This is a genomic window from Devosia sp. J20-27, assembly GCF_055808595.1.
The window spans coordinates 57165-514057 of record NZ_CM147875.1; the positions used below are offsets into that span (position 1 = coordinate 57165).

Consider the following 456893-nt stretch of genomic DNA (forward strand, 5'->3'; position numbering starts at 1 on the left):
TGCAGCACAGTTCGGCGTCGCGCCGCAGACGATCCGCAAGGACATCAATGTGCTGTGCGATCGCGGCCTGCTGGAGCGGCTGCATGGCGGCGCCACCATCCCGTCCGGCGTGGTCAACTTCGCCTACGAGGCACGCCGGCAGCAGGCCGCCGAAGGCAAGCGCCTGATTGGCATTGCCGCGGCCGCACAGATTCCCGATCAGGCGTCGATCGTCCTCAACATCGGCACCACCACCGAACAAGTGGCGCTGGCCCTGCGCCGGCACCAGGGCATTCTGGTGCTCACCAACAATATCAACGTCGCCAATATCCTGCGGACGGTCCCCGACGCCGAAGTCGTAATCGCCGGCGGGGTCGTCCGCCACGCCGACGGCGGAGTCGTGGGCGAGGCGGCGGTCGATTTCATCCGGCAGTTCCGCGTGGACTACGCGGTGATCGGCGCCTCGGCGATCGACGCTGACGGAACGCTGCTCGACTATGATTTTCGCGAAGTCAAAGTGGCGCAGGCCATCATTGCGACGGCGCGCAAGACCATTCTCGTTGCCGACGCCATGAAATTCACACGCACCGCGCCGGTGCGCATCGGTCACCTCGAACAGATCGATGTGCTCGTCACCGACGCGCCACCTCCCCCCCATATTGTCGAGATCTGCACCGCATCTGCCGTGCGCATCGAAATCGCCTCGCCAAGCGCAGAAGTGAGAGTAACCCAGTGACCAACGCCCCGCTGCAAAGCTACGACGTCTTCGTGATTGGCGGAGGTGTGAACGGCACGGCCATCGCCCGCGACGCTGCGGGCCGCGGCTACTCGGTCATGCTGGCCGAGATGAACGACCTGGCGTCCGGCACTTCGTCGGCCGCCACCAAGCTCGTGCACGGTGGACTGCGCTATCTCGAACACTACAAGTTCAAGCTGGTGGCGGAATCGCTGGCGGAGCGTGAAGTGCTGTGGGCCTCGGCGCCGCATATCATCTGGCCCCTGCGCTTCGTGCTGCCGCATTACAAGGGACTGCGGCCTGCCTGGTTTCTGCGCCTTGGCCTGCTGGCCTATGACACGCTGGGCGGACGCAAGCTGCTACCGCCGACCAGGACGCTGGACCTGCGCACCGATGTGACGGGCAAGCCCCTCAAGCCAGGCTATGCCACGGCCTTCGAGTATTCGGACTGCTGGGTCGACGACGCGCGACTGGTGACGCTCTACGCCAAGGATGCGGAAAATCGCGGGGCGCGGATCGCAACAAGAACCAAGGTCATCTCGGCGCAACGAGGCGAGGATGGCTGGACCATCAAGGTGCAGACACCAAGGGGCCTGGAAACCGTGTCGGCCAGCCTGCTGGTCAATGCCGGTGGTCCATGGGTCGACGACGTGATCAACCATGCCCTCGGGCGCAATGACGTCAAGCATGTCCGGCTGGTCAAGGGCAGCCACATCGTGGTCAAGAAGCTCTTCGATCACGACCGCTGCTACATCTTTCAGAACGCCGACAACCGGATCATCTTTGCCATTCCCTATGAAGGCGAATTCACCCTGATCGGCACCACCGACCAGGATTACGATGCCGAACCGGGCCCGGTCGAAATCAGTGCGGAAGAAACCGACTACCTGCTGTCGGCGGCCAGCGAGTATTTTGCCCGGCCGGTCGTGCGCGACGACATCGTCTGGACCTTTGCCGGCGTGCGTCCGCTATTCGACGATGGCGCCAGCGCTGCCCAGGAGGCGACGCGCGACTACGTCATCCGCACCGAAGCCGAAGACGGCGGCGCACTGGTCAACGTCTTCGGCGGCAAGCTCACCACGTCGCGACACCTCAGCGAGGAAGTGGTGGATGGCTTCGGCAAGCTGATCGGCCGCATGGGGCCGCGGTGGACCAAGGGTGCCAAGCTGCCGGGCGGCGAGTTCGAGACCACCGGGTTCGAAGCCGAACTGGCCCGTTTTCAGCAGGCGCATCCATGGCTCGATGCAGGGCATGCGCGCCGGCTCCTGCGCCTCTATGGCACCCGCTCCGCGCAACTGATTGGCGCGGCCAGCTCGGAAGCGGACCTGGGCGCCAACTTCGGCTCGAACCTGTATGCTCGCGAAGTCGACTATCTGATGGACGAGGAATGGGCGCACACGGCCGACGACGTGTTGTGGCGCCGGACAAAGCTGGGACTGCGGGTCTCCCCGCAGGATAGCGCGCGTCTCGATGCCTACATGGCCTCGAGACATAAGTGAGGGGAATATCATGAGCGGATATGTACTGGCCATCGATCAGGGCACGACGTCGAGCCGGGCGATCGTCTTCGACCAGAACCAGCAGATTGCCGGCCTTGGGAAGATGGAATTCACCCAGCACTTTCCCGCGTCAGGCTGGGTCGAACATGTCCCCGAGGAAATCTGGGCGACGTGCCTGTGGTCGGTCAAGACGGCGCTGCGCAAGGCCGGGATCACCGCTGCCGATGTGGCTGCCATCGGCATCACCAATCAGCGCGAAACCACCATTGTCTGGGACAAGGCGACCGGCAAGCCGATCCATAATGCCATTGTCTGGCAGGACCGCCGCTGTGCCCCGATCTGCGAAAAGCTGATCAAGCAGGGGTACGAGAAGATGGTCGCCCGCAAGACCGGGTTGCTGCTCGATCCGTATTTCTCGGGACCCAAGATCAAGTGGATACTCGACAAGGTCCCCGGGTCACGGGCCCGCGCCAAGAAGGGCGAACTGGCCTTCGGCACCGTGGACAGTTTTCTGATCTGGCGGCTGACCGGCGGCAAGGTGCATGCCACCGATGCCACCAATGCGTGCCGCACGCTGCTGTTCAACATCGAGACCAACCAGTGGGACGACGAGCTGCTGGAGATGCTGGACATTCCGGCAGCCATGCTGCCCGAAGTCATGGACAATGCCGCCGATTTCGGCACCGCAGACGCCGAGCTGTTCGGCGCCCCGATCCCGATCCGCGGCGTGGCTGGCGACCAGCAGGCCGCCACCATCGGACAGGCCTGCTTCGAGCCGGGCATGCTCAAGTCCACCTACGGCACCGGCTGCTTCGCGCTGCTCAATACTGGCAAGGACCTGGTGCGCTCCAGGAACCGGCTGCTGACCACGATCGCCTACCGGATCGACGGCCAGACCACCTACGCACTGGAGGGCGCCATCTTCATGGCCGGCGCCTCGGTGCAGTGGCTGCGCGACGGCCTGCGGATCATCAAGGACTCGTCGGAAACCGGCAAGCTGGCGCAGGCAGCCGACCCCGATCAGGAGGTCTACCTGGTGCCGGCCTTTGTCGGCCTGGGCGCGCCGTGGTGGGACGCCGAGGCGCGCGGCGCCATTTACGGGCTGAGCCGCAATACCGGCCGGTCGGAACTGGCGCGGGCAGCGCTGGAGTCGGTGAGCTACCAGACCAGCGACCTGCTCGACGCCATGCGCAAGGACTGGAAGGGCGCCCGCGATACGGTGCTGCGCGTCGATGGCGGCATGGTGGCGTCGGACTACACGATGCAGTTCCTCGCCGACATCCTCAACTCTCCAGTCGACCGCCCAACCATTCTGGAGACAACGGCGCTCGGCGCAGCCTGGCTCGCCGGCTGGAAGGCCGGCGTCTGGCCGGACATGGAGGGCTTCTCAAAGCGCTGGGCGCTCGATCGCCAGTTCAGCCCGCGCATGGACGAGGCGACGCGCAAGGCCAAGCTCAAGGGCTGGCGCAACGCCGTGAAACGCACCCTGACGGCAACCGTGCGGTAGCTTGCCGCCTAGTTCTTCCAGGCTTCGAAGCTGCCACCGGCGATGAACGCCCAGTAGGTGCCATAGCGGCTCTTGCGGCCCGGCGCGACCGACGCCTCGGCGAGGCCGAACTCGGTGAAGCGGGTGGACAGCAGCGTATTGCGATGGGCTGGCGAATCCAGCCAGCCTTGGATCGCTTGCTCCAGCGTCTTCTGGCCGCCCGCCACGTTCTCGCCGACGGCGCCCTGATAGCCGGCATCGGTCACGCGCTGCCGCAGGGTCACGCCGAGATTGTGCGAGAGCTTGTCCTTGCGCGCCATCAGGTTCGCCTGTGACCGCGCCGCGGCTTCCAGCTTGCTGCTGTACTGCAACGGCGGCCGGCCGTTGCGGGCGCGCGTGCCGTTGATCGCTGCGAGGATGGCTCCCTGGCTGAGCTTGCCGGGTGGGGTGGAGGTGGAAGCGCGGGGAGGCATTGCGGCGGTACAACCGGCAAGGAGGGCAGCCGCTCCAAGCGTACAAAACAGGCGTCTGGTCAGGGTCGTCATGGATCAGTCTCGCAGAGTGATCCCATACTTAGCGCAGGATTCTGAGGCGGAACAGAGTTCGACGCGAACAACTCACGCGATTGCGCTCGGGACGCGGCCGTGGTTCGCTGGGTCGTACGGAGAGGCAATGATGAGTCTGTTCGAGTCCTGGCTTTTCTGGGCCCTGCTTGCCGCCATCTTTGCCGCGCTGACGGCGATCTTCGGCAAGGTCGGCATCGAGGGGATCAATGCCGATTTTGGCACGCTGATCCGCACCGTCGTGATCCTCGTGGTGCTGTTCGGCATCGTCACGGCAACGCGCCAGTTCCAGCCTCTCGCCGAGATCTCGGGCAAGACCTGGTTCTTTCTGATCCTTTCGGGTCTCGCCACCGGCCTCTCCTGGATCAGCTACTACCGGGCCCTGCAACTGGGCAATGCAGCCCAGGTGGCGCCGATCGACAAGCTGAGCGTGGTGCTGGTCGCCATCTTCGCCACCACGTTCCTCGGCGAAAAACTGTCGCTCCCGAACTGGGTTGGCGTGGGCTTTATCGGCGTCGGCGCCGTGCTCGTGGCCCTCCGGGCCTGATCCGTCGCATTTGAAGAAAATTAAGCCTGTTCACGGACTTCGCTGGCGAAGACGGGCCGTTCGGCGCAGCCTCCGGTCATGAGAAGCTGAGGGGCTTGAGTTTCATGACCAGCATCGATGTCGACAGCGACCATCTCAACATCAGATCCGTCACGCATGGCGAGATCGCGTTGCAGGTCAGCCGCACCAAGCACATGTTCGTGGCCAGCGTCGTGGCCTCGATGAGCATCGTCGCTGTGGCGGCGCTCTTCATGTCGCTCTGGGTCTAGACGGCCTCCTCCGGCCGCCCTGCCCCAGTCCGGATCATGAACGCCACCACCGGCGCATAGGCCAGTACGGCAACCAGCAGGCCCAGCGTCCGGTCACCGGCCAGTGCCGCCAGCGGCAACAACCACACGACATTGACCGCGATATAGAGCCCGGTGGCGCGGGCATGCGAGGACCAGCGCCGCGACAGGCGCTGATAGGCGTGGCGCCTGTGCGCTTCGAACAGCCGTTCGCCCAGTCGCAGCCGCCGCGCCAGGGTGACCGTGGCGTCGGCGACGAACAGCGCCCCAAGGATCAGCCACTGCCAGAGCGTCAGCCAGCCGAGCGCCACGGTGGCCAGGGCGAAAAAGGCGATGATGAAGCCCAGAAACGTGCTGCCGGCATCGCCCATGAATATCTTGGCCGGCGCCCAGTTGAGCACCAGAAAAACGGCGGCCGATGCGGCCGTGGCGGCCAGCCACCAGAAAACCGGCTGGGCCAGCAGCATCGGCTGGCCCCAGACGGCGAGAAGCGCCGCGCCGCCGAGCATGAACGCCGCCTCCGAGGCTGCGATCCCGTCGATGCCGTCCATGAAATTGAAGAAGTTGACCCAGCACACAATCCCCGCGACGGCGAGGATCAGGATCACAAGTCCAGGCAGCGGCAGGCCTATTCCGGCCGTCAGCTGGGCGATCGGGACGCAGAGCGCCGCCAGGATACCGGCCAGCACCGTCTGCGCCGCCAGCCGATAGGCGGCCGGTACGGGCCGGCGGTCATCGAGAAAACCGACGGCGGCCATCACCAGACCGGCAGCAAGGACGAGCAGCGTCGGCCAAGGGGTGGAGAGTGCCGTCGAAAGCGCGGCCAGTGCTCCGCCGGCCACAATGCCGAGCCCGCCACCGCTGGGTGTCGGCCGGACATGCGACGACCGGGCATTGGGACTGGCCATGACCTGCAGATATTCGGCGTTGCGCATGACGAAGAAGGCCACGGCAAGCGACAGCAAGGCGGACAGCAGGGTCAGAACAAGGCCGAGAAGGAGCATTCAGGCCCTTCGAGGGAAAAGTGGTGCCCGGGACCGGAATCGAACCAGTGACACGCGGATTTTCAATCCGCTGCTCTACCAACTGAGCTACCCGGGCATCGCACGCAGCCCGCAGGTGCGTAGAAAGGTTGGCGGTTTATAGGGGGAAGATTTTGCTGGCGCAAGCAGGAATTCCGCCTTGTGCCCTAGTCCTCGTCCTCGCCCGAATCCAGGGTGGGCAGAGCGTCGTCATCGTCTTCGGGAGCCGGCTCGGCGGGGATCACATAGGCGCCTGACAGCCAGCGATTGAGGTCGATATCGGCGCATCGGCCCGAGCAGAACGGGTGATGGGCCTGGCTTGAGGGCTTGCCGCAGACCGGACAGGGGCGCGAGGGCTTGAGCTTGACGACATTATCAGCCATGGGCGGTCAAACGCCCGAGAGGGTCGATTGGTTGAGCCAGTTGAAATGCACCGGGTAGCCTTCGCCGGCCAGCAGCGACACCGTCTCGTTGAGCGGCAGGCCGACAACCGCGGTATAGGAGCCCTGCAGCTTGACCACGAAGGCCCCGGCAATACCCTGGATGGCATAGCCGCCCGCCTTGTCGCGCCATTCGGCGCTGGCGAGGTAGCTCTCGATCTCGCGGGCCGAGAGGCGCTTGAAGCGAATGCGGGTCTCGACAATGCGCCGGCGGGCGGCGCCGTTGACGGTCAGCATGGTCACCGCCGTATAGACGCGGTGCGAACGGCCCGAGAGCAGGCGGAGGCACATGCTGGCCTCCTCCATCATCTCGGCCTTGGGCAGGATGCGACGGCCGACGGCCACGACCGTATCGGCCGACAGCACCAGCGCATTGTCGGCAATGCCGGAGGTCTTGGCCTTGTGCTGGGCGGCAATGGCCTTTTCATCGGCGAGGCGCTGCGCCAGCTTGCGCGGCAATTCGCCCTTTTCCGGGGTCTCGTCGATATGGGCCGGCACCAGATGTTCGGGCTCGATGCCGATCTGGTTGAGCAGCGCCAGGCGCCGCGGCGAGGCCGAAGCCAGAATCAGTTCCGGACGCGCGGCCATGCCAGTCCCTGTTCGAATCAGTACGTGATACGGCCCGCACCCAAGTCGCCGGGGGCCGAATTGGCGCGAAGCTATACTGGAGTTGCGCGACTTTGTGAACCACCCGACCCGGCCGAGGCCACAAGGGGTTCGAGGCGTGTGCGCACCTTTTGCTGCAGGCTGTCGCGCAGCGTCCTATAAGCCGATAGCACCGCCTCGCGGTTGCCCTCGACCAGCGTCGGATCGGGCAAGGGCCAGTGCTCCAGCGCCCCCATCTCGAAGCCGCGCTGCGCCACCGCCGTCTTGGCATCCGCCGACAGCGTCACCACCAGATCGAAATGGTTGGCGGCCAGTTCGTCCATGGTGTGCGGCGTATGCACCGACATGTCGATGCCGACCTCTTCCATCACCTCGTGCACAAAGCCGTCGGCCTTGCCCGAGCGGACGCCGGCCGAGCGCACGATCAACCGGCCGGGGAAGAACTTGCGGGCGAGCGCCGCGGCAATCGGCGAGCGGACCGAGTTCATCGAGCAGACGAACAGCACCGTCGGCAGGTCGCTTTCGCGCTCGTCGATGCGCCGGGCAAAGGGCTGCACCGCGCAGATCAGCGTGAACAGCCGCCGGGCGGTGTTCAGGTCCATTTCGAGCTTGTTGTCGAGCCGGGTGCGCAGCAGCTCTGCGGCCTCGTCGTGCAGCCCGCGACGGGCCATGTCGACCGCCTCGATCTGGAACGGCGAGGAGGTCTTGATCGCCTCGTAATAGCTGTCGCGAATACGGAAGTAGTCGCGGATCAGGCGCCGGAACGGCGTCAGCGACAGGTAGTGGGCGGCAATCGGCTCGTAGGTCTGCGGATGGCGCACGTCGAGCACGATGTAGTTGGCGACAATCGAGACGTGCAGCGCATAGGGCCCCCTGGCCTTGACCCGCGCGGGATGAAACTTGTTGCTCTCGACCAGATCGTAGATGGCGATGCGCCACTCGTGCACTTCGTCTGGGTTGATCGAGGTGATGGTGTTGGGATCAAGGGTGACCGCGACGATCCTGTCGGTCTCCGGGTCGAAATCGCGAGGGGTTAGCGCCATCTATCCCGACTTGGTTGACCGTTGCGCGCGGCGTTGCGCCGTTTCCCGCACAAGCAATGCTGCTACCTGTTTAGCCGGATCGACACCGAGCGTCCATGCGCATCAAGGCCTTCGGTCCGCGCCAGGGTAATCGCCGCTTCCGACAGTTCGGCCAGTGACGATGGATCGCAGCCCAGGAGGCTGGTGCGTTTCATGAAGTCGAGGACGCCGAGGCCGGAGGCATAGCGGGCCGACCGGGCGGTCGGCAGCACGTGATTGGAGCCGCCGACATAGTCGCCGATCGCTTCGGGCGTGTGGTGTCCGAGGAAAATGGCGCCGGCATTGCGGATCTTGCCCAGCAGGGCCCGTGGTTCGTCCAGCGCCAGTTCCACGTGTTCGGAGGCAATGCGGTTGGCCAGTTCGACCGCTTCGCCCATGGAGGCAACGAGGATGATGGCGCCGAATTCCTCCCAGCCGTCGCGGGCGATCTCCTCGCGGGGCAGCAGGGCGAGCTGGCGCTCGACTTCGATAGCGACGCTATCGGCCAGCGCCGCATCGTCGGTGACGAGGATCGATTGCGCCCCGCCACCGTGCTCGGCCTGCGCCAGGAGGTCGGCGGCCACCCAGGACGGGTTGGCGGACTTGTCGGCAATGATCAGCACTTCGGACGGGCCGGCGATCATGTCGATCCCGACCGTCCCGAACACCTGCCGCTTGGCCGCCGCGACATAGGCATTGCCCGGCCCGACAACCTTGGACACCGGTGCTATGGTCGTCGTGCCATAGGCCAGCGCGCCCACAGCCTGCGCACCGCCGATGCGATAGATCTCGGTGATGCCGGCGATCTTGGCGGCCGCCAGCACGGCGTCGTTGACCTCGCCGCGCGGCGTCGGCACCACCATGGCGACGCGCTCGCAGCCGGCAACCTTGGCCGGCACGGCGTTCATCAGCACGGAGCTGGGATAGGCGGCGAGCCCGCCCGGAACGTAGATGCCGACGGCGTCGACCGGGGTCCAGAGCGTGCCGAGCGTCACCCCTAGGTGATCCTGATAGACATGGTCGAGCGGCCGCTGCTTTTCGTGGTGCGACCGGATGCGGTCATGCGCCACCGTCAGCGCCGAGCGCACGTCGGCCGGGATCCTGGCCTCGGCCTCGTCGATCTCGTCCGGCGTGAAGGCCATGCCAGCAGCCGTCAGCGGCAACCGGTCGAATTTTTCGGTATAGGCGAGGACAGCGGCGTCACCATTCTCGCGCACATCGGCAAGAATGGCGGCCACGGCCGTTCCGACCTCCTCGGACGCCTCGCGCTTGGAGCCGAGAAGCGCTTCAAAGTCGGCGGCAAAGCCGGGTTCGCTGCTGTCGAGGCGTTGCGGCATCAGTCGGCGTGCGCCGGCTTGAGCTTGGCGGCCCAGGCGGCGCCGAGGTCCTGCATGCGCGCCTCGAGGCACTCGACCGAGAGGCGGACGCTGCCGCCGCCGGCAAACGTCAGTTCGACGCAGCCGGCCGGCTCGTCGCCCTCGGGTGTGAAACGGATCGACAGCAGCTCGAGAACGCCATCGACTGCCTCGAGATTGAAGCCGGCAGTCTTGACGGCCTCGACGCGATCGAAATGCAGGGCGGTGCGCTTGCGCTGGCCCTGCTTGCCGTCGGCTTCCCAGGCATAGCGGTTCATCAGCATGGCAAAGCGCTTGTCGCGCCGGGCAAAGCCCATATCGCCGACGCGAACGATGGCGTCCTGCGTGGTGGCGGAGATCACGTCGAGATCCTCGGTATCAAGCGCCAGCAGCTTGAGATCGGTCATTGATGCGGTTCCAGACAGTGTTGGTGCGTTGTCACCGGAGATGGGCCTTGCCAGGCCGATCTACAAGCTCAGGAGGTGTGGAGCAAGCCGATTGGCGGCGCGCCCCTGTCCTGCCGCCCCGTCAGCCCATTACGCGTTCGATCTCGGCACCGCAGCCCGAGAGCTTGTCCTCGAGCCGCTCGAAACCGCGATCGAGGTGATAGATGCGGTTGACCATGGTCTCGCCGCGGGCCGCGAGACCCGCAATCACCAGCGACACCGAGGCCCGCAGATCGGTCGCCATGACCTGGGCACCCTTGAGCTCCTCGACCCCGGTCACCGTCGCCACCTGGCCATCCACCTTGATGTCGGCGCCGAAACGGGCCAGTTCGGCCACGTGCATGTAGCGGTTCTCGAAAATCGTCTCGCGAATGCGCGACACGCCGTTCGACATGGTCATCAGGGCCATGAACTGGGCCTGCAGATCGGTCGGGAACCCGGGGAACGGCTCGGTGTCGATATCGACGGCCTGGATGCCATTGCCATTGCGGCGGACGCGAACGCCGCCGGCCTCGTTCGAAACCTGCACGCCGGCCTCGCCCAGAATGTCGAGGGCGCTCTGCAGGTGCTGGCCGCGGGCGTTGCGCAGCAGCACGTCGCCACCGGCCATGGCGGCGGCCATGGCATAGGTGCCGGTCTCGATACGGTCCGGCACCACTTCATGGGTCGCGCCGTGCAGTTCATCGACGCCTTCGATGGTCAGCGTGCGCGTGCCGATGCCGGTGATGCGGGCGCCCATCTTGACCAGGCATTCGGCCAGATCGGTCACCTCGGGCTCCCTGGCGGCGTTCTCGATCACCGTGGTACCCTTGGCGAGGGTCGCGGCCATCATGATCACGTGGGTGGCGCCGACGGTGACCTTGGGGAAGCTGATGCGCGCGCCGCGCAGACCGCCCTTGGGGGCCCGGGCCACGACGTAGCCCTCGTCGATATCGATCTCGGCGCCCAGTTCCTTGAGGCCATAGAGGAACAGATCCACCGGACGGGTGCCGATGGCGCAGCCGCCGGGCAGCGATACCCGCGCCTCATGCGCCCGGGCTAGCAGCGGCCCGATGACCCAGAAGCTGGCGCGCATGGTCGAAACCAGTTCGTAGGGCGCCGTGGTGTCGACGATTTCCCCCGCCGTCAGGGTCATGCGCTGGCCCGACATGTCCGGGCCGGGCTTGCGGCCATGGGCGGCGATATCGACGCCATGGTTCTCGAGGATACGCTCGAGCTGCTTGACGTCGGCGAGGCGCGGCACATTCTCCAGCACCAGCGGTTCCTTGGTCAGCAGCGAGGCGATCATCAGCGGCAGGGCAGCGTTCTTGGCCCCGGAAATGGGAATCTCGCCGCGCAATTCATTGCCGCCGATCAGTCGAATGCGATCCATGAGAAAGTCCTGGGAACTGGGCGCCGCAGGGGCACTCCGGGGTGAACGTCAAGTCTCCGACCGGCACCTAGCCGATCGGCAAGCGGCATTCAAGCGCGCGGGCACCTACTCGGCCGGACCGCCCTGCGGCGGCTTGCCGGCAGCGCCCGGCGCGCGCACTTCACTGTGCGTCCGTGCCCGCACCTGAGCCTTGCGGCGCTTCAGGTTCTCACGGAGCTTTGCGGCCAATCTTTGCTCGCGCAACCTGGCTTCGTCGGATTTTGACATGAAAGCGTTAACCAATAGACGTCGGACAGCATCCCCCTTGGTAGGCGCTTTTTAGCCTTGCGTCGAGGATGACCCTATGGCAGTAGACGCGGCGATTGCAGGGCGCCCCGCGCGTTCCCTGACTTCGGTACGCTGCAGTAGCTCAGTGGTAGAGCACTCCCTTGGTAAGGGAGAGGTCGAGAGTTCAATCCTCTCTTGCAGCACCATTCTTCCAAGCGAAGAACGCCAAAAGCCTCAATAACTTAGCGTTTTCCGTGGCTTCCGTCTCGAACGGAGCTACAAAGGATGTCACGACTCACATCACGGAAACGATGGCTGATGGCAGGCCCGTGGCCTCACCCAAAAACCGGCATCTTCTATTACCGGAAGGCCACACCCCCCGACATTCTGCGTGCACGGACTCGGCTGGCAGCACTCGGCGTTGAGGTGAAACGCGAGGTCCACCGATCGCTTGGCACGAAGGATCAACGTCCGGCCGAGCTACGACACCTGCAGATTGCGGCCGACCAGGAAGCCGAGTGGCAGCGCTGGCGGGATCTGCTTCGCGATGGTCCACGACAGCTTTCGCATCGAGAGGCGACCGGTATCGCCGCCGACTATTCCCGCGCCTTCCTGGCAAAACATGAGGACGATCCATTCGACGTCCCTCCGAGTACCGCCATTCAAGTGCCGAACGATGATAAGGAGGTATCTCACCTCGTTGCCTCGATGCCCGCGATGGAACTGGAAGGCCTACGGGCGGCACTGCTGTCCTACCTTAAGGCCGATGCTGTGCAGAGGAGGAGACTAGTCCCCGGCATCCTCGACCGGTTCCCGGCATATCGGGCGCTGATTGGCGCTGACTTGGCGACATCCCTGGAGAAGATGCACGGGGCTGACACCGAGGCGGCACTTTCGGAGGAGCGGCTTTTCACCGACTCTGTGTCGCGGCGACTTGTGAACCTCGGAATGGCCAGCCTGATGGGTGCGGCTCGCCGAGGTCTGGACGCACGACAGGGTGGCGACTATGGGCCCGTGCCGGAGCTTCAGGCTGCGCCAACCTTCACCTCATCCGTTGTCGCGCCCGGATTGACGAAGGAGCCGTCGGACACTCTTTCCCTGCTTGATCTGGTCGACCACAAGGCACGCACCAGAAGCATCAGCCCGAAAACGGTAAGCGACAACAAATCGTACCTTCGGAAGTTCATCGAGCATGTCGGCTTCGATGATGCCCGTCGGGTCGAGAAGAGGCACGTACGGCACTGGCGGGACACGCTTGCTGCACAAACTGACCCTGTGCTCGCCCCGAAGACCATCCGCGACAAATACATCTCGGCTCTGAAGTCCGCCCTCTCCCACGGCGTCGCGGAGTTCGACCTCCAGTTCAACGCCGCTGAGGGAGTCACTGATCGTCGGGAGTCCGAGAACAAGGGGCGAAAGGAGTGGACCGACGGAGAGGCGGCTCAAATCCTCACTGCAACCTTCAAGGGCTCTAAAAGGGCGCTTTCTGCGCCGCATCGGCGGGCGCTATTTTGGGTTCCATGGCTACTGGCATACACCGGCGCACGGGCCGGCGAGGTAACGCAGCTCAACGGTAGGAACCTCCTCAACAGCGGGGGCGTGCCGCACCTTCTCCTCACCCCGTTCGATGGCAGCACCAAGAGCGGTAAAGCTTGGGCCGTCGGCATCCATCAGCACCTAATCGATCTTGGCTTTCTTGAGTTCGTTCGGGAGGTCGGCGATGGCCCCCTCTTCTACGAACCCGCTGGCCACGGGGCGGTGCTGACGGACGAAGAGCGGCGCTCAAGAGTGATGGAATCCTATAAGAGGGTCGGCGACTGGATTACTGACGAGTTGGGCATCATGGCGCCACTTGGACGTCCTAACCACGCATGGCGTCATCGATTCACGTCAGTGAGCCGAGTGTGCCGGATGGACAAGGAGGCCCGCGACTTCATGATGGGCAGCCGATCACAGACAGACGCTCGCGAGGGCTACGGCGAGTGGCCTCCCTTGGTGCTCGACCGCGAAATCAACAGGCAGCCGCGGCTCGACGTTGAGGACACGGGGTGGCGGCCGTAGTGTCGTCTGGCTCTACGGTCCTCCGTAGCAGGCGCACGCTCGCAGGTATCACCGCCCGGCAGTAGTCAGCGCCTCGACGTCCTCCGAACTTAGAGCAAGCCGTGCACCTCTGGCGAGTTCACCGACTTGCTCCACGGTAGTGGCGGAGGCGATGGGCGCAGCTGTTCCCGGCTGTGCGTTAAGCCATGCCAATGCGATCTCGGAAAGCGCAGCATCGGTCCTCGCAGAAATCTCGTCGAGCGTGGCGAGGATCCTGAAGCCTTTGTCGTTGAGGTATTTCTCGACGACGCCAGGACCACGCGGGCTCTTTCCCGCATCGGCAGCCGTGCGGTACTTGCCGCTGACGAACCCTTTGGCCAGCGAGAAGTAGTGAATGCCGGACACGTCCTCGCGTACTGCGAGAGCCTGCACCTCTTCAAAGCCGAACCGATCGTAGAGGTTGTACTCGTTCTGGATCGTCTCGTAGCGGGGCAGCTTTTTGGATTGGGAAAGCTCTAGAGCCGTGCCGAGCAGCTTGGTGTCGTAGTTGCTGGTGCCGATAACCCTGACCTTCCCGGCCTTGATCAGCGCATCATAGGCGCGAAGAGTTTCCTCCTCTGGCGTATTCGGATCGGGACGATGGCTCTGGTAGAGGTCGACATAGTCTGTCCTCAACCGGCGCAGGGAGTTCTCGACCTCCTCGATGATCCATTTGGCGCTGAGGTCAGGATGCCCCTGCCCCATGTCCGACCCTACCTTGGTGAACACGAGCACCTTGTCGCGATTGCCGCGGGCAACTAGCCAGTTGCCGATGACGATCTCGGAGGCTCCCTTGCCGTAGACGTCGGCCGTGTCGAGCGCAGTGAACCCCTCAGCCATAAATGCGTCGAGGACCTTGAACGACTGCGGCTCGTCGATGGTACGACCGAAGACATTGGTGCCAAGGATCAACGGTTCGATGAAGAGGTCGGAACGACCCAGGCGGCGCTTGCTCATTGTGGTTCCACTCAATCTCAGCTCAATGTGAAAGGACGATCTTGCCGCGAACGCCCTTGGCAAAGGCGGTGTGGGCGGCTCCGAGGTCCTCCAATGGCAATGTGGCGGCGATCGGAATCTGCAAGTCACCACGGGAAGCGGCTTTGGCAACATCGAGCAGCACCTTTGCGTCGGTACGATGTCTCCCCGTTTCGATGGTGACTCGATTGTCGTCATTAAGGCCGTCGGGCACCCGAACGATGGTGAATATCCGACCACCGTCAAGGACGTGATCGATGGCGTTGCCTACCACGGGTGCTGCAGCGCTGAGGGCATACGAGAAAGACGGACTTTCGGTCGGGAGGGTTATGTCGATCGCTTCGCAACCAAGCGCCCTCGCCTCTGCGAGCCGTTCTGACCGCACGCCGGCTACCGGCGTCGCTCCGATCTCCTGAAGGTACTGAACGGCCGCCCGCCCTACCATGCCAAGCGCACCTGAAATCAGTACGCGGTCTCCGGTCTTGACGCCAATCCGATCGAGCGAGCCACGAGCCGTGAGACCGGCCTTGGGTAGTGTCACGCCGGTGTGGAAACCCAGATTGTCGGGCAGTCTCGCAATCGCGGTGATTGGAGCGACACCATACTCGGCATGCGACCCCCGCCCGTTCGTAGCAAAGTCCGCAATGACTCTGTCACCGACCACGAAACCTTGGACATCGGACCCCACCGACTCGATGATACCGGCGCCGTCGCCACCCAGTGTGGCGGGTAATTCAAGCGGGACCATCTGCGCCATGCGGCCGTCGCGGAGCATGATGTCGAAGTGGTTCACGGCGGACGCCATCAGCCTGATGAGCACCTCGCCACTGCCTGGCTGCGGCGTTGGAACATCGTCCGCCCTGACCTGATCAACACCGCCGTAGGCGTGGATGCGCATTGCCTTCACTGAATGACTCCTCGAGATAAGATCATTTCCACGTGGCATGCGACGCAGGGAGGAAAGCCACCCGCGTCAGAAAGTCTCTGAGCAGGATGCGCCATACGTGCCAGTCATGGCCGCCATGGATAAAGCATAGGGTGACCGGCAGCCCCGCCTTAACCAAGGTACTCACCTCCCGCGCTGTGCCCGTAGAGATGTCGCGATAGCCCACGGCGTGGCCGACATCCTGCCACCCAGAGCCCACAAAGATGGACTTGTCGCGCAGGGCAGCGATCTGCCCTTCGGTCAACGTCTCGTGCGCTGCGGGTAGACCTGCGCTCATGACGCCATAGTAGTCGAAGATTTCCGGGTATTTGATGAGGAACGAGTTGGTCAACATGCCGCCCATCGAGAGCCCAGAGAAGGCACGCCCGCTAGCCGACCGCACCACGTTGTAGCGCTGCTCGATGTAGGGGATCAGGTTGTCGATGACGTCACGGTCATAGGACTCACCGAATGGCGCATCTGGCCGGCCCATAGCGTTGGGCATCACGATAACCAGCGGCTCGATCTCACCAAAGGCAACAAGATTGTCGACGATGTGCTGGGCCGCGCCCTGTGTAGTCCAACCCATCTCGTTCTCGCCGCCGCCGTGACTGAGGTATAGCGTCGGATATGGTTCCGCCCGGTCAGGATCGTAGCCAAACGGCGTATAAACTACGGCATAGTTCTCATCGATTGGCGTCACGTGGCCCGGTGACGGGTACGTATGGTGCGTCAGCCTACCGTGCTCTGAGGCGGGTCCCTGCCATGCGAAGTTGACCGACTTGAATTGCGGATCTGCAGGAACAAACACCTGGCTATTGGGCGCCAAGGATCCGAGCTTCTCGCCATTGACTTCGTTCCATGGTGGATTGTCAGGGTCGGACATTGGCGTCACGTCCGTTCCATCCACGACTGAGCTGTCCACCAGGAAACTGTATGTGAAGACGCCACCAGGTAGCGGCGTAGTGAATGTCCAGTAGCCCTCGGCGTCGCGTTCCATGGGCATCACCGGCCAATTTGGGCCAGTGCCGTTGGGATGTGCCATGGGGATATCGCCAGGAAGCCATTGCTTTGGCGAGATTCCTTGACTCTCGACCACAGGCAGCACCGCGGTTCCAACGCTATGTTGCATGGCGCTGGGACGAGAAAAGGACCACTCGCCCTTGATGTGCACGCTTCGCGCTGTGGGGTTCCACCATCGGAACGTAACCTCATAGCCGCTTGGTGCCGTTCCGGTCCGTGCAACGTTTGCGCTCATGCTTGCCCCGTCTAGTTTGCGTAGAGGACTTCGTGCACGCCCATGTCCCCGTGCCGCCAGTAGGCTGCTGCCCGGATATGACTGGTCGGTTGCCCTCGCTCCTCTACGAAAACTGCCCGCAGAGATTTCGCCCATGTTGACTCACCGGCAATCCAGACAAACCCCTCACCGTCCGGTAATGCGACTTCACGCGCTAGATCAGTTGCATGCACCCTCTCGGCCCCATGAAGCCAGTGGATCGTTAGGGCTGTCGACGTCGTAAGCGGTATCTCGCCCTCCTTGCCATCAACTTGCGCAATAACGATGACCGGCACGGAGGGCCGCAACTCTTCCAGCCGCCGCGCAATAGCCGGCAGGGCGGTGTCGTCGCCGATCAGCACATACCAATCGAAGCTATCCTCGATAACAAAGGACCCGCGTGGTCCACCTATCTCCAGGGTGCTGCCTACGTCCGCCAACTTTGCCCAAGCCGTGGCCGGCCCTGCGTCGTGGTGAATTGCGAACTCGATGTCCAACTCCAAGGTAGCTGGATCGAACCTACGGGGCGTATAGTCCCGCGCAGCAGAGCCATCGACGCTACTAAAGAAGAGCTTGATGTGATCGTCGAAGCCTAGCGACGTGAAACCTACGAGATCGGGGCCGCTCAACGTCAACCGAAGAAGGCCGGAAGATAGTTGCACGCGCCGTTTGACTGTGAGTGTCCGTCGTCGTGTCTCGTGCCGAACACGCTTTATGCGCGACGGGGTCGCATCGGATGGGCTCATGTCGTCAAGCCTTTGAGCTGAGGATGGGGACCGGGATATGGCGCCCGGATATTTCGGAACCGGCATTTTGATCGAGCTTACGCATCAGAGTAGCGGACAACAGTGCGACCGTGGCTACGACCAGGAAGGTGATTTGGAAGTCGGAAAACACGAGAGTTGAACGACTCTGCAGCGAGCTGGACACTTCAAGGGTCAGGGCCGCGAAAGCGACGCCCAACACCATAGCCAGCTGCTGAAGCATACTCGAAAGGGTCGTCGCAGAACTGCGCCCCTCTGCATCGATATCGGCGAACGACAAGCTGCTCAACGCGGTAAACTGCATCGATCGCGTAAGTCCTGCGGGGACGAGGACAGCGAGAATTATCGGAAGCGGAGTGCCCGGTGCCAGAGCAGCACACAGAGCGATGCAGACGGCAGCCAACACTCCGTTGAAGACTAGCACAGTGCGAAACCCGAAGCGGCGCAGAATGGGGGTCGTCACTGACTTCATGACGAGGTTGCCGATGAAGTACCCCATCGTGAGGCTACCTGCCTCCAAGGGGCCCAGTCCGTACACCACTTGGAAGAATAGGGGCAACAGGAACGGCATCGCGTTGATGGCGATCCGCGCATAGCTGCCGGCAAACAGGTTCGACATAGCGAACGTATGCTGCTTGAAGGCCGCTAGATCGAGCAGAGGATGCTGCATACGGCGCAAGTGGAGAACAGCTTGTATCCCGGCGCCAAGACCAAGGACCACCAGGAGCGACGATTGCAAGGCCGCATCCTTGAAGTGGACGAAACTCTCAAGGCCAAGCAACAAGCTGGCAAGTGCCAGTCCGCAGAGTACGAAACCCAACCAGTCCAGGCGGCGAGGCCGGCGCTCACCAGTGTCGCGAACAAATGCCACGACCGCGAAGAGGACCGCAACGCCCAGTGGCAGGTTCATCAGGAAGTTCCACCGCCACGAAAAGAAGCTGGTGATGGCGCCTCCCAATGTGGGGCCAATTACGGGCGCGAGTAGCGCCGGCCAAGTGATCAGCGCCATCACCTCAAGCATCTGCGCCTTGTCGGCACTTCGGATTGCGATTAAGCGGCCGACAGGGATCATGAAGGCACCGCCGATCCCCTGCACCGCCCTCGCGGCTACAAACTGCTCGAGATTGCCAGCTAACCCGCATGCGGCGGACGACGCCGTGAATAGGATGATGGCGAACAGAAAGACACGGACCGCACCGAAGCGATCGGCCAACCATCCGGCGATCGGAATGAAAATCGCGCTCGTCAGCAAATAGGTGGTGACACCAACACTCATCTGCAGCGGCTCAATGCCAAAGTCCCGCGCCATTTGCGGGAGCGACGTTGCGATGATCGCGCCATCCAGCATCTGCAGGAACAGGACAAACGCGACGATCAAGGCAACGCGACGAGCGGGCATATGAGTGTCCTGGTGTTAGCGCCCGGCTACGATGGTCAGCCTATAGGTGGTTCTCGTCGTGCCGTCAGGCGCAAGGACCTCGATGACGTGGTCGTTGGTCGTATCAAGGGTAAAGACTGCGCCAGAGGCCGAAGGGCTCCCATTGATCGTCATCGATGCACGAGTCGACGTGGTGGTAGCTTTCACCTCCGCGGTGAACACCCCCTTTGGCAGAACTGCAGTGTACCGTTGCTGGTCCGGACGAAATCCGGGCTTCAGCGTGGCGCCATTGGCAGCGAGGTTGCTCAACGTCGCGATCTGTTCGGGCGGCACCGACAGACAGGTCTCCTTGCGGATATTCAGTGCAGCCCAGTTGGGATCCGTGAGTCGGTCGCCGACCACTACATGCCACACATCAGCATCGATCGGCCGCAGGGAGGGAGTGAGCACCGCTTCGCCGTTGTCGACCAAGAGCTGGCAAGCACGCTCTAGATTGTCTAGGTAAGTCTCGCCGTAGATCGTCTCGTCATTGTGGCCGCCATAGCTCTCCTTGATCTTCCCTCGCACCTTTGAGCGGAAGACCTGAAGTGACGAGAGGTAGTGATCGATGGGCCACATCCCTGGAAACTGCATCCACAGGGAGTCGGTGATTGTTGGCCGGTTGCTGCCGACGGCGTCACTCGCGAAAAGTAGTCCGTTCGCCTCGTCGAAGAGGATCACATGCCCTGGGCTATGGCCTGGCACCTCATAGACGTCGAGTCTCCGACCTCCAAGATCAAAGCTCATGCCTTCGTGGAGGTCTTCGATCCGCTCCATCTCGATGTCGAGCTTCATATCATCCGAGAACCGCTCAACCATGGGTCGATCCAGGCGGTTCATGAACACCTTGCTCTGGTTGCGCTGGAACTGTGCCGTGTTGACGATGTGGTCGGGGTGACCGTGGCTGATCACGACGTCCAGCGGGCGGTCGCCCACTAGCGGTTCAACAAACGCCCTTAGGTCGCCTCGCCCGAGACCAGTGTCAATGAGGACCGCCCGCTCATTGCCCACGACCAGCATCATCTTGGTGTCGTCGTAGTCGATGATCTGATGAACACCGGGGTGGACCTCCTTGCGAAGGAACACATCCTGGGAGCGCCTCTGGATGGTGTAGTCGAAGGTCGCCACGTCGCTTGGAACCAAACGATCCGCAAACGCCAGCGCCTTCACCACGTAGGTCGTTGTGAGACCCTTCTCGCCATCATCGAGGGCTTCCAGCGGCGGGAGCCGGAAGGGGTCGAAGACAGGGCTATCGTCGACGGGATCACTGCCATCGATGGTATAGCGAATGATGGCGTCAGGGGTATCGCATAGCAACGTCACTCTCTGCGAGACACCGAACGCTCCGGGACTTGGAAACGCGGTGGGTGTTGCGGTCTTCTGGTCAGCCGTCATGCTACCCCTTCCCTATCAGCTCTGCTGGCTGGTGATGTCGCCGATCCACGTGATGAAATCGGCCGCATCTTCGTTCGCGCCATGTCCGGCGTCCCAGTACATCGCGGCATTAACGTCGTCGCCCTGGTTTTCCAGAGCGGCGGCCAGGTTGCCAACGACGGTCAACGATGTATCGCTGTCCTTGGTACCTACACGTATCCACCAGTGCCTCGCGCGGCCGGGGTTCCCAGCTGCAATGAAGGGCATCGGGTTCATGAGCTCGAGCTTGGCCAGCAGTTCCTCATCGAGCTTCGCGGTGGGATCGTTGCCGGCGGCACGAAGGCTGTACAGCGTGAAATGCCTCGCCTTTGTCTTGCCAAGGCCAAAGAGGTTGTTCTCGCCCGTACTTGGGTCGAAAGCATCAAACGCGGGGGCCGACTTCTTCCGAGCACCAACGTGTGTCAAGAAGTCAGGCCACGAGAATGTCGCAGTGTCGCCGGTCCAACCGATGAAGGGATTGGCCTCGAGATAGTTGGCCCGATCAGCATCCGCCAGCGCCGCAAGATACTTGGTGGCCGCCGGCTGCAGGTATGTCTCGAGAAGGTACTCATCGTAACGATCGGCCGTGAGTGGACCGAAATCGCCTCTCCCCTCGAGACCGAGTTCACTTTGATAGTCGGCGAACGCGGTGGCCAGGTCGTTGGATACGTCCTGATCAAGCGACGCGCCTGAGGCAACCGGATTGCTCCCCCAGTTCCACTCGTAGGCCATGTCGGCGTGCTCTAGATCGGTAATCGGGCACCAATCGCCGCTGGCGAAGATCGCGTCGCTCGCGTCCGCCGCACCCAGTTCGGCCAGATAGGGGGCGAACAGCGAGCTGTCCCCCGAAGCGCCGAGTAGCGCAGAGAGCGCCCCACCAGCGCTCGTTCCTGACGACACGATATGGTCTACGTTTCCCGGCAAACGCCCCTTGTTGAAGCGCACATATCGTACCGCTGCCTTGAGATCGACTATGGCGGCCGGCGCAACCCCATAGTAGGTGCCCTCGCCGTCAACGAGCGTTCGGCCTCGAGCACCGGGCTCCACCACGACATACCCAGCCGCCAAAGCGAGCTTTGCGTTGGAAACGCGCTGGCCTCCAGCGATCATGGCGTTGCCACCCGACGGGACTTCAAATCCTTCAGGCAAAGCGCCGCCGGGAGCATTCCCGGGCATACCTCCGGGAGGCATACCCATCATTGGTGCACTGTCGATGCCAGTGGCCTCCGAAACAGACGATGGCATGTAGCCGCCAACGGCGTTGGCGAACAGGATCGGGGCGTTCGTCGCATCAATTGCCACGCCGTCGACTGCAGTGGGCACGCTCACGTTGAGACTTTGATACGTCGGGTCTATCGGCTTACCGACATAGGTCAGGCCCTTGTAGAAGCGGTAGGTGACCGATTTCTCGCTGCCATCGGTGAGCACAGTCGTCGTCAGCTCGGTGAAATTGCTCGGATCGAACTCAAGCGAGACGCCGGCACTCGTTTGCGCGAATGATCGCCCAGCAAGACTCGCAACGCCCAGCATCGACGTTGCGGCCAAACCCAACTTCAAGACATCTCTTCGGCTCTGCATTTTCTTCTCCATCTGTTCTGACGCTGAGGTAGTCAGCTTCGCTGACCGTTGCGACTTAACGTTTGGAGAGCTGGATTAAGTTGCTGCAAGGTAACGTCGCTCAAGGTCAAACAGATGAGTTAATTGGGCAAGGTCGTGGAGTGCGACGGGCCCCCAGCCGCGCCACTGTTCATGAGCTGTAGAAGTGCTGCAGACGTTAGCTCCGACCCCTTCAGTTCCCCGCAGATGGTGCCACGATAGAAGACGAGCACACGGTCACACCCCCTCGCCAATTCCTCCGGATCCGTAGACAGGTACACCACGGTGGCACCATCTGCCGCGGCTTGCCGGAGAAGGCCGTTGATCTCTTCGCGAGCGCCGATATCGACGCCACGAGTTGGATCGTCGAGCAGGATAGTGGAGGGCTGACAGTCGAGCCACTTCGCCAGAACGACTTTCTGCTGGTTGCCACCGGACAGCGAGCCTGCCGGTTGCAAGACCGATTTGGCTCGGACACCAACTCGAGCAGCGAGCCTGGCAGCGCGGTCGCGAAGGGCAGGCATGCTCAACCAGAAGCCGTCCCGCGCCATGCCAACGGATCGAACTTGAACCACGTTCTCCCAAATGGGCTTGTCGAGCATCAGGCCTAGCTTCCGACGATCTCCGGAGACGTAGGCGACACCCCTGTCGATTGCCTGGCGCAGGGACCGAGGACGCGGCTTTCGCCCAGGGAGCTCGATCGTACCGCCGGAGATGTCAGAGATGCCCGCGATGGCCGCAAGCATGGCTTCCGGACCGGAACCGGCCAAACCCGCGAGACCAACGACCTCCCCCGCCTGTGCTCTGAAGCTGACCCCCTTCAGGCCCGATTTGGTGTGGACGTCAGCAACGACGAGTGCTTCCGGCGAACCACTCTTGATGGCGGTGGACGCCCTTGCGGACGAGACGGGCGTCGAAGATAGCGAGGTTGGCCCATCATGCTTTCCGAGCATCTCGTCCACGATCTGACGCATACTAAGGTTGGCTATCTTGGCCCCGCTTACCACGACATGCCCATCGCGCAGGATGGTGACTTCGTCGCAGAGGCTCATCACTTCCTCGAGGATGTGCGAAACGAAGACTACGCCGACATTTCGCTCCCTCAGCACTCTTAGGATTTTGAGGAGCCGGTCGCTGGCTCCCGTCTCAAGAGCAGAGGTCGGCTCGTCGAGGAGGAGTACCTTAGGCTTGGAGACCAAAGCCTTGGCAATTTCCACGAGCTGGCGATCTGCGAGCGAGAGCTCAGCGACCGGTTTCGTGAGGGGATGCGCTATGCCCAGCTCTTCAAGCACGGGAAGAGCAAGGGCACGCATCTGCCGACGATTGACAAAGGGGCCTAAGCGCGGCTCCCGCATCGGAAAGAGGTTGTCGAGAATATCGAGGTGAGGGAAGAGACTGAGCTCTTGGGCGACCACAGCAACGCCGTAGGAGACGGCATCGGCGGTACTGCGGAAGCGAACCTCCGAGCCGTCCAGTTCCAGCTTTCCAGCGTCCGGTCGCACGGCGCCGGTCATGATCTTGACCAACGTCGACTTCCCAGCGCCGTTCTCCCCGAGCAGTGCGTGTACACTGCCCGGCCGTACGGCAAAGTCCGCGCCTTTTAGCGCCACAACTCCACCGTAGGCTTTCCGAACGCCCTTCGCCTCGAGTGCGATCATCGAACTAGCCTTCCCGGCTTATTGCGGCGGCCAGGGACCGACGATGTACTTGTCGGCGTTGGCAAGGATGTCGTCACCGACTGGCGCAAGCGCTGCGGCGACAGTTTGAGCGTTTTGCTGCCGTGCAATCACCGCATCGATGTTCTCGGCGCTGACGATCTCGCCCGGCACCAGAAGTAGACCCTGGATGAGGTCGGTGCCGTTCGCCTTTGCATTGGCTAGCGCTTTGGTTGCGAGGTATCCGCTGAGCCAGTGGCCCGGCGACATGACGAAGTCCACGGAGCCATACTTGACGGCCTGCAAGTTGCCCGCCTCGAGGTCGAAGCCGCCCGAAGGAAGGTTGAAGCCAGTGCGCTGGGCCAGCAGACCCCAAGCAGTGGCGTCCTGGGCACTGGGAGCCAGTACGGCCACCGCATCCGGATTGGACGCCAGCAGACCCTGCCACGCGGCAAAGACCTCAGCCGACGAGGCACTGACGCCGTTAGTCGCTACTGGCCCGACGATCTTGAGGTCGGGACGCAGCTCCGTGATCTTCTTGATCATGCCAGCGACACGCATGTCGAGCGGCGGGACACCCACACCGGTGTCACCGATAATAACCGAACCCTTGGCATCTGCCGGCACAAGTGAGAGCACCTTCTCGGCGAGCTGGGCCCCGATGCCTTCGTTGTCAGCCGTGATGAACAGGCCAATGCCAGATCCTTCGGGCGGCGGGGCGTCGATCGCCACCATCGGGATGCCCGAACCGGTGGCATCGGCTGCTGGACGCGACATCGGGCCCGAGGCGAGGCTTTGAAGAACGATGCCGTCTTTCTGGGTCTGCGCGATGGGACCGAAGAGGGCGACCTGTCGTTGCGGGTCACCAGTGTCCGGCGCCGCAGTAAGCACATGCACCTTCGGGTCCAGTTCGGCCACGGCCTTCCCGCCGTTGGCCATCTGAACAAAGGCGTCGGTCTTGGTTTCCCAGTAGACGAAGCCAAGCTCAACTGTAGCGTCCTGCGCAAACGCCATGCTCGAGCCCGCCAGACCCACAGCCAGTGCTGCCGCAGCTACGGACAAGCGGCTGACGAAGCTTCTATTCTCGTGTCGCATCAATGCGTCCTCCTGTTGATTGTACGTGTTGCCCACCGCCAGGCGATGGATCGTTCCGAGTGGGTTAGTTCTGCTTTGCCGCGAGGCGACGCTGGCGCTGAACAAGCCCGTCCACCGAGACCGCTCCAAGGATGACCGCGCCCGTCGCGAACTGCGCCCACGTGGCCGGTATCTGGAAGTAGACGAGACCGACGGCGACGGCGTTCAGCAGGACCGCGCCGACTATGGCCCCAAACACAGTGGCTTTACCGCCAGCGAGTGGCGTACCGCCGATCACAGCCCCAGCAACCGCAAATAGCTCAATGCCACCGCCACTCTGCGGATCGCCGACCGTGAAGAATGCGAGTGCGACGATGCCCGCAACTCCCGACATGAAACCTGCAAGCACGAAGCCAATCGTGCGGGTGCGGCGGACAGGGATACCCGAGAACTGTGCGGCATCCGGGTTGGAGCCAATCTCGCGTACCCGGTAACCAAAGGGCGTGTTCCGCATCACGACAGCGAGGACGACCCCAGCAGCTACCATCAGAATGATCGAGGCAGGTATGCCGAAGAGTCGCCCCCCACCAAGGATCGAGATAATCGGGTCCGACATCGGAACACCCGTCACCTGAGTGCCGCCTGCGAGTGCTAGCGCCAACCCGCGGAGCATCCAACTCATGGCAAGGGTGCCGATCAGCGAGGGGATACCGATTACCTGGCTGGTGAAAGCGTTAAGCAGACCCACGCCCATCGACATGCCCAAGGCCAGTATGATCGACAGGATCGGCGCTAGACCAGCCCGCATCAGCAGGGCGGCGACAATCCCCGTGAGCACATAATTGCCACCCACCGAGAGGTCGATTTCATTCTGTGGAATTAGGAACACCAAGCCAGCGGCAATCAGAGCAGCGTAGACGGAGCTCTGCACAACGTTGATCAACTGGGTCGGAGCGAGGAAATTGGGATGAAAAACGCCCACGATCCCAACAACGAAAAGCAGTGCAAGCACCGCACTTGACCAGTCCGCAGTTACCAGTCGACGGATCGACCATGGTGCGGGCGCCGCGAGATCGGACGGCTTTTTGCCCTCGGTGGCTGCATCTGTCGTCAAGTGTGACCTCCCGGTGACCACGTCTAGTGGTGAGCCGATGGGGCATGTCCGTGCCTGGTCACCTTTCGTGAGCTATTCCTCGCAAGTGCTTGGGCGCGGGACCATTCCGATCCTGCGTCGCCGTCATAAGTTCTAGCTATAGGCAGGCCCGAGGCATGCTGGGTCGAGGCCGCTGATGATCAGCGATCGTGATCTCAGCGCTAGCCGGCTACTACCGCCTTGAGATCGTCGATGAATTCGGCCTGCGCCTTTGTCGGCAACCAGCCAGAGCGCACCGTCAGGCCTATCGGTCGCCCGGAGCCTGTCAGCTCATACGGGACTTCGCGGATAGACCCCAGGTCGACCTCTGCGGCCACCTGTAGCCGCGAAATGCATCCGAGGTGGTCCGAAACTCGAAGCAGCTCCCTCATGAGGATCATCGATCCCGTCTCGACCAAACTCTTTGGCGGCTTCCCGTCAGCGAAGAGCTTGTCGAAGTAGCGTCGTGTCGGGGTGGATTCCGTAGCAACCACCCACGGGTACTCGGCTAGTGCCTCGAAGCTGATGGTCTTCAATCGCATCAGAGGATGGTCGGGACGAGCAACGATCGCGAGGTTGTCGTCGAAAAGTACCTGCTGCTCGATATCGCCGATCGGCGCCGGATCGCGAAGTGCACCGATCAGGAAGTCCACCTCGCCACGGCGCAGTCCGACCATGAGGTCGTCGTACGGACCGTCTAGGGCCTTCACTTGGAGCGTGGGTCGTCTGGCTCTGAAGCGAGCTATCGTCCGCGCGAGCAGATAGGATCGCGACAAGGGCATTGCACCGACGACAATGCGACCCACCTCACGGCCATTCAGCTCTGCAAGGTCGGCCTCTCCTTGCGCGAGTTCGGCAAAGGCCAACTGAGCGGCCTGCGCTAATGCCAGAGCAGGTCTAGTCGCGATCATCCCATACGCAGTCCGCTCAAAGAGAGGACGTGCTGCCTCCTGCTCCAGTTGGGTGACCGCCCGATGTACCGTGGGCTGCGCCAGTCCCATTCGACGGGCAGCGAGCGTAAAATTCTCGGTCTCGCACATAGCAACCAAAGCCTGGAGCTGTGCAGCCGTCGCGGTAACACGAAGCCTTGGTGCCAAGTCCGTAAGAACAGGGTCCAGGTAGCCAAAGGCACGATTTACTCGAGCGATCAGCACCGCGCCTGCGGCCGTGGCGAATAGCCCCTGCGCCGTACGCTGGAACAATGGGCTTCCCGCCTCGTGCTCGAGCTTGTTGATTGCTTGTGTGACCGCCGGCTGCGAGACATGGCACAGTTCCGCCGCTCGGGTGACCGAGCTCGTCTGACCCACAGCTGCAAAAACCCGCAGATGGCGGAGATTGGCAATCACCTCAATGCCTCCAGTAGGCTATCAAGCTGGCTCGGCAGGTCTGCACCTTCTGTCTGCAACTCACCGATTTGCAACTGCCACTCCGCAGTAGCGCTGGAAATCCGATCCGGTATGTCGAGCTCTCGGAGGGTAGCGGCGACCTCGCGCATCTCAGCAGCACGGCGAACACCATGGTTCCGCATGCGCTCCAGATTGTAGCTGCTACGGGCTACCCAATCGATGCCGGGATCCGACCGTTGGAGCGACGCCAATACGGCCTGCTCAACGCCGGCACGACGGGCGCCAAGTAGGCACTCGGCAGTTAGCGCCTCAAGACCTTTGATCATCACGGACCGCAGCATTTTGATTGAGGAGGCATCGCCTACATTGGCCCCTACTACTGCTGGTGCCATCCCTAGGTGAGCCATAAGCGCCTCCGCGGCCTGTGCGTGCGGCCCGGCAACGAGCATCGGTGTCTTGTGCCGTTTCGGATAAATCGGCGCCATAATTGCGAGGTCAACATACCGTCCACCGACCGCCTCGATATACGACGCCGCCGACCGCTTGGATCCCGGCGAACACGAATTGCCGTCAAACCACAGAGTGCCCGGCCTCAGGTGAGGCGCTGCGGCTTCTGACGCGGCTACAGCCTGGTCGGCCGTCACGAGGCAGAAGACTGCCTGGCTAGAAGCGAGTGTCTCGGCCAGGTAGAGGCTACCTTTGATACCCGCATCGTTCCACGCCTCCCATATGGAGGAGCGGGTGTCAGCGTTATCAACCTTTATGTCGTAGGACAAAAGATCAAGCCCAAGTCCCTCCGACTGCCAGCCCGCTGCGACGGCCCGCCCTGCTTCGCCGAACCCGACTATGCCAATGCGATCAATTTTGCTCATGTGCTCCTCCGCAACCAGAGCAACATCTGCTGGGAATGGCCCCGCTTGCCAGTGGCTATAGCTCAAACTTATCGCCGGTGTCCTGCTTTCAAATTGGCTTCGACACCTCTGTCCGGCCAGATCGCCTGCAAACACCGGGAGGTCCCATGTCGGACGCGAAGACTGCTCTTGTGATTAGCGCCCATGCGGCCGATTTCGTTTGGCGCTGCGGCGGCGCCATCGCGCACCATGCTGAGCTTGGCTACCAGGTGACAGTTGTTTGCTTGTCGTTTGGCGAGCGGGGAGAGTCTGCCAAGCTCTGGAAGCTACCCGACATGACCATCGAAAAGGTCAAATCCGTGCGACGCGCCGAATCCGAACGAGCAGCCGAAAAGCTTGGGGTTCACAACCTCATCAGCTTCGACTTGGGCGACTATCCCCTGCGCATGAGCGAGGAGGACAAGTTCCGGCTCGTCGATGTCATTCGCGACGTACAGCCCGCATTCATGCTGAGCCACTCGCACTACGACCCTTACAATACCGACCACATGTATGCCACGCAGGTAGCGCTTGAGACGCGGAGCATTGCGCAGGCCTGGGGCCACAATCCCGGCCAGAAGGTCCTCGGCGCACCGCAGCTTTACCTGTTCGAGCCCCATCAGACCGAGCAAATGAACTGGAAGCCGGATGTCTTCCTGGACATCACCTCGGTCTGGGACAAGAAGAGGGCCGCCATTGAGTGTATGGAAGGCCAGGAACATCTCTGGGAGTTCTACACCCGGGTCGCGCAGAACCGGGCAAACCACTTTCAGCGCAACTCCGGCGGCCAATCCGGTGGACGTGCTGCCAAATATGCGGAAGGCTTCCAGTCGGTCTTCCCGCGCACAGTGGACGAGCTCTAATGCCTCTTAGCTTCGATATCGCTCACCTGGCCCATGTCGAGATGTACTCCGACAGGTTCGATGAGAAGTCTCGACTTCTTCATTCGAGTCTACGGCCTCACTTTGTCGGCCCAGGACGAGAACTCTGCCTACCTGCGGGCCTGGGACGACTACGAGTTTCATACGCTCAAGCTTACGCGGCATCACACTACCGGTGTCGGTCACATCGCCTACAGAGCCAGTTCGGAAGAGGCGCTCCTCCGACGGGTCGCGGCCATCCAGGCGAGCCGGTTCAAATCATTGGGCTGGGTCGATGGTGACCTTGGCCACGGAAAGGCGTTTCGTTTCGAAGATCCGTTTGGCCATACGTTCGAAATCTACTGGGATACCAAGCGCTATGCCCCGCCAGATGCTGAGCGCCCTGCCCTCAAAAACCTGTCGCAGCGGTACCACGGCCGGGGCGCCGCCCCACGCCGCATCGACCATCTGAACCTACTTGCCGACGACGTCAGCGAGTTTCGTGACTTCATGGAGACGTGTCTGGGGTCGCGTGTGACTGAGATGATCCAGCTGGACAACGGCCGGGTCGGCGGATGCTGGTTCACCGTAAACAACAAGGGATACGACCTCGCCTGCACCGAGGAGCATGGCGGGATGCGAGGACGACTCCATCACGTCACCTACGCAACGGATAGCCGCGAAGACATTCTTCGCGCGGCCGACATCTTCCTCGAGAACGGCATCCACATCGAGCAGGGTCCGCACAAACACGCGATCCAAGGAACGTTCTTCCTCTACGTGTGGGAGCCTGCCGGCAATCGTGTGGAGCTCGCCAATGCAGGAGCTCGGCTCATCCTTGCACCCGATTGGGAACCGATCGTCTGGACCGAAGCAGAACGCAAGAAGGGGCAGGCCTGGGGCCTGAAGACCATCGAAACGTTCCACACCCACGGCACACCGCCCAACCCCAAGAAGAGCAGCTAATGAGCGTCGTCGTTCAAAACATTGAACGTGCAGCCGCCGCCACGATCGAAGGCCTGGCAAAGGCCGGTGTTGCGACTGTTCACGAGTTGCAGGGTCGGATCGGAATGCTAGGTAGCTTCATGCGGCCGATCTATCCTGGCGCTCAGATCGCCGGTAGCGCAGTCACCATTTCCGCACCACCCGGAGACAACTGGATGCTGCATGTCGCCATCGAGCAACTCCGCGAGGGGGACATCCTGGTGCTTGCCCCAACCTCCCCCTGTGACAACGGCTACTTCGGCGATCTTCTCGCGACCTCGGCCATGGCACGTGGCTGTCGAGGCCTGGTGATCGAGGCTGGTGTGCGAGATGTGCGAGACCTCACCGGCATGGGCTTTCCAGTTTGGTCGAAGGCCATTAGCGCCCAAGGAACCGTCAAGGAAACGTTGGGCTCGGTCAATGTGCCGATCGTCTGTGCCGGCGCCCTGATCAATGCGGGCGACGTGGTTATTGCCGATGACGACGGCGTTTGTGTTGTCCGTCGCTCGGACGCCGACAGAATCCTGACGGCCGCAAACAAGCGGCTGGAGGCCGAGGCGGCCAAACGAACGAAGCTCGCCGCCGGAGAACTCGGGCTCGACATTTACGATATGCGAGGCAAACTGGCTGACAAGGGTCTGAAATATGTCTAGCGCGGGCATCGCCTGCACGTGGATGCGTGGCGGAACGTCGAAGGGTGCATACTTTCTGTCGAAGGACCTCCCGGGCGATACCAAGCTCCGGGATGCCATCCTCCTACGCGTGATGGGCTCCCCCGATGCAAGCCAGATTGATGGTATTGGCGGAGCGGACCCGCTGACATCAAAGGTTGCGATTGTTGGCCCAAGTTCACGACACGACGCCGACGTCGACTACCTGTTTCTACAGGTATTCGTCGATCAGGCACTCGTGTCGGATGCTCAGGGTTGCGGCAACATCCTGGCGGGCGTTGGCCCATTCGCAATCGAGCAAGGGCTCGTACCGCCATCAAAGGGGGCGACCCCTGTTCGAATCCATATGGTCAATACAGGCGAGGTCGCGACTGCTCGGATTTCTACGCCCGAAGGCGTGGTAAACTATGCCGGTGATGCCGGCATAGACGGTGTCCCTGGCACTCATGCGCCGATCCCACTGCTCTTTCAGAACATTGCCGGTTCGATGAGCGGCTCTCTTCTTCCGACCGGAAATGCGGTGGACGTCATTGACGGTGTGGATGCGACCCTGATCGACAACGGAATGCCATGCGTGATCCTGAGGGCGGCCGATCTTGGCGTTACCGGCAAGGAAAGCCGTGACGATCTCGACGCCAATGTTGAGCTCAAGGCCAAGCTGGAGAGCATTCGCCTTAAGGCCGGACCACTCATGAACCTGGGCGACGTGCGGGAAAAGTCAGTCCCAAAGATGACCTTGGTGTCGGTCCCGGCCGGCGGCGGCGCGATCTCGACCCGGAGTTTTATTCCTCACCGCTGCCACGCATCTATCGGGGTTTTCGCGGCTGTAAGTGTTGCGACAGCATGTGTCATCGACGGATCGCCGGCCGCTGACCTTGCCGACCTCCCCTCGGATGGCCGCCGATTCCTAATCGAGCACCCCACCGGCTCAACCGAGGTTCTTGTCGAACGCGATGCCGAAGGATCCGTTGTGGCGGCAGGGATGCTGCGGACAGCACGCAAGCTGTTTGAAGGGCGAGTCTTCGCCTAACGGTGGTGCGTCCATTGGCGCACCCTCAGGACGCCGACTTCCCAGAAATTCTTGGCATTCTTCGGAGGGGGATTAGGAAGGGTCGCTCAGTTACGTCGGACAGCTGCAGGGTGGCGAATGGGCTCCGGACCACCAAGCTCGATGCGAAGGTCCTCGGGAGCCAGTACTATCCGATCCGTGAAAAGCCGGAAGACGTCAACCGCCTGGTTGAAGAAGAGCTCATACCCGCCTACGAAAGGTGTTCCCCCTCTTCTCGCCTGCTCTGCAAATGTCGTCTGGAGCGGAGTGTAGACCACGTCAAACGCCCACGCCTTTTCCGCAAGGCACTCGTCGGGCACCGGCGATCCCGGATAGCCGGTCATCCCGATCGGAGTACAGTTTACAACCCCATCGGCAATTCGCCCGCCGTGCTCAACGGCGACGAAAGTTGCATCGACATGAGCTTGTTCGCGGAGCGCGGCCGCCACTGACTTCGCTCGCGATTGGTCATTATCAGCGAGTAGTATCTGCGTTGCTCCAAGGCGAGCCAGACCGAACGCCACCGCCCGTCCTACGCCGCCGGCACCGACGACCAACGCACGGCCCGGAGACCGGTCGCAGAAGCCCTGGCGAAAGGCGGTCATGAAACCACTATAGTCGGTGTTGAACCCACTCGGGCCCCTCGGCCGGAACAGAACCGTATTGCACGAGCCGATGCGGGCCACGTCTGGGTCGATGCTTTCAAGGAACGGGAGGACACGTTCCTTGTACGGGTAGGTGATGTTCAACCCAGTGAACCCCTCGAGTCGGCACCGCTCGATAACCTGCTCGAATGACTCGCCACGCTCAGCTGGAACAATCAATTCATAGGAGACGTCAAGCCCAGCTTGTCTGCCCGCGGCAGCGTGGAATGCCGGCGACTGGGACAGCCTGATGTTGTCTCCCACCAGCCCGAGTCGAACGCGACTGACGTTCGAGGTCATGCCGCGGTCGTTTCCACCGAGCCGCCTAGGAATAGACGACCTACACGGGGATCAGTGAGCAGCGTGGATGCCCTGTCGTGCATCCTGGTCTGGCCGAGTTCAAGCACCAGACCAAAATCGGAAATAGCGAGGGCTGCCTTGGCATTCTGCTCCACCATTAGAACCGTGACACCTTGATCGCGAAGTCGCTGCAGGGTGACGAAGACTTCCTGGACGAGGTTGGGTGACAATCCAATCGATGGTTCGTCGATGAGAATGAGCTTGGGGTCCAGCAGAAGGGCCCTCGCGACCTCGAGCTGCTTCTGTTGACCACCAGAGAGTTCGATGGCCTTCTGATTGCGCCGTTCGCGCAACATCGGGAACTGCTCCATCACCTGGTCAATGCGGCGGCGGACGAGCGCCTGGTCTGGCGAGGTTACCCCACCCAACTCGAGATTGTGCCAAACCGACAGCTGTGGGATCACATTGCGTCCCTGCGGAACGTAGGTCACCCTTCGTGCAATCATCTGCGCCGGGCTCTGCCTTGTGACATCGGTCCCCTCCAGCAGGATTTGCCCGGACTGGATCGAGAGCAAGCCGAAGATGGCCTTGAACACGGTGGATTTACCCGCGCCGTTGGGACCGATCACAGTGGTGATCGAACCCCGCGGAATTTCACAGCTGACTCCGTTCAGGATGGTGATCTTCCCGTAACCGCCGTAGAGGTTCTTGAGTTCAAGCATGTCCGCCTCCAAGGTAGGCGTCGATCACCTTTTGATTGTTTCGGACTTCGTCGGGCGTGCCTTCGGCAATGATTGTCCCTTCGGCTAGGACGATGATCCGCGAGCACAGGGCCATGACAAATTCCATGTTGTGTTCAATCACGACGAAGGTGGTCCCATGCTCTTTGTTGTAGGCGACTAAGCGATCCTTCAGTGCCCCAAGCATGGTGAGGTTCACGCCGCCCGCAGGTTCGTCGAGCAATACCAAGTCAGGCTCGGCCATGAAGGCCATCGCAGCGTCGACTAGTTTCTGCTGGCCGTATGAGAGCGAGCCCGCCATCTGATCGCGCAGATGGGTGAGGCGGAAAAATTCGATCATTCGATCCGCATCTGCGGTGAGCCCGGCATCGGGTTTGCCAAAAAGGCGCCCAAGCAACGAGCCCCTGTGTTCCTGGCCGGCTAGGATGATGTTGTCGAGGACGGACATCTGGGGGAAGACCGAGAGCTGCTGAAACGTCCGACCCACACCCAGACGACTGAGTTGATTGGCCCGCCTGCCGAGAACGGGCTTCCCCTTCACCTGGACGGTGCCGCTGTTGGGCAGAAGCTGCCCCAGGATGCAGTTGAACAGGGTGGATTTGCCCGAGCCATTTGGACCGATTAGGCCAAGGATCTCGCCGCGCTTCACCTCGAAGCTCACGCCGTTTACAGCCTGGATCGCTCCGAAGCGCTTCGTGATGTCGGAGACCGAAAGCAAACACTCGGCGCTCATAGCTGTGCTCCCTGCTTGAAGTCGGCTCGTACCTCGGTTCGGGGGCGAAAGCGGTTGACGATGCTGCGGCCCAGACCAATGAGACCCGAGGGACAGAAGACCATCAGGACGATGACGGCTGCTGCATAGATCATGAGGTAGTAGCCCTCTGTGAAGCGCATCAGCTCGGGCAGTATGATGACCACAGCGGCTCCCAATAGCGGCCCGAAGAAGAACCCTGCGCCACCCACAACCACCATCAGCAGGATGCGTAATGAGTGCCCGACGGCGAATGAACCGGGCTCGATGAACTGAACGAGCGGCGTGATGAGAGCACCCGCGATGCCGCCGTAAGCAGATCCGATCGCAAAGGCGAGCAGTGTAATCGTGCGCGTGTCCAGCCCCAGACTTTCAGCGCGAATGGGATTCTCTCGAAGGGCCTTGAATGCCCTGCCCCACGGGGACCTGACGATACCCCACATCACGATCGCAGCCAGTAGGAAGACGGCCAACGTGAAGTAGTAGAATGGCAACTGGCGGCCGGTTTCAAAGCCGAAGAAGCTGGGGCGAGGCATACCGCTCAACCCATAAGTACCACCCGTTAGCCAGTCTTCGTTGCGGGCTACGAGAAACACCAGCGTGTTGAAGGCAAGAGTGACGAACGCGAGGAAGTGCCCCTGTACCCGGAGTGCCGGGAACCCCAGCGCAAGACCCACAGCCAGGCAGATTAGGATCGACGCGGCCAACCCCAATATCCAAGGCAGCCCGGCAAGTGTGATCAACGCAGTCGTGTAGGCACCGATGGCCATGAACGAAGCTTGAGCGAGCGAGATCTGCCCTGCATATCCAAGCGTCAGGTTGAGCCCCATCGCGGCGATGGCAAAGATGAGCCACGAACAGAGGATGTAGGTGATGTAGTTGCCCTGCCCGACCGGAGCCAAAAGCAGGAACACTAGTCCGACAAGCAGCGCCGCCGGTTTGACAAAGCGGGGCATCAGACCTTCCTTCCTTCTGACGTTCCAAGCAGTCCTTGCGGCCGCCAAAGGATCACCGCGATCAGAAGCACAAGCGGGAGTGCCGCGCGGTATTCGGCCGTCACGTAGGTCGCCGTAAGGTTGTCCAGCACACCGATTAGGAGGCCGCCCACCAAGGCGCCGCGGATCTGATTGAAGCCCCCAACGATGGCAGCGATGAATGCGACGATGCCTAGGGTCTCACCATTGGAGAATTTAGCGAGGTAGAGCGGCGATATGAGGAATGAGGCAAGCGCTGCCAGTGCGGCGTTGATTAGGAACGTATAAAGGACCATCCGCTTCACATTGACGCCAAGGATCTGTGCAACCGCCGGGTTCTGCGCCGTGGCCTGCATGCAGCGTCCTGTACGAGTGCGATTGAGGAACAACGTCAGGCCCACGACCACCAGGAGAGAGGTCACAAGGTTGAGGATGTCCTGAACAGAGATGATCGCGCCCAGCACGTTCATCGTGTTCTGGGGGAATATCTCCGGAAAGGGCTGGGCCTCGGCTCCGTAAAACTTCTTGGTGCCCTCCTTGAGCAGAATGCTCAGTGCCATTGTGGCGATGACAAGGGGCAGACCAAGGTGGGCGCCCATCGGCTCGACGACCACTTTTTTGAAGAGCAGACCGAGGATCAGCACGGCCACCAGCAACCCGAACGCGAGCGCGAGCCAGAGTGGGAAGCCGAAGACGTGAATGGCTATGAGAACGAAGAAGGCCGGCAGCATGACGAACTCGCCTTGTGCGAAGTTCACCGTTTGGGCGGCTTGCCACAGAAGTGTGAAGCCGATGGCGGCCAAGGCATATATGGAACCTGTGGCGAGCCCCGAGAGCAGCACTTGGATGAATTGGGACAACTGGCTGCCCTCCGTCAGATGAGTGGTCGACGCCTCCGAAGAGGCGCCGACATTGTCAGTTCGCCGGCACGGTGCCGATGACGACCTGCTTGCCGTCCTTCACTTCGGTCATGAAGCTCTCGCGGGACATTTCGCCTTTGTCGTCCCAAGTGGTCGTGAGCAGCATTCCCGGATAGGTTGCGACGTCGAGGGTGAGGTTGTGGAGCTTGTCTGCAAGCGCCTGTCGGTCGATCGACCCGGCAAGTTCGGTCGCATACTTCACCGCGTAAACCGCAACATAGCCTTTGATGCCGTTGTGGTCGGTATCACGGCCATACTTGGCCTGGAACTTCGCGGCGAACTCCTTGATCGAGGGCACGTCGGCGCCGGTGGTGAGACCCACGTGAGCGAAGGCGCCGTTGGCTGCATCGCCGGCGAGGTCAATCACCTTCTGCCCGGTCAATGTTACTTCGCCGACCAGCGGGGCAGAGAGGCCCTGCTTCTTGGCCTCCTTGAGGAAGCGAGCCGACTCTTCTTCGTTGAGATAGACGAAGACGGCTTCGGCGCCCGACTCCTTGAGCTTGGAAACGTCGGCCGCGAAGTCGGCCTGGCCCTGCTCACTTGGCACGTCGGAGACCACTTCGATGCCTGCCGTCTCCATCTCCTTGATGAAGACATCGTGGCCGCCCTTGCCGAACTCATTGTTGACCCAAGCGACACCGATCTTCGTCACCTTGAGGGTGTCTTTGAAGTAGACCGTCAGGCCGGGCACGCCTTTGGCGGCACTCGACGAAGTCCGGAAGATGTAGGGGTTGCCCTGAGCAGTGATGTTGGGCGCTTCCGAGCCAGTGAGCTGAGGCACGCCGGCCTGCTGCGCGACCAACATGTTGACGACCGTAGACCCTGAGAACACGGTGCCGATGATCGCGTAGGCACCGCCGTCGATCGCCTTCTGTGCGAGCGCACGGGATACCTGAGGATCCGACTGCGTGTCGTAGTCGGTCATCTCAATTTGGCTGCCGAGGATGCCGCCGGCCGCGTTGATTTCGTCGATGGCAAGGTGGGCGCCATCACGGTAGTTGCTGCCCGACACAGCGCCGGGTCCTGACAGTTCGCAGAGACATGGCAACTGGATCTTGTCCTGCGCGGCTACCTGCCCAGCAGACATGGTGAGCGCAGCGGCGGACAACACAGCCGCAAAAAGGAACTTACGCTTATTCATATTCGTCCTCCCTTAGTCACCGGCTCGTGCCGGGATTGGTTTTGCATCATGCGTAGAGTTGGGATGGGTTGGTGCTGAAGACCTGCGTGGGCTCGACACCGGCAGAGGACAGCCACCCCTCGGTGAGCTGTCGAAGATCGGAGATGTGATGAGGTGAGGCCTGGCCGACATGTGGCCAATTGCTTCCGAACAGCACCCGCCCTGGGTTGCGGCGCAGCAGTTCCAGAGCAAGGCGCTCGGCCTCCGGCCAACCCGGACGGCTGCTCAGTTGGTAGGGCGCCGATATCTTGACCCACAATCGACCACTGTCGATATGGCGATAGAGGTTAGAGAAGTCAGCGATCTCCGGCGCAGGCGAGCGCCCGACATAGCCAAAGTGGTCGAGCACCACGGGCACTTCGACCTTCGCCATAACCTCATCAAGCACCTCACCTTGTGTGCCGTTGAGAAACGCCGCAACGTGCCAGCCAAGATCTTTGAGGTCATTCCGGAATGGCTCGAGCGTATCCAGACCGTTGCCACCGCGACTTACAAGGTTGAGGCGCAGACCCCGCACTCCGGCGTCACTCAGAACCCGCAACTCGTGGTTGCTTGCAGAGGCAGGCGGAGCAATCACCGCCCGCGATGTATGCCCGCTCCGCTTGACCTGGGCGATCTGGCAGGAGTTGTCGTACCCGTAGATCGACGGCTGGACCCACACCACGCCACGGCAGCCGGCCTCAGCCGCCTCGGCCTCGTGGGCTGCCGGTTTCACGACAGGCGTAGCATACGCGGCATCTGGAACGGATGGGTACTCGTCGGCAGGCCCGAACGCATGCGTGTGACAGTCCCACCATATTGACGTTGTTGTCGTCATGCGCCGGGCGTCTTGGCGCGGATGTCATCGGACAGGATGGTACGCAGTTCCTCGGTAACCACGGGAATCTGGCCAAACCAGCGAGTGAAGCCTGCGACGGCCTGATGCATGAGCATGCCCAAACCATCGACGGTTCGATGCCCCTTTGCCCTGGCGGCCTTCAGCAAGGCGGTATCGAGGGGCACGTAGACAACGTCACAAACCACGGCCGACTGGCGCAGCGGTGCCAAATCGATGTCGATCGGTGGCTGCCCTACCATCCCCTGACTGGTGGCGTGGACGAGGAGATCAGTACTCTCCAGGGTAGCAGTCAGCTTATCGATCTCGGCGACGGCGACCCCAGCGCCAAAGTGCGCAGCAAGCCTGTCAGCCTTGTCTCTCGTCCGATTGCAGAGAGTGACGCGTAAACCACGCTCGAGCAGAGCATAAGTCGCGGCGCGAGCGGCCCCTCCCGCACCGAGAATTACCGCATGGCTAGCGCCGCTATCCCAACCCGGAGCGCGGTCGTCCAAGTTGTGGATGAAGCCTATCCCATCAGTGTTGCCACCAACCAGATCATCGCCTTCCCGCCACAGTGTGTTGACCGCGCCCATCGCCCTCGCCGCATCGTCAATACGCGAGAGAAACGGCACGACCGCTGACTTATGCGGTACGGTAACATTGCCACCTACCCAGCCCTCAGCTCTGAACGCGGCGAAGAAATCGGGGATACCGTCGGGCGGAACGTCAAGCCGATCGTAGGTTCCATCGATGCCCAGCTTGTCGAGCCAGTACCGATGCATCATTGGCGAGCGAGAATGGGCGATGGGGTGGCCCATTACGAATGCACGTGGGGACGAGGTCATTTGCTCGTCTCCTTAGGCAAAGCGGTATCAGCGATCGTCAACTTTCCCTGTCGCTGATCACGAGCAACCGGCCTGAAGTCATAGGTCGCGTAGATTTCGGTCCTGAACGCGCCCCATGCCGTGCCCTCGATGGAGCGGTTCACTTCACGAAGCCGGTGCGCGGGGAACTTCAAGGTGACGACCTGACCGAGGCCCATCATCACGTACCAGCTGACCACCTCCACGCCCTCAGGAGGAAACTTCCCGAAGTAGTCCTGCTCCGCCATCTGTTCCTGAAGCTCGCTGACGATGCGGGTCTGGTCATGGCGCAACACGACTGTCAGCAGCAGAAGATCGCTCGGGGGATTTGTCGTAGCCTCCGTCACGGCAGAAGCTCCGACCGTAGTTGCCCGCGATAAGCAACGGCGCACTTGGCGACAGATTCAAATGGTCGAAACACGCTCTATTCTCCCCCGCCCTCCTCCATGAGGGCTTAGGGAAGCTCGCAGACAGCCCCCCGTGCGGCCATTTCAATCTTGCAGCGAGGGTATAAGTTCGAGCTATTGGATGTGGCTGTGCCTCATGCCTCCGCGTAAGCTGCTCCTGTCGATATCAGCGGCCGCCTTCGAAGCGGGAGTGGCCAACTAACAGGGCATTTCGAGATCGGGGCTGGCGAATAGCGCGTGCTTATGGGCCGGGCCGAAACCGAATTATCCCGGGCATATCGACGTCGATAGCCTTCCTCATCCGCCTCGACTTTCCGGTGGCGGCCGTTTCGGGGAGGATCAAAGTGAGTGACACAACCAAGCGACCCATGAGGGGTCTGGTGAAGATGTGCGCCCTCTGGGGCGCTACGCTAATGACAGTGAGCCCCATGCAGACACTTGCCGCCGGTGCGTTCGATGATGCGCTACGCCTCAATCCGAATTCGTTTGAAACGTTGAACGTCAACGTCGACGGCAGACCGCTTGAGGTTCGGCGTTATGAGACGGTCTACGTAGGCAAGCCGATCCAGATGGCGCCCGTCCAGCCGTCGAAGGGTGTGCCTCCAAACGGGGCTCCTGACAACGGCCAGGGCACGCCACTCGCTGATCCCCTCTCGTATCACAAAGTGATCATCTACGTTCCCCAAAGTGCGTACGACAATCAGCAGACTGCGATCATCCTCCATGTGTCTAACAGCGGATGGTTCGCCAGCCAGGTGACCGACAAAGTCGAAGCGGGGGGTGCCTACTCCAGCACCAGCAACGACGATCCTATCGGCAAGGCCCTCGAGGCCGGATATGTCATCGTGAGTGCCGGCACCCGTAGTCGCGGCGCCTTGGCAGCGGACGGGACCTTCGCGGGTAAGGCGCCCGCCGCCGTTGTCGATGCAAAAGCCATCATTCGCTATCTTCGTCTGAACGACGACGTGATCCCAGGTAGTGCTGAGCGGATAGTCATTACCGGTACCAGCGGCGGTGGAGCGCTCTCTGCCGCTGTTGCGGCCAGTGGGAACAGCCCGGCGTACTTCCCGTATTTGGCCGAAGTCGGCGCGGCTGGGATTGCGGCTGATGGCACCAGCAGCCTCGCAGACGATGTTTTCGCGACGATAGCCTATTGCCCGATCACAGACCTTGGCAATGCGGACATTGCCTACGAGTGGCAATTCGCATCGGTCCGATCTGAAGCCAACACGACCCAGGGTGACTACACGGATGTTGCCAGAAATGCTTCGTCCACTCTCGCCGCCGCCTACCCCGCCTACATTGAAAGTCTTGGGCTCAAGACCGAAGACGGCAAAAACCTCGACGCCGATGCCATGGTGGAAGCAATCGTCGCTGCCGTCCGCGAAGAGACCGAGGCCATGATTGCGTCGGGCAAAAAGATTCCGGCACTTGGAGAGAGCTTCTCGCTGACCAATCGCGGGCAGACGACCGATGTGATCAACGACTGGCTCGACGTCACCGACGGCAAGATCGTCAGCATCAATTATGAGAAGTATCTTCGGTTTGTAACCACCGCTTCGCAGCTGAAGATCGTGCCGGCATTCGATACGACCGCCAACACGGACCACTCAGGTCTCCGAGGTGAAAACTCGCTGTTCGGCTCCAACGCCCTCCCCTACAGCAACTTCACCGAGTACGGCTGGACCAACAATCAGGTCGCCGGGGATGGTTCGGGCAAAGACGATACAGGAATGGACTGGGCGACGGCCTCCAATAGCGAGTCACTGTTGGGCGCCCAGCTGCGGTTGATCAATCCGTTCGAGTTCCTGAACACGGATGCCGACACGGCGCCGAATTGGTACCTGCGTCACGGCATGGTTGACCGCGACACTTCATTCGCCGTGGAGTTGGCACTTTATCACGCGGTCTTCAATGACCCGTCGGTCCAGGATGCCAACTTCAAGCTGACTTGGATGCGCCCCCACAGCGGCAACTACGACGTGCAGGAAGCTTATGCCTGGTTGGCCGAGAAGCTTGCCGCCGCGGGGAAGCCCTAGGCGTTCCGTGGGGCCGGCAGAGTATGCCGGCCTCATTTCCAGTCGATGTGCGGCTGGTCTGGTTCACCCTGCATTTTGCGCAGCAGACCTTCTGCGATCCGCGGTGGATCGTATGGCATCCGAGACAGCGAGACGATGTGCGCTCGCGACCTTCCAGCTATTAGGCACGACTGCCTGACCATGGCCTCGTTCATGCGGCGAACGTCAGGAGGGTCGATATGTTCCAGATGGACGCCCTTGGTCCTGCAGTAGCCGACCGCTATGTCCGGAGCTATTGGCATGAACTGGACCCGACGCGCCCTTGCACCCTTCCCGCGTGCACTGATCATTGCACCCGTACTCATTTCGTCACCTAGGATGAAGGAGGTCCGCGGTGGCGCGACGTAGATCGCTAGCCCTCGACTGCGGAGCTCGGCGAGCAATTCGTCGGGCATAGGGTGTATTTGCGATGCGATTCGCGCATTATTCATGATCCTTAGGGCGTCCTCGGGGTCCTCCTGCCACGCCCGTTGATGCTCTGCCCACTCCGCCTCCGTTGCGATGCCCTGCATTACAGAAAGCAGGTCGTCTCGGGTGAGGAACCGAGAGTGCCAAGCGACGGTGCGTTTCTGTGCATGGTAATTGTAGACGTGCCAGAGGTCCCAGTAGCCGGGATCCAGAATTGGCGTGCCACCATGGCGCACAATGTGGAGAAACTGTCGGATAAACGGGGCCGCCAGAGACTCAAGGCGACCGAACCAGTACTCGGTCGAGAAGTCGCGTTCGCCGTTTTCATCGATCATTGTGTAGAGGTTTTTCTCAACGAAGAGGTCCGCCGGCATAGCGCTAATGACCTCGGCGACTGGGGCTCCGCGCCGCCAAAAGTAGAGCCCTCCACGCTCATTCGTGAAGTTTCGTAACACCATCCGCGGGATGTAGTGATGGCGATGAGGTTGTCCGTTGGACGTCATGGCCAGGCCCTGTGAATCCAAGATCCGACTGAGTCGACACTACCAATCAGAACGCGTGATCCCTTAATGCAACGCTGCTCGAGCAACCCGGCTCTTAGACCGATCGGTCTACCCCTCGTCGTCTCGGAGAAGATCCGCGGCGGTGCAGCCCAATGCCCTAGCTAGCTTGTCGACGATAGTGATGGATGGGTTCCTGACTCGGCGCTCAATTCCGGACACGAACGTCCTGTCGACCCCTGCCATATCCGCGAGGGTCTCTTGGGACACTTTCATGCGGCGACGGGCGGCCGCCAAGTTTTTGGCGAGGACTTCTTGAATTTTCTCCACGCCTCCCATAAATCGCATTGTGGACTATCGGCCCACGGACGATCGTCTACATTCGTGTGCCAACTGACACATTTCTGGAGTGATGGATGTCTCGCGCCCTTGCTGGTTTGGTTGAAGTGAACAAGACCTTCATGTCCCTCGAACACGAGATCAACGCGGCCCTAATGAACACCTTTCTAGCGGTCGCCCTTTGGGGCACGGATAGGGAAAGCCAAGACCCCCTCACCATCGCCGATGTGGCCTCGAAGGTGGAACTGCCGGCCAGCACCATTTCCCGGCACCTGCGTTACCTGGGGCGGAAGCGCCGTACAGGTGTCCCCGGACTGGGTTTGGTGGAAGTGTGGGCGGTGGAAGAGGATGCTCGCTGTAAGGCCGTGAGCCTCACCAAGAAGGGCATTGAGCTGCGGGATACGCTGCTGGCCGCTGCAGACCTGCGGCACGTGCCTTATCGGGCCGCTGCCAGCTAGCAGTGACTACCAACCCATAGAATCAGGGTACGCTGGCGTCGGTTTCGGAGGGTCAACATGCTGCGCCAGACCGCATGCGATGCCATCGCCCAAGGCAAGTGTCTCCAGGTTAGTTACGACGGCTTTTCTCGGGTAGTAGAAGTCCACCTGGTAGGACAGACAACGGCAGGTAACGACGCGATGCGGGTGTTCCAAGTGCGCGGCGGTAGTGAAAGCAATGAACGGACCGGGTGGAAGCTACTCCGGTTGGATGAGGCTCGTGGCGCGACGATCCTGGACGAGGCCTCCCACGCTCCACGCAAGGGTTACAATCGCAACGACACGCACATGTCCCGAATTTTCGCTCGCATCTAGCTGGATGGTCTCACCAGTCCGTCTTGCGAACCACCGGGAGTGCGACACCACAGACTGACTCTGAGGCCGCTGCCATTGCGGCTCGTGCGGGAGCCTCTGCGGACACGGGAACCATGATGCCATCGTGCATCGGCAGCGCGGGTATGCCCTGCGCCATGAGGTCAGTGAGGACAGCCATCAGGACGCGACTCTCGGTGTACATGAGTTGGAGCGACAGGTCGGTCTCGAAGACCGGCTCAAGATGGGGATGGTGACGGGAGATCAACTCCCTCGCTCCCTTGAAAGTGACGCCCGGAGGTAGAAGCTCCTTGAGATCGGAAGAGGCTCTCCCGATCGTGGCGGCGGACGCGAGGAGCATCACAAAAGCCATCTTCACGGCTACCCTGCTGAGACCCTCCACTTCGTAGGGATCGCCATCGGGTGGTGTCTGTCCCACGTGCAGGTACGCCAGCCTCGGGAACATGCCGGAGAAATCCAGGTCTGCAACAGGCTCGCCATTGACCGTCAGGTGGTGCCGCTCCACGGCCTTCATTCGAAGCCAGAAGGCCCCATAGAGACGGCCGTGCAGGTCGAACGTGTGAGGATCGCCGACCTGACGGAGCTTGAAGTGCCGCCTCAAGTGGATCGGAGGCTGTCTAACTCCACGCAGCGCTATCGATTGGGAGTTCAGGAAGGCGTTCAGGCGGTTTATTTCGACGCGGAGGCGATGGGTCTCGTCGGTGTCAGCGTAGTCGATGAGGACAGGGAGCTGGGCGACACCGGCTATCTCGGGGGCATCGGGCCTCGCATTAAGTATCAGCGACTCCTCCACTTCCACCTTTACAAGAGCGGCCCCCGGTTCGACCACCTCCTGGATCCTGCTGCGTAACTCGCTGGCCGGCCAGACCGCGGTACGCTTCTGCTTGAAGACAGGCGGGAAGACGACAAGGAGGCCGGCTTGGCCCAGCGCCCTGATGACGCCGCCCAAATGCTTTTGCCCTGCGGGGTGGTAACGCGTCGCTCTACGCCGAGCCAAGGGCAAGTAGAGCTTTGCGCCGACGGACTTGAAGTGTTGCAGCTCGACGAGATTTGCAAGCAGCGCCCGTACGATCCGGTGGACGTTCATAGCCAGGTCGCGTCGTGGCACGTCGCGTGGGGAGAGATCTGCCAGTGCGACCAAAGCAAGTTGCTCCAGGACATCATCAAGCAGCCCGTCCCCGAGACCCAGCGCTGCGCAGTACTTCAAGTCTGATGAGGGGAGATGGTCGATCTCCTCATCCTCACCCAACACCTCGAGCTCAGACGTCATGTCGCGGTCAAAGGAGGACGTAGAGGCGAGCTATACGTATAGGGGACGGTTATCCTCCCGACAGGTAAATACTCACGGGATGTCATACGTTTTCGCTCGAGGACCCGATATTGCGAGTGACCACCTCGCCGATTTCTCGCCCTCCAAGCGCCACTGCGACGACGTCCTGAAGCCACTTCCCCATGTAGCGGAGCACCATGCCTTCCGACCGCGGATACTTCGAGGGCATTGCAAACCCAGACGAGGTCTTGTGGGTGCCGCTGGCGAGCCTGTGGACGGCCTTTGCGAGTTGCACCTGGCGGTACTCCCTCTGCCTGCCGTCTATGCCCTTTGCGTCGCAGCAGGCCGACACAGCGAGGATGCGCTCCAATACGAGCTCCGGCTTGGTCCCTGCGCCCCGGAGACGTGCGAACGCGATCTGTGCCCGCTCCTTTGCAGACTTCTCTTTCAGGCTGTACGCGTTGACCTCTGGCCCTGCCCCAGCAAGTCGCGCGGCGATCATCTGGACCGCCTTGCTGACGCGAACGTCATCCCCGTGCTTCCGGACCCACGCTGCGGCGCTTGCACGGTGCTCCTGCAGGTTCGCCAGTGTGAGGCTGCGAAACCAGTAGGAGCCGTGGCGCCGATGAAACTCGACGTGTTGCTTACAGTAGCGAGCTGAGTGGCCATTGCCGGCGGATGTCTGAGTGGGGCGGGCGCATCCCGGCAGCACGCACCTCTCCTGTGCACTCAGCCCCATGGGTCTCGAGCCATCGCACGGTCCCGAAGGTAGGCCTCCCTCGTGTCCGAAAGCCATGTTTCCCAATGCTCGTAGTCGGCGATCTTGTCCGCCCGTCCGCTGTTACGCATGACCCACTTCACACTGGTCTCGTCGCAGATGGCCTTGATCTCTTTCCATTCGTCGAGGCAGTGGGGGCGCTTGTCCCTGGAGTTCTTCCATCCATTCCGCACCCACCCGTCGTAGAATTTCGGGATCGTGTCTCGTACACTCGCATTTCTGGTGTGGACCTCAATCGGGAGGCCGACACCTCGAGCGAATCTCAAGCCTGCCAACACCGCCAGTACGTCTGCCCCAATGTTGCGGCCGTTGGTTGCGAGCGCCTCGCACTCACCATCGAGTAGGTTCTGCTGTGGCCCAGCCGCGGTGGTCCAATCCAGGCCGGCCGACCACACACCTGTCGGCGTCTGACGATGGGCAAAGTAGATGCCAACGGTCTTCAGCGTTAGGACGTCCATGGGCATATTTGAAGGCTCAAAGGGTGATGGCGCTGAGTGCTAAGTTGACCAATTCGCTCGTCATTTCAAGCCACTTCGTGCAGGCTCTGTCGCGGCCTTTCGGCGTCGGGCCAGCCGGGCAAGCGTGGATCGTGAGCAATCATTTGCCGCCATGATCGTGCTCCAGCTTAGGCCGGCCTCCAACATGGCGATGATGGCTGCGTTGCGCCTCGCGTTCTCCGGGCGTCCGGCGTACTTCCCGTCTGCCTTCGCTTTGGCGATGCCCTGGGACTGCCTGCGACGGCGGTCCTCGTAATCCTTGCGGGCAATTGCCGCCAACATGTCCAACAACATCCCGTTAATGGCCTCCGCCATCCGGGACGTGAACTCATCCTTTCCCGCCGTAGCGAGCTGCCAGGAGGTTGGGAGGTCTAGGGCAACTACCCTAAGTCCAATCCTTCGGATCTCGGCCCGGAGATGCTCCCAATCGGCCGCGTTGAGGCGGCTCAAGCGGTCCACTTGTTCGACCAACAAGATGTCGCCTGGCTCACTATCTTCTAGGAGCTTGAAGAGTTCGGGCCGCTTCAGGGACGCCCCACTCTCGTTCTCGACATAGCGTGTGGCAATGGCCAGGCCGCGGTCTTTCGCAAAGGCCTCAAGGTCGGCTCGAGACCGCGAGGCATCTTGCTCCTTAGTCGAGGCGCGAAGGTAAGCACGAACGAACACGATGACGCTCCGGTACGTTTTGCATGGTGTCAGAATCATCGGTTCGTTTAGGGTCTGTCAAGACCACTTATGACACTACCCACGAGATGGTTCGTTTGAGGTATACCCAAATGGCATCACCCTACAGCGGGCGCCTGCCATTGGCGCGTAGGGGCAGTCTCGTTGGACGACACTGCGATCGGCGGCCGTCTTCCAAAAATGAAGGCACCCCGGAGGGGGGAAACGTCGCGTCGCACTTCACGTATATGACGTCTTGCGCGAGCGACCCCAAATCCCGTCCGGGGTGTTCTGACGACTGACTTGGCTGCTACCCAGTCATTTTGAGCACCGACCCACAGCGCTACGCATGGGCTAACGATCGCCACGTTCCTTGAGCCACGCCTCATACAGGTCAACTATCGAGGGTCCTGGCGGACCTTTCGACGGCTTAGGCGGAGGAGGATAACGACGCAGGTGTGCTGTCGCACGCTGGCGTGCGGCGGCTCTGGCCGCGATGTAAACGTCCATCCCCATCTTCTTCAGCGATTGGGTGAGTTCGGGACCAAACGGGGCATACATGTACCAATCGGCCTTCCTGCGCTTGGCCGACGGTCGCCAAAGCTTTTTTGCCTGATCGCTCACTGGTCGACACCATCGCTATCCACGATCGGCGTCGTCGTCTCGACGCTAGGCCGGGTGTCGCATCGTAGGATGTGAAACGGGCCGATCCACCATGCGTGTGTGTCGAAGAGGTTCGCACGATGCTCGTGGCCGAAGTCCCACCTACTGAAATCGGTGATTGCGCACCAAAGCTCGATGCCAAAATGGTAGTGGCCCAACCGGATCGTTATCATGCCGGCATTCTCTCTTAATGTTGCAGAGGGGTACCCATATGAAGGGGGTTAAGCCTTTGGTCAACAAGGGCTTTGTGGTGGTTTTGGTAGTCGTGCCGGATTACTGATCCGGTGACAGCCTGATCAAGCCGCAGTGGTAGAAACTAAATCCGTGCGAGTTCCGCCTGCAAGTTCGTCAAAATCCACCACTTTGAGACACTCTGACGCAGGGCAAGAAAAAATCCGGCGCGTCTACCAGTTCCACCACTGCGCTAGGCGATTGCGGGCACCGCTTTGTACCAGTGCGGTGAGCGGAAGCACCCGTTCGCCGGAGGCGAATTTAAGAAGGCCATCCGGTGAGCTGCGCCGATCATGAACTCGGTGGACAAACGCAAATTTCGAAAGCGGGACAGCTGAAGGTCGTCTGACTTCTCCCATAGCAAGTGGTCCGCGGCAATTTGTGCAACCACTGCGAAGATGTCCATCTGGGCCGATGGAACACGGACGTTTCCCAGCATTCGAACCATGTGGTCCACGTGCTGCAGTGCGGGATTTGAGGCTATTCGGTACTCATGTACTGCAGCTTGAGCCAATGCTTGCTGCGAGCCTATCTGGACGTGAAAAACGGGATGGCCGGCACGGTGTTCGTCCATGTCGAAGTGGGCTCCGAAAACATGCTCGAGCGAGTTCCCGCGTCGGCGGAAGTAGCCAACCTCTGTCCCGAAGTTCTTTGTTTTTAGCGGCAACGCAAAGTCAGGCCCCTCGAAGGATAACCAGCCCATGAGCACCACAAACAGTTCGTCGGAGGCAGCGTTTGCTTTCTCAGGCAGGTTGAAGACTACCGGTCCAAACTCGAACTTCACAGTGTCGGCCCCGCCATCAGCATGACGGAATACGTCGTGCGGCGAACTGGGTCTCACCTTCGCGGACGGACGCAGCTTTTCAAGTTGTGCGATGGCCTCGTTCCAAGCCTGCACTACATGCCTATGCACCTGTATAGAGTTTCGGTCCACTCGCTGCCTCAGATGCCCAATACAGGCGCCCACTCGTCATAGAAATCGCGCTCGACACGGGTGAGCTGTGCCCCGGGCGGGATCCAACTACTCGAGGCAACCGAGCAGTCAGCCCTTTCGCAGACAGCCCTCTGGGTGAATGGGCACCAGAAGCCCCCCTTGGTACCACCGCATCGAGGGCACTGGTGGGTAGCGAGCTGCCTGCCAACGATCTGACCCGCGACGGCTCGATTGTAGTCGCCAAAACCGTCAAAGTTGCCTTCAATGTCGGCTGCCGACTGATCCAGAATTTCGTCGACACCACTACGCCAAAAGTAGTCACCGATCTCGGCGAAGGGCCCGCTATACCTTGCATGATCAAACAGCGGGGTTAGGTTGGGAGCGTCAGCTTCGCTTGTGCCGAGGTAAGCTACCAAAGCGGGAACAGAAAGAAGTGGTCCTGGGTACTTCAGGATCGAATTTACCAGAACATGGCCCAGCACGTACGTTAGAAGACGAATCTTGTCCTCATTCACAGGTTCAGCGTCTCCTGCGAACTCCTGAAGTCTCTGAATTAGAGATGGGTTGGCTGAGCCCAATCGGCCCATGTACAGCGCAAGGGCCCCGTCAAGCTCGGGGCGCTCGAAGAGCGCGGCCAAAACCTGCGATAGACTTGCACCGTCCGCGACTACCTCGGGCTTTTCCGTGAGGGAAGTCGTGATAGCTCTGAAGCCACGGTAGCACGCAACGATAAATGGAGCTGCCACCGCGTCCTGGGGGGAAACCCGCAATTCAAAGAGGCTAGGTTCCTTGGGAAGTGCGTTGTGCAGTCCCCGCGAAAAGTCACCGACGGGTTTGAGCTTAGCTTGGCACCAACTCACAATAGTCGGGCCGAAGAGGCCATTCACAGACGTCGAGAGATCGTAGTCGGTGATGACCAGCACTGCATCCTCGAGCCGTTCCTCTAGCGCCGCCCGAAGGTCCACGTCGCCGGCTGTGGGGCGCCAGGCTACAATCGCCGCCTCATTGGCGCCAATGATCTGCCGGAGTGCCCCGGCGAGGTTGTCAAGATTTGCCTGATTATCGTCGATGAGAAGGATCGAAGGCATCAGACCTCCTCAACTTCGGCCGCGGGCAACCGCACAGATACGCAGGTCGCGAAACCGGGCGGTGCTTCTGTGAAGTCGATGCGCCCGCCAAAAGCGGCGACGCCTTGTCGTACCAACGCCAATCCTAACCCCATCCCAGAGCCTAGAGGATCGTTGCGCGACTGGGTCGTGGTAAAGAGCGGGTCGAACACTCTCTCACGGAGGGCTTCCGGTACCCCCACGCCGGTATCGGACACCTCCAAGAAGTGCCACCGACCCTCATTCCATGCCCGAAACGCAATCGCCCCTCCCTTACGGCCCAACCTGGATGTAACGGCCTTTAGGGCATTCGTATAGAGATTAAGAGCTATTCCGTTGTAAAGAGAAACTGGCACTCTTGGCGCCATTGTTGTTGGTTCGATAGTTATCTCGACTTCAATACCGCGCTCTTCAGCATACTTTCCAAAAATGCGCTTCACCTGCTGGATCCGTGGCTTAGCTGGATATGGGCGATCAGGCGCCGTCTTAGCGCCTTGAACATAGCCTGACGAATAGGTCACGAACTCTTTCAATTGACGAATGTGGTCGTCAAAGCGCTTGGCTATCGGCTCAAACTGCGGCGCCTGCTCCGCAAGTTTAACGAGATCCGTTTGCGTGACCTCCAACTCTTGCAGCGCTACGCCAAACTCGTGTGTCATGAAGCCGGCCACAACGCCGAGCAAACTCATCACCTCAAGTTGACGCTCTCGCTCTCGAGCCGACTCGTCCTGACGTTCCGCAAGGTGCTGTGTTTCCGCCAGCGCCGCGACAATACGGGCCTTGTCAGGTGCACGAATGTGGGGATTTGCCTGAACCTCGGATATAGCACTTTTCGTCTTGTCGCGAATGCTCGACAAAAGTACCTGACGTGCCGCCTCTTCTTCCTCAACTTGTAGGCGGCGATCGGCTACGGCCAGCGCCTCAACACTACCTCGCACCAGGTCCCATAGTTGGGCGAATGCATCGTTAGCAATAAAACCTTCTCGATCCGCTGCGGCGATAAGCCCCTCCGCCTTACCCTCTCGCAGATCGGCGTTGCGGACGCCCTCGACTTGTACCAGTCCGACTAGCTGAAGACCCTGCGGCAGCCGGAGCATCCAATTCGCGGATGGATCAGAACGGACGGCGTCGGCCATCGGGAAATGCTTCTTAGCGATGGATGAGCGCGGGTCTCTTGTGTTTACGGCATTGTCCGCAGCCAATTGGAGCCAGTCATCCCCTCGTGAGCCATAAGGCTTGACTCGGAAGTGTCGATCAAACACCGCTATCCCGCTGTTCTCCTTAATCCAGGTTTGAGCGAGGCGACCATCGACTGGCATGTTGGTGAAGGTGCCGGTCCTTCTCGGAAAGAACCGGATGTCCGCATAGACCTCGCCTATAGAGCTGGGATATGTGTCTAAAACCTGAAGGTAAGGCTGGCTGTTGCCGCCCTTGAAAACCCTCAAATCGAGTCGACCATCTTTGAAACGCAGTCGCGAGCGAAGGACGTATCCTCGCAGAATCTGCGCAGCGACGTCCTTCCCCTCGGGGTCCGCACCTTCAAGATTGAGGATGAAGCCGGGATCTGCAGCGCCGAGTATGTCATCGCCGGCGTCAAAGTCGTCACCACCAGTAGCCGTGCGGAACAGAGAGCGAAGTGGACTAAGTATTCCGAGAGATGCCGTCCGTATTGACTTGAGGTCGAGTTGCAGTGCCGGCTTGCGAATGGCGGTGATCTGCAGAGTGGTCCCGAGTTTTGCGTCCTCATCCGCGATCTTGAGGGAGTACGGAACTTTAACGCTGTCGAGGTCCTCGGTGATGTCGAAACGGGGCCAATCGAACGATGCAGTAAGTTGCGTCTTTGCACCTCGAGCCTCGTCGTACGCTACGGTCGTCAAATCCAGCTTCTGGCCGAGAAATCGAACGGCGAAACGGCCAATCCCTTTTTCGCCAGTGATGGCGCGATGGAAGTGTGGGGTGAGCCGGAGCCCCTCTTTTGCGCTCGTTCCTACTCTCATCCAACCCCCGACAAACTGATCGAGGGTCATCCCAGAGCCGTCGTCGGTCACGGTGATGGATTTGCGTCCATCCAAACGTACGACGCATTCCGTAGCATCGGCGTCGTAGGCATTCTTGATGAGTTCGACGAGAGCGACCTCAGGCTCTTTGACCAGCCGCTCACCCAACTCTCGCAGGACACGGCTTTCTATGGTGAAGGTGATCTCGCCTTTGTCCAACAAGCCTAGCTCTGGCGGCATAACTCCTCCGAGAACTGCGCCGCAAACAGCGCATTTAGCTGGTTGATCTCTACCTTCTTGAGGCCGTGAGAGTGTGACACAACGCGATCATCAAGATCTGCGCCTCCAAGTCCGCCGACAATGTGAGCTACCTGTTGAGGGCTCGCACCATAGATGCCGCATACACTGCCGACGGCTTTAGCCCCAATCTCGTTCGCCACCACCTTGGGAAACGCCTTGGTAAAACTTTGAGAGATTAGTGCCACAGGGGTGTCGGGATATTTGAAGCGCCACCAATCCTTTCGTTCCATGCAGGTTGCAGTCTGATAGTCAGAAGCAGGCACGGCGTCTAAATACGCTTGCAGTCGATCAGTCGGTTCTCGATCAGTACGGATAAGCCAACACTTTGCGCCAGCATCGAGGTAGTGGCGAGCAAACGCTTCTTCGTCCAGCGACGCCATACCCGCGGGCACTGGGCGAAGCGTCGTAACACACCGGACAACGTCGCGCGTGCGGTGGAGGCCAAATCGTACGCGCTGCCCTTCCGTTAGGGTAAGCACCTTCTGAGTGCCAGGACTGAGACCCCGAATGGCATGCGGCAGCTCGCGGTTGACGCCGGCCCTCGTTAGGTAAGGCAGGACACCTAGTTCGCTGCCACTGGGCGACCTGAGTTCGTCGAAGTCGCCATCGACGTTCTCTTCGAAGTAGGACCACGATCCATCCTTCTTGGACTTGTCGACGATTGTAATAGAGGATGTTGTCAGGACGTCTGAGAAAGTGTGATCCATGAGCCGATAGACACGAACAGCCCATCCCTTGCTTCGAATTAGCTCCCGAAGCTCCTTTGCGGAAGGTCGAGAAACCCATTCATAGGGAATGACCAACGCACAAAGGCCATCCGACTTAGTGCTGGCTAGAGACAGCAGGAAGAAGTACTGCCAAGCGTTTGCCAAGCCTGAGATCGCCACCCCAGTTCTCCGAGCGAGGATCCCTGAGGCCCGCTGCCGCCATCCCTCTGGGAGGTCCTGGTTTCTCACGAATGGCGGGTTTCCGATGCTAAGATCGGCAGTGTCGACTGTGTCTGTAAAGGCGCAACGGTATTGGAGCTCCGCATTCGAGGGCAGCGCAGCGCCCGACGCACGCTTCTCATCGATTTCGTAACCGACGTACCGGCGATACTTTCCGTGACGAGCGAAGCGGCCGTCACCGGCACCGAAGTCGACGACAGTCCCAATGGCGGTCCGATATTGACCGACAAGTCGCCAAGTTGTCTCCACTAGATCATCCGGCGTGTCGACTTGACACCGATCGAGATACAGCGAAACACGATCCCATGGGCCCCAGTCTTTGGTGAGAGCCGCCGCGCCCGCTAGATTCATGATTACCCTATTGACCACAGCGGATGCGCTAGGCACCCTTCCCCTCGTATAAAGTAGACGTGCGACGGCCGACCGGCAAGCTTGCTGGGCCACATTGTTCTGGCCAGTGTCGTCATTTTTCTTTTCGTGATCCCCTCACAGTGAGCCCTGGCGGGACGGCCATACGTTGGAAGCTCGGCCCCAGCCCAGGATCAGCCATGATGGAGGCGGGGAATTCGTCATGAAGGAAGACATCCTCAGACGCGGAGACGTCGAGGGTGCGCATCGCGGCAGGAGCGCTCCGGTTGTCCATCTTAAGGTCGAAGGTGAGTCCGCAGACGATGAATCTCCAGAAGCGGATGTTCGCCTCCTGATACCTGAATGGGAGGGCGCCGAAATTCACAGCCTCACCGTTTGGTAGGCGGTAGGAGTGCCGAGCAACCAGCAGAAGCGAGGAGAAGGGCTCGCCTCCAAATAAAGTACCCTCGAGTTTGCTAGCGTAGGGCCCTAACCAGTCCTTCGGCCGCCCCTTGCTTCTTGATGCGGCGGTCCTCCAGACGCAAGCGAAAGCGAAATCCAGCAGCAATCTGGGATTGGGGTTATTAGCACTGAAGAGCCTCTTCCCCGCGCCAACTGCGGACTGAACCTGCCGACAGAAATGGACTCCGTACTTGTCGCACCGCGCAAGCATCGCCTCGTGTTCTGAGCAGAGGATAGTACCGTCCCACTCGCCCGACTGAATAGCGCGGTAGCCAGTGTCGTCTTTGCGCCCGGCTACGAAGGGGCGTCCAGGCCGCTTCATGTCGTGAAATATAGCCCGGGGAATTAGGTGAGATTTGACGGTCGGTTCGCTACCACAAACAACACATCCCATAACCGTGCCCTACCAAGCGCTTGCGTTACCAGAGTGGAGACCGACTAGTTGGCAATCTTACATCCTGGTCTACCAAGAAGACACCGGCTCCGACCTTCTTGCAGGAGCTACAAACAACAGCTACAAATTGATTTCCAAGAAGCCCGGAATTCCTCGGCTTTTGGCACTGCGGTTAGGTTTCAATCCTCTCTTGCAGCACCACCCTACCCCGTTGAAATCACTATTTGTATTGCGTTCCCAAGGGTTTCACCCACTCTTGGACCCACATTCATGTTACATAGGCGGTAGCAACGTGGCGGGCAAAACCAAATTTCTGCTCTATCGGGACGGTCGCTACTACGCACGGCGAGTGGTGCCCACGGCCTTGCGGGCGATTGTGGGCGCTGGCGAACTCAGGGCACCTTTGGGGCCTGATCGCAAGCGTGCGCTTGATAGGCACCCATTTGAGCTGGTCAAGATCAATGCCCGGATCGATCACGCTAGGGAGGTCCTGCACGCCCGCATGGACGCTGAGGGCGATCATGCTCGAACCGCCGCCATGCCAATGACCGTCGAGGAGCTCGCCCGAAATCACTACCAGCTGCGGTTGGTCCAGGATGAACAGTGGCGCAATGCCGGACCGACCTGGGCTTCGATCTCCATCGATGATGGCTATGTCGAAGCTCTGCGACAAATTGTGATCGGAACAATGCATGACGAGGAGATCCGTGAAGCGCTCGGTGATGTTCTGGACCGTCTTGTGAGGCGCGGCAATCTGGACGCCACTCAATTTTCTTCTGGCTGGCGGCAGGCCGCCCGAGCGATCGCTGCTGCTGAGCTTAGCGCCCTTGAGATCGTGGATGCCCGGGACGGGGGGTCGCCGGCACCCGAGGTGCACCCGGTGCACCTGCAGCCGTTGCGGATCGATGCCGAAGAGACAGAGTTTATGCCCCCGATCTCGCTAAGGGGTTTGCTGGATGACCACCTGAGGCACCTTGAGGCCAGTGGAAGGGGACGCGCCGGACGTAAGGCCTGGCCCAGGATTTTTGAGAATCTCATCTCTTTCTTGGTCCGGGAGCGAGGCCTGAGCGGAAGCCAGGTTCGACAAGCTGATGATGCCCGGCGGCTTGAAACAGAGGAGATAATCGCATGGCGCGATGAGATTGCCGGGCGGCTGAGCACCAAAACAATCAAAGACGTTTGGTTGGCTGCACTGCGGTCAGTGTTGAGGCACGCGGTCGAGGATCGCAAGATCGCAGACAATCCGGCAGCGATGGTTAGGGTGCGTGACCTGAGCCCCTGGATCTCCTCCAGATTTTGGTAGAGTCCGCCGCATTAGGGGGCGGACGGATGAAGCGCAGCAGGTTCAACGAAGAGCAGATCATTGCGATCTTGAAGGAACAGGAGGCCGGGCTGGGGACGGCCGACCTGTGCCGCAAGCATGGGATCGGCAGTGCCACCTTCTACAAGTGGAAGGCCAAGTATGGTGGCCTGGAAGTGTCCGATGCCCGTCGGCTGAAGGCACTCGAGGACGAGAACACTCGGCTCAAGAAGCTTCTGGCCGAGGCAATGCTGGACAACGCCATCCTCAAGGATGTCGCTGCAAAAAAATGGTGACGCCCGACGCGAAGCGGGATGCGGTGGCCCATGCCTGCCTGGTGCATGGCGTGAGCCAGCGGCGGGCGTGTGAAGCTCTCGAAGTTGACCGATCGAGTGTCAGGTATCGCAGCCTGCGGCCGGACGATCGGGAACTGCGTGAGGCGATGAAGGCAGTCGCGTCACAACGCCGGCGGTTCGGCTACCGCCGCATCCACGTGATGCTGCAGCGGCAGGGCATCGACATGAACATCAAGAAGCTCAGGCGGCTCTATGGCGAGGAGAGACTGCAGGTGCGCAAGCGCGGCGGTCGCAAACGGGCCTTGGGCACGAGGCGCCCGATGATCGTGCCGGACCAGCCGAACCAGCGCTGGAGCCTCGACTTCGTCTCCGATGCCTTCACCGATGGTCGCCGCTTCCGGGTGCTGGCCGTCGTCGACAATCATACGCGCGAGTGCCTGGCTCTGGTCGCCGATACCGCGCTCTCGGGTAGGCGTGTGGTGCGCGAGCTCGATACCATCATTGCTCGCCGCGGTCGGCCCCTGACGGTGGTCAGCGACAACGGCACCGAGTTCACCAGCATGGCGATCCTGCGCTGGACCCAGGACCGCCAGATCGACTGGCACTACATCGCTCCCGGCAAGCCCATGCAGAACGGCCTCATCGAGAGCTTCAACGGCAGCTTCCGCGATGAATGTCTCAACGAGACGCTGTTCTCGTCACTGGCTGAGGCTCGGGACCGGATCAGCGCATGGAAGGAGGACTATAACACCCAGCGACCACACTCCTCGCTGGGCAATCTCACGCCCAACGAGTTCGCCACGCAACTGGCACTGGAAAAGCAGGCCGCATAGGGCCAAAACATCAACCAAGGACTCTCCTCAAAGCCGGAGGGAACTTGGGGCTCAGGTCAGGCATTTTTCCGCTGCCTTTGGGCGAACAAACTTGGTCCCCTCTTGTTGCAGAGCATCAGGCCGCCTACTCGACTCGGCTGATAGCCCCGTCAGAAATGATCTCCCTTGGCCGGGCGCACCGCAGTTTGAGTCGGTTAGCTTTTAGTTAAGGCCGTGATGCAGAATAGCAACGTCGACGGAATGAATTGCACGATGGCATTGCTACCTAGCCCGAATGGGACCTGTATGCGTTTGGGCGTAGTAGGTGAGGGGTTCACATGTTCAGTCGTCGATTCTTGAGCGTTCTATTGGGCACGGTGAGCGCGCTCGCATGGGGCGCAGCAGCACATGCTGCGGACCTGATGCTCTCGCCCATTCCGATTGCTGAAGATAACTATCCGCTCAGCGCTGTGTCTGCTGTGAACGGGAAGTGGGAGTTCGATGCTGGCGCGATGTCTCCGGGCAACGCCGCATTTCGCGCCGCTGGCTCGCTGAGCCTTCCTGTGGGTGACCGCTTCGGGCTTCAGGCCGACGTGATGGCAACCCTCAATAGCGCTGGCATCAACTATGGTGGCGCGTTGCATGCCTTCACCCGCGATCCTTCGCTCTACCTCGCCGGTGTCACGGCCGGTATCGTATTCGCACCAGGTGCACGCCTCGCAGCGATCGGTCCAGAGGCTGAACTCTATCTCGACCGCATCAGTCTTGAAGGTTGGGCCGGCTACGCCGCCATCGATTACGTTAATCCACTGACGCCGGACGTCAGCGGGCTGTTTGGAATTGGTGACATCGCCTATTATGCAACCGACGATTGGCGCTTCGAACTCGGCGTCAGCTCCATCTTGGGGGACAATGCGGCCCATATCGGCACCGAATACCTTTTCCGTGACTTCGGCACGCCATTGTCGCTGACTGCCGATGCGAGCGCGCATGCCAGCGGGGCCTATATCTTCACGGTCGGCCTAAAGGGTTATATCGGCGGAAACGACGATCAGAAGTCGCTCATCGATCGCCACCGTCAGGACGATCCGCCGAACCGCGCGCTCGATCTGTTCGGCGCGGCGGCAAACGTGATCAACAAGACGACAGCGGCAACAACGCCGACGCCGACCGATCCTGAGTTGTTGGATTGCCAGGCCAATCTTCCTGGTCCCTATTCCAACTCAACCTATGTGACCGATGGTGAGGGCGCTTGTGTCCTAATCGTTGAATAATCGATAGAATTAGGCTGGCTTGGAACTTCAGACTGAGGCTGAATAGAATTCATTGACGTAGTCGCTGATCTTACCAGACACACCGTTTGACGGAATGCTCGCGACGCGGACAAACTTGACCTCCGCATCGTCAAAATACTCAGCGAAGAAGATATCTTTGAAGGTCTGCTCATCCGGCTGGCTTTCAGGTGTCTTTGGAAGATACCGCACCTCGTAGGCATTTGGTCCGGTCTGCGCCAATTGCATCATCGTGCAGTTGAGCGCAGACCGTGCTGCTTTAGGCAACAGCCGAGAGATGGCTCGACCGTCGGGATGCCTGAAGATCGCAGACACCCGACCGACGACCTTTTCGATTGTCCGCGAGGTTCGACCACAGGCACATGCCGGGCCGAACCGGGCGATATCGCCCTGATCGTAGCGGATCAGTGGCTGTGCGGTTGAATAGAATGGCGTAACAACAACCCGTCCTTGAACGCCCGGCGCGCACGGCTGACCATGCTCGTCGATTATTTCGAACAGCAAGTTCTCTTCGTTGACATGCAGCGTTCCCAGTTCGCAGGGGTGCGCACCCTGCCCCATCTCCTTTGAGCTGTAGTGCTCCATGATCCTGGCGCCGAAGACACGCTTGCACGCGGCATAGTCTTCCTCGTCGCATCCCTCGCCTTGCGCAAGAATGGCATCGAGATGAATGTTCACTCCCAGTCGGGCCGCCTCCAGAGCAATGGCGTGCGCAGTCTTGGCGCCGACGTTGAAATAGACGCAGTCGTTTCGCTGCATGAACTCAAGTGTCTGTTCGGCCGGCGTTCCTTTGTAGATCATCCAGGCCGTGCCGGTGGAGCTTGAAAGCCATGGCGGCCCCCACTTCCCGACCAGACGGCCGTCTGGCCAAGGTGCCTTGCCCGCATCAACCTCCTGCCGCGAACAGATGTTCCGGCGCCAGTCGAACCCCAGGCGACGGTGCCCTCGCCATCGTGCCGCGTTGTCTGCCAACCCCTGCAACGCTGTGTTGGTCACGGTGATAGGGATGCCGCTGGATCCGGAGCTACTGGCCTGACCCACGGGCCCATGTCCGTCGGGCAGCACGCGGGCATGCAGAGCAGCGATGTGATCGACAAGGTCCTGCCGTTTTAGGATCGGAACCTCGAGCCACCTAGAAAGGTCGATGTCGCCTACCCCGTCGATGAGGACATCGAGCCGGGTTGCGTAAAAGTCTGTATTTTGCCTGGCGTGCCGAACGAGCTGGACAAGCTGGGAGTGCTGATAGCGAGCAATTTCCTCGACCGGCCACCACTGACTGTCCTCGAGCATTTCGAAAAAATGCTGTTGCAGGTTGCTCCTGTTCATTGAGGGTCCGTCAGCTCGTTGACATACTCAATGAACTTACCGGCCTTTGTCGGACCCAAGTGCTCCATTGGTCGAAACGCCAGACGAGCATCCGGGAAAAAGATGCTGTGAAACAGCTCGGTGAAGGCGGTTTCGTCAGCCACCCCGTTTGGCACGTAGCGTATTTCAAATTCCAGCGGCCCCACCTGCGCCAACTGCCAGAGCCCACACTGCAGGATAGACTTTGCCTGAACCGGAAAGAAGCGGCAGATCGCCCGTCCGTCGGGGTGGGTGAAGACGGCGGTGGCCCTTCCCAGGATTCTGCCAAGAGTGCGTGAATGCCTTCCGCAGGCACAGGGCGGCCCAAACTGGGCGATGTCGCCGAGCTGGTAGCGGATGAGTGGTTGTGCGGTGAAGGAGAATGGCGTGATCGTCACGCGCCCCGGAACCCCAGTTGGACACGCGCTGCCATCCTCATCGAGGATTTCCAACAGCACAGCCTCTTCAGCGACATGCAATGTTCCCAGTTCGCATGGATGGGCCATATGCCCGCCCTCCTTGGCGCTATAGAGTTCGAGGGCACGCGCGCCGAACACCCGCTTGAACACCTCTCGATCTACGGTGTCGCATGCCTCTCCCTGGGTGAGCACGGCGTCGATGGAGACCTCGAGCCCCAACCGCTCACACTCCAGCGCAAACACATGCATCGCCTTAGGCCCGCGATTGACATAGCGGCTGCCAGTGGCTCGCAGGAACGCCGCCATGTCGACAGTGTCGTGATCCTTGGCGACAGCCCACGAAATCCCCGTAGACTCCGCCTTCCAGGGCGGCCCCCATGGGCCAAGCTTTCTTGCACTGTTCTTTGGCACCTTTCCGGCGTCCAGTTGCCAGATGACCTGATCCTGGCGCCAATCGAGCCCGTTCCACTCCTGAAAGCGCCATCGAAGCGCGGTATTAGCGAGCGTCGTGAGTCCGTTTACCGTGACCTCGATCGGAATGCCGCTCGATCCTGAGGACTTGAACACAGCCGTTTCTCCGTGCCCCGGCGGCACGGCAGTTGCAAGCATCGCGGCGCGGTTTTGCTGCAGGTCACGACGCGTCACGACTGGGAGCTCGGCCCACCTATCCCAGTTGAGCTCTCCGTCTCGGCGTAGCGCTGGTTCGAGCTTGTCGAGGTAGAACGGCACGTTTCGGGAAGCGTGCGCAAGCAGCTGGCTAAGCTGACTGGCCTGGTAGTCACGGATCGACCGCGAGGACCACCATTGGCTGTCCATCAGCATCTCGAAGAATTGTTGCTGCAGACTGACACCAGCATCCATCGGGGAAGCAACAGCCTTGCGCATTCGTCTGTCAAGAGAGGTGTCCGTGTATCAAGCCGCAGACCTTGCTCTGGTGGACTCTAGAGTAAGCTCTGCTGGATCGGCAGGCGCAGCGGATCGCCACCCTCCGGCTCGCCGTCGAGCACGGGCAGCCACTTCAGCGGCCTCTCCGCCACCACCGTGAGAGACCCATCCGGCAATGGCCGCTGCAGCGTCTTCGCCTCGCTCCATGGTGCTCGTAGCCAGACGTCCCATTCCTCTTCTGTAGTAAGGATCACCGGCATCGCCTTGCGGTGGATCGGTTTGACCTCCGCGTTCGGCGCTGTGGTGAAGAAGGCAAAGACCTCATGGTCCAATGGTCCCTCATCCTTGCGGCGGATGCCGTTCCATGGCGTCCAGAGGCCGGCAAAGAATGATACCGGCGCGTCTTCGCCAAGAGCAAACCAGGCCCAACCGGTCTTGCCGTCTGTCAGCTTGGTCGGCTCCGAAAACCGGTTCCAGGGCACCAGGCAGCGATGCTCGACGCCCAGATACCCCTTCCAGTCGTCGAACCAGGGGTGCCGGATGTTCGTCGTGCCCTTGTTAACCTTGGTCGGATCTGCTGGCTGCTTGAGCGATGGCAGGCCCCAGCGTGCCAGCTTCATCACTCGCCGATTCTCAGTCGCGGTGCAGATCGGGGCAAAGTAGTCCGGATAGACGCCATAGAGCGGAGGCACGTTGCGATTGACGCGCTCCCAGCTGGCGCGGAGCGCCTGCATCGCCTCGGTCGTGGTGGTGACATTGTAGAGGTTGCACATACCGGCATAGTTGCCCGAGCCGGTTCCGAGCCCACAATCCCTAGTGGCTTGCGTTCCTATTTTGTTCTCATCATTCTCCTCGCATGGTCAGGATGCGCGGAGACACGACAAAATACGGGTTGCCGCCGGATGGCGGCACCATACGGCCGATCGAGCCCCCGTGGGATGCACACCTGCAACTCCTTGTTGGGCTGTGGCTGGAGGGGCATTGCGCCTGCGGCAGGCAGATCTACTCACTGCGCCAAATGGCGGGCAACGTTGGCTGGACGCAGACGCTGCGGACTGTGATCCCGCGCCTCCGATGCAAGACCTGCGAGCAGCGTCCGGCAGCGCTGAAGCTGATCGATGACCCAACCGCGGGCACGCCGGGCAGGATTGGCGGCGGAAGCCGGTGGGAGCTTCCACTGGGTCCGTAAGTAGCTGAGGAAGTCCCCTCCCTCGTGCTTCTTGCTTAGGCGGGTCGGACTAGTTCATCGCCTTTCAGACAGTTTTAAGATCCGGACGAGGACGCGACGGCCGGTCAATGCCGATGGCGAGGTGGTCACGCAAACTCCGGGGAAGGTGGAGGTTCGCAAGGGAGCGCTAGAAGTGTTCTGCCCTTAGGCCACCTCAGGTAGGCTTGCGCATCTGCAAAGTCTGGGATTCCTCGTTGACTGGCCCGAGACGAACACCCGCTAGAAGGTTTTCTGACCGGGGATGGTGCGCTGGCCCCACCGTGAACTCGTTGATCGTTATGTTATCGGTCTGATCAATCGCGAACGCCGCAACCGGCGCAATCCGTTTGGTAACGATGCCATACTTGTCGCAGATGCCATGCATCGTTTCGGCCGTCTTCTTGGCGCTGATCGTCCTGAGTTTCGGGCAGCGCCGTTAGGCTATCGCGCCATTGACCATGCGGATCTGGCGGCGGCAGGCGGCGGCGACCTTGTCGTCATGCGTCGAGATTAGGTAGCTGGTGCGCTCGGCCTCGCTGATTTCAGCAATCAGGTCGAGCACCTGCTGAGCCGAGTCCTTGTCGAGGCTGCCGGTCGGCTCGTCGGCGAGGACGAGTTCGGGCCGGTTCATCAGAGCGCGTGCAATGGCGACACGCTGTTTCTGCCCACCCGAGAGCTGCGTCGCGAGGTAGTTGGCACGTGTTTCGAGCCCGACGCGGACCAGCAGCTCACGCGCCCGATCCCGGGCCGCCGCCGTCTCACGGCCATCGCGCAGGGACGAGGGAAAGGCCACGTTCTCGACGGCGGTGAAATCGGGCAGCAGGTGGTGGAACTGGAAGACAAAGCCGATGTGGGCGTTGCGGAACTCGGTGAGTTCGGCGTCACTGGCACTCATCAGATCCTGGCCGATCATTCTGTGGGCGCCCGAAGTGGCGCGGGCCAGAGTGCCGAGGATGGTGAGCAGCGTGCTCTTACCGGAGCCCGAGGGACCGAGCAGGGCACAGAGTTCGCCCGGCACGAGAGTAAGATCGAGCCCCTTGAGCACCTGGGTTTCGACTTCGCCATCGGTGAAGGTCTTGACCAGATCGCGGACGACCACCAGCGGTTCTTCGGTCATTGCGAGATCACCGTGACCGGCTCGACACGTGACGCAGCGCGCGACGGAAGGATGGACGCGAGGGTGGCGGCGATCGCTGTCAGGGCAATGGCGAGGTCGTAAGCGCCCAGCCGCACGTCGACCGGCAGGCCGCCCGGCGGCGCCAGTTCGGGCACCGGGAACGGCGATAGGGCGGCAAAGCCGAGCCCTGCCCCCATGAGCCCGCCGATTATGCCGATCAGCGCACCCTGGACGATGAAGACCGTGGTGACGAAACGCCGGCTCGCACCCATGGCCCGCATGATCCCGATCTCGGGGCGGCGCCGGTAGGTCGAGAGCGACAACGCACTAGCGACGCCAATGATAATGGTGATCAGCGCAAAAGCCTTGATCAGCGTCCCCGAACTGCCCTGCGCCCGGAGCCCATCGAGCAGCTGCGCATTGTTGGCCGTCCATGGCGTCGCCTCAAGTCCGGTTTCGGCGGCAAGCCGGTCGGCGACGCGCTCGGCGTCGTAGAGGTCCCAAAGCTTGACCTCGATCCGCGACAGGCCCTGCGGGATCTCGAATAGCGTTCGCGCCGCCGAAAGGCTGACAAAGGCCGCGCGGCTATCTAGCGCCTCCACACCGATCTCGAAGAGTCCCCCAACGACGAAGGATCGATCGATGCCGCGGTCCGACTGCAGCCGCACGACCTGCCCGACGCCCACTCCCAGATCGGCAGCAAGCTTGTTGCCGAGCAGGACCGTCGAGCTGGTGAGGTCGGCGGTGCCGCCGGTCAGCCGGCTCGCCAGATCGGCGATGGCCGAGGCCTTGTTTGGCTCGACGCCTGTAACGGACACGGCAGCGCGGATCTGACCGCGGATCATGAAGCCATTGCCCACCACCTGGGGTGAGAACGCCTCGACCTCGGGCATCGCCTCGATGACGGGGAGGAAGGCATCGGCCGTGCGTAGCACTTCGCGCTGCGAGGTAGAGCGTTGCCGCACGAGCAGCAGCGTCTGATCGCCACCCGCCGTGATGGCGTCGGCCACACGATCGGGCGCCTCGATGGTGACATGCGAGATGTCGCCAACGGTGCGCTGCACGAGAAACACCGCTAGCCCGCCGATCAGCGCGCTCATGAACACGAAGACAAAGACGCCGACGGCAACGCCGGTGATCAGCAGCGCCGTCTGGCTCTTGTTGGCGGTCAGGTAGCGGAAGGCGACCTTGAGGACGAACGGCATCTCATGACTCCGAGGGCGTGACAGCCTGGCCGGGGGTGACGGTCGAGGGATCGAGGATGACCTGCTCGCCCGCCGCCAGCCCCTCTGTGATCTCGAGCCGGTCGGCCGGCCAGTCGACAAAGCGCACATCGCGCTCCTGGGCGACGCCATCCTTGACCACGAGGACGAAGGCGCGGGCTCCTTCGGTCGCAAGCGCCCCGCGCGGCACTGAGAGGGCGTCGACATTTTCCGCCACGATGACATTAGCGTTCACGGTGAGGCCAATGGGGAGGGACACCGGAACGTCGAAGTTGATCTTGATCGCCCGGCCGCCGGTCTGCGGATCGACGCTGGGCGCGGCAAAGGTCACCTTGCCCGACTGCGAAGCGGTCCCACCGGCGGGCTTGAGCAACGCGGCCAGACCCGTGCGGACCTGCGAGGAGTAGAGTTCGTCGACATCGGTCTCGACCAGAAGTTCAGAGAGATCGGCGATGGTAAAGAGCTGCGACTGGAGATCGACGAGCTGCCCCTCCTCAGCGCCGCGCTCCAGCACGACGCCGTCGAAGGGGGCGCGGAAGGAGTATTGTTCGAGGAGGTTCTCGGACTGGTCGAGCACTGCCTGGAGGCGCGACACTTCGTTTTCGGCGGCACGAAACGCCGTCTCGGCATTGTCGAGCGTAGCGCGGGTAACATTGTCGCCCAGCGCCTGGGCGCGTTCGAGATCGGTCCGCGCCTGATCGCGCCGCACCTGACCCGCCTCGAGGGCAGCGTAGGCCTGATCGACCTGCAGCTTCTGCTGGCTAGTATCGAGCTGGGCGAGCAGCTGGCCGGCCGTAACGGCATCGCCGACATCGACAAGCACGGAAATGGCGCGAGCCTGGACCGTCGAACGCATGGCGACGGTGCGCTTGGCGGCAACGCGTCCATTGACGGCTAGCACCTGCGACAGTGGGCCGGTCGCGAGAGTCTCGACCTTGACCGCAAGAGGTCTCTTTTCCCAGGGCCGAGCGATTGCGGCATAGCCGCCGACACCGACTGCAAGCACCAGCAGAAGCGCCGCCCAGCCGAACTTGCGGCGCCGTCTTCCGGTCTTGGCCTGTGCCATCGCGATAATTCCTTATTACAGTCGATATACAGAACGTAACGGATCGCGTATTAGAAGGGAAGCACCTTCGCTAGAGGAATCAAATGGCACGTCCCACCGGCAGCCGGGACAAGCAGTTCGACGAACGCCGCCGCGCCCTTATTGCGCTGTCGCGCCGGCACCTTGCCAAGCCCGAAGGCCGCAATGCCAGCTGGCGCGACCTAGCCGCTGCCTGTGGCGTGTCGCCCTCGACGCTCGCCCATTATTTCGTCGACCGGCAGACGCTGATCGAGTCCATCCTCGAACAGGCAAGGCATGAAGGCGATGTCTACCTCGTGGCCGCGTCACAGCCTAGCGGACCTTTTCGCGAGTCCGTCACCGTGCTGGTCAGCATGCTCGGCCAGGGTCTTGACCGGGGCGTCCTGTCGCTACAGGTGCTGGGACTGACCGAAGGCCTCGCCAGCGCCAACGCCGGATTGGCCTATCTGGGGCATCACCTCGAGCCCGTCCTCGGTGCTATCGCGGCCCGACTCGGCGCGCATGTCGAGCGCGGTGAGATGCGCCGGACCGAAACGCGCTTTGCTGCCATTGCCCTACTCGCACCGATGGTCATTGCCCGCCTCCATCAAGCCGAACTAGGTGGCAAAGGCTGCTATCCGATGTCGCTGGCCGCATTCGACGCCGCGCATGCCGATGCCTTCATTCGCGGGCATGACGCGGCACCGAACAGGCAGTAGCTATTACCGTCGGGTGGCACCACCTAGGCGGGCGCCAGATTCCGCTGGCGTTCCAAACGATCGTTGCCGCACTCAGACTGTGAAAGGCCATCGGTGGATGGAATAGGATTCGGGGGTATCAGGGCCCAAGAGGCAGAGCCCACTAGGCCTCCAATCCGCACACATTTTCTCACCCACCACACTGTTACAACACACGACATAAGTCATTGTTTTTGCTGACTCATCGAGAGTTCAATCCTCTCTTGCAGCACCATTTTTCTCAAACGATGGACTTCGTGAGTCTGGATGCGGTCCGCTGCCGGATGCGAGCCAGCTGTCTAGACCGGCTCCATGCTCTGCCAGTCGGGTTCTGCCCCATCGGCAAACCCCGGGGCTCCCAGCGAGCCGATGGACACGGTGCCCCCGGCAATGCGCAGACGGGTGGGGCGGTCCGTGAGTGCGTAGATGTCCGGGTGTGCCCTCGCGAAGCGCTGTTGCTCGGCTTCGGACACCGTGCCGAAGCCACCGACATAGTGGTGGCCGTTGAGTTCGATATGGTCGGCGCCGACGAGGCAGGCGAGGGCGAGGCTCTGCTGCAGGGCAATGCCGGCCTGCACCGTCAGGTCCTCGGCGGTGACGAAATATGTCCGGCCATCCGCCTCGCGGTTCCAGGCGGCGGCCCGCGCGGCGTTGAGAATGGCGCGATAGACGCCCTTGCAGGTCTTGGCCGAAACGCCGGCATAGCCCATCTGCCGGCCACGTAGGAAGACCGTGAGATCCGAATCGGACTCGTCGAGCACCACCGGGAGCTGGGCGGCGATTGCCTCGACCGACTGCTCGAGCGCGTCCTGGCGGGCCAGCGGCTGCTCCAGAAAAAGCGTCGACATCCACAGCCGGCCGAGCGCCGGCGTGGCGCGAATGGCCTCGATCATTGTCAGCACGGCGCTGCTGTCGGCGAATTGCTCATTGCCGTCGAGGGTGACGTGGTAGTCATCGCCGCTGCGGTCCAGCACGGCGGCAATAGCCGTCAGCCGGTCGAGGCTGGCTTCGATATCGCCCCCCACCTTGAGCTTGAAGCAGCGGTTGCCATAGGTGGCAATCACGGCCTCAAGGCTCTCGGGGTAGCCGTCCCGCAGCGGCGACGCGATATCCGCATCGGTCAGCGGATCGCTCATGCCCACGGTGTGACGGGCGGCGATGGATGTCGGCGGCGTCCGGCTGGCGAGGAAAGCCTCGAGGTCGGATTGCTGCAGATCTGGAGTCAGCGCCGTGGTAAGGCCCGGAAGGTTGGACCGCATCGCCTCGAACACGGATACGCCCTGCAACCGGCACAGGGCGCCCAGCACGGCCCGGTCGAGCAGCGCCAGGCCATAACTGGCGATCAACCCGTTGAGCCCCTCCTCGGCGCAGGCGCGATAGTGCGCGGCGGCAAGGTCGACGTGCAGGCCAAAGGCAGTCGTTGGCGCGTCATGGTCACGGTAGAGGCGCGCCGCGCCGGCCAGCGACCGGCGGAGCTGGTCGAAGTTCTGCTCATTGTCGAGCGCCTGGTTCTTGTCGAACCATTTGGGGGCCAGCAGTTCGGCCGACTGGCCGATGGCACGTTTCCCGTTGATCTCCACCTCGGCGCGCACAAACACCTGCGGCGCTTCGGTGAGCGTATTGGCGCCGAACTTGAACGGAATGCGCAGCCGGGTGCGGCGCTCGAACAACTGGACGTCGAGAACGGTGAGGTGCGGCGCCGTCATCGGGCAGCGGACCAGCAGGCCGGAGATGAAGCCGATGGCCCGGGCGGCGCAGGCGGGGCCGTCCGGCACGTAGTCGAACGGCTCGACGCTGATCCATCCGTCATAGTCGAGCTCTTCCAGTGTCCGCATGATCGGAGCGAAATCCAGGTCCCCCTGTCCCGGGCCGCGGCGGTTCGGATCGTTGAAATGCACGTGCCCGATCAGGCCAGATGGCAGATGCTGCCGCAGCAGTTCAGGAACTCCGTCAGCCTCGCTGGCTCCGGCAGCGGAGCAATCGAGCATGGCACGGAACGCCGGCGAGCCGACCGTGGCGACGATCTCGGCTGCCTCGGCAAGCGTGGTGACGTAGTTGGTCTGATCGGGCCCCAACGGCTCGAGGCAATAGCTGACGCCCGCTGCCTCGGCGTAGCGCGCAGCCTCGTTGAAATAGTCGAGCGCGTACTTGCGGCCCTCGGCCTCAGCCCCGGCTGCCAGGCTGCGCTGCCCCGGTGAGCCATGGATGAGGTAGGTGCCGCCCAACCCGGCGCAAAGATCGATGAGGCCGCGCATGACCTTGCCGGTGGCGTCCCGCACCTCGGGATCGGCGCTGGTGATCGATAGCCCGCCCGGCGCCACCAGCAGCCAGTGGAGGCCCGACACCGTCAGTCCTGCCGCCTCGATCGCCTGCCGGGTGGCCGTGATCTCGCGATCGGCGAGGCGATGCGGCTGGTCGGGATCGAGCGTGAAGGGGGCGATCTCGAGCCCGTCATAGCCGAGCTCGGCGGCGAAGGCCGCCTGGTCGTCCAGCGACAGATTGCGGACGACCTCGTTGCAGAGCGCGACGCGCATTACGCGTCGCCTGACGGCGGAGACTGCCGCATCCAGGGCAGACGGGCGAGCAGCGCGCCGATGCGGCGGCGCACCGGCGGCAGTGCCATCAGCAGCATCGAGAAGCAGGCAATGGCCAGGACGGCCGAAATCGGCCGGGTCAGGAAATCAATGAAGCTGCCATCAGACAGGGTCATGCCGCGGCGGAAGCTCTTGTCGAGCAGGTCGCCCAGCACGATCCCCAGCACCAGGGGTGCCATGGGATAGTTCATCTGGCGCAGGATCATGCCGATGACGCCGAAGGCGAGCATGACATAGACGTCGAACAGGCGCCCCGCGATGGCGAACGAGCCGATGGTGCAAAGCGTGAAGATGATCGGCATCAGGAAGGCGCGCGGTACCGACAGCACCTTGAGCAAGGGGCGCGTCAGCAGCAGCCCGAGCACCAGCATGGCGAGCGTTGCCATGAACACCATGGCCACGACCTGGAAGACGAAGGCCGGCGACTCGATCATGATCAGCGGGCCGGGACGGATACCGTGGATGAACATGGCGGCCAGCAGCACGGCCGCCGGTGCCGAGCCGGGAACGGCCAGCGTCAGCACGGGGATGATGGCGCCCGGCACCGCGGCATTGTTGCCGGCCTCGGCAGCCATCAGGCCCTCGACCGAGCCCTTGCCGAACATGTCCTTGTGCTTGCTGGCGCGCTTGGCGGCGGCATAGGACATCCACGAGCCCATGTCCTCGCCCACACCCGGCAGGAGCCCCATGAAGGTGCCGATCAGCCCCGAGCGCGCGATCGTGCGCTTGTGGCCCCAGATGTCGGCAAAACGCGGCAGCACGCGATCGGAGGCGTCGCGGACGGCTTCGAAGGCGCGGGACTTCATGACGATCAGCACTTCGGCAAAGCCGAAGGCGCCGACCAGCGCCGGCAGCAGGCCGATGCCGCCGCCCAGATCGGACGAGCCGAAGGTGAAGCGCTGGTAGGACTGGATGCCCTCCTGCCCGATCATGGCGATGAAAAGTCCGATAAAGCCGGCAATCCAGCCCTTGAGGGCGTCGCCCGAGGTGGTGATCTGGCCGGCGATGAGCACACCGAACAAGGCCAGCCAGAAGAATTCATAGGAACCGAAGGACAAGGCAAAATCGCCCAGCACCGGCGCTACCACGGCGAGCGCGACCATGCCGATCATGCCGCCGAGAAACGAGCCGGTAGTGGCAATGCCCATGGCGCGGCCGCCCTGCCCAGCCCGCGCCAGCGGGAAACCGTCCAGCGCGGTGGCGGCATTGGCCGGCGTGCCCGGAATGTTGAGCAGGATGGCGGAACGCGAGCCGCCATAGATGGCACCCACATACATGCAGATGAGGATCAGGATGGCTTCGGTGCCGTCCATGCGGAACGTCAGGGTGGTCAGCAGCGCAATACCGAGCGTTGCCGTCAGGCCCGGCAGGGCACCGACGATGATGCCGAGCAACGTCGCCCAGACAATGTCGAACAGCAGCGTCGGACTGGTGAGAAACTCGCCAAGCGCAGACAGAAAATATCCAAGTCCCGTCAAATCAGGAAACCCTCAAGGCAGACGGACGAAGAAGACGTCCTGGAAGACGGTGGCGATGCCCCACGACGCCACGCCCGCAACGACAATGCCAACCAGCGCCCGCACGGCCCAGCGCCGCTTGTCGCCCAGCAGCTCGCGGTTGTCGCGATAGTCGAAGAACAAGGTGAAGGTGACGATGAAGAGAAAGGCGGCCAGCACGAACGGCACGCGGCCGACGAGGCCGGCAGCAAAGCCGAAACAGAGGAGCAGCGCCGCACCGGCCTGAAACCAGCTTTCGGGTTCCTGCTCGGCGACCGCCTCCGCCTGGGCGGGAGCGGGGCGGCGCGTCCGCACGAACAGCGCCACCCCCAGAAGTGCCAGCACCAGCCCGATGATGCCCGGCGTCACGCCGGGCGCCGACCAGACGCTGGTGCCCGTTTCGGTAAAACGCGGCATGTTCCACGACTCAAAGACGATGCCGATCCCGAAAACCATCAGGAACAGCGACGTGATGAAATCTGCCTTGGCCATGCCGGTCATATCGATCAGCCCGGATCAGGGACGCGGAATGCCGACGGTGTCGGGGCTGACCGTTGCCTTGCCGCCATCGAACAGCAACCAGGCATTGGTGCGGATCGCCGGCTGCACGCGGGACTGGGCATCCTCGCCATAGTAGGGCGCAAACACGGCGCCGCGCGAGGCGGCATAGTCCTGCAGTGCCTTGGAATTGGCGATGCCTTCAGCCCAGGCCTTGTCGAGTGCCGCGATGACGTCGTCGGGCGTTCCCTTGGGGACGAAGATGCCGAAGTAGTTCGGCGCGGCCTTGAAGTCCTTGACCCAGTCGGTGATGGCCGGGATTTCGCCATAGCCTTCAAGCGTCAGCGGCTCGCTGTTGAGTACGGCGAGCGGGCGGATCTTGCCGGCCCGGATCATTTCAGCCTGTTCAACCGCCAGCTGCGTGGTGGCCTGTGTCTCGCCCGAGACAGTGGCGATCACGGCCGGATTGCCGCCGTCATAGGTGACGTGCTTGTAGTTGCCGCCGGCAACGGCCTTGATGGCCTCGATGGCGTTGTGGCCACCGGAATTGAGACCGGCCGTCGCAACGGTCAGGCCATCGGGAGAGTCCTGCATGGCCTGGAGGAATTCGCCCATATCCTTGTACGGCGCATCGGCGCTGACGCCGACCACAGCGACATTGGCGACGTCGAGGTAGAGATGCCAGTCCTCGATCTTGGTATCGAGCATGCCGAGCACGGAATAGGTGCCCAGGTCCTGCGCGGCGCCTGCGGCAAAGGTATAGCCGTCATGGGGGGCATCGAGGGCCGCCTTGCTGCCGATCGAGCCGGATGCACCCGGCTGGTTCTGAACGACAACCGTCGCGCCGAGGGCTGTCTCCAGTTCACCGGCCACGATGCGGGTCACCTGATCGGTGGATCCGCCGGCCGCCCACGGCACGATGATGGTGATGGGCTTTTCGGGCTTCCACATGTCCTGCGCCAATGCAGGTGTCGCGGCAACGGCCAGCGCGGCCGCTGCAAGAATTGCAGTCTTGAGCTTGGTTGTCATGAACATACTCCCTGTGGAGTCCTCTCTTCCCCTGCCGCATTCGCGGCCCTCCATGGGGCGTCGGGACAAGATAATCATTAGGTGCGGAGGCAATGGTGCAGCGTGCAGGCGCATTGGACAAGGCTAAATAACCAATCGGGGAATTAGCCTTAGGTCCCACTCGGCGTGCCCGGCGCTCAGTTCATCCAGCGCGTCAGGTTCTCCGCAATGAAGGCATCGTCGGTGAGATGCGGATAGGCGGCAGAAACGCGCGCGATCTCCTCGGCCTGCCCAGGCGACAGGCCTTCGTTCGGATCGAGGCACCAGACCCCCTCAAGTAGCCCGTTGCGGCGCAGCACTTCGTGGCAGCCGGCGATGACACCATGGAAATTGTTGGCGACGTCAAAGACCGCCGAGTTCATGTCGGTGACCTGGCTATCGAGGGCGAGGATTTCCGGCGGGATATCGCCTGCAATGGCACGACAGCGGGCGTGCAGCGCGACCGCCGAAGCGGTCCATACGGACCAGTGCCCGAGCAGTCCGCCGACGATCCGCACGGCAACATCCTCGTTGCCGCGTCGCACCACGAAGGGCGTCAGCAGATCACCGACAATATGGTCGTCATTGCCGGTGTAGAGGGTAACGCGGTTTTCCGCGCCGGCCTCGACAATGCCGCGCACCACGGCCAGCGTGCCATAGCGGTTGAACGGCGCGATCTTGATGGCCAGCACGGAATCGATCTGGGCGAAGCGCCGCCAGAAATCGACCGACAGCACGCGGCCGCCCACGGCCGGCTGCAGATAGAAGCCGATCAGCGGGATGATGCGGGAGAGCGCCTTGCAATGCTCGAGCAAGTCGTCCTCCGACGCGTCGCGGAAGGGCGCCGGGCTGACGAGCGCTGCGTGATAGCCCAGATCGACGGCGAGCTCTGCCTCGGCGGTCGCCTGCGCCGTCTTTCCCGCCACGCCGGCAATCATGGCGAGTGGACGATCGCACCAGCCGCGCGCAGTCTCGGCCGCGAGGCGGAGCACGGGCTCATAAAGGCCGACGTCGCGAATGGCGAACTGGGTGGTATGGACGCCGACCGCCAGGCCGCCGCTGCCGGCGTCGAGATAATAGCGCGTCAGCGCGCGCTGGCGGCGCTCGTCGAACTGACGGGCAGCATTGAGGGCCAGCGGATGCGCCGGAATGGCGATCCCGGCGGCAATGGCCTGCAGGACTTCGGCGGGGACGTCCTCGACACGGAGGCGGGTCATGGGCTGATCCTTCGATAGGATGGAGAGCGGGTCAGTAGCGACCGTCCCGCGTCTCGTAGTGGGTGGGCTTGCCAAGGCTGCGGCCACCACGCTGCAGCCAGGCCGCGGTCCAGTCGATCAGTTGCTCGAGCGAGACGGACGGTGGACCAAAAAGGCGCTGCGCCTCGGATGCGTCATTGAGCCAGGCCGTCGGCGCCTCTGTCCCGACAATCGTCGCCTGGGTGCCGAAGCGCTCGGCAAAGGCATGCGCCAGGTCGCGGATCACCACCCGCTCCGGACCGGTGACGTTGAGCGGGCTGGTGGGCGTCGTGGCATGAGCCAGTGCCCGCAGCGCCTGGCTGTTGGCATCGCCCTGCCAGATGACATTGGCGTGCCCCATGGTGACGTCGACCGGCTGGCCGGCCAGCACCTTGCTGGCGACGTCGTGCAGCACGCCATAGCGCATGTCGATCGCATAGTTGAGGCGGATCAGTCGGCCCGGCGTCTGGTGCTGATGGCTCAGATGCTCGAACACCCGCTCGCGCGCCACGCAGGACCAGGCGTATTCGCCCGACGGCGCATTGGGCGGCACGTCCTCGGTGGGGCCACTGGCGGCATCCACCGGCCAGAACGGGTACACGCAGCCGGTCGAAAAGGCGACGATGCGGGAGGAGCGGTAGCGCTCGCCGACGCGCTCGGGCATCAGGGCATTCATCGCCCAGGTGAGGTGTTCGGCGCCTGTCGAGCCAAACTTCCGGCCCGCCATGAAGACGACGTTCTGCGCATCGGGCAGAGCGGCCACCGCCGCGGCGTCGAGGAGGTCGGCCTGCACCGTCTCGATGCCATCGGCCTCCAGTTGTTCGCGTATGCCCGGCTCGGAAAACCTAGCCACGGCAAAGATCCGACGGTCGGGCACGGCGCGTCGCGCCAGCCGCGCCAGCGTGGGGCCCATCTTGCCGCTGACACCGAGGATGGCAATATCGCCCGGCGCCCGCGCCAAATCCTCGATCAGCGCCGGACTGGGCGTCGTCAGCGCATCGTCGAGGGCCGCTTCGTCGGCGAACGGTCCCATCGGGCCGGACGCGTGGGGATCATCTGCCACTGAGCAATCCTTTCGTCGATTTATCTCGGGCAACCAAGCACATGGGAGTCGAACCGACAACGCCGGACGGCACCGATCACCTTAGCCATTCGGCTCAGTCGAGCCGGTTGATCACCTCGATGGCGGCCAGAAGGCTGAGGCCGGTGTGATAACCGGGGTCGAGATCGGGCGTCGCCGGAACGTAATCGATCGGTCCCGCATCGGTGCGACACTGATAGGCGATGCCGGTTCCCTCACGCCAATAGTTGTCGAAAAAGGCCGCATGCGCTTTTTGCCAGATCTGCATGACCCGTTCGCTGCGCCGCCGTTCAAAACAGAGTGCGGCGCTGCGAATGGTTTCCGGCAGCGCCCACCACGGGCAATAGGGGCTCACGGGCGCCCTGCTCTCGGCCGATACGACGAGGCGCACACCCGGCCCATGGAAGCCGCGCTCGAACGAGGCGACGAGAATGGTCTCGAGCGTTTCGATCAGGTCCGGGTCGGCGTCCGGCTGCAGGTAGTCGAGGGCAAAGCCGACAAACTCGATACCGTGGCCGACATTGCAGGCATCCTCGCCCGGAACATTGCGCAGCAGCCCGGTCGAGTTGTCGAAGTGGTTGGAAACCACGTGTGCAATGAAGCGGTCGGCGAAACCCGTGCGGTCCGCGTGTCCGGCACGCGGCAGCAGGGCGGCTGCACTGAGCATGATCATGCGGGGGCCGAAGTCATCGGCCTGGATCGCCAGCGATGCCTCGCTGATTGGCAGCTTCTCGTCGATCTGGAAGCGGTTATCCTCGATGGCCGCAATCACCCGCTCCAGCGCCGCCAGCTGCCGCTGCATGTCTGCTGGCGCATACCGCATAGCACCGGCGACCAGACCCTTGGCCGCAAACGTATCCGAGAAGGTGTAGATGTCGGGGGCCTGCTGCTGCGGCACATGGTTGACCGTGTCGAGGAAACGCGCCGGGCGCATCTCGCTGTCGTAGCAGAAGCTCACGTGCCGATCCCGGATCAGCAGGCTGTCGATGGCTCCGTAGAGCGGTCGACCGGCAGCATCGAGCCTGGCCGACAGATCATCGTCTAAGCCCGAGAATGCCTCGGCATGGGTGACGACCGATTCCAGCCCCCTCCCCTGTACCCAGCCATAGACGTGATCGGGACCGCGCCAGCCATCAGCCGCTGCATAGTCCACCAGCGTCAGCGGGTTCATTTTGGTGTTGAGATAGGCGTCGTGCAGCGGCGCACGGTCCAGCATCCAGCGCAGCGTGGCCGCGTTGGACGAGACATAGCGATCGCGCGCCGCTTCGAGAAAAGCGTCGGTCATTCCTTGAGTCCGGTACTGGCGACGCCCTGGACGAAGTTCTTGCGCAGCAGCACAAACAGGGTGACCGACGGCACCAGTACGATGGCAGAGGCGGCGCTGAGCCGTCCGAGGTCGACGGTGAAGCCGGTCTGGAAAAGGGCGAGGCCGACTTCGATGGTGTAGCTGGTCTTGGTGGTGGCAACGATCAGCGGCCAGGCAAAAGCCGTCCAGGCCTGGAAGAACGCCAGCACGAACAGGGCGCCAAGCGCGCCTCGCAGCAACGGCAGGACAATACGAAGGAAAATCCAGATCTCGCCCGCGCCGTCGATGCGCGCGGCCTCGAGCAGTTCATCGGGAATGGTATGCGCGACGTTCTGCCGGATGAGGAAGATACCGAAACTCATGACCACATAGCCGAGCAGCAGGCCCCAGAGACTGTTGAGGATGCCCAGCTTCTGCGCAGTGAAGTAGAGCGGTATCATGTAGACCTCGAACGGCACGATGGCCGTGGCAAGGATCACTGCAAAGATCACGCTCATGGTCTTGGACGGAAATTTGGCGAGGACATAGCCCGCCACTGCCGATGTGCAGAGAATGGCGATCGCCGACAGCAGCGCGAAGGCGAAGCTGTTGAAGATCCAGAGCAGCAGCGGTGTGTCCCCGAGCACCGCGACGATGTTGTCGAGTGTCGGGTTGACCGGGATGATGGTCGGCGGCCAGGACAGCATTTCCTCGGGTGTCTTGAACGCATTGGCCACCAGCAGGACCAGCGGCAGGATCATGAACAATCCGAACAGCATCAGGAAGGCGTCGATGCCGAAATTGACCACCCGCTTGCTGCGCCGGGCGCGCAGGCCGGCGACATCGCTTCTGGCCCGGGGGAGAGACGCGTCGCTCATTTGCTCTTCCTGTCTTGCAGCAGAGTGAACTGGATGAAGGTGAGCACCAGCACGATCAGCAGAAGCACCACGGCCTCCGAGGCAGCGTAGCCAACGCGATAGTTGCGGAAACTGTTTTCAAGCATGTCGAGGACCATCACCCGGACCTGACGCCCCGGCGCGCCCTGCGCATCGGAGGCCAGCACGTAGACCTGCGCATAGACGTTGAAGGCGGACACCAGCGTCACCACGGCAACGTAGAGCGTGATCGGCTTGAGCATCGGCACGGACAGATGCCAGAACGATTGCGGACCGGACGCACCATCAAGCTTGGCTGCTTCGAACAGCGATTGCGGCAGGCTCTTGAAGCCGACGAGGTAGATCAGCACGGCATAGCCAAGCGCCTGCCAGGAGCACAGCACGATGATGCTGACGATGGAGAGCACCGGGTCGAACAGCCAAGCCTGCGGCTCGATGCCGAAGACGGACAGCAGCGCGTTGAGCGGGCCCAGTCGCGCATCGAAGATCCATTTCCATGCCATCGCCGCCGGCACGAGGGAGACGACGTGCGGAATGAAGACCGACGTTTCGTAAAACCCCGCGAAGCGCGTCTCGGTGCGATGATAGATCAGAGCGGCGAGCAGCATGCCGAGCGGAATGGTTATGATCAGGACGCCGAAGGCGATGATCGAGGTATTGAGCAGCGCCTCGTGAAAAAGCCGGTCGCGCAGCAGTTCCTGGAAGTTCGCCAGGCCGATGAATGGCTTGTTCTTGGAGAGAATGTCCCACTTGTGCAGGCTGAGACGCAGGATCTCGCCGATCGGCAGGATGCGCACATAGGCGAAGATTGCCAGGACCGGCAGGATGGCAAGAAGAGAAAAGAGCCAACGTCGGCGACTGCGCATGGATGACCTCGTGTTCGGCCTCCGGGGAACAGTCCCCGGAGGCCAGTTGTTCGGAGTGGTTACTGGCCGAGCAGGCCTTCACGCTCGAGAATGCCGTTGATCTCGGCGTCCACACCTTCAAGGAAGGTCTTGATGGCTGCATCGTCGCCTGCCAGTTCCGGCTTGGCGAAGGCTTCCACCAGATAGGCAGCGCTACGCGTCTGGATCTCATCGATCGGGCCGATGGCCGGAACGGTGAAGAACTCATAGCTCTCGGGGTAATTCACATAGGCCTCGAAGCCCGGCTTGGCGGCGACGATGGCCGAGTAGTCCAGTCCGGAGCGGTTCGGCAACCAGCCGACATTGTCGAGCAGCCAGAGGAGGTTTTCCGGCTTCTGGGTGGCCTTGACGAATTCCCATGCCGCCGCTTCCTTGTCGCCGTCGGCGGCCACGTAGAGCTGGCCGGTGCTGACGATGGAACCGCGCGGCAGCGGGCCCGTGGCATAGTTGAGGTCCGGAGCCTTGGCGGCAATGTCGCCGATGACCCAGGATTCACGGATGAACATGGCGGTCTGCCCGCGCTCGAAAGCGTCGGCATCGGCCGGCATCTCGACCGTCACCGTCTTGGTGTCGAACAGGTTGTGCAGATACTGCTTGAGCGTGGCGACGCCGGCGTCCGAAGCAAAGTTCGACTTCCACAGGCCTTCGCCCGCGGGGATCAGCAACTCACCGCCATGCTGCCACATGTTAATGGCGAACTTTTCGGCGATACCCGAACCGCCGCCCGAGAGACGGAGGCTCCAGCCGGAGACGGTAGGTGCGCCGCTGGCATCACGCTGGGTTAGCTTTTCGGCATAGGTGTCGAAATCGGCCATGGTTGCCGGCGCCCCAGTCAGACCGGCAGCGGCGAACATGTCCGTGTTGTAGTAGAGGGCGCTCTGGCCGCGGAACAGCGGCATGCCGTAAACCGTGCCGTCATAGCTGGCAGCGTCAGCAAAGAAGGTGCTGAAGTTTGCGGTGTCCTTGACGAAGGCCTGGACGTCCTCGGGCGGGGTGTTGAGCAGACCGCCCTCGAGATAGCGCGCGGCGATCGTTGTCGCCAGTTCGATGACCTGGGCAGCTTCGCCGGACGTGATGCCGAGGGCAACGCGCTTTTCATGCTCGCGCAGGGCGATCGCCTCGACCGTGACGGAGATGTCCGGGAAGTCGGCCTTCATGCCTTCAGCGACATGCTCGTAAAAAGGCGCCAGTTCGGGATAGCCGCTCCAGACGCGGATTTCCTGGGCCGAGGCCGAAGCCGTGGCGGCCAGCAGGCCGAAACCAAGCGACGAGGTGAGCAGGACGGCGCGTCCCAGCGCCGCCAGAGACGAAGGCGGATTTCCAGTCAGCAATTTCTTCATGATGTCGTTCCCCTTGTTTTGACGCACGCGAGTGCACGTACGCAAAGTCTTGTCTGCAACCGGTTGCGTGTCAAGCCGATGATGTGCCTTTCGCGCTTCAGGTTTCAGCATTTCCCTAGTTTGCCAATTGTTTGAGCAAGGCCTTGGCGGCGTGCGCCAAATTCTCGGCGGCGCCAGGGGCAAACGATCCTGGCATACCGATGAAGCGGTGCGCCTCATCGACCTCATAGCCGCCGAAGACATATTCACTGGCCGGCGGGATGTATCCGGGAGTGCCGTCCGCATAGGACAGTACCATAGCCGGCCGGCCGTCGAGGGCAGCGCGAATGTCGAGTGCCGTCTCGGCGAAGATCTCGCCGGGCAGCGCAACGACTGCCACGCCACCCCAGTCCAGCACACTGACGCGACCGGACCAGCGGCCCGGGTCCGCGCCGGCGTTGCGTTCTGCCCATTCGACCCAGTGCTGCAGCAGGGTCCTGCGCAGCGGTTCCGCGGTCTGTATTTCCTCGCGCCAGGCCGCCGCACATGCGCCCAGATCGCCCTCGCGGCGCTCCAGCGCGAGGTCGACCCACGCCTCCTTCGCCGCAGCCGCGACGCCGGTCGGCAGTTCGGGTGCGGCGAGCGCGGCGACGGCGATCCTGTCGCCGAGGCGCTCGGCATTCTCGAATGTGCGCGTGTCATTGGCGGCCAGCGTCCATGACGCCTGGGCGGTATGGCCGATATTGACGTCACCGGTGCAGCCGTTGAGGAAGATCGCCACCGATCCCGGCTGTTCCGCCTCGATGCGACGTCGGACATAGTGCGGGAAGTCCGCGGTGATCAGGCGATTGTCAGCGCCCAGCACGGTCGGATGGCAGCCGTAGGAAACGATTGTCGCCAGAAGGCTGCCGTCGGGCCGGCGCATGCGCAGCACCGGCAGAGTCCGGTCAACTCGTCCGCCGGGATGGCGACGGTTGCGCGCAACATCGGGATCCGACCCCATCCCCGAGGTCAGGACCACGGGCTCTGCGCCGGCCGCTGCCTGATCCAGCGCGGCGACGCAGCCCTCCTCGAGGGCCTGCAGAAATGCCGGATCGGCAGCGCCGAGGCGAGCGGCCATGGAGGCGGGCGCACCATGGGTATGGGTGGCCGCCACAATGACATTTGCAGCGGGCAGTTTGCACTTTTCCCGGATCCGGGCGCTCATCGCCTCGTGAAACCCGATGACGTCGGCGACGACGATCGCCGTGTCACCCAGCACCACCGCACGCACAGTCAGCGGGTCGTGAACGCCGGTCGACGGTTCGGTGCGGGCCGCGAAGCCCGATTGCAGCAGCGACTGCGCAGGCGTGATATCGACAACGGCTACACCTCCCGTCAACGCGACCATAGGAGGTCTCCGTGCTGGTAGGTTGCCGCCACAGACAGGCACTCGTCACCCGGTGCCCAGTCGAATGCGATCAGGTCCGCCTCCGCGCCGATGACGAGGCGGCCACGGCCGCCGGCAAAACGCCCCGGATTGACGGTCGCCAGTCCGAGCACCTGCGCCAGGCTCAACCCGGTCATGCCGATGGTCCGGGCAACGCAATCGGCAAGCGGTAATGCGGCGCCGGCAAGATAGGGCGTGCCGGGCGTGCCCAGACGGCCATTGGCCCAGAGCTGGACCCGACCGCCAATGGTCTGCTGGTAGATGCCCGGGTCGAGGCCGCCGGGCGCGGCGACATCGGAGACGAGCAATGCCTTGTCGAGCCCCTTGGCCCGCAGCATTGATATCAGTGTATCGGCAGGCAGATGGTGGCTGTCGCCGATCAGCGTGGCCGTCAGTCGCTCGTCGGCGAGTTGCGCCCAGATGACGTTCGGGTGCCGAGGCAGCATGGCGGAGGCGCCGTTCCCCAGGTGCGTGGAGAGCGTTGCACCCGCCGCCGCAGCCGCATGGATCTGATCTGATGTGGCATCGGTATGGCCGAGGGCGACGTGGACACCCTGCCCTGCTGCATGAGCAACCAGTTCAAGGGCCCGGTCACTGTGCGGCGACAGGGTCAGGAAGCCGACCAGCCCGCCGCTCGCGGCCTGCCAGCGATCGAACTCGGCGATATCGGCGTCTCTGACATGGGCAGCAGGATGCGCGCCGCGCGGCCCGTCATTAGGCGAAATGAAAGGCCCTTCGACATGGACGAAAGGCACGGCCCTGGCCACGCGAGGGTAGCGGTCACGCGCCTCGCGGATGGCCAGCAGGCCGTTGGTGATATCGGTCTCGGAGGCTGTGACCAGCGTCGGCAGGTAAGTGGTGGTGCCCAGCGTCGCCAGCCGGTCGGTGAGGTCCCGCACCCGCTCGGGTGTCAGCGCGCCGTCATTGAGATCGTGGGTTGCGTAGCCATTGACCTGAAGGTCCACGAGGCCGGCCGACAGATAGAGCGTGCCATCATAGGCCGCAGGCTCGATGCCGGCGATGCGCCCATCGGCGACGGTGATGGCGTGTCCTGCTCCGGTGTCGGGATCGCGGCCGATAATCCTCAAAGCTTGCGCACCCTCTCTGCAAAGTTGGAAATGAAGCGGGCATTTGCCTCATCTCCGCCCGGGGCGTTGCCGCTGCGCCAGACGGGGGGCTCGACGCCGCGCTCGACCAGCTTAGCGACGGTACGGATGACAAGATTGTTCAGCGCAAAGGCATTGGCAAATGTCGAGATCGCACCGATCCGTTCGCCCATGCCGGGAACGCTCACCACAGCGTCGCCGATCGGGACCTTGCAGTCGATGGCAATGTCCACGATGTCGTGCAGGTTCTGCTTGGTGGGATGTCGCGCCGGGTGCTCCTTGGACGAACTGTCCGCGTGCACGCGGCTGCTGACGCCGATCAGGAATACGCCCCGCTTCCTGGCCTCCAGCGCTGCGTCGATCAGCGCGGCATTGATGCCGTAGGCATTGACCAGGATGAGGACATCATCGGCGCCGAGCCGCTGATCGGCGATGACGATCTTGCCGTAGCCGGGCGTGCGCTCGATGGCCATGGAGCGCAGCGCACCATTGGAGAGCAGCGTCCCCTCATCGAGGATGGCGCTGACATGCATCAGTCCGCCGGCGCGGAAGAAGATTTCCTGCGACCCGAGGTTCGAATGCCCGCCTGGGCCATAGACATGAACCAGTCGATCGGCGGCAATCTGGTCGGCCAGGCGCACTGCAGCGCGATCGATGGGATCGCGTTCCTCGGTCAGAATGCGCTGCATGAGGGCCGACACATCGTCGAAATAGCCCTGGCAGAGCGCGTCGGCGTCAATCTTGGGCTTATCTGACATCGGGATCGGAGTCCGGATCGAGGTAGAGGGTGCAGTTGTCCACGGTGCGCAGGATCGATGCCGGGCACGCCGTGGTGACCGGGCCGTTGAGCGCAGCATCGACTGCATTGCGTTTGGCCCGACCTGGCACCATGCAGAAGAGCTTGCCGGCCCTGAGCAGGCGCGGAATGGTCAGCGTAATGGCCTGCGGCGGCACGTCCGCAAGGGTCGCGAAGCAATCGTCATCGACCTGCTGTTGCCGGCACACCTCGTCGAGGTCGACAACCTTGACGTCGAGCGGATCCTCGAAATCGGCCACCGGAGGGTCATTGAAGGCGATATGGCCGTTCACGCCGATGCCGAGCTGGATCACATCGATCGGGGCAGCATCGAGCAAAGCGGCATACTCCCTGGCCGTGGCATAGGGATCGGGCCCGGGCAGCATGCGGTGCACCTGGCCAAACGGAAGCAGGTCGAAGATATAGCGACCCAGCCAGTTGCCGAAGCGTTCCGGCGCCTCCGCAGGCAGGCCGATATAGTCATCCATATGGAAGGCGACCACGCGGCTCCAGTCCACATCCTTGGCGGCGACCAGCGCTGCCAGCACGTCGCTCTGGCTGGGCGCCGCCGCAAAGACCATACGCACCTGATCCTGCCGTGCCAGACGTTCCCGAAGCTCGGCAGCGATTTCCTCGGCCGCAACCGCGCCCAGGTCACGCCGCGTGGCAAAGCTCTTGACCACCAGTTGACCAACTTGCCGCACCTTCGGCGTCGACCCGGTCATATCGACCGTATCCATGCAGACCTCGCTCAGTTCTTGCTGTGTGGGCCGCCTGCCGCAGCCCCGAGACGCAACTATTGAATGCAACCGGTTGCACGTCAAGGGGGCTTTTGAGAAGTTTCCCGGCAGAGGCCTGAAGCCTTGCCAAGAGACGAAATCACGTGCATTCGCGAGAGCATGCAAGCGGCAGGGTCGAGCAGATGACGCAGGGGAAACGCCGGGACGGACTGCCGACGATGATCGACGTGGCCAAGGCGGCAGGCGTCTCGAAGTCGACAGTTTCACGCGCTTTCACGCAGCCGGAAATGCTGGGCAGCGAGACGGTGGCGCGGATCCTCGAGATCGCCCGGCAAGTCGGCTATGTGCCCAATCATACGGCGCGGGCCCTGAGCACCGGGCGTTACGGCAATGTCGCGCTGTTGATCCCCGACGTGACCAACCCGTTCTTTCCGCCACTCATCCGCGCGGCGCAGATGGCCGCCGATCAGGCGGACCTTTGTGTGTTTCTCGGCAATTCCGACGAGAACTGGCGGCAGGAGGACAAACTCGTCGACCGGTTTCTCGGCCAGGTCGATGGCCTGATGCTGGTGGCCTCCCGCCTCAGCGAAGAACGCATCCGGGCTCATGCCGCCCGGCGTCCGTTGGTGCTGGTCAATCGCGACGTGAAGGGCATTCCGCGCGTTCTCATCGACAGCGGCGAAGGCGTGGGGGAGGCCATGGCGCATCTCGCCGGCCTTGGACACAAGCGCATCGCCTATGTCAGCGGCCCGGCAACTTCGTGGTCGAACCAGCAGCGCCGCACGGCCGTGCGGCAGGGCGCGCGCGAGCATCACCTGCATGTCGACGTCGTTGCCGCCAGGGTCGCCAGCTACGAGAGCGGCCGCGCCGTGGTGCCCAATATCCTCGCCACCGGGGCGACCGCCGCCATCGCCTTTGACGACGTCACCGCTCACGGCATCATGACGGGCATGGCCGATGTTGGCGTCGCCGTGCCGGCCCAGTTCTCGGTCATCGGCTGCGACGACGTGCTGGGCGCGGCCACCTATCCGTCGTTGACGACGGTGTCGACGCGGTCCGAAGAGGCGGGCCAGGCGGCCATGTCGCTTCTCATCGACCTGCTGAAATCCCGGGCAGTTGGCGACGCCAGGGTCGCCCTCGATACGCACCTGGTGGCCCGGGGAACGACCGCTGCGCCGGGCCGCTGACTAGCGGTAGCGCCGTTCGATCCTGGCCGGCGCCCCATCGGGGTTTTCCGCACGAAAGGCCTCCAGCTCGGCTTCATTCGGTGACAGCGTGCCGTGGTACCGCAGGCCACCATGCGAAATGTTGAGACTCATCGCCGGCTCGTCGCCAGCCTCCACCCAATGTGGCGTCAGCAGTACGTTCCAGAGTTTTTCACCGGGCCGCATGTCGTAGCAGAAGCTGTCTTCCTCCCGGATGCCATCGGGCTTGGACAGCTCGCCGGGCTTGTAATTCAGGCGCACCTCCGAATCCGCCCAGCGGTCCGGATCGACCAGTCCGCAGAAGCGCTTGGTGCCGTAGACCTGCCAGGCCAGCACATGCGAGAAATCCATATGATAGTTGGTGGCGCTACCGGCGCCGCTGATGAAGACGATGGGATAGCAGCGCTCCCAGGTGAAGCCGGCAGCGGCCAGCGCCTGCTCCCAGCGATCGAGCACTTTCTCGCCGAACCCTTCAAGAAAGCGACCCGGCGCATCGAAGCGACCCAGATCGAAATGGGCGAGACCGAACGGTCGCTCCATCACCTGCTCGATGCTCAACTGCCGAAACGCCTCGGGTGACTGAGGCAGCAGTTCGAGGCGGCTGGACTTGCGGCCGCTCTTGATGGAGGCCGCCTCGTCCCGCCTGATTTCGTCAATGACGCGCTCTATCGGCGGGAACTCGAACTCCAGGTCAATCAGCGCAGGCGCCATACGAAAATTGCGCGGCCCGCTCCAGCGCTCCGAGAATTCCGTCCAGTTGTCTACCGTTGTGTGCATGGCGCGTCGCTCCGTTTCAGCCGTTGCCGAGTGTGCGACAGCAGCCGGCTCTCGCCCATGGACAGGACGAGCAGATATTTGTACTTTTCGCGCATGGCGACCAATCCACCACACGGACCGACTGCCGGATGGAGCTTTCAGCTCCTCTCCATTCCGAAGAGCCATCACGCCGCCGACGATCGGTTCAGGCGGGCGCCGCAGTGGAACAGCGATCTGCATCTGGTGCACACCATCGCGGGACGCGGCATTCTGCACGTCGACGACGGAACGTTCGAGACGACGCCGGATACTGTCCTCGCCGTTCCGGTGTTCAAGGCCTGTCACTGGGAGAAAGCGGACGCCCAGGCATGGACGATGATCAACTTCCATGCCCGCATCTACGAGGCCGGCTCAACACCCCTGCATGAACGCCCCTTGCTGCCCGTGCGGTTCAAGCCGGCTGGCCTGGGCGATGTGCACATCGGGCTCGCCGACTGGCATGACGCCTGGACAAGCGGCGACGGCGTCCGTCGTACCGGTGCGGCGGCCGGCGTGCTTGGGTTGCTCAGTTCCTATCTGGCGGCGCATGGCGTTGCCGAACCCGGGCGTGTGGACGACGCGCTGACGGGGCATGTCCGCCACCTGCTGGAGACGTCGGCCGACACCCGTTTTGACGCCGGCCAGCTGGCGCGCGCCGTCGGGCTCAGCGTCAGTCAGCTCAACCGGCAATTCCGGGCCAGTCTGGGGCTTTCGCCAAAGGCCTACTGGCACGTACATCGCCTGGCCCGCGCGCAATCGCTGCTGCTCGAGACAACGGAGCCGATCGGCACGATTGCAGAGACGCTTGGCTTTTCCGATGTCTACTATTTCTCGCGGTGGTTTCGGAGCCGGTCGGGACTGCCACCAAGCAAGTTTCGCCAGCAACGTCAGCTGATGTGATTGCCACTCTGGCGCCCATCGCCGCGGGTGCGCCGTGCCAGAAGCCAGCCGCGATGCGTGCAGATGGTTTTTTCCGCGATCAGGTGAACCGTGAACTGCACGGGCAGTTGCCAGGTCCGGTGGCCGTCAGTGGGCGTGATGCGGAGCAGCCGATAGCTCTCGTTCTCGCCATGCAGCTGCGTTTCCACCAGCTTGAGGAAGCCGCCCCAACTGGCGCCGCCGCGTTCGCCCCAGGTTTCCGCCGGAATGCACTTCTGCAGGCTGAGCCGGTGGCTGTCCGCCGGAAGCCGGCCGGTCTGGTCGAGCAGGATGCGGACTGCGGCAAGCACATCGGCACTGACTGCCCGGTAAAGCAACGGTTTGTCTTGCGGCAAGGATGTCTCCCCCAAGCCGATGCAGTCATCGAGACAGCATCGGGATGCTGTTAGCGTCAAACAATCGTCGTATGAGGGTGTCGCCGGCGTGAGACGGAACCATCTCGGCCTTCCCGGATCAATCCAGGCACTATCGGCTGGAGAAATTTGGCAATTGGCTGCTGCATCGTGACTTGAACGTGACGCGATCGACAATTCGCGTTATCACGGTCTCCACACCGCCATCGCCTACACGGAGTATCCGCGACCGGCCAGACAACGGGCATCATTCGATTTACTTCACCTTTGGGGAGCATGGCGAAGAATTGCAGATACCGCCGACGAGCAGCCAGTCAGCCCTGTCAGATCCATTCTGGCTGGACCCACCGGACGCGCCAGAGGCCCGTCTGGTGTGCGCGACCGTGCGCCCGGCGTCTATAGCGGCGATCCTGGCGGATTTCGAGGCGGTGGACGTGGCCGGTTGCGATGCCGACGCCGGTGTCGCATTGCTGCGCTGTAGCGCGGAGGCGATCGAATATCTGTCGCAGCTGAGCCCGCCCGACGACCCGCTGCGTCGCGACACCGGGACGACGGACCGGCCGCTGGGCGACGGCGGCGGCGAGCTGGTGAGGGCCCGGGACCTGCTGTCGGGCCGGTTGGTCGGGCTACCGGCTGAACTGGCGTTGCGAACCGCCGAAGCGGCGACACCGGGGATCGGCTCGGGATGCGCCGCAGGGCAGAGCCTCGATGACGCCATCTCGGGGGGGCTGTGGGAGCTGCTCGAGCGCGATGCGGTGGCGCGCTGGTGGTATGACGACCATCCGGGCCGCGCGCTACCGCCCGAGGTGGAACGGCAGGCCTTTGCCTATGTAGCGCAACTGCGGGGGGCGGCAGCGTCGCGCACCACCTGTCTCATCGATATTTCCACGGCGGACGGCCTGCCCGTCGTTGCCGCGCTCTCCTCGGATCGTTCCGGCAAGGGCTTTGTCGCCGGTCTTGCAGGTCATGCCGATGCGGCAGTGGCGGCCTGCAAGGCGGTCCGCGAGCTGGTGCAGATGGAGGTCGGGCTGCGGATGGCGGCGTTCAAACAAGGGCGCGGACACCAGCTCAATACGCATGAATTGCGCATGCTGCGCCGCGCCGCGGAACTCGATTGCCGCAGTGACCGGCTTTGCTCGGACGAGCCGCCGCGGGTCCATCCGGCTGCCGGCGAGACTTCTGCGGCAGTCACCGAAGCAGCGATTGCACGGCTCGGCCAACCGGTCTTTGCGGTCGATCTCACGCGCGACTATTTTGGCCTGCCGGTAGCCAAGCTCGTGGCGCCCGGTCTGCGCACCATCCCCGATGCCGCTGCCTGGGAGGCGGCCGACCCCCGCCGCGTGGCGCTCTACTGATGGCAGATCCAAAGGTCTCCGTCGGCCCGGCCAATCGGCACGCCCGTCTCGAGCTGGTCGAGACCATTCACCTGGTCGTCGATGGCGTGGCCGCGGCCGTTCGCAGCCGCAAGTCACGCGCCATGCTCGCCTACCTGGCGCTGGCGCCGCACCATCGGGCCAGCCGTTCGCAGCTGGCTGGACTGCTCTGGAGCGAAGTCACCGACCAGGGGGCAAGAGTCTCGTTGCGCCAGCAGATGCAGACGCTCCGGCGCGAACTCGGCCCAGCCGCTCGTCTGCTGCACTCGGATCGGCAGGATGTCTGGCTGGATGGCGACCTGGCTGTCGATGCCGCCGAAGCTGTCGCCGCACTTGATAGCGGCACAGTGCCGGGTCTGCTGGTCGATCGCACGGATATCGCCGGCACCTATCTCGCCGATGTGGAGGGGGCCGACCCGGCGTTCGACTACTGGCTGATCGTGCAGCGCGAGAGTTTTCGCAACACGCTGCTGCAAAAGCTCCGGGCGCTCATGCTCAGACCGGAGACCTCCGAGACCGAAGAACTGGCGGCGCTGGCGCTGCATAATCTCGACGCCTCCAACGAGGAGGCCTGCCGGGTGCTGATGCGCAGCGCGGCGGCGCGCGGCGACGTCAGCGGCGCCCTGCGCATCTACAACGACCTGTGGGACCTGCTCGATCGCGACTTCGACATGGAGCCAGCGACCGAGACGCAGGACTTCGTCGCCGAAATCAAATCCGCGCCAGAGCCGGCGCCGCGCCAGGTTCCGGCGGGACCGCGCGACGGACACATTCTCATCCTGGTCAACGCGTTCGAGCACGAGGGCGTCGATGCCGAGCAGGCCAGACGCATCCACGGCCTGCGGCACGAACTGATCGGCGCCCTGACCCGCTTCCGCGACTGGTCGGTGCGCGAAGCCGGGCGGACGCTGGATACAGACGAGCTTGTGCACCACAAGACCTACGAGATCTCGGCGCTGGCCTCGGAGGAGGACGGCGAAGCGTTCGTCTCGATCGTGCTGCGCCGCTACGGCGACGGCACCTACCTCTGGAGCCAGCGGGTCTCGGTGCGGCTCGAGCGCTGGGTCAGCGCCAAGCTTGACATCATCCGCCGCATCGCCACCTCGCTGGAAGTGCACCTGTCGGCGGAACGGGTGTCGCAGACGGCGGGCGAGGCCGACCACAGCCTCGACATCTATGATCGCTGGCTACGCGGCAACAGCCTCGCGGCACACTGGCAGCCGCACTCGGAACGGCGCGCCGAGCAGATCTTTCGATCGCTGATCGAAGACGCACCGACCTTTCCGTTGTCCTATGTGGGAGTGGCGCAGATCCTCACCACCCGCCACCACATCTTTCCCGGCATCATGCGCGACCGGGCCGGCGAGTCCGAGGCCCTGCAACTGGCCAAGACCGCCGTGCGGCTCGATCCGCGCGACTCGAGGACGCAGCTCTGTCTGGCCTGGTCGCATCTGATGGTCGACAATTACGAGCAGGCCATCTTCAGCTTCGATCTGGCCCTGCAGCTCAACGACAACGATCCGTGGACGCTCACCTCATGCGCCCAGGGCCTGTCCTATTGCGACGAAAAATTGCGCGCCCGGCGCATTGCCGATCATGCACTCGAAGTCGCCGTTGGCGGCGCCCCCATGCACTGGAGTTACCAGATGTGCGTGCGCTTTCTCGATGGTGACTATGCGGCCGCGCTGCGCGCCGCCGACCAGGCCGAAGGCAGCGCCTTCTTCGTCCCCGGCTGGAAAGCCGCCGCCCTGCACCACCTGGGCGAGGCCGAGCGGGCGCAGAAGACCATCGACCAGTTCGCGCGCAGCATTGTCCGCAACTGGCATGGCGCCGGACCGGCCACGTCAGCCAGCATTCTGGGCTGGTTCATGCAATGCTTCCCGATCCGCCGGCAGGCGGACCGGGATCGACTCGAGCAGGGCGTTGTCGGCGCCGGTCTGCTGCTGCACGACACTGCCTAGCGGCATTGCCGCATGGTGTAGTCGGCGACGCGGGCGTAGAATACATCCTCGTCGGAGTAGCCGGGATTCTCGCTGGCAATGAACGTCACTGAGAACGGCCGCTGGTATCCCCCGCTGGCGATCCTGTCGCGGCTCTCTGCGAGCTGGTTCTTCTCGGGCAGCCGCACAATGAAGACATCCGGATTGCTCTGCACGAACTGAACCGCCTTCACGTTGTCCGGCAACCGATAGTACTTGCCCAGGGCGGTATTGAATTCGGCGAGAGATTTCGGTCGCGTTTCCGGCTTTTCCGCCCACTCGCAGATGAGCTTGCCCACTTCGATATAATCTTCGGGCGATACAGAAGTGAGTTCGTCCCCCGCAGGCCCGAATTCGGCAGGCGGATATTTTCTCGTCGGATCTGGCATGTATTCCTCCATCATGCTGTCGGGTTGATCACGAGCACTGACACCCCCAGACAACAACATCGGCCACGTGCAGGCGATAGACAATCGTGATGTCGACGTGAATTCGCGGACCCCACACTTGATGATCGATGTTTCTGGGTGTTTCCTCACCGCAATTGCGGGGCCGCGCGGGAGGTACACATGAAAATCAGGGTACTGCTTGTTATTTTCTGTGTCCTGATCCCGTTGGCCGCTCGCGCCGAAGAGATGAGCCGGAACACCTTTGCTGCGCCGAATGCTGAATTGCGGGGGCTTGCGCAGGAGCCGCTCAAGACGATCAAAGACCAGTTCGTCCGCTACAGGTCCGACGCATTCACCCTGGCAATGCTGGACCCCGACAAGTCGCTGCTGGTTCGCGCTCCCACAGGAGCGCGGCAACTAGGCGGCTTCTCCGTCGAGGAGATCTTCGCGCATCTGGCCACCGAGGCGAAGAGCGACGCAAAGACCCTCTTCAGGCAATTCCTGTCCAGCCTCGCCTTCGGCACTGAAATCGCCACGGAGCCGGGAACGTCTTGCCCGGCTGGCACGGGCGCGTACGGCATGGGCAACCCCTTCAAGGTCTTGTGCGATCCGCACCTTGCGAAACTGGCGGCACTCGATGACCCGTTCGGCCCCGCCGACGACCCGCACTTCAGGGTGATTGCCGCCGTCAACCGCGGCGACCTCCTGACGCCAGTCGGCGCCGCGAGTCCTCCGGACTGCGGTGAATTCCGCCTGGTCGTCTCGGCTGATCCCGATTGGCTCAAGGCCAAGTTCCCCGATATTGCGGTGCTGCTCATCAACGTGGAGCCCAGCCTTCCGGATCTGAGTCCGGTGGACCGGCCGGGGGAACAGTGTGCTTTCGTCCAGCGGTTCTGGGGCAATCTGTCCGGGCTGCAGACGCCAGACGAAATTGCTGATGCCCTGCACCGGTTCTACTTCGATGGCGGGAGCTACGCTGCTGACGGCTCGCTGGTGGACGGCGCTGCATGCACCGCCGGCTGCTACCCGGTCGGACCGGTGATCTCCGCATCCAACATGACAGCGAGACCGCACGGTAGGCCCGGCCAGGTTCGCCTCAACAGCAAGACCGGCAAAGGCCTCTGGGTCCTCCGCGAATTCAAGTTCGACGCCGCCGCGCGCCTGCTGCCGGTACCACTGGCAAACACGCCAGACCCGATGGCGATGCAGCAATGCGAGCTCGACGACGCGGCATGCATTCTTGACCGCGAAGCCATGCGGGACGCCATCTTGAAAACAGCACCCAGTCTTGTGAGCGATCGCTTCGCCGGTCTGACCTTCCGGTCCCCGCCAAGCTCCTACGCCAACCAGCAGGCCGCCTCGACGCTGTCGGGCGCCGATCTGCCGAGCAACCCCTACATGGCGAAGATGGACGCGCGCGTCATGGATGCCTTCAAGACGCTCGCGGCCAAGATGGCCGGCTCCGAAAAACCGGATATCAAACTCCGCAATGTCATCAACCGTTTCACCCTGCTGAGCTGCGCCGGTTGCCACGCTTTGGCAAACAAGTGGAGTGGCAGCCTGAACTTTGAGGATTTGAAGTCGTGGCCCGGCTCAAACCAGTTCACCCATATCGAGCTGGAGACCAATACGGATCAGACTGTGAAAATCTCCGCCGCGCTGAGATGTGCTTTGCTGCCGCGACGGGCTGCAATCATGGTCAAAGTAATGGCTGCCGAGCAGCCCCCCGCGATCCGTACTCCTGCCTGTTAGGCCACCGCCGCTTCATCCACCTGCATCTGGTCGACAATCCGGATCTCGATCCGGTGGCCACCCATGCTCAGCGTCAGGGCGCCATGAGCCGGAAGTGAATGGATGATGGTCTCAGGCACCTGGACGGCCGGCACCTGCGTCCGGTCCTCTCGCAGCTTCTGCCAATAGCTCCGCTCGACCATCAGCCAATCCTCGAATTCATCGTCGCGAACGTCGATGCCTTCGAGGAATTCCCCGGCTTCGGTTTCGGCGCCCTGTCCGCCCCGCTCGCGCAGGGCAACGGCGTCGATCCAGACATGCTCGAAGTCGATGGCGACATTGAAGCCGTCAATACGGACATAGCGCTGCCAATCGTCACCGATGGCCCGGCGAATGTCGGTCAGAGACTGGCGCAGGCTGCCCAGCGCCTGTTCCTGGGAGCGGTCGCTCCAGAGGCGGGAGCAGAGCCAGGAGCGAGCGCGCTGCCCCCGTTCGGCCACCGCGACCATGGCCAGCAAGGCATTGGCTTTGTGCCGTCGCGGAGTGAGATCACGACCATCGGGGCCGACAATCTGGAATGGCCCCAACAGATAGATACGTAGCTTGCCTGCGTCTGCCGACCCTGCCTCTGGTCCAGTCTGCAAGATGTTTGTCATGCGTCCACCGCTCCCTGACTGCATCATCGTTGCCGGGACCCTCCCGCAGCGAGCGTGAGTGAAGCGTGAAAATGGCTCTCACGCGAGTTTCACGGTGCCGCCGGCAAGACCGGCTGGCTAATCCTCGCGGAAAGCGCGCTCCATCTGGTCCATGATCGGCTTGACCAGATAGGCGAGCACGGTGCGGTCACCGGTGCGGATGAAGGCTTCCGCCGGCATCCCTGGCACCAGGTGGACGCCGGTCGGCAGGCGCGCAAGTTCGCCCTCGTCGATGGCCACGCGCGCCACATAGTATTCGGCGCCGCTGCGGCTGTCGGTGGTGAGGTCGGGCGCCACCGTCTTGACGTGCGCCACCATATCGGGCGTGCGCCGGGCGTCCAGGCTGGTGAAGCGCAGCATCACCTCCTGGGAGGGATGTATCTTGTCGATATCGAGCGGGCTGACGCGGACATCGACAGTGGCCTGTTCCATCGCCGGAACGACGAGCATCAGGGTTTCGCCGCCACCAACGACCCCGCCGACGGTGACGACCGTCGAGGCATGAATGATGCCGCTCTGGGGCGCGCGCACGACCAGGCGGGTCAGCCGGTCCTCCAGAGCGATGCGTTGCTGGGCCAGTTGCACCAGTTCGGCGCGGACGCCCTGCAATTCCTTGAGCACGCCGGCGCGCCAGTCGTCATCGAGTTGCGCCAGCATGGTTCTATGCTCGGTGATGGTTGCACGTGCCTGGGCAATCCGGGCGGTGATGCTGCCGATGCTGCCCTGCAACTGGGCATCGACGCGCCGGAGCTCATTGGTGCGGGCGACACCCACCAGTTGAGTCTGCAGCAGTTCCTGCTGATCGTCGAGTTCGGCGGCCACAAGCTGCAACTGCATCCGGGTCGCCGCGCGCTCGGCCGACAGCCCTTCGATCTGCTGCTCGAGTTGCACGATCTGGTCGGCGACGCGGCTCCGCTGCCCGGCCATGGAGGCCGCGTGGGCGGCCATCAGATCGGCCTGGGTGGCCAGCAGCGCGTCGAACTCCGGCGTCGCAATGCCGGGCGGCAGGCTTGGCGGCGCGGCGATCAGCGGTGCACCGGCCACCTCGGCGGCAAGCCGCAGCTCGCGGGCATGGGCATCGCGCTGCTGGGAGAGGACGAGATCGAAATTGGCCTGGATGGCGGTGCCGTCGAGCCTGAGCAGCGGCTGGCCGGCGGTCACCCGGTCCTCGTCGCGGGCGAGGACAGCGGTCACGATGCCACCATCGGGGTGCTGGACGCGCTTGGGTCCGCCATCGACGGCCACGGCACCGACGGCCACCACGGCACCGGCAATCTCTGTGCCGGTGCTCCACCAGAAGAGGCCCGCGCAGGCCGAGGCAACGGCCAGCGCGCCGGCAATCGAGTGGATCCAGAGGCTGCGGCTCTGCGGCCCGGGGGTGGTGTCAGGCATCCTGGTGCTCCCTGCTGCACCCGGCCGAACCGGCTGCGACCGCCTTGAGCACGTCGGCTTTCGGACCGAAGGCGACCTGCCGGCCGGCATTGAGCAGCAGCAGCTGGTCGACCGCCGCGATGGCACTGGGCCGGTGCGCGACGACGACGACAATGGCGCCCTGTACCCGGGCTTCCAGCAGCGCCGCGGTCAAGGCCTCGTCGCCCTGCGCGTCGAGATTGGAGTTGGGCTCATCGAGTACGATAAGAAACGGATTTCCGAACAGCGCCCGGGCCAGCCCGATGCGCTGTCGCTGGCCACCCGAGAGGGCCATGCCGAAGGCCCCGACCTGGGTGTCATAGCCCTCGGGCAGGCTGGCGATCAGTTCGTGAATGCCGGCAGCGCGCGCTGCCGCCACCACGGAGTCGGGCGTCGCACCGGCGCGGAAACGTGCGATGTTCTCGGCAACCGTGCCGGAAAACAGCCCGACCTCCTGGGGCATGTAGCCAATCGAGCGGCCCAGTGCCCCGGCGTCGTAGTGCGCCAGCAATTGTCCATCGAGGCGGACCTCGCCCTCGAGATGCTCCCAGACGCCGACCAGCGCCCGCGCCAGGCTCGATTTCCCCGATCCGGAGAGACCGATCACCCCGACACCGGCTCCCGCTCGCAGGGTGAAGTTCAGGCCGGCGATCACCGGCTTCGTGCCACCGGGAGCGGCAACGCTCAACCCCGCCACGCTCAATCGTTGCGTCGGCGGCGGCAGGCGCAGCTCACGCCGTGCCGGTTCGCCGTCCAGCAGGCTCTTGAGGCGGGCCCAGGCCTGTCGCGCCGCGACGAAGCCGCGCCACTGGCCAACGGCCTGCTCGACCGGAGCGACGGCGCGGGACGAAATGATCGAGGCGCCGATGATCAGGCCGGCCGAGGCCTGGCCATCGATGACCAGCCAGGCGCCGGTGGCCAGTACGGATGATTGCAGTCCAAAGCGCAGCGATCGCGTCAGTGCCGAAAACATGGCCGAGCGGTCGGCGCCGCGTGTCGTCGCCTCGGCCATCGCGGCACAGTTGGTCGCCCAGCGCCGTTCGAGGTGCGGTTCCATGCCCATGGCACGGACCACTTCGCTGCCACCGCGAATGTCGTCGGCCAGCACCTGGCGCTTCAGATGCGCGGTGCTGGACTGGCGCGACGGACCGCGTGCCGCGAACTCGCTGACCACCAGCAGGATGACGATCAGGCTGGCACCCAGGATCGTCACCAGGCCCAGTTGCGGATGCAGCAGATAGATCAGCCACAGATAGAGCGGGATCCAGGGCAGGTCGAACAGCGCGGCCGGCCCTGGACCAGACAGAAAACTCCGGACCGAGTCGAGATCGCGCATGGGATCGACTCGACCCTGTCCGGAGCTGCGGGTGATTGCGCCGAGAAGCCTGGGAGCCAGGAGCCACTCGACGAGAGCACCAACGCGGTTGGCAATCCGCGACCGCAGCCATTCCACGAGGGCATAAAAGCCGTAGAGGGCAAGCACCAGCGCCGAGAGCGCGACAAGTGTCGGCACCGATCGGCTGGGCAGGACGCGGTCATAGACCTGCAGCATGAAGATGGGCCCCACCAGCAACAGCAGGTTGGACGCGGTTCCGAGTACGGCAAAGCCGGCACCGGCGACCCAGGCGGCCGCCGAGTGGTCGCGTGCCGGGGGCGGCGCGGGATCGTCCGAGCGCTTGAGCATCTCAGCCCACCATGGCGGTATTGCCGTGCTGGGACAGCAGGGCGACGACCCGGACGAGATCGGACTGGCGGCGGCAATGCATCTTGCTGAGCACGGTCTTGCACTGGTGACGTACCGTCTCAAGACGCACGCCGCGCTGCTCGGCGATCTCCCGCAGCGAGCAGCCGGTGGCGAGAAGCCCCAGCACGACACCCTCGGCCGCTGTCAGTCCGAAGGCCTCGGCGATCGCCCGCAGCAAGGGCGGGTGCAGTTCGAGCAGCGCGTCGGCAAACTCGACGATGGCGATCCGCTCGGCTCCGGCGGCCAGCGTCAGGCCGGGCAGGTGGAGGCGCAGCGCGAAAGTCTCCTGCGTCTCGGCGTCGTCAATGACCAGCATGGCGGCGCGCGCGCCCCGCGTGTCGAGGCTACGCAACGCGGCGGAAAGGCGGCGGGCGGCTGCCAGTGAATTGAGGGCAATGCGGTTGCCCAGCAGCCGGACCGGCAGCCCGCGGCTCAGCATCGCGCGCGCCGGGCGGTTGGCGTGACGGAGCTCGAGGCTGCGGACGCCCACGGCGATTGCCGGTCCGCGCCAGTCCGGGCAGAGCGGCTCGATCTGGGCCAGCAAATTGGCTCCGGCGGCAGGAAGCACGGACACCGTTCCGGCCGCCGCGTCGGCAATTGATCGAACTGGTCCCGACTTCTGCATGATCACCCTCCCCTGCACTACGGGGTGACTATGGGGGAGCGCACGCGAAGCAGGGGTGAGTGGGTCGTGAGGAGAATGTGAATGGCCTCCCGCGTACGGGAGGCCGGAAGTGGCCGCGTGGACTAAAGGCCGAAGAGGCCGGTGTCGGCGTCCAGATGCCAGGTCTGGCCGGCGAAGGTCGCCGTCACGGCGTCGGGATCGGCGACATCGTGCAGGGTGATGGCGGAGGACCAGTTGGTGCCTACGGCCGAACCCTGGAGCGCTGCCGTCTCGTTGACCTGGATGATCACGTCGGTGCCCGAGAACAGGGCCCGGAGCAGCCCGTCTGTATTGCCACCGAGAATGCCATGCGCATCGTCAAGCAGCCCCGACAGATCGAGGTTGTCGCCCTCGTTGCCGTCGTAGTCGTAGATGTCGTCGGCATGGCTGGCGACGTTGCCGCCGGCGCCGCCGAAATCGCTGACATCGAAGTCGAAGGTATCGGCCCCCGCCCCGCCAAAGAGCAGGTCGCGGCCGGTGCCGCCGGAGATGACGTCATCACCACCATTGCCGCTGATCAGGTCGTCACCGGCACCGCCGAACAGATGATTGGCGGCAGAATTGCCGAGCAGCGAGTTGTTGCCGGAATTGCCGGTGCCACTGACATCGGATGTCCCGGTCAGGACCAGGTTCTCGACCGAACCGGAGACGTGGAAACCGTCATCGATCAGGCTGAAGCTGACCGAAGCCTCCACAGTATCGGTGCCGTTGCCGCCACCGGAGGCTTCGTCGATGCGCGCGGCCGCGTCGTTGACGATGTACTTGTCGTTGCCGGCACCGCCGATCAGCATGTCGGCACCGCCGCCGCCGGTCAGCGTATCGTTGCCGCCGCCGCCGGTCAGCGTGTTGGCGGCGCTGTTGCCAGTCAGCACGTTATCCAGACCATTGCCGGATCCGTCGATGGCCGCGGTGCCCCCAAGGGTGAGATTTTCGACATTGGACGACAACGTGTAGCTGCCGTTGACGCCGGTGAAGACCACCGTGTCGGTACCGGCATTGCTGAGCTCCTTGACCACATCGCCGACGACGTCGACGATATAGGTGTCATTGCCCAGGCCGCCGATCAGTGTATCCATGCCCAGGCCACCGTCGAGGATGTTGGAGCCATTATTGCCGGTGATGATGTTGTCGGCCGCATTGCCGGTGCCGTCGATGCTGGCGACGCCGGTCAGCGTCAGCCGCTCGACCTCGCCAAGGATGTGCGCCGTGTCGGCGAGACTCAGCGAGATGGAGGACAGGATGGTGTCGATCCCGGCACCGCCGTTGCTGAGCTCGTCGACGATATCGCCGGCATTGTCGACGATATAGGTGTCGTTGCCGGCGCCGCCGATCATGGTATCGGCGCCCGCCCCGCCATCGAGCACGTTGTTGCCCGAATTGCCGGTGAGCACGTTGTCGAGTTCGTTGCCGGTGGCGTTGCGATTGGCCGTGCCCGTCAGCACCAGATCCTCGATGTGATCGGACAGCGCATAACTGACCGAGGACTCGACGACGTCAATGCCCTCGCCGCTTTCCTCGCTGACGACGTCACCGACATTGTCGACAATGAACGTATCGTCGCCGAGGCCACCGATCATCGTATCGGCGCCCTTGCCGCCATCGAGCAGGTCATTGCCCGCCTCACCCGAGAGCGTGTTGGACGAGGCATTGCCGGTGATGACGTTATCGAGAGCATTGCCGGTGCCGTTGATGGCACTGCTGCCGGTCAGCACCAGCGCCTCGACATTGTCCGAGAGCGTGTAGCTGGCCGAGGTCTGGACCGTGTCGTAGCCTTCGCCCGACAGCTCGACGATGATATCGCCGCTGCTGTCGGCGACATAGCTGTCATTGCCCTGCCCGCCCGCCATCGTGTCATCCCCCGCGGCCCCGGACAGAATGTTGTCAAGGTCGTTGCCGGTGATGATGTTGTTGAGGGCATTGCCAGTGCCGGCAATCGCGGCGCCGATGAGAACGAGATTTTCGAGATTGGCGCCGAGCGTCAGGTCGACCGAGGAGCGCACCGTATCCGTGCCCTCGTCCGCCGCCTCGACGATGGTATCGCCGCCGTCCGTCGTATAGGTGTCGTCGCCCAGCCCGCCGACCAGCCGGTCCGAACCCGTGCCGCCATCCAGCGCGTTGTTGCCGGTATTGCCGGTGATGATGTTGTTGAGCGCGTTGCCGGTGCCGTTGATATCGGCCGAACCGGTCAGGGTCAGTCGCTCGACGTCACCCTGGACATGCACGCCATCGGCGAGGCTCAGGGAGATGGAGGACTCGATGGTGTCGGTGCCGGTGCCGCCATTGGAGGCCTCGTCCACCACATCGCCGGCATTGTCGACGACATAGGTGTCATTGCCGCCGCCGCCGATCATCGTGTCGGCGCCCAGACCGCCATCGAGACGGTTGCTGCCATTGTTGCCGGTGATGACATTGTCGAGCTCGTTGCCGGTGCCGCTCAGGCCGCCGCCACCGGTCAGTGTGAGGTTTTCCACATTGGCGCCCAGAGTGTGAGACACCTTGGCCTCGACAAGGTCGATGCCTTCGCCGGCGGCTTCAACGACCACGTCGCCGGCATTGTCGACCTGGTAGGTGTCGTTGCCGAGGCCGCCGATCATCGTGTCGGCGCCGGACGCGCCGTCAATGGCATTGTCGAGCGCATTGCCGGTGATCGTGTTGTCGAGGCCATTGCCGGTCCCGCCAGTCGCCACGCTGCCCAGCACGAGGTTCTCGACGTTGTTGCTCAGCGCGTAGGTATCGATGCCGATATAGTTCACCGTGTCGGTGCCGGCATTGCTGGACTCGTTGACGATCTCGGCCTGGCTGTCGACGATGTAGGTATCATCGCCCAGCCCGCCCTTCATGGTGTCGACACCGTCGCCGCCGTCGATGACGTTGTTGCCGTCATTGCCGAGGATGGTATTGGCCAGCGCGTTGCCGGTGCCATCGATGTTGTCCGTGCCGGTGAGCGTCAGGTTCTCGATTTCATCACCCAGCACATGGCTGACCGATGCATCCACCCGGTCGGTGCCGCCATTGGCCGCCTCGATCACGGTGTCGCCGGCGTTGTCGACAACATAGGTGTCGTTGCCCAGGCCGCCGATCATCGTATCGGCGCCGGCGCCGCCATCGATGGTGTTGTTGCCATCATTGCCGACAATGACGTTGTCGAGGCCGTTGCCGGTGGCGTTGTAGTTGCCCGAGGCGGTGAGCGTCAGGTTCTCGACATTGTCGGTCAGCGCATAGGTCCGGGAGGCGAGCACCGTGTCGTTGCCTTCCCCGACCTCCTCGACCACCACATCGCCGGCGGCATTGACCTCATAGGTGTCGTCGCCCGCGCCGCCGTACATGGTGTCGCTGCCGGCGCCACCCTCGATCAGATCGTCGCCGCCCAGCGCATGGATCGTATCGTTGCCGCCATTGCCGTAGACCGTGTCGGCCTCGTTGGTCGGCAGCGGCTCGCCGGCCGGCGTATTGCTGGCGTCGACCAGGTCGGCGCCGTTGGTGCCGTTGATGACCACGCCGCTGGCGTCAGTGACGGTGACGGAGATCGCCTGCGCGTCGCTCGCCGTGCCGTCGGACGCGGTCACGATCACCTCGTAGACATTGTCCAGATCGCTGTCGGCCGGAGCCTCGTAGTCCGGCGCCGCGATAAAGCTCAACTCACCGGTATTGGCATCAATGGCAAAGAGAGCCGCGTCGGCGCCGCCAGTGATGGCGTAGCTCAGCACGTCGCCCGCATCGGTGTCCGACGCGACCACAGTGGTCACGACCAGGCCGTTCTCGGCAATGCTGACCGCAGCCACGTCGCCGCCGCCATCGGAGGTGATGACCGGCGCGTGATTGAGCAGGTCGGCCGCATCCAGCGTGACGTCGGCAAAGGCGAAATGCTCGACATTGCGGACCGTGTCCACGCCGTCGTCATTGCCGACGCGCAGGTCGGTGACGATCAGGTCGCCCTCGAGATTCTGGGCGACGGCGTAGTCGGCGCGGTTGCCGCTGAAGTGGACCGTGTCCACATCGTCGCCGCCATCAATGACGTCGTCGCCGCCGGCGCCGGTGAGATCGTCGTCCCCGGCTCCGCCGTTGAGTGTGTCACCGCCGGCGCCCGAGACCAGCGTGTCACTGCCATCTTCGCCATGCAGCACAAAGCCGCCCGTGTCGCCGGCAACGAGGATGTCATCATGGTTCGTGCCGATCAGTTCCTCGACATTGCTGACGCTATCCACGTCGCCGAAGCTGTCCTTGATCTGACCGGCGCCGAGGATCTCGCTGCCGTTGTAGGTGATGTCGCCGCCCGAGAGGTTGGCGACGATGCCCTCACTACCCTGCTCCCAGTCGTAGCGGAGGGTGTCGTGGCCATTGCCACCATCGACGACGTCCGCACCCTGGCCGGCAAAGAACACATCATCGCCGCTGCCGCCAAACAGGTGGTCATCGCCCGCAGCGCCGCCGACAAAGGTATCGCGGTCGTCATTGGCCCAGAACCAGTCATTGGCGTCGGTCAGCCAGACCGCCTGCACACCCTCGAAGCTGTCGATATCGCCGTAGAGGTCGAAACCGGTGCCGGCAGCCACGTCGAGATCGGCGGCCGGACCGCCATCGTTGAAGTCAAAGCTGGTGGCCGTCTGCAGCGTACCCGAGAGGTTGACGGCGACGCCGTGTTCCCCTGCCTCGGTGCCCCACTGGTGGCCATCGAAATCGGGAATGCTCCACTTGTCGCCATCATAGCTGACGATCATGGCGCCACCGCTATCGCCCCCAGGCGAGGTGTCGGCGAGATCGCTGAAGCTGTCGTTGCCCGCTCCGGCGCTGATATCGATCAGGCCCGTGCCGCGCCCGTCAGGCCAGATCATGACAGGGTTGCTGCTGGCCACCCAGCCGGAGCTGATGGAATAGGAATCGTCGCCGCTGGTGCCTTCGAGGTGCTCGAACTCGGAGAACTGCAGGTTGACCGATCCGTAGTTGGGATCGCCTTCGCCATTGGTACCGTCCATGTAGCTGCCGGTGGCGCTGCCGCCGCCCGGGCCGCCTGCCGCATCCATGACGACGGCAATGCCGTCACCCGGGTTGAGCACTTGGCCCCAGCCGAAGCCGAGCGTATCCCAGTCCTCGCTGACGCCACCGTCGGCAACGTCATTGCCCCAGCCGGCATTGATGTAGTCGCCGCCCTCGCCGCCAAGAATGGTGTCATCGCCGAACCAGCCATGCAGGTGGTCATCGCCGGCGCCGCCTTCGATATGGTCGTCGCCCTCATTGCCCTGCATCTGGTCACGGCCGGCGCCGCCAATCAGCGTGTCGTCGCCCCTGCGGCCCTCGACGTAGATGCCGGCATCGCTGCCGAAGAATGCATCGTCCGCGTCGGTGAGGCGCACCTGCTGGACGCCGACAAGGGTGTCGGTGGCACCAAACGTATCGCGCGCCTCGCCGGCCTGTACCGTAACATCCACCGGCGCGTTGCCGTCGTTGAGGTCAAAGCCGGTTGCCGTCTGCTGCGTGGCTGAGAGGTTGACGACAACGCCGTGCTCGCCGGGCAGTGTTCCCCAGTCGTGATAGCCATCTTCATATTGCGGCGTCGAGAACTTCTCCTCGTCGTAGTCGATGAGCAGCGCGCCCCCGTCGACGCCGGAATTGTCCGTGAAGGTGTCATTGCCATTGCCCCCGACGACATCGAAAGTCTGACCGTCAAGGCCGCGACCGTCGCCAAAGGTGTTATGGCCGTCACCGGTCCCCGCGAACCCAGCATTGACGACGAACGTGTCATCGCCGGCGGTTCCGGTCACCTGCTCGAGGCCCGTGAAGCTGGTATTGACCGCAAGTCCATCGAACTCGCCGGTGACGGTGCCGCTGCCGGGGTCTCCCGCCCCCAACGTCACGTGGACATTGTCGGCGCCGTTGTAGCCCTTGAAGCCGAGCAGGTCATAGCCGTCACCGCCATCGACAGTATCGGTACCCGAACTGCCGCTGATGTAGTCGAACTCGCCGCCGCCAGCGACGATTGTGTCGTCGCCCTCGCCGGCATCAAGATCGTCGTTGTCGTCCCCGCCAATCAGCGTGTCGTTGCCCCGGCCGCCGTGCAGCCGGTTGTGTCCGGCACCACCGACCAGGGTGTCATTGCCGTCGCCGCCATCCAGGCGGTCGTCGCCATCCAGTCCGTAGAGCTGGTCGTTGCCGTCGTTGCCGCGCAACTCGTTGTCTTCGGCCGATCCGGTGATGGTGTCGTCGAAGTCGGTGCCTTCGGCATGCTCGATGCTGGTCAGGTCGTCCGTGTCACCGTAGCCATCGATGGCGTAGCCGTGGGTCTCGCCCACGCCGGTGCCGTCGTCGAGCACGATGGTGACGCCATTGTTGCCGCCGAAATTGCGCTCGCCGTGATAGTGCACGGAGTCCTGTCCGGCACCGCCGATGATGATGTCGTTGCCGCCATAGCCGTGGAAGGTGTTGTCGTCGGCATTGCCGACAAAGGTGTCGACCGCATTGGTGCCGTGCACGGAGTTGATGTTGGAGAACGTGTCCGTGTCGCCATACGAGTCCGTAGCGGTGCCGTTGACCCAGTCGAAAAACACACCCTGGCCGCCGCCATCCTGCTCGTCGACATAGGAGATATTGTTCCAGCCGGCGTTGCCGTCAAATGTATCGTTGCCGGCCCCGCCGACCATCCAGTCACTGTCATTGCCGCCGACAATGGTGTCGTTGCCGGCGCCGCCGTTCAGCTGGTTGTCCCCATCGCCACCGATCAGCGTGTCATCGCCGTCGCGGCCGTCGAAATCGTTGTGCTCGTCGCCGCCGACCAGAAGGTCGTCATATTGCGTGCCGTCGGCGTTCTGGATGTTGGTCAGGCTGTCGGTATCGCCATAGGAGTCGATGGCCGTTCCTGCGGCCACGTCGGTGGTGGCGATGCCGGCCACGCTCACGTCCTCGAGCGTTTGGGTCGAGAGATTGACGATGACGCCATGGGTGCCGGAATCGTCGTTCCCCCAGTCGGTCTCGCCATTGTACAGCACACGATTGAACTCGTTCTCGTGGCTGCCGCCGATTATGGTGTCATTGCCGCGCCCGCCGACGAAGAAGTCGGCCGAGTAGTCGTTCTCGTCACCGCCGATCAGCAGGTCGTCGCCAGCCCTGCCCTCAAGGAAATTCTCGCCCTCGCCACCGACCATGATGTCCTCGAAGTCGGTGCCGATGACCTCCTCGATCTTGGCCAGGGTGTCGGTGTCGCCAAATGTGTCGATCGCCGTGTGCGCGAGGACGTCAGTCGCATCGATCCCGGCTACCGAAACGCCGAGCAGCATCTGGCTGGACAGATTGGCGATGATGCCATGGGCGCCGAAATCGTAGTCTATGCCCTGTTCGGCGTGATAGTTTGCGAGGTCGCGGCCATCACCGCCATCGAGCAGATCGTTACCTCTCCCGCCGGTCAGTTCGTCACGCCCGTCGCCGCCCTGCAGGATGTCGTCACCCCAGTAGCCGTTCAGCCGGTTGTCCTCGTCGCCGCCGACCAGCAGATCGGAGAACCTCGAGCCTCTGATGCCCTCGATCGAATTGAGCTGGTCGATGTCGCCAAAGGCGTCGACGGCCGTGTGTGCCGCCACGTCGGTCGAGGCGATGCCTTCGGCCGAAACGCCGATCAGTGCGTCATTGGAGAGATTGACGATGACGCCGTGGGCACTGTCGCCATTGACGCCGTAGCGCTCCTTCTCATAGTCGACCGTATCGCGGCCGCCATTGCCGTTGAAGACGTCGGCGCCGTCATTGCCGGTGAAGTTGTCCTCTTCCGCGCTGCCGTCAAAGAGGTCGGCATGCGTACTGCCGACAATGATCTCGATACCGTCGAAGGTGTCGGTGCCGACCGTCGTCCCCGTCACTGTACCGGTGTCGAAGCCGGTCTTGACGACATGGATGCCGGCAGCCGCGTCCTGGTACTCGATATTGTCCCAGCCGCCTGCCTCGGCGCCGTCGCCGTGGACCTCGTCATCGCCTTCCCCCGGATTGATGAAGTCGTCATAGTTGCCGCCGATGATGACGTCGTTGCCGGCGCCGCCGCGCATATGGTTGCTACCATTGCCGCCGATCAGCAGGTCATTCCCCCCTCGCCCGTCGAAAAAGTTAGGACCATCGCCTCCGATGATGACGTCGTTGCCGTTGGTGCCGATAACCTCTTCGATGCTGTCGAGCGTGTCGGTATCGCCGAAGGTGTCGATGGCGGTGTGGGCGGCGATGGTGACCGGGTCGCCATTGCCGGTGTCGAGGTCGTCGTCCGACAGGTTGACGGTGACGGCAGCCCCGCCGCCTTCGTCGCCATAATCGACCTGGTCCGCGTCGCCGCTGCCGCCGCGCAAAGTGTCGTTGCCGGAGCCGCCGACGAAGCGGTCATTGCCCTCCAGACCTGACAGGTCATCGTCACCGGCATGCCCGACGATGTTGTCATCCTCGTTGGTGGGAAGGAACTGGCCGGGAACGGTGTTGGTGGCATCGACCAGGTCATTTCCGCTGGTGCCGTTGATATTTACGCCATAGCCGACATCGTTGACGGTGACGCTCAGGTCCTGCTCATCGCTGTGACCGTTGCCGTCGTCCACCAGGACGCGCACCTCGTAGACATTGTCGTCATCGAAGTCGTCGGGGTCCTCGAAATCGGGCGGGACGATGAAACTGAGCTCGCCGGTTGCAGAGTTGATGGAAAAGCGCGGCGCATCATCGCCGCCGATGATCGAATAGGTCAGCGTCTCGGTTGCGAGATTGGGGTCGATCGCCAGCACCTGGGTGACGAAGGTGTTGTTCTCGTCCACGTTCACGGTATCGGGCGAGGTGATCATCGGGTTGCCCGAGAGCAGCCAGTTGAAGTCATAGATGTTGCCGCCCACGTCGGCCCATTCGAAGCCGGAGAGCACCGTAGTGCCACCCGACCAGTTGACGACGAGGCGGTTCTGCCCGTCGGTGGAGACGGCGTAGTCGAACTCGGTGCCCGAGAGCACGACCGTATCGACACCGTTGCCGCCGATCAGTTCATCGGTCCCCGGGGTGAGATGGACCGTGTCGTTGCCCTCGCCAGCGTCGATCAGATCGTTGCCGTCGGCCGGGGTGATCACGTCGTCCCCGGCGAGGAAACCGTCCCAGGGGTTGGCCGGCACTACTGTGTCGTAGGACCAGTTGGTGGTTCCGGTACCGGAGTCATAGGTAGCAGTAACGCTGAGTGTGAAATCGTAGGGCGCCCCGGTGAGGGTCGCGATCGGATCGCCGGTCACCGGGTCGAGCAGGGTGAAGTCACCCGTGCCCGTCATCTGGATCTGGGTCTCCTCGCTGCCGTCGACCGGCGGGTTGGAGTAAGGCGGCTCGGGCAGCACGAAGGACTGGGCAAGGACGGCCTCGCCGCTATCGCCGCCCGAATTGACCCAGACGAAGTGCAACTGGGCCTCGCCGCCGCCGACGGCAATGATATCGCCCCGGATCTCCACAATATCGTCGAGATAGGCGCTATCGTTGAGTGCCTGACCCGCGTTGACCACCAGATTTGCCATTTTCGCCTCCATTGTCGGTCGCCGGTCCGCCTGTGCGGTCCGAACATTCACTGGCGATGGTGGGAGACGAATCGATCTGCGACATCACCCAAATGGGTCACGTCACCGACCAAGGTCGCTTCCGAGGGCGAGGCGACATGATCCGGCGGTATTTTCTGGAGAGTGCATTTGACCAAACGCATGTCGAAAACCATGGCCGCCGAGATCGCCGACCGGACGATGGAGGTGGTGAACCCGCAGAACCGGCCGCTGACGCTCGATGCCGCCTTGCGCCGGCACGGCTTTGCCGAGAAACCGGCGCCGTCGGCCGACCAGCTGGCGGATCGCGGCGCGCTCAAGGCATGGCTGCTCGCCACCTACGCACCGTGCGATTGAGTTACCGGCTCAGCACTCCGGCAGGCTGACGCTCAGTCCGCCGAGCGAGGTTTCCTTGTAGCGCTCGTCCATGTCGCGGCCGGTCTGGCGCATGGTCTCGATGCAGGCGTCGAGCGGCACGATGTGCTGTCCGTCGCCCAGCGCGGCCAGCGATGCAGCAGCCACGGCCTTGACCGCGCCCATGCCGTTGCGCTCGATGCAGGGCACCTGCACCAGGCCGCGGATCGGGTCGCAGGTCATCCCCAGGTGATGCTCCAGGGCGATTTCGGCGGCGTTCTCGATCTGCGCATTGCTGCCGCCGAGCACCGCGCAGAGCGCCGCTGCTGCCATGGCGGAGGCCGAGCCGACCTCGCCCTGGCAGCCCACTTCGGCGCCGGAGATCGAGGCATTGAACTTGATCAGTCCGCCGATTGCCGCCGCCACCAGCAGCATGTCGGGCACCCTGTCGGCCCGCGCCCCCGGGATCAGGTCGAGATAGTAGCGGATGACCGCCGGAATGACGCCGGCGGCGCCGTTGGTCGGCGCGGTCACCACCTGCCCGCCGGCAGCGTTCTCCTCGTTGACAGCCATGGCATATGCCGAGAGCCAGTCGACGGCCGAATGCAGCGGCTGGTCATTGCGGCCGGCGTCGGCCAGCAGCCTGTCACGGAAGCCGCGGGCCCGCCGCCGCACCTTGAGGCCACCCGGGAGGATGCCCTCACCCTCGAGGCCGCGATCGATGCAGCGGGTCATGACGTCCCACACCGTGGCGATGCCGCTGTCGAGCTCGGCGGCCGGACGCAGGGCCAGCTCGTTGGCACGCTTCATCTGGGCAATCGAGAGGCCGGACGCCTCGCCCATGGCCAGCATCTCGGCGGCACTCGAGAACGGATACGGCACCTCGGCTGCGGGCTGCGTGCCGATCTGGTCGGCCGCAAACTCGGCCTCGGTCAGCACGAAGCCGCCGCCCACCGAATAGTAGACTTCCGAGAGCAGGTCCGGATCGCCCTTGAGCAGCCGGAACTGCATGGCATTGGGATGCCCCGGCAGGCGCTTGCCCTTTTCGGCGATGATCGACCGCACCGGATCGAGAGTGACGCGATTGCGGCCGATGGTCACCGACCTGGTCTGGTCCAGTTCGGCCAGCAGGCGATCGGCCTCGCTGCTGTCATAGGTTTCGGGCGTCAGCCCCAGCAGGCCGCAGAGCACGGCGCGGAACGTGCCATGGCCTTCGCCGGTATAGGCGAGCGAGCCATAGAGCCGGCATTCGATGGCGCCACCATTGGCGGGCAGCGGCTCGACCCGGTCGCGGAAGCGTCTGGCAGCAATCATCGGCCCCATGGTGTGGGACGAGGAGGGGCCGACGCTCACCTTGAAGATATCGAGGACACTCAAAAACATGGCGCAGTCTAGCAGGGAAGCGCAGCTCCAGAAATCCCGTCCTTGTTTCCGGTTCCTACAGGTGCGCGCCGCGCCATCTTGCCGGCGCCGGCGGCCACGCTAGAGTTCGGACCGGGAGGACCACATTTGGCTCAATCGCGGTTTGTCATTGTCGGCGGCGGCACCGCCGGCTGGATCACGGCGTTCATAATGCGCGACAGCATCGCACGGCTGAAGCTCGACGCCACGGTGACGGTGGTGGAATCGAGCAAGATCCCGACCGTCGGTGTGGGCGAGGCCACCACGGCGGCGTTCCACGTCTTCCTCAAGCATTTCGGCATCGATATCTTCGAATTCATGCGCAGTTGCGAGGCCAGCTACAAGCTGGGCATCCGGCACCAGGACTGGCGGCGCAAGGGCGTCACCTATTACGGCCCGATCGACGATCCGCATCAGGTGATCCAGCCACCGCCTGGTGCGCCGTCGGACTATCTCAACGTCTACGCCGTCTCGGTGGGCAAGCCGGTGCAGGACATGCACATGTTCGGGCCGCTGCTCGAGCGCAAGAAGGCGCCCTGGACGCTGCGGCCCGATGGCTCGCTGCTGCCGCTCGGGCCGTTCCTTCCGGCCTACCATTTCGACCAGTCGCTGGTCGGCAAGTTCCTCAAGGCCAGGTCGGTGGGTGTCGAGATCGTCGACAACGTGCTGACCGGGGTCGAGCGCGACGGCGAGAGCGGCGATGTAACAGCACTGCTGTTCGAGGACGGCGAGACGCTGCAGGGCGATTTCTTCATCGACGCCACCGGCTTTCGCAAACGGCTCATCGTCAAGGAGTTGCAGGCCGCCTGGGTCAGCTATCAGGACGAGTTGCCGGTCAACCGCGCCCTGCCCTTCTGGCTGCCGGTCGAGGACGGCGCCGAACTGCCCAACTACACCATGGCATGGGCGCAGGAAGCGGGCTGGATGTGGCAGATCCCGACGCAGTCCCGCTTCGGCTGTGGCTATGTCTATTCGGACCAGTTCGCCACGCCCGACCAGGCGCATGCCGAGGTCGAGCGCGTGCTCGGGCGCAAGGTGAAAGTCCGTGACGACATCAAGTTCCAGATCGGCCGGCTGGAACAGGCCTGGATCGGCAATGTCGTGGCCGTGGGCCTCTCGTCAAGCTTTCTCGAACCGCTCGAGTCCACCTCGATCCACGGCACCATTGTGCAGATGATGATGTTCGGGGGCCAATATCTGCGCGACCCCAAGGCGATGACGCAGGCCCTGCGCGACGACTATAACGCCCGCGTCGGCCGGCAGGTCGACGACTTCCGCAGCTTCGTCAATCTGCACTACGCCACCGAGCGCGACGACACGCCGTTCTGGCGCGACGTGCGGGCCAACCGCATGCACCCGGAAACGCGCGAGCGCCTCGCCCGCTGGCAAACCGAAATGCCGCGGCACGAGCACTTCCCGCAATATCTCTTCGGCCTGCCGCACATGGAAACCCAGCTGCACTATCCGGTGCTCGACGGCCTCGGCCTGCTGGACCCGGCCGTCGCCAAGGCCGAAATGGCCCGCGACCCGAAACTGCGGGCCTTTGCCAAGGCAACCCATGACAGCCTCGTCAAGGAATACAAGCAGGCGGCCACGAAGGCCTTGGGCCACGCCGAGTTTTTGCAGGGCGTGCGCGAGCAGCGGTGGACCTGATCCGGAGCTGCCCGACAACAACGGTCGGTCATCTTCCTACCGGCCGTCATCCTCTGGCTTGACCCGAGGATCCATCCCTCCACCACGGCGCAGGCGCAATCCGGCCCGTGCCCGCCTCAGCGATGGGCGCCCTTCAACTCGCGCAGTTCCTCGACCGAGCGGACCACCTTGCGGGCAGCGCCGTCCCAGTCGCGGGTCTTGACCAGGGGCTTTTCCAGCCGCGCCTTGGCGGCCGGCACGGCGTCGGCATATTGCGGCAGCCACTGCGCCTGGGCCATGACCATCTCGTCGACCATCTGCCAGACCTCGTCGGGGGTGCAGATGGCGCCCACCAGCGGATCGTGCAGCACTGCGAGCTTGAGCGTCTCGATATTGCCGGTCATCGCCGCCTCGACACTGAGCCGCTGCACCGACACCGATACCGAGCAGGTGGCGGCGCAGGCCGTCGGCAGGGTGATGCCCTCGACCATGTTGAGGCCGAAGCGATCGACAAAGCCAGGGCTCTCGATGATGGCGTCGGCCGGCAGGTTGCGGATGATGCCATTGTTGCGGACATTGAAATGGCCACGATAGACCCGGCCGGTCTCCAGCGCCTCGATGATGTAGCTGGCGTGCTCGGTGGTGCGCTTGTGTTCGCTCAGCGGCTTGGTGGCGTCCTTCTTGAATTTTGGGAAATCGGTCTCGAACCAGTTCCGCCGTTCGGTCGAATAGCGCAGGTAGCCGCCGGTCTCGCCGTGGATCCAGTCGCTCATGTCGATCCAGCGTCCGATCTCCTCGGGCCGCTTGCGATACCAGGGCAGGTATTCGCTGAGATGGCCGTTGCTTTCGGTCGAATAGACGCCGAAGCGCTTGAGCACGTCGATCCGCACCTTCTCGGTCTTGGAGTAGACCGGATGCGCCTCGAACCAGGCGATCAGTTCTTCCTTGCTGACAGCGCGGCCCTTGGCCTTGATATCGATATACCAGGTCTGGTGGTTGATGCCCGAGCAGACATAGTCGAGATCCTTGTCCTCGACCCCGAGCACCTCGGCGATCTGATGCGCGCCATGCTGGACGCCGTGGCAGAGGCCGACCGTGTTGACGCCGCCATATTCGAGCGCCGCCCAGGTGTTCATGGCCATCGGGTTGGCGTAGTTGAGGAACAGTGCCCCCGGCTCGGCGACTTCCCGGATGTCCTTGCAGAAATCGAGGATCACCGGAATGTTGCGCTGGCCATAGAGAATGCCGCCGGCGCAGATGGTGTCGCCGACGCACTGGTCGACGCCATATTTGAGCGGGATGGAGATATCGGTGGCGAAGGCTTCCAGTCCGCCGACCCGCACGCAGCTCATGACGTAGCGCGCGCCGGTCAGCGCCGCGCGGCGGTCACTGGTGGCGGTCACCCTGGCCGGCAGCGTGTTGACCCTGACGATCTCGCTGATGATCTCGTGGATCATGTCGAGATTGTGCTGGTTGATATCGGTCAGCGCGAACTCGACATCGGCGAACTCGGGCACCTTGAGCAGGTCCGAAATCAGCGTCTTGGTGAAGCCGACCGAGCCGGCGCCAATGATGGCCACTTTGAAAGACATGAGTTCCCCTCGTCTTGCGTTTGAGATTCACCTATCGGTTTGCGGCCGGAAGGAGTAGAGAAATGTCATGCGCTCACGGGTGATTTTGTGCTTTCCGACCTGATCCGGCACGGCCACGGGCTGCGCCTGCTGAGCCTGCCCAAGGGGTCGCTGGCGCTGCATTGCATGGCCACCGGGGCCGGCTTCGAGCGGCGCTTCAACGAGGCCTATTCGTGGGAGGGGCTGAAGCGCGGCGGCGCGCCGTTCGCGGTGATCCAGCACACCATCGCCGGCCGCGGCGAGCTCGATTTCGAGGGCACGCATCATGCGCTCCTGCCGGGCGATACGATGCTGCTCAGCTTTCCGCACCGCAACCGCTACTGGCTGGCCCAGGGGCAGAGCTGGGAGTATTTCTGGATCACGCTCAATGGCCGGGAGGCACTGCGCATCGCCCGCGCCGTGCTCGATGCCCGCGGTCCGGTGCTACGTCCCGGCAGCGACGTGGTGAACCGGCTGGCGGCCAGCTGCCTGGGGCTGATCCGCGGTACGGTGCCGACCGGCGAAGCCTCGGCGATGGCTTACGCCGGCATCATGGCGGTGCACGACGGCGCCCTGGGCGAGGCCTCGGAGGTCTCCAGTGCCCCGGCGGCGATCCTGCGGGTGCAGCGCTATATCGAGCAGAACCTGGGCAGCGGGCTCGATGTCGAGCGGCTGGCCGGCTTGGCGCAACTGAGCCGCGCCCATTTCGTGCGTGTGTTCACTGCGGCACTGGGCGTCTCTCCGTCGGCCTATGTATTTGGCCAGCGCATGGAGCGCGCCGAGCGGCTGCTGATTGCCACGGACTCCAATGTCGGCGACATCGCTGCAGGCTGCGGTTTCGGCGATGCGAACTATTTCGCCAAGGCCTTCCGCCGCGCCCATGGCACGACGCCCAGTGCTTTCCGGGCGTCGGCGCTTGGCGGGGAATTCTAGCTCAGGCGACGCGCTGCCTGGGTGCCACGCGGGCCCATTCCGGGATCCAGTCGCCATGGCCGGCCAGCAGGTCGTCGACGAGGTTCCAGATCTGCTCGAGGTCGAGCTCGGCCGCCGTATGCGGGTCCATCATGGCAGCGTGGTATATGTGCTCGCGGTTCTCGGTCATCAGTGCCGCCACGGTCAGTTCCTGCACGTTGATATTGGTGCGCATCAGCGCCGTCAGTTGCGGCGGCAGCTCGCCGATATAGGTCGGCTGGATGCCCGAGGCATCGACGAGGCACGGCACTTCCACCGCCGCCTTGTCGGGGAGCGAGGTGATGACACCATTGTTGCGCACATTGCCGTAGATGACGCCCGGCTCGCCGGTCCACACCGCGTTGACGATCTCGGAGGCATATTCCTTGGACTGTGCTACCTCGATGGTGTTGGCCGTCCGGTACTGCTCGGAGGTGGTTTTCCACTTGGCAATCTGCTCGACGCAGCGCTTGGGATATTCGTCGAGCGGGATGCCGAACTTCTCGATCAGGTCCTCGCGGCCTTCCTTGATGAAATAGGGCGTGTACTCGGCGAAGTGCTCGGAGCTTTCGGTGACGAAATAGCCGAGCCGCGTGAGCATCTCGTAGCGCACCTTGTTGGGGCAGCGCGGGTTCCAGCCGGCCTTGGGGGCACGACCCTCGCGATAGGCGCGGACTAGGTCGGGATAGAGATCCCGGTAGGAGCCGTCCGCCTGGCGATGCTCGAACTTGAGGTAGAAGGCCATGTGGTTGATGCCGGCCGAGCGATAGCGGATCTCCTCGTAGGGAATGTCGAGATCGTGCGCCAGCTCCATGGCCGTGCCCTGCACCGAGTGGCAGAGGCCGACCTGCTTGATGGTGGGGTATTTCTCGGCAATGGCCCAGGTGTTGATGGCCATCGGGTTGACGTATTGCAGCATGATCGCCTCGGGCGCGACCTGCAGCATGTCCTCGCAGATGCTCCACAGATGCGGCACGGTGCGCAGCCCGCGCATGATGCCGCCGACGCCGAGCGTGTCGGCAATGGTCTGGCGCAGGTTGTACTTCTTGGGCACCTCGAAATCGACGACGGTCGAGGGCTCGTAGCCGCCGATCTGGAAGCAGACGACGACGAAATTCGTGCCGTCCAGCGCTTCACGCTGGTTCGAGTAGGTCTTCACCGTCGCCGGCACGCCGAACGTGGTCACCAGCTTGCCGGCGATGATGGCGCTCTCTTCGAGCCGCTGCGGATTGATATCCATCAGCCGGACCTCGGCGCCTGCCAGCCCCTTGCGCTGCAGGATGTCGCCGACAATGTTCTTCATGAACACGGACGAGCCGGCGCCGATGAAGGTAATCTTTGGGTTGGCCATAAAACGTCTCCAGTAAAATTCAGCGCCGGCCTTTATGCGGCGATTTCGAACGCAGCCCGGACGAGCTTGGATGTGTATTCAGTCTTGGGGTTGCTGAGAACCTCGGATACCGGTCCTTCTTCAACGATCTTGCCATATTGCATGACCATGACGCGGTGGCAGAGGGCGCGCACCACCTTGAGGTCGTGCGAAATGAACAGGTACGACAGCCCGCGCTCGTCCTGCAGCTTGCGCAGCAATTCGATGATCTGGGCCTGCACCGAGAGGTCGAGAGCCGAAGTCGGCTCGTCGAGCAGGATGAATTCGGGCTCCAGCGCGATGGCCCGGGCGATGGCGATGCGCTGGCGCTGCCCGCCCGAAAACTCATGCGGGAAGCGGTTCAGGATGTTGTCGGGCAGACCGGAATCGCGCAGCGCCGTGCGCACCCGGTCGAGGCGGTCGCGCCCGCCGTCGCCGATCTTGTTGACGATCAGCCCTTCCTCGAGAATCTGCCGCACCGACATGCGCGGGTTGAGCGAGGCGAACGGGTCCTGGAAGACGATCTGCATGCGCTGGCGCAATGGCCGCATGGCCTCGCGATCCTTGTTGTGGATCGGCTGGCCGTCGAAGAAGATCTGGCCGCCCTGATTGCCGATCAGGCGGATCAGCGCCTGCCCGAAGGTGGTCTTGCCCGAGCCCGACTCGCCCACCAGCCCCAGCGTTTCGTGGCGCCGGAGGTTGAGCGAGAGGTTGTCCACGGCCACCAGTTCGAAGAAGTCGGGCTTGAAAAAGCCGCCACGCTTGAGCGTGAAGCTCACCTTGACGTCTTCGCCCAGCAGGATGGTCGGCTCGCCGGGGCCGAGCGGTTTGGCCGTGCCCTTGGGTTCGGAGGCCAGCAGGTGCCGCGTATAGGCGTGGCGCGGGTTCTCGAACAGCGCCTCGGTGGTGTTGTGCTCCTGCACCCGGCCGTGCTGCATCACATAGACATACTCCGAAAACTGCCGGACGATCGTCAGGTCGTGCGTGATCAGGATCACGGCCATGCCGTACTTGGCCTTGAGGTCCTTGATCAGGTTGAGGATCTGCGCCTGCACGGTGACGTCGAGGGCGGTTGTCGGCTCGTCGGCGATCAGGATGTCGGGACGGTTGGCGAGCGCCATGGCGATCATCACGCGCTGCCGCTGGCCGCCCGAGAGCTGGTGCGGATAGGAGCGCAGACGCGCCGAAGGCTCGGGGATCTGCACTTCCTCGAGCAGTTTTTCGGCGCGCTTCATCGCCTCGGGCCGCGAGATATTGTTGTGCAGATGCAGCACTTCGCAGAGCTGCTGGCCGATGGTGTAGACCGGGTTCAGCGAACTCATCGGCTCCTGGAAGATCATCGACACGTCGTTGCCGCGCAGCTTGCGCATCTCCGACAGCGACAGCTTGTAGATGTCGCGGCCGGCCAGCGAAATACGCGTCTCCTTGCCCACCCTGGCGCGCTTGGTCAGCAGGCGCATGATGGTGCGGGCGGTCACCGACTTGCCCGATCCGGACTCGCCCACCAGCGCGATCGTCTCGCCCTTGTGCAACTGGAACGACACGTCCTTGACGGCATTGACCACGCCACCCTCGACCTTGAAATCGACCTTGATGTTGCGCGCGTCGAGGATCAGCTCGCGACCATGCTCGTTGAGGTCGAGGCGCTCGGGTGGACTGAAGTTTTCGGTGTTGGGGGTCATCGCGCTCTCAATAGGGGTCGATTGCGTCGCGCAGGCCATCGCCGAGCGCATTGAACGCGAAGACGGTGATCAGGACGAACAGCACCGGAGACAGGATCCAGGGATAGGAGCCGATCACCGAGAAGGTGCCGGTATCCTGCAGCATCAGCCCCCAGGAGATCAGCGGCGGCTTCACCGCAAAGCCGAGGAAGCCGAGGAAACTCTCGAGCAGCACGACCGTCGGGATCGCCATGGTGACGGCGACGATCAGGTGGCTCGAGACATTGGGCAGGATGTGGCGGGTAATGATGCGCGCATCCGACGAGCCGACGGCGATGGCCGCCCGCACATATTCGATGCGGGCGAGCGACAGCGTCTTGGAACGCACCTCGCGGCTCAGTTGCGCCCAGCCGAGCACCGCCATGACGCCAATGACGAAGGCGATGAAGACGTTGGAGGGCGCGGTGACCGGGATCAGCGACGTCAGCGCCAGGTAGAGCGGCAATTGCGGAAAGGCGAGGACGAACTCGACGAAGCGCTGGATCCAGATATCGGTGCGGCCACCCAGATAGCCCGAGGCGATGCCGACGAGCGTACCGATCACGGTGGTCATGGTCACCACGGCGAGGGCAATGGTCAGCGAGATCTGCGAGCCGACGATGCCGCGCGAAAGAATGTCGCGGCCGAACTTGTCGGTACCGAGAAAATGGATCGGACGGCCATCGGTCGAACCGAAGAAATGCAGGTTTGTCGGAATGAGGCCGAGCAGGTTGTAGCTATGGCCGGCAACGAAGAAGCCGAGCGTCGTCGGGTTGGACCGGTCCGGGCCGTTGAGCGGCTGGAAGGTGATCGGATCGAGCTCGCCGCTCTCGACGATCGGATAGACGAAGGGCAGCAGGCTGAAGCTGCCGTCGGGCGCCTGGAATTCGATATGGTCGGGCGGCGCGAAGCCGATATCGGTGCGCTTGGGGTCCATCGGCGCGAAAAAATCGCCGAACAGCGCCAGCACCAGCAGCGTCACCACCAGCACCAGGCCGATCATGCCCATCACCGAGCGCCGGAAGCGGCGCCAGACCAGCGTGGCATAGGTTTCGTTGCCATGGGCATGGCGCAGCTGCGGCTCGTGCGGCGCCTCTTCGGCCGGCGTCGGCATGGGGCCGCCGCCGACATCGGTGGGCAGCGGAATGGCGGAGCGTTCGTCGAGCTTGCTCATTGGTCACCGCCTCCCAGCCGTACCCGCGGATCGAGGGCGACCAGCAGCAGATCGGAAATGATGTTGCCGATGATCAGCGTCACGGCGAGCACCAGCATGAAGGTGGCGGTGACATAGACGTCGCCCACTGCCATCGAACCGACAATCGCCGGGCCGACCGTGGGCAGGCCGAAGACGATGGCGACCTCGATTTCACCGGTCAGCATGTAGGGCAGCACGACACCCTGATAGGCAACCAGCGGATGCAGCGCATTGGGCACGGCATGCTTGAGGATGACGGCGCCCTCCCCCAGGCCCTTGGCCCGGGCCGTCTCGACATACTGGGCGTTCAGCACGTCGAGCAGGTTGGCGCGCATGACACGCATATTGTAGGCGAGGCCGCCGAAGGTGGCGATCAGGATCACCGGCCAGACATGCTGGACGAGATCGACGAACTTCTCCCAGCTCCAGGGCGCACCGCCGTAGCGGGACGAGAAGAAGCTGCCGATCTCCTGCACGTTGAGCTTGAAGGCGAGCAGATAGATGATGATCAGCGCCAGGAGAAACCTGGGCACGGTCATGCCGAGGAACGACAGCACGCCGAGCGAGGTATCGATCCAGGAGTATTGCCGCGTGGCGGCGATGATGCCGAGCGAGATGCCGATGATCGAGGCGAGGATGTGACAGGTCAGCGCCAGCATGATGGTCCGCGGCAGCCGTTCGCTGACCACATCGCCCACCGGCTTGTTGTAGTAGAGCGAATGTCCGAAATCGAACTCGGTGACGATGCCCTTCATCCAGTTCAGGTACTGGATCGGCAGCGGATCGTTGAGGCCGTTGGCCACACGGTAGGCCTCGGCCTGCACTTCGGCCTCCTCGGCCGTGGCGCCGCCCTGGTTCATCAGCATCGAGCGGATGTAGTCACCATAGTCGCCCGGCGGGGCCTGGATGATCGCGAACGTGACGACGCTGAGCACAATCAGGATCGGCACCGCAGCGGCCAATCGCATCACAAGAAAGCGTAGGATCTGGATCATCGGGTATCTCGCGCGGGTGGGGTGGCGAGGGAGCAGTGCCCCCTCGCCGCTGGTTCAGCTGGTGGCTACATGACGCCAGCCGAGCCGGGCGCACCCGGGAGGGTTTCGGGATGCAGTTCGTAGTCTGCCTGCTTGTCCTCGGGCACGTAGACGCGCTCGCGGATGATGTTGTCTTCGGCCCAGTTGAACATGAAGATCGGAGCACCGGCGGGGATATTAGCGAACCGCTTGTTGATGATCAGGGCGCCCGGATACTGCGTCAGGCCGATGCCGTTCACGTTCTCCGTATAGAGCTTCTGGTACTGCTTCATCAGGTCGGCGCGCTCCGCGGCATCGTTGGTGGCGATGAACGCGTTGACCACATCCACCATCTCCTGCTCCCACGGCAGCAGGTCGAGCGTGTCGTCTGTACCAGCGCGGTGATGCGCGGAGATGCGCGGGCCGGTGGGCGCGAGCGCCACAGTGCCCTGGACCACCGAGATCAGTTCCGAACCGTTGCGACGGATCGTCCAGTCGAACTGGCCCGACTGTTCGGTCGCGTCACGCTGCGTACCGGCAAGCGTGTTCGGAATGACCCGGAGACCGAGCCGTTCCATCTGCGCAACCACGCCTTCTGCCAGCGACTTGTCGGTCTGGTAGTCGGCATTGGCGAGCACGGTGATCTCCACGTCCTTGCCACCCACTCCGGCGGTGTCGGCGGGGAAGTTCACGATGCCGTTGCCGTCGGTATCGACGAGGCCGATCTTGGCCAGCAGTTCCTTGGCGCCGTCGAGATTGTACGGATAGTACACCGTCGAAGCCTGATCGTAGTAGGTCGTGCCGGCATAGAGGCCGCCCGGATAGATGGCAGTGAACGGGCCCTTCACGAGGCTGTCGCCCAGGGCCTGACGGTCAAGCGCCGAGGTGACGGCGAGGCGGAAGTCGAGGTTGCGGTTGAGCTCGCGCACGGCCTGGGCACGCGCATCCGGTTCGCCCCAGCCATTGCCGGAGAGGTTGGGATAGAGCGTGTAGCCGATGGTGCGGGCACCGAAGGCGAGACGGGCCGGCGCGGAGGCCTCGGCGGAGCGCTTGAGCGCTTCGACATAGCTTTCGGCCTGCTCGAGATTGGAGAAGTCGCCAGTACCGGCAACCGCCTGCACGTCGCGGTCGGCCCAGGTGGAGAGGCGATACTCGAGTTCGTCGAGGTAGGGCAACTGGTTGCCCTGGTCGTCGACCTTCCAGTAGTAGGGATTGCGGCGCAGCACGACGATGTCATCGGCGCGGTACTCGACCGGCACCCAGGCGCCCATCACCGGAATATTCATGTATTCGGGCGGGAAGGCGTTCTTGTACTCGTCGTAGGTCTGGCCCGACTTGTACTTGGGATGCTCGGGCTTGAGGATATGAGCCGGGCCTGGGCAGAACGTGCCATAGGCCATCTGGTAGATATACTGGGCCGGGAAGGCATCCTTGAAGGTCCAGACCAGCGTGTAGTCGTCGGTCGCTTCAAGCGTCGTGCCGACACCAAAGGTCTCGGGCGTCGCGCCGTTGAGCGGCGACACGTTGGGATCGAGGACATTGTCCTCCCAGTAGAACATGGCGTCCGCGGTGGTGAACGGCATACCGTCCGACCACTTGGCGCCCTCGACCAGATGCATGGTCAGCTTGTGACCGTCTTCCGACCATTCCCAGCTCTTGGCGAGGTTCGGCATCGGCGCCAGTTCCTCGGCCTTGATCTGGAACAGCGGCCCGGTGCGGGTCAGACACTCGGACATGCCGATGTCGATACCGCCCCAGCCCTGCGACTGGCCGGCGGAATAGTTCCAGCCTTCCGGCCGGCCGCCGATGACGTGACGCATCACGTCGCCATAGACACCGACGCCGTCGGGCATGTTGGAGGTCTTGTAGACCATGGGCTCTTTCGGCAGGCGCTCGGCCACCGGCGGCAGCTTGCCGGTATCGACATATTTCGACGTCACCCAGTCGGGCTCGTGGTACTCGGGCAGGGCCTTGTACTCGAGAATGTCGCTGACGCCGACGAAGTCCGGCGTGCCCTGAGCATCAAATGTCGGCGGGTCGGGCGGGGTCGTCGGCTGAACCATCTGGGCTTGCGTCGCCAGCATGGAAACGCCGAGAAAAAGTCCTGCCCCGCCAAGGGCATATAGGTGTTTGCGCATGATACCTCCCTGTCACCGGACAGCACAACACGTGCCGGGAACAGGCCTCCTCGCCCACTCTCCGCTGTCCGAACAGGCTGGATGCTAGTCCTTGCGGAGACGGCAGCAATGCGGTTATCTGGATGAGTTATTCCGGTTTCTAAAGGTCAGAAGCCATGACGCACGTACCCGGCAAGAATAGTCCCGTGAGCTCCGGCAAGTCCGGCACGGCGCCGCGACCGGTGCCGCGTCCCGATCGCCAGTTCTACGCCAAGATGTCGGCTTTCGGCCGCTTCGGCGTGCGCTGGTTCGACCCGCAGCTGATGCCGGCCGAGCATTTCCACGGCCATATCGAGATGAACTGGCTGACGGCCGGCAGCATGGAATACGTGATCGACGGGCACCCGGCCACGGTGCCGGCAAACCGGCTGGTGATGTTCTGGGCCGGCATCCCGCATCGCACCATCAGTGTCGATCGCGGACCGGGCGATGATGCGCGGCAATGCAATATCTACCTGCCGCTGGATTCGTTCCTGCACATGCCCAACCTGGGCCGGCTGACCGAGACGATGATGGGCGGCGGCGTCATTGCCCTGCCCCTCGACACCATCGGCAACGACACGCTCAGACGCTGGTACGACGACTACCGCCGCGGCGATGCAGAGCGCGCCGACATCCTCAAGTCGGAGATCGCGCTGATGCTGCGCCGCGCCGCAGTCGATGGCTGGGATGAGTTGCTGCCGCCATGGATCGAGGCGGTGACGCCGTCGACCAAGGGCGCCACGCCGCTGCGCTATGTGGTGGCGATGATCAAGCATATCCTCGAGCATCTCGCCGATCCGCTGCGGGCCGAGGACATCGCCAAAGTGGTCGGGCTGCACCCCAACTACGCGCTCAACCTCTTCACCTCGGTCATGAACGTCTCGATCCACAAGTTCGTGGTGCGCATGCGGCTGATCCGGGCGCGCTCGCTGCTGTTCGAAGGCAGCCTGTCGATCGAGAACGTGGCCTTCCAGAGCGGCTTTTCAGCCCTCAGCCAGTTCTACGAGCAGTTCCGCAACGCCTACGGCATCACGCCACGCCAGATGCGCGCCAACTACTTCCACCAGGTCTAGCCGTTCAGGCCACCAGCCGCGGCCGGCGGGCGGCGGGTGAGCCCTTCTGGGTCAGGAACTCGACAAAGCGGTCGATCTCGATCGGCCGCGAGACGAGATACCCCTGGACGAAGTCCACCTGCTCGGTGGCCTTGATCAGTTGCAGCCGCTCTTCGCTCTCGACGCCTTCCACCGTGACGCGGTGGCCGGCGGAGTGGATCATTTCGATGGTGTGCAGCAGCATCCGGCTCATCAGGCTGCCATCGGGCGACATGGCGAACGAGCGGTCCAGCTTGACCCCCTCGAGCGCCAGCGTCGCCAGGTTCTGGATATTGGAGTAGCCGGTGCCGAAATCGTCGAGATAGGTCTTAATGCCGTAGCGGCGGAGCTGCTCGATCTCGTGCTGCGCCCGATCGGCCTCGAGGTGGTCGCTCTCGACGATCTCGACCACCACGCTGAAGCGATCCGGTAGGTCCTCGAACCGCGCGAAGACATCGCGCAGCCATTTGGCGTCGAGATCGGCCGGGAAGATGTTGAAATTGACCTGCAGCTTGAGATGCGGCGGCAGGCGGGCCGACAGTTCCTCGTAGGCACGGTCGACGACATAGCGCGTCAGTTCGCGGCCCAGCCCGTAGCGCTCGATGGCCGGCAGGAACTGATCGGGAAACACCGTACTGCCATCCACATCGCGCCAGCGCACCAGCACTTCGCAGCCGGAAATATTGCCGCTGGCGAGCGAGAGGATCGGCTGGTAGGCGCAGATAATGCTGTCGCGGTCGAAATGCCGGCGGAACCGCGCGTCGAACGACCAGAAGCGACGCAGGAAATTGTGGATCTGGTCGCTGATGCCCAGGGCGATGACGGCGCAGATCGCGATGGCGAGCGCAATGTTGGAAACGTTGGCGGCGAGGATGGCCGAAAGCTTGCCGGTCAAGGCCACGCTGACGTCGCCGACCGTGGGCCGCTGGATATAGGCAAAGGCGCCATTGGCCAGCGGCAGGATATCGGACCAGGCGCCCGCCTGCCGCGCCGTTGCATAGACTCCCAGCTTGCCGTTCTGGTGCCAGTAGCTGCCGGTCGAGGTGACCGAGACCACTTCGTAGTCGAGCCATTCGGTCTTGAGCGCCGGAGCAGTCTGGGTCGGGACAACGATGGCGAAGTCGCCGAACAGGGCGATGTCGCCCCTGACGCCGGGACGCCCGACAAAGTCGAGCGACCGGGCGTACCACACCATGGCACCGGTGGCGCCCGGGCGGCTGTCGGGTTCACCCAGGTCATAGGGTGCAAAATCGAGATCGACCGAACACCTGGCGATGCCACCCGGCGCATAGAGGAACTCGTTGAGTCCGTCGGGCAGAAAGGCGATCTCGCGCAGCTGCGCATGAAACTGCGGCGAACAGGGTTCGGCCGTCAGCCGCCGCTGCATTTCGCCGATGGTATTGATCACCCCTTGCCGCAGCCGGATGTGGGGATCGATGGCGACGCGGGCCTCGCTCATCATGGTCTGATTGACCTGGTAGATGAAAAATCCGGTCGCGCCGAGCAGCGTCAGAACAAATACGGCAACCCACAGCACAAATCCGAGCAGGCGTACATGCGACTGCCGGATCAACAATGTGATGAAGTTCGCCATCCGCCTACCCGTTTTTCTTAGGCTCATTCAGCAATGACGGTCCTCAATAACGGGTTAATTCGGAGCAGGATGTGATCGGAACCTTTTGGCCGACTGAGTCATTGGAATAGAAACCTACATTTCCAGCAGAGGAGAAGCGTCTTGGTCTTCGATTCAACAAAGGCGCGGGCTGGCGGGCAGAGCCACTTCACGCCCATGGAAATTGCGCATCACACGCTCTTCACGGCACGCGAGAAGCTTGATCTGCTTCATGAAATCAAGGCCGAAGTCACCGGCGCCGCGCCCAATACCGACGATCTCGGCTTTGCGCCGGAAGAAGTGGACGACGCCATTTCCGAGGTGCGGCTCCGTGCGCAGCGCGGCGAACAGACACGCACCGTCATCTGGGGAGACAACTGATGGCCGCCGACAGCAAGACTGAACATGATCGTCACAAGGGTGACGCCAAGGTCGACTTTCTGGTCGACGAGAACGGCTACGAACTCGACGTCGCCGATGACTCCACAGTCCGGGGTACCGGCAATGTGCGGCGCAGCTTCGGCGCAACCTCGCCGAGCAACTGGTGGCGCATCGGCCTGATTGCTCTGGGGGTCGTGGCGCTGGTCATCCTGCTGCTGCAGATGCTCAACGGCGTCCCCGGCACGGACGTGCAGCCTGGTACGCCGGTCGCGGCGCAGCAGGACCCGGCACCCGCCCAATAGTTTTCAAAAGCAAAAGGCCCGGATCGCTCCGGGCCTTTGTCTTGTCTCCATGCCGAAGCGGCTCAGCCCTGAATGGGCGAGAGCTGGATTTCGACGCGGCGGTTCTGTGCCCGGCCGGCCTCGGTGGCGTTCGAGGCAATCGGGTCGGTCTCGCCACGGCCTTCGATGAAGAAGCGACGCTGGTCGACACCCTGATTGGCCAGCACGGTCGCCACGGCCACCGCACGACGCTGGCTGAGGTCCTGATTGTACTGGTCCGAACCGGACGAGTCGGTGTGGCCATAGACGTCGACCACGGTCTTGTTGAACTTCTTGAGCACCAGGCCAACCGACACCAGCGTCTCGTTGAACTGCGGCTGCACCGTCGACTTGTCGACGGCGAAGGTGATGTTGGACGGCATGTTGAGGATGATCTGCTGGCCGACGCGGGTCACCGAAACGCCGGTGCCCTGCAACTGGGCGCGCAGTTCGGCTTCCTGCTGATCCATGTACGACCCGATGGCAGCGCCCGACAGGCCACCGATGCCGGCGCCGATCAGCGCGCCGACGCGCGGGTCGTTACCGGTGGCAGCGCCGGCGATGGCACCCAGAATGGCACCGCCGCCCGCACCGACCAGCGCACCGCCGGTGGTGTTGGAGACCTGGCTGGCGCCGGTATAGGGATTGGTCGAGGTGCAGGCGCTGAGCAGCAGCGCTGCCAGACCGGCCATTATCACCTTGGATTTCATGTAGTCGTCCCCCATGAGGTTTGCTGGCGCGTTTCTTAACGCTGATTGCGGCAGCACGGTGACTGCAGCGCCGGCCTTGTGCGGCAATCTAGCCGTGTGCCCAACCACCGTCGACAACGAAGTCCTGCGCGGAGATCATCTTGCTGTCGTCGGCGGCGAGAAACAATGCCATCCGGGCGATATCAACCGGGTAGAGCCGCCCCTTGAGTGCCTGCTGCTCGTCGATCAGCTTGTTGGCGGCGTCATCCACCCAGTGGGTCAGCTGCCGCTCGGTCATGATCCAGCCGGGCACCAGCGTATTGACCCGCACGCCATGCGGTCCGACGTCGCGCGCCAGCGAGCGCGACATGCCGTGCATGGCCGCCTTTGACGCCGTGTAGGCGGCGAGATTGCCGACCATGATCATCCAGCTGATCGAGCCGAAATTGATGATCGAGCCCTTGCCGGCGGCGATCATGCCGGGCAGCACCGCCTGGGCGGCGAAGAAGGAATGCTTGAGATTGACCGAGATCGCCCGGTCCCAGAATTCCGGGGTGACCTTGTCCCATTGGTGCCGTTCGTCATGGGCGGCGTTGTTGACCAGGGCCAGCGCCGGGCCGTGCTGACCCTCGAACCCGGCAATCGCGGCGCGATAGGCCGCGATGTCGGTGACGTCGCACTGGGTAAACATGGCGGTCTGGCCCTTGGCCTGCAGCTCGGCGGCCAACGCGTGGCCCGCTTCGGCGGCAATATCGACAAAGCCGACCTTGCTGCCCTGCGCGGCAAACTCGCGGACCAGGCCCTCACCGATCCCCGAGGCACCGCCCGAGATGATCACCGGCGTACCGTCGAGGCTGGGATAGCTGGCAAAGGTCGAGGTGGTCATTTTCAAACTCCGGAAACGGGAAAGGCGGGCAAGGGCTCCTAGCGCAGCCGTTCGGCTCCGGCAAGGTCACGCCCGTGCGGCGAGACAAGGCCCCGCCCGGCGGTGCCGGACGGGGCCTTGTCAGATCGGGTCGCTGTCAGGCGGCTTCGTCGTCCACAATCTTGCGGCCGGTCGGCGCAATGTCCATGGCCTCGATCTTGTCGAGCAGGCTTTCGATCTTGCCGACATTGGCGATGTGCCGCTCCTCCATCGAGAAGTTGAGCGTCACGTAATCGCGGCCGGGGCAGAACGTGCAGATATTGGCGGCGGGGTGCCAGGCACCGCAATAGATCGGCTCGACCATGCCGTGGGTCATCGGACCATAGGTGCGATGCGGCGGGACCAGCGTGAGCACGATGTGCATGCCGCCGTTGAAGCGCCAGAAGCGCTTGCCGGGCAGTCCCTTCCACATTGAATTGAGTCGCCGCAGCATGCTGAACATGCCGAGCATGACGCTCTGGAACTTGCTGAGGTCCTTCTGTTCGATGCCGGCGACCGTGTCGTCGATCATCCGGGCATATTCGACGAAATCGTCGAGCACCTTGAACTTGGCCTGCAGCGCCCGGACGCGGAAGAAGTCGTCATCGGTCTCGAGCCGCTTGCCGTCGAGCATGGTGTAGGCGGCGCCGATCACCTTCTTGCTCATGTACTTGTCCGGTCCCTCGCCATTGAGCGCATGGGTGACGAGGGCGAAATAGAGCGAGCGCTGGCGCACGCCGAGCTTGTTGGCGAGCAGGCGCAGGCGATGCCGCTTCAGCGCCAGAGTCTTGAAGCCCCAGGGCTGCTCCTTGGGCGCAAACAGGTTGGCCATGACCACATACATCCAGGTCATGCCCCAGCCCTTGAGCGTGCTGGAGATCTTCGACCCGAGCGAGACCTTGTTCTGCTTGTCGGACATGACGCCATGGCTGGCCGACTGCGAGCGGGTCAGCAGGGCAGAGTCCGATCCCTCGAGCAAAGCGTGGCTGGAGCGGACCTGAATGATCGAGGCGCGGCCTTCGGCATCCGGACCGCCCTTGCGCACGGCGGCCATGACCCGGAACAGCGGCAGATCGTTGCGATCGAAGATATCGGTCGATTTGGACAGCCACTTGTCGGGATAGCCCTCGAAGTCGTCGACTTCCTCGACATCGGTAATGGCATCGAGCAGATGCTTGGGGAAAGGCTGGCCCGGGCGGGCGCCAACGAAGCCGTGGGTCAATTGCGGTGCAAGTGCCACCATATCGGCAACGAGGTTGCCAATAGAGTCCTTGGTAAAACTGGTCTGGCTGAAGGCCGTGAAGAACACCGTGTCCCGGGCCTCATAGAGAAACCACTGAAAGTCGGTGAAGAGCGCCTGCGGATTCTTGCTGGTGGCGGCGAGTGCCCGCTCCAATGCCTCGGCATGATCGCTGGCAAAGCTGGTCGACGAGAAGCTTTTCAAACGAGATCCCCCATTCCCTTGTTCTTTTGTTCACCATTACCGGGCGCTCTTGCCCGGTCAACTGGTTCCGTTGTGCGCCGTTAATGCGGCCGCGGCGCGTGTCCGGTCCGTCACAGCAGTCACTGCGACCCATCAGCGCCCTTCAGCCTGAAGCCAGGATGAACATACGCGGCCCCGATGTGGAAATGTCACGCTTGTGGCATCAGCGCTTTCCCCCGGTTGGCAGGCGGCCTCGGCTTGATTAGGATGGTTCTAGATTGATGCGCAGGACTGTCGTGGGGACAATCACTTAGCCGAAGCGCGCGGCATCTTGACCTATATCAATGTCGGCTGGCGGGGATTAGTTACGGTCCTCGTACTCAAGGGCCAGCGGCGGTGCCGCAAGATGAGACGAGACCAATGGATTATCGCGGAATCTTCGAAGACGCTGTGGATGCACTTCGGCAGGAGAAGCGCTATCGCGTCTTTGCCGACCTGGAGCGCATAGCCGGACGGTTCCCCCGAGCGCTGTACCGCGACAGTTCGGACAATGCCCGCGAAATCACCATCTGGTGCTCCAATGACTATCTGGGCATGGGACAGCATCCGGTCACCATCGCCGCGATGCAGGAAACGGCCGGCAAGCTCGGCGTCGGTGCCGGCGGCACCCGCAACATCTCGGGCACCAACCGCCCGCTGGTCGAGCTCGAGCGGTCGCTCGCCGACCTGCACCGCAAGGAAGCGGCGCTGGTGTTCACCTCGGGCTTTGTCTCGAACGAAGCGGGCATCTCCACCATCGCCCGGCTGCTGCCCAACTGCGTCATCTTTTCCGACCAGCTCAACCACGCCTCAATGATCCAGGGCGTGCGGCAGTCGCGCATGGAAAAGAAGATCTTCCGCCACAACGACGTCGCGCATCTGCGCGAGCTGCTGGCGGCGGTCGACCGCAAGCGTCCCAAGCTGATCTGCTTTGAGTCGGTCTATTCGATGGACGGCGACGTGGCGCCGATTGCCGAAATCTGCGACCTCGCCGAGGAATTCGGCGCCCTCACCTATATCGATGAAGTGCACGCGGTCGGCATGTACGGCCCGCGCGGCGGCGGCATGGCCGAGCGCGAAGGCCTGATGGATCGCATCGACATCATCGAGGGCACGCTGGCCAAGGGTTTTGGCGTCATGGGCGGCTATATTGCCGCCAACCGCGCCGTCATCGATGCGGTGCGCTCCTACGCGCCCGAGTTCATCTTCACCACTGCCCTGCCCCCGGCCCTCTGCGCCGCGGCACGCGCCTCGATCGAGCATCTCAAGGTCTCGAGCGACGAGCGGCGCCAGCAGCAGCGCCAGGCACAGCTCACCAAGGACATCCTGACCGATGCCGGCCTGCCGGTGATGCCGACCAGCACCCACATCGTGCCGCTGATCGTGGGCGATGCGCGGCTCTGCAAGGCGGCCAGCGACATGCTGCTCGAAAAGCACAACATCTATATCCAGCCGATCAACTACCCCACCGTGCCCAAGGGCACCGAGCGGCTGCGCATCACGCCGACGCCGCTGCACGGCGACGAGATGGTGATCGAGCTGCGTCATGCGCTGGTCAGTGTCTGGGCCTCGCTCGAACTGCCGCGCGAGCGGCCCGAGGCCAAGATCACGTCGGACAAGCTCAGTTCCGGCGATCTGCTGCTGCCCACCAGCGGCGGCTGAGTTTGATACATATCAACATGGGGCCCGTCGCGATCTCCTAGCGTCCATGAAGGACTGCAAGGGAGACTGCCATGACCTCTGTCATCGTCTACGATAGCATCTTCGGTAATACGGCCACCATCGCCAAGGCGATTGCTCCGCCGCTGGAGTCGCGCGGCGCCGTCCGCCTGATCCCGGTGGAAGAGGCTGGCGCGCTCGATCTGAGCGATGTCGACCTGCTGGTGGTCGGGTCGCCGACACGCGGCTTCCGGCCCACGCCGGCCATCGCCGAATTCGTCGCCGGGCTGGTCCCGCCGCAGCACGCCCTGCGGGGCGCCGCCTTCGATACCAGGCTCGATCCCGAGGACGTCCACCCGGCGCCACTGCGCTGGGTGGTGCAGGCCGGCGGCTATGCGGCCGATCGCATCTCGCAGGGGTTGCGCGAAAAGGGTCTCGACATGGCCCCGGATGCGGGATTTCTGGTCGGCGGTGCCGAAGGTCCGCTCAAGCCCGACGAGTGCGAGCGCGCTGCGGTCTGGGCCTCGACGCTGACGGTCTGATCCTGCCGGCCTAATCGGCGACCGAGGCTAAGCGCTGCGTGGTTTCGGCCGCCGTCCAGGTCTCGTTGCCGCAATGCGGGCAGGCGCCGCCGCTCTGCGACAGCGTTCCGCAGCGCAGGCAGGCGCGCAGTCCGGCGTGGACTTCAGGCGGACGGCTCACCTCCCAGGGCGGCACGATGGCGAGGCCCGGATGGTCGTCGGCCGGGCGACGGAACACCGTCAGGCGGCCGTCGGCCTCGATATAGGCATGCGCCACCTGCCCGAGCTGGTCGATGCCGTTCTGGCGCAGTTGCTGGAACAGCTCGCTGGTGCCCAAGGTCGAGGTCTCGAGAAAGCTGCGGCAGATGACGCCATTTGCCACCACCTCCTCGGGCTTGCCGTCGATGATGCGCTCGGCCCGGGTGAAGCGGGCGATCAGCACATCGAGACCCTTGTTGGCAAATACCACGATGGTCACCACCAGCAGTGCATGCAGCAACGGCACGTCGGGGTAGAACATCGGGTCGCCGACGGCCGAGCCGAGGGCGATCACCAGCAGGAATTCGACGGTCGACAGTTGCCCGATGGTGCGGCTGCCCAGCCAGCGCAGCAGCGCCAGCGCATAGGCATAGGCATAGGCATAGGCATAGGCATAGGCATAGACGATCACCGTGCGAACGACGATTTCCAGCAGGAACAGCGGCGGCGCATCACCCAGAAACAGGCGCTGCAGATCGAACGGGACGACGGAGTCCATAAGCTCACCAGCAGGTTGCAGGGCGCTGAACGTGCGTGCCCCGCACCGCGTTCCCTGCTCAGCCGGTCAGCACGATCCGCATCAGGTCGGCGGTGTTGCGGGCGCCGAGCTTTTCCATGATCCTGGCGCGGTGCACCTCGATGGTGCGCGGCGAGATGCCGAGCTCGCGCCCCGCTTCCTTGTTGGACTGGCCGTTGGTGATCAGCTGCAGCACTTCGCGCTCGCGCGGCGTCAGCTGGTCGAAGCCGCGCATCTCGAGCGGCCGCTTCCCGCCCTGCACGGCGCCCAGATGCACATCGAGACGGAGCGCCTCGTTGACAGCGGCGACCATGTGCTCGTTATCGATCGGTTTGGTCAGCACGTCGGACGCACCGGCCTTCATGGCGTTGACGGCGCGGTCGACGTCGGGCTCGTTGCCGATCATGAACACCGGCACGCCGGTGCGCATCGACTTGATCCGTCGCAGCACGGCGAGCCCGTCATCACGGCCGATGGCGAAGTTGAGGATCGCCACGTCGGGACGGCGCCGCTCGCTGGCGGCAAAAAAAGCCGAGGGTGTCGACCGAGAACGCCGTCTGGAACCCCTCGAGCCGGAACAGCACGCTGAGCGCCTCGCAGGTCGCGGGGTCCGCATCGACGATGTGGACCAGCCGGTCGCGATTGAGAAATGCGTGATGGTAGATGTCGTCTGCCAAGCTCGCCTCCACTGGACGGCAAGCAGACGTTCAGCGCCAGCCAGTCCGACCTTAGTGTGCAATAGGTGTTCTCGCTGTGCGTGAGAACCTGTACGTAGACGGAATTACCTATTGATAGGTCTACCGGCAGCATATTGTACTTCGCGTACCCAGCCGTGCGAATCGGTGGTATGAATGAGGCGCGCGGATGGATTTCGCGGTGGTGACCCCATCCGCGCGTTGACCAGCGGCTACCCTTCGGCCGCCCGGGCGGAGAAGTTGATGGTCTCGATACAAGCCTACGTCGACGACTCGCGAAGCGACTACGGTGAGCAGCGGCTTGTTCTGGCTGGGTATATAAATACCGCAGAGTGCTGGGGACGGTTCTCAGATGCTTGGTATGCGGAGTTGCGTAGATCGCCGGCGATTGACTATTTCAAGATGGTGGAAGCTGCTGGACTGCGCGGGCAATTCGGCGGGTGGTCGATCACCGATCGGGACAACAAGGTCCACGATCTGGCAAGGATAATCCGTCACTTTAAGCCCGCAACCATCCACTCTTCAGTCAGCCAGCGACAAGTGCGCGAGATCATCCATCCCGTAGCGCCATATGGGCTTAGGGATGCCTATGCATACGCGTTTGAAGCGCTTGTCATCCCGGTAGCTATCCACCAGGCACGGCGAAAAAAGGAGCTGATGCAAGTCCCGATAGATTTCATCTTCGACAACCAAGATGGGATGGGAGAGAGAGCTCGGGATCTCTACAAGGCCATCCGCATGCAGCAAGAGAAGGCCGTTATGGACGTCCTGTCGGTCGAACCGATCTTCCGTGACGACAAGCTAGTTATGCCGCTTCAAGCAGCCGATATGCTTGCGTGGCACCTACGGAAGCATTTTGAGAGCGGAGAGCCCGAAAGGTTTATGATCCCGGACTTTCTTAGCGCGACCGGCGAACACATGGCGATGGACTTGGAAGAAGAACACCTGCGGCGTTTTGCGGATGGGTTCGCCAAGGTTCCGGGCGCTGCGATCCTTGCCGAAAAAGGTAGATGGCGCCAACATCAGAGGGAGATGAAGCGCCTAGGCCTTCCTGTCTACGTCCACCCCGGTACGTTTAGGCGGGAGCATTTGGTCAACCGCCTCAAGAAATTTCTCTCCCGTCTCTTCGGCAGAAAGTAGCCGCGCGGTCTCGATGAACCGCGCGGACTGCTCTTTTTGGCTAAGTGGCTTTGCCTTTTCGGGCTTTACCTTTTGGCCGGTATTTCGAGGGGCGCCAGACGCCATAGGGCTTCTCACCTTGCACTAGTCGTTTGATAGGTGAGCCGCTTACCAACCACGCCGTCAAGGATCGCAGCGGCACGGCTCACGTCGCCAATGCCCAACGCTACGCGCGAATTGTGCCGGAAATCAAACTCAGCGAGATAGCGGTGCAGGTGCTTCTCGTCGCAGTGCTGATAGGTCCCGCGCATGCCGCGCTTGAACACCGAGAAGTAGCTCTCGATGGTGTTGGAGTGAATAACCGCACCGTCCACATAGCGCACGTATTCCTTGGCGCTATGGGTGGTGCTCTGGTGGTCGGCAAAGGTCTTGCCAACTTCGGTGTAAAGGCGGCTCTCATCGGTGTAGAGAACGCTCTCGGCTTTGATGTTCTGAGTGACTAGAGCCGCCACGTTGACCTTGGTAGCCTGTGCGACGTGGAAGGTGCGAACCGAACCGCCACGCTCCACCAGACCGAGGATCGCATTCTTGTTGGAGAGGCTGGTGCGACCGCCCTTGAGGTACGGACGGCCCTTGCGCTGAGCGGACGGCTGCGGGTCTTTCACCTTGCCGAAATAGGTCTCGTCAGCTTCCACAACTTGGCCCTCGCCACCCATCGGGCCAAGCCCACCAGTGCGCATGGCTTCGCGGATACGGTGCGACATGAACCACGCGGACTTGAGGGTCACGCCAAGGGTCCGGTGAAGCTGGTTGGAACTGATGCCCTTCTTCGATGAGGCCATGAGGAAGATCGCCTGCAACCAAAGGTGCAGGGCAATGTGGCTGCTCTCAAAGATGGTGCCAACCTTGACGGTGAACGGCTTGCGGCAGGCGTAGCACTTGCGCACGCCCATGCGGGTGCTCTTGCCCTTGAGAACGCCAATCTTGCCTTCGTCGGCATTGCCGCAATGCGGGCACGAAACGCCATTCGCCCAGACCCGCGCTTCAACAAAAGCGAGAGCGGCGGCTTCGTCGTGGAAGTGGGCGGCGGTCAAGACGGACATGGCGGTATCTCCTTGTCCCCATTCATAGACTCAGCGTTTGGGTACGTCAAGTATAATATGACGTCTACCGGCCTATTGCAAGCAAAAGCAAGTGGAAAAATTTCCTATCCCTTCTAAAACGAAAGCCGGCGCCTGAAATCGGGCGCCGGCTTATAATCATCAGGGCCGCTCTACTGCGAGCCCAAGTGATATCGTTTTACTTGGCAGCGGGTTTGCGCGCCACCGGCTTCCTTGCGGCTGCCGGCTTCTTGACAGCGGCCGTCCGGCTCGCAGCCCGCGGCGCTGCCACGGCCTTGCTGGCTGGCTTCTTGGCAGCAGGCTTCTTGGCAGCCGCAGGCTTTTTGGCGACCGCAGGCTTCTTGGCGGCGACCGGCTTGGCGGCAGGCTTTTTGGCCACGACCGGCTTCTTGGCTGCGGCCGTCTTGGCGACCGGCTTAGCCACCGGCTTGGACTTGGCGACCGGCTTCGGCGCCGCCTTGGCTGCAGCGGGCGTCTTCACAGGTGCCGGCTTCTTGGCAGTTGCCGGCTTCTTGGCTACGGCAGGCTTCTTGGCTACCGCAGGCTTTTTGGCAGCAGCGGACTTGGCCGCCGGCTTCGGAGCAGCCTTGGTCACAGCGGGCTTCTTCGCTACGGCGGGCTTCTTGGCGACCGCAGGCTTCTTGGCCGCAGCGGGCTTTGCCACCCTGGCTGCCGGCCGGGTCACGGCCTTGGCGGCCAGTGGCTTGCTTGCCGGCGCCGGCTTCTTTGCCGTCGCGGGTTTCTTGGCGGCAACCGGCTTCTTGGCGGCTGCGGTCTTGGCCACAGCAGGTTTCTTGGCGGCTGCGGTCTTGGCGGCCGGCTTCGGAGAGGCCTTGGCGACTGCCGGCTTCTTGGCGACGGCAGGCTTCTTGGCAGCGACGGGCTTCCGGGTCACGGCAGCCTTGGGAGCCGCCTTGGCAACCGCAGGCTTCTTGGCCACAGCGGGCTTCCTGGCAACCGCAGGCTTCTTGGCGACGGCAGCCTTCTTGGCGACGGCGGGCTTGGCTGCGGCGACCTTGGCTGCGGCCGGCTTCCTTGCGGCAGCGGCCTTTGGAGCAGTTGCCTTGGATGCGGTGACCTTGGGGGTAACGGCCTTGGCAGCACCGGTCGCGGGCAGCATGATCTTGGGCGCGGCCGAACGGCTGGCGGGCTTCGGAGCGGCCTTGGCCGCAGTCCGCACCGGTGCCGCCTTCCTGGCAACTGGCGCCTTCACGGCAACCGGCTTGCGGGCGACAGGCTTGCGGGCACTCGGCTTGGCTGTCGTCTTGGCTGCAGTCTTGGCAGCAGGCTTGGCAGCGAGAACCTTGGGCGCAGCGGTGCGGGCGGCCGGACGCGGCGCAGACTTGGCGGCGACCCGGACCGGTGCCGGCTTCCTGGCGGCAGTCGCCTTTGCGGCGGCCGGCTTGCGCGCGGCAATCGGCTTGCGAGCGGTGGTCGCCTTGGCTGCAACCGGCTTCTTGGCCGCCACGGGCTTCTTGGCCACAGTTGCCTTCTTGGCCGCTACAGTAGTCTTGGCGGCAGGCTTGGCTGCAACGGACTTCGCTGCCGGCGCCTTGCGCACGGCCGGCTTCTTGGCCGCAACAGCCTTGGCAGCAGCAGGCTTCTTGGCCACAGCAGGCTTCTTGGCCACAACAGGCTTCTTGGCAACAACAGGCTTTTTGGCAGTTGCCGGCTTGGCCACTGCGGGCTTCTTGACGGCTGCGGTCTTGGCCACTGCGGACTTGGCCGCCGGCTTGCGAGCCACAGCCGGCTTGGCAGCCGCCTTGGGCGCAGCGGTCTTGGGCGCAGCGGTCTTCGCGGCAGCCTTAGGCGCAGCGGCGGCCTTGCTGACTGGCTTACGCGCTGCCGGCTTCTTGGCAGCGGGCTTCTTGGCCGCGGGTTTCGCGGGGGTAGCCTTGGCGGCTACGCTGGGGGCTTTCGGGGCGGCCATGGCCATCGTCTTGGAGCCACCCTGGGCTTTGATCGCATCGCGGATTTCAGTGAGCAATTTTTCCTCGGTTGTTGGAGCGGGAGGTGCAGCCGGCGCGGCCGCGTCTTGTCTGCGCATCTGGTTGACTGCCTTCACAACAAGGAAGAGTACGAAGGCCACTATGGTGAATTTTACTACGGCATTGATGAACAGGCCGTAATTGAGCGTCGGGATGCCGTTCTCCTGGGCGACGGTTACTGAGGGCACAGCAACATTGCCGGGGTTGTTCAGCACGATAAAGAGATTGGAGAAGTCGATACCATTCAGGACCAGCCCGAGGAGCGGCATAAACACATCATCGACAATCGATGAAACAATCGCTCCGAACGCTGCGCCAATAATGACGCCGATAGCCAGGTCGAGCATGTTGCCCTTGAGAGCAAAGTCACGGAATTCTTTGAACATGGACCCCTCACGATTGCCGGGTGCAGTCTCGGCTTGACTCTGTAGGGATACTCAAAAGTGGTTTACAATTCGCAAACAACTTTAACCACGCAGGTATTGCCGCTCCGTTGCATGCGTGACCGCGACTATCGACTCTCTTGCCGCCCGACAGCGCAGGCCGGATACTATATGGAGACTCCGTCGAGCCCTCAGAGACCCGTATGCCCATGACTGCGAACACCGCGGACGCCGAGAACAGCCTCCGCAAAGCTGTCGAGGTCATGCCCCAGGGTCTGGCGGTGTTCGATGCCGACCTGCACCTGGTGGCATCGAACGCACGCTATCGCGACCTGCTCGACCTGCCGGACCGTCTGCTGCAGACCGGGGTGGCGCTTTACGACATCGCCCTGTTTCTGGGCCGGCGCGGTGACCTGGGTGAGGGCGAGCCGTCGCTGCTGGCGATCCGGCGCGTCGAGTCCCTGACGCAGAGCCCGTCTTCGGTCAGCCAGCGGATGGGCGCGCGCGGACAGGTTCTCGAGTTCCATTCCGCCCGGCTCGATGATGGCGGACTGGTCATCAGCTTTGCCGATGTCACGGCGCGGGTCGAGGCGGAAGCCGAACTCGAAAAGATCAATGACGCGCTCGAAGGTCGCGTCGAGGAACGGACCGCGGCGCTGACCCGGGTCAATTCCGAGCTGGAGAGCGCCCGCGCCAAGGCCGACGCCGCCAATCGCGACAAGACGCGGTTTCTGGCGGCCGCCAGCCACGACCTGTTGCAGCCGCTCAATGCGGCGCGTCTTTATACGGCGACGCTGATCGAGCGGGCCGGTGGCACCACTTTTGTCGATCTGGCCAATGCCATCGAGGCCTCGCTCAACGCGGTCGAGGAGATCATGTCGGCACTGCTCGACATTTCGCGCCTCGACGGCGGCAACCTGAAACCGACGCCGACGGCCTTTGCCCTGCGCGACCTGTTCAAGAAGGTCGATGTGGAGTTCCAGCCCATGGCGCGCGCCCGCAATATCGAGCTGCGCTTTGTCGGCACCACGCGCGCCGTGCTGGCCGACCGCGCCCTCGTCGCCCGCGTGGCGCAAAACCTTGTCTCCAACGCCGTCAAATATACCCGCCCCGGCGGGCAGGTGGTGGTGGGTTGCCGGCTGCGCGGCCAGCGCATCCGCCTCGACATTGTCGATACCGGCATCGGCTTCAACCGCGACCAGCACGCGCTGATCTTTGCCGAGTTCTCGCGACTCGAGCACGGCGCCCGCATGGCGCAGGGGCTCGGCCTCGGGCTCTCCATCGTCAAGCGCCTGGTGGCGGCGCTGGGTCTGACGCTGGAGCTCGACAGCACCGAGGGGCGCGGATCGCGCTTTTCGCTCTATCTTCCGGCGACGCGGCTGCCGCGGGCCGCAACCGAAGGCGGCCCCCTGGCCGAACCGGTCTCCATCCTCGCCGGGCTGCGGGTGCTGTGCGTCGACAACGAGCGGACGATCCTGGATGCCATGGAGGGCCTGCTGGCCGGCTGGGGGGTGGATGTGCGCTCGGCCCGCTCGCTCAAGGATATCGACCGCGACCAGCTGCTTGTCGGCTGGCTGCCCGATCTGGTGCTGATGGACTATCACCTCGACCAGACGTCGGGTCTGGATGCCATCGAATGGCTGCGGCACAATGTCGGCGGGCACCTGCCCGCGGCGCTGGTCACCGCCGACCGCAGTCCGGCGGTGCGGACGCTGGCCGAGGAGCGGCACATCGCCGTCGTCACCAAGCCGGTCAAGCCCGCCGCCCTGCGCGCCGCGATCAGCGGCCTTGCCGGCCAGCGGCCGCGTCAGACCGCTTCGCGTCCCGGCGACAGCAGCGCTTCGAACTGACCTTCCTCGATGCGGGCCGCGGCGATCACCGCCTGGGTGCGGCTGTCGACGTCGAGCTTTTGCAGGATGGCCGAGACATGCGCCTTGACCGTCGCCTCGGAGATCGAGAGCTCGTAGGCGATCTGCTTGTTCATCAGGCCATCGCTGAGCATCATGAGTACGCGGACCTGCTGCGGCGTCAGCGAGGATAGCCGACGCATCAGGGCAGAGTGATCGTCGCCGCTGGCAATGTCGATATCCTCGGGAACGAACACCTCGCCCGACAGCACCGTCTCGATGGCACGGCGGATTTCCGGCGGACCGATCGACTTGTGCAGATAGCCCGAGGCGCCCAGTTCGAACGCCCGGCGGATCACGCCGCTGTCCTCGACGGCGGAAATGATCGCCACCGGCACATCGGGATACTGCGCCCGCAGCAGCAGCAGGCCGGAAAAGCCGCGCACGCCCGGCATGTTGAGATCGAGCAGCACGAGATCGCAATCGCGGTCGGCCTCGAGCGCCGCATTGAGCTCGGCCAGATCCCCCGCCTCCTCGATGTCGACGGACGGATCGCCGCCGGCCAGGGTCTGCTTGAGGGCGGCCCGGAACAGGGGGTGGTCGTCTACGATGATGATGCGGCGTCTGCTCATGACGTCATCCTACCAGCCCCCGGCAGCGTTTTGTATCCCACTTATGAACTGTAATTGGGCCGGCGCGCAGCCAGGATGTTGCAAAATGCACGGGTGCTTAACGTCATCTTTACCATGCTTTCCCAAGAGTAGGAGGCTAGTCGGGGTCCGTTCCGGGCCCTGCCCCCATTACACCGCTTGGGAACGAGTACATGGCCCGCGCATATCCTCAGAGTGAACCGCAGGAGTTTGCGCAGTCGCCTGGCGAGTGGCACGCCCTGCGGGGCGAGCTGGTCGCCCTGCTTGATCAGGTCGAAAACCAGGTGGCGCGGCAGTCGCGCCAGGACAGCGGACATCCGGGCCTCGGCGAACGCATGCACGACCTGCGCATGCAGGTCGCCAGCGTCGAACCCGACAATCGTCACCGCGAGGCCCTGCGCTCGGTCAAGCGCGCCGTGGATCGTTTCAGCGATCGCGACGACAGCTTTGCCGGCCGGTCCATGCCGTCCAATCCGCGTGACACCCTGCAGTCGGCCATCCAGCAGATACGCGACCGTCAGGGCGTGCAGGCGCCGCGCGCCGCCATGCCGCAGCAGACCAGCTTTGCCGACCTGCCGCAATTCACCGAACTGGCGCAGGCTGTCGGCGGCATTTCCGGCCGGCTCGAGCGCCTTGAGGGCGAACTGCGGACCCAGGCCCGCAGCCAGACCGGCAACGTCAAGGAAATCGCCGAGCAGGTGGGCCAGCTCAGCCACGTGGTCGAACTGCTGGCCGGCGCCGTCGGCGAAACCGGTCAGGTCAAGCGCCTCGAAGGCCAGATCGCCTCGCTCGCCCGGATGATCGCGCAGGGACCGCAGGTCGACCTCTCCGCTTTGACCCAGCGCCTCGACGACGTCTCGGCGACGGTGGGCAAGCTTGCCGACCTGCAGATGCAATATGCCGGCCAGCTCAAGTCCAGCGACACGTCCGCGGCGATGGGCGAGAGCATGCGCGCCATCGAGGACGGCGTCCGCAACGTCTACGACCGGCTTGACGCCATCGAGCGCCACAGTGCCCTGGCGCCGGCCGATCTCGAACCCATTACCCGCGAACTGGGTCGCATCACCGAGGCGATGGCCAGTCCGTCGCAGCCGCAGGGCCTCGTCGAACTGGTCGATGTGCTCAATGCGCGGATCAGCGACATCGAGATGCGCAACCCTGCCGTCGCCGAACTCAAGCTCGACGTCGAGGAACTGCGCGGCGCCGTCCTCGAGGCCATGGAGCCGCGATTTGCGGCACTCGAGATGCAGATCGAGGGCCTCTCTGACCGCCTCAACGAACGGCCCGCCGAGATCAATATCGGCCAGCTCGAATCGCAGGTGCGTCAGCTGGTGGCCCGCATGGACCAGACCGGCGAACAGCTCAGCGGTCTGGCCAAGCTCTACCAGAAGCCCGCCGCCCCGGCGCCGGCCCCCGACTTCGACGCCTTGGCCGATCTGGTCGCCAATCGCACGTCCGAGGCGATGGCCCGCGTCGAGCCGCCGGCGCCTGCCCTGCCGGTCGAGACCGACTACGAGGAAATCGAAAAGCGCGTTGCCCGGGTCATGCGCGACGCTGCCAGCCAGCAGCAGCCGGCCGAAGACTTTTCCGGCATGCACACCGGCATCCGCGAGGTCAACGAGCGGCTGGCGCGGCTTGAGCAATCGCTGCTCGAACGTGCCGAGGAAGCCAAGCGCATCGAGGCGGCGCCGCTCGCCGACTTCACGCCCCACATCCCGAACGCCCGCCCGGCCCCGATTGCGCCCGAGCCGCTGGCCGAGAGCGAGCCGGAACGCGCTGACGACCCGATTGCCGAGGTTATCCGCGCCGCCGAACCGATGCCGGCCATGCCGCCGCGGCCGGCTGCCGCGCCACGCCGCTCCGACGCCATGCCGGCCAATCCCTCCGAGGACGCGCCGCTGGTGGCCAAGCCCTTCCCGCCGGCGGCCGAGGCCGGACCGGTACGGGCCGCGCTCGAGGTCAAGAACGGTCCACGCAAGCATCATCCGGGGCTGGGCGACGGCGTGACGTCGGCACCGGCCACGCCGGCTCCCGAGGTCAGCGCCGAGGTGATCCCCAGCTACCATCCGGTAGCGGCGGGCAAGCCGCCGCGTCCCGTCTCCAGCTTCGATGCGCCGGCCGAACCGGCCAGCCCGGCACCGGCCAAGCCCGCCGAACCCGCCTCGAGCGACGCCACGCCGAGCGCCAATACCTTCATCCAGGCGCATCGCCGCGCCGCCCGCCAGGCGTCGTCCGCCGCGCCGGCCGCCAAGAATGCGTCGGCGAAGTCGATGATGAAGACCGAGCCCGATGCGTCGGGCAATCCGGTGTCGCTGATCGGTCGGGCGCTGGCCCGGCTGCAGGGTGCCGGCGCCGCCGCCGCACCTGCTGCCGCTCCCGCGATTCCCGCTGCAGCTGAAACGGTTGCACCCAAGGTCAAGGAGCCCAAGCGGCCACGCAAGCCGACGCCCGAGCGCAAGCTCGCCGGCGACAAGAAGCCGCGCGGCGAAGCCTGGTCGCCGGACGACAATGGCGATACTGCCGATACGCATGTGAAGCGCGTCGAACCCACCGACGGCTCCCTCTATCCCGTCGACAGCGACGAGGATGTGGCCACCGGCAGCTTCCTCACCCGCTATCGTCGCCCGATCCTGCTGGCCGCCGTGCTGGCTGCCGCGACCGTGCTGGCCGGCAATCTGGTGATGCAAAAACTCCGGGACGCCGCTCCGGCCGAGACGGTTCAGGGCACCGGCCAGACCGAGACCGACGCCGGCGCCGGACTGCTCGACGCCGAGCCGATCGGCAATGTCTCGAGCCTCTCCAAGCCCAGCCGCGTCATCGAGATGGTCGATTCCATGTCGACCGGCTCGATCGAGACCGGCAATGCCGCGGCTATGGCCGCCAGGCCGATGTCCTTCGTCCCGGCCACGGCGACGCCCGCCCTCTCGGCGACCTTCGGCAAGCTCGACGGCAAGTCGAGCTCCGAAATCCTGACCGGCTCGGTGTCCGCGGCGGCCAAGGCCGCTACCGACGCCGCCTCGCCGCTGGTCATGCCCGAGCCGCTGGCCACCGCCGTCATCAGCCCGATCAAGGTCGAGATGCCGCCCGAGGGCCTCGGTCCGGAAGAGCTGCGCCGCGCTGCCGCCGACGGCGACGCCCGCGCGCAGTTCGAGGTCGCTGCCATCTATACCGAAGGTCGCGCCGTCACCGAGGATCCGGCTCAGGCCGCCATCTGGTACGAGCGCTCGGCCGCCCAGGGCTTTGCCCCGGCACAGTATCGCCTCGGCAATCTCTACGAGAATGGCCGTGGCGTCGAAAAGGACCTGCAGCAGGCCCGCCTCTGGTACCAGCGTGCCGCCGAAGCGGGCAACCGCATGGCCATGCACAACCTCGCTGCCCTCTATGCCGGCGGCGAACTGGGCAAGCAGGAATTCGATGCTGCTGCCGAATGGTTCGAGCAGGCCGCCGAGCGTGGCATGAAGGACAGCCAGTTCAACCTGGGCATGCTCTATGCCCGCGGACTGGGCGTGAAGCAGGACATGCAGGCCTCGTTCAAGTGGTTCTCGCTGGCCGCCAAGCGTGGCGACAAGGATGCCGCCGTTGCCCGCGACGACATCGCCCGCTCGCTGTCGGCCGAGGATGCCGGCCGGCTTAACGACGAGATTGCCGCCTCGCGCCCGCAGCGCATCGACCTCGCCGCCAACTATGCGCCGATCGGCACCTGGAGCGCCAAGTTCGATCCGGGCGAGGCGATCACCAAGAAGGAAGTCGTGCTCAACGTGCAGGCCGCCCTCAGCCAGCTCGGCTATGACCTCGGAACGCCGGATGGCGTGGTCGGTCCGATGACTGCCGAAGCCATCAAGGCCTTCGAGCGGGCGACCGGCATGAGCGAGGTCGGCGTCATCAATCCGCGGCTGCTGGCGGTGCTGGGCAGCCAGCCGGTCTAAAGTATGACGTCGAAGTGCGAAAAAGGGCGCCTGATTGGCGCCCTTTGCTTTTGCGTCAACTTAGCTTTTGCATTTAACTGCTAGACCTGAATTCCCAACCATCCCGATCGGGTCCATTCACGTGCAGATCTACCTGCCGATCGCCGAAATTTCGATGAACCTGTTCTTTCTCGTCGGTATCGGCGGAGCTGTCGGGTTTCTATCGGGATTGTTCGGCGTGGGCGGCGGATTCCTGCTGACGCCGTTGCTGATTTTTTCCGGCGTACCGGCACCGGTGGCGGTGGCCTCGGTCACCGGCCAGGTGGTTGCCGCCTCGACCTCGGGCGCCCTCTCCTATTTCCGGCGCGGCCAGATCGACCTGCATCTGGCCATGTATCTGGTGCTTTCGAGCATTCTGGGGGCCTTCGGCGGCGTGGCCGCCTTCGCGGCGCTGCGCTCGATCGGTCAGCTCGATCTCGTGATCTCCCTCGGCTTCCTGCTGCTGCTCGGCTCGGTCGGCACGCTCATGATGGTGGAGAGCCTGCGCTCCATCCTCAAGCGCCGCGCCGGCATCGTGGTGCGCGACAAGCTGCCCAACCAGCACAACTGGTTCCACGGCCTGCCCTGGCGCATTCGCTTCAAGAAGAGCCGGCTCTATATCTCCGTGCTGCCGGTGCTGATCCTCGGACTTTGCATCGGCTTCATCGGTTCGCTGCTGGGCATTGGCGGCGGCTTCATCCTGGTGCCGGCCCTTGTCTACATCCTGCGCATGCCCGGCAACATGGTGATCGGCACCTCGCTGCTGCAGGTGGTGGCCATGATGGCCGCGACCACCATCCTGCACGCCGTCAACAGCCAGAGCGTCGATATCCTGCTCGCCTTCTCGCTGATGGTCGGCGGCACGGTCGGGGCCCAGTTCGGCGCCTCGGCCGGCAAGTACCTGCGCGGCGAGCAGCTGCGGGCCCTGCTGGCCCTGCTGGTGCTGGCCGTGGCCGTGCGTTTCGGCCTCTCGGCCATTCTCGGGCCCGCCGATCCCTACTCCGTTGCCGTCATCGGTGCCGGAGGCGTGCTGTGAAACTGATCGCCGCCCTGCTGGTCCTGCTCGCTGTCACCGTTCCGGCCCGGGCCGAACGTCTCGTCTCGATGGTCTCGCGCGAAGAAGTGGCCATCACCTCGAGCTTTACCGGCGAGACGTTGACCCTGTTCGGCAATGTCGAGCCGGAAGCGGGCGCCGCGGAGAAATTCGTCGAGGGCCCCTACCACATCATCGTGGTGGTGACCGGCCCGTGGCAGGACCGCGTGGTGCGGCTCAGCGAGCCGGTCCTCGGCGTCTGGATGAATACCCGGCAGGTACTGTTCAAGGCCTTCCCGTCCTACTACCACGTGCTGGCAAGCGGCGTGCTGACCGATATGGCCTCGCAGGAAACGCTGGATGAGCTCAATATCCTCCCCGAGGCGCAGGCGCGGATCGCGGCCGGGCCGGGGACTGGCGTCACCGCAAAAATGAGCCAGGAACTGATCCGGCTCATGACCCGGCAGGGTCGGGTCGGGGTCAACACCAATGGCGTCGTGTTCCGCTCCGGGACCGTCTACGCCGCGCAGGTGACGCTGCCCAGCGACATCCCGCCCGGTCCCTTCCTCGCGCAGACCTACCTCTTCAAGAACGGTGTCCTGGTCGCCGAACGCTCGGAAGGCTTCACGGTCCGCAAGATCGGCTTCGAGCGCTTCCTCGGCCAGGCCGCCACCGGCCAGCCCCTGCTCTACGGCCTCGTCTGCGTCATCCTCGCCCTGTTCACCGGCTGGCTCGGCGGGGTGGTGTTCAAGCGCTAGCGCGACGATGATCAGGGCGCTGTGCAGATGCGTTCGTCTCTCCCCACCCACCGTCATCCTCGGGCTTGACCCGAGGACCCAGGCTAAGCTTTCCTCCTCCTCGGAGGGGTGATGGGCGGCTTCTTCTATCTCATGGCGAGCAAGCGCAACGGCACGCTCTATGCGGGCGTGACCAACGATATCGTTCGACGCGGCTGGGAGCACCGCGAAGGGATCGTCACCGGGTTCACCAAGCGCTACGAGGTGAAACGTCTCGTCCACTTCGAAGAGTTCAGCCACATCTCCGAGGCCATTCGCCGGGAAAAGGCCGTCAAGCACTGGGTGCGGCAGTGGTAGGTCGATCTCATCGAAAAGACCAATCCCGAGTGGGACGACCTTTGGCCGACAATTGCCCGGTCCGAGCTCCGGTAAAGATGGGTCCTCGGGTCAAGCCCGAGGATGACGGTGCGGGGGATGGTGTTGGCACAAGCAAGGGAACGGAGCGCGCCCACTCTTCTGCACGGGGCACAGCAACGTCGCCAGAGCGTTTGCTCCAACCTCTCCCCATCCACCGTCATCCTCGGGCTTGACCCGAGGACCCATGTCTCACCGCCCACAGGCCGCCGTTTGACACACGCCGACCGTCACCCCACCAGCCGCTTCACGCTCACCGGATAGACCCGGCCGCGGCCGATCATGGTGACTTCCAGCGCCGGCAGGTCGAAGAGGCCCGAAAACGCCGGGCCGAGGATGTTGATGCTGCCCGTCGAGGCGCCGTAGGCCGGCAGCACCAGCACCGAGCCGTCGTGCACGAAGCACGACCGCCGCACCGAGCGGCCGTCGATCTGCAGGTGCGCGGCGGGGTGCAGGTGGCCGCCGATCAGCCCCGGCGTGCCGCGGCGCGGCTCGTGCGTCAGGGTCAGGCCGCGATGCGCAAGGACGTCGACGCAGGTGCCGCCCAGCGCGTGCGGGCTGGGATCGTGATTGCCCGAGACCCAGGTCCAGCGGGCGCGCCCGAGCAGCGCCATCAGCCGCAGGCGATCGGCATCGAGCAGCGTCGAGCTACCCTCGTCGCGGTGAAAGCTGTCGCCCAGGGCGATGACCGCCTCGGCGCCGGTCCGCGCGATATCGGCTTCCAGCCGCTTCAGCGTCAGGCCGGTGTCGTAAGGCGGCAGCAGGGTGCCGCGCCGCGCGAAGGACGAGAGCTTTTCCAGATGCAGGTCGGCCACCAGCAGCGCCCGTTCGGCGTGCCAGTAGAGGCCGCCCGAGGGCAGCGGTTCAAAGGCATGGCCGGCGAAGTTCAAGAGCACCGTCGCCTCGTCCTGATCGGCGGCAAGCGCCGCACCCGCATAGTTCACGTCTGGCCCAAAGCTTCCCTGATCAGTTCCGCGGCAGCGTCGGCCATGGCGCTTTCGCGGCCCTCGCCGAAGATCGGCGTCTTGCCGATGTCGAGCAGCACAGGTACCGCCAATGGCGAGATTCGGTCGAGTGGTTTGTGCACGATATGTTTCCGGATGCGGCGCAGCGCCTGTCCCAGCCGCTCGACATCGAGCAGGCCGCGGGCCGCATCGCGACGCGTCGCCTGGATCAGGATGTGGTCGGGTTCGTGCTCGTAGAGCACGTCGTAGATGATGTCCGATGACACCGTGATCTGGCGGCCGGTCTTTTCCTTGCCGGGATGGCGGCGCTCGATCAGTCCGGCAATGATGGCGCAGTTGCGGAAGGTGCGGCGCATCAGCTGGCTTTCGTAGAGCCACTCCTCGAGGTCGTCGCCCAGCATGTCCTCGTCGAACAGCTGGTCCAGCGACAGCCGCCCGGTGCGGATCATGGCCGAGATATCGCCCAGCCCCCAGATGGCCAGCGAATAGTCCGATGCCACAAAGCCCAGCGGCCGGGCCCGCGCCCGCTCCAGCCGGCGGGTAAGCAGCATGCCGAGGGTCTGGTGCGCCAGCCGCCCTTCGAAGGGGTAGCAGACCAGGTAGTTCTGGTCGCCGCGCGGAAAGGTCTCGACCAGCATGGAGTCCGGCGGCGGCAACGTCGAGACGTCGCGCTGCAGTGCCAGCCAGTCGCTCACCTGCTCTGGCAGCACGCCCCAGTGCTCGGGCTGCGACAGGATTTTGCGTACCCCGTCGGCGAGATAGGTCGAGAGCGGAAACTTGCCGCCCATGTAGGACGGGATTTTTGGGTCCCGGGACTGGCTGCGGCTGACATAGGCCTCGGTCTCGAACATGCCCTCGAAGGCCACCACTTCCGAACCGAAGAGGAAGGTGTCGCCCTTGCTCATGGAGTTGAAGAAATACTCCTCCATCTCGCCGAGCACGCGGCCGAAGCGACCAATAGGCCCGGTGGTACCGGCTCGGTCGGCGCTGCGATTGCGGCTCTTGACCAGCCGCACCTTGACCATCGGCTCCTCGATGATGGTGCCGACATTGAGCCGGTATTGCTGGGCCACCTGCGGGTTGGCGATGCGCCACAGGCCCTCCGGGGTCTTGCGCAGCTTGGCGTAGCGTTCATAGGCGCGCAGCGCGTAGCCGCCGGTGGCGACGAAATCGATCACCCGCTCAAAGGTCTCCCAATCCAGCTCGCGATAGGGCCAGGCGCGGCGGATCTCGTCAAAGAACGGCAGCGGATCGAGCGGGGCCGCGCAGGCCATGCCGAGCACATGCTGGGCCAGCACGTCGAGCCCGCCGCTGGACGGGTCCTCGGAGTCCTGGGCGCCGATCTCGACCGCCTCCAGCGCCGCCTCGCATTCGAGCACCTCGAAGCGGTTGGCGGGGACGAACAGCGCCTTGCTAGGTTCGTCGAGCCGGTGGTTGGCGCGGCCGATGCGCTGCAGCATGCGGCTGGCACCCTTGGGCGCACCCACCTGCACCACGAGATCGACATCGCCCCAGTCGATGCCCAGATCGAGGGTCGAGGTACAGACGACCGCCTGCAGCTTGCCCTCGGCCATGGCCGCCTCGACGCGTCGCCGCTGCTCCACCGCCAGCGAGCCATGGTGCATGGCGATGGCGATGCCGTCCTCGTTGATGGCCCAGAGGTTCTGGAACAGCATCTCGGCCTGGCTGCGCGTGTTGACGAAGAGCAGCGTGGTGCGGTGCGCCTTGATGGCGCGATAGAGCGCCGGGATGGCCCAGAGAGCGGAGTGCCCGGCCCAGGGCACGTGCGCATTCTCGGCAGTCAGGATCTCGACATCGGGCACGGCGCCGCCACGCCCAAGCAGCAGTCGGGTTTCCGCTGCGGGCTGCGGCGCGGCGATCCAGTCGCGCAGCAGGTCGGGTCGGGCGACCGTCGCCGACAGCGCCGTGATGCGCAGCGCCGGGGCCAGGGTCGCCAGTCGCGCCAGTCCGAGCGCCAGGAGTTCGCCGCGCTTGCTGGTGACCATGGCATGCAGTTCATCGAGCACGATACGCTTGAGGTGGCGGAACATCTGCTCGGCATCGGCGTGGCTGAGCAGCAGCGCCAGCTGCTCGGGCGTCGTCAGCAGGATATTGGGCGGATCGATGCGCTGGCGCTGCCGGCGGCTCGACGGGGTATCGCCGGTGCGCGTCTCGACCTTGATCTTGAGCCCCATCTGCTCGATCGGGGTGACGAGGTTGCGCTGCACGTCGACAGCCAAAGCCTTGAGCGGCGATATGTAGAGGGTATGCAGGCCCTGGCGCGGGTGATGCGCCAGATCCTCGAGCGTCGGCAGGAAGCCGGCGAGCGTCTTGCCCGCACCGGTCGGCGCGATCAGCAGCGCCGAGGCACCGGCCTCGCTCGCCTCCAGCACGTCGAGCTGATGGGCGCGCGGCGCCCAGCCCCGCTCCGCGAACCAGCTCTCGATTTGGGGGTGGAGCGGCAAGGGGAACTCGATACACTCGGGAGGACGTCGGAGGGGGAGTCTAGTCTTGGCAGATCACACCCAGCAAGAGCTCAAACTCAATCCCGATGACGCACTGGATTTCCTCGTGCACGAGGCGCGCCGGCTCCACAAGCATTCCGAGGGGCGCGTCATCGTCGGCCTTGCCGGCGGGCCGGGCACCGGCAAGTCCACACTGGCGGCGCGGCTGGTCGACCAGCTCAACGCGGTCGAGCCGGGCAGCACTGGCTATGTGCCGATGGACGGCTTTCACATGCTGCATGCCAAGCTCGAACAACTGGGTACCGTCGCAGACAAGGGCGCGCCGCACACTTTCGAGGGCGAAGCCTTCGCCGCCTTCCTTGCCACGCTCAAGGCGGCGGACGGGCCGGTCTCCGGGCCGGGCTACTCGCGCAAGATCGAGGACGTCGTTCAGGACGCGTTCATCATTGCGGCGAAAGCGCGGATTCTGGTGGCCGAAGGCAATTACCTGCTGCTCGCCGATCCGCCCTGGCATCAGGTCCGGCCGCTGCTCGACCTCGCCGTCTTCATCGATCTGCCGCGCGAAACCGTGCGCAAGCGCCTGATGAAACGGCATGCCGAGCACGGCCTCTTCTCCGAAGGGCGTAACCGCGAGCATATTGAACGTGTCGACCTGCCGAACTATGACCTTGTGCAGCGTTCTCGCGCCCATGCCGATATCGTTATCGACCTGATCACCGACGCCTAGGAGCTTCACATGCCTGTTATTTTTGTCACCGGTGCCACCTCCGGGTTCGGCGCCGCCACGGCGCGGCTGTTTGCCACCAATGGCTGGAAAGTCATCGCGACCGGCCGCCGGGCAGATCGCCTGCAAGCTCTTGCCGCCGAATTCCCCGGCCTCATCCACCCCGCGCCGCTCGACCTCACCGACAAGGCCAGCGTGGAAGATGCCGTCGCCGGCATTCCCGACGACTTCAAGCCGGTGATGTGCCTCTTCAACAATGGCGGGCTGGCGCTCGGCTCGGCGCCCATCCCCAATACCCGGTTCGAGGACTGGGAGCGGATGATCGACACCAATATCAAGGGCCTGCTCTACGCCACCATGGCCGTGCTGCCGCTGCTGCAGGCCGCCGGCAAGGGCGCCTCGATCGTCAATGTCGGCTCCATCGCCGGCCGCTTTGCCTATCCGGGCGGCAATGTCTACGGCGCCACCAAGGCCTTCGTGCACAATTTCTCGGAGAACCTGCGCACCGACCTCAACGGCGGCGATATCCGCGTCACCGGGCTCGAGCCGGGCATGGCCAAGTCGGAGTTCACCCAGGTCCGGACCTATGGCGATGCCGAGGCCAACGAGAAGTTCTATGAAGGCGTCGAGCCGATCATGCCCGAGGACATTGCCAACATGGTCTGGTTCATCGCCAACCAGCCGCCGCACATCAACATCAACTTCCTCGAAGTCATGTGCACGGCGCAGATCCCTGCCCGCACAAATATCGTCAGGAAGAATTGAGCCGGCCCAGCTACCCCTTCGAGGTCCGCTCGGCTGACGTCTGGCGCATCGCGCTGCCCGCCTCGATCGCCTTCATCACCGAACCGCTGGCCGGGCTGGTCGACATCACTGTCGTCGGCCGGCTCGGCGATGCGGCGCTGCTGGGCGGCGTGGTGATCGGGGCGCTGATCTTCGACTTCATCTTCTCGCTCGCCTATTTCCTGCGCATCGGCACGGCCGGGCTGACGGCGCAGGCGGTCGGGGCGCGCGATCCGCTCGACGGCCTGCTGCATGTGGCACGCGCCATCGGCGTGGCAATCCTTGCGGGCCTCGCGATGATCGTGCTGCAGGGGCCGCTGCTCTGGCTCTCGACCGCCCTGATGTCACCCGGCCCGGGTGTGGCCGCCGCCTTTGCCGAATATTTCGCGGTGCGCATCTGGGTCGCGCCGCTGTCGCTGATCAACTACTGCCTGCTCGGCTGGTTCTACGGCCGGGCCGCCGCGACCACCGGCATGCTGCTGCAGATGGTCATGCATGGCGTCAACATCGTGCTTTCGATCGGCTTCGTCTACGGCCTGGGCTGGGGCATCAGCGGCGTTGCCGCGGCGACGGTGATCGGTTCGTCCGCCAGCTGCCTCATCGGCCTCTACCTGCTGCAGCGACATTTCGGCGGCCTGCGGTCCATGCTGACGCAGCTGTCGCGCAGCGAACTGCTCGATGCCACCGGCATCCGCCGGATGTTCGCTCTCAGCCGCGACCTGATGATCCGCTCGATCGCGTTGATGAGCGCCTATGCGTGGTTTGCCGGACAAGGCGCCCGCATGGGCGCGGTGCCACTGGCCGGCAATGCCATCCTGCTCAATTTCCTGATGATCGGCGCCTTCTTTCTCGATGGTGTAGCGCAGGCGGCCGAACAGCTCTGCGGCAAGGCTGTCGGCGCCAACTGGCGTCCGGCCTTCGACCGCGCCTATGCGCTGTCGTTCCGCTGGGGCATCGTGATGGGTGTGGGCCTGGCGCTGCTGATCTATTTTGGCGGCGGCCTGCTGACCGACCTGATGACCACCAGCGAACCGGTTCGGATCTACACGCGCGAGTTCCTGGGCTTTGCCGCGCTCGCCATGCTGACGGCCATGCCGGGCTTTCTCTACGACGGCATCCTGATCGGCGTGACGCTGAACACGGTGATGCGCAACGGTATGCTGATCTCGCTGCTGGCCTTCCTCGTCGCGGCCATCGTGCTGCAGCCTCTGTTCGGCAATGCCGGCCTGTGGCTGGCGCTCAACATGTGGTTCCTGGCGCGCGCCGCGTTCTACTGGTGGGCGCTCGACCGCCGCAAGGCCGGGCTGTTTGCCGCCTGATCACGCCGCTGACGCAGGTCAGACCGGCAGCGGCGAAGCTCGGTGATGCCGATAACGGTATTCCTGGTGCCGCTGGTGGTCCCCGTGAGATGGACCTCGCCTTCACCAGCCAGAAATAGCGCGCTGTCGGAGCGGCCTTCTGATCTACGGCCTGGCCGCAGCCCATTCGTCGGTCTTGCGGCCGACCAGTTCAGAGATATTGGTCTTGCCCTCGGCCCGCACCGCGGCCGTGAGGCCGCGCTTGATGCGGTCGAGCAGATCAAGTCCGCCATACACCAGCGCCGAGTAAAGCTGGATGGCGTCCGCGCCGGCCTCGAATTTCTGCAGCGCCGTCTCGGGCGAATGGATACCACCCACGCCGATGATCGGCAGGCGGCCGACGCGCTGGCGCACCTGCGCGAGTTTCTGCGTCGCGAGTGCGAACAGCGGCTTGCCCGAGAGGCCACCGGTCTGGGTGGCGTTCTCCATGTCACGCACGGCGCCGCGACCAATGGTGGTGTTGGAGACGATCAGCCCGTCGAGGTCGGTCTCGGCGATCACCCTGGCGATGCCATCGAGTTGGATTTCGTCGAGGTCAGGCGCCAGCTTGAGCAGCACCGGCACGCGGACCGTCGCCTTCGAGCGCGCCTTGAGTACCTCGCCGAGCAGGCGGCGCAGCGCCTCGTCACCCTGCAGGTTGCGCAGCCCCGGCGTATTGGGCGAGGAGATGTTGACGGTCAGGTAGTCAGCCACTTCGGCAAAGCGCAGCACGCCCTTCACATAGTCGGCGACGAAATCCTCGCTGTCCTTGTTGGCGCCGATATTGACGCCGAGCGCCCCCGGCACATGGAGCCCCTTGAGCCGGCGAAACACCTCGTCATGGCCGTCATTGTTAAAGCCCATGCGGTTGATGACGCCTTCGGCTTCCGGGATACGGAACAGCCGCGGCTTCGGATTGCCGACCTGCGGGCGCGGCGTCACGGTGCCGATCTCGACCATGCCGAAACCCATGCGGGCCAGCGGCACCGGCACTTCGGCATTCTTGTCGAAGCCGGCGGCCATGCCGACGGGATTGCTCAGCTCGAGCCCGACGAGGCTGGTCTTGAGTTCGGGAGCGTCAGGCCCCTCCTGCTCGGGCGACAGGCCGAGCCGCAGCGCGTTGATGGTGGCGCCGTGGGCAATCTCGGGGTCCATCTTCAAGAGAGTGTCGCGGGTCAGCGATTTGAGCAGCGGCACCCTGAACAGCGGCGACAGGCGCGAAAAGATCATCGCACGGCCTCCGGCAACTCGACGCTGCCGTCGGCGTCCACGTCCACCGTCCCGGTCCAGGCGATGGCCGATACCGGCAGGCTGCCATAGAGATGCGGAAACAGCTGGCCGCCGCGCGAGGGTTCCCAGACTAGCTTGTCGCCCAGTTCAGCGGCGCGTACCGAAAACAGCGCCAGCCCGCTCTGGCCCTTGAAGTGCAGGGTCAGCGTCTCGGCCAGCTGGGCGGCGGTCGAGAAATGGATGTAACCGTCCTTCTCGTCGATCGGCATGCCGGTGAAAATGCCGCTCCGCATGGCTTCGGCGAGCGCCTCGGGGCTGGAGATCTTGTAGATGACGTCCGGATGGGAACTGGACTGGGTCATGGTCTGGCAGCCTCCTCGAAGCGAGGCGGACCCTAGTCAAAGCCGCGTGGAGTCTCAACCTCAGGGTTTACAAATCCGAGGGCCAACCCTAAAACTAGGACTTTCTTCCATGCTTGGGATAACTTTCCTTCAGCGCCCCGGGTCCAACTACGCATGCTTACGCATAGTGCCATCTGGGACTCCATCGACGCGCTGGCCCAGCGTCATGGCCTTACCCCCTCCGGACTGGCTCGCATCGCCGGGCTGGATGCGACCGCCTTCAACAAGTCCAAGCGGGTGAGCAAGGATGGCCGCGAGCGCTGGCCGTCGACGGAGAGCATCGCCAAGGTGCTGGAAGCCACCGGCGAGACGTTCGACCAGTTCGTCGCCAGCGGCAGCTACATGCAGTTTCCGGCGGCCATGAACAGCAACAGCTCGGTGCCGCTGCTGGGGCTGGCGCAGGCCGGCTCGGGCGGTTTCTTCGACAGCGCCGGCCACCCGGCCGGCCAGGGCTGGGACGAAGTCCAGCTGCCCACCGCTGCGGCCGAGGGCATGTATGCGCTCGAAGTCTCCGGCGATTCCATGGAGCCGCTCTATCGCGAGGGTGACCGCGTTGTCGTCGCGCCGGGCGACACGGTGCGCCGCGGCGATCGCGTCGTCGTGCGCACCCATGGCGGCGAGGTGATGATCAAGATCCTCTTCCGGCAAACCGCCAAGACCGTCGAACTGCACTCGGTCAACCCGGCCTACGCGCCCCGCATCGTGCCGCTGGCCGATATCGAGTGGGTCGCCCGCATCACCTGGGCCAGCCAGTGATCCGGATCGCGCAGGCCTCGCAAGACGATTTCGCCGACTGGCTGGCGCTGCGCAACGGCCTCTGGCCGCATGCGGCAGACTACAGCCCGGATGAAATGACCACGCTGCTTGCGGCTGCGAACCAGGTGGCGTTCCTCGCGCGTGACGGCGGCGGGCGACCCGTCGGTTTTGCCGAGGCCTCGATCCGCCGCGACTATGTCAACGGCTGCGAGACATCGCCCGTCGGCTTTCTCGAAGGGATCTACGTGGTGGCGGACGTACGCCGCCAGGGTGTGGCGCGGCAGCTGGTTGCCGCTGTGGCAGCCTGGTCGCAGGAACAGGGCTGTCGTGAACTGGCATCGGACGCCACAATCGACAACCATACCAGCCACCGGATGCACGAAGCGCTCGGCTTCAGCGAAACCGAGCGCGTGGTGTTTTTCCGGCGACCGCTCTGATCAGGATGCTTTCAGCAGCTTGCCTGCCAGTGCATCGGCGATGAGCTTTCGCGTCTCGGCCACGCCGTAAAGCGCGATGAACGAGCCGAAGCGCGGCCCCTGATCGGCCCCGAGCAGCACCTGGTAGATCGCCTGGAACCACTCGCGCAGCGGCTCGAAGGCATGGGCCTTGCCGATCTCGAAAGTCAGGTTCTGCAGTTCCTCTGCATTGGTCGAGCCGGTCAGCGGTTCGAGCTGGCGCGACAGGTCCTCGAGCGCGGCGCGTTCCTTGTCGGTCGGCGCACGGAAGGTCTTGGTCGGCTTGACCCGATCGTTGAAGTAGCTGACGGCGTAGCCGGCGAGCTTGTCGATCTCGGGATGCGACTTGGGTGTGGCGCCCGGCACATAGCGCGAGATGAAGCCCCAGAGCACCGCCGCATCATGCGCGTTCGAGGCCGAGACGAGGTTGAGCAGCAGGCCGAAGGTGATCGGCATGTCGATGGCCGGCGGATGGCCGAAATGCACGTGGAACGCCGGGTTCTCCAGCCGCTCCTCGGGCGTCTGCTTCTGGTAGGCGGCGACGAACTGGTAATATTCGTCGACGGCGCGCGGCACGACATCGAAATAGAGCCGCTTGGCTGTGCGCGGCTTCTGGAACATGTAGAGCCCCAGGCTCTCGGCGCTGGCATAGGTCAGCCACTCGTCCATGGTCAGGCCGTTGCCCTTGGACTTGGAGATCTTCTGGCCCTGGTCGTCGAGGAACAGCTCGTACACGTAATGCTCGGGCGCCTTGCCGCCAAGGATCTCGCAGATCCGGTCGTAGATGTTCTGGTTGGTCTGGTGGTCCTTGCCGAACATCTCGAAATCGACGCCCAGCGCGGCCCAGCGCATGCCGAAGTCGGGCTTCCACTGCAGCTTCACCTTGCCGCCGGTCACCGGCAGGGTGGTCTCGCTGCCGTCCTCGTCCTCGAAGGTGATGGTCCCGGCCTTGGCGTCGACATGCTTCATCGGCACGTAGAGTACGCGGCCCGAGATCGGCGAGATCGGCAGGAAGGGCGAGTAGGTCGCCTGCCGCTCCGCCCCGAGGGTGGGCAGCATGACTTTCATGATGTCGTCATAGCGCTCGGCGGCGCGCAGCAGCACGGCGTCGAACTTGCCGGCCTTGTAGTATTCGGTGGCGCTGGCGAACTCGTAGTTGAAGCCGAACGTGTCGAGGAAGCGCCGCAGCATGGCGTTGTTATGGGCGCCGAAGCTGGAAAATTCGTTGGTCCAGGGGTCCGGCACCGCGGTCAGCGGCATCTGCAGATAGGACTCGAGGAAGGCCTTGGACGGCACGTTGTCGGGGATCTTGCGCATCCCGTCCATGTCGTCGGAAAAGCACAGCAACCGGGTTGGAATTTCGTCGCGCGTCAGCAGGCGAAAGGCGGTCCGCACCATGGTGGTGCGCGCCACTTCGCCGAACGTGCCGATATGCGGCAGCCCCGACGGACCATAGCCGGTTTCGAACAGGGCCTCCGTTCGGCCCGTCCTTTTCAGCCGCTCGACCAGCTTGCGGGCCTCCTCGAACGGCCAGGCACGGGCGTTCTGGGCAGGTTCAAACAGCGCGGGGTCGAGTTCGGGAAGCGGAGCGACGGTCAATTGACGGGCCCTTAACAGTCGGATTTTCGAAGACTGGCTCTGTTACACCCCCGGCTGTCTCCGTCAATGGCCCTGCTTGCCGTGGCCTTGCCAAGCCGGGCCCGGCTGCCTAGTTATGCCGGACCTAGTTAACGGGGACGATGATGGCTTTGTCGGCACAGGATGCTCTGATCTATCTGATGGTGGTTGCGGCCTCCTCGGATGCGCAAATGACTGCTCAGGAGCTCAATCGCATTGACGGGCTGGTCGGCCGGCTGCCGGTCTTCGAAGGCTATGACCGCGCCAACCTGACCAAGGTCGCCAATGAGTGCGTCGATCACACCAATGGCGGTATCGGCCTCGAGGGCGTGCTCGACATGGCCATCGCCGACCTGCCCGAGCGCCTGCACGACACCGCCTATGCGCTCTGCGTCGAGGTCACGGCCGTCGACCTCCACCTCGAACAGGAAGAATTGCGGCTGCTCGAAATGATCCGTGACCGGATGAATATCGACCGGCTGGTCACCGCTGCCATCGAGACGGCAGCACGGGCCCGGCATCGTCGCGCCTGACCCGCCGGGTCAGTAGTAGCTGACCGGGAACCAGCGCAGATAGAGCTCGTCGAGCATGCCGGACTCCTTGAGCTGCACCAGCCCGTAGTCGATGGCGTGGCGCACCGCATCGTGCCCGGCCGGCAGCGCCACGGCGAGGCCCTCACCGAAGAGGTCGGGCCGGAAATAGGGCGCCCCTGCGAAATCGCAGCAATCGGTATGGTCATTGAGCCAGAACGAGGCACGCATGGCGTCGCCGAAATAGCCGTCCACCTGTTCCGCCCGCAACGCATCGAGCGCCGCATCCTCGGTTTCGAACTCGACCAGCCGGGCGTCGGGCAGGTAACGGCGGACGAACTCGGCATGGGTCGAGCCGCGGCGCACCGCAACCAACTTGCCACTGAGCCTTGCCGGTTCAAAACCCCGCGCGTCGGCCAGCCGCATGACGAAGCGGCCCGGCAGCGCCAGGTATATCGATGAGAAATCGAAGCGCGCGCCGTTCTCCGGCGTCAGTGCCAGCCCGGCGATCAGCGCATCCCCCTGCCGGTCCTCGAGTGCGCTGGGTGCCTGCTCCCACGGCCAGGCCTGGACCGTACAGGTGACTTCAAGCTGGTTGCAGAGGGCGCGCGCCAGATCGATGTTGAAGCCGATCAGTTCGCCGGTGTCGTCGCGGTAGTTGAACGGCGGGAAATCGGCCGTCGTCAGGAAGCGGATCGCCGGCACCGGTGCCAGATTGGGCACCGCGTCGCGAGCGCTCGGATCGACGTGATAGGGCAGCGACTGGCCGAGGGCGGGCTGCAGTCCGAGCAGGATCACCGAGAAAACGACAGCTGTCAGGCGCATGGGTTCGACGCAATGGACGGGAGTTCGGCTTATGCCGCAATTTGCCGCCAAAGGCGAGGCCGGTGCTGCATCACACCTGCGTAACGCCGTCTGGTCTTTGCTCCCCGCTCAGGGACTTTGCGTACGGGCTTGCCCGGGGGACTGCGTAGAGCATGGACGTCCTGGCACAGGGTGGCAGTTCGACCGACGATGCCGATCTTCTGGCAGCGGTCCTGCTCGACCCGAGTGCCGACGCGGCTGCCCTTCTTGCGGCTGCTTGTGAGGCCGGCGTCGACCCGCTCGACTATTGCGCGCGACGCCTCGGGTTGGGCGAGGCACAGGTGATGCGCCGCGCCGCGGCCTGGGCGGGCCTGCCTTATGCCGATGCCGTGCCGGAGACCATCCGTGGCAGCGCTACCCTGCTCCGCCTCGACGCACTGGCCGATGCCCGCGCCGTGCATGCCTCGGCCGACGGCGTCGACACCCTCTATTTCGCACCCGGCTTTGTGGCGCTCCTGGCGCTGCGGCAGCGCAGGGTGGAGGCATTGCGCCGGGGGCTGGTCCTGACGCCGCACCGGGCCATCCGTCGTGCCCTGGCCGAGGCCAACAGTCCGGCGCTGCTGGTCGAGAGCCGGCAGCGCCTCGTCCGCCGCTGGCCGCATGCCAGTGCCTCGCTCGATCTGTCGCGGACCCAGCGCATCGCCTTCGTCGCGATCCTTGCCGCCATCGTCGCCTTCGCCGCCATCGCGCCGCTGCTGGCGCGGCCGCTGCTGCTGCCGTTCCTGCTGGTCGTCATCGTGGCGCCGGCACTGCTGCGCCTCGTGGCGGCATTGCACAGACCACCGGACCCGCTGACGCCGATCGATCTGCCGGACGCAGCGCTGCCGCGCTACACCATCCTCGTGCCGCTGCGCGACGAGGCCGGCATGGTGCCGCAACTGCATGATGCGCTGGCTGCGCTCGACTACCCGGCCTTATGTATCAAACGCACCAAGGGTATCCGGCCATGAGTAGGCAGGAGGGTCCGGTGTAGGGGTGCGCGCCGTGTGGCGGGCGGTGATCCGGCTAGGTTGCGTAGCCGTATTGTCCATCTGGTTGCAGAGCGACGTTGGGAGGTGGGATGTGCCGCGTGCCTCTAGCGTTAATCGTAGTCTTGTTTTCACCGTCACCGGAGAAGGTGCATCGAAACAGTCGCAGCGATTGGCGAGCTATATTGGGGTCGCTGGGCAACCGGTAGTTTACGAGGACTGCAATGCGCGGGTCGAGCCGCCCGTCTCCGCTAGATCGAACGGCCTCCAACTTCGTGATCTTCATCGAAGCCGGATAGGTGCGCGGGATACCTTCAAGTGGGAAGATGGCTTCCCCCACCGTCTCGCTTTTGTGAGCTTCGATGCCAAAACCAACCCAGTCGCTGATCTGGGCCTCAAGGTCTTCATCCTTGGCATGAAAGATCGTGCATCTCACCAGCACGTCCAGCGCTGGGGCGTTACCGACATTGTCCAGGTTCACGGCGACACGGCAACAAACGGCACCGGCGTTTACCTCAAAGGCGCTAGCGAGTTCAGCAGTCACTTTGAGCCAAGGGCGGTTATCCGCAATGAAGGCCTGTTGCGTAAGCTTTACGGCTTTCGCGCTTTGGCTGATGGACTCCGAAATGAAGATAAGCCCGGCAATCCCGACAGCAGCTTGAACGAGGGCGGCGACATACATCCAGATGGAGACCCGCGCCATCGTCCGTTGGGCATTGAGATCGTATTGGCTACGCTCTGCCTCGTACTGGGCATACAGGTTCTCGCTAACACAGATCGAGTGCTCGATTCCCTCAAGGGGAAGGCAATCTATGGCTATCTTGCCTGTGGTTACGCGCTCTTGTTGTGCGGATTTATGGGCTGCGTCTTTCTCGCCCTCGAAATACTCCGCTCCTATATCCTGCAATCCTAGATAAAGGATCGAAATGACCGCTACAGCTAGTAGCGCAAAGAAACCACGTCTGAACCAATCGCGAAGAGACATTGTAAGAGAAACGCTGCTGTGAATTTGCCCCGAGAGAGCTTATTCCGCACGTTTACCTCTTTCTCGTCGACTCCTATTTCGGCCAACTTGTCCACTAGCTGTGCATAGGTCACGCCTTTGCGCTTCAATTCGGCTTTCAATAGGTTCGCCGCTCGCATTTCCCAGTCCGTCTTATCTGCCATCGTATCGCCTGTGATAAAAAATGTATCGCAAATGATACGTATGCCCTTGTGTTCAGTACGTCAACGTACTACATACGTTACATACGTAACGGACACGATGACAAATGGCACAGCATTTCCTCCTTTCAGCCGCCGCCCGCACCCTTTCTCTGGGTCAGATCTACAAGGCCGGTGAAGAAGCTGCCTACGAGACGTTCAAGTCTCTGCGTTGGCAGGATGGCGAAGCCGTGTGCCCCGATTGCGGTTGCGTCGAGTGCTACGAGATCACCACCCGCCGCAAGTTCAAGTGCTCGGCCTGCTACCGTCAGTTCTCGGTCACTTCCGGCACCATCTTCGCCAGCCGCAAGATGGCCTTCGTTGATCTGCTGGCCGCGATCTGCATCTTCGTAAACGCCGTGAAGGGGCTCTCTGCCTTGCAGTTGAGCCGCGATCTCGACTGCCAGTACAAGACTGCGTTCGTGCTGGCTCACAAGCTCCGCGAAGCCCTCGCCGCCGAAGTCGCCAACCATGAACTGGACGGCGAAGTTGAGATTGATGGCGCCTACTTCGGCGGTCATATCCACCCCGCCAACTTTGCCGATCAGCGTGTTGACCGCCGCTTGTCCGAACACCAGACCGGCAAGCGCCGCGTTGTCGTGGCTCTCCGCCAGCGCAAGGGCCGCACCCGCACCTTCGTCACGATGAACGAAGCCGAAGGCGTGGACATTGCCGCTCAAATCGTGTCGCGCAAGTCGGTCGTGTTTGCTGACGAGGCAGGCCATTGGGACCGTCTGCATCAGGCTTGGATTGTTGGCCGCATCAACCACCGCGAAGCCTACTCAGCCGATGGCGCGAACACCAATCAGGTTGAGAGCTTCTTTAGCCGTCTGCGCCGCATGGTGACGGGCCAGCACCACGGCGTTTCGCCCAAGTACCTGCACCAGTACAGCGCCCATGCGGCATGGCTTGAAGATCATCGTCGCAATTCAAACGGCGACAATGCTATGAAGCTCACCGCCAATTCTTTGAATCATGGGGTAAGCCGCAACTTTGCGGGATACTGGCAACGGTCGATCTGAGATATTGCGGACGACGACTCACGGGCATTTGTACGGGCTTGGAACTAACCTTGTTGACAGTTGTTTACACGATGGTTACATCTCGGGCTCAGAATGCCCGGTAGAAATCGGCACCCACGCAAGGAGATCGAGGATGCGATATCGTACGCCGAAGCTCACGGCTGGCGGGTCGAAATGTGCTCCAGCCACGCGCATTGCTGGTGCAAGCTGATGTGCCCGAACGCCGACCCGTCAGGGTGTACCATCTATGTCTACGGAACCCCGAGAGACGACACCAACCACGCTCGCAAGATCATGCGTTACGTGGACCACTGCACATGTCACGAAGAGAACCATGCCTGAGTACAGCTTTTCATTCATCGTTTCCGGCGTTGATACGTCGAACGACGACTTCGTCAGCCGCTTCTATGAAGCCGGCTGCGACGACGCTACTCTTGCGTTGATGAAGGGCTTCCTTGTCGTATCGTTCGACCGTGAGGCAGAGGATTACGTGCACGCGGTGGTCTCCGCGTTTCACAACACGACAATGGCGGGCGGGCAAGTTGAACGCTTCGAGCCCGACTATCTGGTTAGCCAGTCCGAGATTGCCAAGCGGGCAAACCTGTCTCGCTCGGCTGTTTCCTTGTGGGTCAGCGGAGAACGTGGCCTCAACTTTCCTAGGCCTTGCGCCAGGATCACTACCGAGAGCCCTCTGTGGGATTGGGTAGTTGTATCAAGTTGGCTCCACAAGTGCGACCACTTAGGCCTCAACGAGGTAGTGAACGCGCGTATTGGCCGGACGATCAACCTAGCGTGCCAGCAAAGACTTAAGGCTACTGGTTTGGGTGAGCGGAAGTTGATGGACCAAATCAGGAAGGCGGCAATAGAGCCCGTTTTTGCGGACTGCTGATTTCCCACACCAGCGCTTGCCGCCGCTTACCCACGCGCTGCACCTTCCCCCGCTTCTCCGCCATTCGCAGCGAGTTCACCAGCCGTAGCTGGATACTGACGCGCAAGTGCTTGTCGCCCGCGTCCAGCCCCTTTGCCGTTATGACGTACTCGGCAATCTCTCGGGTGTCCTTTGGACCGTCTGCAAGCGCCTCACGATACAACACGCCAAGCTCTCGGCCCTTGAACAGCCTTCCCAGGTTGAAGTGCATGGGGAACTGTTCGCCCGATGCTGGCGGCTGAAAGAGCATGATGCTTGCGTTGATGTGCGCCAGATCGGCCTTGGCCTGCCCTAGTGCGCGCTCCAGCTTGGCAATGTGAGCCTCTAGCTCACCTGCCTTGGTGCGGAGTGTGTTGATAACCTGTGGAGTGTCGCCCATGCGGTGACAATAGCATCGGATTCAGTTATAAACGCCTATGAACTTGGTGCGTTTGATACATAAGGCCGCGACTACCCGCCGGAAAAGCTCGAAATCCTGTTCCTTGTGGAATCGGGCAGTCCCGAGACCATCGCGGCCGTCGAGGCCGTCGCCGGCGACGCGCGGGTCGAACTGGTCGTCATCCCGCCCGGCCCGCCGCAGACCAAGCCCAAGGCGCTCGACTATGCCCTGCCACTGGTCAGTGGCGCGTATGTCGTGGTGTTCGACGCCGAGGACATTCCGGACCGCGACCAGCTGCGCCGCGCCGCCGGCCGCTTCGCGCAGGACCCGGGACTCGAATGCCTGCAGGCCGAACTGCTGATCGACAATGGCGCCGAGAGCTGGCTGACGGCGCTGTTTGCCGGAGAATATGCCGGCCTCTTCAGCCTGCTCTTGCCGTATCTCGCCGCGCATGATCTGCCGCTGCCGCTGGGCGGCACCAGCAATCACTTTCGTACGGCGTCGTTGCGCGAGGTCGGGGGCTGGGATGCGTTCAATGTCACCGAGGATGCCGATCTCGGGGTGCGACTGGCGCGGCTGCGCCTGCGCACCGGCACGCTGCGCTCGGCAACGGCCGAGGAGGCGCCGATCCGGCTCTCGGCCTGGATGCGGCAGCGAACCCGCTGGATCAAGGGCTGGATGCAGACCTATATCGTCCACAACCGCCATCCACGCGCCTTCCTGCGCGACATCGGCTGGCGCAACTTCCTGTTCTTCCAGATCTATGTCGGCAGCCTGATCGTCTCGTCGCTGATCCACACGGTGTTTGCACTGTCGCTGTCGCTGCAGATCGCCCTCTACGGCCTCGGCTGGCCGCGCTTCGCCGACATCTGGGACGTGGTCTATCTGGCTGTGCTGCTGGTGGGTTATGGCGGCGCCTTCGGGCTGGCGCTGGCCGGGCTGGCGCGGCAGCGGCAGGGCGAGCTGGCCGTCTATCAGGCCCTGCTGCCGGTCTACTGGCTGCTGCATGCCGTGGCCGCCCTGCGCGCCGCCGTCGAGCTCGTCGTCCGCCCCTATTTCTGGAGCAAGACCCGCCACGGCGAGACGCAGATGGTGCGCGTCATCCGCTAGTAGCGCGACAGATCGAGATCGCTGGTGTCGATGTCGGCCGGCTTGCCCGAGACCAGATCGGCCAGCACCTGTCCCGAACCCGCCGCCATGGTCCAGCCCAGCGTGCCGTGGCCGGTGTTGAGAAAGAGGTTCTGGTACCTGGCGCGCCCGAGGATCGGCGTGCCGTCCGGCGTCATCGGTCGCAGGCCGCACCAGAAGCTCGCCTTGCTGGCGTCGCCCGCTTCGGGAAACAGGTCCCGCAGCGAGCGATCGAGCGGACCGCGCCGCGATGGGTGCAGCGTCGTATCGTAGCCTGCGATCTCGGCAGTGCCGCCGACACGGATGCGATCCCCGAGCCGGGTGGTCGCCACCTTGTAGGTTTCGTCCATCACCGTCGAGACCGGCGCCACCGCCGCATTGGTGATCGGCACCGTCAGCGAGTAGCCCTTGATCGGATAGATCGGCAGGCGCAGTCCGATGTCGCGCACCATCTGCGGCGAATAGCTGCCGAGCGCCACCACATAGGCATCGGCCGTCCGCTGGCCCGCGCCGGTGACGACGCCGGTGATCCGGTCGTCCTCGGTCAGCAGCCGCTCGATGCTGGTGCCGAACTCGAAGGTCACTCCCATTTCGGCGCAGCGCCGGGCCATCGCCTCGGTGAACATCTGGCAGTCGCCGGTATCGTCATTGGGCAGGCGCAGCCCGCCGACGAAGTCGACCTTGGCGGTCGCCAGCCCCGGCTCGGCAGCAATGCAGCCGGCCGGATCGAGCACCTCGTAGGGCACGCCATATTGCCTGAGCACCTCGACGTCGCCACCGATATGATCAAGCTGCTTCTGCGAGCGGAAGAGCTGCACCGTTCCCTGCTCGCGGCCGTCATAGGCGATGCCGGTCTCGGCCCGCAGCGCGATCATCATCTCGCGGCTGTGTTCGGCCAGCCGGACCATGCGGCCCTTGTTGGTGGCGTAGGCCTTGTCGGTGCAGTTGGCCAGCAGTCGCAGGCCCCAGATCCACATGCCCGGATCGAGCTTGGGCCGCAGCACCAGCGGACCATCGGTCATCAGCAGCCACTTGATGGCCTTCTGCGGGATGCCGGGGCCAGCCCAGGGCGACGCGTAGCCGTAGGAGAGTTCGCCGGCATTGGCAAAGCTGGTCTCCAGCCCTGCCCCATCCTGCCGGTCGATGACGGTGACCTCATGACCCGCCCTGGCCAGGTAGTAAGCCGAGGTGGTGCCGATGACGCCGGATCCAAGAATGAGCACTTTCATGTCCCCACTCTTCGCCACGCCGCGATGGAAAGGCAAGATCGAACCCGCGCGCACCAGCAATGCATTGCTGCAAATTGCCCCTTGCGGGCAAAAGCTCATTGACCGAGTATCTGCTCCATCATAGGGAGGCAGGCTTCACATGGCGCAGCGGCAGGATACCTCGATCAATCGTCTTGACGACGCGGCGCGGGCCGGCTGGCTCTACTATGTGGCTGGAAACAATCAGGAAGAGATCGCACAAAAGCTCGGCGTGTCGCGCCAGACGGCGCAGCGGCTGGTGTCGCTCTCGGTCTCGGAGGGCCTGATCAAGGTCCGTCTCGATCACCCGATCGGCCGCTGCATGGAACTGGCGGAAGGCCTGCGGACGCGCTACGCCCTCGACTTCGCCGAGGTGGTGCCGACCGATCCGGCGGCACCCGCCTCGACCCAGGGCGTGGCCATCGCCGCGGCCGCCGAGATCGAACGCTGGCTCAAGCGCGCCGAGCCCATCGTCATGGCCATCGGCACCGGCCGCACGCTGAAGGCTGCCATCGAACAGCTGACGCCGATGGATGCGGTGCAGCACCGGGTGGTGTCGCTGACCGGCAATATCACGCCCGATGGCTCGGCGGCCTTCTACAACGTCATCTTCAACATCGCGGAAGCCGTGAAGACGCGCAGCTTTCCGATGCCTCTGCCGGTCATCGCCTCCTCGCCCGAGGAGCGCGAAATGCTGCTGCGGCAACCGATGATCCGGGAAACCCACGCCCTCGCCGCACAGGCCAATATCACCTTTGTCGGCATCGGCGACCTTGGCCCCGATGCGCCGCTCTATGTCGACGGCTTCCTGTCGGCGGCCGAACTCAGGAACCTGCAGAAGAACGGCGCGGTCGGCGAGATCGTCGGCTGGACGTTCGACGCCCAGGGCAAGCTCATAGACGGCCTGACCAACGACCGGGTTGCCAGCGCGCCGCTGCCCTCGAGAGAATCGTCCACCGTTGTGGCAATCGCCATCGGAGAGAAGAAATTGCCCGGCATCAATGCGGCGCTCAATCGCCGCCTGGTCAATGGTTTGCTCACAGACGAGCGCACCGCCGAAGGCCTCCTGTCCTTCCAGTAACCCTCTTATTTTCCTTCGTTATTGCCTGCTCCTGCGGTTTTCCTGACGTACGTGCGTCAGAGAATCGTTGCAGCTCCCGCTTGACTTGCACCACCAAATATTGGGTAATTGCCCACGACCGAGGCAAATGCTCGCTTCGGAAACTGGGAGGACTTTGATGAGACTACTACCCCTCGTGGCGGGCGCCTTTGCGCTTGCGTTTGCCAGCTCCGCCTCGGCGGAGACCATCACCATTGCGACCGTGAACAACGGCGACATGGTCCGCATGCAGAAGCTCACGGACGATTTCACGGCCAAGAACCCCGGCATCGAAGTCGAGTGGGTGACGCTGGAAGAGAACGCGCTCCGCCAGAAAGTGACCACGGATATCGCCACCAAGGGCGGTCAGTACGACGTGATCACCATCGGCACCTACGAAGTGCCGATCTGGGCCAAGCAGGGCTGGCTCGTGGCGCTCGACAATCTGGGTGCCGACTATGACGTCGACGACCTGCTGCCCGCCATCCGCGGCGGCCTGTCGCTCGATGGCAAGCTCTATGCCGCGCCGTTCTACGGCGAAAGCTCCATGGTCATGTATCGCAAGGACCTGATGGAGAAGGCCGGGCTGACCATGCCCGATGCTCCGACCTGGGACTTCATCCGCGAAGCTGCCGAAAAGATGACCGACCGCGCCAATGGCGTGAACGGCATCTGCCTGCGTGGCAAGGCCGGCTGGGGCGAGAACATGGCGTTCCTGACGGCGATGTCGAATTCGTTCGGCGCCCGCTGGTTCGATGAGAACTGGACACCCCAGTTCGATCAGCCGGAATGGAAAGAGACGCTGCAGTTCTACGTCGACATGATGAACGCATCCGGCCCGGCCGGCGCCTCGTCGAACGGCTTCAACGAGAACCTGGCGCTGTTCCAGCAGGGCAAGTGCGGCATGTGGATCGATGCCACGGTCGCTGCGTCCTTCGTGACCGGCACCGACTCGACCGTTGCCGATCAGGTCGGCTTTGCACTGGCGCCCGACAAGGGGCTGGGCAAGCGCGGCAACTGGCTCTGGGCCTGGTCGCTCGGCATTCCCGCCGGCACCCAGAAGGCAGAGGCTGCCGAAAAGTTCGTCGCCTGGGCAACCTCGAAGGACTATCTCGAGCTCGTCGCCGCCAATGAAGGCTGGGCCAACGTCCCGCCGGGCACCCGGACCTCGCTCTACGAGAATCCCGAGTACCAGGCTGCGGCGCCGTTCGCCAAGATGACTCTGGACTCGATCAATTCTGCCGATCCGACCCAGCCGACCGTCAAGCCGGTCCCCTATGTCGGCGTGCAGTTCGTGGCCATCCCTGAGTTCCAGGGCATCGGGACCACTGTTGGTCAGCTGTTCTCGGCGGCCCTCGCCGGACAGTCGTCGGTGGATGACGCGCTCAAGCAGGCGCAGGATGTCGCCACCCGCGAAATGACCAAGAGCGGCTACCTCAAGTAATCCCTCCCTGACGACCCCGGGGGTCGCCCGCCCTACCCTCACGGGCGGCCCCCACTACCTCACAGACTAGAAACTGCACCGGCGTTAAGGGGAGAGAGCGCCATGGCTACGCAGCAATCGCGCGGACTTGCACGCATCATGATGGCCCCGTCGGTCCTCCTGCTGCTCGTCTGGATGATCGTGCCGCTGGGGATGACCCTGTGGTTCTCGTTCCAGAACTACAACCTGCTCAATCCGGTGCAGAGCTTTGCCGGCTGGACCAACTACTATTACTTCTTGACGGACCCGGCCTTCCTGCAGGCGATCGGCAACACGCTGATCCTGGTGCTCGGGGTGCTGGCCATCACCGTCATCGGCGGCACCTTCCTGGCTCTGCTGCTCGATCAGCCGATGTTCGGCCAGGGCATTGTGCGCATCCTCGTCATCTCGCCGTTCTTCGTCATGCCGCCGGTTGCGGCGCTGGTGTGGAAGAACATGCTGATGAACCCCGAATACGGGCTCTTCGCCGACATCGCGCGCGCCTTCGGGCAGCAGCCAATTGATTGGTTCGCACAGCTGCCGATGTTTTCCATCGTCGTCATCGTCGCCTGGCAGTGGCTGCCGTTCGCGACGCTCATCCTGCTCACCGCGCTGCAATCGCTCAGCGAGGAGCAGAAGGAAGCTGCCGAAATGGATGGCGCCGGCTTCGTCAACCGCTTCATCTATATCATCCTGCCGCACATGGCCCGGGCGATCACCGTGGTGATCCTGATCCAGACCATCTTCCTGCTCGGCATCTTTGCCGAAGTGCTGGTCACCACCAATGGCGGCCCCGGCTACAACTCGACCAATCTGGCGTTCCTCGTCTATCGCACGGCCCTGTTGTCGTTCGATGTGGGCGGCGCATCCGCCGGCGGTGTTATCGCCGTCATCCTCGCCAACATTGTCGCCATCTTCCTGATGCGCGCCGTGGGGAAGAACCTCGATGCGTAGCTCCAGCGGACTTGAACAGGCGCTCACCCCCTCCTCGGCCCTCCCCACAAGGGGGCGGGTGCTGGTCAGTGATTGCGGATGGACCGCGCCACAAACGCAATCGGCACTTCCCCCCTTCGTGGGGGAGGTTGGGAGGGGGGCGCGACTGGCGCCCAACCTGAAGGGGAGCGTCTAGAATGGCACGCGAAGCAACACTCCAACGCAAGCTCGCCTTCACCGCCCTCGCCTGGGCCGTGGCGCTGATCCTGTTCTTTCCGATCCTCTGGACCATCCTGACCAGCTTCAAGACCGAGGCGCAGGCGATTGCCTCGCCGCCGGTGCTGATCCCGACCTGGACCATCGAGAACTACATCGAGGTGCAGGACCGGGCCGACTACTTCCGGCACTTCTTCAACTCGGTCTGGATCTCGATCGGCTCGACGCTGCTGGCACTGCTGATCGCCATCCCCTCGGCCTGGGCCATGGCGTTCACGCCGACGCCGCGGACCAAGGACGTACTGATGTGGATGCTGTCGACCAAGATGATGCCGGCGGTCGGCGTGCTGGTGCCGATGTACCTGCTGTTCCGCGACTTCGGGCTGCTCGACACGGTGTGGGGGCTGACCATCGTGCTCACCCTGATCAACCTGCCCATCGTCATCTGGATGCTCTACACCTACTTCCGCGAAATCCCGGTCGACATCCTCGAAGCGGCGCGCATGGATGGCGCCATCCTCTGGAAAGAGCTGGTCTACATCCTCGTGCCCATGGCGGTGCCGGGCATCGCCTCGACCCTGCTGCTCAATGTCATTCTCGCCTGGAACGAAGCGTTCTGGACGATCAACCTCACCGCGTCCAAGGCCGCACCCTTGACCGCCTTTATCTCGTCGTTCTCGAGCCCCGAGGGGCTGTTCTGGGCCAAGCTGAGCGCAGCTTCGACCCTCGCGATCGCACCAATCCTGGTTCTGGGCTGGATCAGCCAGAAGCAACTGGTGCGCGGTCTCACCTTCGGCGCCGTGAAATAGGGGAAATTCCGATGGGCTCCATCACACTCGAACACGTCAACAAGACCTTCGGCGGCCATCAGGTGATCCCCGATGTCTCCCTTGAAATCGAAGACGGCGCCTTCGTCGTCTTCGTCGGGCCCTCGGGGTGCGGCAAGTCTACTCTCCTCAGACTGATTGCCGGCCTCGAGGACACGACGGGGGGGCTGATCAAGCTCGACGGCGTTGACGTCACCGACAAGGGTCCGGCGCATCGTGGCCTCGCCATGGTGTTCCAAAGCTATGCGCTCTATCCGCACATGACCGTGCGGCAGAACATCAACTTTCCGCTCAAGATGGCCAATCTCGACAAGTCGGTCGCCGACAAGAAGGTGGCGGATGCGGCGCGGGTGCTCAACCTGACCGACTATCTCGATCGCAAGCCACGCCAGCTCTCGGGCGGCCAGCGCCAGCGCGTCGCCATCGGCCGGGCCATCGTGCGCGAGCCCAAGGCGTTCCTGTTCGACGAGCCGCTCAGCAATCTCGATGCGGCGCTGCGCGTCAACATGCGCCTCGAGATCACCGAACTGCACCAGCAGCTCAAGACCACCATGGTCTACGTCACCCACGACCAGGTCGAGGCCATGACCATGGCCGACAAGATCGTGGTGCTGAGCGCCGGTCGCGTCGAGCAATACGGCACCCCGATGGAGCTCTACAAGACGCCGGCCAACAAGTTCGTCGCCGGCTTCATCGGCTCGCCGAAAATGAACTTCCTCGAAGGGGCAGCGGCAGAAAAATACCGCGCTGCCACCATCGGCATCCGCCCCGAACACCTTGCCATCTCCAAGGAAAGCGGCGACTGGAAGGGCACGGTCGGCGTGGCCGAGCACCTGGGCTCGGACACCTTCCTGCACGTGCATGTCGAGGGCGGCGGGCACCAGACCGTACGCACCGATGGCGAGCGGGACTTCCGGCACGGCGACACGGTCTGGCTGACGCCCGATCCCAGCCGCATCTACCGCTTCGACTCCAGCGGTCTGTCCCTGCGCGACGGGGACTGACCGGACGACGACCACAAGGACCACGCCCATGCCGACCCCACTCTCGGACGCCGACCTTCCGGAGATTTCCCGCTCCGCCGCCGTGCCACACTACCGGCGGGCGGATCTGCGGGCCGGCATCGTGCATTTCGGCGTGGGCAATTTTCACCGCGCGCATCAGTCGGTCTATCTCGACGCCCTGTTCAACCTGGGCATCGACCACGACTGGGCGCTGATCGGCGCCGGGGTGCGGGCGGCCGATGCCGACATGCGGGCCAAGCTCGCGGCGCAGGACTACCTGACGACGGTGGTCGAGCAGGAAGCCGGCACCTCGCAGGCCCGGGTCACCGGCGCGATGATCGACTTCCTGCCGGTAGGGGACGCCGCGGCCACCATTGCCCGGCTGGCCGATCCCGCCATCCGCATCGTCTCGCTGACGGTGACCGAAGGCGGCTATTATATCGACCCCGCCTCGCAGCAGTTCGACCCCAGCCATCCCGACATCGTCGCCGATGCCGCCAATCTGGAGGCGCCAAAGACCGCTTTCGGCCTGATCCTCGCCGGCCTGCGCCGCCGGCGCCACAACGGCACCGTGCCCTTCACGGTGATGAGCTGCGACAATATTCCCGGCAATGGCCATGTGACGCAGAACGCCATTGTCGGCCTCGCCGCGCTGGTTGATGCCGATCTTGCCGGCTGGGTGCGTGACCAGGTGGCCTTTCCCAACGGCATGGTCGACCGCATCACCCCCGCCACCTCGCAGCGCGAGCGCGACACCCTCGCCACCGATTTCGGCATCGTCGACCAGTGGCCGGTGTTCTGCGAGGAGTTCAAGCAGTGGGTGCTGGAGGATCACTTCACCGCCGGCCGGCCGGCGCTGGAGAAGGTCGGCGTGCAGTTCGTCGCTGACGTCGCGCCGTTCGAGTTCATGAAGATCCGCATCCTCAATGGCGGCCACGCCACCATCGCCTATCCGGCGGGGCTGCTCGACATCCATTTCGTGCACGAAGCGATGGCCGATCCGCTGATCCGCGGCTTCCTCGAAAAGGTGGAGCGGGACGAGATCATCCCCACCGTGCCGCCGGTGCCCGGCACCGATCTGGGCGACTATTACGCGCTGATCGAGCGCCGCTTCTCCAATCCCAAGATCGGCGACACCATCACCCGGCTCTGCCTCGACGGCTCGAACCGACAGCCCAAGTTCATCCTGCCCACCGCCGGCGATCGGCTCAAGACCAGTCAGTCGGTCACCGGCCTCGCCCTCGTCACGGCGCTCTGGGCCCGCTACTGCTATGGCGAAAGCGACAGCGGCAGGTCCATCGCGCCGAACGACCCCAGCTGGGATCGTCTCACCGCCCTCGCCCGCGAGGCCAAGGCCGACCCGAAGGCCTGGCTGTCGATGACCGACATCTTCGGCCCGCTGGCCAGCGACCCGACCTATGTCGCCGCCTTCACCGCAGCCCTCTCCAGCCTCTGGCAGGACGGCACCCGCGCCACCCTCGGCCGCTACGTCGCCGGGTAGCTCTGGCCACGTTCACGGCCCGCCAGCGCGGCCGGCCGAAGTGTCTGGGTCGAACACATTCGTGGCGCGACGCTGGACGCGCCTCCTCGCTTTGACTAGCGTCGCCAGAGACTGGTTCCGGCGCGCGTTCTGACGCGCCCGCCAACGTGCTGTAAATAGAGAACAATGATGGCTGACAACGTGCCCATGCGGGCAAAAGCCGGGTTCGGGATCGCCGGGCTGGACGACGTAACCGACGGCGGGCTCGCCCTGGGGCATCTCTTCCTGCTCGAAGGCTCTCCGGGCACCGGGAAGACAACCGTGGCGCTGCAGTTTCTCCTCGAAGGCGAACGCCGCGGGGAAAAAGGGCTCTATATCACCCTCTCGGAAACGGCCGAGGAACTGCGCATGGGCGCCGCCTCGCACGGCTGGACGCCGGGCCCGATGATCGAGATCTACGAGCTCGTGCCACCCGAGACGCTGCTCGGCACCGATCAGATGCAGACCTTGCTCTACTCGTCCGATCTGGAACTGGGTGAGGCGACAAAGGCCATTCTCGACCAGGTGGAACAGGTCAAGCCGCTCCGCGTGGTGCTCGACAGCCTGTCCGAAATCCGGCTGCTGGCCCAGAGCTCGCTGCGCTACCGGCGGCAGATCCTGGCGCTCAAGCACTATTTCGCCCGTAACAAGGCGACGGTGCTGCTACTCGATGACCTCACCTCGGAAGCCACGGACAAGACTGTGCACAGCATCGCCCACGGGGTGATCCGGCTCGAGGAAATCACCCCCGACTATGGGGCCGAACGCCGCCGGCTGAAGGTGTCCAAATATCGCGGGCAGAAGTTTCGTGGCGGCTACCACGATTTCACCATTGCGACGGGCGGCGTCCAGGTGTTCCCGCGCCTTGTGTCGGCGGAGCACAGGACGGTGTTTGAGCCGCACGGCGCGGCGCGGCGCTGACCCAGCGGCTGCTGGCCTTTGCGCGCCGCCAGGACCTCGCCGTCAAGCACCAGGACCTCGTGTCGCTGGTCAAGGGCATGGAAAGCCTGATGCGCCAGTCGGCGGGCGCGGGCGTGGAGATTGTCATCGACGCCCGGCAACCGGCAGCGACGGCGGAGGTGGACGTCAACCAGTTCGAGCTGGCGCTGCTCAATCTGGTGGTCAATGCGCGCGATGCCATGCCCGATGGCGGCACGGTCACGATCACCATCGACGAGACGCTGCTGGGCGAGGAGACCGCCGGGCTGCCGCCCGGACGCTATGTCGACATCGAGGTGGCGGACACCGGCAAGGGCATGGATGCCGAAACCCTGCGTCGCGCCGTGGAACCCTTCTATTCCACCAAGGGGGTCGGCAAGGGTACCGGCCTGGGCCTCTCGATGATCCATGGCCTCGCATTGCAGCTGGGCGGATCACTGCAACTGGCGAGCACGCCGGGTGTGGGCACCCGGGCCCGGCTGCTGCTGCCGGCCGTGGCGGGCGAACAGGACGCCCTGCCGCTCCCGGCCGAAGCCGCCGCGCCGGCGGCCGGCCCTGTCGCACATTCCCGTATCCTCGTGGTCGATGACGATGTCCTGATCGCCATGAGCACGGTCGAAATGGTCGAGGATCTCGGCCATACCGTCACCGAAGCCAATTCGGGCGCCGCGGCGCTGGAAATCCTGCGCAGCGAAACGGCGATCGACCTGCTGATCACCGACTTTTCCATGCCCAAGATGTCAGGCGCCGAATTGATCCAGGCCGCCCGCGAACTGCGCCCCGGCCTGCCGGTCATTCTTGCCACCGGATATGCCGAACTCCCGGGCGACACCAAACTCGACGTCAGCCGCCTCAGCAAACCCTATGAACAGCGACAGCTGGCCGAACAGATCAACCTCGCCCTCGCCCGAGCCCACTGACCCTGCCTCTCGTCCGTTCTGAACCCGCCTCGCAGGCTTCGCCCTGTCCCGAACGCGCGCCCGACCTCGTCAGTCGACAGGCTCAGGATGATGCAGTGAGCTTCCGTCTCACTACATCTCCATGGCCACGGCCATCTCAGTCAGCCACCCTCCCCCTTGCGGGGAGGGTCGGGGAGGGGGTTTGAGAGCCCCGATCCTGCTGCTTCCCCACCCTTGATCCCTCCCCGCAAGGGGGAGGGTGACGACTGCAAACCGCCACTCAGCGACCGTCACCAAGGTGCTGCGGCGTCCGCGTGCCCGACCTCGTCCTTCGACAAGCTCAGGATGAGGTCTTCGAAACGCTGATGCTGCGACTCTCGCCCCAACACCCTCATGGTGAGCCTGTCGAACCACGAGGGGTGAGCCACCGATCTCCCGCTAATTCCTGCCATCTGCCGTTCAGGCTGTAGCAAATCCGTTCAGAGGGCAGACAGATTGCCTCTCCCACCTCTCCCACCGCCCCCTCCTCCTGCCCTCTGGCACCGCCACGGAAGAGCAATCGCACCTGTCGATGGAGAGCCCCTCCTTCCCTTCTTCCCTTGCGGGAGAAGGTGCCCGAAGGGCGGATGAGGGGTTCTGGCAAGGCCACAGCTCCTCACGTCGTTTGGAGCCGCGACGGCACTACCTGTTGCCCACCCCTCATCCGGCGCTGCGCGCCACCTTCTCCCGCAAGGGGAGAAGGAAACCGGGAGAGATCTGCGGCGTCCAAGAGCCAACAAATCGCTGCCATCTGCCGTTCACCCTGCAGCCATTCCGTTCAGACAGCAGACAGACTTATCCCCGCAGCTTCCCACCACACTACACTTCCCCCATCGCCGCCCCGAAACGCGAGATCATGACGAGTGATTGGGGGCAGCGAGGCCGGGTGGTCCGGATGTCGGTCCGGATCAGGCCAAGCCGGGGAGGGTGTGCAGGCCCAGGTGACCTGCCGCCTTAATTTGCTGCCGTGGGTGGGCGTCTGTCGTGCTCATCCCCAGGGGTCGGACTGGAGAAGCGTGAAGAGCGTGGTCCGGTCGAGACGGCGACCCTGCGGCGGAGGGGCGATCCGTAAATGCCCTGATCCTCTTCGGTGAACGCCGAAAATCCCGGTGGCAACGGCGGAGCCGAGCTCCAGCCGGGCGTACCTACCCGCGTCCGGCATTCGAACCATCGACGGGCTCTGCTCCGCCGTTGTTCGCGACTACCACCACAACCGGAGGCGGCAATGCCGGCCGGGGTTTCGGCATGTCCCGCTGGCTGCGCTTGCAGCGCGCGGCCCATGCCGCTAGGCATAGTTTCCGAGGAGAGGGGCGTTGTCGAAAACCACCGGCGAACGCGGCGGAGCAGTGATGCCGCCGATCCAGCTGATCATCTTTGATTGCGACGGCGTGCTGGTCGACAGCGAGCCGCTCGCCATTCGCGTTCTGCTCAAGGTCCTCGCCGCCCAGGGGATCGAGATCGGGCGCGCGGACGCGTTCCGCAATTTCCTCGGCCGCAGCCTGTCGTCGATCTCCGACAGTCTCAACGAGAGCCACGGCACGCATCTGAGCGAGAGCTCGCTGGTCGACATGCGCGACCAGCTCTATGCGCTCTATCGCCGCGAACTCAAGCCGACCGCCTGGCTCAAGCACGTGCTCGACCAGCTCGAGCTGCCGGTCTGCGTCGCCTCGTCCAGCCATCTCGAACGCATCGGGCTCAGCCTCGAGCTCACCGGGCTGACCGGGTATTTCGCGCCCAGCATCTTCTCGGCCTCGATGGTCGAAAATGGCAAGCCGGCGCCGGACCTTTTCCTGCACGCCGCACGGAGCATGGGCGTAGCGCCCGAAAACTGTCTCGTCATCGAGGATTCGCCGGCCGGCATCATGGCGGCGCGCACCGCCGGGATGCGGGTCTTTGCCTATCTGGGTGGCGGACATATTGCCGAGAGCGGGCTGCGCGCCGATATCGAGGAACTCGGGCCCGACGCCATCATGGAAGACATGCGCGCCCTGCCCGGCCTGCTCGAGCTGGCGGCAACGCGCCGGAGTGGCGCCGCCGAACTGCTGGTCGCCGTCGATGTCGGCACCGGCAGCGCGCGGGCCGGGGTGGTGACGCCGACGGGGCGACTGCTCGGCCGCGCCGAACATGGCATCGACATGCAACGCACCGATGCCAACTTTGCCGAGCACTCCTCCGAGCAGATCTGGGAGGCTGTCGGCTTTGCCGTGCGCGGCGCCATGCGGCAGGCCGGGGCGCGCCCGGAGGAGGCGGTGGGCATCAGCTTTGACGCCACCTGCTCGCTCGTCGTTCGCGATACCGCCGGTGCGCCGCTGCCGGTCAGCGTCACCGGCGAGGCGCGCTGGGACACCATTGTCTGGCTTGATCATCGCGCCCTTGCCGAAGCCGAAGAGTGCACGGCAACCGGCCATCGGGTGCTCGATTTCATCGGTGGCGTCATGTCGCCCGAAATGGAAGTACCCAAGCTGATGTGGCTCAAGCGCCACCTGCCCGACACCTGGGCCAGGGCCGGACACTTCTTCGACCTCGCCGATTTCCTCACCTGGAAGGCCTCCGGTTCCGACGCGCGCTCGCAGTGTACGCTGACCTGCAAGTGGACCTATCTGGCGCATGAAACGCCGAGCTGGCAGGGCGACTTCCTCGAGACCGTCGGTATCGGCGACATGACGGCGCGCGGCGGCCTGCCCGAGCGGGCCAGCCCGATCGGCACCGATCTCGGCTACCTGACCGCTGAAGCGGCAGCCCGGCTGGGGCTGACCACGCGCTGCCATGTCGGCGCCGGCCTGATCGATGCGCATGCCGGAACGCTAGGAACCCTTGCCGCCTTTGCCGGCGATGCCAGCACCATCCACCGGCATCTGGCGCTGATTGCCGGCACCTCGAGCTGCGTCATGGCGCTGTCGCCGGAACCGCGGCCGACCGCCGGTGTCTGGGGCCCCTATTCCGGGGCCGTGCTGCCCAATGTCTGGCTCAACGAAGCCGGCCAGTCGGCAACCGGGGCACTGCTCGATCACCTGCTGCGCTGGCACGGCGCCGGGGGCGAACCCGGCCGCGACCTGCATCGTCGCGTCGCCGAACGCATCATGGAGTTGCGCGCCAGCGAAGGGCTGGGATTGGCGTCGCGCCTGCATGTGCTGCCCGACTTCCACGGCAACCGCTCGCCCCTCGCCGATCCGAATGCTCTCGGGGTGATCTCCGGGCTATCGCTCGACAGCGATTTCGACAGCCTCTGCCGGCTCTACTGGCGCACCTGCGTCGCCATCGCGCTGCAGGTCCGGCACATTCTCGAAACACTCAACGACAAGGGCTATGCCATCGACACCCTGCATGTCACCGGCGGGCACACGCGCAATCCGCTGCTGATGGAGCTTTATGCCGATGCGACGGGGTGCACGGTGATCGAGCCGGTGACCCAGGATGCCACCCTGCTGGGCGTCGCCATGGTCGCGGCGACGGCCGCCGGACTGCACGCGGACCTCGCCTCGGCATCCACCGCCATGGCCCGCGGCGGCCACACCCGCCGCCCCGACCCGGCCGCCCGCCCGCAGTTCGACAAGGACTACCGCATCCACCTGACGCTGCACCGCCAGCGCGCCGAAATCGAAGCCATGACATGAGCTGGAGCGGGTGAAGGGAATCGAACCCTCGTCGTAAGCTTGGGAAGCAGGCTCTTCTTGAGACACGACAATGACATGGCTGTAAAAGCTGACGCTCGCCGAGCAGGAATTTCCTTTTGGTTACGTATCCCCTGTAAAATTCTTAGGAGCTGGATCCTTAGCTAAAGGCTCACTTAACCACGCGGAGTCGCCCTCGAGCTACAGATGGTGCGAGAACCGTTGATGAGGTCATGGGGATCGTGGCTAAGCCAAAGATGAGGGCAGCGACCTCCCGTGGCGGCACTCTCAGATCCTGAGCTATTCCTGCAAAACCCGTGCCTTCGGAACGTAGCGCCGCTAGCACTTTTTGCCAGACCTGCGATTGCTCGACCCGCATAGAATTCGGCTCAGCCTTGCGCCATCCTCTTCGAGATATCTCTTGGAAGAGTTGCTGGTATGTCCACTTGGAGATGATACCCGTCTCAAACAAGCGAAAAGTCATCGCCGCGACTGAGACCATCCACTGTCCTTTGAGTTCAAGCACCTGAGGAAGGCCCGAAACTCTCGAGATCGATCGCAACGACGCCTCCGGCATCAAGAAGGCCGCCGCGAAAGCATTCGCTTCCTTCTCAGCATCCAGCCCCACAGGCGCTGCATGCTTGTGCAGCACCAAATGACCCAACTCGTGCGCTGCGTCAAAGCGGCTTCTTTCGGCGGACTTTTGGCTGTTAAGAAAGACATAGGGACGACCGGACCGCCACACAGAGTAGGCGTCAACCTCATCGCCTGGCTCCGCCAAGGAAAATACGCGCACCCCCTTCGCCTCCAAGAGGTGAACCACATTTTTGATTGGTCTAATGCCGAGACCCCAATACTCCCGTAGTCCGGTCGCCGCCACCTCCGGATCATCTTCTCGCATGTCCGGGACGTCAGCGATTGGCAAGTCAAACCCGCGATCAAGCCAATCTGACATGAGGAAGGCGATAGCGCCGGCGGCCACCGCTGCATCACGCTGGCCGGCTGTCATCTTGCTCATGGATCGAAAGCTGACTCCCTCTGGGATCGGTATGTCTGCTTCGTCGGCGTGGAAAAAAGAAAGCGGGTAATCCAGGACGCGAGCAATCTTCTCTGCTGTTGCGTCGCTCGGAGGGTACTCGCCGGACTCATATCCGGTCACCGCACGAGGCTCTACACCGACCCGAAGCGCAAGTTCTTTCTTCGTCAGGGCAGCGCGCTGACGAGCTATTACGAGCCGCGATTTACTGAACATTTTCAGGCCTTGCGCTTAACAGGCACGTCGATGTCTGGTGCGTCCAGTTCCGGCGATGCTGGAATTCCATCGCGGTTGTCGATCTCCGGCAGAAAGATCCGCTCGATCCACTCCACAACCTGACCATCCTTCATTCGGCCTGGGAAAGACAGTTCAGCCCGACAAAACTCGTCGGTTATGTTCACCATCAAGATCCACGTGGGGTACTCCAACACCGTAGCGGCCCGGCGCAAGTCCTCCTCCAAGGTCTCGGGAAACAGATCCTCGTCATACCGATTCCGAGTGATAGCTGCTTCGGTGTATAGCCCTTTGAGGGATTTTGTCCGCGGCGAACCCTCTGCTTCGCAAGTGTGATCGTCTGCACTTGCAACAACGATTTGAATGCGGCGCTCGTCATTGATTACGAGCGAGTAGTTTGCGGGATCTGCCTTTCGCCAGCCCAGCGGGAGAAGCTTGTCTCGGAGCGTCCGGACAACCATGCGCCACGCCTCTGTACCGGGAATGAACGGCGGATCGTTGGGTGAGCAGCTTAGGCGCCCCACAAGACCGGCGGTGATCGCATCCATCAACGCCTCCGTTGAAACCCCCAGTTCCGCGAGCCGTCGGCGCGAGTCGAAGGCATGCTTGCGAATGACCGTTTTCATATCAACACCGCCTACTTCATTTTTTCTACCTTCTAGAAGGACGAGAAAATGAAGTCAAGCGCGTCGGCCGCCTAAACCTCTGACAATTGGTCCTTCAACAGACCTTGGAGGTAGCCTGCGAGCTGCGATACGTCAAAATGCCCCTCTTCCCAGCGAACATCGGCGGCCTTGAGTGCGTCGTAATAGGGGCCTCGGTTTTCGCGGATGCGCTCTGGCACGATCTTCTTTCCGGGAATGAGGGCACCGTACTTCATGCATAGAAGGTAATAACAGGCCGCTCGGGCTGTGCGGCCATTGCCCTCCACAAAGGGGTGAATCCAATTTAGTCGCCAGAGTACATAGGCGGCCATAAGAGTCGGGCTTTTCACGGTCTCCCAATTCTCATGGATAGTTGCCAAGCAGCGATCCACCTCATCAGGCACCGTTCTGTAGTGCGGCGGCACATGCTTGCCGACGTATATGGGGTCCTGCCGAAATCTGCCGCCAAACTGGGCAATGTTGGCTACTGCAGCTGCATTTAGTGACCAAAGGGTGTATTTGTCGAAGGCCTCGATACCTTTTGCTAGGCCAATCTCGATGCAGTTGGTCAAGAGATCGTACTGGCGCAGTAGATTCTGCTCTTGGACGCGCTTGAAGAGCGCCGGATCGTCGGCTTCTCTCACAGACATATTTTCCTTACCCCCTCATAAAAGGAGGGGCCCTTAAGGGCCCCTCGTTCTATTCCATCAGGCGGATGTGCATCGACGTCTGTCGAACACTCTCTTTGGTGATGCCCTCGGCGTCCATCGCGTTGCCATAGGCAAAGCTGATGCGTTGCTCCCGCAGGTCCTCCTCACTTACCGGCCTCATCTTCGTGCTGTTGATGAGTTCGGTCAGCTCTGGATCCACCGGCGTATCGTCCCAGAACTGCTTGCGGTCAGCCATTTTGTCCTCTTTCAGTCAAACGAACTATGCGCTCGAAATCCTTTCGGATCGTGAACGGTCTCCGACGCTCGTCTGCGACGTGCGCAACTTCGGTGTCGTGAAGCGCTTCGCGTCCGAAGCACTTTGCAAACGTAGTCGCTTTTTCGTCGCTGCGCCATAGGTGGTCCCAAATATGTTCTATGCGTATGGTGCACAACGTAGCGCAAGCAGTATGGCCGCAACTGATAACGACGGTTTGATCGTGGTCAAATGGGCGCTGGTTGGAGGTCCACCGTCGGCTATCATCGGGTCGCCTTCGACTCAGTTCTCTACGTCGGCTCTACCACGCACGCGGCAGCGGGGGAGATTGCAGTAATTAAGGCAAGCGATGCGACCAGGGCATGGCGGTGTATCAAAGCCGTTCTCCAAACTGATTGCCGTCACGGTATCCAACAGCGACCCGACGCGCCACCTCTCTAGCCCTTCAACTCGAGCTGCCAGCGTCTGCCGGTGTCGCCGCGCCCGGGCGTGCCGGCGGCCGGATCCTCAATCAACATCGGCACCCAAGGCCGCTGCCCGCATTCCTTGCACCGCAACCGCGGCATGATTTGCCTGAGCGTTCGGCGCCAGCCGAGGTTGGCAGCCATGAGACGCAGCGGATAGAGCCGCCGGCCGCAGTCGCACTTCGTCTCCAGCCATAACCCGGTAAGCGCCTGCAGCTCGAAGTCCCAGGGCGGCGTCAGGGGTCGTGGCGCCGGTTGGTCTGGCGGCAGTCCATATTTCGTTTCGGTCATCGCGGCTTCGCATGGCGCTATGATGCATGAGAACAAAACTGGAACGCAAGCCGCTAGGGATTGTGGCTGGTCGACTGCGCCGCCACCACGCAGCTACTCTTCGACCTTGTGAACGTGCTCCGCGGCGAGCGTGATGCGGCTCTGGCCGAAGCCCTCGATCTGCACCGTCACGTCCCAACCGCCCGAGGCGTTTTCAGCCATGCGGGTGACTTCGCCGCGAACGAATACCTCATCGCCGACGTCGAGATCCTTGTGCGCTGCTTTGGTTGGTTTTCGTGCCATGGAAACGCAGAATGCATGATCAGCGTAAATGATCCATCCATCAACTTGCGCGGCATCGCGCGGCGTCGTTGAATACGTGCATGGGCTACCCGAAGCGCACTGTCACAACCGGCCTGGACGCTCTGACACCATCAGAGATGAAGGTCCTGCGTGGTCTCTTGACCGGCGCAACTACCGCCGGCGTTGCGAGTCAGCTGGGTATCTCAAAGCGAACCGCCGATATTCACCGCACCCACCTCATGAGGAAGCTCGAGGCTCGGTCGATGGTCCACCTGGGCGTGATTGCCACCAAGCTTGGCGTCGATGCCCAATAGAACGAACGCGGGGCAAGGCCCCGCGCTCCTTCTTGTCTCTGCGGTTATTCAGCGCAAGGATCGATATCGGCAACCCGGATACGCTCGCCGATATCGAGATCGCGAACGAGCATCATTATTTCTGTGGCGTCGCCGACGCACACAACCTTCGCTGCGGGCGCTGCCTCGACCGGCGTCGTCAAAGAGCCGGTAGACTTGAGCGCGTCGCAAAAACCACCAGGGCGTTCCCATTCCGCCGGTGCGTCAACGCCGCAAGTCAAGGCGTTGGCGGGCGTCGCAACGAGGGCGGCCGGCACTGCAAATGTCGACACAGCGAACAATGCAACTGCTACAATTTTCTTCATGATTAGTCTCCTTTGGGCTGGGTATTGCGTCCACCCCAGCCGACGCGGCACAACGCGTCCGCTTCAGCAAAAAGTAAACATCTATAGGTGCTTACACACAGGATTGCCGTGGGGCCAAAACCCCGCGACCTCATAGGGGTGCCAGCCATCATTCGACGTAGCACGGACCTTCAGCAGCCATGTGGACCCGCTCGCCGATCTTGAGATTGCGAAGTAGAAGCAAAATTTCGGACTCATAGGCCTCGCATTCGACCTCCTTCGTCCCCTCAACCGGCGTCGTCAGCGAGCCGGTGGACTTGAGCGCATCACAAAAGCCACCAGGGCGCTCCCACTCTGGCGGTGCGTCAACGCCACAGGTCGCGGCAGAAGACGGCGTAGCGATAAGGGCCGCCGGCACGGCAAACGTCGAGACTGCGAACAATGTCGCGGCAACAATTTTCTTCATAGTATCTACCTCTTTTTGACTGGGTTGCGTCCGCCCCAGCCGACGCAAGATTGCGCGTCAGCTCCCGTCGGAAAGTAAACAACCCGTAAACGCACCATGCAAGCCCCCATGCTGTTGCAAGTCGTTTGCGTCGTGCTCGGCGACATCAGCTAATCCGGAGCCAGGTCCGGATGGTGTTGACCACGCCCTCGCCCACCGTCGCCAGCGTGATGCCAAGCGCGGTGAAGGCGAAGCCGAGCAACGTCAGACCGACAAAACCGATCGTGCGCATGCGCTTGAAATCGTCGGTGGCCGGTTTTACGTCAGTCGCCACCACTGCCTCCAGAACCTCGGCCTTGTCACGCGCCTGCGCGGCGACCTTGCCGACGATCGAGACGTCCTCCTCAATCTTTTCGAGCTTGGTGTGCATTCGGCCGCGGCTATCTCGGCTGGCCTCCTTTTCGGCGTCGAAATCAGCCCGCTGACGCTCCATGCCCTCTTCGAGACGGCCGAGCGCGCGCATGATTTCGTGCAGATCGTCGGCCACGGCGCCGCCTCCTCTTGCGGATTGCCGTGACACCGGCTTCCTTGGCTTTCTCAGTGCGGGCGCGCTAGCGCACATCGCCCGACCCGGTGAACTCGATCCGCCGCTCATCGTACCAGGCGCCGAACTGGCGCAGCCGGCCGGCATTGACCAGGTTCGCCGTTTCCTGCGCCTTGGCCACCAGCTCCCAGTCGGAATTGTCAGGCGGACGCAGGGCTGCGACCGGCTCGGTCCAGTCTGGTCGGTCTGGCAGCTGCCGGGCGAGGACGCGATCGGCGCCACCGCGGCCGCAGGTGCTAAGGGCCCCAGTGGAAACGATCAATGTCAGCGCCAGAAGCACGCTGGCGCCGAGCTTCCGGCAAAGTGTCAAGTTGGGCGCGGAGAGCATCGATCTCTTCCTCCTGTTTCCGGGTTTCGGCCTCGAGGGCAGCGGCCTTGCTGCTGGCACTGGCGCGCGCCAGCTCGGCCAGCCGCTGGTCGGCCCGCATGGTTTCGATCTCTACGCGCAGCGCGGCTGCTGCGCCGCGGCTGCGCTCGGCATTGACGCCGGTCTGGTAGGCGCCGGCGAGGAGCAGCGCTCCGGCCAGGCCAACGGCTGCGTAGAGTTTGATGCCAGTGAGGATCATGGCTCTTTCTCCCAAGGCTCCAGCGCTGCCCTCTCGTTCTCACGGCGGCGGTCCCGCCGTTCCCGTATCGCGACAAAGAGAACGGTGGCCGTGAGCACCAGGATGGCGATCAGGCCGGCAACCAGTGGCGCGATCATCGCCGCACCCCTGCCCTGACGGCAGCGATGCCGGCAGCCTCTCCCTTGCGGCTCTGCTGCCAGACCCAGAAGGCCCCGGCGGCGAAAACCAGGCCATAGACCCACACCGGCACGTCGCCGAGCAGGTCGAGCGCCGGCTGCACCGTGCCGCGCACGTGGTCGAGGTTCTCGATCGCCCAGCCAGCGGCACTCCACAGCGTGCCGGCGACACCGGCAACGAGTGCCGAGATCTTGGCGAAGAAGTTGGCCTTGACCTCCGGCACCTCGGCCCGCACCTCGGCCGGCGTCACCTCCTGCCGGGTTTCGGAGACACCGCGCGGCCGGGCAGCCAGAATGGCCTCGAGCAGTTCGCCGCTGGGTTGTCCGGTGTCGGGCAGGCTGTGCTCTTCCTCGAAGGCGCGGATGGCGGCGCGGGTATCCTTGCCATAGTCGCCGTCGATCATGCCGACCATGACATAACCGCGATCCCACAGCGCCTGCTGCACCAGCCGCACAAGGGTAGGTTCGGGCCGCTCGGGCGCGTCGTCGGGGTCATCCGGCACGGTATCGCCGTTCCACAGCGCCCGGGCCGCCTGTATGGCCCTCGCCACCTCCGGCACGCTCACCAGGCGCTTGTTGATACCATCACCGTCATAGTAGCCGTCGCCGGACTTGAGCTGCCGGTGCTGGCCCATGATCGGGGTGAACACCGGAAAACTCGCCCATTCCTTGGCAATGGCGTTGCCGAAGGCATTGCGGCTCATGGCGCCGCGCAGGAACTTGTCGAGGCCGCGCCACACGAGCAGCTGCAGCCCAAGCTGGTCCTGCAGATCGGGCGTGAACTTCTCCCGGCCCGACAGCTTCATGGCCTTCTTCAGCCGCAGCAGCGTCTTGCGGATGATCTGGTAAGCGCCGGCAGCGCCGCTGGCCGCGCCCCATTCGCGCACCCAGCGCAACTGCTCGGTCAGCAGCTCGTCGATCGACATCGAGGTGATCGGCTTGGCGAGTCTGCTCTGCCGGTGGTCGATGATGGTTTCATAGGCAGCAGCTCCGCTCTCGCCCGTTTCCGTCTGGCGGATGAGCGCAAGCAGAGGCGCCGCGCCCGAGGGTGCGGTTGTCATGGATAGCTCCGATAGTGAGTGAGAGATTGCTTGCCGTGTATTCTAGTGCGAATACTCAGCAATGCTTTACGTCAAAATAGTCGGCGGTCTTGGGAACCAGCTGTTTCAGTATGCGGCTGGCTATGCCGCAGCGAAGCGGCGCGGTGTTCCACTCAAACTCGACATGACCGGCTATGGTCCAACATCGAGCCGAAGCCCCGATCTGCTCGACTTCGCCATTGATGCCGATACCGCTGCCCCGGAAGAGGTTGCGCGCTTCCACAAACCAATAGGGTGGCTGCACCACAAAGCACGCGCCGGGTTCTACAAGCATGTGGTCAACTACTATATCGGCTACCACTCGGGCATTCTTTCGCCGGATCGGTTCGGCTATATGGATGGTTACTTTCAGGACGAACGCTACTTCCGCGACGTTGCGCCAGAAATTGCAGGGCTACGCCTGAAAGACGAGAGCCGGGTTGATGCGGCGACGCTGGAGCTTCGCAAGCATCCTGTGACCGTCTCTGTCCACGTTAGACGCGGGGACTATGTCAGCCCACAAAACGCACCTACGCTCAACATATGCGATGCAGCCTACTACCGGCAGGCTATGGAGCGCATGAGGGAACGTATCGGGCCATTTGTGCCCGTCGTCTTCTCCGATGATCTCGGTTGGGTTCGGGCAAATCTCGACCTTGGGGCAAACGCGATATTCGCAGACGATCTGCCGCTGCTGTCAGCCCCGGAAGAGATGGTGCTGATGTCGCGATGCACCCACCATATAATTGCCAACAGTACATTCAGTTGGTGGGGCGCCTATCTCAGCGGGCCGGGAGAAGTCATCGCCCCGAACCAGTGGGCACGAGGCACCAAGTCCTACGACAACATCGTACCCGCCGCTTGGGGCGATGGGCGAACTACGCGGTATACGTCCCGCTCGCAGTGAACTTCAGGATCGTGTTGCTGCCCGACGTGGTGACGGTTGGCGATCCAGTCGTCACCCCACTATATCGGGCAGTCGGCACGGCCAGAATTACCACCCCAGAGCCACCCGCGCCCCCCACGCTGCCGCCGGTGACGCCACCACCGCCGCCTCCAGTGTTGGCAGTGCCCGCTGTTCCAACGCCATTGCGCGCACCTGCGCCTCCGCCTCCCGCGCCCCCCGCACCACCGCCGGATGGGCTGTCAGCACTGCCGCCGCCACCGCCGCCGAATGTTTGAGATGCACCGGTGATGCTGGACGCCTTTCCCGCGCCGCCCGCACCAAGAGCGCTACCGAGTACGGTGTTCCCTCCGGCGTTAGGCCCCGCCCCGCCGCCACCACCGCCGCCTCGATTACTTCCAGTTCCTGTGATCGAGCCGCCAGCACCACCTGAACCCGTCGCTGCGCCGCCCGCCGTCGTTCCCGTATAGCCGAATCCCGCTGAACCGCCGCCTGACCCCCCAGAGTTGCCCGCGACGGCTGTCCCGAGAGTCGTATTTCCACCCGCCCCGCCACCGCCACCCAGGCTTGTGACAGTTGTTAGTCCGACCCCGGAGATCGAACTATTGCTGCCGTTCGTGCCTGACGTGTTGCTCGCAGCCACGCCGCCCGAACCCACAGTCACGGTGTAAACCGCACCCACTGTCAGCGCGATGCCAGCCCCGGCCTTTACCTCCCCACCACCACCGCCGCCGCCGCCGCCCGATCCATCGCTCGCGCCGGTCGAGCCGCCGCCGCCGCCGCCTGCGACGACTAGGTAGTCACCGGAGTAGGTAGTCGTTGGCCAGATGCCCGCTTGCTGTGCCTGCTGCGCCTCTTCCAGCGTCCAGACGCCCGAAGCCACCGAAGTCGTCGGAACATTGCGCGGCCCAATGATGCCGCCATTGCCAATAGAGGCGCGCAACATCGCGTCTGGCGAGGCGCCAGCGCAGAAGTCTGGATCAAGGAACATCAACTAATCTCCACGTAGGAGGCGAATGCCACTAGGTCGCCGCTGGCGTTCGCGAGAATGCCGAGGCTCATGTCCTCTTCGAGGTTCACCGGGGCGTTCTTTGAGATGATGACGAGCGTCGAATTCGCTGGGACAACGACTGTGTTAGCCAGCGCCAGCGCGGTCCCGCCCAGATCATCTTGGCTGTAGTGGTTTAGCGTCACCTCAGCAGGGTTCGTGCCGTCGATGTTGGCGACGTAAAGCGATTCAATCTTGAACGCCTTGTTGCTCCCTGCCGAGTTATTGACGATGGCCTGCGCCGAGGTCGTGACGGCGAGGCGGGTGATTTTGGCCGTGATTGTGGTCACGCCAACAATGTTGGGGGCGGTCATTGCGGGTATCTCCTGATATCAGCCGAAAACGAGGGCCATGGCGATGGCCTTACCGGTCGTGGCAACGCTGGCGGCTGGAATGCCGCTGTCTTGCAGGAGCTTGCCGCCCGTGCCGTTGAATGAAGGAAGGTTGCCGTTGACCGAACTTGCTGGCCCGACGACATCGCCAGAACCCGCCCCGTCAGCCCCCTTGTTCGCCATCAACTCCCAATAGGCATTGGAGGTCGTCGGCAGGGTCGGCGGGGCATTGCCAGTGGTTGCGCCTAGCGCAATCCACGACGCGCCTTGGTCTTGCACGGTGTCATTGGTGGAATAGGCCGTGGCCCCGCTATAGGCGCCACGCCAGACATAGGAGATGCCATCCGTGCCAGCAGCGCCGGTCGATCCCGTCGCGCCTGTTGCGCCGGTCGCGCCCGTCGCGCCGGTCGCGCCCTTCTCGACTGCCAATTCCCATTTGGCAGCGCCCAGATCGGTCGAGAACGTGCCGGAGGTATGGTCCTCAAGGCAGATGTACGTGCTGCCGCCCTGTTGCACGAGGTCGTCAACCTCGTAGGCTGTGGCGGTCTGCCAGGCCCCTTGCCAGACGCCGAGAATGGCGTTCGTCCCGTCCGCGCCTTGCGGGCTGAACATCACAATCAACTCGTCGCCATTGGCGAACGCGCCAGAGCCGCCGACATAGACCAGTGTCAGCTTGCGGTAGCCGGTGCCGTCAACAACTATGTCCGTGACCTTGAAGGCATGGAACGCGGCGGGGTCGGCCACAGAGCGCACCCAGACCTGACCGCGTGCGCTCGCCGTGCCCTGATCGTCCCAGCTATCGAGGATAGCCGAGATTGTCGCGCCGTTGGCATCGAGGTTGTCGAGATAGCCAGCCGTTGCGGAGCCGATGGTGGCATTGTTCAGCCGTAGCTTGCCGGCACCGGGATCGGCATCGGTTGTGTCGTCATCGAACAACATGAACAGCCCACGCCCGTTGGCCTGCACCACCGACAGTTGCTCGAGCAGCAACCGCGTCTGCGCCGTTGACCGCACCGTATCGCCAACGAAGCGCACTTCGTAGGCCGCTGCCGACATCGTGGTGCCGGGCCAGTTGACCGACAGTTCCGCGGTGCCGGCGTCATAGTCCACCGAGGCGATGCGCTGTGGCGGCACAAGTGGCTGTGCGGGGTCAAGGAACAGATCGCCCGGCATGAAGTTCGGATACTGCGTCGTACCCATCAGGGCGCCGACAAAGGTGATGGTCGTGGCGGCATTTGTCACCGACGCGGTGCCGGTGTTGTAGAAGCTCGGGAGTGCCATGGATGTCCTCTAGGCGCTGATGCGGCCGGGGGTGATGATGATGTCGCCCGTCCAGGTGGACGTGTAATCGGCTGATGAAAGGGCGCAGGCGTCACCGCCGCCGGGGTTCCACGAGGCGTTTGACCCAGAGCCGGTAAACCCCTTGGTCTGAATGGTGCCGCCGTAAACTGCCTTGAGCACACTGCCGGCAGGGGCGTTTGTTCCAGCTACAAAGCCGATATAGTGGGCCGAAGCGTTCGCATCGGTGGCATTGTAGAACCTCCCGACTGGGCCGTTCGCCGTCACCGATTGATAGCGACGCAGCACGACGTCGGTGCCGTCGAGCACAATCTCGAACAGCCGCTGCATGCCGGGGAAGCCTTCGATCAGGCATGACCCGCCCTCAAGTTTCACCCACTCGCCAGATGGAAAATTCGTCCGCATCGAGAGATCGAACCAACCTGGCGGCACATCCGTATTCGTCAGGTTGACCCTGACATCAAGGTAGTCGGTTCCAGCGGGTACGGTCCCGAGAACAGTGTCGCTCAACGTGTTGGGCGAACCCTCTCCCGGTCCCCATTCCTGCTCGATGAACCCAGTGAACGTTGCGCAGCCAAACGAGGTGAATGGCCCGCTGGTGTCCTTCATCCGGTGGTAGATGGTCCCATGCCAAAGGCCGGGGAATGTGATGTCGTAGGACGTGAGGTTGATGGCGGCGTCGGGGACCAGGTTCATCAGCGGCCGGCTGATGTCGAACGCGATCCGGCCATCCTTGGTGAATGTCATCACCCCGGAGGAAAGGTCGAAACTGCCTGCCATCTATTCCACCGCGCACTGGATATTCGCAGATCCGGAAAAGCTGCCAGAGTAGCCGGTTTCGGTCAGGGTCGTGCCGTTGGCGAGGACCGTGCGCGCCGCTCCGTTACGGATATGCACGGTCGGCCCGAGGCTGATGTCGAACGGGCTGTCGCCTGCCCCCGCCTGCCGCAGCATCTTGCGGCTGCTGTCGAACTTGCCGAGCCCGAGAATCCCGGTCCCGGTCGTGGTGTTGAAACTGAACAACTGGTCGCTGTCCTCGACCGGCGCGCGGAAGACCAGCACGGTGTAATCCTTGGACAGCGCCGACAGGGCGCTTGCCGACGAGATACCCACATCCATCAGCCGGATCTTGCTCGTCGTAGCATAGGGCGTCACCACGCGGCTTTGCGCCGTTGCGGTCTGGATCAGCGTCCCCGGAGCGATGATTTCATCACCAGAAATCACCATATACCCCGGCATGTAGCCGAGACTATGCGTCACAAGGTCGATATGTGACGTGACGATCTGCCCGACCCGCGTGACTGCTGCAAAGCCGGAGGGCAACGTAATGTTCGTCGATGCCCCCGCCACGCTGGCATGATTTATCGTGACATCGGTAGGCCCGACAGCAACCTGATAGTAATCGAAATCGACGTGGAACTGCACCTTGTCGAGATAGCTTGCCGGAGTCTTGGCCGGGGCATTGCGGGGCGCGTCATAGTCCGTCATCGCCCCGGTGGTGTTGGGCTCCTCGAAGACGGCGAACACGCCTGGGGTCGCGAAGCCTCGCGCTGCGATGTTGCCCATCTAGACCGCCGTGAACGATACGTCGCCGTTGATCATGTCGATATCGACCGACCCGTTGGCGGACTTGAAATGACCGGACGGCACCTTTCGCTGGCACTTTACCTCGCCCGTGTCCCATGGTGAGGATGATCTCGATCGTGAGCTGGAAGCGTTCGAGGCAAAGCATGGTTATGGTCGAACTTAAGGGCCTGCACATCGTCAAGAGCGGCGGGCGGACATACGCCTACGCCTGGCGGGGCGGCCCCCGCATCAATGCACCTCTCGGCACTCCCCAGTTCATCGAGGAATACAATCGGACCGTCGAGGCCCACCGGCTTCCGAACAGCAGCAAGTTCCGCTCGCTGGTCGCCTCTTACAAGGCGAGTGACGACTTCAAGCGGCTCGCTGACACCACCCGCCGCAACTGGGGCCGATGGCTCGACCGGATCGGCGAGCATTTCGGCGATCTGAGCGTCCGTCAGTTCGACCGTCCGGAGAAGATCCGGCCCATCATCCGCAAGTGGCGCGGATCCTACTCGCATCAGCCAAGGACGGCCGACTACGGCATGCAGGTGCTGTCGCGCGTGCTGACCCACGCCGTCGACATGGGCAAGATCGCCTCGAACCCATGCGAGGGTTTCAAGCAGCTCTATTCCAGCGATCGCTCGGAGATCATCTGGACCGACGACGACCTCAAGCGGATCAAGGCCGTGGCCACTACCGAGCTGGGCTGGGCCTTCGATCTCGCCGCGCACACTGGCCTGCGCCAGGCCGACCTGGTGCGCCTCTCCTGGTCGCATGTCGGCGAGAACGCCATCTCGATCCCGGCGAACAAAAGCCGGCGTCATGGCAAGCGCGCCAAGGTCGCGATCATCCCGCTCTACTCCGATCTGCGCGAGCTGCTGGCCAGCATCCCCAAGCGTGCCACCACGGTGCTCACCAGCACCCGCAAGCGGCCTTGGACGACCGATGGGCTCGGCACATCCATCCAGGACGCCAAGGAAGCGGCAAAGATGAAGGACGCGGATCTGCACTTCCACGACCTGCGCGGCACGGCGGCCACAAAATTCTACGTCGCCGGCCTCTCGACCCGCGTCATTGCCGAAATTCTGGCGTGGGAAGAGGACCAGGTGGAGCGAATTATCCGCCGCTATGTCGGCCGCCAGGCCGCGACTCTCGAAGCGATCCGGGTGCTCGATGAGGCCAAAGGGCGAACAGGCCCTGTAAAAAAGCTGTAAAAACGGCGGTTTTCGGGGACCCACCGCCGCTACCTAAGTCATTGAAAAGGTTGCTGGAGCGGGTGAAGGGAATCGAACCCTCGTCGTAAGCTTGGGAAGCTTCTGCTCTACCATTGAGCTACACCCGCGACGCCGATCTGTTTGCTGCAAAAGCTGCAGACCGTCAAGCCATCCCCGGCCCCTCCCCCCGTATCGCACCGACGCGCTCCGCTGATCCCGCAGCCCCGCTGCGGCAGTAAATGGCGACATGGTTAATGATTATTAAGCCACTCATTTTACTGCGATATTCTTGATATCTCGCGGGTTGCTGCCGATGCCCCGCGATGGTGAATTGTTGCTTAATGAAATGCTTTCAAGTTTAACTATTCCGACGCAAACGGGCTTTGGGATTGCTCTAGATGCTGAACGATTTTGCTTTTGGACCGCACGCTGAACCCGCACCCGCAAAGGGACAGGAAGTCGAGTACGAAATCGCCGCACCGGAGCGTTTCTGGCCAGATCTTGGACAGCTTGAGTGCGCTTTCGACATCTCCCACGCAACGGTCTGGAGCCATATGCGCTTCCGCGACCGTCCCTCTTTCAATCCAGACCTGCTGGTCGATTTTCACGGCTGGGGTCGCAACATCCGGACGCTGAAGTCGCGCATGGGTGACGCCTTCAAGTACGTCGTGCTCGGCTCGACGCATCCCGGTGTCTTCTGCCTTGGCGGGGATTTGGACTGCTTCAGTCGCTATATCCGCAATGGTGATCGCGCTGCCCTGACGGCCTATGGCCAGTCGTGCATCAAGATCCTGCATGACAACTGGAACGTCAGCCGCAGCGGCGTCATCTCGATCGGCCTTGCGCAGGGCGATGCGCTGGGTGGCGGGTTTGAATCGCTGCTCTCGTTCGATGTCCTCGTGGCCGAACGCGGCGTCAAGTTCGGCTTCCCCGAGCAACTGTTCGGGCTCTTCCCGGGCATGGGGGCGCTGACCTTTCTCGGCCGCAAGCTCGGCTTTGCCAAGGCGGAGCAACTCGTCCGGTCCGGCAAGCTGCTGACCGCTGACGAGTTGTTCGAGATGGGCGTCGTGCATGTGCTGGCCGAACCCGGCCGTGGCGTCGAGGCCGTCAACAAGTACATTCACCGGCACGCGCCGCGTCACGCAGCCGAGCTCTGCATGCTGGCGGCCAGCAAGCGTGCCAATCCGATTCCCTATGATGAACTGCACGACATCGTCGATCTCTGGGTCGACGCCTGCATGACGCTGAGCAACCACGATTTGTCGGTGATGCAGCGGCTCGTGTCGGCGCAGTCGCGGCTGGAAGCCGCCGCCTGATCTCAGGCGGCGAGGCTGCGCTGCACCGTGGCCGGGGTGAACGTCTCGATCAGGGCAAGCACCTCGTCGGGTGCGGTGGGCCTGCCGAACAGATAGCCCTGAATCTGGTCACAGCCGGCTGAGGCCAGAGCCTGCAACTGCTCCTCGGTTTCGACGCATTCGCCCACAACCGTCATGTCCAGGATGCCGCCAATGCTGGTGACAGCCCTGATCACGGCAATGGAGCTGGCGTTCTTCCCCAGATCGCGGACGAACGATCCGTCGATCTTGATCTTGTTGAACGGGAAGGTGCGGAGTTGGCTGAGGGAGGAGTAGCCGGTACCGAAGTCGTCGAGGGAAACCCGGACACCCATGTCCCGGAACTGCTGGAGCATGTTGAGCGTGGCCGACGAACTGTCGAGAAGCGCCGTCTCGGTGATCTCGAGTTCCATGCGATCCGGGGCAAGGCCGTATTCTTCAAGGACGTCGGCCAGGAAGGCGGGGAACTGCAGATCCGCGAACTGGGCGGCCGAGAAGTTGACGGCCACCGAGATATCCTGTGGCCAGTGGCTGGCCACGCGGCAGGCCTCCTCGAGAACCCAGCGCCCGAGTTCCAGGATCAGACCTGTTTCCTCGGCGATCGGGATGAACTCCGCCGGCGACACATAGCCCCGCGTCGTGTGGCGCCACCGGATTAGGGTCTCGAACGAGGCAATGGCCCCCCGCTTCAGATCAACAATCGGCTGGAAAGCCAAAGTGAACTGCCGCTCCGCTATTGCAGCACGGATGTCGAGTTCGAGCATGCGGCGCTGCTGGGCATGGACGTCCATCTCGTCTTCAAAGACGCGAACCGAGTTCCGGCCCTTCGCCTTTGCGTCATAGAGGGCCATGTCGGCGCGCTTGAGCAGGATGTCGGGAACATTGCCGTGGCGTGGTGCCAGCGCGATGCCGATGCTGGCGCCGATATTGATGAAATGCCCGGCGATCTCGAAAGTCTCGCCGAGCGAGCTGATCAGTTGTGCAGCGAGTTGCTCGGGCTTGGGTTCGCCCTCCTGTAGCCGCTGGATAACGACGAACTCATCGCCCCCAAGACGGGCAATATGTGAGCCAGAACCGCCCCCCCGCTTGATGCGCTCTGAGACGGCAACCAGCAGAAGATCTCCGATCGGATGACCAAGAGTGTCGTTGACCGACTTGAAGTGATCCAGATCTATCAGATGCAAAGCCAGTGTGGCTTTGGCCGGCAAGACTTCAAGCGACTTGGCCAGCACTTCCTTGAACGAGGCGCGGTTCATCAGGCCCGTGAGTTCGTCTGTCCAGGCGAGTTGTTCAATGCGCTCGTGCGCCTTGGCCTGCTCGGTCACATCCTCGAAAACGATAACGGCCTCACCGTTGTCCATGGACTGACACGAGACGGCGACGACTTTCGCGTCACTCAGCTTGACGAAGCGCTGGGGCGCGTTGCCCGACGTGATGCAATGGCGGATGGCATTGATCAGCGGGGCCCGCGCCTCGACGCTGTTCTGGTTGGCCGAGAGCTTGTCGAGAAAGCTCTCCAGCGACATGCCGGTTTCAAGTGCCGTGTCGGGGCAGCCGAGGATGGATGTCAGCTTGCTGTTCCACACCATCAGGGCCCCGCCGGCATCGAACATGCCCAGGCCATGCGACATGTTGTTGAGCGCGGCATCAAAGAGCGCTGCCTGGGCCTTGTAGGAGGCCGCCAGCTTGGCATTGGCACGCTTGGTTTCGAGAGCGGCAACGATGGTATTGCGCACCGAGACGGTGATGTCGGTCATGCCGAACATGAAGACAAACAAGACGCAGCCGATGACCTGGTAGAACCCGCTGGGGTGCAACACCAGGCCGAGGCACATCGGACCGGCGGACAGGTAGAGTTGGGACAGAGCGACCAACGGACGCCCGGCGTTGCGGCCGGTTATGCTGGCGCCATAACCTGCCGTGGTCGTGGTCAACATCAGATGCAGGGCAGGATCGTTGATGCGCGTGATGGCCAGCAGACACAGCACGCCGAGGAGAAGAGCAAAGAGACCGCCGCCGATGGCGTAGGCAAGTTCCCACAGGCGAGCATCGGATCTGTCGGCCGGTCGGCCCAGAGACAGGTAGCGGACGCCAATGGCGATCCGCAACGCGGCCACGACGACTGCCATATCGGCAATCGCCTCGACGAGCATATCCTCAGCAAGGAACGTTACGGTTGCCGCGATCCAGATTCCGGCAAGCGCGCCGGCTATGAGCGAGGCGAACGGGTGAAAAAGCCCGTCGACCAACTGCAGCCGAATTTCCGGAGCGAGCCGTCGTTCGGCACGCAACATCTCAATGAGCCGCTTCAACACTGGTGCTCTCCCAAAGAACCAGCGTCAGCTTGCGTCAGACAAGTGAATATTTGCTATACACTACGGGAATCTTGGGACCTTCAGGGCGCTCTTCTGCTCGCTACGGCGCCCGAATACTTTTGCCCCGACAGACTACGTTTCTGTACTTCTTAAGTATTAACTAAATAAATCACATCGCCGCACCCCAAAACACAGTGACGAATGTGGCCGACGGAAATCACCCGCCCCAGAACTTTCCTGATGCTGGCAATCGCGCCCTAGAGAGCGAAAGCACGAAAGTGCTTGGACAGTTTGAGGGTCTGGGCCTGATAGTTCGAGCCCAAGCCCGCGCCATAAAGCCGATCGGGTGGCTCTGCCAGGTTCTCATAGATCAGCCGACCGATGGTCTGGCCGTGGCCGAGGAGAAATGGCACTTCGCGACTGCGGACTTCGAGCACCGCCCGGCTGCCGGTGCCCCCGGCGGCCGAGTGACCGAACCCCGGGTCGAAAAAGCCTGCGTAGTGCACGCGGAACTCTCCGACCAGCGGATCGAAAGGCACCATCTCCGCTGCATAGTTAGGTGGCACTTGCACGCTCTCGCGAGAGACCAGAATGTAAAATTCGTCAGGATCGAGAATGAACTGCTCGGTCCCCCGGGTGACCAGCGGCTCCCAGTAGTCGAGGACGTCGAGGGAATCCTTGAGATCCATGTCGATGACCGGGGTGTGCCGCTTGGAGCGGAAGCCGATGAGGCCGTTGCGGCCCTCCCCCTTCAGGTCAATGGACAGCGCGACGCCCTCTCCGACCTCCTCATTGGCATCCAGCACGAGTGTCTCGACCGTGTGCAACGTCCGGTGCTCGGCTGCGGATAGCCGTGTTTGACCGACGCGGAAGCGGATCTGGCTCAGACGCGATCCCTTCCGGATGCGCACCGGGAACGTGCGCGGGCTGATTTCGAGATAGAGCTTGCCCTTGTAGCCGGCGGGCAAGGTGTCGAAACCGCGGGCCATATCGCCAATGACGCGGGTGAATACATCGAGGCGACCAGTTGAGCTCTTGGGGTTGGCCCCGGCGCTGACGGCATCAGGAAGATCGAGACTCTCCTGCAGCGGCACCAGATAGACACAGCCGCGCTCGAGCACGGCGCTATCGGTCAGGTCCAGCTGGTGCAGCTTGAGGCTCTCGATCCTTTCGGCAACGGTGAAGTCGGGGCCGGGCAAGAAGCTGGCGCGAATGCGATAGGCCACATCGCCAAGCCGGAGATCGAGGCTTGCCGGTTGCACCTGATCAGCGTCGAAGGGCGGCGCAATGATCGCCCCGGAGCGGGCCAGCCGCTCAATGAAGCGGGACGGGAATACGCCGCTCGACCAAAGCTCGTTATCTGACATCATTCCCCGCGAGCGGCCAATCCACCGCCTCTCCGTAGCAACCCTCGCAATTGACGCCAAGCGGCAAGGGGGATTATACCCCGATCCAGTGGTGATTTGGCCGGTCCGCTTGCAGCCACTTTAAACAACTTGCTAAAGGCGACCAAAGGGCTGGCCACACTTCGTGCCGGCCTTTTGTGTCCTGGAGCCCAGAAATGTCAAAATCGAGCAACCCGCTGAGCGATCCGAAGAACCTGTCGCCGGAAACCCAGTTGGTCCACGGCGGGGTCAGCCGTACCGCGTTCAACGAGACGAGCGAAGCGATCTTCATGAACTCGGGCTATTCCTACCCGAGTTCGCAACATGCCGAGTATCTGTTCCTCAACAAGCTGCCCGGGGCACATAACTACTCGCGCTTTGCCAATCCGACCGTTGACGTGTTCCAGGAGCGGATGGCGCTGCTCGAGGGGGCGGAGGCGGGGCGGGCGTTTGCGACCGGCATGTCGGCGGTCACCAATGCGGTGATGAGCCAGGTGCGGGCCGGCGACCATATCGTGGCGGCGCGGGCGCTGTTCGGCGGCTGCCGCTATGTGGTGGAAGACCTGATGCCGCGCTTTGGCGTCGCCTCGACGCTGGTCGACGGGCGCGATCCGCAGAACTTTGCCGACGCGATGCAGCCCAATACCAAGGTGGTGTTCATCGAGACGCCCGCCAATCCGACGCTGGAACTGGTGGACATCGAGGCCGTCGCCAAGATTGCCCAAGCGGGCGGCGCCAAGCTGATCGTCGACAATGTCTTTGCTACTGCGCTCTACCAGAAACCGCTGCAGCTGGGGGCGGACCTCGTCACCTATTCGGCGACCAAGCACATTGACGGTCAGGGACGGTCGCTGGGCGGCATCGTCCTCGGGTCGAAGGAACTGATCACCGGCGACATCCATACGCTGCTGCGCCAGACGGGGCCGTCGATCTCGCCGTTCAACGCCTGGATCATGCTCAAGGGTCTGGAAACGCTAGCGCTGCGGGTGAACCAGATGACGGCCAGCGCTGCCAGGATTGCCGACTTCCTTGCCGATCATCCCAAGATCGAACGGATCTCCTATCCGCATCACAAATCGCATCCGCAGTATGAGCTGGGGAAGCGGCAGATGAGCAAGGGGTCGAGCCTGATCGCCATCGAGGTGAAGGGCGGGCGGGCCGGGGCGTTCAGGCTCTCGGACGAGCTGGCGGTGATCCTGATCTCGAACAATCTGGGCGATGCCAAATCGCTGATCACGCATCCCGGGACGACGACCCATGCCCGCTTCACCGAAGAGGTACGGCTCGAGAGCGGGGTCACGCCCGGACTCCTGCGGCTCTCGGTGGGGCTCGAGAATGCCGACGACCTGATCAAGGACCTCGATTACGCCCTCAGCCAGGTCTGACGACGTCGTCAGTGCTGCGTGGGTTCGTCGTGATCGTCACCGCCATGGTCGTGGCCGTGATCGGGATGGTCGTCGAACTCGTGCAGCTTGAAGTGATAATCGGCCGAGCAGAACTCGCAGACGACCTCGATCTCGCCATCGACCAGCATATCCTCGCGCTCCTCGGGCGAGAAGTTGTCGCGCAGCATGGCCTCGATGCGCTCGGCCGAACAGGTGCAGCGCTCCTCGAGCGGCATGGGCGGGAACACGCGCACGCCGGTCTCGTGGTAGAGCCGGAACAGCAGGCGTTCCGCCGAGAGATCGGGGTCGGCCAGTTCGTCGTCACCAACCGTCAGCAGCAATGACTTGGTCTGGGTCCACTTGTCGTCTTCGGAAAAGTCCGGGTCGGCGGTTTCGGGGTTGTCGAAATCGCCGTCGCCGGGAAGGTCGGGCATCATCGACTGGCCGTGGGGGGGGAGGTGCTGGACGAGGACACCGCCGGCACGCCAGTGGGGGCGGGCATCACCCTTGCGGATATGCTCTGCCACCGCGAGGCGCACCAGGGTCGGGATCTGCTCGGACTGCTGGAAATAGGTGTGGGCGACGTCCTCGAGCGAACCGCCTTCGAGGGCGACGATGCCCTGATAGCGGTCCATGTGGCTGCCCTGGTCGACGGTCATGGCCAGATGGCCTTTGCCCAGGAGATGGCCGGGGCTGGTCTCGCCGCGTTCGGCGGCCTTGAGCAGCGCATCATGGTCGAAGCGGGCATAGCCACGCAGGCCATCGGGGGCATCGAGATCGACGACGATCAGGTTGACCGGACCATCGGTCTGCGTCTGCAGGATGAAGCGGCCCTCGAACTTGAGCGACGACCCGATCAGTGCCGCCAGCGCCACCGCCTCGCCGAGCAGGCGGGCGACGGGCGCGGGGTAGTTGTGGCGCGCGAGGATGCTGTCGAGCACCTCGCCAAGGCGCACGACGCGGCCCCGGCTATCGAGCGTATCGAGGGTGAAGGGCAGCACGACGTCGTCGCCACTCTCGGGGCGATCGAGGCCGGCAGCGCTCAGCAATGTTTCCGTCATCAGACCGTTTCGATCCCGAAGACCCAGCAGAGGATCGCCTTTTGTGCGTGCAAGCGGTTTTCGGCTTCATCAAAGACTACCGACTGCGGTCCATCTATGACCTCGTCGGTAACTTCATCGCCGCGGTGAGCAGGCAGACAGTGCATGAAGAGCGCATTCTTGTCGGCCAAGGCCATCAAACTGGTGTTGACCTGGTAGGGTTTCAAGACCCGGCGCCGCTCGGCGGCATCGGTATCGCCCATCGATACCCAGGTATCGGCGATGATCAGGTCGGCGTTTTCGGCAGCCTCGCGCGGATCCTCGATCAGCTTGACCCACTTGCCGGCCTTCTGGATATCGAGCATCAGGTCCTTTTCCGGACGATACTCGTCGGGCACGGCAATGGTCAGCTCGCACTCGAAGAGTTCGGCGGCGTTGACCCAGGAGTGCAGCACATTGTTGCTGTCACCGACCCAGGCCACCTTGGCGCCCTTGATCGGACCGCGGTGCTCCTCGAAGGTCATCAGGTCGGCCATGATCTGGCACGGGTGGGCGCGACGGGTCAGGCCGTTGATGACGGGGACGCTGGCGCCCTCGGCCAGTTCGACCAGATCGGCGTGGCTCAGGATGCGGATCATGATGGCGTCGACATAGCGGCTCATGACGCGGGCGGTGTCGGCCAGGGTCTCCTCACGGGAGAGCTGCATTTCCTGACCGGACAGCATGAGGGTTTCGCCGCCGAGCTGGCGCATGCCGACGTCAAAGCTGACGCGGGTCCGGGTGGACTGGCGCTCGAAGATCATGGCGAGGACCTTGTCCTTGAGCAATTGCGGCCGGTCCCCGGCCTTGAGGCGGGCCTTGAGCGTGTTGGCGACATCGAGCATGCCGCGCAGCTGCGGGCCGGTGAAGTCGTCGATATTGAGAAAATGCCTGGGCTGGGCAGTCATCTGGCTGTCCTTACAAAATGAGAATGCGCCCTCAGGCGCTGGCGGGCGCAGCTGCCGGCGTGGCGGCAGCGTCCCTCTGATAGGCCTCGAAGGCATCGGCGATCTTGCCGACGGCCTCCTCGATATCGGCCTCGGTGACGATCAGCGGCGGCAACAGGCGCAGCACGTTCTCGCCGGCAGCAACCGCCAGAAGCTGATGATCGTCGCGCAGGCGCGCGACGAAATCGCGGACCGGCGGCGCAATCCTGATGCCGGCAATCAGACCCTTGCCGCGCTGGTCGAGCACGAGGTCGGGAAAGCGCTGGGCCAGTTGCTGCAGGTGCCAGGCGAGACGCTGGCCCATCCTGTCGACATGCTCGATGAAGCCCGGCTCGAGAATGCGATCGAGCACGGCGTTGCCGACGGCCGTGGCAAGCGGATTGCCGCCATAGGTGGAGCCATGGGTGCCGGGCACCATGGACTTGGCGACCTCGCCCTTGGCAAGGCAGGCGCCGAGCGGGAAGCCATTGCCGATGGCCTTGGCCACGGCCATGATGTCGGGCGTGATGCCGGTCCACTCATAGGCGAAGAACTTGCCGGTGCGGCCATAGCCACACTGCACCTCGTCAAAGATCAGCACCATGTCGTGCCGGTCGCAGAGGTCGCGCAGGCCGCGCAGGAATTCGGTGGAGAAGGCGGTGACACCGCCCTCGCCCTGCACGGGCTCGATGAGGATGGCGCAGGTCTGCGGCCCGATCAGCGCCTCGACGGCGGCGAGATTGCCCGGCGCCAGATGCTTGAAGCCTTGCAGCGGCGGACCGAAGCCTTCGGTGTAGCTCGGATTGCCGCCTGCGGCGATCGTGCCCATGGTGCGACCGTGGAACGAACCGGTGAAGGCGATGATCTCGTATTTGTCGGGCTGACCCTTGGCAAAGTAATGGTGCCGCGCCGTTTTGATGGCGCACTCCACTGCCTCGGCGCCCGAGTTGGTGAAGAACACGCTGTCGGCAAAGGTGGCATCGACGAGGCGCTGGCCGAGACGTTCCTGCTCGGTGATGGTGAAGATGTTGGAGGTGTGCCAGACCTTGTCGGCGGCAGCCTTGAGGGCACCGACGACATGGGGGTCACCATGACCGAGCGCGTTGACGGCAATGCCGGAATTGAAATCGAGATAGGATCGGCCGTCCTGCGCAAAAAGGCGTACGCCTTCCCCCCGCTCAAAGGCGAGTTCGGACCGGGCGTAAGTGCCGTAGAGCGCAGACATGGACTGTTCCTTTTCCGAGTTGGCCCGGGCACGGACGAAGCTGTGCGCGGGTGTTGCATTTGCCCCACAAAAACCAAAAACGCGCTGCCTTCAGGCACCGCGTTGCGGGGAAGAGATATGCCTTTGCGGACCCGCAAAGTCAACGTTTCGTGGCAAGTCACTGATTTGACTCAGCTTCCCAAACGCCGAGAAATCTTCGGGTTTTCCACGTGGAAACTCACCCCCGACTCTTGATCCGGATTCCGCCGCCCGTGTAGTATCCGGCCATTGGGAACACGAGATCTCGTGTGGCGGACCCAACCGACCTACGATGCGTAGCGTATCGAACTGTGAGCACCTCCCTGCCACAGAAGGTTCTTGGATTCCGTGCACCAAAGGCGGATTGGAGCATTCTTTGATGGGCTGGACTGATGAGCGCGTCGAACTACTCAAGAAGCTATGGATGGAGGGCCTGAGCGCCAGCCAGATAGCCGGTGTCCTCGGTGAGGGCGTGACGCGCAATGCGGTGATCGGCAAGGTGCACCGCCTGAAGCTGAGCGGACGGGCCAAGCCCGCCAGTTCGGCGCCGCGGGCCCGCAGCGCACCGCGTCCGGCAACCCGCCGCGTCGCCAGCCCGTCGGCTGGTCGCAGCAGCATGGGCGGCGGCGCGAGCCTGGGCAGCATTATGAAGTCGCGCCCGATGTCGACAGGCGGTGGCGGCGGCGGCGGCCTGCATGGCGCGACCGCGCTCAAGATCACCGAAGACTATCAGCCGCAGACCTATGTGGCGCCGCAGGTGCAGGAACTCTTCATCCCCGAGGACAAGCGCCTCAACCTGCTGCAGCTGAGCGAGCAGACCTGCAAGTGGCCGATCGGCGATCCGCTGACGCCGGACTTCTATTTCTGCGGCCAGCACTCGGACGATGGGAAGCCCTATTGCGATTTCCACTCGCGCCGGGCCTATCATCAGGTCGAGAAGAAGAAGCGGTAGGGACAGGTTTTCCTCTGCAGTATCGAGGGCCCCTTGCGGGGCCCTTTTTTTGTTGCGGAAAGGTGGACGACAGGACACGCCGGCCGGCGTTGCCGCCTCCGGTTGTGATGGCAGTCGCGAACAACGGCGGAGCAGAGCCCGTCGATGGTTCGAATGCCGGACGCAGGAAGACGCGCCCGGCTGGAGCTCGGCTCCGCCGTTGCCACCGGGATTTTCGGCGTGCACCGGAAAGGATCAGGGCATTTGCGGATCGCCCCTCCGCCGCAGGGTCGCCGTCTCGACCGGACCACGCTCTTCGCGTTTCTCCAGTCCGACCCCTGGGAATGAGCACGACAGACGCCCATCCACGGCAGCAAATTAAGGCGGCAGGTCACCTGGGCCTGCACACCCTCCCCGGCTTGGCCTGATCCGGGCCGACATCCGGACCACCCGGCCTCGTCCCCCCAATCACTCGTCATGATCTCGCGTTTCGGGGCGGCGATGGGGAAGTGTAATGCGGTGTGATAGCGCGGGGATAAGTCTGTCAGCCGTCTGAACGGATTTGCTGCAGGATGAACGGCAGATGGCAGGGATTTGGAGTGCACTTGGCACACGTAGATCTTCCGGTTTCCTTCTCCCCTTGCGGGAGAAGGTGGCGCGCAGCGCCGGATGAGGGGTGTTGCCTCCACAACGTCGGCGCTTGCAGGGAGTGATGAGCTGTTGCCCTGCCACGACCCCTCATCCGCCCTTCGGGCACCTTCTCCCGCAAGGGGAGAAGGGAAGGAGGGGCTCTCCATCGACAGGTGCGATTGCTCTTCCGCGGCGGTGCCAGAGGGCAGGTGGAGGGGGCGGTGGGAGAGGCAATCTGTCTGCCCTCTGAACGGATTTGCTACAGCCTGAACGGCAGATGGCAGGAATTAGCGGGAGATCGGTGGCTCACCCCTCGTGGTTCGACAGGCTCACCATGAGGGTGTTGGGGCGAGAGTCGCAGCATCAGCGTTTCGAAGACCTCATCCTGAGCTTGTCGAAGGACGAGGTCGGGCACGCGGACGCCGCAGCACCTTGGTGACGGTCGCTGAGTGGCGGTTTGCAGTCGTCACCCTCCCCCTTGCGGGGAGGGATCAAGGGTGGGGAAGCAGCAGGATCGGGGCTCTCAAACCCCCTCCCCAACCCTCCCCGCAAGGGGGAGGGTGGACCGGCCGAGAGGATTGTGGGCAGGAGACATCGATCTCCCGGTTTCCTTCTCCCCTTGCGGGAGAAGGTGGCGCGCAGTGCCGGATGAGGGGTGGGCAACATGTAGTGACGTCGCAGCTCCAGACGACGTGAGGAGCTGTGGCCTTGCCAGAACCCCTCATCCGCCCTTCGGGCACCTTCTCCCGCAAGGGGAGAAGGGAAGGAGGGGCTCATCGTGAGGGTGCAGGGTGTCGTGAGGGCGCCGTTTGTCAGGGCGTGCGGGTGAAGAGGGTGATGGGGGTGCCGGAGAGGCGGGTGGGGAGGGGAGCGCCGTAGCCGTGGGCCTGGGCGAGGCGGAGAGAGGCGAGGTTGGCGGGGTCGATGATGCAGACGCTCTTGGGGAAGCCGGCGGCGTCGAGCCAGGCGAGGGCGGCGGCGAGCGCTTCGGAGGCGTAGCCCCTGCCCCGGGCCCAGGGCGCCAGCACCCAGCCGGCCTCGGGGATGCCGTCAAAGGGCGGATCGGCCTCGCGGTGGAAATCGGCAAAGCCCAGTTCGCCGGCGAAAAGTCCGGAGCGGCGCTCGCGAATGGCCCAGTAGCCATAGCCCAGCAGCGGCCAGAGGCCGCGGTAGCGGAGCAGGCGCATCCAGCTCTCCTGCCGGGAACTGGGGCGGCCGCCCATGAAGCGCACGGTGTCGGTATCGCCCCACATGCCGGCCATGGGCTCGAAATCGTCGAGGCTGTGCAGATCGAGAACGAGGCGATCAGTTTCGAGGCGCATGTATGGAGCCCTGGTGGTTGGCCGTGCTGACGGGGTTGTTATCGCCACTCGGGCGTGAGTGGTCTAGCCTGCGGACCCAGAACGTCGCGGCAGCGGCGACAGCCAAAGGGAGGTCTCGCAATGGAACTGGGCGCATTTTCGGTCAGCCTGTCGGTCAAGGACATTGCGGCATCGCGGGCGTTCTACGAACAGCTGGGGTTCAGCGTCATGCATGGCGACGCCGAGCAGGGGTGGCTGATCATGAAGAGCGCCAGCGCGGTGATCGGACTGTTCCAGGGGATGTTCGAAAAGAACACGCTGACCTTCAACCCGGGCTGGGACGCCAATGGCGAGGAGAGCGAGCCGTTCACCGATGTGCGCGACATCCAGAAGCGGCTCAAGGCGGCGGGGATCAAGCTCGACAGCGAAGCCGACGAGGCGGGCCAGGGACCGGCGCATATCGTTCTGACCGACCCCGACGGCAACCCTGTGCTGATCGACCAGCACCGGTAGAGCGCAAGGGAAAACGCGGCCCGAGGGGCGACCGGTCGGCCCGCCGTCTCTCAGTTCATGGCGGCGAAGCGCTCGTCGAAGGCATAGCCGGCGCCGCGCACGGTGCGGATGGGATCGGCTTCGCTGGCGCGGCGGTTGATGGCCTTGCGCAGGCGGCCAACATGCACATCGACGGTGCGTTCATCGACATAGACGTCGTTGCCCCAGACGCCATCGAGCAGCTGCTCACGGGAATAGACGCGGCCGGGATGGCGCATCAGATATTCGAGCAGGCGGTATTCGGTGGGGCCGAGATGAACCTCGCGACCGGCGCGGCGGACGCGGTGGCTGGTGCGATCGAGTTCGAGATCGCCGGCCTTGAGGACGTTGGTCACCAGCTGCGGGCTGGAGCGGCGCAGCAGCGCCTGGATGCGGGCCTGCAGTTCGGGGATGGAGAAGGGCTTGACCACATAGTCGTCGGCCCCGGTGGCGAGGCCGCGGACGCGTTCCTCTTCCTCGCCGCGGGCGGTGATCATGATGATCGGGATGCGCGCCGTCTCTTCCTTGGAGCGCCAGCGGCGGCAGAGCTCGATGCCCGAGAGCCCGGGCAGCATCCAGTCGAGCAGGATGAGATCGGGCAGGCTTTCGCGCATCAGCTCGGCGGCTTCGTCGCCGCTGGCTGCGGAGGCAACGCGGAAACCTTCGGCCTCGAGGTTGTAGCGAACCATGAGGGCGAGATCGGCCTCGTCCTCGACGATCAGGATGGTGGGCGCCATGGTCCGCTCCTCAGCCCTGCTGACGCTCGTGCTCGTCGGCGCCGAGATGGCGGCCGGTCTCGAGGTAATAGGCCGCTTCGGCGACGTTGGTGGCATGGTCGCCGACGCGCTCGAGGCTCTTGGTGCAGAACAGCAGATGGGTGCACTGGGTGATGTTGCGCGGGTCTTCCATCATGTAGGTGAGGAGTTCGCGGAACAGTGAGGTGTGCATGGCGTCGACTTCGTCGTCGCGGTTGCAGACCTCGATGGCGGCCTGGGCGTTGCGGGCGGCATAGGCATCGAGCGCCGCCTTGAGCTGGCGGGCCACAAGATCGGCCATGTGGCGGACGCCGTTGTAGAACTTCGGCGCCAGGCCGAGGCTCTCGATCTGCAGGGCGCGCTTGGCCAGCTGCTTGGCCATGTCGCCGGTGCGCTCGAGATCGTTGGCGACCTGGATCGAGGTCACCACCATGCGCAGGTCGGCAGCCATGGGCTGGCGGCGGGCGATGATGGAGACCGCCATGTCGTTGATCTGCTGCTGCATCTCGTCGATGCGCTTGTCGTTCTGGCGGACCTGCCGGGCCTGCTCGTGGTCGAGACGGAGCAGCACGGTGACGGAGTCGGTGATGGCCTGTTCGACCATGCCGCCCATTTCGGAAATGGCGCTCTGCAGCGCGGTGAGTTCATCCTCGTAGGAGGAGACGATGTGCTCGTTCAGGGGCATTGTGGTGTCCTCCGTCAGCCGATGCGGCCGGTGATGTAGTCCTGGGTCTTCTTGTTCACCGGCTTGGTGAAGATGTCTTCGGTCTTGCCTTCCTCGATCAGCTTGCCGAGGTGGAAGAAGGCGGTCTTCTGGCTGACGCGCGCGGCCTGCTGCATGGAGTGCGTCACGATGATGATGGTGAACTTCTCGCGCAGTTCGTCGATCAGTTCCTCGATGACAGCGGTGGCGATCGGGTCGAGGGCCGAACAGGGCTCGTCCATGAGCAGCACTTCGGGCTGGGTGGCGATGGCGCGGGCGATGCAGAGACGCTGCTGCTGGCCACCCGACAGGCCCGTCCCCGGCTCCTGCAAGCGGTCCTTGACCTCGTCCCAGAGGCCGGCGCGGCGGATGGAGGAGATGACAATCTCGTCAAGATCGGCCTTGTTGTGGGCGAGGCCGTGAATCTTGGGGCCGTAGGAGACGTTCTCGTAGATCGACTTGGGGAACGGATTGGGCTTCTGGAACACCATGCCGACGCGGGCGCGCAGTTCGACCACGTCGATCGAGGGATTGTAGATGTCCTCGCCGTCGAGCGTGATCAGGCCGGTGACGCGGCAGCCCTCGATGGTGTCGTTCATGCGGTTGAGCGAGCGCAGGAAGGTGGACTTGCCGCAGCCCGAGGGACCGATCAGCGACGTCACCTGATGGCGGCCGATGACCAGATCGACATCGAACAGGGCCTGCTTGGCACCATAGAAGACGCTGACCTTCTCGCCGCGCATGGCCGGCGTCGTCTTGCTCAGGGGAGCAGTGGTGGACTCGGCGGCCTGGGACATGTTGTTCATCCAATCTTGCTCCAGAATAGGATTCTTGTGACTACCACTTACGCTCAAGGCGCTGGCGGAGGAAAATGGCGATGGCGTTCATGACCAGCAGGAAGCTGAGCAGCACGAGGATGCCGGCGGAGGTGCGGGAGACAAAGCCGCGCTCGGGGCTGTCGGCCCAGATGTAGATCTGCGTCGGCAGGGCAGTCGAGGCATCGAGCACGCCGCCCGGGGGGCTGGTGATGAAGGCGTTCATGCCCACCAGCAGCAGCGGCGCGGTTTCGCCCAGAGCCTGGGCGAGGCCGATGATGGTACCGGTGAGGATGCCCGGCAGGGCCAGTGGCAGCACGTGATGGAGGATCACCTGGTGACGCGAGGCACCCATGCCGAAGGCGGCCTCGCGGATGGAGGGCGGCACGGCCTTGAAGGCGTTCCGGGTGACGATGATGATGGTGGGCAGCGTCATCAGCGACAGCACCAGACCACCCACGATCGGCGCCGAGCGCGGCAGCCCGAAGATCTGGATGAACACGGCCAGGCCGAGCAGGCCGAAAACGATAGAGGGGACGGCGGCGAGATTGTTGATGTTGACCTCGATGAGGTCGGTCCAGCGATTGCGCGGCGCGAACTCCTCGAGATAGGCAGCGGCGGCAATGCCGACCGGGAAGCTGATCAGGAAGCAGACCATCAGGGCGTAGAACGAACCGACGATGGCGCCGGCGAGGCCGGCCATTTCAGGGAAGCGGCTGTCGGAATTGAAGATCAGGCCCCAGTTGAACGGGGTGGAGATCCGACCCTGCTCGGCCAGCGCATCGAACCAGGCAATCTGCTGATCGGAAATGCGCCGGTTTTCCTCGGGCGTGTCGCGGCGGATGACACCCTTGTTGAGCTGGTCGAAGGGATCGGCGACCGGCACATCCATGGTCAGCGTGCCGCCGATGACGGAGGGATCGCGGACGACCGCATCGCGGACGATGAACTGGGTATTGTTGGTGAGGATCTGCCCCATGGCGCGCTTCTGCGCCGGTGTGGTGGTTGGCGGCAGCAGGGCCTCGATCCCGTCGGCCACAACGGCGCGCCAGTTGGCCTTGGCGGGATCGGCCGGATCGACGCGCTCGGCAGAAATCGGGAAGTCGATGCGCGCATGGGTCTGCACGAAGGCCTGGTGACCGCCAATGATCAGGGTCGTCAGCAGGATACCGAGGAGACCGATGGCCGTGGAAATCGCGGCGATGCCGTACATGCGCAGGCGGAAGTCGGCGGCATAGCGCCGTTTGCGGCGGATCGCGGCCGGGCTCGACTGATCTCTGGTGGCGGCGGTGGAAGGCACAGTGGCGTCGGTCATCGTTGGCCTCAGTCGTACTGTTCGCGATAGCGGCGAACGATGGTTAGGGCGATAATGTTGAGACCCAGAGTGATCAGGAACAGCATCAGGCCGAGGGCAAAGGCGGCCAGGGTCTTGGGACTGTCGAACGAGGTATCGCCGATCAGCAGGGTGACGATCTGAACCGTCACGGTGGTCACCGAGTCGATGGGGTTGATCGTCAGGGTGGCGATCAGACCGGCGGCCATCACCACGATCATGGTCTCACCGATGGCGCGACTGAGAGCGAGCAGGACGCCACCCATGATGCCGGGCAGAGCTGCCGGCAGCAGCACCTTGGTCATGGTCTCGGCGCGCGTGGCGCCCATGGCGATCGAGCCATCACGCATGGCACGCGGCACGGCCTTGAGCGCATCGTCGGCGAGCGAGGAGACGAAGGGAATGATCATCACGCCCATCACCAGGCCGGCGGCGAGGGCACTGTTGGGAGACACGCCAAGACCCACCAGCCCGCCCGCCTGACGAATGGCCGGGGCGACGGTGAGCACGGCGAAGAAGCCGTAGACCACGGTCGGCACGCCCGCCAGGATCTCGAGGATCGGCTTGACGATGTTGCGGACGCGGTCGTTGGAGTACTCGACCAGATAGATGGCGGTGAAGAGCCCGATCGGGATGGCAACGATCATGGCGATGGCCGAGATCAGCAGCGTGCCGGCGAAGACCGGGACCGCGCCGAAGGCGCCGTTGCCGGCAACCTGATCTGCGCGGATGGCGATCTGCGGTTCCCAGCGCAGGCCGAACAGGAACTCCTGAATGGGCACCATGCGGAAGAATTCGAAGGACTCGTAGACCAGCGACGCGATGATGCCAACAGTGGTCAGAATGGCCGCGACGGAACAGGCGATCATCAGCCCCGAGAGCACGCGCTCAACGGCGTTGCGGGCGCGAAAGCGCGGCGCCAGCAGGCGGCGGGTGACAATGAGTGTCAGGATCATGACCGCGAAAATAACGGCGAACATCGTGTACTGGCCGATGGCATTCCAGCGGACCAGAGCATCGGCAGCCGCGCGCACTTCAGGCGACGGCTCGGAGAAGATGTTGCCGGCGGCGACGTTCTTGATTTCGGAGAGAACGAGATTGAGTTCGGAGGGCGACTTGCCAGCGGTGAAATCGGCGGGGAGACCGGCCACCACCAGGCTATCGACGACACCACCCTGGGCAGAGATCCAGAGCAGCAGGAGCACCAGAGCCGGGACACCGACCCAGACCGCGACGAAGGCGCCGTGAAAACCCGGAAGGGAGTGGACGCTGTTGCCATGGGCGGAGACAAAGCTCTTACCGGCCGACTGCCCGACATAATAGGCAATCAGGGAGAGGACGATGATCGCCAGAAACAGATAGCCGGCCAACGGGGCCTCCAAGGTTGCCTGGGTGAAAGGCCGGGGCCGGCTGACGCCGGCCCCGGGACTGGTTGCGGATTACTTTGCCGGGGCAGCCATGGCGGTGCTGCCTTCGACGGCGGCACGGATTTCGTCGCGCTTTTCAGCCGACAGCGGGATCAGGCCACGCTCGGAGAGGTAACCGCCGTCGCCGAAAGACGCCTCGGAGACATACTCGGTGACGAATTCGTTCAGGCCGGGGATGACACCCTTGTGCGCGTTCTTGATGTAGAAGAACAGCGGGCGGGACACCGGGTAGGAACCGTCGGCAATCGTCTCGGTCGAGGCTTCGACACCGTCGATGGCCACGTCCTTGAGAGTGTCGCTGTTCTCGAACAGGAACGAGTAGCCGAAGATGCCGAGAGCATTGGTGTCGGCATTGAGACGCTGAACGATCAGGTTATCGTTTTCACCGGCTTCGATGAACGGGCCGTCCTGGCGCATGCGCTCGCAGACTTCGGCCTTGCGGTCCTTGTCGAGGGCCTTGATGGCCTCGAACTCATCGCAACCCTCGTGCATGACGAGCTCGACGAAAGCATCGCGGGTACCGGACGTCGGCGGGGGGCCGAACACGGTGATCGGCGCGGCCGGCAGCGACGGATCGATCTCGTTCCAGTTGGTGTAGGGGTTGGCAACGATTTCGCCGTTGACTTCAACTTCGGAGGCCAGAGCCTGGAAGAGCTGGGCCTTGGTCAGGCTCAGATCGGGACCCTGCTGCGAATGCGCAACCGACAGGCCATCGTAGCCGATCAGAACTTCGGTGATCGAGTCGACGCCGTTGGTGGCGCACAGATCATACTCGGACTTCTTCATCGCCCGCGAAGCGCCGGTGATATCGGGGAAATCAACGCCAACGCCGCCGCAGAAGATCTGCATGCCGCCGCCGGTGCCGGTCGACTCAACGACAGGGGCTGCGCCGCCGGTCGCCGCAGCGAACTGCTCAGCAACGGCCTGGGTGTAGGGGAACACGGTGGAGGAGCCGACGATGCGGATCTGGTCCCGGGTCTGGGCCTGCGCGCCAGTGGCGACGATTGCGGCGGCAACGGCAAGAGCCGCAACGCTCAGTTGAGTGAGTTTCATGGTTTTCCCTTTCGGAAATATGGGGCATCGCCTGTTTTCGGCGGGTCCGGCTGTGAGCCGGTGCCTGTGACGAGGCGGACCCTATTCGTCGTTCCCCACCAGTTTTATGACAGTCAGACAACGCTTTTGTGACAGTCCAACTGTCTGACAACACTCATGATTTCATAAAACGTCGTGGTCATGACCTGTGCACAACAGGGGTGGCGCTAGCGCGGGAGCAGGACTTCCACGCGAGTCCCCTGCCCCGGCTGGCTCTTGATCGACAGGCTGCCGTGATGGCGGGCAATGATGTGCTTGACGATGGCCAAGCCGAGGCCGGTGCCCTTCTTCTGGCGGCTGGATTCCGCATCGACGCGATAGAAGCGTTCGGTGAGACGCGGCACATGCTCGGACTCAACGCCGATACCGTAATCGGCGACGACAACGCGCCAGCTCCTCGCGGCACTGGCGGCGGCGTCGAGAGTGACATCGACCTTGCCGCCGTCGCCGCCATACTTGATGGCGTTCTCAAGCAGGTTCTCGAACACCTCATAGAGCTCGTCATGGTCGCCGATGGTCTGGGCGCTCTCTTCCGGGAAGGCGAGACTGACCACGACCCCCGCTTCGGCCGCCTGGGTCTGCAGCCCTTCCCGGACTTCGCGCAGCAGCAGGGCCAGATCGACCCTGGCGGTGGGACGGACATGCTGGCGCATTTCGATGCGCGACAGCGACAGCAGGTCATCGATCAGCTTGCTCATGCGCCCGGCCTGGTTGCGCATGATGCCGAGGAACTTTTCCTTGGCGGCCGCATCACGGGCGGCCGGCCCGAGCATGGTGTCGATAAAGCCGATCAGCGACGTCAGCGGGGTGCGCAGTTCGTGACTGACATTGGCGATGAAGTCGGTGCGCATGGAATCGAGCCGGCGCTGATGCGTGAGGCTCTGCAGGACGACGATGAGCATGCCGTCGCTATCCTCGAGCTGCGCAACGGAGACCTTGTGCCAGGTCTCGTTGGGGACGGTCTGGTGCAGTTCGACGGTTTGCGGCAGGCCGGTGCGGCGCACCGCCTCGATGGCGCTCAGCACGGCGGGGGCGCGGATCGAGATGGCAATGCGGGTGCCCTCGATCAGGTTGGGGAAATGCTGCCCGGCCGGTCCGTTGCGGTGAACGATGTTGGAGCGCTGATCGAGGATCAGGCAGGGATCGGGCAGCGCATCGGCCACGAGGCGCACCGCCTTCTCGCGCATGATGTCGCCGGCGGCGGGCAGCACCGCGGCCGGATTGGCGATCTCGATGGCGCCGGGGATCAGCAGCGCAAAGGCGGCGACAGCCAGGTAGGCGAGCAAGGCGGCAAGAACCGGCAGCTGGCCGGTGGCCAGCAGTGCCAGAAAGACCAGCAGGATTGCCAGAAGCAGATTGAGCCGGTCCGACAGGCGCGCCTTCCAGCGCTGCGCGAGGCTGGGGCCGGCATGCCTCAGAGTGTCCTCGGTCATCGTGTTCAACCCCTTACCGGTCCCGCTGCGGCCCGCTCGATTCGGGCGCTTGCATAATAGCTGTCCTCATAGCACGTTCATGACAGTGCAGGAGTTCGTCCAATGTCTGAAGATTCAGAGGCGTTTGACCTCGATAATCCCAAACTCGCCAAGTCGATCAAACGGGCGGCCCTGACGTCGGGCGACTACCCCTATGACGAGAAGATGGACAAGGACGACTATGCGGAGCAACTGCTGGCCGTGCACCAGCAACTGGCGCTGTTCCAGGAGCATATGGCCAAGAACGGTGACCGGGTGGTGATCGTCTTCGAGGGCCGCGATGCCGCCGGCAAGGGCGGCTCGATCCGGACCTACCTGCAGGATCTCAATCCGCGCTTCAGCGCGGCGGTGGCGCTGACCAAGCCGAGCGACCGCGAACGGACGCAATGGTATTTCCAGCGCTATGTCGAGTGGATGCCGGCAGCCGGCGAGCAGGTGCTGTTCGACCGCAGCTGGTACAACCGGGCCGGGGTGGAGCCGGTGATGGGGTTCTGCACGCCGGAGGAAACGGCCAAGTTCCTGCGCAACGTGCCGCATTTCGAAGAGCAGCTGATCGACGACGGCATCCACTTTTTCAAGTTCTGGCTGACGATCGGCAAGGAAATGCAGATGAAGCGCTTCCACGACCGGCGGCACAATGTGCTCAAGCGCTGGAAGCTGTCGCCGGTCGACCTGGAGGCGATCCACCGGTTTGATGCCTACACAGCAGCCCGCAACCGCATGCTGGAGGCCACGAGCACGCAGCATTCGCCGTGGACGGTGGTGATGGCCAATGACAAGCGGCGGGCGCGGATCAACATCATCCGCTCGGTGCTGCACCGGCTAAACTACGAGGGCAAGAGCGACAAGGGGATCGGCGAGATCGACGGAAAGATCGTGCTGCGGGCCGAGGATTTCCTGGAGCGGCACCGCGAGACCTGAGGCTGTTTGACCGGCCGATCAAATCTTTCCACAGAGACGTTTGACTCCGCTCGAGAAAGCGATTCAAGTGGCGGCATTCGCGGATTGACGGGGCTGGTGGCGCCCCGCCGGGAACTGGGCGGACCTGGTCTGCCCGCGGGGGCTACATGGTTGGGATCGAGGCAGGCGCGCGGGCGAGCTTTCTGGCGCCAGTGATGACGGTCAATGCAGCGGGGGCCTCGCCCTTCGTGCTGGTGTGCGACCACGCCTCGAACCGCATTCCGGACCATCTGGACAATCTCGGACTGACGCCGGCGCAGCGGCTGATGCATATCGCCTGGGACCCGGGGGCGCTGGCCGTGGCGCTGCGGCTGAGCGAACTGCTCGATGCACCGCTGGTCTATTCCACCGTCAGCCGGCTGGTGATCGACGGCAATCGCGACATCGACGCCGTCGACCTGATCCCGGTGATATCCGAGCGCACCGAAATCGCCGCCAATGCCGGCCTTGCCGAGAGCGAGCGCAACCTGCGCATCCGGGAGTATCACGCACCCTTCCATGCGGCGATCGACGGGCTGCTTGAACGGCGGCAGCGGGCGGGCACGGAGACCGTGCTGGTGACGGTGCATTCGTTCACGCCGATCTACCGGGATGTGCAGCGGCCCTGGCCGATCGGGTTGATCCACGGGCAGGACGAGGCCTTCACGCGACACCTGCAACAGGCGCTGAATGCCGAGGACCCGGACCTAAATGTGGGCTGGAACGAGCCCTATTCGGCGCGCAATGGCGTGACCTACACGCTCGAGCACCATGGCGACGGGCGCGGGCTCGACGCGACGATGATCGAAATCCGTCATGACGAAATTCTGGAACCCGCCGGTGTGACCTTCTGGTCCGACCGACTGGCCCGGACACTGGGGCGAGCACGAGGGGCGCTCGGCAGTGGACCGGTTCGTGAAGTGCACACCACATCCACACCAGGAGGGATCCATGGTTGACGTGCCTAAAACCGGGGGCAGCGGCGGCGTGACATACGCCACACGCGACAAGGACTATTTCGAAAAGCGGGGCCTGCAGCGCTATGCGGGCGTCTGGTCACTCTGGGCGCTGGGGGTCGGCGCCGTCATCTCGGGACATTTCTCGGGCTGGAACTTCGGCTTCGCCACGGGCGGCTGGGGTGGCATGGTCGTGGCAGCCGCCATCATTGCGGTGATGTATATCGGCCTCGTGTTCTGCATTGCCGAGATGAGCCCGGCGCTGCCGCATACGGGAGCGGCCTATTCGTTCGCGCGGACCTCGATGGGTCCATGGGGCGGCTTCGTGACGGGGCTCTTCGAAAACGTCGAATACGTGCTGACGCCGGCCGTGGTCGTCACCTTTATCTCCAGCTATTTCAGTTCGATCGTCGGGCTGGACAGTTCCATGCTGCCGATCATCTGGATCGTCTTTTATGCGATCTTCCTGGCGCTCAACATCTATGGCGTGGCGCTGAGCTTCAAGGTGACGCTGGTGGTGACGCTGGCCTCGCTGGCGGTGCTGGTGGTGTTCTGGATCAGTGCCTTCCCGAACATGGATTTCTCGCGCTGGGCGCTGAACATCGCGCCCGACGGCACGGAACTGCCGGAGGGCAACGGGCCGCTGTTCCCGTTCGGCTTCTCGGGCGTGCTGGCGACGCTGCCGTTCGCGGTGTGGCTGTTCCTCGCCATCGAGCAGCTGCCGCTGGCGGCCGAAGAGTCGATGGATCCGAAAAAGGACATGCCGCGCGGCATTCTGCTGGGCATCGGCACGCTGGTGATCTCGGCCTTCATGATCGTGCTGCTCAACCCGTCGGTGATCGGCGTGGGCGCATATGCGCTCGGCACATCGGGCGAGCCGCTGCTCGACGGTTTCCGGGCCATCTACGGCACCAGCTGGGCCGTGGTGCTCGGCCTCGTTGCCATGCTGGGGCTGATCGCCTCGTTCCACACGATCCTGTTTGCGCAGGGGCGACAGGTCTATTCGCTGAGCCGGGCGGGCTACTTCCCGCAGGGCCTGTCGGTGACCCACCCCCGGTACAAGACGCCGCATGTGGCGATGATTTCGGGCGCCCTGCTCGGGCTGGCAGTGATGCTGATCATCTGGTTCGTCAATGGCGGCGGCGGCTCGGGCGAGACGCAACTGGGCGACGACATCATCGGTACGGTGCTGCTCAACATGGCAGTGTTCGGGGCGATGCTGAGCTATATCGCGCAGGCGATCAGCTTCATCCTGCTGCGGCGCAACAAGCCGGACATCGAACGGCCCTACCGGAGTCCGCTGGGCATCCCCGGCGCCGTGGTCACCATCCTCATCGCCGTGCTGACGCTGTTCTACCAGCTGCAGGACCCGAACTTCTTCAAGGGCGTGATCTGGGTGATCGTCTGGTGCGTGGTGGGCATCATCTATTTCGGCCTCGTGGGCCGGAACAAGCTGATCCTGTCGCCCGAGGAAGAGTTCGCGCTCGAGCACGCCAAGAAGTAGGCTCGACCATTGTCGACAGCGGGGCCGCGCAGTGACGCGGCCCCATTTTTCCCGTTTTCCGGAGTGGGCCGATGGCCGCATATAGTCTCGAGCAACTGAAGGCCGACGTGAAAGCCGGCACCATCGACACCGTGCTGGTCGCCTTTCCCGACATGCAGGGACGACTGATCGGCAAGCGCTTCCAGGCGGAATTCTTCCTCGATGGCGCCATCGACGAGACGCATGGCTGCGACTACCTGCTGGCCAACGATATCGACATGGAGCCGGTGCCCGGCTACGAGGCCGCCAACTGGGGCCGTGGCTATGGCGACTTCGTCATGAAGCCCGACATCACGACGCTGATGAAGGCGGCCTGGCTGGAGGGGACGGCGATCGTGCTGTGCGATCTTGTCGACCATCACGCTCACCAACCGATCCCGCACAGCCCGCGCGCCATCCTCAAGGGACAGCTGGCGCGGCTGGAGAAGCTGGGACTGACGGCGAACTTCGCCTCGGAACTCGAATTCTATCTGTTCGACGAGGGTTTCCGGTCGGCCTGGGACAAGGGCTACAGGAACCTCGTGACCGCCGGCTATTATATCGAGGACTACCACATCTTCCAGACCACCAAGGAAGAGGGGGTGATGCGGGCGGTGCGCAAGCAGCTGCAGGCCTCGGGCATTCCGGTGGAGAATTCCAAGGGCGAGTGGGGGCCCGGCCAGGAAGAGATCAACGTCAAATATGCCGAGGCGCTGACGATGGCCGACCGGCACGTGGTGATGAAGAATGCCATCAAGGAGATCGCGCATTTGCAGGGCAAGGCCGTGACCTTCATGGCCAAATGGGATTTCGGGCTCGCCGGATCATCGAGCCATATCCACATGTCGCTGGCCAACAAGGCGGGCAATGCCTTCGTCGATGGCAAGGACGAGCTGGGCATGAGCGAGATGATGAAGAGCTATGTCGCGGGACTGCTGACCTATGCCCACGACATCACCTGGTTCCTGGCGCCCTATATCAATTCCTACAAGCGCTTCCAGGTGGGGACGTTTGCGCCGACCAAGGCGATCTGGAGCCGTGACAACCGGACGGCCGGGTTCCGGCTGTGCGGCGAAAACACCAAGGGCGTGCGCATCGAATGCCGCATCGGCGGCGCGGATTTGAACCCCTATCTCGCCTATGCCGGGCTGATCGCTGCGGGCCTGAAGGGCATCGAGGACAAGCTGACGCTGGAAGCGCCATTCTCCGGTGATGCCTATCTCGGCAAGACGCTGCGCGAGGTGCCCAAGACGCTGCGCGATGCCATCGAGGCACTTCGCACATCCGAGATGCTCAGGGAGGCGATGGGCGAGCAGGTGGTGTCGCACTACGTGCACACGGCCGAGTGGGAGCAGTTCGAATATGACCGCCGGGTCACCGACTGGGAGTTGAAGCGCGGTTTCGAGAGGAGCTAAGATAGGAGCGCGTTCCTTTTTGGAGAGTAGCACCATGCCTTCCGTCTCGAACGGCTCCGTGTACCAGCCTTTGCGTGAGCATCTGTTGTTCGCCGGACGAGATCGGGTCGCGATGACTTTCGCGGACATCGAGGCCGTGCTGGGCCGCGAGCTGCCCGCTTCGGCGCGCAAGCGAACGGCCTGGTGGAGCAACAACGCGGAGGGCCACGTGCAGGCGCTGGCCTGGCTCAGTTCGAGCTATCGCGTGACGGAACTGGATCTGCTCAACGAGAGAGTGACATTTGTTCTCGATCTGCCTTACGGCGGCGGACTCATGGATGCAAAGCAATCGATCTATCGCGCCGCAGGCGCCGAGCCACCGAGGGAGGCGACGCCCGAGCCCGGGATACGTATCCATCCGGCATTCGGCAGCCTGAAGGGCACCTCAATTGTCATGCCCGGGTACGACCTTACGGCTCCGACGCTGCTTCTCATGGGAGACGCAGATGGCTAGTCTGCTGCTGGATACCTGCGCCGCCATCTGGATCACGGAAAACGAAGAGCTCTCGAATGAGGCGGTGCAAGCCATGGACGATGCCTATCGCGCCGGTGAGCCGGTCTTTGTATCCCCGATAACGGCGTGGGAGCGCGCGCTGCTATCGGCCAAGGGACGCCTGCGGTCGCCCGTCCAGCCGCTTGCCTGGTTCGAAAGGCTGGTCCGCGACGCGCAACTGACGATTGCGGCCCTGACCCCGTCGATGCTGGTCGATGCCTGGTTCCTGCCAGATGAGTTGCACCAGGATCCGGCCGATAGAATTCTTGTCGCCACGGCGAGGACGCTGGACTTGACGCTGGTCACCCGCGACCGCCCACTGCTGGACTATGCGGGCAAAGGTCACGTCCGCGCCATCGCCTGCTGAAAAGGAAGTTGCCATGACCGATACGGTCAAGATCGTGTCGCCCATTGACGGGCGAGTGTATGCCGAGCGAAAGACGGCGAGCGGCGCCGAGATCGAGACGGCGGTGGCCAAGGCGAGGCACGCCCGGACAGTCTGGGGCGAGGTGACGGTGCGCGAGCGGGCGAAGTTTCTCGAGCATTTCGTCGACGCGCTGATCGGCAAGAATGACGAGATCGTGCCGGAACTGGCCTGGCAGATGGGCCGGCCGGTGCGCTATGGCGGCGAAAGGCGCGGCGTCGAGGAACGGGCGCGCTACATGATCGGCATTGCCGAGGTCTGCCTGAAGCCGGACGAGAAGCCGGGCAAGGAGGGGTTCACGCGCTACATCACGCATGAGCCGCTGGGCACGATGATGGTGATCGCGCCCTGGAACTACCCGTACCTGACGGCGGTCAATTCGATCGTGCCGGGGCTGATGGCGGGCAATGCGGTGATCCTCAAGCATGCCAGCCAGACGCTGCTGGCGGGCGAGCGCTTTGCCGAGGCGATGACGGCCGCCGGACTGCCGGACGGGCTGTTCCAGAACCTGGTGCTCAGCCACGAGGATACGGAGAAGCTGATCGGCTCGGGGCAGATCGACCACATCAACTTCACCGGATCGGTGGAGGGCGGGCGACGCGTCGAACGGGCGGCGGCGGGCACCTTTGCGACGCTGGGGCTGGAACTGGGCGGCAAGGATCCGGCCTATGTGCGGGCCGATGCCAAGCTCGACCACGCCATCGAGAACCTCGTCGACGGTTCGTTCTTCAATTCGGGACAGAGCTGCTGCGGGGTCGAGCGCATCTACGTGCATGCCGATGTGTACGACCGGTTCGTCGCCGGCTTTGTCGAGAATGCGCGCGGCTGGACGCTGGGCAATCCGCTCGACGAGGACACGGTTGTCGGACCGATGGCGCATGGACGGTTTGCCGATCTGGTGCGGGGGCAGACGCTGGAGGCCTTGCGCAAGGGCGCCAAGGCGCATCTCGATTTCCGCCACGACCTCGACGAGGAAAGCTCGCCCTATCTGGCGCCGGAGGTGCTGACCAACGTCAATCACCAGATGGCGGTGATGCGGGAAGAGAGTTTTGGGCCGATTGTCGGGATCATGAAGGTGGCTGATGACGCCGAGGCACTGACACTGATGAACGACAGTCCCTATGGCCTGACCGCATCGATCTGGAGCCAGGACCTCGACGAGGTGGCGAAGCTGGGCGCCAAAGTGGAGACCGGCACGGTGTTTGCCAACCGCTGCGACTATCTCGATCCGGCGCTGGTTTGGACCGGCGTCAAGGATACCGGCAAGGGCGGCGCGCTGAGCGAGATCGGCTATGCCAACCTGACCCAGCCAAAAAGCTACCACCTCAAGCAGGTCTAGACGACATAGCCCATGGTGATACGCCGCAGGCGCACCACCAGGGCCACTAGTGACTCTCACAAGGCCTCATCCCGAGCCAGTCGACGGACGAGGCCGGACACACCGGAGTGTATCATGGCTATCAAAGCCAACTGGAACTACCCGACCGCGGTTCGCTTCGGTGCGGGGCGGATCAAGGAACTGCCGGAGGCGCTGCAGGCGGCCGGCATCGCCAAGCCGCTGCTGGTGACCGACGCCGGGCTGGTCAACCTGCCGGTGACGCAGTCGACGCTGCAGCTGCTGCGCGATGCGGGCATCGAGACCGGGGTGTTTGCCGACGTCAAGCCAAACCCGATCGCGGCCAACGTCAATGCCGGCATCGAAGTGCTGCGGCAGGGTGGCCATGACGGGGTGATCGCCTTTGGCGGCGGCTCGGGGCTCGATACCGGCAAGGTCATTGCCTTCATGGCCGGGCAGACCCGGCCGATGTGGGATTTCGAGGATATAGGGGACTGGTGGACGCGGGCGGACCCCAAGGGGATCTTCCCGATTGTCGCGGTGCCGACGACTGCGGGAACCGGCTCGGAAGTGGGGCGCGCCGGCGTCATTACCGACGAGACGACGCACACCAAAAAGGTGATCTTCCATCCGCTGATGATGGCCAAGGTGGTGATCGTCGACCCCGAGCTGACGGTGGGCATGCCGCGCTTTATCACGGTGGGCACCGGGTTCGACGCGCTGGCGCATTGCCTCGAGGCCTATTGCGCGCCGGGCTACCACCCGATGGCCGACGGCATTGCCGTTGAAGGCATCCGGCTGGTGCTGGCGAACCTGCCCAAGGTCGCCGATGACCCCAATGACGTCGAGGCGCGCGGGCACATGATGAGCGCTGCTGCCATGGGTGCGGCCGCCTTCCAGAAGGGCCTGGGCGGCATCCACGCGCTGAGCCATCCGGTCGGGGCGCTGTATGACACGCATCACGGCATGACCAATGCGGTGTTCATGCCCTATGTGATGATGGCCAATCGCGATGCCATCGAAGCGCGCATCGCGCGGCTTTCGGCCTATTGCGGTCTGCCGCCGAACTTCGAGGGGTTCCTGCACGCCGTGCTGGCGCTGCGCAAGAAGCTGGGCGTGCCCCATACGCTCAAGGAGTTCAATGTCACCGGCGAGAAGCGCGAGCTGATCGGCGACATGGCGATCGTCGACCCGACGGCGGGTGGCAACCCAGTGACGCTGAGCAAGGCGCTGGCACTGGAGATGTTCGACCGGGCGATGGACGGACGGCTCTAGGAGCACGACGGTGCGCGGCGCACTGCTGTTCGACATCGACGGTACCATGGCCGACACGGACGCCATCCATCTGGAGGCATTCAACGTCGCGCTGGGACCGTACGGCCATGAATTCGACCGGGTCCGCTATACGGCGGAGTTGCAAGGCTTTTCGAACCTCTCGATCTGCGCGCGCTTCCTGCCTCGACTGACGGCGGAGCAGCAGGCGGCGGTGATGCGGGGCAAGGAAGCGCTGTTCCGCCAGTTGATCCGAGATATGATCCGGCCGGTCGACGGGCTGATCGAGCTGTTGGACCGGGCGGACGCCGCCGGCGTGCCCGTGGTGGCGGTGACCAATGCACCGCGGCTCAACGCCGACATGCTGCTCGCAGGCATCGGCATCACGCACCGCTTCGTCGCCATCGTGATCGGCGAGGAACTGCCGCACGGCAAGCCGCACCCCCTGCCCTATCTCGAGGGCTTGCGACTGGCGGGCGCGAGCGCCGAGCACTCCGTGGCGTTCGAGGATTCGCGCTCGGGCATCCAGTCGGCGACGGCGGCGGGGATTGCCACGGTCGGCATCCGCACCAGCCTCACGCCGGAGCAGATGCGCGAGGCGGGCGCGGTGGCATCGGCGGACAGCTTTGCCGACGCGGACCTGCTGGAGTTCGTGGCGCGCAGGCTGCCGGCGCTGGGGCGCTAGTCTAGCTGCATCGGGAGGAGGATACCCCTCTCTGCTGCGACGAACTCACTGCGTTCGCAAATCTCGCGTCTCTCCCTCAAGGGGAGAGATGCCCCGACTGATGCGTCTCAGCCCACGTCCTTGACTGTCACAAGGGCGCCGTTGGCGAAGAGCGAGGCCAGGTGGGCGGTGACGACGCCGCGGAAGGCGGGGTTGGCCGGCAGGTCGGTGCCGAAAATTTCGGGGAGCGCCAGCAGGCCGTCGGCGAGCTTGGCCGCGTCGCGGCCGGCAGCGTCGGCGATGGTGCGCAGCCTGGCGGCATGCGGGTCCTTGACGTCGATGGGGGCGCCCTGCTCGTCGATGCCGGTGACGTAGCGCATCCAGGCAGCGACGCCGAGCGCGAGGCGGGTGATGGACTGACCGGCGGCGAGGCGGTCGGCAATGGTGCCGAGCAGGCGCTGCGGCAGCTTCTGCGAGCCGTCCATGGCGATCTGCCAGGTGCGGTGCTTGAGCAGCGGATTGGAGAAACGGTCGAGCAGCGCATCGCGATAGGCTTCGAGATCGGCGCGGTCCATCGGCAGGGTCGGCATGACCTCCTCGGTCATCAGGCCATGGATGAGGCTGCGGATACCGGCGTCGGCGATGGCCTCGTTCACGTACTGATAGCCGCCGAGATAGCCGAGATAGCTCATGGTGGAGTGGCTGCCGTTGAGCATGCGCAGCTTCATCAGCTCGAACGCCTCGACCTCGTCGACGAGCTGGGCACCGACGGTTTCGAACGCCGGGCGGCCGGTGGGGAAATGATCCTCGATCACCCACTGGGTGAAGGGCTCGGTCATGATCGGCCAGGCGTCCTCGACGCCGGTCAGTTCCTCCACGATGGCCCGGTCGGCATCGGTGGTGGCAGGGACGATGCGGTCGACCATGGTGGAGGGGAAGGCGACGGATTTTTCGATCCAGTCGGCCAGACCGGGATCGCGCAGGCGGGCGAACTGGGCGACGATGCGGCCGACAGTCTTGCCGTTGGAGGGAAGGTTGTCGCAGCTCATGACGGTGAACGGCGCATTGCCGGCGTCGCGGCGGAGCTCGAGGGCGCGGACGATCAGGCCGGGGGCGCTGACCGGGGCGTGCGGGCTGGCCAGATCGGCGACGATATCGGGATGGCTGGGATCGAGATTGCCGGTCGAGGGATCGTGGCAATAGCCCTTTTCGGTGACGGTGAGCGAGACGACGCGGATGCGCGGATCGGCCAGCGCGACGATCAGTTCGGCGCGCTGGGCATTGGCATCGAGAACGTCGAGAATGGAACCGATGACACGGGCCTTGGCGCCGGAGGCGTCACGGATGGCCACGGTATAGAGGAAATCCTGCGGCGCCATGGCGTCCTTGGTATCGGGACGGCGCAGCGAGGCGCCGATGATGCCCCAGCTCGGATCGGTGGCGAGGATATCGTCGACATAGACCGCCATGTGGGCGCGATGGAACGCGCCGATGCCCAGATGCACGATGCCCGGAGTGACCGCGGAACGATCGTAGGCAAGCGGGGTTTTCAGCGTGGTCATGTTCAGGCGCATCGGCAAGCAGTCCTCCTCCAGGCGGCGCGACCATAGCGGAGGTCGCCCCCCGCTGCCATACCACTGTTGTCCAAGCCATTGCGCCTGTTCGGGTTCCCCGGCATAACCACGGCGGAACAGGAGGAGCGGCGCGTGAGCAAGCGGTTTGTCAGTATCGGCGAGTGCATGATCGAAATGTCCGGTGGCGAGGAGGGCATGTACAGGCTCGGTTATGCCGGCGATACGCTGAACACGGCGTGGTACATGCGGGCCCTGCTGCCGGAGGACTGGCAGGTCGACTATGTGACGGCGCTGGGCGACGACATGTATTCGGGGCAGATGCGGGCCTTTCTCGAGACGGCCGGAATCGGCACCGGGCATATCCAGACCATCGAAGGCCGTCGGCCGGGCCTCTACCTGATCCACCAGGAAAAGGGCGACCGGCACTTCACCTACTGGCGCGGGCAATCTGCCGCCAAGCTGCTGGCCGATGACCGCAAGGCGCTGGATGCGGCGCTGGACGGCGCCGACATGGTGTACTTCTCGGGCATTTCGCTGGCGATCCTGGCCCCCAAGGCGCGGGGACGGCTGATGAAGGCGATCGTCCGGGCCCGCGACAGGGGCGCCCGGGTGGTGTTCGATACCAATCTGCGCCCTGCCCTCTGGACCTCCCCGGAGATCATGAAATCAACGCTGACGGCGGCGGCGCAGATCGCCGACGTGGTGCTGCCGACCCATACCGACGAGGCGCCCCTGTTCGGCGATGCGTCGCCGGAGGCAACGGCACAGCGCTATCTCGATATCGGCGTGGACGAAGTGGTGGCCAAGGATGGCGCCAAGCCGGCCTTCGTGGCGCTGCAGGACGGCACCAAGGCATCCGTGCCCGCGACCAAGGCCGAGAAAGTGGTCGACGCCACCGGGGCCGGCGACAGCTTCAATGGCGGCTATCTGACGGCGCGGATTGCCGGCGCGTCGCCGGAGGAAGCGGTCAAGCGCGGCCATGCCGTTGCCGGCATCGTCATCGGCCACAAGGGGGCGCTGGTCGATCCGGCGCTGGTCAGACTCTAGCCTACCACCTGCCCTCGTCGCTGGCGCAGTAGGCCACCTCGGCAGAGGTGGACTGGCGGCCCAGCGCCTCGTTGCGTCGCGGGTAGCGGCCGAAGCGGCGTAGAACGTCGAGATGCGCCATTTCGTAGTCGATGCCTTCCTGAATCCCCAGTTCCCGGTGGAGGCGCACAGCCTCCTCGTGCACGACGAGAGATTCCGAGTGCATGCAGGGCAGGTAGATGAACATGCGCTTGTCCGGCCCGAAGTCCTTGTCGAGGCCGGCGGCCACCATCTCCTGTGCCAGTGCCAGAGCCATCGGGTCGGACGCGAAGGCGCGGGCCTGACCGCGATAGATCTGCCGGGAGAACTGGTCGAGGACGATGATTTCGGCCAGCCGTCCCTCCGGCGTCTCGCGCCAGCGCCAGGCTTCGCCGGCAGCGACGGCGAGATGTGTCTCGGAGAACGTGGCGATCAGCTTGGCGTCAAACTCGGGGCCACCGCCGAACCATTGCTCGCGGCCGTGTTCCACAAACCAGAAATCAAGCACCTGCCGGGCGGTCTTCATCACGTTTCTCTCCTCTTTTGGCGAGGCTAGCACGCGACCGGGCGGGTTTGCACGACGACCTTCACACTTCCTTTTCAAGCCCGGGTGAATATGCGGGCTGCATCAGGAGACATTTGCATGCGGCTGGTCAAACTCGAAGGTCAGGACGGACCGATCTGGATCAATCCCGAGCATGTGGTGGCCGTGCGCCAGGCGCTGCGGGATACCAAGGTGGAAACCGTCTCGGGCATGCACATGGTCAAGGACCAGCCCGACGTCGTGGCACGGCTGCTCGGGGCCGACGAACTGGCCAAGAACATCAACTCCATCAGCTATGAGGCCGTGCCCAAGCGGGGCTGACCCCCTAGAGGCTGATGATCGCCTTGATCAGCCCGTCGCGATGATGGGTCCAGTGCGGCATGTCGACCGGCACACGGTCGAAGGTGGTGCTGTGGGTTGCGAGGCTGTCGGTGGGGACCAGTCCCTTGCGGATCGAATCCATGACATGGTCGAAATCCGCCTTGGTGGCATTGCGCGAGCCGCGAATGGTGAGTTCGCGGCGGTGCACCTCGGGGTCGGACCAGACCAGATCGCCCTTGATGACGCCGACCAGCGTGTAGCTGCCGCCGCTGCGGCAATGGAGCAACGAGGCGTTCATGGCGCGGATCGAGCCGGTAGCGTCGAAGACGGCATCGAAACCGGACTTTTTCACCGCATTGAAGTCATCGCCCTCAAGATCGCCAATGCCGAAGGTGCGGAAGCCCAGGGCGCGGGTGGCCTCGATCTTGTCGGGAGCGGCGTCGACGACGGTGACATCGCCACCGGCAATCCTGGCAAAGAACGCCACGCCGAGGCCAATGGGCCCGCTGCCGACCACCAGGGTGCGGGCACCAGGTTTCAGTTCCGTACGACGTACGGCATGGGCGCCGATGGCGAGGAACTCGACCATGGCGGCGTCGCGCAGCGACAGGCCGGTGGCGGGATAGAGATTGACCGCCGGCATAACGATCTCCTCGGCCATGCCGCCGTCGGAATGGACGCCGATGACCTTGAGGGTCTCGCAGCAATTGGTCTTGCCTTCGCGGCAGGCCGGGCACTGGTAGCAGGGCAGATAGGGATTGATGACGACCGGATCGCCGTCGGCCAGCCCCGCGGCGCCATTGGCATCGGCGACGGTACCGGAGAGTTCGTGGCCCATGATGCGCGGGTATTCGAGGAAGGGATGATTGCCCTCGAAGATGTGGTAGTCGGTGCCGCAGATGCCGATATGGCGGATCCTGACGCGCACCCAGCCGGGCTGCAGCTGTGGCGCTGTAATGTCGACCAGCGCCAGCTGGCCTGGCGCGGCGCAGGATATTGCCTTCATGAAACTCTCCTCTTTGCGGCCATCATAGCGGCAGCCGGGAGAGAGAGAAGGCCACTTTCGTCGACAACCGTCCGCCGCTAAGAGAAACCCCGAACAAGGATTTCGGCGATGAACTTTGCAAGCGACAACTGGGCGGGTGCCACCGAGGCAGTAATGGCGGCGGTGCTGCGCCACAATGGCGGATTTGCCGCCGGGTACGGCGCCGATCCGCTGACCGCATCGGTCGGGGCACGGTTCTCCGAGCTGTTCGAGCGCGAGGTGGAGGTGTTTTTCGTCGGCACCGGGACGGCAGCGAACGGCATTGCGATGGCGGCGGCGGGACGGCCGGGCGGGCTGGTATTCGCCACCACCGAAGCGCATATCCACAATGACGAGTTCGGGGCCACCGAGTTCTATTCGGGCGGCATGAAGATCATCCCGGTCGCCGACCGCCACGGCCTCATGGGCCCCAAGGCGCTGACGGCATCGATCGGTCGCTATGGCGGGCGGTTCGGACTGCCGACGGTACTGTCGCTGACCAATGCCAGCGAGTGCGGCACGGTCTATGCGCCGGCGCAGGTGGCGGAGCTGACCGGCATCGCCCGGGCACACGGGCTCACCACGCATATGGACGGCGCGAGGTTCGGCAATGCGGTGGCGGCGCTCGATGTGTCGCCGGCCGAGATCACCTGGAAGGCCGGGATCGATATCCTGTCGTTCGGCGGCACCAAGAACGGCTGCATGGCGGCCGAGGCGATCGTGGTGTTCGAGCCGGGCAGGTTTCCCAACCTGCCGGCGCTGCGGCAGCGAGCGGGACACACCGCCAGCAAGGCCCGCTTCATTGCGGCGCAGTTCGAGGGATATTTCGAAAATGGCGGCTGGCTGCAGACGGCGCGGCACGCCAATGCCATGGCGGCACGGCTGGCAGGCGGTCTTGCCGAGAGGGCACGGCTGGGCTGGCAGAGCCAGGCCAACGAGGTGTTTGCGGTGCTGCCGAAGGCGACGGTAGCCAAAGTGCGGGCGGCCGGTGCGACGCTCTACGAATGGCCGGCCGACGGGCTGGACGATGACGAGGAACTGGTGCGCCTGGTGACGAGCTTTGCCACCAGAGCAGAGGATGTGGAGGGATTTCTGGCGCTGGTGTAGCGGCCGGATTTTCTACCCCTCATCCGCCCTGCGGGCACCTTCTCCCGCAAGGGGAGAAGGGAGGGTGGAGGCCGGTGGCAGGCTCTGGAGGACTGTGGCGGCACGCCTCGTGGTTCGACAGGCTCACCATGATGCTACTGAGGAGTTTCGGAGCAGCGTCATCCCGAGCTTGTCGAAGGACGAGATTCGGCCTCAGGCGGCGACGGAGACCTTGACGAGGTTGTGCGAGGGGTCGAAGGCCTGGAGGCCCTCATTGGTGTCAGTGACGGCGACACCGAGGGCGGTCAGGCGGGCGCGAACCTCGTTAAGGGCCTTGACGTCGGGGACGACGATACCGAACCAGCGCAGGCCAGCGGCGCCCTCGGGGGCGGGTTTGGCATTGGGTCCGGCCCAGACGTTGAAGGCGATGGCATGCGGGGCATAGTCGAGCCCGGCATCGCCCATGCCGAAGGCGCGAATGATGAAGAGACCGCCAAAGCCGATGCCGTCACGGTAGAACCGCATGGCGTCCTCGAGGCTGTTGACGTGCACGTGCACGTGGCCGATGCGGGTGCCGGGGGCCATGCGCGGCGGCACGGCGTTGAGGTCGCCATCGATCTCGGCAAGCAGACCATCGACATCGATGGGTTCGCGGCCGGAATGCTTGCGGCCATCGGTGGTGGTGGCGTAGTTGCCCGATTCCGGATCGCCCAGCGTGCCGCGCCACGGCGTTTCGAAAGTGATCTCGATGCCATTGCCATCGAGGTCCCAGAGATAGATGGCCTCGGAGACCAGGTGATCGGTGGGCGAGACGCGGACGCGGCGCCGCAGGGCGCGCACCAGCATGTGCGCGAAATCCTGTCGCGTCGGCACATGCAGGGCGACGTGATAGAGGCCGGTGGTTTTCTCGACCACCGGCAGGCGGGCGCCGAGTTCGAGGACAATCAGCACCTTGCCACCGACACCCATTTCGAGGACTTCGGTGTCCTCGCGCAGGATGTCGAGGCCGACGACGTCCTGCCAGATGGCGAGCGCCTGGTTGCGGTCGGTGACGGCAAGGCGGACGGGGCCCAGCGTCGTGGTAAGCGGCAGCAGCGGGGCAGTGCGGATGGCACTCTGGGATTCGACGTCAAACATGGCGCTCTCCGGAGGGGCGGAGACGCTTGGCCTCCATTCATGCCAACTGATATAGGCCGCCTGACAGGCGAGGACCACAGGGCAACCGCCGAATGGATCGTTCACGCCAGCGAGCCAATCGCTGCGCATCGAGGGGTTTTGAAATGAAGAAGCTTGCTAGTGCGGCACCGCTGACGCAAAGACGGGCGCGATCCGCTGAGGATCGCGCCCGCACCTGGCCTGGACAGCTCGGGCTCAGGTGATGATGAAGCGGCGCCGGTATTCGCTGGCCGCGTAGACGAGCAGCGCCGCGACGATCAGGCCGCCGGCCATCTGGGTCCAGTCGATGGACGCCAGGTGGTCGCTGATGCGGGCCATGGCATCGAGCGGCCGGCCGGTGAGGAAGCCGAGCTTCATCTCTTCTTCCTCGATGCCGAAGTGCATGCGCTGGCGCAGGAAGCTCAGCACATAGCCGCCATCGGGCCCACCATCGGTCAAGAGCCCCTCGAAGAGACCGAGGACGCCCGGGATGAGGAAGGCGAGCGGAATGCTCCACCGTCCGACGAGCGTGGAGAGGCCACCCACCCAGGCAAAGAACGGCGCATACCAGAGCAGTGCGGTGAAGGCGAAGACGATGCTGACCATCGACACCTGACCGGTCGACCAGAGCAGGCTGCCCAGATCGGGGGCGGTCAGGCCGGGGATGCGCATGGCGGCGGCAAGCGTCAGACCGTAGACGATGAAACCGCCCAGCAGCGTGGCCACAAAGATCAGGGCCGGGAAGATGGTGAAGCCGGCCAGCATCTTGGCCGACAGAACCTGGAAGTCGGAGACCGGCATCGATTTCCAGAACAGCATGGAATTGTTGCGCCGGTCGGCGTTGAAGGCATCGGCGTAGTAGAAGAACAGCGAGACCATCAGATAGATGAGCCAGAGCAGCGCCATGGCCAGCATGCCGAGCTCGAAGACGCGGGCACCGGTTGCGGCGAAAGCCGGCGGCATGCGCATGCGGTCGAGGCCGACAGCGCCGAGCGTGACCAGCGTCAGCAGGCCCAGAATGATGGCTGGCGCATAGAGGAAGGCGCCGCGATGCTCGAGATACTCGCGCTTGATGAGGGCGATCATCGATGTCATCAACGGGCTCCCGGATTGGCCGTCTGGCGCTGCATGAGAGCGACGAAAAGGTCGCTGAGGGTCGGGGTCGAGACCTTGCCGAGCGGTTCGAGCTTCTGACGCTCGACGCCATCGAAAACGAAGACGGTCTGGCCGAAACGGGTCTCGGAAAAGATCGGGCCGAGGGCCTCGGCGGCGGCGGCCTGATCGGGATCGACCACCACCTGGCTGAACTTGGTGGAGACGGTTTCCATCTGCATGTGCAGGATCAGGTCGCCATCGCGGATGAACATGATGTCGGACAGCATGAACTCGATCTCATCGACCTGGTGGGTGGTGATGAGCAGCGTGCGCTCTTCGGTCATGTAGTCTTCGAGCAGGCGGCGGTAGAAGCGCTTGCGGTAGGTGATGTCGAGGCCCAGCGTGGGCTCGTCGAGCACCAGCAGCTTGGCATCGATGGCCATGACGACGGCGAGGTGCAGTTGCGCGATCATGCCCTTGGAGAGGTTCTTGATGCGGGCTTCCATACGCACATCGGTGCCTTCGAGGAAGCTGCGCGCCTTGTCCGGGCTGAACCTGGGATGGATGTTGGTGAGCAGCGCGAACAGCTCGCGCACCCGCAGGAAGCGCGGCAGGCTGGCGACATCGGAGATGAAGGCGACGTTCTCCATCAGCGCGGCGCGGCGGGCATAGGGGTCCTCGCCCAGCACGCGCACGGTGCCCTCGTAGGAGGTGAGGCCGAGCAGCGCGTTCAGCGTGGTGGTCTTGCCGGCGCCGTTGTGGCCGACGAGGCCGTAGATGCGGCCCGCGGGGATGTCGAAATCGAGCCCGTGGAGGATTTCGGTCTTGCCGAAATTCTTGCGGAGGCCGCGCGCCGAGACGATCGGAGCCGGGACGGGTTGAGCCAGATCATTCATTGTGTCCGCCTTGGTCACTGCCTGGATTGAAGAGTTGGGTGGGGTCGAGTTCGAGGGCCTCGATCTGCTTGAGGATGCGGGGCCACTCCTCGGCGAGAAATTTCTGACGTTCGTGGGTGAGGAGTTTCTCCCGCGCGCCGTCATTGACGTACATGCCCATGCCGCGGCGGCTTTCGACGACGCCGATATCGACAAGGGACTGGTAGGCTTTGGTCACAGTCAGGGGGTTGACCGAGAGGTCGGCCGAAATCTGCCGTACGGACGGCAGCACATCGCCTTCCGCGGCGGTTTTCTTCAAAATCATCTCGATGATCCTTTGCCTGATCTGGACGAAGATCGGTTGTGAATTGTTGAACTGGCTCATCGTCGCGCCTTGTTGGTGTACTAGTTATGTAACACACTACAACGGCATGTCAAGCGCGCTGCGCCAGCGGGACCAACCGGTGCCTGTTTCGGGCGCGAAGGTCTTGAGTTATCAACAGATTGCGCCGCGGCGGGTTGTGGGTGCGGGGTGCGGTCCATACGGTCGTCAGCCTTCGACTCATAAGGACGCACACACAATGCCCAAGCTGATCGCCTATTCGCTTGCCGTCGCCATGCTGGCTGCCACCCCGCTGCACGCCTCGGCGGCGGTGCAGAGCGCATCGTCAAGCCGGACGGAACTCTGCAGCCCAGGGGGACCTGAAGGCTATCAGCGGCCGGGCGGATTCTGTGACCGTCTCGACAACCCCAACTCGCTGTCGTCGCCTATCACCAGCGCCGGCTGCCCGAATCTGATTGCCGATGCCGGCTATCGCTACGACAGCCAGCTCGGCACGCTGGTCCTGAACCTGGCGGCGGCCGACCCCTGCAACAAGGTTGAGTGTGTCACCCTCAACCTCAAACACCTACCCGGTGAGGGCATCCTGGTGGCAGGGGCTCCTTGCGTAGACTAGTCAGCCGCGGCCTCGCCTGATCAACGAAACGGTCGCGCTCAGGCGCGGCCGAATTCGTCTTCGATGCGGATGATGTCGTCTTCGCCGAGATAGGAACCGGTCTGCACCTCGATCAGCTCGAGCAGAATCTTGCCCGGATTGGCGAGGCGGTGAGTGCAGCCGAGCGGCAGGTAGATCGACTCGTTTTCGCTCAGCATCAGGACCTCGCCGTCGCGGGTGACTTCGGCGGTGCCGCGCACGACAATCCAGTGCTCGGCGCGATGGTGGTGCTTCTGCAGGCTGAGGCGCTTGCCCGGCTTGACGAAGAGCCGCTTCACCTGGAAGCGGTCGCCATTGAGGATGGACGAGTAACCGCCCCAGGGCCGGTAGGCGGTCTTGTGGATTTCGGTGGTAGGGGCAGTCTCGGGGTTGGCGCGCAAAGCCTTGACCAGCGGCCCGACCTTCTGCGCCTCGGTGAGCTTGCCGACATAGACGGCGTCCTCGGTGGCGATCACCGCAATATCGTCCATGCCTTCGACGGCGACGTGGGCACGATCGGTCAGCACCAGCGAGTGGCGGGTGTTGGAAAGCGTGACATTGCCGTTCGAGACATTGTCGGCCGTGTCCTTGGGCGAGACTTTCCAGACCGAGTCCCAGCTGCCGACATCGGACCAGGAGTAGGTGACCGGGATCAGCGAGACGAGCCGGGTCTTTTCGAACACCGCGTAGTCGATCGAGATGTTGGGGGCGGTCGCGAAGCTCTCGGCATCGAGACGGATGAAATCGAGATCGACCTTGGCCTTGGCGACGGCGGCCTCGGCGGCAGCGCAGGCCTCGGGGGCGAGGTTCTGTGCCTCGGCGAGGAAGGGTTCGACCCCGAGCATGAACATGCCGGTGTTCCAGTAATAGCCGCCGGCATCGATCATGCGGCCGGCGTTCCGGGCGTCGGGCTTTTCGACGAAGCGGGCGACGGCATGGACGCCCTTGGCGGTCTCGGGGCCGGCCTCGATATAACCGTAGCCGGTTTCGGGCGAGGTGGGGGTGACGCCGAAGGTGACGAGGCGGCCGTCGCGGGCGGCGGCGGCGGCGGTATCGACCGACCACCAGTAATTGTCATCGGTGACGACATCGTGGTCGGAGGAGAGGACGTGGATCACCGCTTCGGGGCCGAAGGTGTTGCGCGCATGAACGGCGGCGGCGGCAATGGCGGCGGTGGTGTTGCGCGCAACGGGCTCGAGCAGCACGCCGGCCGGGGTCATGCCCAGTTCCTGCGCCTGCTCGGCGACGAGGAAGCGGTATTCGGCATTGGTGACGATGATCGGCGCTTCGTAGCGATCGGTGTCGGCGACGCGGCGCAGTGTCTGCTGGAACGAGCTTTCAGTTCCCGTCAGCACCAGAAACTGCTTGGGGCGCGCCGAGCGCGACATCGGCCAAAGCCGGGTGCCCTGCCCGCCTGCCAGGATAACCGGAACGATCGTCGGCATAGTGATCCTCTCGCAAAACCGCGGCCATTAGCCATGCCGCAGGCCGCGCTTGCAAGCGCTTTTGGACCGGATGGTTGTCGCAAATCGGAACCGAAGTGGACGGATTCACAGGCAAATGCCGCTGACGGCCGCAAACTGACATGTTAGTTTGCCCGGACCTGCGACGCGGGTCCTGCTTCCGGAGTTCCGACGTGACTGACGCCCTTGCCGCTGCCCGCCCGCTGGTCCTCAAGACCACGCTGCCGATCATCCTCGCCGTCTCGCTCTGCCATTTCATCAATGACGTGATGCAGTCGATGCTGACGGCGATCTATCCGATCCTCAAAGACAATTACGGGCTGGACTTCGTGCAGATCGGGCTCCTGACCTTCACCTTCCAGGTGACGGCATCGCTGCTGCAGCCGGTGATCGGCATGTACACCGACCGGCGACCGCTGCCCTATTCGCTGCCCGTGGGGATGGCGTCGAGCCTTGTCGGCCTCTTCGTGCTGGGGTTTGCACATAGCTATGAAATGCTGCTGCTGGGATCGGCGCTGGTCGGTCTCGGGTCGGCGATCTTCCACCCGGAGGCAAGCCGGGTGGCGCGGCTGGCGTCGGGCGGACGGCACGGGCTGGCGCAGTCGCTGTTCCAGGTCGGCGGCAATGCCGGGTCGGCGGTCGGACCGTTGCTGGCGGCGTTCATCGTGCTCAAGAACGGGCAGTGGAGCGTGTCGTGGTTTGCGGCCGGCTCGCTGGTGGGGATCTTCATCCTGTGGCGGGTCGGCGCCTGGTACGCGGCGCACCGCCGCGCCAATGCCGGCAAGGCGGCAGCAAGCACCACGCTGATCTTCGACCAGCGGACGACGCTGATCGCGCTGGCTGTCCTGACCGTGCTGACGGTGACCAAGAATGCCTATATGGCCAGCGTTTCGAGCTACTACACGTTCTTCCTGATCGAGAAGTTCGCCGTCGGGGTGCAGGACGCGCAGGTGCTGCTGTTCGTCTATCTCGGGGCGTCGGCGGCCGGGGTGATCCTCGGCGGTCCTATCGGCGACCGCTTCGGGCCGAAATTCGTGATCTGGTTCTCGATCCTCGGGGTGCTGCCGTTCACCCTCGCCCTGCCCTATGCCGACTTCACCTGGACGGTGGTGCTGACCATCATCATCGGGCTGATCTTCTCGTCGGCGTTCTCGGCCATCGTGGTGTTCGCGCAGGAGCTGATGCCCGGACGCGTGGGGATGATTGCCGGCATCTTTTTCGGCTTTGCCTTTGGCGCCGGCGGCATTGCCGCGGCGGCGCTCGGGGCTTTGGCCGACGTCACCGGCATCGAGTATGTGTTCTGGATCTGCTCGTTCCTGCCGCTGGCCGGGCTGCTCACCGTGCTGCTGCCCGACATGAAGCGGCATCTGGCCTGAGGCATTTGCGCTTTTGGCCGGCTCCGACTAGATGGAGGCGGCGCTGGAGACTGCTCGATGACCGACTACGACCTCACCGGTAAACGCATCTATGTGGCGGGACATCGCGGCATGGTGGGCGCGGCGCTGGTGCGGCGGCTGGCCAGCGAAGGCTGTACCGTGCTGACGGCCGGGCGGGCCGATGTCGATCTCAAGCGCCAGGCCGAGGTCGAAGACTGGGTGGCGGCGCAGAAGCCCGACGCGGTGATCGTGGCGGCAGCCAAGGTCGGTGGCATTCTCGCCAATGACAGCCTGCCGGCGGACTTCCTCTACGACAACCTGATGATCGAGGCGAACCTGGTGGAGGCGGCCTACCGCGCCGGGGTGGACAAGCTGCTGTTCCTGGGATCGAGCTGCATCTATCCGCGCCTGGCGGCGCAGCCGATGCGCGAGGACAGCCTGCTGACCGGACCGCTGGAGCCGACCAACGAATGGTATGCGATTGCCAAGATTGCCGGCATCAAGCTGGCGCAGGCCTATCGCAAGCAGCACGGGGCCGACTACATCTCCGCCATGCCGACCAATCTCTACGGGCCGCATGACAATTTCGACCTGAAATCGAGCCATGTGCTGCCGGCACTGATGCGCAAGGCGCATGAGGCGAAGATGGCAGGCAACCGGTCGCTGCAGATCTGGGGCAGCGGCGCGGCCTATCGCGAGTTCCTGCATGTCGACGATTGCGCCGACGCGCTGGTGTTCCTGCTCAAGAGCTATTCCGGGCACGAGCACGTCAATGTCGGCTCGGAACAGGAGATCAGCATTTACGGGCTGGCGCGACTGATCTGCGAGGTGGTGGGGCTTGAGGCCGAGATCGTCACCGACCCGAGCAAGCCCGACGGTACGCCGCGCAAGCTGATGGACGGCTCAAAGCTCAGGGACATGGGCTGGCGCCCGAAGATCGATCTCCGCGACGGCATCGCCGAGACCTATCGATGGTATCTCGACAACGTCGCTTAGGCGACAACGTCGCGTAGGACGTCGGTTCGTGCCCTCGTGGTTCGCGGTTCGACAGGCTCACCATGAGGAAGCTCACCCTGAGGGCTGAGAGTTGCGAGGCACTGATGGTGCTGTCAGGCGCGGTCCCAGCCGTCGCGCATCAGTCGGAAGCCCTTTTCGTAGACATCCTCGGGACGCTCGAACAGCGGCCGCCAGATCTTGGTGGCGGCGGCGAGGTCGGGCAGCGCCGAGCCGAAGGCCTCGATGGTCATCCAGCCGTCCCAGCCGGCGGCCTTGAGGGCCTTGAACACGGACTGGAAATCGATGTGCCCGGCGCCGGGAACGCCGCGGTTGTTTTCCGAGATATGGACGTGACTGATCTGGCCGATGGTGGCCGGGATGACGTCGTTGATCGAGTTCTCTTCGATGTTGAAGTGGAAGGTATCGTAGAGATAGCCGTAGTTGGGCTCGGCGACCTTTTTGACCAGATCGGCGGCCTGCCCGGCGGTATTGAGGAAGTAGCACTCGAAGCGGTTGAGCGGCTCGACCGCGAGGGTGATGCCCTGCCCTGCCGCATATTGCGCGGCGGCCTTGTGCACCTCGACGCAGCGGCTGACTTCATCGGCTGTCGGACCGGCGCCGGAGAACTCGCCCAGCGGCTGGTGGAAGGGACCGGCAGCCACATCGCCGCCAATGGCGGCGGTGCAATCGATCAGCCACTTGATGTGATCGAGCGCGGCGGCGCGCTCGGCCTTGTCGGCCGACACGGCGCTCTTGCCGCCGCCCGGCATGACGCCGATGCCGGAGGCCTTCAGGCCGGCGGCAGCGAGGCGCTTGCCGAGCTTTTCGTAGTGGGCGACGTCGCCCTCGAACATCGGAATCTCGACGCCGTCATAGCCGGTGGCCTGCAGCTTCTCGATGATGGGCCAGTGCGCGTCCGTGACATGCGTGGCCCATAGCAGCAGGTTGAAGCCAAGCTTCACAGGTGCACCCAGGCGCCGGACTTGCCCGAGGCAAGGATGGCGTCGCAGACGCGGTTTGTGCCAAGGGCCTCACGGAAGGTCGGCGCGGCCGGCTTGCCGGTCTTCAACCCTTCGAGGAAGTCGGCGACCTGATGGGTGAAGGAGTGTTCGTAGCCGATGATCAGGCCGGGCACCCACCACTTGCCGAGGTAGGGGTGGTCGCCGTCGGTGACGAGGATATTGGTCCAGCCGCGTTGGGCGCCTTCGACGCCGTGGTCGAAATATTGCAGGCGGTTGAGATCGTGCAGGTCCCAGGCGAGCGAACCCTTTTCGCCGTTGATTTCCAGCGTGTAGCCGGCCTTGTGGCCGCGGGCGTAGCGAGTGGATTCGAAGGTGCCGAGCGAGCCGTTGGAAAAGCGCGTGAGCACGGCTGCCGCGTCGTCGATGCCGACGGGCTGCTTCTGGCCGGTGCCGGCGTGGGTGCGCTCCTTGATGAAGGTCTCGGTCATCGCCGTCAGCGAGGTGATGCCGCCGTTGATCCAGGTGGCGGTGTCGAGGCAGTGGGCGAGCAGATCGCCGGTGACGCCGGAGCCGGCGGCCTCGACATCGAGCCGCCAGGTGGCGGCGCCGCCCTGCGGTACGTCGGGCGAAATCGTCCAGTCCTGCAGGAACTTGGCGCGGTAATGGAAGATCTTGCCCAGCTTGCCGGCCTCGACCATGTGCTTGATCAGCATGACGGCGGGAACGCGGCGGTAGTTGTACCAGACCATGTTGGGGACGCCGGCCTTCTCGACCGCATCGACCATGGGCTTGCCCTCGGCTTCGGTGCGGGCGAGGGGCTTTTCGGAGAGGACCATCTTGCCGGCATTGGCGGCGGCGATGGCGATCTCGGCGTGGAGGTCGTTGGGGACGCAGATATCGATGGCGTCGATGTCCTTGCGATCGATCAGGGCGCGCCAGTCCGACTCGACCGAATCGTAGCCCCACATGTCAGCGAAGTGCCTGACCTTGCTGGTATTTCTGGCCGCAACGGCCTTCAGTACGGGGCGGTAGCCGGTGTCGAAAAAGTGGGCGACATTGGCCCATGCATTGGAGTGGGCACGGGCCATGAAGCCGTAGCCCACCATGCCGATATTGAGTTGCTTGGTCATGATCCTGCCTTGCCGATGAACGTCAAATGAACGGGTCTACTCGCGCCAGCCATGCGCATCGCGCACCCTGACCATGGCACCGAGAATCTTGTTCCAGGTCTCCTGGGTTTCCATCACGGCGTTGGGGAACATGCAGCCGTCCCAGCAGATGTGGCGCATGGTCCTGGTGAGTTCGCCATTGGCGTCGCGGAGCCAGTAGCCGGCATGCTTGACGACATCGAGCCGGCCGTTGGGATCATCGATCTGACAATGGCGGCCGGTCTTTTCGTGATCGCCCGAGCCGAAGGTGGTGCCATCGTTCTGGGCGACGTGGAAATCGAGGGTCCAGGGGCGCAGGGCGTCGGCTACCTTGCGGTAGGCGGCGTCGAGCGCGTCCTTGTCGGACCAGTCGAAATCCTTGGGCAGGATGCGGTCCTTTTCGGCGTTGGCACCGAGCACGAAGAGCATCGAGTGCGCCATGTCGGCCTGGTAGCCGACGACGCCGGGCATGTTGACCATTTCGAGCAGTTTGACGTTCTCTCGCCAGGAGTGCATGCCGCCCCAACAGATCTCGCCTTCGGCGACGAGGAACTCGCCGTGATCCTGGGCGATGCGGCCGGCTTCGCGGAAGGTGTCGGCGATCAGCCGGGTGTTGCCCTCGGGGTCCTTGTCCCAGGCCTCGACGCCGGTGGAGCTGTCGATGCGGACGCCGCCGGTCGGACGGACGCCCAGTTCGCGCATCTGCCTACCGATGACGCAGGCCTTGCGGACCTGGGTCAGGAAGCGGTCGCGCTCCTCCTTGTCGCCCATGGCGGAGCCGCCGCCGGCGCCACCCCAGATCGGCGCCACGAAGGAGCCGATGTTGAGACCGAAGCCGGCGATGTGGTCGGCCTTGCGCTTGACCTCGTCACGGTCGCTGTCGATGGAGATATGTGGATCGGCCAGCCACAGGTCGACGCCGTCGAACTTCTGGCCCTCGTACTCGGCTTTCGCCGTCAGGTTGAGGAGGGTGTCGAGGCCGATGATCGGCTCGCCATCGCCGGAGCCCTTGCCGACCACGCCGGGCCACATGGCGTTGTGGAGTTTTGGAAAGGTGTTGGTGTGATCGGCCATGGGTATTCTCCTCGGATTCTGCGTAACCCTAAAATCTCTGTGCGAAAGGCTTTTCCTTTCCCGCCGTCATGCCGCCCTGTGGTGGAGGTTGAGGCCGGATTTCGTGTCGAAGAGCATCACCTTGTCGGGGTTCCAGCCGAAGCGGACAGTTTCCTCGAGGGAGACGTTGACGCGGGCCGGCACGGTGGCGCGGACGAAATTGTTGCCGACGCGCATGGTGACGATCTTTTCGATGCCGTGGTTCTCGATATCGTGGATCTGCGCCTCGACCGGGGCACCGGCCTCGACGGTGACGTTCTCGGGACGGATGCCGAAGGTATAGGCGCCCTCGCCGTGCGACTGACCAGTGAACGGCAGCTCGAAGAGTTTCGGTGCGACGACGGCGGCGTTGCCGGCCAAATTGCCCTTCAGCAGATTGATGGCGGGCGAGCCGACGAAGCTGGCGACGAAGGTGTCGCGCGGATTGCTGTAGACATCCTGCGGCGTGCCGACCTGCACCAGCCTGCCCTCATGCAGGATGCCGATGCGGTCGCCCATGGTCATGGCCTCGACCTGGTCGTGGGTGACGAAGATGAAGGTGGCGCCCAGCCGCATCTGCAGGTCCTTGAGCTCGGAGCGCAGACTCTCGCGCAGCTTGGCGTCGAGGGCCGACAGCGGCTCGTCCATGAGGAACACCTGGGGCTCGCGGACGATGGCGCGACCAATGGAGACGCGCTGCATCTCGCCGCCCGACAGCCGGTCGGTCTTGCGATCGAGCAGATGGCCGATGCGCAGGGTTTTCGACGCATAGTCGATGCGCTTGGCGATTTCGTCCGGCGGCAGGTTGCGGACCCGCGACTTGAGCGGGAAGGCGAGGTTCTCGCGCACCGTCAGGCGCGGATAGAGCGAGTATTGCTGCAGCACCAGTGCCACGTCGCGCTCGGCGGGTCCCCAGCTGTTGACCTCGTGCTCGCCGATATGGAGGTGCCCGACGGTCGGCTTGTCGAGGCCGGCGATCATGCGCAGCGTGGTGGTCTTGCCGGCGCCGGTGGGGCCGAGCAGGACGAAGAACTCGCCATCGGCGATGTCGAGATCGAGATCCTCGACGGCGGTGAAGGCGCCGAAGGTCTTGGAGATATTTTCGAAGCGGATGCGTGCCATGTCAGTCGCCCAGCCGGATGTCGAGCGAAGCGCCCGACTTGCTATCGAAGAAGTGTGCCTGTGACGGATCGATGCGGGCAAAGACCTGCGTGCCCGCCTTGCCGACAAAGCCGGCCTCGGTGCGGGCCCGGAGGGTCTGCTCGCCGACGCGCAGGTCGATGATGTCGAAGCCGCCGAAGGGCTGAATGATATGGGCCTCGACCGGCTTGAAACCGGGTTTGGCCTCGTGGCTCACCAGCACGCCCTCGGGACGCACGCCGAGCGACAGATCACCGGTGGCGCCCTTCTGCTCGAGCATGCCGAGCAGTTCGCGCGGCAGGTCGAAGGTCTGGCTGTCGAGGGCGACCTGGGCGTTGCCACCGGCCTCGGTCACGCGGGTGGTGGAGATGTTCATGACCGGCGAGCCGATGAACTGGGCGACGAAGAGATTGGCCGGGCGCAGGTAGACTTCGGTGGGCGTGCCCACCTGCTGCAGGACGCCGTCGTGCATGACGACGATGCGATCGGCCAGCGACATGGCCTCGACCTGGTCATGGGTGACGTAGAGCGAGGTCGAGCCGTTCTCGTAGTGCAGGCGCTTGAGTTCGACGCGCATGGTTTCGCGCAGCTTGGCGTCGAGAGAGCCGATGGGCTCATCGAGCAGCAGCGCCTTGGGCCGGCGCACGAGCGCGCGGCCGATGGCGACGCGCTGCATGTCGCCGCCCGAGAGCGACGAGGGACGGGCGCGCAGCAGATGGCCGATGCCGAGCGACTTGCCGACCGACCTGACCGTGCTTTCGATCTCGTCCTTGGAGGTGCCGACGGCGCGCAGCGGAAAGGCGAGGTTCTCGTAGACGGTGAAGTGCGGATAGAGCGCGTAGTTCTGGAAGACGAAGGCGATGTCGCGATCGGCGGCGCGCAGGTCCTGGATCGGCTTGCCGTCGAGCAGGATGTCGCCGCTGTCGATTTCCTCGAGGCCGGCAATGGCGCGCAGCGTGGTGGTCTTGCCGCAGCCCGAGGGGCCGAGGAAGACGACGAACTCGCGGTCCTTGACGGTCAGGTTGACGTCGCGGATGACGTGCACCGGACCGAAGTGCTTGTCGATGTGACGCAGTTCGATCTCAGCCATGCTGGCCTCCCCTGACCGAGTCACTGACCGAGACGGGACCCGCCTCGTCGGTGTCGAATTCGGGAGCTGCCGGTGGCGGTACATGCACCGCCACGTTGAAGCCGATGATGCCGATCAGCATGATGGTGACCGAGTACTGATGCAGCACCTCGATCCAGGGCTGGCAGAGGAAGATGATGCCAAGGATCATCAGCCACATCGAGCCGGGTTCGAGAAACTTCTGGTTGAAAACGCGAAAGGTCATTTCCGGATCGCTCCGAAGCTCATGCCGCGCAGCAGGTGGTTGCGGAGCAGGAAGGTGAAGATGGCGACCGGCAGCAGGAAGAGCAGCGTGCCTGCGGCGATCACGGTCCAGTCGGGCAGCCCCGAGCCGATCTGGCTGGGAATGAAGGGCGGCGCCGTCTGGGCCCGCCGGTTGGTCATGATCAGCGCGAAGGCATACTCATTCCAGGCGGTGATGAAGCAGAAGACGGCAGTGGCGGCGATGCCGGTGGCGGCCTCGGGCAGCACGATCTTGAAGAAGGCCTGGATACGGGTATAGCCGTCGACCAGCGCCGCCTCCTCGTACTCCTTGGGGATCTCGTCGATGAAGCCCTTCATCAGCCACACCGCGAAGCTGACGTTGAAGGCGGTGTAGAGAATGATCAGGCCAATGTGGCTGTCGTTGAGTCCGACCGTCCGGTACATCAGGAACATCGGGATGGCGACGACAATGGGCGGCAGCATGCGCGTCGAGAGCACGAAGAACAGCAGGTCCGCCTCGCCCTTCACCTTGAAGCGCGAGAAGCCATAGGCGGTAATCGTGCCCATGCTGACCGCCAGCAGCGTCGAGGTGATGGCAACGATCAGCGAGTTCATGAAGCGGTCGGGATAGCCCGAGAGCTGGATCTCGCCGCGGCCCGAGCGGGTGATGCGCTCGCCGCCGTCAAAGACGAGGCGCTCCCACCAGGGCGCGTTCTCGTAGTCGACGACTTCCCTGGGCTTGAGCTGCACGCGCTTGGTGAAGAGCTTGACGAAGGGCGACACCTCCGGCTGGAAGATCACCGTGGGCGGATTGGTGGTGGCGAGATTGCGCGGCTTGAACGAGGTCGAGGCGATCCAGTAGATCGGCGACAGGAAGACGATGGTCAGGACCAGAACGGCGGCGATGGCGAGGCGATTGCCCAGGCGCTGGCCGCGGGATGAGACGACGGCCATGGCTAGCGTTCCTTCGCTTTGTTCAGGTACTTGACGTAGACGTTGGTGATGCAGAGCACCATGATCAGCACGATGTAGGCGAGGGCACAGGACTTGCCCGTCTGCCACTCCTGGAACGCCATCTTGTAGAGCCGGATCGAGACCACCTCGGTGGTCGGCTGGCCGCTCATGACATAGGCCAGGTCGAAGGTCTTGAAGGCCTCCATGGTGCGGAAGATGATGGCGATCAGCAGGATCGGCGCCACCAGCGGCAGGGTGATGCGGAAGAAGGTGTAGAGGCGGCTGGCGCGATCGATGGAGGCCGCTTCGTAGAGGTGCTTGGGCACCGCCGAGAGGCCGGCAAGCGACAGCAGCATGACAAAGGGCGACCACATCCAGATATCGGTCAGCGCCACGGCGTAAAGGGCGATGTTGGGATCGCCCAGCCATTCGAGCTTACCCAGCCCCAGGGCGTAGTTGATGATGCCGAAATTGGGATCGTAGAGCAGCTTCCAGAAGAGCCCGACGACGGCCATCGACAGCATCATGGGCAGCAGCAGCAGGGTAGTGATCAGCCCCTTCATGGGGAAGGAGCGGTTGAGCAGCAGCGCCATGCCGAACCCGACAACCACCTGACCGGCAACCGAGACGATGACGTACTGGGCGGTGATGGTGAAGTTCGACCAGATGTTGGGGTCGTTGAGCAGATCCATGTAGTTCTGCAGGCCGACGAAGTTCACCGGGTCCTTGGTCGAGGCGCGGAAATCGGTGAACGAATAGCCCAGCGAATAGAGCAGCGGAAAGATGTTGAAGACGATCAGGAACAGGATCGTCGGAATCACGAACAGGTTGCGGATGGTTATGTCGCTCCATCCCCGTACGGCCGCGCGTGACCGCGGATCGAGCGTCGTCATAATGTCGGTCAAAGCATCTATCCCCCGGAAACAAGCGCGGGGAGGCCGCGGAGGCCTCCCCGGCAACTGTCTGGCCTACATGCCGCGTCCGTACTTGGCGAACGTCGCCTTCCAGTCGGCAGCCAGAGCGTCGAGGGTCTCCTGCGAGGTCCCTTCGCCGCCGACGACGGCGGGATAGACGCGCTGATTGAGCTGGGTCAGCAGTTCGGCATATTCGGGCACCGCCCAGAAGTCCTTCACCTTGAACATGGTCTGGTAGAAGGCTTCGTTGTACGGGGTGGCGTTGCGGAACTCGGGGCTTTCGAGCACGGCTGCCGAGCAGGTGTAGCCACCCAGTTCGGCCCAGCGCTTCTGGGTCTCGTCCTTGATGAACCACTGCAGGAACTTGAACGCTTCTTCCTGGTTCTGGCTGTAGGAGACGATCGAGATGCCCTGACCGCCGAGCGCGGCAAACTGATCGCCATCAGGACCGGCCGGATTGGCGAAGAAGCCCGTGCCGGCGGCATTGGGGTTCGAAGCCTCGTTGATCAGGGCGGGGAAGAAGGCGAAGTAGTTCATGGACATCGCCGCGAGATTTTCGGTGATGGCCTGGTTGTTCTCGACAAAGAAGGTCTTGGCCCAGCCCGGAGGCGTGAAGCTGTAGAGCTTCTTGTAGGCATCGAGGGCGGCCACGGCCTTGGGCGAGTTGATGATACCCTCGACCTTGTAGCTCTCTGGATCACCCAGTTCGCCGCCGTAGGAGAACAGGGCGTTCTCAAAGCCCATGGCGAGCGCGTCATAGGAGTTGTCGGTATAGATGGCGACGCCGTAGCGGTTCTCATCGGGGCGATGGAAGAACTCGGCGATGTCCATCAGCTGCGCCCAGGTGGCGGGCGGCGCCAGGTCGTAGCCGTACTTGGCCTTGAAGTTGGCCATCTCGGTGGGGTCCTCGAACCAGTCCTTGCGATAGGACCAGCCGACGGCGTCACCTTCGGCGGGGATCGACCAGTACTTGCCGGAATTGCCGGGGTACTCGGCGTAGAACTTCATGGTTGCCGGAGCCATGAGGTCCAGCACCTTGTTCTCGTTCACGAAGTCGGTGAGATCGACATAGTGGCCGGCGGTCGAGGCAGCGCCCAGCCACTGGCTGTCGCCGACGATCAGGTCATAGGCGGAGCCCTGAGCATTGAACTCGGTAAAGGCCTTGGTCTGGAAATCGCCCCAGGGGGTGGTTTCGACGGTCACCCGGACGCCGGTCTCGGCCTCGTACTCGTTGACGAGCTCCTGCAGGTAGTTCGCCGGATCCCATTCGGCCCAGAAAATGGTCAGTTCCTGCGCGAGCACGGACGTGCTCGACGCAAGCATCAGGCCGACACCGGCCAGTATGCCCTTGGTCACATTGCGCATTGTGGTCCTCCCTATTGCGCTACTTTCGTAGTCACGTGCCCGGACGTCCTAGCCCGGCCGCCCCACCTCCATGGGGCCCCGACAACGTGCGGCGCGATGCATTCCAGCACCGGCACGACGGCCGAATTTCGTAAGTCTGAGCTGCCAGCGGGGGCAATGACGATGGCCCAGAGGTCCTCCAACCTCATGGCCGTCGCGGCGGCGCCCCTCCTCGAGCTGCAGCCCTGTTTCCCGTCTAGACAGAAGTTCTCCCTCTCACCTCTGTTCCGGAACCAGAATTCACCAGTTCATCCGCACTCGTCAAGCTAACATGCTAGCATTTATGCTAGGTTTTTCTACGACGTGTCGATTTTGTTTCCGAAAGTTTTCCCACGTCGGCGTCGGCGACGGCCGTGCGGATCAAAGCGCTTGCGGTCCACTGCGCCACATCCTGGGCCTCATCGAAGTCGAGGCCCCAGATGTCCTGCAGCACCAGCAGCAGCTCAAGACCGTAGGATAGCGACAGCCCCTGGGCGAGGCGCAGGAACTGCTTCTCGTCCAGCGTCTGGCGCAGTGGCGCGATGGCGTCCTGCAGCACGTCGACACGATGGCCGCGCTTGAAGGCCGGCTCGTCACCCAGCGTGCCGGCGCGTCGGCGAGCCCACTGCTCGAGCGCCAGCTTGAGCGCGGCGCGGAAGGTAGCCTGGAATTCGGCGATGCGCGGCATGGAACTGGCAAGCAGATCCCTGACCCGGGTCTCGGCGTCATCGGAGTCCGACTGCCATTCGAGGATGGGGCCGAGGCCGGCATCGACAACGGCATGCACCAATGCGGCCTGGCTCGGAAAGTAGCGATAGGCGGTGGCGCGGGACACCTCGGCGGCTTCGGCGACGTCGCTGACCGACGGGGTCTGGCCCGACTGCATGAGCGTGACGGCGGTGTCGAGCATGAGCTTGCGGGTCCGCGCACGGGGACCGCGCAGCGGCGCGTCATCTCGGCTTTGCTGGGCTGGTGATACTGCCATTTCGAAATGATACGCACATCTCAAAAAGCTTTGCAATGGTGCACGGGCTCTGCCTATGATGGCTCGCGAGGGGACACATGAAACGCATTTATGTGGTCGGCACGGCCGACACCAAAGGCGAGGAACTGGCGCATCTGGTGGCGCTGATCCGGGAGCTCGGCGGCGAGCCGCTGCTGGTCGATGTCGGCATCAGGGGCGCGACCGTGCCGGTGGACGTCACGGGCAAGGAAGTCGCCGCGCATGGCGATGCGGGCATTCTCGACAGCCAGGAACGCGGACCGGCCGTCACCGGCATGATGGCGGCGTTCGCGCGCTTCGTGCAGAGCCGCGACGACATTGCCGGGATGATCGGTATCGGTGGCGGCGGCGGCACCTCGATCGTCACGGCGGGGATGCGGCAACTGCCGATCGGGCTGCCCAAGCTGATGATCTCGACCCTCGCGTCGGGAGACGTGGCGCCCTATGTCGATATCTCGGACATCATCATGATGCCCTCGATAACCGACATGGCCGGGCTCAACCGGATCAGCCGGCTGATCTTTGCCAATGCGGCGCAGGCGATCGTGGCGATGAGCGCCCATCCGCCGGTGATCACGGGCGGCAAGCGGGCGCTGGGGCTCACCATGTTCGGGGTGACGACGCCGGCGGTGACGGCCATGGCCGACCTGCTCAGGGACGCGTTCGAGCCACTGGTGTTTCACGCCACCGGCACGGGCGGGCGTACCATGGAGATGCTGGTCGACAGCGGGCTGATCACCGGCGTGCTCGACATCACCACGACGGAAGTGTGCGACCTGCTGGTGGGCGGCGTGCTGTCGGCGGGCGACGGGCGGCTCGACTGCATCGCGCGCACGCAGGTGCCCTATGTCGGCTCGCTGGGGGCCTGCGACATGGTCAATTTCTGGGCCCGCGACACGGTGCCGGCGCGCTTTGCCGACCGGACCTTCTACATCCACAATGCCAATGTCACGCTGATGCGGACGACGCCGGACGAGTGCCGGGCGATCGGCGAGTGGATCGGCGGCAAGCTCGATCTCTGCAAGGGACCGATCCACCTGCTGATCCCGGAAAAGGGCGTGTCGGCGCTGGACATCGAAGGCGGCGCGTTCTGGGATCCGGCGGCCGATGCGGAGCTGTTTGAGGCGCTCGAGCGCACGCTACGGCCGGCCGCCAACCGGACGATCGAGCGGCTGCCGCTGCACATCAACGACCCGAAATTCGCCGCGGCGGCCGTCGCCGCCTTCAAACACATCGCCAACTGAAAGTGCTGCCACATGGCTACGATTGCACGCGCCCAGATTCTCGAGAAGTTCCGCCGCATGGTGGCCGAAAAGCGGCCCATCGTCGGGGGCGGCGCCGGCACTGGGCTCTCGGCAAAATCCGAGGAAGCGGGAGGCATCGACCTCATCGTGATCTACAATTCTGGGCGCTATCGCATGGCAGGCCGGGGCTCGTCAGCAGGGCTGCTGGCCTATGGCAATGCCAATGAGATCGTCAAGGAAATGGCGGTGGAAGTGCTGCCGGTGGTCAAGCACACGCCGGTGCTGGCCGGGGTCAATGGCACCGACCCCTTCATCCTGATGCCGCAGTTCCTGGCGGAGCTCAAAGCCATGGGCTTTTCCGGGGTGCAGAACTTTCCCACCATCGGGCTGTTCGACGGCTCGATGCGGCAGAGCTTTGAAGAAACTGGCATGGGGTACGGGCTGGAAGTCGACATGATCGCGGCAGCGCACGAGATCGACCTGCTGACCACGCCCTATGTGTTTAACCCGGACGAAGCGACAGCGATGACCAAGGCCGGCGCCGATATCGTGGTGGCGCATATGGGCGTGACCACCGGCGGCGCCATCGGCGCGACCTCGGCCAAGACACTGGACCAGTGCGTCGGCGAGATCGATGCCATCGCTGCGGCGGCGCGCCAGGTGCGCGAGGATGTGCTGGTGATCTGCCATGGGGGGCCGATCGCCATGCCGGAGGACGCGCGCTACATCCTCGACAACTGCACGGGCGTGCACGGGTTCTACGGCGCCAGCTCGATGGAACGGCTGCCGGTGGAAGTGGCGATCAAGGGGCAGGTCGAGGGCTTTAAAGGGCTGAAGCTGAGGTGAGGGAGGGGGCAGGCTGTGGGAAGGCCCAGGGTTAGGCCTGCACAACCAACACCGCTGCAGCAGTCGTACCTCCCCCTTGAGGGGAGGGATCGACGGAGGGGGGGGGCGGTGGCCTACCGACAGACCCCCTCCCCCGGCCCCTCCCCTCAAGGGGGAGGGGAGCAGATTGAGAGATTGGAGCACGAGAATGACTGAGAACAATTTCGTCTATCCCGATGACGTGGAGCGGTTCGGCTTCGACTGGGGCAAGCTGGCGCTGACGGTGGGGCCGGAGGTGAACGGCGCGACGACTTTTTCGGCCGGGGTCGTCGACCTGCCGAGCGGCCAGGGGCATACGCGGCACAACCATCCGGGGAGCGAGGAGATCATCTTCGTCATCTCCGGCACCGGCGAGCAGATGGTGGAAACGCCCGACGGCGTGCCGGTGACGCAGACGGTTTCTGCCGGCTGCACGATCTTTGTGCCGGAGAGCCGGTTCCATTCGACGCTCAATACCGGGCCGGGGCCGATGCAGCTCTTCGTGGTCTATTCGCCGGCCGGGCCGGAGAAGTTGCTGCGCGAGCTGCCGGACTTCAGACTGCTGCCCAAGGGGAAATAAGCCGCGTCGTGTTTCGCGCCGATTGAGTTTGGGGAGATGGATCCTCGGGTCAAGCCCGAGGATGACGGCCGGGGAGTGGGGAGAGATGGCGTTCGTGGGTGCGAAGGTAACCCGCAACGCGGGCGCGGGCGTCACACGGCTGTCATGTCCGTCACTTCCTGTCGCGCCGCGCGCGCAAGGGGATGACCGATGGACGAAGACCTCGACCGGATCAAGCAGGCGATTGCCGACGATTTCGACGAAGAGCTGGAGATGCAGCTCGAGGATGACCGGCTCGACGAGCTGGTGGCCGAAGGCATGTCCGGGCCAGCCGAGGAGACGCTGGAGCGGCGCGTCTATTTTCGCGAGCTGTTCCGCCTGCAGCATGAACTGGTGAAGCTGCAGAATTGGGTCGTGCACAAGCGGCTCAAGGTCGTGGTGCTGTTCGAGGGTCGCGATTCCGCCGGCAAGGGCGGCGCCATCAAACGGGTGACACAGCGGCTCAATCCGCGCGTGGCGCGGGTGGTGGCCTTGCCCGCCCCGACCGAGCGCGAGAAGCATCAATGGTATTTCCAGCGCTACGTGCCGCATCTGCCGACGGCAGGCGAAATGGTGCTGTTCGACCGCTCCTGGTACAACCGCGCCGGGGTCGAACGGGTGATGGGCTTCTGCAGCCGCGATGAACTCGAGGAGTTCTTCCGCACCGTGCCGGAGTTCGAGCGCATGCTGGTGCGCTCGGGCATCATCCTGATCAAATACTGGTTCTCGATCACCGACGAGGAGCAGGAATTCCGCTTCAAGATGCGGCTGCACGATCCGCTCAAGCAGTGGAAGCTCTCGCCAATGGACCTGGAGAGCCGGGTGCACTGGGAAGAGTACACCAAGGCCAAAGAAGAGATGTTCGACCGCACCCATACCGACGAGGCGCCGTGGTGGGTGGTGCAGGCGGTGGACAAGAAGCGGGCGCGGCTCAACTGCATCGCGCATCTGCTGTCGCAGGTGCCCTTCGAGGAGGTGCCCAAGCAGGACGTGCACCTGCCGCAGCGCGTGCGACATGACGACTATGTGCGCCAGCCGGTGCCGCCGGAACTGTTCGTGCCGCAGGTCTACTAGACGGCCGGCGCATCGCTGCCATGCGCCAGGCGTCACGCAAGATTAAGCTCACTGTGCCAAAGTCCGCAGGCTCGGGGGCAGTGAGACCATGGAAAAATTCAATCTCGTCGTGATCGGTTCGGGTCCGGCAGGCCGGCGGGCCGCCATTCAGGCGGCCAAGCTGGGCAAATCGGTGCTCGTGGTCGAGAACCGGCTGCGCGTCGGCGGGGTGTCGGTGCATACCGGCACGATTCCGTCCAAGACGCTGCGCGAGACGGTGCTCAACCTTTCGGGGTGGCGCGAACGCGGCTTCTACGGTCTCGCCTATCGGGTCAAGAAGGATATCGAGGGCAAGGACCTCGGGGCGCGGCTGCGCATGACGCTGGACCACGAGATCGACGTGCTCGAGCATCAGTTCGCGCGTAACGGCGTGCGCACGGTGGCGGGCAAGGCGCGCTTCCTCGATGCGAGCCGCATCGCGGTCAAGAATGGCGGCGATGGCGAATATACGTTCGAGGCCGAGAACACGGTGATCGCGGTGGGCACGGCGCCCTACCGGCCCAAGCATATCCCGTTCAACGAGACGAGCGTGTTCGACAGCGACAATGTCGCTTCGGAACCGAGCGTCCCCAAGAGCCTGACGGTGGTGGGTGCCGGGGTGATCGGGCTGGAATATGCGACGATCTTTTCGGCCATGGACGTGCCGGTGACGCTGGTCGAACCGCGCGAGCAGTTCCTCGAATTCATCGATCGCGAGATCATCGAGGAGTTCGTGCACGAGCTGCGCAAGCGCGGCATGCAGCTGCGGCTCGGGGTGAAGGTCGATGCTGTCGAGCTCGATGCGCAGGGCTGGGCGGTGTCGACGCTCAGCGACGGACGCCGCATCCGCACCGAGATGCTGCTCTATGCCGCCGGACGGGTGGGCGCCACGGCCGGACTGGGGCTCGAGACCTGCGGCATCGAGGCGGACGACCGCGGCCGGCTGAAGGTCGACCCGAAGACGTTCCAGACCAATGTGCCCAATATCTACGCGGCCGGCGACGTGATCGGCTTTCCCTCGCTGGCCTCGACGTCGATGGAGCAGGGCCGGATTGCCGCCTGCCACGCCTTCGGCGCGCCGATGCCGCCGGCGCCGGAATATTTCCCCTATGGCATCTACGCAGTGCCGGAGATTTCAACGGTCGGCATGACAGAACAGGAAGTGCGCGACAAGGGCATCGCCTACGAGTGCGGCATTGCCCGCTTCCGCGAGACGTCGCGCGGGCACATCATGGGCCTGCAGGCCGGGATGATGAAGCTGATCTTCTCGCTGAAAACACGGCGGCTGCTGGGCGCCCATATCATCGGCGAAGGGGCCACCGAACTGGTCCATATCGGCCAGGCGGTGCTCAACCTGAAGGGCACGGTCGACTATTTCGTCGAGAACGCCTTCAACTATCCGACGCTGGCCGAGGCCTACAAGATCGCAGCGCTCGACGCCTTCAACCGCATGCCACCGCGGGCGATCGTGCCCGCCTCCTAGAAGAAGCCGCGCAGGAAGGCGGCGGCCGCGTCGGAGAGACCGACAACCTTGTCGGTGGCCTGGCGGTAGTACTTGAAATTGAGCTCGGTCTCGGGTCGTCCGTCGGACCAGTTGGTGAACGGCTTCAGATCGGCGCGACCCAGCGGACGGGTGGCGCGGGCGATGATCCTCAGGCTGAGGTTGATGAGCGGCGTCTGCCGCTCGAGGTCGACGGTTTTCGGTACGGACGTGACCGTGGTGGCCACGGACGTCGCCAGCAGGCCATGCCCGCCTTCGTTCTCGCTGTGGAAGATGAAGACCTCGTCGCCGATGGCGAGGAGCTTGCCGCCATACATGGTCTTCTGGCGTTCGAACACGAAGCTGTCGGCATCCGGATCATCGATCGCGACCTTGATGGCGTAAGGCATGCCTGCACTCTCCTGCCCCGCTCATCTTGTAATCCTGCCGCGGCGCCAATTCCATGGCCCCGTGTCGAATCCCGACGACCTCCGGCGACCATCCGGCAGATGCGTCGCGGAAGGATACGAGGATGGACGAGATGGCCATGCGGGCGCTGGAGAAGGGGTGGGCGCTGGGCCCCGGAACGCCGGTGAAGACCCTGCCGGTGGTGCGGCGCGCGCGCCGCCAGCGGGTACGGCGGCGGCTGCCGCGTGCATCGCTGCTCCTGGCGGCGATCTTGCAGGCGACAGGGGAGCGGGCAATTGCGCTGGCGGCGCGCCTCGCGCACTAGAAACGGCCGGCGCGGCTCGCTAGGTATGGGGCAATCGCACTTCAGGAAGGCTGCCCCATGACCAAATCGCCGATCGACGCCGCAAAACTCGACAAGCTCGCCGAGGTTGCCATCAAGGTGGGGCTGCGGCTCGAAGCGGGACAGGACCTGGTGATGACCGGCCCGTCGAGCGCGCTGCCGCTGATCCGCAAGATTGCCGAGCATGCCTACAAGGCCGGAGCCGGCGTGGTGACGCCGATCATTTCGGACGAGGAAGTGACGCTGGCGCGCTACCGGCACGCCAATGATGCGAGCTTCGACAAGGCGGCCAACTGGGTCTACGAGGGCATGGCCAAGGCCTTTGCCGGCAATGCGGCGCGGCTGGCGATCTCGGGCGACAATCCGATGATGCTGGCCGGCCAGGACCCGGCCAAGGTGTCGCGGGCCAACCGGGCCAATTCGGCAGCCTACAAGCCGGCGCTGGAAAAGATCACCGGCTTTGACATCAACTGGAACATCGTCGCCTACCCGACGCCGGCATGGGCCAGGCTGGTGTTTCCCGACGACGCCGAAGAGGTGGCGATCGAGAAGCTGGCAAATGCGATCTTCGCGGCGAGCCGCGTCGATGTCGCCGACCCGATCGGGGCGTGGGCCGAGCACAATGCCGAACTGCAGCGGCGCTGGACCTGGCTGAACGGCCAGGCCTTCTCGGCGCTGGCCTATAACGGGCCGGGCACCGATCTGGTGATCGGTCTGGCGGACGGGCACCAGTGGAAGGGCGGCGCAAGCCAGTCCAAGAACGGCATCACCTGCAATCCCAACATTCCGACCGAGGAAGTGTTCACCACGCCGCACGCCATGCGGGTGGACGGGCATGTGTCGAGCACCAAGCCGCTGAGCCATAATGGCACGCTGATCGACGGCATCCGGGTGAAGTTCGAGGGTGGCAAGATCATCGAGGCCAAGGCCGACAAGGGCGAGGACGTGCTCAACAAGGTGATGGACACCGACGAGGGCGGACGGCGCATCGGCGAGGTGGCGCTGGTGCCGCATTCATCGCCGATCAGCCAGTCGGGCGTGCTGTTCTACAACACACTGTTCGACGAGAATGCCGCCAGCCATATCGCGCTGGGGCAGTGCTACGCGGATTGCTTCATCAACGGCAAGTCGCTGTCACCGGAGCAGATCCGGCAGCAGGGTGGCAATATGAGCCTGATCCACATCGACTGGATGATCGGCTCGGACAAGATCGATATCGATGGCATCAAGCCCGACGGCAGCCGCATTCCGGTGATGCGTCAGGGCGAGTGGGCGAACGCCTGAGCGCTTGCACGAGACGAGGACGGCCGGCGCTGCGAACGACAGGCACCGGCCGTCAAGACTCCGAGACAGGCGGCGGACCGGAGGTCGGCAAGGCGGGCCCGAAATTCCCGCCAAGCCCCGTCTCGATCCAGGCAGCCGTGCGTCTTGAGGAGGTCCATCAACGTTACGGCCAGCCGGTCCACCTGCCGCGGAGCGGTCCATTAGGAACGCACGACCGTTATGCCAGCGTGATCCGGGGAGCGGCGCGTAATTCGGCCAGCCGCCGGCGCCACATCGGACTGTCGTGCAGCGTGAAATCGGACGGGTCGGTGCGGCTGTCGGGGAGGTCACGCAGCTGCGCGACAAGCTCGAGCGCGTCGAGCCGCTTCTGCGGTACACGGTGCGCTTCATAGGTGGCGATCAGCGCGTCACGTCGCGCCGAGAGCGACGGCGGCACCAGCGTTTCAACGGTGCGGCTGCCGAAGAAGACCGTCCTGGCGTGGGCGAGGATGCCGTGGCGTTCGTCCTCGCTCAGCAGACCCAGCGCGTCGAGGCGGGCGAGCGTTGCCTCGACATCCACCATCGGCTCGGTGAGCGGCTGGTAGCCGAGTTCGGCCGGGGCGTGGACGAGGCCGACATCGGCATCGTCGTCGCGGCTGCCGTCGAGATAGCTGCGGGCGATGGGGCCGACGGCCTGCATGCCGTAGGCGGCGCATTCGGCGGCCCGCAGCGCGCCCATGGAGGAGGCGCCGAGCACCCGGACGCCGGACGCCAGCGCAAAGAGAATTTCCTTGTGCCAGACAGCGGCCACTGCATCGAAAAGGCCATCGACGAGGCCAATGGCGGTGGCGCCGTCGAGCACGGCACCGGCGAGGTCGCCATGGGCGGCGGGCGGACGCAGCTGGATGGTGCCGAGCTCGGGGGCGGTACCGGCGAGGCTCGGGCCGGCAAAGAGAACTTTCACCATAGGCCGAGCATGGCGCCGGTGGCACGCGGGCCGGGGCGCCAGTGCCGGTTGGTGGAGCGATCCTCAAGGCCGTGGGCGAGCAGCCGGACCACCGAAATGCCGGCGCCGGTGCCGCCGAGGGGAAAGGCCGCGATGCTGGTGATGCCGGCGCCGACCAGCTGCGCCTTGGTGTGCTCCAGCAGGGCCGTCAGCGAGCTGCCCATCGGCAGGCCGGCGGGCGGCGGGCGCGGCGTGGTGGCACGCAGCGCTGCCAGCGACTGCAACGAGGCGCTGAGGCGCTGCTGGTATTCGGCCGGATCGAAATCGTCGCGGCCGCCGGCAATGTTGGAAATGCGGGTCTGCGCTGCCTCGGTGATGGCGCGGATGGCGGCGCGTGCCGCGACGGGGTGGCAGCCGCAGCCGGCCGCAAGATCGAAATGGCGGGTCGGCAGCTGATCGGCGGGCGCGATCAGGGCAAAGATCACCGGAATGCCGATGGAGGTGGTCTGGTCAAACAGCGTCAGGCGCAGGCCGGCGCGCTCGATGCGGGCTACCAGATCATCGATCAGGGGGTCGGCAAAGCTGGCGGCGGGCAGCTCGGTGGCAGCGGCGGCGGCGTCGGACTTGAACAGCCACAGCGTGGTGGCATCGCGCTCGATCAGTTCGCAGAGCGCGTGGAAGGTGGCCTCCTCCTCGGTATTGCCCGAAGCGAGGCCGTTGGTGGACTGGCTGAAGCCGGAGAGGGCGTCGGCGCCGCCGATGCGCAGCGCGTCACGTGGTGCCAGCACCGGGGCGTTGGAAAAGAGGTCCCTGCCCGCGAGCCAATCGAGCTCGAGAGTGTCGGACAGAGGCTCCTGTGGCGGCAACCAGGGCGTGATGTCGAAGAGACTGCAGCCGGCGGCCTGCAGGGCTGCGGCGGTGGCGCGACGGGGCGCCGGTTCGGGCGCCTCGGCGATGGCGTATTCAACGGCCTCCATGATGGCCGAGGCAGTAGCAGCGGCGTCGTCGGTGCCCTTGCCCATGTTGACCGCGAGGGTGCGTGAATTGGGCCGGATGGCGGCGAAGCAGGGAATGCCAATGCTGTCGAGGCCGGTCTGCCGGGCGATGCGGGTGATGCCGTAGTCGCGCAATCGCGGACGCATCAGCGACACGGTGTCGAGCGGCAGCCGTGTCCTGTCCGAGTAGGACTGCGCCGGCGGCAAAGCCGGCGCAGGTTGTGTGCTGGTGGGCGAGATTTACGCGTAGAACCAGCGGCCGGACGCGACGTCGCGCGTGTCGGCGGCGATGGCGAGGTCGACGCCCTTGAGCGAGCCTTCGCGCAGTTCGCCGCTGTCCTTGAGCGCGGTCGAGTTGGCATCGACCGATGACACCGTCATGGTCTGGGTATCAACAACGAGCAGGTCCGTGGAGTTCTTCTGTCCGATGATTACGTAACGCATAGTGTGGCCTCCTTTTGCCCTCTTACTTGAAGCCTGCCCTACGCAGGCCCTCAATGTAGAGATCGACGTCAGCCGGGTTCCGCATCGGCAGGCGCCGCGCCCAGCTGGCAATGGAAAAATCGGGTTGCAGTGCGAGAGCCCGAAGCCTGTACTGGCGCGCCATATCCTTGTCGCCGTCCATGGCGGCGGCGGCGGCCATGAGCCGCAGGGCCGGCTCCTGGTTTTTCATGCGCTGCAGCACCACGATGGCGTCCTGCCATTGATGCTCGAAGTAGTTGATCCCGCCGAGACCCCACCAGTACTCATCGGGCGGAATGGGGTTGAGCAGCAGCGCCGCCTCCATCTTTTCGCGCGCGGCGCCGAAGTCGGAGTTGTGGGTCAGGGTATCGGCGTAATCGGCCAGGATATCGGCGTGGCTGGGGGCGTAGCGCTCGGCCAGGGCAAACTGGTGCAGACTGTCGTCGAGGTCGCCGACGAACAGCGCGGCGCGCCCCAGTTCGCGGTAGCCGTTGCCGTCGAAGGGATCGAGGGCGATCGAGCGCTCGGCATGCAGTGTCGCCTTGTCGAGCAAGGTGTTGTCGGCCCCCGAGCGGAGCACCCATTCGACCACATAGCTGCGCGCCATGGAGCTTTCGGCAATCGCCAGTTCGGGCGCCAGTTCGGCCGACACGCGGAAGGACTTGCGGGCCTTGCGCACGCGCGGCAGGTCGAAAGTGCGCAGATCCTGACGGCCGGAGAGATAGTGGGAATAGGCCGTCGGGTCGCGGCTGGTGCGCTCGATTGCCAGTTCGGCGGCCTCGACGCGATCGGCCAGGCTGCCGGCAATGCCGTTGACCAGATCGCGGTAGCGGGCGGGGGCATCGGCGACGGCGAAGCGGAACTTGTCGGTCCAGATGATTTCCCGTCCGGACGTGCGGATCAGGCGGACGGCGAGGCCGAGCTGACCCGACGACTCGGCGGCGCGGTCGATGGCGACGCGGCTTTCGACGGCGTAGTCGATCTGATGCGAGCGGATTTCGTCGATGGCCGAGAACGGATCGAACTGCCAGGCCGAGTGCGGTGCGATCACGGTGAGGGAACGCAGCCGGCACAGGCTGATGGTCACATCCTCGATCAGCGCCGGCGCGATATGCTTGGGCGTGTCGTTGCGGCCGAACTCCTGCAATGGCGGCAGCAGGACGATGCGCGGCACCCGGGCATGGGCGGCAACAAGCGTCGTCCGCGGCTCGGCCGGCACGGCACGGTTCTGGGGCGCGGCGGCAACGGCCGGCGGATTGAGCAGCGCCAGCGTTTCCGGCTCGGGCTCGACGCGCAGTGCCGACCACAGGCGCGCGCGAAAGGCGGCCAGTATGGGGCCGACGGCGAACTCGTCGCCCATCTGGCGCGCCAACTGCATCTGCGCCTGACAGATCTGGTCGGAATAGGGCTGGATATCGGCCAGGCGTGCCAGCGCCTGATCGGCGGCCGGTCCGCCGAGGCGGAGCGCCGTGCCGCAGGCATGCGCGACAAACTGGTTTTCGATGCGGGTGCGCTCGGTTTCGATCCAGCGCGAGAGATCCTCGGCCGACCGGGTGAGTCCCTCGAGCAGGCCACCGCGATACATGCCGATCAGGCGCAGGAACTCGGCCGCGTCGGTGACGGTGCGCACCCGCTGGATCTCGACGAGGTCCACGCGTACCGAGTGGCCCAGCGAAATGTAGGTCGCATCAGCTTCGAACAGTTCGAAGCCGCCACGCGCCTCATGGCCGCGGGTGTTTAACAGCACCTGCCGAAGGTTTGTGCTGGCCTGCGAGGCGTTGGCCGATTCCCAGAGCCGATCGGCGACGGCCTGGCGGCGCGCCTTGCCCCGGTATTCAAGATGAAGCAGCGCCGCGAGAGCAAACGCCTTCTGTCGTAACTCTACAACCCCGCCATCCGGCAGGCGAAGCTGTGGGATGCCCAGCAGTTGCAAGGATGGTGTGTGCCGCATCACGCCTGAAAATCTTGAAAATAGGATTGGCAACAATAGAAAGAGCCAACTTGACTAAGTAAAGGAAAAATCGCACAAGACATAACGGTCACATAACGAATGGCCGGTTTGACAGGCGATCGCATAACGCATGTGAGTTGCGAGAAGCTTGTTCGTTGGGGAAACGTGACGCTCGTGGCTCGTTGAGGCTGGGTGTCTGACAATGCAGCAGACGAAGGAAGGGTTTTGCTTTGGCAATGCAGATTGGATCGTCAGGAAATATTTCGAGCGCGCAGGCCGCGTCCGATCATGAACTTGTCGGATTGAGCGCAGACATAGTTTCCGCCTATGTCGGACACAATGCACTGAGTGTATCGGACCTTCCGAAACTGATATCGGATGTCCACAATGCTTTGCGTGGACTTAAGAGCGGCGCTGCATCTATTGCCCCGACCGAGTTGAAGCCGGCCGTTTCGGTACGAAAGTCAATCGCTCCCGACTATCTGATCTGTCTCGAGGACGGCAAGAAATTCAAATCCCTGAAGCGCCACCTGCGCACGCATTATGATCTGTCGCCTGAGCAATACCGCGAAAAGTGGGGCCTGCCCGCCGACTACCCGATGGTCGCGCCGAGCTATTCCGAAACCCGCTCACGACTCGCCAAGGACAACGGACTCGGGCGCAAGGCAAAGTAGCCAAAGCGCTTGCATCTGAGCAAACGGCCGCCACGGGCGGCCGATTTGTTTCTGTCCCCAGATTTTTTGATGCCGATTTTTGCATCCATATTATGCGTGCGGGCCGATTGCACGATTGTTGGGCACTTCGTACACATTGGTCATGCCGCCACGTGACCTCAGCATTCTGATCATCGACGAGAATCGCATCCGGGCCGCCATCATCGAAGATGGGCTGCGCGAGGCCGGGCACGAGCGCGTCACGGTGCTGCACGAGGTCAATGAGGTGGCGCGCAAGATCGAGGCGATCGCGCCCGATGTGGTGGTCATCGACCTCGAGAACCCCAACCGCGACCGGCTCGAACATTTCTTTTCGCTGTCGCGGGCGCTGGAGCGGCCGATCGCCATGTTCGTCGACCGCTCGGACGGCGGCGAAATCGAATCCGCGGTGGCGGCAGGCGTGTCTGCCTATGTCGTGGACGGGCTGCGCAAGGAGCGGGTGAAATCCATCCTCGACATGGCGATCAGCCGATTCAATGCCTTTGCGCGATTGAAACGCGAACTCAAGGATGTGCGCGGCGAACTGGAAGACCGCAAGATCGTCGAACAGGCCAAGGGCATCCTGATGCGCACGCGCAGCATGGATGAGGCAGCGGCCTATACCCTGCTGCGCAAGACAGCCATGAACCAGAACCGCAAGATTTCCGATGTCGCGCAGAGCCTGCTGACAGCGGCGAAACTGCTGGAGCCTTAGGAGCATCCCATGGCAGACCTCGTTCCGATTACCGCCGGTTTCCTCCCCCTGCTCGACAGCGCCATCCTGATCGTCGGCCGGGAGAAGGGATTTGCCGCGGCCGAAGGCATCGACCTGACGCTGATGCGCGAGACCTCCTGGGCCAATATCCGCGACCGCATTGCGGTGGGGCATTTCGACGTGGCGCATATGCTGGCGCCGATGCCGATCGCAGCGTCGCTGGGGCTGACGCCGATCAATGTGCCGCTGGTGGCGCCGATGGCGCTGGGACTGGGCGGCAATGCGGTGACACTCAGCCTCAAGCTCTGGAAACTGCTCGACGCGCCGGGCAATCTCGACGCCAGAGAGGTCGGCGCGGCGCTGGCCAGGTTCGTGGGCGCGGCGCCTCAGAAGCTCCGCTTCGGGGTGGTGCACCCCTATTCGGGGCACAATTACGAGTTGCGGTACTGGCTCGCCGGCAGCGGCATCCATCCGGACCGGGACGTGGAGATCGTCGTGCTGCCGCCGCCGCTGCTACCCGATGCGCTGAGCAGCGGCGCCATCGACGGCTATTGCGTCGGCGAGCCGTGGAACAGCGTCGGCGTCGATGCCGGGACCGGCCGGATTGCCACGGTAAAGGCAGCGATCTGGCGGTCGAGCCCGGAAAAGGTGCTCGGCGCGACCGAGACCTGGGCCGCACACAACCCCGACCACCTTGCGGCTCTGCTGCGGGCGCTCTACCGGGCTGCCGAATGGTGCGGCCAGACCGACAACCAGCATGAGGCGGCCGACATCCTGTCGCGTGGCACGTATCTGAACATGCCGGCCGAGATCCTGGTGCGCGGCCTGTCGGGGCAGCTCGAGATCGCTCAGGAGGAGAGCGCCACGGTCGAGGACTTCTTCATTGCGCACGATCGCGCCGCGACCTTCCCGTGGGCGAGCCATGCGCTGTGGTTCTACAGCCAGATGGTGCGCTGGGGACATGTGCCGCATACGGCCAGGAATGCGCAGCTGGCCGAGGCGAGCTTCCGGCCTGATCTCTACCGGGCGGCCATCGCGCCGCTCGGGGTGCCGGTGCCATCGGCCAATGCCAAGGTCGAAGGCGCGTTCGAACGGCCGACGCCGGTCGGGGTAACGCGGGGACAGATGCTGCTCGGGCCGGACGGCTTTTTCGATCGCCGCACTTTCGATCCGGCGCTGCTCGACAGCTATATCGAGAGCCAGATCGCGCCTTGATCAGTCGTTGTGCAGTTCGATGTGTTGCACAGTTCTTCATCACATTGGCTGACATGTAAGCCGTTCCAGCCAAGGGCAGCGGACGCCGCAGTCCGGAAGCTTTTTCGTAAGGCATTGAATCGGCTGCGCTTCGGCTTCCACGATCGACTTGGCACGCTTCATGCAATGTCTGGATCGAAGCGAGAGATCGCGAACACTTCGGTGCCCAAGGGCGGGCGCTCCCCAACAGGCAAGGCTGCCAACAGGTCTGCAAACGGCTCGAAACCGTCTGCGCTCCTGCTGGCAGCCTTGTTTTTTGTGGAGCGTCGAGGGGCGCCAGCAGGCGCCGAAGTGATGTGTGTGCAACCGGAGACGACCATGACCTCTACTCCCCTCCCCAATCGCCGTGCCGTGCTGAGACTGTCCGCCGCCCTGCTCGCCCTCACGGCAGGCGCCCTGCCCGCCATGGCCGAGATGCTGGACCTGGAAAAGGACGAGCTGAAGTTCGGCTTCATCAAGCTGACCGACATGGCGCCCCTCGCCATCGCCTACGAGAAGGGTTTTTTCGAAGACGAAGGGCTCTATGTGACGCTGGAGCCGCAGGCGAACTGGAAGGTGCTGCTGGACGGGGTGATCTCGGGGGCGCTGGACGGGGCGCACATGCTGGCCGGCCAGCCGCTGGCCGCCACCATCGGCTATGGCACCAAGGCGCATATCGTGACGCCGTTCTCGATGGACCTCAACGGCAACGGCATCACGGTGTCCAATGCGGTGTGGGAAAAGATGAAGCCGCACCTGACCATGGACGCCGACGGCAAGCCGCAGCATCCGATCAGCGCTGCCGCGCTCAAGCCGGTGGTCGACGAGTTCCATGCCGAAGGCCGGCCCTTCAACATGGGCATGGTGTTTCCGGTCTCCACCCACAATTACGAACTGCGCTACTGGCTGGCGGCCGGCGGGCTGAAGCCGGGCCTCTACTCGGAGAGCGACACCTCGGGCCAGATCGGCGCCGACGTGCTGCTCTCGGTGACGCCGCCGCCGCAAATGCCCTCGACGCTCGAAGCGGGCACCATTGACGGCTATTGCGTGGGCGAGCCGTGGAACCAGGCCGCCGTGTTCAAGGGCATCGGCGTGCCGGTGATCACCGACTACGAGATCTGGAAGAACAACCCGGAAAAGGTGTTCGGCATCACCGCGGAATTCGCCGAGCAGTATCCCAACACCACGCTGGCCGTGACCAAGGCGCTGATCCGCGCGGCGCAGTGGCTGGACGAGAACGACAATGCCAACCGGCCCGAAGCGGTGAAGATCCTGTCACGCTCCGACTATGTCGGGGCAGACGAGGAAGTGATCGCCAACTCGATGACCGGCACGTTCGAATACGAGAAGGGCGACAAGCGCGACATCCCGGATTTCAACGTGTTCTTCCGGCACTTTGCCACCTACCCCTATTACTCCGATGCCATCTGGTACCTGACGCAGATGCGGCGCTGGGGCCAGATCGCCGAGACCATGCCGGACGAGTGGTATCTCGAGACCGCCAAGTCGGTTTACCTGCCGGCCGTCTACGAGCAGGCGGCGCAGATGCTGGTCGACGAGGGCAAGATCGCGGCCGCCGACGTGCCATTCGGCACCGACGGGTTCAAGGCGCCGACGGCCGAGTTCATCGACGGCGTCAGCTACGACGGCCACACGCCCAACGCCTATATCGACAGCTTCGCCATCGGCCTGAAGTCGGGCGAGACGGTGTCGGGCAGCGACGTCGTCAAGCCGTAAGCCAAATCCGGCCGCTGCGCCTGCAGCGGCCGCCTCCCCTCCTTGATAGCGGAACCGATCATGAGCCTCGCGACCGACATTTCCGACAAGCCAGTGAGCAAGACGCGCGAGCGGATCTTTGCCGGCATCAACCGTGCCTCGGTGTGGCTGACAGCCCTCGGGCTGGGCTGGCTGACGCCGATCTTCAAGATCGCTGCCGGCGACAATCCCAAGGAACAGTTGGGCGCCTTGCGGGACACGCTGATCATCCCGCTGCTCGGCATCGGGCTGTTCGTCGTCGCCTGGGGGGCGCTGGCGCCGCAGGTGCAGACATCGCTGGGCGCGATCCCCGGACCGGCACAGGTGCTGGAACAGGCGCAGGTCCTCTGGGGCGAGCATCTGGCCGAGCGGGAAAAGGAAGTCGAGTTCAACGCCCGGCAGGACACGCGGAATGTCGAGCTGGTGGCTGCCGGCGAGAGCGACAAGGTGAAGGTCCGCGCCTATACCGGCAAACCGACCTTCATCGACCAGATCTTTACCTCGCTTAAGACCGTCGGCCTCGGCTTTGCCATCGCGACGCTGATTGCGGTGCCGCTGGGGATTGCCTCGGGACTGAGCAAGTCGATCAACGGCGCGCTCAATCCGCTGGTGCAGCTGTTCAAGCCGGTGTCGCCGCTGGCCTGGCTGCCGATCGTCACGATGGTGGTGTCGGCCGTCTATGTCGATGCCACCGACGCCTTCCCCAAGGCACTGGTGATCTCGGCGGTGACGGTGACGCTCTGCTCGCTGTGGCCGACGCTGATCAACACGGCGCTGGGCGTGGCCTCGATCGACAAGGACCTGATCAATGTCGGCAAGGTGCTGCAGCTGTCGATGACCACAACGATCCGCAAGCTGGTGCTGCCATCGGCGCTGCCGCTGATCTTTACCGGACTGCGGCTGTCGCTCGGTGTTGGCTGGATGGTGCTGATCGCCGCGGAAATGCTGGCGCAGAATCCGGGGCTGGGGAAGTTCGTCTGGGACGAGTTCCAGAACGGCTCCTCGAACTCGCTGGCGCGCATTATGGTGGCCGTGCTGACCATCGGGATCATCGGCTTCCTGCTCGACCGCGTGATGTTCGCGCTGCAGACGGCCTTCACCTACTCGCAGACACGGTGACCAGATGAGCACCATTCTCGAACTGTCCCGCGTCGCCAAGCACTACGGCGAGGGCGACCGTCGCGCCGATATCCTCGAAGACGTCAACCTGAAGGTCGAGGATGGCGAGTTCGTTGCCATTCTCGGCTACTCGGGCACCGGCAAGACGACGCTGATCTCGCTGATGGCCGGGCTGATCGAGCCCGACGAGGGCGGCATCCTGTTTCGCGGCAAGGAAGTCCGGGGGCCGGGGCCGGAACGCGGCGTGGTGTTCCAGTCCTACTCGCTGATGCCGTGGCTGACGGTGACCGGCAACGTGAAGCTGGCGGTCGACTCCATCCACCGCAAGATGGACGGCAGTGCGCGCGCGGCGCTGGTCAAGCGCTACATCGAAATGGTGGGCCTGAGCCACGCGGCGGAGCGCCGCCCGGCGGAACTCTCGGGCGGCATGCGGCAGCGCGTGGCGGTGGCCCGGGCTCTCGCCATGCAGCCGGACATCCTGCTGCTGGACGAGCCGCTGTCGGCGCTCGATGCGCTGACCCGCGCCAAGCTGCAGGACGAGCTGGCAGCCATTTCGGCGATCGAGAACAAGACGATCATCCTGATCACCAACGATGTCGACGAGGCCATCCTGCTGGCCGACCGGGTGATCCCGCTCAACCCCGGCCCGAAGGCAAGCCTGGGGCCGGCCTTCAAGGTCGACCTGCCGCGACCACGCGACCGCGGCGAGATGAACTCGGACGACGCCTTCATCCAGTTGCGCCGCGAGATCACCGAATACCTGATGGCGGCGAACGCCAAGCGCGAGACCGGGCCGGAGCGTGTCTTCACGCTGCCCAACGTGGTGCCGATCACCCAGGTGCCGCGCCGGCCGCTGCCCGCGGCCTATGCCGAGGCAGCAAAGTCGCCGGCGACCGAGGGCTATGTCGAGTTCTCGCAGGTGAGCAAGGTGTTTCCGACGCCCAAGGGGCCGCTGACGGTGGTCGACGGTTTCGACTTCAAGATGAACAAGGGTGAGTTCGTCACCGTCATCGGGCACTCGGGCTGTGGCAAGTCGACGGTGCTGTCGATGGTTGCCGGGCTCATCCCGATCACCAAGGGTGGCATCATCCTCGACAATTCCGAAGTTGCGGGCGCGGGGCCGGAACGCGCGGTGGTGTTTCAGCAGCCGTCGCTGATGCCGTGGCTGACGGCGCGCGAGAATGTCGCGCTGGGTGTCGACAAGGTCTACCCCAAGGCCAGTGCGGCGGAGCGCCGCGACGTGGTCGAATACTATCTCGACCGGGTGGGCCTCGGCGACTCGATGCACCGCCGCGCCTCGGACCTCTCAAACGGCATGAAGCAGCGCGTCGGCATTGCCCGCGCCTTCGCCCTCTCGCCCAAGCTGCTGCTGCTGGACGAGCCGTTCGGCATGCTCGACAGCCTGACGCGCTGGGAATTGCAAGACGTGCTGATGGAGGTCTGGGCGCGCACCAAGGTGACGGCGATCTGTGTCACGCATGACGTGGACGAAGCGATCCTGCTCGCCGACCGCGTGGTGATGATGTCGAACGGGCCGAACGCCCGGATCGGCAATATCATGGAGGTCGACCTGCCGCGACCGCGGTCGCGCAAGGCCCTGCTGGCGCACAAGGACTATTACGCCTATCGCGAGGAACTGCTCGACTTCCTTGAGGCCTATGAAGGCGGCGCCAATCCGGATGCCGATACGCTGCAGCGGATCAAGCAGAAGCGCGCAGCGCGGGCCCAGGCCTCGCCGATGACGGCGGCGGAGTAGAGCGATGGGGCGCGAGCGGCTGGTCATTATCGGCAACGGCATGGCGCCCGGGCGTATGCTGGAGAAACTGCTCGATAGGGCGGCAGACCGTTACGAGGTCACGATCTTCAACGCCGAACCACGGGTGAACTACGACCGCATCATGCTCTCGCCGGTGCTGTCGGGCGAGAAGAGCTTTGCGGATATCGTCATCCATGACGATGGCTTCTACGAGCGGCACGGGATCACCCTCAAGAAGGGCTGCAAGGCGGTGGCCATCGACCGCGAGCTGAAGACGGTCACCGGGGCTGACCAGTCGGTGCTGCCGTATGACAAGCTGGTGATTGCAACCGGCTCGTCACCCTTCATCATCCCGGTTGCGGGCAATGACCTGCCCGGTGTCGTCAGCTATCGCGATCTCGACGATGTCGAGGCCATGCTCAAGGCGGCGCGCAGCAAGCGGCATGCCGTGGTGATCGGCGGCGGACTGCTCGGGCTGGAAGCGGCGGCCGGACTTAATAGGCAGGGCATGCGCGTCAGCGTCGTGCACCTGATGCCGACATTGATGGAACGGCAGCTCGATGCAGCGGCCGGCGACCTGCTGGCATCGGCACTGGGCGAACGCGGCATCGACATCCTCACCGGCGCCAACACCAAGGCAATCCTGGGCGAGACGGAAGTAACGGGCGTCGAACTGGCCGACGGCCGCGTGCTGCCGGCGGACCTCGTGGTGATGGCCGTGGGCATCCGGCCCAATGCGGGCCTTGCCAGGGATGCCGGCATCACCGTCAACCGCGGCATCGTTGTCGACGCCGCCCTGCAGACCAGCGATCCCTCGATCGTTGCGCTGGGCGAATGCGTCGAGGTGGAGGGACAGGTCTTCGGTCTCGTGGCGCCACTCTACGACATGGCCGACGTGCTGGCGGCACGCCTCGCCGGTGACGAGACGGCGCGCTTCCGGCCCGTCGCGACGGCGACGCGGCTCAAGGTCACGGGGATCAATCTCTATTCGGTCGGCGATTTCGCCGGCGGCGCGGATTGCGAGGAGATCGTGCTGCGCGACGCCGGCGCCGGAATCTACAAACGCGTCGTCCTGAAGAACGAGAAGATCATCGGCACGGTGCTCTACGGCGAGACGGGCGACGGGCCCTGGTATTTCGACATGCTGCAGCAGGGTGCCGATACCCGCGAGATGCGCGACCTGCTGATCTTTGGACAGAACTTTTCCGGCACCGCACCGCTCGAGCCTTATGGCGGGCGCTGCAGCATTTCGGGGTGACATGACCTTTGCGCTCACCGACCGCAGCGTGCGCACCACCTGCCCCTATTGCGGAGTGGGATGCGGCGTGCTGGCGACCCCGCAGGAGGACGGATCGGTGGCGATTGCCGGCGATCCCGACCATCCGGCCAATTTTGGGCGGCTGTGCTCGAAGGGATCGGCGCTGGGCGAGACGCTGTCGCTGGACGGGCGGCTGCTGCATCCCGAGATCGACAGCTGGCGCGTCAGCTGGGACAGCGCACTTGATCTGGTGGCGCAGACGTTCCGGGACACGGTGGAGCGTTTCGGTCCGGATTCGGTTGCCATCTATGGCTCCGGCCAGCTGCTGACCGAGGACTACTACGTCGCCAACAAGCTGATGAAGGGCTTCATCGGCAGCGCCAATATCGACACCAACTCGCGGCTCTGCATGGCCTCGTCCGTGGCCGGGCACAAGCGCGCCTTCGGCTCGGACACGGTGCCGGGCACTTACGAAGACCTGGAACTGGCGGACCTCATCGTCCTGGTCGGGTCCAATCTCGGCTGGTGTCATCCCGTCATCTACCAGCGCATCGCCGCCGCCAAGGAGAAGCGCCCGCACATGCGGATCGTGCTGATCGATCCGCGGCGAACGCAGAGCGCCGACCTTGCCGACCTGCACCTGCCGATCGCGCCGGATGGCGATACGGCGCTGTTTGTCGGCCTGCTGCGAGCACTCAGCGACCACAAAGCGATCGATGTCGGGTTTGCCGGCACCTATACCGAGGGACTGCGCCCGGCACTGGCGGCAGCGCGCGACTGGACGCAGGAGCGGGTGGCCGCTGCCACCGGCCTCAATGCCAGGGACCTGGCCGTGTTCTACGACTGGTTCGCGACCACCGAGAAGGTGGTGACGGTGTTCTCGCAGGGGGTCAACCAGTCGGCCACAGGTACCGACAAGGTCAACGCGATCATCAATTGCCACCTCGCCACGGGACGTATCGGGCTGCCGGGGATGGGACCGTTCTCGATCACCGGGCAGCCCAACGCGATGGGCGGACGGGAGGTTGGCGGCCTTGCCAACATGCTGGCGGCGCACATGGACTTCGATGCGGCGGCGCGCGAGCGGGTGGGGCGCTTCTGGGGCAGCGAGCGGGTGGCCGAGAGGCCCGGCCTGAAGGCGGTCGAGCTGTTCGATGCCGTCGCAGACGGCCGCATCAAGGCGTTGTGGATCATGGCAACGAACCCGGTCGACTCGATGCCGGAGGCGGACAAGGTGCGCGCGGCGCTGCGGGCCTGCCCGTTCGTGGTGGTCTCGGACATGGCGGCCGCGACCGACACGGCGATCGAGGCGCAGGTGCGCCTGCCAGCCGCGGGATGGGGCGAAAAGGATGGCACCGTCACCAACTCGGAACGCCGGATCTCGCGGCAGCGACCGTTCCTGCCGCTGCCGGGCGAGGCGCGGCCGGACTGGTGGATCATTACCGAGGTGGCGCGGCGGATGGGATTTGCCAACGCCTTCCCCTATCGCAATGCCGGAGAGATCTTTGCCGAGCATGTGGCGCTGTCGGCGTTCGAGAACGGCGGGACGCGCGACTTCGATTTGAGCCCGTTCGAGGGCCTGGACTATGACGCACTGGTGCCGCGGCAATGGGGCAAGGCGCGCATGTTTGCCGACGGGAAATTCTATACGCCGTCGACACGGGCACGCTTTGTTGCCGTGACGCCGCCGCCGCCGATCGTGGCGGCACCGGGCATGCTGATCCTCAACACCGGGCGGGTGCGCGACCACTGGCATACGATGACCCGCACCGGAAAGACGCCGCGCCTCTCGGCGCATCTGGCCGAGCCATTCGCCGAACTGCATCCCGATGATGCCGGGGAGCTCGGCATACGCCCGGCGACGCTGGTGCGGCTCGAGAACGGCTATGGCAGCGCCGTGGTGCGGGCCCTGCTCAGCGAGCGACAGCGCCGGGGCTCGGTGTTCGTGCCGATGCACTGGACCGGGCAGTTCTCGTTGACCGGGCGCGTGGACGCACTGGTCAAGGCGCAGGTCGATCCGCAATCGGGGCAGCCGGCGCTGAAGATGGCGCAGGTCAGCGTCGTGCCGGCGCAGATGGAATTTCACGGCTTTGCCATCGGCCGCGCCGCGCCCGATCTGGCGGCGGCGGACTACTGGGCCCTGGCGCAGGCCGAGGGCGGGGTACGGGTGGAGCTGGCTTGGCAACGCGCACCCGAGGATATCGAGGGCTGGGTGCGCTCCGCCTTCGGCGTCGCCGACGGCACACGGCTGCTCTCGGTGGAGGACGCGCGCAGCGGACGGTTGAGCTTTGCCGAGGTGGTCGACGGGCAGGTGCGGTTTGCCGTCTACCTGTCGCCCGATCCGGTGCTGGTGTCGCGGCAATGGGCGGCGTCGCTGCTCAACGAGGCGCCGGACGGAGCGCGACGCTCCGAAGTGCTGGCTGGGCGGCCGGGACTTGACCGGCCGGATGGCGGCGCGATCATCTGCGCGTGCTTCCAAGTGGGGATCAATACCATTACCGAAGCGGTCACCAAGGGCGGCTGCCGAAGCGTGGAGGCGGTCGGGGCGGCGCTGAAGGCCGGTACCAATTGCGGGTCCTGCCGGAGCGAAATCCGCTCCATCATTGCATCAAATGCGCTCGAAGAGACCAGATAGGGTGCTCCGGAGCCGCTTTCTGGGCGGTTGGTTAGGCGATCTTAACCTGGAGACCCGACACTTGCTCCTCCAGGACGTCGCAAGTTTCCGAGCCAGATGCCGATATTCAGCAAACAACTGATCCACAGCACGCGCCCTTCAACAGCTGTGGCTGAGCCGCAGCCCGAGCTTGTCGACAGCGCGGCCGTCAGCAACCTGATGTCGGAGCAGCTGGGGTTCGGCCAGTGGAAGGTGATCTTCCCGGGCGAGGTCCGGCTCTCGGAAAAGGCCAGCGAAGTGTATGGCGTCGAGCACTCGGACGAGGCACTGCCGCTGGAGTTCCTGGTGCAGTGCTACCATCCGGACGACCGCGGCAAGCTGCTGTCGCTGATTGCGGCGACGCTGCAACAGACGCAGGCCTTCCACGCGGTGCTGCGTGTCATTGGCGGGGACGGCGAGGAACGCGTGATCGAAAGCATGGGCGACCTGCGCATCCAGGACGGCCGGGTGACAGAACTGTTCGGGCTGAGCCGCGACATCACCAAGGAAGCGCACAAGGAAGCGATTTCGATCAGCCGCAACAGGCTGCTGCAGGACGTGGTCAGCGCCATGCCCGCCCCGATCGCGATTGTCGACGAGCACATGCAGGTGCTGGAATGCTCATCCTACTGGCTCAAGTGCCACAAGCTGGTCGACCGCTCGGACGCGGTGGGGAAGTCGCTCTACAAGCTCTTTCCCGACATGCCGCCGGCACTGCGCGAAGAGAACGAGCAGGCGCTGGCCGGCACCGTGGTGCGGACGAAGCGGAACTTCGTCAATCCGACCACCAGCAAGAAGATGGAATGCAGTACCGTCCTCGTGCGCTGGATGGCCTCGGAGACCAAGGTGGGGGGCCTCGTCATCATGGTGGGATGGCACGAGTTCGGCCTTGCTGCGGCCGCCAAGAAAGTCGAGGAGGTGGCCGAATTCGACGGCTCGCTGCTCGAAATGCTCAAGGAAGTCAGCTAGCGCGGATCACCGCGAGGAAAATGGCGCCGTAGCGCTCGAGCTTGGCCTGGCCGACGCCGGGCATGCCCATCATCTCGTCAAGGCTCTGCGGCCGCTCGGTGGCCATGGCCCGCAGCGACACATCCTGAAACACCACATAGGGCGGAACGCCCTGCGACTTGGCGAGGCGCGAGCGCTCGGCGCGCAGCGCATCGAACAGCGGCTGGGCGCCTTCGGGCAGGTTGACGGCGCGCTGCAGCGAGCGGCGGACCTCGGCGGCGCGGCGCGGACGGTCGCGGCGCAGGGTGATGCGACGCTCGCCCTTGAAGACCGGGCGGGCCTCCTCGGAGAGCTTGAGGGCGCCGTGCGCCGCGTGATCGACAAAGATCAGCCCGGCCGCGGTCAATTGCCGGAACACCGACTGCCAGACGCGCGCCTCGATATCCTTGCCGGCGCCGAAGACCGGCTGGCTGTCATGGCCGAACTTCTGCGTCCGTTCCGTCGACTTGCCGGTCAGCACATCGATGACATGCTGGGCGCCGAAGCGCTGGCCGGTCCGATAGATGGCGGCGAGAGCCTTCACCGCAGCATCGGTGCCGTCCCAGGTGGCGACGGGCGAGAGGCAGGTGTCGCAGTTGCCGCAATCGCCGGGATAGGTTTCGCCGAAATGCGCGAGAATGGCCTTGCGGCGGCACTGCGCGGTTTCGCAGATGCCGAGCAGAGCCGAGAGCTTGCCATGCTCGACGCGCTTGATCTCGTCGGGGGCATTGCCCTCGTCGATCATGCGGCGGCGCTGCACCACGTCGGCCATGCCGTAGCACATCCAGGCCTCGGCCGGCGCGCCGTCGCGGCCGGCGCGGCCGGTTTCCTGGTAGTAGGCCTCGACGGAGGCCGGCATGTCGAGATGGGCGACATAGCGCACGTCGGGCTTGTCGATGCCCATGCCGAAGGCAACGGTGGCGACGAGGCAGAGGCTGTCCTCGGTGAGGAAGGCATCCTGATTGGCGGCGCGGGCGGCCGCGCTCATGCCGGCATGATAGGGCAGCGCGCGAATGCCCCTGCCCTCAAGCCAGTCGGCGATGTCGTCGACCTTCTTGCGGCTGAGGCAATAGACGATGCCGCTTTCGTTCTTGTGCTTGCCCAGAAATTCCAGCAGCTGATCGCGCGGCTTGTCGCGCTCGACGATGGCGTAGGAGATGTTGGGGCGGTCAAAGCTGGTTTCGAAGACGGCAGCATCGCCGAGCGCCAGCCGTTCGATGATGTCGGCCCGGGTCAGGGGATCGGCGGTGGCGGTCAGCGCGATGCGCGGAATGCCGGGATAGTTGACCGCAATCGAGGAGAGCTCGCGGTATTCCGGCCGGAAATCGTGGCCCCACTGGCTGACGCAATGCGCCTCGTCGATGGCGAAAAGGCCGATATGGACGTCCTGCAGGAGGTGCTGGAAGCTGGGGGTGGTGAGGCGTTCCGGCGCGACGTAGAGCAGCTTGAGCTCCCCCGAGCGGAGCTGGTCGCGAACCTGGCGGGCATCCTCCGGCGACAGCGAGGAATTGAGGGCGGCCGCCGGAATGCCGGCCTGCCGCAGGGCCTCGACCTGATCGCGCATCAAAGCGATGAGCGGCGAGACGATGATGGCAACGCCGGGACGACAGAGCGCCGGGACCTGGTAGCAGATGGACTTGCCGGCACCGGTGGGGAACAGCACCACGGCATCGCCGCCGCCGGCGACGTGATGCACCACGGCCTCCTGCTGGCCGCGAAAGCCCGAGTGACCAAACACCTCGCGCAACACGCCGAGAGGTTCTCTGGCGATGCCGAGCCCGTCCTGTGCGCCGAATCCCGTATCCACACCCGCTATGGACCACAGTCGCAATTGCCTGAGCAAGCGCGATTAGCAAATGGTCTGGACGGGCGGCGGCATGGAGGATAGCGATAGGGTTGCGGCACTGCCGCCCAAGGGGAATGTGAGACTAAATCCAGTATGACACCGACACTCTCGCCAGGCTTTGACCCGCTGTTTCGGCGCCTGGCGTTACGCGACAGTCTGAGCGAGGAAGAAAAGGCGGCGCTCGCCGAAGTAATGAGCGAGGTCAAGGCGCTGCCGGCCGGGACCGACATTGTACGCGAGGGCGATCGCCCGGGCCGCAGCACGCTGGTGCTGTCGGGCCTGACCTGCCGCTACAGCTCGCTGGAAAACGGCAAACGGCAGATCACCGCCATCCATGTGCCCGGCGATTTCGTCGATCTGCACAGCTTTCTGATCAAGCAGATGGACCACTCCGTCGGCTGTCTGTCGCCCTGTATCGTCGCCTATGCGCCGCATGACGGGCTGGAGCGCATCACCGAGAGGCTGCCGCACCTGGCGCGCCTGCTCTGGCTGCTGACGCTGATCGACGCCTCGATCCACCGGCAGTGGCTGGTGACGATGGGCGCCTACCCTGCCCTCAATCGCGCGGCCCACCTGCTGTGCGAGCTGTTCATGCGGCTGACCTTCGACAGCGGGCAGATCGGGGACACGCTCAGCCTGCCCATTACGCAGGGCGACCTCGGCGATACGCTCGGGCTCTCAACCGTGCATACCAACCGGGTGATCCAGGAGTTGCGGGCGCGCGGGCTGATCGAATGGAAGACGCAGGAAATCCGCGTGCTCAACTGGCAGGGATTGTCAGACCTGGCGCAGTTCGACCCGCTCTACCTGCACCTCAGTCGCGAGCCGCGCTAGCCTGTTCGAGTGCCGCCGTGACGGTCGAGAGCACGAGTTCGGCAATGAACGGCTTGGTTATGACGGACGCGTCGGGAAAGACGGCATGCACTTCCTCGACCATCGAGCCGGTGCAAAAGACCACAGGAACACCCTGAGCCTTGAGGTCCCGGGCGAGATCGAGCGCGCGCTCTCCCATGCGGAAATCGAGGACGGCAACGTTGACCGGCGTGTCGGCGGTCAAGCCCCGGGCTTCGGCCACGCTGACGGCGCTGAGCACCTGAAATCCTGCAGCCGTCAACATCGACTCCAGTTCGATGGCGATGAGATACTCATCATCAACGACAAGCGCCACAAATGGCGAACCCTGATCGCGCACTAAACCCCCAAAATCTCGACGCCGAGCAAATGTGCAAGAGAAACGCTGATATCGCGTTCCGGACCATCACCGTAGCCGATGTGGCGGGGTACAACAAATGTTAGCCCTTGTGCCTATTCCTCGGGCTCGGTGGCAAAAAGCAGCGGGAAACCCTGATCGCGGGCGAACTCGGTGGCCCGGTTGGCCTTGGTCTCGGCGATCTCGCGGGTGAAGACCGCGACGACACAAGAGCCTTTCATATGGGCGGTCAGCATGACCTTGCTGGCCTCGCTCTCGCCCATGCGGAACTCCGCCTTGAGGATGCGCACGACGAAGTCGCGCGGCGTGAAATCGTCATTGACGAGAATCACCTTGAACAGGGGTGGCCGGGCCACCTTCTTGCGGGTCGTCGTTCTCGGCGTCGTGACCGTATCTGCCATCACCAGCCCTCCACGCGTCCGGGGCGACGCGTTGCTTGAAATTGGGGGAATTATAGCGGCAAAACTGCTGATTGTCGCCCGCTACGGACAACCAGGAGGCGGATCACGGGGTCGAAGTGAGGAGATGCCGGCGCAGATGACGGTGGGCAAGCTCCGAGCCGGTGCGCAGGTGCCGGAGTTCAGAGGCAGCGAGACGGACGCCAATCCCCGCCGAGGCCGGCAGCAGGCTGGCGGCGGCATAGAGTCCGGGAACCTCGGCCAGGGCCGCCGAGAGATCCAGCGCCCAGGCTTCCAGGGCCTCGGCGGGCCGGGCAGCCAGCATCAGCAGAGTGCCGAAGCAGGCGTGACGGGTGAAATGACGCGGTTCGCCGGCGATGTCGAACCGGTCGACGAGCACCGGTTCTCCCGCCACGCGCACCAGCAGCGCAGACTGCATGCGGCGGAAGAGGCGGCCGCTGCGGGCGGGGTCATGCAGGGTGAAGCCATCGGCGATGAAAGCGGTGGCGGCTGGATCGCAATCGATCTCGATGGACTGGCTGATGGCGGCATCGGGGAACAGGATGCGCGGCTGCGGCAGGTATTCGAGCCAGCTTTGCGCGGCAAGCGAGATGGCCGCGGACTCATGCGTGGTCATGCCCGGATGCGCGCGATGCACGGAAGCGGCGCCCTGCGTGGCGATGTGGGCGGCGGCGCCCTGCCCCAGGTGCAGGTGCTGGCGCAGGTGGTCCTCGCCGAGAATGGCGCCGCCCGAAGTTTGCAGCATGACCGACTGCAGATGCGGCAGGTCGGTGTCGTGATGGAAGGTGCGGGTGAGGACGAAGGGCCAGGTGAACAGCCGCCGGTCGAGCGCGGTGCGATCGCCGCGGCGGACAAAGCTCAGATCGAGCTGCCGCCGGGCGGCTATCGGCAACTGGGCGTTCACGCGCGAAACAGCACGTCGCGCTCGATGAGATCGACCACTGCATCGATCCCCTCGCCCTTGCGACAGTTGGTCAGCAGCACCGGCCGCTGATCGCGGACCTTCAGCGCCTCGGCATGCATGCGCTCGAGGTCGACGCCGACATGGGGCGCCAGATCGGTCTTGTTGATCACCAGCAGGTCGGAGCGGATGACACCGGGGCCGCGCTTGCGCGGGATGTCATCGCCACCGGCGACGTCGATGACGAACATCCAGAAATCGGTGAGGTCGCGGGAAAAGGTCGAGGCGAGATTGTCGCCACCGGATTCGAGCAGGATCAGTTCGACGCCGGGAAAGCGGCGCTCCAGTTCGTCGGCGGCCTCGATGTTGAGCGTGGGGTCCTCGCGGATGACGGTATGTGGGCAGGCGCCAGCCTCGACGGCCGAGACGCGTGCCGGATCGATGAGGCCGGAGCGGCGGATGCGCTCGGCGTCCTCGGCAGTGACGAGGTCGTTGGTGATGACAGCAATGTCGATGCCGCGCGTCAGCAGCGCCGGGATCAGCCGCTCGACCATGGCGGTCTTGCCAGAGCCGACCGGGCCGCCAATGCCGACGCGGGCGGCGGCGATGGGTTTGGCGCCCGTCGTGCGGGCGGGTGACAGCTGGTTCATCGCAGCATGTACCTCCGCATCAACGGCACCCTGGTGGCCGGGGCGCAGGTCAGCAACCTGCCATCGGCACGAACCTCGAAGGTTTGCGGATCGACCTCGATGGCCGGCAGCGCATCGTTGCGCACCATGTGCTTCTTGCGCAGATGACGGACCGACTTGATGGGCAGCAGCTTCTTGCCAAGGCAGAGCTTGTCGCCGATGCCGGCGGCGAGAGCGAGCTTGCTGACGAAGGTGAAGCCAACCTTTTGCGTCGCGAGACCAAGGCCGCCCCACATGGTCTTTTGCACCTGCGGTTCGGCGAGGCCCAGGCTGCCATTGCCGTCGCCCATGGCCTGCCAGGTGATGGCGCCGTTCTTCATAACGATCCACGGTTTCACCCCGAAGGAGGCGCGCGGCCACAGGACCAGATCGGCGATCTTGCCGACCTCGACGGAACCGACATAGTCGTCGATGCCGACGGCGATCGCGGGGTTGATGGTGAGCTTGGCGATGTAGTGCTTGACCCGCTCGTTATCGGCGCGGGCGGTGGTCTCCTCGGGCAGACGGCCGATGCGCTCTTTCATCACCGACGCCAGCTGCCAGCACTTGGCAACGTTTTCGGCAAGCCGGCCCATGCCCTGAGTGTCGGTGCCGAAGATGGAGATGGCGCCCATATCGTGGAGGAAGTCCTCGGCGGCGACGGTGCCGGCCCGGACCCGGGCCTCGCCGAACAGCAGGTCCTCGGGGGTATTGTAGTTGAGATTGTGGGCGATCATGGCCATCGGCAGCCCCTCTTCCATCGCGTATTGCGTGTAGGGGTTGGTGGGGTTGGTCGAAGACGGAATGACGTTGTCCCAGGAGCAGACCTTGAGCAGGTCGGGGGCGTGGCCGCCGCCGGCGCCCTCGACATGGTACATGTGGATGGTGCGGTCGGCGCAGGTCGCCATGGTGTCTTCGGCGAAGAGAAACTCGTTGATGGTATCGGTATGCAGATGCACGGCGAAGTCGTTGCGGTCGGCGGCGATCAGCGAACCGTCAATGACGGCGGGGGCGGCGCCCCAGTCCTCGTGGATCTTGATGGCGGCGGCGCCGGCCGCGACGGATTCCTCGACGGCCTCGGGGCTGGTGCTGCCGCGTCCGAACAGCGCGTAGTTGACCGGCGAGCTTTCCATGCCCTGGAGCAGCAGGCCGAACGAGCGGGTGGTGCCGCTGCCGACATCGAGCGGGCCGGAACCGACCAGCGTGGTGGTGCCGCCGGCCAGCGCATGCTCGGACTGCTCGGGCGAGCCGATATGAGCGTGGCTCTCGATGGCGCCGGCGGTGACGATGTAGTTGATGCCGGGGATCTGCTGGGTGGTGCTGCCGACCAGCATGTGCGGATCGATGCCGGGCATGGTGTCGGGATTGCCGGCCCTGCCGATGCCGACAATGCGGCCGTCGCGGATGCCGATATCGGCCTTGATGATGCCGGTGACGGCATCGACAATGGTGGCGCTGTAGATGACGATATCGAGGATGCCGTCGCTGGGCCGGGCAAAGGCGTTGATGGCCTCGCCATCACGCAGGTTCTTGCCGGCGCCCAGCACCAGTTCGTGGCCGTAGATGGCGTGGTCGCGCTCGATCTCGATCAGCAATTCGGTGTCGGCGAGGCGGATGACGTCGCCGGTGGTGGGGCCATAGAGGCGGGCGTAGGCGTCGCGGGTCAGGGTGGACATGCTCAGGCTCCCTTGTAGCCGCGGGCGCGGGCCAGTTCGAGACCGCGGTCGAGCGCGCCTTCGGCCTCCAGCGGGCCATTGACGAGGCCGGCCTGGCCGAGCACCACGCGGCGACCTGCGATGGGCACCAGCCGCACCGACTTGACTGCGCCGGGCTCGAAACGGATGCCCATGCCGGCAGGACGATCGACCTTCATGCCCCAGGCCCTGGCGCGGTCGAACTCGAGCATGCGATTGGCCTCGAAGAAATGGGTGTGGCTGCGCACCTGGATGTCGCGGTCGCCGGTATTGACGACGTCGATGGTGACCGACGGTCCGTCCTCGAAAAAGCTGATCTCGCCGCCCGGCGTCATGATCTGGCCGGGATAGGTGGCCTCGTCGGACGGCTGGTCGCCGGGACCGACGGGCTCGAAGAGCACAAGCAGTTTCGTACCCTCGGCAAAGGCGCATTCGATGTAGACCATGGGGATCATTTCGGCGACGCCGGGCTCGACATCGTCCGTGGTGAGCAGCCGGCTCGCCATGTCGCGGATCTCGGCATAGGGCATGTCGCGGCGGGCGGCGAGCATGACCTCGTCGGACAGCAGGGCCACGGCCTCGGGATGGCTGAGGCGGATGCCGAGGGCGCGATTGCGGCGCGCCATCTCGGCGGCCGTGAAGATCGTCAGACGATCCATTTCCGTTGGCGTGAGATTCATCCTCGACCTCGTAATTCTGAGGTGCGTTGCCGAAGCGGCAATGCACCGGCTCAGGTGGCGAACATGCGGATGTGGCGGGACGGGCCACGGGTGACGGCGATATCGATGAGGGGCGTGAAGCTGGATGGCTGGACGTCGTCACACGACGGCGTGGCGAGCAGCGCAGCGAGGACGATACGGGCGGCGGACAGCGCCTGCTGCGCCTCGACGTGGCCGATGGTGCCGAGCCGCACGGCGGCACTGACGAGACCGGTCACCAGGGTCCAGCCGGAGAGCAGTTCCGCCGCCGCCAGGTCGAGCCCGGCATCGCGGAAGGCCACGGCCTGGACGACCGGCAGATGGCCAAGGCGCGGGTCGGCCGAGGCCATGGCGCGATAGCTGGTGGAAAGCGGGCCGCCGAGGCGCACGGCGATGCCGAGCAGCGCCTTGCCGGCGCGGTGCGAACCGTCGCGCATCTGGGCCGAGGCGGTGGCCGCCTCGGCGTAGCGGTCGACGACGGCGACGGCCTCGAGATCGCTGGCGCTAAAGGCGCGGCACAGCAGCGGCCGATCCATGGTGGCCCAGCGGTCATGCAGATGATCGCGCACGATGGCGTCGAGTGCCTCGGGCGTATCGAGATAGCCGTCGGCCGCGAGGCCTTCGACGCCCCAGGAAAAGGCGAAGCCGCCAGCGGGATAGGCGCTGTCACCATATTGCAGCAGGGCAAGGGCGGTAGCGGCGTCAAACATCGCCCACCTCTTCGACATCGCCGCCGTCCAGCAGCGGCAGGATGCGGGCCCGGTAGTCGTGCAGCGGGCCATCGAGCAGGACAACGAGGCAATCGTCCTCGAAGCGGACGCGCCAGTGCAGATTGCCGGCGTTCCAGCCGAGCTTGAGCGCTGCGGTTTCATCGACGGGGCGCAGGCGCCAGAAGGCCTGCTCGCCGAAGCGGGCGATGATGGCGCGGGCCGGATCGATGTAGAGCAGCGCGCCATCGGTGAGCTGTTCGTCGCGGTCAAGGCTGACGGCGCAGTCGGTGCCGCGGTCGGTGGCGAGGCGGAAGCGTTTGCGCCCGGCATCGGCCGGCGGCACGAACAGGAGCTCGATGCCACCGGCATGTTCGAGATCGTGCAGGAGCCCGCGATAGGCGGGATCCTCCGATGTCCCAATGATGCCGTGAAGCCGCAGCACCGCCGCCTCCTAGTGGGTGTTGAAGACCTGCTGGTAGTTGACCAGCGCCGCCTTGAGGGCCGCGACCTCGTCGCCGGTTGGATGCCGGGGGTCCCTGGCCGCCGGCAGGGCGCCGAACTTCATCAGGCAGGCCATCAACAGCAGCCGGGCCTTGGTCGAGGTGAGGTTGAGGCCGGCGATGCTGAACGGCTCGGGATCGGCGAAGCCCTCGGGGTAACCGCGGCCGGTGCGGGCCACCGGCAGGCCGGAAAAGCTCGCCATGCGCAACAGGCTGCCGCGCAGTTCCGAGGTGATGTTGCCATAGGGGACGAGGCCCTCGATGACGAAGCCGCCAAGACGGCCGCCGCCGAGCTTGTGCCGGATGAGGAATTCGAGATCGGCCTCGGGGGTGGGATCATCGCCGAAGCTGTCGGCGAAGTAGCCGCCTTCCTTGACGATGGAGACGGACGGGATGGCGTCGGCGAGCAGCTTGCCGCCTGCGTCCTTGATCGGGAAATCGTAGGTCTCGACGGTCTCCCCCGCGAGGCGGGTCGCCTTCACGCTAGCGGGGAGTCTGGTGGTGTTCACGTCGGAGCCGGCGGTGTGCTTGTAGGCCGGGACGTACATCATGTAGGGCGTGCCCATATGGGTGACCTGCCCGAGGATGCCGCTGTGGCCGCCGGTGGCGACATAGCCGCCGGGGCGCGCGTCGACCTTGGCCACTTCGCGTGCGGCAAAGAACTGCTGCTCCTGAATGACGACCGTGCCGGCGCGATTGCCGCCCTTGCCGTCCTTCCAGATGCCGCTTTCGATATAGGTGACGCTGTCGACGATGTTGGCCGGACCGTCATTGCTGATCTGGCCCTGCGGGCGCTGGGCGGCGTTGCAGGCGATAGGCAGATCGGTGTCGATGAGCAGGTTGAACCAGTAGGCACTCTCCTCGACCTGCGGCGAGCCCTGGGTCCAGATGGCGCCGTCATACTTGCCCGACGACATGATGGCCTGCACATCGTTGGTGATCTTGGCGAGTGCCGGACGCGGCGGCGACTTGGCGAGATGGAAGGGCTTGTAAGCGAAGAAATCGTGACCCATCCGCTCGGCCGGGGTATCCCCCTCGCCGGTATCGGCGCGGCGGTCCTGCGACAGACCCTTGGTGAAGCCGCCGGGCGGCAGGACGCGATAGAAGTCGACCTCGGCGCGGCCGCTGATCATGTTGACCTTGCCGTCGGCACCGATGGAGAGACGGTCGATTTCCTCAAAGCTGCGCGAACCATCCGGATAGAAGCCTTGCCGGGCGATCGGGCCGAGGGGCTTGGTGCCTTCCTCTTCCCACGGCGAGCCATCGGCCTGCATGGCCATGTAGGGCAGCGGGTAGAGGCCGTCGTCGGGCGTCAGTTCGATTTCATAGACGGGCTTGTCGGCATCGGACATCCTCTCAATGGAGAAGGCGCCGTCCGGGCCGATATAGCCATCGGGTGCATCATAGAGTTCTGCTGTGTCGGCCTCGAGCGGGTGAGCCGAGAACTGCTCGACATAGACCTTGACCCGCGCCGCGAGACGCTGGGCGCGGAGGGGATCGAACCGGGAGGCATTGCCCGAACCGGCGGTCACCGGTGGCAGGCCTTTTCTGGCGCGCGCCTTGTTCGAGGTCACCAGCGGTGGAGTGTTCTGGATGGTGGCCGTGGGGCCAGCCAGGTGGGCAATGCGGATCTTGCTCAAGGCACTAGTTCCTCAACGAATGAAATTCTTCTTGTCCATCATCATGTGGACGCCCTTGGAGCCGTTGACCGTCTGGGTGATGTGCAGATCACCCGCGAGGCTGCAGAGCATGTAGGCTTCGGTGGCAGTCAGACCGGCCTTCTCGCCGAGCATGGCGATCATGTCGCGCAGGGCGCGAATGGCGCACTGGTCGAGGTCGGGATCCATGCCCATGCTGATGTGGTGCGTGGGCGTCTCGGCGCGCGGATAGGTGAAGGTGAGATCGTCGCGCACGATGAACTCGAAGGTGCCGCGCAATGCAGTCTCGATGGCGGTGACGCAGACTTCGCCATCGCCCTGACAGCCATGACCATCGCCACAGGAGAAGAGACCGCCTTCGGTATGGACCGGCAGATAGAGGGTCGAGCCGGCAACCAGTTCCTTGTTGTCGAGATTGCCGCCGGTCGATTGCGGCGCGATCGAGCTGATGCGGCCCCAGCCTTTGGGCGGCGCCAGCCCCATGACGCCGAAGAACGGCGCCAGCGGCAGTTCCAGGCCCCAGGGCATGATGCCGACATTGCGTTCGAGGTCGCAGGGAATGTTGACCTTGACGGGCTCGTCATAGTCGTGCGGCAGGGTGCCCATCAGCGGCAGGACGATCTGGAAGCCCCAGTCCTGGAGCAGCGACACTTCCTTGATGCGCACCTCCAGCACGTTGCCGGGTTTCGCCCCCTCGACATAGACCGGGCCGGTGAGGATATGCGGCCCCTCGGGCTTCAGCTTGGCATGGATTTCCGACAGCACCGGGGGCACGATGAACTTGTCGGGATCGGGCACCACGTCAGGCGAACCGGTGACCGTATCGATGGTGACGGTGTCGCCGCTCTTGACCCGCAGAACCGGCTCCCGCGTGGCGTCGAAATAGCCGTAGTGGCAGGCTTCCACGCTGGGCTCGAGATGATATGTCGCCAATGCAAATCCCCTTGTTCCGCTGTTCCGGAAGCTTCGCGCACCGCCTCCATTTAGTCAATTATTCAATTAATTCTTTTTCAAGTATCTAGGTGCGAGTGACTGCCTATCGCGGCTGCCCGGGTTCTAGGCCGGCTCGAGTTGATGCGCCTCGCGGGCCATGCCCTCATCGAACATCAGCAGGCCGCCCATGATGCGGACCTTGGAGCAGCGCACCATATGACCGCGGCCGTCGACCAGCGGATCGGGCATGGCGACCTGGCAGTCGGGGCCGGCATATTTGCAGCGCGGTGCGAAACTGCAGCCGTCGGGCAGTGCCCGAAGGTCGGGCGGGGTGCCGGCAATGGCTTCGAGGGTCTTGCCCTTCGCCTGATCCTTGACGGTCGAGGACAGCATGGCCTTGGTGTAGGGATGCTGCGGGCGCATCAGCACGTCGCGGGCCTCGCCATATTCGATGATACGGCCGGCATACATGACGGCAACCTTGTCGGCGATCTGCGCGGCGACACCCAGATCGTGGGTGACGAAAATCATCGACATGCCCATCTCGCGCTGCAGCTTGCGCAGCAGCACCAGCACCTGGATCTGCACCGAGGCATCGAGCGCCGTGGTCGGCTCGTCGGCAAGCAGGATGCTCGGCCGGCAGGAGAGCGCGACGGCAATCATGGCGCGCTGGCGAAGGCCGCCGGAGAGCTCGTGCGGATAGGCCTTGAGGCGACGCTCGGGTGACGGCACACGCACCAGTTCGAGCAGTTCGAGGGCCCGCTTCCAGGCTGCGTCGCGATCGATCTTTTCGTGGCGCATCACCGTTTCGGCAATCTGGTCGCCGATGGTGTAGAGCGGATCGAGCGCCGTCATCGGCTCCTGGAAGATCATCGATATCGTCGAGCCGCGGAGCTCGGACATCTTCCTGTCGCTGACGGTGGTGATCTCGTCATCGCCGACCCGCATGGTGCCATCGATGATGGTGCGCTTCTTGTCATGGAGGCGCAGCAGCGAGCGCATCATCACCGACTTGCCCGAGCCGGACTCGCCGATGACGCAGAGCACCTGCCCGCGGTCGAGATCGAAGGAAACGCCGTTCACTGCCTTGACCGTCGCCTCGCGGCTGACGAAGCGGACATTCAGGTCCTTGACCTGCACGTAGGGGCGGGTGACTTCGCCCTGCGGTTCTGCGGCGAGCACGTCGGGGTTTCTCATCTCGTTCATCTTGCTTCTCCATGCCAGACCGGCAGGGCGTTGGAAGGGGCATCGGGCGCCTTGCTGTGACCCGAGCCGGCATGGATCATGTGACAGGCGGCCAGATGCTGATCCGGCCCGGCCCGCAGTACGTCGCCCAGCGGCGGCGCCTTGGCCATGCAGACTTCCTCGACATGCGGACAGCGGGTGTGGAAGCGGCAGCCCGAAGGCGGGTTGACCGGGTTGGGTGGATCGCCGGCCAGCGGTGCAGCCTCGACACGCTCGTCGGGATCCATGCTGAGCCGGCAATCGAGCAGCGCCCGGGTGTAAGGATGCTTGGGATCCTCGTAGATCTTCTCGACGGGGCCGATCTCGACCACCTGCCCCAGGTACATCACCAGCACGCGGTCGGAGATAAAGCGCACCACGTGCAGGTCGTGGGAGATGAAGATATAGGTGAGGTTGAGCTGCTCCTTGAGGTCACCGAGCAGGTTGAGAACCTGGGCCTCGACGGATTTGTCGAGGGCCGAGACGGCTTCGTCGAGAATGAGCAGGCGCGGATCAAGGGCCAGGGCCCGGGCGATGTTGACGCGCTGCTTCTGGCCGCCGGACAGTTCGTGCGGATAACGCTGGCTGAAGAGGTTGGGCTTGAGGCCCACCTTTTCGAGCAGGGCCCGAGCCTGGTCCTTGGCCTGCCTGGCCCTGGTACCCTGCACCTTGGGGCCATAGGCGATCGACTGCTCGATCGGCAGACGCGGATTGAGCGACGAGTAGCTGTCCTGAAAGACCATCTGCAGCGAACGGCGCAGGCCTTCGAGTGACATGCCATTCTTTTCGCCGACGGCATCGCCGTCGAGGATCAGGTTCCCCCCGTCCTTGTCGACCAGGTACATCAGCAGACGGGCCAGCGTGGACTTGCCGCAGCCGCTCTCGCCGACAATGCCGAGTGTTTCGCCCTTGAGCACGTAGAAGGAGATATCGTCGACGGCCTTCACTTCGGCGACGGTGCGGTTGAGCAGCCCGGCCCGGATCGGGAAGTACTTCTTGATGCCTTCGACAATCAGCATGGGCTGGGCGGGGCCACCGCGGTCGCGCGGATCGGTGGCCTGGGGTTCGGACGTTTCGATCAGGTCGGTCATGAGTGTGCTTCCCTTCTCAGGTCTTGACGTCCATTGCCTGGCGCAATCCGTCGGAGACGAGATTAAAGGCAATCGAGGTGATGAGGATGGCAACGCCGGGAATCGCCGCCACGAGCGGCTGGACGTAGATCGACTGGCGCAGCGTGGAGAGCATCAGGCCCCAGTCGGCGGTGGGCGGGGAGACGCCCAGACCGAGGAAGGAGAGGCCGGAGGCGAGAATGATCGAGATCGACACCAGGGTGGACGAGTAGACCAGCACCGGCGAGAGGACGTTGATCAGCACGTGGCTGAGCAGAATGGAGATCGTCGATGCGCCGCTGGCGCGGGCCGCGTCGACGAAGTCGAGAGCACGGACCTGACTGGTGGCGGTTTCGGCGACACGGCAGATGGGCGGGATGAGAACGACGGTGAGGGTGAGCATCTGATTGCCGATGCCACCCCCCAGACTGCCGGCGATGGCCACCGCGAGCAGCACCGAGGGGAAAGCGAAGAAGACATCCATGGTGCGCATGATCACCATGTTGACCTTGCCACCGTAGTAGCCGGCGACGACGCCGAAGGCACCCCCGATCAGGGTAGCAAAGAAGACCGGCAGGATGCCCATCATCAGCGACACGCGGCCGCCCCAGAGCATGCGGCTGAGCATGTCGCGGCCCTGTTCGTCGGTGCCGAGCAGGTAGTTCTTGTAGCCGATGGGCCGCAGGCGATTGGCCATGCTGGATTTTTCGGGATCCATCGGCGCCAGCCATGGCGCGAAGACCGCAGCAAGGACGATGAGGATGATCAGGGCGAGGGAAAACAGCGTCACCGGATCGTAGCGCAGGCGGTTCCAGACGCTGCCCCAGTAGGAGCGAACCTTGGTGGCGGGGGCGCCCTGGCCCGCCGGGGTGCTGGCCGGCATGCTGCCGGCAGGAATGTCGGTCATGTGCGCCTCCGTCAGATACGTTTGATGCGCGGATCGACCAGCGACTGGATCAGATCAACGACGAGATTGATGAGAACGAACACCGTGGCCAGCACCAGGATGGTGCCCTGCAGCAGCGGGATGTCGCGGGTCAGGATGGCCTTGTTGAGCAGGTAGCCGGTGCCGGGCCAGGTAAAGACCGTTTCGACCAGCACCGAACCGCCGATCAGGTAGCCGAGCTGCAGGCCCAGCATGGCAATGGCCTGGGGCATGATGTTGCGGACGGCGTGAACGATGATGGCGAATCCACTCAGTCCCTTGGCCCGCAGGGTCTGGATGAAGTCCTGATTGAGGATCTCGCTGAGGGAAGACCGGGTGGTTCGGGTCATGATGCCCAGCGGCGGCAAAGCCAGCGCAACAATCGGCATGATGGCGAACTTGAGGTCGTTCCAGTCGAAGTAGTTGAAGCCGTCCGAACCGTTTGCGCCCATGCCCGTCGCCGGCAGCCAGTTGAGATTGACGGCAAAGAAGATGACGAGGACGACGGCGAGCCAGAAGGTGGGGACCGAGATACCGAAGACGGCAATGGCCGTTACCAGCTTGTCGACAATGCCGCCCTGGCGGGTGGCTGCGATGGTGCCCAGCAGCATCGACACGACGAAGGCGAGGGCGACCGAGATGAGGGCCACGATGATGGTGTTGGAGAAGGCGCGGAGCACTTCGCCGACGACCGGCGTATTGTTGGCGATGGACATGCCCAGATCGCCCTGCACGACGCGCCACAACCAGACCACGTACTGAATGAAGATCGGTTGATCGAGACCGTAGTAGGCGCGCAGGCGGGCGACGTCCTCGGGACTAGCGTCGGGACGCACCAGGTTTTGTACCGGGTCGCCCGGGGCGATCTGGACGAGGGCGAAGCAGATGACCGTGACCCCGAAGAGGATCGGGACGGTCATGACCAGGCGACGGAGCGCGTAAAGCCACAAAGTGGTTCTCCCGAGAAGGCGTTGCACCAAGTGTCGCGGGCGCCCTGGGCGTCCGCGACGTCAGCAGGGACGTCAATCAGGGATTGACGACGATCGGGGTCAGGTCCTGGAACCAGCTCTGCGCCTGGACGAAGCCGGAGAGCTTGGGCGACAGGGCGCGCGGGTTGAGGTCGTGGACGATGAACAGTTCGGGGGCGTCGGCCATGACGAGGTCGTTGACCTGGGTCAGCAGCACGTCACGCTTGGCCTTGTCGAACTCTGCGAGGGCGGCGTAGCCGAGGTTTTCGACCTCTTCGTTCTTGTAGAAGCCCCAGTTGCAGCAGCTGGGCGGCGCGTAGTCGTTCATCCACTTCTTGAGGATGCCCTGGCTGGCGTCGATTGGCGCCATCGAGAAGTTGATGCCGTCGAAGCCAGATTTTTCCGAACCGGCAAAGAACACGCCGATCAGGGCGTTCCAGTCCATCGGCACCAGTTCCACCTCGAAGCCGGCGGCATCAAGCTGTTCCTTGACGAGTTCGTTCATGGGCAGCGGCTGCATCTGACCGGAACCGGAGGTGGAGATGCCGATCTTGATGGCGCACGGCATACAGCCGGCTTCTTCAAGCAGCGCCTTGGCGCCGTCGGGATCATACTCGTAGACCGGGGGGGTGCCGTACCATGGCTGGGAGTCGATCAGCGTGTTGTAGGCGGCAGTGGCAATGCCCTGGAGCATGTCGACCATGTCCTGGCGGTTGAGAGCCATGTTGGCGGCCTGGCGCACGCGGATATCGGCGAACGGCCCTTGGTCCATGCGCAGCAGGTAGTTCCAGTTGTGCGGATAGGGCACAGTGACGATCTGCATGCCCGCGCCCTTGAGTGCCGGGATGGTGTCCGGCGAGGGAGCCTCGACGAAGTCCACCTGCCCCGAGAGCAGGGCAGCGGCACGGGTCGACGCTTCCGGCATCGGCAGCAGCACCAGGCGATCGTGCTTGGGCACGCGATCAGGATTCCAGTAGCTCTCGTTCTTGACCAGTTCGAGCCGCTCATGCGGGACCAGCTTGTCAAACTTGTAGGGGCCGGTGCCGGCGGGCTTCTCGGCATATTTGACGTAGTCATTGCCCGTCGCTTCGACGCCGCAGTTCGAGATCATGTAGAACATGGCGAGGTCGTAGGGCAGCAGTGACGCGGGCGTCTTGGTGGTGATCTTGATGGTGAGATCGTCCACCTTCTCAACGCCGGCGACGTTGACGACGCCGGAGCCCTGCATGCCGGCATGACGAGCGTTGAACTGCGGCGAGGCGGAGTCCATGACGCGGGCAAAATTCCACACCGCCGAGTCGGCGTTCCACGGGCAGCCGTCGTGGAAGGTCACGCCCTCGCGCAGGTGGTAGGTCCATGAGAGGTTGTCGGCGGGGTCGACTTCCCAGCTGGTGGCCAGGCCGGGGACGATGTCGGCGGCGACATCCGAGCTCGAGAGATCCCAGATCGCCAGACCGTCATACATAGTGTAGCCGGCAAAGCGGTAGCCCTCGTAGCCCTGGTCGGGGGCGCCGGTCCAGTCGGGAATGTCGGCAGCTGTCATGGCGACGCGCAATACGGATTCCTGCGCAAATACGGATCCGCTGGTGGCGGTCGCCGCCAGTGCGGTGAATGCGGCGGCAGTCACAACGCCTCGCATCAGTATGGATTTCATGATGTCTCTCTCCTGCAAGCGGCACCCCTTTTTCCAGGTGCTGCCGGACTACGTTGCAAAGCCCATGCCAGCGTCTCTCGCGTCCGGTGCATGGCAGACCTCCATCTAGCTAAAATGTTCAAAATGCTAAGAATTTGCGGCGCACCCGATGATCTCGGGGCGACCGGCCGATCGAAAACAAACTGAAGTGACAATGAGATAACTTTGCTCCGAGGGTCACGGGCGCGCAAAAATCGGGCAGCCTGCTCATTATTTGCTCCTTCAATATTATCGTTTTCAAATATCTAGAATGGTCGTATAGGAGGAGCTATCAAAGGAGCCGACATGCCATCACCCCACCCTGCCGCCGACGGCATCGCCCCGGGCTTCCGGCCGCTGGTCGCCAAGGACGCACAGCTCAGCGCGACGATGCCCGGCGGCGCCGATGAATCGGCTGCCGCCGCCGGGGCACGGCGGGCGGGTTCTCACAAGACAACGAAGGCCGCCTGATGCTCAAAAAGTCCCCTGATACCACCGACCTCCACTACGCTTCGCTGCTTGATGTTTCGGCCCTGATTGCCAACGGCGACATCTCGCCGGTGACGGTCACGGAACAGCTGCTGGAGCGGATCGCCAAGGTGGATCCGGCGCTGCATTCCTACCTGTCGGTGACCGCCGAGGCGGCGCTTGAAGATGCAGAGACAGCGCGGGTCGAGATCGCCGCCGGGCGGCATCGCGGCCCGCTGCACGGCGTGCCGATTGCCATCAAGGACCTGTTCCACACCAAGGGCGTGCCATCGACGTTCGGCTCACTGGCCTACAAGGATTTCGTCGCCGACGCGGACGCGACGATCGTGCACCGGCTGAAGATGTCCGGCGCTGTCATCCTGGGCCGGCTGCACCTGCATGAGGGTGCGTTCGGTGAACACCATCCGGCGCTGCCGCGCTGCAACAACCCATGGAACGCCGACTACTGGCCGGGTGGTTCGTCATCGGGGTCCGGCGCGGCTACGGCGGCGGGCCTCTGCTACGGCAGCCTGGGAACCGATACCGGCGGCTCCATCCGCTTTCCCTCGGCAGCCTGCGGCGTCACCGGCCTGAAGGTCACCTGGGGACGCACCAGTCGCGCCGGTGTGTTCGCGCTCGCCGACTCGCTCGACACCATCGGACCGATGACGCGCGACGCGGCCGACGCAGCGGCGATGCTGGCAGCCTTTGCCGGCGCCGATCCATTGGATCCCACCAGCCTGACCGCGCCAGTGCCCGACTATCTGGCCGCGCTGGACGGCGTGCTGGGCGCGCGCGGCTTCCGCATCGGGGTGGACGAGGCTTATCTCGAAACCGGTGTCGACAGCGAGACAGTCGCCGCGATCGTTTCAGTGATCGCGACGTTCCGCGAACTCGGTGCGGTCATCGTGCCGGTGAAGGTGCCGGACCGCAGCGACGCCACCCGCGCGCAGATGGTGATCACCGACACCGAAAGCGCCTATTTCCACAAGGACGTCTACGCCGCCGACAAATCGCTGTTCGGCCCGCAGCTGGGCAAGGCGATGGAGCGCGGGCTGGCGCAGGACCCGATGACGCTGGCAAAGGCCTACATCACGCAGGATCGCTTCAAGGGCGAACTGGCACGAACCCTGGAGGGTATCGATGCGCTGATCTCGCCGGTCTACCCGATGGTGGGCGCACGCTATGACGAGATGGATGCGCATCTGGGCGATCTCGAAAGCTTTCTCGGCTTCACCTCGCCCTACAACCTCGCGGGCGTGCCGAGCATCACCTTCCCCTGTGGCCTCGCCAAAGTGGGCATGCCCCTGGGTGTGCAACTGATCGGTACGCACCTGAGCGAAGCCAGTCTGTTCAAGGCTGCCCACGCCTACCAGATGGCGACCGATTGGCATCTGCGTCGCCCTCCCGTGAACTGAACAGCGAGACCAGCAATGCTCGATACCAGCAACCTTCCCTATATGGCGCTGACCGACGTGGCCGGCGGCATTCGCTCCGGCGCCCTGTCGCCGGTGGCACTGACCGAAACCATGCTGGCGCGGATCGCGGCGCTCGATCCGGAGTTGCATGCCTTCCTCAATGTCACAGCGCAGTCGGCACTGGCGCAGGCGCGGCAGGCCGAGAGCGAGATCCGCTCGGGACGCTATCGCGGTCCGCTGCACGGTGTGCCGATCGCCATCAAGGACCTGTTCTTCACCGAAGGCGTGGCGTCGACCTTCGGCTCCGGTGCCTACAAGGATTTCGTGGCCGATCATACGGCAACAGTGGTCGAGCGGCTGATTGCTGCCGGCGCCATCCTGCTCGGCCGGCTGGCCCTGCATGAAGGCGCGCTGGCCGAGCACCACCCGGCTTTCGGGGCGCCGCCGCGGCATCCCTATGTCGAAGGCTTCTGGCCGGGCGGCTCGTCGTCGGGATCGGGCGTCGCCACGGCGGCGGGGCTGTGTTTTGCCAGCCTCGGCTCGGACACCGGGGGATCGATCCGGTTTCCATCGGCCACCAACGGGCTGACGGGTCTCAAGCCGACCTGGGGACGGGTCAGCCGCCATGGCGTCTTCACCCTGGCGGACTCGCTCGACACCGTCGGACCGATGTGCCGATCGGCGGCAGATGCGGCCGCCGTGTTCGATGTCATTGCCGGCCACGACGACAAGGATCCGACGAGCCTGCGGGCGCCGGTGCCGAATTATTCGGCAGCGCTCGAAGGGGTGTTTGGCGCGCGCGACCTGAAGGTCGGCATCGACTGGAGCTATGTCTCGGAGGGCACCGATCCAGAACTGGTGCAGGCTATCGGCGAAGCGGTGGGCGTGCTGGAAGCGATCGGCGCCAGGATCGTGCCGATCAGCATGCCGTCGGTCGCCGAAGTGTCGCGGCTGCAACGGATCATCATGGAGACCGAGTGCGCGCGCTATCACGAGGCGCACTACCGGGCAAATCCGGAGGGTTTCGGGCGGTTGCGCGAGACCATCCAGCGCGGCTTCAGCTATCGGCAGACCGAGATCGCCAGCGCCTATATCGAGAAGGAGCGCTTTCGCGGCGCCCTGCTCGAAGTGTTCGAGCAGGTTGACGTGATCCCGGCGCCGATCATGCCCTGGGTCGGGGTGCGCTACGACGAACTCGATACGCTGTTCCAGTCGCTGCCGACCTTCGGCCGATACTGCGGCCCGTTCAACATGGCCGGGGTGCCGACCATCACCTTCCCTGTCGGCAGCAACGCCATCGGCCTGCCGCTCGCCATGCAGCTGATCGGCCCGCATCTCGCTGAGGCCCGGCTGCTCAAGGCAGCCCATGCCTACCAGATGGCGACGGACTGGCACCTGCGCCGGCCGTCGCTGGCCTCCTGATCAATCGCAACACGGAGTATCCGCATGTCCCTCGATGACATCCACTACCAACCGCTGACCACAGTGGCCAAACACATCCAGAGCGGAGATGTCTCGCCGGTCGAGGTTACCGAAGCCATCCTGTCGCGCATCGAGACCTACGACCAGGGGCTGAAGGCCTACACCACGGTGACGGCGGATCTGGCCGTCGAGCAGGCCAGGAAGGCCGAAGCCGAGATCATGAAGGGGATCTATCGCGGTGTGATGCACGGCATCCCGATCGCGGTGAAGGATCTGTGCTTTACCAAGGGCGTCACCACCACTGGCGGGATGACGATCTACGCCGACTTCAAGCCCGATCACGACGCAACCGTGGTCACCAAGCTCAACGATGCCGGCGCGGTTCTGCTGGGCAAGCTGCACATGACCGAAGGGGCGACGCTCGAGCACCATCCCGACCTGCCCGAGCCGGTAAACCCGTGGAAGAAGGACCTCTGGACCGGTGTCTCGTCCTCGGGCTCCGGGGTGTCGACGGCGGCCGGCATGGCCTATGCGACCATCGGTTCGGACACCGGCGGCTCGATCCGCTTCCCGTCGGCCTGCAACGGGCTGACCGGCGTCAAGCCGACCTGGGGGCTGATCAGCCGCTATGGCATTTTCGATCTCGCAGCGACCTTTGACCATCTGGGACCGATGGCGCGCTCGGCGGCCGACGCCGCGGCCATGCTGCAGGCGCTGGCCGGCTGGGATCCGAACGACACCACCTCGCTTTCGGCACCGATCCCCAACTATCTGGACGAGCTGGACGGCATCTATGGCGCGCGCGGCGTCAAGGTCGGGCTCGACTGGGACTATATGGCGACGGACGCCGACCCGGTGACCATCGGCTTCATCAAGGACGCGGTCGAGGTGCTCGAGGAGATCGGGGCCCTGACCCAGCCCGTGGCTTTCCCGTCGATCGACGAGCTGCTGAAAATGAACATGGCGGCCACCATGGCCGAGACGGCGGCGCATCATGACGCCACCTATCCGTCGCAGGCCGACAAGTACGGTCCGGCCATCCGCGGCATGATCGACATGGGTCGCGCTGCCAGCCCGGTCGATATCGGCAAGGGCATCATCGAGCGGCGGAAATTCCGCGGTGCGGTGATGCGGATGTTCGACGACATCGACGTGTTCGTGATGCCGGTATTCCGGCTCGGGACGCCGACCTGGAGCGAAGTGCGGGCGCAGGTCGCCGAGAGCTTCGATATCATCGGCAAGTTCACCTCGCCGTTCAACGCCACCGGCACGCCGACGGTGACGCTGCCGGTCGGCTATACCGACGACGGCCGCCCGGTTGCCATGCAACTGGCCGGGGCGCCCGGCTCGGAGGCGTTGCTGCTCAAGGTGGCGCATGCCTACCAGCAGGCCACCGACTGGCATACGCACCGGCCGCCCGGCCTCTGATTTCAACTTCCCGACCCGGCGGTTTGCACTTCCACCGGTCACACTGGGCGCCCCTCGGGGCGCCTTTTTTTTGGGCATCTGTGCGCCACGCGCCAGTCGGTCCGCCCCCTAAGGGGAGGGATTGAAGGGCGGGGACTATCTGTGGAGACTGGACTACCCCCACCCCTGCCCTCCCCTCAAGGGGGAGGGGTACAGAGGCTGGTGCGAGGTGCAATACCCCTGTCGAGACTACTGAATGAGCTCGCGCAGCAGGTTGCGCAGTTCGGCAGCGCGGTCGGACTCGAGCAGTTCGGTCAGGCGCTGCTCCTGGGCCGTCGAGACGCCACGCAGGCGCTTGAACAGGGTCTTGCCGCCCGGCGCGGTGAGGATCAGGACGCGCCGGCGATCATTGGGATCGGGAGCCCGATAGACGAGGCCCTCGGCCACCATCTTGTCGACGATCTTGGTCAGGGTCGGCGGCTCGATGAGCGACTGCGCGGCGATCTCCCCCATCGCGCACGGTTCGCTGGCATCCAGCACTTCGAGAATGCGGAACTGTTCGATCGGCACGCCGCCGGGGCGCAGCCGCTCTTCCAGTTCGCTTTCCAGCTGACGGTTCACGCTGGCGATCATATAGGCCAGCTGGTCCTTCATTCGCATCGCAGCCACTTCCTCCTCCTTCGCATCCTGTTAGTTGCCGTTTCCACCAAGGGCGACGGCGCAAGACGGCTATGGGGGAGAAGTCCGGTTACCGGCGGTTGGCTCCGCCAGGATATGACTCATGCCGCCCGGAGCCGTCGTTCGGCATCGTGACAAATGCGAAATAGCACCACGAATGGAGAATGACAATATTTCATTATCAATTATTTTTGGTGAGGCCGACCGGCGTCAGTGGGTCAGAGCGGTCACCACCTGCAACGTGACGCCATCGGCCTGGCCGATATAGACCGTCGGCGTCTGGGCGCCTCGTCCCTCGTCGACAAGGAAGCGCGCATAGGAGCGGCGCAGCGGCTCGGCCACCCGGCGGGCGAGAGCGGAGCCGGCGCGCGTCTGCACCTCCTCGGCGAGACCGGCCAGCACGTGCAGCCCCTCATAGTAGCCGATGCTGGAGGCGGAGACGGGCGGCGCAAGCATGCCGAACGCGTCGTGATAGAGTTCGAGAAAGTGGTCGTTGTACCGCGACTGGTGGCCGGCAAAGTAGTTGGCGGCGGTGAAGAGATTGGTGGAGGCGTCCGCGCCGATGCCGCAGATCACGGTCTCGTCGACGATCAGCCCGAAGCGCAGCATCTTCTCGTCGAGACCGGCGGCGGCGAAGGCCCGGTTGAACTCGACCGAGCACAGCCCGACAAGCGCCTGCACCACGACCTGGGCGCCGCTCCGGGCGATCTGGCCGATGACAGCGGAATAGTCGTAGCTGGTGGTGGGCAGCAGGGACTGGCCAACCAGTTGCGCCCCTTCGCGCTGCAAGATGCGCCTGGTTGTGCCCAGCGCCAGGCGCGGCCAGATGTAGTCGTTGCCGACGAAGAAAAAGCGCTCGGCCTTCTTTTCGGTCCTCAGCCAATGCAGTGCCGGCGACAGCAGCTCGTCGTCGGTGCTGCCGATGGCCACTGTGGAGGGGCCGCAGGCGATTCCCTCATATTGCGGGGTGTAAATGTAGGGCACGCGGCTGGCGACGCGGCGAGTCACTGCATCGCGGGCATTGCTCGGGTGCCCGCCGATGATGGCCTCGACGCCCTCGACCTCGATCAATGTATCGACGGAGCTGACCGCCTCGCCGACCGAAAAACCGCAGTCACCGAAGACCAGCTCGATCGGCTCGCCCAGGATGCCGCCATTGGCATTGATCTCGGCGGCGCCGACGAGCGCCGCGGCGTCCATCGACGGAGCCCACATGCCGGCCACGCCGGACCTTGGGTGCAACAAGCCGACCTTCATCACGTCGTCCTTTCATGCCTGTTCCGCAGCCGATGCGCGGCGGCGTTTCGGGGCGCCGCGGTCGCATCGATGCTTGCCAACGGAACTACCTCGGCAAATTGAAGTCGGCAGACTGCATCGGCCATGCCGGCATGTCAAACAGATGATGCATTTTTGATCGGTTGGTCAAACTGCCCATTTTTTCGTCAATAGAAGAAAGTTCACGCCGTCCCTTGCTATTCAGATATTTTCGTATTTGATTATTTCTAACGATTTCGATCGAGGAATGACTGTGGACGCAAAAGCCCCCGCTCCGGTGAGCGCCGACGATGCCCTGCACTATCTGAGCCTGACCGATGTCTCGACGCTGATCCGGTCGGGTGCCGTCAGCCCGGTCGAGGTGACGCAGGCCCTGCTCGACCGGATCGACAGCCTTGATGGCGATCTCAAGAGCTTCATGGCGGTGCTGCCCGAGCGTGCCCTTGCCAGTGCGCGACAGGCCGAGGCCGAGTTGTCGGCCGGTCTGTGGCGCGGCCCGCTGCACGGCGTGCCCATTGCGGTCAAAGACCTCTGCAACACGACCTTCGCACCGACCAGCGCCGGCATGTTCATCAACAAGGACTATATGGCCGACGCCAATGCGACGGTGGTCGACCGGCTGGAGGCGGCCGGCGCGGTGTTGCTTGGCAAGCTGACGCTGACCGAGGGAGCGATGTCGGGTCATCACCCGAAGCTCAAGACCCCGGTCAACCCGTGGCTGAAGGGCGCATGGACGGGCGTTTCGTCGTCGGGGTCGGGCGTCGCCACGGCGGCCGGGCTTTGCTACGGCTCGCTCGGTTCGGATACCGGCGGCTCGATCCGCCTGCCCTCGACCTCGAACGGCCTGACCGGCGTCAAGCCGACATGGGGACGGGTGAGCCGTGCCGGCGTGTGGGCCCTGGCCGACTCGCTCGACCATGTCGGGCCGATGACCCGCAGCGTCGCCGACGCAGCTGCCATGCTGGGCGTCATTGCCGGACACGACCCGCGCGACACCACATCACTGGACGCGCCGGTGCCCGACTATCTGGCGGCGCTGGGCGGCTCGATTGCCGGTCTGCGGATCGGCATTGCCGAGGACTATATCTTCGACAAGACCGCAGCGCCTGTGGCCGCGATGATGCGCGAGACGATTGCGACTTTCGTGGCGCTCGGTGCACGGCTGGTGCCGATCCGCTTCCCGTCTCTCGAGGGCATAGCCGATGCCTGGATGAAGATCTGCTGCGCCGAGTGCGCCGCGGCCCACAAGGCCACCTTCCCCAGCCAGCGCGATGCCTATGGCGAGGCGCTCAAGGGCTATCTCGATCTGGGGCACGCGACCAGCGCGCTCGAGCTGGCCGAGGCCATGCAGTACCGGCTGAAGCTGGCGGGCGCCATTCGGCGTGCGACGCTCGACTGCGACATGCTGCTGGTCCCGGCGCTCCCCGACCCGGTGGCGGACGCCGACTTCTGGGATGGCACGCTGAGCGCCGACACGGTCGAGGGCATGGTCCGCTACACCGCCGTGTTCGACATGACCGGGCAGCCGACGCTGTCGCTGAACGGCGGCTTTGATGGCCGTGGACTGCCCATGGGCTTCCAGCTGGTGGGGCAGCCGCTGGGCGAAGCGCAGCTGTTCAAGGCCGGTCATGCCTTCCAGTCGGTCACCGGCTGGCACACCCGCCACCCCACCCTCAACTGACCTCGCCCCAGAGAAGGATACGATCATGCACAACGTCACCATCCCCAAGCACATCGTCGACCGAGTCCGCGGCGTGCGTGGCAGGGACCACATCTATGACAGCCTCGACATGAGCAAGGTGGCGCATGTCTGCGTCGACATGCAGGTCGGCTTTGTCGCCGAAGGGGCGCCGATCGAGGTGCCCAACACGCGAGAGATTTTCGACCAGATCAATGTGATCTCGGAGGCGGTGCGCGACAGCGGCGGCGTCAACGTGTTCACGCGCTACACCTACGATCTGGCCGAGAAGCACAGCTGGGACCACTGGTTCAAGACCCTGGGCCCGAGCCAGCTGGACGGCCAGGCCAAGATGGCGCGCGGCATGCCGGACTGGGAGGTGACGCCGGAGATCGAGACCAGGGCCGGCGACATCATCGTCGACAAGACCCGGTTCTCGGCACTGATCCCGGAGACCTGCGATATGGACGCCCTGCTCAAGGCGCGCGGGATCGACACCCTGATCATCACCGGCACGCTGACCAATTGCTGCTGCGAGAGCACGGCGCGCGACGCGCTGCAGATGGGCTACAAGGTGATCTTCCTCAGCGATGCCAACGCCACGCTGTCGGACGAAGAGCATCTGGGCACGCTGATCAGCATGTACACGATCTTCGCCGACGTGATGGACACGCCCTACCTGCTCAAGCTCATCGAGACCTCGACGGCCACCAGGGCCGCCGCCTGAGCCTTCCGTTGGCTTCGGCCCGAAGCCGACGGCCCCCCACGTCCGGGTCACACCGGCCCGGACGCACCAGCTTTCCCGCGCCATCCCGGAGCCTGCCATGAACGCCGTGTCCCAGACCTTGCCGCTCGCCGCTATCGATGTCGTCGAACTGACGATCGAGGATGTCCAGAAGGGCTTTGCCGAAGGACTCTTTACCTCGGAGTCGCTGACGCTGGCGTTTCTCGAGCGCATTTCGCGCTACGAACCCTATTACAATGCCTTCACCTTCATGAATCCGTCGGCGGTCGATGACGCGCGGCGAATGGACAAGCGCCGGGCGGCCGGAGAAAAGCTCGGACCGCTGGCCGGGGTTCCCGTCGTGGTCAAGGAGGCGATGGACTTTGTCGGCCTGCCCTCGACCGGTGGCTGGGCACCGCTGTCGAGCGCGGCCGGCGGCTTCGACCTGATGCCCGAGCGCGATGCGCCGGTGGTGGCGCGGCTCAGGGCGGCGGGCGCCGTGATCCTGGGCAAGACCAATATTCCGGCCTTCAGCCATGACGGGGCGCGCGCCAATACCAGCTGGGACGGCCCGACCTTCAACGCGGTCAACCGCGCCATCGCGCCCGGGGCCAGTTCGAGCGGCACGGCGACGGCCATTGCTGCGAGTTTCGCCGTTGTCGGCCTCGCCGAGGAGACGGGTGGCTCGATCCAGAACCCGGGTGCGGCGCAGAGCCTTGTCAGCGTGAAGCCGAGCTTTGCGCTGGTGCCCAATACCGGCGTCATGCCGCTGGCCGGCTCGACGCGCGACGTTGTCGGTCCGCATGCCAGGACGGTGGTGGATGCGGCGCTGCTGCTCGACGTATTGGCCGGCTATACACCCGAAGACCCCAAGACCGTTGCCGGCATCGGCCACATCCCCGACGGTGGCTACACCAGCAAGCTGGGCAGTCAGGCGCTGAAGGGCGCGCGGGTGGGTCTCTATGGCACGGGCTGGCGCAGCAAGCCGATCACGGCCGAGACGCAGGGGCTCTACGATACGGCGCTCGAGGTGGTGAAATCGTGCGGCGCGGAACTGGTCGCCGACCCGTTCGCGGGGACCGGATTCTCCGATCTCGCCGCCAAGGATGCCGAGTTCGATCCGCGCGGGCTCGAGTCGGTGGCGTTCGATCTCGAGCACTATCTGCGGCGGCTCGGCAAGACGTCGGTGGCCAACTCGTTCATGGCGCTCAAGGCCATGCTGCCAGAAGATCCGTTCGCGCCTGACGGGCTGCTCGGTATCCACCCCAAGCAGTCGGCGGTGCTGCGCGAGTCGCTGCTCGATCCGACCCTGCCGCCCGACCTCAGCGCGTTCATTGCGGCGCGCGAGGCCTATCTCAAGCTCTTCAACGCGGTGATGGACGAGAACAAGCTCGACGTCCTCATCTTTCCGCAGATGGCGGCCGAACTGCCGGGCATTTTCGAGGATGCGCAACATCCGGCGACCACGGTATCGGAGATCAACATAGCCGGTCTGCCCGGCGTGACCGTGCCGGCCGGCGTGTTCGGCAATGGCGGTCCGTTTGCGCTGATCCTCGTGGGGCGGATGTGGAGCGAGGTGGACCTGCTCGCCTATGCCTATGACTATGAGCAGGCGAGCAAGCTGCGCATCGTCCCGCAGCTGGTCGAGGCGCCTTACACCGCCTGAGCGCCGTATTGACAGCCGTGCTGCCGGGGGATTTATCTGGCGGCACGGTCTGCAGTTCACCGAGGCGTTGCCGTCCCGCGAGGGAAGCTAAACCTGCATATGTCCTACCGACACGCACTTATCCTGTGCCGCGTCGAAGGCGGCAACCGCGACACTCCGCAAGGAGACCGGCACCGACAAGGATAGGCCATGTCCAGACAGATCCAGCCGCTGCAGGTCCCGGACCTCACAGCCTTTGCCAAATCGCTGCGCGAGCAGCTGACCGCCCTCGACCATCCGCCGACGCATGTCGAGATGCTGAACCTCTGCTGCCGGTCGGTCGGCTATCGGAACTATCAGCACTTTCGGGCCCTCGCGGCCGGCGAACGTCCGGCCGAACCGCAGCCCGACCTTGACCGGGTGGAGAAGGTGGCACGCCATTTCGATGCCAGCGGGCGCATGCTGCGCTGGCCGGCACGGGCAGGACAGGCGGAACTCTGCCTCTGGGTGCTGTGGTCGCGACTGCCGGCCAATACCCCGTTCACCGAGCGGGAAATCAGCGCCGAACTCAACATCTGGCACGTCTTCGGCGATGCAGCCCTGCTGCGACGCGCCCTCTATGAGGCCAAGCTGGTGCGCCGCACCATCGATGGTAGCGAGTATCGCCGCATCGAACAAAAGCCGCCGGCAGAACTGCGAGCCCTGCTCGACCGTATCAACCCGGCCCAGGCAGCCTGAGGCCCATATCATAAACTTCAGGATGTCCGTTTGATTGCAACGGACATCCTGATACACATGTCAGTCATATTTTGAGGGCAACTGGAAGTTTCCGATGAGCCGTAATTTCCTGCTGGTGGACCCGGCAGAACGACCCGATGTGCTGCGCGCACTGGCCTCGGAGGTGCGGGTGGGCATCCTCAAGCTGCTGCACATCGAAGGGCCGATGAACGTCAACGACATTGCCGCCAAGCTCGGACAGCCGCAATCGACGATCTCGTCGAACATGCAGGTGCTGGTGAAAGCCGAGCTGGTCCGGACCGAGACGCAGAAGGCGCGCAAGGGCAACCAGAAGATCTGCCATTCGCTGTTCGACGAAGTGCTGGTGATGTTCAAGGAAGACATCAAGCCGCTGAAATCGAACACCATCGAAGTGGCGATGCCGCTCGGCCTCTATACCAGCTGCGACGTGTCGGCGCCGTGCGGCCTGTGCTCGAGCGACGGCATTATCGGGCTGCTCGACGTGCCCGATACGTTTCTCGATCCCGACCGCATGAAGGCCGGACTGATCTGGTTCACGCGCGGCTATGTCGAGTACCAGTTCCCCAACAATGCGCGGCTGTCGCATCACCGGATCACCTCGATGGAGTTCTCGATGGAGCTCTCGTCGGAAGTGCCCGGCACCAGCGCCGACTGGCCGAGCGACATCACCATCGGGGTCAATGGCAGCGACATCGGCACCTGGACATCACCCGGCGATTTCGGCGACAAGCGCGGCGTCTATACGCCGGACTGGTGGAAGCTCAAGGGTAGCCAGTACGGCAAGCTCAAGAGCTTCCGGATCAACGGCTCGGGCACCTATGTGGACGGGGTGAAGATCTCGCCGTTCTCGCTCAAGGACCTCGACCTCGACACGCATCACTCGATCCGCCTGCGGATCGGCGTCAAACCCGATGCCAAGCACCCGGGCGGTATCAATATTTTCGGGCGCGGCTTCGGCAATTACGATCAGGATATCGTGCTGCGGCTGGAGACTGACGACTAGGTCGAGGCCAGTCCGTCCGGCGGGAATATTCGCGCATGGCGCTGAATTTGCCGCCAGACCGGCTTGACGGCCCGCCCTGTTTTGTATCACTTGTCTCGATATAAATCAGAAGACTGGGTTCTAGGGAGGGGCGAATGCGGGCGACGGTTACGGCGCACAAGGACTACACTATATCCAGGATCGACGAGCGCGTGTACGGGGCCTTCCTCGAACATCTCGGGCGCGCGATCTATACGGGCATCTATGAGCCCGACCATCCCACGGCCGACAAGAACGGCATGCGCGGCGATGTCGCGCAGCTGGTCAAGGAGCTCAAGGTGCCGATGGTCCGCTACCCGGGCGGCAATTTCGTCTCCGCCTATAACTGGGAGGACGGCGTCGGCCCCAAGGACCAGCGGCCGACCCGGCTCGATCTTGCCTGGCACACGTCCGACAGCAACCAGGTGGGCGTGCACGAGTTCGCCGACTGGTGCGACAGCGTCGACACCGAGATGATGCTGGCCATCAATCTGGGCTCGCGCGGCCTCGATGACGCGCGCAACTTCCTCGAATATGTCAACGGACCGACCGGGTCCTACTGGGGCGACCTGCGCAAGAAGAACGGGCGGGCCGACCCGTTCGACGTCAAGCTGTGGTGCCTCGGCAACGAGATGGACGGCCCCTGGCAAGTCGGACACAAGACCGCACACGAGTACGGCCGGCTGGCCAACGAAGTCGCCAAGACAATGCGCGCCTTCGACAAGTCGCTCGAGCTGATCGTTTGCGGCTCGTCCAATGCGGACATGAAGACCTACCCCGAATGGGAACGCGAGGTGCTTGAGCACACCTACGAGTCGGTCGACCATATCTCGCTGCACATGTATTTCGCCAACCGCGAGAAAAACACGGCCAACTATCTGGCCTTGAACGAGAAACTCGATCGCTACATCACCACCGTGGCATCGACGATCCAGTTCGTGAAGTCCAAGAAGCGGTCGAAGCGGCAGGTCTACATCTCGTTCGACGAGTGGAACGTCTGGTACCATTCGAACAAGCAGGACCGCGAGATCCTCGACGGCAAGGGCGGCTGGCCGCATGCGCCGCGGCTGCTCGAAGACATCTACAATTTCGAGGACGTGCTGCAGGTCGGCCTGATCCTCAACACCTTCATCCGGCACGCCGATGTGGTGAAGCTGGCCTGCATCGCGCAGCTGGTCAATGTCATCGCCCCGATCATGACCGACCCCAAGGGCCAGGCGTGGCGGCAGACGATCTACTACCCCTATTATTTCGCCTCGGTCTTCGGGCGCGGCACGGCGCTGCAGCTGAGCGTCAACTGCCCCGGCTACGACGCCGAGCATGGCGACAATGTCAGCTATGTCGATATCTCGGGCGTGCATGACGAGGAAGCCGGCACGCTGACGTTCTTTGCCGTCAACCGGCATGCCACGGAGTCGATCGATGTCGAGGTCAGCCTGCAGGGTTTCGGCGCCGGCCAGGTGATCGACCATCAGGTGATGACCCACGCCAATCTGGAGGCGGTCAACACGGCCACCGACCAGACAGCGGTTGCGCCGAGCAAGGGCACAGGCGCCGCCATCGCCGATGGCAAACTGACCGCGAAGCTGGCGCCATATTCATATCAGATGATCCGCATCAAAGCCTGATCCCGACCTAAAACAGCATCCTCCCGATGCTCGCCGGCGCAGCTCTAGCGAGCCGCGCCGGCGCTGTTCGTCAACGATTCCGGGCCTTCCAAGTCCTTGATGCAATTCGATATTCAGTTACCTGATTTGTATCACTATTGCCGTTGACATGCCGTCCCCTTCGGCTAGCATCGTGGCATGGGATGCTGGAGGGCATCCCGAGACCTAGGGAGGAAAGTGGTCATGAAGAGTTCTTTGAAGGTAGCCCTGCTGTCGACGGCGATGATGTCGTTCGCAGGTCTCGCCAGCGCTGCCGAAACGGTCGTCTGGTGGGATTTTCTCGGCGGCGGTGACGGCGTGCGCATGAAGCAGCTGATCTCGGAGTTCAATACCGAGCATAGCGGCGAAATCGAAATCCAGGGCACGACGCTCGACTGGGGCGTGCCGTTCTACACCAAGGTGCAGACCTCGGCAGCTGTCGGCGAGGGCCCGGACGTGATCACCTATCACACCTCGCGCCTGCCGCTGGCCGTCAGCCAGAACACGCTCACGGAATTCACCGCCGATGACTGGGCGGCCATGGGTCTGGGCGCCGATACGTTCGCCAAGGAAACCTGGGATGCGGTCAATGTCGACGGCAAGCAGTATGCCGTACCGTTCGATACGCACCCGATCGTGCTCTACTACAACAAGGACAAGCTCGACGCGGCCGGCCTGATCGGCGCCGACGGCCTGCCCACCGGCCTCGACGGCATCGAGAATTTCAGTGCCGCACTGCAGAAGCTGCGCGATGGCGGCACAACTTACGGGCTGGGCATCACCACCGCCGATGGCGGCTTCGCGTTCCGGACCATCTATTCCTATCTCTGCCAGCAGAACGGCTCGATCGGCAATGACGGCGACTGGCTGCCCGGCGACAATCCGGAGAAGCTGGCCAAGGCCGTCAAGGTCATCGCCGACTGGGTGAAGGACGGCCACACGCCAGGCTATACCGACTATCCGTCGACGGTGGCGCTGTTCACCTCCGGCGAGACCGCGTTCATGATCAACGGTGTGTGGGAAGTGCCCACGATGACCGACCTGGCCGCACAGGGGAAACTCTTCAACTGGGGCGCCATCGAGCTGCCGGTGATGTTTGACCGTCCGTGCACCTATGCGGACTCGCATGCCTTTGCGATCCCCAACAATGCCGGCAAAACCGTGTCGCCCGAAAAGCACGCCGCCGTGCTCGAAGTGATCAAGTGGATGTCCGAGCACTCGCTGTTCTGGGCCACTGCCGGTCACGTCCCGGCCAATGCGGCCGTCACCGAGACCGACGAGTACAAGGCAATGCAGCCGCAGGCGACCTACGCCAAGCTGACGCAGAACCAGGTCTTCGATCCCAAGTCGCCCAACGCCGGCGTGGCATCGCCCCTTTTCGAGGCGGCAGGCAATGCCTTCACCGCGGCGATGAACAACGAGGTGGATGCAACGACTGCCGTGCAGGAGATGAAGGACATCCTCGACGCGCTTCAGTAACAGCCGTCAGCGCCCCGGCCGGTTCGACCGGCCGGGGTTTCTGCATGTGAGGACCCTGCCTATGCTTAGAAGTCGGCGAAGCGACTACCTGACCGCGGCCGTGCTGGTGGCCCCGTTTGTCTTCGTATTCGGGTGGATGTTCATCTACCCCACGCTGCAGATGCTGCAGCTCAGCTTCACCAAGTCGCCGCTGATCGGGGCGGGCGAGTGGATCGGGCTGGACAACTACGTGCGGATGTTCGGCGACCGCGTCTTCTGGGCGGCGGTGTGGAACACATCCTATTTCGTACTGCTCACCGTGGTCCCCGGCACTGCCGTGGCGCTCGGCATTGCGCTGATGGTCAGTCGCCTCAAGGGCTGGACGCAGAGCATCATTCTTGCGGCATTCTTTCTCCCCTACATCCTGCCGATCACGGTGGTCTACCTGATCTGGGACTGGATGTTGAACCTGCAGTTCGGGATCGCGCAGTATCTGATCGAGCCCATCGTCGGACGGCGCATCAATGTGTGGCGCACCACGCCCTGGTTCATGCCGATGGCGGCGCTGCTCACCATCTGGTGGACGAACGGCTTCTCGATCCTGCTGTTCCTCGCGGGACTTCGCAATATTCCCCGGGAGCTCTACGAGGCGGCTGCCCTCGATGGCGGCTCGCGCTGGCAGGTGTTCCGTTCGATCACCTGGCCGCTGATCTGGCCAGTCACCGTGCTCTGCCTGACCATCCAGCTCATACTGCAGCTCAAGATTTTCGATCAGGTGTACCTCTTCGCCCAGGGCGGAAGGACACAGGCCACCATGGTGCTGGTGCAGTATATCTACGAGCAGGCCTTCCAGAAGAATTCGGGTGGCTATGCCGCGACCATCGCCGTGGCGCTGTTCGTCATCGTCATCGTCTTCTCGCTGCTGCAGTACCAACTTCTTCGCGCGCGGGGTGAGAAATGACCGACACGAGCATCACCGCCCCGCGGCCGAAGCGCCGCCGTTTCTTCGACATCGGCGGCATCCTTCTCACCCTGCTCACTGCCGTGTGCGCAGCGATCTGGTTCTTCCCGCTGTACTGGGCAATGGCCACCAGCCTGAAGACCGATGACGAGGCAGTGCGGCCGGGCGTCAACCTGCTGCCCGAGGCCCTTCATCTGGACGGCTACGCCTTCGTCATCCAGAACTCGCAGTTGCCGATCTGGTACCTCAACTCCACCATCACCTCGGTGGCGGTCACGGTCATTGCCATCATGGTGGCTGCCTGCGCTGGATACGCCATCTCGCAGCTCCGGTTCCCGGGGCGCATGGTGCTGTGGTACACGGTGCTGGCGAGCTTCATGGTGCCGGTCTCGGCATTGATCGTGAACCACTTCATCATCATTGCCGACGTCAAACTGCTCAATACGCATGCCGGCATCGTGCTGCCCATGCTGATCACGCCCGTGACGGTGATCGTCTACAAGCAGTTCTTCGACAATGTCCCGCGCGAGTACCGCGAGGCCGCGACGATCGACGGAGCCAACGAGTTCCAGCTGCTGTTCCGCATCTTCCTGCCGATGAACTGGGGCATCACCACCGCTCTCGCCATCATCACCTTCATCGGCGCGTGGAACTCCTTCCTCTGGCCGTTCCTCGCCGCACAGAACGAAAAGATGATGACCGTGACCGTCGGCATCACCGCCGTGCAGGACACATTCGGCGTGGCCTATGCACGTGTCCTCGCCGGTGCCGTCCTTGCCGGCCTGCCGGTGGCCATCGCCTACCTGCTGTTCCAGCGTCGCGTGACGCAGGCAATCACGCTTTCGGCGGGGATCAAGGGATAATAGTCCGGGCTGTCGAAAGTGGCTGGCCGCGGTCGACCACTTTCATCGCCCGGAGGAAATGCATGCAGACGGAGACCGACGACGACCTGATCGGGTTCGCGGCCGAAGGCCCGGCAGTGTTGCCGGCAGGCGGCGAGGGCGTGGTCGAGACCGAAGGCGCCGCGATCTGGTACGCCGCCCATGGCAGTGGCAGCCCGGTGATCCTGCTGCATGGCGGCATGGGCAATGCCGGCAATTTCGGCGGCCAAGTACCAGACCTCCTGCAGGCGGGATACCGGGTGATCGTCGTCGACAGCCGGGGGCATGGTCGCAGCACCTGGGATGGCGGCCCCTACAGCTATGAGCAGATGGGCCGGGATGTGTTTGCGGTCATGGACAGGCTCGGGATTGCGTCCGCAGCGATCGTCGGCTGGAGCGACGGGGCCTGCACCGGCCTCGCCATGGCCAGGGCGCAACCGGAGCGGATTGCGGGGCTCTTCTTTTTCGCCTGCAATGTCGATGCGAGCGGCACCTATCCGTTTGCCATGACGCCCCGCATCGAGAACTGTCTGTCGCGCCATACCAGGGACTACGCAATGCTGTCGCCGGCGCCCGATGGCTGGGATGCGATGACGCAGGCGCTGCAACTGATGCAGGGCAGCCAGCCGAACTACAGCACCGCCGACCTGGCCGCCGTGCGGGTGCCGGTGACCGTGGCGCTGGCCGAGCATGACGAATTCATTCGCCCCGAGCATGCGCGCTACATCGCCGGGGCGATTCCCGGGGCGCGTCTGGTGATGCTGCCCGGTGTCAGCCACTTTGCCCGGGTGCAGCGGCCGACGGTCTTTAATGCGGCGGTTCTGGATTTCCTGGCCGGGCTTGCCGGCTATGGCTCGAGGGCGCGGATATAGCTCAGCTGCGGGTTGTCCTCGCCACGGCGCAGCGCCAGTCCCATGCGGAAGTTGTTGCCGATACGCTCGGCCCGGTCGATGAAGAGTGCGGCAGCACCAGGCGGACAGATCTCCAGCACCGTCTCGCCGAAAAGCTTCAGCCAGCGCGCGAAGTGCTCGTCGGCAAGACCGGGGATGCCCAGATGCTTGGGCATGGGGCGGCCGGAATAGCGGCCGGCGCCGAGCAGCATGGAGGCCCAGAAGTCGGTGATGGTATCGAGATGGGCCGGCCACCGCTCGGGCGCAATCCGCGCGTTGAACACCGGGCCGATGACGTCGTCGGCGCGGGCCCGGGCATAGAAGGTGTCGACCACGGCGCGCACCATGGCTTCGTTGAGGCCGTCAGGCACCATGCGGCCGGTACGCAGCAGGCGCGGCAATTGCGGGTCATCAGCAGTCATGGCGACAGCATGGCACGGTACGATGCGGAGCGGGAGGACAAAGCGCCGCGCCCGGTCGGGAGCGGCGCCCTGCCCCGTGACAGCTACTGCATGGCGGCCGCAAACAGCGGCTCAAACCGTTCGGCTGCCTTCTTGGGCATCTTGACCGCCTTGGCGGCATCGAGATTGGCCGGCGCATCGTCCACCACGATCAACGCCACCATACCCATGGCGAAGTGCGGCATGCACTTGACGCCATAGGCGCCCGGCACGGTGAGCGTCACTGCCAGTTCCTTGTTGATGCCGCCCTTGAAGGGCTCGGCGCCCTCGGGAAGCATGCCCTTGATGATCTCGGCATTGTGGCCCTTGTCGGTGGGCACGAAGGTCACGGTGTCGCCGGGCGCGACCTTGACGAAGGCGGGCTCGAAAACCATGGCGCCCGCCTCGCCCTTGTTGAGCATCTTGATCTCGAAGTTTTCGGCGAGGGCCGGAGCCGCCAGAAGGCAGAAGGCAGTCGCAGCGGCGAGCAAGGTGGGGATACGCATGGCAGGTCTCCAGTGGTTCGTTGCCAGCCTTCTCTACCTTTGCTCGCGGACGCTCTTTGACGAAGATCAAAGAGTGCGACCATTGCTAGCCGCCGCTGTAGCCGCCGAGGATGGGGAGGATTTCACCGGTGATGACGCTCGACATCTGCGGAGAGGCGAGAAAGACGTAGGCCGGCGCGATCTCCTCGGGCTGGGCGGGGCGCTTCATGGGGACGTCGGCGCCAAACTTGGCGACGGCATCGGCCTGCTTGTCGCTGGGATTGAGCGGACTCCAGACCGGTCCGGGGGCGACGCAGTTGACGCGGATGCCGCGATCGACGAGCTGGCCCGAGAGGGAGCGGGTGAAGGCATGAATGCCGCCCTTGGTCATCGAATAATCGAGCAGCCCGGCGCTTCCCATGATGCCGGTCACGGAGCCGGTGTTGATGATGGCGCCACCCTTCTGCATCACCTGGGCGGCGGCCTGGGCCATGAAGAAGTAGCCATAGAGATTGGTCTTGAGGGTCTCGTCGAAATGCGCCTCGGTGAGATCGTCGATCGACTTGCTATGGACCTGGAAGGCGGCATTGTTGACGAGGATGTCGAGCTTGCCGAGAGCCTTGACCACCTGGGCCACGGCATCGACGGCAAAACTGCGCTGACGGACATCGCCCTTGATGACGAGTGCCTTGCGGCCTTCCTTCTCGATAGCCTTGCGGGTGACCTCGGCATCGCCGTCCTCATCGAGGTGGCAGATGGCAACATCGGCGCCCTCGCGGGCAAAGAGCACCGCAACGGCGCGGCCGATGCCGGAGTCGCCGCCGGTGATCAGCGCCACCTTGCCGTCCAGCTTCTTGGAGCCAATGTAGTAAGGCGCGTCATACATCGGCGCCGGGTCGAGAGCGGATTCCTTGCCCGGTTTGGGCTGGTGCTGTCTGGGGAACGGCGGCTCGGGATAGGTACGGGCGCCGGCCTGCATGGCGGCGCCCTTCTTCTTTGACGTTCCGGCATCAGCGGTGGCGACCTCCTGCTGGATGTCGCGCTGACGCTTGACGGTTGCCTTGGCGGTCTTGGCCATTGTTGTCTCCTCTGTTTTCAAGAGGAGACAACTCACAAGCGGCGCGGCCGTTTCACCGCGGCAGTCTAGTTCTTGTTGTAGAACTCGAGCATGCGGATCAGGCCCTGCATGTAGCCGATGGCGTGCGAGCGGCCGCGGTGGTTCCAGTCGCTGTCGCCATCCATCTTGGGGACGTGGTCATCGAGCAGGAAGCCGTCGAAGCCGGTCTTGGCCAGGAGCGCGATGACCTCGGCAGGATCGAAATTGCCGTCGCCGATGAAGCACTCGGTGAAGTTGGGTACAGTGCCCTGCACGTCACGGAAGTGGATATAGGAGATGCGGCCCTTGGGGGCGAAGTACTCGATCATCTCGGTGACGTTGGCCTTGCCGCCGGCCATTTCCGAACAGCAGCCAAGGCAGAGGTCGAGCGACCAGGCTTCGGAGCGACCGACGAGGTCGTAGGCCTTCTTGAAGTTGTCGGGCTTGTAGAAGAGACGGGCCACGCCGCCCAGCATGGCGACCGGGGGATCGTCCGGATGTAGGGCGAGCTTGAGGCCTTCCTGCTCGGCGACGGGCAGCACGGCGTTCATGAAGTAGGTGTAGTTGTCCCACATCTGGTCTTCGGAGATGAACGGGCCATCCTTGCCGAAGAGCGGCATGGAGGAGGCACGGCCGAGCGTCGTCGGCATGAAGCCGCGCAGCATCTCGAGATTGTCGATATTGGCTTCGACGATGGACATGTCGAACTGGCGGGCGGTGGCACCGCCGCGGGTCTTGCCGCCGCGGTCGGTGGTCCAGACCGAGTTGGGCATGAAGTGCATGCCGAGCACCGGCACGCCGGCGCGGGCGACCGCGCGAATGGTGGCCTGGTAGTTCTCGATCTGCTCGTCGCGACCCTCAAGGCCCATCATGGCCTTGTGATAGAAGTGGGTGGGAACGTTCTCGATGGCCTCGAACTTGAGACCCGCACCCTCGACCTTTTCGACCAGGGCGCGCACGTCCTTTTCTTCCCAGCGATTATCGCCCGGCAAGGTCGGGTTGTTCATCTGCAGGCCGTTGACGCCGATCTGGGCGGCAAAGCGCAGCCGATCCTCGGTCAACTCGTGAAACTGTCCTACTGCTACGCGCATACCCATTCGACTTTTCCTGTAGCTAATCGGCTCGCCACTCTGGCGGGCCGCAAGTGGTTTATCCCTTGACGCTGCCTTCGGTCATGCCAGCGACCATGAAGCGCTGCGCCAGGAAGTAGAGGATCATCAGCGGCACCGAGGAGATGACGGCACCGGCCATCAGCGGTCCCCACGGCAGCACATCGCTGGTGATCAGATAGTTGAGTGCCAGTGGCGCAGTGCGGACGCTTTCCGAGGTGGTCAGCACCAGCGCGAACAGCAGTTCGTTCCAGGCCCCGGTGAAGGTGAAGATGGCAACGGCGGCGAGACCGGGTGCCGAGAGCGGCAGCACGATGCGGACCAGTGCTCCGAAGCGGCTCAGCCCGTCGATCATGCCCTGCTCCTCGAGCTCGCGCGGCACGCCGCGGAAATAGCCCTGCAGCAGCCAGGTGGCGAGCGGCAGCGAGAAAGTCAGGTAGACGAGGATCAGGCCCTGCAGCGAGTTGCCGAGGCGGAGCTGCGCCATGACGATGGAGAGCGGAATAAAGAGCAGCGAGCCGGGGGTGAGATAGGCGAAGAGGATCAGCCGGCCGATCAGGCCGCGGAACTTGTAGCGGAACCGCACCATGGAATAGGCGGCAAAGCTGGAGATGATCACCGAGATCACGGTGACGATCGAGGACACGATGAAGCTGTTGCGGATGGCCAGCAGAAAGCTGCCATCGGCCAGCAGCTTGTCGAAGTTGTTGAGCGTGAAGACCTGTGGCCAGAGCGAGGGCACGCGATAGATGTCGCGCGGCAGCTTGAGCGAGGTGACGATCATCCAGTAAATGGGGAACAACACCAGCACCAAGGCGATGCCGAGGACGGTGTAGCTGACGAGGCGCCCGGTGAGCAGGCGGCGGCGGGCGGTGGCGCTGGCCTTGACGGTGGCAGCGCTGGCGTCAGTGGCAAGGCTCGCCATTACTCCTCCCTCCGCATCATGAGCGAGGTGGCAAAGATGACGAGGATGGCCAGCACCGGCAGCATGTAGACCGAGACGGCGGCGGCCTCGCCGATGCGCTGCGTCTGCATGCCGTAATAGGCCAGCACCGGGAACACCATGGTGGCGTCGGACGGGCCGCCGGCGGTCAGCAGCCAGACATGCTCGAAGGCATTGGCGGTCCAGATCGAGCTCAGCAGCGTGGTGACGATGATCACCGGCAGGATGGAAGGCACGGTGACGTTCCAGAAGCGCTGCCACGCATTGGCGCCGTCGACGGTGGCCGCCTCGTTGAGTTCCTTGGGGACGGACTGCAGGGCAGCAAGGATGGAGACGAACCAGAAGGGGAAGCCGCGCCAGACCGAGGCGACGATCACCGAGCCCATGGCGGTGGAGCGCTGGCCGAGGAAATCGATGATCTCGGGATAGATGCCGGTCTGGGTCAGGATCAGGTTAATGCCGCCGCCGATCGGCTGGTAGAGCACGCGCCAGGTCAGGAAGGCGACGAAGGCGGGCATGGCCCAGGGCAGCATCAGGAACGAGCGGAAGAGGCCGCGGCCGGGCAGATGCTGGTGCACCAGCAGCGCCAACCCGAGCCCGATGCCGAGCTTGAGCGCATCGGTGATGAGGACGATGGTGATGGTGTTCCAGATCGCCGCCCAGAAGGTGGCGGTGCCGGCCAGATATTCGAAATTGCGAAAGCCGATGAACTCGCCGGCGCTGCCCACCACCATGTCGGTGAAGGACACCCAGATGGCAAACAGGAAGGGATAGGCGACCAGCCCGAGGATCAGCAGCACCACCGGGGCGACAAGCGCATAGGCAAAGAGGCGAGTACGCGAACCGGTGGGAAGCCGCTTGCGCCGCTGCGACCTGCTCTGTTCGAGTGCAACTGACATAACCGTCCGTTCGAATGAGAATTCGCTGCGGGCGATCCCAACGCGGGACCGTCCGCAGCGAGTCAGCCGGGAGGGCTAGTACTTGTCGTAGATCGCCTGGCCCTGCGTCTGGGCTTCATCCATGGCCCGGTCGAAGTCCCAGCCGTCGACGACGACACGCTGGCACATCTTGGGGATGATGAAGTTGGACGAGAGGTCCGCCCAGGCGGCATTGTAGACATCCGGAGCAGCCGGAGCCGTACCGTTCTGGGCGAGGCCGAGGAGACCGACGAGAATCGAATTCGAACCGTCGAAGGCAGAGAGCTTTTCCTGCGACTTGAGCACCGGACCGTAGATGGCGACGTTGAAATAGTCGTTCATGAACTCCGGACCCGAGAGGTGCTCGATGAGGGCGCGGGCCTCATCCTGCATCGGGCTCGCAGCAGTGATGGCGCGAGTCTGCGGGGTGATGGGCGAGACGGTACCAAGCGGACCGGCGGGCAGCGGCGAGAAGGCGCTGGCCTCGAACAGTTCGGGATCGTCCTTCTTGGCGGCGATGCCGACCGAGCCGGTGTTGGCGATGAATGCCGCCTGGCCGGAAAGGTAGGCCTGATTGTCGCCAGCGCCGTCCCAGGTGGTGCAGCCCGGCGAGAACAGGCCCTTGTCCCAGGCATCCTTGAGCCAGGTCAGATAGGTGCGGGTTTCTTCGGACTTGATGGTGATCATCTTGCCGGCGTCGTCGGCAACGCGAGCGCCATAGGACTGCAGCACATTGACCTGCACGTTGGCGTCACCAACGTTGGACAGGGCGAGGCCGAGACCGGAGACGGGCGACTTGTTGACCGCCATCGCCTGGGTGACGAGTTCTTCCCAGGTCTTGGGCGCAGCGGTGAAACCGGCCGGCTCGAGCAGGTCCTTGCGGCGGAGCAGCAGGTTGCCGTTGACGCCGAACGGAATACCGGTGCGGCCGCCGGCAGCGGCGGTGGTGTCGGTGGCGCGATCGGGCCCCTCAAACCAGCCGCCCTGGGCCTCGCCGATGGCCTTGTAGAGGTCGTCGACGGTCGAGAACACGCCCTGGCGGGATAGCAGCAGCAGCAGGTCCAGGCCGACATCGAGTGCGTCGGGCATGGTGTTGGACGAGACGGCCGCAGACACTTTCTGCACGGTCTCGTTCTGGTTGATCATCACCACTTCCGTCTCGACGCCATTGGCGGCGCCCCAGGCGGTGATGGTGTCCGACAGAAGCTTGTTGGCGTCGTCCGAAAAGATCAGGCCGCCCCAGTAGGTGAGCTTGCGGCTCTGGGCGATGGCCGGCATTGGAAAGCCGCTGGCGGCGGCAAGCGCGACGCCGCTGGCAGCGGTGGTCAGGACGCGACGGCGCGACCAGCCTGTGGGTTTACGGGTATCGGTCATTTTTGGTCTCCTCCTCCAAAAAGTCACGCCTGCGACCATTGGCTGGCCTTTGTGCAGGATGGTGAGATGACCGGCGCACTATCCTCCCAGATAGGGCGCCGGCCAGCCATACAGTCGAGCGGGACAGGCTCTGTGCGCCATAGGAAACGCTACGCGCCAGTCCGGCTCCCGTCCACAATCAGCGGATTGGTCTTCCATCCGCCTTTAAATATATCTAAAATAGTGATTAGTAGCCTATATGGCGCTTTGAACCGTTGTCAACGACGCTGCTACTCGCCTTTCGTCGGATGACTTTTGGCTGAGGCGTCGCTAAAAGCGCGCGATCGGGCGGAGAAACCTGCGTGAACGGCGGCATCGACAATCCTGGCTACAACGTGTTTTTCGAAGCGTTGATCGAAGGCCGGCTGAAACTGGGGCAAACGCTCAAGCAGGAAGAGCTTGGGGCGATCCTCGGCCTGTCGCTGTCACCCATGCGGGAGACCACGACCCTGCTGGCCTCGGAGGGGATGATCAAGGTCCGCCGCAAGGTGGGGATCACGATCTTCTACCCGGACATGAAGTTCGTCGGGAACACCTTCCAGTTCAGGGGGCTGCTGGAAAAGGAAGGGCTGCGCAAGTTCGCCGGCACGGTGTCGCGCGAGTGGATTGCCCGGATGCGCGACGAGCATGCCAGGATCATCGCCTTCGTCCGGGCCACCAACGACATGCAGGCCTACCGGCTGCCGGTGAAGGCGCTGGAGGCGGAGTTCCATGAAAGCTTCATCAGCGTGTTCGCCAACGAACAGGTGAACACCATCTATGCCCGCCTGATGCAGAAGATGTACGTCATCCGCCTGCACAACGTGGATGCCGTCGGGCCGGCCAACACGGTGCAGTCGATGAACGAACACCTCGCCATTGTCGATGCGCTGGAAGCGGGCGACGTGGACACGGCGATCGACGGCCTCGACCGCCACTTCAAGGGCGTGCTGCACCGCACGCTGACCACCTGAACCGACCTATTGTCCGACGCTGAGCCGGACCTGCCAGCTGCGGAACTCGCCCGGTGCCAGTGCCGCTGCGCCAGCCGCCATGGCCTCGGCGATGTCGTTGGCGGGCGCGCTGATCGGCTCGATGGCAACCTCGTAATGGCCGCCCGGGGCGGGCCAGGCGCCATAGGTCATCCAGATACCGACATCCTGCAGCGAGGCATCCCATGCCAGGCTCAGCCATTGCCCCGGCTGGCCGATGCGCGCCGTTCCGCCCGGCAGGTTCTCGGCGACGAGCTTGGTCGCAAACAGCGTTTCGGGCGGCTGCACGACGTCCAGCGGAAACGGCAGCACATCGTTGGGACCGGCAAAGGGCAGCCGGTCAGCCGCTATCCTCTCGCCCGCCAGGGAGAGGAAACTGGCGCGAACCGAGTCGAGGCCGGGGATTTCCATCCGGTCTCCCGGCTTGACGGCGAGCAGCGCATGCAAGGCCCAGAGGTAGGGCAACGGCTCGGCGGTGCGGTTGGTGACACCGTAGTCGGCGACGAGGGTCGGGCCATCCAAACTCAGGCGGCGGACGAAACGAAACTCGGGGGCGGCGTAGCTGAGCTCGAGCAGTTCGGTGCCGGCGTTTTCCACAGCCCAGGGCCGTCCCCAGAGGTCGCCATGGTCGCGCAGGCGGCGGCGCCAGGGCGTCGATGCCGCATCGCGGGCGCCGACGGTGGGGAAGCACTCGTCCCAGCCCACGGCTTCGTCTCCGAGATAGACGGCATCCTCGCCGGTCTGCGCGCTGCGGCCACCCCTGGTCATCCAGTCGCGGCCCGATTTCCGGTCGATCAGACTGGTGACGCGAGCCCCATAGGCGGCGTCGACGTTGACCTCGAGCCAGTCGTTGCCGAGCGTGTGCAGTGCCATGTTTTCAGTACCCGCCGGCGCGCGGGCCTCCACCCATTTGTGGGGAGCATGCTGTATCCAAATCGCTTTGAAAGAAACCACAAACTGACATTTCACTCGTTGACACTGCCGGAACTTGCGTGCAACGCTTAGTGAAACAAGAGCAAATCCGGGCTGTCTCTGGAGGGTCAGAACCGGATCAAGGGGGAGTGAAAGCCAGCACGGCGCGGTCGAGGAGACCGCTCTGAATGCCTGCCAAAGATAACGATAACCTGCATGGGATTCCGACACTCGTACTGAGCGTCGGCGCGGCCTAAGCCGCCGCCAATGCAGTGTTTTTTCCAGCGGGCGAGGAGCGCGTGTCGACGGCGCCAACGGGCGATCGATCCACCGATGAGGAAACCTGCGCAAGCAGGACATGACGGGGCGGCCGCTGGCTGCTCCATCACTTCTGGAGGGAAGGGAAATCCCGACCTCCGGGGCTGGACGGAAATCTGACGCTGCAGCGTTTGCGGCGTGAGCTTGCCATTTTTATCCACAGACATGGGAGGATGTCACATGAAGAGATTGAAGTTGGCCGCAGCCGCCGTATTGGCGGTAGGGGCCTTGGCGGCACCGATAGCCGCGTGGGCCCAAAGCCCGCTGATGGCTACGGCGCCAAAGGAAATCACGCCGGCCGAGCCGCTGGCTGATGTTCCTCGCGAGCAGACGCTGGTGCTGGGCTGGGGCGTTGCCGCCGGTTCGCCGATCGGCGTCACCAACCCATGGGCGCTTCCCGGGTATACCCATCAGGAAGGCAACGCCATGATGTGGGAGCCGCTGATGTACTTCGCCATTTTCAAGGGCGAGTATGTTCCGTGGCTGGCCGACAGCATGGAATACACCGACGACACCTTCACGACCCTCGAGATCAAGATCAATCCGATGGCCAAGTGGAGCGACGGCGTCGCTGTCACCGCCAAGGACGTGAAGTTCACGTTTGACGGTCAGCTCAACAACAACAAGCTGCCCTACAACGCGCACTTCCAGCAGTTCGTCGAGTCCACCGAGATTGTCGACGACCTGACCGCCGTGGTGCACTTCAAGGCCCCGGCCCCGCGCTTCAAGTTCGAGGTCCTGACCCAGAAGTTCGACACCGGTATCCCGATCGTTCCGGAGCACTACCTGTCGCAGCAGGCCGACGTGAATATGGCTCCCGGCCAGACCGAGATGCCGCATTCGGGTCCGTATGATCTGAAGGCATGGAATGCCAACCAGAAGATCTACGACCTGCGCACGGACTGGTGGGCTATTGCCGCCGGTCGTGTGGCAGAGCCGGCCGTCAAGCGCATCATCATCGCCAACATCATCGGCGTTTCGATGGACACGGTGGCCCAGCGTATCGTGAACAACGAGTTCGACTCCGCCCTCGACATGCGTTCGGCGGTGATCAGCAATATCCTTGCACAGAACCCGAACATCACGACCCATACCGGCAACGAGTCGCCCTACGGCTATCTCGACTGGTGGCCGAACTCGCTCTGGGTGAACACTCAGATCGAACCCTACAACAACCCCAACGTCCGTCGTGCGATGAGCCTGCTCATCAACCGCGATCTGATCAACGACATCCTCTATGATGGCGCCCAGATTGCCACCATCTACCCGTTCCCTCTCTACCCGAACCTGCAGGCTTTTGCTGACTCGCCCGGCGTCAAGGCGCTTGAAGAGCAGTACCAGCCGCGCCTGTTCGACCCCGAGAAGAGTGCGGCTCTCATGACCGAAGCCGGCTTCACCATGAACGGCAATGGCCTCTGGGAAAAAGATGGCGAGACCATCGACACCACGATCCAGGGTTTCGAAGGCATCCACAGCGACATCGTCCCGATCCTGGTTGAAATGCTCCGCCAGGGCGGCTTTGATGCCTCTGTCAACTTCGGCCCCGACGCCTACCAGAACATGGCTGACGGCCGCATCGGCGCATACATGTTCGGTCACGGTGCTTCGCTCTACGATCCGTTCGAGGCTCTGAACCTCTTCCACGGCAAGTACAGCCAGGCCATCGGCACCTCGGCAGGCAACAACCGCTTCTCGCGGTACTCGAACCCGGAATACGATGCGATCCTCGACAAGATTGCACCGCTGTCGTCTGACGATCCGGAGTTCGTGGCTGGTGCCACCGAGGCACTGGGCATCTACTGGCGTGACCAGATCGATATTCCGATCATCCAGTGGCTCCACCGTATCGCCTACAACCAGACGTACTGGAAGAACTGGCCGACCGCGTCGAACCCCGCAATGGGTACGAACGGCGCCTTCTGGGCACACACCGGCATGCTGGTTGTGACCGCGCTGCAGCCGGCTGGCGCGCAGTAATCCGACCCTACCTGGAGTGCGCGTCCGCGCGCACTCCTTCACTTCACGGTGCCGGAGTTGCCCCAAGTGAATTTCAAACTCATTGCCAAGCGTCTGTCTTTCTTGGTCCTGGTCATTTGGGCCGCGTCGACCATCGTCTTTTTTGTGCCGCGCCTGTCATCGCGTAACGCCATCCGCGAACGCTTCGCGGAACTTGCGCGGTCCGGCGGCTTTTCGCCCGCCGATATCGAAACCCTGGTCGCCAACATGAACCAGCAGTTCGGCCTCGACCGGCCGCTGCTCGACCAGTACTGGACCTATCTGGGCAATATCGTCCGCATGGATTTCGGCTACTCGCTCAACCGCTATCCGTCGACGGTTGCCGATATCATCAGCCAGGCCCTGCCCTGGACCTTCTTCCTGCTGCTGGTCACGACGATCCTGAGCTTTGTCATCGGCAACCTGCTCGGCGCCGTTTCCGCATGGCCGAAAGCGCCGCGCTGGCTGCGCACGATCGCCACCCCATTCATCCTGCTCACCGGCGTGCCGCCCGTCATCATGGGCATCCTGCTGCTGTTCTTCATCGGCTTCCGCATGAAGCTGCTGCCGCTGGGTGGATCCTATTCCATCGGCACGGTGCCGAACTGGTCCTGGACCTTCGCCTTCGACATCCTGCGACACCAGCTGCTCCCGGCGCTGGCACTGATCCTCGGCTCGGTCGGTGGCTGGGTGCTGTCGATGCGTGGCATGGGCATCACCATTCAAGGCGAGGACTACGTCAACTTTGCCGAGCACAAGGGACTGACAGGCGGTCGCATCTTCCGCGACTACTACCTGCGCAATACCCTGCTGCCGCAGGTGACGGGACTGGCCCTTGCGCTGGGTACGGTGGTCACCTCGGCGATCATCGTGGAAGGCCTGTTCGGTCTGCCCGGCCTCGGGACGGTGCTCAACAACGCCATCCGCGCCAACGATTTCCCGGTGATCTACGGCGTCGTGCTGTTCATCACCATCGCCATCGCCGTGCTGATGGCGGTTCTCGAATTCGTCTACCCGCTGCTCGACCCGCGCGTGCGGAATCATTAGGATCGGACAATTGACCACAATTGCTACAAATTCGGTGGAAGAGACCGTCCGTCAGCCCGGCAGTCTCACGCTTCTGCTGCGCTATCTCAATCGTAACCGCGGGCTGGCCGTCGGTCTGCTGATCCTGCTCGGCCTGGTGCTGTTCACCGTCATCGGGCTCCTGGTGATCAACCCCAAGCACGCCTATCCGCTGGCGGTGGCCACCAAGCAGCCGCCCAGCCTCAAGTATCCGTTCGGTACCGACTTCTTCGGTCGTGACATGATGGCGGCCATGGTGGTCGGCATGTGGCAGACGGCCGTGATCGGCGTCATCGCCGGCGGACTGGGGACCCTGATCGGGGTCGTGCTCGGCTTCGTCTCGGCCTATTTCGGCGGCTGGATCGACAGCTCCATCCGCACCGTCTGCCAGATCCTCACGCCGATCCCGGTGCTGCTGATCCAGGTGGTCATCGCCGGCTCGCTCGACAAGCGGGACGTCACCATTTTCACGATGGCACTCATCGTGGTGCTGCTCGCCTGGATGGGACCGACGCTGGTGATCCGCTCGCAGGTGCTGACCATGAAGGAACGGCAGTTCGTTTCGGTGGCCAAGCTCTCGGGCGTCTCGGACATGGGCGTCATCTTCAAGGAGATCCTGCCCAACTTGCTGCCGTTCATTGCCGCGGCCTTTGTGGGCCAGGTGTTTTCGGCGGTGTTTGCGTCCTTCTACCTGGCAGTTCTCGGCCTCGGCCCGCTGCGCGAGCCGCTGCTCGGCAACATCATCTGGGCGGCCCAGCTGCAGGGCGCTTTCTTCAACGGCTGGTGGTGGTGGCCCATTGCGCCTTCGGTGGCAATGATCCTCATCCTCGGGTCGCTGGCTCTCATCAACATGGGCCTCGACGAACTGGCCAACCCGCGCGTGCGACGGACGGAATAATCTGATGACCAACACTATAGATATGGCCGGCAGCCACGCCGGCACGCAGAAGGGGCTCGCGCCCGACAGCAGTCCCGTCCTACGCGTCGAGGGGCTGGAGGTAACCTACTACACCGACCTCGGCCGGGCGAAGGCACTGGACGATGTGAGCTTCACGCTCGAAGCCGGCCAGAAGCTGGGCATGGTGGGGGAGTCCGGTTCGGGCAAGTCCACCCTGGCCCTCGCCATGATGCGCATGATCAAGCCCCCCGGGCGGATCGAGGGTGGCAAGGTGATCGTCGGTGGCGGGGACCTGATGTCGCTGAACGAAGAGGAGATGCGCAAGGCACGCCTGAGCCGCATCGCCTATATTCCGCAGGGTGCGATGAACTCGCTCAACCCGGTGACGCGGATCGGCGAGCAGATGGTGGACGCGATCAAGTCCCACATCTCGGGCGAGAGCAAGTCGGCCATCGCCGATCGCTGCGCGCATGCGCTGCGTTCGGTGGATCTGGATCCGAGCGTGTACCGGATGTATGCGCACGAACTGTCCGGCGGCATGAAGCAGCGCGTCTGCATTGCCATCGGCATCCTGCTGCAGCCCAATGTCATCATCGCCGACGAGCCGACAAGCGCGCTCGACGTGGTGACGCAGCGGCAGGTGATGGAGACCATCGACAAGGTCCAGGACGAGATCAATGCGGCGGTCATCTTGATCGGCCACGACATGGGCCTGATGGCGCAGTTCGTGGACCGGGTGGCGGTGATGTATGCCGGCCGGCTGGTCGAACTGGCCACCGTGCAGGAGATGTTCACCGACCCCAAGCATCCCTACTCGCAGGCTCTGATCGACTCGCTGCCCAGCCTCGACAACAAGGGTGTGTTCCAGGGCATTCCCGGACTTGCGCCGTCGCTGTTGCGGCTGCCGAGCGGCTGTGCGTTCCATCCGCGGTGTCCGCATGGACATCTCGAGCTGCAGCGCAGCGTCCGCCCTGAACCTGTCGTGCTGCCCGGTGGCCGCACGGTGACCTGCCATCTCTATAGCGAGGAGGGGCAGCGCAATGGCTAACTTGCTCGAACTCAAAGACGTATCCAAAGTCTACTCCCGTGGGCTGCTGAGCAAGAATGCAACGATCGCGCTGCAGAACTTCTCGCTCGAACTCAAGGAAGACGAACCGACCATCCTGACGGTGGCCGGCGAGAGCGGCAGCGGCAAGACGACGCTCGCCATGCTGCTGCTCGGCTTCATCACGGCAACGACGGGCGAGATCCTCTATCGCGGCAAGAACATTGCCGGGTTGCACGGGGCCGAACGCCTCGCCTATCGACGCGAAGTGCAGGCGGTGTTCCAGGACCCGTTTGCGGTGTTCAACCCCTTCTACACGGTCGACCATCTGCTGACGGTGCCGATCAAGCGGTTCAAGCTGGCCAAGTCCAATGCCGAAGCCCGCAAGAAGATGGACGAGGCGCTGACCGCAGTCGGCCTGCGTCCGGAAGACGTGCTGGGGCGTTTCCCGCACCAGCTGTCGGGCGGCCAGCGCCAGCGCATCAACGTGGCCCGGGCACTGCTGCTCAGGCCGCGGCTGCTGATCGCCGACGAACCGGTTTCGATGGTGGACGCCTCGCTGCGCGCCAATATCCTGGAGACGCTGCGCAACCTGCAGCGCGACTATGGCGTGTCGATCATCTACATCACGCACGATCTGACGACGGCCTATCACATCGCCAAGTCGATCATTGTGCTGTACCGCGGCGGTGTCATGGAAGCAGGCGACGTCGACAAGGTGATCAAGGATCCCAAGCATCCCTACACCAAGCTCCTGGTCGACTCGATCCCGTGGCCCAATCTCGAACAGCGCTGGGGCAGCGAGCCGATCAAGGCGCGCGAGGGCGTGATGGTGGCCGGCGGCTGTCCGTTCATGTCGCGCTGCCCGTCGGCCATGGAAATCTGCAAGACCCGGCCACCGCTCTACGAGATCGACCCCAAGCATGCCGCGGCCTGCTACCTCTACGACAAGCAGCCCAAGGTATCGGTCGATCGACTTTCAGAACTGCTGCCGGTCTAGACCGGCGTCTTTAAACCGAGGGCCGGCGTCTTGCCGGCCCGATCACGGACATTTTCAAATGCTTCAGATTGCAGAGTTCATCAGTCCCAAACCGACGCCGGTGTGGAAGCTGGCACAGCAATGCGGTGTCGACCTTGCCGTTGGCGGGTTGCCGTTCGACACGCTGCAGGCCGGCGAGAAGGTCGGCGACCTGGCGCCATTGACGCGCATGAAGGCCGACTATGAAGCCGGCGGCTTCAAGCTCGCCGTGCTCGAGTCGCGGCCGCCGCTCAACAAGGCCAAGCGGGGCCTCGAGGGCCGCGACGCCGAGATCGACGTGGTCTGCGACCTGCTCACCAATATGGGCAAGCTCGGCATCCCGGTGTGGTGCTACGAGTGGATGACCGACTTCAACTGGGTGCGCACCAATTTCGCCACCCCGTCGCGCGGCGGCTCGGTGGTGACCAGCTTCAATGTCAACGACGTGCCCGACGACATCACCTCCAATCCGCCGATCAGCGAGGAGGAGCTCTGGACCAATCTGGAGTATTTCCTCAAGCGCACCCTGCCCGTGGCCGAGAAGGCCGGGGTGAAGATGTCGATGCATCCGGACGATCCCCCGATCACGCCGATCAAGGGCGTCAGCCGCATCATGCGGACGATCGACAACTATCATCGCCTGCTCGAGCTGGTGCCGAGCGAGATGAACACCATCACCATGTGTCAGGGTAATTTCACGCTGATGACCGACGACCTGCCGCGCGAGATCCGTCGCTTCGGCAAGAAGATTTCCTTTATCCATTTCCGCGACGTGCGCGGCGTGCCGACACAGTTCGAAGAAACCTGGCACGATGCAGGCAAGACCGACATGCTCGCCTGCATGCAGGCCTACAAGGATATCGACTTCGACGGCGTCCTGCGGCCCGATCACGTGCCGACGGTGGAAGGCGACAGCAACGAACATGCCGGCTATTCGGCGTTCGGGCGGCTCTATGCCATCGGCTACATTCGCGGCCTGCAGCAGGCCGTCTACGCGTCCTAAGGTTCGACATCATGAAGATTGCACTGACCGGTGGCAGCGGCGGCATTGGCCGCGCCATTATTGAACTCGCGCTGGCGCGTGGCGACACCGTCGTCAGCGTCGACCGCGTCCCCTCGCCCGATCCGCGCGAGGGCGTCACCTATGTCGAAGCGCCGATGAGCGACTACGACGCGCTCGTCAAGGCCTTCGAGGGCTGCGACGCGCTGATCCATATGGCGGCGATCCCGTCGCCATTCCGCGAGCCCGACCACGTCGTCCACAACAACAATGTGGTGGGCAGCTACAACGCCATGCGGGCGGCGATCGAACATGGCATCATGCGCATCTGCCAGGCGTCGAGCGTCAACGCCATCGGGCTGTCCTACAGCCGCGAGGCGCATTTCGACTACCTGCCGCTCGACGAAGAGCATCCGAACTACACCGAGGAGCCCTACGGCCTCTCCAAGTGGATCTGCGAACAGCAGGCCGACACCTTCGCGCGGCGCTATGCAGACATCAGCATCGCCAGCATCCGCTTCCACTGGGTGGTGCCGGACCGGCAACTGGCCGTCAACGCCTTCGGCGCGCCCAGCCAGGAGGTCGCCAAGCACCTCTTTGCCTATACCTTGCGCGAGCCGGCGGCACGAGCCTGCCTGCTCGGCATCGAAGGCAAGTTCAAGGGGCACGAAGCGTTCTACATCGTCGGACCGGACTCGGTCTCGGCGACGCCGAGTCTTGAGCTGGCGGCGACCTATTTCCCCAATGTGCCGGTTACCGGCGATCTCAGCGGGCACAAGGGCTTCTTCAATTGCGCCAAGGCGGAGCGGCTGCTCGGCTGGAGGCATGACGACTGACGATTGCAAGCGTCCGGTGCAAGCCAGCGCCTGTGCCGGACGCTAACCCAAGACGACGGTGAACCTTGGGCCGCCTCACGTGTTTAGCCCGCATCGACACTCTTGGAGGGATTCTGCATGAAACGATTTGCCGCTGTCGCACTCGCCGGTCTGGGCCTGACATTTCCCGCACTGGCGCAGGACACCCCCGACTCGGTCGTTCCCGGGCAACAACAATTCGAAATGCAGGTGCTGACCAGCGGTCTTGCCGGGCCGTGGGAGCTGACCTACGGGCCCGACGACTTCCTGTGGGTCACCGAGCGCACCGGCGGCCGCATCGACCGCATCAACCCGGCTGACGGCACCGTGTCGACGCTGATCGAGATCGACGAGGTCTCGGCGCCGGGCGGGCAGGATGGCCTGCTGGGCCTGGCGCTGCATCCCGATCTGCTCAAGGGCACCGGCAACGACTACGTCTTTGCCGCCTACACCTATGTCGACAAGTCGCTGGGCGGCGATCCGACGGTGGCAGACCCCTTCAGCCCCTACCACGATCTTTATGCCAAGATCGTGCGCCTGACCTACGACGCGGCCAGCGACAAGCTGACCGATCCGGTCGAGGTGATTGCAGGCCTGCCGGCCAGCAATGACCACAATTCGGGCCGCCTGAAAGTCGGACCGGACGGCAAGCTCTACTACACCATCGGCGACGGCGGCAAAAACCAGCTCGGCAACTGGTGCCTGCCCATCGAGGCGCAGCGCCTGCCGACGGAAGACGAGCTCTCGGCCAAAGACTTCATCGCCTACCAGGGCAAGTCGCTGCGGCTCAACCTCGACGGCTCGGTCCCCGAGGACAATCCGGTGATCGACGGCATCAAGAGCCACGTCTTCACCTATGGGCACCGCAACATGCAGGGCATCGACTTCGCGCCGGATGGCACGCTCTACGCGTCCGAGCAGGGCCCAAAGACCGATGACGAGGTCAACATCCTGGTCGGCGGCGACAATTACGGCTGGCCGCATGTCGGCGGTTTCCGGGACGACAAGGCCTACCAGTATGCGCGCTGGGCCGACGCGACGACGCCTTGCGAGCAGCTGTCGTTCAGCGACATCACCATCGATCCGTCGGTGCCGGTGGAGGACGAAAGCGCCTGGACGGGCGAGCAGCACGACCCGCTCGCAACCATGTTCACCGTTCCGAGCGACTGGGACTTTACCGATCCTGCCTGCAACGGCATCGACTTCATCTGCTGGCCCACGGTCGCTGCCTCCAGCATCCAGACCTATTTCCCGGAGGCTGGTGAAGGCATTCCGGGCTGGGAGCACTCGCTGCTGGTGACGACGCTCAAGCGCGGCTCGCTCTATCGCGTGCCATTGAGTGAAGACGGCCAGTCGGTGGCCGGCCCGATCGAGCGCTTCTTCCAGACCGAGAACCGCTTCCGCGATGTCGCCCTGAGCCCGGACATGAAGACGATCTTTGTCGCCACCGATCCGGGTGGCCTGGCGGAATCGCTCTCGGGCGGCACCACCACCACCATGCAGAACCCCGGCGCCATCCTCGTCTACACCTATACCGGTGACGGCAATGCGGCGACTGCGGCCGGCACAGAAGCCGATACCGCCGGCGGCACCGACACGGCCGATGCGGGCATGGCGGCTGCCGGCGGCGCCGCACCGACCTTCACCGCGGAACAGGCCGAGCGCGGTCAGGCAGCCTACCGCGCGAACTGCGTGTCCTGCCACGGCCAGAACCTGATCAATGCCGCCTATGGCACGCCGCTGGCCGGGCCCTATTTCGACGGCAAGTGGCGCGGCAAGACGGTCGAGGCCTTCTACAACTATGCGCATGACCGTATGCCGCCATCGCGGCCGGCTTCGCTGTCGCCCGAGACCTATGCCGACATCGTCGCCTATGTGTTCGAGGTCAACGGCCTCGCCGCCGGCGATGCGGAATTGCCGGCCGATACATCGGCCCTGGCCGGGATGACCATTCCGGCCAAGCAAGCGGGCTGACACGAACCGAACCAGATGGCAGTGGCCCCGCGCCGCTGCCATTTGCATGATAGCCTGCCGCAACAAAGCCCAGGAGAGGACCCGAAATGCCCGACACGACGCTGATGGCCATTGGCTGCTACACCGAGGACATGGCGCATGTGAAAGGCGCCGGCGAAGGCATCGTGATAGCGGCCCTCGACCAGGCAACGGGCAGAATCGAAGTCCGGCACGTGGTCAAGGGCCCGCGCAACCCGAGCTATCTGGCGACATCCCCGGCCGGCGACCGGCTCTATGCGGTGGAAGAGCTTGGCAGCGATGCCGCGCCGCACATTCACACCTACGCGCTCGACCGGTCGACCGGCACGCTCGAACTGCTGTCAAAGACGCCCTGCCCCGGTGCCGCGGCCTGCCATATCAAGACCGACGCTGCCGGGCGTGTCCTGCTGGTATCCAATTTCGTCTCCGGCGACCTGCTCTGCTACAAGCTCGATATCGACGGCATTCCCGAAAGTTCGCCCCAGGTCATCGGCCGGCCGGGCGATGGCACGGCGCGGGTGCACTACGCCAGCGAGGTTGGCGATGGCGTGGTGCTGGTCTGCGACGCCGGCAATGACATGATCGCCGCCTACGGCCTCGACGCGGACGGGCTGCGACCCGACCCCCTCTACGAAATCAGCGCGGCCTCAGGCAGCTTTCCGCGGCACCTGGCGGTGACCGCAGACGGGCAGGGCCTGCTGGTGGCGCATGAACATCATTCCACCCTGGGCAGCGTGCGGCTCGAAGACGGCACCGGCGTCTATGTGGATGTGCTCTCGACCCTGCCCGCCGACTGGACAGGGGCCAAGTCCGGCGCGGCCGTGCGCATCCATCCCGACGGCCGGTTCGGCTACATGTCGAGCCGGGCGCATAACTCGATCTTCGGCGCGACGATCTCGTCCGGTTCGCTGCGACTGAGGCCAATCGGGATCTGGGAGACCGGTGGTGTGACGCCCCGTGACTTTGCCATCGATCCGAGCGGCCGCTGGCTGGTGGCAGCCCATCAGGACAGCAGTGACCTGTCGGTGTTTCCGCTGGACCCGGAGACCGGTCGGCTGGGAGCGCGGGGCCACCGCCTGGACCTGGGAACCCCCGTCTCGGTGCTCTTCCTCTAGCGCGTCCGTCGGACCGCGCTCGGGGGCGGCGGGGCGCCAAAGTTTCTCAGCCGTTTCAGAGGCAGCGATCGCAGACCGGTTCTGCGCGCCATCCCTTTGTTTTTTCTTGCTTTTTCTCGTTGAGAGCGACGCGCCAGCGGCGCTTTCCTGCTAACCTATACTTTTGATTTATGGGTGAACGCTGAGGTACGTGTTGCAGCGAGAGGAATTCTAGTCAATGTTGAGCAAGTGAGACGAACGCCCCGCAGGTGCCACAGAGTGCCAAGGGATGTCGTCCAAGGAAACTGCCTAATGTGGAGGAGAAACTGGAATGACTTTCAAGAAGTTGAATCGCCGTGACGTCCTGAGGGGGACGGCCGCGACTGGCGCCGGATTGCTGGCTGCCGGCAGCGGGTTTTCCGCTCTCGGGCAGGATGCACCCAAGCCCGATGACGCACTGCCGGTCGGCAGCTCGGGCAAGCTGACGGTTATCCACCGTACCGAGTATTTCGAAGCCGCGCAGACTGCCTTCCGCGACACCGTGCAGGCGTTTGCCGACGCCAAGGGTGTCGAGCTCGACATCTCGACGACCAACCCGGAATCGTTCGGCGACTTCATGGGCAAGATGACTGCCGCCGTGAAGGCCGGCAACGCTCCGGATTTTGCCTATACGTCCAACGTTTCGATCTCGCAGCTGCACCTGCTCGACCTCGTCGAGGATGTGACCGACGTGGTCGACGAGGCAGTGGCCAAGTACGGCGCCATCATGCCGGGCCTGAATGCTGCCAAGACCGCCCAGTTCGACGGCCGCTGGAAGGCCATCCCGCTGATCGGCACCACCACCGGCTACTACGCCCGTGGCGACAAGCTCAAGGAAGCCGGCATCGACCCGGCCTCGCTCAAGACCATCGTTGATCGCCGCGAAGCCGCACTCGCCATTTCCGGCCCGGACTTCTACGGCTGGGGCTTCACCCCCAACCAGTCCGGTGACGGCTTCGGCTTCCTGATCGGCGTCGTGCAGGCCTTTGGCGGTTCGTTCACCGACGAAACCGGCATGATCATCAAGTTCAACTCGCCCGAGACTGTGGCGGCGTTCGAATTCCTGCAGGAAACCTACGACCGCAACGGCAAGTATGCCGCCATGCTGCCGCCGGGCGTCGAGAGCTGGAACGATACCGGCAACAACGAAGCCTACCTCGCAGGCCAGATCGGCTTCACGCAGAACGCCTTCTCGATCTACGCCCAGGCCAAGCGTGACAACAACCCGGTCTTCCCGCACACCCTGCTGCTGCAGGCGCCGACGGCCATCAACGGCGACAGCCGCGATGGCGGCAATGTCGGCGGCTGGATGACCATCTTCAAGGGCGCGCCGAATGCGGCTCTCGCCAAGGAACTGGCACTCAACCTGCTCGACCCGGAGAACTTCGGCAAGATCGCAGCGCTGGGCAGCGTGCTGTTCACGCCGGCCTACGAGAACCTCTGGACCGAAGAACTGCTGGCAGCCGAGCCGAACCTGGCGACCATCAAGGAGGCGGTCAGCGTGACCGATCCGTTCCTTGGTCAGTCGTGGCCGGCAAACCCCAATGCGGGTGTCGACGCCATCCGCGCCCAGGGCGTGCTCGAGCAGTCCGTCGGCAACGTCATCTCCGGCCGCATGTCGCCCGCCGATGCCGTCAAGGACGCACATCAGAAGATGGTCGACCTCTTCGAAGAAGGCGGCATCATGCAGCCCTAAGGCAGCAGCAGTCGCAAGGGAGGGCGGCGCAACCGCCCTCCCCGTTTTAACCGCACAGCGTCATCGGCCGCATCTCCGGGGGGAGTGCGAGCGCCGTTTTGCGCAAGTTATCCAGGCCACGGCGCGCCACGAACGGCCTCGCCCTCCAGCAGCTTCATGAGGACATTCTATGGTTGATCAAGCCCACCCAACTCCCACCGTCGAGCGAACCATGCGGCCCATGTCGTTGTCGCGGCGGGTGCGGGGCGTTCTCGGGCGCGACTGGCGGATCGCCTACCTGTTCGTGCTGCCCATGGTCCTGCTCATGGCAGGCCTGATCTTCTGGCCGTTCATCAGCGCCATCCTGATGTCGACGACGACGTTCAACTTCCTGACCGGCGCGACAAACGATGTCGGGCTGCGCAACTTTGAGCGCCTCTACACCAACTCGGACTACCTGCTGTCGCTGTCGAACACGATCAACTTCACCTTCTGGTCGCTGCTGATCAAGTTCGTCACGGGCATGACCATCGCTATGATCCTCAATTCCAAGTTGCCGTGGCGCAACCTGTTGTCGGCGATCATGCTGCTGCCATGGATCGTGCCGGAGATCGTGACGGCGCTGGCCTGGAAGTCGATCTACGACCCCCTGTTCGGTGGCCTGAACCCGATCCTGCAGGGCCTCGGCATCATCGAGCAGCCGCTCGGCTGGCTGTCGGACGCCAATATGGCGCTGGGCAGTGTCATTGCCGTGAACGTCTGGAAGGGCATTCCGTTCTTCACCCTGCTGCTGCTCGCCGGCCTCAAGGCCATCGATACCGAGCTCTATGAATCGGCTGAAGTCGATGGTGCCAATTCGGTGCAGCGCTTCCGCTACATCACACTGCCCGGCATGCGCTACGTCATCCTCGTGGTGTTGCTGCTGTCGTTCATCTCGACCTTCAACCAGTTCGGCCTGATCTTCCTGATGACCGGCGGCGGACCGAGCGGCGCGACCCGTCTCTACTCGATCCTCGCCTACGAAAAGGCCATCGGCTCGCTGCAATACGGTCCCGGTAGTGCGATTGCGCTCAGCGTCGCGCCGCTCATGGCCTTCCTGATCTATCTGCTCTCCAAGTACATGCGGCACGACGAGCGTTCGGCCGGCGTCGAGAAGAAGCGGTTCAACCTGGCCATCGGCAAGTTCTTCGGCGCCCTGTGGACGCTGTTCATGGACATCATCTTCTGGCCGTTCACGATGCTCAACCGTGGCTTCGAAAGGCTGGCTTTGGTCATCCGCCAGCGCGTGACCGGCAAGTCGCACAAACCGGTGTTCAAGCCGGAAGGGCGCGAAAAGATGGGGATCGGAGTCCGTATCCTGATCCTGCTGCCGATCCTGGTGTTCGTGCTGTTCCCGTTCTACTGGGTGATCATCACCTCGTTCAAGACGACCACCCAGATCAGCCAGCGCGAGTCCATCTTCTGGCCGAGCCCGGCCACCTTCAGCCAGTACCAGGAACTGGTCTTCAACTCGCCGTTCCTCGTCTGGCTCGGCAACTCGGTCCTGATCGCGGCCCTGAGCACCATCATTTCGGTGACCATCGCCGCGCTCGCCGCCTATGCCCTGACCCGACTGAAGTTCCTCGGTGCGGGCCTGCTGACCACAGCGATCCTGATCACCTATCTGCTGCCGGGTACGCTGATCTTCATTCCGCTCTATCAGACACTGAGCGATCTGGGGCTCATCAACAGCTATGGCGCGCTGCTGACCACCTACCCCACCTTCCTCGTCCCCTTCGCTACCTGGGTGCTGATCGGCTATTTCCGCTCGATCCCGGTGGAACTCGAGGAAGCGGCGATGATCGACGGGGCGAGCCGGCTCTACGCCTTCGTGCGGATCACCCTGCCGCTGGCGGCGCCGGCTCTGCTTTCGGTGGCGCTCTTCGCCTTCACCAATGCGTGGAACGAGTTCCTCTTCGCCTTCGTGTTCATCACGTCGGAATCGCTGCGGACGCTGCCGATCGGTCTGCAGTCGATGGTGGTGGGCGACATCCTGCCATGGGGTGAACTGATGGCGGCGTCGCTGCTGACGGCCATCCCGGTGGCGATCCTCTACATGTATGCCCAGCGCTTCCTCGTCGGCGGCCTGACCGTCGGCGCCGTGAAGGGCTAAGGCATCACGACAGGCCGGGCGGACATGGTTCGCCCGGCCTTTTTCTTTCCCCGAAATCAATGGAGACCTTGCGGGATGACCACACAGCGTCAGGGCCTCTCGGCCTCCCCCGTCGTCACTGGCATGCGCGTCGTGCCGGTCGCCGGACAGGACAGCATGCTGCTCAACCTGAGCGGCGCGCATGGCCCGCTGTTTACCCGCAACATCGTGCTGCTCACCGACAGCCTCGGGCATACCGGGCTAGGCGAAGTGCCGGGCGGCGAGGCGATTGCCCGCACCATCGAGGACGCCTGGGCGCTGCTCGAGGGACAGCCGATCTCGAGCTACCGTTCGCTGCTGCGCCAGGTCGGCGCCACGTTTGCGGCACGGGATGCCGGCGGACGCGGCCTGCAGACCTATGACGAGCGCGTCACCATCCACGCCGTGGCGGCGCTCGAATGCGCCCTGCTCGATCTGCTCGGGCAGTTCCTCGAGGTGCCGATGGCCGAACTGCTCGGCGACGGGCAGCAGCGCGATCGCGTCGAGATGCTGGGCTATCTGTTCTATGTCGGCGACGGGGCGCGGACACCGCTGAACTACCGCACGCCGGCCGCCGGCAGCGATGACTGGATGCGGCTGCGCGATGCACCCGCTCTCGACGCCGCCGCCGTGGTGCGCCTCGCCGAGGCAGCAGAGGCCAAATACGGCTTTCGCGACTTCAAGCTCAAGGGTGGCGTGCTGGCCGGCGAGGTGGAAGCCGAGGCCATCGTGGCGCTGCACGAGCGATTTCCCGAGGCGCGGCTGACGATTGATCCCAATGGCGGCTGGTCGCTGGCCGAGGCAGTCAAGGTGTGCACCAGCCTCAAGCCGATCCTCGCCTATGCCGAGGACCCCTGCGGGGCCGAGGCCGGGTTCTCCGGCCGCGAAGTGCTGGCCGAATTCCGGCTGCGCACCGGGCTCAAGGTCGCCACCAACATGATTGCCACCGACTGGCGGCAGATGGGCCACGCGCTCAGCCTGGGCAGCGTCGATATTCCGCTGGCCGATCCGCATTTCTGGACGCCGCGCGGCTCGATCGACGTGGCCAAGCTCTGCGACCGCTGGGGCCTGACCTGGGGTTCGCATTCGAACAACCATTTCGACATATCGCTGGCGATGTTTACCCAGGTCGGCGCCGCCGCGCCCGGCGCCATCACGGCGCTCGATACGCACTGGATCTGGCAGGACGGGCAGCGACTGAGCAAGGCGCCGCCGGTCATTGCCGATGGCCACGTGACGGTGCCGGAACGGCCGGGCCTCGGTGTGGAGATCGATGAGACAGCGCTGGAGGCAGCGCACCAGCTCTATCGCACGCTGCCGGCCGGCAGCCGCAACGACGCGGCGGCCATGCAGTACCTGATCCCGGGCTGGAGCTTTGACGCCAAGCGCCCGGCACTGGTGCGGTAGGAAGCGGTCGGGTTAGACCGACGTTATCGGAAGATACTCCACCTTACCGTCAATGAGTTCTTCCACGGCCACTGCCCGACCACTCCAGAAGCGGAGCGTCCAGAGTTCTTTGTTCGACTTGACCGCGAGTTCCGAGTCGAGGTCGTAAAGTGGGGTATGCTGGACAAAGTCGCCGTCTCGGACTGTGAGGATCAGTATCTTGTCGGCGAGCAGAGCGGCTGTCACGTCATCCGCGATGGCCTCATCAGTTCGGCCGCGCCTCTCCAGCATGTCCGGGTGCATGTGCCAGGGCAACCCCTCGAAGCCCATGGCTATGGTCGAGGACGTACCCTCGGCATATCGCTCGACGAACCAAGTCAAAGACCCGTCTTCGGTGACATGACGGTGCAGCAACTGCGCTTCTTCCGTCATGCCACCTCCGATAGGCCTCACTCGAACCAGGTGGTGCCCGGATACTGGTGCGCCTTGGCGACCTCTTCGTTGAGCTCGAGGCCGATGCCCGGACGGTCGGTCATCTTGATGCAGCCGTTCTGGATGATCTCGCCGCCGTCAGTCGCCGTCCGCCAGTAATCGAGCCGGCCGAACCAGTGGTACTCGAGGATGAGGAAGTTCGGCACCGTGGCGCAGACATGGGCCGAGGCCATGGTGCCGATCGGCGACGACACGTTGTGCGGCGCGAACGGGACCGAATAGACATCGGCCATCTCGGCGATCTTCCGGCACTCGGAGAGGCCGCCGCACTTGGGGATATCGGGCATGATGATATCGAGCGCCTGCTTCTCGAACACCTCGCGGAAGCCGTGGCGCAGATACAGGTTCTCGCCGCCGCAGATCGGGGTCGAGGTCGAGCGGGTGATCTCGGCCATGACGCCGACATTCTCGGGCGGGATCGGCTCTTCGAGCCACATCAGCTGCAGGTGCTCGAGGTCCTTGGCGAGACGGATGGCCGAGTGCTTGTCGAGCCGCGTATGCACGTCGCAGGCGACGTCCACGTCCTTGCCGGCGGCCTTCACCACCATTTCGGCCAGCTGCACCATGCGGTCATGCTCCCACTTGTTGGGAGTCATGTTGAAGCTGTCCTTCACATACCACTCGGTCTCGGAGCCGGTATGGCCGTAGGCGCGAATATCAAGGTCGACCTTGAGCGCGGTGAAGCCGGCCTCAAGCACCTCGTCGACGACGGCCTGCACCTCGTCCATGTTCATGCCCGGCGAAACTTCGCAGTCGCAATAGACACGAATATCGTCGCGGAACTTGCCGCCCATCAGTTCATAGATCGGCACCTCGAGGGCCTTGCCCTTGAGATCCCAGAGGGCGATCTCGATGCCGGTCAGCGCGGTGATCAGCGCGCCGGCGAAGCCGCCTTCGAACACCAGGCTGCGGCGGATGCCTTCGAACAGCGCATCGATGGCGAACGGATCCTTGCCGATCAGCCGCTTCTCGAGCTCCTTGACGATCGCGATGGCCTGGTGGCCACCATGCACGCATTCGCCCAGCCCGGTCACGCCGGCATCTGTCTCGATCTTGACCCAGAGCTGCATGGTGTGGCCGGTGCTGGCGGCCGTTTTGACCGATGTGATCTTCATGTATTCCCCTCGCTTGGAAAGCGCCGGTTTGCATCCTCTTTCCGGCGTCGGCGGCACGTTAGCGTTCCGGCAGCCCGTTGACCATAGTTCAAAAGTGCGATGTTGATGTTCAAATCCGAACTGTGCCTATTCTAGCCGGGTAGCGCCGCGACGGCCTCCGCCAGCAGGTCGTGGGCATCGCGCCGGCTGCCGTCCGAAAAGGCGACGCGGACGCGCTGCACGGTATGGTCGTTGTAGAGGCTCACCATGAAATCCTGCACCTCGAGCTGGCCGTAATCGGCGAGCGGGACGGCGACCGACTCGACGACCAGTTGCGGGCCATCGGGCCGCATGGCGCAGAGATCGAGAACCGCGCGCAGCGCCGGTGAGCCGCGCTTCAGCGCCCGCCGAAAGGCGAGGATGTCGTCCGCCCCGGTATCGGCAGCGAACAGCCGGTCGACATGCGCGTCGACCAGCAGGGCGACAAGCATGGCGCGCCGCCGCGACAGCGGCGCGGCCTGCGCCGCCGCCAGTGCGGCAGCGATGGCGGCGCGGTGGGCCTCGAGGTCAGGCAAGGTGCTTGTTGAAGAAATCCAGCGTGCGGGCCGAGGCCTTCTTGCAGGCTGCCTCGTCGAAGTTGGATGGTCGTTCGCTGTTGCAGAAGCCGTGATCGCCCTCGTAGACATAGATGCCGACGTCGGGGTGGCGGGCCTGCAGTTCTTCCACCTGGTCGAGCGGAATGCCCTTGTCCTTGTCGCCATAGTGCATTTCCAGCGGGATCTTGGGCGCCAGATCTATATAGCCGGGGATGCCGCCGCCATAATAGCCGGAGGCGGCGCTCAGCCCGAGGCCGTGATGGGCGGCAACCCAGCTGATGCGGCCGCCGAAGCAGTAGCCGGTGATGCCGACCTTGCCGGCCTCGGCAGCGGCCTTGACCGCGACCTCGACGTCGAGCAGCGCCGTGGCGTGGTCGAACTTCTTCATCATCTCGCCGATGATGACGAACTGGTCGGGACCGTAATTGTCGCTCTCGTAGCCGTAGTCGATGCGGTCGAACATGGCCGGCGCGACGGCCAGGTAGCCGTGGCGGGCCCAGCGGTCGACGACGCTGCGGATCCAGGTATTGAGACCCCACACCTCCTGGATGACCACGACGCCACCGCGCGGCGTGCCTTCGGGCGCGGCGCGGTAGGCGTTGAGGCTGAATCCGTCCGACGCCGTCAATTTGATGCGTTCGCCCATGTCATCCTCCATTGTGTTGTTGGTTCAACGCACAGCATAATCGAAAGGCGTCGGCCACGTCCAAAGACAATCGTTCCTGAGTCTGACAGGGACGTGACCGCCTCCCCTGCCCGCTCCCGTCCGGGATCACCAGCGAGCATCCGCGACATGAGGATAATATGGCTGCCGAAGAGCCCGTGCTGATCGACACGTCCCTGCTCCGTCACAATCGATCCTATCGGCATTTCATCTCGTCGCGCGTGCTGTCGTCGCTGGCGTTCAATGGCGCGACGGTGGCCATCGGCTGGCTGGTCTACGACCAGACCAACAGCGCCCTGGCGCTGGGGCTGGTGGGGCTGATCCAGTTCCTGCCGGTGCTGCTGCTGACCTTCGTGGTCGGCCACGTCGCCGATCGCTACGACCGGCGCCGCATCGGGCTGATCTGCCAGGTGGTGGAAGCGCTCACCGTCGGGGTGATGGCGATCGGCCTCTGGCAGGGCTGGCTCGACACCACTGGCGTCTTCATCGCCGTGGCGGTGATGGGCTGCGCCATCGCCTTCGAGCGGCCGACAATGGCGGCGTTGCTGCCGGGCATCGTGCCGCCGGCCGCGCTGCAGCACGCGATTGCGACATCGACCTCGTTCATGCAGGCCTCGATCATTATCGGGCCGGCACTGGGCGGGCTGCTCTACGGGCTCGGGCCGGTGGCGCCGTTTGCGGCGGCGGCGCTGTTTTTTGCCGGCGCGGGGTTCAACGTCATGCGCATCCAGCGGCCCAACCCGCGGACGTCGCGCGAGCCGCTGACGCTGAAATCGGCCTTTGCCGGCGTGGCCTTTATCCGCAGCCGGCCGGTGATCCTCGGGACGCTGTCGCTGGACCTGTTCGCGGTGCTGCTGGGCAGCATCACCTCGCTGCTGCCGATCTTTGCCCGCGACATCCTGGAGGCCGGGCCGTGGGCCCTCGGCTTCCTGCGGGCGGCGCCGGCGGTCGGGGCGCTGATGATGTCGATCTGGCTGGCGCGCTACCGGCTGGAGCGCAATGTCGGCGTGACCATGCTGGCGGCGGTCGCCGTGTTCGGCCTGGCGACCATCGTCTTTGCGCTCTCGACCAATATCGTGCTGTCGGTGCTGATGCTGGTGGTGCTCGGCGCTTCCGACACGGTCAGCATCGTCATCCGCAGTTCGCTGGTACAGCTACTGACGCCAGATGAGATGCGCGGCCGGGTCAATGCGGTCAACTCGCTGTTCATCGGCGCGTCGAACCAGCTCGGCGATTTCGAGTCGGGAATGATGGCGGCGCTGCTGGGGCCGGTGGGGGCCGGCCTCGTCGGCGGCATCGGCACGCTGGCCATCGTGGGGATCTGGGCCTGGCGGTTCCCGGCGCTGCGCAAGGTGCAGACGCTGTCGGGCTGAGGCCGGAAAGACTGAAGGGGCGGCATTGCCGCCCCCTCTGCAGGACTTAGTCGAAGAAGTCAGCGTCGCCTTCGGTCAGGTACTTCCTGGCCTTTTCCGGGATCAGGTTGACGCCCATGCCCGGACGATCCGGCACCTCGATCAGGCCGCCCTTGACCGGCATGCCGTCAAAACCCTCGGTGATGTCGTACCAGAACGGCTCGAAGCGGGCCGGGTACTCGAAGGCAAGGAAGTTGTCGGGCAGCGTTGCCGACATCTGAATCAATGCGCCAAGGCCGAGAATGCCGTTGGCCGTGCCATGCGGCGCCACGGCGATGCCGTGCAGGTCGGCATGCTCGGCGATCCACTTGAGCTCGGCGATGCCGCCGACGTCACAGGGATCGGGACCGATGACATTGACCGCGTGGCTTTCGATCAACTGCTTGTAGTTCTGGCGCAGGTAGATCTGCTCGCCGGTATGGATCGGCGTGGTGGTGGCGCGGGTAACCTCGCGGTAGACGTCCGGATTGACGTAAGGCGAGTAGTCGCCGGTGATCATGTCCTCGATCCAGAGCAGGTGCAGCGGCTCGAGAGCCTTGGCAAAGCGCAGGGCATCGTGGGCGAGATAGCCCGGGCCGGCATCGACGGCCAGGTTGTAGCCGGGGCCGAGGGCCTCGCGGGCGGCGGTGACGCAGGCGACCAGGTGGTCGAAGCCTTCCTTGGTCATCAAGCCCTTGTGCGGATAGGGATAGGGCGCGTCGTTCTGCACCTCGCCATAGAAGAAGTCCGGGAAGTCACGGACCATGGACGAGTGGAACGAGGTGGGCAGCTTGAACATGGTGAAGCCGCCGGGCAGCGACTTGCCGTATTCGGCCCACTTGCGATAGTCGTCCGGCGTATGGCCGACCTTGAGCTCGCCCTGGTAGAGGGTGCGATAGGTGCGCACATGGTCGCGCACCTTGCCGCCGAGCAAGCGATGCACCGGCACATTGGCGGCCTTGCCGGCAATATCCCAGAGGGCGTGCTCGATGGCGCTGACGGCGGCACCGAAGGGCTTGAAGCCGCCGCGCACGCGGATACGGCGCATGACCCGCTCCACATTGCGGGGATCCTGGCCGACGATCCAGTCCTTGAGCTGCAGCACGATGGGCTGCATGTAGGGCTTGGGCGTCTCGATCTGGCTCCAGCCAGTGATGCCTTCGTCCGTCGTGATCCGGATCACGGGGCTGCTTGCGATGACGGCGCACTTGATGTCCGTGATCTTCATAGGTGGGGATCCTCCTCAAAATCCTGCCGGCAAGTTGACTTGCCGCGTCTCTATAGCTGCTTTTGTGCGTCCGCTTGAATGCGCCTAATGGGTAAGGCGATGGCACGAACGCCAGTGAATACCGGCGGACCTTAGTGGACTTCCAGCGCCGTGAGCAGCCCCTAAGTGGCGCTCCAGGCAGGGAATTTGTCGACTTCCGGCAGGTTTTCGCATTTGCGCCTGTTCCTATTTGAATATCCTGGATTTCTCGTGTGGACAGCTCGCGGAGGTCGAAAGAAAAGACGGCATGAGCGGATGCGGACGCTGGCAAGTGGCGGCCGAGCGGCTACAACTGGCGGCATTGGCCTCGATGGAGCGACCGAATGGCGCAGCAGAAAATTGTCTTCGACACCGACCCGGGCATTGATGATGCCATGGCGCTGCTGTTGCTGGCGCGGCACCCGGATGTCGACCTGATCGGCGTGACCACGGTGTTCGGCAATGCCGATATCGAAACGGCGACACGCAACGCGCTCTATCTCAAGGACCGGTTCGGTCTTGCGGCACCAGTGGCGCGCGGCGCCGGCAAGCCGCTGCAGGGCGAACCCGACGCGCCGCCCGACTTCGTGCACGGCCAGAACGGCCTGGGCAATATCGCCCTGCCCGAGCAGTTGAACGCCACGGTCGATCCGCGGCCGGCGCATCAGCTGATCATCGATCTGGTACGGGCCGACCCCGGCGAGGTCACCATTGTCGCGGTGGGCCGGATGACCAATCTGGCGCAGGCGCTCGCCGCAGCCCCGGACATTGCCGGTCTGGTCAGGCAGATCGTGGTGATGGGCGGGGCGTTCGGTTTTAACGGACATACCGGCAATGTGACGCCCGTAGCCGAAGCCAATATCATCGGCGATGCGCCGGCGGCCGATATCGTCTTCGGCGCGACCTGGCCGATCACCATTGTCGGGCTGGACGTGACGCAGCAGACCATCATGACCGATGCCTATCTGGAAGAGCTTGCCAAGGACGGTGGCGCCGATGGCGTCTTCATCCGCAAGCTCTCGGCCTTCTACCAGGCGTTTCACCGGCAGTCGGCCGGCCTCGACGGGTTCTTCGTGCACGATTCCAGCGCCGTGGCCTTCGCCCTGCATCCGGAGTTCTTCACCACACGACGGGCCAGCCTGCGGGTGGTGCCGGACGGCATTGCCAAGGGCCAGACGATCGCCGCGCTGGAAGGCAAGACCTACCCGCCGGGGGCCTGGGACGGCCGGCCGCTGCAGCAGATCTGCGTCGGGGTGGACTCCGCAAAGCTCCTTGCCTTCTATCGCGACACCATCCTGAACGCCGCGGGCTGAAGCGCCGGACAGAGGGGGCGTGAGGGCGGCGCGAGGTTTCCCCGTACGGCGCCATTTTTGGGGTTGTGGAAGCGCGCGTCTGCTCATATATAGCGCGTCGTAATGGCTGCGGACTCGTAGCTCAGCTGGATAGAGCAACGGACTACGAATCCGTAGGTCGGGCGTTCGAATCGCTCCGAGTCCGCCATTACCCCCCTCGCATTGCAGGCTGTGTTCGCTGCGCCCTCGGGCGCCGCAGCGCTTGCTTGCGTCCGATATCGGCCGAACACGACCGGCTTATGACAGCCGCAGTTCGGCGGGCAGGATGACATCAAAGCGGGTGCCGGCGGGCTGATCGACAAAGGCCAGACGGCCGCCATGGGCCTCGGCGATCTCGCGGGCGATGGCCAGTCCGAGGCCGGTGCCGCCAGACCTCGCCGACCCTTCGAAGGCCACGAACAGGTTTTCACGGGCCCGCGGCGGCAGGCCGGGGCCATTGTCGGAAATGCTGGTGATGATCTCACCGGCCGCCTCCGAATAGCGCGCCGTGACGGCAGGGTACTGGATTTCGTCCTTGCGCGATTCCAGCGCCTCGCGGGCGTTCTTCATCAGGTTGATGAACACCCGGGCGAACTGGTCGGGGTCCGCCTTGATGATCACACCCTCCGGCACCTCGTTGTGCAGCTTGACCACCGGATGGCCGGCAAGACCGGCGTCGAAGGCTGCCTCGTCGACCAGCGCCCTGAGGCCGACCGGCACCGGCACCGGCGGGGTGTTGGACTGCCGGCCATAATCGAGCACCGACTGGGCAAAGCCGATGGCGCGGTCGATGGAATGAACCAGCCGTGGCGCCAGGCGCTGCACCTTGGGATCATCGAGAGTGGCCACCTGGTCGGACAGCAGTTGCGCCGAGGTCAGGGTGTTGCGCAGATCGTGGTTGATCTTGGCGACCGCCAGCCCGAGATCGGCCAGGTGCCGGCGCTGGCGCAGCAGGGTGAAGATCTCGGTTTGCATGGCCGAGAGTTCGTGCTCGAGAATACCGAGCTCGTCGCGCCGCCTGGGATTGGCGGCGACGATCAGTGCCGCGTTCTCCGGCGCCTTGCGATAGCCCAGCACGCTTTCCGACAGCCGGCGGATCGGGTGGATCAGGATTCTCGAGACGAAGAGATAGAGCACGACCGCCGTCATCAGGGCGACGATCAGCGAGATGACGAAAGTGTTGCGCGAATAGATCAGCAGTTCGAGCCGCAAGGGCTGCTCGGGCATCAGCACCTCGACAAGGCTCTGGCTGTCGTCGGTGGCGTCGCCCTCGCCGATGATGCGGATGGTGCGGTCGCCACCCATCAGCAGGGTGTCGAGGACGCCGGCGATGACTGTGACCGGGTCGCGCACGCGCATGTCGATGGTCACGGCGACGCGCGGCATGGGCGCCTGCTCCAGCTCGAGCAGCTGGCTCTGCCCTTCGCGGCGATAGACGATGGCGGTGGCGCCGGCCGAGTTCAGCAGCCGGTCGGTGAGTTCACGGGGCAGCGCCAGGACATCGGGCACGGCATCAAGGACGCGTGCGGCTACAATGCCGACGCGCAGGCGGTCCTCGAGCCAGGACATGCGGAAATTGGCGGCGGATGGCAGATAGATGATGACTTCGACCACGAGGATCACGAAAATGATCGTGGCGATGATCTTGACCGACAACCCGGAAAAGGGTCCCGGCATCGCGCGTGGTACAGTTGCCATTGGCCAGTAACTAGCGAAAAAACCGAACCGCAACAAGCTCAGGGCAAGTAACGGACGAGCTCTGCAAGGCGCCGTAGCAGCGGATTGCTGCCCAGTCCGCGGTGAAATTCGAGACCGAGGCGACGGGCGATCTCGGCATAGGTCGGGTAGGGCGCGACAAAGTCCATCAGGTGGCGGGCCGACAGGCCCCGTGACATGGCCAGCGAAAACAGCGCGATCAGTTCCCCTGCCCCGTTGCCGACGATAGCGGCGCCGAGAATCCTGCCGGTCTTGTCGGTGATCAGCTTGGCGGTGCCGTAAGTATTGCGATCGGCGCGGGCGCGGTCGTTTTCACCGAACGACCAGCGGGTGACGACGATGCCGGATTTCGATTTCGCCGCCGCCTCGGTCAGGCCGACCTGGGCGATCTCCGGATCGCAATAGGTCACCTGCGGGATGAGCCGGGACTGCTGCCGATAGGGGATGCCGAAGAGCACGGTGCGGGCGATGCGTTCGCCCTGCAGCGCGGCCAGATGGGTCGAGGGTGGCCCGCCGGCGGCGGCGCCGACCGCGAAGATACGGCGGTTGCTGGTGCGGAGCCCCGGCGTCAGCTGCAGCCGCGTCGGATCGGTCCTGCTGCGGCGGACGCGGGCCTTGTCGAGGTCGAGGCCATCGATATTGGGCACCCGGCCGGTCGCCACCAGAATATGGGAGACGTCGAGAACCTCTTCGGCCTCGCCGGTGCGGATGGCGACGCCGATGCCCATCGAGCGGGCGAGAATGTCGGTCACCTGCGTCTGCGGGCGGATATCGACGCCGTCCTCGCGCATGCGGCGGAGGGCCACCTCGGCCAGTTCCGGATCGGCATCGGCCAGCGGCCGGTCGGCCTCGACGACGGTGACGAGGCTGCCCAGCCGGGCATAGGACTGGGCAATCTCCAGCCCCAGCGCGCCGCCGCCGATGATCACCAGATGGCTGAGCTTGCGGGTATTGTCGAAGATCGTCTCGGTGGTGAAATAGGGCACCGTCTCGAGGCCAGGGATGGCCGGAACGACGGCCCGTGCGCCGGTGGCCAGCACGAAGCGGCGGGCGCGGACCAGGGTTTCGCCGGCGCTCAGGGTGCGGGCATCGACAAAGCGCGCCTCGGCCTGCAGTACATCGATGCCGAGTGCCTTCAGACGGGCTTCGGCGTCGCGCGGCGCGATCTCGGCAATCACCTGGTCGAGATGGTCATGGACGCGGCGGGCATTGATCCTGGGGTCTTCGGCGGCGATGCCGAAAGCGGCGCCACTGCGCATCGCCTGAGCATGGGCCGCCGCGGCGCGCAGCGCCTTGGACGGCACGGCACCGGCGTTCAGGCTCGACCCGCCGAGCTTGCCCGCCTCGATCAGCAGGACCGAGGCGCCGAAGGTGGCGGCAACTTCTGCGGCTGCCAAGCCACCGGCGCCCGCCCCGATGACGCAAAGGTCGGGTGTTAGGATGTCAGCCATGAAAAAAACCGTCCGGTGCCCGCAACGTGCCCCACTTGCCGACCTCCTTAGCAAAGGCGGGCCGCCGGCAATAGGCCGAAGGCGGCGAGCGCACGGTTTTGTCGGGGAAATTGCGCACATCGGAGCGGCCGCGGCGCGTTGACTTGGCGGTTCGTTTTCCCTATAAGCCCGCCCAACCTGCCCAGACGTCCGGGAACCCCGGAAATCTGCGGTAAACATCTTGCGCAAGCTTTGATCCAGAGGAACCGCGCCCGGCGTGGTCTGATGTTATGAAACGTACATTCCAGCCGAGCAATCTTGTGCGGACCCGCCGTCACGGCTTCCGTGCCCGTATGGCGACCAAGAACGGCCGTAAAATCCTGAATATGCGCCGCGCTCTGGGCCGCAAGAAGCTGTCGGCCTAAGGGCCGCCTGCCGCATGCAGATGTTGCGGCAACTTCGCAAGAGGGCCGAGTTCACAAGGGCCGCCCGGGGCAATCGCGCCGGGCGCTCTGCTTTTTCGCTGCAGGCCATTGCCAGTGCAGGGGAAATGCCGGGAATTGGCTACACGGTGACCAAGAAGACGGGCAATTCGCCGCAGCGCAACCGCATCAAGCGTCGCTTGCGTGCTGCCGCGAGGGCTTGCGCCGCCCAATTCCAGCCCCAACATGATTACGTGCTTGTAGGCCGGCGCGAAGCGCTGGGCGAGAAGTTCGACAAGCTTGTGCGCGACCTTTCATCCTCCATCGTCAAAGTCCACGCCAGCAGGGCCGATAGCCCCCGGAAGCCGAAATAATGCAGAGCGACAATAACCGGAATATGATCCTTGCCATCGTCCTGAGCGTGGTTGTGCTCTTTGGCTGGCAGTTTTTCGTGGCCGGTCCGCAGCTCGAGCAGGCGCAGAAGCGGGCGGAACTGCAGGTGCAGGAGCGTGCAGCCGCCGATGCGGCGCTCAATGCCCCCACCGTCGACGGCCAGACGGCCAGTCCGGTCGTCAACAATGGCGTGACGCAGGCTTTTGCCGACCGCGCCTCGGCCCTGGCGGCGACGCCGCGGGTCAAGATCGAGACCGCCAATGCGCTCTCGGGGTCGATCAACCTGATCGGCGGCCGCCTCGATGACCTGCAGCTCAAGCGCTATCACGAGACCGTCGACAAGACCTCGCCCATCATCACGCTGCTGATCCCCGATGGCGCGCCGAACGGCTATTTCATCGAACAGGGCTGGACCGCCGCGGCCGGCGGCACGGCCAAGCTGCCCGACGCCAAGTCCGTGTGGACCGTCGACAGCGACAACCAGACGCTCACCGAAAACACGCCGGTCAGTATTGCCTGGGACAATGGCGAAGGCCTCGTCTTCCACCGCACCTTCGCGGTCGATGCCAACTACCTGTTCACCGTCACGCAGACGATCGACAACAACAGCAGCACGCCGGTTGTCCTCTTCCCCTATGCCAAGGTGGTGCGCCAGGGCACGCCGCATGTGCAGAATTTCTTCATCCAGCACGAGGGCCCGCTGGGCGTGCTGGGATCGAACAATCTGATCTCGAAGAAATACACGGACATGCAGAACGACAAGCTGCTCAAGTTCGAAAACACCAGCGGCTGGGTGGGCTATACCGACAAGTACTGGGCTACGGCGATCATTGCCGAGCCGAGCGCGCCGCTCAATGCCACCTTCTATCACTCCAAGCCGGCCGGCACCGATATCTACCAGTCGAGCTTTGTCGAGACGACGCCGGTCGTGGTGGCCGCCGGGGCCAGCGCCGAAAACAAGAGCTACGTTTTCGCCGGCGCCAAGGAAACGCACATCATCGACTCCTACGATCGCGATTACGGCTTTGACCGGCTGGAACTGATGATCGACTGGGGCTGGCTGCACTTCATCACGAGGCCGATGTTCGACCTGCTGCAGTTCCTCTACGGCATTGTCGGCAATTTCGGCATCGCCATCCTCGCCGTGACGGTCATCGTCAAGGCGCTGTTCTTCCCGCTCGCCAATCGCTCCTACAAGTCGATGGCCGCGATGCGGCGCGTGCAGCCGGAAATGAAGTCGATCCAGGAACGCTTCAAGGACGATCGCGCGCAGCAGCAGCAGGCGATGATGGAGCTCTACAAGAAGGAAAAGATCAATCCGCTCAGCGGTTGCTGGCCGGTGCTGATCCAGATCCCGGTGTTCTTCTCGCTCTATACCGTCATCTTCATCAGCCTCGAGATGCGGCATGCGCCGTTCTTCGGCTGGATCCAGGATCTGGCAGCGCCCGACCCCACCAATATCTTCACGCTGTTCGGCCTGATCCCGTGGGATCCGACGGTCATCCCGGTGCTGGGCGGCCTGCTGCACCTGGGCATCTGGCCGGTGATCATGGGCATCACCATGTGGGTGCAGATGAAGCTCAATCCGCCGCCGCCCGATCCGACGCAGGCGATGATCTTCGGCTTCATGCCGATCATCTTCACCTTCATGCTCGGCACCTTCCCGGCCGGCCTCGTGATCTACTGGGCCTGGAACAATGCCCTGTCGGTGACGCAGCAGTATTTCATCATGAAGCGCCACGGCGCCGAGGTGAACCTGCTGGGCAATATCGTCAGCAGCTTCAAGCGCAAGCCGGCGCCGGACAAGCCGGCGAGCTGAGGCCAGCCACCGCACGTGATTTGCGAGGCTCCTTCGGGAGCCTCGTTTGTTTTGAGGATGCCGTCGGTCTCTCGCTACCCTCCCTCAAGGGGGAGGGGAACGACGACTGCAGCATGGGGGCTTCCCCTCCGACGCCCCCTCCCCTATTGAAGCCTCATGACCGACGACCTGCCCAACCAAGACCTGCCCGACGACGATCTGCCCCAGTCGGACCTCGACCTCGAGGCCGGACGGCTGATGTTTGCCCGCCCCTTCGTGTTCGTGAAAGGCTGCGTGCGGATCTCCGACCTGCCGCCCGCGGACCGGGTCGAAGTGGCCTTTGCCGGCCGCTCCAATGTCGGCAAGTCGTCGCTGATCAACTCGCTGACCGGGCGGGTGAGCCTGGCACGGACGTCCAACACCCCGGGGCGGACGCAGGAACTCAATATCTTCGAGGCCGAGAATTCACCCCTGCGGATCGTCGACATGCCGGGTTACGGCTTTGCCCAGGCGCCCAAGGACAAGGTCGAGGCCTGGACCAAGCTGATCCACTCCTATCTCACCGGCCGCCCGAACCTGCGGCGCGTCTATGTGCTCGTCGATGGCCGGCACGGCCCCAAGGCCAACGACCTGACGGTAATGAACGAACTCGACAAGTCGGCGGTGAGCTATCAGGTGGTGCTGACCAAGGGCGACAAGCTGCTGGCGCGCGATCTCGACAAGATCATCGCCGCCACCAAGTCGGCCATCGCCAAGCGCCCGGCCGCGCATCCCGAGCTGATCGTCACCTCGAGCGAGACCAAGTTCGGCATCGACACGCTGCGGGCCGAGATTGCCCGCATCGTCGAGATGTCCGGCATCTAGGCTCTGCTCCCGGCCGCAAGGTGCCGGCGGTCAGGACCGGCTCTGGCCGAGAAACGCTGCGAGATAACCCGCCACTTCGGTGCTGTCGGAGGCCGTGTCCAGCGATGCGGTTGCGGCGTCCACCACCGCATCCGGAACCTTGCCGCGGCGCAGCTCGGCAAGGGCGCGGGTGTAGTCGTCGTCGAACTCGGGGTGCGGCTGCAGGCTGATGGCGGCGCCGTTGCGATAGACCAGCCCGGCATTGGGGGTGAAGCCGGAGGCCAGGAACACCTCGGCGTCGTCCGGTGGCACGATCACCTGGTCCTGGTGGCTGCAGGCAATGCGCAGGGCCGGCGCGGTGGTGTCGAAGGCTGCCGGGCGAGCGGTGAGATCATAGGTGTGCCGCCCCAGTCCCCAGCCCTTGTCGGATTTGCGCACATCGCCGCCCAGCGCATCGGCCATGATCTGGTGGCCAAAGCAGATGCCGAGCATCGGCGTCTTGCTGGCATAGGCCGCCCGGATGAAGTCCCGCAGCGGCTCGATCCAGTCGTAGCTGTCATAGACGCCGGCAGCCGAGCCGGTGATCAGGATGCCCTCAAGTGCGGCAACATCGGGAAACGGCGCCCCCTCGTGGACAGGGATGGTCTCATAGTCGAAGGCCGATCCGGCGCGGGCGAACATGCGTTCGAACATGGCCGGGTAGGACCGGAAGCGGTCGGCCAAGGGAAGCGGGACACCGCCGGTCTGGATGATGGAAAGCTTCATGATGGCGCCAGATTTGGGGCAGTCGGGAACGCTTGGCAAGCCACGTCCAACGCAAACGAGATATGTAAATGCGTCAGGCGCACTTTTTCTGGAGCCTTTTTCACGCCCGCGCGTTATGGGCCCAATCAGGGGGATTTCCATTGCATCTTGACGCCGCTACACGGCATGGGTTTCTGCAGGGCGGCGGCAAGCTGGGCGAACTCATCGCAGCGTTTGACTGGTCGGGCACCTCGCTTGGCCCGATCGACGGCTGGTGCGCTGCAATCCGGACGACCCTCAGCATCATTCTCCGCTCGCCCTTGCCGATGTGCACCCTGTGGGGTCCGGACGGCATCATGATCTATAACGAGGCCTATGCCGGCGTGGCGGGGGCCCGCCACCCGGCGCTGCTGGGCAGCAAGGTGCTCGAGGGCTGGCCGGAAGTGGCCGATTTCAACGCCGTGGTGCTTGACGTGGTGCTGGCCGGCGGCACCCTCGAATACAAGGATCAGGCGCTGACGCTCAATCGCAACGGCGCTCCCGAGCAGCTCTGGTTCGATCTCGACTATTCACCGATCACCGACGACAGCGGCGCGCCGATCGGCGTCATCGCCATTGTGGTGGAGACCACCGAAAAAGTGCAGGCCGAGCGCTGGCTGGCCGGCGAAAGCGACCGGCTCCGGCAGATGTTCCAGCAGGCGCCGAGCTTTATTGCCATGTTGCGCGGCCCCGACCACGTCTTCGAAATGACCAACGATGCCTATCTGCAGCTGATCGGGCATCGCGACATCGTCGGCATGCCGGTACTGGAGGCACTGCCGGAAATCGCCGGCCAGGGCTTTGTCGAGTTGCTCGACGAGGTCTATGCCAGCGGCAAGCCCTATATCGGCCGCGGACTGAAGGCCTTCCTGCAGCGAACGGCCGGCAGCCCGCTGGAGGAGCGCTTCGTCGATTTCATCTATCAGCCGGTGCGCGATCCCGGCGGCGAGGTCGTCGGCATCTTTGTCGAGGGCGCCGACGTCACCGAGGAAGTGCTGGCGACGCAGGCCGTCCGCGACAGCGAATCGAAATTCCGGCTGTTTGCCGAGGCCATGCCCAATCACGTCTGGGCCGCGCCGCCGAACGGCCTGCTCGACTGGTTCAACAGCCGGATCTACGAGTACTCGGGGGTCGAGCCGGGGGCGCTGGACGGCAACAACTGGGCGAGCATCGTCCATCCCGACGATCTGCCTGCCGCCGCCGCGGCCTGGGTTGGTTCCGTGGAGAGCGGCGACCCGTACGAGATGGAATTCCGCATCCGTCGCCATGACGGCGTCTACCGCTGGTTCCTGATCCGTGCCGAATGCATCCGCGACGAGCACGGCAAGGTGGTGCGCTGGATCGGCACCAATACAGATATCGACGACCACCGGCGGATCGTGCGGGAACTGGCCGAAAGCCAGACGCGCCTGCAACTGGCCATCGAGGCCGGGCAGCTGGCCGTGTGGGACCTCGACACGGTCAGCCGCGTCATCACCCCCTCGGCCGCGCTTAACCGGCTCTTCGGCTTTCCCGAGGACTCCCATCCGGATTTCGAGGACTATCAGTCGCGCTATGCGCCGGGCGAGGTCGAGAGACTGGCGCAAATGGGCGCTGAAATGCAGGCCGACGGCCGCTCGGAGTTCGAAGCCGAGGCCCAGCTGCTCTGGCCCGACGGATCGGAGCACTGGGTGCTCATTCGCGCCGAGGCGGTCGACGGGGGCCGGCGCGCCATCGGCGTGGTGATCGATATTACCGAGCGCGTGCGCACCGAGCGGCGGTTGAAGGAGAGCGAGCGTCGCTTCCGGCTGTCGCAGAATGCCGCCGGCATTGCCTCGCTGGAGCTCGATATCGAAAGCGGCACGGTTATCGGCTCGGATCATTTCTGGGAAATCTGGGGCCTCAGCCAGCGCGACAGCATCCATATCAGCGAGCTCGAGAACATCGTGGTGCCCGAGCATCGCAATGTCCGCTCGACCGAAGAGACGCGGCGGAACGGCCAGGCCGTGCCCAGCGTCGAGTACCGCATTCGCCGCCCCGATACGGGCGAGGTGCGCTGGCTGTCGCGGCATATCGAGTTCGTGCACGACGCCGCCGGCAAGCCGGTCAAGATGTTCGGCATCATGCAGGACATCACCGACCGCAAGGAAGCCGAGGGACGGCAGGCCATGCTGACCCACGAGCTCGAGCACCGGATCAAGAACATCCTGGCCATGGTTTCGGCGATTGCGTCGCAGACCCTGCGCAATGGCGACCTCGAGACGGCAGCGGCGCATTTCGGCGAACGGCTGCGGGCGCTGTCGAATGCACACGATATTTTGACGCGGACCAAATGGACGGCGGCCGCGCTGGGCGAAGTGGTGCGATCGGCCATCACGCCGCTGCCGGCGGAGCGCATCGACATCACCGGACCCGACGTGGCGCTCGGTCCCAAGATGGCGCTGTCGCTGGCCCTGGCGATCAACGAGCTGGGCACAAATGCCCTGAAATACGGGGCATTGTCAGGCGAAAGCGGGCGTGTCGCCATCGAATGGAACGTGGATCGCAGCGGTGACCAGCCGCAGCTGACCTGGCGCTGGACGGAACGCGGCGGACCGCCGGTGGAAGCGCCGGCGCGGCGGGGCTTCGGGCGATTCCTGATCGAACGGGTGCTGGCCGCCGATTTTCAGGGAAAGGTAGGCATCGAATACCTTCCTGAAGGAGTTGAGGTCATACTGAGCGCTCCGGAACCCACCCGGCCGACGCCGAACTGACAGATTGAGTACCGATATGCCACTGCCACAGACCACTCCGACCGTGCTCGTCGTCGAAGACGAGGCACTCCTGCTGTTCTCGATTTCAGACGAGCTCAAGCAGGAGGGTTTTGAGGTGCTGGAGGCGACCAATGCGGACGATGCGGTGACACTGCTGTCGGCACATCCGGAAATCACGATCATGTTCACCGATATCGACATGCCCGGCTCGATGGATGGCCTGAAGCTCTCGGCGGTGGTGCGCGACCGCTGGCCGCCGGTGCACGTCATCGTCACCTCGGGCAAGCAACGCCCGACTCGCGACATGATGCCCGACGACGGGCTGTTCCTGCCCAAGCCCTACACCACGGCCGGCGTCGTCGCCGCCATCGCCGCGGTCATCCACTAGACTCAGCCAGGTCCGGTCCGGCCAAAAAATGGCCCCGCCACAGGGGACGGGGCCAACTGGAGATCTTCACCAGCGCAAGTCTGCCGGAGGGACGGGTGGGCTAGCAATCCCCTCTCTAAAAGGTGAGCGGTGTGACAGCCGGCCGGTCCGTTGTCGTGCCTCTAGTAGGTGGCGCGGCCACCCGAGAGATCGAACACCGAAGCGGTGGTGAAGGAATTTTCCGCGGTGGCCAGCCAGCAGATCATCGACGCCGCCTCGCTCAGCTCGAGCATGCGCCCGCGCGGGATCTTGCCCAGGATCATCTTGAGGAATTCGGGTTCCTGGCTCATCGCCATGGTGGTCTTGGCGACCGCCGGGGTGACGGCGTTGACGGCGATATCATATTTGGCCAGTTCCTTGCCCAGCGACTTGGTCAGCGCGATGACGCCGGCCTTGGTGGCGGAATAGGCCGGGGCGTTGGGATTGCCTTCCTTTCCGGCCACCGAGCTCAGGTTGACGATGCGGCCATAGCCCTTTTCGATCATGTGCGGCACCACGGCGCGGCAGACGTAGAAGGTGCCGACCAGCCCGATATGGACGACGTCCTCGAAGGCCTGCGGCGGATATTCCCAGGTCGGCGCATTGGGGCCGACAATGGCGGCGTTGTTGACGAGAATGTCGATCTTGCCGAAGCGGTCGAGCACGGCCTGCACTGCGCCGTTGACCGAGGCCATGTCGCCGATATCGGCATGGACTGCCAGCACCTTGCCGTCTCTGCCGTACTTCGCGTCGAGCGCATCGAGCAAAGCCTGGTCGCGATCCCAGATGGCGACCGAGCCGCCATGCTCGAGCATGCGCTCGGCGACGGTCAGGCCGATGCCCTGGCCACCGCCGGTGATGATGGCGACGCGATTGTCGAAGTCATAGCTGTTCATGGACATGTGCACCTGTGTGTGAGCCTGGGATGGCGCGTCGGCGCCGCGCGGGCGGACCGCTCATACAAAAGGGGCGCCGGCCAGTTCGGTCGGCGCCCCGGTCGAGAGTGGTTCGAGCCTAGAAGTCGAAGTCGTCGATATTGGCCGCGTCGAACGTGGTCAGCTCGGCCTGGGTGTTGATCGAGTTGTTCTCGTTGATGGTGACGGTGCCCAGATCGGGGACCTCGAAGGAGGCGCCGACTTCATTCTTGATCGAGCCGTCGAGCACGCCGAGAGCGAAATGCACGGCCAGCCAGCCTTCATTGTAGGGCGACCAGAGCTGGAAGGCCGAAACCGTGCCGTCCTTGATGAAGTCGCGCATTTCGCTGGGCAGGCCGAGACCGGTGACATGCACCTTGTCGGCGATGCCACGCGACTGCACCACCTGGGCGGCGGCGGCGATGCCGACGGTGGTCGGTGCGATGACGCCCTTCAGGTTGGGGTAGTTGGAGAGCAGCGCTTCCATTTCCGTGGTCGACTTCTCGGGCTGGTCGTCGCCGTAGACGGTGGCGACCAGGCTCATCTTGGCGTATTTCGGATCGGACTTGAGCGTCTCGTTCATGCCCACGATCCACTTGTTCTGGTCGGGAGCTTCAGTGGTGGCCGACAGGATGGCGATCTCGCCCTCATAGCCGATGAGCGAGCCGACCATCTCGACCTGGTCGCGGCCGACGATGTCGAAGTTCACCGGCAGGATGGTGGCGTCGCGATGGCTTTCATTGCCGGTCAGGTCGCCGTTGACGGTGAGCACGAGAATGCCCTTGGCGCGGGCGTCGTCGAGCACCTGGTTGAGAGCATCGGGGCTGTTGGGCGCGATGCCGATGACGTTCACGCCGCGCTGGATCTGCGCCTCGATGAACGGAATCTGCGACGTGGCTTCGGCCGTGGCCGGAGCGACAAACTCGAACTCGCAGCCCTTGGCTTCACAGGCATCCTCGAAGCCGCCGGTAATGCTGTCGAAATAGGGGTTGCCGGTGTTCTTGCCGATATAGACGATCTTGACCGGATCGGCGGCAATGGCGGTGGTCGCGAAAGCGAGGCCGGCCGCCAGGCCGAGCACTAGGGACTTTTTCAGCATGCGTTCCTCCTGGTGTGATGCCGGTTGGTACCCGGCGGACTTGCCCGTCACCTCTGGGTGCGGGAATAGATCAGATTGGTGGCGATGATCGAGACGACCAGCAGGACGCCCAGCACCACCAGCTGGACGGCCGGCAGAACGTTGGCGACGGTCATGCCGGTCGAAACGATGACCAGCAGCCAGGCCGCCAGAAAAGTGCCGAGAATGGTGCCGCGGCCGCCGAAGATATAGGTGCCGCCCAGCATGGCCATGAGCACCATCTGCAGCTCGCCGCCGAGCCCGAGATCGTAGCGGACCGAGCCGAGGCGCGAGGCGGTCATCAGGCCGGCGATCGCACTCACCACCCCCATGAGCAGGAACAGCAGCATCTTGATGCGCCGCGAGCGGATGCCGGCGTGCCGCGCTGCCACCTCATTGGTGCCGACCTGATAGATCTGGCGGCCGAAAATGGTCATGCCGAGCACCACGCCGAGCACGATCGAGGCGATGATGAAAATCACCACCGGCAAGGGGATGCCGAAGATCATGATGGTGTTGATGCCGATGAAATAGTCGGGCACGCGGATCGACTTGTCGCCGGCAATGACCTGCGCCAGGCCGCGATAGAGCGTCAGCGTGCCGATGGTGACGATGATCGAGGGGATCTGCAGGCGAATGACCATGATGCCGTTGAGCAGGCCCATCAGCAGGCCGGCGCCCAGACCGATGGCGATCGCCACAGGCATGGACACGCCGGCATCCAGCACCAGCGCAAACAGGCTGGCCGACAGCGCCATGTTGGCGGCCGGCGACAGGTCGATCTCGCCGGCGATGATCACCATGGTGAGCACCAGCGCGACGATGGCGAACTCGGCCGAGAGGGTGAAGCTGCGCAGGATGTAGGCGACGTCGAGGAAATAGGGCGACAGCAGGCTGGCGCCGAACACGGCCAGGATCAGCAGCGTGAACGTCATGGCCTCGGGACGGATGAAGATCACCTGCCAGAGTGGACGCGCCGGCGCGGATTCGCGGCCGCGCGCCGCCGTGGCATTGTCGAGCGCGCTCATGGTCGTGCCCTCGAAGAGAGACTGGCTATTCCCTGCTGCCGCACGGTGCGGTCGATCAGCAGGGCGATGAGGATGACGGCGCCATAGATGGCGTTCTGCGTGGTGCCCGGAATGCCGAGCAGAGGCAGCGCCGCCGAGACGCAGCCCAGCAGCAGCACGCCGAGCACGGTGCCCAGCACGGTACCGACGCCACCGTTGATCGAGACGCCGCCGATGACCACGGCAGCAATCACCTGGAACTCGAAACCGGCGCCGGTATTGGACGGGTTCACGAAGCCCCAGCGGCTCGCATACATGATGCCGGCGAGACCCGAGAGCGCACCGGAAATGGTGAACACCAGCAGCGTCACCTTGGTGACGTCGATGCCGCGCAGCGGTGCGGCCACCGGGTTCGAGCCGATGGCGAAGATCTGCCGGCCGACCCGGGTGTGCATGACAAAGATATAGGTCAGCAGGGCGACGCCGAAGGCGATGAAGATGATCCACGGAATGCCGAAGATCGGCGAGGTCTGCGACATCGACTTGAGCGCCGATGGCACATATTGCCGGTCGATCTGCTTGGCATTGGAGACGATGTAGGTGAGGCCGCGATAGAGGTTGAGCGTGCCCAGCGTGACGATGATGGCGGGCAGCTTGAACACCGTCACCAGCACGCCGTTGAGCAGACCCAGACCGGCGCCGACGCCGATCGAGAGGGCAAAGCCGAGCGGCCACCAGATCTCGGGATAGAACTTGAACATCATGCCGGTGACCATGGCGGAGAAACCCAGCATCGAGCCGATGGACAGGTCGACATGGCGCGCCACCAGCACCAGCATCTGGCCCATAGCACCGATCATGATCAGCGGCGTGAGCAGCAGGATGATGCGCAGGCTGTCGAGGGTCAGGAACTGCGGCTTCTGCGTGCCGACGGCGAGGCAGAACAGCACGATCATCACCAGGATGCCGGACTCGCGCCGCAAGAGGATCGAACGTAGGGCGCTCATGCGGCCACTCCTTCAAAGGTGGCCGTACGCGGCACGGCGGCACTCATGATCTTTTCCTGCGTCGCCTCGGCTCGCGGGATGTCGGCGGTCAGGCGGCCTTCCGACATCACCAGGATGCGGTCGCAGAGGGCCAGCAGCTCGGGCAGTTCCGACGAGATGAGGAGGATGGCGCGACCGGATGCGGCGAGTTCGCCGATCATGTCGTAGAACTCGGCCTTGACGCCGATATCGATGCCGCGGGTCGGCTCGTCGAGAATGAGCACGTCCGGATCGGTCAGCAGCCAGCGGGCAAGGATCGCCTTCTGCTGGTTGCCGCCCGAGAGCTCGCCGATGGGCTGGCGCAGCGATGCCAGGCGGATGCTGAGACGGCGCACGGAGTCCGAGGCCAGCGCCCTCTCGACGGCGCGGCGGATGAAGCCGGCGGGCGCAATGCGGCGCGGCACGGCCGCGGTGATGTTCTCCTCGACCGAGAGCGAGCGGAAGATGCCGGCCACGGCGCGATCCTCAGGGACGAAGGCGAGGCCAAGCGCGATGGCCTGCGACGGGTCCTCGATGCTGACGGTCGTGCCGTTGATCGCGATGCTGCCAGTCGCCGCGGGGGCGACGCCGAACAGGGCGCGCGCCACGTCGGTACGACCGGCGCCGACAAGGCCGCCAAGGCCGACGATCTCGCCTTTCCAGACTTCGAAACTGATGTCCTGGAAGACGCCAGGCAGGGTCAGGCCCTCGACCTTGAGGGCGACGTCGCCGATCTCGCTGGTGCCCTTGTGCAGGTATTCGGTGAACTCGCGGCCGATCATCAGCCGGATGATGTCGGCATCGCTGAGATTGGCGATGGTGTCGGTGGTGACCTTGTCGCCGTCGCGGAAGATGGTGACGCGGTCGCAGAGCGCGCGCACCTCTTCCAGCCGATGCGAAATGAAGACGATGGTGCGGCCTTCGTCGCGCAGGCGGCGGGCAATACCGAACAGCGTATCCACTTCCTTGGGGGTCAGCGGCGCGGTCGGCTCATCCATGATGATGAGCTTGCTGTCCGAGGCGAGCGCGCGGGCGATCTCGACCATCTGCTGGTCGGCAATCGACAGGCCCCGCATCGGCCGGGTAACGTCGATCCGGACGCCGAGCAGGTCCATCAGGGCGCGCGCGTCGCGCGTCATTTTCGACCACGGCACGCGGGCCAGCCAGCCGGCATCGCCGCGGCCGAGGACCAGGTTTTCGGCGACCGACAGGTCGGGGAAGGAAATCGGTTCTTGGTGGATGAGCGTCACGCCCAGCTTCTGGGCAGCGATCGGGCTGGCGATCTCCACCTGCTTGCCATTGAGGCTGATGCTGCCGCGCGTCGGGCGATGCACGCCGGCGAGGATCTTGGCAAAGGTCGACTTGCCGGCGCCGTTCTCGCCGAGCAGGGCGTGAATCTCTCCGGGCATCAGGTCGAGATCGACATCGCGCAGCACATCGACAGTGCCGAACTGCTTGCCGATACCGCGAGCGCTGATGAGCGGAGCCGTGTCGGTCATGGGTCTAGTTCTCTTCGCCCGGGACCGGGGCATTGGCGGCAATCAGCCCCTCTGCCTTGAGGTCGGACCAGAAGGCCGATGGAATTTTCACCTCGAGCGCGGCGACGTTCTGCTGCACTTCTATCGGCCTGGCGGCGCCGGGAATCGTCGCCACGACGGCGGGATGGGCGAGCACGAACTGCAGGGCGGCGACAGGCATTTTGACGTTGTGGGCAGCGCAGACGCGTTCGATCCCCTGCACCCTCGCCTGCACTTCAGGCGAGGCCTTGCCATAGGCATACATGGCGCCGGCGCCCGAGCCGGTCACGAGGATACCGGAGGCAAAGGGCGCGCCGATGATCACCGAGACGCCGCGGTCGAGGCAGGTCTTCATGCCGCGGTCGAGGCTCTCCTGATTGAGCAGGGTGTAAGGCATGGCGACGAGGCAGAAATCGAGGTCGACGCGGGTCGCGACTTCCTCGAGCGCCTGATTGGTGTTGATGCCCATGCCATAGGCCTGGATATCGCCCGAGGCCTTGAGCTCCTGCAGCGCCTTGATGCCGGACGCCGCCAGATCGGCCTCGTGCGCGGCCTGCATTTCGGCGCCATGATAGGCAACATCGAGATCGTGGATCACCAGCGCGTCGACGGTATCGAGCGCGAGGCGCTGCAGCGCCTGCTCGTAGGAGCGCATGATGCCATCGTAGCTGTAGTCGAACTTCACTTCGAAGTTGAGCCCGCCCGTCCACGGCGCACGGTCGAAGGTTTTCGGATCCCTGGGCCGATGCAGGGTGCGGCCGACCTTGGTGGTGATGCTGAACTGGTCACGCGGCCGGGTCCGCAGGAAACCGCCAAGGCGATGCTCGGAGAGGCCGCGGCCGTACCAGGGGGCGGTGTCGTAATAGCGGACGCCCGCATCCCACGCCGCCTGCATCGTGGCCCGGGACTCGGCCTCCTCGACCCTGGCGTAGAGCTCACCAAGATGGGCAGCGCCGAAACCGAAAACGGGCAGCTCAAGGCTGGTGCGCCCGACCCGGCGACGGGTGGATACGGACATGGTCACGTTGGAGGCCTCCCTCAGGCAAAGACACAGGCGGATGTGGACTCCGCTCTCGACTTGTCGTGTAACTTGTCAGACAAAAATTAGTTTGACAAGTTTTTCTCAAGCCGCCATTTCTGGAACGGTACGGAACCGCTGGCCCACACGGCGGACGTGGGGAGAGGAGCGCCAATGCCTGATTTTCCGATCATCGACACGCATCTGCATGTCTGGGATCAGACGCGCCTCAAATACAGCGCGTTCGACGGCCATCCGCTGTTCGGCCACCCCTACCATGTCGAGGATTATCAGGCGGCCTGCGGCGACCTGCAGGTCGAGGCGATGGTGTTTCTCGAGTGCTATGCCGATTTCTGGGACGGCGGCGGGCAGTACATCGAGGAGATCGAGTTCGTCGAGGACGAGCAGAAGCGCGACCCGCGCATCAAGGCGATCATCCCGATGGCGCCGCTCGAAAGGGGCAGCAAGGTCGAGCCCATGCTCACCCAAATGCGCGACAATCATCCGAGCGTGCGCGGCATCCGGCGCATCATGGAATTCGACGCCGACCCGCGCGCCCTGACGCTCAGCGATGGCTTCATCGACGGCGTGAACCTCTTGGGCAAGTTCGGCTGGTCGTTCGACATCAATCCCAATTACACGCAGATGGATTTCATCCGCGAGTTCGTCACCCGCATCCACGGCGTGCCGATGATCCTCGATCACTGCGGCAAGCCCGGCATCCGGCAGGGCAAGATCGAGCAGTTCCGCGAGGACATGGCCGACCTCGCCAGGCACCCCGACATGTGGGTCAAGCTCTCGGACCTGCCGCCCTATGCCAGCGAGAACTGGAGCGAGGAAGAGCTGCGCCCCTATATCGAGGCGACGCTGGAGAGCTTCGGACCCGACCGCATCATCTATGCCGGCGACTACCCGATCCTCCTGCAGTCGACCACCCTGCCCCGCTGGGTCGAGGTGCTCGACAATGCCTTTGCCGATCTGGGGCTCAGCCAAACCGAGACGCGCAAGATCTATCGCGACAATGCCAACGCCTTCTACCGGCTCGGCCTGTAGGCAGGCAGCGTCGATGAGCAAGATCACCCCCGCAAAGGCCAGCGCGCCCGCCACCCCGGCGGCCGATGCCTTTGCCGATCTGCTCGATCCTGCGCGCGTCGCCGGCCGCAGGGATTTCGACGGCGGCACGCTGGAGCGGCGCTCGCTGGCCGAGCAGGTCGCCAACCGCATCATGGCGATGATCAAGAGCGGCAATCTCAAGTCCGGCGACCGGTTGCCGACCGAGGCGCAGATGGGCATTGCCTTCGGCATTTCCCGGCCACCGCTGCGCGAGGCCCTGAAGGCGCTGACGCTGATGGGCGTTCTGGTCAGCCGCCAGGGTGGCCGCTACACGGTCACCGACCTGTCGCCGAGCCGCCTGGTGGCGCCGTTCAACACCATGCTGTCGGTGGCCGATTACGACGTGCACCAGCAGTTCGAGGCGCGCACCGTGGTCGATCTCGAACTGGTGCGGCTGTGTACCGAGCGCGCCACGCCCGAACTGCGCCAGCGCATCGCCAAGCTCGCCATCGACGGCAAAAATTTCGAGGATGACCCGGTGGCCTTCCGGCTGCTCGACATCGAATATCACCAGGCCATCAATACCGGCGCGGGCAACCCGCTACTCTCGAGTCTGGCGCAGGTGCTCTACGATCTCGGGCTCGACGTGCGCCGCTCGGCCAGCGAAGTGCCCGGCGTCATTCCGATCAGTGTCCGGCAGCATGTCGAGGTGGCCGAGGCCATCGTCGCCGGCGACGCCGAGGCGGCCGCGGCCGCCTATCGCCGTCACCTCGAGCACGTGCGCGACACCACCATCCAGACCATGGCCAACCGCCAGCAGTGAAGGACCCGTCCATGTCAGAACGCATCGCCTTTCGCATGAACCTCAATCCCGGCCAGGCGGCCGAGTATGAAAAGCGGCACGACGAGATCTTCCCCGAGCTGTCGCAGGCGCTCAAGGATGCCGGGGTGTCCGACTACAGCATCTGGCTCGATCCCGAGAGCAACCATCTGTTCGGCATCCTGACGCGCACCGACGACCACACGATGGACGCGCTGCCGGGCACCGAGATCATGAAGCGCTGGTGGAAGCACATGGCCGACATCATGGAGACGCATCCGGACAACGTGCCGGTGCAGGTGCCGCTCAAGCAGGTCTTCTACCTTCCATGAGCCTTCCCAGCACCGCCTTCCGCATCAAGGACCTGCGGGTCTACACCATGAAGCCGAGCGCCAGGGCGGGGACCTATTTCAAGCCTGGCGACTCGAGCCACTGGCTGGTCGACACGCTGATCTCGAACCCGATGTCGGGCTATGCCAGATATCGCGAGAAGCGCTCCAGCTGGGGCATTGGCGTGCTTGGCGCGCTGGTGGTCGAGATCGAGACCGAGGACGGCACCGTCGGCGTCGCCACCGGCTCGGGCGGGGCGCCCGCCGCCTGGATGATCAAGCACCACTTCGCCCGCTTCCTCATCGGCGAGGACGCGCGCAATCTCAACATGCTCTGGGACCAGCTCTACCGCTCGTCGCTGCCCTATGGCCGCAAGGGCCTGCCGATCATGGCGATCAGCGCCGTCGACCTGGCGCTCTGGGACCTCAACGGCAAGGTGCGCGGCGAGCCGGTCTACAACCTGATCGGCGGCAAATCGCGCGACGAGATCACCTTCTACTGCACCACGCCCGAGCCGCTGGCGATCAAGGCGCTGGGCTTCTGGGGCGCCAAGGTGCCGCTGCCGCACAGCCATTTCGACGGCGAGGAAGGGCTGCGGAAGAATTACGACTTCCTCGCCCGGCACCGCGCCGATGTCGGTCCGGACTTTCCGCTGATGGTCGACTGCTACATGTCGCTGACCGTCGACTATGCCATCCGCCTCGCCGAAATGTGCAAGCCGCTCAACATCCACTGGTGGGAGGAAGTGCTGTCACCCGAGGACATCGAGGGCTTCCGCACCATCAAGCAGGCGCATCCACATCTCAAATGGACCACCGGCGAGCATGAATATACCCGCTACGGTTTCCGCCGGCTGATCGAGGAGCGGACGCTCGACATCGTGCAGCCCGACGTCATGTGGGTGGGCGGCATGACCGAGCTGCTCAAGATCGCGGCCCATGCCTCTGCCTATGACATCCCGGTCGTGCCGCATGGCAGCGGCCCCTATTCGTACCAGTTCATTGCCAGCCAGACCGGTCCGGCGTTCTGCGAATATGTGGCGGCGAGCCCGGACGGCAAATCCATCATGCCGGTCTTCGGCGAACTGTTCGAGGGCGAGCAGATGCCGCAGAACGGCAAGCTGAAGCTCTCGGACGCGCCGGGCTTTGGCATGAAGCTGCCCAACCACGACGCGCTGCAGGCGGTCGACTAGGGCCGCGTTATCGCGGCTTGACCCACATCAATGCAGAAGCGCCCCGCAAAGCGCCAAGGTTGCCCAGTTCAACAGGGGAGCCTGCAATGGATCGTATCCACATCACGCAACACACCTCGCTGGGCGCCTTCTGGTTTGCCGGATGGCTGTTTTCCATCGGCTACCTGAGGCTCGACTTCTGGATGGGACTGCTGGGCCTCGTGGTCTGGCCGTACTTTCTGGGCTCGCATTTCACCCCCGCCTGAGGAGTATTCGATGACCTATGATTTCAAGGACAAGGTGGCGATCGTCACCGGCGCCGCGTCGGGCATCGGCGCAGCCATCGCCCGGTCGCTGGCGGCCGATGGCGCCAGGGTGCTGCTGGCCGATCTCGACATCAAGGGTGCCGAGGATCTCGCCGACGAGATCAAGGCGGCCGGCGGCACGGCTTCGGCCGTCGAGACCAATGTCGCCGACGCGGTCGAGGTCGAGGCCATGGTGGAGACGGCCAGGCGGACCTATGGCGGCCTGCACCTGGCGGTCAACAATGCCGGCATCGGCGGGCCGTCGGCCCCGACCGGCGAATATCCGCTCGACGGCTGGCACAAGGTGATCGACGTCAACATGCACAGCGTCTTTTACGGGTTGCGCTACCAGATCCCGGCTATCATGGCCTCGGGTGGCGGCGCCATCGTCAACATGGCGTCGATCCTGGGCGCCGTCGGCTTTGCCAATGCCCCGGCCTATGTCGCGGCCAAGCATGGCATTGTCGGCCTGACCAAGGCTGCGGGGATCGAATACGCCAAGCATGGTGTGCGCATCAACGCCATCGGCCCGGGCTTCATCGATACGCCGCTGCTGTCCAAGAACCTCGACGAGGACGCGCTGGGCTACATCCGCACCCTGCATCCGATCGGCCGTCTCGGCACGGCCGAGGAGGTTGCGGCGCTGACCACGTTCCTGCTCTCGGAAGGGGCGTCCTTCATCACCGGCAGCTACCATCTGGTCGATGGCGGCTATGTCGCGCAGTAGCTAGCCGGCACTGGCCGGGACGGCTTCCCGCAGTGCCGTGCCGGCCGCCGGTGCGGCCCGCGCAAGGCGCAGCGTCAGGGTGTCGTAGTTGCGCGCCAGGGTCGCGACGACCGGCAGCCAGCGCGGGTCGATGGCGTTGCCGGCCAGCGGCAGGACCAGGGTCAGGTCGCCCCTGGGGCTGAGGAGTTGCAGCCGCCCGATCCCACCAGCGGCGAGGCAGCGCTGCAGTTCGGCCGCCAGCCCGGCGCCCGTCACCTGTCGTGCCTCGCTGAAATGCCACCCGTTGTCGTCGCGGTTCATCGCATGCTCCTTGTCCGCGGCGAGTAGAGACCAGGTCCAGCGCACCGGCCTTGATCGAGCGCAAACTCGTGGCAGCGGCGACGCCTTTTTTGATCTGGCGCAATGCAGAGTGCGCGTTACCGGCCTTTGCTGTCCGCAGTGCGGGGGCTGTGGCCACCCGCGGTTCAACAGCCGAGGAGGCTTGCATGAGACTTCTTTCTGGACTGGCCCTTGCCATCATCTGTGCGCTGTCGGGCGTTGCCGCGGCCGACGAGTCACGGCTCAGCTTTGGCGGCGACCAATATGTGGCCGGCCAGGCCGCCAGCATCGGCAGCGCGGTCGAACGCGATGCCTTCGCGGCGGGCTACGATGTGTCGCTGTCGGCGCCGGTCTCCGGCGACGCGCACATGGCCGGCTTCAACGTCTCGAGCAATGCCGCCGTCACCGGCAACCTCTATGCCGCCGGCTCCTCGGTCAATGTCCGAGGCGCGGTCGGCGGCGACGTCACGGCCTTTGCCAACAGCATCACCGTGGATGCCGCCGCGCCCGTGACCGGCAATGTCCGGCTGGCCGGTGCCAGCGTGCGCCTCTCGGCACCGGTCAGCGGCTCGGCACTGGTCGCGGCGCAAAGCCTCACCCTCGAGAGCACCATCGCCGGTGACTTCAGCTTTTTCGGCGAGGCGCTGACCTTCGGGCCCGGCGCCAAGGTGACCGGCAAGCTGACCATTCAGGCCCCCAGCGAAATCGCCGTGCCTGACAGCGTCGCATCGGCCGATCGCGTCAGCTACAGCCCGCTGGTGATGCCGGACTATGCCAGCGAGGCCGGCAAGACGGCCGAGCATGTGGTGCGCAGCATCTGGCCGGCGGTGTGGGCAACCGGCATCTGGTGGCTGCTGCTGGCGGTCGTGGGCCTGCTCTTTGTCACCCTGGGCAGCCGACTGGTGGCCAGCATCGAGATCGCCGGCGAGCGCCGCCCGTTCCGCAATCTCGGGCTCGGCCTGCTCGGCTTTGCCACCATTGTGGGCCTGGTCCCCGTCTTCGCGCTCACCCTGATCGGTATCGTCGTGCTGCCGGTGGTGTTGATCTTCGTGGCGATCGTCAGCGCCCTGGCCTATCTCGCCGGGCTCTATCTGCTGGGCGTCCAGGTCGGCGGCCGGCTGCTCAAGCTGGATAGCAAGCTCAAGCGCTTCGCTGCCCTCGTTGCCGCCATCGTCATTGCCGGACTGCTCGGCATGATCCCGGTTGTCGGCTGGTTCATCACCCTGCTGCTGACCATCTTCGGCTTCGGCGCCTTTGCGGTGCTCGCCATGGTGCGCTGGAGTGCCGGCGATGCACCGCGACTGACGGCCTCGGCTGTTGCCGCGCGCACGCCGGAAGCGGTCTGAGCATCGCGGCGAGGCCCAGGACTGGTGCCGGTGGCCCGATCGTGGTGTCGTGCCGGACAGCGGAGTGCACGGAGGAAACTGTCATGACGCTCAATCGGGAGTGGCACGCGACGCATCGGCTGCCCAGGAACGCCACGACGGAGCAACGCATCGACTGGCATCTGGCCCACAGCGCCAATTGCGGCTGCCGGGATATCCCGCCCGGCGTCCGCAAGGAAATCGAAGCGCGGGGACTGGTTGTCCCCACGCTGCGCAGTCTGAAGTAGTGGTCTGAGAGCCTGCCCGGCGCCGGTCAGGCGGCCTTCGGCGTGAAGGTCAGCGCCACGCCGTTCATGCAGTAGCGCAGGCCGGTCGGCTCGGGGCCGTCGGGGAAGACGTGGCCGAGGTGGCCGCCGCAGCGGCGGCAATGCACCTCGGTGCGGATATAGCCGAGCTTGTTGTCGCTGGATTCGCCCACGGCATTGGCCAGAGGCTCGTAAAAACTCGGCCAGCCGGTACCGCTGTCATATTTGGTTGCGGCGTCAAAGAGCGGCAGGTCGCAGCCCTTGCACGAAAAGATGCCGGCGCGGTGCTCGTCGTTGAGCGGCGAGGTGTAGGGGCGCTCGGTCGCCTCGTGCCGCAGCACCTGGTAGGCGGCGTCATCGAGCTGCGCCATCCATTCGGCGTCAGTCTTGGTGATTTCGAAGGTGCCTTCGACCGCACGGGCGTCCGACGGCATCTGACGGAAGAAGACGGCGGCCGCACCGAGTGCGGCAACGGCGGTGCCGCCGAAGAGGACGCTGCGTCGAGTGATGGCCATATCGTATCTCCGGAAACTGGGGCGCCCCGCACCTGGGCTGGTGGTCGGACCGGGTGCGGGGCTGGTGTGCAGGCTATCGTTTGGGGCGAGGGCCTGCACGTCAAAAGCTTGTGTCCCGCATGTGAGGGGCGCGCGGGACGGCAAGCCTTACATCTTGGGCAGAAGCACCTTGTCGATGACGTGGATCACGCCGTTCGACTGCACGACATCAGCGATGGTCACGGTGGCAACGCCGCCGGTCTCGTCGGTGATGGTGACGGTGCCGCCCTCGGACTTGAGCGTCAGCTTGCAGCCGCCGACGGTGTCGACGACATGCGCGCCGCCATCATCCATGGCCATCTTGGTGATGTCGGTCGACAGCGCCTTGGCGGCAATCACGTGGCAGGTGAGGATCTTGACCAGCGTGTCCTTGTTTTCCGGCTTCAGCAGATCTTCGACAGTGCCGGCCGGCAGGGCGGCAAAGGCTTCATTGGTCGGGGCCAGAACGGTGAACGGGCCTTCGCCCTTCAGCGTGTCGACAAGGCCGGCAGCCTGAACCGCGGCGACCAGGGTCGTGTGGTCGGGCGAGGTCACGGCGTTATCGATGATGTCCTTGTTCTCGTACATCGGCATGCCGCCGACCATCGGGTTTTCGGCATAGGCCGCGCCGGTCAGCGAAGCGAGCGAAATGGTGGCGCCAAGCGCAAGCGCGCGCAGGGAGATCTTCATGATGTAATTTCCTTCCTTTGGGGGTCCGCGTCTCTAGCGTCGGGACAGGTGGAGTTACGGGACCCCGGGAAAAGAAGTTTCAGGTTTTTTCGATCACGTGTTTTTGTACGCCTGAGGGGCATTATTATGCAAAAGGCCGGGAACTTTTCCCGGCCTTGCAAAACACTGTATCGCGGCATGCGTGGCTAGATGGTTGTTGCCTTGCCGACAGCAACGATCGGCCCCTGGGCCTTGCCGGTGGGCGAGCCACCCTTCTGCTCAAGCGTGACGGCCAGCACGGTGCCTTCGCCGATCTTGGCCTTGGCAACGGGATCGAGCTCGATCTCGGTGCGCTGGTCGATCGGGATCACGCCCATCGACACGGCCGGCTCTTCACCCTTGATGTACCAGAGCTCGAAATCCTTGTCGGGCACAGCCTGGCCCTGCAGGCCGAGCAGTCGCACCGACTGGGTGCCGGTGTCGTAGAAGGCGACGAATTCGACGCCGCTGCCTTCCTGCGACTGCAGCGCGGCCACGAGCTGGGTGGCCACCGTATCCACGTCGAGGCGCGGCTGCATCAGGTTGAAGCCGATCGCCGCGACGGCGACAGCGACACCGCCCGCCGCGAGTCCGCGCCAGAGCGCCAGCGAGTTCCACCAGCCGACCACACCGTCCGATACCGCCGTGGCGCCGAACAGCCGGCTCTCCAGCTTGGGCAGCACATTGGCCGGCGGTGCGACTTCGGCAAATTCATTATCAAGGCTGGCCAGTCGCTGCTGCCAGAGGCGGCGCTCGGCGGCCAGTCGCGGCTCGGCGGATATGCGCCGGGCCACGGTCTCATGTTCGGCCGCATCGAGCAGCCCGAGGACGTACTCGGCCACGAGGACGCGGTCCCCGTATCCATTCCCGTCCATTTCGTCTGCCTGCGTCATGCCGATAGACACTCTCTCAGTTTGATCAGGCTGCGTCGCAGCCAGGTCCGCATCGTGTTCAGCGGCACGTCATGGCGCGCCGCCAGCTCTTCGTAGCTGAACCCATCGAGATAGGCCCCGCGTACCGCATCTGCCTTGGCTGCCTCGAGTTCGCCGAGACACCCGTCAATCCGGGTGCGCTCGCCGCTATCGAGGGCCGCCTGTTCCGGATCGGGTCCGCCATCGGCCACGTCGAGCGCGGCATCGATATCGTCCGTCACCGGCTTGCGTGCCCGGAGGATGTCGAGCGAGTGGTTGCGGGCGACCGCGACCAGCCACGAAATCGGGCTGTAGCCACCGGCCACATAGCGGTCGGCACGTTGCCAGATCTTGACATAGACCTCCTGCAGCGCCTCTTCGGCTTCTGCCCGGTCTCTCAAGATACGCAGGCTTACCCCGAAGAGTTTCGCACTGGTGCGCTGGTAGAGATCACGAAAGGCCTGCCGGTCGCGCAAGGCGCATCGGGAGATCAGATCGGCGATGTCGGCAGTGGTCTGTGGAGCCATGCCACATAGATAGCTTGGCGCCCGCTGGCTGCCTACCCCTTGCCTGCTGACAATAAAGCCTTGTGTGTGAGGAGTACGTCGTAAAAACTGCACCTTCACCGGCAAGATGGCCGGACACTGCAAATCTAGTTTCGACTCCGGCGCGATGCGCTATACGACAGGACCACAATGAGCAAACGCGCCATGCCCGATATCGAATCCTTCTCCCGTGACGCCGCCATCCTCTCCCAGGCCCTGCCCTACATGCAGCGCTACGAGGGCAAGACCGTCGTGGTCAAATATGGCGGCCACGCCATGGGCGACATCACGCTGGGCCGCGCCTTTGCGCGCGATATCGCGCTGCTCAAGCAGTCCAAGGTCAATCCCATCGTGGTGCATGGCGGCGGGCCGCAGATTGCGCAGATGCTCAAGAACCTCGGCATCGAGAGCAAGTTCGAGGGCGGCCTGCGGGTCACCGACAAGCGCACCATGGAAGTGGTCGAGATGGTGCTGGCCGGCTCGATCAACAAGGAAATCGTGGCGCTGATCAATGCCGAGGGCGAGTGGGCGATCGGGCTCTGCGGCAAGGACGGCAACATGGTCTTTGCCAAGAAGGCGACCAAGACCATCAAGGACCCCGGCTCCCATATCGAGCGCGTGCTCGACCTGGGCTTTGTCGGCGAGCCGGTGGAAGTCGACCGCACGCTGCTCGACCTGCTGGCCCGCTCGGAGCTCATTCCGGTGATCGCCCCGGTGGCCCCGGGCCGCGACGGCGCCACCTACAATATCAATGCCGATACCTTTGCCGGTGCCATTGCCGGCTCGCTCGGCGCCAAGCGCCTGCTGTTCCTGACCGACGTGGACGGCGTGCTCGATGCCAACAAGCAGCTGATCCCCGAGCTCTCGGTGCGCGACGCCAAGGCGCTGATCGCCGACGGCACGATTTCGGGCGGCATGATCCCCAAGGTCGAGAACTGCATCGAGGCGCTGGAGAACGGCGTCGAGGGCGTCGTCATCCTCAATGGCAAGACGCCGCACGTGGTGCTGGTCGAGCTCTTCACAGAACACGGCGCCGGCACGCTGATCGTCCGCTAGGTCGACACTCTCCCTGCAACGGGACCTCACCCTGAGCCTGTCGAAGGGCGAGGTCGGGCGCCCTCGTGGCTCAACACTCCATGAGGGCCCGCAGTTGCGGATGCGGGCTTCTCGCCCTCAATATCCCTTGACGTCCGGGCGGTATTTCAGCCCGTAGGTGGCCGGCGTGATCGCGCCGGTGATCGTCTCGTCGACCGGGGCCGGGCTGGGGTCGGCAAAGGCGCCGCTCAGCGCGAAAAGGGTGAGGGCGAGGGCGGCAAGGGTGCAGAGGGTCTTCATGAGGGCTCCGGGAAACACACGCCTCGGCTGAGGCGCGAGCCCTGATCGGGGCGGAGCGTGGCGTATCTGTGGCATTTTACCGTTCGGCGTAACCCATGGTAAAGCAATCGCTAATCTCCACAGGCCGGGGCGGCGCCGCGGTCAGAGCCCGGCTTCCAGATCCTGCATCGCCACCAGTTTGCCGGCCGGCTGCTCGTAGCTCTCGGCCCAGTTGAGGCGGTAGGGGCCTAGCCAGCTGTCGATGTCGAGCAGCGGCTCAAGCCGGATGCGGCTGGGGCGGCGCTGCGCGTCCTTGCTGCGGGTCACCAGTCCCGCCGCCTCCAGCACCGCGATATGGCGCGACACGGCGCGCGGCGTCATGTCGAAGGGCTCGGCCAGTTCGGCCACCGAGGCCTCGCCGCGCAGCAGCCGCGCGAGAATCTCCCGGCGGGTGGGGTCGGCCAGGGCCGCGAAGGTCGCGTCGAGCCGTGACGTATAGATCACTGGAACAATCTCCTTCCGGAACTGATATGTTCTGAAGGTGGAAGAGCTGCCTTACGGAATCATAGTGTTCCGGAACTGATTACTTCGCAACCGGCAACTACCGCCCTCAGACCTCGGCAGCGACGTGCTGCTGCGGCGGCCGGGCCGCCTCCGGCGGCGCCTTCCTGAGCAGCAGCACCATGGCAGCGACGACGAGGAAAGAGCAGATCTGGTACCAGGTGGCATTGCTGGCGGCGTTGACGAAGGCGGAATGCTGCGTGGTGGCGCCCCATTCCTGCCCGTGCTCGAGCCAGGTGAAGAAGATTTCACCGACCAGCGCCACGCCCAGCGCGCTGCCGACCTGCTGGAATGCCTGCAAGGCGCCCGAGGCCGAGCCGGCATCCTTGCCGGGCACGCCCTGCAGGATGGTCTGGAACAGCGCCGACACGGTCAGCCCCATGCCGAGGCCGGCAATCAACAGCGCCGGCAGGAACTGCCAGTGGTCGATGGCATCGCCGACATTGACAATGGTCAAGCGCAGCCAGGCCATGCCGACGGCCAGCATCAGCGTGCCGGTGGCGACGCGCAGCGGCAGCATGCGGTTGCCGAGGCGGCCGTTGACCAGCGAGATGACGAACACCCCGAGCGGGAACGGCACCGTGGTCAGTCCCGATTCCAGCGGCGTCAGGCCGAAGCCGGACTGGAAGAAGATAGCGAGGATCATGAACAACCCCGGCACGCCGGAGAAAAAGATCACCGTCATGGCCGTGCCGACGACGAAGTTGCGGCTGCGGAACATCGGCACCGGGATCAGTTCGGTCTTGCCCTGGCGATCGCGCCGCTTCTCCCAGAAATAGAAGGCGACCAGCCCGAGCAGACCGAAGCCGATCAGCCCGAAGGCCCAGAGCGGCCAGCCATAGACGCGGCCCTCGACCAGCGGAAAGATGATGGCGACGATGGAGACGCCGAACAGGACGATGCCGACAAAGTCGTTGGTAAGGCCGGGGTGCGGCGTGATCTTTGGCACCAGCCGCCAGGCCATGACGATGGCAAGCACGCCGAGCGGAATGTTGACGAGGAAGATCGGGCGCCAGTCGAGGCCCCAGAGATCGGCGGAAATCAGCAGGCCGCCGACGATCGGACCGGCGACCGAGGCCATGCCGGCGGTCAGGCCGAAGAACGAGAAGGCCATGCCGCGCTCCCGGGGCGGAAAGATCACGGTGACGATGGCCAGCACCTGCGGGGTCATCATGGCGCCGCCGATGCCCTGCACGACGCGGGCGCCGATCAGGATCTCGATGGTCGGCGCCAGGCCACAGAGGGCCGAGCCGACGGTGAACACCGAGACGCCGACGAGGAACATGCCGCGCCGGCCGACGATGTCGCCCAGCCGCCCGAACGGCAGCAGGAACAGCGCAAAGGTCAGCACATAGACGGCGATGACCCATTCGATCTGGCTGGAACTGGCCCCCATATCGGCCTGCATCGAGGGCAGCGCCACGTTGACGATGGTGACATCGATCAGGTTCATGAACAGGGCGAGCAGCAGGATGATCAGGGCCACCCAGCGGCGCGGATCGGGCTCGGCTGCCGACGGATCAAAAGGCTTGTTGTTCATGCACGGGGTCCTTGGGAAGCCGGTCTGGTCGGGTGGGGATTGCGGATAGCGCGCAGCAGTTCAGCGCGCAGCCGTTGAAAATTCTGTGGTGTGGCATTGGGCGATTTGGAAAAGCCCATCATGGCGCCCACCAGCATCTGGGCAGCCGGCACCGGATCGAGATCGGCGCGAAACTCGCCGGCATCGCGTCCGGCCTCGAGAATATCGGCGACGATCTGCTTCCACTTGCCCATCATCGGCCCCATGGCAGCCGCAATGCTGGCATCGCGCCGGGCCTTCTCGAGCAGTTCTGTCATCACGCTGATGAGCACATGCTTGTCGCCCAGCAGTTCGGCATAGTCGTCGAATTCGAGTTCGAGCAGCTGCGTCGGCGTCAGGCCGTCACGCACATGGGCCCGCGACTGTTCGGCAAAGGCGATGCGCAGCGACTCCGCCACCAGCGCGATCAACGCCTCCTTGCTCGGCACATGATAGTGCAGCGTCGCAATATTGATGCCGACCCGCTCGGCGATGTCACGCGTGCGCAGCCCCTCGAACCCCTTCTCGGCAATCAGGTCACGCGCCGCCAGCGCAATGGCAGCGCGCCGATCCTCGCCGGATTCACGGCGTGCAGAGAGGGCCAGGGGGGTGGGGGCATTCATGGATAGCGACTCCGGAGGCGGAGCCTATAGCGCGACCCGATGTCTCAATCAAGTGATTGATTGTTGGCGGGACGCGTGCCCGGGTCGCGCCGACATCACACGGTACGGTCGTGCGGGATCTAGCGTGACAGATCACGCACCGGACGGACGTGATCCTCGAACGGCACGTGGCGCCGCTCGAACGATGCGCCGTCGTCGACGTCCGGCCGGCTGATCCGGTCCATGCGAAAATGGCGAAAGTCCTGGCGCGCCGGATCCCAGGCCACCAGATACCAGAGTGGCGGCAGGATCAGCATGAAACCTCTATCGGAAGAACGTGCCGGTCCAGGCGCCTAAACCAGGCATGGCGATGATCAATCTCGCCAGGGCCGAAGTCCCCCTCGGCGAGCCTGTGATGAGCGACGCCGACCTGGCCGTCTACGTCTCCGCCTTCGAAACGGCAGGGTTCACGGGGGGCATCAACTGGTACCGGAACCTTGATCGGACTGGCACCTCTTGGCAGACGCGGACCCCCGGCCTCCTATGCGCCCGACCTCGTCCTTCGACAGGCTCAGGATGAGGTCTTTGATGTACTGACGGTGGCTCTTGCCCCGATACCCTCATGGTGAGCCTGTCGAACCACGAGGGGTGAGCCACAAGACCTCTCCAAGTTCCTGCCATCTGCCGTTCCGGCTGCGGCAAAACCGTTCAGACAGCATGCAGATTGCTCTTCTCGCTTCTCTTCAGTCAGTTCTCACGCGTCAACTATGTGGCAATCGCGTCTGTCGATGGAGACCCCTCCCTCCCTTCTCCCCTTGCGGGAGAAGGAATCAGGGAGATCGATGTGTCCTGCCCACGGTATCTCAGTCGGTCCACCCCCCCCTTGCGGGGAGGGTTGGGGAGGGGGTTTGAGAGCCCCGCTCGTGCCGCTCCCCCCACCCTTGATCCCTCCCCGCAAAGGGGGCGGGTGACGACTGCAGGCATCCACTTACCCATCTCCAGCGCCACCCTCTCTCGCCCTCATGGTGAGCCTGTCGAACCACGAGGGGGGAGCCACCAAACCTCTCCAAAATCTCTGCCATCTGCCATTCACCCTGCAGCCAATCCGTTCAGACAACTGACAGACTTATCCCCGCGCTCTCCCACCGCGTTACACTTCCCCATCGCCGCCCCGAAACGCGAGATCATGACGAGTGATTGGGGCAGCGAGGCCGGGTGGTCCGGATGTCGGTCCGGATCAGGCCAAGCCGGGGAGGGTGTGCAGGCCCAGGTGTCCTGCCGCCTTAATTTGTTGCCGCGGGCGGACGTCTGTCGTGTTCGCTCAAAGGGGTCGGACTGGAGAAACGCGAAGAGCGTGGTCCGGTCGAGACGGCGACCCTGCGGCGGAGGGGCGATCCGCAAATGCCCTGATCCTTTCCGGTGCACGCCGAAAATCCCGGTGGCAACGGCGGAGCCGAGCTCCAGCCGGGCGCATCTACTTGCGTCCGGCATTCGAACCATCGACGGGCTCTGCTCCGCCGTTGTTCGCGACTGCCATCAAGCCGGAGGCGGCAACGCCGGCCGGGGTGTCGGCATGCGACGAGGACAGAGCGTGATCAGACAGACAGATTCCGGTGCCCTTGCATCCAGAAGCATCCCGCGCCATATAGCGGATCGGGAGGTTGGCGCGGACGTGTTCCTCGCCAACCGGGTCAGGTCCGGAAGGAAGCAGCCCCAACGAGACCTTCACGGGTCGTTGCCAGCCTCCTACTTCTGCCTATGATGGCCATGCCGCAGGCGGACTCCCCTGCCCCGGCACGTTATAAGGGCTCCATGGCATCGCCTGATTCCCCATCGTCGCCCTATCTCGTCCTCGCGCGGAAATACCGCCCGCTGAGTTTTGACGGGCTGATCGGCCAGGATGCAATGGTGCAAACCCTTGCAAACGCATTCAAATCCGGCCGTATCCATCACGCCTTCATTCTGACAGGCGTGCGCGGCGTGGGCAAGACGACAACGGCGCGCATCCTGGCCCGGGCCTTCAACTATGAAGACGAGAACGGCCGGCGTCCGACCCTCGACCTGAGCGAGGAAGGCGTGCATTGCCGCGCCATCATCGAAGGCCGGCATGTCGACGTCATCGAAATGGACGCGGCCTCCAATACCGGCATCAACGATATCCGCGAGATCATCGACTCGGTGAAGTACGGCCCGGTTTCGGCGCCCTACAAGGTCTACATCATCGACGAAGTGCACATGCTCTCGACCGCGGCCTTCAACGGGCTGCTGAAAACGCTCGAAGAGCCGCCGCCCTATGTAAAGTTCATCTTCGCCACCACCGAAATCCGCAAGGTGCCGGTGACCATCCTCAGCCGCTGCATGCGCTTTGACCTGCGGCGCGTCACGCCCGAGGTGATGACGGCGCATCTGGTGGATTTGCTGGGCCGCGAAGGCATCGACTACGAGCCGGAGGCCTTGGCGATGATCGTGCGGGCCGGCGAAGGCTCGGTGCGCGACAACCAGAGCCTGCTCGACCAGGCGATCTCGCATGGCGACGGCAGGGTTTCGGCGGCAACCGTCAAGGCCATGCTCGGGCTCGGCGACCGCGCCAAGACCATCGATCTTTTCGAAAACCTGATGCGCGGCGACATTGCCGAGGCGCTGGGCGGCATGCGGGCGCTTTACGATGCAGGCGCCGATCCGCAGACCATTGTCGCCGATCTGGTCGACTTCACTCATCTGGTGACGCGGATCAAGGTGGTGCCGGCGGCTGCCGACGACGTGTCGCTGACGCCCGACGAGCGGACGCGCGGCACGGAACTGGCGCAGAAACTCGCCATGCGGGTGCTGACCCGGGCCTGGCAGGTGCTGTTCAAGGGGTTTGACGAGGTCTCAAGGGCTGCCAACGGGCTGCAGGCAGCCGAGATGGTGCTGATCCGCCTCGCCCATGCCGCCGATCTGCCGACGCCCGACGAACTGATCGCCAAGCTTGCCAACCAGCCGATGCCGAGCGCGCCGGTGCCGACGTCCACGCCGCGTGGCCCAAGTCCCGGTGGAACAAGTGGCAGTGGATCGGGCGGCGGCAGCAGTGGTTCAGGCGGCAGCCCCTCGGCCATGCGCATCGCCACCTCGCAGGCCGAACCGACACAGGTCGCGGCGCCCGCGCCGCAGGCCGCGCTGGGTCCGCAGACCTATGCCGAACTCATCGACATGGCCCGCAACCGGCGCGACATCATCGTCGTCACGGCGCTCGAACAGAGCTTGCGACCGGTATCGATGACCGACGGCCGGCTGGAAGTGGCGCTGGTCGATGGCGCCGATCCCGGCATCATCCAGACGCTCAGCGCCCGGCTGAAGTTCTGGACCGGCAAGACCTGGATGGTTTCGGTCTCCACCAGCGCCGAAGCCGCGCCGACGGTGCGGGAGGTGCGCGAGCAGCACCGGCTGAGCCAGACCGACGAGGCCAAGGCCGATCCGCTGGTGCAGGCCATTCTCAAGCAGTTTCCCGGCGCCGGGTTGCGCGTCGTCGAAAAACTGGAAACTCCGCCCGTCGAGGCCTATCTCGACGCCATACGCGACGACGATGAGGACGACGAATGAAAGACATCATGGGCATGATGAAGGGCATCGGCGAGATGAAGGCGAAGATGGAGGCCGCACAGGCCGACATCGCCAACCTGATCGTCGAAGGCAAGTCGGGCGGCGGTCTGGTGACCGTGTCGCTGAGCGGCAAGTTCGACCTGCGCGGCCTCAAGATCGACCCCTCGCTGTTCCGCGAGGACGACATCGAGGTGCTGGAAGACCTGATCATTGCCGCGCATGCCGATGCGCGCAGCAAGGCGGAAGCCGAGGTTGCCAGCCGCATGCAGGAAGTGACGGCCGGCCTGCCGATCCCGCCGGGCATGAAGCTGCCGTTCTAGGGCATCGCGATGGCCACCGGCGGACCCGAGATCGAGCAGCTGATCCAGCTTCTGGCGCGCCTGCCGGGGCTCGGGCCGCGCTCGGCACGGCGGGCGGTGCTGCATCTGATCAAGAAGAAAGAGGGTCTGATGATCCCGCTTTCCGCCGCCCTCGACCGGGCAGTGGAGGCCGTCACCATCTGTGCGGTGTGCGGCAATGTCGACACGCGCTCGCCCTGCGGCATCTGCGCCGATCCGCGCCGCAATGAATCCGGGCTGCTGATCGTGGTCGAGGACGTGGCCGACCTCTGGGCGCTGGAGCGCGCCGGGGTCGGAGCGGTGAAGTACCACGTGCTGGGCGGCGTGCTGTCGCCCCTCGATGGTATCGGTCCGGACGATCTCTCGATCGAGCCGCTGCTGCACCGGGCGACGGAGTTTTCCGAGATCGTGCTGGCGGTCAACGCCACTGTCGAGGGCCAGACCACGGCGCATTACATCACCGATCGGCTCGAGGGGTCGGGGGTCAAGGTCACCCGCCTCGCCCATGGCGTGCCGGTCGGCGGCGAGCTCGACTATCTCGACGAAGGCACGCTCAGCCAGGCCCTCAGGGCCCGCACCGCCATCTAGGGCCGGGACGACCCGTCGTCGTCCTCGGCGAGCGAATCCTCATCCTCCTGCGCAATGGCCTCGAGTTCATCGGAGTCGGGCGAGAGGGTTTCGCGGTGATCCTCGGGATTGTGGTCGACAGAGCTCGGATCCATGGCTTCGCCGAAGCCGGTCTCGAGGGCCGAAATGGCCTCCTCGATTTCACCCAGCAAGGCGCCGGGATCGTCGCTGCCGAAGTCGGAAAACTCCTGCTCGCTCAACGTGTCGCGCACCTGTCGCAACCGCTCCAGCCGCTCGGCCCGGGGGAAGGCATCGGAATAGAGCAGTTCCTCGATCTCCGCCTGGCTCATCGGCTGCGCAATCAGCACCTGCTCGCCATCGCCGTCATTGCGGTTGTCCTGGGATTCGACTTCTCGATTGATGTGGCTCACGGTTCTCTCCTCGCCTCTGGCTGCTAACGCTTCTTGGCGCGGGCAGGTTCAGCACAAACTAGCGAGGCCAGGCCGGAATGTTCAGCAGCACGGTTGTCGTACCGCGGAGGGCCCGGCGTTAATCTACCGTTCACCGCTTCCGCGTCCGTGATCGCAAGGGCGTCATCGTGCGGCTATCCCGATTCGATTCACCACTTGCTGACATGAGTGTCCCGTCATTTTGGGGACTCCGTCCGTGCAGACCGTCATCGCCACACTTCTTGAACGCCACGATCTCTGGCTTGTCGCGCTCGCTGCCTTTGTGTGCGCGCTCTCGTCCTTTGCCGGCATGAGCCTTTTTCATCACGCGCAGCGCACCGAGGGCGGCATGCGCGCCGTCTGGCTGATCGTCGGTGCGGTTTCGGTCGGCTTCGGTATCTGGACGACGCATTTCGTGGGCATGCTGGCGTTCGACGCCGGATTGCCGACGGGCTATGACCTGCCGCTGACATTGCTCTCGCTCGGCGTCGCGGTCTCCATAGTGGGCGGTGGCATGTGGTACGTGACCATTGCCCGCCGCACCATCGACTCGCTGCTCGGCGGCGCCGTGGCCGGTCTGGGCATCTCCACCATGCACTATGTCGGCATGGCCGCCCTGATGCTGGGCGGCGAGATCGTCTGGGCGCCCGAACTGGTCGGGGCATCGATCATGCTGGGCATGGGGCTGGGCGCACTCGCCGTGTTTGCTGTCAATCGCCGGCAGACCTTGCGGGCCCGCCTCGAAGGCACGGTGCTGTTCACCCTGGCGATTGTCGGCATGCATCTTACCGGCATGGGGGCGGCCAATCTCGCCAACTGCTTCCCGATCGTCTCGGCCGACGAAGCCCTGCCGTTCTGGATGCCGCCGGTACTGGCTCTGGTCAGCGTCCTGATCCTGCTCTTTGCCCTGGGTGGTGTCTATCTCGACTTGCGCGAACGGGCCCGGGACAGCCGGGAGGGCGAGCGCATGCGCGGCCTCGCCGATGCGGCCGTCGAGGGCCTGATCGTCTGCGATGGCCAGGTCATGGTCACCGCCAATGCCAGCTTTCTCCAGATGGTGGGACTGGACCAGGCAGCCGTCGCCAGCCGCAGCCTGCACGAATTCCTCGACAAGAGCGAACTGGCCAAGCTGGCCGAGCACCCGCATCAATCGCTTGAAATGACCCTTACGACCAGTTCGGGCGACCGGCTGCCTGTGGAGGTGGTGCAGCGGCCGGTCGACTTTGCTGGCAAGCCACACTGGGCCGTTGCCATTCGCGACCTCAGCGCGCGGAAATCGGCAGAGGCGCACATCCGCTATCTGGCGCATCATGATGCGCTGACCGGTCTGCCCAATCGCGCCACGTTCGGCCGGCGGCTGGAGGAAGAAATCGCCCGCTATCATGCAAGCGGCAAGGTCTTTGCCGTCCTCTACCTCGATCTCGATCGGTTCAAAGAGGTCAACGACCTGTTCGGTCATCCGGCCGGCGACTCGCTGTTGCAGCGCGTCGGCTCGAGCCTGCTCAACGTGGTCGAGGGCCATGGCTTTGCGTCGCGACTGGGTGGCGATGAATTCGCCGTCCTGCTTCAGGATGTCGGCACGCCTGCAAAGGCCGGGCGACTGGCGGAATCCATCCTCGACGCCTTCCGCCGCTCCAACGATGACGTCACAACCGGCGCACTGATCTCGGCCAGCATTGGCATCGCGGTGTTCCCCGACGACGCCAACGATGCCGAACAGATGATGTCGCACGCTGATACCGCCCTCGACCGGGCCAAGCAGGACGGGCGCGGCATCTACCGCTTCTACCGCAGCGAGATGGGTGCGGAGGTGCGCGACCGGCGGCTGCTGGAACACGACCTGCGCCACGCGATTTCGCGCAACGAGCTCTCGCTGGTCTACCAGCCGCAGATCGACATCCAAAGCGGCAGTGTCACCGGGTTTGAAGCTCTCGTGCGCTGGTCGCATCCGACTCGTGGTCTGGTTCCGCCCAATACCTTCATCCCCGTCGCAGAGGAGACCGGTCTCATACTGCAGATCGGTGACTGGGTGATGCGCACGGCCTGCGCAGAGGCCGCAAGCTGGTCGGCACCGCTCTCGATTGCCGTCAATGTCTCGGCGGTGCAGGTGCATGCGCCTGACTTCTCGCATGCGGTGCACCAGGTTCTGGTGGCCAGCGGCCTGTCACCTGCCCGCCTCGAAGTGGAGATCACGGAAACGGCGCTCATCCGGGATATGCCCCGCGCCCTCGCCACGTTAAGACAGGTCAAGGCCCTCGGCGTCTCGATCGCCATGGATGATTTCGGCACCGGCTACTCGTCGCTGGGCAACCTGCGCGCCTTCCCGTTCTCCAAGATCAAGGTCGACCAGTCTTTCATCAAGTCGGTGGACAGCAATGCGCAGTCGGCCACCATCGTGCGGGCGGTGCTGGGACTCGGCAGCGGGCTGGATGTCCCGGTCATTGCGGAAGGTGTCGAACGCCCGGAGGAACTGGAGTTCCTGCGCAACGAGATCTGCCAGGGCGCACAGGGTTACCTCCTCAGCCGTCCGGCGGATATTGCCACGTTCCGCGACGTGACCGATGGAACGACAGCCAAGCTGCCAACCGAGGCGGCCAACCGCCTCAAGCTTGTCGGCTGAATCTTCGGACTTGAAGCGACTTCGCCCGTCCAGGCTAAAGATCGAAGCGATCCTGGTCGTCCTTGACCAGCCGCAGTGCCGGGCCTTCGTCTGCTCCGCTGTCCCACTCGGCCGGGATGGACTTGGTGGTGTTGGCGCCCAGTTCGCGCAGCATTTCGACCTGGCGGACGACATTGGCCCGCCCCGTCGAGAGCTGGCTCCTGGCGTCGTCAAAGCTCGTCCGTGCCTTGTCGAGGTGACCGCCGACGCGGTCCATGGTCGAGAGAAATCCTGCCACCTTGTCGTAAAGCGCACCGGCGCGACGGGCGATCTCGTCGGCGTTGCGGTGCCGCTTCTCGATGTCCCAGACGTTGCGGATGGTGCGCAGCACCGTCATAAGCGTCGTCGGGGTGGTCAGCATCACCCCCTTGCTCATGCCGAATTCGACCAGCTTCACGTCATTCTGGATGGCGGTCGCCAGTGCGGACTCTATGGGCACGAACATCATCACGAAGTCCATGCTGGAGGCAGCGGCGCGATGGTAGGCCTTGTCACCGAGCGTCAGAATATGCGTGCGAACCGATGCGATGTGGGCCCGCAGATGCTGGTCGCGCGTCTCGTCCTCGGCATTCACGAACGCCTCGAAGGCGGTGAGCGAAACCTTGGAGTCGATGATCAGCCGGTCATTGTTGGGCATCAGCACCTCAACGTCGGTGCGCACCCGTTGGCCACCCTCGCTTGAATGGCTGGTCTGGGTGATGAATTGCTCACCCTCGCGCAGGCCGGACTGTTCGAGAATGGTGGAGAGGATCATCTCGCCCCAGGCGCCTTGCGTCTGTGAATTGCCCTTGAGCGCGCGCGTGAGGTTATGGGCCTCGGTGGTGATCTGCAGGTTGCTCTCGGCCAGTGCGCGGATCTGCTCGGACATGGCAGACCGGTCCTTGATCAGCCCCTGGTGGAACTCGGTGATCTTCTCGTTGAGCGGCTTGAGCAGGACATCGACCTGTTCGCGGTTCTGCTTGGTGAAGGTCTCGCTATGCGTCTGCAACACCTCGCCGGCAATGAGTTTGAACTCGTCTGTCATCTGCTGGCGCGCTTCCAGGAAGCGCTTCAGGTTCAACTCGTTCTGGCGTGACTGCTCGTCGAGCCGCGTGCGCATGGCTGCGAGCTCGGAACGCAGGTCGCCACTTTTCTCCCGCTCCTCGGCGAGCAGGTCCTCGGCCCGCTGCCGCTCGACGGCGAGGGCGTGGTCGAGCTCACGGATCCGCGTATCGCGGCTGGAAAGCTGCTCGACGAAGTTCGCCCGCAACTGCTCCAGTGCCGTTGCCGACGCCTCCGCCGCATCTTCGCGCCGCACCTCTGCCTGGCGGATGATGAGAACAACCATGGCCAGTACCAGCACGGCAAACAGGCCGGCACCGGCGTAGAGTACCATCTCGAGCGTGATCGGGGTGTCGCCAATGGCGAAGAGAACCTTGTCCATCTGCCGATTCTATCCGATTCGGTTTCCCTTTTGTTCGCCTTCGACATGTTGACCATCGGGGGGGAATTCCCATATTGAGCCCATTGAACGCCCGACAAGGACACGTCTATGGCTACCCGCCCGATCCTAGTGCTGCCCGACCCGCGCCTCCGCGCGATTGCCGATCCGATCGATAAGGTCGACGACGGTATCAGGGCGCTTGCCAAGGACATGCTCGACACGATGTATGATGCCCCCGGCATCGGGCTGGCCGCACCGCAGATCGGCGAGCTCAAGCGCATCGTGGTGATGGACCTTGCCAAGGAAGGCGAGACACCCGATCCGATCGTCATGATCAATCCGGAAATCCTGAAGTTCTCGGACGAGACCGTTGTCACCGAGGAAGGCTGCCTGTCGATTCCGGAGCTCTACTACGAGGTCGAGCGTCCGGCCGAAATCTCAGTGCGGTACACCGATCTTGACGGCAAGACTGTCGAGCGGAACGCCGACGACCGGCTCGCCATCTGCATCCAGCACGAACTCGATCACCTCGATGGCGTGCTCTATATCGACTATCTCAGCCGTCTGAAGCGCGACCGGGTGCTCAAGAAATTCCAGAAGGCCGAAAAGTTCGCCAAGCGCGCGAGCTGATCCATGCGCATTGTTTTCATGGGCACGCCAGAGTTCGCCGTGCCCACGCTCACCGAGATCGTTGCCAACGGGCACGAGGTGGTGGCGGTCTATACGCGTGCGCCCAAGCCGGCCGGCCGCGGACAGGCAGAGCGCAAGTCGCCGGTCCACGTTGCCGCTGACGGTTTCGGCATTCCGGTGTTCACACCGAAATCACTGAAGGGCGAGGCCGAGCAGATCGCCTTTGCCGGCCACGACGCCGATATTGCGGTGGTGGTCGCCTACGGGCTGCTACTGCCCAAGGCCATTCTCGATGCCCCCCGGCTCGGCTGCCTGAATCTCCACGGCTCCCTCCTCCCCCGCTGGCGGGGCGCCGCCCCCATCCAGCGGGCGGTGATGGCCGGTGACACCCGTACCGGCATCATTGTCATGCAGATGGACGAAGGCCTCGATACCGGTCCGATGGGCCTGATCGAGGAAATGGCCATCGGCCCGGACATGACCGCGGGCGAAGTGCATGACCAGATGATGCTGGTCGGCGCGGACCTGATGGGGCGGGCATTGGCTGCCGCCGAACGCGGCAGCCTGCAGTTCACACCGCAGCCCGATACGGGCGCGACCTATGCCAAGAAGATCGAGAAGGCCGAAGCGCGGATCGACTGGAGCAAGCCGGCCGAGGACGTGCATAACCTCATTCGCAGTCTGTCGCCTTTCCCCGGCGCCTGGTTTGAACTCGAGCTCAACGGTACCAGAACGCGGATCAAGGCGCTGCGGTCGACGCTTGTCGACGACAACGGTGCCGCTGGCGCAATCGGCGACAACCTGACGATTTGCTGCGGCACCGGCGCTGTCCGGCTGCTATCGGTGCAGCGCGAGGGCAAAGGTGTCATGGACGCGGCGACATTCCTGCGTGGCGCGGGGCCGCTGCCCAGCGTCGCGGGCTGATGTCGCGCTTCAAACTCACCATCGAGTATGACGGCCGGCCCTTCTGCGGCTGGCAGCGGCAGAAGGACCGCTTGTCGGTGCAGCAGGCACTGGAAGACGCGATCCAGCGGTTTTCCGGTGAGACGGTGGTGACCCAGGCCGCCGGGCGCACGGATGCCGGCGTTCATGCCCTTGGACAGGTGGCGCATTTCGATCTGGCGCGTGATTGGGACGCCTTCAAGGTGCGCGAGGCACTGAACTTCCATCTCAAGCCGCACCCCATCGCGGTGGTTGAGACAGAGGCGGTGGACGAGACCTTCGAGGCCCGGTTCTCGGCCGTCTCGCGCAGCTACGAGTACCGGATTCTGAACCGTCGGGCCCGCCCGGCTCTCGACGAGGGCAGGGTCTGGCACGTGCCGGTGCCCCTTGACGTCGAGACCATGCACGCCGCAGCACAACTGATCCTCGGCAAACACGACTTCTCGACCTTTCGCGCCGCCGAGTGCCAGGCGAACTCGCCGATACGAACACTGGACCTGTTCAGTGTGTCACGGCAATCCGACATGGTCGTGGTCAGCGCCAGGGCGCGGAGCTTCCTGCACTCGCAGGTGCGCTCGATGGTTGGGTCACTCAAGCTGGTAGGTGAGGGCAAATGGCAACCAAGTGACTTTCGCGCAGCGCTGGACGCTGCCGACAGATCGCGCTGCGGGCCATTGGCACCGCCTGACGGCCTTTGTCTTACTGCTGCAGGCTATTGATTGCCGCGACCGTCTCGGGCGACGGCAGGATCGAACCAACCACCAGGAGGGCGATGGTCACACCGACGACCTGGGCGATCATGAACATGGCAATCTGCAAAGGTGACAGCGTCACGATCAGCCGGGCAATGTTGATCTCGACGACGAGTACGAGGATCGCGAGCGCCAGGAAGGCAAGCTCGCCCTGGAAGCCGACGAGCGACAGCGCCAGCTGGCCAAGCGAAATGAACACGCTGGCCCAGTTGTCGGCAATGACATAGGCCTGCAGGCTGTCGAGCCGCTTGAGCTGGCGAAGGACGATGGCGGCAAACGCCACCTGAAAGGCAAACAGCACCACCGCGATGGCGACAGAGCGCCCGATGGAATATCCCTCCGGCGCACCAGCGAGGACCAGCGGAAGCAGGGCGCTGACAAAGGTGACGATCAGCAGTCCGATGAAACTGCCGACCAGACCGCGGCGGCTCAGGTCAAAATATTGCGGTGCCTTGCGATCACCGGTGACCAGCGCCACAACGCCCCTGCCCGCTGAGGTCGCTTCCTGCAGAAAACTTGCTGGGGTGTCGGGCACGATCCGTCCGGTCAGTCAGGGGTGGGAAGGCTGGGGTTAAGCAGCATGTAGAGGCCGATGGGCACCGCGACAAGCAGCACGACGCTCAAAATGGCAAAGCCGATTGAAATGCCCATCGAAAACTTGCCGATATCACGCGCCAGGCGGTAGAGCATATATCCTAGGACGCCCTGCAACGCCGGCGCAAAGCTGGCGCCGACAAAGAGCGACATCGGCAGGCCGATGGCCAGAAGAAAGACCAGCGCGTAACCCGCCGGCACCATCAACTCCAGGTCGCTCGCCGCAGGCTTGAGAAACCTGACGGTGATGAAGATGGCGGCAAGCACAACCAGCATGGGCAGGGCGTTGAGCACCAGAGCCACGGAAATGTCGACCAGGCTGGGGACGGTGCCGACGAGCGTGACAGCCTGAATGCCGCGAGTCAGGACCACCAGCAAGAAGTAGAAGCCCAGCATGGTGAGCAGCCCGGCGCGGGTGGCGTTGAAACGCCCTGCGGCGGCGGGACGACTGCCAATCAGGTCGATCCAGCCGAGGGCCGCATTCTTGAGATCGGCGAGCGGATTCAAGCGAAAAAGTCCTTGATGAAGGCAGCATAAAGGGCAGACAGGCCCGTGACATCCGCTACTGCGACGCTCTCATTGGCCTTGTGCATGGTCTGACCCGGCAGACCAAATTCCACAACGGGGCAATAGTGCGCGACGAACCGCGCATCCGACGTGCCGCCGGCCGTTGAGAGTTCGGGGCGTGCACCGGTCACCCGTTCGATTGTTTGACACAGAATCTCCACCGCGCCACTGACGGGGGACAGGAAAGAGCGCGATGGCCGGCCAACCACCTCGAAGGTGATCTCGCACTCCATCTCGGCGGCGATTTCCGCGAGCTTCCCATTGATGGCGTCGGCCAGCGCTTCCGGCGTCCAGCCATCATTGAAGCGGACATTGAAACGGGCGGTGGCGGCGCCCGGAATGACATTGGTGACGTCGTTGCCGACATCAAGCGAGGTGAATTCGAGATTGCTTGGCGGAAACTGTGCGTTGCCATCGTCGAGTTTGCCGCTGAGTTCAAGCACAGCCTGGGCCAGCACGGGCAGCGGATTGCGGGCCTTGTCCGGATAGGCAACGTGCCCCTGGATGCCAGCGACACTGATCCTGCCGTTGAGCGATCCGCGGCGGCCGATCTTGATGCTGTCGCCAAGGGTGACAGCGGCGCTGGGTTCCCCGACGATGGCAAAGTCGAAGACGTGCCCGCGCTCCTTTGCCCAGGCCAGGAGTTTGTCGGTGCCGTTGACGGCATCAGCCTCCTCGTCATTGGTGATGGCGAGCGAGATGGTGCCGGAGAGGGGCGCTTCGGCGCAGGCGGCCACGAAGGCTGCCACGCCGGATTTCATGTCCGCCGAGCCGCGGCCAAAGATGCGACCGGCGCGAATGGCCGGATCGAAGGGACCGGAAGCCCACTGGTTCGGATCTCCTGGCGGCACGACGTCGGTATGGCCAGCAAACAGGAGGTGCCTGCCGCCCTCCCCGCGAGTCGCGAACAGGTTTTCGACCGGGTAGGAGCCATCGCCCTCGAAGGTCACGCGCGTCACTGCAAATCCGAGAGGCTCCAGCGCGGATTGCAGCACGTCAAAGACACCGGCCGTAGCCGGTGTCACCGAAGCACAGCGGATCAGATCAGCCAGCAGCCTGACGGGATCGAGTGTGTTCAAAGCGTCTGGTCCCGTCCGGGCAGGTTTCAGAAGTGGTCAGCTAGCAAGCGGATCGGGACCGTAGCTGTTGGCGCCGTCAGTGCCTTTGAGAAAGCCCAGAACGACCAGCATGTAGACACCGAAGACGCCGCCAACCAGACCGATAGCCATGTAGATCAGGCTCGGCTGCGGCACAGGAATGCCATTCATGTCGCCAATTGTGTAGCCGAGGCCAAGGGCCTGAACCAGCAAGAGGAGCGCGGTGACACCGAAATAGATCAGGACATCGAGCCCTGCATTGTCCTTGTCGTGGCGGCGTTTCACCGACAGGCAGTAGGCGGGATAGGCGAAGATCAGGAAGACGACCATGCTGCCCCAGGCGGCACCCTGCATGGCCCCCATCATTTCGGGCATCAGCGTCGTCGGGTCAGCGCCGTCGACCATCAACCTGCTTAGGTCAGGCATGCCCAGACCCAGCAGCGGCAAGAGCAGCATCGATATGACGATATTGGCCACGCCAAGAATGATGGCGCCAATCCACCAGGTCTGACGTGAAATCCGTCCTTCGGTCGTTGTGTAGAGTGCCTTGAAATCCATGTTGCCCCCCTCGGGCGTCCAGAGCGCAGCCCCCCGCGCAATCGGCAGGCTACAGGAGTCGCAAGGACGGGGCCAGAAGCAGCGTCAGTCCCGCAGCAGGTCGTTGACCGACGTCTTGCTGCGGGTCTTCTCGTCGACACGCTTGACGATCACGGCGCAGTAGAGACTTGGGCCGGGTGTACCATCGGGCAACTGCTTGCCCGGCAGGTTGCCGGACACGACGACCGAGTACGGCGGCACCTTGCCGATGAAGATCTCGCCGGTATTCCGGTCGATGATCTTGGTCGAGGAGGTAATGAAGACGCCCATCGATATGACCGAGCCTTCGCCAACGACGACGCCTTCGACAATCTCGGAGCGTGCGCCGATGAAGCAGTTGTCCTCGATGATGACGGGACCCGCCTGCAAGGGCTCGAGCACACCGCCGATGCCGACGCCGCCAGACAGATGCACATGCTTGCCGATCTGCGCGCAGGAGCCGACGGTCACCCAGGTATCGACCATGGTGCCTTCATCGACATAGGCGCCTAGATTGACAAAGGACGGCATGAGAATAGCGCCCCTGGCGATATGGGCAGAACGGCGGACGACGGCGCCGGGGACAGCGCGGAAACCGGCGTCGCGGAAGCGGTTCTCTGTCCAGCCGGCGAACTTCGAGGGCACCTTGTCCCACCAGCGTGCGCTGTCGGGTCCACCCTCAATCAGCGTGTTGTCGTTGAGGCGAAAGCTCAGCAGAACGGCCTTCTTGAGCCACTGATTGACCTGCCAGTTTCCATCCGGGCCTTTTTCGGCGACGCGGGCCTTGCCGCTGTCGAGCAGTTCAAGTGCCGTGTTCACGGCATCGCGCACTTCGCCCTTGGTGGCAAATGTCAGTTCTGCACGGGCCTCGAAGGCGGTTTCGATCGTCTTCTGCAGGTCTTCGTGGGCCACGTGTTGCTCCTTGCTCGGTTCGGCGGGGACATTACCCGCCGTCGACATGGTGTCAACGATCCTTAACCGCCAGCGTGCCACCCTCTGACCGTATTGAAAAGGAGAGCCAGAATGGCCAAACGCCGCCCAACACCGCTGCGCACGTCGGGGCAGGACCTGGAAACGTCACGACACATACCCGTGACGCCACAGACCGAGTCATCGGCCTATCGGCTGGCCTTCGCCGACGACGAATTCCTCACCGCAGAGGAAACGCGGGGAATCCGTTTTCAGCTCGAGTACCTGAAGGTGGACTCCCGGTTGCGCGAACGCGGGGTCAATTCCACCGTGGTTCTCTTTGGCGGCGCCCGAATTCCGGAGCCCGGCAAGGCGGCCTGGGCGGCGAAGAACGACAAGCAGCGCGAAAACCTCGAACTCGCGTCACGCTACTACGACGAGGCGCGCCATTTTGCCCAGTTTGCCTCCTCGACATCGAAGGCCACCGGCTACACGGACTTTGTCGTCGTGACCGGGGGCGGGCCGGGTGTGATGGAGGCGGGGAATCGTGGTGCCGATGATGTCGGGGCCCCTAGCATCGGGCTCAATGTCGTGCTGCCGCACGAGCAGGCCCCCAATGCCTATGTGACCCCGGAACTGAGCTTCAACTTCCACTATTTCGCGACGCGGAAGGTGCATTTCCTGTTGCGGGCCCGGGCCGTCGCCATCTTCCCGGGTGGCTTCGGGACACTCGACGAGTTCTTCGAGACTCTGACGCTGATCCAGACCGGCCGAATGGAACGCATTCCGGTGCTGCTGTTCGGCATCGATTTCTGGAACCAGGTCATCAACTTCCAGGCGCTTGCGGACGCCGGAACAATCGGACCGGATGACCCGAGCCTTTTTACTGTGGTGGACTCGGCCGAAGAAGGCTGGAGCGTGGTGCGCGAGTACTACAATCTGCCCGAAGTCGGCCTCGGCTGACTCAGGGCAGGCGTTGCAGGAAGCCGGCGAGGTCGGATGTCACATGGTGGATGTGCGGCCCGCCGTTCCGGTCGAGTTCCCAGGCCTCCACCTGGTCATGCGCGAAATCCGCCCCGGCCACGACATGTACGGTGGACATGCCGCGTTCGTGCGGCACCCGCAGGTTCTTGTCCAGATCGTCAAACATGGCGGCACGTTCCACGTCGATACCGTGCGCATCAAAGAAGGCCTGATAGGCCTCCGGCAACGGCTTGGGGGTGAACTTCATCGCCCGGATGTCGAAGATATCTTCGAACAGGTCTTCCGCATCGCCAAGGCGGCCCAGAACGGCGCGGGCGTGGCCCACATCGCCGTTCGTGAGAATGAACTTCCGCCCCGGCAGAGCGCGAATTGCGCCGACCAGCGCCGTGTGCCCCTCGACGCCTGAATAGTCGATGGCGTGCACGGTCCTGAGGAAATGATCCGGATCGACGTCGTGCCGGCTCATCAGGCCATTCAGCGTCGTACCGAAATCCCGATAGTAGGTCTTCTGCAGGGCCCGGGCCTCGGTGAACTCCAGATTGGTGACCGACATCATGTAGTGCGAGATCAGTGTGTCGATCTGGGCAAACAGATTGCATTCACGCGGGTAGAGCGTGTTGTCGAGGTCGAAGACCCAGTCCCTGACATGGGACAGGGAGCGCGTTGCGGCCGGTGTCAAATCAGTCATGGCAACACCATAGCGCAAAGCACCGCTCATTTCATCTGACCTGAACGTGCCCTTCAGCCGAGGTTCAAGCTCCGGGTGCGACTGTCCTTTGTATCGGATGAAGGCCGGGTGTGTTGACACCGGCCACACTGCAACAAAGGAGACGCTCAAATGCACAACGCACTCAAACTCGCTGCGGTCGGCGCAATCGCTCTCGTGTTGACCCCTCAGATTGCTTCGGCCCAGGCCTTCCTGAAAACGCCGAACAGCCCCAAGCCCCAGACATCAAGTGATGAACCGCCGTGCGAATACGGCATGGGTTATCTTCCCAGAGTGTCGGTTCGTGAGGTGCGCGGCATCGATGAGGACTGGCGCGTCTGGGTTCGTCCGGTCTGCGAGAACAGTCCGCATGCACCCGTTCGCAACATGGGCAATGCGACGCAACTGATCGGCGCAATCGGGCGCAACGATACCCTTGAGGCGGCCCTCGATGATGCACGCTATCTGGCCGACGACGTCGTCGGTGTGCGGCTCACCAAGGGCAACCGAGTCACCCTCTGGGTGCACCCGTCGCTTTATCGCTGAATGACCGGGGCGGGGTGGCCGCATGGCCTTCCGCCCTAACTCGCCCCTAGAACTGACCGGCAGGATAGACGCCGAGTACGCGGAACTGATCGGTGAAAAACTGCAGTTCTTCAAACGCCAGTTTCACTGACGGATCGGTCGGGCGGCCTTCGATATCGGCATAGAACTGGGTCGCGGTAAACGACCCGTCGAGCATGTAGCTCTCAAGCTTGGTCATGTTGACGCCATTGGTGGCAAAGCCGCCCATCGCCTTGTAGAGCGCGGCGGGCACGTTGCGGACGCGGAAGACGAAGGTCGTCTTGACCTTGCCGGCGGTCTTCTTCGGCTCTTCCGGGGTTTTCGAGATCACCAGGAAGCGCGTGGTGTTGTGCGCGGCGTCCTCGATATTGGAGGCCAGCACATCAAGGCCGTACACCTCGGCAGCGAAGCGGGAGGCGATCGCGCCCAGCGACTTGTCGCCCTTTTCGGCGATTTCGCGGGCGGAACCGGCCGTATCCACAGCGTTGATGGTCTTGAGCCGATGCTTGCGGATGAACTTGCGACACTGCCCAAGCGCCACCGACAGCGACTGCACGGACTTGATGTCGGACAGTTGCGCGCCCTTGACGCCTAGCAGGTTCATTTCAACCCGCAGGAAGTGCTCGGCGGTAATGAACAGGCCACTTTCGGGGAGCAGGTGATAGATGTCGGTGATGCGGCCGTAGAGCGAGTTTTCGACCGGAACAACGCCGAAATCGGCAGTCCCCTTCTGCACGGCCGTGATGGTGTCCTCGAAAGTGACGCAGGGGACCGGCTCTCCCTTGGGAAAGAGCGCATGGGCCGCAGCGTGGCTGAAAGCGCCACTTTCGCCCTGAAACGCGACCTTTTTTGCCATTCTGTGATCCCCAGTTTGCCTCGCGGCGACACTCATGGCGTCTCGGCCGGGGGGAGTCAATTGAAGCTCGGCCGGTAACGCGCCTCACAACCGCTGTGGGAATTGTCGCAGGTGGGCGGTAACCCGTTGCGCCACGGGAGCGCTCAGACTATCTTCCGCGCGCGTCGGGTCAGGTCTCCCTTGCGCCTGGGGGCTGCAAGCGGGCATTTAAAGCTCCGCGTCAATTGTTTATACCGGCGGAAAAGGCAAAGAGACCGCAATGGATTCGTTCGAGCTCAACAAGATTATCGGTGCCATCCTTGGCACCCTCCTATTCGTCATGGGCGTTGGATTCCTCGCCGAGGCCGTCTACCACCCCCGAGAGAACGGGCCGGGCTATACCCTGCCAGAACCCGAGGGTACAGAAAGCGCCGTCGCGGAAGCCGTCGTCGAGGAAGTGCCGATCAGCGTCCTGCTGGCCAGCGCCGATGCTGCAGCGGGGCAGAACGTGGCCAAGAAGTGCCAGAGCTGCCACAACTTCGCGCAAGGCGCCGGCAACAAGACCGGTCCGGAACTCTATGATGTCGTTGGCCGTGTCATCGGCAGCCACGAAGGCTTTGCCTATTCGGCGGTGCTTGAAGAGCATCGCGCCAGCGGCGACGTCTGGAGCTACGAGAACCTCGACCACTTCCTGCTGGCGCCGAAGGATTTTGCGCCGGGCACGAAGATGAACTTCTCCGGCCTCAAGAACGATGCCGAGCGGGCCAACATGATCGCCTACCTGTCGACGCTGTCGGCCTCACCGGTACCGTTCCCGGCGCCCGTGGCCGCAGAACCGGCAGCAACCGAACCGGTCGCCACCGACGCGAATGCCATCGAAACGCCGACCGAGACGCAGTCGGACACGCCGGTGCAGGGTACGCCGGTGAGCGAGCCTGCTGCGAGCGATGCCCCGGCAGCGACGGCGCCTGCGGCGGCGGAAGCGCCGGCCGCAGCTGAGCCGGCGGCACCGGCCGCACAGTAAGACCCGACGACCTGATCATCTGGAGCCGCGCCGTGGGGCGCGGCTCTTTCGTTTTGGAGGGAACGGAATGACTTTGCTGCTACATCTGGCGGATTTCAACGAGCGCAGCTGGGCCGAGCGCTTTGCGGCGGCCCTGCCGGGTCGGCGCGTCGTGCTGCGGGACGATGATTTCGACCCCAGGGATGTGGAGTACATCTTTATCTGGAAGCCCGAGCCGGACGCGTTTGACGGGCTGGTCAATCTCAAGGCCGTGCTGTCGCTGGGCGCGGGCGTCGACGCTCTGCTGCGCCATCCGAACCTGCCGACCAATGTGCCCGTGGTCCGCTTCATGGACGAGGACCTGACGCAGCGCATGAGCGACTACGTGTTGCAGAACGTGCTGCTGCACCAGCGTCTGGCGACGCGGTTCAAGCGCGACCAGGCCGCCAGGCGCTGGTCGCAGCTCTACCCGGCGCCCGCTTGGGACGCCAATGTCGGCGTGATGGGACTCGGCCAGCTCGGACAGGACTCCATCCGGCACCTGAAGGTGTTCGGCTACAAGCTGCGTGGCTGGAGCCGGACCGCAAAGACAATCGAGGGTGTCGAGACGTTTTTCGGTGAGGAGCAGTTCCATACTTTTCTTTCGGGCACCGATATCCTCATCAACCTGTTGCCGCTCACACCGGAGACACGCGGCATCCTGAACTACGAGACGTTCAGCAAGCTCCGCCGTGGCGGGCTGGATGGCGAGGGCCCGGTGGTGATCAACGCGGCCCGCGGCGGTCACCAGAAGGAAGCGGACCTTGTCCGCGCCCTCAGCGACGGTACGCTTGGCGCCGCCAGCCTCGATGTGTTCGAGGTGGAGCCGCTGCCCGCCGAGAGCCCATTGTGGGACATGGACAATGTCTACATCACGCCACATATCGCGGCGGCATCGAGCGAACGGACCGGCGTGGCCTACTTCTCAAAAGTCATCCAGGACCACGAGAAGGGGTTGCCGCTACCCAATGTCGTGGACCTGGCGCGGGGCTACTAGAGCTCGCGTTCCCAGTGCTCGCCAATGAGATCCTTGCCGAAACTGCGATGCGCACTGGTTTCGACGCACTCAAAGCCGGCAGCGGCGTAGATCTTGCGGGCTGCCTGCAGCACCGACTGGGTCCATAGACGCAGGCGGGTGTAGCCCGCCTCACGTGCAAAACTGATCGATTGCTGGACCAGCGTGGTGCCCAGGCCGGCGCCGCGCGCTTCCGGTTCGACATAGAGCATGCGGAGCTGGGCGGTTCCCGGACGCCCTTCGGACGGAACGACAAACACCGACCCGACAACACTGCCGGCGCGCTCGGCGACCCAGAGGCCCTTGGGCGGTGTTTCGGGTGCCGCGGCGAAGTCGTGGTAGATCTTTGCGATCAGGACCTCGAAGTCCCCGTTCCAGCCAAACTGTTGCTGATAAAGCAGACCCTGGCGATGCACGAGCCATCCCAGCTCGCCCACCCGATGCGGCCTGAGGATGATTGGAGCTGCGGGCAGTTCGTCATCGAGCACCTGACGGATCGTCCGCATGGCCGTCACAAGTGCCGTCTTCTGCGCCTCGCCGAGGGGCGCCAGGAGTTTCGCAACGGCAGCCGCGGACGCCGCATCCAGTTCGGCCATCGCCGCGTCACCCTCGCGGGTCAGCGCAACCTGATTGCTGCGGCGATCGTCGTGGCTCGGCGACAACGACGCCAGGTCCTGGGTGACGAACTTGCGCAGGATACGGCTGAGATAGGCGGGGTCGATGCCCAATATCTTGACCAGATCGCTGGCCGTGGTGTGGCCGCGCGAGGCGATCTCATAGAGCACGCGCCCCTCGGCCAGACTGAAGGGGCTGTGCACCATATGCTCGTCCAGCACGCCGATCTGGCGCGTATAGAAGCGGTTGAAAGCCCGAATGTCGATGATGGTGGTGTCATCCATGATAGACGACACCGTCCTTCATTTGATTGACTACGTCAACTATATCGCTGCTTGAGGACGCCGTAGACCGCACGGATCGCCTGATCGGTTCCGCCGAACGGACGGGCCGGCCTGGCTTCCGGTGCCCAGGCGAAGATATCAAGATGCACCCAGTTCCTGGCCTGCTTGACGAAGCGCTGCAGGAACAGTGCGGCGGTGATCGAGCCGGCAAAACCACCCTGCCCGGCGTTGTTCACATCGGCGATGCGGGAGCTGATCATCGACTCGTAGGGAGCCCAGAGCGGGAGGCGCCAGAGCGGATCGTCAGCAGCGGCGCCCGACTCCATCAGGTCACGGGCCAGCGCGTCGTCACTGGTATAGAGCGGCGGCAGGTCAGGACCGAGGGCGACCCGGGCGGCTCCCGTCAGTGTCGCCATGTCAACGATCAGGTCCGGGCTCTCCTCGTCGGCGAGGCTCAGGGCGTCGCCCAGGATCAGCCGTCCCTCGGCGTCGGTATTGCCGATCTCCACCGTCGATCCATTGCGGGCGCGCAGCACGTCGCCGGGACGGAAGGATGAGGCCGAGATGGCATTCTCGACGATCGGGATCAGCACCCGCAGGCGGACCCTGAGGCCGGCTTCCATGATGGCGTGGGCGAGGCCGAGAGTGTTGGCCGCACCGCCCATGTCCTTCTTCATCAGCAGCATGCCGGCAGATGGCTTGATATCGAGGCCGCCGGTGTCAAAGGTCACTCCCTTGCCGACCAGGGTCACCTTGGGGTCGGAGGCCTTGCCCCACGCCATGTCGATCAGCCGTGGCGGCTCGGCAGCGGCCCGGCCGACGGCATGTATCATTGGAAAGTTCTGCGACAGGAGATCATCGCCGACAATCTCTTTGAACGTCATCTTGTGGCGTTTGGCAAAGGCGCGGATCTCGGCAGCAAAGGCGTCGGGTCCCAGGTCGCTGGCGGGTGTGTTGACCAGATCGCGGGCGAGGAACGCTGCCTCGGTCAGCCGCGTCACCTCTCCCATATCGGCGCATTCGAGGTCGGCGAGTTGTGGGGTGGACTTGGGTTCGCGGTATCTGTCGAAGCGATAGGCGCCAAGGCGGAACCCCAGAGCCGCGAGCGTGGCGTCGCCGAAATCGCCTTCGAGGCGGTAGAGGGCGGGCTCCAGCGCTGCCGAGGCGAGACCAGTCACCAGCTTGGGGCGATCCGTCCGACTGCCGAGGCCGAAGAGATAGCCCGCAATCGTGCCGTTCTCGGCCGGCAGAGCGAGCAGCCTGCCGCGCTGGCCCGTAAAGCCGCTGGCGTTGACCCAGGCCTGCTGTACCGCGCCCAAACCGGCGGCGCTGCCTCCCTCTTCAACACAGATCAGGGGAAGAGACTTGGGCTTGGCCATCGTGGAATTTTCCGTTCGGAGGGATGTGGGCAGAAGCAGGTTTACGCCGCAGTCGGTGGACACGCAACGTCGCCAGGGTCGGAGCTTAACCCAGTGTTAGGGTTAATCAATTATTGCTTTTGGCGGGGCCGGTTCTGACAGCCACCCGGCAGGATTTCGAGTCATGAGTATTGCGCGTTACCCTTCATTGCTTAGCCGCGGCCTGCGGACAGGACTGCTCATCGGCGTTGCGGCGCTGACGCTCTCGGCTTGTGCAAGCAACCGTGCGAGCATGGGCACGACGGATCTTTCGAGCCAGAGCCGGATGGAGTCCCAGCAGACGCTGGAGAGCCTCGCGGCACGCTACAAGAAGTCGCCCAAGGACAAAGGTACGATGATCTACTATGCTGCGGCCCTCCGCAGCGCGGGTCAGCCGGAGCAGGCCATGGCGGTGCTGGAAGCCGGTGTTCGTGGCAACCCGCGGGACGTCGACCTCAAGCTGGCCTACGCCAAGGCGCTGACATCGGCCGGACGCTTCGAGCAGGCGCTCAACGTCATCGAGGGCGCCATCAATCCGGCCTCGCCGGACTGGAACGCGCTGTCGGTCAAGGGCGCCATCCTCGATCAGAGCGGCAACAATGCCGAGGCGCGCGCCGTCTACCAGCAGGCATTGACCATCGCGCCGAACGAAGCGTCGCTCTACGCCAATATCGGCCTCTCCTATGCAATGACCAACAATCTGAGCGAGGCCGAGGTGCAGTTGCAGCGTGCCGTGCGGATGCGTGGCGCCACCAGCCAGATCCGGCAAAATCTGGCGCTGGTCATCGGGCTGCAGGGCCGCTTCGATGAGTGCCGCGCACTTTTTGCAGCCGAGCTGTCACCCGACGAGGTCGAAGCCAACATGGCCTATATTCGCGCCCTGCTGACACAGCAGAACCGGTGGGATGCGATCAAGGGCGAGTGACTCCAGCCCTCGACAGCAGACATAAAGGAAAGGGGCCGATTGGCCCCTTTGTTGTCTCTGCAGCGAATGGCAGGCTCAACCGCCGCCGAAAGCGCTGACGGCGCCGCCGCTGAAGACCTTGATGATGGCCGGCGAGATGATGACGATGAAGAGCACGGGCAAGAAAAACACGATCAGCGGCACGGTCAGCTTAGGGGGCAGCGCGGCGGCCTTCTTTTCAGCTTCCATCATGCGCTGCTCGCGACCTTCTTCCGCCATGACGCGAAGGGACGAACCAACCGAGGTGCCGTGACGGTCGGCCTGGATGAGCGAGGTCATCACCGACTTGACGTTATCGAGGCCGGTGCGGCGACCAAGGTTCTCGAAGGCCCGTGTTCGGTCCTCGAGGAAACTGAGTTCCGCGGTTGTGAGTGTCAGTTCCTCGGCCAGCTCGGGGCTCTGCATGCCGATTTCCTTGCTGACGCGCTTGAACGCGTGCTCGACCGACATGCCGGCCTCGACGCAGAGCAGCATCAGATCGAGCGAATCCGGCCAGGCGCGGCGGATCGACTGCTGGCGCTTGATGATCCGGTTCTTGAGCAGGACGTTGGGCAGGTAGGCGCCCAGAAGGCCCAGGAACAGCGCATAGACAGCGTTCTGCCAGACCGGGTTGGACGAGAAGACGGTGAACTGCAGGTAGAAAAGCCCGACAAAGAACATGGCGAAGGGCGTCACGAAGCGCATGAACAGGAAGGTGGTCAGCGGGCCCTGCCCGCGATAGCCGGCCCGGGCCAACTGGTCGACGGTGTTCTCGTCGACAAAGGCTTTCTGCAGGTCGAAACGCTGCACGACCTTGCTCATATACTCCTTGCCCGCGACGCGGCGGATGCTGCGCGGTTCGTTCTCCTTGCCGCCGCCCCGCAGACGCGACATTTCTTCGGCCCGCAGTTTCTCACGCTCAAGCGCGACGCGCTTGATGCGCTGCTTGATCTGGGAGCGATTGCCGAGCATCGACGTGCCCAGGGTGAAGACGATCGCACCCGCGGAAATCGCCGCGAATACGGCGATCAGGAATTTCGGGTCAGTCAGGGTCGAGACGAGATCCATCTGCAGCTCCTAGAAGTCGAACTCGACCATCTTCTTCATGATGAAGATACCGATGCTCATGAGGATCGCGGCGATGCCCAGCCAGATATTGCCGATCGGCGTCTCAAAGAGCGGCAGCAGGTAGGTGGGAGTCGTCAGCGTCACCAGAATGGCAACGATGAACGGCAGTGAACCGATAATGCCGGCCGAAGCTTTTGCTTCTGACGACATGGCCTTGATCTTGGCCTTCATCTTCTTGCGGTTGCGCAGCACGTGCGAGAGGTTGGTGAGGGCTTCCGAGAGGTTGCCGCCAGCCTGCTGCTGAACGGTGATGACAACGACGAAGAAGTTCACCTCCGGCAGGGGCACGCGCTCGAAGAGGATCTGCACGGCCTCGGTCATCGACTTGCCGACAGACTGCTGGTCGAGGACGCGCTGGAACTCGGACTTCACCGGCTCCTTGGCTTCCTTGGCGACCACACGCATCGAGTCATTGAGCGGCAGGCCCGACTTGACGCCGCGGACAATGGCTTCGACAGCGTTCGGCAGTTCGTCGAGGAACCTGTTCTGATACGACTTGCGGCGGTTCTTGAGGTACATCTTGGGCAGCAGGTAGCCGGCGGCGGCACCGAAGATCGCCGCGAAGTACCATTCGGTGAAAAGGAACAGGAGGGCGAAGACGATACCGCCCAGGATCACCTGATTGCGGACAAAGGCGCCACGCTTGATCTTCAGACCAGCCTGAAAAATCTGGTCCTGCAGCGAGACGTTCTTCCGGCGCTTCTCGAGCTGCTCGGTCTGCGTCTTCAACGTCTGCTGGATGTCCTTGCGCCGCGTGTCGCGGTTTCGGGCAGCAGCGTTTTCGCGCCGGTTGGACTGGATGTCGCCCTGCAGGGCCTTGATCCGCTTGCCAGCACGGCTGGATGTACCAAACGACGGCACGAGCGCGAAGCCCGCCGCGGCGACGGCCACAAAGCCCAGAACTGCCAGTAGGATAATACTCATTACGCGATCCTAGCGCTCAGTTATTGAGAATGTCGCGCTGTTCTATGTTGGATTTTTCGAGTGCTTCAACGAGGTTGGCTTCCTCGTTGAAGTAGCGGGCGCGCTCGGTGAACTGCGGCTTGGTGATGCCGGTCGAGCGGTGACGTCCGATCAGGTTGCCGCTCTGGTCCTCGCCGACGATGTCGTAGAGGAAGACGTCCTGGGTGACGATCACGTCGCCTTCCATCCCGAGCACCTCGGAGATGGCGGTGATACGGCGCGAGCCGTCACGCAGACGGGCGGCCTGCACGACGACATCGATGGACGAAACGATCATCTCGCGAATGGTGCGCGAGGGCAGCGAATAACCACCCATGGTGATCATCGATTCCAGGCGGCTGAGAGCTTCGCGCGGGCTGTTGGCGTGAAGCGTGCCCATCGAGCCATCGTGGCCGGTGTTCATGGCCTGCAGCAGATCGAAGGCCTCGGGGCCGCGGACTTCGCCGACGATGATGCGTTCGGGACGCATGCGGAGGCAGTTCTTGACCAGATCACGCATGGTGATCTCGCCTTCGCCCTCGAGATTTGGGGGACGCGTTTCGAGACGCACGACGTGCGGCTGCTGCAGCTGCAACTCAGCGGAGTCCTCGCAGGTGATGACCCGCTCGTCCTTTTCGATGAACGCCGTGAGACAGTTGAGCAGCGTCGTCTTGCCCGAGCCGGTACCGCCGGAGATCAGGATGTTGGCGCGCACACGACCCAGAATGCGCAGGACTTCCGCACCCTCGGGGGAGATCGAGTTGTACTTGACGAGCTGGGCGAGGGTCAGCTTGTCCTTCTTGAACTTACGAATGGTAAGCGCGGCGCCGTCGATGGAGAGCGGCGGGGCGATGACATTGACGCGCGAACCGTCGGGAAGGCGGGCGTCGCAAATCGGCGAACTCTCGTCGACGCGGCGGCCGACCTGGCTGACGATACGCTGGCAAACGTTCATCAGATGCGCGTCGTCGCGGAAGCGGACATTGGTCAGCTTCACCTTGCCGCTGACTTCGATGTAGCAGCGCTGCGAGCCGTTCACCATGATATCGGCGATGTCGTCACGGGCCAGCAGCGGCTCGAGCGGACCATAGCCGAGCACGTCGTTGCAGATGTCCTCGAGCAGGTCTTCCTGCTCGGAGATCGACATGACGATGGACTTGAGCGCGATGATTTCGGCGACGATGTCGCGGATTTCCTCGCGCGCCGCGTCCTGGTCCATGGTGGCCAGCTGGCTGAGATCGATGGAGTCGATCAGCGCATTGAAGATGGCGGACTTGGTCTGGAAATATTCCTTGTCGCGGGCAGCGGACTCGGGGTTGCGCACATCGATGACTTCTTCGCCACCGCGTGCGGGCTTGCCGACGCTCGTTTCGAGCGCGCGCGTTGCCAGCTCGGTTCGCGCGGCGGGCACAGGCGTCGGCGCAGGCTGTCGCGGAGCTTCCGAAACGCCAGGGGTATTACCGCCAAATGTAGTGCGCTTGCCGAACATGAATGGTCCCGACTATGCCCGCTTGCGAAGGAAGGAGGGCAGCTTGAAGTTCGAAGATTTGCCAGTGGCGCGATCAGGCGCGTTGCGTCCGGTCACGTGCATGCCGATCATCTTGTAGATGTCGTTGGTGCGATTGCTGGCCGACACCTCGGCGAGCATCTGGCCGTTGTTGGCGGCCGTGCCGAAGGTGGCCGCGTCAAAACCGATCTGCCCGAGGAGCCGGCAGTCGACCGACGTCGCGAACTCGCCGGGGGGGATTTCCGGGCGGCGCGGCACGCCGACCTTGTTGATCACCAGCAGCGGCTCGGACTCGGTGGGCCGCAGCGCCTTGATGGTATCGGAGAGATTCTTGGCGTTTCGCAGGTTGGCGAGATCGGGCTCGGCAACGATGATGATTTCATCGACCGTGGCGATGGTGTGCCGCACCCAGCTGCTCCAGATATGCGGGATATCGAGGATGACGACGGGCGTGGACTTCTGACTCAGCTCGATGATCTGTTCGAACTCGCGCTCAGCGAAATCGAACGTGTGATCGAGAACAACCGGCGCCGTCAGCAGGCTGACGTGATTGGCCGCCTTGGACATCAGCCGGTCCAGCATGACCTGGTCCATCTTCTGATTGGCGGTCAGGGCATCGGCGATGCCGTGCGGTGGGTCCTGGTTGAAGTTGAGACCGGCCGTGCCAAAAGCCAGATCGAGATCGAGGATCAGCACGTCCTGACGCAGTGTCTGGCTGATGGCCCAGCCGACATTGTGGGCGACCGTGGAACTGCCCGAGCCGCCCTTGGCGGATACAAAGCCGATAGTGCGCCCGATGGGGGCCGCACCCTCGGCGGCGAACAGTTCAGTGATCGCCGAAACGATCACGGCCGCACTGGCGGGAAGGACGATGTACTCGGATACACCCGAACGGATCAGCTCACGATAGAGTACGACGTCGTTGACATGACCAAGGACGATCAGGCGGGTCGAGGCATCGCAGACTTCGGCGAGACGCTCGAGGGCCGCAGGGATTTCGGCAGGCGACAGCGAGGTCTCGATGAGGATAAGATTGGGCGTCGGGTTGGACTTGTAGGTTTCGATGGCGCCTTCGATGCCGCCATTGTGCGTGGTAAGGGCCACCTTGCTCATCCGCCGGTCGTGGACCGCGGCTTCGACCAACTGCGCCGTCTGCGAATGCTCGCAGAACGCCTGGATGGTGATGCGCGGAATCAACCGTGCGCCGGTCGCGACCTCGCCGGGTTCTTCTGCGGATCCATCAGGATCATTTCGAGTGAAGAAAGCCATTACTCATACGCCCCAATATCAATCCAGCACGAAGCCGACGGTACCCTTGTAGCTGCCGCGCATACCCTTGGAGCCGACGCCGTACATGGACTCCATGCGGCCCAGGAAAATCGCCTCGGCATCGCTCGCCACGACCATGTTGTCGGTCGGCAGGCCCGGCATCGGACCAGGCTGCGCCAGGTACGGCGTGACCAGGATGACCAGCTCGGTCTGCGAGTGAATGTAATCGCGCGACCGGAACAGGGCGCCGAGGATCGGAATGTCGCCAAGGCCGGGCAGCTTGTTGATCTGCTGACGCACCGAGTCCTGCATGAGGCCACCGATGGCCAGCGTCTCTCCGGCACCGAGCTCGACAGAGGTGCGCGCCTGGCGGTTCTTGGTCGCGGGAATGGTGACACCTTCGATGGTGAAGCCACCCTCGCTTGTCGGTTCGGAAACCGAAGTATCGACCACCAGCCCGATAACGCCGTTGGACTTGACCGTCGGGGTAAACTTCAGCTTCACGCCAAACTCCTTGAAGGAGTAGCTGATCTTGCCGTTGTCGACCGTTGTCGGAACCGGGAACTCGCCACCGGCGAGGAACTCGGCTTCCTGACCCGAGATGGCGGTCAGGTTCGGTTCGGCCAGCGTGCGCAGGGCGGCGTTGCGCTCAAGCGCGCGCAGCGTGGCGTTGATGGCAAGACCGGGAATGCTGCCGCTGGCACCAAAGCCGTTGGTGGTGATGACGTTGGACGCGCCGCCCAGCGGGGGATTGTTGGCAAGGCTCAGGGTGGTGCCGCCGATGACGGCGGTGCCGCTGATGTTGATGCCCAACTGCTTGACGGCTTCGCGGTTCACTTCGGCAACGGTGACCTGCAGCATCACCTGCTGCGAGCCAACGATAGTGGCGATATTGGCGACGTTCTCGGGCTTGCCGGCAAACTGAATGGCGATCTGGGTTGCCTTTTCGAGGTCGTCGCCGGACAGCACGGTGCCGGTCACGACGACGCGGTTTTCCTGACCATCGAGAATGACGGACTCCACACCGAGACGGGAGCCTGGAATGGTGCGTGCAAGGGCTGCCTGCAGCGCATTGCCGACGTCGGAACGCGGCTGCGACACCTTCAGGTTGAGAACCGTTATGGTCCGCGTCGCCTGGTCGAGGAAGAAGATGTTGGTGTCGCCACCTGCAACGCCCTGCACGATGGCGCGCGACTTGCTGCGCATGACCACCGTGGCGATATTGGGCTGGGTGGCGACCACTTCACCGACGCTGGCCGGCAGGTCGACAATCATCGACTTGTTGACTTCGAGTTCGATGTTCTGAGTGGCACCATAGGCGTTGCCGCCGACCCGGAGGTGGGTGGTCTCGAAGGCATTGGCATGTTCGATGCCGAGCGGCGCCAGGCCGAGCAGCGCGCCGAGGGTGGCGGCAACGACAGTCAGCCGGAGCGTATTGACAAGCAGGCTCGGGCGCGACGTCGCCGCAACCATGGAGGAGTGGTTCACGAAGTCAGCCATCACGGGGTCCCGCCTTCCAAGGCAATGGATTCTGAGTTCTCTTCAAAGGAACTGGGTTCGACAGACGCGTTCTGGCCGGCGACGACCGTGGTATCCGACCCGAAGCGAATAAGCCGGATGTTCTGGTTGCTCTTGCGCCGCGCGTTGTCGTCGGAACCTGGAGCAAAATCGGCGATGGAGCGCAGCGACAGCGACACGGTGCCGACCTGGGCGGCATTGATGACGGCCTCGCCCTGCTCGGGGTCGAGCTCCAGCGTGGCGATGGACCGCGACTGGAACGCCGTGTTGGGCGATTCCGGATCTTCGGGCTTGCCGGTCGTACCGGTCTCGCCGAGCCGCAGGTTGATCGCCAGTACCTTGACGTTGTGGACAATGGTCTCGCTGATCAGGCCGGTTGGTGCCTGACGGCTGGAGACGACGTCAACGTGATCGTTCGGCATGATGAAGCCGCCCGATGCGGAGGCTGCCTCGACGGCAACGGAGATGCCACGCTTGCCCTTGTCGAGCACGGCGGACATGTAGCCCTGGCCGGTGCGGACGAGTTTCTGCTCGATGATGGGCTCACCCGCGAAAATCTCGAAGCGGGCGACCGCGCCGCTGACGTCGTCAAGGGCATCCGGGCGCGAGGCGATGCTGACATAGTCAGCGCGCACGGCGCCTTCGGGCCAATCCGCCCACTGCACGGTTCTGGTCGAGAGACGTTCGCCGACGCCGATGGGCGCAACAGCCACGAGCACCTGGGTCTTGGCTTCCTGAACGACCGTCGTCGGGCCCTGTACGACTTGTACCGGGCCGGACTGCTGCGTTGCCAGGAACGCTGCGAGGCCGCCTGCAATCAAGGCTACAAGCAGCAGCACGATGCTTGTCGGTTTCATTGACCCACTCCATCGCGGCATTATCACCGCGTACTCGAATTCACGGGATCGACTATCGCGTCAAAGGGTCAAGGTTTGGTTAATCGAAGCTTTGCAATTACGGTTAACGGCAAGTTCTAGAACTGCTGGAAGCCGGGCAAAAATGCCTGATAGATTGTCGACTGCGAGTAAACCAGCATCGCAGCGGCGGCGAGAGCGATGCCGTAAGGCACGCCCTGCTTGTTGTCGTGCAGGCGATCGATCCAGGTGATGCGGCGCAGTCGCTGCGGCAGCGGCCATTTGCGCATCGCCAGCAGGACCAATGTCAGCGCGCCACCGAGAAGACCGGCGTAGACAGCGTAGGGCAGCATGAGGCCGGCGCCGAGCCACAGGGCAATGCCCGCGGCGAGCTTGGCATCGCCGCCGCCGATCCAGCCAAAGGCGAAGAACGCAAAGGCAACGAGCAGCACCAGCACGCTGCAGACAAGATGCGCGATGAGCTGGTCTGCTGGCATGCGCACAAAGAGCGCGAGGATGAAGAAGCCGGCGAAAACGATCAGCACCAGCAGATTGGAGATCCGCATGGTCAGCAGGTCCGACGAGGCGGCGTAAACCATCAAAGCGGGGAATATGAGCAGCGCAATCGCGGAAGTGATCATCTGGCCTGGCCGATGCCGACAATTCGGCGTGGGGTCAATGTCGCTGGCTATGGTTAAGAAAGTCGAAAAGAAGAAGGGGGCGCAAGCGCCCCCTTCTGCATTCTGTCGCGGAGGCCCGAAATCAGGTCGCCGGAGTGGCAGCCGTCACAGCGCCGTCGAGCTTGCCGCTGATGGTGCCGAAGAGGCTCGAAAGGCTGCCGCCGAGAGTGGTGGCAGCGGCGATGATGCCGACGGCGATAAGAGCGGCAATCAGGCCGTACTCGATAGCAGTCGCACCGGATTCGTCGTTCATGAAACGAGCGATAGTGTTCATTGTAATGGCTCCTTGCACATGTCGTTCTGTGACAGCATCGAACGATACTGGCAGCGTCCTCGTTCGACAGGTCACACATCGAACATGAGGTGAGGCTAGGCGCCACTGATTGAAAATACGTTAATCGAAACTCGCCAAGAACGGCTCACGTTGCCGACTTTCCCTTTGGTTTTCAAGATATTACCAAAGTGCATCGAATTTTACGGACCGGTTCGGACGGTGTTCACATACCGCATTTTCCGGGGTCGCGCCGCCACGTCTGGCGGTCGTTTGCGATATATTCACCATTCCGCGCAAAGCTTGGTTTACGAGTTTTCAGTTTCCAGGTGAGTACCCATGCAGAACCAGCGTCGCTTCGCCGCCCTAGCCCTTGCCGCCGTGCTTGGTGCATCGAGCTGTACCGCCATTGCCGCCGATAGCGGTCCGGTCAGCGTCAAGGTCAACATGGCGCGCATCCTGCGGATCAGCACGCCGGCCAATACCGTCATCATCGGTAATCCGCGCATTGCGGACGTTACCATCCAGGACCCGCAAACGCTTGTCCTGACGGGCAAAAGCTACGGGCAGACCAACATGATCGTGCTCGACTCCCAGGGTAATGCCATTGCCGACACGATGGTCGAGGTGGTCCAGGCGCAGGGCGACATCGTCACCATCTACATGGGCAGCGCGCGAACGACGATGGCCTGCGCACCGGTCTGCCAGCCCACGATCATGCTGGGTGACGATCCGAGCTTCTCGGCGACGAGCGCCGCATCCGCTTCGGTGGTTGCCGGCCAATAGAGGTAATTCCGACCTTTGAACTAACGTTGCCTTAGTGATGTGTCGCTACCATCGCGTGACGTAGCGTGAGTGTGCATCAAGAAATGAAGACACGGCAGACATTGGCAAGACGATTGCTGGCACCGCTGGTCCGCAAGGGCAAGGGTGTGGCACGCGACGAGAATGGCGCCGTCCTGGTTGAATTCGCCATTCTCTCCATCCCATTCTTCACGCTGATCTTTGCGATCATCGAGACGTCGATGGCGTTTTTCGCGCAGCAGGTGCTGGAGAGCGCGCTGCAGGATGCGACCCGCAAGATCCTGACCGGCCAGTCACAGACCACATGGAATGCCAGCGAGTTTCGCAAGGCAGTGTGCGGCGGAACGTTCGGATTGTTTGACTGCAATGCCGACAATGCCGGGACGGAACGGCTGCTGATCAAGGTCGAGCCGGTGACCACGTTCGACTCAGCTGTTGCCCTTATCGGCCTGCCGGTCAGTGCCGACTGCATGAAAGCGACGGCCACGGAAGATGACTGCAAGTGGGACCTCACCGAGGCCTATGACGACGGCAAGGGCTCGGACGTGATCATTGCGCAGGCGTTCTACAAGTGGCCGACCCTGATCAACCTCCCCTGGTTCAGCCTGGCCACGCAGGCCGGAGGCAACCGACTTCTTTCCGCAGTGCGAGTGTTCAAGAATGAGCCGTTCGGCACCTAGGCCCTTGCGCAGGCTGCTTACCCGCTTTGCCGGCAATACCGCCGGCGTGGCGGCGGTCGAGTTCGCGCTCATCCTGCCATTCCTGCTGACGCTCTATCTGGGCTCGATCGAAGCGAGCTCGCTCTACACGGTGGACCGCCGCGTCGAAGTCATCTCGTCGACGGTGGCAGACCTCGTGGCGCGCTGGAACCCCAACGAGGGGACGATCCCGACCAATACGCTGGACGACTACTTCAAGGCCGCAGAAGCCATTCTGACGCCCTATTCGCCGACCGGCATGACGCAGGTGGTGTCGGTGCTGCAGGTGTCATCAGCGGGACTGGCCAAGGTCGTCTGGAGCTGCGCCTATAACGGCGGCACATCTCTCCCCAAGGACTCGACCTACACGCTGGGCACCGACATGGCGGAAATCAGCAAAGGCGGCTACCTCGTGGCGACGACTGCGCGGTACCCCTACAAGCCGGTGCTGGGCATGGTCTTTACCTCGGCGATCAACCTGGAGAACGAGGCCCTGTTCCTGCCGCGCTTCGGCTCCGAGATCAAAGCGCCCGCCAGCGGTTGCCCGACGTAGGCGGGTGTGCCATTACCCGCGGCATCATCCCTGCGGAACCTATCCTCCATGACCGATACTCTGGTGCCTGTGTTCGACCTGGGCGGCGTCTTCGTCGACTGGAATCCGATGTACCTCTTCCGCAAGCTGTTCGAGACGGAGGAAGAGGCGCAGTGGTTCCAGGACACCATCTGCACCAAGGACTGGAACCTCGAATTCGACGCCGGTGACATCTATGCCGAGGGCGTCGCCAAGCTGGTGACGCGCTTCCCGAAATACTGGCGCGAGATCCAGGCCTATGACCAGCGCTGGAAAGAGACGCTGGGCGATTTCATCCATGGCACCATCGACATTCACGACGAACTGGTGGCGCAGGACATTCCGACGTTCGCGATCACCAACTTCTCGTGGGAGAAGTGGATGAGCTGCCTCGGCGAATGGCCGTTCCTCGAGAAATTCGACGGCGTCGTGGTGTCCGGACTCGAGCGGCTGGTGAAGCCCGACCCGCGGCTCTATCGCGTGTTCTGCGAACGCTACAGCCTGTCGCCCGACATGTGCGTGTTCATCGACGACAGCGAGCCCAATATCGTGGCGGCCCGGAAGTTCGGCATGCACGGCATCCACTTCACCGACCCCAAGCTGCTGCGCAAGGAACTGATTGGGCTGGGGCTGCCGCTCAAGAAGAAATAACCGGGCATTTCGAACGCTCAAATTCCGGCATTATGGCCGGTGCCGGCGCGGCGGGGATAAGTCCCCGCCTATTTCGTGCCGTACATGCGATCGCCCGCATCGCCCAGGCCCGGAACGATATAGCCCTTCTCGTTGAGATGGCTGTCGATGGAGGCGGTGAAGATCGGCACATCGGGGTGGGCTTCAGAGAACTTCTGGATGCCCTCGGGCGCGGCGAGTAGGCAGAGGAAGCGCAGGTTGTTGGCGCCACGTTTCTTCAGGTTGTCGATGGCGGCAATCGAGGAGTTGGCGGTGGCCAGCATCGGATCGACAACGATGATCAGGCGGCCGCCGAGATTGGACGGCGCCTTGAAATAGTACTCGACCGGCTGCAGCGTCTCGTGGTCGCGATAGATGCCGATATGGGCGACGCGGGCTGCCGGCACGAGATCGAGCATGCCGTCGAGCAGGCCGTTGCCGGCGCGCAAAATCGACGCAAAAACAAGCTTCTTGCCCTTGATGGTGGGCGAATCCATCTGCGCCATGGGCGTCTCGATGGGGATCATTTCCAGCTCGAGATCGCGGGTCACCTCGTAGCACATCAGGTGCGCAATCTCGCGCAGCAGGCGGCGGAAACCGGCAATGGAGGTTTCCTTGTCCCGCATGATCGTGAGCTTGTGCTGGATCAGCGGGTGATCGACGACCGTGACATTTGCCATGAGCTCACCGGGGATAGCTAGAGGAAGGACGTGCCGTGCGGACCGGGCGCGAGGCCGAGCCACCGGGCGATGCTTTCCCCTATATCCGCAAAGGTCGGACGAATGCCAATGGTTCCAGCCGACAGGCTTGGGGAAAAGACCAGAATTGGCACCTGCTCGCGGGTGTGATCGCTGCCTTTCCAGGTTGGATCGTTGCCATGGTCGGCGGTGAGCACGAGGAGGTCGTCGGGGCGCATCTTTGCGACCAGTTCGGGGAGCCGCCGGTCAAAGGCTTCAAGCGCCTGCGCATATCCGGGAACATCGCGACGGTGGCCGTAATCCTGGTCGAAATCGACGAAATTCGTCATGACGAAGCCGCCGTCGCCGGCCATGTCCATGGCCTCCAGGGTGCTGTCGAACAGCGCCATGTTGCCGGTGGCCTTGATCTTGTGGGTGACACCGTGGCCGGCATAGATGTCGGAGATCTTGCCGATGGCAAAGACCTGATTGCCATGGTCTTTCACCCGATCGAGCAGAGTGGGCGCCGGTGGCGCGATGGCGAAGTCGCGGCGGTTGCCGGTGCGCTTGAAATCCGCCGGGGTCTCGCCGACGAAGGGTCGGGCAATGACCCGGCCGATCTTCAGCGGCTCGGTCAATTTGAAAGCGATTTCACAGACCTGGTAGAGGCGATCGAGACCGAAATGGGTTTCGTGGGCGGCGATTTGGAACACCGAGTCGATGGAGGTGTAGCAGATCGGCATGCCGGTGCGGATGTGCTCTTCGCCCAGTTCGGCGATGATGGTGGTGCCGGAGGCGTGCTTGTTGCCGAGGATGCCGGGAAGCCCTGCCTTTTCAATCAGCTGGGCGATCAGGTCGGCGGGAAAGGTCGGTTCGGTGAGGGGGAAATAGCCCCATTCGAAGGGGACCGGGACGCCAGCAATTTCCCAGTGGCCGGAGGGCGTGTCCTTGCCCCTGGAGACCTCGCGGCCGACGCCCCAGAGACCGGCTTTCGGCTGGTTTGTCAGGCCCTTGGGGGTGATGCCGGTGGAGAGGGTGGCCGCGGCACCGAGACCCAGCGCATCGAGGTTGGGCAGGGATATCGGGTAGCTGGCGGCGATGTGACCGAGCGTATCGGACCCGGCGTCGCCATAGTCGTCGGCATCGGGCGCCCCGCCAATGCCAAAACTATCGAGAATACAAAGGATTGCACGGGGCATGATCAGGCTTTCGGAACGCCGACGCGGTCGGCGATAAGAGGGTAATCCGGCGCTGTTTCACCGATGGTGAAGGCCGCGCGAACGCGCCGTTCGGCCTCGTCCGCCGTATTTTCGTCACGTGCATGAACGCGACATGAACGGGTCTTGCCGTCGAGTTTGCTGCCCAGCGGCGCGATGGCATCGAGGCCGACGGCGAAGTCGATGGAGTCCGTCGGCAAACGCCGGCCGCCCCCCAGGGCGACGACCGCCATGCCGAGGCCGCGGGTGTCGATGGCGCTGATCACCCCATCGCCCTCGAGCACGATGTCACGGACGATGGGCGCGGCCTCGAGGTGGCGATCCATGCCGGTGATGAAATCGGCGGGGCCACCCAGCGCCGTGACCATGCGGCCAAAGACTTCGGCGGCCTTGCCCGAGGTCAGCGCGACTTCCGGGTCGGCGGCGGCGGACGGGTCGATGCCGGTCATGCCGATGAGTTCGCGGCAGAGGGCAAGGGCGACTTCCCGCAGGCGCGGGTCCTGATGGGCGCCGGTGAGAAAATCGACGGCGTTGCGCACTTCCAGGGCGTTGCCGGCGGCCGAGGCGAGCGGCTGGTTCATGTCGGTGATCAGCGCAGCGGTCCTGAGCCCGGCGCCGTTGGCGACCGAGACCAGGCTTTCGGCGAGCGCGCGCGACTTTTCGAGCGTGGGCATGAAGGCACCCGAGCCGGTCTTGACGTCGAGGATCAGCGCACCGAGCCCGGCGGCGAGTTTCTTCGAGAGGATCGAGGCGGTGATCAGCGGGATGGACTCGACCGTCGCGGTGACATCGCGGATGGCATAGAGCAGTTTGTCGGCGGGGGCTAGGTCGGCGGTCTGGCCGATAATGGCGCAGCCGACCTCGGCCACCACCTTGCGGAACAGCGCATTGTCGGGGCTGGTCCGGTAGCCGGGGATGGCGTCGAACTTGTCGAGCGTGCCACCGGTATGGCCGAGACCGCGGCCGGAAATCATCGGCACGAAGACGCCGCAGGCGGCGAGGATCGGCGCCAGCATCAGCGAGACATTGTCGCCGACGCCGCCAGTCGAATGCTTGTCGGCCACCGGGCCATCGAGCCCGGACCAGTCGAGCACGGTGCCGCTGTCGCGCATCGCCTCGGTGAGAGCGACGCGCTCGGCGACGGTCATGTCGCGGAAATAGACGGCCATGGCAAAGGCGGCGGCCTGGGCATGGCTGACCGTGCCATCGGCAAAGCCGGCAATGAAGGCGCCGATTTCACCGGCGGTGAGGGCTGTGCCATCGCGCTTTTTGGCGATGACCTCCTGGGGCAGAATGCTCATGGTACGGTTTTGCGCCAGTGGCGGCGGGAAGGCAAGGTTTTGGGGGTGTGCCGGGTGGGCGCCCCCTCCACCACGCAGGGCGTGGTACCCCTCCCCCGTGAACGGGGGAGGATCGGGAGGGGCCGGCGGGCTTCCATTGGGCCGGTGCGGGCGCTTCTTCCTTCTCCCCTTGCGGGAGAAGGTGCCCCGAAGGGCGGATGAGGGGTTGTCTCTGCTCCAGGGTCGCTCGTCGCACCGCTGCGAACGCGCAAGCTGTGGGTGCGATACCCCTCATCCGGCGCTGCGCGCCACCTTCTCCCGCAAGGGGAGAAGGGAGGCAGGGCGGAGGGATTGGGGGGATTGGGAGCGGGCTTGCGTGCGCGGCGGCCGCCCCCTCCACCACGCGAAGGCGTGGTCCCCCTCCCCCGCTGCGCGGAGGAGGATCGGGAGGGGCCGGTGGGGAACGCGTTCCCAATACAGCATTTGATGTCTAGATTGCGGGCAGTGGGGGAAGTGATTTGAGCCGTCAGTTAGTTCAAGACTATTTCAACGAGATTGCCACGCTGCGGAAGATTTCGGGGACGAACACCGAAGGCGTGATCAGCGAGGCCTTCAAGGATCTGCTCAAGGCGTGGTCGCGGCAGAAGAACCTGCATTTCATCGCCCAATACGAATTTGAATCGCCGCAGAAGAACCGCATCCGCCCCGATGGGACGATCCTGCATGATCTGCGGGTGCCGCTTGGCTATTGGGAAGCCAAGGACGAGGACGATGTTCTTGACGATGAAATCGCCAAGAAGCTGCGCAAAGGCTATCCGCAGGACAACATCATCTTTGAGGATTCCCGCGAGGCGGTGCTGATCCAGAACCGGGCCGAGGTGATGCGCTGCCAGATCACCGACGGGGATGATTTGTTGCGGCTGCTCAATCTGTTCTTTGGCTATGAACGGCAGGAAATTGCCGAGTTCCGCAGGGCCGTGCAGCAGTTCAAGGCCGACCTGCCGGCCGTGCTGACGGCGCTGCGTGACAAGATCGATGCGGCCTATGCCGCCAACACGGGGTTCAAGGTCGCTGCCGAGCGGTTTCTGCAGCACGCCAAGGACACGATCAATCCGACGCTGGGCGAGGCGGATGTGCGCGAGATGCTGATCCAGCACATCCTGACGGAGGAGATATTTGCCAATGTCTTCAACGACAGCGATTTCCACCATCAGAACAATATCGCCAAGGAGCTCTATGCGCTCGAAGGGGCGTTCTTTACCGGCGCCGTGAAGCGGGAGACGCTTGCGTCGATCCAGACCTATTATGCCACCATCCGGTCGACGGCAGCGCTGATCACCCAGCACAGCGAGAAGCAGAGCTTTCTCAAGGTGATCTACGAGAATTTCTACAAGATCTACGACAGGAAGAAGGCTGACACGCTGGGCGTGGTCTATACGCCCAACGAGATCGTCAAATTCATGATCGACGGGGCCGACTGGCTGACGCAGAAGCATTTTGGCAAGGCGCTGATCGACGAGGGCGTGGAAATCCTCGATCCGGCGACGGGCACTGGCACTTTCATCTGCGAATTGCTGGAGCACTTTCGCGGGCAGCCTGAGAAGCTGGCGAAAAAATACAAGGAAGAGCTACACGCCAATGAAGTGGCGATCCTGCCCTATTATGTGGCCAATCTGAACATCGAAGCCACCTATGCCGCGATCACCGGGCAATATGCCGAGTTCACCAATCTCTGCTTTGTCGACACGCTGGACAACATTGGCGGGCTGGGGATCAAGCGCGGGCACCAGCACGATCTGTTTGCCGGGCTCAGCGACGAGAATATCGAGCGGGTGAAGCGGCAGAACCGGCGCAAGATCTCGGTGATCATCGGCAACCCGCCCTATAATGCCAATCAGCAGAACGAAAACGACAACAACAAGAACCGGACCTATCCGCATATCGATGCGGCGATCAAATCGACGTACATTGCGCAGTCCGCGGCGCAAAAGACCAAGCTCTACGACATGTATGCACGGTTTTTCCGCTGGGCCAGCGATCGGCTGGGCGATGAAGGCATCATCGCATTTGTTACGAACAACAGCTTCGCGAAGAAGGATAATTACGATGGCTTCCGCAAGCTGGCTGCCGAGCAATTTCACGAAATCTACGTCGTTGATTTGAAAGGAGATGCCAGAACGAGTGGTGAACCGCGCCGACAAGAAGGCGCCAACATATTTGAGAACCAAATCAAAGTGGGTGTGGCCGTCAGCTTCTTTGTAAAGAAAGCTTCGGCCCGGAAATCTGCGATCCACTACGCGGCGGTGCGGGACTATGCCAAATTGGAAGAAAAGCAGGATTTCATCTCGGGGAAACGTCTGGCTGAGTTCAGCTTCCAGTTGGTCGATCCGGACAAGAAGCACAATTGGATTGGCGTATCTCAGTCGGACTGGGAAACCTTTCTGCCAATCGCGAACAAAGATACCAAGGCCGCAACATGGCAATCTCGAGAGCGAGCGATATTTAAGACCTACTCGCTTGGTACGTCAACGAACCGCGACGAATGGCTTTACTCGTTCGACGAGGGTGAAGGAGCGAGGAAATCCAAGCTCCTTTCGGACACCTATGATGCGGTGCCCATAGGCTCCACCGAGTATTCCGCCTCGATTAAATGGTCGAGAAATTTGAAGCGCCGTCTTCAGCAGGGGAGGCGCGAAATGCACGACGCATCGAAGCTAAGAAAGGCTAACTACCGGCCTTTTACTTCACGCTGGTTCTACCAATCCTCGCTGTTTGTCGATGAGTTGGGCTCACTTGAGGCAATGTTTCCGGTGGGAGAGCCAAACCGCGCAATAGCATTCAATGACAAGGGATCGAGAACGGGGACCTGCATACTTGCTACTGATGGTCCGGCCGATTTGCACTTTGGCGCGGCTATCGACGCATATGAGCAGGTGGCTCTTTACCGCTATGCCAAAGATGGGACCCGCATCGACAATATCACCGACTGGGGGCTGAAACAGTTTCAAAAAGCCTATGGCGTCAATGGGGTGCTTGATCCGGCGCGGCTGGAGGGCGGGGCGCTTGCCGATGACGCGGCGGCCGTGGCCACCCCCACCCTCAATCCCTCCCCACAAGGGGGAGGGAGGCAGAAGCGGCAGCTGAGCAAGGACGACATCTTCCATTACGTTTATGGCGTGTTGCATGACCCGGTGTATCGCGAGAAATATGCGCTGAACCTGAAGCGCGAGTTTCCGCGCATTCCGTTCTATCCGGACTTCTGGCAATGGGCGGCCTGGGGCGAAAAGCTGATGGCGCTGCATATTGGCTATGAGACTGTCGAGGCATGGCCGCTGCAACGGCTGGACAACCCTGACGAAAAGGCGCGGGCGGCGGGCGTGGCGCCCAAGGCGATGCTCAAGGCCGACAAGGACAATGGGATTGTGCGGCTCGACAGCGAAACGCAGCTCAGTGGCGTGCCGCCTGAAGTGTGGACCTAAAAGCTGGGCAATCGCTCGGGCGTCGAGTGGGTGCTGGACCAGTACAAGGAAAAGACGCCCAAGGACCCCACGATCCGCGAGAAGTTCAACACCTATCGCTTTGCCGATTACAAGGACAAGGTGATTGATCTGATCGGGCGGGTGACGCGGGTGAGCGTGGAGACGGTCAGGATCACCGAGGCAATGAAGAAGAAGGGGCGCTGAAGAGCTTGAGAAGGGCAATGGGCATTCGATCAAGAACCGCGAGAAGGCGATGCAATTCCTGATCGAGAGGGTGCCGGAAGTGCGCGCCATAGACGAGGCCACGATTGACTGGCCGCCATATGGCGTCTGCCATTTCGCGTCCTACACCAGTTCAGACGGAGCGATGATCAGCTCGCCGAACAAGGACGACAAGAATTACGGCGACGCCGACTGGCACACCAAGGAGCGGACGGCCATGTTCCGCGACCCCGGCGATGGTCGAGCGTTCATTTATATCTGCCGCTGTTCGAGAAGCGGACAATCGGCCAGCACGGTGTCCGATGGGCTGATGTGCACAAGCTCGCCGAGAAAACCATCGTGCTCAAAATAGAAGACTGACTTTAACCAGCCAGCGGATTCTGAACTGACGTCGGTGGCCGCCCCCTCCACCACGCGAAGGCGTGGTCCCCCTCCCCCGTGAACGGGGGAGGAGCAGGAGAGGGCGGCGAGAGGTGGATCAGGCGGAGAGTGCAGCGCGATGGGTCAGCCGGTGATGGCGGCGTGGGCAGCGTTGCAGTCGGCTTCGGAGAAGCGCATGTCGGTATTCGAGGAAATGGCGGCGGCGACCTCGTCGAGATAGGCTTTGGCAATCTCGTCGATTTTCGCCTCGGGCATACCGCTTTGCGTCATCGACACATAGGCGCCGGCGAACAGGTCCTCGGAGGCCTGGCTGTAGTGCTCGGCCTTGTCGGTGGGGAGATCGGGGGTCTCGAGAGCCATGGCGAAGGCGGTGGCGCAAAAGAGCGCGGCATCGAGTTGGTCGATGACGTCGTCGCTGGTCTGGGCGTGGGCGAGCGAGACCGGCAGCAGCAAGGCTGTCAGAAGGAACAGGCGGCGCATCGTGCGGGTTTTCCTGGGGGTGCAGTTATGCATCTCTGATGGCATGGCGCCGGTTGGCGCGGAAGCGATATTTGTGGGCTCTTGCGCGTCTCCATTGCTGATGTCCTAATGGACAAAACGATAAATGGAGGAACGAGTTATGGCGGGGAGCGAGGCGTCGCGGATCGAACAGGGTAGTGCCGAGGCGGACGGCGCGGCGGCGGTGTACCGGATATGGCCGGGGGTGGCACCGGGAGCGGAGAGCTGGGACTGGGCCGAGCGGACGACGCAGATCCCGTGGAGCGCGGCCGAGCGGCGCTATACCCGCAACGTGGTGACGCCGACGCTGACGCTGTTCCAGCCGTCGCCCGGCATGGCCAATGGCACGGCGATGATCATTGCGCCGGGTGGTGCCTATCATTTCCTGATGATGGACCACGAAGGCTATGACATGGCGCGCTGGCTGGCGGCGCGCGGCGTGACGACGTTCGTGCTGAAATACCGGCTGGGCCGGACGCCCGATGACGACGCGGCGGTGCTCGAGTTCCGCAACGAGTTGCAGAAGCGGCTCGGGCAGGCGAAAGCCAGCGATACGGCACCGCCCGACCGGGTGGGGCTGACCGAAATCCGCGAGATGGGGGAAGCGGACGGGCGGCAGGCGATTGCCTTTGTGCGCGAGCATGCGGCCGACTGGGGCATCGATCCGCAGCGCATCGGCATTGGCGGCTTTTCGGCCGGGGGAGGCGTCGCCATGGGGGCGACCTTCACCTATGACGCAGCAAGCCGGCCGGACTTCACGCTGGGCGTCTATCCCGCCTACCGGCAGGGGTTCGAGGTGCCGGCCGATGCGCCGCCGCTGTTCCTCGTGATTGCCGACGACGACATGTCGGTGGCGCCGGTGTCGTCGGCCCGGCTCTACGAGGCCTGGCACAAGGCCGGCAAGCCGGCGGAGCTGCACATCTTCGGCAATGGCGCGCACGGTTTTGGATATGGCGAGAACGGCCTGCTGCCGGACCCGTGGGTGGGGCTGTTCGGCAACTGGCTGAGCGCCATAGGCCTGATGCCGCCGGCAGCCTAGCGCAGGCGGGGACCGGGAGCGTGGCGGCAGCGGGCCAGCCGGCCGTCAGATGCGCGGCCGGGTGAGTTCCCGCGCCAGCAGATCGAAGACGACGCGCACCCGCCGGCTGGTGTTGAGCTCGCGGTGGGCGACCAGCCAGATGGGAAACACCATCGGCAGGAAATCGGGCAGCACGCGCTGGACCAGCGGTTCGGCGTCGCCGATATCGCCGTCGAGAACGCCAATGCCCAGCCCCTGCTTGACCATTTCCCACATGACGAGAAAGTTCTCGGCGATGATGGGGAAGTTCGCCTCGGTGAGATTGAGCCCCATGGCGTTAAGCGCCTTGAGATAGCCGCCCGAGCCATCGAGGCTGATGAAATCGGCTCCCGAGAGATCGTGCGGCACGCGCAGCGGGCCGAGGCCGGCGAGATAGCCGGGCGTGGCATAGAGCCGGGCCGGGGCGTCGCCGATCTTGCGGGCGATGAGATCGGGCTCGCTGGGAGCGAAGTTGCGGATGGCGATATCGGCTTCGCGCCGGCGCAGGTCGCTGGGCCGGCTCGAGGCGATGACCTCGACGCGAATGCCGGGCTGCAGCTTGCGCAGCTTGGCGAGGATGGGGGGCAGCAGGACGGCGGCATAGGTTTCGCTGGCGGTGATCGTGATGTCGCCGGCGATCGATTGCGACTGACCGGCGGCGGCGAGCGAGACGCGGCCCGCGGCGTCACCCATGGCCCGCACATGATCGAGCAGTTCGAGGCCGCTGGGACTGAGGGTGAGGCCGCGCCCGGTGCGCTCGAACAGCACGACGCCGAGTTCCTGCTCGAGCCCGTCGACCTGGCGACCGAGCGTCGGCTGCGCCATGCCAAGGGCGCGCGCGGCAGCCGACAGCGACCCCTCCTCGGCAGTGACGAGGAAGGCTCGCGCCCGGTTCCAGTCAAACTTCACGCCACGCCAATCCATGCATAATTGCATATCACGCGAACCATATTGGTCAATACCAATGTCGGGGCGACCGGCCTAGAACTTTGATCACGGCCGGCGGGAAACGATCCCGAAGGGCGACACCACAGCAAGACAATGCGGCTCACAGCGCCGCCGAACCCCAAGCCGCGCGCGGATTTCCGGCGTGCGATGGACCGCCCTTGACCTTTTTCCGGGACGGCGGACCACATTGAGAGGACTGGACGATGACCGAACACCTGATCACCCGCTCGCCGACGACCTATGCAAGATTGGCGGGCATGCTCTATCTGGCGATTGCCGTGATCGCTGCCTTCAGCATCGGCTATGTGCCGTCGACGCTGATCCTGGCCGGTGATGCCGCTACAACAACCGCCAACCTGATGGCCCAGCCCGGGCTGTTTGCGATGGGGCTGGCCGGCGACGTCGCCATCATGCTGATCGAGATCGCGCTCTCGGTGATGCTCTACATGCTACTCAAGCCGGTGAGCCCGACGCTGGCCCTGATCGCCATGATCGCCCGGCTGGCCGAAGTGATGGTGATGGCCACCAATGTGCTGATCCACGTCATGCCGATGCTGCTGCTCAGCCGCCTCGAGGGCGCGCCGGACGCTGCGCTGCAGGACCTGGTGATGCTGTTCATGGATGCGCATGCCTACGGCATCTTCATCTGGGACATCTTCTTCGGCTTCTCGCTGGCGGTGCTGGGCGTGCTGGTGATCCGCTCGGGCTACCTGCCGGCCTTGCTCGGTGGCGCCATGCTGGTGGGCAGCCTCGGTTACATGCTCGAGGGACTGAGCAAGGTGACCTTTGTCGAGAACGACCTGCTGGGCATGGCGATCATCGGCCTGCTGGTGATTGCGACGATCGGCGAGCTGGCCTTCGCCTTCTGGCTGCTGATCAAGGGCCCGAAGACAGCATCGTTCAAGGCCGCACTGAACCGGGCCGCCCTGGCCTGACGCCCAAGGCACTGCGCCGGACGCGCAGTGCCCCTTTCCCGAGACACCCTTCACACACATTCAGGAGACCTGACATGAAAGCCGCTGTTTATCATCGCTATGGCGCACCGAGCGTCGTTGCCATCGCCGACCTGCCCACCCCGACTCCCAAGGACAATGAGCTGCTGATCCGCATCGAAGCCGCGACCGTGAGCAGCGGCGACTGGCGCGCCCGCACCCTCGACCTGCCACCCGGCTTCGGGCTGATCGGCCGGCTGGTGTTCGGGGTCTTCGGACCGCGCAAGCCGGTGCTGGGCACCGAACTGTCGGGTGTGGTGGAGGCCGTGGGCGCCGCCGTGACGCGGTTCAAGACCGGGGACAAGGTATTTGCCTCGCCCGGCGCCAGGATGGGGGCCCATGCCGAATATATCACCATGGCCGAGGATGGCCTTGTGGCCCCCATGCCGGAAAACCTGAGCTTTGAGGAAGCGGCGGCCCTGTCGTTCGGCGGCACCACGGCGCTCAGCTTCCTGCGCGACAAGGGCGCGATCAAGCCCGGCGACAAACTGCTGGTGGTCGGCGCCTCGGGCGCGGTGGGGAGCGCGGCGGTGCAGATCGGCAAGGCGCTGGGGGCCGAGGTCACCGGTGTGAGCAGCGGCGCCAATGCCGACCTCGTCCGCTCGCTCGGGGCCGACCATGTGATCGACTACACCCGCGAGGATTTCACCAGGAGCGGCGAGACCTATGACCTGATCCTCAATGCCAATGGCACGGTGAAGATGGCGGCATGGGAAGGTTCGCTGAAGCCGGGCGGACGACTGCTGCTAGTGCTGGGCAGCTTTGCCCAGAGCCTCGGCCTGGACAAGCCCGCCAAGGGGAGCGGCAAGCAGGCGATTGCCGGCGTGGCGGCGGTGACCGTGGACAGCCTGAGGTTCCTGGCGGAGCTGGCAAAGGCCGGCAAGTTCATGCCGGTGATCGACAGGATCTATCCGCTGGAGAGCATCGTCGAGGCCCATGTCTATGTCGAAAGCGGGCGCAAGCGGGGCAATGTCGTGCTGCGGATGGGGCATGGCGAGAGCTGAACCTGCCGTTCAGTTCCGGTTCACCTGAAAGCCCCTAGAGCGCCGCCCCGAAAGCGGGGGCTTTCAGGAGACCAATGGGAATTGGACAAGCGTTTTTCAATTGAAGACCAGATCGACATGCTGGCGATGAGCCTCAAGGGCGAGGTCATCGCACCCAGGCACACGCAGTACGATGCGGTGCGCCACCTGCCGCACGGCAACTGGGACCCGCGCCCTGCCGCCGTCATCCGTCCCGCCAATGCCGCAGACGTCGCCGCCGTCATCAACTTTGCCCGCGCCACCGACCTGCCGCTGGCGATCCGCAGCGGCGGCCATAGCGTGAGCGGCCATAGCGGCTGTGACGGCGGGCTGGTGCTCGACCTGCGCCGCCTGACTGCCTTCGATATCGACGCCGAGGCACATACGGCCTGGATCGGCGCCGGACTGACGGCGGGTGAGGTCACCCGCACGCTGGAAGCGCAGGGACTGATCATCGGCTTCGGCGATTCCGGCACGGTGGGCGTGAGCGGGCTGACGCTGGGCGGCGGCATCGGCTTTCTGGCACGCAAGCACGGCCTGACCATCGACTCGCTGCTGGCCGCCGAAGTGGTGACGGCCGAGGGCGACATCATCATGGCCGACGCGACACGCCACCCGGACCTGTTCTGGGCGCTGCGCGGCGGCGGCGGCAATTTCGGCGTGGTGACGCGCCTCAAGTTCCGTCTGCACGACCTGCCCGAATTCGTCGGCGGCCCGCTGATCCTGCCGGCGACGCCGGAAGTGCTGGCCGGCTTCGCGGCGGCGGCCAAGGCCGCGCCCGAGGAACTGACCGGGATCGGCCTGGTGATAACGGCGCCGCCGCTGCCGTTCCTCGCGCCGGAGCTGCACGGCAAGATCGTGATGATGGCGATGATGGCCTATGCCGGCCCGGCCGCCGATGCGGCGGCGGCACTGGCGCCGTTCCGGGCACTGGCAACGCCCTATGCCGACCTGATCGGACCGGCGCCGCTCTCCAGCCTCTATCTGCCGGAAGAGCCGGACATGCGCCCGTCGGTGGCGATCCGTACGCTCTTTACCGACGGCTTCGACGTGGCCATGGCGGCGCGGATGCTGGCAGAGCTGGACAAGTGCGACGCACCGGTGCGGATGCTGCAGATCCGGGTGCTCGGCGGCGCGGTGGCCCGTGTCGACGACGGGGCCACGGCGTTTGCCCACCGCCAGAGCGGCATGCTGCTGGCGTTCCTCGCGCTCTACGAGGGCACGGCGGATATCCCGCGCCACGAGAAGTGGGTGAGCGATGCCCTGGCAGCCATCCGCACCGGCGAGACGGATCGTGCCTATGTCAACTTCGTCGCCGCGGAAGGCACCGAGCGGCTGCGCGCGGCCTATCCGGACGCGACGATGGCGCGGCTGCGGCAGATCAAAGCAAGCTACGACCCGGAGAACCTCTTCCGCTTCAACCACAATATCGTGCCGGCCTGACCGGCCCAAGGCAGGAGGCGGCGATGCTGCCTCCTGCTCTTTCATGGCCTCGTGACCGGGCGCCGAAACTTTTCGGACCGCACCCCCGTACCTGGGACCAGGGCAATGAAACCCGGATCCCATGAAAGGGGAGGCACTATGACCAAGCTACTTACGAAAGCGCTGCTGCTTTCAGTCACGACCGCACTTCTCATGCCGACGCTGGCTCAGGCCGAAAACCCGATGGTTGGCGGCGCTGCGATGTTTGCCGACAAGGATATCATCGACAATGCCGTGAACTCGGCCGACCACACCACGCTGGTCGCTGCCGTGCAGGCCGCCGGCCTTGTCGAGACCCTGAAGGGCGACGGCCCGTTCACGGTGCTGGCGCCGACCAATGCTGCCTTCGCCGCGCTGCCGGCCGGCACGGTCGAGGACCTGCTGAAGCCCGAAAACAAGGACATGCTGGTCAAGGTGCTGACCTGCCACGTGATCGGCGCCAAGGCGATGTCGACCGACATTGCCTCGATGGTGTCGACCGATGGCGGCGCGCATGAAGTGACCACCGTCGGCGGCTGCGTGCTGACGCTGAAGACCGATGGCGACATGGTCACCATCACCGACGAGACCGGTGGCGTCGCGACGGTGACGATTGCCGATGTGGAGCAGAGCAACGGCGTGATCCACGTCATCGACAAGGTGCTGCTGCCCAAGGCCGACGATGCGATGGCCATGGAAGTGCCGATGGCTGACGATGCCATGGCAAGCGACAAGATGGCCGAAACCGACGCAATGGCTTCCGATGACATGGCCAAGGACAGCATGGCCGGCAGCGAGATGTCGGGCGACTTCCCGATGGTGGGCGGCGCGGAAATGTATCCGACCAAGAATATCATCGAGAATGCCGTGAACTCGGCCGACCACACGACGCTGGTTGCTGCGGTCAAGGCCGCCGACCTGGTCGACGCCCTGTCGGGTCCGGGACCGTTCACGGTCTTTGCACCGACCAATGATGCCTTCGGTGCCCTGCCCGCCGGCACGGTCGACACGCTGCTGATGCCCGAGAACAAGGACCAGCTGAGCAAGGTGCTGACCGCCCATGTCGTGGCCGGCAAGCTGTCGGGTGCCGAGCTGATGCAGAAGGCCAAGGCGCATGGCGGCCGTTACAACATGCAGACGCTGAGCGGCGATGCCCTGACGGCGGTGCTCAAGGGCAAGCATCTCTACATCTTTGACGAAGCCGGTGGCGCCGCGCTGGTGACCATTGCCGACGTCAACCAGTCGAATGGCGTGATCCACGTGGTCGACGACGTGCTGCTGCCGCGCTAAGCGCCCCGGCGCGAATTGAGAAGGCCCCGCTTCGGCGGGGCTTTTTTGTCGGAGGCGAGGACATCCGTGAGCCGGACAGGCCGAGCGTCATAGTTCAAATCAAGCATCCACCCCTCATCCGGCGCTTACGCGCCACCTTCTCCCGCAAGGGGAGAAGGGAGGTGGCGGGGGTGGTGTGTGGGGTCAGGCGCCGTAGGGGATCCAGACGTTTTTGACCTGGGTGGCGCGGGAGAGGAAGTAGGGGCCTTCGAAGAGCTGCTTGTCGGCGAGATCGTAGTAGAGGCCGCGGCTGGTCCAGGTTTGCTTGAGGTTACCGACCGAGGCCTTCTCGACCATGGTCGAGATCTCGGCACTGGCGGCACACCAGATGGCGTCGATGCCGTCGTGCTCGGCGAGGGTTCTGGCCAGCGTCGCGGTGTCGCCGGTGACGATGTTGATGACGCCCGAGGGCACGTCGGACGTTTCGATGACCTGGTAGAGATCGGTGATCGAAAGCGGCGAACGCTCGGAGGGGACCAGCACGACGGTGTTGCCCATGGCGAGCGCCGGGGCGATCAGGGCGATGGAGCCGAGCAGCGGACGCGACGGCGGCGCCAGGATGGCCATGGCGCCGATCGGCTCGACCATGGCGGCAGCAACGGCGCGCAGCGGCGGATTGTGCACGGCGCCGTCATACTTGTCGGCCCAGCCGGCAAAGGCGAAGAGCCGCTCGACCGAAGCATCGACCTCCTTGCGGGCGGCAGCAATGGTCTCGCCGGTCTGCGCCTTGATGCGGGCGGCAAATTCCTCGGCGCGATATTCGAGATTTTCGGCGAGGAAATAGAGGATCTGGGCGCGGCTGTGCGCGGCCGTGGTGGACCAGCCCAGTGCCGCGCGGGCGGCCTCGACGGCGTTGCGGATATCCTTGCGGTTGCCCTCGCCCACTTCGCCGACGAGCGTGCCGTCGGGGGCATGGACAGGCCGGGCATAGCCGGAATCCGGCCGGGCCTGCTTGCCGCCGATATACATCTTGGCGGTCTGGTCGATGGCGGCGGGGGTGGCGCTCACATCGAGCGGGTTCTGCGACTTGCTGCTCGCGGCCGCGGCCTTCGCCGTGGCTGCGCTGGCGGGCGCCACTTTCAGCGTCTTCTCCCAGGCCGGCTTGAGGTAGGAGGCCATGCCTTCCTTGCCGCCTTCACGGCCGAAGCCGGATTCCTTGTAGCCGCCAAAGCCGACAGCGGCGTCGAAATTGTTGGTGCCGTTGATCCAGACGACGCCGGCCTTGATTTTTGGGGCGATGTCGAGGGCGAGATTGATGTTCTCGCTCCAGATGGTGGCGGCGAGGCCGTAGCGGGTGTTATTGGCCAGCGCCACGGCTTCCTCGGGGGTACGGAAGGTCATGGAGACCAGCACCGGCCCGAAGATTTCCTCGGTGACGAGGGTGTGGCTGGGCGAGACGCCGGTGACCAGCGTCGGCCTGACGAAGCAGCCGCCGGCGGGCATATCGAGATCGGGCTCGTAGACGATACCGCCTTCGGCAGCACCCTTTTTCATCAGATCGCGGATGCGTTCGACCTGCACCGGGGCGACGAGGGCGCCGATATCGATGGCCTTGTCAAGCGGATCGCCGATGCGCAGCGTGGCCATGCGCTTTTTCAGCTTTTCGATGAAGCGCGGCTCGATCGATTCCTGCACGAGGAGACGCGAGCCGGCGCAGCAGACCTGGCCCTGGTTGAACCAGATGGCGTCGACGAGGCCTTCGATGGCGCTGTCGATATCGGCGTCGTCGAAGACGATGTAGGGCGACTTGCCGCCGAGCTCGAGGCTGAGGCCCTTGCCGGTGCCGGCGGTGGCGGCGCGGATGATCTTGCCGACTTCGGTCGAGCCGGTGAAAGCGATCTTGTCGACATCGTCGTGGTTGACAATGGCGGCGCCGGTATCGCCCTGGCCGGTGACGATGTTGACAACCCCCTTGGGCAAGCCGGCCTTGTCGCAGATTTCGGCAAAGAGCAGCGCGGTGAGCGAGGTGAACTCGGCGGGCTTGAGCACCACGGTGTTGCCGGCGGCCAGCGCCGGGGCGATCTTCCAGGCCAGCATCAGCAGCGGGAAATTCCACGGGATGATCTGGCCGCAGACGCCATAGGGCACCTGGTCGGGGAAGCTGCGCTCGAGGTGCTGGGCCCAGCCGGCGTGGTGATAGAAATGGCGGGCGACCAGCGGGATATCGATGTCGCGGCTCTCGCGGATCGGCTTGCCGTTGTCGAGGGTCTCGAGCACGGCAAAGAGGCGGCTGTGCTTCTGCACCAGGCGGGCGATGGCATAGAGGAACTTGCCGCGCTCGTAGCCGGAGAGGGCGCTCCAGCCGGGGAAGGCGGCGCGCGCGGCTTTCACGGCGGCGTCGACATCCCTGGCCGTGCCATCGGTGATCTGCGCCAGCGGCTTGCCGGTGGCCGGATTGTCGGAGGCGAAGGTCTTGCCTGGCTTGGCCCAGGCGCCATTGATGAAATGGCCGAACTTGCTGTCATGCGCGGCGAGCCAGGCGAGCGCGACATCGGCGGATTCCGGGGCGGGACCGTAGTCGAGGGTTTCGAAGATTTGCGTGATCTTGTTCATGTTGTTTCTCTCGCTCGGGGCATCTCGCCCCCTCCCCCAGCTTTGCTGGTCCCCCTCCCCCGCTGCGCAGGGGAGGAACCCCTCATCCGCCCTTCGGGCACCTTCTCCCGCAAGGGGAGAAGGCGAGGCGGCCATGTCTCAGTCAACGTCACTTTTCCCTTCACGGAGAAGGTGGCGCGTCGTGCCGGTGGTTTGGGCTGGGCCCTGACGCTAGACCATCGGCATGCGGTAATCGGCGGCGTAGTGGCCGGTGAGGCCGTGTTCGAGCTGGCGTTCGATGTCGGTCAGGAGCGACGACGCGCCGAAGCGGAAGAGGTGAGGCTGCAGCCAGTGGGTGCCGAGTTCTTCCTTCATCAGCGCCAGATAATCGAGCGAGGCCTTGGCGGTGGAAATGCCGCCGGCGGGCTTGTAGCCGATCTCGATGCCGGTCTCCTCGTGGAACCAGCGGATCATGCGGATCATGGCCAGCGAGGTGGGCAGGTTGGCGTTGACCTTTTCCTTGCCGGTCGAGGTTTTGATGAAATCGGCGCCAGCCAGCATGCAGACCAGCGAGGCCTTGGCGACATTGGTGAGCGTCGCCAGTTCGCCGGTGCCCAGGATGGTCTTGATGTGGGCGTCGCCGCAGGCCTTGCGGAAGGCGCGGATCTGGTCGTAGAGGCCCTGCCAGTCGCCGTTGAGGACCATATGGCGCTCGATGACGATGTCGATCTCCCTGGCGCCGGCGGCGACCGAGGCTTCGATTTCCCGCAGCTTGGTGTCGAGCGGGGCGAGACCGTGCGGGAAGGCGGTGGACACGGCGGCGACCGGGATGCCGGTGCCTTCGAGTGCCTTCACGGCGGTTTCGACGAAGGCGTGGTAGACGCAGACGGCGGCCGGCTTGAGATCGAGCTCGGCAATGCCGAGGCCATCGACGATGTCGCTGCGCAGCGGATGGCGGGCCTTGGCGCAGAGGCGCTCGACGCGACCGGGCGTATCATCGGAATTGAGGGTCGTGAGGTCCATCAGGCTGATGGCCTTGAGCAGCCAGGCGACCTGCCACTCCTTCTTGACGGTGCGGCGGGCGCCGATGGTGCCGGCGCGGCGCTCCAGCGCCGATCGGTTCATGCGGACGCGGCCGACCCAGTCGAGATCGAGCGGAAAGCCGGGATTGCGCCGGTGCGGCGCGTGCGCGGTGGTAGTCACGGCGGTGCCGCCGGCATCGGCCCGGGTTTCTGTGCCGGTCTCGGAAGACGACGGCTTATCAACAACTCTCAGTGCCATTTTGGCCTCCTGCCCCTGCTCTCGCCGACTTTTGCGGCGATTTGGCGGTGGGGCTACCTGCCCAGATATTCCGGGCCGAACGAATGCGGCAACAGGGCCGCGAGCGTGGACTGCAGCGGCTCGCCATCGACGCCATGCGAGATCACGACAATGTCGAGCGTCTCGGCAAACTCGCGAATGCGCTGGCGACAGCCACCACAGGGTGTCACCGGCGCGGCTCCGGGTCCAGTGACATAGATGCGACGGATCTTGTGCGCGCCACCGGCAATCATGGCGGCAATGGCCGAGGCCTCGGCGCAGTTGCCCTGCGGATAGGCGGCGTTCTCGATGTTGCAGCCGGCGTAGATCTTGCCGTCATCGGCAAGAATGGCGGCGCCGACCCCGAATTTCGAGTAGGGCGCATAGGCCCTGGCGCGGATGGCGTCGGCAGCGGCGAAGAGGTCGGCGTCGGTGACCGCCATTGTCATCGATCCTTGGTATAGGGCACGCCACCGGCCTTGGGGCCCACCGCCTTGCCGATGAAGCCGGCGAGCAGCACCACCGTGAGAACGTAGGGCAGCGCCTGGATGGCCTGGACGGGGACCTGTATGCCGAGCAGTTCGACGCCCTGGAGACGGATCTGCAAGGCATCGAGGAAGCCGAAGAGGAGGCAGGTGAACATGGCCGGCACCGGCTTCCACTTGGCAAAGATCAGGGCGGCCAGCGCGATGAAGCCCTTGCCGGCGGTCATGTTGTTGCCGAAGCCGGAGCCCTGGGCAATGGAGAAGAAGGCACCGGCAAAGCCGCAGAGCAGGCCGGTGATGAGCACCGCCTGATAACGCATGCGGATGACGGAAATGCCGGCCGTATCCACTGCCTTGGGGTTCTCGCCGACGGCGCGGAGCCGCAGGCCGAAGCGGGTGCGGAACAGCACGTACCAGGTGATCGGCACGGCGATGAAGGCGATATAGACCAGCAGGTTGTGGCCGCTGATGAGCTCGGAATAAATCTGGCCGACAACCGGGACGTTGGTGAGCTCGACCGCAAAGGGCAGATCGATATTGCCGAAGCGCCCGTCGGGGGTGAGCTGCGGCGTGCGGCCGCCCTGGGCGAACCACTGGATACCGAGGAAGGTGGTGAGGCCGGCGGCCAGCATGTTGATGGCAACGCCGGCGATGAGCTGGTTGCCGCGCAGCGTGATCGCCGCCACGCCCTGCAGGCCGGCCGTGGTGATCGAAACGGCAAGGCCGGTGAGCAGGCCGAGCCAGACATTGCCGGTGACGGCAGCAGCGGCGGCAGCGCCGAAAGCGGCCGCCAGCATCTTGCCTTCCAGACCGATGTCAAAGACGCCGGCGCGTTCGGAGTACATGCCGGCAAGGCAGGCGAGCAGCAGCGGCGTGGAGAGCCGGATAGTGGCATCGAGAGTGGAGAGGATAATGGCCAGATCCATGGCTCAGCTCTCCGGCTGCGTGGTATTGCGGGCGACGGCCTCGTCCTTCTGACGCGGACTGAGCGTCGTGAAGATCCGCTGCAGCCCGGGACGGAACATGCCCTCCATGGCGCCGGTGAAGAGGATGACCAGCGCCTGGATGACGACGACCATTTCGCGGCTGAGACCGGGGATGACGTATTGCAGCTCATTGCCGCCCTGGTAGAGGGCGCCGAACAGCAGCGCCGCCAGCAGGATGCCGAGCGGATGGTTGCGGCCCATGAGCGCCACCGCGATGCCGACAAAGCCGGCATCGGCGACATAGTCGAGCACCAGCCGGTACTGCACGCCCACCACCTGATTGACCGCGACCATGCCGGCCAGCGCCCCCGACAGGGTCATGACGATCATGATGATGCGGGAGTTGGAAATGCCGGCATAGGTGGTGGCGGTGGGGTTGTGGCCGAGGGCGCGCATGGCGAAGCCGAAGCGCGTGTGCCAGATCAGGAAATAGGCGCCGACGAGACAGCCCAGCGCCAGGAACAGCGTGAAGTTGACGTCGGTATTGCGGAAGAAGGGAATGAAGGTGCCCAGCTTGGGCATGCGGCCCTCGGCGGCGATCATAGCCGATTCAGGCGCCAGCACGCCGGCCGGCTTGAGCACGTTGACCACCATGTAGACCATGATCGCGGCAGCGATGAAGTTGAACATGATGGTGGTGATGACGACGTGGCTGCCGCGCTTGGCCTGCAGCCAGCCCGGAATGAAGGCCCAGAAGCCGCCAACAGCCGCGCCGGCGAGCACGGCAATGGGGAAGGTGAGCCACCAGGGCAGGAACTGCAGCGGCAGGGCCACGGCGATGACGCCGAGCCCGGCGATATAGGCCTGGCCGTTGCCGCCGATGTTGAAGAGCCCGGCATGCGCGGCCACGGCGACGGCGAGGCCGGTGAACATGAAATTGGTCGAATAGTAGAGCGTGTAGCCCATGTTGTAGCCCGAGCCGAAGGCGCCGGTGACAATGGCATTCAGCGCCGCCAGCGGATCCTGGCCGATGGCCAGCACGACCAGACCGGATACGACGAAGGCAAGAGCCAGGTTGAGCAGCGGCAGCAGGACCACATCGGCCCAGGTCGGCAGCGGTTTCAGCGTACTGGAGCTCATGCGGGAGCCTTCGCGGCCTTGGCGCCGGTGACGCCGGCCATCATCAGGCCGAGTTCGGCCTCGGTGGCGGTTGCCGGATCGGCCTCGCCGACGATGTGGCCGTCGAACATGACGAGGATGCGGTCCGAGAGCGAGCGGATCTCGTCGAGCTCGACCGAAACGAGCAGGATGGCCTTGCCGGCGTCGCGCATCTTGATGATCTGGTTGTGGATGAACTCGATGGCACCGATGTCGACGCCACGGGTGGGCTGGCCGACGATGAGCACGTCGGGGTCGCTCTCCATCTCGCGGGCCAGCACGATCTTCTGCTGGTTGCCGCCGGAGAACGAAGCCGTCTTCAGGCGCTCGTTGGCGGGGCGGACATCGAACTTTTCGATGCGCTCCCGGGCCTGGGCGCGGGCGGCCTTGATGTCGAGTAGGATGCCTTTGCCGTAGAGGCGGTCATCCTGATAGCCGAGCATGTTGTTTTCCCATTCCTCGAGCGCAGTGATCAGACCCATGCGCTGACGATCCTCGGGAACGTGGGCAAGGCCGGCCTGACGGGCGCGGGCGGCGCCGTCATCGCCTTCGAGCGAGAGGGGCGTGCCCTTCAGCCGCACGGTGCCGCCGGACTGGTCACGCATGCCGGACACGGACTCAAGCAACTCACTCTGGCCATTGCCGGCGACACCGGCGATGCCGACGATCTCGCCGGCACGCACGGTAAAGCTCACATCCTTGACGCGGGTGACGCCGAGGTCGTCCTTGACGACCAGATTTTCGACCGAGAGATAGGCTTCGCCGGGGTTGGCCGGGCCCTTGTCGACGCGCAGCAGCACGTGGCGGCCGACCATCAGCTCGGCCAGTTTTTCGGGATTGGTGCTGGAGGTCTCGAGGGTTGCCACCATCTCGCCCTGACGCATGACCGACACGTAATCGGTAATGGCCATGATCTCGCGCAGCTTGTGGGTGATCAGGATGATGGTCTTGCCCTGGTCGCGCAGGACGCGCAGGACGCGGAACAGATCGTCGGCCTCGGCGGGCGTGAGCACGCCGGTCGGCTCATCGAGGATCAGCACGTCGGCGCCGCGATAGAGGGCCTTGAGGATTTCGACGCGCTGCTGGGTGCCCACAGAGACATCCTCGATGATGGCGTCGGGATCGACCTCGAGATTGTATTCCTCCTCGAGGCGCGTGAGTTCGGCGCGGGCGCGGACCAGCGAGGGGCCGATCAGCGCGCTGTCCTCGGCGCCAAGCACGACGTTTTCGAGAATAGAGAAGTTGTCGACCAGCATGAAGTGCTGGTGGACCATGCCGATGCCCAGAGCGAGGGCATGACGGGAATCGCTGATTTCCTGCGGCGTGCCGTTGACGCGGATTTCGCCGCTGTCGGCCTGGTAGAAGCCATAGAGGATCGACATCAGTGTCGACTTGCCCGCGCCATTCTCGCCGACAATGCCGTGCACGGACCCGCGGCGCACCGCGAGGTCGATATCCTTGTTGGCGTGGACCGGGCCGAAATGCTTGTTGATCTTGCTCAGCTCGATCGCAAATTCGGATGCAGCGGCCCCGGAGGGCCGCTGCACACTGGTTCCACCCGATTGGGCGTCAGCTGTCACGACGATCAGACGCCGGGGCAGGTGCTGTCGGCGGTATAGTCGTGGACCGTGATCTCGCCGGAGATGATCTTGGCCTTGAGGTCTTCCACGGCGGTCTTGACGTCCTCGGTGATGAGAGTCGAGTTGTTGTCGTCGAGCGCATAGCCGACGCCGTCTTCGGCGAGACCGAGCACGGTGATGCCCGGCTTGAAGGTGGCGTCGTCACCGGCCTCGGTCATGGCCGTCTTGACGGCGACGTCGACGCGCTTGAGCATCGAGGTCAGGACCGAACCGGGATGCAGGTAGTTCTGGTTGCTGTCGACGCCGATCGAGTACTTGCCGGCATCGGCGGCGGCCTGCAGAACGCCGAGGCCCGAACCGCCCGCAGCGGCGAAGGAAACGTCGGCACCGGCATCGAACTGCGCCTTGGCGAGTTCACCGGCGGTGACCGGGTCGTTCCAGGCAGCCGGGGTGGTGCCGGTGTAGTTCTCGATGACCTTGACGTCCGGATTGGCCGCCTTGGCGCCCTGGGCGTAGCCACAGTAGAACTTGTGGATGATCGGCACGTCCATGCCGCCGACAAAGCCAACAGTGCCGGTCTTGGAGGTGAGCGCGGCAATGGCGCCGACGAGGAACGAGCCGGTGTGCTCGTCGAAGATGATCGACTGCACGTTGGGTGCATCGACCACGGCGTCGATGACGACGAAGTTGGTGTCCGGGAATTCGGCGGCGACGGTGCCAAGGGCAGTGCCCCAGGAGAAGCCGGCCATCACGATGGGGTTGGCTCCCTGCGAAGCGAAGCGGCGAAGTGCCTGCTCGCGCTGAGCGTCGTTCTGCAGTTCGAGATCGAGAAAGCTGTTGCCGGTCTCGGCCTTCCAGGATTCGGCGCCGTTGTAGGCAGCCTCGTTGAAGGACTTGTCGAACTTGCCGCCCAGATCGTAGATCACGGCCGGCTCAGCCATCGCAGCACCCGCGAGAAGTGCCGTCATGGCGACGCCGGTGGCAAGTGCGCCGAGATGCTTCACAAACTTGTTCATTCATCAGTCTCCCTGTTTCGCGCACGATTGGCCCTGACAGCCCGCACGCGTTGGGCACGAATACAATCGCGCAATTCGGTATTGGGCAAGAGGTAAAACCGCAATTTTTGACCAAGTGTTCAAAAATCGGCTGCCGGACACTGCCTGATCAACCCCCGTTTCGGCGGCAGCGGGAATCCGCTAGCGTGACGGACCGGTCCTGGAGCATGCGATGAAAACCATCAAATCAATCGCCAGCGTGGCGGCGGTTGCGCTGCTTGCCGCGTGTTCCAGCCTCTCCATGCCGACGGCGGCGAAGCTGCGGGCACTGGACTATCTCAACGACGACATCGGCAGCCTGGTGCTGGCGTTCGACGTGCCAGAGACGCTTGAGCCGATCAGCGGGGAATTGGAAGTGACGCTGGCCATTGCCATTGCCGGGCAAGGGGAGCGACGTGTCGTGGCCAGACTAGTGCCGGGCGATGGCAGCGAGGTTGCCGGGACGCTGCCGCCGCCGGCCAACGCGCGGACCTATTACCTGCTCGGATTTTCGGATGCCGACAAGACCCGCATCCGCGAGGCGCAGGCCTGGGCCAAGGGCATCGCGCAGACCGGGGTGGCGCCAAACACGCCGGTTTTCTCGATCGCGCCGCGGTTCTGCCGGACCGATGTGATCGACCCTGCGACCACCCGGGTCTCGGTGCTGATCGCCCTGCCGGGCAGCGGGGCGCTGGAGCCGCTGCTGCGCAACGAGAGCATAGCCACCCTGCTGGCGAGCACGGGGACGAGCGGCACGCTTCCCGCATGTGCGGGCCATTCGGGCTAGGCAGCGACTTCGAGGGACAGAGCGGCGGCGCCTTGCGGTGACTTGAGGAGATGAGAATGGCCATCGGTCCCGATCGCGCAGAGGCCCTGCTGCGGACTGCCAACCTCTCCACGCGTACGGTGCTGTTCATCACCGGCGCCTGGATGCACGCAGAAAAGCTGGGACAAGTTCCGCAGTGCGTTTGCCGCTGCCGCCTTCGAGACCGTGGCGCCGGCCTGGCCCTATCTGGACGGCGCTCCCGCCGCGCTCCGGGCCCATGTCGACAAGCGGCTGGCAAAGCTGACCCTCGGCAAGATCGTCGAGCACTACCGGCAGATCATCGACGGGCTCGAGGAGCAGCCCCTGATCATCGGCCATTCGATGGGCGGACTGATCGCGCAGCTGCTGCTCGACCGCGGCTATGGACTTGCCGGCATCGCGCTGGCGCCGGGGCCGGTGGCCGGCGCCCTGCCCGGCCCGGTGTCGCTGCTGGCCGCCATCCCGCCCCTGCTCGCCGGCCCCGGCAGCACGTTCACGATCAGCCGCGAGGGCTTTGCCAGGAACTTTGCCAATAGCGTCCCGGCAACCGAGCAGCGGGCGGCCTACGATGCCTGTGTGGTGCCGACGCCGACCAACATCTTCTACCAGGCAGCCGGCATGATCGGCACCGCGGTCAGGCCGAAGCAGCGCAAGCAGCCGCTGCTGGTGATTGCGGCCGAACACGACAGGACGGTGACGCCCTACCTGGCGCGCGCCGTCTACACCGTGCAGAAGCAGGCGCCGGTGCGAACCGACTTCAAGCAGTTCGCGGATCGCGACCATTTCCTCACTGGCGAAAAGGGCTGGGAAGAGGTCGCTCAATATTGCATCGACTGGGCGCAGTCGGTGCTCTGAGGCGCGAAGGCGCGCCCGGATCGCGGGCTAGAAACCGCCGCCGGTCTTGAAGCCGCCACCGCTGCGGTTGCCCGAGGAGCCGGAGCGGGGGCGGGAAAAGCCGCCGCCCGAGGAGGCACCCGGCAGGCGTCCCCAGGAGCCGCCGGACGAGCGGCGCGACGAGGACGAGCCGCCGCCAAAGCTAATATCGGGCCAATCAAAATTGCCGCCCGACCCGGAGCGGCTCTGGCTGCTGCCGGGTGCGCCGCCGGTCCAGTTCTGGCTGCGCCGCCACTGCTCCCAATAGCCGGCGGCGCTGATGCCGCCGCGCAGGAAATCGTTGAGCAGATCGCCCACCAGCTTGTCCTCGCGAAAGGTGGAGCGCGGATTGTCGTAATGCGCCTTCTTGAACTCGTACTGGATGTCCTCGAGTTCGCGGCGGCGCGCGGCGAGGATCTTCAGGCGGGCCTTCTGCTCCCGGGCTTCGCTATCTTCCTCGGTGGCACGGGAACGGGCGTCGTCGATCTGCTTGACGATGGTGTCGTCGCGACCCGTGCGGGTCATGCGGGCCTCGGCAAGGAGGGTCTGCATGTCGCCGCGCTGCAGCGCTTCGGCGAGGGCGGAGATGGCAGAGGCAAAGGCGGGATCGCTGCCCTGGGCGAGATCGCGCTGCTGGCGGGCCAGTTCGTCGCGCTGATCCTCAAGGGTGACGATCTCCTCGTCGATCTCCGCCATGCGGGCGGTGGCGGCATCGAGGTCGGCGCGGATCGGCTTGCCGCCGGCCGCATCGATGGCGGCGTTGGCCAGATCGGCCAGCCTGTCGCGTGCCTCGGCGGCGGTCTGCTGCTGCCGCTCGGCATGCTCGCGCAGGCGCATCGGGATGTCGTTGAGCATGGCGAAGTTGGGCCGCGCCTCGGGATAGCCGACGAGCCGGGCGACGTGCCCGTCGAGCCAGGCGATCAGGTTGTTGGCGCGATAGTTGCGTGTGCCGTAGCTGCGCTCCCACAGGTACATGAAGAGAGGATCGTCGCGGTAGGGCTTGCCCTTCTCATCGCGGTCGGCCTCGGCCTGCTCGGTCTTGCGCATCGCTTCGTCGGCGACGTGGCTGAGCTGTTCGGCCAGGGCGCGTTGCGCGGCATATTCGGCATTGCCCGTTGCCTCGGCCTCGATGCGGTCGGCAATGGCCTTGAGCTGATCCTGCAGCTTGCCCGCCCGGGTGGCCAGCGCCGTCCGGTCGGCGGTGAGGGCGGTGATCTTCTGGTCCTGGGCCTTGAGCGCCGCCTCGGTGGCGCTCAGTTCGGCGGCGTGCTGCTTGAGCATGTCGCGGGCACGGGTCTCGGCATCGGTGAGGCGCGTCCCCAGCTCGGCCTGGGTGCCGCTGTCGAGACGGACTTCGGCCAGCTGGCGGAACAGCTCGTTCTCGGTTTCGCGGATCTTGCTGACGAGTTCGGCCGACCGCGCCAGGCGCCTGGCGATTTCGTCTTCCTCGCGCCGGATGTCGCCGAGCGCTTCATTGAGCGAATTGAGGGCTTCGGGACCGGAGAGTGTCATCGGATCACCACCTGGTCACAGCGCCGCCGAGCACCGGCACGGTGTAGTCGACATCGAGAAAGCCATATTGCTTGAGCCCCACGATATTGCTCTGGATGATCCCGTCGTTGAGCTTGTCGGCCTCGACCGAGCGGTAGACGCTTTCGGGCACGCGCAGGCCCCAGATGTTGACCGTTTCGGTTTCGCCGTTCTCCTCGTTGAGGATCGGCAGCTCGAGCGCCTTGCCGCTGTCGTCGAGCGCCTCGACGACGATGTAGTAGTTGGTGGCCTCGGTGTTGATCTCGGGGAAGGTCCAGAAGCCGGACTTGACGCCCTCCCGGTTGACGATCCTGAGGTCATAGACCTGGCGCAGCGTATCGCGGATGGAGATCATGTCGGCCAGCGCCTTTTCGGCAGCGACGCGGTTTCCCTCCTCGGCGTAGAGCTTGCCGCGGGTGCGCAGCGCGTCGGCCTGGATGGCCGCCTGCTGCACCTTGGTCTCCTCGAAGATGGTCTGGTAGATGGTGTCCATCTGCTGGGGGAGGACGACCTCGAGTTCGTTGCGGGCGGCAACGATCTGGCTTTGCTCGAAGGGCTTGTAGGCGAAGAAGTAGCCGCCGAAACCGATGGCGAGCAGCACGATGATGGTGGCCACCGCCGGCAGCCAGCGCTTGCGGCCCACATAGAGGCGGGCCAGCGTGGTGCCGAACCCGGGCGCCGGCGCGGTATAGACGAAGCGGTTCTCGGCGAGGGCGGAGACGCCCTCCTTGAGGATGTGATCGGGAACCTCGATGCCCTGCTGATGATAGATGTCGCGGAGCTTGTCGATCAGCGCCTTCTCGCGGCTCTCCTCGGAGAGTTCGCGCATGACAAGATCCTGGTTGTGGCGGAGCGTATCCACCACATCCATGGCCAGCATCACATCATCCAGTGGGGCCGTGGAGGCCTCGGCAGTGCTCATCAGGCCTTTTTGGTTTCCAGCATCAGGGCGTTGCCTTCGGCAGCCAGCAGAGCAAGGCGGCGCTTGCCATCTTCGACTGCGTCACGGATCTCGGCGGAGTTCTTGGTGGAGAGGTCGCGCATCTCGTTGATGATGGTGCGCGATTTTTCCTGGAAGTTGATCACCGAGTCGACGAGCTTCTTGACGGCGTCGGCGCGGATGGTCGGGCCGTAGCCGGCCTTGACCGCCTCTTCCTGCACCTTGCCGCCGATCTCGGACAGGGTTTCGAGGCTCTTGCTCATCCCTTCCTTCATGGCGTTCAGCGTTTCGGTCGATTCATGCAGGCCGAACAGGCCGGTGAACGAAGCCGAGAGCGCGGTGAAGACGGTCTCGTTGGTGGAAAAGAACGAGATGGACTGCTGATAGACACGTTCCTTGGCCTGGGTGGTCTGCATCAGTCGGGCCATCACCACTTCGGAGGTGGAGTAGGAGATGGTCAGGTTGTCCGAGAGATCCTTGACGATCTGGTAGCGACGTTCCTCGTTCTGCAGATCGCGCAGCCGTTCGTCACGGGACATCTCCAGACGCGCCCGGTCGGCGGCCGTGCCATCGGCGAAGGCGGCGAGCGCGTCGCCGGCGGCCTTGAGCTCGGCCTTCTTCTCGTCGAGGTCCCGGGTTGCGACGTCGAGCAGTTCGAGCGCCATGACTTCGGCCTGCTTAAGGGCACCGCGGAAATCGCGATAGGCCTCGAGAATGGTGTACTCGCGATCGATCTGGTTCTTGGTCTCCTTGGAGACATCCAGATAGGTGTCGCGGATCTTGTTGAAGCGGGTGGCGATGTCGCCGCGGCTGACCTTCATCCAGACGTTGGAGACGCGCTCGATGACGTCGAGCTTGCCGTCGTCGAGCTGGTCGACCATGCCCTTGGCATCGTCGCGGATGGAATTGAAATTGTTGGTGATGTCCTCGTAGCGCTCGCCGACATTCATGGCAGCGACCTGCGAGCGGACAACGTCGTTGAAGGCGCTCGCCTGGGTCAGCGTGCGGCCGATGAGAATCACCTTGGTTTCGTCATAGCCAGTGATCTCGTTGAGCAGGCCGGTGATGGGCTGCTCGGCTGGCTGTTCAGGCCAGATACCGAGGTTCTTGATGGCCCCCACCGCCTTGTCGAGATACTGCAGCGGCATTTCCATCACATCATTGGCCATTTGACGCCCTCCGGTCATTTCATTGCACCTGAATTGGCGCCATGTTCCTCATGTCGCGGGGCGGTGACAATTGATTGCCCCTGCGCCCGACCCTATTTTGCCTATATGGTGCGAAAAAGACGCACGAAAAGTCCCAACCGGCGGAGAAACGATCTTGGAGTTTGGCGGCAACTACCTGTTCTCAGCGCCCCGTGAGCGTGTGTGGGCGGCGCTCAACGATGCCGCCACGCTGAAAGCCGCCATTCCGGGATGCAGCCGCATCGAGTGGACCGGCGAGGCGAGCCTGGAAGTGGAGATCACCGTCAACTTCGGCCTGATCAAACCCACTTTCACCGGCGACCTGTCACTGACCAATGTGGTGCCGGCGGAAAGCTATACGCTGGGCGGCAAGGGGCGCGGCGGCATGCTGGGGATGGCGCAGGGCGCGGCCGATATCATCATCCAGGACGCACCAGGCGGCACCAACCTGAAATTCACCGCCAGCGGCGGCGCCGACGGCGGCATCATGAAGCTGGGCAAGGCGCTGATCGGTAGTTCGGCACAGAAGGTGATCGACGGCTTTTTCGAGCGGTTTGGCGAGGCGATGGGCGTGGAGGTTACGCCCATCAAGGCCTAGCCAAAGACGCTGGCGCCGCGGTCGGCGGCGCCGACGAGGGAGCGGAAGCCGGCGAAGAGCTCGCGGCCCATGCCGAACTGTTCCGAGCGCAGGTCCTGGGTGGCGGGGGTGCGCGACATGAACTCGCGCTCGTCGCCGAGGAAGACGAGCGTACCGGCTTCGGCATCGAGACGGATGAGGTCGCCATCGCGGATCTTCGAGATCGGGCCGCCGTCGGAGGCTTCCGGGGTGACGTGGATGGCGGCCGGCACCTTGCCGGACGCACCGGACATGCGGCCATCGGTCAACAGCGCCACCTTGAAACCGCGATCCTGCAGGATGCTGAGGGCCGGGGTGAGCTTGTGCAGTTCGGGCATGCCGACGGACTTGGGGCCCTGGAAGCGGACCACGGCGACCATGTCGCCATTGAGCTCACCGGCCTTGAAGGCGTCCTGCAGACCCTGCTGGGTGTGGAAGACGCGGGCCTTGGCCTCGATGATGCGGTTCTCGGGCTTGACGGCCGACACCTTGATGACCGAGGCGCCCAGATTGCCGCGCAGCAGCTTGAGACCGCCGTTCTGCGAGAAGGCGGCCGACGCCGGGGCCAGCACCTTGGGGTTGCCGGATTCTTTGGGCGACGGATCGAAGACCAGCTTGTCCTCGAGCAGGCGGGCCTCGACGGCATAGCCGGAGAGGCCATCGCCCCAGACGGTCTTGACGTCCTCGTGCAGGTAGCCGGCCTCGAGCAGTTCGCGGATCAGGAAGCCCATGCCGCCGGCAGCATGGAAATGGTTCACGTCGGCGATGCCGTTGGGATAGACGCGTGTCAGCAGCGGGACGACGTCGGAGAGTTCCGACATGTCTTCCCAGGTGATGTGCAGACCGGCCGCCGCTGCAATGGCGATCAGGTGCATGGTGTGATTGGTCGAGCCGCCGGTGGCGAGCAGGCCGACGAGGCCGTTGACCATGGCCTTCTCGTCGACGATGTGACCGACCGGGGTGTAGGCATTGCCTTCGGCCGACAGCGACAGGGCGCGCCGGGTTGCCTCGCGGGTCAGCGCGTCACGCAGCGACGTGCCCGGATTGACGAAGCTGGCACCGGGGAGATGGAGACCCATGATCTCCATCAGCATCTGGTTGGAATTGGCCGTGCCGTAAAAGGTGCAGGTGCCGGGCGAGTGGTAGGACTTGGCCTCGGCCTCGAGCAGCTCGGCGCGGCCGACCTTGCCTTCGGCATAGAGCTGGCGGACGCGCGCCTTCTCGTCATTGGGCAGGCCAGAGGGCATCGGACCGGCGGGGACGAAGACGCCCGGCAGGTGGCCGAAGGTGAGCGCGCCGATCAAGAGGCCCGGCACGATCTTGTCGCAGATGCCGAGATAGACCGCGGCATCGAACATGTTGTGGCTGAGGGCGATGGCCGTCGACATGGCAATGACGTCACGCGAGAATAGCGACAGATCCATGCCCGGCTGACCCTGGGTGACGCCGTCGCACATGGCGGGAACGCCGCCGGCGACTTGGGCGGTGGAGCCGATCTGGCGTGCCGCTTCCTTGATGATGTCGGGATAGGCCTGGTAGGGCTGATGGGCACTGAGCATGTCGTTGTAGGAGGTGACGATGCCCAGGTTCAGCGTCTTGTTGCCGGCCAGCCTCGCCTTGTCGGCCGGCGCACAGGCGGCAAAGCCGTGCGCCAGGTTGCCACAGGAGAGGGTCGAGCGATAAACGCCGCGTTCGCGGGCAGCCTCGATGCGGTCGAGATAGTCCCGGCGCGACAGCGCACTCCGGGCCGCGATGCGATCGGTCACGTCCTGAATGGACTTGCGGACAGACATGTTTTTCTCCTAGCGGGGCGTCCCCGCTCCTATCAGGGACACCAGAATACGGTCACAGGCTTTTGGGTCTGTCGCAGAACGGCGCGCACGGGCATCTCTTCAACGGTGCCTTCGGCGAGTGCCTGATCCAGAACCTTGGCCTTTTCCTCTCCCTCGATATGCAGATAGACCCCATCCGCGGCGAGAAGGCGGCGGAGGGTCAGCGTGACGCGGGGCTCCCCAGCACCCGGTGCACGGATCGAAATCACCGGTCCCTCGACGGTGAGCGCCTGCTCGAGCGTGTCGCCGCCCGGAAAGAACGAGGCCGTGTGACCGTCGTTGCCCATGCCGAGGACAACCGCATCAAGTTCGCCGATTGCGCCAATAGCGTCGCCGGAGCGGGCAATGCCGGCGGCATCAGGGATGTCGCCGCCCTGGTAGAGCGGCACGAAGGTCGCGGCGGCGGCGGGACCCTGCAGCAGGTTGGCCTTCACCAGCCGGGCGTTGGAGCGATCAGAGGTTTCATCGACCCAGCGCTCGTCGACCAGGGTGACGGTAACCCGCGTCCAGTCGACATCGGTGCGCTGGCTCAGAGCCTGGAAGAATTTTGCCGGCGTGGATCCGCCGGAGACGGCCAGCGCCGCCTTGCCACGGGCCGCGAGACCCGCGTTGAGGTCGCCGGCCACGGCATCGGCCAGCGCCAGCGCCAGTTCGTCCTTGCTCGCAAAGCTGCGCCTGATGGGACTCAATGGCCGTCCTCGTGCCAGGTGCGACCGTCGCGCTCGATCAGCGCGATGGCGCCGGTGGGACCCCAGGTGCCGGCCGTATAGGGCTGCGGCGCATCGGATGTGCCGTCCCAGGCGTGGCGGATCGGATCGACCCATGACCAGGCGGCCTCGAGCTCGTCGCGGCGCATGAACAGGGTCTGGCTGCCGCGCACGACATCGAGCAGCAGACGCTCATAGGCTTCCGGCGTCCGCTCGGTGAAGGTCTGGGCAAAGCTGAGGTTGAGCGGCACTTCGCGCAGGCGCATGCCGCCGGGGCCCGGGTCCTTGATCATCATGAGCAGCTTGACGCCCTCGTCGGGCTGGATGCGGATGACCAGACGGTTGGGCTTGGGCGCGCCTTCGGCATGATCGAACATGGAGTGCGGAATGGCGCGGAACTGGATCACGATTTCCGAAGCGCGCGAAACGAGGCGCTTGCCGGTGCGGATGTAGAAGGGCACGCCGGCCCAGCGCCAGTTCTCGATCTCGGCCTTGAGGGCGACGAAGGTTTCGGTGTGCGAGCCCTTCTTGTCCTCGGGCAGTTCGTCCTGGTAGCCGACGACGGCGGCGCCATCGACGCTGCCGGCACGGTACTGGCCGCGCACGGTGAACTTGGAAACGTCGCCGTTGACGATCGGCTTGAGCGAGCGCAGCACCTTGAGCTTTTCGTCGCGCAGGGCATCGGCCTCGTCGGAGGCCGGCGGCTCGAGCGCCACAAGGCAGAGCAGCTGGATGATGTGGTTCTGGATCATGTCGCGCAGGGCGCCGGACTCGTCGTAATAGCCCCGGGTGCCGGCGCCGACGTTTTCGGCCACGGTGATCTGCACGTGGTCGATATGGGCGGAGTTCCAGATCGGCTCGAACAGGATGTTGGCAAAGCGCAGCGCCAGGAGATTCTGCACCGTCTCTTTGCCGAGGTAGTGATCGATGCGGTAGACCTGATCTTCCTTGAAGATCCGCGACACCTCGTCATTGATCTGCTCGGACGAGGCGAGATCGTGGCCGAGCGGCTTTTCGATCACCACGCGGGCGTCGCGGCGGTAGTAGCCCTGCTTCTTGATGTAGTCGCAGGTGGGGCCGAAGAGGTCGGGCGCGATGGCCAGATAGAAGGCGCGGATGATCTTGGGATCGGTGCGGAGCCCCTTGATCTCGTTCCACTTCTTTTCGTCCGACACGTCATTGGAGACGTAGGACAGGATCGAGACGAAGCGCTCGATGACCTTGTCGTCGCGGTAGGGCTCCTCGACGAAGCTGGCGATGGACTCGCGCGCCGCCGTGCGGAACTCGGCGTCCGTCAGCTTGGTCCGGGACACGCCGATAATGCGGCTCTGCTCGTCGAACTGGCCATCCAGGAAACGGTGATAGAGCGCCGGCAGGAGCTTGCGCTTGGTGAGATCGCCGGTGGCGCCGAACACCACGTAATCGAAAGGCTGGACCGGAATAATGCGGCTGGACACGCTGGGTTGTCTCCTGACGGGTGGTTATGCGCTCTTGTTCTGGCGGGCGAGGATGACCGCGCCATGCAGAGGCTCATGCTGGGGCCGGACGATGAAATCGCCATAGCGCTGTTCCAGCAACGGATAGAGGCGGGTGCCGAGGCCACCGACGGCAGCCATCTTGGTGACGTTGCGTGCCTTGAACCAGGCGACGTAGTTGTCGATGTAGCCGAACTCGATGTCCATGAGTTCGCGGGCCACCGGATCGCCCTTCTCGTAGTACTCCATGACCATCGGCGCCAGGGCGCCGTAGTCGGCGGGCCGGCGATCCTGGAACGACCAGTCCATCACCGCATCAAGCGTGCCGCCCAGTCTTTCGACGGCAGCTTCGGTCAGCGGCGAGCCGGAGACCAGGCCATCGGTGGCCTCGACGGCGCGGCGCACCAGTTCGCGGCCGAGAATGGCGCCGGACATCTGGTCGCCAATGTGGAAGCCCCAGCCGCCGCACTGGTGGCGCTGGCCATCGGCCAGAGCCATGGCGGCCGAACCGGTGCCGACGATGATGACGCCGCCGTCGCCGCCCCCATGGGCGCCGGCGCGGGCGATATCGATATCGTCATAGACGGTCACCTGGGCGAAGGGCCAACTCCGCTCGGAAAACGAGGTGCGTGCCGATGGCAGGCGACCGCCGGCCATGCCGTAGCAGGCGAAGGTGTTGGCAGTTTCGGAAAAATCGATGCCGGCCTTGGCAAAAACTTCCCGCGTCCCCTCGGTAATCGAGGCGTAGGCGGCATCGCCGTTCTCGATCTGCAGGTTCGACCGGCCGCCATTGGCGTCAGCTAGTGTATTGAGGTTTTCGTCGGCGAGCCGGATGCGGCAATTCGTGCCGCCACCGTCCACCCCCAGAAAATAGGTTACCACCCGCGGAGACTCCAAAGGATTTGGTACAGGGCTGTTGCTAGTCGGCGCGGACCATAATGCCAATGCCCCATAGACGAAAGTAGAATAACCAATCGATTTCAGGTGCCAAGCAAGCTTGCCGCATGGCTCGCATGCGGCCAAGGTCGGTTTGTACCGCAATGCGGGCGGATTCGGGATGCCGACGAGGCAGCGCGACGGGCCCGCAACCGGCGGTCAAGGCATAGGAGGTTCGCGATGAGCGAGGGACATGTGCTCGTGCTGGGCGGCGCCCGCTCGGGCAAGACCAGTCTTGCCGAACGGCTGGCGATGCGAGCCGGCAGCAAGCCGGCCTATCTGGCGACAGCCAAGGCGCTGGACGGCGAAATGCGTGAGCGGGTGCGCACCCACCAGGAACAGCGGCAGGGCCGGTTCGCGACAATCGAGGAACCGCTGGACCTTGCCGGGTCGCTGGTGGCGGCGGCGCGCGAGCACGATGTGATCCTTGTCGACTGCCTGACGCTGTGGATCACCAACCTGCTGGGCGCCAACCGCAATGTGGCCGGTGCCGTCGACGAACTGGTGGAGACCCTCGGCGCATTGCGCGAGACGCGGGTGATCCTCGTGTCCAACGAAGTCGGGCTCGGCATCGTGCCGGACAATGCGCTGGCGCGGATGTTCCGCGACCTGGCCGGTTCGGCGCACCAGCGGCTGGCGGAGACCTGCGACGACGTCTATTTCGTGGTGGCCGGACTGCCGATGGTGCTCAAGGGTGATGTGCCGGAAGTGGCGGACCGCCCGATCCACGAAGCCTAGCTGTAGGTGAGCACGGCAATGGCCAGGCAGAGACCCAGCGCCAGGTTGAGGGCCATGGCGTAGAGTTCGAGCGCCTTGCGGATATCGGCCGGCCCGAGATCGCGCCGGCCATCGCCGAGGCCGGGCAGATCCAGCGTTTCGCCGGCATAGGCGCGCGGCCCGCCGAGGCCAAAGCCGAGTGCGCCGGCAAAGGCGGCTTCGGGCCAGCCGGCATTGGGCGAGGCATGCTTGCGGGCGTCGCGCAGGGCGGTGGTCCACGCCTTCTCGGCGTCGGCATCCTTGACCCAGAAGGCGGCGCCGGCAACCAGCAGGGCCGAGAGGCGCGCCGGAATCCAGTTGACCAGATCATCAAGCCGGGCGGCGGCCCAGCCGAATTCGCCATACTTTTCAGTCTTGTGGCCGATCATCGAGTCCGCGGTATTGATGGCCTTGTAGAGAGCGATGCCCGGCAGGCCGCCGAGCAGCCAGAAGAGCGGCGCCACGACGCCGTCAGAGGTCGACTCGGCCAGGCTCTCGACGGCGGCGCGAGAGACCCCTGCCCCGTCCAGCGTTTCGGGGTCGCGGCCGACGATCTGGCTGACCTGCCGGCGGCCGGCCTCGAGCGAATGATCGAGAGCGTCGGCCACGGCGCGGACGGCGCGACCCAGTTCCTTCTGGGCCAGCAGGCTGGTGGCGAGGATGGCTTCGAGGACCCAGCCGAAGGGCACCAGACCGAGCGCCAGCCGGATGGGCACGGTGATGGCGGCGGTGGCAAACAGGAGCGCGAGCAGAGCGAGGACACCGCGCAGACGGCGGTGGCCGCCCGTGTTGAGGGTGGTATCGAGCCAGCCAAGCAGAGCGCCCATCCAGACCACCGGATGACGGATGGCGCCGTAGAGCGGGCGCGGGTAGCCGATCAGACGTTCGAGCAGCAGCGCCAGGGGCGGCAGAAAAACATGCATGGCGTCAGGCCTTTACAGGTCGTGCGAGGGCAAGAATGGCATCGACGTCAAGATGGGTTTCGAGATGCGCTGCGAGGCCATCGAGAGTGGCGTCGATGCTGCGCTCATAGAAAAGATCGCCGGCCGGGGCGCCCAGCGACTGGAGAAACGCCGCGCGAAACCCGTCGGCCGCGAAGAGGCCGTGAAGGTAGGTGCCGGAGACGCCGGCCGCAGTAGCGCCTTCGGGTTTGCCGGAGACCGTGGCGAACGGATTTTGCGTGTCCGGCCCGAGGGTTGCGCCCATATGCATGTGATAGCCGGCAAGCGGCTGGCCGAGCGCCGCAGCGGCCTCGAGTTTGAGCTGCTTGACCGGCTCCAGGGTGGTGTCGACATCGAGCAGGCCAAGGCCGGCGACGGTTTCGGGCTGGCCCTCAAGGCCGAGCGGGTCGGCGATGGTGTTGCCCAGCATCTGGTAGCCGCCGCAAATGCCCAGCACCGGGCGGCCCTGACGGTGATGGGCGCGGATATCAAGGTCCCAGCCTTCGCGGCGGAGCGCCGCCAGATCAGCGATGGTGGCCTTGGAGCCCGGGATGATGACGAGATCGGCCGGCGGCAGCGGGGTGCCGGGCTGGACGATGACGAGATTGACGCCCGGTTCGGCCTTGAGCGGATCGAGATCGTCGAAATTGGCGATGCGCGGCAGGCGGGGGACGGCAATCGTCAAGCTGCCAGAAGAGCTTGGCGGCTTTTCGTCGAGCGCCAGCACGTCCTCGGCCGGCAGCCTGGCCGCATCGGGGAACATCGGTACCGGCCCAAAGCAGGGCACGCCGGTGCGTTGGGCAAGGAAGCTGATGCCAGTGGCGAAAAGGGCGGGATCGCCCTGGAACTTGTTGACCAGCGTGGCGGCGACCAGCCCGGAATCGGCCGGGTCGATGACGGCGAAGGTGCCCACGAGGGACGCAATGACGCCGCCGCGATTGATGTCGCCAATGAGCACCACCGGCAGGCCGGCGGCCTGGGCAAAGCCGAAATTGGCGATGTCGTTGCCCCGCAGGTTGACCTCGGAGGCGCTGCCGGCGCCCTCGACAACGATGATGTCGGCAGTCTCGGCCAGTTCGCGAAAGGCCGCGACGACGTCGGGGAGCAGTTCGCCGCGCTTTTTCCAGTAGTCACGGGCCGGCATCGAGCCGAGGCGCTGGCCGCGCACTATAACCTGCGCGCCGGTTTCGTGCTCGGGCTTGAGGAGAACCGGGTTCATCGCCGTCACGGGCTCGCAACGGGCGGCGCGGGCCTGCAGGGCCTGAGCGCGGCCGATCTCGCCGCCATCGGCAGTGACCGCGGCATTGTTGGACATGTTCTGCGGCTTGAACGGCGCCACCCGCAAGCCACGATTGGCCAAGGCACGACAAAGGCCCGCAACAATCAGCGACTTGCCGACGTCGGAACCGGTCCCCATGAACATGATGGCGCGTGTCATTCCAGGCATGGCGCCGTTCTAGCGGCTGAGGCGCTGATCCGATAGGGAAGTTGCATGCGCACAATTTTGATCATCGGCATCGGGGCAGGCAATCCGGACTATCTGACGGTTCAGGCGATCGAGGCCATGAACCGGGCGGAGGTGTTCTTCATGCCCGATAAGGGCGAGGAGAAGGCCGGGCTGAACGACATCCGCCTCGGCATGCTGACGCGGTTTGTACGTAACCCCAAGTACCGGCTGGTGGATTTCAGGATCCCGGCACGCCGGAAGGCAGCAACGCCGGACTACAGGGAGAGCGTCGACGAGTGGCGGGGCAAGCTCGAGGCAGCATACCAGCGGCTGTTCACCGAGGATCTGCCGGATGGTGGCGTCGGGGCATTCCTCGTCTGGGGTGACCCGACGCTTTATGACGGCACGCTCCGGATTGTCGAGGAGATGCGCAATTCCGGCCATGCGCTTGAAATTGAAGTCATTCCCGGGATCAGTTCGGTGCAGGCGCTGGCGGCGCAGCACCGCGTGACGCTGAACCGGGTGGGCGAGCCGATCACCATTACCACCGGCAGACGGGTGGGCGAGGGCGAGGCGGACGAGCTCAGCAGTTTCATCGCGATGCTCGACAATCACCAGGTGTTTCAACGCTTTGGCGGCGAAACGGAGATCTTCTGGGGCGCCTATCTGGGCACTGCCGACGAGATGCTGGTGTCTGGCAAGGTGGTCGATGTGGCCGAAGAGATCGTCCGCGTGCGGGCCGAGGCACAGGCCAGACATGGCTGGATCATGGACACCTACATGATCCGCAAGCCCGAAAAACCCTAAGCGACATCAATGACATGGGCGTAAGAGCCCATGACATTCCGGTCGACCAGGCCCATGGGCGGCAGAGCCTCGCCGAGGGCATCGGTTGCCGCGAACAGCGGCGTGCCGTGGGTGCGGCGGGCGGAGGAGTAGTGAAACTCGTGCCCGGTCAATGAGTTCGGCCAGGGCAGCGATCCCGTATGGGTCAGCCTGCGGTAGCCGAGGACGCGCCTGGGACGATCGATGCGGGTGTCGTGCGACAGCAGTCCGGCCATGGTGTGGGTGACGCCTGCCTTGTCGGTCAGGGTCTTGCCCAGCACCATGAAGCCTCCGCATTCGCCATAGATCAGCGCGCCTCGGGCGGCGGCGGCGTGCAGTGCGGCGATGAAGTGCTGCTGGCTGGCGATGGCACCGGCGTGCAGTTCGGGATAGCCGCCCGGCAGCAGGATGGCGTCGGCCGTCGGGCCGGGGGTTTCACCGGCGAGCGGCGAGAAAAAGGAGAGGCTGGCCCCGGCGGCGTGCCAGTCGGCCAGCCAATGCGGGTAGAGGAAGGCGAAGGCGTCATCGCGGGCGATGGCGATGTGCTGGCCGAGGGGCGGCAATCGGGCTGTGGCACCCCCCTGCCCGGCCCTCCCCCTCAAGGGGGGCGGGAGATCGACCGTGGAAGGGGGAGGGATCGGCGCGCTGAGCGCCAAAAGCTGGTTGAGATCGAGGAAATCCTCGATAGCGACGGCGGCGTTGGAAACGACGGCGTCGAAGGCGGCGATCTCATCGGGCAGGACGAGGCCGAGGTGGCGGTCGGGCAGCGCGAGGGTGTCGCGGCGCGGCAGGACACCGAGCAGCGGGATCGGCAGTTGCGAGAGGGCGGCGCGCAGCATGGCTTCATGGCGGGCGCTGGCGGCGCGGTTGACGATCAGGCCGGCGATGCGGACGTCGGCGCGCCAGGTGGCAAAACCATGCGCCAGCGCAGCAATGGACTGGCTCTGGCGTTCGGCATCCAGGACGAGGATGACCGGCAGGCCGAGCGTGGCGGCAAGGTCGCCGGTGGAGCCGGTGCCCGAGGCCGCGCCATCAAAGAGACCCATGACGCCTTCGACCAGCAGCAGGTCTGCGGCAGCGGCATGCATGGTGGCGAGACGACGGAGGCGGGCGGGCGCCATGGCCCAGGGATCGAGGTTGATGGCCTCGGTGCCGGCGGCGCGGGCGAGGATGGTGCGGTCGATATAATCGGGGCCGGTCTTGGCCGGCGCGACGGCAATGCCGCGGGACCGCAGCGCTGCGAGGAGGCCGAGCGTGACGGTGGTCTTGCCCGAACCGGAGCGCGGGGCGGCGATGACGAGGCCGTTAGCCAAGGGCGTTCTCGCGCAGCTTTTCCACATACCAGTCGAGATCAATGCGGAGCGGGCCGACCGGACCGAGCACGACAATGGCCGGCGCAGCGAGGAGATGGGCAATGTCGGCAACCTTGCCGAGGGTGCCGTGGACGACGGTCTGTTCGGGCAGGCTGGCCTTCATCACCACGGCGACGGCGTCGTCGGCGGGGCGGCCTGCGGCCATCAGCTTTTCGGCGATGGAGGGCAGATGCTTGACCGCCATATACATGACGATGACCGGCGCCGCATTGGCGACAGCGGACCAGTCGACGGCAGCGGGGACGCCGCCGGTCTCGTCATGGCCGGTGAGGAAGATCACGGCATGATTGGTGTCGCGCGAGGTGGCGGGGATGCCGGCATAGGCGAGGCCGCCAACGCCCGCCGTAATGCCGGGGACGATGCGGAAGCCGATGCCATGGGCGACGAGCGTCGCGCATTCCTCGGCGCCGCGACCGAACATGAAGGGATCGCCACCCTTCAACCGCAGCACGCGCTTGCCGGCGCGGGCCAGTTCGACCAGACGCAGCGAGATATCGGCCTGCTTTTCCGACGGCTTGCCGCCGCGCTTGCCGGCATAGATCTGCTCGGCGGCCGGGCTGGCCAGCGTCAGCAACTGCCGCGAGACCAGCGCGTCATAGACGATGACATCGGCCTGGCCGAGGGCGTGATAGCCGAGCAGCGAGAGGAGGCCGGGGGCGCCGGGACCGGCGCCGACCAGCCAGACGGTGCCCGGCGCGAAGGCCGGGAAGTCGAGCGCATCGAGGGCGGCGAAGTGACCGGCCATCAGCGCCCTCCCCGGCAGACGTGATCGCAAGGGGACTTGCCCGGCGCTGTTATGGTTAACAAAATGTTATGGAAAACCGGCCGCTTAGCGCTAGAATGCGGCATCGCCTCAGACGGCGGCCGGCCGGAGGGGCGGGCCGAGTGGACGTGCCGGGGGACAATCGCCGGGGGGCGATTGACGGGGAAAGTGACGACTGAATGAAGATATTGATTCTGGGCGGCACCGAGGAAGCCCGGACGCTCGCCGATGCCCTTGCGGGCATGGGACATGACGTGACCACCTCGCTGGCCGGAAAGACCAGCGATCCGCTGCTGCCCAAGGGCGAACTGCGCGTGGGGCGATTCGGCAGCGGCGAGGACCTCGCCCGCTATCTGACCGACGAAGGATTTCACCGTCTGGTGGATGCGACCCACCCCTATGCCGTGCAGGCGTCGATGACAGCGGTGCGCGCCGCCGAGGCCAGCGGCGTGCGGCTGGTGCGGCTGGTGCGGCCGCCCTGGGTGGAGCCGCAATACGCGTTCTGGCATCATGTCGAGAACAGCGAGGAGGCCGCCGCCGGCCTGCCGCCGGGGGCCCGCGCCATGCTGACCGTGGGGCATAGCGGGCTCGAGGTGTTTCTGGCGCGGACCGACTGCAGTTTTCTGGTGCGCGCCATCGAAGAGCCGGACAAGCCGCTGCCGGCGCATGCGGAGATGCTGATCTCGCGACCGCCATTCTATGTCGGGGCAGAAACGGAGCTGCTGACGCACGAGGGGATCACCCATCTGATCACCAAGAATTCCGGCGGCGCGCAGACCGAGGCAAAGCTGCAGGCAGCGCTGAAGCTGCGCATCGGGGTGGTGGTGATCGCAAGGCCGCAACTGCCGGAGGCGCATGAGGTGCCGACGGTCGGACGGGCGCTGGCGGCGCTGAAGCTGGACCGGCCCTAGGGTTGCATGCGGAGGGGTCAACCCACCCGCTCCCGCTTATTCTTTTTGCCGGCGTTGCGCAGCACGTGGGAGAAGTGGGCGTCGTAGAGGCTGGAATCGCGGAAGTGTTCCGCCCCGAAGACGTGGCCGACGAAGATCAGCGCCGTGCGGGTGATCTTTTCCTCGCGGACGCGGGCGCGCATATCGGCGAGGGTCGTGACGATGACTTCCTCGTCGGGCCAGGTGGCGCGATAGATGATGACCACGGGACAATCGGCGCCGTAGTGCGGCGTCAGCGCCGACTCGACATAGGCGAGATTGCGGATCGAGAGATGGATGGCGAGCGTTGCCTTGCTGGCCCCCAGCAGTTCGAGGCGCTCGCTGTCGGGCACCGCCGAGGCCTTGCCCGAGGTGCGGGTGAGAATGATGGTCTGGCTGATTTCGGGCAGCGTCAGTTCGGTGGCGAGGCGAGCGGCGGCGCCGGCGAAGGCGGGAACGCCGGGCACGACCTCGTAGGGAATGTCGAGCGCATCAAGCCGCCGCATCTGCTCGGCGACGGCGCCATAGATCGAGGGGTCGCCGGAGTGGACACGGGCGACATCTTCGCCACGCCCGTGGGCTACGGCGATTTCGGCAATGATGTCGTCGAGATGCATCGGCGCGGTATCACGCACCAGAGCCCCCGCGGGCGCTGCGGCGACGATTTCGGCAGGGACCAGCGAACCGGCGTAGAGGCAGACCGGGCAGCGTTCGATCAGGCGCTGGCCGCGCACGGTGATGAGATCGGGCGCGCCGGGACCGGCGCCGATGAAATAGACGGTCATGAGTGACTCCGTTGGATTGCAGAGCCGGTCCGGCCAGATGGTCCCGCGAGCTCGATGACCTCCTCCCCCCTTGCGGGGGAGGTTGGGAGGGGGGTGGTGCGGCTGGTCGCCGACAGACCCCCACCCCCAACCCCTCCCCTCAGGGGGGAGGGGGGCGAGACGCCGGCGATGAAAGGGCGCTCAGACAACATCCTTGAGCTCCTTGCGTTCGTAGCCGCGGGGAGTGAAGGCGACGGTGCGGCCATCTCCACGGACAAAGGCCCGCGAGGTGGATGAGCCGAAGAGCACGATGGTCAGCATATCGATGGTCGTGGGGTCGAAGGCTTCGAGGGTGGTGACCTCGACCTGCTCCTCGGGTCGTCCGAGACTGCGGCCGATGATGACCGGCGTGTCGGCCGGGCGATGGGCGGCGAAGATGCGCTTCGCCTCACCCATCAGATCAATGCGGCGCTGCGAGCGCGGATTGTAGAAGGCGGTGACGAAATCGGCGCGCGCCGCGCCTTCGAGCCGCTTGAGGATGTCGTCGCGCGGGGTCAGCAGGTCGGACAGCGAAATACAGCAAAAGTCGTGACCGATGAGGGCGCCGGCAGCGCCGGAGGCGGCCTGGAAGGCGGAGATGCCGGGGTGGCTTTGCACGCCGACGCGGCGGGCATTGTCGGAGACGGCGCGGGCGCCCTTGGCGTCGAGCAGTTCGTAGACCAGCGCCGCCATGGCGTAGATCTGCGCGTCGCCGGAGCAGACGAGAGACACGGTCTTGCCCTGCCCGGCCAGTTCGAGGGCATGGCGGACGCGCGGCTCTTCGTCGCCGAGCGGAAAGCGATGCTCGGTCTGGCCGGCCAGCAGGTCGGCGACCAGGTCGAGATAGAGGCCATAGCCGACCCAGTCGGCACTTTGGCCGAGTGCCGCGACCGAAGCGGCGGTGCGCGAGATGGCTTCGCCCGGGCCGATGCCGACAATATGCAGCACGCCGGGCGAGCGGCCGAGCGTTGCCGCGTCGAGCGGCCGCGGGGCCTTGCCGATGGCGCAGGTGGCGCGCTTGCCCTTGACCTTGCGCACGGCGAGACTGCCGGCCTTGAGGGCCGAGGCCTCGGCCACGCTCGGGGTGCCGATTTCGGCCTCGACGATGGGCGAAGGATCGGCGAGGCGATAGCGCTCGAGATTGAGTTCATCGACGGAAAAGAGCCGCAGCGGCACGCCGAAATGGCTTGCAGCAGCGTGCAGCGCCGCCTCGTCGGCCTTGAGCTCGACGGTGGCGATGGCGGCAAGGCTGCGGGGCGAGAGGTTCTCGCTTTTCAGGCAATAGTCGATGAGATCGATGACGTCCCGGGCCGGCGTGCCGCGTTCGCAACCGACACCGGCAACAAGGGTGCGCGGATGGTAGACGAGGCCGCGATCGACCTTGAGCTGCTGCTCGGTGACCAGCACCTTGACCGCGCCGGAATGGGAAATCGGATAGCCGGCCTCGCCGAGCCAGGGCGCATGGCCCTCGACCGCCAGCTTGGCGCCGACCAGAGCCGCCATCATCGCCGGCTTGGCTTCGGCCGGATCGCTCAGCACCCAGCCGTCGGGCGGCTCATCGAGACCACGGGCGAAGCGACTGTCCGATGCGGTGGTGATGGCGGCGTGGGCATCGAGCAATTGTGCGAGATCACGCGCCAGATCGTTGGCGCCGTGATGGCCGCCGAGCAGCGGCACGACCGAGGCGCTGTCGCTGGAGATGGCAAGCACGGGTGGCTCGGTCTGCTTGTCGGAGAGGAGCGGGGCAAGCAGGCGGATCAGGATGCCGGCAGCGCAGATGCCGATGATCGGGCGCTGCGCCGCAAAGAGCTCGGGCAGCAGACTTTTGGCGTCGTGACCGGATGAGCCGCAGGCAAAGATTTCGGCGCCGAGATGCTCGGCCAGTCTGCCGGCGAGAGCGGTGCCCGCAGGCGTGAAGGTGATGATGGCCGGCTTCATGTGGTGCCCCAGGCCTCGGTGCCGCGATAGCAGAGGATGGTGGAAAAATACGGCCGCTCGTCATGCGCAAAATCGGCCAGCCGGGTGATGCGCTGGCGGCTGCTGGTGGCGTGTTCGACGACCATGGCGCCGGCGGCATGGCCGGTCTCGCCGAGCAGCGCGCGGATGCGATCGAAATGGCGGCCGACCTTGATGATGGCAGCGGCCGGGGCGGCAGCGAGTTCGGGCCGCAGTTCAGCATCGGAGAGTGGCGCCGGCAGGATTTTCAGCATTTCGTTGCGGGCGGCGAGCGGGCGGGCGATGGCGGCGGCCGAGGCGGTGAGCGAGGTGACGCCCGGAATTACGGATATGCCGGCGTGCGGCGCGACTCGGGCGACCAGATACATGGCCGATCCATAAAACAGCGGATCGCCCTCGCAGAGCCAGGCGACGTCGCGGCCGGCCCGCAGGTGCTCGAGGATGCGCGCGGCGGCGGTGTCGTAGGCAGCCTGGGCGGGGCCGCGCTCGACTGCCATGGGGATGGCGACAGGCAGGTGTTGGGCGGCGGGATTGAGGTGGCCGCGTGCAATGTCGAGCGCCAGCGTCGCGGCCTCGCCGGTCGAGGGATAGGCGATGACCGGTACGGCACCGAGCAGCCGCACGGCCTTGAGGGTGAGCAGTTCCGGATCGCCGGGTCCGACGCCAACCAGATGCAGGGTTGCTGTTGCCGCTTGCGAGGTCATTGCCGCGTCACCGACCACTGGGTGACCGGCAGGCGCGGCCGCATGACCTGATGGCCGCCGACGCTGTCGAGCGAGGCGATGTCGATGCGGGTGAGTTCGCCGCCATAGAGCGACTGGCGCCGCAGCAGCGCCGCCTCGCCATCAAGCGTGACGGCGTTGGCGACGAGACGACCGCCGGGCTTGAGCGCGGCCCAGCAGGCATCGAAAAGTTCGTCATTGCCGACATCGCCGCCGAGAAATACGGCATCGGGCCTGTCCTTGCCTTCGAGCGAGGCGGGCGCGTCGCCGGGGACGATTTCGAGAGTCGGCGTGCCGAGGTTGCGGGCGTTGTCGCCGATCATCTCGAGACGCTTTTCGTGACGCTCGAAGGCCATGGCGCGGGCAGCGCGGGCGGCGCGCATCCACTCGATGCCGACCGAGCCACAGCCGGCGCCGACGTCCCAGAGCAGCGCCCCCGGAAACGGCGCGAGCCGCGCGAGAGTCGCGGCACGCACGTCGCGCTTGGTCAACTGGCCGTCGGAGATGAAGGCGTCATCGGGCAGGCCGGCGATGGCGGGCAGCAGTGCCGCGTCGCGATCGGCAACGCAATCGATGGCGAGGACGTAGAAATCGCCGACGGATTTGGAGGAGAGCTCCTCGGCCGTTGCAGTGGTCAGCTTTTCGCCGGGCCCGCCGAGGTTTTCGAGGGCCGTCAGCTGTGACTTGCCGTAGCCGCGATCGGCAAGGATCTCGAAGACGCCGTCGATGGTGGTGGCGTCCGAGGTCAGTGCCAGAATGCGGTTACCGGGCTGCAGGTGCGGGTGGATGGCTTCCACCGGGCGGCCGTGCAGCGACAGCGTGGCCACGTTCTGCAGCGGCCAATGCAGCTTGGCGGCGGCCAGCTGGAAGGCAGAGGGTCGCGTGTGGATTTCGAACTCGCCGGGTTCGAGATGCTTGGCCAGCGAGGCACCGATGCCGAACCACATCGGATCGCCGGTGGCGAGGATCACCGTGGGCGAACCGCGCAGCGGCAGCAACTGGCGCACCATGTTTTCCATGGGCGGCTGCCACTCGATGAGCACGCGCGACAGGTCCTCCTCGACGAAGGTGATGTCCTCGTCATCGACATAGAGCAGCGCGCGGGCGACGGCCTCGAGGCTGCGGCGCTGCACCAGCTCGGGATGCACTTCGACATCGGCCGTGGACGGACCGATGGTGGAGAGAAAGCGCTGCGGGCCAAAAATGGTGAAGGCCTCGCTCACCAGTTCGCGGAGCGGGGCGGGGAGATCGGGAACGCCGCCTTCGCCGACGCCGATGATGTTCAGCCACAGGCTCATGGGTTGATCTCGCGCGTGATGGCGTTGAGGGCGGCAGCAGTGATGGCGGAACCGCCGCGACGCCCCAGCACGGTGACGAAGGGAATGTCGTGATGCGCCTCGGCGAGGAGGGCCTTGCTCTCGGCGGCGCCGACAAAGCCGACGGGCGCAGCGATGATGGCGGCGGGTTTCACCGCGCCCGTGGCAATGATCTCGAGCAGGTGAAAGAGCGCAGTGGGCGCGTTGCCGATAAGGACAACGGCACCGGCAAGCCGATCGCGCCAGAGTTCGACGGCGGCGGCGGAGCGCGTGGTGCCGAGACGTGTGGCCAGTTCGGGCACCTCGGGGTGGTTGAGGGTCAGCAGCAGGTCGGTATCCTCGGGCAAGTGGCGGCGGATGACGCCCGAGCGCACCATGTCGCAATCGCAGAAAATCGGAGCGCCGTTGGTCAGCACGCTGCGGACCGCGTCGGCGAGGTCCGCGGTGCCGACGATGTCGGAGGCGAGGTCGGGCATGCCGCAGGCGTGGATCATGCGGATGGCGACATCATGCAGGGTCGGCGGCAGCGCGGCGAGATCGGCTTCGGCGCGGACGGTGGCAAACGACTGGGCATAAATGGCAGCGGGGTCGCGGAGATAGCTCATGCAGCGACCCTCTGCACCTGCCAGAGGGCGTCGTGGCCGACCCCGGCGATCCAGCCTTCCTCGGCGATGGCGATGGCGCGGTCCGCAGCGCCAAGACCAGCCGGGGCGGACAGGAAAGTCTTCAGTAGGCCAGCGGCGTCGAGCCCGGCGTAGCGGCTGACGCAGGTTTCGACCTGAGCGCGATCCTTCGGCGTTGCAGCAGACTGCAGCGGGAAAAGCGAGGCATAGATCTCAACCAGCGTGACGGGCGCACCGAGGTTGCGCTCGAAGTCGGTGTCGAAGGGCCAGACGGCGATGTCGGCCCCGAGGACCGGGTGGCGGCGCAGCGCTTCGAGGCGCGGAATGCCGAGCAGGGTCTGGCTGCCGACAGCACCAACGCCGGTCAGCTTCCACACCGGCTGCGGACCGCGCAGGCGGCCCTCGACGGCGCGGCGCTCGGATATGTCGGCATAGTCATGTATCCGCTTCGGCGTCAGGTCGGCGTAAGAGCGGCCATGCGGATGACCCCAGAACTGCGCGCCCGCCCGATTGAGGACTTCGGCGACCTCGAAGCGGTTCGAAAGGTTCTGGTCGGTGTCTTCGATCAGCGCTGCGAGAGTGGACCAGATCTGCTGCCAGGGCCGGGGCTCTCCCTCCCCCCTCCCGGCCTCCCCCGCAAGGGGGGCGGTGCCGATCGAGTTTGTGGCTTGATCACCTGCAAATGCTCCACCGGAGAGGTACGAAGCATCGCGCACTGGTCCATCGCTCCCCTTCCCCTTGAGGGGAGGGGCGGGGGGTGGGGGTCCATCAGGGGTGACTGAACGACCCCCACCCTCGATCCCTCCCCGCAAGGGGGAGGGAAGGACGACTGAGAGATTTGGAGCAGCGCGCTCGATGGCCTCAGCAGCACCGGCGGGAAAGCCGAAGACGAAATCGAAGCCGAGCATGACGCGCTCGCCGCAGGATCGGGCGGCGAGCAGTGTGGCCGCGATGTCGGCCATGGCGAGAGCACGGGTCGATGGATTGCGGCTGGCGAGCAGCCCCGAGGCTGTCGCCTCGCCGATCCAGATCGAATCCTTGCCGGTCTTGGGGCCGTTGTTGGCTGACCAATCCACGGCGATATAGCGATCGAAGATGGGCATTTCGCTACCGACGCTTAGCCTCGCGAGCGAGCTTACCCGGCACGCGCGGCAGTGTCACCGGACCATGCGGATGATCGGCGTGAGGATAGGGGTGATGGTGGTGATCGGCACCCCCCGGGGCGTGCGAATGGCTGTGGTCGTGGGGCTTGCCGAAGCTGGCAAGCGGCTTTGACGGGCTGTTGATAAGTGCATGCGGGGCGTCGTGGTGATGGTGGTGCGCAGCGCCGTGGTCATGCGAATGACCGTGGTCGTGGCTATGGAGCGGCGTCCACGGCAGACCGTGCCGCTTGCAGAAGGCCTCGTCGCGGCAGGAACTGTCGCAATCGCCACCGCAGGGGCAGTTCTCCAGTCCGCCGCCGATGCCTTCGACATGATGGTGGTGGCTTTCCTGTGCCAGGCCGACTTCGGCCTCGAAGCCAAGCACCTGCTCGCGATACTTGCACATGGAGCAGTTCATCAGGTTCTGCCCGACCAGCATCTCCTGGATGCGATCGACGAAGGTGTCGACGACCAGCGGATGGTCGTTGAGATAGGGGGCCTTGAGCAGTTCGAGCTGCGGGTATTTCGCCTGCGCCTCGTCCACCGCGTCATAGATGCGTTTGACCAGCACGCCGGTGAAGAGGAAGTAGGGAAAGACGATGACGCGGCGGTAGCCGAGCCTGGCTGCATGATCGAGCGCCGGGCCGACCAGCGGGAAGGTGACGCCGGAATAGGCCACCTCGCCCCAGCCAAAGCCCATGCCTTCCCAGAGCATGCGCATGACTTTGGCGACATTGGAATTGGCATCGGGATCGGAGGCGCCGCGACCGACGACCAGCAGCAGCGTTTCGGTGCGGGGCACCTCGGTGGGGGCGGCGGCGATGGCCTCCTGCACGCGGTCGCCGGCGGCGCGCAGCATCTTAAGGTCGACACCCAGTTCGCGGCCATAGGCGATGTCGACGCCTTCGCGGGCCGCGTAGGTGTTGAGGACCGACGGAATGTCGTTCTTGGCGTGGCCGGCGGCAAACAGCATGCCGGGGACGGCGAGGATCTTCGTAACGCCCTTGTCGCGCAGCCGATCGAGGCCCTGGTGGATCACCGGATTGGCGAACTCGAGGTAGCCGTATTCCACCGGCACGTCGGGCATGCGTTCGCGCAGGCGCTCGCTGAGCGTGGCGAATTCGCCGACGGCGAGCTGGTTGCGGCTGCCGTGGCCACAGAGCATGACGCCCGTGCCGGGCGGAAGAATCAGAGACTTTTCCAAGTGTCTCGCCTCTCTTTACGTCTGGGGCAGGCATCGAGCCTTAAAATGGCTTCGCGGCCCGCCTCTGGTCGGAGGCAGAATTTCCAAGGAGTTTTGAGCCGCTCCGGACTTGGTCCCCGAGTTGGGTCGACCGCACCGAAATGTTTCAGTTCCTTGAGGAACGCTGCGCTTACAAGGGGTTGTAGTGGGTGAGCCCAGCGGGGGCAAACGATTCCCGGCCAGCTGCGAACGCTTCTCAAAATCACCTGCATTTTCAGTGTCTTGCCATGTCAGTTCAGGCAGCGTATGGGCGGGAAATGCAAGCGTCCCCGACCAATCTGACCACTCGCATCGCCTATGGCAGCCTGGCCGTCGGGATCACCGTACTGGCGCTGAAGGTCTATGCCGCGTCGGCGACCGGCTCGATCGCGCTGTTTTCCGATGCGCTGGAAAGCGTCGTCAACGTGGTGACCGCCATCGTGGCCCTCGTGGCGGTGCGGCTGGCGGCGCGGCCGGCCGATGCCACCCTGCCCTACGGCTATTACAAGGCCGAGTATTTTTCGGCAGTGGTGATCGGTATCTTCATTGCCGTGGCGGCGCTGGTGATCTTTGTCGAAGCCTATAACGGCTTCGTGTCGCCGCACAGTTTCGATGCCGATCCGATCGGCCTGACGGTCTCGGTGGGCGCTTCGGTGATCAACGCTATCTGGGCCTCGGTGCTGATCAATGTGGGGCGGCGCCAGCGATCGCCATCGCTGGAAGCCGATGGGCGGCATCTGGCGACGGATGTGGTCTCCACCGTTGCCGTGCTGTTCGGCGTGCTGCTGGCGGTGGCGACGGGCTACCAGCAACTCGATGCCATCCTGGCGGCGTTTGTTGCCATCACCATCCTGTGGTCGGGCTGGCAACTGATCCGGCAGAGCGTCATCGGGCTGATGGACGTGGCGGTCGAGCCGCGCCTGCTCAATGCCATTCGCGAGATCATCTCCGCCAATGCCGATGGCGCCATCGAGGCGCATGACATCCGCACCCGGCAGGCCGGCAAGATGATCTTTGTCGACTTTCATCTCGTGGTCCCGGGCGCAATGAGCGTTGCCGCGGCGCATGCAATCTGCGACCGCATCGAGGCCAAGCTGCGCGAGCGCGTGGACCATGCGCAGATCACCATCCATGTCGAGCCGGAAGAGAAGGCGAAGCATTCGGGCATAGTGGTGGTGTAGGGGCAACGCGCGATATTATCGTGCCCGACCTCGTCCTTCGACAGGCTCAGGATGAGGTCTCAGTCCACTTCAGGTGCCAATCACCGGATGCTCAGTGGTCGTGGGCGCACTCGTCGTGATCGGAGAGGACTTCGACGACCCGGCAGTTGGCGACGGTGCCGTGCCGGTGGCTGCAGAGCATGCCGGAGAGATCATCGCGCAGGCGGGTGAGACGGGCGATGCGGGCATCGACCTCGGCCAGGCGCTCGCCGACGATCTCGTCGAGATCGCCACATGGCGCCTCGCGATGGCCGACAATGCGGAGCATGGTTTTGAGCGAGGGCATCGGAAAGCCCATTTCGCGGGCATGGGCGATGAAGCGCAGCCGGTCGAGTGCGGCCGAGTCGAAGCGGCGCTGGTTGCCATCGGTGCGCTGCGGCGCCGCGAGCAGGCCGATCTGCTCGTAGTAGCGGATGGTGGGCACCTTCACGCCGGTTTCGGCGCTCAGTTCGCCGATGGAATAGTCCTCGCGCAGCATGATCCCGCCTTCCGTCGATTTGGGCTTGAAGCTCTAGTCACTAGAGCAATTACATAGGTCGTCGCCCCGGCAATGCAAAGGACACGGCAATGAGCGACGGCCACGATCACGCGGCGACATTCGATGGCATGAACGACGAGTACAAGCGCCGGCTGATTGCCGTGACGGTGATCAATATCGGCATGTTCGTCGTCGAGATGACGGCGGGACAGCTGTCGGGCAGCCAGGCGCTGAAGGCCGATGCGCTCGATTTCTTTGCCGATGGCATCACCTATGCGCTCAGCTTCTGGGCGATCGGCAAGTCGGTGACGGTGCGTTCCGGCGCGGCCTTTCTCAAGGGGCTGAGTCTGGTGGCGATGGGGCTCTGGATCGCCGGGTCGACGCTCTACCAGCTGTTCGTCCTCGGCATTCCTGAGGCGGAGGTGATGGGCATTGTCGGGGTGATGGCGCTGGTTGCCAACCTCGCTTCGGTGTGGCTGCTGTTTGCCTACAAGGATGGCGACGCCAATATCCGCTCGGTGTGGCTCTGTTCGCGCAACGACGCCATCGGCAATATCGCCGTGGTGGTCTCGGCGGTCTTTGTGGTGTGGTTCAACAGCGGCCTGCCCGACCTGGTCGTGGCCGGCATCATGGCCGGGCTGTTCCTGACTTCGGCCACGCAGATCCTGCGCCAGAGTTATGCCGAGTGGCGGCACGCGCGCACGCATGGCGACGAGACGGACGAGCATGCGGGACATGACCACTAGGTTGATCGCGGGCGGCAGTCGTTGCAGGCTGACGATGAGCTGATGGCACGAGGGAACGCGATGATGGCCGGCGAGAAGATCGAGATCGAGAACGTCAACACGCCCGGCAAGACCGAGCGGGTCGACAAGGCCAAGTTCATGGCGATGCGGGCGGCCCTGCTCGCGGTGTTGCCGGACGCGCTGCCCGGCATGAAGGTGCCCGACGCCAAGGCCGCGCTGCTGCCCAAGCTGCCGCAGGATCTCTTCCCGGAGGGGGCGACGGCGGGCTGGTGGCTGAAGGCCGTGCAACTGGATCTGGAGGCCAAGGGCGTGATCGTGCGGGCACCGAGCAAGCCGGTGCAGCTGTCGCGCACGGCGCGCGACTGAGACCACTTGCTTTGGCCACAAGGGCGCAGCAGATTGTGCGCCATGCGCACCCTGCTCTTTCTTGTCCTCGCCCTTTTCGCCACCCCGTCGCTGGCAGCCGACTGGGGCCACTATGTCAACGAACGCTTCGGCGTCGAGATCGACGTGCCGCCCGGCTTCCGGCCCGGCGAGCCGCCGGCCAACGGCGACGGCCTGCGCTTTTCGACACCGACGGCGGAGCTGGCGGTGTTCGGCAGCATGATCACCGAGGGTGATTTCGCGGACGAGGCGGCGCAGCGGCATCAATGGGCCACCGAAGACGGCTGGACCATCACCTACCAGGCATCGACGCCCGGCTGGGCAACCTGGTCGGGCAAGAAGGGCAGCCGCATCCTCTATGCGCGCGCCATTGCGATGTGCGACGGCGCCACGGTGGGTGTCTTTGAACTCACCTACTCGGCCGCCGACCTCAAGGCCTTCGATCCTGTCATCAACCGGCTGGTGCGCAGCCTCAGGAATTCGGGTACCGGCTGGCAGTGCTGAAGGGCGACCTGCCAAAAAGCCGTTGTCGTCCTCCCCAATCCGGGACAAACCGGAACACCCCCACCCTCGATCCCCTCCCCTCAAGGGGGAAGGAAGATTGAATGCGAGGCCGGTGCGCCCTCATCCGGCGCTGCGCGCCACCTTCTCCCCGACGGGGAGAAGGGAAGAGCTCAGAACTCGATGCCGGCCTGGGCCTTCACGCCGGCGCGGAAGGGGTGCTTGATTTCGGTCATCTCGGTGACGAGGTCGGCGATCTCGATCAGCTCGTCCTTGGCGTTGCGGCCAGTGACGATGACGTGGGTGTCGCGCGGCTTGTTCCTGAGCACATCAATGACCTCGTCGAGCGGCAGGTAATCGTAGCGCAGGACGATGTTGAGCTCGTCGAGCAGCACCAGCTTGTAGGCCGGGTCGGCGATCAGCGCCTTGGCGCGCTCCCAGGCGGCGCGAGCGGCGGCAAGATCGCGTTGTCGATCGGCGACGTCCCAGGTGAAACCTTCGCCCATGGCGTTGATGGTGACGAGGTCCGGGAACTTCTCCAGCACGTCGCGCTCGCCGGTGGACCAGGCGCCCTTGACGAACTGCACGATACCGACCTTGAAACCGTGGCCAATGGCGCGGAACACCATGCCGAAGGCGGCGGTCGACTTGCCCTTGCCCTTGCCGGTGTGGACGATGAGCAGGCCCTTTTCCTCGGTCTTGGTGGCGAGAATCTTGTTCCGCGCCTCCTTCTTCTTGCGCATCTTTTCGGCGTGATAGGCGTCACGCTCGGCCTCGGTCATGAGATCGGTCTTCTTGGGGGCTTTTTCGGGCTTATCGGTCATTGAAAACTCCAGAGTCGCAGTCGTCTCCCTCCCCCCTGAGGGGAGGGATCAAGGGTGGGGGTCGTGCAGGGATCGTCGAAGGACCCCCACCCCAGCCCCTCCCCTCAACGGGGAGGGGAGCGAAAGCAGTTGATACCTCATGCCCCCTCCAGCAGAGCATAGGCCGAATTGGAGCGGGGCTGCCAGAAGCCGCGGGTGCGGGCGTCGTTGAACCTAGCGATCAGTTCGTCATAGCCGAAGCGGTTGTTGGTCTGGATGAAGGTGCGCGTCGCCTCGTCTTCGACAAAGGCTTCGAAGGCGAGGTCGAAATGATGGGTCTTGACCGCGCCGGTGGTGGCGGCGAAGGCGAACATGTAGTCGACCGTTGCGATGATCTCGAAGGCGCCCTTGTAGCCGTGGCGCTTGACGCCATCGATCCATTTCGGATTGACGACACGGCTGCGCACGACACGCGAAATTTCCTCTTCCAGCGTGCGGGCGAGCGGCCGCTCGGGACGGGAGTGGTCGTTGTGCCAGGCGGCCGGGCGATGGCCGGTGAGGGTTTCCGCCGTGGCCACGAGGCCGCCCTCGAACTGGTAGTAGTCATCGCTGTCGAGCAGATCGTGCTCGCGATTGTCCTGGTTGTGGACGACCGCTTCGATGTCAGAAAGCCGGGCGGCGAAGCGGTCGCGTTCGGGCGTGCCGGCGGCCTGAGCGCCATAGGCATACTGGCCCCAGTTGAGGAAGGCCGTGGCGAGATCGGCCTTGCTGGCCCAACTGCCCGAATCCATCAGGCCCTGCAGCCCGGCGCCATAGGCCCCGGGCTTGGAGCCGAAGATGCGATGGCCGGCGCGCAGGGCGGCCTCGGCCTCTGTCGCGCCCTCGGCCATCAGACCCAGGGCGTCGGCACGCATGCGGGCCGCGACGGGGTTCTGGTCTTCGGGTTCGTCGAGTGCACCGATGGCGCGCATGGCGCGATCGAACAGCGCGATCTGCGCCGGGAAGGCGTCGCGGAAAAAGCCGGAAATGCGCAGCGTGACATCGACGCGCGGCCGGCCGAGTTTTGCCAGCGGGATGATTTCGTAGCCCGAGATGCGCAACGAGCCGGGATCCCATTTCGGTTTCGCCCCGATAAAGGCCATGGCCTGGGCGATGTCGTCGCCGCCGGTGCGCATGTTGGACGTGCCCCAGACCGAAAGGGCCAGCGCACGCAGCGGCGTGCCGTGCTCCTGGAAGTGGCGGAGCAGCAGATTTTCGGCCGACTTCCGGCCCAGTTCCCAGGCCGTGGGCGTAGGCACGGCGCGGATATCGACCGAATAGAAATTGCGCCCCGTGGGCAGCACGTCGAGGCGGCCGCGCGACGGTGCGCCGGACGGGCCGGGGGCGACAAACTTGCCATCGAGCCCGGTCAGCAGCGCGGCGATCTCGGCGGGACCGGAGGCGCGCAGTTTGGGCAGGATGATGGTAGCGATCGTATCGAGCACGGCGGAGGTGGCGGGGCCGGGTGCGGCGGCGGTGCCATCGAGAATCGCAGCGGCGAGGGTTTCGAGGTGCTCGACGACGTGGCCGATGGTGCGGGGTTCTTTGGCAAAGGCCCCCTCCCCAGCCCTCCCCACAAGGGGGAGGGTGTGGGCCGGTGTGTTGGGCGAAGTTGGTGCATCAGCCGCGATGTGCACCTCCCCCCTTGTGGGGGAGGTCGGGAGGGGGGTGGTGCGGTTCGTCACTGATGGACCCCCACCCCTCTCCCCTCCCCTCAAGGGTGAGGGGGACCCGACTGAGAGCGAGGCGGAAAGGTCGGGTCCATGCCATGGCGCGCCGAGGTCCGCCGTCAGAGGATCGATGCCGAGTTTGAGGTCGTCGGCCAGTGCCCGGATCAGCGAGGCTTCGCCCGGGTCCTCACCGCGCGGCACGCGGGCCAGGGCGATGGCGAGATCGCGCTCGAGGCGACCGGCGGGCGACTGGCCGAAGATGTGGAGGCCATCGCGGATCTGGGCTTCCTTGAGATCGCAGAGGAAGGTGTCGATGCGGCGCAGGTTTTCGGTGTCGTCGGCGCCAAGGCCGATATCGCGATCGAGGCGGACGTCGCGGGTGAAATCGAGGATGCGCCGCTGCAGGTCCTTGAGGCGGCGGCGGTCCATGCCGGCGGCGGCATAGTACTCGTCGAGCAGGGCCTCGAGATCCTTGAGCGGGCCGTAGGTTTCGGCACGGGTCAATGGCGGCACCAGGTGATCGATGATCACCGCACCGGTGCGGCGCTTGGCTTGGGTGCCCTCGCCCGGATCGTTGACGATGAAGGGATAGAGATGGGGCAGCTCGGCCCAGAGCGCGGCCGGGTAGCTTGCTGCATCGAGCGCCGTTGCCTTGCCGGGGAGCCATTCGAGATTGCCGTGCTTGCCATTGTGGATGACGGCATGGGCGGCGAAGCCGTGCCGCAGCCAGAGATAGGCGGCGAGATAGCCATGCGGCGGCACGAGGTCGGGATCGTGGTAGCTGGCGGTTTCGTCGAGGTGATAGCCGCGCGCCGGCTGCAGCAGCACCGCGACGTTGCCGAAGGTGACGACGGGGAGCTGGAAGGCCTCGCCGCGACAGAACGGATCGGCGGCGGGGTCGCCCCAGCGGGCAGTGACCTCGGCGCGGATTTTTTCGGGCAGCTTGGCGAACAGGCGGCGATAGTCGACGAGCGGGAACCGGATGCCGGTGCCGCGCTCGGGATGCGCATTGGTCGGGCCACACTGGAGCAGGTCGATGAGGGTGGCTGCGGTGGCGGGGAGCGAGGGCGCTTCGGAAAGGGCGGCGGACAACACCTGCCAGATGCCGTCTGGATTTGTCGCCACGTCACGGGCGGTGAAATGAAGGACGCGGTAGCCGAGCTGTTCGAGGGCGGTGTCGCGACGCTTGTCGCGGGCTAAGCCAGGATCGTCGAAATGCGTGGCGCCGTCCACCTCTACGACGAGCCGCGGATGGTGACAGGCAAAGTCCGCGATGTAGTTGCCGATGGGCACTTGACGGCGGAAATGCACGTCGAAGGCTTTGAGCATCTGCCAGAGGGTGCGTTCCGGCGCCGTGGCATTGCGGCGAAGATCTCGGGCCTGAAGGCTCCGCTTGTTCCGCATGTGGCGGGCATTGCCGAAGGAGGCACCGGCCGCGTCTTCCCCTCCCCCTTGAGGGGAGGGGACAGGGGTGGGGGTCGAGGAGATGGGCGAAGAGGCAGCGGCGGCGACACTTGAGAGACCCCCACCCCCAGCCCCTCCCCTCAAGGGGGAGGGGGGCGAGAGGGAGAGGTCGTAGCCAGCGGCGCGCAGCGCCTGCAGGATTTCCACCGTCGACTGCGGGGCGTCGTAGCCGACGCCGTTGGCGAGGCGGCCGTCGCGGATGGGGTAGTTGGCGAGGACGATGGCGACGCGCTTTTTGCTGCGGGCAGTGGCACGGAGAGTGGACCAGTTGGCAGCCAGCGCGACGGCGCGGCGGATGCCGTCATGGTCGGGGGCGTAGGCCGCGAGCGGGCACTGGGTGCGCGGGTGCCAGACCGCATCGGCCTTGTGGCCAACAATGATGCCGCCGATGCGGCCGTCGAGTTCGGGCAGGACCACCTGCATGGCGAGGTCCTTGGCGGTCAGCCCCTGGATGTCGTCGGCCCATTGTGATTGCGGGCGGCCCGACTGCAGCAGCTGGATGACGGGCGCATCGATCCCGGCAAAGGGGTTCTGCTTGTCGCCGAGGCCATCGATGCCGAGGGCGAAGCCGGTGAGGTTGAGGATGACGGCAGGCGGGAAGGCCGCGAAGGCGGCCTGCACGAAGCGGATGCAGGCGGCTTCCTTGAGGGTGGAGATGACGATGGGGACGGGATTGAGCTGTTGGACCTCGAGCTCGGCGACGAGGGCTTCCAGCGTGGCGGTGCCGGCGCCTTCAAGGGCGGCGCGGTAAAACAGGATGGGGACGTTCGGGTACGGGCTCGACGGCAGCTCGGCGCGCATGCCCTGCGCCGGGTGCCAGAACCCGAAGCGGAGGAAGGGGCGCGGTGCGCGGTCAGGCGACTGCCCCTCACCCGTCTCGGCCTTCGGCCGATCCAGCCTATCCCCAGCGGGGAGAGGGGAGGTAGTGGCACGGTCTGGCGAGAGCGCTCCCTCTCCCCGCCGGGGAGAGGGTTGGGGTGATGGGAGGGCCAACAATCGGAACAGCGCCAGCAGCCCATCGGCGTTTTCCGGTCCGCCGGCGGTGAAGAGGGCGTGCAGCCGAGTCCAGTCATCGGGCGAAATGGTGGACCGGTCGCGGAGGATCGGGTCGGGCGTCGCGTCGCCGGGGAGGAAGGCGACGCGGGTGCCGGTGAGCGCCAGGGCCGTCAGCTCATCGACGCCATATTGCCAGTAGGCGGCACCGCCGAGCAGGCGGACGACGATGAGCCTGGCATGGCGCGCCGTCTGCTCGATCCAGAGATCGACCGATAGGTTGTGGGCGAGGCGCAGGATATTGGCGAGGCGGAGATCATCGGTCCCGGCCCGGTCGGCGGCGGCGGCGAGCATGGCCAGTTCGCTGTCGGCAGCCGAGAGGAAGAGGATATCGGCGGGGGTCTGGCCGAGATCGATGGCCTCGCCTTCCTGCTGGGCGGCGCCAGCCTGGGCGGCAAGCAGGTGCATCAGGAGGCGACCATCGGCCGGCGGTAGATGAACTCGCTGAGCGCGGCGCAGACCAGCGCGGCGAGGCCACATGCCGTGGCGGCGGTGATCAACCCGGAACCGTCGAGCTGGAACTGGCCGAGAATGGAGAGCAGCGTGACGGAGGCAGCGCCAACGACGTCACCGACCACGATTGCCCCGAGGAACCGGTAGGCCATGGTCTTGAGCTGAGCTTCGAGCAGTTGCAGGAGCGTGGCGACCAGAAGCAGCGGGAGAAGGCCGAAAAGATAGATCACTGGCAGCGCGGCCGGCCAGTCCTGCAGAAGGGGAGTCAGCAGGTCGGCGCCGCCCGGCTGCCAGTCGAAGGCATAGAGGGTTGCGGCAGCGATCGGCGGGCCGCAGGCTGCAAAGATCATCACGGCTGCGAGCCGGCGCTGCCAGCTAGAGCGAGGCATCAGGATCGGCCGGCCAGAAGCAGACGAGCGTTGCGAGGATCAGCGCCGTGATGGCGCCGACGAGTGCAAACATGCCTAACACGAACAGCGAGCCGGGGTCGAACCGGCCGTTGCCCATGATCTGGAACTGGATCAGTGCGGAAAAGAAGGTCAACACCGCGCCGACCATCGGGGCCGCGAGGAGCAGCGGCTTGCGTCCGGGCTTGCGCCGCCAGAACAGGGCCAGCAGCAGTCCCGTGAGCAGTGCCGGCACGAGGCCAATGATATAGCTGTACTTGAGGACGTCCGGGAATATCTCGAACATTTTCAGCACCCTGCCGGGGTCGTCACCGGTCACGGCAGACACTGCGGCCATGATCAACAGGAATACCGGCCCGGCCAGAAACGGCCCCAGCACGGCCACGGTGAAGAACAGCGGCACGACGCGGCCCTGCATCACGCGGCTTCCCTTGCCGCCTGCTGCAGGCTGGCGGTGATGGCGGCGCGGTCGAGCGGACTTTCGCCGATCACGACAAGCGCCGTCTCGCGCGCCTCGCCCGGCAGCCAGGGCCGGTCGAAATAGGCGTTGACGCGGGGCCCCACGGCCTGGATGGCGAGGCGGGCAGCTGCGCCGGGCAGTGCTGCAAAACCCTTGAGACGCAGGACGTCATGTGCGCGGATCGTGGCCTCGATGATCTCGAGCAGGTGGTCCTTGCCGACCACGCCGTCGAGGCGCAGCGAGAAGCTGTCGAAGTCGTCATGCTCGTGCGGCTCGCCATTGTGCTCGAGCTCGTGATGGCTGTCGCGGCCGGCCAGATTATCCTCGCTGGCGAGGCCGAGGCCCAGCAGAGCGGCAATGTCGACATGGCCGTTGTGGGCGCGGATGAGGCCGGTGCCGGGGCGCATCTCGGCGCGCAGATGCCGTTCGACGCTGTCGAGGTCGGCGGCGGCGACCAGGTCGGCCTTGTTGAGGACCACGAGATCGGCAGCAACCAGCTGATCCTCGAAGAGTTCGCCCAGCGGCGTCTCGTGATCGAGCATGTCGTCGGCCGAGCGCAGCGCATCGACGGCGGTCTCGTCACTGGCAAAGCGCCCCTCGGCCAGGGCGGCAGCATCGGCGACGGTGACGACGCCATCGATGGTCACCTGCGACTTGATCTCGGGCCAGTTGAAGGCGCGGATCAGCGGCTGCGGCAGGGCGAGGCCCGAGGTCTCGATGACGATGTGATCGGGACGGTCGGGGCGGGCCAGCAATTGCTGCATGGTGGGGATGAACTCGTCGGCGACGGTGCAGCAGATGCAGCCGTTGGCGAGCTCGATCATGTCCTCCTCGCGGCAGGTTTCATCGCCACACCCGGCAAGGATGTCCTTGTCGACACCGAGCTCCCCGAACTCGTTGATGATCAGCGCAATGCGCCTGCCTTTGGCGTGCGCCAGAAGATGGCGCACCAGCGTGGTCTTGCCGGCGCCGAGGAAGCCGGTGATGACGGTGACGGGGATCTTGGTGGTGGCGAGGTCGCTCATGCGATGGCTCCCTTGAGCTGGGTGGCTTCGGCGCGGGCGAAGCGTTCGAGGAGATATCCAAGCAGAGGCCCGACGGTCAGCCAGAACAGCGCACCGGCAGCGAGCGTGGCCGCGGCGAACTCGGTGGCCAGCGCGGCCGGTAGAGGCGATGCGGAAACGGCGGCCGGCTGCGGGGCGCCGATGATCTGCGGCAGCAGCAGCAGGACGGCGGCAATGCCGATGCCGGTCCAGTTGCGCAGTCTGGCGATGGCAAGACAGCCGGCAGCGGCGCCGAGCGCGGTCGCCCACCACCAGATCTGGCGCGCGCCGAGCTCGGCAGCGGCCATGCCGGGAAGTTCCGGCGGCAGTCCGAGTGCGGGGGCGAGCTGGAAGGCGACGAAGCCGGCGAGGCCCCAGATGAGGCCGTTGGTGGCGGTCAGCGGCAGTCCGGCGATGACCGAGACGGCGGCGAGGAGAAGCGCGAAGCCCATGCAGCCCAGCACATTGGCGAGCAGCGTATAGAGCGTGCGCTCGATGCCGTCGGCAGGGGCCCAGGCATCCGCATCATGCACATGGCCGCCTTCCGGGGTCGCCGCCTCGTGCAGGTGCGTGCTGCCATCGGCGTGGATGTGCTCGGTCGGTTCGGCCGATTCAAACGTTTCGGCTGCGATAATGAGCGGAATGACCTTCCATTGCTGGAGTGCGCTCATGGCAAGGCCGGCTGCGAGTCCGGCAAGGACCGCAGCGAAGAAGATTCGCTGGAAGAGTCTCATCTGTGGCTTCTCTCATGCTGGTCGCGGCGCCCTTCCGGGTGCCGCTCGCAAGCAGGTGTCTCAGTGGCAGGGGAAGCCGAGCGCATGGCGCGTGTCGTGCGCGCCATTGTGGACGGCCATGTCATTGGCAAAGCCGACGCCACCGACCAGAAACAGGCCGATGAGCAGCGCCAGGGCACCGGCAACGAGACGTTGAGACAACGAGAGATTGACGACACCAGTCGCCTGAACCTGAGCATTCATAGACCTGCACCCTCCGTGCGGATTGAAGTGGGCGTCGAGCCCGGTTGGCGCTGGCAGGTCTCCTGGCTCACGGGTCATCGCCTGTTCCGGCCTTCCCGGCACTCACATGAGCACCAGTGGCAGAGTTGGAGCAGACTCACC

421 protein-coding genes, 4 tRNA genes, 1 other RNA gene, 9 pseudogenes and 2 riboswitches (2 of these 437 cut by a window edge) are annotated in these 456893 nt (G+C 64.2%); of the genes and pseudogenes, 176 read left to right on the forward strand and 259 right to left on the reverse strand.

Going from position 1 to position 456893, the window contains the following annotated elements:
- The 3 genes in view from AC0L4C_RS00255 to glpK are tightly spaced (at most 10 nt apart) and all read left to right on the forward strand, a layout consistent with a single transcriptional unit that may run on beyond the window.
- On the forward strand, nt 1-715 hold the 3' portion of the coding sequence (locus tag AC0L4C_RS00255; protein WP_473401503.1) for a DeoR/GlpR family DNA-binding transcription regulator. Its footprint begins 77 nt before the window's first position; 715 of the gene's 792 nt are visible here — the last part of the coding sequence; its start codon lies beyond the left edge, outside the window; its stop codon occupies nt 713-715.
- Nucleotides 712-2214: a glycerol-3-phosphate dehydrogenase gene (glpD, locus tag AC0L4C_RS00260; protein ID WP_473401504.1), complete on the forward strand. Its 1503-nt coding sequence runs from the start codon at nt 712-714 to the stop codon at nt 2212-2214. The genes AC0L4C_RS00255 and glpD overlap by 4 nt, the downstream gene beginning before the upstream one ends.
- Before the next feature lie 10 nt (nt 2215-2224).
- Complete coding sequence (gene glpK, locus AC0L4C_RS00265) at nt 2225-3721, forward strand: glycerol kinase GlpK (protein WP_473401505.1); 1497 nt, start codon at nt 2225-2227, stop codon at nt 3719-3721.
- Between the two features lie 8 nt (nt 3722-3729).
- On the opposite strand, the gene AC0L4C_RS00270 is transcribed toward glpK, so the two are convergent.
- Nucleotides 3730-4245: a CAP domain-containing protein gene (locus AC0L4C_RS00270; RefSeq protein WP_473401507.1), complete on the reverse strand. Its 516-nt coding sequence runs from the start codon at nt 4243-4245 to the stop codon at nt 3730-3732.
- Nucleotides 4246-4372: 127 nt separating this feature from the next.
- On the opposite strand from AC0L4C_RS00270, the gene AC0L4C_RS00275 reads away from it, so the two are divergent.
- Both AC0L4C_RS00275 and AC0L4C_RS00280 read left to right on the forward strand, forming a co-directional pair.
- The gene (locus tag AC0L4C_RS00275) at nt 4373-4810 is read left to right on the forward strand and encodes an EamA family transporter (protein WP_473401509.1); all 438 of its coding nucleotides are present in this window, start codon (nt 4373-4375) and stop codon (nt 4808-4810) included.
- 104 nt (nt 4811-4914) lie between these two features.
- On the forward strand, nt 4915-5079 hold the full coding sequence (locus tag AC0L4C_RS00280; RefSeq protein ID WP_473401511.1) for a hypothetical protein: 165 nt from the start codon (nt 4915-4917) through the stop codon (nt 5077-5079).
- Here the strand turns inward: AC0L4C_RS00280 and AC0L4C_RS00285 are convergent.
- The 10 genes and pseudogenes from AC0L4C_RS00285 to AC0L4C_RS00330 form a co-directional block, all read right to left on the reverse strand.
- Complete coding sequence (locus AC0L4C_RS00285; protein ID WP_473401512.1) at nt 5076-6101, reverse strand: MraY family glycosyltransferase; 1026 nt, start codon at nt 6099-6101, stop codon at nt 5076-5078. The genes AC0L4C_RS00280 and AC0L4C_RS00285 overlap by 4 nt on opposite strands.
- Before the next feature lie 21 nt (nt 6102-6122).
- Nucleotides 6123-6198, reverse strand: a tRNA-Phe gene (locus tag AC0L4C_RS00290).
- Nucleotides 6199-6286: 88 nt separating this feature from the next.
- The gene (gene yacG / locus AC0L4C_RS00295; protein WP_473401514.1) at nt 6287-6502 is read right to left on the reverse strand and encodes a DNA gyrase inhibitor YacG; all 216 of its coding nucleotides are present in this window, start codon (nt 6500-6502) and stop codon (nt 6287-6289) included.
- 6 nt (nt 6503-6508) lie between these two features.
- Nucleotides 6509-7147: a Maf-like protein gene (locus tag AC0L4C_RS00300; protein ID WP_473401515.1), complete on the reverse strand. Its 639-nt coding sequence runs from the start codon at nt 7145-7147 to the stop codon at nt 6509-6511.
- Nucleotides 7148-7218: 71 nt separating this feature from the next.
- Nucleotides 7219-7722, reverse strand: coding sequence for an arsenate reductase ArsC (locus tag AC0L4C_RS00305; RefSeq protein WP_473403567.1), 504 nt, complete (start codon nt 7720-7722; stop codon nt 7219-7221).
- Between the two features lie 6 nt (nt 7723-7728).
- Nucleotides 7729-8208 (reverse strand): annotated as a pseudogene (locus AC0L4C_RS00310) (UPF0262 family protein); the annotation flags it as partial.
- Nucleotides 8209-8270: 62 nt separating this feature from the next.
- Nucleotides 8271-9563, reverse strand: a complete 1293-nt coding sequence (gene hisD / locus AC0L4C_RS00315; RefSeq protein ID WP_473401516.1) for a histidinol dehydrogenase — start codon at nt 9561-9563, stop codon at nt 8271-8273.
- Complete coding sequence (locus tag AC0L4C_RS00320; RefSeq protein ID WP_473401517.1) at nt 9563-9988, reverse strand: DUF2948 family protein; 426 nt, start codon at nt 9986-9988, stop codon at nt 9563-9565. The genes hisD and AC0L4C_RS00320 overlap by 1 nt, the downstream gene beginning before the upstream one ends.
- A gap of 121 nt (nt 9989-10109) precedes the next feature.
- On the reverse strand, nt 10110-11399 hold the full coding sequence (gene murA, locus AC0L4C_RS00325; protein ID WP_473401518.1) for a UDP-N-acetylglucosamine 1-carboxyvinyltransferase: 1290 nt from the start codon (nt 11397-11399) through the stop codon (nt 10110-10112).
- 105 nt (nt 11400-11504) lie between these two features.
- Nucleotides 11505-11627, reverse strand: coding sequence for a hypothetical protein (locus AC0L4C_RS00330; protein WP_473401519.1), 123 nt, complete (start codon nt 11625-11627; stop codon nt 11505-11507).
- A gap of 170 nt (nt 11628-11797) precedes the next feature.
- On the opposite strand from AC0L4C_RS00330, the gene AC0L4C_RS00335 reads away from it, so the two are divergent.
- A tRNA-Thr gene (locus AC0L4C_RS00335) sits at nt 11798-11872 on the forward strand.
- 112 nt (nt 11873-11984) lie between these two features.
- On the forward strand, nt 11985-13727 hold the full coding sequence (locus AC0L4C_RS00340) for a DUF6538 domain-containing protein (protein ID WP_473401521.1): 1743 nt from the start codon (nt 11985-11987) through the stop codon (nt 13725-13727).
- 48 nt (nt 13728-13775) lie between these two features.
- On the opposite strand, the gene AC0L4C_RS00345 is transcribed toward AC0L4C_RS00340, so the two are convergent.
- From AC0L4C_RS00345 to AC0L4C_RS00400, 12 genes are all read right to left on the reverse strand, one after another.
- A complete protein-coding gene (locus AC0L4C_RS00345; RefSeq protein WP_473401522.1) occupies nt 13776-14702 on the reverse strand; it encodes an aldo/keto reductase in 927 nt (308 codons plus the stop codon).
- Between the two features lie 22 nt (nt 14703-14724).
- The gene (locus AC0L4C_RS00350; protein WP_473403568.1) at nt 14725-15618 is read right to left on the reverse strand and encodes an NADP-dependent oxidoreductase; all 894 of its coding nucleotides are present in this window, start codon (nt 15616-15618) and stop codon (nt 14725-14727) included.
- A 31-nt stretch (nt 15619-15649) separates the two neighbouring features.
- Nucleotides 15650-16645, reverse strand: coding sequence for an alpha/beta hydrolase-fold protein (locus AC0L4C_RS00355; RefSeq protein WP_473401523.1), 996 nt, complete (start codon nt 16643-16645; stop codon nt 15650-15652).
- 269 nt (nt 16646-16914) lie between these two features.
- Nucleotides 16915-17733: a siderophore-interacting protein gene (locus AC0L4C_RS00360; RefSeq protein WP_473401526.1), complete on the reverse strand. Its 819-nt coding sequence runs from the start codon at nt 17731-17733 to the stop codon at nt 16915-16917.
- Entirely contained in the window at nt 17672-19084 is a 1413-nt protein-coding gene (locus tag AC0L4C_RS00365; protein WP_473401527.1) for a DHA2 family efflux MFS transporter permease subunit, read from the reverse strand. Before AC0L4C_RS00365 ends, AC0L4C_RS00360 begins: the two co-directional genes overlap by 62 nt.
- A 15-nt stretch (nt 19085-19099) precedes the next feature.
- Nucleotides 19100-20497 (reverse strand): MBL fold metallo-hydrolase, encoded by a 1398-nt coding sequence (locus AC0L4C_RS00370; RefSeq protein ID WP_473401528.1) that lies wholly within the window; start codon nt 20495-20497, stop codon nt 19100-19102.
- A gap of 15 nt (nt 20498-20512) precedes the next feature.
- On the reverse strand, nt 20513-22072 hold the full coding sequence (locus AC0L4C_RS00375) for a subtype B tannase (RefSeq protein ID WP_473401529.1): 1560 nt from the start codon (nt 22070-22072) through the stop codon (nt 20513-20515).
- Nucleotides 22073-22212: 140 nt separating this feature from the next.
- Nucleotides 22213-23769, reverse strand: a complete 1557-nt coding sequence (locus AC0L4C_RS00380) for a sugar ABC transporter ATP-binding protein (protein ID WP_473401530.1) — start codon at nt 23767-23769, stop codon at nt 22213-22215.
- 18 nt (nt 23770-23787) lie between these two features.
- Entirely contained in the window at nt 23788-24966 is a 1179-nt protein-coding gene (locus AC0L4C_RS00385) for a sugar ABC transporter substrate-binding protein (protein ID WP_473401531.1), read from the reverse strand.
- Nucleotides 24926-25954, reverse strand: coding sequence for an ABC transporter permease (locus AC0L4C_RS00390; protein ID WP_473401532.1), 1029 nt, complete (start codon nt 25952-25954; stop codon nt 24926-24928). The genes AC0L4C_RS00385 and AC0L4C_RS00390 overlap by 41 nt, the downstream gene beginning before the upstream one ends.
- A 200-nt stretch (nt 25955-26154) precedes the next feature.
- Complete coding sequence (locus tag AC0L4C_RS00395; RefSeq protein WP_473403569.1) at nt 26155-27324, reverse strand: LysR family transcriptional regulator; 1170 nt, start codon at nt 27322-27324, stop codon at nt 26155-26157.
- The gene (locus AC0L4C_RS00400) at nt 27315-28190 is read right to left on the reverse strand and encodes an NAD(P)-dependent oxidoreductase (RefSeq protein ID WP_473401534.1); all 876 of its coding nucleotides are present in this window, start codon (nt 28188-28190) and stop codon (nt 27315-27317) included. Before AC0L4C_RS00400 ends, AC0L4C_RS00395 begins: the two co-directional genes overlap by 10 nt.
- A 146-nt stretch (nt 28191-28336) precedes the next feature.
- On the opposite strand from AC0L4C_RS00400, the gene AC0L4C_RS00405 reads away from it, so the two are divergent.
- From AC0L4C_RS00405 to AC0L4C_RS00420, 4 genes and pseudogenes are all read left to right on the forward strand, one after another.
- Nucleotides 28337-29071, forward strand: a complete 735-nt coding sequence (locus tag AC0L4C_RS00405) for a PIG-L deacetylase family protein (protein WP_473401536.1) — start codon at nt 28337-28339, stop codon at nt 29069-29071.
- Nucleotides 29071-30034: pseudogene (locus AC0L4C_RS00410) on the forward strand (VOC family protein). Before AC0L4C_RS00405 ends, AC0L4C_RS00410 begins: the two are co-directional and overlap by 1 nt.
- Nucleotides 30034-30705, forward strand: a complete 672-nt coding sequence (locus AC0L4C_RS00415) for a 4-carboxy-4-hydroxy-2-oxoadipate aldolase/oxaloacetate decarboxylase (protein WP_473401537.1) — start codon at nt 30034-30036, stop codon at nt 30703-30705. Before AC0L4C_RS00410 ends, AC0L4C_RS00415 begins: the two are co-directional and overlap by 1 nt.
- Nucleotides 30698-31753: a 4-oxalomesaconate tautomerase gene (locus AC0L4C_RS00420; RefSeq protein ID WP_473401538.1), complete on the forward strand. Its 1056-nt coding sequence runs from the start codon at nt 30698-30700 to the stop codon at nt 31751-31753. Before AC0L4C_RS00415 ends, AC0L4C_RS00420 begins: the two co-directional genes overlap by 8 nt.
- An 86-nt stretch (nt 31754-31839) precedes the next feature.
- Here the strand turns inward: AC0L4C_RS00420 and AC0L4C_RS00425 are convergent, their stop codons facing one another.
- From AC0L4C_RS00425 to AC0L4C_RS00465, 9 genes are read right to left on the reverse strand one after another with little or no spacing between them, the layout of a single operon-like run.
- The gene (locus tag AC0L4C_RS00425; RefSeq protein ID WP_473401539.1) at nt 31840-32715 is read right to left on the reverse strand and encodes a shikimate dehydrogenase family protein; all 876 of its coding nucleotides are present in this window, start codon (nt 32713-32715) and stop codon (nt 31840-31842) included.
- Entirely contained in the window at nt 32712-33437 is a 726-nt protein-coding gene (locus AC0L4C_RS00430; protein WP_473401540.1) for an ABC transporter ATP-binding protein, read from the reverse strand. The genes AC0L4C_RS00425 and AC0L4C_RS00430 overlap by 4 nt, the downstream gene beginning before the upstream one ends.
- Nucleotides 33430-34188 (reverse strand): ABC transporter ATP-binding protein, encoded by a 759-nt coding sequence (locus tag AC0L4C_RS00435; protein ID WP_473401541.1) that lies wholly within the window; start codon nt 34186-34188, stop codon nt 33430-33432. The genes AC0L4C_RS00430 and AC0L4C_RS00435 overlap by 8 nt, the downstream gene beginning before the upstream one ends.
- Nucleotides 34185-35162, reverse strand: a complete 978-nt coding sequence (locus AC0L4C_RS00440; RefSeq protein WP_473401542.1) for a branched-chain amino acid ABC transporter permease — start codon at nt 35160-35162, stop codon at nt 34185-34187. The genes AC0L4C_RS00435 and AC0L4C_RS00440 overlap by 4 nt, the downstream gene beginning before the upstream one ends.
- The gene (locus tag AC0L4C_RS00445; protein ID WP_473401544.1) at nt 35162-36040 is read right to left on the reverse strand and encodes a branched-chain amino acid ABC transporter permease; all 879 of its coding nucleotides are present in this window, start codon (nt 36038-36040) and stop codon (nt 35162-35164) included. The genes AC0L4C_RS00440 and AC0L4C_RS00445 overlap by 1 nt, the downstream gene beginning before the upstream one ends.
- Nucleotides 36041-36095: 55 nt before the next feature.
- Entirely contained in the window at nt 36096-37241 is a 1146-nt protein-coding gene (locus AC0L4C_RS00450) for an ABC transporter substrate-binding protein (protein ID WP_473401545.1), read from the reverse strand.
- Between the two features lie 46 nt (nt 37242-37287).
- Nucleotides 37288-38097 carry an amidohydrolase family protein gene (locus AC0L4C_RS00455; RefSeq protein ID WP_473401546.1) on the reverse strand — a complete coding sequence of 270 codons (810 nt, stop codon included), beginning with the start codon at nt 38095-38097 and terminating at the stop codon, nt 37288-37290.
- Nucleotides 38094-38942 carry a shikimate dehydrogenase gene (locus tag AC0L4C_RS00460; RefSeq protein WP_473401547.1) on the reverse strand — a complete coding sequence of 283 codons (849 nt, stop codon included), beginning with the start codon at nt 38940-38942 and terminating at the stop codon, nt 38094-38096. Before AC0L4C_RS00460 ends, AC0L4C_RS00455 begins: the two co-directional genes overlap by 4 nt.
- A complete protein-coding gene (locus AC0L4C_RS00465) occupies nt 38939-39307 on the reverse strand; it encodes a hypothetical protein (protein ID WP_473401548.1) in 369 nt (122 codons plus the stop codon). The genes AC0L4C_RS00460 and AC0L4C_RS00465 overlap by 4 nt, the downstream gene beginning before the upstream one ends.
- Nucleotides 39308-39795: 488 nt before the next feature.
- On the opposite strand from AC0L4C_RS00465, the gene AC0L4C_RS00470 reads away from it, so the two are divergent.
- A complete protein-coding gene (locus tag AC0L4C_RS00470) occupies nt 39796-41406 on the forward strand; it encodes a subtype B tannase (protein WP_473401549.1) in 1611 nt (536 codons plus the stop codon).
- Between the two features lie 32 nt (nt 41407-41438).
- Here the strand turns inward: AC0L4C_RS00470 and AC0L4C_RS00475 are convergent, their stop codons facing one another.
- Both AC0L4C_RS00475 and AC0L4C_RS00480 read right to left on the reverse strand, forming a co-directional pair.
- The gene (locus AC0L4C_RS00475) at nt 41439-42356 is read right to left on the reverse strand and encodes a DUF4238 domain-containing protein (RefSeq protein WP_473401550.1); all 918 of its coding nucleotides are present in this window, start codon (nt 42354-42356) and stop codon (nt 41439-41441) included.
- 108 nt (nt 42357-42464) lie between these two features.
- The gene (locus AC0L4C_RS00480) at nt 42465-42701 is read right to left on the reverse strand and encodes a helix-turn-helix domain-containing protein (protein ID WP_473401551.1); all 237 of its coding nucleotides are present in this window, start codon (nt 42699-42701) and stop codon (nt 42465-42467) included.
- Between the two features lie 68 nt (nt 42702-42769).
- On the opposite strand from AC0L4C_RS00480, the gene AC0L4C_RS00485 reads away from it, so the two are divergent.
- Entirely contained in the window at nt 42770-43150 is a 381-nt protein-coding gene (locus AC0L4C_RS00485) for a hypothetical protein (protein ID WP_473401553.1), read from the forward strand.
- A 57-nt stretch (nt 43151-43207) separates the two neighbouring features.
- Entirely contained in the window at nt 43208-43504 is a 297-nt protein-coding gene (locus tag AC0L4C_RS00490) for a hypothetical protein (protein ID WP_473401554.1), read from the forward strand.
- Nucleotides 43505-43514: 10 nt separating this feature from the next.
- Here AC0L4C_RS00490 and AC0L4C_RS00495 read toward each other — a convergent pair whose 3' ends face one another.
- The 8 genes from AC0L4C_RS00495 to AC0L4C_RS00530 form a co-directional block, all read right to left on the reverse strand.
- Nucleotides 43515-44792, reverse strand: coding sequence for a hypothetical protein (locus tag AC0L4C_RS00495; RefSeq protein ID WP_473401555.1), 1278 nt, complete (start codon nt 44790-44792; stop codon nt 43515-43517).
- Between the two features lie 82 nt (nt 44793-44874).
- The gene (locus AC0L4C_RS00500) at nt 44875-45294 is read right to left on the reverse strand and encodes a hypothetical protein (RefSeq protein WP_473401556.1); all 420 of its coding nucleotides are present in this window, start codon (nt 45292-45294) and stop codon (nt 44875-44877) included.
- Nucleotides 45295-45521: 227 nt separating this feature from the next.
- Nucleotides 45522-46034, reverse strand: a complete 513-nt coding sequence (locus tag AC0L4C_RS00505) for a hypothetical protein (protein ID WP_473401557.1) — start codon at nt 46032-46034, stop codon at nt 45522-45524.
- Nucleotides 46035-46088: 54 nt separating this feature from the next.
- The gene (locus AC0L4C_RS00510; RefSeq protein WP_473401558.1) at nt 46089-46733 is read right to left on the reverse strand and encodes a recombinase family protein; all 645 of its coding nucleotides are present in this window, start codon (nt 46731-46733) and stop codon (nt 46089-46091) included.
- Nucleotides 46734-47817: 1084 nt separating this feature from the next.
- Nucleotides 47818-48408 carry a hypothetical protein gene (locus tag AC0L4C_RS00515; RefSeq protein WP_473401559.1) on the reverse strand — a complete coding sequence of 197 codons (591 nt, stop codon included), beginning with the start codon at nt 48406-48408 and terminating at the stop codon, nt 47818-47820.
- A 158-nt stretch (nt 48409-48566) separates the two neighbouring features.
- Nucleotides 48567-49646 (reverse strand): hypothetical protein, encoded by a 1080-nt coding sequence (locus tag AC0L4C_RS00520; protein WP_473401560.1) that lies wholly within the window; start codon nt 49644-49646, stop codon nt 48567-48569.
- Nucleotides 49646-51880, reverse strand: a complete 2235-nt coding sequence (locus tag AC0L4C_RS00525; RefSeq protein WP_473403570.1) for a sensor histidine kinase — start codon at nt 51878-51880, stop codon at nt 49646-49648. Before AC0L4C_RS00525 ends, AC0L4C_RS00520 begins: the two co-directional genes overlap by 1 nt.
- Nucleotides 51881-51885: 5 nt before the next feature.
- The gene (locus AC0L4C_RS00530) at nt 51886-53259 is read right to left on the reverse strand and encodes an Eco57I restriction-modification methylase domain-containing protein (RefSeq protein WP_473401561.1); all 1374 of its coding nucleotides are present in this window, start codon (nt 53257-53259) and stop codon (nt 51886-51888) included.
- 1145 nt (nt 53260-54404) lie between these two features.
- Between AC0L4C_RS00530 and AC0L4C_RS00535 the strand changes: the two genes are divergently transcribed.
- The 3 genes from AC0L4C_RS00535 to AC0L4C_RS00545 all read left to right on the forward strand — a co-directional run bounded on the left by AC0L4C_RS00535 (nt 54405) and on the right by AC0L4C_RS00545 (nt 57794).
- Nucleotides 54405-55415, forward strand: a complete 1011-nt coding sequence (locus tag AC0L4C_RS00535; RefSeq protein WP_473401562.1) for a hypothetical protein — start codon at nt 54405-54407, stop codon at nt 55413-55415.
- 26 nt (nt 55416-55441) lie between these two features.
- Nucleotides 55442-56541, forward strand: a protein-coding gene (locus tag AC0L4C_RS00540; protein WP_473399812.1) for an IS3 family transposase whose coding sequence is annotated in 2 segments (ribosomal slippage) — nt 55442-55694 and nt 55694-56541 — 1101 coding nt in all. Because the reading frame shifts where the segments join, the coding sequence is not laid out codon by codon here.
- A 317-nt stretch (nt 56542-56858) separates the two neighbouring features.
- Entirely contained in the window at nt 56859-57794 is a 936-nt protein-coding gene (locus tag AC0L4C_RS00545; RefSeq protein ID WP_473401563.1) for a hypothetical protein, read from the forward strand.
- Nucleotides 57795-57821: 27 nt separating this feature from the next.
- Here AC0L4C_RS00545 and AC0L4C_RS00550 read toward each other — a convergent pair whose 3' ends face one another.
- From AC0L4C_RS00550 to AC0L4C_RS00575, 6 genes are all read right to left on the reverse strand, one after another.
- Nucleotides 57822-59138: a phenylacetate--CoA ligase family protein gene (locus AC0L4C_RS00550; protein WP_473403588.1), complete on the reverse strand. Its 1317-nt coding sequence runs from the start codon at nt 59136-59138 to the stop codon at nt 57822-57824.
- On the reverse strand, nt 59135-60460 hold the full coding sequence (locus AC0L4C_RS00555; RefSeq protein ID WP_473401564.1) for a phenylacetate--CoA ligase family protein: 1326 nt from the start codon (nt 60458-60460) through the stop codon (nt 59135-59137). Before AC0L4C_RS00555 ends, AC0L4C_RS00550 begins: the two co-directional genes overlap by 4 nt.
- Nucleotides 60461-60516: 56 nt before the next feature.
- Nucleotides 60517-61233 carry an SOS response-associated peptidase gene (locus AC0L4C_RS00560; RefSeq protein WP_473401565.1) on the reverse strand — a complete coding sequence of 239 codons (717 nt, stop codon included), beginning with the start codon at nt 61231-61233 and terminating at the stop codon, nt 60517-60519.
- Between the two features lie 870 nt (nt 61234-62103).
- Nucleotides 62104-62784, reverse strand: a complete 681-nt coding sequence (locus AC0L4C_RS00565) for an ABC transporter ATP-binding protein (RefSeq protein WP_473401567.1) — start codon at nt 62782-62784, stop codon at nt 62104-62106.
- Nucleotides 62781-63989 carry an ABC transporter permease gene (locus AC0L4C_RS00570; RefSeq protein WP_473401568.1) on the reverse strand — a complete coding sequence of 403 codons (1209 nt, stop codon included), beginning with the start codon at nt 63987-63989 and terminating at the stop codon, nt 62781-62783. The genes AC0L4C_RS00565 and AC0L4C_RS00570 overlap by 4 nt, the downstream gene beginning before the upstream one ends.
- Before the next feature lies 1 nt (nt 63990).
- Nucleotides 63991-65073 (reverse strand): efflux RND transporter periplasmic adaptor subunit, encoded by a 1083-nt coding sequence (locus AC0L4C_RS00575; RefSeq protein ID WP_473401569.1) that lies wholly within the window; start codon nt 65071-65073, stop codon nt 63991-63993.
- Nucleotides 65074-65156: 83 nt separating this feature from the next.
- Between AC0L4C_RS00575 and AC0L4C_RS00580 the strand changes: the two genes are divergently transcribed.
- Complete coding sequence (locus AC0L4C_RS00580) at nt 65157-65789, forward strand: TetR/AcrR family transcriptional regulator (protein WP_473401570.1); 633 nt, start codon at nt 65157-65159, stop codon at nt 65787-65789.
- Nucleotides 65790-66106: 317 nt separating this feature from the next.
- Here the strand turns inward: AC0L4C_RS00580 and AC0L4C_RS00585 are convergent, their stop codons facing one another.
- The 14 genes from AC0L4C_RS00585 to AC0L4C_RS00650 form a co-directional block, all read right to left on the reverse strand.
- The gene (locus tag AC0L4C_RS00585) at nt 66107-68341 is read right to left on the reverse strand and encodes a sugar phosphate isomerase/epimerase family protein (protein ID WP_473401571.1); all 2235 of its coding nucleotides are present in this window, start codon (nt 68339-68341) and stop codon (nt 66107-66109) included.
- Nucleotides 68341-69879, reverse strand: a complete 1539-nt coding sequence (locus tag AC0L4C_RS00590; protein ID WP_473401572.1) for a tripartite tricarboxylate transporter permease — start codon at nt 69877-69879, stop codon at nt 68341-68343. Before AC0L4C_RS00590 ends, AC0L4C_RS00585 begins: the two co-directional genes overlap by 1 nt.
- A gap of 12 nt (nt 69880-69891) precedes the next feature.
- Nucleotides 69892-70389, reverse strand: a complete 498-nt coding sequence (locus tag AC0L4C_RS00595) for a tripartite tricarboxylate transporter TctB family protein (RefSeq protein ID WP_473401573.1) — start codon at nt 70387-70389, stop codon at nt 69892-69894.
- A gap of 24 nt (nt 70390-70413) precedes the next feature.
- Nucleotides 70414-71424, reverse strand: a complete 1011-nt coding sequence (locus tag AC0L4C_RS00600; RefSeq protein WP_473401574.1) for a Bug family tripartite tricarboxylate transporter substrate binding protein — start codon at nt 71422-71424, stop codon at nt 70414-70416.
- 176 nt (nt 71425-71600) lie between these two features.
- Nucleotides 71601-72659 carry a dihydrodipicolinate synthase family protein gene (locus AC0L4C_RS00605; RefSeq protein ID WP_473401575.1) on the reverse strand — a complete coding sequence of 353 codons (1059 nt, stop codon included), beginning with the start codon at nt 72657-72659 and terminating at the stop codon, nt 71601-71603.
- Between the two features lie 31 nt (nt 72660-72690).
- Nucleotides 72691-73740, reverse strand: a complete 1050-nt coding sequence (locus tag AC0L4C_RS00610; RefSeq protein WP_473401576.1) for an NAD-dependent epimerase/dehydratase family protein — start codon at nt 73738-73740, stop codon at nt 72691-72693.
- 94 nt (nt 73741-73834) lie between these two features.
- Nucleotides 73835-75043 (reverse strand): AGE family epimerase/isomerase, encoded by a 1209-nt coding sequence (locus AC0L4C_RS00615; protein WP_473401578.1) that lies wholly within the window; start codon nt 75041-75043, stop codon nt 73835-73837.
- On the reverse strand, nt 75040-75921 hold the full coding sequence (locus tag AC0L4C_RS00620; RefSeq protein ID WP_473401579.1) for a carbohydrate ABC transporter permease: 882 nt from the start codon (nt 75919-75921) through the stop codon (nt 75040-75042). Before AC0L4C_RS00620 ends, AC0L4C_RS00615 begins: the two co-directional genes overlap by 4 nt.
- Complete coding sequence (locus AC0L4C_RS00625) at nt 75918-76805, reverse strand: carbohydrate ABC transporter permease (protein WP_473401580.1); 888 nt, start codon at nt 76803-76805, stop codon at nt 75918-75920. Before AC0L4C_RS00625 ends, AC0L4C_RS00620 begins: the two co-directional genes overlap by 4 nt.
- 59 nt (nt 76806-76864) lie before the next feature.
- Entirely contained in the window at nt 76865-78184 is a 1320-nt protein-coding gene (locus AC0L4C_RS00630) for an ABC transporter substrate-binding protein (RefSeq protein WP_473401581.1), read from the reverse strand.
- 115 nt (nt 78185-78299) lie between these two features.
- Entirely contained in the window at nt 78300-79553 is a 1254-nt protein-coding gene (locus AC0L4C_RS00635) for a neutral/alkaline non-lysosomal ceramidase N-terminal domain-containing protein (RefSeq protein WP_473401582.1), read from the reverse strand.
- Nucleotides 79541-80680 (reverse strand): N-acetylglucosamine-6-phosphate deacetylase, encoded by a 1140-nt coding sequence (locus AC0L4C_RS00640; RefSeq protein ID WP_473401583.1) that lies wholly within the window; start codon nt 80678-80680, stop codon nt 79541-79543. The genes AC0L4C_RS00635 and AC0L4C_RS00640 overlap by 13 nt, the downstream gene beginning before the upstream one ends.
- Nucleotides 80677-81456 carry a sugar isomerase domain-containing protein gene (locus AC0L4C_RS00645; protein ID WP_473401584.1) on the reverse strand — a complete coding sequence of 260 codons (780 nt, stop codon included), beginning with the start codon at nt 81454-81456 and terminating at the stop codon, nt 80677-80679. Before AC0L4C_RS00645 ends, AC0L4C_RS00640 begins: the two co-directional genes overlap by 4 nt.
- Nucleotides 81446-82234 (reverse strand): 6-phosphogluconolactonase, encoded by a 789-nt coding sequence (locus AC0L4C_RS00650; protein ID WP_473401585.1) that lies wholly within the window; start codon nt 82232-82234, stop codon nt 81446-81448. Before AC0L4C_RS00650 ends, AC0L4C_RS00645 begins: the two co-directional genes overlap by 11 nt.
- Before the next feature lie 182 nt (nt 82235-82416).
- Here AC0L4C_RS00650 and AC0L4C_RS00655 point away from each other — a divergent pair, with 182 nt between their 5' ends.
- The gene (locus tag AC0L4C_RS00655) at nt 82417-83421 is read left to right on the forward strand and encodes a LacI family DNA-binding transcriptional regulator (RefSeq protein ID WP_473401586.1); all 1005 of its coding nucleotides are present in this window, start codon (nt 82417-82419) and stop codon (nt 83419-83421) included.
- On the opposite strand, the gene AC0L4C_RS00660 is transcribed toward AC0L4C_RS00655, so the two are convergent.
- The gene (locus tag AC0L4C_RS00660) at nt 83422-84216 is read right to left on the reverse strand and encodes a hypothetical protein (protein ID WP_473401587.1); all 795 of its coding nucleotides are present in this window, start codon (nt 84214-84216) and stop codon (nt 83422-83424) included.
- Nucleotides 84217-84309: 93 nt separating this feature from the next.
- Between AC0L4C_RS00660 and AC0L4C_RS00665 the strand changes: the two genes are divergently transcribed.
- Nucleotides 84310-85134, forward strand: coding sequence for a helix-turn-helix transcriptional regulator (locus AC0L4C_RS00665; protein WP_473401588.1), 825 nt, complete (start codon nt 84310-84312; stop codon nt 85132-85134).
- On the opposite strand, the gene AC0L4C_RS00670 is transcribed toward AC0L4C_RS00665, so the two are convergent.
- Nucleotides 85122-85508 (reverse strand): hypothetical protein, encoded by a 387-nt coding sequence (locus tag AC0L4C_RS00670; protein WP_473401590.1) that lies wholly within the window; start codon nt 85506-85508, stop codon nt 85122-85124. The genes AC0L4C_RS00665 and AC0L4C_RS00670 overlap by 13 nt on opposite strands.
- 401 nt (nt 85509-85909) lie before the next feature.
- Here AC0L4C_RS00670 and AC0L4C_RS00675 point away from each other — a divergent pair, with 401 nt between their 5' ends.
- Nucleotides 85910-86881 carry a YcaO-like family protein gene (locus tag AC0L4C_RS00675; protein ID WP_473401591.1) on the forward strand — a complete coding sequence of 324 codons (972 nt, stop codon included), beginning with the start codon at nt 85910-85912 and terminating at the stop codon, nt 86879-86881.
- Nucleotides 86881-88860, forward strand: coding sequence for a BTAD domain-containing putative transcriptional regulator (locus tag AC0L4C_RS00680; RefSeq protein WP_473401592.1), 1980 nt, complete (start codon nt 86881-86883; stop codon nt 88858-88860). The genes AC0L4C_RS00675 and AC0L4C_RS00680 overlap by 1 nt, the downstream gene beginning before the upstream one ends.
- Here the strand turns inward: AC0L4C_RS00680 and AC0L4C_RS00685 are convergent.
- The gene (locus tag AC0L4C_RS00685) at nt 88857-89267 is read right to left on the reverse strand and encodes a hypothetical protein (protein ID WP_473401593.1); all 411 of its coding nucleotides are present in this window, start codon (nt 89265-89267) and stop codon (nt 88857-88859) included. The two genes, AC0L4C_RS00680 and AC0L4C_RS00685, sit on opposite strands and share 4 nt — an antisense overlap.
- 180 nt (nt 89268-89447) lie before the next feature.
- Here AC0L4C_RS00685 and AC0L4C_RS00690 point away from each other — a divergent pair, with 180 nt between their 5' ends.
- Nucleotides 89448-91019: a hypothetical protein gene (locus AC0L4C_RS00690; protein ID WP_473401594.1), complete on the forward strand. Its 1572-nt coding sequence runs from the start codon at nt 89448-89450 to the stop codon at nt 91017-91019.
- Here AC0L4C_RS00690 and AC0L4C_RS00695 read toward each other — a convergent pair.
- The 5 genes from AC0L4C_RS00695 to AC0L4C_RS00715 form a co-directional block, all read right to left on the reverse strand.
- On the reverse strand, nt 91016-91654 hold the full coding sequence (locus AC0L4C_RS00695; protein WP_473401595.1) for an AfsR/SARP family transcriptional regulator: 639 nt from the start codon (nt 91652-91654) through the stop codon (nt 91016-91018). The two genes, AC0L4C_RS00690 and AC0L4C_RS00695, sit on opposite strands and share 4 nt — an antisense overlap.
- A 117-nt stretch (nt 91655-91771) precedes the next feature.
- Nucleotides 91772-93085, reverse strand: a complete 1314-nt coding sequence (locus AC0L4C_RS00700; RefSeq protein WP_473401596.1) for an HlyD family type I secretion periplasmic adaptor subunit — start codon at nt 93083-93085, stop codon at nt 91772-91774.
- Nucleotides 93078-94787: a type I secretion system permease/ATPase gene (locus AC0L4C_RS00705; protein ID WP_473401597.1), complete on the reverse strand. Its 1710-nt coding sequence runs from the start codon at nt 94785-94787 to the stop codon at nt 93078-93080. Before AC0L4C_RS00705 ends, AC0L4C_RS00700 begins: the two co-directional genes overlap by 8 nt.
- 1 nt (nt 94788) lies before the next feature.
- Complete coding sequence (locus AC0L4C_RS00710) at nt 94789-95472, reverse strand: helix-turn-helix transcriptional regulator (RefSeq protein ID WP_473401598.1); 684 nt, start codon at nt 95470-95472, stop codon at nt 94789-94791.
- A gap of 122 nt (nt 95473-95594) precedes the next feature.
- Entirely contained in the window at nt 95595-105005 is a 9411-nt protein-coding gene (locus AC0L4C_RS00715) for a cadherin domain-containing protein (protein WP_473401599.1), read from the reverse strand.
- 168 nt (nt 105006-105173) lie between these two features.
- Here AC0L4C_RS00715 and AC0L4C_RS00720 point away from each other — a divergent pair, with 168 nt between their 5' ends.
- The gene (locus tag AC0L4C_RS00720) at nt 105174-105380 is read left to right on the forward strand and encodes a hypothetical protein (protein ID WP_473401601.1); all 207 of its coding nucleotides are present in this window, start codon (nt 105174-105176) and stop codon (nt 105378-105380) included.
- Between the two features lie 9 nt (nt 105381-105389).
- Here the strand turns inward: AC0L4C_RS00720 and AC0L4C_RS00725 are convergent, their stop codons facing one another.
- Nucleotides 105390-106760 carry an L-serine ammonia-lyase gene (locus AC0L4C_RS00725; protein WP_473401602.1) on the reverse strand — a complete coding sequence of 457 codons (1371 nt, stop codon included), beginning with the start codon at nt 106758-106760 and terminating at the stop codon, nt 105390-105392.
- A 126-nt stretch (nt 106761-106886) separates the two neighbouring features.
- Here AC0L4C_RS00725 and AC0L4C_RS00730 point away from each other — a divergent pair, with 126 nt between their 5' ends.
- A complete protein-coding gene (locus tag AC0L4C_RS00730) occupies nt 106887-108431 on the forward strand; it encodes a tryptophan halogenase family protein (RefSeq protein ID WP_473401603.1) in 1545 nt (514 codons plus the stop codon).
- A gap of 116 nt (nt 108432-108547) precedes the next feature.
- Here AC0L4C_RS00730 and melA (AC0L4C_RS00735) read toward each other — a convergent pair whose 3' ends face one another.
- Nucleotides 108548-110002, reverse strand: a complete 1455-nt coding sequence (gene melA, locus AC0L4C_RS00735) for an alpha-galactosidase (RefSeq protein WP_473401604.1) — start codon at nt 110000-110002, stop codon at nt 108548-108550.
- A gap of 87 nt (nt 110003-110089) precedes the next feature.
- On the opposite strand from melA (AC0L4C_RS00735), the gene AC0L4C_RS00740 reads away from it, so the two are divergent.
- Nucleotides 110090-110953, forward strand: coding sequence for a helix-turn-helix domain-containing protein (locus AC0L4C_RS00740; protein WP_473401605.1), 864 nt, complete (start codon nt 110090-110092; stop codon nt 110951-110953).
- 1 nt (nt 110954) lies between these two features.
- On the opposite strand, the gene melA (AC0L4C_RS00745) is transcribed toward AC0L4C_RS00740, so the two are convergent.
- From melA (AC0L4C_RS00745) to AC0L4C_RS00765, 5 genes are all read right to left on the reverse strand, one after another.
- Entirely contained in the window at nt 110955-112322 is a 1368-nt protein-coding gene (gene melA, locus AC0L4C_RS00745) for an alpha-galactosidase (protein WP_473401606.1), read from the reverse strand.
- A gap of 32 nt (nt 112323-112354) precedes the next feature.
- Complete coding sequence (locus tag AC0L4C_RS00750) at nt 112355-114022, reverse strand: ABC transporter ATP-binding protein (protein ID WP_473401607.1); 1668 nt, start codon at nt 114020-114022, stop codon at nt 112355-112357.
- 7 nt (nt 114023-114029) lie between these two features.
- Entirely contained in the window at nt 114030-115154 is a 1125-nt protein-coding gene (locus tag AC0L4C_RS00755) for an ABC transporter permease (RefSeq protein WP_473403571.1), read from the reverse strand.
- A 56-nt stretch (nt 115155-115210) separates the two neighbouring features.
- On the reverse strand, nt 115211-116221 hold the full coding sequence (locus AC0L4C_RS00760) for an ABC transporter permease (protein WP_473403572.1): 1011 nt from the start codon (nt 116219-116221) through the stop codon (nt 115211-115213).
- Nucleotides 116222-116295: 74 nt separating this feature from the next.
- The gene (locus tag AC0L4C_RS00765; RefSeq protein WP_473401608.1) at nt 116296-118386 is read right to left on the reverse strand and encodes an ABC transporter substrate-binding protein; all 2091 of its coding nucleotides are present in this window, start codon (nt 118384-118386) and stop codon (nt 116296-116298) included.
- Nucleotides 118387-118541: 155 nt separating this feature from the next.
- Here AC0L4C_RS00765 and AC0L4C_RS00770 point away from each other — a divergent pair, with 155 nt between their 5' ends.
- Nucleotides 118542-119480 (forward strand): helix-turn-helix domain-containing protein, encoded by a 939-nt coding sequence (locus tag AC0L4C_RS00770; RefSeq protein WP_473401609.1) that lies wholly within the window; start codon nt 118542-118544, stop codon nt 119478-119480.
- 4 nt (nt 119481-119484) lie between these two features.
- Here the strand turns inward: AC0L4C_RS00770 and AC0L4C_RS00775 are convergent, their stop codons facing one another.
- Nucleotides 119485-121092 carry an EAL domain-containing protein gene (locus AC0L4C_RS00775; protein WP_473401610.1) on the reverse strand — a complete coding sequence of 536 codons (1608 nt, stop codon included), beginning with the start codon at nt 121090-121092 and terminating at the stop codon, nt 119485-119487.
- Nucleotides 121093-121233: 141 nt separating this feature from the next.
- Here AC0L4C_RS00775 and AC0L4C_RS00780 point away from each other — a divergent pair, with 141 nt between their 5' ends.
- Entirely contained in the window at nt 121234-121491 is a 258-nt protein-coding gene (locus AC0L4C_RS00780; RefSeq protein ID WP_473401611.1) for a hypothetical protein, read from the forward strand.
- Entirely contained in the window at nt 121491-121793 is a 303-nt protein-coding gene (locus AC0L4C_RS00785) for a hypothetical protein (protein ID WP_473401612.1), read from the forward strand. Before AC0L4C_RS00780 ends, AC0L4C_RS00785 begins: the two co-directional genes overlap by 1 nt.
- Before the next feature lie 62 nt (nt 121794-121855).
- On the opposite strand, the gene AC0L4C_RS00790 is transcribed toward AC0L4C_RS00785, so the two are convergent.
- The 3 genes from AC0L4C_RS00790 to AC0L4C_RS00800 form a co-directional block, all read right to left on the reverse strand.
- The gene (locus AC0L4C_RS00790; RefSeq protein WP_473401613.1) at nt 121856-122521 is read right to left on the reverse strand and encodes a YiaD family glycine zipper/OmpA-like lipoprotein; all 666 of its coding nucleotides are present in this window, start codon (nt 122519-122521) and stop codon (nt 121856-121858) included.
- A gap of 88 nt (nt 122522-122609) precedes the next feature.
- A complete protein-coding gene (locus AC0L4C_RS00795) occupies nt 122610-123386 on the reverse strand; it encodes an SDR family NAD(P)-dependent oxidoreductase (RefSeq protein ID WP_473401614.1) in 777 nt (258 codons plus the stop codon).
- A gap of 136 nt (nt 123387-123522) precedes the next feature.
- Nucleotides 123523-124848, reverse strand: coding sequence for a hypothetical protein (locus AC0L4C_RS00800; protein WP_473401616.1), 1326 nt, complete (start codon nt 124846-124848; stop codon nt 123523-123525).
- Between the two features lie 399 nt (nt 124849-125247).
- Here AC0L4C_RS00800 and hemA point away from each other — a divergent pair, with 399 nt between their 5' ends.
- Together hemA and AC0L4C_RS00810 are read left to right on the forward strand one after the other, a co-directional pair.
- Nucleotides 125248-126528, forward strand: coding sequence for a 5-aminolevulinate synthase (gene hemA, locus AC0L4C_RS00805; RefSeq protein ID WP_473401617.1), 1281 nt, complete (start codon nt 125248-125250; stop codon nt 126526-126528).
- 71 nt (nt 126529-126599) lie between these two features.
- Nucleotides 126600-127067 (forward strand): flavodoxin family protein, encoded by a 468-nt coding sequence (locus AC0L4C_RS00810; protein WP_473401618.1) that lies wholly within the window; start codon nt 126600-126602, stop codon nt 127065-127067.
- 10 nt (nt 127068-127077) lie between these two features.
- Here the strand turns inward: AC0L4C_RS00810 and AC0L4C_RS00815 are convergent, their stop codons facing one another.
- Genes AC0L4C_RS00815 through AC0L4C_RS00825 form a run of 3 tightly spaced genes read right to left on the reverse strand, consistent with a single transcriptional unit; the run spans nt 127078 to nt 128498 of the window.
- Nucleotides 127078-127803 carry a DUF421 domain-containing protein gene (locus AC0L4C_RS00815; protein ID WP_473401619.1) on the reverse strand — a complete coding sequence of 242 codons (726 nt, stop codon included), beginning with the start codon at nt 127801-127803 and terminating at the stop codon, nt 127078-127080.
- 58 nt (nt 127804-127861) lie between these two features.
- Nucleotides 127862-128317: a response regulator transcription factor gene (locus AC0L4C_RS00820; protein ID WP_473401620.1), complete on the reverse strand. Its 456-nt coding sequence runs from the start codon at nt 128315-128317 to the stop codon at nt 127862-127864.
- Nucleotides 128286-128498, reverse strand: coding sequence for a hypothetical protein (locus AC0L4C_RS00825; RefSeq protein ID WP_473401621.1), 213 nt, complete (start codon nt 128496-128498; stop codon nt 128286-128288). The genes AC0L4C_RS00820 and AC0L4C_RS00825 overlap by 32 nt, the downstream gene beginning before the upstream one ends.
- Before the next feature lie 174 nt (nt 128499-128672).
- Between AC0L4C_RS00825 and AC0L4C_RS00830 the strand changes: the two genes are divergently transcribed.
- Nucleotides 128673-129656, forward strand: coding sequence for a DUF3800 domain-containing protein (locus AC0L4C_RS00830; protein ID WP_473401622.1), 984 nt, complete (start codon nt 128673-128675; stop codon nt 129654-129656).
- Nucleotides 129657-129769: 113 nt separating this feature from the next.
- On the opposite strand, the gene AC0L4C_RS00835 is transcribed toward AC0L4C_RS00830, so the two are convergent.
- Together AC0L4C_RS00835 and mscL are read right to left on the reverse strand one after the other, a co-directional pair.
- Nucleotides 129770-130738, reverse strand: a complete 969-nt coding sequence (locus AC0L4C_RS00835; RefSeq protein ID WP_473401623.1) for an IS1595 family transposase — start codon at nt 130736-130738, stop codon at nt 129770-129772.
- A gap of 1966 nt (nt 130739-132704) precedes the next feature.
- Nucleotides 132705-133130 (reverse strand): annotated as a pseudogene (gene mscL, locus AC0L4C_RS00840) (large conductance mechanosensitive channel protein MscL); the annotation flags it as partial.
- Nucleotides 133131-133336: 206 nt separating this feature from the next.
- On the opposite strand from mscL, the gene AC0L4C_RS00845 reads away from it, so the two are divergent.
- The gene (locus tag AC0L4C_RS00845) at nt 133337-134977 is read left to right on the forward strand and encodes a hybrid sensor histidine kinase/response regulator (protein WP_473401624.1); all 1641 of its coding nucleotides are present in this window, start codon (nt 133337-133339) and stop codon (nt 134975-134977) included.
- On the opposite strand, the gene AC0L4C_RS00850 is transcribed toward AC0L4C_RS00845, so the two are convergent.
- The gene (locus AC0L4C_RS00850) at nt 134935-135606 is read right to left on the reverse strand and encodes a response regulator (protein ID WP_473401625.1); all 672 of its coding nucleotides are present in this window, start codon (nt 135604-135606) and stop codon (nt 134935-134937) included. The two genes, AC0L4C_RS00845 and AC0L4C_RS00850, sit on opposite strands and share 43 nt — an antisense overlap.
- 191 nt (nt 135607-135797) lie before the next feature.
- Between AC0L4C_RS00850 and AC0L4C_RS00855 the strand changes: the two genes are divergently transcribed.
- The 4 genes from AC0L4C_RS00855 (at nt 135798) to AC0L4C_RS00870 (ending at nt 141695) form a co-directional block, all read left to right on the forward strand.
- Nucleotides 135798-139550 (forward strand): peptidoglycan-binding protein, encoded by a 3753-nt coding sequence (locus AC0L4C_RS00855; protein WP_473401626.1) that lies wholly within the window; start codon nt 135798-135800, stop codon nt 139548-139550.
- A 121-nt stretch (nt 139551-139671) separates the two neighbouring features.
- Nucleotides 139672-140604, forward strand: coding sequence for a sulfite exporter TauE/SafE family protein (locus AC0L4C_RS00860; protein ID WP_473401627.1), 933 nt, complete (start codon nt 139672-139674; stop codon nt 140602-140604).
- Nucleotides 140601-141359 (forward strand): TIGR02186 family protein, encoded by a 759-nt coding sequence (locus AC0L4C_RS00865; protein ID WP_473401628.1) that lies wholly within the window; start codon nt 140601-140603, stop codon nt 141357-141359. The genes AC0L4C_RS00860 and AC0L4C_RS00865 overlap by 4 nt, the downstream gene beginning before the upstream one ends.
- Before the next feature lie 111 nt (nt 141360-141470).
- Nucleotides 141471-141695, forward strand: coding sequence for a GIY-YIG nuclease family protein (locus AC0L4C_RS00870; RefSeq protein ID WP_473401629.1), 225 nt, complete (start codon nt 141471-141473; stop codon nt 141693-141695).
- A gap of 287 nt (nt 141696-141982) precedes the next feature.
- On the opposite strand, the gene pdeM is transcribed toward AC0L4C_RS00870, so the two are convergent.
- Together pdeM and AC0L4C_RS00880 are read right to left on the reverse strand one after the other, a co-directional pair.
- Nucleotides 141983-142696 carry a ligase-associated DNA damage response endonuclease PdeM gene (gene pdeM / locus AC0L4C_RS00875; RefSeq protein ID WP_473401630.1) on the reverse strand — a complete coding sequence of 238 codons (714 nt, stop codon included), beginning with the start codon at nt 142694-142696 and terminating at the stop codon, nt 141983-141985.
- Nucleotides 142693-145182, reverse strand: a complete 2490-nt coding sequence (locus AC0L4C_RS00880; protein WP_473401631.1) for a ligase-associated DNA damage response DEXH box helicase — start codon at nt 145180-145182, stop codon at nt 142693-142695. Before AC0L4C_RS00880 ends, pdeM begins: the two co-directional genes overlap by 4 nt.
- Before the next feature lie 46 nt (nt 145183-145228).
- Here AC0L4C_RS00880 and AC0L4C_RS00885 point away from each other — a divergent pair, with 46 nt between their 5' ends.
- Genes AC0L4C_RS00885 through AC0L4C_RS00895 form a run of 3 tightly spaced genes read left to right on the forward strand, consistent with a single transcriptional unit; the run spans nt 145229 to nt 148008 of the window.
- Nucleotides 145229-145909, forward strand: a complete 681-nt coding sequence (locus AC0L4C_RS00885) for a nucleoside/nucleotide kinase family protein (protein ID WP_473401633.1) — start codon at nt 145229-145231, stop codon at nt 145907-145909.
- Between the two features lie 9 nt (nt 145910-145918).
- On the forward strand, nt 145919-146671 hold the full coding sequence (locus tag AC0L4C_RS00890; RefSeq protein ID WP_473401635.1) for an SDR family NAD(P)-dependent oxidoreductase: 753 nt from the start codon (nt 145919-145921) through the stop codon (nt 146669-146671).
- On the forward strand, nt 146668-148008 hold the full coding sequence (locus tag AC0L4C_RS00895; RefSeq protein WP_473401636.1) for an MATE family efflux transporter: 1341 nt from the start codon (nt 146668-146670) through the stop codon (nt 148006-148008). Before AC0L4C_RS00890 ends, AC0L4C_RS00895 begins: the two co-directional genes overlap by 4 nt.
- Nucleotides 148009-148152: 144 nt before the next feature.
- Here the strand turns inward: AC0L4C_RS00895 and AC0L4C_RS00900 are convergent, their stop codons facing one another.
- On the reverse strand, nt 148153-149256 hold the full coding sequence (locus AC0L4C_RS00900) for a quinone-dependent dihydroorotate dehydrogenase (protein ID WP_473401637.1): 1104 nt from the start codon (nt 149254-149256) through the stop codon (nt 148153-148155).
- A complete protein-coding gene (locus AC0L4C_RS00905; protein WP_473401638.1) occupies nt 149253-149618 on the reverse strand; it encodes a DUF952 domain-containing protein in 366 nt (121 codons plus the stop codon). The genes AC0L4C_RS00900 and AC0L4C_RS00905 overlap by 4 nt, the downstream gene beginning before the upstream one ends.
- A 153-nt stretch (nt 149619-149771) precedes the next feature.
- Between AC0L4C_RS00905 and AC0L4C_RS00910 the strand changes: the two genes are divergently transcribed.
- On the forward strand, nt 149772-150413 hold the full coding sequence (locus AC0L4C_RS00910) for a S24 family peptidase (RefSeq protein ID WP_473401639.1): 642 nt from the start codon (nt 149772-149774) through the stop codon (nt 150411-150413).
- Complete coding sequence (gene aac(6') / locus AC0L4C_RS00915) at nt 150413-150850, forward strand: aminoglycoside 6'-N-acetyltransferase (protein ID WP_473403573.1); 438 nt, start codon at nt 150413-150415, stop codon at nt 150848-150850. Before AC0L4C_RS00910 ends, aac(6') begins: the two co-directional genes overlap by 1 nt.
- Here the strand turns inward: aac(6') and AC0L4C_RS00920 are convergent, their stop codons facing one another.
- Nucleotides 150851-152467, reverse strand: a complete 1617-nt coding sequence (locus AC0L4C_RS00920; protein WP_473401640.1) for a lysine--tRNA ligase — start codon at nt 152465-152467, stop codon at nt 150851-150853.
- Between the two features lie 140 nt (nt 152468-152607).
- On the opposite strand from AC0L4C_RS00920, the gene AC0L4C_RS00925 reads away from it, so the two are divergent.
- A complete protein-coding gene (locus AC0L4C_RS00925) occupies nt 152608-153018 on the forward strand; it encodes a tellurite resistance TerB family protein (RefSeq protein WP_473401641.1) in 411 nt (136 codons plus the stop codon).
- Nucleotides 153019-153027: 9 nt separating this feature from the next.
- On the opposite strand, the gene AC0L4C_RS00930 is transcribed toward AC0L4C_RS00925, so the two are convergent.
- Nucleotides 153028-153840, reverse strand: coding sequence for a transporter substrate-binding domain-containing protein (locus tag AC0L4C_RS00930; protein ID WP_473401643.1), 813 nt, complete (start codon nt 153838-153840; stop codon nt 153028-153030).
- A 152-nt stretch (nt 153841-153992) separates the two neighbouring features.
- Here AC0L4C_RS00930 and AC0L4C_RS00935 point away from each other — a divergent pair, with 152 nt between their 5' ends.
- Nucleotides 153993-154829: a hypothetical protein gene (locus AC0L4C_RS00935; RefSeq protein ID WP_473401644.1), complete on the forward strand. Its 837-nt coding sequence runs from the start codon at nt 153993-153995 to the stop codon at nt 154827-154829.
- Between the two features lie 55 nt (nt 154830-154884).
- Here AC0L4C_RS00935 and AC0L4C_RS00940 read toward each other — a convergent pair whose 3' ends face one another.
- Both AC0L4C_RS00940 and AC0L4C_RS00945 read right to left on the reverse strand, forming a co-directional pair.
- Complete coding sequence (locus AC0L4C_RS00940; protein ID WP_473401645.1) at nt 154885-155832, reverse strand: hypothetical protein; 948 nt, start codon at nt 155830-155832, stop codon at nt 154885-154887.
- Nucleotides 155787-156014, reverse strand: coding sequence for a DUF6471 domain-containing protein (locus tag AC0L4C_RS00945; RefSeq protein ID WP_473401647.1), 228 nt, complete (start codon nt 156012-156014; stop codon nt 155787-155789). Before AC0L4C_RS00945 ends, AC0L4C_RS00940 begins: the two co-directional genes overlap by 46 nt.
- A 104-nt stretch (nt 156015-156118) precedes the next feature.
- On the opposite strand from AC0L4C_RS00945, the gene AC0L4C_RS00950 reads away from it, so the two are divergent.
- Nucleotides 156119-157072, forward strand: coding sequence for an IS1595 family transposase (locus AC0L4C_RS00950; RefSeq protein ID WP_473401648.1), 954 nt, complete (start codon nt 156119-156121; stop codon nt 157070-157072).
- Nucleotides 157073-157406: 334 nt separating this feature from the next.
- The gene (locus tag AC0L4C_RS00955; RefSeq protein WP_473401649.1) at nt 157407-157961 is read left to right on the forward strand and encodes a hypothetical protein; all 555 of its coding nucleotides are present in this window, start codon (nt 157407-157409) and stop codon (nt 157959-157961) included.
- Here the strand turns inward: AC0L4C_RS00955 and AC0L4C_RS00960 are convergent.
- Nucleotides 157921-158379 (reverse strand): hypothetical protein, encoded by a 459-nt coding sequence (locus AC0L4C_RS00960; protein ID WP_473401651.1) that lies wholly within the window; start codon nt 158377-158379, stop codon nt 157921-157923. The genes AC0L4C_RS00955 and AC0L4C_RS00960 overlap by 41 nt on opposite strands.
- An 81-nt stretch (nt 158380-158460) precedes the next feature.
- Here AC0L4C_RS00960 and AC0L4C_RS00965 point away from each other — a divergent pair.
- Nucleotides 158461-159489 (forward strand): annotated as a pseudogene (locus AC0L4C_RS00965) (glycosyltransferase family 2 protein); the annotation flags it as partial.
- Here the strand turns inward: AC0L4C_RS00965 and AC0L4C_RS00970 are convergent.
- Nucleotides 159486-160736 (reverse strand): D-amino acid dehydrogenase, encoded by a 1251-nt coding sequence (locus AC0L4C_RS00970; protein ID WP_473401652.1) that lies wholly within the window; start codon nt 160734-160736, stop codon nt 159486-159488. The pseudogene AC0L4C_RS00965 and the gene AC0L4C_RS00970 overlap by 4 nt on opposite strands.
- Before the next feature lie 139 nt (nt 160737-160875).
- Between AC0L4C_RS00970 and AC0L4C_RS00975 the strand changes: the two genes are divergently transcribed.
- The 10 genes and pseudogenes from AC0L4C_RS00975 (at nt 160876) to AC0L4C_RS01020 (ending at nt 173305) form a co-directional block, all read left to right on the forward strand.
- The gene (locus AC0L4C_RS00975; protein ID WP_473401653.1) at nt 160876-161835 is read left to right on the forward strand and encodes a sugar-binding transcriptional regulator; all 960 of its coding nucleotides are present in this window, start codon (nt 160876-160878) and stop codon (nt 161833-161835) included.
- Between the two features lie 157 nt (nt 161836-161992).
- Nucleotides 161993-163297: an ABC transporter substrate-binding protein gene (locus AC0L4C_RS00980; protein ID WP_473401654.1), complete on the forward strand. Its 1305-nt coding sequence runs from the start codon at nt 161993-161995 to the stop codon at nt 163295-163297.
- Nucleotides 163298-163399: 102 nt separating this feature from the next.
- On the forward strand, nt 163400-164269 hold the full coding sequence (locus AC0L4C_RS00985) for a carbohydrate ABC transporter permease (protein WP_473401655.1): 870 nt from the start codon (nt 163400-163402) through the stop codon (nt 164267-164269).
- Nucleotides 164270-164445: 176 nt separating this feature from the next.
- Complete coding sequence (locus AC0L4C_RS00990) at nt 164446-165273, forward strand: carbohydrate ABC transporter permease (protein WP_473401656.1); 828 nt, start codon at nt 164446-164448, stop codon at nt 165271-165273.
- A gap of 11 nt (nt 165274-165284) precedes the next feature.
- The gene (locus tag AC0L4C_RS00995; protein ID WP_473401657.1) at nt 165285-166295 is read left to right on the forward strand and encodes an ABC transporter ATP-binding protein; all 1011 of its coding nucleotides are present in this window, start codon (nt 165285-165287) and stop codon (nt 166293-166295) included.
- A 28-nt stretch (nt 166296-166323) separates the two neighbouring features.
- The gene (locus tag AC0L4C_RS01000) at nt 166324-167796 is read left to right on the forward strand and encodes a mannitol dehydrogenase family protein (RefSeq protein ID WP_473401658.1); all 1473 of its coding nucleotides are present in this window, start codon (nt 166324-166326) and stop codon (nt 167794-167796) included.
- Nucleotides 167797-167964: 168 nt separating this feature from the next.
- Nucleotides 167965-168708: pseudogene (locus AC0L4C_RS01005) on the forward strand (ATPase domain-containing protein); the annotation flags it as partial.
- Between the two features lie 86 nt (nt 168709-168794).
- Entirely contained in the window at nt 168795-169673 is an 879-nt protein-coding gene (locus AC0L4C_RS01010) for an ATP-binding protein (protein ID WP_473401659.1), read from the forward strand.
- A gap of 1367 nt (nt 169674-171040) precedes the next feature.
- Nucleotides 171041-171664: pseudogene (locus tag AC0L4C_RS01015) on the forward strand (HAD family hydrolase); the annotation flags it as partial.
- A 6-nt stretch (nt 171665-171670) separates the two neighbouring features.
- Entirely contained in the window at nt 171671-173305 is a 1635-nt protein-coding gene (locus AC0L4C_RS01020; RefSeq protein ID WP_473403574.1) for an FGGY-family carbohydrate kinase, read from the forward strand.
- 169 nt (nt 173306-173474) lie between these two features.
- Here the strand turns inward: AC0L4C_RS01020 and AC0L4C_RS01025 are convergent, their stop codons facing one another.
- From AC0L4C_RS01025 to AC0L4C_RS01050, 6 genes are all read right to left on the reverse strand, one after another.
- Complete coding sequence (locus tag AC0L4C_RS01025) at nt 173475-174554, reverse strand: ImmA/IrrE family metallo-endopeptidase (protein WP_473401660.1); 1080 nt, start codon at nt 174552-174554, stop codon at nt 173475-173477.
- Between the two features lie 2 nt (nt 174555-174556).
- Nucleotides 174557-175198: a hypothetical protein gene (locus AC0L4C_RS01030; RefSeq protein ID WP_473401661.1), complete on the reverse strand. Its 642-nt coding sequence runs from the start codon at nt 175196-175198 to the stop codon at nt 174557-174559.
- Nucleotides 175199-175269: 71 nt separating this feature from the next.
- Nucleotides 175270-175866 (reverse strand): Fic family protein, encoded by a 597-nt coding sequence (locus AC0L4C_RS01035; protein ID WP_473401662.1) that lies wholly within the window; start codon nt 175864-175866, stop codon nt 175270-175272.
- 49 nt (nt 175867-175915) lie between these two features.
- The gene (locus AC0L4C_RS01040; RefSeq protein WP_473401663.1) at nt 175916-176122 is read right to left on the reverse strand and encodes a hypothetical protein; all 207 of its coding nucleotides are present in this window, start codon (nt 176120-176122) and stop codon (nt 175916-175918) included.
- Between the two features lie 455 nt (nt 176123-176577).
- The gene (locus AC0L4C_RS01045) at nt 176578-176895 is read right to left on the reverse strand and encodes a hypothetical protein (protein WP_473401664.1); all 318 of its coding nucleotides are present in this window, start codon (nt 176893-176895) and stop codon (nt 176578-176580) included.
- Nucleotides 176896-176988: 93 nt separating this feature from the next.
- Complete coding sequence (locus AC0L4C_RS01050) at nt 176989-177177, reverse strand: hypothetical protein (RefSeq protein ID WP_473401665.1); 189 nt, start codon at nt 177175-177177, stop codon at nt 176989-176991.
- 80 nt (nt 177178-177257) lie between these two features.
- On the opposite strand from AC0L4C_RS01050, the gene AC0L4C_RS01055 reads away from it, so the two are divergent.
- The gene (locus AC0L4C_RS01055) at nt 177258-177491 is read left to right on the forward strand and encodes a LuxR C-terminal-related transcriptional regulator (protein WP_473401666.1); all 234 of its coding nucleotides are present in this window, start codon (nt 177258-177260) and stop codon (nt 177489-177491) included.
- Nucleotides 177492-177535: 44 nt separating this feature from the next.
- Here AC0L4C_RS01055 and AC0L4C_RS01060 read toward each other — a convergent pair whose 3' ends face one another.
- The 7 genes from AC0L4C_RS01060 to AC0L4C_RS01090 form a co-directional block, all read right to left on the reverse strand.
- Nucleotides 177536-177835 (reverse strand): hypothetical protein, encoded by a 300-nt coding sequence (locus tag AC0L4C_RS01060; RefSeq protein ID WP_473401667.1) that lies wholly within the window; start codon nt 177833-177835, stop codon nt 177536-177538.
- Between the two features lie 148 nt (nt 177836-177983).
- Nucleotides 177984-178280, reverse strand: a complete 297-nt coding sequence (locus tag AC0L4C_RS01065; protein WP_473401668.1) for a hypothetical protein — start codon at nt 178278-178280, stop codon at nt 177984-177986.
- A 145-nt stretch (nt 178281-178425) separates the two neighbouring features.
- Nucleotides 178426-178806 carry a DUF1515 family protein gene (locus AC0L4C_RS01070; RefSeq protein WP_473401669.1) on the reverse strand — a complete coding sequence of 127 codons (381 nt, stop codon included), beginning with the start codon at nt 178804-178806 and terminating at the stop codon, nt 178426-178428.
- Nucleotides 178807-178870: 64 nt separating this feature from the next.
- Complete coding sequence (locus AC0L4C_RS01075; protein WP_473401670.1) at nt 178871-179125, reverse strand: hypothetical protein; 255 nt, start codon at nt 179123-179125, stop codon at nt 178871-178873.
- A complete protein-coding gene (locus AC0L4C_RS01080; RefSeq protein WP_473401671.1) occupies nt 179100-179429 on the reverse strand; it encodes a hypothetical protein in 330 nt (109 codons plus the stop codon). The genes AC0L4C_RS01075 and AC0L4C_RS01080 overlap by 26 nt, the downstream gene beginning before the upstream one ends.
- The gene (locus AC0L4C_RS01085) at nt 179426-179566 is read right to left on the reverse strand and encodes a hypothetical protein (RefSeq protein WP_473401672.1); all 141 of its coding nucleotides are present in this window, start codon (nt 179564-179566) and stop codon (nt 179426-179428) included. Before AC0L4C_RS01085 ends, AC0L4C_RS01080 begins: the two co-directional genes overlap by 4 nt.
- Entirely contained in the window at nt 179563-180666 is a 1104-nt protein-coding gene (locus tag AC0L4C_RS01090) for a peptidoglycan-binding domain-containing protein (RefSeq protein WP_473401674.1), read from the reverse strand. The genes AC0L4C_RS01085 and AC0L4C_RS01090 overlap by 4 nt, the downstream gene beginning before the upstream one ends.
- Before the next feature lie 61 nt (nt 180667-180727).
- On the opposite strand from AC0L4C_RS01090, the gene AC0L4C_RS01095 reads away from it, so the two are divergent.
- Nucleotides 180728-181591, forward strand: coding sequence for an alpha-1,2-fucosyltransferase (locus AC0L4C_RS01095; RefSeq protein WP_473401675.1), 864 nt, complete (start codon nt 180728-180730; stop codon nt 181589-181591).
- On the opposite strand, the gene AC0L4C_RS01100 is transcribed toward AC0L4C_RS01095, so the two are convergent.
- The 5 genes from AC0L4C_RS01100 to AC0L4C_RS01120 are packed head-to-tail and all read right to left on the reverse strand — an operon-like array spanning nt 181563 to nt 185833.
- Nucleotides 181563-182579, reverse strand: a complete 1017-nt coding sequence (locus AC0L4C_RS01100; RefSeq protein WP_473401676.1) for a glycine-rich domain-containing protein — start codon at nt 182577-182579, stop codon at nt 181563-181565. The two genes, AC0L4C_RS01095 and AC0L4C_RS01100, sit on opposite strands and share 29 nt — an antisense overlap.
- Nucleotides 182579-182950, reverse strand: coding sequence for a hypothetical protein (locus tag AC0L4C_RS01105; RefSeq protein WP_473401677.1), 372 nt, complete (start codon nt 182948-182950; stop codon nt 182579-182581). The genes AC0L4C_RS01100 and AC0L4C_RS01105 overlap by 1 nt, the downstream gene beginning before the upstream one ends.
- A gap of 18 nt (nt 182951-182968) precedes the next feature.
- Entirely contained in the window at nt 182969-184249 is a 1281-nt protein-coding gene (locus AC0L4C_RS01110) for a hypothetical protein (protein WP_473401678.1), read from the reverse strand.
- Nucleotides 184250-184258: 9 nt separating this feature from the next.
- Entirely contained in the window at nt 184259-185047 is a 789-nt protein-coding gene (locus AC0L4C_RS01115; protein WP_473401679.1) for a hypothetical protein, read from the reverse strand.
- Nucleotides 185048-185833: a hypothetical protein gene (locus tag AC0L4C_RS01120; RefSeq protein WP_473401680.1), complete on the reverse strand. Its 786-nt coding sequence runs from the start codon at nt 185831-185833 to the stop codon at nt 185048-185050.
- A 164-nt stretch (nt 185834-185997) separates the two neighbouring features.
- On the opposite strand from AC0L4C_RS01120, the gene AC0L4C_RS01125 reads away from it, so the two are divergent.
- Nucleotides 185998-187050, forward strand: coding sequence for a tyrosine-type recombinase/integrase (locus AC0L4C_RS01125; protein WP_473401682.1), 1053 nt, complete (start codon nt 185998-186000; stop codon nt 187048-187050).
- A 54-nt stretch (nt 187051-187104) separates the two neighbouring features.
- On the opposite strand, the gene AC0L4C_RS01130 is transcribed toward AC0L4C_RS01125, so the two are convergent.
- Nucleotides 187105-187178, reverse strand: a tRNA-Gly gene (locus AC0L4C_RS01130).
- 270 nt (nt 187179-187448) lie between these two features.
- Between AC0L4C_RS01130 and AC0L4C_RS01135 the strand changes: the two genes are divergently transcribed.
- Entirely contained in the window at nt 187449-188366 is a 918-nt protein-coding gene (locus AC0L4C_RS01135) for a crotonase/enoyl-CoA hydratase family protein (protein ID WP_473401683.1), read from the forward strand.
- Nucleotides 188367-188368: 2 nt separating this feature from the next.
- Here the strand turns inward: AC0L4C_RS01135 and AC0L4C_RS01140 are convergent, their stop codons facing one another.
- Both AC0L4C_RS01140 and AC0L4C_RS01145 read right to left on the reverse strand, forming a co-directional pair.
- The gene (locus tag AC0L4C_RS01140) at nt 188369-190696 is read right to left on the reverse strand and encodes a putative bifunctional diguanylate cyclase/phosphodiesterase (RefSeq protein ID WP_473401685.1); all 2328 of its coding nucleotides are present in this window, start codon (nt 190694-190696) and stop codon (nt 188369-188371) included.
- A 260-nt stretch (nt 190697-190956) separates the two neighbouring features.
- On the reverse strand, nt 190957-192066 hold the full coding sequence (locus AC0L4C_RS01145; protein WP_473403575.1) for a 2'-deoxycytidine 5'-triphosphate deaminase: 1110 nt from the start codon (nt 192064-192066) through the stop codon (nt 190957-190959).
- A 78-nt stretch (nt 192067-192144) separates the two neighbouring features.
- A riboswitch (SAM riboswitch) is annotated at nt 192145-192223 on the forward strand.
- 37 nt (nt 192224-192260) lie between these two features.
- On the opposite strand from AC0L4C_RS01145, the gene metZ reads away from it, so the two are divergent.
- Nucleotides 192261-193469: an O-succinylhomoserine sulfhydrylase gene (gene metZ / locus AC0L4C_RS01150; RefSeq protein ID WP_473401686.1), complete on the forward strand. Its 1209-nt coding sequence runs from the start codon at nt 192261-192263 to the stop codon at nt 193467-193469.
- An 8-nt stretch (nt 193470-193477) separates the two neighbouring features.
- On the opposite strand, the gene AC0L4C_RS01155 is transcribed toward metZ, so the two are convergent.
- From AC0L4C_RS01155 to AC0L4C_RS01165, 3 genes are read right to left on the reverse strand one after another with little or no spacing between them, the layout of a single operon-like run.
- The gene (locus tag AC0L4C_RS01155) at nt 193478-194530 is read right to left on the reverse strand and encodes an Hsp33 family molecular chaperone (protein ID WP_473401687.1); all 1053 of its coding nucleotides are present in this window, start codon (nt 194528-194530) and stop codon (nt 193478-193480) included.
- Nucleotides 194530-195456 carry an ornithine carbamoyltransferase gene (gene argF / locus AC0L4C_RS01160; RefSeq protein WP_473401688.1) on the reverse strand — a complete coding sequence of 309 codons (927 nt, stop codon included), beginning with the start codon at nt 195454-195456 and terminating at the stop codon, nt 194530-194532. Before argF ends, AC0L4C_RS01155 begins: the two co-directional genes overlap by 1 nt.
- A 31-nt stretch (nt 195457-195487) precedes the next feature.
- The gene (locus AC0L4C_RS01165; protein WP_473401689.1) at nt 195488-196699 is read right to left on the reverse strand and encodes an acetylornithine transaminase; all 1212 of its coding nucleotides are present in this window, start codon (nt 196697-196699) and stop codon (nt 195488-195490) included.
- A 397-nt stretch (nt 196700-197096) separates the two neighbouring features.
- Between AC0L4C_RS01165 and AC0L4C_RS01170 the strand changes: the two genes are divergently transcribed.
- Nucleotides 197097-197669, forward strand: a complete 573-nt coding sequence (locus tag AC0L4C_RS01170; RefSeq protein WP_473401690.1) for a GcrA family cell cycle regulator — start codon at nt 197097-197099, stop codon at nt 197667-197669.
- Nucleotides 197670-199090: 1421 nt separating this feature from the next.
- Here the strand turns inward: AC0L4C_RS01170 and AC0L4C_RS01175 are convergent.
- A complete protein-coding gene (locus AC0L4C_RS01175) occupies nt 199091-199600 on the reverse strand; it encodes a GNAT family N-acetyltransferase (protein WP_473401691.1) in 510 nt (169 codons plus the stop codon).
- A gap of 120 nt (nt 199601-199720) precedes the next feature.
- Here AC0L4C_RS01175 and AC0L4C_RS01180 point away from each other — a divergent pair, with 120 nt between their 5' ends.
- Entirely contained in the window at nt 199721-200092 is a 372-nt protein-coding gene (locus tag AC0L4C_RS01180; RefSeq protein ID WP_473401693.1) for a VOC family protein, read from the forward strand.
- Nucleotides 200093-200142: 50 nt separating this feature from the next.
- On the opposite strand, the gene phoB is transcribed toward AC0L4C_RS01180, so the two are convergent.
- The 7 genes from phoB to AC0L4C_RS01215 form a co-directional block, all read right to left on the reverse strand.
- On the reverse strand, nt 200143-200847 hold the full coding sequence (gene phoB / locus AC0L4C_RS01185; RefSeq protein ID WP_473401694.1) for a phosphate regulon transcriptional regulator PhoB: 705 nt from the start codon (nt 200845-200847) through the stop codon (nt 200143-200145).
- Nucleotides 200848-200857: 10 nt separating this feature from the next.
- On the reverse strand, nt 200858-201550 hold the full coding sequence (phoU, locus tag AC0L4C_RS01190; RefSeq protein WP_473401696.1) for a phosphate signaling complex protein PhoU: 693 nt from the start codon (nt 201548-201550) through the stop codon (nt 200858-200860).
- Nucleotides 201551-201564: 14 nt separating this feature from the next.
- Nucleotides 201565-202365, reverse strand: a complete 801-nt coding sequence (gene pstB, locus AC0L4C_RS01195; RefSeq protein ID WP_473403576.1) for a phosphate ABC transporter ATP-binding protein PstB — start codon at nt 202363-202365, stop codon at nt 201565-201567.
- A gap of 40 nt (nt 202366-202405) precedes the next feature.
- A complete protein-coding gene (gene pstA / locus AC0L4C_RS01200) occupies nt 202406-203698 on the reverse strand; it encodes a phosphate ABC transporter permease PstA (RefSeq protein ID WP_473401697.1) in 1293 nt (430 codons plus the stop codon).
- Between the two features lie 8 nt (nt 203699-203706).
- Nucleotides 203707-205086 (reverse strand): phosphate ABC transporter permease subunit PstC, encoded by a 1380-nt coding sequence (gene pstC, locus AC0L4C_RS01205; protein ID WP_473401699.1) that lies wholly within the window; start codon nt 205084-205086, stop codon nt 203707-203709.
- A gap of 69 nt (nt 205087-205155) precedes the next feature.
- A complete protein-coding gene (locus AC0L4C_RS01210) occupies nt 205156-206196 on the reverse strand; it encodes a substrate-binding domain-containing protein (RefSeq protein ID WP_473401700.1) in 1041 nt (346 codons plus the stop codon).
- A 206-nt stretch (nt 206197-206402) separates the two neighbouring features.
- On the reverse strand, nt 206403-207668 hold the full coding sequence (locus tag AC0L4C_RS01215; RefSeq protein ID WP_473401701.1) for an ATP-binding protein: 1266 nt from the start codon (nt 207666-207668) through the stop codon (nt 206403-206405).
- 102 nt (nt 207669-207770) lie between these two features.
- On the opposite strand from AC0L4C_RS01215, the gene ppk2 (AC0L4C_RS01220) reads away from it, so the two are divergent.
- From ppk2 (AC0L4C_RS01220) to AC0L4C_RS01260, 9 genes are all read left to right on the forward strand, one after another.
- The gene (gene ppk2, locus AC0L4C_RS01220; protein WP_473401702.1) at nt 207771-208628 is read left to right on the forward strand and encodes a polyphosphate kinase 2; all 858 of its coding nucleotides are present in this window, start codon (nt 207771-207773) and stop codon (nt 208626-208628) included.
- A gap of 146 nt (nt 208629-208774) precedes the next feature.
- On the forward strand, nt 208775-209605 hold the full coding sequence (locus tag AC0L4C_RS01225; RefSeq protein WP_473401703.1) for an N-formylglutamate amidohydrolase: 831 nt from the start codon (nt 208775-208777) through the stop codon (nt 209603-209605).
- Nucleotides 209598-211106 carry an amino acid permease gene (locus tag AC0L4C_RS01230; protein ID WP_473401704.1) on the forward strand — a complete coding sequence of 503 codons (1509 nt, stop codon included), beginning with the start codon at nt 209598-209600 and terminating at the stop codon, nt 211104-211106. The genes AC0L4C_RS01225 and AC0L4C_RS01230 overlap by 8 nt, the downstream gene beginning before the upstream one ends.
- A gap of 71 nt (nt 211107-211177) precedes the next feature.
- The gene (locus tag AC0L4C_RS01235) at nt 211178-212539 is read left to right on the forward strand and encodes a glutamine synthetase family protein (RefSeq protein WP_473401706.1); all 1362 of its coding nucleotides are present in this window, start codon (nt 211178-211180) and stop codon (nt 212537-212539) included.
- A gap of 34 nt (nt 212540-212573) precedes the next feature.
- Nucleotides 212574-213032, forward strand: coding sequence for a DUF7662 domain-containing protein (locus tag AC0L4C_RS01240; RefSeq protein WP_473401707.1), 459 nt, complete (start codon nt 212574-212576; stop codon nt 213030-213032).
- The gene (locus AC0L4C_RS01245) at nt 213025-213438 is read left to right on the forward strand and encodes a type II toxin-antitoxin system VapC family toxin (RefSeq protein ID WP_473401708.1); all 414 of its coding nucleotides are present in this window, start codon (nt 213025-213027) and stop codon (nt 213436-213438) included. Before AC0L4C_RS01240 ends, AC0L4C_RS01245 begins: the two co-directional genes overlap by 8 nt.
- A 13-nt stretch (nt 213439-213451) precedes the next feature.
- On the forward strand, nt 213452-214834 hold the full coding sequence (locus tag AC0L4C_RS01250; protein WP_473401709.1) for an aldehyde dehydrogenase family protein: 1383 nt from the start codon (nt 213452-213454) through the stop codon (nt 214832-214834).
- Nucleotides 214835-214945: 111 nt separating this feature from the next.
- Nucleotides 214946-216106 (forward strand): iron-containing alcohol dehydrogenase, encoded by a 1161-nt coding sequence (locus AC0L4C_RS01255; RefSeq protein ID WP_473403577.1) that lies wholly within the window; start codon nt 214946-214948, stop codon nt 216104-216106.
- 10 nt (nt 216107-216116) lie between these two features.
- Complete coding sequence (locus AC0L4C_RS01260; protein ID WP_473401710.1) at nt 216117-216788, forward strand: HAD family hydrolase; 672 nt, start codon at nt 216117-216119, stop codon at nt 216786-216788.
- A 107-nt stretch (nt 216789-216895) separates the two neighbouring features.
- On the opposite strand, the gene AC0L4C_RS01265 is transcribed toward AC0L4C_RS01260, so the two are convergent.
- A complete protein-coding gene (locus AC0L4C_RS01265; RefSeq protein ID WP_473403578.1) occupies nt 216896-218341 on the reverse strand; it encodes a mannitol dehydrogenase family protein in 1446 nt (481 codons plus the stop codon).
- 132 nt (nt 218342-218473) lie between these two features.
- On the opposite strand from AC0L4C_RS01265, the gene AC0L4C_RS01270 reads away from it, so the two are divergent.
- Nucleotides 218474-219388, forward strand: coding sequence for a sugar kinase (locus AC0L4C_RS01270; protein ID WP_473401711.1), 915 nt, complete (start codon nt 218474-218476; stop codon nt 219386-219388).
- 1 nt (nt 219389) lies between these two features.
- On the opposite strand, the gene AC0L4C_RS01275 is transcribed toward AC0L4C_RS01270, so the two are convergent.
- Complete coding sequence (locus tag AC0L4C_RS01275; protein ID WP_473403579.1) at nt 219390-219932, reverse strand: DUF924 family protein; 543 nt, start codon at nt 219930-219932, stop codon at nt 219390-219392.
- Nucleotides 219933-220049: 117 nt separating this feature from the next.
- Between AC0L4C_RS01275 and AC0L4C_RS01280 the strand changes: the two genes are divergently transcribed.
- Nucleotides 220050-220271, forward strand: a complete 222-nt coding sequence (locus AC0L4C_RS01280; protein WP_473401712.1) for a hypothetical protein — start codon at nt 220050-220052, stop codon at nt 220269-220271.
- Between the two features lie 4 nt (nt 220272-220275).
- Here the strand turns inward: AC0L4C_RS01280 and AC0L4C_RS01285 are convergent, their stop codons facing one another.
- On the reverse strand, nt 220276-221277 hold the full coding sequence (locus AC0L4C_RS01285) for a zinc-binding alcohol dehydrogenase family protein (RefSeq protein ID WP_473401713.1): 1002 nt from the start codon (nt 221275-221277) through the stop codon (nt 220276-220278).
- A 108-nt stretch (nt 221278-221385) separates the two neighbouring features.
- Between AC0L4C_RS01285 and AC0L4C_RS01290 the strand changes: the two genes are divergently transcribed.
- Nucleotides 221386-222402 (forward strand): threonine aldolase family protein, encoded by a 1017-nt coding sequence (locus AC0L4C_RS01290; RefSeq protein WP_473401714.1) that lies wholly within the window; start codon nt 221386-221388, stop codon nt 222400-222402.
- Nucleotides 222403-222594: 192 nt separating this feature from the next.
- Here AC0L4C_RS01290 and AC0L4C_RS01295 read toward each other — a convergent pair whose 3' ends face one another.
- The 4 genes from AC0L4C_RS01295 to AC0L4C_RS01310 all read right to left on the reverse strand — a co-directional run bounded on the left by AC0L4C_RS01295 (nt 222595) and on the right by AC0L4C_RS01310 (nt 225891).
- Nucleotides 222595-223518 carry a VOC family protein gene (locus tag AC0L4C_RS01295; RefSeq protein WP_473401715.1) on the reverse strand — a complete coding sequence of 308 codons (924 nt, stop codon included), beginning with the start codon at nt 223516-223518 and terminating at the stop codon, nt 222595-222597.
- A gap of 234 nt (nt 223519-223752) precedes the next feature.
- Nucleotides 223753-224631, reverse strand: coding sequence for a hypothetical protein (locus AC0L4C_RS01300; RefSeq protein WP_473401716.1), 879 nt, complete (start codon nt 224629-224631; stop codon nt 223753-223755).
- The gene (locus AC0L4C_RS01305) at nt 224631-225527 is read right to left on the reverse strand and encodes an ABC transporter ATP-binding protein (RefSeq protein WP_473401717.1); all 897 of its coding nucleotides are present in this window, start codon (nt 225525-225527) and stop codon (nt 224631-224633) included. Before AC0L4C_RS01305 ends, AC0L4C_RS01300 begins: the two co-directional genes overlap by 1 nt.
- Complete coding sequence (locus AC0L4C_RS01310) at nt 225520-225891, reverse strand: GntR family transcriptional regulator (protein ID WP_473401718.1); 372 nt, start codon at nt 225889-225891, stop codon at nt 225520-225522. Before AC0L4C_RS01310 ends, AC0L4C_RS01305 begins: the two co-directional genes overlap by 8 nt.
- 196 nt (nt 225892-226087) lie before the next feature.
- Between AC0L4C_RS01310 and AC0L4C_RS01315 the strand changes: the two genes are divergently transcribed.
- Nucleotides 226088-226462, forward strand: coding sequence for a hypothetical protein (locus AC0L4C_RS01315; protein WP_473401719.1), 375 nt, complete (start codon nt 226088-226090; stop codon nt 226460-226462).
- Between the two features lie 38 nt (nt 226463-226500).
- On the opposite strand, the gene AC0L4C_RS01320 is transcribed toward AC0L4C_RS01315, so the two are convergent.
- A complete protein-coding gene (locus AC0L4C_RS01320) occupies nt 226501-227925 on the reverse strand; it encodes a mannose-1-phosphate guanylyltransferase/mannose-6-phosphate isomerase (protein ID WP_473401720.1) in 1425 nt (474 codons plus the stop codon).
- Between the two features lie 191 nt (nt 227926-228116).
- Between AC0L4C_RS01320 and AC0L4C_RS01325 the strand changes: the two genes are divergently transcribed.
- Both AC0L4C_RS01325 and fcl read left to right on the forward strand, forming a co-directional pair.
- Nucleotides 228117-229319 (forward strand): MFS transporter, encoded by a 1203-nt coding sequence (locus AC0L4C_RS01325; RefSeq protein ID WP_473401721.1) that lies wholly within the window; start codon nt 228117-228119, stop codon nt 229317-229319.
- Nucleotides 229320-229376: 57 nt separating this feature from the next.
- Nucleotides 229377-230315 carry a GDP-L-fucose synthase gene (gene fcl, locus AC0L4C_RS01330; RefSeq protein ID WP_473401722.1) on the forward strand — a complete coding sequence of 313 codons (939 nt, stop codon included), beginning with the start codon at nt 229377-229379 and terminating at the stop codon, nt 230313-230315.
- A 113-nt stretch (nt 230316-230428) separates the two neighbouring features.
- On the opposite strand, the gene AC0L4C_RS01335 is transcribed toward fcl, so the two are convergent.
- From AC0L4C_RS01335 to AC0L4C_RS01380, 10 genes are all read right to left on the reverse strand, one after another.
- The gene (locus AC0L4C_RS01335; RefSeq protein ID WP_473401723.1) at nt 230429-231277 is read right to left on the reverse strand and encodes a sugar phosphate isomerase/epimerase family protein; all 849 of its coding nucleotides are present in this window, start codon (nt 231275-231277) and stop codon (nt 230429-230431) included.
- Nucleotides 231274-232407, reverse strand: coding sequence for a Gfo/Idh/MocA family protein (locus tag AC0L4C_RS01340; RefSeq protein ID WP_473401724.1), 1134 nt, complete (start codon nt 232405-232407; stop codon nt 231274-231276). The genes AC0L4C_RS01335 and AC0L4C_RS01340 overlap by 4 nt, the downstream gene beginning before the upstream one ends.
- 36 nt (nt 232408-232443) lie before the next feature.
- Nucleotides 232444-233499, reverse strand: a complete 1056-nt coding sequence (locus AC0L4C_RS01345; protein WP_473401725.1) for a TIM barrel protein — start codon at nt 233497-233499, stop codon at nt 232444-232446.
- A gap of 66 nt (nt 233500-233565) precedes the next feature.
- Complete coding sequence (locus tag AC0L4C_RS01350; protein ID WP_473401726.1) at nt 233566-234639, reverse strand: ABC transporter ATP-binding protein; 1074 nt, start codon at nt 234637-234639, stop codon at nt 233566-233568.
- A 1-nt stretch (nt 234640) separates the two neighbouring features.
- Nucleotides 234641-235747 (reverse strand): ABC transporter ATP-binding protein, encoded by a 1107-nt coding sequence (locus AC0L4C_RS01355; RefSeq protein ID WP_473401727.1) that lies wholly within the window; start codon nt 235745-235747, stop codon nt 234641-234643.
- Nucleotides 235740-235991 (reverse strand): hypothetical protein, encoded by a 252-nt coding sequence (locus tag AC0L4C_RS01360; protein WP_473401728.1) that lies wholly within the window; start codon nt 235989-235991, stop codon nt 235740-235742. The genes AC0L4C_RS01355 and AC0L4C_RS01360 overlap by 8 nt, the downstream gene beginning before the upstream one ends.
- Nucleotides 235988-236944 carry a carbohydrate ABC transporter permease gene (locus AC0L4C_RS01365; protein WP_473401729.1) on the reverse strand — a complete coding sequence of 319 codons (957 nt, stop codon included), beginning with the start codon at nt 236942-236944 and terminating at the stop codon, nt 235988-235990. The genes AC0L4C_RS01360 and AC0L4C_RS01365 overlap by 4 nt, the downstream gene beginning before the upstream one ends.
- A gap of 2 nt (nt 236945-236946) precedes the next feature.
- The gene (locus tag AC0L4C_RS01370) at nt 236947-237837 is read right to left on the reverse strand and encodes a carbohydrate ABC transporter permease (RefSeq protein ID WP_473403580.1); all 891 of its coding nucleotides are present in this window, start codon (nt 237835-237837) and stop codon (nt 236947-236949) included.
- 75 nt (nt 237838-237912) lie between these two features.
- Complete coding sequence (locus AC0L4C_RS01375) at nt 237913-239223, reverse strand: ABC transporter substrate-binding protein (RefSeq protein ID WP_473401730.1); 1311 nt, start codon at nt 239221-239223, stop codon at nt 237913-237915.
- A 325-nt stretch (nt 239224-239548) separates the two neighbouring features.
- The gene (locus AC0L4C_RS01380) at nt 239549-240226 is read right to left on the reverse strand and encodes a TetR/AcrR family transcriptional regulator (protein ID WP_473401731.1); all 678 of its coding nucleotides are present in this window, start codon (nt 240224-240226) and stop codon (nt 239549-239551) included.
- Between the two features lie 77 nt (nt 240227-240303).
- On the opposite strand from AC0L4C_RS01380, the gene AC0L4C_RS01385 reads away from it, so the two are divergent.
- From AC0L4C_RS01385 to sthA, 5 genes are all read left to right on the forward strand, one after another.
- Entirely contained in the window at nt 240304-241488 is a 1185-nt protein-coding gene (locus tag AC0L4C_RS01385) for a Tm-1-like ATP-binding domain-containing protein (protein ID WP_473401732.1), read from the forward strand.
- Nucleotides 241489-241500: 12 nt separating this feature from the next.
- A complete protein-coding gene (locus AC0L4C_RS01390; RefSeq protein ID WP_473401733.1) occupies nt 241501-242334 on the forward strand; it encodes a phosphoenolpyruvate hydrolase family protein in 834 nt (277 codons plus the stop codon).
- Between the two features lie 187 nt (nt 242335-242521).
- Nucleotides 242522-242932: a cupin domain-containing protein gene (locus AC0L4C_RS01395; RefSeq protein WP_473401734.1), complete on the forward strand. Its 411-nt coding sequence runs from the start codon at nt 242522-242524 to the stop codon at nt 242930-242932.
- A 189-nt stretch (nt 242933-243121) separates the two neighbouring features.
- Nucleotides 243122-244024: a polyphosphate kinase 2 gene (ppk2, locus tag AC0L4C_RS01400; protein WP_473401735.1), complete on the forward strand. Its 903-nt coding sequence runs from the start codon at nt 243122-243124 to the stop codon at nt 244022-244024.
- An 88-nt stretch (nt 244025-244112) separates the two neighbouring features.
- Nucleotides 244113-245525: a Si-specific NAD(P)(+) transhydrogenase gene (gene sthA / locus AC0L4C_RS01405; RefSeq protein WP_473401736.1), complete on the forward strand. Its 1413-nt coding sequence runs from the start codon at nt 244113-244115 to the stop codon at nt 245523-245525.
- Here sthA and AC0L4C_RS01410 read toward each other — a convergent pair.
- Nucleotides 245522-245932 (reverse strand): hypothetical protein, encoded by a 411-nt coding sequence (locus tag AC0L4C_RS01410; RefSeq protein WP_473401737.1) that lies wholly within the window; start codon nt 245930-245932, stop codon nt 245522-245524. The genes sthA and AC0L4C_RS01410 overlap by 4 nt on opposite strands.
- Nucleotides 245933-246054: 122 nt before the next feature.
- On the opposite strand from AC0L4C_RS01410, the gene AC0L4C_RS01415 reads away from it, so the two are divergent.
- On the forward strand, nt 246055-246255 hold the full coding sequence (locus tag AC0L4C_RS01415) for a hypothetical protein (protein ID WP_473401738.1): 201 nt from the start codon (nt 246055-246057) through the stop codon (nt 246253-246255).
- 57 nt (nt 246256-246312) lie between these two features.
- Nucleotides 246313-247557, forward strand: a complete 1245-nt coding sequence (locus tag AC0L4C_RS01420) for an aminopeptidase (RefSeq protein WP_473401739.1) — start codon at nt 246313-246315, stop codon at nt 247555-247557.
- Nucleotides 247558-247774: 217 nt separating this feature from the next.
- Here the strand turns inward: AC0L4C_RS01420 and AC0L4C_RS01425 are convergent, their stop codons facing one another.
- Genes AC0L4C_RS01425 through AC0L4C_RS01440 form a run of 4 tightly spaced genes read right to left on the reverse strand, consistent with a single transcriptional unit; the run spans nt 247775 to nt 251890 of the window.
- On the reverse strand, nt 247775-248503 hold the full coding sequence (locus AC0L4C_RS01425; protein ID WP_473401740.1) for a TfuA-like protein: 729 nt from the start codon (nt 248501-248503) through the stop codon (nt 247775-247777).
- Nucleotides 248497-249684 carry a YcaO-like family protein gene (locus AC0L4C_RS01430; RefSeq protein ID WP_473401741.1) on the reverse strand — a complete coding sequence of 396 codons (1188 nt, stop codon included), beginning with the start codon at nt 249682-249684 and terminating at the stop codon, nt 248497-248499. The genes AC0L4C_RS01425 and AC0L4C_RS01430 overlap by 7 nt, the downstream gene beginning before the upstream one ends.
- Nucleotides 249685-249717: 33 nt before the next feature.
- Nucleotides 249718-249921, reverse strand: coding sequence for a hypothetical protein (locus AC0L4C_RS01435; RefSeq protein WP_473401742.1), 204 nt, complete (start codon nt 249919-249921; stop codon nt 249718-249720).
- A gap of 22 nt (nt 249922-249943) precedes the next feature.
- On the reverse strand, nt 249944-251890 hold the full coding sequence (locus tag AC0L4C_RS01440) for a hypothetical protein (protein WP_473401743.1): 1947 nt from the start codon (nt 251888-251890) through the stop codon (nt 249944-249946).
- Between the two features lie 236 nt (nt 251891-252126).
- Here AC0L4C_RS01440 and AC0L4C_RS01445 point away from each other — a divergent pair, with 236 nt between their 5' ends.
- The 9 genes and pseudogenes from AC0L4C_RS01445 (at nt 252127) to AC0L4C_RS01485 (ending at nt 264040) form a co-directional block, all read left to right on the forward strand.
- Complete coding sequence (locus AC0L4C_RS01445) at nt 252127-252564, forward strand: Ros/MucR family transcriptional regulator (RefSeq protein WP_473403581.1); 438 nt, start codon at nt 252127-252129, stop codon at nt 252562-252564.
- Nucleotides 252565-252706: 142 nt separating this feature from the next.
- Nucleotides 252707-253297, forward strand: coding sequence for an ANTAR domain-containing response regulator (locus AC0L4C_RS01450; protein ID WP_473401744.1), 591 nt, complete (start codon nt 252707-252709; stop codon nt 253295-253297).
- Between the two features lie 9 nt (nt 253298-253306).
- Nucleotides 253307-254512: a CmpA/NrtA family ABC transporter substrate-binding protein gene (locus tag AC0L4C_RS01455; RefSeq protein ID WP_473401745.1), complete on the forward strand. Its 1206-nt coding sequence runs from the start codon at nt 253307-253309 to the stop codon at nt 254510-254512.
- Between the two features lie 357 nt (nt 254513-254869).
- Nucleotides 254870-256267, forward strand: coding sequence for a CmpA/NrtA family ABC transporter substrate-binding protein (locus tag AC0L4C_RS01460; protein WP_473401746.1), 1398 nt, complete (start codon nt 254870-254872; stop codon nt 256265-256267).
- A gap of 60 nt (nt 256268-256327) precedes the next feature.
- Nucleotides 256328-257404 (forward strand): ABC transporter permease, encoded by a 1077-nt coding sequence (locus tag AC0L4C_RS01465; protein WP_473401747.1) that lies wholly within the window; start codon nt 256328-256330, stop codon nt 257402-257404.
- A gap of 4 nt (nt 257405-257408) precedes the next feature.
- A complete protein-coding gene (locus AC0L4C_RS01470) occupies nt 257409-259160 on the forward strand; it encodes an ABC transporter ATP-binding protein (RefSeq protein ID WP_473401748.1) in 1752 nt (583 codons plus the stop codon).
- A gap of 4 nt (nt 259161-259164) precedes the next feature.
- A pseudogene (locus tag AC0L4C_RS01475) lies at nt 259165-260388 on the forward strand (NAD(P)/FAD-dependent oxidoreductase); the annotation flags it as partial.
- A 31-nt stretch (nt 260389-260419) separates the two neighbouring features.
- Nucleotides 260420-263053 carry a molybdopterin-dependent oxidoreductase gene (locus AC0L4C_RS01480; RefSeq protein WP_473401749.1) on the forward strand — a complete coding sequence of 878 codons (2634 nt, stop codon included), beginning with the start codon at nt 260420-260422 and terminating at the stop codon, nt 263051-263053.
- Nucleotides 263054-263200: 147 nt separating this feature from the next.
- A complete protein-coding gene (locus tag AC0L4C_RS01485) occupies nt 263201-264040 on the forward strand; it encodes a PAS domain-containing protein (protein ID WP_473401750.1) in 840 nt (279 codons plus the stop codon).
- Here the strand turns inward: AC0L4C_RS01485 and recQ are convergent.
- Nucleotides 264033-265865 carry a DNA helicase RecQ gene (recQ, locus tag AC0L4C_RS01490; protein ID WP_473401751.1) on the reverse strand — a complete coding sequence of 611 codons (1833 nt, stop codon included), beginning with the start codon at nt 265863-265865 and terminating at the stop codon, nt 264033-264035. The genes AC0L4C_RS01485 and recQ overlap by 8 nt on opposite strands.
- 132 nt (nt 265866-265997) lie before the next feature.
- Here recQ and AC0L4C_RS01495 point away from each other — a divergent pair, with 132 nt between their 5' ends.
- Entirely contained in the window at nt 265998-266738 is a 741-nt protein-coding gene (locus AC0L4C_RS01495; RefSeq protein WP_473401752.1) for a Crp/Fnr family transcriptional regulator, read from the forward strand.
- Here AC0L4C_RS01495 and AC0L4C_RS01500 read toward each other — a convergent pair.
- The 15 genes from AC0L4C_RS01500 to AC0L4C_RS01570 form a co-directional block, all read right to left on the reverse strand.
- Complete coding sequence (locus tag AC0L4C_RS01500; RefSeq protein ID WP_473401753.1) at nt 266719-267072, reverse strand: response regulator; 354 nt, start codon at nt 267070-267072, stop codon at nt 266719-266721. The genes AC0L4C_RS01495 and AC0L4C_RS01500 overlap by 20 nt on opposite strands.
- 137 nt (nt 267073-267209) lie before the next feature.
- A complete protein-coding gene (clpS, locus tag AC0L4C_RS01505) occupies nt 267210-267515 on the reverse strand; it encodes an ATP-dependent Clp protease adapter ClpS (RefSeq protein ID WP_473401754.1) in 306 nt (101 codons plus the stop codon).
- A gap of 103 nt (nt 267516-267618) precedes the next feature.
- Nucleotides 267619-268425 (reverse strand): urease accessory protein UreD, encoded by an 807-nt coding sequence (locus AC0L4C_RS01510; protein WP_473401755.1) that lies wholly within the window; start codon nt 268423-268425, stop codon nt 267619-267621.
- Nucleotides 268426-268433: 8 nt separating this feature from the next.
- Nucleotides 268434-269084, reverse strand: coding sequence for an urease accessory protein UreG (gene ureG, locus AC0L4C_RS01515; RefSeq protein ID WP_473401756.1), 651 nt, complete (start codon nt 269082-269084; stop codon nt 268434-268436).
- Nucleotides 269081-270778 (reverse strand): urease subunit alpha, encoded by a 1698-nt coding sequence (gene ureC / locus AC0L4C_RS01520; RefSeq protein WP_473401757.1) that lies wholly within the window; start codon nt 270776-270778, stop codon nt 269081-269083. The genes ureG and ureC overlap by 4 nt, the downstream gene beginning before the upstream one ends.
- 2 nt (nt 270779-270780) lie before the next feature.
- Complete coding sequence (gene ureB, locus AC0L4C_RS01525; protein ID WP_473401758.1) at nt 270781-271476, reverse strand: urease subunit beta; 696 nt, start codon at nt 271474-271476, stop codon at nt 270781-270783.
- Between the two features lie 50 nt (nt 271477-271526).
- A complete protein-coding gene (locus AC0L4C_RS01530; RefSeq protein WP_473401759.1) occupies nt 271527-272204 on the reverse strand; it encodes an urease accessory protein UreF in 678 nt (225 codons plus the stop codon).
- Complete coding sequence (gene ureE, locus AC0L4C_RS01535; protein ID WP_473401760.1) at nt 272197-272646, reverse strand: urease accessory protein UreE; 450 nt, start codon at nt 272644-272646, stop codon at nt 272197-272199. The genes AC0L4C_RS01530 and ureE overlap by 8 nt, the downstream gene beginning before the upstream one ends.
- 9 nt (nt 272647-272655) lie before the next feature.
- On the reverse strand, nt 272656-274344 hold the full coding sequence (locus AC0L4C_RS01540; protein ID WP_473401761.1) for an asparaginase domain-containing protein: 1689 nt from the start codon (nt 274342-274344) through the stop codon (nt 272656-272658).
- Between the two features lie 12 nt (nt 274345-274356).
- On the reverse strand, nt 274357-275295 hold the full coding sequence (locus AC0L4C_RS01545) for an acetamidase/formamidase family protein (protein WP_473401762.1): 939 nt from the start codon (nt 275293-275295) through the stop codon (nt 274357-274359).
- A 123-nt stretch (nt 275296-275418) separates the two neighbouring features.
- Entirely contained in the window at nt 275419-276492 is a 1074-nt protein-coding gene (locus AC0L4C_RS01550; RefSeq protein ID WP_473403582.1) for an ABC transporter ATP-binding protein, read from the reverse strand.
- Nucleotides 276493-276497: 5 nt separating this feature from the next.
- Entirely contained in the window at nt 276498-277610 is a 1113-nt protein-coding gene (locus tag AC0L4C_RS01555; RefSeq protein WP_473401763.1) for an ABC transporter ATP-binding protein, read from the reverse strand.
- A gap of 16 nt (nt 277611-277626) precedes the next feature.
- The gene (locus AC0L4C_RS01560) at nt 277627-278535 is read right to left on the reverse strand and encodes an ABC transporter permease (RefSeq protein WP_473401764.1); all 909 of its coding nucleotides are present in this window, start codon (nt 278533-278535) and stop codon (nt 277627-277629) included.
- 11 nt (nt 278536-278546) lie between these two features.
- A complete protein-coding gene (locus AC0L4C_RS01565) occupies nt 278547-279503 on the reverse strand; it encodes an ABC transporter permease (protein WP_473401765.1) in 957 nt (318 codons plus the stop codon).
- A gap of 76 nt (nt 279504-279579) precedes the next feature.
- Nucleotides 279580-281175 carry an ABC transporter substrate-binding protein gene (locus AC0L4C_RS01570; RefSeq protein ID WP_473401766.1) on the reverse strand — a complete coding sequence of 532 codons (1596 nt, stop codon included), beginning with the start codon at nt 281173-281175 and terminating at the stop codon, nt 279580-279582.
- Nucleotides 281176-281499: 324 nt separating this feature from the next.
- On the opposite strand from AC0L4C_RS01570, the gene AC0L4C_RS01575 reads away from it, so the two are divergent.
- From AC0L4C_RS01575 to AC0L4C_RS01590, 4 genes are read left to right on the forward strand one after another with little or no spacing between them, the layout of a single operon-like run.
- A complete protein-coding gene (locus tag AC0L4C_RS01575) occupies nt 281500-281664 on the forward strand; it encodes a hypothetical protein (RefSeq protein ID WP_473401767.1) in 165 nt (54 codons plus the stop codon).
- Complete coding sequence (locus tag AC0L4C_RS01580; protein WP_473401768.1) at nt 281664-283079, forward strand: amidase; 1416 nt, start codon at nt 281664-281666, stop codon at nt 283077-283079. Before AC0L4C_RS01575 ends, AC0L4C_RS01580 begins: the two co-directional genes overlap by 1 nt.
- A 15-nt stretch (nt 283080-283094) precedes the next feature.
- Nucleotides 283095-284501 (forward strand): amidase, encoded by a 1407-nt coding sequence (locus tag AC0L4C_RS01585; protein WP_473401769.1) that lies wholly within the window; start codon nt 283095-283097, stop codon nt 284499-284501.
- Between the two features lie 24 nt (nt 284502-284525).
- Entirely contained in the window at nt 284526-285929 is a 1404-nt protein-coding gene (locus AC0L4C_RS01590; protein ID WP_473401770.1) for an amidase, read from the forward strand.
- A gap of 228 nt (nt 285930-286157) precedes the next feature.
- Here the strand turns inward: AC0L4C_RS01590 and AC0L4C_RS01595 are convergent, their stop codons facing one another.
- Both AC0L4C_RS01595 and AC0L4C_RS01600 read right to left on the reverse strand, forming a co-directional pair.
- Nucleotides 286158-286568, reverse strand: a complete 411-nt coding sequence (locus AC0L4C_RS01595) for a MarR family winged helix-turn-helix transcriptional regulator (protein ID WP_473403583.1) — start codon at nt 286566-286568, stop codon at nt 286158-286160.
- A gap of 228 nt (nt 286569-286796) precedes the next feature.
- On the reverse strand, nt 286797-287843 hold the full coding sequence (locus AC0L4C_RS01600) for a substrate-binding domain-containing protein (protein ID WP_473401771.1): 1047 nt from the start codon (nt 287841-287843) through the stop codon (nt 286797-286799).
- A gap of 271 nt (nt 287844-288114) precedes the next feature.
- Here AC0L4C_RS01600 and AC0L4C_RS01605 point away from each other — a divergent pair, with 271 nt between their 5' ends.
- The 10 genes from AC0L4C_RS01605 to AC0L4C_RS01650 all read left to right on the forward strand — a co-directional run bounded on the left by AC0L4C_RS01605 (nt 288115) and on the right by AC0L4C_RS01650 (nt 299506).
- The gene (locus AC0L4C_RS01605) at nt 288115-289542 is read left to right on the forward strand and encodes an amidase (RefSeq protein WP_473401772.1); all 1428 of its coding nucleotides are present in this window, start codon (nt 288115-288117) and stop codon (nt 289540-289542) included.
- Between the two features lie 25 nt (nt 289543-289567).
- Nucleotides 289568-290266: a cysteine hydrolase family protein gene (locus tag AC0L4C_RS01610; RefSeq protein ID WP_473401773.1), complete on the forward strand. Its 699-nt coding sequence runs from the start codon at nt 289568-289570 to the stop codon at nt 290264-290266.
- A gap of 97 nt (nt 290267-290363) precedes the next feature.
- Nucleotides 290364-291929, forward strand: a complete 1566-nt coding sequence (locus AC0L4C_RS01615; RefSeq protein WP_473401774.1) for an amidase — start codon at nt 290364-290366, stop codon at nt 291927-291929.
- Between the two features lie 189 nt (nt 291930-292118).
- Nucleotides 292119-292646: a DUF2087 domain-containing protein gene (locus AC0L4C_RS01620; protein WP_473401775.1), complete on the forward strand. Its 528-nt coding sequence runs from the start codon at nt 292119-292121 to the stop codon at nt 292644-292646.
- Nucleotides 292647-292740: 94 nt separating this feature from the next.
- Nucleotides 292741-293670 carry an ArsR/SmtB family transcription factor gene (locus tag AC0L4C_RS01625; protein WP_473401776.1) on the forward strand — a complete coding sequence of 310 codons (930 nt, stop codon included), beginning with the start codon at nt 292741-292743 and terminating at the stop codon, nt 293668-293670.
- Between the two features lie 134 nt (nt 293671-293804).
- Nucleotides 293805-295316 (forward strand): arabinosylfuranosidase ArfA, encoded by a 1512-nt coding sequence (gene arfA / locus AC0L4C_RS01630; protein WP_473401777.1) that lies wholly within the window; start codon nt 293805-293807, stop codon nt 295314-295316.
- A 222-nt stretch (nt 295317-295538) separates the two neighbouring features.
- Nucleotides 295539-296813, forward strand: coding sequence for an extracellular solute-binding protein (locus AC0L4C_RS01635; protein ID WP_473401778.1), 1275 nt, complete (start codon nt 295539-295541; stop codon nt 296811-296813).
- 61 nt (nt 296814-296874) lie between these two features.
- Nucleotides 296875-297753: a carbohydrate ABC transporter permease gene (locus tag AC0L4C_RS01640; protein ID WP_473401779.1), complete on the forward strand. Its 879-nt coding sequence runs from the start codon at nt 296875-296877 to the stop codon at nt 297751-297753.
- Complete coding sequence (locus AC0L4C_RS01645; RefSeq protein ID WP_473401780.1) at nt 297750-298616, forward strand: carbohydrate ABC transporter permease; 867 nt, start codon at nt 297750-297752, stop codon at nt 298614-298616. The genes AC0L4C_RS01640 and AC0L4C_RS01645 overlap by 4 nt, the downstream gene beginning before the upstream one ends.
- Nucleotides 298617-298678: 62 nt before the next feature.
- Complete coding sequence (locus AC0L4C_RS01650) at nt 298679-299506, forward strand: alpha/beta fold hydrolase (RefSeq protein WP_473401781.1); 828 nt, start codon at nt 298679-298681, stop codon at nt 299504-299506.
- Here AC0L4C_RS01650 and AC0L4C_RS01655 read toward each other — a convergent pair.
- The 7 genes from AC0L4C_RS01655 to AC0L4C_RS01685 form a co-directional block, all read right to left on the reverse strand.
- Entirely contained in the window at nt 299482-299946 is a 465-nt protein-coding gene (locus tag AC0L4C_RS01655) for a group III truncated hemoglobin (RefSeq protein WP_473401782.1), read from the reverse strand. The genes AC0L4C_RS01650 and AC0L4C_RS01655 overlap by 25 nt on opposite strands.
- Nucleotides 299947-300029: 83 nt before the next feature.
- Complete coding sequence (locus tag AC0L4C_RS01660; protein WP_473401783.1) at nt 300030-300470, reverse strand: pseudoazurin; 441 nt, start codon at nt 300468-300470, stop codon at nt 300030-300032.
- Between the two features lie 85 nt (nt 300471-300555).
- Entirely contained in the window at nt 300556-301527 is a 972-nt protein-coding gene (locus AC0L4C_RS01665) for an SDR family oxidoreductase (RefSeq protein ID WP_473401784.1), read from the reverse strand.
- A gap of 65 nt (nt 301528-301592) precedes the next feature.
- On the reverse strand, nt 301593-302642 hold the full coding sequence (locus AC0L4C_RS01670; RefSeq protein ID WP_473401785.1) for a mannonate dehydratase: 1050 nt from the start codon (nt 302640-302642) through the stop codon (nt 301593-301595).
- A gap of 52 nt (nt 302643-302694) precedes the next feature.
- A complete protein-coding gene (locus tag AC0L4C_RS01675) occupies nt 302695-303579 on the reverse strand; it encodes a carbohydrate ABC transporter permease (protein WP_473401786.1) in 885 nt (294 codons plus the stop codon).
- On the reverse strand, nt 303579-304496 hold the full coding sequence (locus AC0L4C_RS01680; RefSeq protein ID WP_473401787.1) for a carbohydrate ABC transporter permease: 918 nt from the start codon (nt 304494-304496) through the stop codon (nt 303579-303581). The genes AC0L4C_RS01675 and AC0L4C_RS01680 overlap by 1 nt, the downstream gene beginning before the upstream one ends.
- A 75-nt stretch (nt 304497-304571) precedes the next feature.
- Nucleotides 304572-305888 carry an ABC transporter substrate-binding protein gene (locus AC0L4C_RS01685; protein WP_473401788.1) on the reverse strand — a complete coding sequence of 439 codons (1317 nt, stop codon included), beginning with the start codon at nt 305886-305888 and terminating at the stop codon, nt 304572-304574.
- Between the two features lie 341 nt (nt 305889-306229).
- Here AC0L4C_RS01685 and AC0L4C_RS01690 point away from each other — a divergent pair, with 341 nt between their 5' ends.
- Nucleotides 306230-306880, forward strand: a complete 651-nt coding sequence (locus tag AC0L4C_RS01690) for a GntR family transcriptional regulator (RefSeq protein ID WP_473401789.1) — start codon at nt 306230-306232, stop codon at nt 306878-306880.
- 6 nt (nt 306881-306886) lie between these two features.
- On the opposite strand, the gene AC0L4C_RS01695 is transcribed toward AC0L4C_RS01690, so the two are convergent.
- Nucleotides 306887-307771: an aldose epimerase family protein gene (locus tag AC0L4C_RS01695; RefSeq protein WP_473401790.1), complete on the reverse strand. Its 885-nt coding sequence runs from the start codon at nt 307769-307771 to the stop codon at nt 306887-306889.
- Nucleotides 307772-308308: 537 nt separating this feature from the next.
- Here AC0L4C_RS01695 and AC0L4C_RS01700 point away from each other — a divergent pair.
- From AC0L4C_RS01700 to AC0L4C_RS01755, 12 genes are all read left to right on the forward strand, one after another.
- A complete protein-coding gene (locus AC0L4C_RS01700; protein WP_473401791.1) occupies nt 308309-310105 on the forward strand; it encodes an ABC transporter substrate-binding protein in 1797 nt (598 codons plus the stop codon).
- A gap of 66 nt (nt 310106-310171) precedes the next feature.
- Nucleotides 310172-311170, forward strand: coding sequence for an ABC transporter permease (locus tag AC0L4C_RS01705; protein ID WP_473401792.1), 999 nt, complete (start codon nt 310172-310174; stop codon nt 311168-311170).
- A 10-nt stretch (nt 311171-311180) separates the two neighbouring features.
- Nucleotides 311181-312086, forward strand: coding sequence for an ABC transporter permease (locus AC0L4C_RS01710; protein ID WP_473401793.1), 906 nt, complete (start codon nt 311181-311183; stop codon nt 312084-312086).
- 4 nt (nt 312087-312090) lie between these two features.
- Nucleotides 312091-313134 carry an ABC transporter ATP-binding protein gene (locus AC0L4C_RS01715; RefSeq protein ID WP_473401794.1) on the forward strand — a complete coding sequence of 348 codons (1044 nt, stop codon included), beginning with the start codon at nt 312091-312093 and terminating at the stop codon, nt 313132-313134.
- Nucleotides 313127-314131, forward strand: coding sequence for an ABC transporter ATP-binding protein (locus AC0L4C_RS01720; protein WP_473401795.1), 1005 nt, complete (start codon nt 313127-313129; stop codon nt 314129-314131). The genes AC0L4C_RS01715 and AC0L4C_RS01720 overlap by 8 nt, the downstream gene beginning before the upstream one ends.
- A 58-nt stretch (nt 314132-314189) precedes the next feature.
- Nucleotides 314190-315152, forward strand: a complete 963-nt coding sequence (locus AC0L4C_RS01725) for a mannonate dehydratase (protein WP_473401796.1) — start codon at nt 314190-314192, stop codon at nt 315150-315152.
- Between the two features lie 11 nt (nt 315153-315163).
- The gene (locus tag AC0L4C_RS01730; RefSeq protein ID WP_473401797.1) at nt 315164-315985 is read left to right on the forward strand and encodes an NAD-dependent epimerase/dehydratase family protein; all 822 of its coding nucleotides are present in this window, start codon (nt 315164-315166) and stop codon (nt 315983-315985) included.
- A gap of 117 nt (nt 315986-316102) precedes the next feature.
- Nucleotides 316103-317977 (forward strand): glucose/sorbosone family PQQ-dependent dehydrogenase, encoded by a 1875-nt coding sequence (locus AC0L4C_RS01735; protein ID WP_473401798.1) that lies wholly within the window; start codon nt 316103-316105, stop codon nt 317975-317977.
- A gap of 86 nt (nt 317978-318063) precedes the next feature.
- Complete coding sequence (locus tag AC0L4C_RS01740; RefSeq protein ID WP_473401799.1) at nt 318064-319110, forward strand: lactonase family protein; 1047 nt, start codon at nt 318064-318066, stop codon at nt 319108-319110.
- Nucleotides 319111-319420: 310 nt separating this feature from the next.
- Nucleotides 319421-320824 carry an ABC transporter substrate-binding protein gene (locus AC0L4C_RS01745; protein ID WP_473401800.1) on the forward strand — a complete coding sequence of 468 codons (1404 nt, stop codon included), beginning with the start codon at nt 319421-319423 and terminating at the stop codon, nt 320822-320824.
- A gap of 169 nt (nt 320825-320993) precedes the next feature.
- Nucleotides 320994-322955 carry an ABC transporter permease gene (locus AC0L4C_RS01750; RefSeq protein WP_473401801.1) on the forward strand — a complete coding sequence of 654 codons (1962 nt, stop codon included), beginning with the start codon at nt 320994-320996 and terminating at the stop codon, nt 322953-322955.
- 75 nt (nt 322956-323030) lie between these two features.
- On the forward strand, nt 323031-324380 hold the full coding sequence (locus AC0L4C_RS01755; RefSeq protein ID WP_473401803.1) for an enolase C-terminal domain-like protein: 1350 nt from the start codon (nt 323031-323033) through the stop codon (nt 324378-324380).
- Nucleotides 324381-324392: 12 nt separating this feature from the next.
- Here the strand turns inward: AC0L4C_RS01755 and AC0L4C_RS01760 are convergent, their stop codons facing one another.
- From AC0L4C_RS01760 to AC0L4C_RS01775, 4 genes are all read right to left on the reverse strand, one after another.
- Nucleotides 324393-324791, reverse strand: coding sequence for a hypothetical protein (locus AC0L4C_RS01760; RefSeq protein ID WP_473401804.1), 399 nt, complete (start codon nt 324789-324791; stop codon nt 324393-324395).
- A gap of 17 nt (nt 324792-324808) precedes the next feature.
- Nucleotides 324809-325966 (reverse strand): mandelate racemase/muconate lactonizing enzyme family protein, encoded by a 1158-nt coding sequence (locus AC0L4C_RS01765; protein ID WP_473401805.1) that lies wholly within the window; start codon nt 325964-325966, stop codon nt 324809-324811.
- Nucleotides 325967-326097: 131 nt separating this feature from the next.
- A complete protein-coding gene (locus AC0L4C_RS01770; protein WP_473401806.1) occupies nt 326098-326520 on the reverse strand; it encodes a hypothetical protein in 423 nt (140 codons plus the stop codon).
- The gene (locus AC0L4C_RS01775; protein WP_473401807.1) at nt 326513-327187 is read right to left on the reverse strand and encodes a dienelactone hydrolase family protein; all 675 of its coding nucleotides are present in this window, start codon (nt 327185-327187) and stop codon (nt 326513-326515) included. The genes AC0L4C_RS01770 and AC0L4C_RS01775 overlap by 8 nt, the downstream gene beginning before the upstream one ends.
- A gap of 158 nt (nt 327188-327345) precedes the next feature.
- On the opposite strand from AC0L4C_RS01775, the gene AC0L4C_RS01780 reads away from it, so the two are divergent.
- A complete protein-coding gene (locus tag AC0L4C_RS01780; RefSeq protein WP_473401808.1) occupies nt 327346-328578 on the forward strand; it encodes an MFS transporter in 1233 nt (410 codons plus the stop codon).
- Nucleotides 328579-328624: 46 nt separating this feature from the next.
- Here AC0L4C_RS01780 and AC0L4C_RS01785 read toward each other — a convergent pair whose 3' ends face one another.
- Complete coding sequence (locus AC0L4C_RS01785; RefSeq protein ID WP_473401809.1) at nt 328625-329824, reverse strand: mandelate racemase/muconate lactonizing enzyme family protein; 1200 nt, start codon at nt 329822-329824, stop codon at nt 328625-328627.
- Nucleotides 329825-330186: 362 nt separating this feature from the next.
- On the opposite strand from AC0L4C_RS01785, the gene AC0L4C_RS01790 reads away from it, so the two are divergent.
- Nucleotides 330187-331155: a nucleoside hydrolase gene (locus tag AC0L4C_RS01790; RefSeq protein ID WP_473401810.1), complete on the forward strand. Its 969-nt coding sequence runs from the start codon at nt 330187-330189 to the stop codon at nt 331153-331155.
- Nucleotides 331156-331265: 110 nt separating this feature from the next.
- Nucleotides 331266-331342: transfer RNA gene (locus AC0L4C_RS01795), tRNA-Arg, on the forward strand.
- 89 nt (nt 331343-331431) lie between these two features.
- Here AC0L4C_RS01795 and AC0L4C_RS01800 read toward each other — a convergent pair.
- Both AC0L4C_RS01800 and AC0L4C_RS01805 read right to left on the reverse strand, forming a co-directional pair.
- The gene (locus AC0L4C_RS01800; RefSeq protein ID WP_473401811.1) at nt 331432-332871 is read right to left on the reverse strand and encodes a sensor histidine kinase; all 1440 of its coding nucleotides are present in this window, start codon (nt 332869-332871) and stop codon (nt 331432-331434) included.
- 38 nt (nt 332872-332909) lie between these two features.
- Nucleotides 332910-334340 carry a dihydrolipoyl dehydrogenase family protein gene (locus AC0L4C_RS01805; RefSeq protein ID WP_473401812.1) on the reverse strand — a complete coding sequence of 477 codons (1431 nt, stop codon included), beginning with the start codon at nt 334338-334340 and terminating at the stop codon, nt 332910-332912.
- A gap of 269 nt (nt 334341-334609) precedes the next feature.
- Here AC0L4C_RS01805 and rpmH point away from each other — a divergent pair, with 269 nt between their 5' ends.
- The 4 genes from rpmH (at nt 334610) to yihA (ending at nt 337796) form a co-directional block, all read left to right on the forward strand.
- Complete coding sequence (gene rpmH / locus AC0L4C_RS01810) at nt 334610-334744, forward strand: 50S ribosomal protein L34 (RefSeq protein WP_395818005.1); 135 nt, start codon at nt 334610-334612, stop codon at nt 334742-334744.
- Nucleotides 334745-334758: 14 nt separating this feature from the next.
- Nucleotides 334759-335115 (forward strand): ribonuclease P protein component, encoded by a 357-nt coding sequence (gene rnpA / locus AC0L4C_RS01815; protein ID WP_473401813.1) that lies wholly within the window; start codon nt 334759-334761, stop codon nt 335113-335115.
- Complete coding sequence (gene yidC / locus AC0L4C_RS01820) at nt 335115-336953, forward strand: membrane protein insertase YidC (protein WP_473401814.1); 1839 nt, start codon at nt 335115-335117, stop codon at nt 336951-336953. Before rnpA ends, yidC begins: the two co-directional genes overlap by 1 nt.
- A gap of 156 nt (nt 336954-337109) precedes the next feature.
- Nucleotides 337110-337796 carry a ribosome biogenesis GTP-binding protein YihA/YsxC gene (gene yihA / locus AC0L4C_RS01825; RefSeq protein WP_473401815.1) on the forward strand — a complete coding sequence of 229 codons (687 nt, stop codon included), beginning with the start codon at nt 337110-337112 and terminating at the stop codon, nt 337794-337796.
- A 30-nt stretch (nt 337797-337826) separates the two neighbouring features.
- Here yihA and AC0L4C_RS01830 read toward each other — a convergent pair whose 3' ends face one another.
- A complete protein-coding gene (locus tag AC0L4C_RS01830; RefSeq protein WP_473401816.1) occupies nt 337827-338540 on the reverse strand; it encodes a glutamine amidotransferase-related protein in 714 nt (237 codons plus the stop codon).
- Between the two features lie 140 nt (nt 338541-338680).
- Between AC0L4C_RS01830 and AC0L4C_RS01835 the strand changes: the two genes are divergently transcribed.
- Together AC0L4C_RS01835 and AC0L4C_RS01840 are read left to right on the forward strand one after the other, a co-directional pair.
- Nucleotides 338681-341290 carry a PAS domain S-box protein gene (locus AC0L4C_RS01835; RefSeq protein ID WP_473401817.1) on the forward strand — a complete coding sequence of 870 codons (2610 nt, stop codon included), beginning with the start codon at nt 338681-338683 and terminating at the stop codon, nt 341288-341290.
- 16 nt (nt 341291-341306) lie between these two features.
- Nucleotides 341307-341678 (forward strand): response regulator transcription factor, encoded by a 372-nt coding sequence (locus tag AC0L4C_RS01840; RefSeq protein WP_473401818.1) that lies wholly within the window; start codon nt 341307-341309, stop codon nt 341676-341678.
- Nucleotides 341679-341839: 161 nt separating this feature from the next.
- Here AC0L4C_RS01840 and AC0L4C_RS01845 read toward each other — a convergent pair whose 3' ends face one another.
- The 6 genes from AC0L4C_RS01845 to AC0L4C_RS01870 all read right to left on the reverse strand — a co-directional run bounded on the left by AC0L4C_RS01845 (nt 341840) and on the right by AC0L4C_RS01870 (nt 348294).
- Nucleotides 341840-342592, reverse strand: coding sequence for an SDR family NAD(P)-dependent oxidoreductase (locus AC0L4C_RS01845; protein ID WP_473401819.1), 753 nt, complete (start codon nt 342590-342592; stop codon nt 341840-341842).
- 118 nt (nt 342593-342710) lie between these two features.
- A complete protein-coding gene (locus AC0L4C_RS01850) occupies nt 342711-343709 on the reverse strand; it encodes a substrate-binding domain-containing protein (protein ID WP_473401821.1) in 999 nt (332 codons plus the stop codon).
- A gap of 47 nt (nt 343710-343756) precedes the next feature.
- Nucleotides 343757-344755 carry an ABC transporter permease gene (locus tag AC0L4C_RS01855; protein ID WP_473401822.1) on the reverse strand — a complete coding sequence of 333 codons (999 nt, stop codon included), beginning with the start codon at nt 344753-344755 and terminating at the stop codon, nt 343757-343759.
- Complete coding sequence (locus AC0L4C_RS01860) at nt 344752-345741, reverse strand: ABC transporter permease (RefSeq protein ID WP_473401823.1); 990 nt, start codon at nt 345739-345741, stop codon at nt 344752-344754. The genes AC0L4C_RS01855 and AC0L4C_RS01860 overlap by 4 nt, the downstream gene beginning before the upstream one ends.
- Nucleotides 345738-347258: a sugar ABC transporter ATP-binding protein gene (locus AC0L4C_RS01865; protein ID WP_473401824.1), complete on the reverse strand. Its 1521-nt coding sequence runs from the start codon at nt 347256-347258 to the stop codon at nt 345738-345740. The genes AC0L4C_RS01860 and AC0L4C_RS01865 overlap by 4 nt, the downstream gene beginning before the upstream one ends.
- 4 nt (nt 347259-347262) lie before the next feature.
- Complete coding sequence (locus AC0L4C_RS01870; RefSeq protein ID WP_473403584.1) at nt 347263-348294, reverse strand: aldo/keto reductase; 1032 nt, start codon at nt 348292-348294, stop codon at nt 347263-347265.
- 174 nt (nt 348295-348468) lie between these two features.
- Between AC0L4C_RS01870 and AC0L4C_RS01875 the strand changes: the two genes are divergently transcribed.
- From AC0L4C_RS01875 to AC0L4C_RS01900, 6 genes are all read left to right on the forward strand, one after another.
- Nucleotides 348469-349347, forward strand: coding sequence for an amidohydrolase family protein (locus AC0L4C_RS01875; RefSeq protein WP_473401825.1), 879 nt, complete (start codon nt 348469-348471; stop codon nt 349345-349347).
- Between the two features lie 13 nt (nt 349348-349360).
- On the forward strand, nt 349361-350170 hold the full coding sequence (locus AC0L4C_RS01880) for a FadR/GntR family transcriptional regulator (RefSeq protein WP_473401826.1): 810 nt from the start codon (nt 349361-349363) through the stop codon (nt 350168-350170).
- Between the two features lie 11 nt (nt 350171-350181).
- Nucleotides 350182-350499, forward strand: coding sequence for an L-rhamnose mutarotase (rhaM, locus tag AC0L4C_RS01885; protein ID WP_473401827.1), 318 nt, complete (start codon nt 350182-350184; stop codon nt 350497-350499).
- Entirely contained in the window at nt 350496-351689 is a 1194-nt protein-coding gene (rhmD, locus tag AC0L4C_RS01890) for an L-rhamnonate dehydratase (RefSeq protein ID WP_473401828.1), read from the forward strand. Before rhaM ends, rhmD begins: the two co-directional genes overlap by 4 nt.
- A gap of 86 nt (nt 351690-351775) precedes the next feature.
- Nucleotides 351776-351934 carry a hypothetical protein gene (locus AC0L4C_RS01895; RefSeq protein ID WP_473401829.1) on the forward strand — a complete coding sequence of 53 codons (159 nt, stop codon included), beginning with the start codon at nt 351776-351778 and terminating at the stop codon, nt 351932-351934.
- Between the two features lie 10 nt (nt 351935-351944).
- Nucleotides 351945-352700, forward strand: a complete 756-nt coding sequence (locus tag AC0L4C_RS01900; protein WP_473401830.1) for an SDR family NAD(P)-dependent oxidoreductase — start codon at nt 351945-351947, stop codon at nt 352698-352700.
- Here the strand turns inward: AC0L4C_RS01900 and AC0L4C_RS01905 are convergent, their stop codons facing one another.
- Nucleotides 352701-353000, reverse strand: a complete 300-nt coding sequence (locus AC0L4C_RS01905; protein ID WP_473401831.1) for a hypothetical protein — start codon at nt 352998-353000, stop codon at nt 352701-352703. It lies immediately after the preceding gene.
- A 185-nt stretch (nt 353001-353185) separates the two neighbouring features.
- On the opposite strand from AC0L4C_RS01905, the gene AC0L4C_RS01910 reads away from it, so the two are divergent.
- Together AC0L4C_RS01910 and AC0L4C_RS01915 are read left to right on the forward strand one after the other, a co-directional pair.
- Nucleotides 353186-354364, forward strand: a complete 1179-nt coding sequence (locus AC0L4C_RS01910; RefSeq protein WP_473401833.1) for a hypothetical protein — start codon at nt 353186-353188, stop codon at nt 354362-354364.
- 83 nt (nt 354365-354447) lie between these two features.
- Nucleotides 354448-354630: a hypothetical protein gene (locus AC0L4C_RS01915; protein WP_473401834.1), complete on the forward strand. Its 183-nt coding sequence runs from the start codon at nt 354448-354450 to the stop codon at nt 354628-354630.
- A 26-nt stretch (nt 354631-354656) separates the two neighbouring features.
- Here the strand turns inward: AC0L4C_RS01915 and msrB are convergent, their stop codons facing one another.
- The 4 genes from msrB to AC0L4C_RS01935 form a co-directional block, all read right to left on the reverse strand.
- Nucleotides 354657-355157: a peptide-methionine (R)-S-oxide reductase MsrB gene (gene msrB, locus AC0L4C_RS01920; RefSeq protein WP_473403585.1), complete on the reverse strand. Its 501-nt coding sequence runs from the start codon at nt 355155-355157 to the stop codon at nt 354657-354659.
- A 153-nt stretch (nt 355158-355310) separates the two neighbouring features.
- Complete coding sequence (locus tag AC0L4C_RS01925) at nt 355311-355871, reverse strand: fasciclin domain-containing protein (RefSeq protein ID WP_473401835.1); 561 nt, start codon at nt 355869-355871, stop codon at nt 355311-355313.
- Between the two features lie 185 nt (nt 355872-356056).
- A complete protein-coding gene (locus tag AC0L4C_RS01930) occupies nt 356057-356782 on the reverse strand; it encodes an anti-sigma factor (RefSeq protein ID WP_473401836.1) in 726 nt (241 codons plus the stop codon).
- Nucleotides 356779-357327, reverse strand: coding sequence for a sigma-70 family RNA polymerase sigma factor (locus tag AC0L4C_RS01935; protein ID WP_473401837.1), 549 nt, complete (start codon nt 357325-357327; stop codon nt 356779-356781). Before AC0L4C_RS01935 ends, AC0L4C_RS01930 begins: the two co-directional genes overlap by 4 nt.
- A 168-nt stretch (nt 357328-357495) precedes the next feature.
- Between AC0L4C_RS01935 and argB the strand changes: the two genes are divergently transcribed.
- A complete protein-coding gene (argB, locus tag AC0L4C_RS01940; protein ID WP_473401838.1) occupies nt 357496-358401 on the forward strand; it encodes an acetylglutamate kinase in 906 nt (301 codons plus the stop codon).
- 117 nt (nt 358402-358518) lie between these two features.
- On the opposite strand, the gene AC0L4C_RS01945 is transcribed toward argB, so the two are convergent.
- The 5 genes from AC0L4C_RS01945 to AC0L4C_RS01965 form a co-directional block, all read right to left on the reverse strand.
- Nucleotides 358519-358680, reverse strand: a complete 162-nt coding sequence (locus AC0L4C_RS01945) for a hypothetical protein (RefSeq protein ID WP_473401839.1) — start codon at nt 358678-358680, stop codon at nt 358519-358521.
- Nucleotides 358681-358821: 141 nt separating this feature from the next.
- On the reverse strand, nt 358822-359163 hold the full coding sequence (locus tag AC0L4C_RS01950; RefSeq protein WP_473401840.1) for an ArsR/SmtB family transcription factor: 342 nt from the start codon (nt 359161-359163) through the stop codon (nt 358822-358824).
- A gap of 106 nt (nt 359164-359269) precedes the next feature.
- Entirely contained in the window at nt 359270-360760 is a 1491-nt protein-coding gene (locus tag AC0L4C_RS01955; protein ID WP_473401841.1) for an MFS transporter, read from the reverse strand.
- Nucleotides 360757-361401, reverse strand: a complete 645-nt coding sequence (locus tag AC0L4C_RS01960; protein ID WP_473401842.1) for a TetR/AcrR family transcriptional regulator — start codon at nt 361399-361401, stop codon at nt 360757-360759. Before AC0L4C_RS01960 ends, AC0L4C_RS01955 begins: the two co-directional genes overlap by 4 nt.
- 119 nt (nt 361402-361520) lie before the next feature.
- Nucleotides 361521-361697, reverse strand: coding sequence for a WYL domain-containing protein (locus tag AC0L4C_RS01965; RefSeq protein WP_473401843.1), 177 nt, complete (start codon nt 361695-361697; stop codon nt 361521-361523).
- A gap of 1338 nt (nt 361698-363035) precedes the next feature.
- Between AC0L4C_RS01965 and ffs the strand changes: the two genes are divergently transcribed.
- The 4 genes from ffs to recR all read left to right on the forward strand — a co-directional run bounded on the left by ffs (nt 363036) and on the right by recR (nt 365885).
- Nucleotides 363036-363131: signal recognition particle sRNA small type (gene ffs / locus AC0L4C_RS01970), an RNA gene on the forward strand.
- Nucleotides 363132-363192: 61 nt separating this feature from the next.
- Complete coding sequence (locus AC0L4C_RS01975) at nt 363193-364959, forward strand: DNA polymerase III subunit gamma/tau (protein ID WP_473401844.1); 1767 nt, start codon at nt 363193-363195, stop codon at nt 364957-364959.
- Nucleotides 364956-365279, forward strand: a complete 324-nt coding sequence (locus AC0L4C_RS01980) for a YbaB/EbfC family nucleoid-associated protein (protein ID WP_473401845.1) — start codon at nt 364956-364958, stop codon at nt 365277-365279. Before AC0L4C_RS01975 ends, AC0L4C_RS01980 begins: the two co-directional genes overlap by 4 nt.
- Nucleotides 365280-365288: 9 nt before the next feature.
- The gene (gene recR, locus AC0L4C_RS01985) at nt 365289-365885 is read left to right on the forward strand and encodes a recombination mediator RecR (protein ID WP_473401846.1); all 597 of its coding nucleotides are present in this window, start codon (nt 365289-365291) and stop codon (nt 365883-365885) included.
- Here the strand turns inward: recR and AC0L4C_RS01990 are convergent.
- Nucleotides 365882-366295, reverse strand: a complete 414-nt coding sequence (locus tag AC0L4C_RS01990; protein WP_473401847.1) for a hypothetical protein — start codon at nt 366293-366295, stop codon at nt 365882-365884. The two genes, recR and AC0L4C_RS01990, sit on opposite strands and share 4 nt — an antisense overlap.
- Before the next feature lie 235 nt (nt 366296-366530).
- Between AC0L4C_RS01990 and AC0L4C_RS01995 the strand changes: the two genes are divergently transcribed.
- Nucleotides 366531-368933 carry an EAL domain-containing protein gene (locus tag AC0L4C_RS01995; RefSeq protein ID WP_473401848.1) on the forward strand — a complete coding sequence of 801 codons (2403 nt, stop codon included), beginning with the start codon at nt 366531-366533 and terminating at the stop codon, nt 368931-368933.
- A 34-nt stretch (nt 368934-368967) separates the two neighbouring features.
- On the opposite strand, the gene AC0L4C_RS02000 is transcribed toward AC0L4C_RS01995, so the two are convergent.
- Entirely contained in the window at nt 368968-370395 is a 1428-nt protein-coding gene (locus AC0L4C_RS02000) for a DNA recombination protein RmuC (protein WP_473401849.1), read from the reverse strand.
- Between the two features lie 108 nt (nt 370396-370503).
- Between AC0L4C_RS02000 and def the strand changes: the two genes are divergently transcribed.
- From def to truA, 3 genes are read left to right on the forward strand one after another with little or no spacing between them, the layout of a single operon-like run.
- Complete coding sequence (gene def, locus AC0L4C_RS02005) at nt 370504-371025, forward strand: peptide deformylase (RefSeq protein ID WP_473401850.1); 522 nt, start codon at nt 370504-370506, stop codon at nt 371023-371025.
- Nucleotides 371026-371028: 3 nt separating this feature from the next.
- The gene (gene fmt, locus AC0L4C_RS02010; RefSeq protein WP_473401851.1) at nt 371029-371949 is read left to right on the forward strand and encodes a methionyl-tRNA formyltransferase; all 921 of its coding nucleotides are present in this window, start codon (nt 371029-371031) and stop codon (nt 371947-371949) included.
- Entirely contained in the window at nt 371949-372686 is a 738-nt protein-coding gene (gene truA / locus AC0L4C_RS02015) for a tRNA pseudouridine(38-40) synthase TruA (RefSeq protein WP_473401852.1), read from the forward strand. The genes fmt and truA overlap by 1 nt, the downstream gene beginning before the upstream one ends.
- Here truA and AC0L4C_RS02020 read toward each other — a convergent pair.
- The 5 genes from AC0L4C_RS02020 to dapD form a co-directional block, all read right to left on the reverse strand.
- Nucleotides 372667-373254, reverse strand: a complete 588-nt coding sequence (locus AC0L4C_RS02020; RefSeq protein WP_473401853.1) for a hypothetical protein — start codon at nt 373252-373254, stop codon at nt 372667-372669. The genes truA and AC0L4C_RS02020 overlap by 20 nt on opposite strands.
- Before the next feature lie 11 nt (nt 373255-373265).
- Nucleotides 373266-373820, reverse strand: coding sequence for a hypothetical protein (locus tag AC0L4C_RS02025; RefSeq protein ID WP_473401854.1), 555 nt, complete (start codon nt 373818-373820; stop codon nt 373266-373268).
- On the reverse strand, nt 373817-374959 hold the full coding sequence (dapE, locus tag AC0L4C_RS02030; RefSeq protein ID WP_473401855.1) for a succinyl-diaminopimelate desuccinylase: 1143 nt from the start codon (nt 374957-374959) through the stop codon (nt 373817-373819). The genes AC0L4C_RS02025 and dapE overlap by 4 nt, the downstream gene beginning before the upstream one ends.
- A gap of 36 nt (nt 374960-374995) precedes the next feature.
- Nucleotides 374996-375535 carry a DUF805 domain-containing protein gene (locus AC0L4C_RS02035; RefSeq protein WP_473401856.1) on the reverse strand — a complete coding sequence of 180 codons (540 nt, stop codon included), beginning with the start codon at nt 375533-375535 and terminating at the stop codon, nt 374996-374998.
- An 84-nt stretch (nt 375536-375619) separates the two neighbouring features.
- The gene (gene dapD, locus AC0L4C_RS02040; protein WP_473401857.1) at nt 375620-376465 is read right to left on the reverse strand and encodes a 2,3,4,5-tetrahydropyridine-2,6-dicarboxylate N-succinyltransferase; all 846 of its coding nucleotides are present in this window, start codon (nt 376463-376465) and stop codon (nt 375620-375622) included.
- A gap of 111 nt (nt 376466-376576) precedes the next feature.
- Between dapD and AC0L4C_RS02045 the strand changes: the two genes are divergently transcribed.
- On the forward strand, nt 376577-377425 hold the full coding sequence (locus tag AC0L4C_RS02045; RefSeq protein WP_473401858.1) for an LOG family protein: 849 nt from the start codon (nt 376577-376579) through the stop codon (nt 377423-377425).
- 1 nt (nt 377426) lies between these two features.
- Here AC0L4C_RS02045 and AC0L4C_RS02050 read toward each other — a convergent pair whose 3' ends face one another.
- A complete protein-coding gene (locus AC0L4C_RS02050) occupies nt 377427-378134 on the reverse strand; it encodes a pyrimidine 5'-nucleotidase (RefSeq protein ID WP_473401859.1) in 708 nt (235 codons plus the stop codon).
- A gap of 150 nt (nt 378135-378284) precedes the next feature.
- Between AC0L4C_RS02050 and AC0L4C_RS02055 the strand changes: the two genes are divergently transcribed.
- Nucleotides 378285-378698, forward strand: coding sequence for a hypothetical protein (locus AC0L4C_RS02055; protein ID WP_473401860.1), 414 nt, complete (start codon nt 378285-378287; stop codon nt 378696-378698).
- A gap of 46 nt (nt 378699-378744) precedes the next feature.
- Here the strand turns inward: AC0L4C_RS02055 and AC0L4C_RS02060 are convergent, their stop codons facing one another.
- A complete protein-coding gene (locus tag AC0L4C_RS02060) occupies nt 378745-379572 on the reverse strand; it encodes a prephenate dehydratase (protein WP_473401861.1) in 828 nt (275 codons plus the stop codon).
- 259 nt (nt 379573-379831) lie between these two features.
- On the opposite strand from AC0L4C_RS02060, the gene AC0L4C_RS02065 reads away from it, so the two are divergent.
- Together AC0L4C_RS02065 and AC0L4C_RS02070 are read left to right on the forward strand one after the other, a co-directional pair.
- Nucleotides 379832-380575 carry a c-type cytochrome gene (locus AC0L4C_RS02065; protein ID WP_473401862.1) on the forward strand — a complete coding sequence of 248 codons (744 nt, stop codon included), beginning with the start codon at nt 379832-379834 and terminating at the stop codon, nt 380573-380575.
- A 67-nt stretch (nt 380576-380642) separates the two neighbouring features.
- Nucleotides 380643-381590 (forward strand): 2-hydroxyacid dehydrogenase, encoded by a 948-nt coding sequence (locus tag AC0L4C_RS02070; protein ID WP_473401864.1) that lies wholly within the window; start codon nt 380643-380645, stop codon nt 381588-381590.
- On the opposite strand, the gene AC0L4C_RS02075 is transcribed toward AC0L4C_RS02070, so the two are convergent.
- The gene (locus AC0L4C_RS02075; RefSeq protein WP_473401865.1) at nt 381587-382507 is read right to left on the reverse strand and encodes a bifunctional helix-turn-helix transcriptional regulator/GNAT family N-acetyltransferase; all 921 of its coding nucleotides are present in this window, start codon (nt 382505-382507) and stop codon (nt 381587-381589) included. The two genes, AC0L4C_RS02070 and AC0L4C_RS02075, sit on opposite strands and share 4 nt — an antisense overlap.
- Before the next feature lie 35 nt (nt 382508-382542).
- Nucleotides 382543-383886, reverse strand: coding sequence for a leucyl aminopeptidase family protein (locus AC0L4C_RS02080; protein ID WP_473401866.1), 1344 nt, complete (start codon nt 383884-383886; stop codon nt 382543-382545).
- 163 nt (nt 383887-384049) lie between these two features.
- Between AC0L4C_RS02080 and AC0L4C_RS02085 the strand changes: the two genes are divergently transcribed.
- Nucleotides 384050-384829, forward strand: a complete 780-nt coding sequence (locus AC0L4C_RS02085) for a tetratricopeptide repeat protein (protein WP_473401867.1) — start codon at nt 384050-384052, stop codon at nt 384827-384829.
- 75 nt (nt 384830-384904) lie between these two features.
- Here the strand turns inward: AC0L4C_RS02085 and AC0L4C_RS02090 are convergent, their stop codons facing one another.
- From AC0L4C_RS02090 to AC0L4C_RS02125, 8 genes are all read right to left on the reverse strand, one after another.
- Nucleotides 384905-385915 carry a type II secretion system F family protein gene (locus AC0L4C_RS02090; RefSeq protein WP_473401868.1) on the reverse strand — a complete coding sequence of 337 codons (1011 nt, stop codon included), beginning with the start codon at nt 385913-385915 and terminating at the stop codon, nt 384905-384907.
- 9 nt (nt 385916-385924) lie between these two features.
- Entirely contained in the window at nt 385925-386899 is a 975-nt protein-coding gene (locus AC0L4C_RS02095) for a type II secretion system F family protein (RefSeq protein WP_473401869.1), read from the reverse strand.
- A gap of 16 nt (nt 386900-386915) precedes the next feature.
- The gene (locus AC0L4C_RS02100) at nt 386916-388406 is read right to left on the reverse strand and encodes a CpaF family protein (protein ID WP_473401870.1); all 1491 of its coding nucleotides are present in this window, start codon (nt 388404-388406) and stop codon (nt 386916-386918) included.
- A 12-nt stretch (nt 388407-388418) separates the two neighbouring features.
- A complete protein-coding gene (locus tag AC0L4C_RS02105; RefSeq protein ID WP_473401871.1) occupies nt 388419-389693 on the reverse strand; it encodes a CpaE/TadZ family protein in 1275 nt (424 codons plus the stop codon).
- Between the two features lie 18 nt (nt 389694-389711).
- On the reverse strand, nt 389712-391193 hold the full coding sequence (locus tag AC0L4C_RS02110) for a type II and III secretion system protein family protein (RefSeq protein ID WP_473401872.1): 1482 nt from the start codon (nt 391191-391193) through the stop codon (nt 389712-389714).
- The gene (gene cpaB / locus AC0L4C_RS02115; RefSeq protein WP_473401873.1) at nt 391193-392068 is read right to left on the reverse strand and encodes a Flp pilus assembly protein CpaB; all 876 of its coding nucleotides are present in this window, start codon (nt 392066-392068) and stop codon (nt 391193-391195) included. Before cpaB ends, AC0L4C_RS02110 begins: the two co-directional genes overlap by 1 nt.
- 116 nt (nt 392069-392184) lie before the next feature.
- Nucleotides 392185-392706, reverse strand: a complete 522-nt coding sequence (locus AC0L4C_RS02120; protein WP_473401874.1) for an A24 family peptidase — start codon at nt 392704-392706, stop codon at nt 392185-392187.
- A 121-nt stretch (nt 392707-392827) separates the two neighbouring features.
- Nucleotides 392828-393019 (reverse strand): Flp family type IVb pilin, encoded by a 192-nt coding sequence (locus AC0L4C_RS02125; protein WP_473401875.1) that lies wholly within the window; start codon nt 393017-393019, stop codon nt 392828-392830.
- Between the two features lie 336 nt (nt 393020-393355).
- On the opposite strand from AC0L4C_RS02125, the gene AC0L4C_RS02130 reads away from it, so the two are divergent.
- The 4 genes from AC0L4C_RS02130 (at nt 393356) to AC0L4C_RS02145 (ending at nt 395740) form a co-directional block, all read left to right on the forward strand.
- On the forward strand, nt 393356-393802 hold the full coding sequence (locus tag AC0L4C_RS02130; RefSeq protein WP_473401876.1) for a pilus assembly protein N-terminal domain-containing protein: 447 nt from the start codon (nt 393356-393358) through the stop codon (nt 393800-393802).
- Between the two features lie 83 nt (nt 393803-393885).
- Entirely contained in the window at nt 393886-394500 is a 615-nt protein-coding gene (locus AC0L4C_RS02135) for a TadE/TadG family type IV pilus assembly protein (protein WP_473401877.1), read from the forward strand.
- A 4-nt stretch (nt 394501-394504) separates the two neighbouring features.
- Nucleotides 394505-395071: a TadE/TadG family type IV pilus assembly protein gene (locus tag AC0L4C_RS02140; protein WP_473401878.1), complete on the forward strand. Its 567-nt coding sequence runs from the start codon at nt 394505-394507 to the stop codon at nt 395069-395071.
- A gap of 48 nt (nt 395072-395119) precedes the next feature.
- Nucleotides 395120-395740, forward strand: a complete 621-nt coding sequence (locus tag AC0L4C_RS02145) for an HAD family hydrolase (protein WP_473401879.1) — start codon at nt 395120-395122, stop codon at nt 395738-395740.
- A 68-nt stretch (nt 395741-395808) separates the two neighbouring features.
- Here AC0L4C_RS02145 and upp read toward each other — a convergent pair whose 3' ends face one another.
- Genes upp through deoA form a run of 3 tightly spaced genes read right to left on the reverse strand, consistent with a single transcriptional unit; the run spans nt 395809 to nt 398947 of the window.
- Nucleotides 395809-396438: a uracil phosphoribosyltransferase gene (gene upp / locus AC0L4C_RS02150; protein WP_473401880.1), complete on the reverse strand. Its 630-nt coding sequence runs from the start codon at nt 396436-396438 to the stop codon at nt 395809-395811.
- Between the two features lie 17 nt (nt 396439-396455).
- Nucleotides 396456-397634 carry a phosphopentomutase gene (locus AC0L4C_RS02155; protein ID WP_473401881.1) on the reverse strand — a complete coding sequence of 393 codons (1179 nt, stop codon included), beginning with the start codon at nt 397632-397634 and terminating at the stop codon, nt 396456-396458.
- Between the two features lie 2 nt (nt 397635-397636).
- Nucleotides 397637-398947: a thymidine phosphorylase gene (gene deoA / locus AC0L4C_RS02160; protein ID WP_473403431.1), complete on the reverse strand. Its 1311-nt coding sequence runs from the start codon at nt 398945-398947 to the stop codon at nt 397637-397639.
- 866 nt (nt 398948-399813) lie between these two features.
- Between deoA and AC0L4C_RS02165 the strand changes: the two are divergent.
- Both AC0L4C_RS02165 and AC0L4C_RS02170 read left to right on the forward strand, forming a co-directional pair.
- Nucleotides 399814-402615: pseudogene (locus AC0L4C_RS02165) on the forward strand (type ISP restriction/modification enzyme).
- A 49-nt stretch (nt 402616-402664) separates the two neighbouring features.
- The gene (locus tag AC0L4C_RS02170) at nt 402665-402985 is read left to right on the forward strand and encodes a hypothetical protein (RefSeq protein ID WP_473401882.1); all 321 of its coding nucleotides are present in this window, start codon (nt 402665-402667) and stop codon (nt 402983-402985) included.
- Between the two features lie 152 nt (nt 402986-403137).
- Here AC0L4C_RS02170 and AC0L4C_RS02175 read toward each other — a convergent pair whose 3' ends face one another.
- Entirely contained in the window at nt 403138-403494 is a 357-nt protein-coding gene (locus AC0L4C_RS02175; RefSeq protein WP_473401883.1) for a hypothetical protein, read from the reverse strand.
- A 124-nt stretch (nt 403495-403618) separates the two neighbouring features.
- On the opposite strand from AC0L4C_RS02175, the gene AC0L4C_RS02180 reads away from it, so the two are divergent.
- A complete protein-coding gene (locus AC0L4C_RS02180) occupies nt 403619-404551 on the forward strand; it encodes an alpha/beta hydrolase (RefSeq protein ID WP_473401884.1) in 933 nt (310 codons plus the stop codon).
- 45 nt (nt 404552-404596) lie between these two features.
- On the opposite strand, the gene AC0L4C_RS02185 is transcribed toward AC0L4C_RS02180, so the two are convergent.
- Nucleotides 404597-405478, reverse strand: a complete 882-nt coding sequence (locus AC0L4C_RS02185) for a LysR family transcriptional regulator (RefSeq protein WP_473401885.1) — start codon at nt 405476-405478, stop codon at nt 404597-404599.
- Nucleotides 405479-405720: 242 nt separating this feature from the next.
- On the opposite strand from AC0L4C_RS02185, the gene AC0L4C_RS02190 reads away from it, so the two are divergent.
- The 5 genes and pseudogenes from AC0L4C_RS02190 (at nt 405721) to AC0L4C_RS02210 (ending at nt 410282) form a co-directional block, all read left to right on the forward strand.
- Nucleotides 405721-406452 (forward strand): DUF4386 domain-containing protein, encoded by a 732-nt coding sequence (locus tag AC0L4C_RS02190; RefSeq protein WP_473401886.1) that lies wholly within the window; start codon nt 405721-405723, stop codon nt 406450-406452.
- A gap of 74 nt (nt 406453-406526) precedes the next feature.
- Nucleotides 406527-407513 carry an NAD(P)-dependent alcohol dehydrogenase gene (locus AC0L4C_RS02195; protein ID WP_473401887.1) on the forward strand — a complete coding sequence of 329 codons (987 nt, stop codon included), beginning with the start codon at nt 406527-406529 and terminating at the stop codon, nt 407511-407513.
- 81 nt (nt 407514-407594) lie between these two features.
- Nucleotides 407595-408974, forward strand: a complete 1380-nt coding sequence (locus AC0L4C_RS02200) for an FAD-binding protein (protein ID WP_473401888.1) — start codon at nt 407595-407597, stop codon at nt 408972-408974.
- 138 nt (nt 408975-409112) lie between these two features.
- Nucleotides 409113-409667: pseudogene (locus AC0L4C_RS02205) on the forward strand (fasciclin domain-containing protein); the annotation flags it as partial.
- A gap of 93 nt (nt 409668-409760) precedes the next feature.
- Nucleotides 409761-410282: a fasciclin domain-containing protein gene (locus AC0L4C_RS02210; RefSeq protein WP_473403432.1), complete on the forward strand. Its 522-nt coding sequence runs from the start codon at nt 409761-409763 to the stop codon at nt 410280-410282.
- Nucleotides 410283-410465: 183 nt separating this feature from the next.
- On the opposite strand, the gene AC0L4C_RS02215 is transcribed toward AC0L4C_RS02210, so the two are convergent.
- The 7 genes from AC0L4C_RS02215 to AC0L4C_RS02245 form a co-directional block, all read right to left on the reverse strand.
- Nucleotides 410466-412874 carry an aldehyde dehydrogenase family protein gene (locus AC0L4C_RS02215; protein WP_473401889.1) on the reverse strand — a complete coding sequence of 803 codons (2409 nt, stop codon included), beginning with the start codon at nt 412872-412874 and terminating at the stop codon, nt 410466-410468.
- A gap of 210 nt (nt 412875-413084) precedes the next feature.
- Nucleotides 413085-414134 (reverse strand): deoxyribose-phosphate aldolase, encoded by a 1050-nt coding sequence (gene deoC / locus AC0L4C_RS02220; RefSeq protein WP_473401890.1) that lies wholly within the window; start codon nt 414132-414134, stop codon nt 413085-413087.
- A 53-nt stretch (nt 414135-414187) separates the two neighbouring features.
- Entirely contained in the window at nt 414188-414595 is a 408-nt protein-coding gene (locus AC0L4C_RS02225) for a cytidine deaminase (RefSeq protein ID WP_473401891.1), read from the reverse strand.
- Nucleotides 414596-414597: 2 nt separating this feature from the next.
- Nucleotides 414598-415563 carry an ABC transporter permease gene (locus AC0L4C_RS02230; RefSeq protein ID WP_473401892.1) on the reverse strand — a complete coding sequence of 322 codons (966 nt, stop codon included), beginning with the start codon at nt 415561-415563 and terminating at the stop codon, nt 414598-414600.
- 3 nt (nt 415564-415566) lie between these two features.
- Nucleotides 415567-416703 carry an ABC transporter permease gene (locus AC0L4C_RS02235; RefSeq protein ID WP_473401893.1) on the reverse strand — a complete coding sequence of 379 codons (1137 nt, stop codon included), beginning with the start codon at nt 416701-416703 and terminating at the stop codon, nt 415567-415569.
- The gene (locus AC0L4C_RS02240) at nt 416700-418268 is read right to left on the reverse strand and encodes an ABC transporter ATP-binding protein (RefSeq protein ID WP_473403433.1); all 1569 of its coding nucleotides are present in this window, start codon (nt 418266-418268) and stop codon (nt 416700-416702) included. The genes AC0L4C_RS02235 and AC0L4C_RS02240 overlap by 4 nt, the downstream gene beginning before the upstream one ends.
- 38 nt (nt 418269-418306) lie before the next feature.
- Complete coding sequence (locus tag AC0L4C_RS02245; protein ID WP_473403434.1) at nt 418307-419269, reverse strand: BMP family lipoprotein; 963 nt, start codon at nt 419267-419269, stop codon at nt 418307-418309.
- 259 nt (nt 419270-419528) lie between these two features.
- Between AC0L4C_RS02245 and AC0L4C_RS02250 the strand changes: the two genes are divergently transcribed.
- On the forward strand, nt 419529-420122 hold the full coding sequence (locus tag AC0L4C_RS02250) for a hypothetical protein (protein WP_473401894.1): 594 nt from the start codon (nt 419529-419531) through the stop codon (nt 420120-420122).
- Nucleotides 420123-420218: 96 nt separating this feature from the next.
- Entirely contained in the window at nt 420219-420995 is a 777-nt protein-coding gene (locus AC0L4C_RS02255; protein ID WP_473403435.1) for an alpha/beta fold hydrolase, read from the forward strand.
- 27 nt (nt 420996-421022) lie between these two features.
- Here AC0L4C_RS02255 and AC0L4C_RS02260 read toward each other — a convergent pair whose 3' ends face one another.
- Genes AC0L4C_RS02260 through AC0L4C_RS02270 form a run of 3 tightly spaced genes read right to left on the reverse strand, consistent with a single transcriptional unit; the run spans nt 421023 to nt 424652 of the window.
- A complete protein-coding gene (locus AC0L4C_RS02260; RefSeq protein WP_473401895.1) occupies nt 421023-422525 on the reverse strand; it encodes a coiled-coil domain-containing protein in 1503 nt (500 codons plus the stop codon).
- A 4-nt stretch (nt 422526-422529) separates the two neighbouring features.
- The gene (locus AC0L4C_RS02265) at nt 422530-423465 is read right to left on the reverse strand and encodes a DUF6384 family protein (protein WP_473401896.1); all 936 of its coding nucleotides are present in this window, start codon (nt 423463-423465) and stop codon (nt 422530-422532) included.
- Nucleotides 423465-424652 (reverse strand): cell surface protein, encoded by a 1188-nt coding sequence (locus AC0L4C_RS02270; RefSeq protein ID WP_473401897.1) that lies wholly within the window; start codon nt 424650-424652, stop codon nt 423465-423467. Before AC0L4C_RS02270 ends, AC0L4C_RS02265 begins: the two co-directional genes overlap by 1 nt.
- A 154-nt stretch (nt 424653-424806) precedes the next feature.
- On the opposite strand from AC0L4C_RS02270, the gene AC0L4C_RS02275 reads away from it, so the two are divergent.
- Nucleotides 424807-425268 (forward strand): CoxG family protein, encoded by a 462-nt coding sequence (locus tag AC0L4C_RS02275; RefSeq protein WP_473401898.1) that lies wholly within the window; start codon nt 424807-424809, stop codon nt 425266-425268.
- On the opposite strand, the gene edd is transcribed toward AC0L4C_RS02275, so the two are convergent.
- The 4 genes from edd to AC0L4C_RS02295 are packed head-to-tail and all read right to left on the reverse strand — an operon-like array spanning nt 425265 to nt 430182.
- Nucleotides 425265-427079: a phosphogluconate dehydratase gene (gene edd / locus AC0L4C_RS02280; RefSeq protein WP_473401899.1), complete on the reverse strand. Its 1815-nt coding sequence runs from the start codon at nt 427077-427079 to the stop codon at nt 425265-425267. The two genes, AC0L4C_RS02275 and edd, sit on opposite strands and share 4 nt — an antisense overlap.
- Nucleotides 427080-427111: 32 nt before the next feature.
- Complete coding sequence (gene pgl / locus AC0L4C_RS02285) at nt 427112-427807, reverse strand: 6-phosphogluconolactonase (RefSeq protein WP_473401901.1); 696 nt, start codon at nt 427805-427807, stop codon at nt 427112-427114.
- On the reverse strand, nt 427804-429282 hold the full coding sequence (gene zwf, locus AC0L4C_RS02290; RefSeq protein WP_473401902.1) for a glucose-6-phosphate dehydrogenase: 1479 nt from the start codon (nt 429280-429282) through the stop codon (nt 427804-427806). The genes pgl and zwf overlap by 4 nt, the downstream gene beginning before the upstream one ends.
- A 24-nt stretch (nt 429283-429306) precedes the next feature.
- Entirely contained in the window at nt 429307-430182 is an 876-nt protein-coding gene (locus tag AC0L4C_RS02295; protein WP_473401903.1) for a glucosamine kinase nucleotide-binding domain-containing protein, read from the reverse strand.
- 234 nt (nt 430183-430416) lie between these two features.
- Here AC0L4C_RS02295 and cobU point away from each other — a divergent pair, with 234 nt between their 5' ends.
- Complete coding sequence (gene cobU / locus AC0L4C_RS02300) at nt 430417-430974, forward strand: bifunctional adenosylcobinamide kinase/adenosylcobinamide-phosphate guanylyltransferase (RefSeq protein ID WP_473401904.1); 558 nt, start codon at nt 430417-430419, stop codon at nt 430972-430974.
- On the opposite strand, the gene cbiB is transcribed toward cobU, so the two are convergent.
- Complete coding sequence (gene cbiB, locus AC0L4C_RS02305; RefSeq protein WP_473401905.1) at nt 430971-431915, reverse strand: adenosylcobinamide-phosphate synthase CbiB; 945 nt, start codon at nt 431913-431915, stop codon at nt 430971-430973. The genes cobU and cbiB overlap by 4 nt on opposite strands.
- A 4-nt stretch (nt 431916-431919) precedes the next feature.
- A complete protein-coding gene (locus AC0L4C_RS02310) occupies nt 431920-433371 on the reverse strand; it encodes a cobyric acid synthase (protein WP_473403436.1) in 1452 nt (483 codons plus the stop codon).
- A gap of 54 nt (nt 433372-433425) precedes the next feature.
- On the opposite strand from AC0L4C_RS02310, the gene cobF reads away from it, so the two are divergent.
- A complete protein-coding gene (gene cobF, locus AC0L4C_RS02315) occupies nt 433426-434187 on the forward strand; it encodes a precorrin-6A synthase (deacetylating) (RefSeq protein WP_473401906.1) in 762 nt (253 codons plus the stop codon).
- On the opposite strand, the gene AC0L4C_RS02320 is transcribed toward cobF, so the two are convergent.
- On the reverse strand, nt 434184-435518 hold the full coding sequence (locus AC0L4C_RS02320; RefSeq protein ID WP_473401907.1) for a cobyrinate a,c-diamide synthase: 1335 nt from the start codon (nt 435516-435518) through the stop codon (nt 434184-434186). The genes cobF and AC0L4C_RS02320 overlap by 4 nt on opposite strands.
- Nucleotides 435511-436323 carry a uroporphyrinogen-III C-methyltransferase gene (gene cobA, locus AC0L4C_RS02325; RefSeq protein ID WP_473401908.1) on the reverse strand — a complete coding sequence of 271 codons (813 nt, stop codon included), beginning with the start codon at nt 436321-436323 and terminating at the stop codon, nt 435511-435513. Before cobA ends, AC0L4C_RS02320 begins: the two co-directional genes overlap by 8 nt.
- A gap of 197 nt (nt 436324-436520) precedes the next feature.
- Between cobA and AC0L4C_RS02330 the strand changes: the two genes are divergently transcribed.
- Nucleotides 436521-437252, forward strand: a complete 732-nt coding sequence (locus tag AC0L4C_RS02330; protein WP_473401909.1) for a cobalt-precorrin-6A reductase — start codon at nt 436521-436523, stop codon at nt 437250-437252.
- 17 nt (nt 437253-437269) lie between these two features.
- On the opposite strand, the gene cobM is transcribed toward AC0L4C_RS02330, so the two are convergent.
- The 7 genes from cobM to AC0L4C_RS02365 form a co-directional block, all read right to left on the reverse strand.
- Nucleotides 437270-438055 carry a precorrin-4 C(11)-methyltransferase gene (gene cobM / locus AC0L4C_RS02335; RefSeq protein WP_473401910.1) on the reverse strand — a complete coding sequence of 262 codons (786 nt, stop codon included), beginning with the start codon at nt 438053-438055 and terminating at the stop codon, nt 437270-437272.
- A 180-nt stretch (nt 438056-438235) separates the two neighbouring features.
- Entirely contained in the window at nt 438236-440011 is a 1776-nt protein-coding gene (locus AC0L4C_RS02340) for a cobalamin biosynthesis protein (protein WP_473401911.1), read from the reverse strand.
- Nucleotides 440008-440733, reverse strand: a complete 726-nt coding sequence (gene cobI, locus AC0L4C_RS02345) for a precorrin-2 C(20)-methyltransferase (RefSeq protein WP_473401912.1) — start codon at nt 440731-440733, stop codon at nt 440008-440010. Before cobI ends, AC0L4C_RS02340 begins: the two co-directional genes overlap by 4 nt.
- Nucleotides 440730-442049 carry a precorrin-6y C5,15-methyltransferase (decarboxylating) subunit CbiE gene (cbiE, locus tag AC0L4C_RS02350; RefSeq protein WP_473401913.1) on the reverse strand — a complete coding sequence of 440 codons (1320 nt, stop codon included), beginning with the start codon at nt 442047-442049 and terminating at the stop codon, nt 440730-440732. Before cbiE ends, cobI begins: the two co-directional genes overlap by 4 nt.
- Nucleotides 442046-442672, reverse strand: coding sequence for a precorrin-8X methylmutase (locus AC0L4C_RS02355; RefSeq protein ID WP_473401914.1), 627 nt, complete (start codon nt 442670-442672; stop codon nt 442046-442048). The genes cbiE and AC0L4C_RS02355 overlap by 4 nt, the downstream gene beginning before the upstream one ends.
- Nucleotides 442669-443793: a hypothetical protein gene (locus AC0L4C_RS02360; RefSeq protein ID WP_473401915.1), complete on the reverse strand. Its 1125-nt coding sequence runs from the start codon at nt 443791-443793 to the stop codon at nt 442669-442671. Before AC0L4C_RS02360 ends, AC0L4C_RS02355 begins: the two co-directional genes overlap by 4 nt.
- Nucleotides 443794-443797: 4 nt before the next feature.
- Nucleotides 443798-444997, reverse strand: a complete 1200-nt coding sequence (locus tag AC0L4C_RS02365; protein WP_473403437.1) for a sirohydrochlorin chelatase — start codon at nt 444995-444997, stop codon at nt 443798-443800.
- Nucleotides 444998-445332: 335 nt separating this feature from the next.
- Here AC0L4C_RS02365 and AC0L4C_RS02370 point away from each other — a divergent pair, with 335 nt between their 5' ends.
- Nucleotides 445333-446235 (forward strand): cation diffusion facilitator family transporter, encoded by a 903-nt coding sequence (locus AC0L4C_RS02370; protein WP_473401916.1) that lies wholly within the window; start codon nt 445333-445335, stop codon nt 446233-446235.
- Between the two features lie 91 nt (nt 446236-446326).
- Here AC0L4C_RS02370 and AC0L4C_RS02375 read toward each other — a convergent pair whose 3' ends face one another.
- Entirely contained in the window at nt 446327-446752 is a 426-nt protein-coding gene (locus tag AC0L4C_RS02375) for a MerR family transcriptional regulator (RefSeq protein ID WP_473401917.1), read from the reverse strand.
- Between the two features lie 89 nt (nt 446753-446841).
- Here AC0L4C_RS02375 and AC0L4C_RS02380 point away from each other — a divergent pair, with 89 nt between their 5' ends.
- The 3 genes from AC0L4C_RS02380 to AC0L4C_RS02390 are packed head-to-tail and all read left to right on the forward strand — an operon-like array spanning nt 446842 to nt 448386.
- Nucleotides 446842-447498, forward strand: coding sequence for a cation efflux transmembrane domain-containing protein (locus AC0L4C_RS02380; protein WP_473401918.1), 657 nt, complete (start codon nt 446842-446844; stop codon nt 447496-447498).
- Nucleotides 447499-447540: 42 nt separating this feature from the next.
- Nucleotides 447541-447864 carry a DUF6958 family protein gene (locus AC0L4C_RS02385; RefSeq protein WP_473401919.1) on the forward strand — a complete coding sequence of 108 codons (324 nt, stop codon included), beginning with the start codon at nt 447541-447543 and terminating at the stop codon, nt 447862-447864.
- A gap of 42 nt (nt 447865-447906) precedes the next feature.
- The gene (locus AC0L4C_RS02390; RefSeq protein ID WP_473401920.1) at nt 447907-448386 is read left to right on the forward strand and encodes a hypothetical protein; all 480 of its coding nucleotides are present in this window, start codon (nt 447907-447909) and stop codon (nt 448384-448386) included.
- A gap of 170 nt (nt 448387-448556) precedes the next feature.
- Here AC0L4C_RS02390 and cobO read toward each other — a convergent pair whose 3' ends face one another.
- From cobO to AC0L4C_RS02425, 7 genes are all read right to left on the reverse strand, one after another.
- Nucleotides 448557-449207, reverse strand: a complete 651-nt coding sequence (gene cobO / locus AC0L4C_RS02395; protein ID WP_473401921.1) for a cob(I)yrinic acid a,c-diamide adenosyltransferase — start codon at nt 449205-449207, stop codon at nt 448557-448559.
- Between the two features lie 137 nt (nt 449208-449344).
- Nucleotides 449345-453820: a cobaltochelatase subunit CobN gene (locus tag AC0L4C_RS02400; protein WP_473401922.1), complete on the reverse strand. Its 4476-nt coding sequence runs from the start codon at nt 453818-453820 to the stop codon at nt 449345-449347.
- On the reverse strand, nt 453820-454254 hold the full coding sequence (locus AC0L4C_RS02405; RefSeq protein WP_473401923.1) for a hypothetical protein: 435 nt from the start codon (nt 454252-454254) through the stop codon (nt 453820-453822). The genes AC0L4C_RS02400 and AC0L4C_RS02405 overlap by 1 nt, the downstream gene beginning before the upstream one ends.
- Nucleotides 454241-454693 carry a DUF5413 family protein gene (locus AC0L4C_RS02410; RefSeq protein ID WP_473401924.1) on the reverse strand — a complete coding sequence of 151 codons (453 nt, stop codon included), beginning with the start codon at nt 454691-454693 and terminating at the stop codon, nt 454241-454243. Before AC0L4C_RS02410 ends, AC0L4C_RS02405 begins: the two co-directional genes overlap by 14 nt.
- A complete protein-coding gene (cobW, locus tag AC0L4C_RS02415; protein WP_473401925.1) occupies nt 454690-455757 on the reverse strand; it encodes a cobalamin biosynthesis protein CobW in 1068 nt (355 codons plus the stop codon). The genes AC0L4C_RS02410 and cobW overlap by 4 nt, the downstream gene beginning before the upstream one ends.
- Complete coding sequence (locus AC0L4C_RS02420) at nt 455754-456509, reverse strand: CbtA family protein (protein ID WP_473401926.1); 756 nt, start codon at nt 456507-456509, stop codon at nt 455754-455756. Before AC0L4C_RS02420 ends, cobW begins: the two co-directional genes overlap by 4 nt.
- Nucleotides 456510-456569: 60 nt before the next feature.
- The gene (locus AC0L4C_RS02425) at nt 456570-456752 is read right to left on the reverse strand and encodes a CbtB domain-containing protein (protein ID WP_473401927.1); all 183 of its coding nucleotides are present in this window, start codon (nt 456750-456752) and stop codon (nt 456570-456572) included.
- Between the two features lie 35 nt (nt 456753-456787).
- A riboswitch (cobalamin riboswitch) is annotated at nt 456788-456893 on the reverse strand (it continues 115 nt past the right edge of the window).

Coding starts and splice junctions, on each gene's coding strand:
- glpK (WP_473401505.1), top strand. CDS start 2,225: ATGAGCGGATATGTACTGGCCATCGATCAGGGCACGACGTCGAGCCGG.
- AC0L4C_RS00270 (WP_473401507.1), bottom strand. CDS start 4,245: ATGACGACCCTGACCAGACGCCTGTTTTGTACGCTTGGAGCGGCTGCC.
- AC0L4C_RS00275 (WP_473401509.1), top strand. CDS start 4,373: ATGATGAGTCTGTTCGAGTCCTGGCTTTTCTGGGCCCTGCTTGCCGCC.
- AC0L4C_RS00280 (WP_473401511.1), top strand. CDS start 4,915: ATGACCAGCATCGATGTCGACAGCGACCATCTCAACATCAGATCCGTC.
- AC0L4C_RS00285 (WP_473401512.1), bottom strand. CDS start 6,101: ATGCTCCTTCTCGGCCTTGTTCTGACCCTGCTGTCCGCCTTGCTGTCG.
- yacG (WP_473401514.1), bottom strand. CDS start 6,502: ATGGCTGATAATGTCGTCAAGCTCAAGCCCTCGCGCCCCTGTCCGGTC.
- AC0L4C_RS00300 (WP_473401515.1), bottom strand. CDS start 7,147: ATGGCCGCGCGTCCGGAACTGATTCTGGCTTCGGCCTCGCCGCGGCGC.
- hisD (WP_473401516.1), bottom strand. CDS start 9,563: ATGCCGCAACGCCTCGACAGCAGCGAACCCGGCTTTGCCGCCGACTTT.
- AC0L4C_RS00320 (WP_473401517.1), bottom strand. CDS start 9,988: ATGACCGATCTCAAGCTGCTGGCGCTTGATACCGAGGATCTCGACGTG.
- murA (WP_473401518.1), bottom strand. CDS start 11,399: ATGGATCGCATTCGACTGATCGGCGGCAATGAATTGCGCGGCGAGATT.
- AC0L4C_RS00340 (WP_473401521.1), top strand. CDS start 11,985: ATGGCAGGCCCGTGGCCTCACCCAAAAACCGGCATCTTCTATTACCGG.
- AC0L4C_RS00345 (WP_473401522.1), bottom strand. CDS start 14,702: ATGAGCAAGCGCCGCCTGGGTCGTTCCGACCTCTTCATCGAACCGTTG.
- AC0L4C_RS00350 (WP_473403568.1), bottom strand. CDS start 15,618: ATGCGCATCCACGCCTACGGCGGTGTTGATCAGGTCAGGGCGGACGAT.
- AC0L4C_RS00355 (WP_473401523.1), bottom strand. CDS start 16,645: ATGGAACGCGACGCCGAGGGCTACTGGACATTCACTACGCCGCTACCT.
- AC0L4C_RS00360 (WP_473401526.1), bottom strand. CDS start 17,733: ATGCCGGTTCCGAAATATCCGGGCGCCATATCCCGGTCCCCATCCTCA.
- AC0L4C_RS00365 (WP_473401527.1), bottom strand. CDS start 19,084: ATGCCCGCTCGTCGCGTTGCCTTGATCGTCGCGTTTGTCCTGTTCCTG.
- AC0L4C_RS00370 (WP_473401528.1), bottom strand. CDS start 20,497: ATGACGGCTGACCAGAAGACCGCAACACCCACCGCGTTTCCAAGTCCC.
- AC0L4C_RS00380 (WP_473401530.1), bottom strand. CDS start 23,769: ATGATCGCACTCGAGGCGAAGGGCGTTCGGAAAGCCTACGGTGGAGTT.
- AC0L4C_RS00400 (WP_473401534.1), bottom strand. CDS start 28,190: ATGAGCAAAATTGATCGCATTGGCATAGTCGGGTTCGGCGAAGCAGGG.
- AC0L4C_RS00405 (WP_473401536.1), top strand. CDS start 28,337: ATGTCGGACGCGAAGACTGCTCTTGTGATTAGCGCCCATGCGGCCGAT.
- AC0L4C_RS00415 (WP_473401537.1), top strand. CDS start 30,034: ATGAGCGTCGTCGTTCAAAACATTGAACGTGCAGCCGCCGCCACGATC.
- AC0L4C_RS00420 (WP_473401538.1), top strand. CDS start 30,698: ATGTCTAGCGCGGGCATCGCCTGCACGTGGATGCGTGGCGGAACGTCG.
- AC0L4C_RS00425 (WP_473401539.1), bottom strand. CDS start 32,715: ATGACCTCGAACGTCAGTCGCGTTCGACTCGGGCTGGTGGGAGACAAC.
- AC0L4C_RS00430 (WP_473401540.1), bottom strand. CDS start 33,437: ATGCTTGAACTCAAGAACCTCTACGGCGGTTACGGGAAGATCACCATC.
- AC0L4C_RS00435 (WP_473401541.1), bottom strand. CDS start 34,188: ATGAGCGCCGAGTGTTTGCTTTCGGTCTCCGACATCACGAAGCGCTTC.
- AC0L4C_RS00440 (WP_473401542.1), bottom strand. CDS start 35,162: ATGCCCCGCTTTGTCAAACCGGCGGCGCTGCTTGTCGGACTAGTGTTC.
- AC0L4C_RS00450 (WP_473401545.1), bottom strand. CDS start 37,241: ATGAATAAGCGTAAGTTCCTTTTTGCGGCTGTGTTGTCCGCCGCTGCG.
- AC0L4C_RS00455 (WP_473401546.1), bottom strand. CDS start 38,097: ATGACGACAACAACGTCAATATGGTGGGACTGTCACACGCATGCGTTC.
- AC0L4C_RS00460 (WP_473401547.1), bottom strand. CDS start 38,942: ATGACCTCGTCCCCACGTGCATTCGTAATGGGCCACCCCATCGCCCAT.
- AC0L4C_RS00470 (WP_473401549.1), top strand. CDS start 39,796: ATGCAGACACTTGCCGCCGGTGCGTTCGATGATGCGCTACGCCTCAAT.
- AC0L4C_RS00475 (WP_473401550.1), bottom strand. CDS start 42,356: ATGACGTCCAACGGACAACCTCATCGCCATCACTACATCCCGCGGATG.
- AC0L4C_RS00480 (WP_473401551.1), bottom strand. CDS start 42,701: ATGCGATTTATGGGAGGCGTGGAGAAAATTCAAGAAGTCCTCGCCAAA.
- AC0L4C_RS00485 (WP_473401553.1), top strand. CDS start 42,770: ATGTCTCGCGCCCTTGCTGGTTTGGTTGAAGTGAACAAGACCTTCATG.
- AC0L4C_RS00490 (WP_473401554.1), top strand. CDS start 43,208: ATGCTGCGCCAGACCGCATGCGATGCCATCGCCCAAGGCAAGTGTCTC.
- AC0L4C_RS00495 (WP_473401555.1), bottom strand. CDS start 44,792: ATGACGTCTGAGCTCGAGGTGTTGGGTGAGGATGAGGAGATCGACCAT.
- AC0L4C_RS00500 (WP_473401556.1), bottom strand. CDS start 45,294: ATGATCGCCGCGCGACTTGCTGGGGCAGGGCCAGAGGTCAACGCGTAC.
- AC0L4C_RS00505 (WP_473401557.1), bottom strand. CDS start 46,034: ATGCCCATGGACGTCCTAACGCTGAAGACCGTTGGCATCTACTTTGCC.
- AC0L4C_RS00520 (WP_473401560.1), bottom strand. CDS start 49,646: ATGCCTTCGATCCTTCTCATCGACGATAATCAGGCAAATCTTGACAAC.
- AC0L4C_RS00530 (WP_473401561.1), bottom strand. CDS start 53,259: ATGAATCTAGCGGGCGCGGCGGCTCTCACCAAAGACTGGGGCCCATGG.
- AC0L4C_RS00545 (WP_473401563.1), top strand. CDS start 56,859: ATGTTCAGTCGTCGATTCTTGAGCGTTCTATTGGGCACGGTGAGCGCG.
- AC0L4C_RS00550 (WP_473403588.1), bottom strand. CDS start 59,138: ATGAACAGGAGCAACCTGCAACAGCATTTTTTCGAAATGCTCGAGGAC.
- AC0L4C_RS00555 (WP_473401564.1), bottom strand. CDS start 60,460: ATGCGCAAGGCTGTTGCTTCCCCGATGGATGCTGGTGTCAGTCTGCAG.
- AC0L4C_RS00560 (WP_473401565.1), bottom strand. CDS start 61,233: ATGTGCAACCTCTACAATGTCACCACCACGACCGAGGCGATGCAGGCG.
- AC0L4C_RS00565 (WP_473401567.1), bottom strand. CDS start 62,784: ATGACCGAAGAACCGCTGGTGGTCGTCCGCGATCTGGTCAAGACCTTC.
- AC0L4C_RS00570 (WP_473401568.1), bottom strand. CDS start 63,989: ATGCCGTTCGTCCTCAAGGTCGCCTTCCGCTACCTGACCGCCAACAAG.
- AC0L4C_RS00575 (WP_473401569.1), bottom strand. CDS start 65,073: ATGGCACAGGCCAAGACCGGAAGACGGCGCCGCAAGTTCGGCTGGGCG.
- AC0L4C_RS00580 (WP_473401570.1), top strand. CDS start 65,157: ATGGCACGTCCCACCGGCAGCCGGGACAAGCAGTTCGACGAACGCCGC.
- AC0L4C_RS00585 (WP_473401571.1), bottom strand. CDS start 68,341: ATGCGCGTCGCGCTCTGCAACGAGGTCGTCCGCAATCTGTCGCTGGAC.
- AC0L4C_RS00595 (WP_473401573.1), bottom strand. CDS start 70,389: ATGGCCAAGGCAGATTTCATCACGTCGCTGTTCCTGATGGTTTTCGGG.
- AC0L4C_RS00600 (WP_473401574.1), bottom strand. CDS start 71,424: ATGACAACCAAGCTCAAGACTGCAATTCTTGCAGCGGCCGCGCTGGCC.
- AC0L4C_RS00605 (WP_473401575.1), bottom strand. CDS start 72,659: ATGACCCGCCTCCGTGTCGAGGACGTCCCCGCCGAAGTCCTGCAGGCC.
- AC0L4C_RS00615 (WP_473401578.1), bottom strand. CDS start 75,043: ATGACCGACGCTTTTCTCGAAGCGGCGCGCGATCGCTATGTCTCGTCC.
- AC0L4C_RS00620 (WP_473401579.1), bottom strand. CDS start 75,921: ATGAGCGACGCGTCTCTCCCCCGGGCCAGAAGCGATGTCGCCGGCCTG.
- AC0L4C_RS00625 (WP_473401580.1), bottom strand. CDS start 76,805: ATGCGCAGTCGCCGACGTTGGCTCTTTTCTCTTCTTGCCATCCTGCCG.
- AC0L4C_RS00630 (WP_473401581.1), bottom strand. CDS start 78,184: ATGAAGAAATTGCTGACTGGAAATCCGCCTTCGTCTCTGGCGGCGCTG.
- AC0L4C_RS00635 (WP_473401582.1), bottom strand. CDS start 79,553: ATGGTCGCGTTGACGGGAGGTGTAGCCGTTGTCGATATCACGCCTGCG.
- AC0L4C_RS00645 (WP_473401584.1), bottom strand. CDS start 81,456: ATGTCAGATAAGCCCAAGATTGACGCCGACGCGCTCTGCCAGGGCTAT.
- AC0L4C_RS00650 (WP_473401585.1), bottom strand. CDS start 82,234: ATGGATACGGTCGATATGACCGGGTCGACGCCGAAGGTGCGGCAAGTT.
- AC0L4C_RS00655 (WP_473401586.1), top strand. CDS start 82,417: ATGACGCAGGGGAAACGCCGGGACGGACTGCCGACGATGATCGACGTG.
- AC0L4C_RS00660 (WP_473401587.1), bottom strand. CDS start 84,216: ATGCACACAACGGTAGACAACTGGACGGAATTCTCGGAGCGCTGGAGC.
- AC0L4C_RS00665 (WP_473401588.1), top strand. CDS start 84,310: ATGGCGACCAATCCACCACACGGACCGACTGCCGGATGGAGCTTTCAG.
- AC0L4C_RS00680 (WP_473401592.1), top strand. CDS start 86,881: ATGGCAGATCCAAAGGTCTCCGTCGGCCCGGCCAATCGGCACGCCCGT.
- AC0L4C_RS00685 (WP_473401593.1), bottom strand. CDS start 89,267: ATGCCAGATCCGACGAGAAAATATCCGCCTGCCGAATTCGGGCCTGCG.
- AC0L4C_RS00690 (WP_473401594.1), top strand. CDS start 89,448: ATGAAAATCAGGGTACTGCTTGTTATTTTCTGTGTCCTGATCCCGTTG.
- AC0L4C_RS00695 (WP_473401595.1), bottom strand. CDS start 91,654: ATGACAAACATCTTGCAGACTGGACCAGAGGCAGGGTCGGCAGACGCA.
- AC0L4C_RS00700 (WP_473401596.1), bottom strand. CDS start 93,085: ATGCCTGACACCACCCCCGGGCCGCAGAGCCGCAGCCTCTGGATCCAC.
- AC0L4C_RS00705 (WP_473401597.1), bottom strand. CDS start 94,787: ATGCTCAAGCGCTCGGACGATCCCGCGCCGCCCCCGGCACGCGACCAC.
- AC0L4C_RS00710 (WP_473401598.1), bottom strand. CDS start 95,472: ATGCAGAAGTCGGGACCAGTTCGATCAATTGCCGACGCGGCGGCCGGA.
- AC0L4C_RS00715 (WP_473401599.1), bottom strand. CDS start 105,005: ATGGCAAATCTGGTGGTCAACGCGGGTCAGGCACTCAACGATAGCGCC.
- AC0L4C_RS00725 (WP_473401602.1), bottom strand. CDS start 106,760: ATGTTTTTGAGTGTCCTCGATATCTTCAAGGTGAGCGTCGGCCCCTCC.
- melA (WP_473401604.1), bottom strand. CDS start 110,002: ATGTCTTTCAAAGTGGCCATCATTGGCGCCGGCTCGGTCGGCTTCACC.
- melA (WP_473401606.1), bottom strand. CDS start 112,322: ATGGCCAACCCAAAGATTACCTTCATCGGCGCCGGCTCGTCCGTGTTC.
- AC0L4C_RS00750 (WP_473401607.1), bottom strand. CDS start 114,022: ATGACCCCCAACACCGAAAACTTCAGTCCACCCGAGCGCCTCGACCTC.
- AC0L4C_RS00755 (WP_473403571.1), bottom strand. CDS start 115,154: ATGCCGACGCCGGCCGAAGAGGCGCCGCACGAGCCGCAGCTGCGCCAT.
- AC0L4C_RS00765 (WP_473401608.1), bottom strand. CDS start 118,386: ATGCGCAAACACCTATATGCCCTTGGCGGGGCAGGACTTTTTCTCGGC.
- AC0L4C_RS00770 (WP_473401609.1), top strand. CDS start 118,542: ATGACGCACGTACCCGGCAAGAATAGTCCCGTGAGCTCCGGCAAGTCC.
- AC0L4C_RS00775 (WP_473401610.1), bottom strand. CDS start 121,092: ATGGCGAACTTCATCACATTGTTGATCCGGCAGTCGCATGTACGCCTG.
- AC0L4C_RS00785 (WP_473401612.1), top strand. CDS start 121,491: ATGGCCGCCGACAGCAAGACTGAACATGATCGTCACAAGGGTGACGCC.
- AC0L4C_RS00790 (WP_473401613.1), bottom strand. CDS start 122,521: ATGAAATCCAAGGTGATAATGGCCGGTCTGGCAGCGCTGCTGCTCAGC.
- AC0L4C_RS00795 (WP_473401614.1), bottom strand. CDS start 123,386: ATGACCACCTCGACCTTTGCCAGCTATCCCAGCCTCGACGGTACGCCG.
- hemA (WP_473401617.1), top strand. CDS start 125,248: ATGGATTATCGCGGAATCTTCGAAGACGCTGTGGATGCACTTCGGCAG.
- AC0L4C_RS00810 (WP_473401618.1), top strand. CDS start 126,600: ATGACCTCTGTCATCGTCTACGATAGCATCTTCGGTAATACGGCCACC.
- AC0L4C_RS00815 (WP_473401619.1), bottom strand. CDS start 127,803: ATGGACTCCGTCGTCCCGTTCGATCTGCAGCGCCTGTTTCTGGGTGAT.
- AC0L4C_RS00830 (WP_473401622.1), top strand. CDS start 128,673: ATGAGGCGCGCGGATGGATTTCGCGGTGGTGACCCCATCCGCGCGTTG.
- AC0L4C_RS00835 (WP_473401623.1), bottom strand. CDS start 130,738: ATGTCCGTCTTGACCGCCGCCCACTTCCACGACGAAGCCGCCGCTCTC.
- AC0L4C_RS00845 (WP_473401624.1), top strand. CDS start 133,337: ATGACTGCGAACACCGCGGACGCCGAGAACAGCCTCCGCAAAGCTGTC.
- AC0L4C_RS00850 (WP_473401625.1), bottom strand. CDS start 135,606: ATGAGCAGACGCCGCATCATCATCGTAGACGACCACCCCCTGTTCCGG.
- AC0L4C_RS00855 (WP_473401626.1), top strand. CDS start 135,798: ATGGCCCGCGCATATCCTCAGAGTGAACCGCAGGAGTTTGCGCAGTCG.
- AC0L4C_RS00870 (WP_473401629.1), top strand. CDS start 141,471: ATGGGCGGCTTCTTCTATCTCATGGCGAGCAAGCGCAACGGCACGCTC.
- AC0L4C_RS00890 (WP_473401635.1), top strand. CDS start 145,919: ATGCCTGTTATTTTTGTCACCGGTGCCACCTCCGGGTTCGGCGCCGCC.
- AC0L4C_RS00900 (WP_473401637.1), bottom strand. CDS start 149,256: ATGATCTTTTCGCGCCTGTCGCCGCTGTTCAGGGTGCCGCTGCTCAAA.
- AC0L4C_RS00905 (WP_473401638.1), bottom strand. CDS start 149,618: ATGACCCAGTCCAGTTCCCATCCGGACGTCATCTACAAGATCTCCAGC.
- AC0L4C_RS00910 (WP_473401639.1), top strand. CDS start 149,772: ATGCTTACGCATAGTGCCATCTGGGACTCCATCGACGCGCTGGCCCAG.
- AC0L4C_RS00925 (WP_473401641.1), top strand. CDS start 152,608: ATGATGGCTTTGTCGGCACAGGATGCTCTGATCTATCTGATGGTGGTT.
- AC0L4C_RS00930 (WP_473401643.1), bottom strand. CDS start 153,840: ATGCGCCTGACAGCTGTCGTTTTCTCGGTGATCCTGCTCGGACTGCAG.
- AC0L4C_RS00935 (WP_473401644.1), top strand. CDS start 153,993: ATGGACGTCCTGGCACAGGGTGGCAGTTCGACCGACGATGCCGATCTT.
- AC0L4C_RS00940 (WP_473401645.1), bottom strand. CDS start 155,832: ATGTCTCTTCGCGATTGGTTCAGACGTGGTTTCTTTGCGCTACTAGCT.
- AC0L4C_RS00945 (WP_473401647.1), bottom strand. CDS start 156,014: ATGGCAGATAAGACGGACTGGGAAATGCGAGCGGCGAACCTATTGAAA.
- AC0L4C_RS00950 (WP_473401648.1), top strand. CDS start 156,119: ATGGCACAGCATTTCCTCCTTTCAGCCGCCGCCCGCACCCTTTCTCTG.
- AC0L4C_RS00955 (WP_473401649.1), top strand. CDS start 157,407: ATGCCTGAGTACAGCTTTTCATTCATCGTTTCCGGCGTTGATACGTCG.
- AC0L4C_RS00960 (WP_473401651.1), bottom strand. CDS start 158,379: ATGGGCGACACTCCACAGGTTATCAACACACTCCGCACCAAGGCAGGT.
- AC0L4C_RS00970 (WP_473401652.1), bottom strand. CDS start 160,736: ATGAAAGTGCTCATTCTTGGATCCGGCGTCATCGGCACCACCTCGGCT.
- AC0L4C_RS00975 (WP_473401653.1), top strand. CDS start 160,876: ATGGCGCAGCGGCAGGATACCTCGATCAATCGTCTTGACGACGCGGCG.
- AC0L4C_RS00980 (WP_473401654.1), top strand. CDS start 161,993: ATGAGACTACTACCCCTCGTGGCGGGCGCCTTTGCGCTTGCGTTTGCC.
- AC0L4C_RS00985 (WP_473401655.1), top strand. CDS start 163,400: ATGGCTACGCAGCAATCGCGCGGACTTGCACGCATCATGATGGCCCCG.
- AC0L4C_RS00990 (WP_473401656.1), top strand. CDS start 164,446: ATGGCACGCGAAGCAACACTCCAACGCAAGCTCGCCTTCACCGCCCTC.
- AC0L4C_RS00995 (WP_473401657.1), top strand. CDS start 165,285: ATGGGCTCCATCACACTCGAACACGTCAACAAGACCTTCGGCGGCCAT.
- AC0L4C_RS01000 (WP_473401658.1), top strand. CDS start 166,324: ATGCCGACCCCACTCTCGGACGCCGACCTTCCGGAGATTTCCCGCTCC.
- AC0L4C_RS01020 (WP_473403574.1), top strand. CDS start 171,671: ATGCGCGCCCTGCCCGGCCTGCTCGAGCTGGCGGCAACGCGCCGGAGT.
- AC0L4C_RS01025 (WP_473401660.1), bottom strand. CDS start 174,554: ATGTTCAGTAAATCGCGGCTCGTAATAGCTCGTCAGCGCGCTGCCCTG.
- AC0L4C_RS01030 (WP_473401661.1), bottom strand. CDS start 175,198: ATGAAAACGGTCATTCGCAAGCATGCCTTCGACTCGCGCCGACGGCTC.
- AC0L4C_RS01035 (WP_473401662.1), bottom strand. CDS start 175,866: ATGTCTGTGAGAGAAGCCGACGATCCGGCGCTCTTCAAGCGCGTCCAA.
- AC0L4C_RS01040 (WP_473401663.1), bottom strand. CDS start 176,122: ATGGCTGACCGCAAGCAGTTCTGGGACGATACGCCGGTGGATCCAGAG.
- AC0L4C_RS01045 (WP_473401664.1), bottom strand. CDS start 176,895: ATGACCGAAACGAAATATGGACTGCCGCCAGACCAACCGGCGCCACGA.
- AC0L4C_RS01050 (WP_473401665.1), bottom strand. CDS start 177,177: ATGGCACGAAAACCAACCAAAGCAGCGCACAAGGATCTCGACGTCGGC.
- AC0L4C_RS01055 (WP_473401666.1), top strand. CDS start 177,258: ATGGGCTACCCGAAGCGCACTGTCACAACCGGCCTGGACGCTCTGACA.
- AC0L4C_RS01060 (WP_473401667.1), bottom strand. CDS start 177,835: ATGAAGAAAATTGTAGCAGTTGCATTGTTCGCTGTGTCGACATTTGCA.
- AC0L4C_RS01065 (WP_473401668.1), bottom strand. CDS start 178,280: ATGAAGAAAATTGTTGCCGCGACATTGTTCGCAGTCTCGACGTTTGCC.
- AC0L4C_RS01080 (WP_473401671.1), bottom strand. CDS start 179,429: ATGATCCTCACTGGCATCAAACTCTACGCAGCCGTTGGCCTGGCCGGA.
- AC0L4C_RS01085 (WP_473401672.1), bottom strand. CDS start 179,566: ATGATCGCGCCACTGGTTGCCGGCCTGATCGCCATCCTGGTGCTCACG.
- AC0L4C_RS01090 (WP_473401674.1), bottom strand. CDS start 180,666: ATGACAACCGCACCCTCGGGCGCGGCGCCTCTGCTTGCGCTCATCCGC.
- AC0L4C_RS01095 (WP_473401675.1), top strand. CDS start 180,728: ATGCTTTACGTCAAAATAGTCGGCGGTCTTGGGAACCAGCTGTTTCAG.
- AC0L4C_RS01100 (WP_473401676.1), bottom strand. CDS start 182,579: ATGTTCCTTGATCCAGACTTCTGCGCTGGCGCCTCGCCAGACGCGATG.
- AC0L4C_RS01105 (WP_473401677.1), bottom strand. CDS start 182,950: ATGACCGCCCCCAACATTGTTGGCGTGACCACAATCACGGCCAAAATC.
- AC0L4C_RS01110 (WP_473401678.1), bottom strand. CDS start 184,249: ATGGCACTCCCGAGCTTCTACAACACCGGCACCGCGTCGGTGACAAAT.
- AC0L4C_RS01115 (WP_473401679.1), bottom strand. CDS start 185,047: ATGGCAGGCAGTTTCGACCTTTCCTCCGGGGTGATGACATTCACCAAG.
- AC0L4C_RS01120 (WP_473401680.1), bottom strand. CDS start 185,833: ATGGGCAACATCGCAGCGCGAGGCTTCGCGACCCCAGGCGTGTTCGCC.
- AC0L4C_RS01125 (WP_473401682.1), top strand. CDS start 185,998: ATGGTTATGGTCGAACTTAAGGGCCTGCACATCGTCAAGAGCGGCGGG.
- AC0L4C_RS01135 (WP_473401683.1), top strand. CDS start 187,449: ATGCTGAACGATTTTGCTTTTGGACCGCACGCTGAACCCGCACCCGCA.
- AC0L4C_RS01145 (WP_473403575.1), bottom strand. CDS start 192,066: ATGTCAGATAACGAGCTTTGGTCGAGCGGCGTATTCCCGTCCCGCTTC.
- metZ (WP_473401686.1), top strand. CDS start 192,261: ATGTCAAAATCGAGCAACCCGCTGAGCGATCCGAAGAACCTGTCGCCG.
- AC0L4C_RS01155 (WP_473401687.1), bottom strand. CDS start 194,530: ATGACGGAAACATTGCTGAGCGCTGCCGGCCTCGATCGCCCCGAGAGT.
- argF (WP_473401688.1), bottom strand. CDS start 195,456: ATGACTGCCCAGCCCAGGCATTTTCTCAATATCGACGACTTCACCGGC.
- AC0L4C_RS01165 (WP_473401689.1), bottom strand. CDS start 196,699: ATGTCTGCGCTCTACGGCACTTACGCCCGGTCCGAACTCGCCTTTGAG.
- AC0L4C_RS01170 (WP_473401690.1), top strand. CDS start 197,097: ATGGGCTGGACTGATGAGCGCGTCGAACTACTCAAGAAGCTATGGATG.
- AC0L4C_RS01175 (WP_473401691.1), bottom strand. CDS start 199,600: ATGCGCCTCGAAACTGATCGCCTCGTTCTCGATCTGCACAGCCTCGAC.
- AC0L4C_RS01180 (WP_473401693.1), top strand. CDS start 199,721: ATGGAACTGGGCGCATTTTCGGTCAGCCTGTCGGTCAAGGACATTGCG.
- phoB (WP_473401694.1), bottom strand. CDS start 200,847: ATGGCGCCCACCATCCTGATCGTCGAGGACGAGGCCGATCTCGCCCTC.
- phoU (WP_473401696.1), bottom strand. CDS start 201,550: ATGCCCCTGAACGAGCACATCGTCTCCTCCTACGAGGATGAACTCACC.
- pstB (WP_473403576.1), bottom strand. CDS start 202,365: ATGTCCCAGGCCGCCGAGTCCACCACTGCTCCCCTGAGCAAGACGACG.
- pstA (WP_473401697.1), bottom strand. CDS start 203,698: ATGACCGACGCCACTGTGCCTTCCACCGCCGCCACCAGAGATCAGTCG.
- AC0L4C_RS01210 (WP_473401700.1), bottom strand. CDS start 206,196: ATGAAACTCACTCAACTGAGCGTTGCGGCTCTTGCCGTTGCCGCCGCA.
- AC0L4C_RS01215 (WP_473401701.1), bottom strand. CDS start 207,668: ATGACCGAGGACACTCTGAGGCATGCCGGCCCCAGCCTCGCGCAGCGC.
- ppk2 (WP_473401702.1), top strand. CDS start 207,771: ATGTCTGAAGATTCAGAGGCGTTTGACCTCGATAATCCCAAACTCGCC.
- AC0L4C_RS01225 (WP_473401703.1), top strand. CDS start 208,775: ATGGTTGGGATCGAGGCAGGCGCGCGGGCGAGCTTTCTGGCGCCAGTG.
- AC0L4C_RS01230 (WP_473401704.1), top strand. CDS start 209,598: ATGGTTGACGTGCCTAAAACCGGGGGCAGCGGCGGCGTGACATACGCC.
- AC0L4C_RS01235 (WP_473401706.1), top strand. CDS start 211,178: ATGGCCGCATATAGTCTCGAGCAACTGAAGGCCGACGTGAAAGCCGGC.
- AC0L4C_RS01240 (WP_473401707.1), top strand. CDS start 212,574: ATGCCTTCCGTCTCGAACGGCTCCGTGTACCAGCCTTTGCGTGAGCAT.
- AC0L4C_RS01245 (WP_473401708.1), top strand. CDS start 213,025: ATGGCTAGTCTGCTGCTGGATACCTGCGCCGCCATCTGGATCACGGAA.
- AC0L4C_RS01250 (WP_473401709.1), top strand. CDS start 213,452: ATGACCGATACGGTCAAGATCGTGTCGCCCATTGACGGGCGAGTGTAT.
- AC0L4C_RS01265 (WP_473403578.1), bottom strand. CDS start 218,341: ATGCGCCTGAACATGACCACGCTGAAAACCCCGCTTGCCTACGATCGT.
- AC0L4C_RS01275 (WP_473403579.1), bottom strand. CDS start 219,932: ATGAAGACCGCCCGGCAGGTGCTTGATTTCTGGTTTGTGGAACACGGC.
- AC0L4C_RS01280 (WP_473401712.1), top strand. CDS start 220,050: ATGCGGCTGGTCAAACTCGAAGGTCAGGACGGACCGATCTGGATCAAT.
- AC0L4C_RS01285 (WP_473401713.1), bottom strand. CDS start 221,277: ATGAAGGCAATATCCTGCGCCGCGCCAGGCCAGCTGGCGCTGGTCGAC.
- AC0L4C_RS01290 (WP_473401714.1), top strand. CDS start 221,386: ATGAACTTTGCAAGCGACAACTGGGCGGGTGCCACCGAGGCAGTAATG.
- AC0L4C_RS01295 (WP_473401715.1), bottom strand. CDS start 223,518: ATGTTTGACGTCGAATCCCAGAGTGCCATCCGCACTGCCCCGCTGCTG.
- AC0L4C_RS01300 (WP_473401716.1), bottom strand. CDS start 224,631: ATGACATCGATGATCGCCCTCATCAAGCGCGAGTATCTCGAGCATCGC.
- AC0L4C_RS01305 (WP_473401717.1), bottom strand. CDS start 225,527: ATGAATGATCTGGCTCAACCCGTCCCGGCTCCGATCGTCTCGGCGCGC.
- AC0L4C_RS01310 (WP_473401718.1), bottom strand. CDS start 225,891: ATGAGCCAGTTCAACAATTCACAACCGATCTTCGTCCAGATCAGGCAA.
- AC0L4C_RS01315 (WP_473401719.1), top strand. CDS start 226,088: ATGCCCAAGCTGATCGCCTATTCGCTTGCCGTCGCCATGCTGGCTGCC.
- AC0L4C_RS01320 (WP_473401720.1), bottom strand. CDS start 227,925: ATGCCGACGATCGTTCCGGTTATCCTGGCAGGCGGGCAGGGCACCCGG.
- fcl (WP_473401722.1), top strand. CDS start 229,377: ATGACCGACTACGACCTCACCGGTAAACGCATCTATGTGGCGGGACAT.
- AC0L4C_RS01340 (WP_473401724.1), bottom strand. CDS start 232,407: ATGACCAAGCAACTCAATATCGGCATGGTGGGCTACGGCTTCATGGCC.
- AC0L4C_RS01345 (WP_473401725.1), bottom strand. CDS start 233,499: ATGGCCGATCACACCAACACCTTTCCAAAACTCCACAACGCCATGTGG.
- AC0L4C_RS01350 (WP_473401726.1), bottom strand. CDS start 234,639: ATGGCACGCATCCGCTTCGAAAATATCTCCAAGACCTTCGGCGCCTTC.
- AC0L4C_RS01355 (WP_473401727.1), bottom strand. CDS start 235,747: ATGGCTGAGATCGAACTGCGTCACATCGACAAGCACTTCGGTCCGGTG.
- AC0L4C_RS01360 (WP_473401728.1), bottom strand. CDS start 235,991: ATGACCTTTCGCGTTTTCAACCAGAAGTTTCTCGAACCCGGCTCGATG.
- AC0L4C_RS01365 (WP_473401729.1), bottom strand. CDS start 236,944: ATGGCCGTCGTCTCATCCCGCGGCCAGCGCCTGGGCAATCGCCTCGCC.
- AC0L4C_RS01370 (WP_473403580.1), bottom strand. CDS start 237,837: ATGACGACGCTCGATCCGCGGTCACGCGCGGCCGTACGGGGATGGAGC.
- AC0L4C_RS01375 (WP_473401730.1), bottom strand. CDS start 239,223: ATGCGCAATGTGACCAAGGGCATACTGGCCGGTGTCGGCCTGATGCTT.
- AC0L4C_RS01380 (WP_473401731.1), bottom strand. CDS start 240,226: ATGGCAGTATCACCAGCCCAGCAAAGCCGAGATGACGCGCCGCTGCGC.
- AC0L4C_RS01385 (WP_473401732.1), top strand. CDS start 240,304: ATGAAACGCATTTATGTGGTCGGCACGGCCGACACCAAAGGCGAGGAA.
- AC0L4C_RS01390 (WP_473401733.1), top strand. CDS start 241,501: ATGGCTACGATTGCACGCGCCCAGATTCTCGAGAAGTTCCGCCGCATG.
- AC0L4C_RS01395 (WP_473401734.1), top strand. CDS start 242,522: ATGACTGAGAACAATTTCGTCTATCCCGATGACGTGGAGCGGTTCGGC.
- ppk2 (WP_473401735.1), top strand. CDS start 243,122: ATGGACGAAGACCTCGACCGGATCAAGCAGGCGATTGCCGACGATTTC.
- sthA (WP_473401736.1), top strand. CDS start 244,113: ATGGAAAAATTCAATCTCGTCGTGATCGGTTCGGGTCCGGCAGGCCGG.
- AC0L4C_RS01410 (WP_473401737.1), bottom strand. CDS start 245,932: ATGCCTTACGCCATCAAGGTCGCGATCGATGATCCGGATGCCGACAGC.
- AC0L4C_RS01415 (WP_473401738.1), top strand. CDS start 246,055: ATGGACGAGATGGCCATGCGGGCGCTGGAGAAGGGGTGGGCGCTGGGC.
- AC0L4C_RS01420 (WP_473401739.1), top strand. CDS start 246,313: ATGACCAAATCGCCGATCGACGCCGCAAAACTCGACAAGCTCGCCGAG.
- AC0L4C_RS01425 (WP_473401740.1), bottom strand. CDS start 248,503: ATGGTGAAAGTTCTCTTTGCCGGCCCGAGCCTCGCCGGTACCGCCCCC.
- AC0L4C_RS01435 (WP_473401742.1), bottom strand. CDS start 249,921: ATGCGTTACGTAATCATCGGACAGAAGAACTCCACGGACCTGCTCGTT.
- AC0L4C_RS01440 (WP_473401743.1), bottom strand. CDS start 251,890: ATGCGGCACACACCATCCTTGCAACTGCTGGGCATCCCACAGCTTCGC.
- AC0L4C_RS01445 (WP_473403581.1), top strand. CDS start 252,127: ATGCAGATTGGATCGTCAGGAAATATTTCGAGCGCGCAGGCCGCGTCC.
- AC0L4C_RS01450 (WP_473401744.1), top strand. CDS start 252,707: ATGCCGCCACGTGACCTCAGCATTCTGATCATCGACGAGAATCGCATC.
- AC0L4C_RS01455 (WP_473401745.1), top strand. CDS start 253,307: ATGGCAGACCTCGTTCCGATTACCGCCGGTTTCCTCCCCCTGCTCGAC.
- AC0L4C_RS01460 (WP_473401746.1), top strand. CDS start 254,870: ATGACCTCTACTCCCCTCCCCAATCGCCGTGCCGTGCTGAGACTGTCC.
- AC0L4C_RS01465 (WP_473401747.1), top strand. CDS start 256,328: ATGAGCCTCGCGACCGACATTTCCGACAAGCCAGTGAGCAAGACGCGC.
- AC0L4C_RS01470 (WP_473401748.1), top strand. CDS start 257,409: ATGAGCACCATTCTCGAACTGTCCCGCGTCGCCAAGCACTACGGCGAG.
- AC0L4C_RS01480 (WP_473401749.1), top strand. CDS start 260,420: ATGACCTTTGCGCTCACCGACCGCAGCGTGCGCACCACCTGCCCCTAT.
- AC0L4C_RS01495 (WP_473401752.1), top strand. CDS start 265,998: ATGACACCGACACTCTCGCCAGGCTTTGACCCGCTGTTTCGGCGCCTG.
- clpS (WP_473401754.1), bottom strand. CDS start 267,515: ATGGCAGATACGGTCACGACGCCGAGAACGACGACCCGCAAGAAGGTG.
- ureG (WP_473401756.1), bottom strand. CDS start 269,084: ATGAACCAGCTGTCACCCGCCCGCACGACGGGCGCCAAACCCATCGCC.
- ureC (WP_473401757.1), bottom strand. CDS start 270,778: ATGTCCACCCTGACCCGCGACGCCTACGCCCGCCTCTATGGCCCCACC.
- ureB (WP_473401758.1), bottom strand. CDS start 271,476: ATGAATCTCACGCCAACGGAAATGGATCGTCTGACGATCTTCACGGCC.
- AC0L4C_RS01530 (WP_473401759.1), bottom strand. CDS start 272,204: ATGTTTGACGCCGCTACCGCCCTTGCCCTGCTGCAATATGGTGACAGC.
- AC0L4C_RS01550 (WP_473403582.1), bottom strand. CDS start 276,492: ATGAGAAACCCCGACGTGCTCGCCGCAGAACCGCAGGGCGAAGTCACC.
- AC0L4C_RS01555 (WP_473401763.1), bottom strand. CDS start 277,610: ATGACCGACCTGATCGAAACGTCCGAACCCCAGGCCACCGATCCGCGC.
- AC0L4C_RS01560 (WP_473401764.1), bottom strand. CDS start 278,535: ATGACCGACATTCCTGCCGGCAGCATGCCGGCCAGCACCCCGGCGGGC.
- AC0L4C_RS01570 (WP_473401766.1), bottom strand. CDS start 281,175: ATGAAATCCATACTGATGCGAGGCGTTGTGACTGCCGCCGCATTCACC.
- AC0L4C_RS01575 (WP_473401767.1), top strand. CDS start 281,500: ATGCCATCACCCCACCCTGCCGCCGACGGCATCGCCCCGGGCTTCCGG.
- AC0L4C_RS01580 (WP_473401768.1), top strand. CDS start 281,664: ATGCTCAAAAAGTCCCCTGATACCACCGACCTCCACTACGCTTCGCTG.
- AC0L4C_RS01585 (WP_473401769.1), top strand. CDS start 283,095: ATGCTCGATACCAGCAACCTTCCCTATATGGCGCTGACCGACGTGGCC.
- AC0L4C_RS01590 (WP_473401770.1), top strand. CDS start 284,526: ATGTCCCTCGATGACATCCACTACCAACCGCTGACCACAGTGGCCAAA.
- AC0L4C_RS01595 (WP_473403583.1), bottom strand. CDS start 286,568: ATGCGAATGAAGGACCAGCTGGCCTATATGATCGCCAGCGTGAACCGT.
- AC0L4C_RS01600 (WP_473401771.1), bottom strand. CDS start 287,843: ATGAAGGTCGGCTTGTTGCACCCAAGGTCCGGCGTGGCCGGCATGTGG.
- AC0L4C_RS01610 (WP_473401773.1), top strand. CDS start 289,568: ATGCACAACGTCACCATCCCCAAGCACATCGTCGACCGAGTCCGCGGC.
- AC0L4C_RS01615 (WP_473401774.1), top strand. CDS start 290,364: ATGAACGCCGTGTCCCAGACCTTGCCGCTCGCCGCTATCGATGTCGTC.
- AC0L4C_RS01620 (WP_473401775.1), top strand. CDS start 292,119: ATGTCCAGACAGATCCAGCCGCTGCAGGTCCCGGACCTCACAGCCTTT.
- AC0L4C_RS01625 (WP_473401776.1), top strand. CDS start 292,741: ATGAGCCGTAATTTCCTGCTGGTGGACCCGGCAGAACGACCCGATGTG.
- arfA (WP_473401777.1), top strand. CDS start 293,805: ATGCGGGCGACGGTTACGGCGCACAAGGACTACACTATATCCAGGATC.
- AC0L4C_RS01635 (WP_473401778.1), top strand. CDS start 295,539: ATGAAGAGTTCTTTGAAGGTAGCCCTGCTGTCGACGGCGATGATGTCG.
- AC0L4C_RS01640 (WP_473401779.1), top strand. CDS start 296,875: ATGCTTAGAAGTCGGCGAAGCGACTACCTGACCGCGGCCGTGCTGGTG.
- AC0L4C_RS01645 (WP_473401780.1), top strand. CDS start 297,750: ATGACCGACACGAGCATCACCGCCCCGCGGCCGAAGCGCCGCCGTTTC.
- AC0L4C_RS01650 (WP_473401781.1), top strand. CDS start 298,679: ATGCAGACGGAGACCGACGACGACCTGATCGGGTTCGCGGCCGAAGGC.
- AC0L4C_RS01655 (WP_473401782.1), bottom strand. CDS start 299,946: ATGACTGCTGATGACCCGCAATTGCCGCGCCTGCTGCGTACCGGCCGC.
- AC0L4C_RS01660 (WP_473401783.1), bottom strand. CDS start 300,470: ATGCGTATCCCCACCTTGCTCGCCGCTGCGACTGCCTTCTGCCTTCTG.
- AC0L4C_RS01665 (WP_473401784.1), bottom strand. CDS start 301,527: ATGGCCAAGACCGCCAAGGCAACCGTCAAGCGTCAGCGCGACATCCAG.
- AC0L4C_RS01670 (WP_473401785.1), bottom strand. CDS start 302,642: ATGGGTATGCGCGTAGCAGTAGGACAGTTTCACGAGTTGACCGAGGAT.
- AC0L4C_RS01675 (WP_473401786.1), bottom strand. CDS start 303,579: ATGGCGAGCCTTGCCACTGACGCCAGCGCTGCCACCGTCAAGGCCAGC.
- AC0L4C_RS01680 (WP_473401787.1), bottom strand. CDS start 304,496: ATGTCAGTTGCACTCGAACAGAGCAGGTCGCAGCGGCGCAAGCGGCTT.
- AC0L4C_RS01685 (WP_473401788.1), bottom strand. CDS start 305,888: ATGACCGATACCCGTAAACCCACAGGCTGGTCGCGCCGTCGCGTCCTG.
- AC0L4C_RS01695 (WP_473401790.1), bottom strand. CDS start 307,771: ATGGCACTGCACACGCTCGGCAACGACTGGCTCGAGGTCAACGTCGAC.
- AC0L4C_RS01700 (WP_473401791.1), top strand. CDS start 308,309: ATGAAGAGATTGAAGTTGGCCGCAGCCGCCGTATTGGCGGTAGGGGCC.
- AC0L4C_RS01715 (WP_473401794.1), top strand. CDS start 312,091: ATGACCAACACTATAGATATGGCCGGCAGCCACGCCGGCACGCAGAAG.
- AC0L4C_RS01720 (WP_473401795.1), top strand. CDS start 313,127: ATGGCTAACTTGCTCGAACTCAAAGACGTATCCAAAGTCTACTCCCGT.
- AC0L4C_RS01725 (WP_473401796.1), top strand. CDS start 314,190: ATGCTTCAGATTGCAGAGTTCATCAGTCCCAAACCGACGCCGGTGTGG.
- AC0L4C_RS01730 (WP_473401797.1), top strand. CDS start 315,164: ATGAAGATTGCACTGACCGGTGGCAGCGGCGGCATTGGCCGCGCCATT.
- AC0L4C_RS01735 (WP_473401798.1), top strand. CDS start 316,103: ATGAAACGATTTGCCGCTGTCGCACTCGCCGGTCTGGGCCTGACATTT.
- AC0L4C_RS01740 (WP_473401799.1), top strand. CDS start 318,064: ATGCCCGACACGACGCTGATGGCCATTGGCTGCTACACCGAGGACATG.
- AC0L4C_RS01745 (WP_473401800.1), top strand. CDS start 319,421: ATGACTTTCAAGAAGTTGAATCGCCGTGACGTCCTGAGGGGGACGGCC.
- AC0L4C_RS01750 (WP_473401801.1), top strand. CDS start 320,994: ATGGTTGATCAAGCCCACCCAACTCCCACCGTCGAGCGAACCATGCGG.
- AC0L4C_RS01755 (WP_473401803.1), top strand. CDS start 323,031: ATGACCACACAGCGTCAGGGCCTCTCGGCCTCCCCCGTCGTCACTGGC.
- AC0L4C_RS01760 (WP_473401804.1), bottom strand. CDS start 324,791: ATGACGGAAGAAGCGCAGTTGCTGCACCGTCATGTCACCGAAGACGGG.
- AC0L4C_RS01765 (WP_473401805.1), bottom strand. CDS start 325,966: ATGAAGATCACATCGGTCAAAACGGCCGCCAGCACCGGCCACACCATG.
- AC0L4C_RS01775 (WP_473401807.1), bottom strand. CDS start 327,187: ATGGGCGAACGCATCAAATTGACGGCGTCGGACGGATTCAGCCTCAAC.
- AC0L4C_RS01780 (WP_473401808.1), top strand. CDS start 327,346: ATGGCTGCCGAAGAGCCCGTGCTGATCGACACGTCCCTGCTCCGTCAC.
- AC0L4C_RS01785 (WP_473401809.1), bottom strand. CDS start 329,824: ATGAAGATCACGGACATCAAGTGCGCCGTCATCGCAAGCAGCCCCGTG.
- AC0L4C_RS01790 (WP_473401810.1), top strand. CDS start 330,187: ATGGCGCAGCAGAAAATTGTCTTCGACACCGACCCGGGCATTGATGAT.
- AC0L4C_RS01800 (WP_473401811.1), bottom strand. CDS start 332,871: ATGGCAACTGTACCACGCGCGATGCCGGGACCCTTTTCCGGGTTGTCG.
- AC0L4C_RS01805 (WP_473401812.1), bottom strand. CDS start 334,340: ATGGCTGACATCCTAACACCCGACCTTTGCGTCATCGGGGCGGGCGCC.
- rpmH (WP_395818005.1), top strand. CDS start 334,610: ATGAAACGTACATTCCAGCCGAGCAATCTTGTGCGGACCCGCCGTCAC.
- rnpA (WP_473401813.1), top strand. CDS start 334,759: ATGCAGATGTTGCGGCAACTTCGCAAGAGGGCCGAGTTCACAAGGGCC.
- yidC (WP_473401814.1), top strand. CDS start 335,115: ATGCAGAGCGACAATAACCGGAATATGATCCTTGCCATCGTCCTGAGC.
- yihA (WP_473401815.1), top strand. CDS start 337,110: ATGACCGACGACCTGCCCAACCAAGACCTGCCCGACGACGATCTGCCC.
- AC0L4C_RS01830 (WP_473401816.1), bottom strand. CDS start 338,540: ATGAAGCTTTCCATCATCCAGACCGGCGGTGTCCCGCTTCCCTTGGCC.
- AC0L4C_RS01840 (WP_473401818.1), top strand. CDS start 341,307: ATGCCACTGCCACAGACCACTCCGACCGTGCTCGTCGTCGAAGACGAG.
- AC0L4C_RS01845 (WP_473401819.1), bottom strand. CDS start 342,592: ATGAACAGCTATGACTTCGACAATCGCGTCGCCATCATCACCGGCGGT.
- AC0L4C_RS01850 (WP_473401821.1), bottom strand. CDS start 343,709: ATGCTGAAAAAGTCCCTAGTGCTCGGCCTGGCGGCCGGCCTCGCTTTC.
- AC0L4C_RS01855 (WP_473401822.1), bottom strand. CDS start 344,755: ATGAGCGCGCTCGACAATGCCACGGCGGCGCGCGGCCGCGAATCCGCG.
- AC0L4C_RS01860 (WP_473401823.1), bottom strand. CDS start 345,741: ATGAGCGCCCTACGTTCGATCCTCTTGCGGCGCGAGTCCGGCATCCTG.
- AC0L4C_RS01865 (WP_473401824.1), bottom strand. CDS start 347,258: ATGACCGACACGGCTCCGCTCATCAGCGCTCGCGGTATCGGCAAGCAG.
- AC0L4C_RS01870 (WP_473403584.1), bottom strand. CDS start 348,294: ATGTCCGTATCCACCCGTCGCCGGGTCGGGCGCACCAGCCTTGAGCTG.
- AC0L4C_RS01875 (WP_473401825.1), top strand. CDS start 348,469: ATGCCTGATTTTCCGATCATCGACACGCATCTGCATGTCTGGGATCAG.
- AC0L4C_RS01880 (WP_473401826.1), top strand. CDS start 349,361: ATGAGCAAGATCACCCCCGCAAAGGCCAGCGCGCCCGCCACCCCGGCG.
- rhaM (WP_473401827.1), top strand. CDS start 350,182: ATGTCAGAACGCATCGCCTTTCGCATGAACCTCAATCCCGGCCAGGCG.
- rhmD (WP_473401828.1), top strand. CDS start 350,496: ATGAGCCTTCCCAGCACCGCCTTCCGCATCAAGGACCTGCGGGTCTAC.
- AC0L4C_RS01895 (WP_473401829.1), top strand. CDS start 351,776: ATGGATCGTATCCACATCACGCAACACACCTCGCTGGGCGCCTTCTGG.
- AC0L4C_RS01900 (WP_473401830.1), top strand. CDS start 351,945: ATGACCTATGATTTCAAGGACAAGGTGGCGATCGTCACCGGCGCCGCG.
- AC0L4C_RS01905 (WP_473401831.1), bottom strand. CDS start 353,000: ATGAACCGCGACGACAACGGGTGGCATTTCAGCGAGGCACGACAGGTG.
- AC0L4C_RS01910 (WP_473401833.1), top strand. CDS start 353,186: ATGAGACTTCTTTCTGGACTGGCCCTTGCCATCATCTGTGCGCTGTCG.
- AC0L4C_RS01915 (WP_473401834.1), top strand. CDS start 354,448: ATGACGCTCAATCGGGAGTGGCACGCGACGCATCGGCTGCCCAGGAAC.
- AC0L4C_RS01925 (WP_473401835.1), bottom strand. CDS start 355,871: ATGAAGATCTCCCTGCGCGCGCTTGCGCTTGGCGCCACCATTTCGCTC.
- AC0L4C_RS01930 (WP_473401836.1), bottom strand. CDS start 356,782: ATGACGCAGGCAGACGAAATGGACGGGAATGGATACGGGGACCGCGTC.
- AC0L4C_RS01935 (WP_473401837.1), bottom strand. CDS start 357,327: ATGGCTCCACAGACCACTGCCGACATCGCCGATCTGATCTCCCGATGC.
- argB (WP_473401838.1), top strand. CDS start 357,496: ATGAGCAAACGCGCCATGCCCGATATCGAATCCTTCTCCCGTGACGCC.
- AC0L4C_RS01945 (WP_473401839.1), bottom strand. CDS start 358,680: ATGAAGACCCTCTGCACCCTTGCCGCCCTCGCCCTCACCCTTTTCGCG.
- AC0L4C_RS01955 (WP_473401841.1), bottom strand. CDS start 360,760: ATGAACAACAAGCCTTTTGATCCGTCGGCAGCCGAGCCCGATCCGCGC.
- AC0L4C_RS01960 (WP_473401842.1), bottom strand. CDS start 361,401: ATGAATGCCCCCACCCCCCTGGCCCTCTCTGCACGCCGTGAATCCGGC.
- AC0L4C_RS01965 (WP_473401843.1), bottom strand. CDS start 361,697: ATGCTGATCCTGCCGCCACTCTGGTATCTGGTGGCCTGGGATCCGGCG.
- AC0L4C_RS01975 (WP_473401844.1), top strand. CDS start 363,193: ATGGCATCGCCTGATTCCCCATCGTCGCCCTATCTCGTCCTCGCGCGG.
- AC0L4C_RS01980 (WP_473401845.1), top strand. CDS start 364,956: ATGAAAGACATCATGGGCATGATGAAGGGCATCGGCGAGATGAAGGCG.
- recR (WP_473401846.1), top strand. CDS start 365,289: ATGGCCACCGGCGGACCCGAGATCGAGCAGCTGATCCAGCTTCTGGCG.
- AC0L4C_RS02000 (WP_473401849.1), bottom strand. CDS start 370,395: ATGGACAAGGTTCTCTTCGCCATTGGCGACACCCCGATCACGCTCGAG.
- def (WP_473401850.1), top strand. CDS start 370,504: ATGGCTACCCGCCCGATCCTAGTGCTGCCCGACCCGCGCCTCCGCGCG.
- fmt (WP_473401851.1), top strand. CDS start 371,029: ATGCGCATTGTTTTCATGGGCACGCCAGAGTTCGCCGTGCCCACGCTC.
- truA (WP_473401852.1), top strand. CDS start 371,949: ATGTCGCGCTTCAAACTCACCATCGAGTATGACGGCCGGCCCTTCTGC.
- AC0L4C_RS02035 (WP_473401856.1), bottom strand. CDS start 375,535: ATGGATTTCAAGGCACTCTACACAACGACCGAAGGACGGATTTCACGT.
- AC0L4C_RS02045 (WP_473401858.1), top strand. CDS start 376,577: ATGGCCAAACGCCGCCCAACACCGCTGCGCACGTCGGGGCAGGACCTG.
- AC0L4C_RS02050 (WP_473401859.1), bottom strand. CDS start 378,134: ATGACTGATTTGACACCGGCCGCAACGCGCTCCCTGTCCCATGTCAGG.
- AC0L4C_RS02055 (WP_473401860.1), top strand. CDS start 378,285: ATGCACAACGCACTCAAACTCGCTGCGGTCGGCGCAATCGCTCTCGTG.
- AC0L4C_RS02060 (WP_473401861.1), bottom strand. CDS start 379,572: ATGGCAAAAAAGGTCGCGTTTCAGGGCGAAAGTGGCGCTTTCAGCCAC.
- AC0L4C_RS02065 (WP_473401862.1), top strand. CDS start 379,832: ATGGATTCGTTCGAGCTCAACAAGATTATCGGTGCCATCCTTGGCACC.
- AC0L4C_RS02070 (WP_473401864.1), top strand. CDS start 380,643: ATGACTTTGCTGCTACATCTGGCGGATTTCAACGAGCGCAGCTGGGCC.
- AC0L4C_RS02075 (WP_473401865.1), bottom strand. CDS start 382,507: ATGGATGACACCACCATCATCGACATTCGGGCTTTCAACCGCTTCTAT.
- AC0L4C_RS02080 (WP_473401866.1), bottom strand. CDS start 383,886: ATGGCCAAGCCCAAGTCTCTTCCCCTGATCTGTGTTGAAGAGGGAGGC.
- AC0L4C_RS02085 (WP_473401867.1), top strand. CDS start 384,050: ATGAGTATTGCGCGTTACCCTTCATTGCTTAGCCGCGGCCTGCGGACA.
- AC0L4C_RS02090 (WP_473401868.1), bottom strand. CDS start 385,915: ATGGATCTCGTCTCGACCCTGACTGACCCGAAATTCCTGATCGCCGTA.
- AC0L4C_RS02095 (WP_473401869.1), bottom strand. CDS start 386,899: ATGAGTATTATCCTACTGGCAGTTCTGGGCTTTGTGGCCGTCGCCGCG.
- AC0L4C_RS02100 (WP_473401870.1), bottom strand. CDS start 388,406: ATGTTCGGCAAGCGCACTACATTTGGCGGTAATACCCCTGGCGTTTCG.
- AC0L4C_RS02105 (WP_473401871.1), bottom strand. CDS start 389,693: ATGGCTTTCTTCACTCGAAATGATCCTGATGGATCCGCAGAAGAACCC.
- AC0L4C_RS02110 (WP_473401872.1), bottom strand. CDS start 391,193: ATGGCTGACTTCGTGAACCACTCCTCCATGGTTGCGGCGACGTCGCGC.
- cpaB (WP_473401873.1), bottom strand. CDS start 392,068: ATGAAACCGACAAGCATCGTGCTGCTGCTTGTAGCCTTGATTGCAGGC.
- AC0L4C_RS02120 (WP_473401874.1), bottom strand. CDS start 392,706: ATGATCACTTCCGCGATTGCGCTGCTCATATTCCCCGCTTTGATGGTT.
- AC0L4C_RS02125 (WP_473401875.1), bottom strand. CDS start 393,019: ATGAACACTATCGCTCGTTTCATGAACGACGAATCCGGTGCGACTGCT.
- AC0L4C_RS02130 (WP_473401876.1), top strand. CDS start 393,356: ATGCAGAACCAGCGTCGCTTCGCCGCCCTAGCCCTTGCCGCCGTGCTT.
- AC0L4C_RS02135 (WP_473401877.1), top strand. CDS start 393,886: ATGAAGACACGGCAGACATTGGCAAGACGATTGCTGGCACCGCTGGTC.
- AC0L4C_RS02145 (WP_473401879.1), top strand. CDS start 395,120: ATGACCGATACTCTGGTGCCTGTGTTCGACCTGGGCGGCGTCTTCGTC.
- upp (WP_473401880.1), bottom strand. CDS start 396,438: ATGGCAAATGTCACGGTCGTCGATCACCCGCTGATCCAGCACAAGCTC.
- AC0L4C_RS02155 (WP_473401881.1), bottom strand. CDS start 397,634: ATGCCCCGTGCAATCCTTTGTATTCTCGATAGTTTTGGCATTGGCGGG.
- AC0L4C_RS02170 (WP_473401882.1), top strand. CDS start 402,665: ATGCAATTCCTGATCGAGAGGGTGCCGGAAGTGCGCGCCATAGACGAG.
- AC0L4C_RS02175 (WP_473401883.1), bottom strand. CDS start 403,494: ATGCGCCGCCTGTTCCTTCTGACAGCCTTGCTGCTGCCGGTCTCGCTC.
- AC0L4C_RS02180 (WP_473401884.1), top strand. CDS start 403,619: ATGGAGGAACGAGTTATGGCGGGGAGCGAGGCGTCGCGGATCGAACAG.
- AC0L4C_RS02190 (WP_473401886.1), top strand. CDS start 405,721: ATGACCGAACACCTGATCACCCGCTCGCCGACGACCTATGCAAGATTG.
- AC0L4C_RS02195 (WP_473401887.1), top strand. CDS start 406,527: ATGAAAGCCGCTGTTTATCATCGCTATGGCGCACCGAGCGTCGTTGCC.
- AC0L4C_RS02210 (WP_473403432.1), top strand. CDS start 409,761: ATGGCCAAGGACAGCATGGCCGGCAGCGAGATGTCGGGCGACTTCCCG.
- AC0L4C_RS02215 (WP_473401889.1), bottom strand. CDS start 412,874: ATGAACAAGATCACGCAAATCTTCGAAACCCTCGACTACGGTCCCGCC.
- deoC (WP_473401890.1), bottom strand. CDS start 414,134: ATGGCACTGAGAGTTGTTGATAAGCCGTCGTCTTCCGAGACCGGCACA.
- AC0L4C_RS02225 (WP_473401891.1), bottom strand. CDS start 414,595: ATGGCGGTCACCGACGCCGACCTCTTCGCCGCTGCCGACGCCATCCGC.
- AC0L4C_RS02230 (WP_473401892.1), bottom strand. CDS start 415,563: ATGGATCTGGCCATTATCCTCTCCACTCTCGATGCCACTATCCGGCTC.
- AC0L4C_RS02235 (WP_473401893.1), bottom strand. CDS start 416,703: ATGAGCTCCAGTACGCTGAAACCGCTGCCGACCTGGGCCGATGTGGTC.
- AC0L4C_RS02245 (WP_473403434.1), bottom strand. CDS start 419,269: ATGACGGCACTTCTCGCGGGTGCTGCGATGGCTGAGCCGGCCGTGATC.
- AC0L4C_RS02250 (WP_473401894.1), top strand. CDS start 419,529: ATGAAAACCATCAAATCAATCGCCAGCGTGGCGGCGGTTGCGCTGCTT.
- AC0L4C_RS02260 (WP_473401895.1), bottom strand. CDS start 422,525: ATGACACTCTCCGGTCCCGAAGCCCTCAATTCGCTCAATGAAGCGCTC.
- AC0L4C_RS02265 (WP_473401896.1), bottom strand. CDS start 423,465: ATGAGCACTGCCGAGGCCTCCACGGCCCCACTGGATGATGTGATGCTG.
- AC0L4C_RS02270 (WP_473401897.1), bottom strand. CDS start 424,652: ATGGCCAATGATGTGATGGAAATGCCGCTGCAGTATCTCGACAAGGCG.
- edd (WP_473401899.1), bottom strand. CDS start 427,079: ATGTCTGTCCGCAAGTCCATTCAGGACGTGACCGATCGCATCGCGGCC.
- cobU (WP_473401904.1), top strand. CDS start 430,417: ATGAGCGAGGGACATGTGCTCGTGCTGGGCGGCGCCCGCTCGGGCAAG.
- cbiB (WP_473401905.1), bottom strand. CDS start 431,915: ATGCATGTTTTTCTGCCGCCCCTGGCGCTGCTGCTCGAACGTCTGATC.
- AC0L4C_RS02310 (WP_473403436.1), bottom strand. CDS start 433,371: ATGACACGCGCCATCATGTTCATGGGGACCGGTTCCGACGTCGGCAAG.
- cobF (WP_473401906.1), top strand. CDS start 433,426: ATGCGCACAATTTTGATCATCGGCATCGGGGCAGGCAATCCGGACTAT.
- cobA (WP_473401908.1), bottom strand. CDS start 436,323: ATGGCCGGTCACTTCGCCGCCCTCGATGCGCTCGACTTCCCGGCCTTC.
- AC0L4C_RS02330 (WP_473401909.1), top strand. CDS start 436,521: ATGAAGATATTGATTCTGGGCGGCACCGAGGAAGCCCGGACGCTCGCC.
- cobM (WP_473401910.1), bottom strand. CDS start 438,055: ATGACCGTCTATTTCATCGGCGCCGGTCCCGGCGCGCCCGATCTCATC.
- AC0L4C_RS02340 (WP_473401911.1), bottom strand. CDS start 440,011: ATGAAGCCGGCCATCATCACCTTCACGCCTGCGGGCACCGCTCTCGCC.
- cobI (WP_473401912.1), bottom strand. CDS start 440,733: ATGACCTCGCAAGCGGCAACAGCAACCCTGCATCTGGTTGGCGTCGGA.
- cbiE (WP_473401913.1), bottom strand. CDS start 442,049: ATGAGCCTGTGGCTGAACATCATCGGCGTCGGCGAAGGCGGCGTTCCC.
- AC0L4C_RS02355 (WP_473401914.1), bottom strand. CDS start 442,672: ATGAGCTATCTCCGCGACCCCGCTGCCATTTATGCCCAGTCGTTTGCC.
- AC0L4C_RS02360 (WP_473401915.1), bottom strand. CDS start 443,793: ATGCCCATCTTCGATCGCTATATCGCCGTGGATTGGTCAGCCAACAAC.
- AC0L4C_RS02365 (WP_473403437.1), bottom strand. CDS start 444,997: ATGCTCTGTGGCCACGGCAGCCGCAACCAGCTCGCCGTCGGCGAATTC.
- AC0L4C_RS02370 (WP_473401916.1), top strand. CDS start 445,333: ATGCAAGCGTCCCCGACCAATCTGACCACTCGCATCGCCTATGGCAGC.
- AC0L4C_RS02375 (WP_473401917.1), bottom strand. CDS start 446,752: ATGCTGCGCGAGGACTATTCCATCGGCGAACTGAGCGCCGAAACCGGC.
- AC0L4C_RS02380 (WP_473401918.1), top strand. CDS start 446,842: ATGAGCGACGGCCACGATCACGCGGCGACATTCGATGGCATGAACGAC.
- AC0L4C_RS02385 (WP_473401919.1), top strand. CDS start 447,541: ATGGCACGAGGGAACGCGATGATGGCCGGCGAGAAGATCGAGATCGAG.
- AC0L4C_RS02390 (WP_473401920.1), top strand. CDS start 447,907: ATGCGCACCCTGCTCTTTCTTGTCCTCGCCCTTTTCGCCACCCCGTCG.
- cobO (WP_473401921.1), bottom strand. CDS start 449,207: ATGACCGATAAGCCCGAAAAAGCCCCCAAGAAGACCGATCTCATGACC.
- AC0L4C_RS02400 (WP_473401922.1), bottom strand. CDS start 453,820: ATGCACCTGCTTGCCGCCCAGGCTGGCGCCGCCCAGCAGGAAGGCGAG.
- AC0L4C_RS02405 (WP_473401923.1), bottom strand. CDS start 454,254: ATGCCTCGCTCTAGCTGGCAGCGCCGGCTCGCAGCCGTGATGATCTTT.
- cobW (WP_473401925.1), bottom strand. CDS start 455,757: ATGAGCGACCTCGCCACCACCAAGATCCCCGTCACCGTCATCACCGGC.
- AC0L4C_RS02420 (WP_473401926.1), bottom strand. CDS start 456,509: ATGAGACTCTTCCAGCGAATCTTCTTCGCTGCGGTCCTTGCCGGACTC.
- AC0L4C_RS02425 (WP_473401927.1), bottom strand. CDS start 456,752: ATGAATGCTCAGGTTCAGGCGACTGGTGTCGTCAATCTCTCGTTGTCT.